Origin of the sequence: Acidovorax sp. LjRoot66 (assembly GCF_964253305.1) — a bacterium.
Lineage (GTDB): Bacteria > Pseudomonadota > Gammaproteobacteria > Burkholderiales > Burkholderiaceae_C > Acidovorax.
In genome coordinates this window covers 1560497-2003941 of record NZ_CAXUQU020000001.1, presented here as the reverse complement: position 1 = coordinate 2003941, position 443445 = coordinate 1560497, and the positions used below count along the sequence as shown (strand labels likewise).

The 443445-nt window shown below is 67.4% G+C and carries 407 protein-coding genes, 6 tRNA genes, 5 pseudogenes and 1 riboswitch (2 of these 419 only partly in view); of the genes and pseudogenes, 222 read left to right on the top strand and 196 right to left on the bottom strand.

From position 1 onward, the window contains the following. Both ACSQ3Y_RS09340 and ACSQ3Y_RS09335 read left to right on the top strand, forming a co-directional pair. Nucleotides 1-540 carry the 3' portion of an N-formylglutamate amidohydrolase gene (locus ACSQ3Y_RS09340; RefSeq protein WP_436177070.1) on the top strand. Its footprint begins 339 nt before the window's first position, so only the last 540 of its 879 coding nucleotides appear in the window; its start codon lies off the left edge, out of view; the stop codon is at nt 538-540. A gap of 113 nt (nt 541-653) precedes the next feature. Continuing rightward, the gene (locus ACSQ3Y_RS09335; RefSeq protein WP_436177069.1) at nt 654-1340 is read left to right on the top strand and encodes a glutathione S-transferase family protein; all 687 of its coding nucleotides are present in this window, start codon (nt 654-656) and stop codon (nt 1338-1340) included. A 4-nt stretch (nt 1341-1344) separates the two neighbouring features. On the opposite strand, the gene ACSQ3Y_RS09330 is transcribed toward ACSQ3Y_RS09335, so the two are convergent. The 6 genes from ACSQ3Y_RS09330 to ACSQ3Y_RS09305 form a co-directional block, all read right to left on the bottom strand. Further along, nucleotides 1345-2757: an FAD-binding oxidoreductase gene (locus ACSQ3Y_RS09330; protein WP_082607869.1), complete on the bottom strand. Its 1413-nt coding sequence runs from the start codon at nt 2755-2757 to the stop codon at nt 1345-1347. 90 nt (nt 2758-2847) lie between these two features. Beyond that, entirely contained in the window at nt 2848-3771 is a 924-nt protein-coding gene (locus ACSQ3Y_RS09325; RefSeq protein WP_436177068.1) for a LysR family transcriptional regulator, read from the bottom strand. After that, nucleotides 3768-4112: a DUF202 domain-containing protein gene (locus tag ACSQ3Y_RS09320; RefSeq protein ID WP_428002139.1), complete on the bottom strand. Its 345-nt coding sequence runs from the start codon at nt 4110-4112 to the stop codon at nt 3768-3770. The genes ACSQ3Y_RS09325 and ACSQ3Y_RS09320 overlap by 4 nt, the downstream gene beginning before the upstream one ends. Then, complete coding sequence (locus ACSQ3Y_RS09315; protein ID WP_057201236.1) at nt 4097-4456, bottom strand: YidH family protein; 360 nt, start codon at nt 4454-4456, stop codon at nt 4097-4099. Before ACSQ3Y_RS09315 ends, ACSQ3Y_RS09320 begins: the two co-directional genes overlap by 16 nt. After that, the gene (locus tag ACSQ3Y_RS09310; RefSeq protein ID WP_057201237.1) at nt 4453-5916 is read right to left on the bottom strand and encodes a sulfatase-like hydrolase/transferase; all 1464 of its coding nucleotides are present in this window, start codon (nt 5914-5916) and stop codon (nt 4453-4455) included. Before ACSQ3Y_RS09310 ends, ACSQ3Y_RS09315 begins: the two co-directional genes overlap by 4 nt. A gap of 22 nt (nt 5917-5938) precedes the next feature. After that, nucleotides 5939-6913 carry a Bug family tripartite tricarboxylate transporter substrate binding protein gene (locus ACSQ3Y_RS09305; protein WP_057201238.1) on the bottom strand — a complete coding sequence of 325 codons (975 nt, stop codon included), beginning with the start codon at nt 6911-6913 and terminating at the stop codon, nt 5939-5941. A 350-nt stretch (nt 6914-7263) separates the two neighbouring features. Between ACSQ3Y_RS09305 and hppD the strand changes: the two genes are divergently transcribed. The 4 genes from hppD to ACSQ3Y_RS09285 all read left to right on the top strand — a co-directional run bounded on the left by hppD (nt 7264) and on the right by ACSQ3Y_RS09285 (nt 10154). Next, complete coding sequence (gene hppD / locus ACSQ3Y_RS09300) at nt 7264-8370, top strand: 4-hydroxyphenylpyruvate dioxygenase (RefSeq protein WP_436177067.1); 1107 nt, start codon at nt 7264-7266, stop codon at nt 8368-8370. Then, complete coding sequence (locus tag ACSQ3Y_RS09295) at nt 8367-8669, top strand: 4a-hydroxytetrahydrobiopterin dehydratase (protein WP_057201240.1); 303 nt, start codon at nt 8367-8369, stop codon at nt 8667-8669. Before hppD ends, ACSQ3Y_RS09295 begins: the two co-directional genes overlap by 4 nt. A 9-nt stretch (nt 8670-8678) precedes the next feature. Further along, the gene (phhA, locus tag ACSQ3Y_RS09290; protein WP_436177066.1) at nt 8679-9581 is read left to right on the top strand and encodes a phenylalanine 4-monooxygenase; all 903 of its coding nucleotides are present in this window, start codon (nt 8679-8681) and stop codon (nt 9579-9581) included. Between the two features lie 63 nt (nt 9582-9644). Next, the gene (locus ACSQ3Y_RS09285) at nt 9645-10154 is read left to right on the top strand and encodes a low molecular weight protein-tyrosine-phosphatase (protein ID WP_436177065.1); all 510 of its coding nucleotides are present in this window, start codon (nt 9645-9647) and stop codon (nt 10152-10154) included. A gap of 4 nt (nt 10155-10158) precedes the next feature. Here the strand turns inward: ACSQ3Y_RS09285 and ACSQ3Y_RS09280 are convergent, their stop codons facing one another. From ACSQ3Y_RS09280 to ACSQ3Y_RS09250, 7 genes are read right to left on the bottom strand one after another with little or no spacing between them, the layout of a single operon-like run. Further along, the gene (locus ACSQ3Y_RS09280) at nt 10159-11235 is read right to left on the bottom strand and encodes an XdhC family protein (RefSeq protein ID WP_436180099.1); all 1077 of its coding nucleotides are present in this window, start codon (nt 11233-11235) and stop codon (nt 10159-10161) included. A gap of 58 nt (nt 11236-11293) precedes the next feature. Further along, nucleotides 11294-11977 carry a CoxG family protein gene (locus tag ACSQ3Y_RS09275; protein WP_436177064.1) on the bottom strand — a complete coding sequence of 228 codons (684 nt, stop codon included), beginning with the start codon at nt 11975-11977 and terminating at the stop codon, nt 11294-11296. Nucleotides 11978-12014: 37 nt separating this feature from the next. Beyond that, nucleotides 12015-13241, bottom strand: coding sequence for a vWA domain-containing protein (locus ACSQ3Y_RS09270; RefSeq protein WP_436177063.1), 1227 nt, complete (start codon nt 13239-13241; stop codon nt 12015-12017). A 1-nt stretch (nt 13242) separates the two neighbouring features. Continuing rightward, nucleotides 13243-14151, bottom strand: coding sequence for an AAA family ATPase (locus ACSQ3Y_RS09265; RefSeq protein WP_436177062.1), 909 nt, complete (start codon nt 14149-14151; stop codon nt 13243-13245). A gap of 4 nt (nt 14152-14155) precedes the next feature. Further along, nucleotides 14156-14947, bottom strand: a complete 792-nt coding sequence (locus ACSQ3Y_RS09260) for an FAD binding domain-containing protein (RefSeq protein WP_436177061.1) — start codon at nt 14945-14947, stop codon at nt 14156-14158. 11 nt (nt 14948-14958) lie between these two features. Then, on the bottom strand, nt 14959-17346 hold the full coding sequence (locus ACSQ3Y_RS09255; RefSeq protein ID WP_436177060.1) for a xanthine dehydrogenase family protein molybdopterin-binding subunit: 2388 nt from the start codon (nt 17344-17346) through the stop codon (nt 14959-14961). Nucleotides 17347-17379: 33 nt separating this feature from the next. Continuing rightward, the gene (locus ACSQ3Y_RS09250) at nt 17380-17850 is read right to left on the bottom strand and encodes a (2Fe-2S)-binding protein (RefSeq protein WP_057201248.1); all 471 of its coding nucleotides are present in this window, start codon (nt 17848-17850) and stop codon (nt 17380-17382) included. A 235-nt stretch (nt 17851-18085) separates the two neighbouring features. On the opposite strand from ACSQ3Y_RS09250, the gene ACSQ3Y_RS09245 reads away from it, so the two are divergent. Next, nucleotides 18086-19234 carry a helix-turn-helix domain-containing protein gene (locus ACSQ3Y_RS09245; RefSeq protein WP_057201377.1) on the top strand — a complete coding sequence of 383 codons (1149 nt, stop codon included), beginning with the start codon at nt 18086-18088 and terminating at the stop codon, nt 19232-19234. Between the two features lie 112 nt (nt 19235-19346). On the opposite strand, the gene ACSQ3Y_RS09240 is transcribed toward ACSQ3Y_RS09245, so the two are convergent. Next, entirely contained in the window at nt 19347-20126 is a 780-nt protein-coding gene (locus ACSQ3Y_RS09240) for a TOBE domain-containing protein (RefSeq protein WP_436177059.1), read from the bottom strand. 18 nt (nt 20127-20144) lie between these two features. Further along, nucleotides 20145-20777, bottom strand: a complete 633-nt coding sequence (locus tag ACSQ3Y_RS09235) for a LysE family translocator (protein ID WP_235514362.1) — start codon at nt 20775-20777, stop codon at nt 20145-20147. 126 nt (nt 20778-20903) lie between these two features. On the opposite strand from ACSQ3Y_RS09235, the gene modA reads away from it, so the two are divergent. From modA to ACSQ3Y_RS09200, 7 genes are all read left to right on the top strand, one after another. After that, complete coding sequence (gene modA / locus ACSQ3Y_RS09230) at nt 20904-21671, top strand: molybdate ABC transporter substrate-binding protein (protein WP_428002151.1); 768 nt, start codon at nt 20904-20906, stop codon at nt 21669-21671. Nucleotides 21672-21713: 42 nt separating this feature from the next. Then, entirely contained in the window at nt 21714-22394 is a 681-nt protein-coding gene (gene modB / locus ACSQ3Y_RS09225; protein ID WP_436177058.1) for a molybdate ABC transporter permease subunit, read from the top strand. After that, nucleotides 22394-23485 (top strand): molybdenum ABC transporter ATP-binding protein, encoded by a 1092-nt coding sequence (modC, locus tag ACSQ3Y_RS09220; protein WP_057201251.1) that lies wholly within the window; start codon nt 22394-22396, stop codon nt 23483-23485. The genes modB and modC overlap by 1 nt, the downstream gene beginning before the upstream one ends. Before the next feature lie 92 nt (nt 23486-23577). Then, a complete protein-coding gene (locus ACSQ3Y_RS09215) occupies nt 23578-25281 on the top strand; it encodes an EAL domain-containing protein (protein ID WP_436177057.1) in 1704 nt (567 codons plus the stop codon). Next, a complete protein-coding gene (locus ACSQ3Y_RS09210) occupies nt 25278-26420 on the top strand; it encodes a saccharopine dehydrogenase family protein (protein WP_436177056.1) in 1143 nt (380 codons plus the stop codon). Before ACSQ3Y_RS09215 ends, ACSQ3Y_RS09210 begins: the two co-directional genes overlap by 4 nt. Further along, nucleotides 26417-26785, top strand: a complete 369-nt coding sequence (locus ACSQ3Y_RS09205; RefSeq protein ID WP_436177055.1) for a DoxX-like family protein — start codon at nt 26417-26419, stop codon at nt 26783-26785. Before ACSQ3Y_RS09210 ends, ACSQ3Y_RS09205 begins: the two co-directional genes overlap by 4 nt. After that, complete coding sequence (locus tag ACSQ3Y_RS09200) at nt 26782-27261, top strand: DUF2269 family protein (RefSeq protein WP_436177054.1); 480 nt, start codon at nt 26782-26784, stop codon at nt 27259-27261. Before ACSQ3Y_RS09205 ends, ACSQ3Y_RS09200 begins: the two co-directional genes overlap by 4 nt. A 112-nt stretch (nt 27262-27373) precedes the next feature. On the opposite strand, the gene ACSQ3Y_RS09195 is transcribed toward ACSQ3Y_RS09200, so the two are convergent. The 4 genes from ACSQ3Y_RS09195 to ACSQ3Y_RS09180 are packed head-to-tail and all read right to left on the bottom strand — an operon-like array spanning nt 27374 to nt 30530. After that, nucleotides 27374-28186, bottom strand: coding sequence for a molybdate ABC transporter substrate-binding protein (locus tag ACSQ3Y_RS09195; RefSeq protein ID WP_436177053.1), 813 nt, complete (start codon nt 28184-28186; stop codon nt 27374-27376). Nucleotides 28187-28201: 15 nt separating this feature from the next. Further along, a complete protein-coding gene (locus tag ACSQ3Y_RS09190) occupies nt 28202-29038 on the bottom strand; it encodes an extracellular solute-binding protein (RefSeq protein ID WP_436177052.1) in 837 nt (278 codons plus the stop codon). Further along, nucleotides 29035-29772 carry an ATP-binding cassette domain-containing protein gene (locus ACSQ3Y_RS09185; RefSeq protein WP_436177051.1) on the bottom strand — a complete coding sequence of 246 codons (738 nt, stop codon included), beginning with the start codon at nt 29770-29772 and terminating at the stop codon, nt 29035-29037. Before ACSQ3Y_RS09185 ends, ACSQ3Y_RS09190 begins: the two co-directional genes overlap by 4 nt. A gap of 20 nt (nt 29773-29792) precedes the next feature. Then, entirely contained in the window at nt 29793-30530 is a 738-nt protein-coding gene (locus tag ACSQ3Y_RS09180; protein WP_057201259.1) for an ABC transporter permease, read from the bottom strand. A gap of 49 nt (nt 30531-30579) precedes the next feature. On the opposite strand from ACSQ3Y_RS09180, the gene ACSQ3Y_RS09175 reads away from it, so the two are divergent. The 3 genes from ACSQ3Y_RS09175 to ACSQ3Y_RS09165 all read left to right on the top strand — a co-directional run bounded on the left by ACSQ3Y_RS09175 (nt 30580) and on the right by ACSQ3Y_RS09165 (nt 34562). After that, a complete protein-coding gene (locus ACSQ3Y_RS09175; protein ID WP_436177050.1) occupies nt 30580-31704 on the top strand; it encodes a substrate-binding domain-containing protein in 1125 nt (374 codons plus the stop codon). 438 nt (nt 31705-32142) lie between these two features. Next, the gene (locus ACSQ3Y_RS09170; protein ID WP_057201261.1) at nt 32143-32763 is read left to right on the top strand and encodes a TRAP transporter small permease subunit; all 621 of its coding nucleotides are present in this window, start codon (nt 32143-32145) and stop codon (nt 32761-32763) included. A gap of 17 nt (nt 32764-32780) precedes the next feature. Then, entirely contained in the window at nt 32781-34562 is a 1782-nt protein-coding gene (locus tag ACSQ3Y_RS09165; protein ID WP_436177049.1) for a TRAP transporter large permease, read from the top strand. Between the two features lie 466 nt (nt 34563-35028). Here ACSQ3Y_RS09165 and ACSQ3Y_RS09160 read toward each other — a convergent pair whose 3' ends face one another. From ACSQ3Y_RS09160 to xseB, 5 genes are all read right to left on the bottom strand, one after another. After that, nucleotides 35029-36111 carry a TRAP transporter substrate-binding protein gene (locus tag ACSQ3Y_RS09160; RefSeq protein WP_057264608.1) on the bottom strand — a complete coding sequence of 361 codons (1083 nt, stop codon included), beginning with the start codon at nt 36109-36111 and terminating at the stop codon, nt 35029-35031. A 218-nt stretch (nt 36112-36329) separates the two neighbouring features. Next, on the bottom strand, nt 36330-37412 hold the full coding sequence (locus ACSQ3Y_RS09155; protein ID WP_057264610.1) for a TRAP transporter substrate-binding protein: 1083 nt from the start codon (nt 37410-37412) through the stop codon (nt 36330-36332). Nucleotides 37413-37594: 182 nt separating this feature from the next. Then, nucleotides 37595-39478 carry a 1-deoxy-D-xylulose-5-phosphate synthase gene (dxs, locus tag ACSQ3Y_RS09150; RefSeq protein WP_436177048.1) on the bottom strand — a complete coding sequence of 628 codons (1884 nt, stop codon included), beginning with the start codon at nt 39476-39478 and terminating at the stop codon, nt 37595-37597. A 198-nt stretch (nt 39479-39676) separates the two neighbouring features. After that, the gene (locus tag ACSQ3Y_RS09145; RefSeq protein WP_428002159.1) at nt 39677-40648 is read right to left on the bottom strand and encodes a polyprenyl synthetase family protein; all 972 of its coding nucleotides are present in this window, start codon (nt 40646-40648) and stop codon (nt 39677-39679) included. Next, complete coding sequence (gene xseB / locus ACSQ3Y_RS09140; protein ID WP_057201267.1) at nt 40645-40887, bottom strand: exodeoxyribonuclease VII small subunit; 243 nt, start codon at nt 40885-40887, stop codon at nt 40645-40647. The genes ACSQ3Y_RS09145 and xseB overlap by 4 nt, the downstream gene beginning before the upstream one ends. Nucleotides 40888-41219: 332 nt before the next feature. On the opposite strand from xseB, the gene ACSQ3Y_RS09135 reads away from it, so the two are divergent. From ACSQ3Y_RS09135 to flhC, 5 genes are all read left to right on the top strand, one after another. After that, nucleotides 41220-42359: an aromatic ring-hydroxylating oxygenase subunit alpha gene (locus tag ACSQ3Y_RS09135; protein ID WP_436177047.1), complete on the top strand. Its 1140-nt coding sequence runs from the start codon at nt 41220-41222 to the stop codon at nt 42357-42359. A 126-nt stretch (nt 42360-42485) separates the two neighbouring features. Next, on the top strand, nt 42486-43397 hold the full coding sequence (locus ACSQ3Y_RS09130) for a DMT family transporter (RefSeq protein WP_179683925.1): 912 nt from the start codon (nt 42486-42488) through the stop codon (nt 43395-43397). Nucleotides 43398-43465: 68 nt separating this feature from the next. Continuing rightward, nucleotides 43466-44368: a sulfurtransferase gene (locus ACSQ3Y_RS09125; protein WP_436177046.1), complete on the top strand. Its 903-nt coding sequence runs from the start codon at nt 43466-43468 to the stop codon at nt 44366-44368. Between the two features lie 248 nt (nt 44369-44616). Further along, a complete protein-coding gene (gene flhD / locus ACSQ3Y_RS09120; RefSeq protein WP_007853391.1) occupies nt 44617-44943 on the top strand; it encodes a flagellar transcriptional regulator FlhD in 327 nt (108 codons plus the stop codon). A gap of 55 nt (nt 44944-44998) precedes the next feature. After that, a complete protein-coding gene (flhC, locus tag ACSQ3Y_RS09115) occupies nt 44999-45553 on the top strand; it encodes a flagellar transcriptional regulator FlhC (RefSeq protein WP_057201271.1) in 555 nt (184 codons plus the stop codon). A 108-nt stretch (nt 45554-45661) separates the two neighbouring features. Here flhC and ACSQ3Y_RS09110 read toward each other — a convergent pair whose 3' ends face one another. Together ACSQ3Y_RS09110 and ACSQ3Y_RS09105 are read right to left on the bottom strand one after the other, a co-directional pair. After that, on the bottom strand, nt 45662-46225 hold the full coding sequence (locus ACSQ3Y_RS09110) for a FlgO family outer membrane protein (protein ID WP_436177045.1): 564 nt from the start codon (nt 46223-46225) through the stop codon (nt 45662-45664). Continuing rightward, entirely contained in the window at nt 46222-47004 is a 783-nt protein-coding gene (locus tag ACSQ3Y_RS09105) for a hypothetical protein (protein WP_436180098.1), read from the bottom strand. Before ACSQ3Y_RS09105 ends, ACSQ3Y_RS09110 begins: the two co-directional genes overlap by 4 nt. A 205-nt stretch (nt 47005-47209) precedes the next feature. On the opposite strand from ACSQ3Y_RS09105, the gene ACSQ3Y_RS09100 reads away from it, so the two are divergent. Beyond that, on the top strand, nt 47210-48559 hold the full coding sequence (locus tag ACSQ3Y_RS09100) for an AI-2E family transporter (RefSeq protein WP_436177044.1): 1350 nt from the start codon (nt 47210-47212) through the stop codon (nt 48557-48559). Here the strand turns inward: ACSQ3Y_RS09100 and ACSQ3Y_RS09095 are convergent. Beyond that, a complete protein-coding gene (locus tag ACSQ3Y_RS09095) occupies nt 48548-50578 on the bottom strand; it encodes an EAL domain-containing protein (RefSeq protein WP_436180097.1) in 2031 nt (676 codons plus the stop codon). The genes ACSQ3Y_RS09100 and ACSQ3Y_RS09095 overlap by 12 nt on opposite strands. 175 nt (nt 50579-50753) lie before the next feature. Beyond that, a complete protein-coding gene (ppc, locus tag ACSQ3Y_RS09090) occupies nt 50754-53543 on the bottom strand; it encodes a phosphoenolpyruvate carboxylase (RefSeq protein ID WP_057201273.1) in 2790 nt (929 codons plus the stop codon). Nucleotides 53544-53640: 97 nt separating this feature from the next. Between ppc and hemC the strand changes: the two genes are divergently transcribed. The 7 genes from hemC (at nt 53641) to ACSQ3Y_RS09055 (ending at nt 59945) form a co-directional block, all read left to right on the top strand. After that, on the top strand, nt 53641-54591 hold the full coding sequence (gene hemC / locus ACSQ3Y_RS09085) for a hydroxymethylbilane synthase (RefSeq protein ID WP_436177043.1): 951 nt from the start codon (nt 53641-53643) through the stop codon (nt 54589-54591). Nucleotide 54592: 1 nt separating this feature from the next. Further along, complete coding sequence (locus ACSQ3Y_RS09080) at nt 54593-55396, top strand: uroporphyrinogen-III synthase (RefSeq protein WP_436177042.1); 804 nt, start codon at nt 54593-54595, stop codon at nt 55394-55396. Continuing rightward, on the top strand, nt 55393-56472 hold the full coding sequence (locus tag ACSQ3Y_RS09075) for a uroporphyrinogen-III C-methyltransferase (protein ID WP_436177041.1): 1080 nt from the start codon (nt 55393-55395) through the stop codon (nt 56470-56472). Before ACSQ3Y_RS09080 ends, ACSQ3Y_RS09075 begins: the two co-directional genes overlap by 4 nt. A 17-nt stretch (nt 56473-56489) precedes the next feature. Then, a complete protein-coding gene (locus ACSQ3Y_RS09070; protein ID WP_057201277.1) occupies nt 56490-57767 on the top strand; it encodes a heme biosynthesis HemY N-terminal domain-containing protein in 1278 nt (425 codons plus the stop codon). Between the two features lie 308 nt (nt 57768-58075). Then, nucleotides 58076-58651 carry a cytochrome b gene (locus ACSQ3Y_RS09065; protein WP_436177040.1) on the top strand — a complete coding sequence of 192 codons (576 nt, stop codon included), beginning with the start codon at nt 58076-58078 and terminating at the stop codon, nt 58649-58651. Nucleotides 58652-58713: 62 nt separating this feature from the next. Continuing rightward, entirely contained in the window at nt 58714-59286 is a 573-nt protein-coding gene (locus ACSQ3Y_RS09060) for a YceI family protein (protein WP_057201278.1), read from the top strand. A gap of 74 nt (nt 59287-59360) precedes the next feature. After that, nucleotides 59361-59945, top strand: coding sequence for a YceI family protein (locus tag ACSQ3Y_RS09055; RefSeq protein ID WP_057201279.1), 585 nt, complete (start codon nt 59361-59363; stop codon nt 59943-59945). Between the two features lie 60 nt (nt 59946-60005). Here ACSQ3Y_RS09055 and ACSQ3Y_RS09050 read toward each other — a convergent pair whose 3' ends face one another. After that, the gene (locus ACSQ3Y_RS09050) at nt 60006-61706 is read right to left on the bottom strand and encodes an ABC-F family ATP-binding cassette domain-containing protein (RefSeq protein WP_436177039.1); all 1701 of its coding nucleotides are present in this window, start codon (nt 61704-61706) and stop codon (nt 60006-60008) included. Nucleotides 61707-61930: 224 nt separating this feature from the next. On the opposite strand from ACSQ3Y_RS09050, the gene ACSQ3Y_RS09045 reads away from it, so the two are divergent. Further along, nucleotides 61931-62551: a VOC family protein gene (locus tag ACSQ3Y_RS09045; RefSeq protein ID WP_057264636.1), complete on the top strand. Its 621-nt coding sequence runs from the start codon at nt 61931-61933 to the stop codon at nt 62549-62551. A gap of 79 nt (nt 62552-62630) precedes the next feature. Here ACSQ3Y_RS09045 and ACSQ3Y_RS09040 read toward each other — a convergent pair whose 3' ends face one another. The 5 genes from ACSQ3Y_RS09040 to ACSQ3Y_RS09020 are packed head-to-tail and all read right to left on the bottom strand — an operon-like array spanning nt 62631 to nt 68907. Next, on the bottom strand, nt 62631-64259 hold the full coding sequence (locus tag ACSQ3Y_RS09040; protein WP_436177038.1) for a dipeptide ABC transporter ATP-binding protein: 1629 nt from the start codon (nt 64257-64259) through the stop codon (nt 62631-62633). A 38-nt stretch (nt 64260-64297) separates the two neighbouring features. Further along, a complete protein-coding gene (locus tag ACSQ3Y_RS09035) occupies nt 64298-65125 on the bottom strand; it encodes an ABC transporter permease (RefSeq protein WP_436177037.1) in 828 nt (275 codons plus the stop codon). 2 nt (nt 65126-65127) lie between these two features. Next, entirely contained in the window at nt 65128-66084 is a 957-nt protein-coding gene (locus ACSQ3Y_RS09030; RefSeq protein ID WP_057201283.1) for an ABC transporter permease, read from the bottom strand. A 32-nt stretch (nt 66085-66116) separates the two neighbouring features. After that, on the bottom strand, nt 66117-67694 hold the full coding sequence (locus ACSQ3Y_RS09025; RefSeq protein WP_436177036.1) for an ABC transporter substrate-binding protein: 1578 nt from the start codon (nt 67692-67694) through the stop codon (nt 66117-66119). A gap of 52 nt (nt 67695-67746) precedes the next feature. After that, entirely contained in the window at nt 67747-68907 is a 1161-nt protein-coding gene (locus ACSQ3Y_RS09020) for a C45 family autoproteolytic acyltransferase/hydolase (protein ID WP_436177035.1), read from the bottom strand. An 81-nt stretch (nt 68908-68988) separates the two neighbouring features. Between ACSQ3Y_RS09020 and ACSQ3Y_RS09015 the strand changes: the two genes are divergently transcribed. From ACSQ3Y_RS09015 to ACSQ3Y_RS09005, 3 genes are all read left to right on the top strand, one after another. Then, nucleotides 68989-69864: a GntR family transcriptional regulator gene (locus ACSQ3Y_RS09015; protein WP_428002170.1), complete on the top strand. Its 876-nt coding sequence runs from the start codon at nt 68989-68991 to the stop codon at nt 69862-69864. Between the two features lie 147 nt (nt 69865-70011). Next, the gene (locus tag ACSQ3Y_RS09010) at nt 70012-71337 is read left to right on the top strand and encodes an aspartate aminotransferase family protein (protein ID WP_436177034.1); all 1326 of its coding nucleotides are present in this window, start codon (nt 70012-70014) and stop codon (nt 71335-71337) included. Between the two features lie 10 nt (nt 71338-71347). Then, the gene (locus tag ACSQ3Y_RS09005) at nt 71348-72790 is read left to right on the top strand and encodes an aldehyde dehydrogenase family protein (protein WP_436177033.1); all 1443 of its coding nucleotides are present in this window, start codon (nt 71348-71350) and stop codon (nt 72788-72790) included. 31 nt (nt 72791-72821) lie between these two features. Here ACSQ3Y_RS09005 and ACSQ3Y_RS09000 read toward each other — a convergent pair whose 3' ends face one another. The 4 genes from ACSQ3Y_RS09000 to ACSQ3Y_RS08985 form a co-directional block, all read right to left on the bottom strand. Continuing rightward, the gene (locus ACSQ3Y_RS09000) at nt 72822-74444 is read right to left on the bottom strand and encodes a SpoVR family protein (RefSeq protein WP_436180096.1); all 1623 of its coding nucleotides are present in this window, start codon (nt 74442-74444) and stop codon (nt 72822-72824) included. Between the two features lie 8 nt (nt 74445-74452). Beyond that, complete coding sequence (locus ACSQ3Y_RS08995) at nt 74453-75721, bottom strand: YeaH/YhbH family protein (RefSeq protein ID WP_436177032.1); 1269 nt, start codon at nt 75719-75721, stop codon at nt 74453-74455. A 75-nt stretch (nt 75722-75796) separates the two neighbouring features. Beyond that, nucleotides 75797-77719, bottom strand: coding sequence for a PrkA family serine protein kinase (locus ACSQ3Y_RS08990; protein ID WP_057201290.1), 1923 nt, complete (start codon nt 77717-77719; stop codon nt 75797-75799). A gap of 292 nt (nt 77720-78011) precedes the next feature. After that, nucleotides 78012-79868, bottom strand: a complete 1857-nt coding sequence (locus ACSQ3Y_RS08985; protein WP_436177031.1) for a M48 family metalloprotease — start codon at nt 79866-79868, stop codon at nt 78012-78014. Between the two features lie 280 nt (nt 79869-80148). Here ACSQ3Y_RS08985 and ACSQ3Y_RS08980 point away from each other — a divergent pair, with 280 nt between their 5' ends. Both ACSQ3Y_RS08980 and galU read left to right on the top strand, forming a co-directional pair. Continuing rightward, complete coding sequence (locus tag ACSQ3Y_RS08980) at nt 80149-83046, top strand: valine--tRNA ligase (protein WP_436177030.1); 2898 nt, start codon at nt 80149-80151, stop codon at nt 83044-83046. A gap of 85 nt (nt 83047-83131) precedes the next feature. Next, a complete protein-coding gene (galU, locus tag ACSQ3Y_RS08975) occupies nt 83132-84019 on the top strand; it encodes a UTP--glucose-1-phosphate uridylyltransferase GalU (protein ID WP_057201292.1) in 888 nt (295 codons plus the stop codon). 123 nt (nt 84020-84142) lie between these two features. Here galU and ACSQ3Y_RS08970 read toward each other — a convergent pair whose 3' ends face one another. From ACSQ3Y_RS08970 to cysM, 3 genes are all read right to left on the bottom strand, one after another. Next, nucleotides 84143-84382 carry a sulfurtransferase TusA family protein gene (locus ACSQ3Y_RS08970; RefSeq protein WP_057201293.1) on the bottom strand — a complete coding sequence of 80 codons (240 nt, stop codon included), beginning with the start codon at nt 84380-84382 and terminating at the stop codon, nt 84143-84145. A gap of 5 nt (nt 84383-84387) precedes the next feature. Beyond that, a complete protein-coding gene (locus ACSQ3Y_RS08965) occupies nt 84388-84954 on the bottom strand; it encodes an NUDIX hydrolase (protein WP_057201294.1) in 567 nt (188 codons plus the stop codon). A gap of 124 nt (nt 84955-85078) precedes the next feature. After that, nucleotides 85079-85981 carry a cysteine synthase CysM gene (cysM, locus tag ACSQ3Y_RS08960; protein WP_428002177.1) on the bottom strand — a complete coding sequence of 301 codons (903 nt, stop codon included), beginning with the start codon at nt 85979-85981 and terminating at the stop codon, nt 85079-85081. A 41-nt stretch (nt 85982-86022) separates the two neighbouring features. Here cysM and ACSQ3Y_RS08955 point away from each other — a divergent pair. From ACSQ3Y_RS08955 to ACSQ3Y_RS08940, 4 genes are all read left to right on the top strand, one after another. Further along, a tRNA-Leu gene (locus ACSQ3Y_RS08955) sits at nt 86023-86107 on the top strand. Nucleotides 86108-86515: 408 nt separating this feature from the next. After that, on the top strand, nt 86516-86950 hold the full coding sequence (locus ACSQ3Y_RS08950; RefSeq protein WP_428002178.1) for a CC0125/CC1285 family lipoprotein: 435 nt from the start codon (nt 86516-86518) through the stop codon (nt 86948-86950). Next, nucleotides 86947-87390, top strand: a complete 444-nt coding sequence (locus tag ACSQ3Y_RS08945; RefSeq protein WP_428002179.1) for a hypothetical protein — start codon at nt 86947-86949, stop codon at nt 87388-87390. Before ACSQ3Y_RS08950 ends, ACSQ3Y_RS08945 begins: the two co-directional genes overlap by 4 nt. A 428-nt stretch (nt 87391-87818) precedes the next feature. Next, the gene (locus tag ACSQ3Y_RS08940; RefSeq protein WP_428002180.1) at nt 87819-88043 is read left to right on the top strand and encodes a hypothetical protein; all 225 of its coding nucleotides are present in this window, start codon (nt 87819-87821) and stop codon (nt 88041-88043) included. Between the two features lie 16 nt (nt 88044-88059). Here ACSQ3Y_RS08940 and ACSQ3Y_RS08935 read toward each other — a convergent pair whose 3' ends face one another. Continuing rightward, nucleotides 88060-88731 carry a GntR family transcriptional regulator gene (locus tag ACSQ3Y_RS08935; protein WP_428002181.1) on the bottom strand — a complete coding sequence of 224 codons (672 nt, stop codon included), beginning with the start codon at nt 88729-88731 and terminating at the stop codon, nt 88060-88062. A gap of 163 nt (nt 88732-88894) precedes the next feature. On the opposite strand from ACSQ3Y_RS08935, the gene pcaC reads away from it, so the two are divergent. Beyond that, complete coding sequence (gene pcaC / locus ACSQ3Y_RS08930; protein ID WP_436177029.1) at nt 88895-89293, top strand: 4-carboxymuconolactone decarboxylase; 399 nt, start codon at nt 88895-88897, stop codon at nt 89291-89293. A gap of 349 nt (nt 89294-89642) precedes the next feature. On the opposite strand, the gene ACSQ3Y_RS08925 is transcribed toward pcaC, so the two are convergent. The 3 genes from ACSQ3Y_RS08925 to ACSQ3Y_RS08915 all read right to left on the bottom strand — a co-directional run bounded on the left by ACSQ3Y_RS08925 (nt 89643) and on the right by ACSQ3Y_RS08915 (nt 91339). Continuing rightward, nucleotides 89643-89849, bottom strand: a complete 207-nt coding sequence (locus ACSQ3Y_RS08925) for a hypothetical protein (RefSeq protein ID WP_157412419.1) — start codon at nt 89847-89849, stop codon at nt 89643-89645. A 104-nt stretch (nt 89850-89953) separates the two neighbouring features. Then, nucleotides 89954-90187 carry a hypothetical protein gene (locus ACSQ3Y_RS08920; protein ID WP_179683890.1) on the bottom strand — a complete coding sequence of 78 codons (234 nt, stop codon included), beginning with the start codon at nt 90185-90187 and terminating at the stop codon, nt 89954-89956. Nucleotides 90188-90409: 222 nt separating this feature from the next. Beyond that, entirely contained in the window at nt 90410-91339 is a 930-nt protein-coding gene (locus ACSQ3Y_RS08915) for a LysR family transcriptional regulator (RefSeq protein ID WP_428002182.1), read from the bottom strand. Between the two features lie 207 nt (nt 91340-91546). On the opposite strand from ACSQ3Y_RS08915, the gene ACSQ3Y_RS08910 reads away from it, so the two are divergent. From ACSQ3Y_RS08910 to ACSQ3Y_RS08900, 3 genes are all read left to right on the top strand, one after another. After that, nucleotides 91547-92746 carry an acyl-CoA dehydrogenase gene (locus ACSQ3Y_RS08910; protein WP_436177028.1) on the top strand — a complete coding sequence of 400 codons (1200 nt, stop codon included), beginning with the start codon at nt 91547-91549 and terminating at the stop codon, nt 92744-92746. 103 nt (nt 92747-92849) lie between these two features. Further along, nucleotides 92850-94103 carry a CaiB/BaiF CoA transferase family protein gene (locus tag ACSQ3Y_RS08905; RefSeq protein ID WP_436177027.1) on the top strand — a complete coding sequence of 418 codons (1254 nt, stop codon included), beginning with the start codon at nt 92850-92852 and terminating at the stop codon, nt 94101-94103. A gap of 194 nt (nt 94104-94297) precedes the next feature. Continuing rightward, complete coding sequence (locus ACSQ3Y_RS08900) at nt 94298-95899, top strand: methyl-accepting chemotaxis protein (RefSeq protein ID WP_436177026.1); 1602 nt, start codon at nt 94298-94300, stop codon at nt 95897-95899. A 43-nt stretch (nt 95900-95942) separates the two neighbouring features. Here the strand turns inward: ACSQ3Y_RS08900 and ACSQ3Y_RS08895 are convergent, their stop codons facing one another. The 3 genes from ACSQ3Y_RS08895 to ACSQ3Y_RS08885 all read right to left on the bottom strand — a co-directional run bounded on the left by ACSQ3Y_RS08895 (nt 95943) and on the right by ACSQ3Y_RS08885 (nt 98536). Next, entirely contained in the window at nt 95943-96458 is a 516-nt protein-coding gene (locus ACSQ3Y_RS08895) for a 6,7-dimethyl-8-ribityllumazine synthase (protein WP_436177025.1), read from the bottom strand. 179 nt (nt 96459-96637) lie between these two features. Further along, nucleotides 96638-96835: riboswitch (FMN riboswitch) on the bottom strand. An 84-nt stretch (nt 96836-96919) separates the two neighbouring features. Next, nucleotides 96920-97405, bottom strand: coding sequence for a hypothetical protein (locus tag ACSQ3Y_RS08890; RefSeq protein WP_436177024.1), 486 nt, complete (start codon nt 97403-97405; stop codon nt 96920-96922). 153 nt (nt 97406-97558) lie between these two features. Beyond that, entirely contained in the window at nt 97559-98536 is a 978-nt protein-coding gene (locus ACSQ3Y_RS08885; RefSeq protein WP_436177023.1) for a LysR family transcriptional regulator, read from the bottom strand. 147 nt (nt 98537-98683) lie between these two features. On the opposite strand from ACSQ3Y_RS08885, the gene ACSQ3Y_RS08880 reads away from it, so the two are divergent. The 6 genes from ACSQ3Y_RS08880 to ACSQ3Y_RS08855 all read left to right on the top strand — a co-directional run bounded on the left by ACSQ3Y_RS08880 (nt 98684) and on the right by ACSQ3Y_RS08855 (nt 105267). Beyond that, nucleotides 98684-99694 (top strand): TRAP transporter substrate-binding protein, encoded by a 1011-nt coding sequence (locus tag ACSQ3Y_RS08880; RefSeq protein WP_057201310.1) that lies wholly within the window; start codon nt 98684-98686, stop codon nt 99692-99694. 70 nt (nt 99695-99764) lie between these two features. Then, nucleotides 99765-101546, top strand: coding sequence for an IlvD/Edd family dehydratase (locus ACSQ3Y_RS08875; protein WP_436177022.1), 1782 nt, complete (start codon nt 99765-99767; stop codon nt 101544-101546). A gap of 172 nt (nt 101547-101718) precedes the next feature. Beyond that, the gene (locus ACSQ3Y_RS08870; protein ID WP_057201312.1) at nt 101719-102933 is read left to right on the top strand and encodes a fumarylacetoacetate hydrolase family protein; all 1215 of its coding nucleotides are present in this window, start codon (nt 101719-101721) and stop codon (nt 102931-102933) included. A gap of 38 nt (nt 102934-102971) precedes the next feature. Beyond that, nucleotides 102972-103556 carry a TRAP transporter small permease gene (locus ACSQ3Y_RS08865; RefSeq protein ID WP_057201313.1) on the top strand — a complete coding sequence of 195 codons (585 nt, stop codon included), beginning with the start codon at nt 102972-102974 and terminating at the stop codon, nt 103554-103556. After that, nucleotides 103553-104833, top strand: coding sequence for a TRAP transporter large permease subunit (locus tag ACSQ3Y_RS08860; protein ID WP_436177021.1), 1281 nt, complete (start codon nt 103553-103555; stop codon nt 104831-104833). Before ACSQ3Y_RS08865 ends, ACSQ3Y_RS08860 begins: the two co-directional genes overlap by 4 nt. A 113-nt stretch (nt 104834-104946) precedes the next feature. Then, entirely contained in the window at nt 104947-105267 is a 321-nt protein-coding gene (locus ACSQ3Y_RS08855; RefSeq protein ID WP_428002185.1) for a hypothetical protein, read from the top strand. Between the two features lie 6 nt (nt 105268-105273). Here ACSQ3Y_RS08855 and ACSQ3Y_RS08850 read toward each other — a convergent pair whose 3' ends face one another. Together ACSQ3Y_RS08850 and ACSQ3Y_RS08845 are read right to left on the bottom strand one after the other, a co-directional pair. Then, nucleotides 105274-106221, bottom strand: a complete 948-nt coding sequence (locus tag ACSQ3Y_RS08850; protein WP_436177020.1) for a class I SAM-dependent methyltransferase — start codon at nt 106219-106221, stop codon at nt 105274-105276. Between the two features lie 99 nt (nt 106222-106320). Then, entirely contained in the window at nt 106321-106962 is a 642-nt protein-coding gene (locus ACSQ3Y_RS08845) for an NAD(P)-dependent oxidoreductase (RefSeq protein WP_436177019.1), read from the bottom strand. A 108-nt stretch (nt 106963-107070) separates the two neighbouring features. Here ACSQ3Y_RS08845 and ACSQ3Y_RS08840 point away from each other — a divergent pair, with 108 nt between their 5' ends. From ACSQ3Y_RS08840 to ACSQ3Y_RS08805, 8 genes are all read left to right on the top strand, one after another. Continuing rightward, nucleotides 107071-107973 (top strand): LysR family transcriptional regulator, encoded by a 903-nt coding sequence (locus ACSQ3Y_RS08840; RefSeq protein ID WP_436177018.1) that lies wholly within the window; start codon nt 107071-107073, stop codon nt 107971-107973. A gap of 116 nt (nt 107974-108089) precedes the next feature. Continuing rightward, nucleotides 108090-108497, top strand: coding sequence for a hypothetical protein (locus ACSQ3Y_RS08835; protein WP_057264707.1), 408 nt, complete (start codon nt 108090-108092; stop codon nt 108495-108497). Nucleotides 108498-108512: 15 nt separating this feature from the next. Further along, entirely contained in the window at nt 108513-109373 is an 861-nt protein-coding gene (locus tag ACSQ3Y_RS08830) for a LysR family transcriptional regulator (protein ID WP_057203488.1), read from the top strand. 65 nt (nt 109374-109438) lie between these two features. Next, on the top strand, nt 109439-109735 hold the full coding sequence (locus tag ACSQ3Y_RS08825) for an antibiotic biosynthesis monooxygenase family protein (RefSeq protein ID WP_057203487.1): 297 nt from the start codon (nt 109439-109441) through the stop codon (nt 109733-109735). A gap of 192 nt (nt 109736-109927) precedes the next feature. Then, nucleotides 109928-110887: a chemotaxis protein gene (locus ACSQ3Y_RS08820; protein ID WP_057203486.1), complete on the top strand. Its 960-nt coding sequence runs from the start codon at nt 109928-109930 to the stop codon at nt 110885-110887. A gap of 262 nt (nt 110888-111149) precedes the next feature. Continuing rightward, entirely contained in the window at nt 111150-111659 is a 510-nt protein-coding gene (locus ACSQ3Y_RS08815; RefSeq protein ID WP_057203485.1) for a hypothetical protein, read from the top strand. A 30-nt stretch (nt 111660-111689) separates the two neighbouring features. After that, nucleotides 111690-112433: a DUF4124 domain-containing protein gene (locus tag ACSQ3Y_RS08810; RefSeq protein ID WP_436177017.1), complete on the top strand. Its 744-nt coding sequence runs from the start codon at nt 111690-111692 to the stop codon at nt 112431-112433. Nucleotides 112434-112610: 177 nt separating this feature from the next. Then, the gene (locus tag ACSQ3Y_RS08805) at nt 112611-113633 is read left to right on the top strand and encodes a hypothetical protein (RefSeq protein ID WP_436177016.1); all 1023 of its coding nucleotides are present in this window, start codon (nt 112611-112613) and stop codon (nt 113631-113633) included. A gap of 12 nt (nt 113634-113645) precedes the next feature. Here the strand turns inward: ACSQ3Y_RS08805 and ACSQ3Y_RS08800 are convergent, their stop codons facing one another. Further along, nucleotides 113646-114593 (bottom strand): SDR family oxidoreductase, encoded by a 948-nt coding sequence (locus ACSQ3Y_RS08800; RefSeq protein WP_436177015.1) that lies wholly within the window; start codon nt 114591-114593, stop codon nt 113646-113648. A 43-nt stretch (nt 114594-114636) separates the two neighbouring features. On the opposite strand from ACSQ3Y_RS08800, the gene ACSQ3Y_RS08795 reads away from it, so the two are divergent. Next, a complete protein-coding gene (locus ACSQ3Y_RS08795) occupies nt 114637-115698 on the top strand; it encodes a CDP-6-deoxy-delta-3,4-glucoseen reductase (protein ID WP_436177014.1) in 1062 nt (353 codons plus the stop codon). Nucleotides 115699-115789: 91 nt separating this feature from the next. Then, nucleotides 115790-116773: a Bug family tripartite tricarboxylate transporter substrate binding protein gene (locus ACSQ3Y_RS08790; RefSeq protein ID WP_436177013.1), complete on the top strand. Its 984-nt coding sequence runs from the start codon at nt 115790-115792 to the stop codon at nt 116771-116773. 43 nt (nt 116774-116816) lie between these two features. Here ACSQ3Y_RS08790 and ACSQ3Y_RS08785 read toward each other — a convergent pair whose 3' ends face one another. Next, nucleotides 116817-118130, bottom strand: coding sequence for an aspartate aminotransferase family protein (locus ACSQ3Y_RS08785; protein WP_436177012.1), 1314 nt, complete (start codon nt 118128-118130; stop codon nt 116817-116819). A 116-nt stretch (nt 118131-118246) separates the two neighbouring features. On the opposite strand from ACSQ3Y_RS08785, the gene ACSQ3Y_RS08780 reads away from it, so the two are divergent. Then, the gene (locus tag ACSQ3Y_RS08780) at nt 118247-118975 is read left to right on the top strand and encodes a TetR/AcrR family transcriptional regulator (RefSeq protein WP_436177011.1); all 729 of its coding nucleotides are present in this window, start codon (nt 118247-118249) and stop codon (nt 118973-118975) included. On the opposite strand, the gene folK is transcribed toward ACSQ3Y_RS08780, so the two are convergent. The 4 genes from folK to hda are packed head-to-tail and all read right to left on the bottom strand — an operon-like array spanning nt 118972 to nt 122579. After that, entirely contained in the window at nt 118972-119472 is a 501-nt protein-coding gene (gene folK / locus ACSQ3Y_RS08775) for a 2-amino-4-hydroxy-6-hydroxymethyldihydropteridine diphosphokinase (protein WP_428002196.1), read from the bottom strand. The genes ACSQ3Y_RS08780 and folK overlap by 4 nt on opposite strands. A 14-nt stretch (nt 119473-119486) precedes the next feature. Next, a complete protein-coding gene (gene pcnB / locus ACSQ3Y_RS08770) occupies nt 119487-121139 on the bottom strand; it encodes a polynucleotide adenylyltransferase PcnB (protein WP_057203479.1) in 1653 nt (550 codons plus the stop codon). Then, on the bottom strand, nt 121136-121840 hold the full coding sequence (locus tag ACSQ3Y_RS08765; RefSeq protein ID WP_436177010.1) for an HAD family hydrolase: 705 nt from the start codon (nt 121838-121840) through the stop codon (nt 121136-121138). The genes pcnB and ACSQ3Y_RS08765 overlap by 4 nt, the downstream gene beginning before the upstream one ends. A gap of 40 nt (nt 121841-121880) precedes the next feature. Continuing rightward, the gene (gene hda, locus ACSQ3Y_RS08760; protein WP_428002197.1) at nt 121881-122579 is read right to left on the bottom strand and encodes a DnaA regulatory inactivator Hda; all 699 of its coding nucleotides are present in this window, start codon (nt 122577-122579) and stop codon (nt 121881-121883) included. A gap of 476 nt (nt 122580-123055) precedes the next feature. On the opposite strand from hda, the gene purM reads away from it, so the two are divergent. Both purM and ACSQ3Y_RS08750 read left to right on the top strand, forming a co-directional pair. Further along, the gene (gene purM, locus ACSQ3Y_RS08755; RefSeq protein ID WP_057203476.1) at nt 123056-124099 is read left to right on the top strand and encodes a phosphoribosylformylglycinamidine cyclo-ligase; all 1044 of its coding nucleotides are present in this window, start codon (nt 123056-123058) and stop codon (nt 124097-124099) included. A 14-nt stretch (nt 124100-124113) separates the two neighbouring features. Continuing rightward, nucleotides 124114-125259 carry an AI-2E family transporter gene (locus tag ACSQ3Y_RS08750; RefSeq protein WP_436177009.1) on the top strand — a complete coding sequence of 382 codons (1146 nt, stop codon included), beginning with the start codon at nt 124114-124116 and terminating at the stop codon, nt 125257-125259. A gap of 19 nt (nt 125260-125278) precedes the next feature. On the opposite strand, the gene ACSQ3Y_RS08745 is transcribed toward ACSQ3Y_RS08750, so the two are convergent. Continuing rightward, nucleotides 125279-126385, bottom strand: coding sequence for an extracellular catalytic domain type 1 short-chain-length polyhydroxyalkanoate depolymerase (locus ACSQ3Y_RS08745; protein ID WP_428002198.1), 1107 nt, complete (start codon nt 126383-126385; stop codon nt 125279-125281). Nucleotides 126386-126682: 297 nt separating this feature from the next. Here ACSQ3Y_RS08745 and ACSQ3Y_RS08740 point away from each other — a divergent pair, with 297 nt between their 5' ends. The 4 genes from ACSQ3Y_RS08740 to ACSQ3Y_RS08725 are packed head-to-tail and all read left to right on the top strand — an operon-like array spanning nt 126683 to nt 129678. Next, nucleotides 126683-127249, top strand: coding sequence for a cysteine hydrolase family protein (locus tag ACSQ3Y_RS08740; protein WP_436177008.1), 567 nt, complete (start codon nt 126683-126685; stop codon nt 127247-127249). Between the two features lie 14 nt (nt 127250-127263). Next, nucleotides 127264-128040, top strand: coding sequence for a carbon-nitrogen hydrolase family protein (locus tag ACSQ3Y_RS08735; protein WP_436177007.1), 777 nt, complete (start codon nt 127264-127266; stop codon nt 128038-128040). 22 nt (nt 128041-128062) lie between these two features. After that, on the top strand, nt 128063-128692 hold the full coding sequence (locus tag ACSQ3Y_RS08730) for a DJ-1/PfpI family protein (RefSeq protein ID WP_436177006.1): 630 nt from the start codon (nt 128063-128065) through the stop codon (nt 128690-128692). Next, nucleotides 128674-129678 carry a GlxA family transcriptional regulator gene (locus ACSQ3Y_RS08725; RefSeq protein ID WP_057264733.1) on the top strand — a complete coding sequence of 335 codons (1005 nt, stop codon included), beginning with the start codon at nt 128674-128676 and terminating at the stop codon, nt 129676-129678. Before ACSQ3Y_RS08730 ends, ACSQ3Y_RS08725 begins: the two co-directional genes overlap by 19 nt. 51 nt (nt 129679-129729) lie before the next feature. Here the strand turns inward: ACSQ3Y_RS08725 and ppk2 are convergent, their stop codons facing one another. Next, nucleotides 129730-130644, bottom strand: a complete 915-nt coding sequence (gene ppk2 / locus ACSQ3Y_RS08720) for a polyphosphate kinase 2 (protein ID WP_057203504.1) — start codon at nt 130642-130644, stop codon at nt 129730-129732. A gap of 142 nt (nt 130645-130786) precedes the next feature. On the opposite strand from ppk2, the gene ACSQ3Y_RS08715 reads away from it, so the two are divergent. Both ACSQ3Y_RS08715 and ACSQ3Y_RS08710 read left to right on the top strand, forming a co-directional pair. Further along, nucleotides 130787-131869 carry a transporter gene (locus ACSQ3Y_RS08715; protein ID WP_436177005.1) on the top strand — a complete coding sequence of 361 codons (1083 nt, stop codon included), beginning with the start codon at nt 130787-130789 and terminating at the stop codon, nt 131867-131869. Nucleotides 131870-131934: 65 nt separating this feature from the next. Further along, a complete protein-coding gene (locus tag ACSQ3Y_RS08710; protein ID WP_436177004.1) occupies nt 131935-132771 on the top strand; it encodes a plasmid replication/partition related protein in 837 nt (278 codons plus the stop codon). Nucleotides 132772-132807: 36 nt separating this feature from the next. On the opposite strand, the gene ACSQ3Y_RS08705 is transcribed toward ACSQ3Y_RS08710, so the two are convergent. Next, a complete protein-coding gene (locus tag ACSQ3Y_RS08705; RefSeq protein ID WP_436177003.1) occupies nt 132808-133659 on the bottom strand; it encodes a SirB1 family protein in 852 nt (283 codons plus the stop codon). An 89-nt stretch (nt 133660-133748) separates the two neighbouring features. Continuing rightward, nucleotides 133749-135314: a murein biosynthesis integral membrane protein MurJ gene (gene murJ / locus ACSQ3Y_RS08700; RefSeq protein ID WP_057203503.1), complete on the bottom strand. Its 1566-nt coding sequence runs from the start codon at nt 135312-135314 to the stop codon at nt 133749-133751. Between the two features lie 293 nt (nt 135315-135607). Here murJ and rpsT point away from each other — a divergent pair, with 293 nt between their 5' ends. Then, entirely contained in the window at nt 135608-135907 is a 300-nt protein-coding gene (gene rpsT, locus ACSQ3Y_RS08695) for a 30S ribosomal protein S20 (RefSeq protein WP_057203467.1), read from the top strand. A 195-nt stretch (nt 135908-136102) separates the two neighbouring features. Here rpsT and ACSQ3Y_RS08690 read toward each other — a convergent pair whose 3' ends face one another. Beyond that, nucleotides 136103-136438: a DUF3579 domain-containing protein gene (locus ACSQ3Y_RS08690; protein ID WP_057203466.1), complete on the bottom strand. Its 336-nt coding sequence runs from the start codon at nt 136436-136438 to the stop codon at nt 136103-136105. A 246-nt stretch (nt 136439-136684) separates the two neighbouring features. On the opposite strand from ACSQ3Y_RS08690, the gene ACSQ3Y_RS08685 reads away from it, so the two are divergent. From ACSQ3Y_RS08685 to ACSQ3Y_RS08675, 3 genes are read left to right on the top strand one after another with little or no spacing between them, the layout of a single operon-like run. Continuing rightward, a complete protein-coding gene (locus ACSQ3Y_RS08685) occupies nt 136685-137881 on the top strand; it encodes an aspartate aminotransferase family protein (protein WP_436177002.1) in 1197 nt (398 codons plus the stop codon). Between the two features lie 33 nt (nt 137882-137914). Beyond that, nucleotides 137915-138823 carry an ornithine carbamoyltransferase gene (gene argF / locus ACSQ3Y_RS08680; protein WP_057203464.1) on the top strand — a complete coding sequence of 303 codons (909 nt, stop codon included), beginning with the start codon at nt 137915-137917 and terminating at the stop codon, nt 138821-138823. Between the two features lie 11 nt (nt 138824-138834). Continuing rightward, nucleotides 138835-139515 (top strand): HD domain-containing protein, encoded by a 681-nt coding sequence (locus ACSQ3Y_RS08675; protein WP_436177001.1) that lies wholly within the window; start codon nt 138835-138837, stop codon nt 139513-139515. 20 nt (nt 139516-139535) lie between these two features. On the opposite strand, the gene ACSQ3Y_RS08670 is transcribed toward ACSQ3Y_RS08675, so the two are convergent. The 3 genes from ACSQ3Y_RS08670 to ACSQ3Y_RS08660 are packed head-to-tail and all read right to left on the bottom strand — an operon-like array spanning nt 139536 to nt 142203. Then, nucleotides 139536-139910 (bottom strand): hypothetical protein, encoded by a 375-nt coding sequence (locus ACSQ3Y_RS08670; protein ID WP_436177000.1) that lies wholly within the window; start codon nt 139908-139910, stop codon nt 139536-139538. Nucleotides 139911-139935: 25 nt separating this feature from the next. After that, nucleotides 139936-141900 carry a prolyl oligopeptidase family serine peptidase gene (locus ACSQ3Y_RS08665; protein ID WP_436176999.1) on the bottom strand — a complete coding sequence of 655 codons (1965 nt, stop codon included), beginning with the start codon at nt 141898-141900 and terminating at the stop codon, nt 139936-139938. 42 nt (nt 141901-141942) lie between these two features. Beyond that, nucleotides 141943-142203: a hypothetical protein gene (locus ACSQ3Y_RS08660; protein WP_436176998.1), complete on the bottom strand. Its 261-nt coding sequence runs from the start codon at nt 142201-142203 to the stop codon at nt 141943-141945. 56 nt (nt 142204-142259) lie between these two features. On the opposite strand from ACSQ3Y_RS08660, the gene ACSQ3Y_RS08655 reads away from it, so the two are divergent. From ACSQ3Y_RS08655 to ACSQ3Y_RS08625, 7 genes are all read left to right on the top strand, one after another. Next, the gene (locus ACSQ3Y_RS08655) at nt 142260-142916 is read left to right on the top strand and encodes a response regulator transcription factor (RefSeq protein ID WP_436176997.1); all 657 of its coding nucleotides are present in this window, start codon (nt 142260-142262) and stop codon (nt 142914-142916) included. After that, a complete protein-coding gene (locus ACSQ3Y_RS08650) occupies nt 142913-144346 on the top strand; it encodes a sensor histidine kinase (protein ID WP_436176996.1) in 1434 nt (477 codons plus the stop codon). The genes ACSQ3Y_RS08655 and ACSQ3Y_RS08650 overlap by 4 nt, the downstream gene beginning before the upstream one ends. Nucleotides 144347-144357: 11 nt before the next feature. Beyond that, nucleotides 144358-144690, top strand: coding sequence for a YkgJ family cysteine cluster protein (locus ACSQ3Y_RS08645; protein WP_436176995.1), 333 nt, complete (start codon nt 144358-144360; stop codon nt 144688-144690). A 110-nt stretch (nt 144691-144800) separates the two neighbouring features. After that, a complete protein-coding gene (kynB, locus tag ACSQ3Y_RS08640) occupies nt 144801-145457 on the top strand; it encodes an arylformamidase (RefSeq protein WP_436176994.1) in 657 nt (218 codons plus the stop codon). 25 nt (nt 145458-145482) lie between these two features. Beyond that, nucleotides 145483-146790, top strand: coding sequence for a kynureninase (gene kynU, locus ACSQ3Y_RS08635; protein ID WP_436176993.1), 1308 nt, complete (start codon nt 145483-145485; stop codon nt 146788-146790). Nucleotides 146791-146793: 3 nt separating this feature from the next. Continuing rightward, a complete protein-coding gene (gene kynA / locus ACSQ3Y_RS08630) occupies nt 146794-147684 on the top strand; it encodes a tryptophan 2,3-dioxygenase (protein WP_436176992.1) in 891 nt (296 codons plus the stop codon). Between the two features lie 174 nt (nt 147685-147858). Beyond that, entirely contained in the window at nt 147859-149040 is a 1182-nt protein-coding gene (locus ACSQ3Y_RS08625) for an MFS transporter (protein ID WP_436176991.1), read from the top strand. On the opposite strand, the gene ACSQ3Y_RS08620 is transcribed toward ACSQ3Y_RS08625, so the two are convergent. Further along, nucleotides 149012-149470, bottom strand: coding sequence for a hypothetical protein (locus ACSQ3Y_RS08620; protein ID WP_436176990.1), 459 nt, complete (start codon nt 149468-149470; stop codon nt 149012-149014). The two genes, ACSQ3Y_RS08625 and ACSQ3Y_RS08620, sit on opposite strands and share 29 nt — an antisense overlap. Nucleotides 149471-149560: 90 nt before the next feature. Here ACSQ3Y_RS08620 and ACSQ3Y_RS08615 point away from each other — a divergent pair, with 90 nt between their 5' ends. Continuing rightward, nucleotides 149561-149914 (top strand): MerR family DNA-binding protein, encoded by a 354-nt coding sequence (locus tag ACSQ3Y_RS08615; RefSeq protein WP_428002213.1) that lies wholly within the window; start codon nt 149561-149563, stop codon nt 149912-149914. On the opposite strand, the gene ACSQ3Y_RS08610 is transcribed toward ACSQ3Y_RS08615, so the two are convergent. From ACSQ3Y_RS08610 to ACSQ3Y_RS08590, 5 genes are all read right to left on the bottom strand, one after another. Further along, a complete protein-coding gene (locus ACSQ3Y_RS08610) occupies nt 149911-151149 on the bottom strand; it encodes an FAD-dependent monooxygenase (RefSeq protein ID WP_436176989.1) in 1239 nt (412 codons plus the stop codon). The genes ACSQ3Y_RS08615 and ACSQ3Y_RS08610 overlap by 4 nt on opposite strands. A 37-nt stretch (nt 151150-151186) precedes the next feature. Further along, a complete protein-coding gene (locus tag ACSQ3Y_RS08605; RefSeq protein WP_436176988.1) occupies nt 151187-153748 on the bottom strand; it encodes a putative bifunctional diguanylate cyclase/phosphodiesterase in 2562 nt (853 codons plus the stop codon). Then, on the bottom strand, nt 153745-157056 hold the full coding sequence (locus ACSQ3Y_RS08600; RefSeq protein ID WP_436176987.1) for an EAL domain-containing protein: 3312 nt from the start codon (nt 157054-157056) through the stop codon (nt 153745-153747). Before ACSQ3Y_RS08600 ends, ACSQ3Y_RS08605 begins: the two co-directional genes overlap by 4 nt. A gap of 172 nt (nt 157057-157228) precedes the next feature. Next, entirely contained in the window at nt 157229-160129 is a 2901-nt protein-coding gene (locus ACSQ3Y_RS08595) for an aconitate hydratase (protein ID WP_436176986.1), read from the bottom strand. Between the two features lie 172 nt (nt 160130-160301). After that, nucleotides 160302-160706 carry a hypothetical protein gene (locus tag ACSQ3Y_RS08590; protein ID WP_057201394.1) on the bottom strand — a complete coding sequence of 135 codons (405 nt, stop codon included), beginning with the start codon at nt 160704-160706 and terminating at the stop codon, nt 160302-160304. 119 nt (nt 160707-160825) lie between these two features. On the opposite strand from ACSQ3Y_RS08590, the gene ACSQ3Y_RS08585 reads away from it, so the two are divergent. After that, nucleotides 160826-161698 carry a helix-turn-helix domain-containing protein gene (locus ACSQ3Y_RS08585; RefSeq protein WP_057201516.1) on the top strand — a complete coding sequence of 291 codons (873 nt, stop codon included), beginning with the start codon at nt 160826-160828 and terminating at the stop codon, nt 161696-161698. A gap of 137 nt (nt 161699-161835) precedes the next feature. On the opposite strand, the gene ACSQ3Y_RS08580 is transcribed toward ACSQ3Y_RS08585, so the two are convergent. Together ACSQ3Y_RS08580 and ACSQ3Y_RS08575 are read right to left on the bottom strand one after the other, a co-directional pair. After that, a complete protein-coding gene (locus tag ACSQ3Y_RS08580; protein WP_057201395.1) occupies nt 161836-162126 on the bottom strand; it encodes an H-NS histone family protein in 291 nt (96 codons plus the stop codon). A 137-nt stretch (nt 162127-162263) separates the two neighbouring features. Continuing rightward, nucleotides 162264-163568, bottom strand: coding sequence for a hemolysin family protein (locus ACSQ3Y_RS08575; RefSeq protein WP_057201396.1), 1305 nt, complete (start codon nt 163566-163568; stop codon nt 162264-162266). A gap of 21 nt (nt 163569-163589) precedes the next feature. Here ACSQ3Y_RS08575 and ACSQ3Y_RS08570 point away from each other — a divergent pair, with 21 nt between their 5' ends. After that, nucleotides 163590-164432: a symmetrical bis(5'-nucleosyl)-tetraphosphatase gene (locus ACSQ3Y_RS08570; protein ID WP_057264774.1), complete on the top strand. Its 843-nt coding sequence runs from the start codon at nt 163590-163592 to the stop codon at nt 164430-164432. A gap of 20 nt (nt 164433-164452) precedes the next feature. Here the strand turns inward: ACSQ3Y_RS08570 and ACSQ3Y_RS08565 are convergent, their stop codons facing one another. The 3 genes from ACSQ3Y_RS08565 to ypfJ all read right to left on the bottom strand — a co-directional run bounded on the left by ACSQ3Y_RS08565 (nt 164453) and on the right by ypfJ (nt 169274). Continuing rightward, nucleotides 164453-165973: a DEAD/DEAH box helicase gene (locus ACSQ3Y_RS08565; protein WP_057201398.1), complete on the bottom strand. Its 1521-nt coding sequence runs from the start codon at nt 165971-165973 to the stop codon at nt 164453-164455. Between the two features lie 160 nt (nt 165974-166133). Beyond that, nucleotides 166134-168308: a SulP family inorganic anion transporter gene (locus ACSQ3Y_RS08560; RefSeq protein WP_057264776.1), complete on the bottom strand. Its 2175-nt coding sequence runs from the start codon at nt 168306-168308 to the stop codon at nt 166134-166136. A gap of 75 nt (nt 168309-168383) precedes the next feature. Next, nucleotides 168384-169274 (bottom strand): KPN_02809 family neutral zinc metallopeptidase, encoded by an 891-nt coding sequence (gene ypfJ / locus ACSQ3Y_RS08555; protein WP_057264778.1) that lies wholly within the window; start codon nt 169272-169274, stop codon nt 168384-168386. Nucleotides 169275-169412: 138 nt separating this feature from the next. On the opposite strand from ypfJ, the gene pcp reads away from it, so the two are divergent. From pcp to ACSQ3Y_RS08540, 3 genes are read left to right on the top strand one after another with little or no spacing between them, the layout of a single operon-like run. Then, nucleotides 169413-170084: a pyroglutamyl-peptidase I gene (pcp, locus tag ACSQ3Y_RS08550; RefSeq protein WP_428002223.1), complete on the top strand. Its 672-nt coding sequence runs from the start codon at nt 169413-169415 to the stop codon at nt 170082-170084. 52 nt (nt 170085-170136) lie between these two features. Further along, nucleotides 170137-171141, top strand: a complete 1005-nt coding sequence (locus ACSQ3Y_RS08545) for a delta(1)-pyrroline-2-carboxylate reductase family protein (protein WP_436176985.1) — start codon at nt 170137-170139, stop codon at nt 171139-171141. Then, nucleotides 171138-172856: a diguanylate cyclase gene (locus tag ACSQ3Y_RS08540; RefSeq protein ID WP_436176984.1), complete on the top strand. Its 1719-nt coding sequence runs from the start codon at nt 171138-171140 to the stop codon at nt 172854-172856. The genes ACSQ3Y_RS08545 and ACSQ3Y_RS08540 overlap by 4 nt, the downstream gene beginning before the upstream one ends. Here ACSQ3Y_RS08540 and ACSQ3Y_RS08535 read toward each other — a convergent pair. The 15 genes from ACSQ3Y_RS08535 to ACSQ3Y_RS08465 form a co-directional block, all read right to left on the bottom strand. Next, nucleotides 172787-173140 carry a hypothetical protein gene (locus tag ACSQ3Y_RS08535; protein WP_057201404.1) on the bottom strand — a complete coding sequence of 118 codons (354 nt, stop codon included), beginning with the start codon at nt 173138-173140 and terminating at the stop codon, nt 172787-172789. The two genes, ACSQ3Y_RS08540 and ACSQ3Y_RS08535, sit on opposite strands and share 70 nt — an antisense overlap. 142 nt (nt 173141-173282) lie before the next feature. After that, complete coding sequence (gene dcd, locus ACSQ3Y_RS08530; RefSeq protein WP_057201405.1) at nt 173283-173855, bottom strand: dCTP deaminase; 573 nt, start codon at nt 173853-173855, stop codon at nt 173283-173285. A gap of 129 nt (nt 173856-173984) precedes the next feature. Continuing rightward, complete coding sequence (locus tag ACSQ3Y_RS08525) at nt 173985-174290, bottom strand: hypothetical protein (RefSeq protein WP_428002227.1); 306 nt, start codon at nt 174288-174290, stop codon at nt 173985-173987. Nucleotides 174291-174313: 23 nt separating this feature from the next. After that, on the bottom strand, nt 174314-175621 hold the full coding sequence (guaD, locus tag ACSQ3Y_RS08520; RefSeq protein ID WP_436176983.1) for a guanine deaminase: 1308 nt from the start codon (nt 175619-175621) through the stop codon (nt 174314-174316). Nucleotides 175622-175701: 80 nt separating this feature from the next. Continuing rightward, nucleotides 175702-176835, bottom strand: coding sequence for a BMP family ABC transporter substrate-binding protein (locus ACSQ3Y_RS08515; protein WP_057264791.1), 1134 nt, complete (start codon nt 176833-176835; stop codon nt 175702-175704). A 115-nt stretch (nt 176836-176950) separates the two neighbouring features. Then, nucleotides 176951-178525 carry a methyl-accepting chemotaxis protein gene (locus ACSQ3Y_RS08510; RefSeq protein WP_057201409.1) on the bottom strand — a complete coding sequence of 525 codons (1575 nt, stop codon included), beginning with the start codon at nt 178523-178525 and terminating at the stop codon, nt 176951-176953. A 252-nt stretch (nt 178526-178777) separates the two neighbouring features. Further along, nucleotides 178778-179830 (bottom strand): adenosine deaminase, encoded by a 1053-nt coding sequence (locus tag ACSQ3Y_RS08505; protein ID WP_436176982.1) that lies wholly within the window; start codon nt 179828-179830, stop codon nt 178778-178780. Continuing rightward, a complete protein-coding gene (locus ACSQ3Y_RS08500; protein WP_436176981.1) occupies nt 179830-180825 on the bottom strand; it encodes an aromatic ring-hydroxylating dioxygenase subunit alpha in 996 nt (331 codons plus the stop codon). The genes ACSQ3Y_RS08505 and ACSQ3Y_RS08500 overlap by 1 nt, the downstream gene beginning before the upstream one ends. Nucleotides 180826-180959: 134 nt before the next feature. Further along, nucleotides 180960-182129 (bottom strand): BMP family ABC transporter substrate-binding protein, encoded by a 1170-nt coding sequence (locus ACSQ3Y_RS08495; protein WP_305742767.1) that lies wholly within the window; start codon nt 182127-182129, stop codon nt 180960-180962. 189 nt (nt 182130-182318) lie between these two features. Then, entirely contained in the window at nt 182319-183239 is a 921-nt protein-coding gene (locus ACSQ3Y_RS08490; protein ID WP_179683822.1) for an ABC transporter permease, read from the bottom strand. 51 nt (nt 183240-183290) lie between these two features. Next, complete coding sequence (locus ACSQ3Y_RS08485; protein ID WP_436176980.1) at nt 183291-184364, bottom strand: ABC transporter permease; 1074 nt, start codon at nt 184362-184364, stop codon at nt 183291-183293. Next, a complete protein-coding gene (locus ACSQ3Y_RS08480) occupies nt 184357-185946 on the bottom strand; it encodes an ABC transporter ATP-binding protein (protein ID WP_436176979.1) in 1590 nt (529 codons plus the stop codon). The genes ACSQ3Y_RS08485 and ACSQ3Y_RS08480 overlap by 8 nt, the downstream gene beginning before the upstream one ends. An 80-nt stretch (nt 185947-186026) precedes the next feature. Then, nucleotides 186027-186959, bottom strand: a complete 933-nt coding sequence (locus ACSQ3Y_RS08475) for a LysR family transcriptional regulator (protein ID WP_436176978.1) — start codon at nt 186957-186959, stop codon at nt 186027-186029. 222 nt (nt 186960-187181) lie between these two features. Further along, the gene (locus ACSQ3Y_RS08470) at nt 187182-187817 is read right to left on the bottom strand and encodes a flavin reductase family protein (RefSeq protein ID WP_436176977.1); all 636 of its coding nucleotides are present in this window, start codon (nt 187815-187817) and stop codon (nt 187182-187184) included. A gap of 90 nt (nt 187818-187907) precedes the next feature. After that, nucleotides 187908-188579 (bottom strand): GntR family transcriptional regulator, encoded by a 672-nt coding sequence (locus ACSQ3Y_RS08465; protein WP_436176976.1) that lies wholly within the window; start codon nt 188577-188579, stop codon nt 187908-187910. Nucleotides 188580-188834: 255 nt separating this feature from the next. Here ACSQ3Y_RS08465 and xdhA point away from each other — a divergent pair, with 255 nt between their 5' ends. Next, entirely contained in the window at nt 188835-190337 is a 1503-nt protein-coding gene (gene xdhA, locus ACSQ3Y_RS08460) for a xanthine dehydrogenase small subunit (RefSeq protein WP_436176975.1), read from the top strand. Then, the gene (xdhB, locus tag ACSQ3Y_RS08455; protein WP_436176974.1) at nt 190334-192760 is read left to right on the top strand and encodes a xanthine dehydrogenase molybdopterin binding subunit; all 2427 of its coding nucleotides are present in this window, start codon (nt 190334-190336) and stop codon (nt 192758-192760) included. Before xdhA ends, xdhB begins: the two co-directional genes overlap by 4 nt. Nucleotides 192761-192766: 6 nt before the next feature. Here the strand turns inward: xdhB and ACSQ3Y_RS08450 are convergent, their stop codons facing one another. Both ACSQ3Y_RS08450 and ACSQ3Y_RS08445 read right to left on the bottom strand, forming a co-directional pair. Then, nucleotides 192767-194869, bottom strand: a complete 2103-nt coding sequence (locus ACSQ3Y_RS08450) for a diguanylate cyclase domain-containing protein (protein ID WP_436176973.1) — start codon at nt 194867-194869, stop codon at nt 192767-192769. A gap of 261 nt (nt 194870-195130) precedes the next feature. Then, entirely contained in the window at nt 195131-195754 is a 624-nt protein-coding gene (locus ACSQ3Y_RS08445) for a Crp/Fnr family transcriptional regulator (protein ID WP_436176972.1), read from the bottom strand. A gap of 261 nt (nt 195755-196015) precedes the next feature. On the opposite strand from ACSQ3Y_RS08445, the gene ACSQ3Y_RS08440 reads away from it, so the two are divergent. Continuing rightward, nucleotides 196016-197053 carry a porin gene (locus tag ACSQ3Y_RS08440; RefSeq protein ID WP_436176971.1) on the top strand — a complete coding sequence of 346 codons (1038 nt, stop codon included), beginning with the start codon at nt 196016-196018 and terminating at the stop codon, nt 197051-197053. Between the two features lie 32 nt (nt 197054-197085). Here the strand turns inward: ACSQ3Y_RS08440 and ACSQ3Y_RS08435 are convergent, their stop codons facing one another. Next, entirely contained in the window at nt 197086-198429 is a 1344-nt protein-coding gene (locus ACSQ3Y_RS08435; RefSeq protein WP_436176970.1) for a glycerate kinase type-2 family protein, read from the bottom strand. Between the two features lie 112 nt (nt 198430-198541). On the opposite strand from ACSQ3Y_RS08435, the gene ACSQ3Y_RS08430 reads away from it, so the two are divergent. Continuing rightward, nucleotides 198542-200413 carry an EAL domain-containing protein gene (locus ACSQ3Y_RS08430; protein ID WP_436176969.1) on the top strand — a complete coding sequence of 624 codons (1872 nt, stop codon included), beginning with the start codon at nt 198542-198544 and terminating at the stop codon, nt 200411-200413. 13 nt (nt 200414-200426) lie between these two features. Here ACSQ3Y_RS08430 and ACSQ3Y_RS08425 read toward each other — a convergent pair whose 3' ends face one another. Both ACSQ3Y_RS08425 and xdhC read right to left on the bottom strand, forming a co-directional pair. Beyond that, a complete protein-coding gene (locus ACSQ3Y_RS08425) occupies nt 200427-201713 on the bottom strand; it encodes a urate hydroxylase PuuD (protein ID WP_436176968.1) in 1287 nt (428 codons plus the stop codon). Nucleotides 201714-201933: 220 nt separating this feature from the next. Further along, a complete protein-coding gene (gene xdhC / locus ACSQ3Y_RS08420; protein WP_436176967.1) occupies nt 201934-202824 on the bottom strand; it encodes a xanthine dehydrogenase accessory protein XdhC in 891 nt (296 codons plus the stop codon). Between xdhC and ACSQ3Y_RS08415 the strand changes: the two genes are divergently transcribed. Continuing rightward, the gene (locus tag ACSQ3Y_RS08415; protein WP_082604105.1) at nt 202823-203374 is read left to right on the top strand and encodes an energy transducer TonB; all 552 of its coding nucleotides are present in this window, start codon (nt 202823-202825) and stop codon (nt 203372-203374) included. The genes xdhC and ACSQ3Y_RS08415 overlap by 2 nt on opposite strands. Here ACSQ3Y_RS08415 and uraH read toward each other — a convergent pair. Next, entirely contained in the window at nt 203371-203721 is a 351-nt protein-coding gene (gene uraH, locus ACSQ3Y_RS08410; protein WP_057201427.1) for a hydroxyisourate hydrolase, read from the bottom strand. The two genes, ACSQ3Y_RS08415 and uraH, sit on opposite strands and share 4 nt — an antisense overlap. 90 nt (nt 203722-203811) lie before the next feature. On the opposite strand from uraH, the gene ACSQ3Y_RS08405 reads away from it, so the two are divergent. The 8 genes and pseudogenes from ACSQ3Y_RS08405 to ACSQ3Y_RS08370 all read left to right on the top strand — a co-directional run bounded on the left by ACSQ3Y_RS08405 (nt 203812) and on the right by ACSQ3Y_RS08370 (nt 213405). After that, on the top strand, nt 203812-204501 hold the full coding sequence (locus ACSQ3Y_RS08405) for a GntR family transcriptional regulator (RefSeq protein WP_057201428.1): 690 nt from the start codon (nt 203812-203814) through the stop codon (nt 204499-204501). Nucleotides 204502-204505: 4 nt separating this feature from the next. Further along, entirely contained in the window at nt 204506-205474 is a 969-nt protein-coding gene (puuE, locus tag ACSQ3Y_RS08400) for an allantoinase PuuE (protein ID WP_057264816.1), read from the top strand. 5 nt (nt 205475-205479) lie between these two features. Next, nucleotides 205480-207264 (top strand): 2-oxo-4-hydroxy-4-carboxy-5-ureidoimidazoline decarboxylase, encoded by a 1785-nt coding sequence (gene uraD / locus ACSQ3Y_RS08395; protein WP_436176966.1) that lies wholly within the window; start codon nt 205480-205482, stop codon nt 207262-207264. Then, a complete protein-coding gene (locus ACSQ3Y_RS08390) occupies nt 207261-208517 on the top strand; it encodes a M20 family metallopeptidase (protein ID WP_428002242.1) in 1257 nt (418 codons plus the stop codon). The genes uraD and ACSQ3Y_RS08390 overlap by 4 nt, the downstream gene beginning before the upstream one ends. A 173-nt stretch (nt 208518-208690) precedes the next feature. Continuing rightward, on the top strand, nt 208691-210484 hold the full coding sequence (ggt, locus tag ACSQ3Y_RS08385) for a gamma-glutamyltransferase (protein ID WP_057201432.1): 1794 nt from the start codon (nt 208691-208693) through the stop codon (nt 210482-210484). A gap of 351 nt (nt 210485-210835) precedes the next feature. Beyond that, nucleotides 210836-212518 carry a PAS domain-containing protein gene (locus ACSQ3Y_RS08380; RefSeq protein WP_436176965.1) on the top strand — a complete coding sequence of 561 codons (1683 nt, stop codon included), beginning with the start codon at nt 210836-210838 and terminating at the stop codon, nt 212516-212518. Nucleotides 212519-212786: 268 nt separating this feature from the next. Next, a pseudogene (locus ACSQ3Y_RS08375) lies at nt 212787-213064 on the top strand (gamma-glutamyltransferase); the annotation flags it as partial. Between the two features lie 176 nt (nt 213065-213240). Then, nucleotides 213241-213405, top strand: coding sequence for a hypothetical protein (locus ACSQ3Y_RS08370; protein ID WP_157421850.1), 165 nt, complete (start codon nt 213241-213243; stop codon nt 213403-213405). A 69-nt stretch (nt 213406-213474) separates the two neighbouring features. Here ACSQ3Y_RS08370 and ACSQ3Y_RS08365 read toward each other — a convergent pair whose 3' ends face one another. From ACSQ3Y_RS08365 to ACSQ3Y_RS08350, 4 genes are read right to left on the bottom strand one after another with little or no spacing between them, the layout of a single operon-like run. Then, nucleotides 213475-214425 (bottom strand): hypothetical protein, encoded by a 951-nt coding sequence (locus ACSQ3Y_RS08365; protein ID WP_157421851.1) that lies wholly within the window; start codon nt 214423-214425, stop codon nt 213475-213477. Next, nucleotides 214419-215126 (bottom strand): hypothetical protein, encoded by a 708-nt coding sequence (locus ACSQ3Y_RS08360; RefSeq protein ID WP_157421852.1) that lies wholly within the window; start codon nt 215124-215126, stop codon nt 214419-214421. The genes ACSQ3Y_RS08365 and ACSQ3Y_RS08360 overlap by 7 nt, the downstream gene beginning before the upstream one ends. 31 nt (nt 215127-215157) lie before the next feature. Then, a complete protein-coding gene (locus tag ACSQ3Y_RS08355; protein ID WP_057264829.1) occupies nt 215158-216075 on the bottom strand; it encodes a helix-turn-helix transcriptional regulator in 918 nt (305 codons plus the stop codon). Then, a complete protein-coding gene (locus tag ACSQ3Y_RS08350; RefSeq protein ID WP_157421853.1) occupies nt 216056-216481 on the bottom strand; it encodes a hypothetical protein in 426 nt (141 codons plus the stop codon). The genes ACSQ3Y_RS08355 and ACSQ3Y_RS08350 overlap by 20 nt, the downstream gene beginning before the upstream one ends. 121 nt (nt 216482-216602) lie before the next feature. On the opposite strand from ACSQ3Y_RS08350, the gene ACSQ3Y_RS08345 reads away from it, so the two are divergent. From ACSQ3Y_RS08345 to ACSQ3Y_RS08260, 18 genes are all read left to right on the top strand, one after another. Beyond that, nucleotides 216603-217883, top strand: coding sequence for a C4-dicarboxylate transporter DctA (locus tag ACSQ3Y_RS08345; protein WP_436176964.1), 1281 nt, complete (start codon nt 216603-216605; stop codon nt 217881-217883). A gap of 2 nt (nt 217884-217885) precedes the next feature. Next, nucleotides 217886-218737 carry a transporter substrate-binding domain-containing protein gene (locus tag ACSQ3Y_RS08340; protein WP_436176963.1) on the top strand — a complete coding sequence of 284 codons (852 nt, stop codon included), beginning with the start codon at nt 217886-217888 and terminating at the stop codon, nt 218735-218737. Nucleotides 218738-218906: 169 nt separating this feature from the next. After that, nucleotides 218907-220748, top strand: coding sequence for a methyl-accepting chemotaxis protein (locus tag ACSQ3Y_RS08335; RefSeq protein WP_436176962.1), 1842 nt, complete (start codon nt 218907-218909; stop codon nt 220746-220748). 14 nt (nt 220749-220762) lie between these two features. Then, nucleotides 220763-221455 carry a GntR family transcriptional regulator gene (locus ACSQ3Y_RS08330; RefSeq protein WP_007861905.1) on the top strand — a complete coding sequence of 231 codons (693 nt, stop codon included), beginning with the start codon at nt 220763-220765 and terminating at the stop codon, nt 221453-221455. A 219-nt stretch (nt 221456-221674) separates the two neighbouring features. Beyond that, a complete protein-coding gene (locus ACSQ3Y_RS08325) occupies nt 221675-223165 on the top strand; it encodes an NCS1 family nucleobase:cation symporter-1 (RefSeq protein WP_436176961.1) in 1491 nt (496 codons plus the stop codon). A gap of 4 nt (nt 223166-223169) precedes the next feature. Further along, nucleotides 223170-223946 (top strand): aspartate/glutamate racemase family protein, encoded by a 777-nt coding sequence (locus ACSQ3Y_RS08320; RefSeq protein WP_436176960.1) that lies wholly within the window; start codon nt 223170-223172, stop codon nt 223944-223946. Between the two features lie 46 nt (nt 223947-223992). After that, nucleotides 223993-224769, top strand: a complete 777-nt coding sequence (locus ACSQ3Y_RS08315; RefSeq protein WP_436176959.1) for a GntR family transcriptional regulator — start codon at nt 223993-223995, stop codon at nt 224767-224769. 203 nt (nt 224770-224972) lie between these two features. Further along, complete coding sequence (locus ACSQ3Y_RS08310; RefSeq protein WP_436176958.1) at nt 224973-226460, top strand: nucleobase:cation symporter-2 family protein; 1488 nt, start codon at nt 224973-224975, stop codon at nt 226458-226460. 241 nt (nt 226461-226701) lie between these two features. Further along, a complete protein-coding gene (locus ACSQ3Y_RS08305) occupies nt 226702-227400 on the top strand; it encodes a hypothetical protein (protein ID WP_436176957.1) in 699 nt (232 codons plus the stop codon). 13 nt (nt 227401-227413) lie between these two features. Next, nucleotides 227414-229126, top strand: coding sequence for a phosphate ABC transporter substrate-binding/OmpA family protein (locus tag ACSQ3Y_RS08300; protein ID WP_436176956.1), 1713 nt, complete (start codon nt 227414-227416; stop codon nt 229124-229126). Nucleotides 229127-229136: 10 nt separating this feature from the next. Beyond that, entirely contained in the window at nt 229137-229940 is an 804-nt protein-coding gene (locus ACSQ3Y_RS08295) for an ABC transporter permease (RefSeq protein WP_436176955.1), read from the top strand. 132 nt (nt 229941-230072) lie between these two features. Further along, nucleotides 230073-230915 carry an ABC transporter ATP-binding protein gene (locus ACSQ3Y_RS08290; protein WP_436176954.1) on the top strand — a complete coding sequence of 281 codons (843 nt, stop codon included), beginning with the start codon at nt 230073-230075 and terminating at the stop codon, nt 230913-230915. Further along, the gene (locus ACSQ3Y_RS08285) at nt 230912-231802 is read left to right on the top strand and encodes a hypothetical protein (protein ID WP_436176953.1); all 891 of its coding nucleotides are present in this window, start codon (nt 230912-230914) and stop codon (nt 231800-231802) included. Before ACSQ3Y_RS08290 ends, ACSQ3Y_RS08285 begins: the two co-directional genes overlap by 4 nt. A 7-nt stretch (nt 231803-231809) precedes the next feature. Beyond that, complete coding sequence (locus tag ACSQ3Y_RS08280; RefSeq protein WP_436176952.1) at nt 231810-232664, top strand: hypothetical protein; 855 nt, start codon at nt 231810-231812, stop codon at nt 232662-232664. A gap of 16 nt (nt 232665-232680) precedes the next feature. Beyond that, the gene (locus ACSQ3Y_RS08275) at nt 232681-233385 is read left to right on the top strand and encodes a PspA/IM30 family protein (RefSeq protein WP_007861927.1); all 705 of its coding nucleotides are present in this window, start codon (nt 232681-232683) and stop codon (nt 233383-233385) included. A gap of 142 nt (nt 233386-233527) precedes the next feature. Beyond that, a complete protein-coding gene (locus ACSQ3Y_RS08270; protein ID WP_436176951.1) occupies nt 233528-235372 on the top strand; it encodes an ATP-binding protein in 1845 nt (614 codons plus the stop codon). Continuing rightward, on the top strand, nt 235369-235686 hold the full coding sequence (locus ACSQ3Y_RS08265) for a DUF6471 domain-containing protein (protein WP_305742725.1): 318 nt from the start codon (nt 235369-235371) through the stop codon (nt 235684-235686). The genes ACSQ3Y_RS08270 and ACSQ3Y_RS08265 overlap by 4 nt, the downstream gene beginning before the upstream one ends. Nucleotides 235687-235925: 239 nt before the next feature. Next, nucleotides 235926-238226, top strand: coding sequence for an NADP-dependent malic enzyme (locus ACSQ3Y_RS08260; RefSeq protein ID WP_436176950.1), 2301 nt, complete (start codon nt 235926-235928; stop codon nt 238224-238226). A gap of 59 nt (nt 238227-238285) precedes the next feature. Here ACSQ3Y_RS08260 and ACSQ3Y_RS08255 read toward each other — a convergent pair whose 3' ends face one another. Then, nucleotides 238286-239104, bottom strand: a complete 819-nt coding sequence (locus ACSQ3Y_RS08255) for an HDOD domain-containing protein (RefSeq protein WP_057201455.1) — start codon at nt 239102-239104, stop codon at nt 238286-238288. A 321-nt stretch (nt 239105-239425) separates the two neighbouring features. Between ACSQ3Y_RS08255 and ACSQ3Y_RS08250 the strand changes: the two genes are divergently transcribed. From ACSQ3Y_RS08250 to ACSQ3Y_RS08205, 10 genes and pseudogenes are all read left to right on the top strand, one after another. Next, nucleotides 239426-240457 (top strand): ABC transporter substrate-binding protein, encoded by a 1032-nt coding sequence (locus ACSQ3Y_RS08250; protein ID WP_436176949.1) that lies wholly within the window; start codon nt 239426-239428, stop codon nt 240455-240457. 111 nt (nt 240458-240568) lie between these two features. Further along, nucleotides 240569-241405 carry an ABC transporter ATP-binding protein gene (locus ACSQ3Y_RS08245; protein WP_057264852.1) on the top strand — a complete coding sequence of 279 codons (837 nt, stop codon included), beginning with the start codon at nt 240569-240571 and terminating at the stop codon, nt 241403-241405. A gap of 11 nt (nt 241406-241416) precedes the next feature. Beyond that, the gene (locus ACSQ3Y_RS08240) at nt 241417-242184 is read left to right on the top strand and encodes an ABC transporter permease (protein ID WP_305742721.1); all 768 of its coding nucleotides are present in this window, start codon (nt 241417-241419) and stop codon (nt 242182-242184) included. Nucleotides 242185-242254: 70 nt separating this feature from the next. Beyond that, nucleotides 242255-242416 (top strand): annotated as a pseudogene (locus tag ACSQ3Y_RS08235) (nucleoside deaminase); the annotation flags it as partial. Nucleotides 242417-242683: 267 nt separating this feature from the next. Beyond that, a pseudogene (locus tag ACSQ3Y_RS08230) lies at nt 242684-242932 on the top strand (nucleoside deaminase); the annotation flags it as partial. 68 nt (nt 242933-243000) lie between these two features. Continuing rightward, nucleotides 243001-244047, top strand: coding sequence for a patatin-like phospholipase family protein (locus ACSQ3Y_RS08225; protein ID WP_057201459.1), 1047 nt, complete (start codon nt 243001-243003; stop codon nt 244045-244047). 284 nt (nt 244048-244331) lie between these two features. Beyond that, nucleotides 244332-245363, top strand: a complete 1032-nt coding sequence (locus ACSQ3Y_RS08220; RefSeq protein WP_436176948.1) for an ABC transporter substrate-binding protein — start codon at nt 244332-244334, stop codon at nt 245361-245363. 13 nt (nt 245364-245376) lie between these two features. Then, a complete protein-coding gene (locus ACSQ3Y_RS08215; RefSeq protein ID WP_436176947.1) occupies nt 245377-246357 on the top strand; it encodes an isopenicillin N synthase family dioxygenase in 981 nt (326 codons plus the stop codon). Next, a complete protein-coding gene (locus tag ACSQ3Y_RS08210) occupies nt 246354-246776 on the top strand; it encodes a VOC family protein (RefSeq protein ID WP_436176946.1) in 423 nt (140 codons plus the stop codon). Before ACSQ3Y_RS08215 ends, ACSQ3Y_RS08210 begins: the two co-directional genes overlap by 4 nt. Before the next feature lie 69 nt (nt 246777-246845). After that, complete coding sequence (locus ACSQ3Y_RS08205; protein WP_436176945.1) at nt 246846-247301, top strand: hypothetical protein; 456 nt, start codon at nt 246846-246848, stop codon at nt 247299-247301. A gap of 13 nt (nt 247302-247314) precedes the next feature. On the opposite strand, the gene ACSQ3Y_RS08200 is transcribed toward ACSQ3Y_RS08205, so the two are convergent. After that, nucleotides 247315-248325 carry an isopenicillin N synthase family dioxygenase gene (locus ACSQ3Y_RS08200; RefSeq protein ID WP_436176944.1) on the bottom strand — a complete coding sequence of 337 codons (1011 nt, stop codon included), beginning with the start codon at nt 248323-248325 and terminating at the stop codon, nt 247315-247317. Between the two features lie 377 nt (nt 248326-248702). On the opposite strand from ACSQ3Y_RS08200, the gene ACSQ3Y_RS08195 reads away from it, so the two are divergent. The 12 genes from ACSQ3Y_RS08195 to ACSQ3Y_RS08140 all read left to right on the top strand — a co-directional run bounded on the left by ACSQ3Y_RS08195 (nt 248703) and on the right by ACSQ3Y_RS08140 (nt 259132). Continuing rightward, on the top strand, nt 248703-249230 hold the full coding sequence (locus ACSQ3Y_RS08195; protein WP_436176943.1) for a nucleoside deaminase: 528 nt from the start codon (nt 248703-248705) through the stop codon (nt 249228-249230). Nucleotides 249231-249249: 19 nt separating this feature from the next. Continuing rightward, entirely contained in the window at nt 249250-249939 is a 690-nt protein-coding gene (locus ACSQ3Y_RS08190; protein WP_436176942.1) for a TetR/AcrR family transcriptional regulator, read from the top strand. A gap of 278 nt (nt 249940-250217) precedes the next feature. After that, nucleotides 250218-250520: a 2Fe-2S iron-sulfur cluster-binding protein gene (locus ACSQ3Y_RS08185; RefSeq protein WP_436176941.1), complete on the top strand. Its 303-nt coding sequence runs from the start codon at nt 250218-250220 to the stop codon at nt 250518-250520. Between the two features lie 16 nt (nt 250521-250536). Next, a complete protein-coding gene (locus ACSQ3Y_RS08180) occupies nt 250537-251124 on the top strand; it encodes an NAD(P)H-dependent oxidoreductase (protein WP_179683763.1) in 588 nt (195 codons plus the stop codon). A gap of 10 nt (nt 251125-251134) precedes the next feature. Next, entirely contained in the window at nt 251135-252493 is a 1359-nt protein-coding gene (locus ACSQ3Y_RS08175; RefSeq protein ID WP_436176940.1) for an amidohydrolase family protein, read from the top strand. Next, nucleotides 252490-252960, top strand: a complete 471-nt coding sequence (locus ACSQ3Y_RS08170) for a RidA family protein (RefSeq protein ID WP_428002269.1) — start codon at nt 252490-252492, stop codon at nt 252958-252960. The genes ACSQ3Y_RS08175 and ACSQ3Y_RS08170 overlap by 4 nt, the downstream gene beginning before the upstream one ends. Before the next feature lie 37 nt (nt 252961-252997). Continuing rightward, entirely contained in the window at nt 252998-253861 is an 864-nt protein-coding gene (locus tag ACSQ3Y_RS08165; protein ID WP_436176939.1) for a creatininase family protein, read from the top strand. Between the two features lie 79 nt (nt 253862-253940). Continuing rightward, nucleotides 253941-254945, top strand: coding sequence for an ABC transporter substrate-binding protein (locus ACSQ3Y_RS08160; protein WP_057264877.1), 1005 nt, complete (start codon nt 253941-253943; stop codon nt 254943-254945). Between the two features lie 74 nt (nt 254946-255019). Further along, nucleotides 255020-255862: an ABC transporter ATP-binding protein gene (locus ACSQ3Y_RS08155; protein ID WP_436176938.1), complete on the top strand. Its 843-nt coding sequence runs from the start codon at nt 255020-255022 to the stop codon at nt 255860-255862. Then, on the top strand, nt 255859-256758 hold the full coding sequence (locus ACSQ3Y_RS08150) for an ABC transporter permease (RefSeq protein WP_436176937.1): 900 nt from the start codon (nt 255859-255861) through the stop codon (nt 256756-256758). The genes ACSQ3Y_RS08155 and ACSQ3Y_RS08150 overlap by 4 nt, the downstream gene beginning before the upstream one ends. Before the next feature lie 99 nt (nt 256759-256857). Beyond that, a complete protein-coding gene (locus tag ACSQ3Y_RS08145) occupies nt 256858-258222 on the top strand; it encodes an FAD-binding oxidoreductase (RefSeq protein WP_436176936.1) in 1365 nt (454 codons plus the stop codon). A 70-nt stretch (nt 258223-258292) separates the two neighbouring features. Then, the gene (locus tag ACSQ3Y_RS08140; RefSeq protein ID WP_436176935.1) at nt 258293-259132 is read left to right on the top strand and encodes an urease accessory protein UreD; all 840 of its coding nucleotides are present in this window, start codon (nt 258293-258295) and stop codon (nt 259130-259132) included. A gap of 696 nt (nt 259133-259828) precedes the next feature. On the opposite strand, the gene ACSQ3Y_RS08135 is transcribed toward ACSQ3Y_RS08140, so the two are convergent. Beyond that, on the bottom strand, nt 259829-260296 hold the full coding sequence (locus ACSQ3Y_RS08135) for an Lrp/AsnC family transcriptional regulator (protein ID WP_436176934.1): 468 nt from the start codon (nt 260294-260296) through the stop codon (nt 259829-259831). A 197-nt stretch (nt 260297-260493) separates the two neighbouring features. Here ACSQ3Y_RS08135 and ACSQ3Y_RS08130 point away from each other — a divergent pair, with 197 nt between their 5' ends. From ACSQ3Y_RS08130 to ACSQ3Y_RS08115, 4 genes are all read left to right on the top strand, one after another. Continuing rightward, entirely contained in the window at nt 260494-261894 is a 1401-nt protein-coding gene (locus ACSQ3Y_RS08130) for a tryptophanase (RefSeq protein WP_436176933.1), read from the top strand. Nucleotides 261895-262108: 214 nt separating this feature from the next. Further along, nucleotides 262109-263212, top strand: coding sequence for a M14 family metallopeptidase (locus tag ACSQ3Y_RS08125; protein WP_436176932.1), 1104 nt, complete (start codon nt 262109-262111; stop codon nt 263210-263212). Nucleotides 263213-263416: 204 nt separating this feature from the next. Beyond that, nucleotides 263417-263872, top strand: coding sequence for a hypothetical protein (locus ACSQ3Y_RS08120; RefSeq protein ID WP_436176931.1), 456 nt, complete (start codon nt 263417-263419; stop codon nt 263870-263872). 10 nt (nt 263873-263882) lie between these two features. After that, entirely contained in the window at nt 263883-264473 is a 591-nt protein-coding gene (locus tag ACSQ3Y_RS08115) for a hypothetical protein (protein WP_436176930.1), read from the top strand. Here ACSQ3Y_RS08115 and ACSQ3Y_RS08110 read toward each other — a convergent pair. The 3 genes from ACSQ3Y_RS08110 to ACSQ3Y_RS08100 all read right to left on the bottom strand — a co-directional run bounded on the left by ACSQ3Y_RS08110 (nt 264463) and on the right by ACSQ3Y_RS08100 (nt 267759). Further along, entirely contained in the window at nt 264463-264978 is a 516-nt protein-coding gene (locus ACSQ3Y_RS08110) for a GAF domain-containing protein (protein WP_436176929.1), read from the bottom strand. The two genes, ACSQ3Y_RS08115 and ACSQ3Y_RS08110, sit on opposite strands and share 11 nt — an antisense overlap. Before the next feature lie 182 nt (nt 264979-265160). Further along, the gene (gene alaC, locus ACSQ3Y_RS08105) at nt 265161-266393 is read right to left on the bottom strand and encodes an alanine transaminase (RefSeq protein WP_436176928.1); all 1233 of its coding nucleotides are present in this window, start codon (nt 266391-266393) and stop codon (nt 265161-265163) included. A 133-nt stretch (nt 266394-266526) separates the two neighbouring features. Continuing rightward, a complete protein-coding gene (locus ACSQ3Y_RS08100; RefSeq protein ID WP_436176927.1) occupies nt 266527-267759 on the bottom strand; it encodes an MFS transporter in 1233 nt (410 codons plus the stop codon). A gap of 228 nt (nt 267760-267987) precedes the next feature. Here ACSQ3Y_RS08100 and ACSQ3Y_RS08095 point away from each other — a divergent pair, with 228 nt between their 5' ends. Further along, entirely contained in the window at nt 267988-268716 is a 729-nt protein-coding gene (locus ACSQ3Y_RS08095; RefSeq protein ID WP_436176926.1) for a haloacid dehalogenase type II, read from the top strand. 14 nt (nt 268717-268730) lie between these two features. On the opposite strand, the gene ACSQ3Y_RS08090 is transcribed toward ACSQ3Y_RS08095, so the two are convergent. The 3 genes from ACSQ3Y_RS08090 to ACSQ3Y_RS08080 form a co-directional block, all read right to left on the bottom strand. Beyond that, nucleotides 268731-269816, bottom strand: coding sequence for an adenylate/guanylate cyclase domain-containing protein (locus ACSQ3Y_RS08090; protein WP_436176925.1), 1086 nt, complete (start codon nt 269814-269816; stop codon nt 268731-268733). A 195-nt stretch (nt 269817-270011) separates the two neighbouring features. Beyond that, nucleotides 270012-270824: a metallophosphoesterase family protein gene (locus ACSQ3Y_RS08085; protein ID WP_436176924.1), complete on the bottom strand. Its 813-nt coding sequence runs from the start codon at nt 270822-270824 to the stop codon at nt 270012-270014. A gap of 29 nt (nt 270825-270853) precedes the next feature. Next, the gene (locus ACSQ3Y_RS08080; RefSeq protein ID WP_436176923.1) at nt 270854-271945 is read right to left on the bottom strand and encodes a diacylglycerol/lipid kinase family protein; all 1092 of its coding nucleotides are present in this window, start codon (nt 271943-271945) and stop codon (nt 270854-270856) included. Between the two features lie 212 nt (nt 271946-272157). On the opposite strand from ACSQ3Y_RS08080, the gene ACSQ3Y_RS08075 reads away from it, so the two are divergent. Next, nucleotides 272158-273006, top strand: a complete 849-nt coding sequence (locus ACSQ3Y_RS08075) for a phosphatase PAP2 family protein (protein WP_436176922.1) — start codon at nt 272158-272160, stop codon at nt 273004-273006. Here the strand turns inward: ACSQ3Y_RS08075 and urtE are convergent, their stop codons facing one another. The 6 genes from urtE to ACSQ3Y_RS08045 all read right to left on the bottom strand — a co-directional run bounded on the left by urtE (nt 273007) and on the right by ACSQ3Y_RS08045 (nt 280226). Next, on the bottom strand, nt 273007-273699 hold the full coding sequence (gene urtE / locus ACSQ3Y_RS08070; RefSeq protein ID WP_057201484.1) for an urea ABC transporter ATP-binding subunit UrtE: 693 nt from the start codon (nt 273697-273699) through the stop codon (nt 273007-273009). It lies immediately after the preceding gene. 822 nt (nt 273700-274521) lie between these two features. After that, nucleotides 274522-275397 (bottom strand): urea ABC transporter ATP-binding protein UrtD, encoded by an 876-nt coding sequence (gene urtD / locus ACSQ3Y_RS08065; RefSeq protein WP_436176921.1) that lies wholly within the window; start codon nt 275395-275397, stop codon nt 274522-274524. Further along, nucleotides 275394-276536, bottom strand: a complete 1143-nt coding sequence (gene urtC / locus ACSQ3Y_RS08060; protein ID WP_436176920.1) for an urea ABC transporter permease subunit UrtC — start codon at nt 276534-276536, stop codon at nt 275394-275396. Before urtC ends, urtD begins: the two co-directional genes overlap by 4 nt. A 16-nt stretch (nt 276537-276552) precedes the next feature. Then, complete coding sequence (gene urtB, locus ACSQ3Y_RS08055; protein ID WP_436176919.1) at nt 276553-278133, bottom strand: urea ABC transporter permease subunit UrtB; 1581 nt, start codon at nt 278131-278133, stop codon at nt 276553-276555. 122 nt (nt 278134-278255) lie between these two features. Further along, on the bottom strand, nt 278256-279518 hold the full coding sequence (gene urtA, locus ACSQ3Y_RS08050) for an urea ABC transporter substrate-binding protein (protein ID WP_057201488.1): 1263 nt from the start codon (nt 279516-279518) through the stop codon (nt 278256-278258). Nucleotides 279519-279767: 249 nt separating this feature from the next. Next, nucleotides 279768-280226, bottom strand: coding sequence for an Lrp/AsnC family transcriptional regulator (locus ACSQ3Y_RS08045; protein WP_436176918.1), 459 nt, complete (start codon nt 280224-280226; stop codon nt 279768-279770). Nucleotides 280227-280373: 147 nt separating this feature from the next. Here ACSQ3Y_RS08045 and ACSQ3Y_RS08040 point away from each other — a divergent pair, with 147 nt between their 5' ends. The 3 genes from ACSQ3Y_RS08040 to ACSQ3Y_RS08030 all read left to right on the top strand — a co-directional run bounded on the left by ACSQ3Y_RS08040 (nt 280374) and on the right by ACSQ3Y_RS08030 (nt 283837). Next, on the top strand, nt 280374-280982 hold the full coding sequence (locus ACSQ3Y_RS08040) for a glutathione S-transferase (protein ID WP_057201528.1): 609 nt from the start codon (nt 280374-280376) through the stop codon (nt 280980-280982). A 97-nt stretch (nt 280983-281079) separates the two neighbouring features. Then, the gene (locus ACSQ3Y_RS08035; RefSeq protein ID WP_436176917.1) at nt 281080-283353 is read left to right on the top strand and encodes a molybdopterin cofactor-binding domain-containing protein; all 2274 of its coding nucleotides are present in this window, start codon (nt 281080-281082) and stop codon (nt 283351-283353) included. 22 nt (nt 283354-283375) lie between these two features. After that, nucleotides 283376-283837 (top strand): (2Fe-2S)-binding protein, encoded by a 462-nt coding sequence (locus ACSQ3Y_RS08030; RefSeq protein WP_428002290.1) that lies wholly within the window; start codon nt 283376-283378, stop codon nt 283835-283837. Here ACSQ3Y_RS08030 and ACSQ3Y_RS08025 read toward each other — a convergent pair. Beyond that, on the bottom strand, nt 283834-284925 hold the full coding sequence (locus tag ACSQ3Y_RS08025; protein WP_436176916.1) for a sensor domain-containing diguanylate cyclase: 1092 nt from the start codon (nt 284923-284925) through the stop codon (nt 283834-283836). The genes ACSQ3Y_RS08030 and ACSQ3Y_RS08025 overlap by 4 nt on opposite strands. Before the next feature lie 14 nt (nt 284926-284939). Continuing rightward, the gene (locus ACSQ3Y_RS08020) at nt 284940-286127 is read right to left on the bottom strand and encodes an S-methyl thiohydantoin desulfurase domain-containing protein (RefSeq protein WP_057201491.1); all 1188 of its coding nucleotides are present in this window, start codon (nt 286125-286127) and stop codon (nt 284940-284942) included. Between the two features lie 166 nt (nt 286128-286293). Here ACSQ3Y_RS08020 and ACSQ3Y_RS08015 point away from each other — a divergent pair, with 166 nt between their 5' ends. Beyond that, nucleotides 286294-286998 carry a DUF3334 family protein gene (locus tag ACSQ3Y_RS08015; RefSeq protein ID WP_057201492.1) on the top strand — a complete coding sequence of 235 codons (705 nt, stop codon included), beginning with the start codon at nt 286294-286296 and terminating at the stop codon, nt 286996-286998. A 39-nt stretch (nt 286999-287037) separates the two neighbouring features. Then, nucleotides 287038-287739: pseudogene (locus ACSQ3Y_RS08010) on the top strand (DUF6597 domain-containing transcriptional factor); the annotation flags it as partial. Between the two features lie 52 nt (nt 287740-287791). Here ACSQ3Y_RS08010 and ACSQ3Y_RS08005 read toward each other — a convergent pair. Further along, nucleotides 287792-288514, bottom strand: coding sequence for a glutathione S-transferase family protein (locus ACSQ3Y_RS08005; RefSeq protein WP_436176915.1), 723 nt, complete (start codon nt 288512-288514; stop codon nt 287792-287794). Between the two features lie 74 nt (nt 288515-288588). Here ACSQ3Y_RS08005 and ACSQ3Y_RS08000 point away from each other — a divergent pair, with 74 nt between their 5' ends. Both ACSQ3Y_RS08000 and ACSQ3Y_RS07995 read left to right on the top strand, forming a co-directional pair. Further along, a complete protein-coding gene (locus ACSQ3Y_RS08000) occupies nt 288589-289488 on the top strand; it encodes a LysR family transcriptional regulator (protein ID WP_436176914.1) in 900 nt (299 codons plus the stop codon). 93 nt (nt 289489-289581) lie between these two features. Next, complete coding sequence (locus ACSQ3Y_RS07995) at nt 289582-290214, top strand: FMN-binding negative transcriptional regulator (protein ID WP_436176913.1); 633 nt, start codon at nt 289582-289584, stop codon at nt 290212-290214. Nucleotides 290215-290232: 18 nt separating this feature from the next. On the opposite strand, the gene ACSQ3Y_RS07990 is transcribed toward ACSQ3Y_RS07995, so the two are convergent. Together ACSQ3Y_RS07990 and ACSQ3Y_RS07985 are read right to left on the bottom strand one after the other, a co-directional pair. Beyond that, a complete protein-coding gene (locus ACSQ3Y_RS07990) occupies nt 290233-293217 on the bottom strand; it encodes an EAL domain-containing protein (RefSeq protein WP_436176912.1) in 2985 nt (994 codons plus the stop codon). A 270-nt stretch (nt 293218-293487) separates the two neighbouring features. Next, nucleotides 293488-294384, bottom strand: a complete 897-nt coding sequence (locus ACSQ3Y_RS07985; protein WP_436176911.1) for a hypothetical protein — start codon at nt 294382-294384, stop codon at nt 293488-293490. Between the two features lie 382 nt (nt 294385-294766). Here ACSQ3Y_RS07985 and ACSQ3Y_RS07980 point away from each other — a divergent pair, with 382 nt between their 5' ends. Beyond that, a complete protein-coding gene (locus ACSQ3Y_RS07980) occupies nt 294767-295093 on the top strand; it encodes a plasmid stabilization protein (protein ID WP_436176910.1) in 327 nt (108 codons plus the stop codon). Here ACSQ3Y_RS07980 and ACSQ3Y_RS07975 read toward each other — a convergent pair. Both ACSQ3Y_RS07975 and ACSQ3Y_RS07970 read right to left on the bottom strand, forming a co-directional pair. Next, entirely contained in the window at nt 295090-296136 is a 1047-nt protein-coding gene (locus ACSQ3Y_RS07975; RefSeq protein ID WP_436176909.1) for a response regulator, read from the bottom strand. The genes ACSQ3Y_RS07980 and ACSQ3Y_RS07975 overlap by 4 nt on opposite strands. Continuing rightward, nucleotides 296133-299753 (bottom strand): hybrid sensor histidine kinase/response regulator, encoded by a 3621-nt coding sequence (locus tag ACSQ3Y_RS07970; RefSeq protein ID WP_436176908.1) that lies wholly within the window; start codon nt 299751-299753, stop codon nt 296133-296135. Before ACSQ3Y_RS07970 ends, ACSQ3Y_RS07975 begins: the two co-directional genes overlap by 4 nt. Nucleotides 299754-299957: 204 nt before the next feature. On the opposite strand from ACSQ3Y_RS07970, the gene ACSQ3Y_RS07965 reads away from it, so the two are divergent. The 8 genes from ACSQ3Y_RS07965 (at nt 299958) to ACSQ3Y_RS07930 (ending at nt 305212) form a co-directional block, all read left to right on the top strand. Then, nucleotides 299958-300260 (top strand): urease subunit gamma, encoded by a 303-nt coding sequence (locus tag ACSQ3Y_RS07965; protein WP_055399013.1) that lies wholly within the window; start codon nt 299958-299960, stop codon nt 300258-300260. 25 nt (nt 300261-300285) lie between these two features. Next, nucleotides 300286-300888 (top strand): HupE/UreJ family protein, encoded by a 603-nt coding sequence (locus ACSQ3Y_RS07960; RefSeq protein WP_057201497.1) that lies wholly within the window; start codon nt 300286-300288, stop codon nt 300886-300888. 34 nt (nt 300889-300922) lie between these two features. Then, nucleotides 300923-301228, top strand: coding sequence for an urease subunit beta (locus tag ACSQ3Y_RS07955; protein ID WP_057201498.1), 306 nt, complete (start codon nt 300923-300925; stop codon nt 301226-301228). Between the two features lie 71 nt (nt 301229-301299). Beyond that, on the top strand, nt 301300-303018 hold the full coding sequence (ureC, locus tag ACSQ3Y_RS07950) for an urease subunit alpha (protein WP_057201499.1): 1719 nt from the start codon (nt 301300-301302) through the stop codon (nt 303016-303018). A 27-nt stretch (nt 303019-303045) separates the two neighbouring features. Then, complete coding sequence (gene ureE, locus ACSQ3Y_RS07945; RefSeq protein ID WP_436176907.1) at nt 303046-303666, top strand: urease accessory protein UreE; 621 nt, start codon at nt 303046-303048, stop codon at nt 303664-303666. Between the two features lie 42 nt (nt 303667-303708). Beyond that, complete coding sequence (locus tag ACSQ3Y_RS07940; protein WP_057201501.1) at nt 303709-304425, top strand: urease accessory protein UreF; 717 nt, start codon at nt 303709-303711, stop codon at nt 304423-304425. Then, complete coding sequence (gene ureG, locus ACSQ3Y_RS07935) at nt 304422-305105, top strand: urease accessory protein UreG (RefSeq protein ID WP_436176906.1); 684 nt, start codon at nt 304422-304424, stop codon at nt 305103-305105. The genes ACSQ3Y_RS07940 and ureG overlap by 4 nt, the downstream gene beginning before the upstream one ends. A gap of 19 nt (nt 305106-305124) precedes the next feature. Next, a tRNA-Ser gene (locus ACSQ3Y_RS07930) sits at nt 305125-305212 on the top strand. Between the two features lie 415 nt (nt 305213-305627). Here ACSQ3Y_RS07930 and ACSQ3Y_RS07925 read toward each other — a convergent pair. The 3 genes from ACSQ3Y_RS07925 to ACSQ3Y_RS07915 are packed head-to-tail and all read right to left on the bottom strand — an operon-like array spanning nt 305628 to nt 308027. Beyond that, nucleotides 305628-305885, bottom strand: coding sequence for a DUF6587 family protein (locus tag ACSQ3Y_RS07925; RefSeq protein WP_057201503.1), 258 nt, complete (start codon nt 305883-305885; stop codon nt 305628-305630). A 1-nt stretch (nt 305886) separates the two neighbouring features. Further along, nucleotides 305887-307788: a ferrous iron transport protein B gene (gene feoB, locus ACSQ3Y_RS07920; RefSeq protein ID WP_436176905.1), complete on the bottom strand. Its 1902-nt coding sequence runs from the start codon at nt 307786-307788 to the stop codon at nt 305887-305889. Beyond that, entirely contained in the window at nt 307785-308027 is a 243-nt protein-coding gene (locus ACSQ3Y_RS07915; protein WP_082604113.1) for a FeoA family protein, read from the bottom strand. The genes feoB and ACSQ3Y_RS07915 overlap by 4 nt, the downstream gene beginning before the upstream one ends. A 365-nt stretch (nt 308028-308392) precedes the next feature. Between ACSQ3Y_RS07915 and ACSQ3Y_RS07910 the strand changes: the two genes are divergently transcribed. After that, complete coding sequence (locus ACSQ3Y_RS07910) at nt 308393-309187, top strand: glutamine amidotransferase (protein WP_436176904.1); 795 nt, start codon at nt 308393-308395, stop codon at nt 309185-309187. 9 nt (nt 309188-309196) lie between these two features. Here ACSQ3Y_RS07910 and ACSQ3Y_RS07905 read toward each other — a convergent pair whose 3' ends face one another. The 7 genes from ACSQ3Y_RS07905 to ACSQ3Y_RS07875 form a co-directional block, all read right to left on the bottom strand. After that, a complete protein-coding gene (locus ACSQ3Y_RS07905) occupies nt 309197-309457 on the bottom strand; it encodes a hypothetical protein (RefSeq protein WP_436176903.1) in 261 nt (86 codons plus the stop codon). A gap of 360 nt (nt 309458-309817) precedes the next feature. Beyond that, on the bottom strand, nt 309818-310411 hold the full coding sequence (locus tag ACSQ3Y_RS07900; protein ID WP_436176902.1) for a Csu type fimbrial protein: 594 nt from the start codon (nt 310409-310411) through the stop codon (nt 309818-309820). A gap of 192 nt (nt 310412-310603) precedes the next feature. Then, the gene (locus ACSQ3Y_RS07895; RefSeq protein WP_057201507.1) at nt 310604-310960 is read right to left on the bottom strand and encodes a cyclophilin-like fold protein; all 357 of its coding nucleotides are present in this window, start codon (nt 310958-310960) and stop codon (nt 310604-310606) included. A 44-nt stretch (nt 310961-311004) separates the two neighbouring features. Continuing rightward, nucleotides 311005-312792 carry a xanthine dehydrogenase family protein molybdopterin-binding subunit gene (locus ACSQ3Y_RS07890; RefSeq protein WP_436176901.1) on the bottom strand — a complete coding sequence of 596 codons (1788 nt, stop codon included), beginning with the start codon at nt 312790-312792 and terminating at the stop codon, nt 311005-311007. A gap of 44 nt (nt 312793-312836) precedes the next feature. Then, nucleotides 312837-313196 (bottom strand): hypothetical protein, encoded by a 360-nt coding sequence (locus ACSQ3Y_RS07885; protein WP_436176900.1) that lies wholly within the window; start codon nt 313194-313196, stop codon nt 312837-312839. A 12-nt stretch (nt 313197-313208) separates the two neighbouring features. Beyond that, nucleotides 313209-314201, bottom strand: coding sequence for an FAD binding domain-containing protein (locus ACSQ3Y_RS07880; protein WP_057201509.1), 993 nt, complete (start codon nt 314199-314201; stop codon nt 313209-313211). Further along, nucleotides 314188-314730: a 2Fe-2S iron-sulfur cluster-binding protein gene (locus ACSQ3Y_RS07875; protein ID WP_436176899.1), complete on the bottom strand. Its 543-nt coding sequence runs from the start codon at nt 314728-314730 to the stop codon at nt 314188-314190. The genes ACSQ3Y_RS07880 and ACSQ3Y_RS07875 overlap by 14 nt, the downstream gene beginning before the upstream one ends. Before the next feature lie 154 nt (nt 314731-314884). Between ACSQ3Y_RS07875 and ACSQ3Y_RS07870 the strand changes: the two genes are divergently transcribed. Beyond that, nucleotides 314885-315790, top strand: a complete 906-nt coding sequence (locus tag ACSQ3Y_RS07870) for a LysR family transcriptional regulator (protein WP_428002330.1) — start codon at nt 314885-314887, stop codon at nt 315788-315790. 109 nt (nt 315791-315899) lie between these two features. On the opposite strand, the gene ACSQ3Y_RS07865 is transcribed toward ACSQ3Y_RS07870, so the two are convergent. Next, nucleotides 315900-316796 (bottom strand): LysR family transcriptional regulator, encoded by an 897-nt coding sequence (locus ACSQ3Y_RS07865; RefSeq protein ID WP_057264957.1) that lies wholly within the window; start codon nt 316794-316796, stop codon nt 315900-315902. 142 nt (nt 316797-316938) lie between these two features. Between ACSQ3Y_RS07865 and ACSQ3Y_RS07860 the strand changes: the two genes are divergently transcribed. The 3 genes from ACSQ3Y_RS07860 (at nt 316939) to ACSQ3Y_RS07850 (ending at nt 319794) form a co-directional block, all read left to right on the top strand. Next, the gene (locus ACSQ3Y_RS07860) at nt 316939-317442 is read left to right on the top strand and encodes a (R)-mandelonitrile lyase (protein WP_436176898.1); all 504 of its coding nucleotides are present in this window, start codon (nt 316939-316941) and stop codon (nt 317440-317442) included. After that, nucleotides 317405-318202 carry a carboxymuconolactone decarboxylase family protein gene (locus ACSQ3Y_RS07855; protein WP_436176897.1) on the top strand — a complete coding sequence of 266 codons (798 nt, stop codon included), beginning with the start codon at nt 317405-317407 and terminating at the stop codon, nt 318200-318202. Before ACSQ3Y_RS07860 ends, ACSQ3Y_RS07855 begins: the two co-directional genes overlap by 38 nt. Nucleotides 318203-319242: 1040 nt before the next feature. Beyond that, entirely contained in the window at nt 319243-319794 is a 552-nt protein-coding gene (locus ACSQ3Y_RS07850; RefSeq protein WP_436176896.1) for a hypothetical protein, read from the top strand. 27 nt (nt 319795-319821) lie between these two features. Here ACSQ3Y_RS07850 and ACSQ3Y_RS07845 read toward each other — a convergent pair. Then, nucleotides 319822-320268, bottom strand: a pseudogene (locus ACSQ3Y_RS07845) (GlcG/HbpS family heme-binding protein). A gap of 287 nt (nt 320269-320555) precedes the next feature. Between ACSQ3Y_RS07845 and ACSQ3Y_RS07840 the strand changes: the two are divergent. After that, nucleotides 320556-321431 (top strand): 2-keto-4-pentenoate hydratase, encoded by an 876-nt coding sequence (locus ACSQ3Y_RS07840; protein WP_436176895.1) that lies wholly within the window; start codon nt 320556-320558, stop codon nt 321429-321431. Between the two features lie 147 nt (nt 321432-321578). Next, entirely contained in the window at nt 321579-322769 is a 1191-nt protein-coding gene (locus ACSQ3Y_RS07835) for an L-dopachrome tautomerase-related protein (RefSeq protein ID WP_436176894.1), read from the top strand. Here ACSQ3Y_RS07835 and ACSQ3Y_RS07830 read toward each other — a convergent pair. Together ACSQ3Y_RS07830 and ACSQ3Y_RS07825 are read right to left on the bottom strand one after the other, a co-directional pair. Beyond that, nucleotides 322727-323671: a LysR family transcriptional regulator gene (locus ACSQ3Y_RS07830; protein WP_436176893.1), complete on the bottom strand. Its 945-nt coding sequence runs from the start codon at nt 323669-323671 to the stop codon at nt 322727-322729. The genes ACSQ3Y_RS07835 and ACSQ3Y_RS07830 overlap by 43 nt on opposite strands. 54 nt (nt 323672-323725) lie before the next feature. Beyond that, nucleotides 323726-324415, bottom strand: coding sequence for a GntR family transcriptional regulator (locus ACSQ3Y_RS07825; protein ID WP_057205405.1), 690 nt, complete (start codon nt 324413-324415; stop codon nt 323726-323728). Nucleotides 324416-324594: 179 nt separating this feature from the next. Here ACSQ3Y_RS07825 and ACSQ3Y_RS07820 point away from each other — a divergent pair, with 179 nt between their 5' ends. Genes ACSQ3Y_RS07820 through ACSQ3Y_RS07810 form a run of 3 tightly spaced genes read left to right on the top strand, consistent with a single transcriptional unit; the run spans nt 324595 to nt 327507 of the window. Next, entirely contained in the window at nt 324595-325398 is an 804-nt protein-coding gene (locus ACSQ3Y_RS07820; RefSeq protein WP_057205408.1) for a maleate cis-trans isomerase family protein, read from the top strand. A gap of 26 nt (nt 325399-325424) precedes the next feature. Continuing rightward, a complete protein-coding gene (locus tag ACSQ3Y_RS07815) occupies nt 325425-326408 on the top strand; it encodes a Bug family tripartite tricarboxylate transporter substrate binding protein (RefSeq protein ID WP_436176892.1) in 984 nt (327 codons plus the stop codon). A 7-nt stretch (nt 326409-326415) separates the two neighbouring features. Further along, nucleotides 326416-327507 (top strand): TRAP transporter substrate-binding protein, encoded by a 1092-nt coding sequence (locus tag ACSQ3Y_RS07810; RefSeq protein WP_436176891.1) that lies wholly within the window; start codon nt 326416-326418, stop codon nt 327505-327507. A 96-nt stretch (nt 327508-327603) separates the two neighbouring features. Here ACSQ3Y_RS07810 and ACSQ3Y_RS07805 read toward each other — a convergent pair whose 3' ends face one another. Continuing rightward, the gene (locus ACSQ3Y_RS07805; RefSeq protein WP_162261440.1) at nt 327604-328026 is read right to left on the bottom strand and encodes a nuclear transport factor 2 family protein; all 423 of its coding nucleotides are present in this window, start codon (nt 328024-328026) and stop codon (nt 327604-327606) included. Nucleotides 328027-328052: 26 nt separating this feature from the next. Further along, nucleotides 328053-328568 (bottom strand): GlcG/HbpS family heme-binding protein, encoded by a 516-nt coding sequence (locus tag ACSQ3Y_RS07800; protein WP_162261441.1) that lies wholly within the window; start codon nt 328566-328568, stop codon nt 328053-328055. A 158-nt stretch (nt 328569-328726) separates the two neighbouring features. On the opposite strand from ACSQ3Y_RS07800, the gene ACSQ3Y_RS07795 reads away from it, so the two are divergent. Beyond that, nucleotides 328727-329347: a hypothetical protein gene (locus ACSQ3Y_RS07795; protein WP_057205423.1), complete on the top strand. Its 621-nt coding sequence runs from the start codon at nt 328727-328729 to the stop codon at nt 329345-329347. Between the two features lie 24 nt (nt 329348-329371). Here ACSQ3Y_RS07795 and ACSQ3Y_RS07790 read toward each other — a convergent pair whose 3' ends face one another. Then, complete coding sequence (locus ACSQ3Y_RS07790; RefSeq protein ID WP_057205426.1) at nt 329372-330757, bottom strand: hypothetical protein; 1386 nt, start codon at nt 330755-330757, stop codon at nt 329372-329374. A gap of 179 nt (nt 330758-330936) precedes the next feature. On the opposite strand from ACSQ3Y_RS07790, the gene ACSQ3Y_RS07785 reads away from it, so the two are divergent. Together ACSQ3Y_RS07785 and ACSQ3Y_RS07780 are read left to right on the top strand one after the other, a co-directional pair. Then, nucleotides 330937-331872 carry a LysR family transcriptional regulator gene (locus ACSQ3Y_RS07785; protein ID WP_057205497.1) on the top strand — a complete coding sequence of 312 codons (936 nt, stop codon included), beginning with the start codon at nt 330937-330939 and terminating at the stop codon, nt 331870-331872. Continuing rightward, nucleotides 331856-332887 (top strand): Bug family tripartite tricarboxylate transporter substrate binding protein, encoded by a 1032-nt coding sequence (locus ACSQ3Y_RS07780; RefSeq protein WP_082604383.1) that lies wholly within the window; start codon nt 331856-331858, stop codon nt 332885-332887. Before ACSQ3Y_RS07785 ends, ACSQ3Y_RS07780 begins: the two co-directional genes overlap by 17 nt. Before the next feature lie 9 nt (nt 332888-332896). Here ACSQ3Y_RS07780 and ACSQ3Y_RS07775 read toward each other — a convergent pair whose 3' ends face one another. After that, nucleotides 332897-334054, bottom strand: coding sequence for an ABC transporter substrate-binding protein (locus tag ACSQ3Y_RS07775; RefSeq protein WP_057205429.1), 1158 nt, complete (start codon nt 334052-334054; stop codon nt 332897-332899). A 201-nt stretch (nt 334055-334255) separates the two neighbouring features. Here ACSQ3Y_RS07775 and ACSQ3Y_RS07770 point away from each other — a divergent pair, with 201 nt between their 5' ends. Further along, nucleotides 334256-334546, top strand: coding sequence for a hypothetical protein (locus tag ACSQ3Y_RS07770; RefSeq protein ID WP_436176890.1), 291 nt, complete (start codon nt 334256-334258; stop codon nt 334544-334546). Nucleotides 334547-334967: 421 nt separating this feature from the next. On the opposite strand, the gene ACSQ3Y_RS07765 is transcribed toward ACSQ3Y_RS07770, so the two are convergent. Both ACSQ3Y_RS07765 and ACSQ3Y_RS07760 read right to left on the bottom strand, forming a co-directional pair. Continuing rightward, a complete protein-coding gene (locus ACSQ3Y_RS07765) occupies nt 334968-335306 on the bottom strand; it encodes a hypothetical protein (RefSeq protein ID WP_436176889.1) in 339 nt (112 codons plus the stop codon). A 23-nt stretch (nt 335307-335329) separates the two neighbouring features. Continuing rightward, on the bottom strand, nt 335330-335530 hold the full coding sequence (locus tag ACSQ3Y_RS07760; RefSeq protein ID WP_057205438.1) for a hypothetical protein: 201 nt from the start codon (nt 335528-335530) through the stop codon (nt 335330-335332). Nucleotides 335531-335772: 242 nt separating this feature from the next. On the opposite strand from ACSQ3Y_RS07760, the gene ACSQ3Y_RS07755 reads away from it, so the two are divergent. Together ACSQ3Y_RS07755 and ACSQ3Y_RS07750 are read left to right on the top strand one after the other, a co-directional pair. Then, nucleotides 335773-336108 carry an I78 family peptidase inhibitor gene (locus ACSQ3Y_RS07755; RefSeq protein ID WP_436176888.1) on the top strand — a complete coding sequence of 112 codons (336 nt, stop codon included), beginning with the start codon at nt 335773-335775 and terminating at the stop codon, nt 336106-336108. A gap of 127 nt (nt 336109-336235) precedes the next feature. Continuing rightward, nucleotides 336236-337429, top strand: coding sequence for an MFS transporter (locus tag ACSQ3Y_RS07750; RefSeq protein WP_436176887.1), 1194 nt, complete (start codon nt 336236-336238; stop codon nt 337427-337429). Here ACSQ3Y_RS07750 and hemW read toward each other — a convergent pair whose 3' ends face one another. The 5 genes from hemW to ACSQ3Y_RS07725 all read right to left on the bottom strand — a co-directional run bounded on the left by hemW (nt 337430) and on the right by ACSQ3Y_RS07725 (nt 342252). Continuing rightward, nucleotides 337430-338707, bottom strand: a complete 1278-nt coding sequence (gene hemW / locus ACSQ3Y_RS07745; RefSeq protein WP_436176886.1) for a radical SAM family heme chaperone HemW — start codon at nt 338705-338707, stop codon at nt 337430-337432. Between the two features lie 18 nt (nt 338708-338725). After that, a complete protein-coding gene (rdgB, locus tag ACSQ3Y_RS07740) occupies nt 338726-339325 on the bottom strand; it encodes an RdgB/HAM1 family non-canonical purine NTP pyrophosphatase (RefSeq protein ID WP_057265034.1) in 600 nt (199 codons plus the stop codon). A 55-nt stretch (nt 339326-339380) separates the two neighbouring features. Further along, complete coding sequence (gene rph / locus ACSQ3Y_RS07735) at nt 339381-340109, bottom strand: ribonuclease PH (RefSeq protein WP_057205451.1); 729 nt, start codon at nt 340107-340109, stop codon at nt 339381-339383. Between the two features lie 141 nt (nt 340110-340250). Then, complete coding sequence (locus ACSQ3Y_RS07730) at nt 340251-341153, bottom strand: PP2C family protein-serine/threonine phosphatase (RefSeq protein ID WP_057205454.1); 903 nt, start codon at nt 341151-341153, stop codon at nt 340251-340253. An 82-nt stretch (nt 341154-341235) separates the two neighbouring features. Further along, nucleotides 341236-342252 (bottom strand): serine/threonine protein kinase, encoded by a 1017-nt coding sequence (locus tag ACSQ3Y_RS07725; protein ID WP_008905072.1) that lies wholly within the window; start codon nt 342250-342252, stop codon nt 341236-341238. 75 nt (nt 342253-342327) lie between these two features. On the opposite strand from ACSQ3Y_RS07725, the gene ACSQ3Y_RS07720 reads away from it, so the two are divergent. The 4 genes from ACSQ3Y_RS07720 (at nt 342328) to ACSQ3Y_RS07705 (ending at nt 346500) form a co-directional block, all read left to right on the top strand. Further along, on the top strand, nt 342328-343245 hold the full coding sequence (locus tag ACSQ3Y_RS07720) for a YicC/YloC family endoribonuclease (RefSeq protein ID WP_436176885.1): 918 nt from the start codon (nt 342328-342330) through the stop codon (nt 343243-343245). 36 nt (nt 343246-343281) lie between these two features. Next, nucleotides 343282-343902: a guanylate kinase gene (gene gmk / locus ACSQ3Y_RS07715; protein ID WP_057265036.1), complete on the top strand. Its 621-nt coding sequence runs from the start codon at nt 343282-343284 to the stop codon at nt 343900-343902. Nucleotides 343903-343921: 19 nt separating this feature from the next. Next, on the top strand, nt 343922-344125 hold the full coding sequence (gene rpoZ / locus ACSQ3Y_RS07710; protein WP_005794722.1) for a DNA-directed RNA polymerase subunit omega: 204 nt from the start codon (nt 343922-343924) through the stop codon (nt 344123-344125). A gap of 98 nt (nt 344126-344223) precedes the next feature. After that, nucleotides 344224-346500, top strand: coding sequence for a RelA/SpoT family protein (locus ACSQ3Y_RS07705; protein ID WP_436176884.1), 2277 nt, complete (start codon nt 344224-344226; stop codon nt 346498-346500). Between the two features lie 18 nt (nt 346501-346518). Here the strand turns inward: ACSQ3Y_RS07705 and greB are convergent, their stop codons facing one another. The 7 genes from greB to hrcA form a co-directional block, all read right to left on the bottom strand. Further along, the gene (greB, locus tag ACSQ3Y_RS07700; RefSeq protein ID WP_057265039.1) at nt 346519-347109 is read right to left on the bottom strand and encodes a transcription elongation factor GreB; all 591 of its coding nucleotides are present in this window, start codon (nt 347107-347109) and stop codon (nt 346519-346521) included. 52 nt (nt 347110-347161) lie between these two features. Then, nucleotides 347162-347356 (bottom strand): hypothetical protein, encoded by a 195-nt coding sequence (locus ACSQ3Y_RS07695; RefSeq protein WP_157421873.1) that lies wholly within the window; start codon nt 347354-347356, stop codon nt 347162-347164. Beyond that, a complete protein-coding gene (locus ACSQ3Y_RS07690) occupies nt 347346-347675 on the bottom strand; it encodes a hypothetical protein (protein ID WP_057265041.1) in 330 nt (109 codons plus the stop codon). Before ACSQ3Y_RS07690 ends, ACSQ3Y_RS07695 begins: the two co-directional genes overlap by 11 nt. A 210-nt stretch (nt 347676-347885) precedes the next feature. Beyond that, nucleotides 347886-347962, bottom strand: a tRNA-Arg gene (locus tag ACSQ3Y_RS07685). 338 nt (nt 347963-348300) lie between these two features. Next, nucleotides 348301-349362, bottom strand: a complete 1062-nt coding sequence (locus ACSQ3Y_RS07680) for a hypothetical protein (protein WP_057205470.1) — start codon at nt 349360-349362, stop codon at nt 348301-348303. Between the two features lie 592 nt (nt 349363-349954). Beyond that, nucleotides 349955-350031 (bottom strand) — tRNA-Ile (locus ACSQ3Y_RS07675). 52 nt (nt 350032-350083) lie between these two features. Further along, complete coding sequence (gene hrcA / locus ACSQ3Y_RS07670; RefSeq protein WP_057265045.1) at nt 350084-351082, bottom strand: heat-inducible transcriptional repressor HrcA; 999 nt, start codon at nt 351080-351082, stop codon at nt 350084-350086. A gap of 365 nt (nt 351083-351447) precedes the next feature. Here hrcA and ACSQ3Y_RS07665 point away from each other — a divergent pair, with 365 nt between their 5' ends. The 3 genes from ACSQ3Y_RS07665 to rapZ are packed head-to-tail and all read left to right on the top strand — an operon-like array spanning nt 351448 to nt 354954. Then, a complete protein-coding gene (locus ACSQ3Y_RS07665) occupies nt 351448-352353 on the top strand; it encodes an NAD kinase (protein ID WP_428002343.1) in 906 nt (301 codons plus the stop codon). Between the two features lie 2 nt (nt 352354-352355). Next, nucleotides 352356-354086, top strand: a complete 1731-nt coding sequence (gene recN, locus ACSQ3Y_RS07660) for a DNA repair protein RecN (protein WP_428002344.1) — start codon at nt 352356-352358, stop codon at nt 354084-354086. After that, a complete protein-coding gene (gene rapZ / locus ACSQ3Y_RS07655) occupies nt 354076-354954 on the top strand; it encodes an RNase adapter RapZ (protein WP_057205475.1) in 879 nt (292 codons plus the stop codon). The genes recN and rapZ overlap by 11 nt, the downstream gene beginning before the upstream one ends. A gap of 11 nt (nt 354955-354965) precedes the next feature. Here the strand turns inward: rapZ and mutY are convergent, their stop codons facing one another. The 3 genes from mutY to mutM all read right to left on the bottom strand — a co-directional run bounded on the left by mutY (nt 354966) and on the right by mutM (nt 358984). Continuing rightward, on the bottom strand, nt 354966-356036 hold the full coding sequence (mutY, locus tag ACSQ3Y_RS07650; RefSeq protein ID WP_428002346.1) for an A/G-specific adenine glycosylase: 1071 nt from the start codon (nt 356034-356036) through the stop codon (nt 354966-354968). Beyond that, entirely contained in the window at nt 356036-358009 is a 1974-nt protein-coding gene (locus ACSQ3Y_RS07645) for a dynamin family protein (protein ID WP_436176883.1), read from the bottom strand. The genes mutY and ACSQ3Y_RS07645 overlap by 1 nt, the downstream gene beginning before the upstream one ends. Nucleotides 358010-358168: 159 nt before the next feature. Continuing rightward, the gene (mutM, locus tag ACSQ3Y_RS07640) at nt 358169-358984 is read right to left on the bottom strand and encodes a bifunctional DNA-formamidopyrimidine glycosylase/DNA-(apurinic or apyrimidinic site) lyase (protein WP_057205480.1); all 816 of its coding nucleotides are present in this window, start codon (nt 358982-358984) and stop codon (nt 358169-358171) included. A gap of 29 nt (nt 358985-359013) precedes the next feature. Between mutM and ACSQ3Y_RS07635 the strand changes: the two genes are divergently transcribed. The 8 genes from ACSQ3Y_RS07635 (at nt 359014) to pth (ending at nt 366939) form a co-directional block, all read left to right on the top strand. After that, nucleotides 359014-360810: a tetratricopeptide repeat protein gene (locus ACSQ3Y_RS07635; RefSeq protein ID WP_436176882.1), complete on the top strand. Its 1797-nt coding sequence runs from the start codon at nt 359014-359016 to the stop codon at nt 360808-360810. Next, a complete protein-coding gene (locus ACSQ3Y_RS07630; RefSeq protein WP_428002348.1) occupies nt 360810-361328 on the top strand; it encodes a lipoprotein insertase outer membrane protein LolB in 519 nt (172 codons plus the stop codon). The genes ACSQ3Y_RS07635 and ACSQ3Y_RS07630 overlap by 1 nt, the downstream gene beginning before the upstream one ends. A 24-nt stretch (nt 361329-361352) precedes the next feature. Beyond that, a complete protein-coding gene (ispE, locus tag ACSQ3Y_RS07625) occupies nt 361353-362216 on the top strand; it encodes a 4-(cytidine 5'-diphospho)-2-C-methyl-D-erythritol kinase (RefSeq protein WP_057205488.1) in 864 nt (287 codons plus the stop codon). A 24-nt stretch (nt 362217-362240) separates the two neighbouring features. Next, nucleotides 362241-362317 (top strand) — tRNA-Gln (locus ACSQ3Y_RS07620). Between the two features lie 50 nt (nt 362318-362367). Then, nucleotides 362368-363342: a ribose-phosphate pyrophosphokinase gene (locus ACSQ3Y_RS07615; RefSeq protein WP_057205491.1), complete on the top strand. Its 975-nt coding sequence runs from the start codon at nt 362368-362370 to the stop codon at nt 363340-363342. Nucleotides 363343-363522: 180 nt separating this feature from the next. Beyond that, nucleotides 363523-364155 carry a 50S ribosomal protein L25/general stress protein Ctc gene (locus ACSQ3Y_RS07610; RefSeq protein ID WP_057205494.1) on the top strand — a complete coding sequence of 211 codons (633 nt, stop codon included), beginning with the start codon at nt 363523-363525 and terminating at the stop codon, nt 364153-364155. A 262-nt stretch (nt 364156-364417) separates the two neighbouring features. Beyond that, nucleotides 364418-365518: an IS5 family transposase gene (locus tag ACSQ3Y_RS07605; protein WP_436176881.1), complete on the top strand. Its 1101-nt coding sequence runs from the start codon at nt 364418-364420 to the stop codon at nt 365516-365518. Between the two features lie 758 nt (nt 365519-366276). Further along, nucleotides 366277-366939: an aminoacyl-tRNA hydrolase gene (pth, locus tag ACSQ3Y_RS07600; protein ID WP_057204816.1), complete on the top strand. Its 663-nt coding sequence runs from the start codon at nt 366277-366279 to the stop codon at nt 366937-366939. Nucleotides 366940-366945: 6 nt separating this feature from the next. On the opposite strand, the gene ACSQ3Y_RS07595 is transcribed toward pth, so the two are convergent. Next, on the bottom strand, nt 366946-367203 hold the full coding sequence (locus tag ACSQ3Y_RS07595; protein ID WP_428002351.1) for a YfhL family 4Fe-4S dicluster ferredoxin: 258 nt from the start codon (nt 367201-367203) through the stop codon (nt 366946-366948). A 230-nt stretch (nt 367204-367433) separates the two neighbouring features. On the opposite strand from ACSQ3Y_RS07595, the gene ACSQ3Y_RS07590 reads away from it, so the two are divergent. From ACSQ3Y_RS07590 to ACSQ3Y_RS07535, 12 genes are all read left to right on the top strand, one after another. Next, complete coding sequence (locus tag ACSQ3Y_RS07590) at nt 367434-368396, top strand: ABC transporter permease (protein ID WP_436176880.1); 963 nt, start codon at nt 367434-367436, stop codon at nt 368394-368396. 17 nt (nt 368397-368413) lie between these two features. Continuing rightward, complete coding sequence (locus ACSQ3Y_RS07585) at nt 368414-369298, top strand: ABC transporter permease (protein WP_057204821.1); 885 nt, start codon at nt 368414-368416, stop codon at nt 369296-369298. A 15-nt stretch (nt 369299-369313) separates the two neighbouring features. Further along, entirely contained in the window at nt 369314-370354 is a 1041-nt protein-coding gene (locus ACSQ3Y_RS07580; RefSeq protein ID WP_436176879.1) for an ABC transporter ATP-binding protein, read from the top strand. Next, a complete protein-coding gene (locus ACSQ3Y_RS07575; RefSeq protein ID WP_057204825.1) occupies nt 370351-371229 on the top strand; it encodes an ATP-binding cassette domain-containing protein in 879 nt (292 codons plus the stop codon). Before ACSQ3Y_RS07580 ends, ACSQ3Y_RS07575 begins: the two co-directional genes overlap by 4 nt. A gap of 95 nt (nt 371230-371324) precedes the next feature. After that, nucleotides 371325-372815 (top strand): ABC transporter substrate-binding protein, encoded by a 1491-nt coding sequence (locus tag ACSQ3Y_RS07570; protein WP_436176878.1) that lies wholly within the window; start codon nt 371325-371327, stop codon nt 372813-372815. 189 nt (nt 372816-373004) lie between these two features. Beyond that, a complete protein-coding gene (locus tag ACSQ3Y_RS07565) occupies nt 373005-374408 on the top strand; it encodes an amidase (RefSeq protein ID WP_436176877.1) in 1404 nt (467 codons plus the stop codon). A 6-nt stretch (nt 374409-374414) separates the two neighbouring features. Beyond that, entirely contained in the window at nt 374415-375023 is a 609-nt protein-coding gene (locus tag ACSQ3Y_RS07560; RefSeq protein WP_436176876.1) for a hypothetical protein, read from the top strand. 44 nt (nt 375024-375067) lie between these two features. Beyond that, nucleotides 375068-376414 carry a tetratricopeptide repeat protein gene (locus tag ACSQ3Y_RS07555; RefSeq protein WP_436176875.1) on the top strand — a complete coding sequence of 449 codons (1347 nt, stop codon included), beginning with the start codon at nt 375068-375070 and terminating at the stop codon, nt 376412-376414. A 192-nt stretch (nt 376415-376606) separates the two neighbouring features. Continuing rightward, nucleotides 376607-377239 (top strand): biliverdin-producing heme oxygenase, encoded by a 633-nt coding sequence (locus tag ACSQ3Y_RS07550; RefSeq protein ID WP_436176874.1) that lies wholly within the window; start codon nt 376607-376609, stop codon nt 377237-377239. Then, nucleotides 377236-379458: an ATP-binding protein gene (locus tag ACSQ3Y_RS07545; RefSeq protein WP_436176873.1), complete on the top strand. Its 2223-nt coding sequence runs from the start codon at nt 377236-377238 to the stop codon at nt 379456-379458. Before ACSQ3Y_RS07550 ends, ACSQ3Y_RS07545 begins: the two co-directional genes overlap by 4 nt. Before the next feature lie 24 nt (nt 379459-379482). Further along, nucleotides 379483-379884 (top strand): response regulator, encoded by a 402-nt coding sequence (locus ACSQ3Y_RS07540; RefSeq protein WP_436176872.1) that lies wholly within the window; start codon nt 379483-379485, stop codon nt 379882-379884. A gap of 30 nt (nt 379885-379914) precedes the next feature. Beyond that, complete coding sequence (locus tag ACSQ3Y_RS07535; protein WP_057265077.1) at nt 379915-380610, top strand: hypothetical protein; 696 nt, start codon at nt 379915-379917, stop codon at nt 380608-380610. Between the two features lie 47 nt (nt 380611-380657). On the opposite strand, the gene ACSQ3Y_RS07530 is transcribed toward ACSQ3Y_RS07535, so the two are convergent. The 8 genes from ACSQ3Y_RS07530 to ACSQ3Y_RS07495 form a co-directional block, all read right to left on the bottom strand. Then, nucleotides 380658-381347 (bottom strand): histidine phosphatase family protein, encoded by a 690-nt coding sequence (locus ACSQ3Y_RS07530; RefSeq protein ID WP_305742004.1) that lies wholly within the window; start codon nt 381345-381347, stop codon nt 380658-380660. A gap of 120 nt (nt 381348-381467) precedes the next feature. Then, nucleotides 381468-381707, bottom strand: a complete 240-nt coding sequence (locus ACSQ3Y_RS07525) for a hypothetical protein (protein WP_164470693.1) — start codon at nt 381705-381707, stop codon at nt 381468-381470. 7 nt (nt 381708-381714) lie between these two features. Next, on the bottom strand, nt 381715-382569 hold the full coding sequence (locus ACSQ3Y_RS07520; protein WP_436176871.1) for a DUF429 domain-containing protein: 855 nt from the start codon (nt 382567-382569) through the stop codon (nt 381715-381717). A gap of 3 nt (nt 382570-382572) precedes the next feature. Next, nucleotides 382573-383454: a DMT family transporter gene (locus ACSQ3Y_RS07515; protein WP_057265279.1), complete on the bottom strand. Its 882-nt coding sequence runs from the start codon at nt 383452-383454 to the stop codon at nt 382573-382575. Nucleotides 383455-383558: 104 nt separating this feature from the next. Continuing rightward, nucleotides 383559-383981, bottom strand: coding sequence for a BLUF domain-containing protein (locus ACSQ3Y_RS07510; protein ID WP_057265083.1), 423 nt, complete (start codon nt 383979-383981; stop codon nt 383559-383561). Nucleotides 383982-383983: 2 nt separating this feature from the next. After that, complete coding sequence (gene folE / locus ACSQ3Y_RS07505; protein ID WP_057265281.1) at nt 383984-384712, bottom strand: GTP cyclohydrolase I; 729 nt, start codon at nt 384710-384712, stop codon at nt 383984-383986. 118 nt (nt 384713-384830) lie between these two features. Further along, nucleotides 384831-386048: a cardiolipin synthase ClsB gene (gene clsB / locus ACSQ3Y_RS07500; protein ID WP_436176870.1), complete on the bottom strand. Its 1218-nt coding sequence runs from the start codon at nt 386046-386048 to the stop codon at nt 384831-384833. 2 nt (nt 386049-386050) lie between these two features. After that, complete coding sequence (locus ACSQ3Y_RS07495) at nt 386051-386788, bottom strand: endonuclease/exonuclease/phosphatase family protein (protein ID WP_057204869.1); 738 nt, start codon at nt 386786-386788, stop codon at nt 386051-386053. A gap of 133 nt (nt 386789-386921) precedes the next feature. Here ACSQ3Y_RS07495 and ACSQ3Y_RS07490 point away from each other — a divergent pair, with 133 nt between their 5' ends. Next, nucleotides 386922-388733, top strand: coding sequence for a tetratricopeptide repeat protein (locus ACSQ3Y_RS07490; protein WP_436176869.1), 1812 nt, complete (start codon nt 386922-386924; stop codon nt 388731-388733). 9 nt (nt 388734-388742) lie between these two features. Here the strand turns inward: ACSQ3Y_RS07490 and ACSQ3Y_RS07485 are convergent, their stop codons facing one another. Genes ACSQ3Y_RS07485 through ACSQ3Y_RS07455 form a run of 7 tightly spaced genes read right to left on the bottom strand, consistent with a single transcriptional unit; the run spans nt 388743 to nt 396304 of the window. Then, nucleotides 388743-389594 (bottom strand): aldolase/citrate lyase family protein, encoded by an 852-nt coding sequence (locus tag ACSQ3Y_RS07485; RefSeq protein ID WP_057204876.1) that lies wholly within the window; start codon nt 389592-389594, stop codon nt 388743-388745. Between the two features lie 10 nt (nt 389595-389604). Then, nucleotides 389605-390420, bottom strand: a complete 816-nt coding sequence (gene hpaH, locus ACSQ3Y_RS07480) for a 2-oxo-hept-4-ene-1,7-dioate hydratase (protein ID WP_436176868.1) — start codon at nt 390418-390420, stop codon at nt 389605-389607. Nucleotides 390421-390429: 9 nt separating this feature from the next. Then, the gene (locus ACSQ3Y_RS07475; RefSeq protein WP_436176867.1) at nt 390430-391428 is read right to left on the bottom strand and encodes a Bug family tripartite tricarboxylate transporter substrate binding protein; all 999 of its coding nucleotides are present in this window, start codon (nt 391426-391428) and stop codon (nt 390430-390432) included. Between the two features lie 26 nt (nt 391429-391454). Beyond that, on the bottom strand, nt 391455-392399 hold the full coding sequence (locus ACSQ3Y_RS07470) for a fumarylacetoacetate hydrolase family protein (RefSeq protein WP_057204883.1): 945 nt from the start codon (nt 392397-392399) through the stop codon (nt 391455-391457). Beyond that, nucleotides 392396-393289, bottom strand: a complete 894-nt coding sequence (locus ACSQ3Y_RS07465) for an extradiol ring-cleavage dioxygenase (protein ID WP_057204886.1) — start codon at nt 393287-393289, stop codon at nt 392396-392398. The genes ACSQ3Y_RS07470 and ACSQ3Y_RS07465 overlap by 4 nt, the downstream gene beginning before the upstream one ends. Nucleotides 393290-393318: 29 nt before the next feature. Continuing rightward, a complete protein-coding gene (locus ACSQ3Y_RS07460) occupies nt 393319-394794 on the bottom strand; it encodes an aldehyde dehydrogenase family protein (protein WP_436176866.1) in 1476 nt (491 codons plus the stop codon). A gap of 31 nt (nt 394795-394825) precedes the next feature. Next, the gene (locus ACSQ3Y_RS07455) at nt 394826-396304 is read right to left on the bottom strand and encodes an FAD-binding oxidoreductase (protein ID WP_436176865.1); all 1479 of its coding nucleotides are present in this window, start codon (nt 396302-396304) and stop codon (nt 394826-394828) included. A gap of 126 nt (nt 396305-396430) precedes the next feature. Between ACSQ3Y_RS07455 and ACSQ3Y_RS07450 the strand changes: the two genes are divergently transcribed. Beyond that, entirely contained in the window at nt 396431-397336 is a 906-nt protein-coding gene (locus ACSQ3Y_RS07450; protein ID WP_179681880.1) for a LysR family transcriptional regulator, read from the top strand. Here the strand turns inward: ACSQ3Y_RS07450 and nudB are convergent. From nudB to serA, 16 genes are all read right to left on the bottom strand, one after another. Further along, nucleotides 397311-397799, bottom strand: coding sequence for a dihydroneopterin triphosphate diphosphatase (gene nudB / locus ACSQ3Y_RS07445; protein WP_436176864.1), 489 nt, complete (start codon nt 397797-397799; stop codon nt 397311-397313). The genes ACSQ3Y_RS07450 and nudB overlap by 26 nt on opposite strands. Next, nucleotides 397796-400459 carry a chemotaxis protein CheW gene (locus ACSQ3Y_RS07440; protein ID WP_436176863.1) on the bottom strand — a complete coding sequence of 888 codons (2664 nt, stop codon included), beginning with the start codon at nt 400457-400459 and terminating at the stop codon, nt 397796-397798. The genes nudB and ACSQ3Y_RS07440 overlap by 4 nt, the downstream gene beginning before the upstream one ends. A 223-nt stretch (nt 400460-400682) precedes the next feature. Beyond that, on the bottom strand, nt 400683-401489 hold the full coding sequence (locus ACSQ3Y_RS07435) for a CsgG/HfaB family protein (protein WP_057265101.1): 807 nt from the start codon (nt 401487-401489) through the stop codon (nt 400683-400685). Nucleotides 401490-401622: 133 nt separating this feature from the next. Further along, the gene (aspS, locus tag ACSQ3Y_RS07430; protein WP_057204900.1) at nt 401623-403437 is read right to left on the bottom strand and encodes an aspartate--tRNA ligase; all 1815 of its coding nucleotides are present in this window, start codon (nt 403435-403437) and stop codon (nt 401623-401625) included. 44 nt (nt 403438-403481) lie between these two features. Continuing rightward, complete coding sequence (locus ACSQ3Y_RS07425; protein WP_057204902.1) at nt 403482-404105, bottom strand: DUF502 domain-containing protein; 624 nt, start codon at nt 404103-404105, stop codon at nt 403482-403484. A 10-nt stretch (nt 404106-404115) separates the two neighbouring features. Next, nucleotides 404116-404463: an FmdB family zinc ribbon protein gene (locus ACSQ3Y_RS07420; RefSeq protein WP_057205226.1), complete on the bottom strand. Its 348-nt coding sequence runs from the start codon at nt 404461-404463 to the stop codon at nt 404116-404118. Nucleotides 404464-404610: 147 nt separating this feature from the next. Beyond that, on the bottom strand, nt 404611-406344 hold the full coding sequence (gene ltrA / locus ACSQ3Y_RS07415) for a group II intron reverse transcriptase/maturase (protein ID WP_436176862.1): 1734 nt from the start codon (nt 406342-406344) through the stop codon (nt 404611-404613). Nucleotides 406345-407467: 1123 nt separating this feature from the next. After that, on the bottom strand, nt 407468-408913 hold the full coding sequence (locus ACSQ3Y_RS07410; RefSeq protein WP_057204904.1) for a sodium:solute symporter family protein: 1446 nt from the start codon (nt 408911-408913) through the stop codon (nt 407468-407470). Nucleotides 408914-408955: 42 nt separating this feature from the next. Then, entirely contained in the window at nt 408956-410539 is a 1584-nt protein-coding gene (gene ubiB, locus ACSQ3Y_RS07405) for a ubiquinone biosynthesis regulatory protein kinase UbiB (RefSeq protein ID WP_436176861.1), read from the bottom strand. Next, entirely contained in the window at nt 410536-411168 is a 633-nt protein-coding gene (locus tag ACSQ3Y_RS07400; RefSeq protein ID WP_057204909.1) for a ubiquinone biosynthesis accessory factor UbiJ, read from the bottom strand. Before ACSQ3Y_RS07400 ends, ubiB begins: the two co-directional genes overlap by 4 nt. A 75-nt stretch (nt 411169-411243) precedes the next feature. Then, nucleotides 411244-412290, bottom strand: a complete 1047-nt coding sequence (locus ACSQ3Y_RS07395) for a Tim44 domain-containing protein (RefSeq protein ID WP_057204912.1) — start codon at nt 412288-412290, stop codon at nt 411244-411246. 36 nt (nt 412291-412326) lie between these two features. After that, entirely contained in the window at nt 412327-413058 is a 732-nt protein-coding gene (gene ubiE, locus ACSQ3Y_RS07390; protein ID WP_057204914.1) for a bifunctional demethylmenaquinone methyltransferase/2-methoxy-6-polyprenyl-1,4-benzoquinol methylase UbiE, read from the bottom strand. Between the two features lie 215 nt (nt 413059-413273). Continuing rightward, complete coding sequence (locus tag ACSQ3Y_RS07385; RefSeq protein WP_436176860.1) at nt 413274-413699, bottom strand: gamma-butyrobetaine hydroxylase-like domain-containing protein; 426 nt, start codon at nt 413697-413699, stop codon at nt 413274-413276. A gap of 101 nt (nt 413700-413800) precedes the next feature. Beyond that, on the bottom strand, nt 413801-414235 hold the full coding sequence (locus tag ACSQ3Y_RS07380) for an HIT family protein (RefSeq protein ID WP_057204917.1): 435 nt from the start codon (nt 414233-414235) through the stop codon (nt 413801-413803). Continuing rightward, nucleotides 414232-418146, bottom strand: coding sequence for a DUF3683 domain-containing protein (locus ACSQ3Y_RS07375; protein ID WP_057204920.1), 3915 nt, complete (start codon nt 418144-418146; stop codon nt 414232-414234). The genes ACSQ3Y_RS07380 and ACSQ3Y_RS07375 overlap by 4 nt, the downstream gene beginning before the upstream one ends. A 121-nt stretch (nt 418147-418267) precedes the next feature. Continuing rightward, nucleotides 418268-419497: a phosphoglycerate dehydrogenase gene (gene serA, locus ACSQ3Y_RS07370; RefSeq protein WP_436176859.1), complete on the bottom strand. Its 1230-nt coding sequence runs from the start codon at nt 419495-419497 to the stop codon at nt 418268-418270. A gap of 300 nt (nt 419498-419797) precedes the next feature. Between serA and ugpB the strand changes: the two genes are divergently transcribed. The 6 genes from ugpB to ACSQ3Y_RS07340 all read left to right on the top strand — a co-directional run bounded on the left by ugpB (nt 419798) and on the right by ACSQ3Y_RS07340 (nt 427554). Further along, nucleotides 419798-421108, top strand: coding sequence for a sn-glycerol-3-phosphate ABC transporter substrate-binding protein UgpB (gene ugpB, locus ACSQ3Y_RS07365; RefSeq protein ID WP_436176858.1), 1311 nt, complete (start codon nt 419798-419800; stop codon nt 421106-421108). Between the two features lie 123 nt (nt 421109-421231). Beyond that, nucleotides 421232-422113 carry a sn-glycerol-3-phosphate ABC transporter permease UgpA gene (ugpA, locus tag ACSQ3Y_RS07360; RefSeq protein ID WP_428002392.1) on the top strand — a complete coding sequence of 294 codons (882 nt, stop codon included), beginning with the start codon at nt 421232-421234 and terminating at the stop codon, nt 422111-422113. A 1-nt stretch (nt 422114) separates the two neighbouring features. After that, nucleotides 422115-422966, top strand: a complete 852-nt coding sequence (gene ugpE / locus ACSQ3Y_RS07355) for a sn-glycerol-3-phosphate ABC transporter permease UgpE (RefSeq protein WP_057265119.1) — start codon at nt 422115-422117, stop codon at nt 422964-422966. Between the two features lie 79 nt (nt 422967-423045). After that, entirely contained in the window at nt 423046-424056 is a 1011-nt protein-coding gene (ugpC, locus tag ACSQ3Y_RS07350) for a sn-glycerol-3-phosphate ABC transporter ATP-binding protein UgpC (RefSeq protein ID WP_305741975.1), read from the top strand. Nucleotides 424057-424061: 5 nt separating this feature from the next. Continuing rightward, nucleotides 424062-424829: a glycerophosphodiester phosphodiesterase gene (ugpQ, locus tag ACSQ3Y_RS07345; RefSeq protein WP_436176857.1), complete on the top strand. Its 768-nt coding sequence runs from the start codon at nt 424062-424064 to the stop codon at nt 424827-424829. Nucleotides 424830-425010: 181 nt separating this feature from the next. After that, nucleotides 425011-427554: a DUF3772 domain-containing protein gene (locus ACSQ3Y_RS07340; protein WP_436176856.1), complete on the top strand. Its 2544-nt coding sequence runs from the start codon at nt 425011-425013 to the stop codon at nt 427552-427554. A gap of 21 nt (nt 427555-427575) precedes the next feature. Here the strand turns inward: ACSQ3Y_RS07340 and ACSQ3Y_RS07335 are convergent, their stop codons facing one another. Continuing rightward, nucleotides 427576-427854 carry a hypothetical protein gene (locus ACSQ3Y_RS07335; protein ID WP_436176855.1) on the bottom strand — a complete coding sequence of 93 codons (279 nt, stop codon included), beginning with the start codon at nt 427852-427854 and terminating at the stop codon, nt 427576-427578. 73 nt (nt 427855-427927) lie between these two features. On the opposite strand from ACSQ3Y_RS07335, the gene hemA reads away from it, so the two are divergent. The 6 genes from hemA (at nt 427928) to ACSQ3Y_RS07305 (ending at nt 434297) form a co-directional block, all read left to right on the top strand. Beyond that, nucleotides 427928-429229: a glutamyl-tRNA reductase gene (hemA, locus tag ACSQ3Y_RS07330; protein ID WP_436176854.1), complete on the top strand. Its 1302-nt coding sequence runs from the start codon at nt 427928-427930 to the stop codon at nt 429227-429229. Nucleotides 429230-429316: 87 nt separating this feature from the next. Then, nucleotides 429317-430405: a peptide chain release factor 1 gene (gene prfA / locus ACSQ3Y_RS07325; RefSeq protein WP_057265128.1), complete on the top strand. Its 1089-nt coding sequence runs from the start codon at nt 429317-429319 to the stop codon at nt 430403-430405. Nucleotides 430406-430429: 24 nt separating this feature from the next. After that, the gene (gene prmC, locus ACSQ3Y_RS07320; protein ID WP_057265130.1) at nt 430430-431281 is read left to right on the top strand and encodes a peptide chain release factor N(5)-glutamine methyltransferase; all 852 of its coding nucleotides are present in this window, start codon (nt 430430-430432) and stop codon (nt 431279-431281) included. Between the two features lie 52 nt (nt 431282-431333). Further along, nucleotides 431334-431657, top strand: coding sequence for a Grx4 family monothiol glutaredoxin (gene grxD / locus ACSQ3Y_RS07315; protein WP_057204954.1), 324 nt, complete (start codon nt 431334-431336; stop codon nt 431655-431657). A 185-nt stretch (nt 431658-431842) separates the two neighbouring features. Then, complete coding sequence (locus ACSQ3Y_RS07310; protein WP_057204957.1) at nt 431843-432850, top strand: AAA family ATPase; 1008 nt, start codon at nt 431843-431845, stop codon at nt 432848-432850. A 115-nt stretch (nt 432851-432965) separates the two neighbouring features. Further along, the gene (locus ACSQ3Y_RS07305; RefSeq protein ID WP_436176853.1) at nt 432966-434297 is read left to right on the top strand and encodes a hemolysin family protein; all 1332 of its coding nucleotides are present in this window, start codon (nt 432966-432968) and stop codon (nt 434295-434297) included. Between the two features lie 14 nt (nt 434298-434311). Here ACSQ3Y_RS07305 and ACSQ3Y_RS07300 read toward each other — a convergent pair whose 3' ends face one another. After that, a complete protein-coding gene (locus ACSQ3Y_RS07300) occupies nt 434312-434983 on the bottom strand; it encodes a lytic transglycosylase domain-containing protein (RefSeq protein WP_057204960.1) in 672 nt (223 codons plus the stop codon). Further along, on the bottom strand, nt 434980-436722 hold the full coding sequence (locus ACSQ3Y_RS07295) for a proline--tRNA ligase (RefSeq protein WP_428002397.1): 1743 nt from the start codon (nt 436720-436722) through the stop codon (nt 434980-434982). Before ACSQ3Y_RS07295 ends, ACSQ3Y_RS07300 begins: the two co-directional genes overlap by 4 nt. 92 nt (nt 436723-436814) lie before the next feature. On the opposite strand from ACSQ3Y_RS07295, the gene ACSQ3Y_RS07290 reads away from it, so the two are divergent. Next, complete coding sequence (locus ACSQ3Y_RS07290; RefSeq protein ID WP_057204967.1) at nt 436815-437516, top strand: RNA pyrophosphohydrolase; 702 nt, start codon at nt 436815-436817, stop codon at nt 437514-437516. Between the two features lie 175 nt (nt 437517-437691). Here the strand turns inward: ACSQ3Y_RS07290 and proB are convergent, their stop codons facing one another. The 4 genes from proB to rplU form a co-directional block, all read right to left on the bottom strand. Further along, nucleotides 437692-438834 (bottom strand): glutamate 5-kinase, encoded by a 1143-nt coding sequence (gene proB, locus ACSQ3Y_RS07285; protein WP_057204970.1) that lies wholly within the window; start codon nt 438832-438834, stop codon nt 437692-437694. 100 nt (nt 438835-438934) lie between these two features. After that, nucleotides 438935-440005, bottom strand: coding sequence for an Obg family GTPase CgtA (gene cgtA, locus ACSQ3Y_RS07280; protein ID WP_057265133.1), 1071 nt, complete (start codon nt 440003-440005; stop codon nt 438935-438937). Nucleotides 440006-440186: 181 nt separating this feature from the next. Beyond that, nucleotides 440187-440444, bottom strand: a complete 258-nt coding sequence (gene rpmA, locus ACSQ3Y_RS07275; RefSeq protein WP_007854552.1) for a 50S ribosomal protein L27 — start codon at nt 440442-440444, stop codon at nt 440187-440189. A 15-nt stretch (nt 440445-440459) separates the two neighbouring features. Beyond that, nucleotides 440460-440771 carry a 50S ribosomal protein L21 gene (gene rplU, locus ACSQ3Y_RS07270; RefSeq protein ID WP_024814187.1) on the bottom strand — a complete coding sequence of 104 codons (312 nt, stop codon included), beginning with the start codon at nt 440769-440771 and terminating at the stop codon, nt 440460-440462. A 226-nt stretch (nt 440772-440997) separates the two neighbouring features. On the opposite strand from rplU, the gene ACSQ3Y_RS07265 reads away from it, so the two are divergent. The 3 genes from ACSQ3Y_RS07265 to pilB all read left to right on the top strand — a co-directional run. Beyond that, nucleotides 440998-441927 carry a polyprenyl synthetase family protein gene (locus ACSQ3Y_RS07265; protein ID WP_057205233.1) on the top strand — a complete coding sequence of 310 codons (930 nt, stop codon included), beginning with the start codon at nt 440998-441000 and terminating at the stop codon, nt 441925-441927. A 50-nt stretch (nt 441928-441977) separates the two neighbouring features. Then, nucleotides 441978-442054: transfer RNA gene (locus tag ACSQ3Y_RS07260), tRNA-Pro, on the top strand. A 129-nt stretch (nt 442055-442183) separates the two neighbouring features. After that, a protein-coding gene (gene pilB, locus ACSQ3Y_RS07255; RefSeq protein WP_305741963.1) for a type IV-A pilus assembly ATPase PilB crosses the window boundary here: on the top strand, nt 442184-443445 show its 5' portion. The gene runs 475 nt beyond the window's last position; 1262 of the gene's 1737 nt are visible here — the first part of the coding sequence; the start codon lies at nt 442184-442186; its stop codon lies beyond the right edge, outside the window.

Sequence of the window (443445 nt, the reverse complement as noted above, 5' to 3'; positions counted from 1 at the left end):
TGGCGCAACGTGAACGCCACCACGCCCATCTACGACCGCAAGCTCACCGTGGCCGAGGTGCAGGCACGCATAGCGCGCTGCTACCAGCCCTACCATGCAGCCCTGGCGGCTGCCATCGGGCAGGCACATGCGCAATTCGGCGCCGTCTGGCACCTGAACCTGCACTCCATGCCCAACAACGCCTACGAGCGGCTGCAGATACACAGCCCACACCCGCTGGCCGACTTCGTGCTGGGCGACCGCGATGGCACCACCTGCGAGCCGGTGTTCGTGGACCTGGTGGAAAAGGAACTGAAGTCCCGGGGCTACACCGTGGCACGCAACGACCCCTACAAGGGCGTGCAGCTCATCGCCCGCATCGGCCAGCCCGCGCACCAGCGGCACAGCATGCAGGTGGAGATACGCCGGCCGGTCTACATGAACGAGGCCAGCCGCGAGCGTGGCGCGCACTTCGACACGGTGCAGCGCGACCTCACCGGCGTGCTGCAGGCGATTGCGCGCTACCTGCGCGAGCACCCCTCCCTGCACACACGGGGATGAACCGCCCGGCACAGGGCCAGAATGGCGCCAGCATCGCCCAGGCGACACAAAGGGCGCACAAAGGGCACACAAAGGGCACACAAAGCATCGGCAACAGCGCCTAAGATGCGCGCATGATCACCGTCCACCACCTTGAAACCTCGCGCTCGCAGCGCGTCCTCTGGCTACTCGAAGAACTGGGCGTGCCCTACGAGCTCAAGATCTACCAGCGCGACAAGGCCACCAAGCTGGCCCCGCCTGAACTCAAGAAGATCCACCCGCTGGGCAAGTCGCCCGTGATCACCGATGGCGACGAAGTGATCGCCGAGTCCGGCGCCATCGTCGAGTACCTGGTGGAGACCTATGGCGCGCAGGCCACGGGCGACCTCGCCCATCTGCAGCCCGCGCGCGGCACGCCCGAGTACCGCCAGTGCCGCTTCTGGATGCATTACGCCGAAGGCTCGCTCATGAACTGGCTGGTGATGAAACTGGTGTTCATGACCATCCCGCGCCAGCCCATGCCCTTCTTCGTCAAGCCCATTGCCAAGGCGCTGTGCGGCAAGGTGCTCGACAAGATGGTGGACCCGAACGTGAACACCGCCATGGACTTCATGGAAAGCCACCTGGGCCAGCACACCTGGTTCGCGGGCGAGCAGCTGACCATGGCCGACTTTCAGATGAGCTTTGCGGTGGAGGCTGCCCTGTCACGCTCCAGCAAGGCCAGCACTTGCCCGAACATTCTGGCCTACAAGAAGCGCATGGAGGCACGGCCGGCCTACCAGCGCGGCATCCAGAAGGGCGGCCCGGTGGTGATGGGCTGACAGCTCAGGCCGTATCCAGAATACGGCCTGGGTTCAGAATGCCCGCGGGATCGAGCAGTGCCTTGAGACTGTGCATGAGTTCGATCTCCACCGGCGAGCGGCTGTGCGCGAGGAATTCCTTCTTCACCACGCCGATGCCATGCTCAGCCGAGATGGAGCCGCCCACACGGCCGGTGGCGGCATAGACCACCTCTTCCACCTGGTGCAGGCTGTCCGGTGACGCATGAGGACCGGAGAGCACGTGCAGGTTGCCGTCGCCGATGTGCCCGAAGAACAGGTGGCGCTGCGCCGGGAAGCGGCGCTCCAGCTCGGACCCCACCGATTCCACAAAGGCGTCCATGGCCGCCATGGGGATGCCGACGTCGAAGGCCGCAAACGGCTTGAGTTGGCCCAGCAGCTCGCCAATGGATTCGCGGTAGGCCCAGAGCTTCTTGCCGTCTTCCACCGACTGGGCCACCACCACGTCGGAAATCAGGCCCTGCTCCAGGGCCTCGCCCAGCTCGCGCTCCAGCGCTTCGCGGTCGCGCTCGTCGTTGGCCCCCAGTGTCTCGACCAGCACATAGACCGGGTGGGGCGCATCGAAGGGCTGGCGCAGCCGCGTCACCTCCATGGCCGCCTCCAGGTAGTCGTCCCACATCACCTCGAAGGCCGACAGCGCAGGCAGTGCGCAGCGCAGGTCGCGCACCAGGTGCGTGGCCGCATCGAACGAGGGCAGCGCGCACAGCGCCGTGTTCGCCGCCGTGGCCCGAGGCGAGAGCTTGAGCACCAGGCGCGTGATCACGCCCAGCGTGCCCTCCGCGCCGATGAACAGGTGCTTGAGGTCCACGCCCGTGGTGTTCTTGGTCACGCGGTTGAGCATGGTCATGAGCCGGCCGTCGGGCAGCGCCACCTCCAGCCCCAGCACCAGGTCGCGCATGGTGCCGAAGCGGATCACCCGGTTGCCGCCGGCATTGGTGGCCGCATTGCCGCCCACCTGGCAAGAGCCGCGCGCCCCCAGGTCGAGCGGGAAGGACCAACCCTCTGCTTCCACCCGCTGCTGCAGCTGCTCCAGCACCACGCCGGCCTGCACCACGGCCGTCCCGCCAACGGTGTCGATGTCTTCGATGGTGTTGAGTTTGGCCAGCGACAGGGCCACTTCCACACCCGAGGGCGTGGCCCCACCGGCCAGCCCCGTCAGCCCACCCTGAATGGCCACGGGCTGGCCCAGGCGGCTGCACACCGCGAGCACGCCAGCCACCTCCTGCGGCGTTCGCGGGAACACCACCAGGGCGGGCGCATGGCGCGGTGCCTCGCTCCAGTCGCCCGCATGGCTGGCGGTCACGCCGGGGTCCCGAACGATCTGGGCGGGCGAAAGGACGCCAGCCAGGGCATCCACCAGGTCTTGCACCGGCATGTCCTGCCGCGATATCGTCTGCATTGCATTTGTCTCCGTTGAAGTCATTGCACTGTACGGAAAGACAAGCACGCGGAGAAATACGCCTTGCACCCATGCGCCATCAGATAAACCTCATGGCAGCGTGCGCCCCACCAGTTGCCCGTCTGCCAGCAATTGGGCAATGAGCTCCAGCAGCAGGTCGCGCACCAGTTGGCCGGCCGGCGTCAGCGGCTGCTCCATCGACCAGACCACCGACTGGGTACGGCTCAGGACCGGCTCCACGATACGCCGGGCCACGATGCCGCGCGCCTCGAACGCTGGGAAGGAATTGCGCGGCATGACCGCGAAGGCCAGCCCGCCGCAGACCATGCTGCGCAGCAGATCGGAGCTGTTCACCTCATAGCGCACGTTGAGCGGGCAATCGAGCGCGACGGCCGTGCGCTCGATGAGCTTGCGCAGGTCGTGCTCGCGGTCGGGCTCCACCAGCGGGCGGTCGCCGATTGCGCGGAAGGCGATATCGCCCGTGGCATCGCCCATCTGCTCCCGGGTGCCGAACAGGCAGAAATCCTCCTCGTAAGCGGGCCGGGATTCGAGCTTGGCCATCTCGGACGCCGTGGGCAGCAGCGCCAGGTCGACGCGCCGCGCCTCCACCAGGGTCTGGGCCTCGCGCGACATGGCGGTGCTCAGGAGCAGCTGCACCTCGGGCGCGCGCTCCTCTATCAGCCGGTACAGGGGCACCACCAGCACGGGCGCGACCGAGCCGACGATGCAGGCGCGCACCACGCCGCGGAACTGCGAGGCCGCGTCGCGCACGTCCTCGCGCAGGCGTTCCATCTGCCGCAGGATGGAGGCCGCCCGGTCAAACAGGCGTTGCCCCTCCATGGTGAGGCGCACGCCGCGCGCATGGCGCTGCAGCAGCACCACGCCCAGTTCTTCCTCCATCGCCGCGATGTGGTGGCTCAGCGCCGGCTGGGCGATGTGCAGGGTGGAAGCGGCCGTCGTGATGCTGCCGGACCGCGCGATCTCGACGAAGTACTTGAGCTGGCGGGGGGTCATGCCCAGACTCTAATGCAGCAGGTGCCAGGCGACGCCCGCCACGCCCGTAGCGCAGGCCAGCAGAACCAATGCCGCCACCCGGGCCAGGCCGGCCGGGGGGGTACCTGGCCTTCGCAGGCCAGCAGCACACGGCCGCGGTGCACGCCATAGCCGTACAGCGCACAGGCCGCCAGCGCCAGCATGGCGCCAGTGGCCAGCAGCATGGCCGAGCCATCGATCCAGGCGCCGCGCAGCGCCACCAGGGCGTTCAGCAGCACGGCCAGGGCCGTGCGCGTCCAGGCCAGGCTGGTGCGCTCGGGCTGCAGGCCCGGATCGCGCGCGGTCCCTAGAGCGAAAGCCACAGCACCAGGCCCAGCAGCAGCACCGCCACCAGGAACAAGCCGGCCGCCAGCACGGCCAGCGCCGCCGTAGCGGGCAGCGCGCCCTTGCGGCGCATGGCGATCTCGTTGGCGCGCCAGCGCCGGTAGGCCAGCACGCACAAGGCGGCGGCCAGCGCGCACATCAGCAGCGCAATGGCCGAGACCAGCAGGCGCGGCTGCAGCCGGGTGGCGAACTGCTCGAGCAGCACGCCGCCCGCCAGCACGGCCAGGGCGGTGCGGATCCAGGCCAGGAAGGTGCGCTCATTGGCCAGGGTGAAGCGGTGGTCGGGCTCCTCGCCCTCGTGCCGCCAGGCAGGCCCCTTCATCGGGCCTCGGCAGTGGCCAGCGCCTCCTGCGGTACGGGCGTGGCGCCCCCGGCGCCCATGCGCGAGGCCACCTGCACGCCGCCCAGGCGCTCGATCATGCGCTGCTGGTCGGCCTTGGCCAGAGCGTCCACGGCCTCAGGGTCGCAGATAGCGCGCAGCTCGGCCTCCATGGCGCACAGCACGTCGGCAAAGGCGGGATCGCCCGCCAGGTCGGCGAGTTCCTCAGGGTCCGCCACCAGGTCGAACAGTTCGGGCCGGTGGCGCACGTAGTAGTGATACTTGTAGCGCCCCTTGCGCACCATGAAGCCGGCCGTGTTGCTGCCGGCCGCGTGGTATTCGCTGAAGACCACGCGCTCGGGCTCGGCCGGGCCTTGCGCCAGGTCCAGCAGCGAGCGGCCGGGCCGGTCCTGCATCTCGGGCGCCGGGTTGATGCCCACGCCCTGCAGGATGGTGGGGAACAGATCGAGCAAGTCCACCGGCGTCTCGCAGACCCCGGGTTGCACGCCCTGGCCCGCCACGAGCATGGGCACGCGCACGCTTTCCTGGTACAGCGTGGACTTGCCCCACAGCCCGCGCGTGCCCAGGTTGTCGCCATGGTCCGAGGTGTAGACCAGGGTGGTGTCGCCCTCCAGCCCTGCATCGCGCAGGGCCTGGGTGATGCGGCCCACGTTGTGGTCCAGGAAGCTGCACAGCGCGTAGTAGGCCACGAAGGCCTGCCGCCGCTCCTCGGGGCTCTTGAACTCGCCTTCGTTGTCCATGAAGTCCGCGTAGGCCTGCACCCAGGGGTGGCGCTGGTAGCCGCTTGCAGGCTGCAGCTTGGGCTCCGGCATCACTTCATCGGAATACAGCGCGAAGAACTCCTCAGGAGCAACCAGCGGAAAGTGCGGCGCCACCAGGCCCACATAAAGCACGAAGGGCTCGTCGGGGCGGGTTCCCGCATCGCGGATCCACTCGACCGCACGGCCAGTGACCTCGCGGTCGTAGGCGGTGTAGTGCGATTCGCCAGCGCCGATGTGCTCGCCCAGCATGCGCTTGCCGCTGGGGCTGGAAATGTAGGGGTCGCGGATGGACGCCCACACCATGCCATGGCCGCCCACCACATGCATGGGGATGTGCTCCTTGTCGAAGCCGGCGGGGTCTTCCTCGGCGCGGTAGTGCAGCTTGCCGATGCTCTCGACGCGCACCCCCTGGCGCTGCAGCACATGGCCCCAGCCGCGAGGGTCGCCCACGTAGGGCATGGCGTTGTCCCAGTGGCGCGTCTGGTGCACGCGCAGGCCGGTGGCGAAAGCGGCGCGCGCAGGCACGCAGATGGGGCTGGGGGTGTAGGCATCGGTGAAGCGCACGCCGCGCGCGGCGAGTGCGTCCAGGTGCGGCGTCTTCACGAAGGCATGGCCGGCACAGCCCATGATGCGGGGATCATGCTCGTCGGACATGATCACGATGACGTTGCGGCGTGGCATGGGTCGGGTATCTCTCATCAAGTCACGAGTCTTCAGGTGTGTAGCCGGATGCCTTCACGATCTGGCCCCAGCGCGCATGGTCCTCGCGCAGTTGCCTGTCCAGGGCTTCGGTGGTGGCGGTCTGGGGCTGGTATTCGAGCTTGTGCAGCAGCGAGGCGATCTTCTCGGACTGCACGGCCTCCGTGGCGCTTTTGTTGAGCTGCGCGACCAGGGGCGCGGGCGTTCCGGCCCGAGCGAACAGGGCGAAGGTCTCGGTGATCGCCAGGTCGCCGTAGCCCAACGACTTGAAGGTGGGCACGCCGGGCAGCGCGGCCAGCGGCGCCTCATCGGAGATCGCCAGGATGCGCAGCTTGCCCGACTTGTGCATGGGCAGCAGGTTGGGCAGGGTGGTGATCACGCAGGGCAGCACGCCGCCGATGGCATCGGTCACCGCGGCCGAGCCGCCGCGGTAGGCCACGTGCGCCAGCGGCACCTTGGCGGCCTTGCCCAGCAGCTGGCCGATGAAGTGCATGGCCGTGCCCGCACCGGGCGTGCCGTAGGCGGCCAGGGCGTTGTCCTTGCGCGCCAGGTCCAGGAACTCCTTGAGCGTCTTTGCCGGGCTGTTGGCGCTCACGGCCAGGGCAAAGCTCATGCTGCAGGCCTTGCCCACGCCGACGAACTGCTTGAGCGGGTCGTACGACAGGGACTTGAAGACGTGGGGGTACAGGGTCAGGTTGCCCATGGGCGTCATGAGCAGGGTGGCGCCGTCTGCTGGCGCCGCGATCAGGGCCTCGGTGGCCAGCCGGCCGCCGGCACCGCCCTTGTTGTCCACCAGCATGTTGAAGCCATGGCCGCGCACGCCTTCGGCCACGGCACGGGCCACGGTGTCGGCAGCGCCGCCCGCGGCGTAGCCCACGAGCACGCGAATGGTTCTGTCCTGCGCGAAGGCAAAGGGGCTGTGGGCGGCCAGGGCCGAGGCGCCCAGCAGGCCCGCGAACTGGCGGCGGGTGGTGTTCATCGCTTGTCTCCTGTTATGGGGCTTGAGTATGGTCAAGGGATGCCGGCGTGAGAAATACCGTTTCAGCGCCCAAGGCATGCAGAAAACTTGATGCCTTTCACCTCCTCAGGGGCCCGCATGCCTGCACTGCCAGGATGGCCTTGTGCATTGGCTCAACCACGCCCCAATGAGCAGCAAGCCTGCACAAGTTCAGTGCTTTGCGCTCTTCAAATGCACTGCATTTGGTTTCCCGCATGAATCCAGCGCACAACGGTGCTTGGCATGCCGAAATTGCAAGATAACTGCGCCTTGAAATCCCTACAGTCTCCCTATCCCCCGGCCTTAGTGCTGCCCACTTCTGGAGACGATGTATGACCGATCTGTTTGACAACCCCATGGGCCTGTGCGGCTTCGAGTTCGTGGAATTCTCCTCGCCCAAGCCCGGCTTGCTGGAGCCGATGTTCGAGAAGATGGGCTTTTCGCTGGTGGCCAAGCACCGCTCCAAGAACGTGCTGCTGTACCGCCAGGGCGGCATCAACTTCATCGTCAACAACGAACCGGGCAACGCCGCCTACTTCGCCGGCGAGCATGGTGCCGCGGCCTGCGGCCTGGCCTTTCGCGTGCGCGATGCGCACAAGGCCTACAACCGCGCCCTGGAGCTGGGTGCCCAGCCCGTCGAGATCCCCACCGGCCCCATGGAGCTGCGCCTGCCCGCGATCAAGGGCATCGGTGGTGCGCCGCTGTACCTGATCGACCGCTTCGAAGACGGCAAGTCCATCTACGACATCGACTTCGAGTTTTTGCCCGGCGTGGACCTGCACCCCAAGGGCCACGGCTTCCAGGTGGTGGACCACCTCACGCACAACGTGTACCGCGGCCGCATGTCTTACTGGGCCGACTTCTACACCAAGCTGTTCAACTTCCGCGAAATCCGCTATTTCGACATCTCGGGCGAGTACACGGGCCTGACCTCCAAGGCCATGACGGCACCGGACGGCCTGATCCGCATCCCCCTGAACGAGGAATCGCGCCAGGGCGGGGGCCAGATCGAAGAGTTTCTGATGCAGTTCAACGGCGAAGGCATCCAGCACATCGCGCTGCTGACCGACAACCTGCTCGAATCGATCGACCAGTTGCAGATGGCCGGCATCCCCTTGCTGACCGCGCCCAACGAGGTCTACTACGAGAACCTGGAAAAGCGCCTGCCCGGCCACGGCCAGCAGGTGGGCGAACTGCAGGCCCGCGGCATTCTGCTCGACGGCACCACCGAAGGCGGCCAGCCGCGCCTGCTGCTGCAGATCTTCTCGCAGCCCATGCTGGGCCCCGTGTTCTTCGAGTTCATCGAGCGCAAGGGCAACTACCGCGAAGGCTTTGGAGAAGGCAACTTCAAGGCGCTGTTCGAATCGCTGGAGCGCGACCAGATCAACCGCGGTGTGCTCACCGCCACCGACAAGGCCCCCGCCAAGGAAGCGGCATGAAGCTCACGCCCGAGGAGCTGGCAGCGCAACTGCCCTCCCTGGCCGGCTGGACGCATGCCGAGGCGCGCGGCGGCCTGATCACCAAGGAGTTCCAGTTCGCCGACTTCGTGCAGGCCTTCGGCTTCATGGCCCAGGTCGCCCTGCATGCGGAACGCATGAACCACCACCCCGAGTGGTCCAACGTCTACCACCGCGTGTCGGTCACGCTGACCACGCACGACGTGGACGGCATCTCTGGCAAGGACATCGAGATGGCCCGGCTGATGAACCGCATCGCGGCAGCCCAGGCCGCCGCTTAGGAGACAGGCATGCTGCAGCAGCAACTCAAGGAAACCGCCAAGCACGGGCTGGCGGCCGGAGAGGCACAAGCCCCGGAGCGCCCCGACTGGACCATCGACCAGGGCTGGGCCCGCTACACCCAGGAAGAGCACGGTGTGTGGCGCACCCTGTTCGAGCGGCAGTCGAAACTGCTGCCCGGGCGCGCCTGCGACGAGTTCATCCGCGGCATGCAGGACCTGCCCATTGGCCCGGAGCAGATTCCCGATTTCGAGCAGATGTCCAAGGTGCTCAAGAAGCGCACTGGCTGGGAAGTGGTGGCCGTGCCCGGCCTGGTGCCCGACGAGGTGTTTTTCGAGCACTTGGCCAACCGGCGCTTTCCCGCAGGCCAGTTCATCCGCAAGCCGCACGAGCTCGACTACCTTGAAGAACCTGATGTCTTCCACGACGTTTTCGGCCATGTGCCGATGCTCATGAACCCGGTGATCGCGGACTACATCCAGGCCTATGGCGAAGGCGGCCTCAGGGCCTACCGCCTGGGCGTGCTGGAAAAGCTGGCCCGGGTCTACTGGTACACGGTGGAGTTCGGCCTGGTGCAGCAGAGCGACGGCCTGCGCATCTACGGCGCGGGCATCGCCTCGTCGGCCAGCGAGACGCGCTTTTCGGTCGAAAGCGATTCGCCCAACCGCGTGCGCTTTGACCTGGAGCGGGTGATGCAGACCAACTACCGCATCGACGACTTCCAGGAAACCTACTTCGTGCTGGGCCACCTGGACGAGCTGCTGGAACTGGCCAAGATCGACTTCGCGCCGATCTATGACCGGCTGAAGGGGGCCCCGGAACACGATGCAGGCGCGGTGCTGCCCGGTGACCGCGTAGTGACCCGCGGCACTCTGGCCTACCACGACGCCAAGCGCCAGGTGGCACACGCCTGAGCGCCTGCCATGCGACACTCCAGAACGGCCCCACGCGGGCCGTTTTGCATGAGGGGCACACACATGGCACAGCAACCAACCGCGGCGGGCTACTCCGTTCTTTTTCTCTGCATGGGGAACATCTGCCGCAGCCCCACGGCGCACGGCGTGTTCCGCCAACGCGTGCAGGCCGCAGGCCTGGCCGACCGGTTGCGCGTGGACTCGGCGGGCACGCACAACTACCACCCGGGCGAGCCGCCGGACCACCGCTCGCAGCGCCATGCCTCACGGCGCGGCTACGACCTGTCGGATTTGCGCGCGCGGCAGATGCTGCTGGCCGACTTTGCCGCGCACGACCTGGTCCTCGCCATGGACTGGGACAACCTGGCCATGGCGCAGGAGCTGTGCCCGCCCGCGCACGCCCACAAGCTCAGGCGCCTCACGGAGTTCTGCCTGCACATGCAAAGCCCGGTGGTGCCCGACCCCTACTACGGCGGCGCAACGGGCTTCGATGATGTGCTGGACCTGGTGGAGGACGCCTGCGAGGGGCTGCTGCAGCATGTGCAGCGGGAACTGCAGGCCCGCAGCCGCTGAACGGTCAGCGGCTCACCGCACAGACCAGCGGCCCGGGGTCGTTGTGCGCCACGTCGCGGTCATTCTTGGCCTGGCCGACCTCCATCACGCGCGGCAGGGCCACGCCGTTCTTCACGGCCAGGATCTCGGCCATCACGCTCACGGCGATCTCGGGCGGGGTCTTGCTGCCGATGTAGATGCCGATGGGCCCGCGCAGGCGCGCCAGGCCTGCCTCGGTCTGCTCGAAGTGCTCGATCATGCGCGCGCGGCGCGCATCGTTGTTGCGCCGCGAGCCGATGCCGCCCACATAGAAGGCCTCGGACGACAGGGCTTCGAGCAGGGCCAGGTCGTCGAGCTTGGGGTCGTGCGTGAGCGCCACCACGCAGCTGCGCCGGTCGGGCTTGAATTGCACCACCACGTCGTCGGGCATCTCGCTCACCAGGGTGGCGCCGGGCACCTTCCAGCCATGGCGGTATTCCTCGCGCGGGTCGCACACGGTCACGGCGAAGCCGTTGAACAGGGCCATGGTGGCCAGGTACTCGGCCATCTGCCCGGCGCCGATGATCAGCATGCGGTATTCGGGGCCGAAGGTGTTGGTCAACTGCTGTGCATCCACGGCCAGTTCGGCGGGCTCGGTGGCCATGGCCAGGGTGGCTGCGCCATCGGCCAAGCGCACGGTGCGCTGCACCAGGCGGCCGGCCTCCAGCGCGGCGATCAGCTCGGCCAGGCCGGCGGGATCGGGGTCGTATTCGAGCAGCAGTTCCAGTGTGCCGCCGCAGGGCAGGCCGAAGCGGTGTGCCTCGTCGGCCGTGATGCCGTACTTGACGAAGGATGGCGGGCCCTGGGGAATGCGGTGCTCATGCCCCGTGGCACCAGCACGCTCTTGCGCATAGGCGCGGGTGTGGCGGTCGATCAGGTCGTCCTCGATGCAGCCGCCCGAGACCGAGCCCACCACCGCACCGTCGTCGCACAGCGCCATGATCGAGCCCACGGGCCGGGGGGATGACCCCCAGGTGCGCACCACCGTGGCCAGCAGCGCACGCCGGCCGGCGGCACGCCAGCCGTACAGGGAGCGCAACACCATCACATCGAGGTTTTCCATCGTCATCGTGCGTAGATTGTGCCCAAGGCCCGGCGGTTCCGTGCGCCGAGGGATACCGCTAGTTCAGCCACCATGCCAACGCGACCAAGGCGCCGGCGCCGGCGACCCACACCCAGACAGGGATGCCGCCGCCCTGGGACTCGGGGCCGCCAGCAGGCTGCAGGCCTGCCCGCTGGCTCGGCACAAAGCCGCTCGGCGGCCCGGCGTCCTCGCCCGGCTGGGTGGGGATCTCGGCCGGCACGGTGTCGGGGGGGTCGGCATCGCTCTCCCCCGCGGCCGGTGGATGGCGGCGCTGCATCTCGTTGTCGAAGCGCTTGAAGAAATCCTCAGCCATGCCCTTGGCGGCGCCGTCGATCAGGCGCTGGCCCAGTTGTGCGATCTTGCCGCCCACGGTGGCGTGCACGGTGTAGTGCAGTTCGCAGCGCTCCTGCGCGCCCTCGGACGGCAGCGCCTCAAGCCGCACCTGGGCGCTGCCCTTGCCGAAGCCGGCCACGCCGCCCGAGCCGTCGAAGGCGATGGTGTAGCTCTCCGGCGGCACGATGTCGGACAGCGTGATCTTGCCCGCGAACTTGGCGGACACCGGCCCGATCTTGAGGGCCATGGCCACGCTGTACTGGTTCTCGCCCGTGGGCTCGATCTTTTCGCAGCCGGGAATGCACAGCTTGAGCACCTCGGGGTCGTTGAGCGCCTCCCAGGCCTGGCTCTGGCTGGCGGCAAGGGGGCGGCTGGCTTGCATTTCCATGGTGATCTTCCTCGGTGATTCGGTCAGGTCGGGGCCGTCATTGCCGCAGTACGGCCGCCAGGCTGCCGGCCAGGTCCTGCAGGCGGCTCAGGTTGTGCACGGCCAGCATGCCGTGCGCCTCTCGGTGCAGCACCGATGCGCCGCGCGCCGTGGGCGCATAGCCCTCAAAACGCAGCAGCGGGTTGAGCCACAGCAGGCGCGCGCAGTGGCGGCGCACCCAGGCGAGCTCCTGCCCCAGAAGCTCGGGGGCGCCCGTGTCCAGGCCGTCGGTGATCAGCAACACCAGCGTGCGCCGACCCACCAGCCGGCGCGCATGGCGCAGCCGCAGGGTGCGCAGGCTCTCGCCCATGCGGGTGCCGCCGGCAAAGTCGTCGATGGCGTGGCTGGCTGCTTCCAGCATGGCATCGGTGTCCGCGAGGCGAAAGGCCGGGGTCAGGTCCGTGAGGCCGGTGCCGAAGGCGAACACGTCGCGCCGCAACGCGCCCGCGCGGCGCGGCGCCGTGGCGGCGTGCAAAAAGGCCAGCAGCAGCCGTGCATAGCGCTCCATGGAGCCCGACACGTCCACCAGCACCAGCAGCGGCAGGGGCTGGCGGCGGCGCTGCAGCAGCGGCACCCGCAGGAATTCACCGCCCGTGCGCGCCGCCTGGTGCATGGCGCCAGGCCAGTGCGGGCGGCTGCCGCGCGCACCAGGCCGGGTGCGGCGCGCGGCAAAGTCGGGCAGCGGCAGCGGAATCTCGCGCGCGAGCTGCGCCACCAGCCGGTACTCGCTGGCCGAGAGTTGGTTGAAATCGGCCTGGCGCAGGCGCTGCACATCGCTGGCGGTCATCGCGGCGTCGAAATCGACCTTGTCCTCCTCGCGCGGCGGGGCGTTGCGCGCAGCACGCACGGGGGCCAGCGCCTCGCTCACGCGCGGGCGGCGCTTCACGGGCTCAGCTTTCGATTCGGCGCTGGGCAGCATCTGCGCCAGCAGCTTCTGCGCCACGTTGGGGTTCTTGAAGTAGGCGTCGAACAGTTCGCGGAACACCTGGCGGTCCTGCTCGCGGCTGACCAGCACGGTCTCCAGCGCGGCCGCGAAATCCTGGCGCGGCATGCCCACCAGCATCACCGCCTGCTGGGCCAGCGCCATGCGCGCGGCGTCCACGCGCACGCCGGCGCGGCGCAGGGTGCGGCCAAAGCCCGTGAGGTTGTCGGCCAGCTTGCCGATGCGGGCGTCGCCGAGCTGCGAGGCGGTTGCAGCGGTTGCGGCGGAGGGTGCAGCATTCATGTCAGCCCGCTTCTTCCATTGGCTTCAGGAGTTCTGCCGCCATGTCCCGCGTCAGCGCCGCCACGTCCTCGCGCTGCTTGAACAGAATGCCGGCGGTGTCGGACACGATCTCCGGGTCCACCACCAGGGTGTCGAGCGCCACCAGCGCCTTGGCCCACTCCACGCTCTCTGCGACGCCGGGCGCGCGCTGGAAGGCATTGGCAAACGGCTGGCTGCGCAGCCGGTGCACGAAGTCGGCCACCTGGGCGGCCAGGGCTTCGCTGGCACCGGGCACCTGGGCGCGCACGATGGCCAGCTCGCGCTCGCGCTCGGGATAGTCGAGCCAGTGGTACAGGCAGCGGCGCTTGACGGCATCGTGCAGGTCGCGCGTGCGGTTGCTGGTGAGCAGGGTCACCGGCGTGGCCGTGGCGCGCACCGTGCCGATCTCGGGAATGCTGACCTGGTACTCACCCAGGTATTCGAGCAGAAAGGCCTCGAAGGGCTCGTCAGCCCGGTCCACCTCGTCGATCAGCAGCACGGCGCCGGGTGCGGGGGCCTGCAGCGCCTGCAGCAGCGGGCGGCGGATCAGGTAGCGCTCTTGGTAGACCTCGGCTTCGATGTCCCTGGCGCCCCCTGGCTCCAGTTCGGCGGCACGCATGTGCAGCAACTGGGCAGCGTAGTTCCACTCGTACAGCGCCTCGCGCTGCTCCAGGCCGTCGTAGCACTGCAAACGGATCAGGCTGCGCGCCAGCACCTCGGACAGGGCCTTGGCCAGCGCCGTCTTGCCCACGCCGGGCTCGCCTTCGAGCAGCAGCGGGCGCTGCAGCTTGAGCGCCAGGAACACGGCGGTCGCCAGGCGCCGGTCGGCGAAATAGCCTACGCGCTGCAGGGCCTGCACCAGGTCGTCGATGGAGGCCAGTTCTGGTGGCAAGGCGTCAGCCCAGCATCTGCGCCACGGCCCGCTGCGTCTGCACGCTGATCAGGTTGGCACGGTAGATGGCGCTGGCGTGGATGTCGGTGTTCAGGTCGCTGGCGTCCACCTTCACCCCGGCGGCCGAGGCCACCGAGAAGTCCTTGTTCAGCGCGGCCTCCAGTGCCTGCTGGCGGAACACGCTGCTCGCGGCACCGGTGACGGCCACGCGCACGCCGGCATCGGTCTGCGCGACGAACACGCCTACCAGCGAGAAGCGCGAAGCCGCCTGCTTGAACTTGAGGTAGGCCGCGCGTTTCGGGACGGGGAAGCGGATCGCGGTGATCAGTTCGCCCTCCTGCAGCGCCGTGGTGTACATGCCCACGAAGAAGTCGTCCGCCGCGATCTCGCGCTGGTCGGTGATGACGGTGGCACCCAGGGCCAGCACGGCGCTGGGGTAGCAGGCCGCAGGGTCGTTGTTGGCCACCGAGCCGCCCAGCGTGCCGCGGGCGCGCACCTGGCGGTCGCCGATGTGTGCGGCCAGGTCGGCCAGGGCCGGGATGGCGGCCTTGACGTCCGCGCTGGCGGCAACGTCCATGTGCCGCGCCATCGCACCGATCACCAGGGCATTGCCTTCGCGGCGGATGCCCGCCAGTTCAGGAATGCCATTGAGGTCGATGATCTGGCCCGGATTGGCCAGGCGCAGCCGCATGGAGGGCAGCAGGCTCTGGCCGCCCGCGATGGGCTTGCCGCCCGCAGCCGCCAGGCGCGCCGCATCGGCCACGCTGGCCGGGGTTTCGTAGGTGAATGCGTACATGGTGCTTCTCCTCAGGCCTTGGCGGATTGAATGGCATCCCACACGCGGTGAGGAGAGGCCGGCATGTCGAAATCCTTCACGCCCAGCGGGCGCAGGGCGTCGAGCAAGGCGTTGATCACCGCCGGCGGCGAGCCGATGGCCCCGGCCTCGCCGCAGCCCTTGGTACCGAGCGGGTTGTGCGTGCAGGGCGTGCAGACATGGCCGAGCTTGAACTCAGGGAAGTCGTCGGCGCGCGGCATGGCGTAGTCCATGAAGCTGCCGGTGAGCAACTGGCCGGTCTCGCGGTCGTACACGCAGTTCTCCATCAGCGCCTGGCCGATGCCCTGCACCAGCCCGCCATGCACCTGGCCCTCGACGATCATGGGGTTGATGATGGTGCCGAAGTCATCCACCGCAGTGAAGCGGTCCACCCGGGTGGAGCCGGTCATGGGGTCCACCTCCACCTCGCAGATGTAGGTGCCGGCCGGGAAGGTGAAGTTGGTGGGGTCGTAGAAGGCGGTCTCGTTGAGCCCCGGTTCGAGCTTGTCCAGCGGGTAGTTGTGCGGCACATAGGCCGTGAGCGCCACCTGGCCGAAGGGGATCTTCTTGTCCGTGCCGCGCACGGTGAACTCGCCGCCGCTGAAGTCGATGTCGGCATCGCTGGCCTCCATCAGGTGGGCGGCGATCTTCTTGGCCTTGGCCTCGATCTTGTCCAGCGCCTTCATGATGGCCGCCCCGCCCACGCTGATGGAGCGCGAGCCGTAGGTGCCCATGCCAAACGGCACGCGGCCGGTGTCGCCATGCACGATGTCCACGTTCTCCACCGGGATGCCCAGGCGCGCGGCCACCACCTGCGCAAAGGTGGTCTCGTGCCCCTGGCCATGGCTGTGCGAGCCGGTGAACACCGTCACGCTGCCCGTGGGGTGCACACGCACCTCGCCGCATTCGAACAGGCCGGCACGCGCGCCCAGGGCCCCGGCGATGTTCGAGGGTGCGATGCCGCAGGCCTCGATGTAGCTGCTGTAGCCCATGCCGCGCAGCAGGCCCCTGGCGGCGCTGGCGCTCTTGCGCGCCTCAAAGCCGGCCACGTCGGCCAGCTCCTGCGCCTGGTTCATGCAGGCGTGGTAGTCGCCCACGTCGTACTGCAGCGCCACCGGGGTCTGGTAGGGGAAGGTAGTGATGAAGTTGCGCTTGCGGATCTCGTCCTGCGACAGGCCCAGCTCCCAGGCGCAGCGGGTGACCAGGCGTTCGAGCAGGTAGGTGGCCTCGGGCCGGCCCGCGCCGCGGTAGGCATCGACCGGAGAGGTGTTGGTGAACCAGGCATCCACCTCCACATAGACCTGGGGCGTGGTGTACTGCCCGGCCAGCAGCGTGGCGTAGAGGATGGTGGGCACGGCGCTGGCAAAGGTCGACAGGTAGGCGCCCATGTTCGCATCGGTGTGCACGCGCATGGCCAGGAACTTGCCGTCCTTGTCCATCGCCATCTCGGCATGGCTCACATGGTCGCGGCCATGCGCGTCCGTCAGGAAGGACTCGCTGCGGTCGGCCACCCACTTGATGTTGCGGTTGAGCTTCTTGGCGGCCCAGGTCAGGCACACGTCCTCGGCATACAAGAAGATCTTGGAGCCGAAGCCGCCGCCCACGTCGGGCGCGATCACGCGCACCTTGTGCTCGGGCAGGCCCATCACGAAGGCCGTCATGAGCAGGCGCTCGACGTGCGGGTTCTGGTTGCTGACGTACAGCGTGTACTCGTCGTTGGCGCGGCTGTAGGAGCCGATGGCCGTGCGCGGCTCCATCGCATTGGGGATCAGGCGGTTGTTCACCAGATCGAGCTGCGTCACGTGCGCGGCACTGGCGAACACCGAGTCCACCGCGCCCTTGTCGCCAATCGCCCACTTGTAGCAGTGGTTGTCGGCTGCGGCATCGTGCAGGCCGGCACCGGCCACCTTGCCGGCTGCGGCATCGGCCACGCTGACCACGGCGGGCAACACGTCGTAGTCCACCTCCACCAGTTCGGCCGCATCGCGTGCCTGCTGCTGCGTGAGCGCCACGACCATGGCCACCTGGTCGCCCACGTAGCGCACCTTGCCCTGCGCCAGGATGGGGTGCGGCGGCTCCTTCATGGGCTGGCCATCGGTGCTGGTGATGAGCCAGCCGCAGGGCAGGCCGTTGATGTTGTCGGCCGCCACATCGGTGCCGACGAACACGCCCAGCACGCCGGGCGCGGCCTTGGCAGCGTCGATGTTGATGCTATTGATGCGAGCGTGGGCATGCGGCGAGCGCAGGAACACCGCGTGGCTCTGCGCGGCCAGCACCACGTCGTCGGTGTACTGGCCGGCACCGGTCAGAAAACGGTAGTCTTCCTTGCGGCGAAGCGATTCACCGATGTGGGGAAGCTTGGAAAAGTCGGATGCACCCATGGTCTTGTCTCCTGGTGGAATGAGGGACGTGACTCAGGCGGAGGCCATGGCTTTTTGGCCATGCTGCACCGCGCGCACGATGTTCTGGTAGCCGGTGCAGCGGCAGATGTTGCCCTCCAGCAGCTCGCGGATCTCGCCCTCGCTGGCCTGGGGATGGTTCTTGCACAGGTCCACCGCGCTCATCACCATGCCGGGTGTACAGAAGCCGCACTGCAGGCCATGGCACTCCTTGAAGGCCGCCTGCATGGGGTGCATGGTGCCGTCGGGCGCGGCCAGCCCCTCGATGGTCTGCACCTCGGCGCCCTGGGCCTGCACGGCCAGCATGGCGCAAGATTTGACGGCCCGGCCGTTGACGTGCACCGTGCAGGCGCCGCACTGGCTGGTGTCGCAGCCCACGTGCGTGCCGGTGAGCAGCAGGTGCTCTCGCAGCGCGTGGACCAGCAGGGTGTTGGGGGGGACGTCAACGCTGGCCGCGCGGCCGTTGACGGTGAACTGGACTTGCATCTGGCTGTCTCCTCGGAGGGTGTTGGCTGGATCTGCAAGCCGCATCTTGGGCTGGGCGCGGGGCCCGATTCCTAGGGTCAACCCTAGATTCAGGGCGCGCTGCGGCGGATATTCTCAAAATGAAACATGTTGCAGTGCACACCCGCGCATCATGCGGATTGCCTGCCGGTGCCGCGACCGCACCGCCAAGGCACGCCAAGCCAGCCCCACCAGCCAGCCACACCCGGGAGTCGCCATGCTGTCCGCCGCCCTGCCCCCGCCCGCCGAGCGCCAGGCCCTGATTGCGCAGGCGCGCACCGCCCTGCTCAGCCAGGGACAGGTGCCGGCCGCCCTGGGCATCGAGCCCTGGATCGTGCGCTCCTGGCAGCGCTGCCTGGCGCTGGGGCGCGCGCCCGGCCAGCGCGTGGCCTTCGACCTGGTGAGCGTGGCCATGCTGCGCAACGTGGCCGAACAGCACCGCCATCTGCTGCAGGCCGCCCGCCCGGTGCTGGCCCACCTGACCCGCGCGATTGCCGGCATGCACTACTTCGCGATCCTCACCGACACGCGCGGCGTGGTGGTGGATGTGCAGGGCGCGCTGGACCGCCACGATGCGCGCGTGCGCGCCATCGGCCGCGTGGGCATCGACCTGTCGGAGACAACCGTGGGCACCACCGCCATCGGTGCGGCCCTGGCCGAGCTGCAGCCCGTGTGGCTGCACCGGGGCGAGCACTTCTTCAACGACAACACCAGCTACAGCTGCGCCGGTGCACCGCTGTTCGACCCGCAGGGCCAGTGCATCGGCATGCTCGACCTGACGGGCGTGGACGTGCCCGAACGCCCCGAGCTGCGCCACCTGGTGGCCCGGTCCGCACGCGCCATCGAAGACGCGCTGCTGCTGCAGCTGCCCCACGCGCTGCTGCTGCGCCTGAACTGGCCTGGCAGCACACTGGGCGGCGAAGGCGACGGCCTGATGCTGCTGGATGCCGACGGCTATGTGGTGGGCACCAACCGCACGGCACGCCAGCTGGTGCCGCAGCCGCTGCGCGCGCCGGGCACACGGCCGCACGCCGGGGACCTGCTGGCCCTGCCCTGGCCGCTGCTGTTCGACGCTGCGCTGCAGCAGCAGCGCAGCGGCCCTGCGCCAATGGACATGCCCTTGTGGTCAGGCCTGCGGCTGCAGGGCATGGCACTGCCTGCCCGGCCTGCCGGCCAGGGCAGTGGCCTGGCGCGGGCGCCCGCGCCTGCCCATGCTGCGACCAGTGCGCCTCTGCGCGAAGCCGAAACCGCCCTCATCCGCCAGGCCGTGCAGGACGCCCGCGGCAATGTGGCCGAGGCGGCGCGCGCACTGGGCATCAGCCGGGCAACCGTCTACCGCAAATTAGGGGCCCAGAAAGGGCACTGATCCGGCCCCTACGGATCTGCCTTCAACCGTATGACTAGGCGGCAAGCCGCGGACAGTGCTATAGCTCGGCAAGGCGAACCAACGACGTTAGACGCTTGAAGGCAAATCCGTATCAGCCCTGTGCGAGCGCGATCACGACGGCGTTGTCCTCTACCACCAGCAGCACGCGGCTGCCGGTGCGCAGGCCGCTGTCCGGCACGGCGAAGCCCACCATCTGGATGCCACCCGTGAGCTCGGCGGACACCTCGTCGCCCGTCTCGCCGCGCACCACACGCACGGCCTTGGCGGGCAGCCGGCAGACCCCGGGTTCGGCCCGCGGCGGATCGACCCCGGCGCGCTCCACCTGCACCGCCGTGGCCTTGCACAGCGCCTGCACCACCAGGCCGGGCGCCAGGCCCAGCAGTTCGGCGCTTTCACGGGTGATGCGGGCGCTGAGAAAGGCGGCGTCATCGTCCGCAGTCCGGCCCAGGTGCACGCGCACGATCTGGCCGAGCATTTCAAGCCGCTGCACGGCGCAGGGCCACTGGTTGCGCATGCTGGTGCGCACCGCCAGGCGCGCCGCCGCAGGGCCTGCTTGGCCCTCCCAGCGGGCGAGCACGGCGCTGCGCGCCTCGGCCATGGCATCGGCGGCCGCCAGCAACTGGTGGCCGGCATCGGTCAGTTGCGCACCGCCGCCGCCGGCACCGCCCACGGCGCGGTCCACCAGGGGCGTACCCGCCAGGTTGGTCAGGGTGTCGAGCGCCTGCCAGGCGGCCTTGTAGCTCACGCCCACGGCGCGCGCAGCCTGCGAGATGGAGCCGCCCGCGCCGATCTCGCGCAGGATGGCGATGCGCTTGTCGGCCATGTCATGGCTGAGCGCACCGGCGAAAGAAACGGAGGAGCTTCCGGGCATCGAGCGACGACGCCGTGCCTAGCGCCGGTTGCCCAGCGCCAGCACCGAGATGCCCGAAGCAATGAAGGTCACACCGGCACCGGTGTTGAGCCACTTCGTGGCGCGCGGGCGCCGCGCCAGCCAGCCCGAGAGCTGCGCTGCGCAACTGCCCAGCACCGAGAAGATGAGGGCCGTGAGCACCGCGAAGATGGCGCCGTACACCAGCATCTGCGTGGCCACCGGGCCGCGTGCGGCATCCACGAACTGGGGGATGAAGGCCAGCACGAACAGCCCCGGCTTGGGGTTGAGCACGTTGGAGAACAAACCCACGCCGAACACCTTGGCCAGCGGCTGGCGCGCCGCAGGGGCAAACGAGATCAGGTTGCCCGACGTGAGGGCCTTGTACCCCAGGTACAGCAGGTAGGCCGCACCCGCGATCTTGACCACCCAGAAGGCCAGCGGAGAGGCCTGCACGATCAGCGTGAGCCCCAGCGTGGCCGCCACGGTATGCACCATGATGCCCAGGCCCGCGCCGATGGACGACAGCACGGCGGCCAGGCGCCCCTGGCTCAGGCCGCGGCTGATGGCCAGGATGTTGTCCGGCCCCGGCGCGAAGACCACGATGATCACGGCGGCAAGGTAGGCGGCGAGGATTTCGGTGGGGAACATCATGGCCACAGTGTAGAACCAACCCAGCCGGGTGCAGTGGCATCCAGGCCTGCGCTCGCACGCCGCCGTGGCGGTGCTTCTATACTTTCGCTATTCCATCACTGAATAGCGCTTGCGCGCCCTACCGCCATGCAGATGCCCAACGCCCGCCTTCTCACCCTTCTCAGCGCCATCGGCCTGGCCTTCACTGGCGCCACTGCGGCCCATGCCGAGCAGGTCTCGGTGGCCGTGGCCGCCAACTTCACGGCGCCCATGCAGAAGATCGCCGCCGCGTTCGAGGCCGACACGGGCCACAAGGCCGAGTTGTCGTTCGGCGCCACGGGCAAGTTCTATGCGCAGATCACCAACGGCGCGCCGTTCCAGATTCTGCTGTCGGCCGACGACACCACGCCCGCCAAGCTCGAACGCGAGGGCAAGGTGGTGGCCAACTCGCGCTTCACCTACGCCATCGGCACGCTGGTGTTGTGGAGCGCCAAGGAAGGCTACGTGGACGACAAGGGCGCCGTGCTCAAGACCGGCGACTTCAAGCACCTGGCCATCGCCAACCCCAAGCTGGCCCCCTACGGCCTGGCCGCCACGCAGGTGATGGACAAGCTCGGCCTCGCGGCCACGCTGCAGCCACGCTTCGTGCAGGGCGAGAACATCGCGCAGACCTACCAGTTCGTGGCCACCGGCAATGCGCAGTTGGGCTTCGTGGCCCTGTCGCAGGTGATGGTGGACGGCAGGATCGCCCAGGGCTCGGCCTGGCAGGTGCCGGCCGACCTGCACGAGCCGATCCGCCAGGATGCGGCACTGCTGGAAACCGGCAAGGGCAATGCAGCGGCCACGGCGCTGATGCAGTACCTGAAAGGCGAGAAAGCCAGAACCATCATCAAGTCCTACGGCTATAGTTTCTGACGGGCGACTGCTTTCAAATACATAAGACCGACTCAACCACCCATGCCTTTTTCCAGCGCCGATCTTGCGGCCATCGGCCTCACGCTTCGGCTCGCGGGCACCACCATGGCGCTGCTGCTGGTGCTGTGCACACCGCTGGCCTGGTGGCTGGCACACACGCCCTCGCGCTGGCGCGGGCCGGTGTCGGCCGTGGTGGCGCTGCCGCTGGTGCTGCCGCCCACGGTGATCGGTTTTTACCTGCTGGTGACCATGGGGCCCAACGGGCCCATCGGGCAGTTCACGCAGTGGCTGGGCATCGGCGCCCTGCCTTTCACCTTCTGGGGCCTGGTGGCGGGCTCGCTGATCTATTCGCTGCCGTTCGCGGTGCAGCCGCTGCAGGCGGCGTTCGAGGCCATCGGCAGCCGGCCGCTCGAAGCGGCGGCCACGCTGGGCGCGGGGCCGCTGGACCGGTTTTTCACCGTGGCGCTGCCGCTGGCACGCCCAGGGTTCATCACCGCGGCCATCCTGAGCTTTGCGCACACGGTGGGCGAATTCGGCGTGGTGCTTATGCTGGGCGGCAACATCCCGGGGGTGACCCGCGTGGTGTCGGTGCAGATCTATGACCATGTGGAGGCGCTCGAATACACGCAGGCGCACTGGCTGGCGGGCGGCATGGTGCTGTTCTCCTTCGTGGTGCTGCTGGGCCTGAACCTCACGCGCCGCCGCGCGTCCATGGTGTCCTGATGGCCGCAGTCGACCAGATTGCCGCACGCCTGGTGCTCGCCCGCCCCGGCGGCTTCACGCTGGACGTGGACCTCACGCTGCCCGGGCGCGGCGTCACCGCCCTGTTCGGCCCCTCGGGCTGCGGCAAGACCACCTGCCTGCGCGCCATCGCGGGGCTGGCACGCGCCGAGCCGGGCCGGGTGGTGGTCAACGGCGAGGTCTGGCAGGACGACGGCCAGCGCATCTGGCGGCCCACGCACCAGCGTGCGCTGGGCTATGTGTTCCAGGAGGCCAGCCTGTTCGAACACCTGAGCGTGCGCGGCAACATCGACTATGGCCGCAAACGCACGCCCCGGGAGCGGCCCACCGTGGCGCTGGACCAGGCGGTGGACCTGCTGGGCATCGCCCACCTGATGGACCGCCGGCCGCACGCGCTCTCGGGCGGCGAGCGGCAGCGCGTGGCCATGGCCCGATCCCTGGCCACCGGGCCGCGCGTGCTGCTGATGGACGAGCCCCTGGCCGCACTGGACGGGGAGCGCAAGGCCGAGGTGCTGCCCTACCTGGAGCGTCTGCACCAGGCGCTGGACATACCCGTGCTGTACGTGAGCCACGCCATCGACGAGGTGGCGCGCCTGGCTGCGCACATGGTGCTGATGCAGGACGGGCGGGTGCTGGCCAGTGGACGCACCGAAGACATGCTGGTGCGGCTGGACCTGCCACTGGCGCATGGCGATGCAGCCGCCTCGGTGGTCGAGGGCACGGTGCTGCGCCACGACGCGGCTGACCATATCACCACCGTGCAGTTCGCCGGCGGCCAACTGCTGCTGGCCAGCGCCACGGCCCGGCCGGCAGGCGAGCCGGTGCGCCTGCGCATCCAGGCGCGCGATGTGAGCCTGACCCTGGCCGAGCAGGTGGACACCAGCATCCTCAACATCCTGCCCGCCACGGTGGTGCAGGTCAGTGAAGACAGCCCCGGGCAGTGCATGGTGGCGCTCGATGCCGGCCCCACGCGGCTGCTGGCGCGGGTGACCCAGCGCTCGGCTGTGGCCCTGGCGCTGGAGCCGGGCCAACGCGTGTACGCCCAGGTCAAGGGCGTTGCCATCGTGAACTGATCTCCGAGGGCCTTTCGTCACGGACAATCCCCCAGGCCTCGCCATCGGCAGGTCGTATGATGACTGCACACGATTTGGGGGGAAGGGACAGAATGTTTTCAATCGGGCACGACACCGCGCAGATGTTCGCGGTGGGCTTTCCGCCGCTGCTGCACAGCCTGCTGTTCTGGATCTTCGCGTCGCTGGTGGTGCATGTGTGCCAGCGGCTCGTGGAGCACACGGCCTTTGCCATCGACCCGTCGAGCCGGCGCATCAGCGGATCGCAGGCCGCCCTGTGCATCGGCTGCGTGGTCTGGGCGCTGGACGTGGTGGGCATGCTCATGTATGCCGAGTTGGCTGGCCATACGCTGGGCCTGGTGCCGGCGCTCACGGGCCTGGTCATCATGGCACTGAGCGCGCGGCTGACCGTTCCCACACTGAGCACCAGCACCCGCAAGGCGCGCATCCTGCTGGCCGGGGCCGGGCTGTCGCTGGGCATGCTGGCCGCGCACTTCACCATCTCCGAAGGCTATGTATCGAGCTACGCGCGGGTGAATGGTCTGGCCATCGTGCTGGCCCTGGCCACGGCCATAGGCATCACCGCGTACACCTCGATACGCCACCGCGCGGCCAAGATGAAGGCCCTGACGCGCATCTACATTCCCCAGCAATGGCACGACAAGCTGCTGGCCGGCGCCGCCATCCTGGTGCTGCACTGGCTGCTGGTGAACACCTTTCCCCTGGAATGGCCCGACAGCGCCGCCCCCACAGACGGGGTGGCTCTGCTGGTGATCGTGCTGCTGTTCGGCATGGCCATCGCCACCGAGCAGTTGAGCAACATGCGCTTCGACCAAGCGCGCCAGCAGTTGCTGCGCCGCGGCCTGTCCTTGATGCGCACGTCGAGCTACGAAGTGCACCCACCCGAGGGAGACATTCAGCTGTCCCTGATCGCGGACCAGTTGCCGATGCTGCTGCAGCCCGATCAACTGGCCCTGCACTTCCAGCCCATTGTCGACCTGGACCGCGGCGAGGTGCAGTTCGAGGCGCTGCTACGTGTGCGAAGCGAGCTGCTCGGGGCCATCCACCCCGAAGCCTTCCTGCTGGTCTGCGAACTGCAGGGCAAGACCCCCCTGGTAGACCGGCTGATCCTGGTCAACGCCATGGCCTCGGCCTGCCGTTGGCGTGGCGAAGGCATGGCAGGCGCGAAGTTCAGCGTGAACGTGGCGCCGGCCACCCTGCTCGAAGAAGGCTTTGCGCCCTGGCTGCAGGCCGAGCTCTCGCGCCATGCCCTGCCCGGCAGTTGCCTCAAGCTGGAGCTGACCGAGCACGCGCTGATCGCCAGCGGCCCGCGCATGCTCGAATCCATCCGCCACCTGCAGGCCATCGGCGTGGGCGTGCTGATGGACGACTTCGGCGCGGGCTATTCCTCGCTGGGCATGCTGGCCGACCTGCCGATCGCCGGCATCAAGTGCGACCGCCTCTTCGTGCGCCAGCTGACCCAGGACCCGCGGCGCCAGTCGATGCTGCGGCATGTGGGGGCGCTGGCCAGCGAGTTCGGCCTGTCGGTGGTGGTGGAAGGGGTCGAAACCCCGGCCGAGCTGCAGACCCTGGCGGCCTGCGGGCTTGCCACCATCCAGGGCTATGTCTTTTGCAAGCCCATGCCGGCCGCCGACGTGCCCGGCTGGAACCAGACCCAATGGCCCCAGCGCCTGGCCGCACTGCGGGCACAGCTGGGCACCACAGCCGGTGTGCCGGGCGCGGGCGGTGCCCCTGCAGCGCCCGCCCAGTGGATGCAGACGCAGGGGTCCGGCCGATGAGCGCAACACCGTTGACCGTGCTGGTCCTGGGGGGCTACGGCAACTTCGGCGCACGCATCTGCCGGGCACTGGCAGGCGACAGCAGCATCCACCTGCTGGTGGCCGGCCGCAGCGCCGCCCGTGCCCAGGCCCTGGCCGCCACGCTGGGCCCGAGTGCCCGGGGCGTCGCGCTGGACCACACCGCACCCGGCCTGGTTGAGGCATTGCGCGCGCACGGCGTGGGCCTGGTGGTCCACACGGCAGGGCCGTTCCAGGCCCAGGGCTATTCGGTGGCCGAGGCGGCTGCCGAAGCCGGCGCGCACTACATCGACCTGGCCGACGGGCGCCGCTTCGTCTGCGACTTCCCGGCGGCGCTGCACGACCGGTTCACGGCGGCGGGGCGCACGGCGGTTTGCGGCGCCAGCACCGTGCCGGCGCTGTCCTCGGCCGTGCTGGACCACCTGTGCGCCGGCTGGCAGCGCATCGACAGCATCGACATCTGCATCGCCCCTGCCCAGCGTGCGCCGCGCGGCCAGGCCACGCTGGAGGCCGTGCTCAGCTACTGCGGTGCGGCCATTGCCGTGTGGGAGCAAGGCCGGTGGCAGAACCGGCTTGGCTGGGCGGCGCCCACCCCCGTGCAGTTCCAGCGCCTGCGCCCGCGCCTGGCGGCGGTGTGCGACATCCCCGATCTGGAACTGCTGCCCGCCCACTACCGGGTCACGCAGCGCGTGAGCTTTCGCGCTGCGCTCGAGGTGGGCCTGGCCCAGCGCGCCTTTGCCGCCATCGCCGCACTGCGCACCTGGGGCGTGCTGCGGCACCCCGAGCGCCTGGCCGGGCTGATGCACCGCACCGGCGGGGTGTTCGACTTTTTGGGAACGCCGCTGGGCGGCATGGTGGTGCGCGTGGCCGGCACCGATGCAGAGGGCGCGCTGCGGCACCGTGCCTGGCACATTGCCGCCGACAACGACCATGGCCCCGAGATCCCGTGCATGGCTGCCATCCTGCTGGCGCGCCAGCTCGCGCGGGGCGAGGCCGTTCCACCCATCCTGCCCCTTGGTGCGCACACCAGCACCAGCCTGCTGCCCCTGGATGCCTTCGCCCCCGAGTTCGCGAAGTGGGGCATGCTGACGGATGTGGTGGAAGAGGCCACCACCCCGTGAGCGACGCACAACGCCGCCTGCTGCGCTACAGCCTGGTCTTCGTCTGGCTTGCCACCGCAGTCGTCAGCGTCTGGGAGCTCGACGGCCAGAGCCGGCAATTGCTGACCACCCTGCCCTTCAGCAGCCCCGAACTCATCACCGCCCTGGTGCTGGCCGGCGCCGCCGCCGATGCCGTGGTGGGCCTGTGGATCGCCTTTTGGCCCGGCCGCGCCGCGTATGCCGTGGCGCTGCTGCTGATGGTGGCGATGACGCTGCTGGCCACCGCCATCGAGCCGGCCTGGTGGCTGCACCCCTTCGGCCCGCTGACCAAGAACCTGCCGATCGCGGCCATCCTGATCGTGCTGCTGCGCGACGCCAAGCCATGAGCCTGTACCTCACCCTGAAATGGATCCACATCGTCTCCAGCGTGCTGCTGGTGGGCACGGGCCTGGGTTCGGCCTACTACATGTTCTTTGCCAACCGCAGCGGCAACCTGCAGGCCCAGGCCGTGGTGTCGCGGCTGGTGGTGCGGGCGGACTGGTGGTTCACCACGCCCACGGTGTTCATCCAGCCCGCCACCGGGCTAGCCATGGTACACATGGCAGGGCTGCCGCTGTCCACCCCCTGGCTGGCCGTCTCGCTGGCGCTGTTCGTGCTGGCTGGCCTGTGCTGGCTGCCTGTGGTGTGGCTGCAGCTGCGCATGCGCGCCCTGGCCCAGCAGGCGCTTGACGCCGGCAGCGATGCCCTGCCCGCCACCTACTGGCGCTATGCCCGCTGGTGGGAGGCGCTGGGCTACCCGGCCTTCGTGGCCATGGCCCTGGTGTTCTACCTCATGGTGGCCAAGCCTTCCATGGATTTTTAAGCACCGCTCATACGGATTTGCATGCGATCGTAGAACTAGGCGGGAGCCGCAGGCAGTGCTGTAGCACGGCAAGGCGAACCAACGACGTTATACGGTTGAAGGCAAATCCGTATCAGGGCGCCGCAAAGCCCATCCGCCTGAACACCGCCTGGGCCGGTTCCGAGAGCAGGGCCTGCACGAATGCATGGGCGGCGGGCGGTGCGTCCGCACGCACCGACACGCCGTAGGCCGCGCCCACCTGCAGTTCGGGAGGCACCTGCACCACCTGCAGGCGCGGCAGTTCGCGCTGGCTGGCAATGGCGTTGGTGCAGTAGGTCAGGAAGACATCGGCCTGCCCCTGCTCCATGACCCAGGCATAGGTGCCGCGCCCTGCAGGCGGTTTGGGCGACTGGGCACCGCCCGTGAGCTGCAATGCCTTGGCGTCCAGCACGGCGAAGGCCCCCGGCTGCACCGCATCGGCACGCCGGAACAGCTCCCAGGCATAGTCGCCCGAGGGGTCGGCGAGGGGTGTTGAGGTGCCCACGCGGATGTCGGGCCGCAGCAGGGTCGCCAGCAGCGTGGCGGAAGCCACCTGCACCCGTTCGCCGGCCAGTGCGCACAGGCCGTTGCGCACGAACACCACGGGCGCCTGCCAGTCGCCCCGGGCCGCCAGGCGCGCCGGGTGCTGCGTGTCCGCCGAGGCAAACACCTGGGCCGGCGCACCCTGCTCGATGCGCTCGCGCAGCAGGCCCGAGGCGCCGAAGCTCAGTTCCACCGGCTGGCCGGTGCGCGCCTGGTGCGCGGCGACCACCTCGGTGAACACCTCGCGCAGGCTGCCTGCGGCATAGACCTGCAGCGCCGTGGGCGGCGCGGCGGGCGGGCTACTGCAACCCGCCATGGCCAGCAAGGCCCCCGTCGCCAGGGCCCAGTACATCCACCGGTGCATGGCGCGGGCCCACCCCTACTTGCCGGCGTTCGGGAAGAACAGCTGCTCGCCGCCGATCTTGTAGCCGGCGATGCTGGCCTGCCCGCCGGGCGAGACCACCCAGTCCACGAACTTCTGCGCGTCCTGCACCTTGACCTGGGGGTGCTTGGCCGGGTTGACCACCATCACGCCGTACTGGTTGAACAGGCGCGTGTCGCCCTCCACCAGCACCACCATGTCGGCGCGGTTCTTGAAGTTGAGCCAGGTGCCCCGGTCGGCCAGCACATAGGCGCCGCTGGAGGCGGCGATGTTCAGCGCCGGGCCCATGCCGCAGCCGCACTCCTTGTAGCCGCTGCCCTTGGCGGCGTCGGCGCCCGCGAGCTTCCAGTAGCGCAGCTCGGCGGCATGCGTGCCGCTCTTGTCGCCGCGCGAGATGAAGGCGACGTTTCCGGTGGCCAGCTTCTTCAGGGCCTCGACGATGTCCTTGCCCTGCGTGCCGGCCGGGTCGGCCTTGGGGCCCACGAGGATGAAGTCGTTGTACATCACCGGGTAGCGCTTGACGCCCCAGCCATCGGCCACGAACTTCTCCTCGGCCACCTGGTCGTGCACGAAGATCACATCGGCGTCGCCGCGGCGCGCCATGTCCAGCGCCTGCCCGGTGCCCAGGGCCACCACCTTGATGTCGATGCCGCTGGCCTTCTTGAACTCGGGCAGCAGGTAGCCGAACAGGCCCGACTGCTCGGTGGAGGTGGTGGACGCCATGGTGATCGTGGTTTGCGCCGACGCCACGCCGTGCGCGAAGACGATGGCCAGTGCGAGCACGTGGGGTACGAACGGCAGGCGGCTGCGTGGGGTCTTGTGGTGGTGTCTCATCCGATTTCTCCTTTGACGAACAAACGCGCGGCCTCTGGCAAGGGGCCGTTGAAAAACTCGTGCACCGGCAGGTCGGCCACGATGCGGCCCTGCTCCAGGTAGACCACGCGGCTGGCCAGCCGCTTGACCTGGCCCAGGTTGTGGCTGCTGAAGACCATGGTCACGGCCTGCGCGCTGCCATCGGCAGGGCTGGCTGCGAGGTCGGCCATCAGGCCCTCGACCTCGCGCTTGGCATGCGGGTCCAGGCTGGCGGTGGGCTCGTCGAGCAGCAGCACGCCGGGCTGCAGGGCCCAGGCCCGCGCCAGCGCCACCCGCTGCTGCTGGCCGCCCGAGAGGGTGCGCGCGTTCTGCAGGGCAATGGCTTCGAGCCCCACGCGCCGCAGTGCCGCCAGCGCCTGGGCCCGCGCATCGCGCCAGCGCGTGCCGCGCAGCCACAGCGCCAGCGCCACGTTGTTCCGGGCACTGGTGCGCAGCATGTGCGGGCGCTGGAACAGCATGGCCTGGCGCTGCGTGGCATCGCGTTGCATCTGGCCGGCACTGGGTGCCACCAGGCCATGCAGCACGCGCAGCAGGGTGCTCTTGCCGCTGCCGTTGGCACCCACCAGGGCCACGCGCTCACCGGGGGCAATGCGCAGGTCGATGTCGGCCAGCGCCTGCACACGCCCATAGCGCACGGCCACGCCGTGCAGGTCGATCAGCGGGGAGGCCACAGGCACAGTCACAGGCACGGCCATGGGAAGGGGCGCCGGATGCCTCATGCCGCCACCCCCACAAGGGCGTCGGACGTGCCGCCGTCCACGCGTTCGCGCCAGCGGCGCAGCAGTGCGATCAGCACGTTGAGCGCCAGCACCACACCCAGCAGCACCAGGCCCAGCGCCAGCGCCAGGGGCAGGTCGCCCTTGCTGGTTTCCAGCGCGATGGCCGTGGTCATGACCCGGGTGAAGCCATCGATGTTGCCGCCCACGATCATCACCGCGCCGACCTCGGAGATGGCACGGCCGAACGAGGCGATGAGCACGGTGAGCAGCGCATAGCGCTCGTCCCAGGCCAGCAGCAGGCTGCGCAGCAACGTGCCGGCGCCCAGCGAGCGCAGCTGCTCGCCATGGGCCCGTTCGGCGTCTTCCACCACCTGGCGCGTGAGCGCGGTGACCACCGGCAGCACCAGGATGGCCTGGGCCAGCACCATGGCCTTGAAGCTGAACAGCCAACCCAGGGCACCGAGCGGGCCGCTGCGCGACAGCAGCAGGTACACCACCAGCCCCACCACCACCGAGGGCACGGCCAGCAGGGTGTTGAGCACCGCCAGCACCGCGCCCCGGCCCGCGAAACGGGCCACGCCCAGCCAGGCCCCGAGCACCAGGCCCGCGGCGCACGCCAGCGCACAGGCCGTGGCGCTGACCGACAGGGAACGGCCGACGATGGTCCACAGCGCCGGGTCGGCAGACAGCGTGAGTTCGAGGGCGGTGGCGGCGCTTTGCGTCAGGGTGGACATGCTTGGGCTATCGTAGAGACCTCCTCCATCTCCAGCGATATGAACGTCCGTGCATAGGGTCCAACTTCACTACACGCTCAGCCGCAACGCGGGCGACGCCCAGATCCGCAACCCCCTGCCCGAACTGCTGCAGGCAGTGGCCGAGGAAGGCTCCATCTCCGGCGCGGCGCGCGCCCTGCAGCTGTCGTACCGCCACGTGTGGGGCGCCCTCAAGCGCTGGGAGGAGCAGCTGGGGGGCGAACTCATCATCTGGGGCAAGGGGCAATCCGCCCAGCTCAGCGAGTTCGGCGCCAAGCTGCTATGGGCCGAGCGCCAGGCCCAGGCCCGCCTGGCGCCGCAGATCGCCGCCCTTCATGCCGACCTGGAGCGCGCCTTTGCTGTGGCTTTCGACGACCAGGCGCATGTGCTCACCATGTATGCCAGCCATGACGATGCCCTCGCTGCGCTGCGAGCCTACGCTGCCACGCCGGGCGAGACCGGTGCGCTGCACCTCGATATCCGCTTCACCGGCAGCGTGGACGCGATCCGGGCGCTCAACGAAGGCCGCTGCACGATGGCCGGCTTCCACACCCGGGAGGCCCCCGCCGCCGATTCGCTGGCCGCCCGCACCTACAAGCCCCTGCTGCGGCCGGGGCGCCACAAGATCATCGGCTTTGCGCAGCGTACCCAGGGGCTGATCGTCGCGCGGGGCAACCCGCTGGGCCTGCAGACACTGGCCGACGTGGCCTGCCAGGGCGTGCGCTTCGTGAACCGGCCCCTGGGCACTGGCACGCGGGTGCTGCTGGACGACCTGCTGGCGCAATCGGATCTGGGCCCTGGCGACCTGCAAGGCTATGAGCGCCATGAGCCCTCGCACACGGCCGTGGCCCAGGCGGTGGCGGCGGGCGCCGCCGACGTGGGCATCGGCATCGAACTGGCGGCCCATGCCCGGGGGCTGGGCTTCGTGCCTCTGGTACAGGAGCGCTACCACCTGGCCTGCCTGAAGTCGACACTGGAGCAGCCGGCCACCCAGGCGCTGCGCGACCTGCTGCAGACCCCTGCCTGGCAGGCGCAGATGGCGGCGCTGCCCGGCTATGCGCCCATGCACTGCGGCGAAGTGCTGTCCATGAGCGCCGTGCTGCCCTGGTGGCAGTTTGCCCAGCCCAAGCGCAGCCAAAGGCCCCCGGCTTTTTGAGCATCCTGCCTGAAGGGGCCAGGCACATTGCCCATCGGAGATCCCACCGAACGCCGCAAGTTGCGCCACACAGTGCTTCGCAACCTACCTGCGCGGCCATCCGAGCGGGCAAGAGACTCTGTGAGGTATGGCATCGATAGCCATGAGCCCAGGCCCCCCCCCGCCGGGGCAGGGCTCAGTTCACCCCCGCATCACTGGGCCTGGCCACCCCTTGTCTCGCGTCTGGCGCTGTTTTTGGCCTAGGAAGAAACCCTAATTGCTATATGTTTAATAGCATCAAATTGAGGCTGGAACAAGGGATAACACCGTCACACTGCCGTCAGGCTCCCATTAAAGTGCTCCGTAGAATCGCGCCGTTGTCACAGTTTGTACGATGCATGCACCTATCCGTGGATGCGTCGTGCATGTCCTACGCACAGCCTTTTTATTGGAGACACCATGCAGGCTCTACTTAAATTCTCACGGGGGGTCGACTGGCTAAGTACCCAGATCGGCAAATACGTCATCTGGCTCATTCTGGCCTCGACCTTGATCAGCGGCGTCAATGCCATCGTGCGCAAGGCGTTCAACATCAGCTCCAATGCCTTTCTCGAAGTGCAGTGGTACCTGTTTGCGGCGTCGTTCCTGCTTGCGGCAGGCTATACGCTGCTGCAGAACGAGCATGTCAAGGTCGACGTCATCTCCGGCCGCCTGTCCAAGCGCAAGCAGATCCTGATCGACATTTTCGGCTTCATCGTTTTTCTCACGCCCGTGTGCCTGGCCGTGCTCTGGTACGGCATTCCGTTCTTCTACCGCGCGTTCGTCTCGGGCGAAATGTCGAACAACGCGGGTGGCCTCCTGCGCTGGCCTGTGTACCTCATGATGCCGCTGGGCTTCGGGCTGCTGCTGCTGCAAGGCTGGTCCGAGCTCATCAAGCGCATAGCCTTCCTGCAAGGCCTGATCGAAGACCCGACGACCAAGAAAGCCGAGAAGACGGCAGAGGAAGAGCTGGCCGACTCGATCCGCCGCCTGTCCGAAGCCGCCAAGAACACCGGTAACACCGCCGACAAGGCCGCTTGAGCGGGGACCAAAAAATCATGGAATTCTTCATACACAACCTCGCCCCGATCATGTTCGCGGGGCTGATCGTCTTTCTGCTGTTGGGCTTTCCCGTGGCCTTCAGCCTGGGGGCCTGCGGCCTGTTCTTCGCCTTCATCGGCGTGGAGCTGGGCGTACTGCCTGAAGCCCTGCTGCAGGCCGTGCCGCTGCGGATCTTCGGCATCATGCAGAACGACACCTTGCTGGCCATTCCGTTCTTCACGCTCATGGGGCTGATACTGGAGCGAAGCGGGATGGCGGAAGACTTGCTGGAGACCATTGGCCAGCTCTTCGGTCCCGTGCGCGGCGGCTTGGCCCTGGCCGTCATCTTCGTGGGCACCCTGCTGGCGGCCACGACCGGCGTGGTCGCTGCTTCGGTGATCTCGATGGGCCTGATCTCCCTGCCCATCATGATGCGCTACGGCTATGACCGGCGCCTGGCCACCGGGGTCATCGCTGCCTCCGGCACGCTGGCGCAGATCATCCCGCCGTCCCTGGTCCTCATCATCCTGGCCGACCAATTGGGCCGCTCCGTGGGCGATATGTACAAGGGCGCCTTCGCTCCCGGTCTGATGCTGTGCGGCTTCTATGCCCTGTACGTGATCCTGATCGCGATCTTCAAGCCCAACTGGGTACCGGCACTGCCGCCCGAAGCCCGCACCCTGCGCGAAGACAACGGCAACAACGGCCTGCCCTCGCTGGCGGTGCTGACCATCGTCTGCACGGCCGCTTCGGTGTACGTAGCCAAGAACATGCCCGCCCTGCACACCTGGTGGTCCGGCGAAACGGTGGAGCGCGTGGCACTGGACGAAACCATCGTGGTGTCCATGTGCTTTGGCGTGGCCCTGGCGTTCGTCGCAGCCATGGTCAACAAGATCACCCGCCTGGGCCTGCTTTCGCGGGTGGCCGAGCGCGTGACCTTCGTGCTGATCCCGCCACTGCTGCTGATCTTCCTGGTGCTGGGCACCATCTTCCTCGGTGTGGCCACCCCCACCGAAGGCGGCGCCATGGGCGCGCTGGGCGCATTCATCATGGCCCTGGTGCGCGGCCGCCTGAGCATGACGCTGCTCAAACAGGCGATGCAGACCACGACCAAGCTGTCATGCTTCGTGGTGTTCATCCTGGTGGGGGCCACCATCTTCGGCCTGACCTTCCAGGGTGTCGATGGCCCGCTGTGGGTGGAGCACCTGCTCACTGGCCTGCCGGGTGGCCAGTTGGGCTTCCTGATCGTGGTGAACATCATGATCTTCTTCCTGGCCTTCTTCCTGGACTTCTTCGAGCTGTCGTTCATCGTGGTTCCGCTGCTCGCGCCAGTGGCCAACAAGCTGGGCATCGACCTGATCTGGTTCGGCGTGCTGCTGGGCATCAACATGCAGACCTCGTTCATGCACCCGCCCTTCGGCTTCGCCCTGTTCTACCTGCGCAGCGTGGCGCCGACCAAGGAGTACATAGACAAGGTGACCGGCAAGCTGACCCAGCCGATCACCACCATGCAGATCTACTGGGGTGCCGTGCCGTTCGTGATCATCCAGCTGATCATGGTGGGCCTGGTCATTGCGTTCCCGGGCATCGTCTCCAGCGGGCTGGACAAGGAGGTCGTGTATGACCTCGACAAGGTCCGCCAGGAAATGGAAGCCACCATGCAAACCGCACCTGAGGCTGCGGACCCGACGGCGGGCATGGAAGGCAGCGCGCCAGCGGCCCCGGCCTCTGACGCCGCACCTGGGGCCGATGACCCGATGAAGGCACTGCAAGACTCGATGTCCACCGACAAGAAGTAGGCAATACACCAGCACCGGGTGGGACTATGACGGCCCCATCCAGCAGCCCCGGCAGATGGAGACATGCTCTCTGGACCTGCAGGGGCTTTTTTGTTGGCGGCCTGCATTCATTGCCCAGGCGCGACCAGGCAGCGACTCCGTGGCATCAGCGTGCTTCGTTGCCCTGCCAACCTGGGCCTGTGTGCTTGTGCGCGCACAAGAAGCGCGCACAACAAAATGGGCCACTGGCGGCGGCTTCGGGGACTTGACCCCACGCGCGAACCACGGGCACATGCGCAGGCAGGAAGCTGGCGCCATGGGGTTCGTGGGCAGCGCTCCCACGATAGGCTGGCCATCGAAGAGCATGGGTGCATGTGCCATGGCGCTGCTCGACCAAGAAAGGCGGGCGAAAAAAAACCCGCCAATGAAGGGCGGGTTTTCGGACCATGGCGCGGCAGCGGCGACCGCCGCCACGCCTTGGCGGACCTCAGAGCTTCTGGGCAGCCATGAAGGTGTCGAAACGCGATTCAGCGAAGCGGAACCACAGAACCTGGTCACGCTGGAAGGAGCGCATGTCCGCGTAAATCTTCTTCCACTCGGGGCTCTTGGCGTCGTTCTCGGCGAACACTTCCATCGAGGCCTTGAACGATGCCTCCAGGATGGGTTGCGAGAAAGGCAGCACCTTGGTCTTGGCGGCCACCAGTTGCTTGAGGGCCGTGGGGTTCAGGGCATCGTACTTGGCCAGCATGTCGACGTGGGCTGCCTTCGATGCGGCATCGACGATGGCCTTGTTCTCGGCCGACAGGCCGTCGAAGGCCTTCTGGTTGACGTAGAAGTCCACTTCCGGGCCGCCTTCCCACCAGCCGGGGTAGTAGTAGAACGGGGCGACCTTGTTGAACCCCAGCTTCTGGTCGTCGTAAGGACCCACCCACTCGGCGGCATCCAGCGTGCCCTTCTCGAGCGCCTGGTAGATTTCACCGCCAGGAATGCTCTGGGGCACGGCGCCCATCTTCTGCATGACTTCACCGATCAGGCCGCCGCCCAGGCGCATCTTCAGGCCCTTGAAGTCGGCTGCCGCCTTGATTTCCTTGCGGAACCAGCCACCCATCTGGGTTCCGGTGTTGCCGCCGGCAAAGCTGATCATGTTGTAGCCGGCGTAGAACTCGTTCATGAGCGTGCGGCCGTTGCCGTGCATCATCCAGGCAGTCATCTGGCGCGCATTCAGACCGAACGGCACGGCCGAACCCAATGCGAACGCAGGATTCTTGCCATAGAAGTAGTACGGCACGGTGTGCGCCATCTCGACAGTGCCTTGCTGCACGCCATCCACCACGCCGAAGGGAGGCATCAGCTCGCCACCCGCGTGAACGGAGATTTCGAATTTGCCGCCCGACATGGCCTTGACGGCCTTGGAGAACACATCGGCACCGCCGTAGATGGTGTCCAGCGACTTGGGGAAGCTGGAAGCCAGGCGCCAGCGAATGGCGGCCTGTGCGTGGACGGCAGGCGCAATGCCTGCGGCCAGCACGCCAGCAATACCGGCATTCTTGATGATTGAGCGACGATCCATGAGGTTCTCTCCAATGTATTTGATTGCAAAACCCGGGCAGCACGCGTTGTGCGCGGCAAGCCCAGGACTGGTTTCAGCCGAGATCATTGTAGGAACATGCCCCCCTGCAGATTTGCGGGTTTTCCCGTGAAATCCCGGCTATCGCAAGAGGGCTTCAGGGTTCTGCAAGCAACGGTGCCAGGCATCCCCGGCAGGCGAGGCACATCAGGGCTTGCCCGTCAGATCTTCTGCGCCGACATGAAGGTGTCGTAACGCGCCTCGGCAAAGCGGAACCAGAGAATCTGGTCGCGCTGGAAGTTGCGCATGTCGGCGTATATCTTCTTCCACTCGGGGCTTCTCGCGTCGTTGTGCGCAAAGGCTTCCATCGAAGCGCGGAATGCGGCGTCCAGGATGAGCTGCGAGAAGGGCAGCACCTTGGTCTTGGCGGCCACCAGTTGCTTGAGCGCGTTGGGGTTGAGCGCGTCGTAGCGCGCCAGCATGTCGGTGTGCGCGATGGAGGCTGCGGCCTCGATGATGAAGCGGTAGTCGGGCGTGAGCGCGTCGTAGGCCTTCTTGTTCACGAACAGGTCCACCTCGGGCCCGCCCTCCCACCAGCCGGGGTAGTAGTAGAACGGCGCGACCTTGTTGAAGCCCAGTTTCTGGTCGTCATAGGGGCCGATCCACTCGGCCGCGTCGATGCTGCCCTTTTGCAGCGCCTGGTAGATCTCGCCACCCGGAAGGCTCTGGGGAATGGCGCCGAGCCGCTGCATGACCTCGGCCACCAACCCGCCGCCCACGCGGATCTTGAGGCCCTTGAAGTCCGCAGGGGTCTTCACCTCGCGCAGGAACCAGCCGCCCATCTGCGTACCGGTGTTGCCGCAGGCAAAGCTCACGATGTTGAACCCGGCATAGAACTCGTTCATGAGCCTGCGCCCGTTGCCGTGCAGCATCCAGGCGCTCATCTGGCGCGCATTGAAACCGAAGGGCACGGCACACCCCAGGGCAAACGCCGGGTTCTTGTCGTAGAAATAGTAGGGAACCGCGTGGCACATCTCCACCGCACCGCCCTGCACGCCATCCACCACGTCGAAGGGCGGCATCAACTCGCCACCGGGGTGCACGGAAATCTCGAACTTGCCGTTCGACAGGGTGCGCACGGCCTTGGCAAACACCTGGGCGCCGCCGTAGATGGTGTCCGAGGACTTGGGGAAGCTCGATGCAATGCGCCACCGCAGCGTGGCCTGGGCGTGCACGGCCGGCGCGACGCCAGAGGCCAGTACACCCGCCAGGCCGGTGTGCTTGATGAGCGAACGGCGATGCATACGGCTGGTCTCCTGTTTCCGCGGGGGTGGATGCGGCAGCGATTGCTGCGCAGGGGCACGCGTGCAGATCAATGCAGCGCGCCTGCATTGTAGGAGGCGCCCCGCCAACGGGCTGTGCGGGTTTTCGACAGCACCCGCGCAGCGGGACTGCCCAGGGCCGCACTTCTCAAGCCGTGGGCCTCTCAGGCCAGGAAGCGGGCGCGTACCGCGCGCTCGATGCCCGCCGCATCCAGCCCCTGCAGCGACAGCAGCTTGGCCGGGTCGCCATGCTCGATGAACACATCGGGCAGGCCCAGTTGCAGCACCGGGCGCACGATGCCGGCCTCGTTGAGCGCCTCGGTCACGGCGCTGCCGGCCCCGCCCATGGTGGCACCTTCTTCGAGCGTGACCAGCACGTCGTGGCGCTCGGCCACTTCGCGCAGCAACTCCACGTCGATGGGCTTGGCCCAGCGCATGTTGGCCACCGTCGCGTCGAGCGCCTCGGCGGCCTCGAGCGCGGGGTACAGCAGCGTGCCGAAGGCCAGAATGGCGATGCGCGGGCCCTGCGCCCCACCAGCGGCCTTGCGCTCGCGGCGGATCTCGCCCTTGCCGAAGGGCAGGCCTTCCAGGCCCGCGAGCGGCGCCACGCCGGCCCCGCTGCCGCGCGGGTAGCGCACGGCCACAGGGTGGCTTTGCGCGAAGGCGGTGCTGAGCAACTGGCGGCACTCGCGCTCGTCGGCCGGGCAGGCCATGCTCATGTTGGGGATGCAGCGCACGAAGGGAATATCGTAGGCACCGGCGTGGGTGGCGCCATCGGCCCCCACCAGGCCGGCACGGTCGAGCGCGAACACCACGGGCAGGTTCTGCAGCGCCACATCGTGGATCAACTGGTCGTAGCCGCGCTGCAGGAAGGTCGAGTAGATGGCCACCACGGGTTTCAGGCCCTCGCAGGCCATGCCGGCCGCAAAGGTGACGGCATGCTGCTCGGCAATTCCCACGTCGTAGTAGCGCTCGGGAAAGCGCTTTTCGAACTCCACCATGCCCGAGCCTTCGCGCATGGCGGGGGTGATGCCCACCAGGCGCTGGTCCTGCGCGCCCATGTCGCACAGCCACTGGCCAAACACCTGGGTGAAGGTCTGCTTGGGGGTCGCCGTGCTCTTGACCAGGCCCACGGCCGGGTCGAACTTGCCGGGGCCGTGGTAGGCCACGGGGTCGGCCTCGGCCAGCTTGTAGCCCTGGCCCTTCTTGGTGACCACGTGCAGGAACTGCGGGCCCTTGAGGCTCTTGATGTTCTCCAGCGTGGGGATCAGCGAATCGAGGTCGTGGCCGTCGATGGGCCCGATATAGTTGAAGCCGAACTTCTCGAACAGCGTGGCAGGCACCACCATGCCCTTGGCCTGCTGCTCGAAGCGCTTGGCCAGCTCCAGCAGGGGCGGCACCGGGCGCAGCACGGTCTTGCCCACGTTCTTGGCGGCGGCGTAGAACTGGCCGCTCATGAGCTGGGCCAGGTAGCGATTGAGCGCGCCCACGGGTGGGCTGATGCTCATGTCGTTGTCGTTGAGCACCACCAGCAGGTTGGCATCGGCCACGCCGGCGTTGTTCAGCGCCTCGAAGGCCATGCCGGCCGTCATGGCACCGTCACCGATGATGGCCACGGCATGGCGGTTCTCGCCCTTGACCTTGGCCGCCAGCGCCATGCCCAGCGCGGCCGAGATGCTGGTGCTCGAATGCGCCGTGCCAAAGGTGTCGTACGGGCTTTCGGCGCGCTGCGGAAAGCCCGAGATGCCGCCCATCTGGCGCAGCGTGTGCATGCGGTCGCGCCGGCCGGTCAGGATCTTGTGCGGGTAGGTCTGGTGGCCCACGTCCCACACCAGCCGGTCTTCGGGCGTGTTGAAGACGTGGTGCAGGGCTACGGTGAGCTCCACCGTGCCCAGGTTGGAGCTCAGGTGCCCGCCCGTCTGCGACACGCTTTCGAGCACGAAGGCGCGCAGCTCGGTGGCCAGGGCCTTGAGATCGGCGCGCGACAGGGCACGCAGATCCGACGGGTCGTTCACGTTCTGCAGCAGGGGGTAGGAGGTCGTGGACATTGCTGTTTTGTTGGATCATTCAGCGCCTGCAGACAAATCTGCGGAGCTGGTAATTTCGTCATGCATCGTATCAATCCGCGCTGCCCAGGCCAGTGCCCCCGCGCAAGGGCCGCCCCGCCGCGCTGGGGGCGTCCCCCTCCCGACTCGCGCAGCGAGACGAGAGAGGGGGAAGGCGCGAAGCGACTCAGGGGGTGCCATTCAGTGCGTGCGGTCCACCACCATGTCGGCCAGGGCGGCCAGGGCGCGGGTGTCGGCCAGGCCGCTGCGCGCCAGGGCGGCATGGGCCTGCACCTGCAGCTCGCGGGCATAGGCCTGGGCGGGCGCCAGGCCCAACAGGGATACATAGGTGGGCTTGTCGCTCGCAGCGTCCTTGCCGGCGGTCTTGCCCAGCGTGGCGGAGTCTGCCACCACGTCGAGGATGTCGTCCACGACCTGGAAGGCCAGGCCCATGACGGCGCCGTAGTCGGACAGGGCCTCATGCGCCTGCGCGTTCGAGGGGCCGCAGGCCACGCCCATCATCACGCTGCCCTGCAGCAGCGCGCCGGTCTTGAGGCGGTGCATGTGGCGCAACTGGTCTTCGGTGAGGGCCACGCCCACGCTGGCCAGGTCGATGGCTTGGCCGCCGGCCATGCCGGCCGAACCGGCCGCGCGCGCCAGCAGGCGGCACAGCATGGCCTGCACTGCCGGGGGCACGCTGCCGTCGTCGGGGGTCAGCAATTCGAAGGCAAAAGCCTGCAGCGCATCGCCGGCCAGCAGGGCCTGGGCCTCGCCGAACTGCACGTGCACCGTGGGCTTGCCGCGGCGCAGCACATCGTTGTCCATGCACGGCATGTCGTCGTGCACCAGGGAATAGGCATGGATCAGCTCGACGGCGCACGCTGCCCGCAGGGCGGCCTCGTCAGATACGGCGCGCAGGGCCGCTTCGTCGGACACGGCGTGTGCCGAAGCCTCGACCTCGGCACCGCTGCACACAGCCTCTTCCGCCGCCAGCACCAGCAGCGGGCGCAGGCGCTTGCCGCCGTCGAGCACCGCATAGCGCATGGCCTCGCCCAGGCCGGCGGGCGCACCCTCGCCCACCCAGCGGGAGAGGGCTTCTTCCACACGGGCCAGGTGCCGCAGGCTCCAGCCAGCCAGGTCCAGGGGGGAGTTCACCACGGGCGCCGCGCTCATTCGGGCGTCCAGGCGTGCAGGCCGCCTTCGTCCAGCACCTTGATCTGGTCCTGCACGGCATCCAGGCGCTTGCGGCAGAAGGCCAGCAGCGCGGCGCCACGCTGGTAGCCCGCGAGCATCTGGTCCAGGGGCAACTGGCCCGACTCGATCCGGCCCACGAGCTGCTCCAGCTCTTCCAGCGCCGCTTCATAGCTGGCGGGTTCGGCAGGGGGCGCGGGGGTGGCGGTGGCCTTGGGCATGGGTGGAGGCGGCAGCACCGCAAATGGAAAAACCCCCGATTTTAGGCCCAGCGAACCAGCGGCCGCAGCACAGGGCCCGGTTTGGAGAGCATTGCCGGTAAACGTTGCCACCGCATAGAAGGCAGGCACGCCCGGCCGACCCCACACCATCGGCGCGCGCACCGCTGCCAGCGCGCCAATACACGCAGGGGGGGTGCGGGAATGGGGGCGCCGAATAACCCCATTGGCTATAATCCCATTCTCGTCCAGCCGGCCTATGCGCCGGTTTCTTTTTTCCAGATGTGCCAACCGTGGCACACCTCCCTGTGGGGAGTCTTTAGGTCAGGTCACCCATGTCTGATTTAAGTCTTCAACTGCAGCAGGCCTCAAGCCAACTACCAGTTTCAAGCTACTTTGACCCAGCGCTGTTCCAGCGCGAGCTGGACACCATCTTCCAGCGCGGGCCCCGCTATGTGGGGCACCAACTGTCCGTGCCCAACGCGGGCGACTACTACACCCTGCCTCACGAGGCCGAGGGCCGTGCCCTGGTGCGCAATGCCCAGGGCGGGGTGGAGCTCGTCTCCAATGTCTGCCGCCACCGCCAGGCCGTCATGCTCAAGGGCCGCGGTTCGCTGCACACGCAGCAAAAGGGCAGCGCGGGCGGCAACATCGTGTGCCCGCTGCACCGCTGGACGTACAACGCCAAGGGCGAACTGCTGGGTGCGCCGCACTTTGCCGACGACCCCTGCCTGAACCTCAACAACTACCCGCTGCGCGAATGGAACGGCCTTTTGTTCGAGGACAACGGCTGCGACGTGGCGGCCGACCTGGCCCAGATGGGCCCGCGCGCCGACCTGGACTTCAGCGGCTACGTGCTCGACCACGTGGAGTTGCACGAGTGCAACTACAACTGGAAGACCTTCATCGAGGTCTATCTGGAGGACTACCACGTAGGCCCCTTCCATCCGGGCCTGGGCAGCTTCGTGACCTGCGACGACCTGCGCTGGGAGTTCGGCAAGAACTACTCGGTGCAGACCGTGGGCGTGGCCAACCGCCTGGGCAAGGCCGGCAGCCCCGTGTACGAGCGCTGGCACGAGGCGTTGCTCGCCTTCCGCGGCGGCAAGCCGCCCAAGCACGGCGCCATCTGGCTCACGCTGTACCCGCACATCATGGTGGAGTGGTATCCGCACGTGCTCACCGTCTCCACACTGCACCCCATCAGTCCGACGAAGACGCTGAACATGGTGGAGTTCTACTACCCCGAGGAGATCGCCGCCTTCGAGCGCGAGTTCGTCGAGGCGCAGAAGGCCGCCTACATGGAGACCTGCATCGAGGACGACGAGATCGGCGAGCGCATGGACGCCGGCCGCAAGGCCTTGCTGGCGCGCGGCGACAACGAAGTGGGCCCTTACCAAAGTCCCATGGAAGACGGCATGCAGCACTTCCACGAGTGGTACCGCAACGCCATGGGCGAGGCAGTCCCCCAGCGCTGAAAACCGGAACAGCAAGGTAAACGCCGCCGAATAGCGGCCATTGCCCAAAGCGCTCTCATTACAATAGCTGCCATTGCTTGGCCTTCAAGCACGGCAGCTATTTTCACTTTCGAATTCCATTTCCCCATGCAAGCCCTCTGGATGGTGTTGGCCGCGTTCCTCTTTGCGAGCATGGGGGTGTGCGTGAAGATCGCTTCGGCCTATTTCAATTCGGCCGAACTGGTCTGCTACCGCGGCCTCATCGGCATGGCCATCCTGTGGCTGCTGGCGCGCTCGCAGAAGGTCACCTTGGGCACCGCCTACCCGGGCATGCACGCCTGGCGCAGTCTGGTGGGGGTGATGTCGCTGGGTGCCTGGTTCTATGCCATTGCCCACCTGCCCCTGGCCACTGCCATGACCCTGAACTACATGAGCAGCGTGTGGATTGCCGCCTTCCTGGTCGGCGGCACGCTGCTGGCGTGGCGCCCCTCGGCCGCCACGCCGCGCCCGGCGCTGCAGGGCACGCTGATCGTCACCGTGCTCACGGGCTTCGTCGGCGTGGTGATGATGCTGCGCCCCAGTCTGGACCAGAACCAGGCCTTCGCCGGCATGATCGGGCTGATGTCGGGCCTGTCGGCCGCGTTTGCCTACATGCAGGTGGTGGCCCTCTCGCGCCTGGGTGAGCCTGAATCGCGCACGGTGTTCTATTTCGCGGTGGGCTCGGCGGTGGCCGGCGGCGTGGCCCTGCTGTTCACGGGCACCTCGGTGTGGCCGGGCTGGCAGGCCCTGTGGCTGCTGCCCATCGGCATCCTGGCCGCTGGCGGCCAGTTGTGCATGACCCGGGCCTACGCCAGCGCCAAGACGCAGCGCGGCACGCTGGTGGTGGCCAACCTGCAGTATTCGGGCATCGTCTTCGCGGCCATCTACAGCGTGACGCTGTTCGGTGATGACCTGCCCCCGATCGCCTGGGCGGGCATGGTGCTCATCGTGGGCAGCGGCATCGCGGCCACCGTGCTGCGCGCCCGCGCGGCCCCCGGAGCCCCGGCTGAAGAACATTGATACGACTGTGGACGCCAACCATTGACACAATGCAAGGCATTCCCTTCGCCATTGCCCCAACCGCTGCCATGACCTACACCACCCTGATCTCCGCCACCGAACTGCAAACCCTGATCGCCAGCGGCGCGCCGCTGATGGTGTTCGACTGCAGCTTCGACCTGATGCAATCGAGCGCAGGCGCGCAGCAGTATGCGCAGGCGCATATTCCCGGCGCGGTGTATGCCGATCTCAACGAGAACCTGAGTGCAAAGCACGGCGCGCCCGGCGCCTCCGGCACCGTATTGACGGCCCAGGAGGCGGACATGCCCGCATCGGGCGGCCGCCATCCGCTGCCCAGCCGCGAGCGCTTTGCCATCTGGCTGTCGAGCGTGGGTTTTGCCAATGGCATGCAGGCTGTGGTGTACGACCGCCAGCGGGCCAACTACTGCGGCCGCCTGTGGTGGATGCTCAAGTGGGCCGGGCACGATGCCGTGGCCGTGCTCGACGGTGGCCTGCAGGCGTGGCAGGCCGCGGGCGGCGCAGTCGCCAGCGGTGAAGAACCAGCGCACTTCCAGTCCAACTTCGAACTCAAGGAGCCGCTGCGCCGCCTGGCCACGGCCAGCGATGTGCTGGCCAACCTGCAGCAACCCGGCCAGACGGTGGTCGACGCACGCGCTGCGCCCCGCTACCGGGGCGAGGTGGAGCCGCTGGACCCGGTGGCCGGCCACATTCCCGGCGCCTTGAACCGCCCCTTCGTGGACAACATCGGCCCCGATGGCAAGTTCAAGCCCGCAGCCGTGCTGCGCGCCGAGTTCGACGCCCTGCTGGCAGGCCGCGATCCGACCGGCGTGGTGCACCAGTGCGGCAGCGGTGTGAGCGCGCTGCCCAACCTGATCGCCATGGAAGTCGCCGGACTCGGAAAAACATCGCTTTTTGCCGGCAGCTGGAGCGAATGGGTGAGCGATTCTTCGCGCCCGGTGGAACGCGGCTGAGCAGGGTTGGGGGCGGTTTGACCACCTGGCGGCAGCAGGCCGCAGCGCTCTGGGGCGCAGGACCGGGGCTTGGTGTTTTGTAAGGCAAATTCCTACACGCACCACCCCTGAACCAGACACGCTGCACAGAGCAACGCTGACTTAATTTTTGATTGGCCCGGTTTCACAATCCATTTCAACGGATCACGCAAAACATGCAAACAGCATGGCAAGGCGAAGACCCGGAACTGGAACAAAGGAACCCTGCCATGACCAACGAACAACTGCTCGCCGAAATCCGCGAAGCCAACCTGACCTACCTGATGCTGGCGCAGAACCTGATTCGCCACGACAAGGCAGAAGCAGTGTTCCGTCTGGGCATGAACGAAGACGCTGCCGATATTCTGGCATCGCTGTCGGCCGCACAAGTGCTGAAACTGGCCTCCCGGAACACGCTTCTTTGCAGCTTCCGCGTGGACGACAACCTGGTGTGGAGCTTGCTGACCAACCACACGGCCAAGAAGGTGGGCAACGAAGCCACCAACACCCTGCACGCCAACATCCTGATGGCCAGCCGCGTGTCGGAAGTGCTCTGAAGCACCGCACCTTCCTGCAGCCCTTCCTGTTCACCGCCCCTTTCGAAAGCCCGCCATGACCACGCCTGCCGCCAAAGCCCCAGCCAAGAGCGTCCTCAACGAATCCAAGCAGATCGAGCGCGCTGCGATGCTGATCGGCATGGGGGCCCGTATGCAGGTGCTGGAGTCGGAGACCACGCTGTCTTATGAACGCCTGATCCGCCTGTACAAGGAGATCGCCGGCAAGTCGCCTTCCAAGGGCCAACTGCCCTTCTCGACCGACTGGTTCCTGACCTGGCAAGAGAACATCCACAGCTCGCTGTTTTTGAACATCTACGAATACCTGTCCAAGGGCGTGGACCTGGATTCGGTGGAACTGCTGACCAAGGCCTACCGCCTGTACAACGAGCAGGTCACCACGGCCGAGATCGAACCCCTGCTGTCCTTCACCCGCGCCTGGCGCCTGGTGAAGTTCGTGGACGCAGGCATGCTCACCCGCACCCAGTGCTCTGACTGCAAGGGCCAGTTCGTGACCGAACTCTATGAAAACCGCCACTACACCTGCGGCCTGTGCAACCCGCCTGCCCGCGCTGGCAAGAGCAAGAACGCCGGTGCACTCATGCTGCACTGATCCCTAGCCCGGCAACGCCGGACTGCGCACGAATGACAAAGCCCCGCCGGTTTCGCCGTGCGGGGCTTTTTGCTGTAAAGAAGATTTCCCGACGGTCCCGGCCGAGGCCTACCGCGCTGCCAGGAGCGAGCGCACGTTCTCGTCCACCGGCATCGCATAGTCGTGCGCGGCCACCACGGTGTTGCCCACGGGGTTCACGATCTTCAGGCTGATGAACAGTGTGGTGGTCGAAACGGCGTAGGTGCCCACCACAACGGCCTGTGCATCGTGCGCGCGGCTCACCTCGCGCACTTCACGCGAAAGCAGCAACTCGCCGGTGCGCTGCATGGCGACGTCCTCGCGCAGCTTGAGTTCGGTCACGCGCAGGCCGCGCCGCACCAGGCGCGAGCCGATCTGCTCGGAAAAGATGCGCCCCAGGCGCGAGGATTCATTGAGCCGGTCCACGTTGACCAGCGTGGCGACCAGCACGGCATGCTGCGGGTCCAGCGGAGCCTGCAGCAGCAGCGCATCGGCCGCGCGGTGGTTGCGTTCGATGGTGCTGGGGGTGATGAGGTCCATCAGCCCGCCACCGCTGCCACCGGCCTTGTCGCCGTAGTAATACGAGGCACAGCCCGAAAGGGCCAACACCGGCAGCAGCCCGCCGGCCGTGCGCAGCAGGGTGCGACGTTTCATGGCGCCACCATCATCATCACCGGCGGGCTCACCACCTGCCAGGTCTTGACCGGGGTGGGCGGTGGCGGCGGCGGCGGTGGAGCGGGCGGCTGCTGCACCTGGTAGAGCACGGCATCGTCCTGCTCGATGTAGTACACGTCGGAGGTGCGGGCCAGGTAGCGGTCGCCGCTTTCCAGCGAGGTGGTGATAAGCACCTCGGTGCGTGTGGGGCCGCCTGCGGCGGGGCCGTCGGTGGTGTACTGCGCGGCATCGGCCAGCGCCCCGATGGCGATCGTCCCGGCCACGATGGAGCCGGCGCCGGGCGCACGGTGGGCCCAGTCGCGCGCCACACCCACGCCCAGGGCCAGCCGGGTCCAGGGCATGGGCAGGCTGTTGGAGACACGGCCCGGGTGCTGCACCAGCTGGGTTTCGAACGCCAGGGTGACAGCCGAGGGCTGGTTGGTGAGCACCACGCCCCGGTCCAGCAGGCGGGTGATCAGCAGCTTGCGAAAGCCGTTGTTGAAGCTGGTGTCGCCCGAGGCGGACACATAGATGGGGTGTTCGCCCGCAGGCCAGTCGCGGATCTTGCCGGTGATGCGCGTGGCCACATCGTCGGCCAGCACGTCCCAGTGGTGCACGGCGCGTGCCTTCTTCTGGTTCGATGCCGGGTAGTTGTCGGCCCGCGGCACGTCCAGCGACGAACAGCCAGCCGCCAGCAGCGAGGCCACCGCCAGCAGCGGCACGACCACACGGTGCAGGGCGTTTCGGGCACGGACATCGCCGCGCGCGGTCGCTGCCATGCCGGACTGCCCGGCGGGCAGCCGTCCTTGGGATGGGCCTTGCGGCAGACCGCCAGCCAATGGTTCAACTTGCATGCAGCCATGCTAGCGGCCCGGTGGCGCCTCCATGGCGCGAATAGCGGGGCAATTGGGCTGCATTTGCGCGGCCAGCGCGTTGGCGCCGGCACCTACACAACATTTGCTCACAGTGCGTGACAATCCCCGCATGACCGCCGTGCCTGCCCCCTCCCACCCCAACGCTCCACCCACGGCCCTGCCGCAGCAGCCGCCAGCTGCCGACACGTGCGACGGCACAGCGCCGGGGGGGGCGCAGGCAACGCCCGGCGCCGCCGATCCGCAACCCGAAGCCGGGCCAGAACGCATGGCCAGCCCGCCCGATGCCGCCACCCTGGCAGCAGCCGCGCACCCGACCCTGCCCGCCCCGCCCGCCATGGCGGCGCCTGCCACGCCCACCCAGCTGATGCTGCAGATGCCGGTGGACGTGCGCAACATGTCCCTGGCGCTGCTGGCCCTGTTCGCCGGCGTGGCCCTGCTGCACTGGGCCAGCGCGGTGTTCATCCCGCTGATGCTGAGCCTGCTGCTGACCACGGCGCTACGCCCTGCCGTCAACATCCTGCGCCGCTGGCACCTGCCGCGCCCGCTGGGCGCGGCCCTGCTGCTCATCGCCATCGTGGGGGGCATGGCCAGCATGGCCTGGTCCTTGAGCGACCAGGCGGTGCAACTGGTGGACTCGCTGCCCGTGGCGGCCAAGAAGGTGCGCGACAACCTGCGCGCGCGCGCGGGCATGCCCAGCACGCTGGACACGATGCAGAAGGCCGCTGCCCAGATCGAACAGGCTGCTGCCGAGAACAGCGCCGCCACCCCCGCGCGGCGCGGCGTGCAGCGCGTGGTGGTGGAGCGCCCGCCCTTCAACATCCGCGACTACCTGTGGAGCGGCACCATGGGCCTGGTATCGGCCGTGGGCCAGCTCACCGTGGTGGTGTTCCTGACCTACTTCGCGCTGGCCTCGGGCAACCTGTTCCGCCAGAAGCTGGTGCGCATTGCGGGCAGCAGCCTGGAGCGGCGCAACATCACCATGCAGGTGCTCGACGACATCACCGGCCAGATCCAGCGCTACCTGCTGGTGCAGGTGTTCACCAGCATCCTGGTGGGCGTGGCCACGGGCTGCGCCTACTGGGCGCTGGGGCTGGAGAATGCGGCGGTGTGGGGCGTGGTGGCCGGCGTGCTCAACCTCGCGCCCTACATCGGTTCGGCCTTGACGGCCGGCGCGTCGGCGCTGGTGGCCTTTCTGCAGTTCGGCACCATCGACATGGCCCTGGCCATTGGCGGCGCATCGCTGGTCATCCACACCCTCATCGGCAACCTGCTCACCCCCTGGCTCACCAGCCGCACCAGCAGCATGAGCCCGGTGGCCGTGTTCGTCAGCGTGCTCGCCTGGGGCTGGCTCTGGGGGCTGTGGGGGCTGCTGTTGGGCATCCCGGTCATGATGGCCGTGAAGGCGGTCTGCGACCGGGTGGAGGACCTCAAGGCGGTGGGAGAACTTTTAGGAGACTGAGGCAGAGCTGGCGTCCTGTTCGGCGGTGGCCAGCGTACAGCACTGCACGAAGGCCGGCAGCTCGTCGGCCCCCATCGCGCGGCCGTAGTACCAGCCCTGCACCTGCAGGTCCATGTCGCCGGGCAGCACCTGCAATTGCTCCAGCGTCTCCACCCCCTCCACCACGATGGCGACCCCCAGGCTCTGGCAGAAATGCAGCAGGCCCTGCAGCAGGCGAGCCCCCCGGGGGTCGGCGCTGGCCACCACGAAACTGCGGTCGATCTTGATGGTGTCCACCGCAAAGGCGTGCAGGTAGCTGAGCGAGGAATAGCCGGTGCCGAAGTCGTCGATGGCCACCTGGGCGCCCACGGCGTGGATGCGGGCGATGGCGTCGCGCATCTGGCCCATGTCGGCGGCCAGCGCATCCTCGGTGAGTTCGACGCTGATGCAGCCGCCGGCAGGCGCTATCAACGCCACCAGCCGCTGGCAGTGCGCTGCCGACATGAGCGTGGGCCCGGTGACATTGATGGAGATGGGCAACTCGAAGCCCGCGCTGCGCCAGCGCCGGTACTGCTGCAGGGCCGCGTCGGCCACCCACAGGTCGACATCCTTCATGAGCCCGGCCTCGGTCAGCCACGCCAGAAAAGCCCCCGGTGACTGCGTGCGCCCCCGGCCATCGCGGGCCCTGAGCAGCGCCTCGCAACCCACGCATTCGCCCGTGCGTGGCGACACCTGGGGCTGGTACTCCAAGAAGAACTCGTACTCGCCCATGCGGCGCACCTGGGCCAGCAGCTCCTCGCGGCCGGCCTGCCGCTGCTGCGCCAGGACCACCGGGTCGCTGGCATACAGGCGGCCCTGCTCCTGCAGGCGCGAGAACGTGGTGTCCAGCCCCGGCAGGTGCACCGTGGTGGCGTTGTGGCGCTCCAGCGCCCGCACCGCCGGCGCGTAGATGCAGGCCCCCAGCAGCACCAGTGCCAGCTGCAGCACCACCGCTGGCCAGGAGCCCTGGGTGCTGGCGTAGGCGTTGAAGAGGACGGGGGCATTCAGCGGCATTGCCATCGTGGCCACCGGCACCCAGCCCGCCTGCACGGCGCCCAGCGCCAGGCAGGCGTTGACGGCCGGCACGAGGATGAACGGCAGCAGCAGACGCGGATTCAGTATCAGGGGAATGCCGAACAGCAGCAGCTCATTCACGTTCAGCAGGGCCATGGGCAAGCTGGCCAGGGCCAGCAGGCGCAGGCCGGGACTGCGCGCACGCCACAGCACGGCCACCACCAGCGACAGGGTGGCCCCCGCCCCGCCGATGAAGGCGAAAGCCCCCAGCAGGCCGGCGTTGAGCAGGTAGGGCGGTGGCTGGTCTGCCAGCACCTCGATGGCATTCCACCCCACGGCCAGCTCCAGCACCTGGAACAGCGGCTGCAAGGCATGGTAGCCATGGATGCCGAAGAACCACAGCAGCGAATTCATGCCCGTGATCGCCACGGCATTCAGGTAAGGCCGGTCCGGGTCCACCACATCCAGGGGCAGGCTCCAGTGCGCCAGGCCCGACCATTGCTGCAGCAGCGTCAGCACCACGACCAGCAATCCTGCCGTGAGCACACCGGGCAACACCATGTTCATGGCATCTTCCACATTGTCGCTGACCAGCGAGCCGCGCGACAGCTGCAGCCAGCGCACCCGCATCAGCCGGGCCATGAGGGGCACGTTGACGATGGGCGAGGCGATGGCGATGAACAGCACCAGCGTGGCGGCGGCACGCGGGTGCCCGCGCAGCAGGTAGGCGGCCAGCGCCACGTACACAAAGCACAAGAAGGCCACGGGCAGGCGCGGCAGGCTGTGGCGGATGGCCAGCATATAGCCGATGGAGGCCGCGATCAGCAGCGGCAGGATGCGGCTGATCTCGGCATGCAGGCCGGCCAGCAGGTCCGTGGTCTGCGTGGGCAGGCCGAGCATCTGCGCGAGCACCGACGACACCAGGAACACCGCCGAAACCATGAGGCAGGGGAGCACCCACAGCAGCCCCTCGCGGATGGCGCGCATGGAATCCGCGCGTGCAACGGCCTGCAGCCGCAGCGACAGCCGCGCCCTCAGGGCCGCGATATCAATGCCCACACCATGCCCTCCCTGCCGCGCACTGCGGTCAGGCCCATGCTAGCAGGCGGGCATCAGGATGGCAAAGTGGCTGAACCCGACCAGCCCGACCAGCCCGACCAGCTCAGCCCGTATTGCGCAGCCCCGCCGCGATCCCGTTGATGGAGATGTGGATACCGGTCTGCACGCGCTCGTCGCCCTGCCCCGCGCGCCAGCGGCGCACGAGTTCGACCTGCAGGTGGTGCAGCGGGTCGATGTAGGGGAAGCGGTGCTTGATGGAGCGCGCCAGGGCCGCGTTGTGCGTCAGGCGCTGCTTGTCGCCGGTGATGCGCGTGAGCGCCTCGGCGGTGCGGTGCCATTCGGTCTCGATGGCGCTGAAGACCTTCTTGCGCAGGCGCGCGTCGGTCACGAGTTCGCTGTAGCGCGAGGCCAGGGCCAGGTCGCTCTTGGCCAGCACCATGTCCATGTTGGACAGCAGGGTGCGAAAGAACGGCCACTGGCGGTACATCTTCTGCAGCAGCGCCAGCTGTGCCTTGGGGTCCTTGCCCTCGGCGTTCACGAAGGCATCGACCGCCGCGCCGAAGCCGAACCAGCCCGGCAGCGTGAGGCGGCACTGGCCCCAGCTGAAGCCCCAGGGGATGGCGCGCAGGTCCTCGATCTTCTGGCTGGCCTTGCGCGATGCGGGGCGCGAGCCGATGTTGAGTTCGGCGATCTCGCGGATCGGCGTGGAGTTGAAGAAATACTCGGTGAAGCCCGGGGTCTCGTACACCAGCGCGCGGTAGGCCCCCATGCTGGCCAGCGAGAGCTGCGAGGCAGCCTCCAGGAAGGCCTTGGTGGCCGGCTTGGTGGGCTGCAGCAGCGTGGCCTCGAGCGTGGCGGCGACCAGGGTTTCGAGGTTGCGCCGGCCGATCTCGGGGTTGGCGTACTTGGAGGCGATGACTTCGCCCTGCTCCGTCAGGCGGATCTGGCCGCGCACGGTGCCGGGCGGCTGCGCCAGGATGGCCTGGTAGCTCGGGCCGCCGCCGCGGCCCACGGTGCCGCCGCGGCCGTGGAACATGCGCAGCTGGATGCCGTGGTTGGTGGCCAGCTCGTCGAACAGCTCCACCAGCGCGATCTCGGCGCGGTACAGCTCCCAGTTGCTGGTGAAGATGCCTCCGTCCTTGTTGCTGTCGGAGTAGCCGAGCATGATGTCCTGCTCGCTGCCGCTGCGGTGCACCAGCCCCGCCACGCCGGGCAGGGCATAGAACTCGCGCATGATGGGCGCGGCATTGCGCAGGTCTTCGATGGTCTCGAACAGCGGCACCACGATGAGGTCATTGCGCGCATCGCCGTCCAGCGTGCCGCGCATCAGGCCCACTTCCTTTTGCAGCAGCAGCACTTCGAGCAGGTCGCTCACCGTTTCGGTGTGGCTGATGATGTAGTGGCGGATGGCCTCGTGCCCGTAGCGGTAGCGCATGGCCAGCGCCGCCTCGAAGATGGCCAGCTCGCCCCGGGCGTGGTCCGAGTAGCTGGCACCCACCACGCGCAGCGGGCGCGCGTCGTTGAGCAGGCGCAGCAGCAGCGCGCGCTTGTCGGTCTCGGACAGCGCGGAGTACGCCGTCTCGACGCGCGCCGTGGCCAGCAGCTCGGCCACCACCTCCTCGTGTTTGTCGGAGCTCTGGCGCAGGTCCACCGTGGCCAGGTGGAAGCCGAAGACCTGCACGGCGCGGATCAGCGGGTGCAGGCGCTCGGCGGCCAGGGCCTCGCCATGGTGCGACTTGAGCGATGCCTCGATCACGCGCAGGTCGGCCAGGAAGGCCTCGGCGCTCACGTAGGGATTCTGTGGGGCCACGGCATGGCGCGCCGCCTCGCCGCCCGTCAGTTCCTTGAGCGATGCGGCCAGGCGCGCATAGACGCCGGTCAGGGCGCGGCGGTAGGGCTCGTCCTGGCGGTGCTCGTTGGTGTCGGGCGAGCGCGCGGCCAGGGCCTCCATCTCGGCCGATACCTGCACCAGACGGGCCGACAGCGACAGCTCGCCGCCCAGGTAGTGCACCTCGGTCAGGTAGTGGCGCAGGGCCACCTCGGCCTGGCGCCCCAGGGCGTACTGCAGGGTCTGCGCGGTGACGTTGGGGTTGCCGTCGCGGTCGCCGCCGATCCACTGGCCCATGCGCAAAAAGCTGTGCACCGGGTACTGGCCGAGCTCGGTCTCGAGGTCGGCATAGATCTTGGGGATCTCGCGCAGGAAGGTGGCCTCGTAATACGACAGCGCGTTCTCGATCTCATCGGCCACGGTGAGCTTGCTGTAGCGCAGCAGGCGCGTCTGCCACAGCTGGGCCACGCGGGCGCGCAGTTGTGCTTCGTTGGCGGCGAGTTCGCGCGGGGTGAGCGCGTCCTTGGCGGTGTTGTACAACTGGGCGCGCACCTGGATGTCGTCGCGCGCGGCCAGCAACTGGGCGATGTCGCGTTCGGCATCCAGGATGCTCTTGCGCTGCACCTCGGTCGGGTGGGCCGTGAGCACCGGCGCCACATAGCTGCCGGCCAGGGTCTGCGAGATGGTCTTGGGCGCGATGCCAGCCCAGCGCAGGCGCGACAGGGCGACCTCGATGCTGCCCTCCTGCGTGTCGCCCGCGCGCTCGTGCACGGCGCGGCGGCGGATGTGGTGGCGGTCTTCGGCCAGGTTGGCCAGGTGGCTGAAGTAGGTGAAGGCGCGGATCACGCTCACCGTCTGGTCGCCCGAGAGGGTCTTGAGCAGCTTCTTGAGCGCCCGATCGGCCTCCTGGTCCGCGTCGCGGCGGAAGGCGACCGAGAGCTTGCGCACCTGCTCCACCAGCTCGTAGGCGGCCACGCCCTCCTGGTCCCGGATCACGTCCCCCAGAATGCGGCCGAGCAGGCGGATGTCGTCAATCAGGGGCTGGTCCTTGTCGGATCGTCTCATGCGGTAGTCTCCGGGAATGGGGGCGGCGTCCTGCACGGGTGGTGCGGGCGCATGCTAGCATCGCCCGCCCCTGAATAATTACAAACAGGTTACGAACTTGAGCCGCCCTTTGCCCCACCCCATCGTGATCGCCACGCGCGAAAGCCGCCTGGCCCTCTGGCAGGCCGAGCATGTGCAGGCCCTGCTGCAGGCCCGCGGCCACACCGTGGAGCTGCTGGGCATGACCACCAAGGGCGACCAGATCCTGGACAAATCGCTGTCCAAGGTGGGCGGCAAGGGCCTGTTCGTCAAGGAGCTGGAAGTCGCGCTCGAAGAAGGCCGTGCCCACATCGCCGTGCATTCGCTCAAGGACGTGCCCATGGAGCTGCCCGAGGGCTTTGCCCTGGCCTGCGTGATGGAGCGCGAGGACCCGCGCGATGCCTTCGTCTCCCCCCGCTACGCCTCGCTCGACGAACTGCCCCAGGGCGCGGTGGTGGGCACCTCCAGCCTGCGCCGCCAGGTGCTGCTGCAGGCCCTGCGGCCCGACCTGCGCATCGAACCCCTGCGCGGCAACCTTGATACGCGCCTGCGCAAGCTCGACGAAGGCCAGTACGACGCCATCGTGCTCGCGGCCGCAGGCCTCAAGCGCCTGGGGCTCGAATCACGCATCCGCCTGGCTTTCGAGCCCACCACCATGCTGCCCGCCGCCGGCCAGGGTGCCCTGGGCATCGAGGTGCGCAGCGACCGCCTGGACCTCATCGCCGCATTGGAGCCCCTGGCACACCAGGCCACCTGGCTCACCGTGGCCGCCGAGCGCGCCGTGAGCCGCGCCATGGGCGGCAGCTGCTCCATGCCCCTGGCAGCGCACGGCACCCTGGGCGCCGACGGCACGCTGCAGCTCGATGCGGCCTGGGGCGACCCCGAAGATGCCCATGCGCCGCTGGTGCGCGCCCATGCCAGTGCGCCCGTGGCCACCCTGGCCCAGGCCGAGGCGCTGGGTGACGAGATCGCCCAGCGCCTGCGCGCGGGCGGTGCACGGGGCGTGGACCCAGCAACTGCCGCCGGCTGACATGGCCACCGCGGCGCCCCGGGTGATCGTCACGCGCCCCGAGCGCGAGGCGGCCCAGTGGGTGGAACAACTCACCGCGCGCGGCCTGGCCGCCACGGCATTGCCCCTGATCGCCATCGGTCCCTGCACCGACCCTGCAGCCCTGCAGGCCATGGCCGATGCGCGCCAACGTCTGGCACGTGCGCCCGGCTACCGTGCGCTGATGTTCGTGAGCAGCAATGCCGTGCTGCATTTCCTGCACGCGGCCCCGCCCCTGCCGGCCGGCACCCGTGCATGGGCCCCCGGGCCGGGCACGGCGCGCGCGCTGGAACAGCTGGGCGTACCGCCTGCCGCCATAGACGGCCCCGCCGCCGATGCCCCGCAGTTCGACTCCGAATCACTGTGGCAGCAGGTGGCTCCCCAGATCCGGGCCGGGGACCGCGTGCTCATCGTGCGTGGTCGTTCGGCTGGGGTGCATGAATCCTCCGAGGGTTCGGGCCGCGACTGGCTGGCGCGCCAGGTGCAGGCCGCAGGCGGCCAGGTGGACTGGGCCGTGGCCTACGAACGCGGCGCGCCCAGCTTCACCCCCGAGCAGACCGCGCTGGCAGAGGCGGCCACCCAGAACGGGTCGCTGTGGCTGCTGAGCAGCTCCGAAGCGGTGGCAAACCTGGCCGAGGCCCTGCCCGGAAGGTCCTGGAACGCTGCACGGGCCCTGGCCACGCACCCGCGCATCGCCCAGACCGCCCGCGCCATGGGCTTTGGCCATGTAAGGGAGTGTCGGCCGGCGCTGGAAGACGTGGTGGCCTCGATAGAATCGGCCCCATGAGTTCCGCGCCCCCCAACGACCTGCCCGCCGCAGCCCCCGCTACCCTCGTCGCCCCTCGTGGGAGCAGCCTGCCCACCCTGCTGGTGGGCGTGCTGGCCGTGGCCGCCGTGGCCAGCAGTGGCCTGCTGTGGCAGAAACTGAGCGTGATCCAGGAGCAGTTGGCGCGCCAGTCGGCCGATTCCGGAGCGCTGGCCATCGAGGCACGCACCATGGCCCGCCAGGCCGAGGAACTGGTGCGCGAGACCGCCGCCCGCCTCTCGGTGGCCGAGGCCCGTGTGAGTGAAGTGGCGCTGCAGCGCAGCCAGCTCGAAGAATTGATGCAGAGCCTGTCGCGCTCGCGCGACGAAAACCTGGTGGTGGACATCGAATCGGCCGTGCGCCTGGCGCAGCAACAGTCCCAGCTCACCGGCAGCCTGGACCCTCTGGTGGCCGCCCTCAAAAGCGCCGACCAGCGCATCGAGCGCGCCGCACAGCCACGCCTGACCCCCGTGCAGCGCGCCATCAACCGCGACCTCGATCGCCTGACCCGCGCCGTGGTGACCGACACGGCCGGCCTGCTGGCCCGCCTGGATGATCTGGTGCGCCAGGTGGACGAACTGCCCGTGCTCAATGCCGTGGCCCAGGCCGCGTCCACGAAGCGCCTGGGCCTGTCTCCCGCTGCGCCGGGCTCTGCCGGTGGCACCGCAGCCGGGGCCGAGTTGCCCTGGTGGCAAGCCACCCTGCAGCGCAGCTGGGAGGTGGTGCGCGACGAGGCCCGCAGCCTGGTGCGCGTGAGCCGGGTGGACCAGCCCGAGGCCATTCTGCTCGCGCCCGAGCAGACCTTCTTCCTGCGCGAGAACCTGAAACTCAAGCTGCTCAATGCGCGCCTGGGCGTGCTGGCGCGCCAGTTCGACTCGGCGCGCGCCGACCTGGCCGCAGCCACCACGGCGCTCAACAAGTATTTCGACCCGGCCTCGCGCCGCACGCAGGCGGCAGCCACGGTGCTGCAACAGGCCCAGACCGGGATGAAGGCTGCCGAGCTGCCGCGCCTGGACGATACCCTCTCCGCGCTGGCCACGGCCGCCGCGGGGCGCTGAGAGAGAGGGCAGCACGCATGCGCGCAGCACTCTGGCTTCTGGCGTTGTTTGGCGTGGCCGTTGCGGCCGCGCTGTTTGCGGGCAACAACCAGGGCACCATCACCCTTTACTGGCCCCCCTACCGCGTCGACCTGTCGCTGAACATGGTCGTGCTGCTGCTTGTGGGCGGCTTCGTCACCGTGCATGCCGCCCTGCGGGCCCTGGCGGCCCTGCTGGAACTGCCGCACCAGGCGCGCCGCTGGCGCGTGCAGCAAAAGGAACGCGCCATGCACAGCGCGCTGCTCGACGCCATGACGCACCTGCTGGGCGGGCGCTTCATCCGTTCGCGCAAGGCCGCCGTGGCCGCGCTGGCGCAGGAGAACGCCCTGGCTGCCGCCGGCGAGTCGGTGCCGCATGGCAACCAGTTGCGCTCGCTGGCCCACCTGGTGGCGGCCGAGGGCTCGCACGCCCTGCAGGACACCGCCACGCGCGACAGCCATCTGCAGCGCGCGCTCGACGATGCACCCGCCCGCGGCACGGCCCTGGAGCTGGAACTGCGCGAAGGCGCCCAGATGCGCGCCGCGCGCTGGACGCTGGACGACCGCGACGCCGATGCCGCCCTCGAATGGCTCGCCGCCCTGCCCCAGGGCGCCGCGCGCCGCACCCTGGCGCTGCGCATCAAGCTCAAGGCCACGCGGCTGGCCCGCCGCACGCAGGAGGCGCTGGACACGGCCCGCCTGCTGGCCAAGCACCGCGCCTTCTCGCCCACCGCCGCACAGAGCATCGTGCGCGGCCTGGCCACCGAACTCATCCAGAGCGCGCACGACACGGCACAGCTGCGCCGCGTGTGGGACGACCTGGAAACCTCCGAGCGCAACATGCCCGAGCTGGCCATCCAGGCCGCGCAGCGCATGGCCACCCTGGGTGGTGACGCCACGCAGGTGCGCGCCTGGCTGCTGCCGGTGTGGGAGCGCATGGTGGACCTGCCCGATGCGCTGGCCGAACACCATGCCCTGAAGCTGGTGCGCGCACTGGAATCGGGCCTCGATGCCCTTGACGCCCCCTGGCTGGCGCGCATCGAAGCCGCCCAGCAGGCCAACCCGCGCGATGCGCGCCTGCAGTACATGGCCGGCATGGCCTGCCTCAAGCGCCAGCTGTGGGGCAAGGCCCAGCAGTTGCTGACCCAGGCCGCCCACCAGCTCGCCGATGCCGGCCTGCGCGCCAGCGCCTGGCGCCACCTGGCAGAGCTGGCCGAACAGCGCGGCGACGAAGCCGCCGCCGCCGAGGCCTGGAAAAAAGCCGCACTCGCCCGCTGACCAAGCAGGCGGGGGGCCCGCCCATCCCCTGGCCATCTACCGGCCATCCATCTGCGCCCACCTTTTGCAAAACAAGAGGGAACTTTGAGCGCACACCCCCTGTCAATTCAGTTTTTTTGAATTGAAGCATCAATCCTGCTGAAGCCGAACGCGCTGGCAGCTTCCTACACTGCGCTCACTGCGGGGCCTTGTGCATGCAGCACGGGGCGCGGCATGCGAGGCAGCGACGGATGCGCCAGCCCGAAAAACCTGCTCCCAGCACCTGCTGCCCACCCCTGCCCTGCCACCCCATCGCCGATTTCCCCAAGATGCCATCCTCCACGCCGACTCCCACCAGCCGACCGGCCCGCTACACCCACACCGCCATGCTGATGCACTGGGTGCTGGGCCTGGCCCTGATCGGTGCCTTCTGCGTCGGCCTGTACATGACCAGCCTGCCGTTCTCACCAGCACGGCTGAAGCTCTACAACTGGCACAAGTGGGCCGGGGTCACCATCCTCACGCTGTCGGTGCTGCGCATCATCTGGCGCCTGACGCACCGCCCCCCGGCCCTGCCCGCCGCCATGGTGCAGTCCATGCCGCGCTGGCAGGCGCTGGCGCACCACGCCACGCACGGCCTGCTGTACGCGCTGTTCCTGGCCGTGCCGCTGATCGGCTGGGCCTACAGCTCGGCGGCGGGCTTCCCCATCGTGTTCCTGGGCCTGTGGCAATTGCCTGATTTTGTGCCCGTGAGCAAGGAGCTGGCCGAGGCCATCAAGCCCTGGCACCAGTACACCGCCTTTGCCATGGCCGGGCTGGTGGTGCTGCACGTGGCCGCCGCCCTCAAGCACCAGTTCATCGACCGGGACGGCCTCATCGGCCGCATGCTGCCCGGCCCGCGCTGAGCCCCCGCCCCAGCCCTCCGCCCTCTTCCTTGTTCTTCCGCACCGATTTTTCAGGAGCCTTCATGCAAGCATCTTCCTTCGTCTCGAGCCTTGTGCTGGGCGCCGCCGTGCTGGCTGCACCGTCCGCCTTCGCGCAGCAGCAACTGGTCCCCGCACAGAGCGAGGTGCAGTTCACCGCGCGCCAGATGGGCGTGCCGCTCGAAGGCCATTTCAAGAAGTTCGATGCCAAGGTGGCGTTCGACCCGGCCAAGCCCGACACCAGCAAGATCAGCTTCACCGTGGACACCGGCAGCGCCACGCTGGGCTCGCGCGAGACCGATGCCGAATTGCCCAAGCCCACCTGGTTCAACGTGCCCAAGTTCCCCCAGGCAGTGTTCGAATCCACCACCATCAAGGCGCTGGGCGGCGGCAAGTTCGAAGTGGCCGGCAAGCTCACCATCAAGGGCAATGCGCAGAACGTGGTCGTGCCCGTGGCGCTGGCCCAGAGCGGTGCCACCACCACGGCCACCGGCACCCTGCCCATCAAGCGCCTGGCCTTCAAGATCGGCGAGAACGAATGGGCCGACACCTCCATGGTGGCCGATGACGTGACCGTCAAGTTCAAGCTGGCGCTCACGGGCGTGGGCAAGCTCTGATCGCCCTGCACCCTCCCTTTTCCGCGTTCCCTTTCCCTGTTCCCTTGATCCTTCCTTTTTCAGGAGTTGTTTACATGCGCAAGTCTTCGTTCGCCCTGCTCGCACTGGCCGCAGCCGCCGTTCTGTCCACGGGCGCAGCCCAGGCCCAGAGCGCCGCCTACGCCATCGATCCGACGCACACCTTCGTGACGTTCGAGATCAGCCACTTCGGCGCAACGACCAACCGCGGCCGCTTCGACAAGAAGGAAGGCACTGTGCAGTTCGACCGCGCCGGCAAGACCGGCAAGGTGGAGATCACCGTGGACACCACCTCGATCAACTCGGGCACGCCCCCGTTCGACAAGCACCTGCAAAGCGCTGACCTGTTCAACGCCGCCAAGTACCCGACCATCAAGTTCGTGTCCGACAAGTTCACCTTCAACGGCGACAAGGTCAGCGAAGTGGCCGGCCAGCTGACGCTGCTGGACAAGACCCTGCCCGTGACCCTGAAGGCCACGCAGTTCAACTGCTACCAGAGCCCCATGCTCAAGCGTGAAGTCTGCGGTGGCGACTTCGAAGCCACCATCGACCGCACCCAGTGGGGCCTGAACTACGGCGTGGAATGGGGTTTCCCCAAGAACGTGCGCCTGGTGGTGCAGATCGAAGCCATCAAGCAGTAATCCACAACGGGCCTTCTGGTCCGCACAAGCCACCCGCGGCACGGCCACGGGTGGCTTTTTTCATGCCAGGCGTGCATCGAGCCGCCAGCCTTCGGCATGCCATGCCCAGACATGCGTGGGCGCCAGCGCCGCCAGGAAATGCAGGTCGTGCGACACCACCAGCAGCGCACCGGTGAAGCCCTGCAGCGCCACCTGCAAGGCCTCCACCGAGGCCAGGTCCAGGTGGTTGGTCGGCTCGTCCAGCAGCAGCATCTGCGCTGGCTCGCCGCACCACAGCGCGCAGGCCAGCGCGGCCTTGATGCGCTCGCCACCGCTGAGCACCCCGGCGGGCCGCTGCACGCGGTCTGCATCCAGGCCCAGCTGCGCCAGGCGCGTGCGCAGCGTGGCCTCGGGCAGGGGTGAGCCGAGTTCGGCCAGGCGCTGCAGCACGCTTGCGGACGGCGGTAGCAGCTGCGCGTTGTGCTGGTCCAGCCAGGCCGCGCGCACGCCGCGCACCACGCGGCCCGAAGCGGGCGCCACCTGCCCGGCCACCAGGCGCAGCAGGGTACTCTTGCCACAGCCGTTGGGCCCGGTGATGGCAATGCGCGCGGGGCCGCTCCAGACCCCGTCGAGGGCAGGCAGCCCCTGGGGAGCAAACGGTGCGCGCACCTGTTCCAGCGCCAGCACCTGCTTGCCGCAGGGCACGCTGCTTTCGGGCAGGGCGAGTGCCACGGGTGCCTGCTGTGGCGCCTGGCGGGCGGCATCGCGCACGGCTGCATCCAGCTTATCGCGCGCCTGCCGCTGGCGTTCGTGCTCGTTTCCGGCATGGGCTTCGGCGCTGTTCTTCATGCGGCCCAGCAGGATGGGAGCCAGGTTGGCTGTGCGCCCCACCCGGCGCCCCTGCGCGGTGCGGCGCTGCTGCGCCTCGTGCTCGCGCTGCAGCGCCTTCCTGCCCCGGTCGCGCTCTGTGCGTGCATGGTCGAGCGCCGCCTGCGCGGCCGCCCGCTCCTGCGCACGCTGCGCGGCGTACAGCGCCCAGTTGCCTCCGTAGCGGCGCAGCCCGGCGGGCGACAGCTCCACGATGGTGTCGACCATGCCGAGCAGTTCACGGTCATGGCTGGCCACGACCACAGCGCCCTGGCGCGTGGCCAGTTGGTCCAGCAGCCAGCAGCGGGCACCACGGTCCAGGTGGTTGGTGGGCTCGTCGAGCACCAGCACCTCAGCGTCGCAGACGAAGGCCCCCGCCAGCGCCACGCGCATGCGCTCGCCGCCGCTCAGCCGGGTCGCATCGCCATCGCTTGGCAGATGCCCCAGGTCCAGCGCCTGCAGGGCGCGCTGCCAGCGCGCAGGCAGGTCCCACTGGCCATCGGCCCGCAGCAGGTCCTCGGGCGTTCCCTGGCCCGCCTCCAGGCGCTCCAGCGCACGCAGCACGGGTGCCAGGCCCGCAAGGTCGGCCACCGTGCTGCCGGGGGCTCCCCGCACCTCCTGCGCCACGGCCTGCAGGCGCGCGTCGCGCAACACCGTGCCCGCAGTCGGCTGCAGCCGGCCCAGCAGCAGTTGCAGAAACACGCTCTTGCCCACGCCATTGGCACCCACGATGCCGGTGGTGCCGGCGCCCACGGCCATGTCGAGGGGCTGGCGCCACAAGGGCTGCCCATCGGGCAGCGCCCAGACAACGCGCTGGAACTGGAGCGAAAAAGAAGAAGAGAAAAAGGAAGCAGAAGCGACAGCAGCCCTGCTGTCGCCCCGGGCGCGATGGCCCGGATGGTTGGTCGTCGCCATGCCTGAGAACTCCACGGTCACCATCAAGCCGCACCTGCGCAAAAAGGCAGGAGCGGAACAGCGTGAAAGTGGCTTACAGGCGCATCGGTGAAAACACCCCGGGTGGTTGGCGAGAGGCGCAATGTACCGCAAATAACCGCGCCTTCAAAATTCCCTTTACGTAAATTGATTACGAATAGTAGAATTTCCACATCGACACCCGCATGGACCCAAGGAGACAACGCATGAATGCCGTTCTGAAGCCCGATCTCGCCAGCCTGCCCGCACCTGCCGCCTTCCAGCAGCTGCACCACTACGCCTACAAGGCGCGCGACGCGGAGGAGACACGCCAGTTCTACGAGGACATCCTGGGCCTGCCGCTGTACCACATCATCCAGAGCGACCACGTGCCCAGCACGGGCGAGTACTGCCCCTACACGCACTTCTTCTTCCGCCTGAAGGACGGCTCGTTCATCGCCTTCTTCGACCTGGGCGACGACGTGAAGGCCGAGCCCTCGCCCAACACGCCACTGTGGGTCAACCACATTTCGTTCCGCGTGGACACGGTGCAGGAACTGCAGAACACCAAGGAGCGCCTGGAGGCCTTCGGCATCGAGGTGCTCGGCGTGACCGACCACCACATCTTCAAAAGCATCTATTTCTTCGACCCCAACGGCATCCGCCTGGAGCTCACTGCCCAGCTGGCCGACGCCAACGCCATGGCCAAGGACAGCACCGTGGCGCATGCGCGCCTGAAGGAGTGGACGGCCCGCAAGGAGCAGTGGCGCAAGGAGCGCGCCGAAGGCAAGGCGGCCGAGCCGCTCAAGCCCCAGGCCAACGATCGGCCTGAATTCGCCAAGGGCTGAGAGGCTGAGCCCAGCCCCAATAAAAAAGGCGCCACCCTTGCGGGCGGCGCCTTTTGCATTTTCTTGTGCCGGCCAGTGGCTACACCGCATCCAGCTCGGCCAGCAGGTCGCTGGTCGTGGCGGCCTCCAGCAGCGCCCGGGTGTAGGGCTGCTGCGGCCGGTCGAAGATGTCGGCCACGCTGCCCTCTTCGACGATGCGGCCGTTCTCCATCACGATGATGCGGTCGGCGATCTCGGACACTACCGCCAGGTTGTGCGAGATGAACAGGCAGCCGAAGCCGCGCTCGGCCTGCAGGCGCCGGAGCAGCTCCAGCACCTGCTTCTGGATGGTCATGTCCAGCGCCGAGACGGGCTCGTCGGCCACCACGAAGGCGGGCTTGCGCACCAGCGCGCGCGCAATCGCCACGCGCTGGCGCTGGCCGCCCGACAGGGCGTGCGGGTAGCGCTCGCCAAAGCCGGCAAGCCCCACCTCGTCGAGCATGGCGTCCACCGAGGCCTGCAGCGCCTCGCGCGTGAGCGGCGGGCCGTGGCGCAGCGGCTCGGCCACGATATCGCGCACGCGCTGTCGCGGGTCGAGCGAGGAGTACGGGTCCTGAAACACCAGTTGGCAGGCCAGGCGGAAGTCGCGCCGCCCTGCCGCATCGGCCTGGCCCAGCGGCGTGCCGCGAAAGCACACATCGCCACCCGCCACGGGCAACAGGCCGATCATGGCGCGGCCCAGCGTGGTCTTGCCTGAGCCCGACCCCCCGACCACGGCCACCACCTCGCCGGGCTGGATGGCCAGCGACACACCGCGCACCGCCAGCTTGGGCGTCGCCTTGGACAGCCAGCCCTGGCGCGCACCGGGAAAGCTCACGTGCACGTCCTTGGCCTCGATCAGCGGTGCCTGCACGGGTCGCGCCGGGCGCTGGGCGCTGCGCTGGGGCAGCGCAGCGATGAGGCTCTTGGTGTAGGCCTGGCGCGGCGCGGTCAGCACGCTGCGCACGGGGCCGGCCTCGACGAGCCGGCCTTTTTCAAGCACCACCACCGATTGCGCGTAGCGCGCCACCAGTCCCAGGTCGTGCGTGATCAGCAGCACCGCCGTGCCCTCGGTGCGCGTGAGCTCGGCCATGATCTCCATCACCTCGCGCTGGCTCAGCGAATCGAGCGCCGTGGTGGGTTCGTCGGCGATCAACAGGCGCGGTTTGAGCAGCATGACCGAGGCCAGCATGATGCGCTGGCGCATGCCGCCCGAGAACTGGTGCGGGTAGGCAGCCAGGCAGCGCTCGGGGTCGGCGATCTGCACGCGGCGCAGCATGGCGATGGCGCGCTCGCGTGCCTGGGCTACGCTCAGCCGCTCGTGCAGGCGCAAGCCTTCGAAGAGCTGCTCGGCAATGGTCATCGCCGGGTTGAGCGAGACCATGGGCTCCTGGAACACCATGCCCACGTCGCAGCCGCGCAGCGCGCGCAAGGCGTTCGCCGACATGGTCCCCACATCACGCCCCTGCAGCAGCACGCTGCCGCCGCTCTGGCGCACCTGGGGCGGCAGCAGGCCCATCACGGCGCGCCCGGCCATGGTCTTGCCGCTGCCCGATTCGCCCACCAGGGCCACCACGCCGCCGGCGGGCACGTCAAACGAAACGACGTCCAGCAGCGGACGGACGTGGGGGCCATGCACCGTGAGCTCACGCACGGACAGCAGCGGCAGCGGGTTCTTCTCGGTCGTCATGTCGGTTCTTTCCGCCAAGGGGTAGGACGATGGCCGCATCAGCGGCGCTCCATGCGCGGGTCGAGCCAGTCGCGCAGCGCGTCGCCCAGCAGGTTCACGCCGAGCAGGGTGAGCGCGATGCAGGCGCCGGGCGCAATGCCCAGCCAGGCGGCGGTCTCGATGTAGGGCCGGCCCGAGGCCAGCATGTTGCCCCAGGTGGGTGCCGGCGGCGGCACGCCCAGGCCCAGAAAGCTCAGCGCGCTCTCGGCCAGGATGACCCAGCCGAACATGGAGGTGGCCAGCACCACCAGGGGCGCCACGCAGTTGGGCAGGATGTGCGCGAACACCGTGCGCAGGCCGGAGTTGCCGATGACCTCGGAGGCCTCGATGTACTCCTTCTCGCGCAGCGACAGCACCGAGCCGCGCACCACGCGCACCGCCGTGGGCGCATAGGCCAGGCCCAGCGCGACGATGATGCCCCACTGGTTGGCGCCCACGATGACCATCACCCCCAGGGCCAGCAGGATGCCGGGGAAGGCCAGCATGGCGTCGTTGAAGACCATCAGCACCCGGTCCAGCCAGCCGCGGAAGTAGCCGGCCACGAGGCCGATCACCACGCCCAGCCCCAGGGCCAGCGCCACGGTCAGCCCGGCCACCAGCAGGCTGGTGCCGGCCCCGGCCATCAGGCGCGATAGGATGTCGCGGCCAAACTCATCGGTGCCCAGCAGGTAGGCGCCCGAGGGCGGCTGCAGCCGCTGGCGCAGCGCCACGCCCATGGGGTTGTAGGGCGTCCAGAACACCGACAGCAAGGCCATGGCGCCCACCAGGGACACCAGCACGCCGCCGACCAGGGCATTCGTGCGCAGACGTTGGAGAAAGCGCTTCATCATCATGACGCGGACACCCGGGGATCGAACAGGGGATAGCACAGGTCCACAACGAGGTTGACGAGCACGTAGATGGCGGCCGTGAACAGCAGGCAGCCCTGCACCACGGGGTAATCGCGCGCAAAGATCGCATCCACCAGCAGGCGGCCCAGGCCGGGCAGCGTGAACACCGTCTCCAGCACCGCGATGCCGCCCAAGAGGTTGCCCAGCACCAGGCCGATCATGGTCCAGGTGGGCGCGAAGGCGTTGGGCAGCACGTGGCGCAGCAGCACCCGCCGCTCCGACAGGCCCTTGGCCCGCGCATGCGTCACGTACTCCAGGCGCAGCACCTCCACAGCGCTGGCGCGCGCCATGCGGGTGAGGATGCCGAGCTCGATCAGCGCCAGCGTGATGGTCGGCAGGATGAGGAAGGTCAGCGCCGAGCGCCAGTCCTCGCTGAACGGCACGTAACCCACCACCGGCACCAAGCCGAGCTTGAGCCCGACGAAGAGCAGCAGCAGCAGGCCCAGCCAGAAGCTCGGGATGGACAGGAAGAACGTGGCGGCAGCCACCACCATGGTGTCGAGCACGCTGTTCTGCTTCCACGCGGCCAGCAGGCCTGCGGGCACGGCCAGCAGCGCGGCCAGGGCTACCGCCACGAGCACGATGGCGGCGCTTACCTGGAAGCGTTCGAGCAGCAGTGGCAGCACGACCTCGCCACTGGTGATGGAGTGGCCCAGGTCACCCTGCAGCATCTTGCCCAGCCACAGCGTGAACTGCACGGGGATGGGCCGGTCGAGCCCGAACTGGGCATGCAGGTCGGCCAGTTGATCGGGCGTGGCACTGTCACCCAGGATGAGCAACGCCGGATCGCCGGGCACCAGCCGCATGAGCACGAAGACCATCAGGCTCACAAGAAAGAGGGTCGGCAGCGTCCACAGCAGGCGCCGGCCGACGTAGAGGGGAAAGGAGGAACCCATGGTGTGCGTACCAGGTCAGCAGGCCATCGGCTTCACGGAGCGCGCAGCGCCACGCCCCAGGCACGCGGTGTGCCCAGCGCCCAGCCCTTGTAACCCCTGGCGTACGAGCGGGCGGCGCTGGTGTTCACAGCCGAGTACATGAAGATCGCGGGCACGTCCTCGCGCATGCGGGCTTCGAGCTTGTCGAACAGGGCCTGGCGCTGGGCTGCGTCGCTGGTCTCCATGCTCTTGGCCAGCAGTTCGTGGGCCAGGGGTTCGTCCCACACCTTGCGCGGCTGCTTGTCCTTGGGGCCGGTCACCATCTCGTACGACAGCGCCGGATCCAGCCGGGCCGAGAAGGTGAAGGCCATGGCCTGGTAGTTGCCCTTGGTGTAGCGGTCGAGCAGCGTGGCCCAGTCGAGCACTTCCACTTCGGCCTTGATGCCGGCCTCCTGCACCATGGCCTGGGTCAGCACGGCGATGTTGAACACGCTGTTGTAGCGCTTGGTGGCCAGGATCTTGATGGGCTCGCCCTTGTAGCCGGCCTCGGCCAGCAGCTTTTTGGCCAGCGCCAGGTTGCGCGGCGGCACCGCAGCCTGCGGCTTCTTGTAGAAGGCGCTGGGCGTGGGCACGACCGAGCGGCTGGGCGGGGCATTGCCCGAGGTGACGGCGGCCACCAGCTCGGGCATGTCCAGCGCGAGCGCGATGGCGCGGCGGATGCGCGCATCCTTGAGCAGCGGGTCGCGCGTCTGGAACAGCAGGCCCTGCACGTTCATGGTGGCCTGGGTCTCCATCAGCACGTCCTTGCGGCCCTTGTACTCGGCCATGTCCTCGTCGTTGATGTCGTAGTTCAGGTCGATGCCGCCCGAGAACAGCGCCGCCTTGGCCGCCGAGGCATCGGGGATGATGACGAAGCGCACCTTGGGTGTCTCGGCGATCTTGGCGCCGGTGTTGCCGTCGCGCGGGCCGGGCAGCGCCGAGTAGCCGTCGTTGCGCAGGAGTTCGATGTACTGCCCGCGCTTCCATTCGCCGAGCTTGTAGGGCCCGGTGGCCACGGGCTCGCGCCACTTGCCGTCGGCTTCGAGCGAGCTGCGGTGGTAGATGCCGGTGCCGCCGCAGTCCACCCGCGCCAGCGTCGCCAGGAACAGGGCCGAGGGCTTGTCCAGCGTGTAGACCACGGTGGCGGCATCGGGCGCATCCACCTTGAGCACCTTGGCCAGGCCGCGCCCGTCGAACTCGGCCAGGCAGCGCCAGTTGTTGGCCGGGGCCATGTAGCGGTTCCAGGCGAACACCACGTCGTCGGCCGTGAGCGGCGCCCCGTTGTGGAACTTCACGCCCTGGCGCAGCTTGAAGGTGTAGGTCTTGCCGTCTGCGGAGGGGGTGACCGACTGGGCCAGCAGCGGCGCCACGGAGGCATCCTCGCGGTAGGCCACCAGGCCTTCGAGCACATGCATCATCACCGCGTCGGTATTGTTGTCGCGATTGACGCCGGGGTCGGTGGAGCGGATGTCGGCATTCAGGCGGATGCGCAGGGTATCGGGCTGTGGCTGGGCCTGGGCGAGGCCGAACGTGCACAAGCCGGCGAACATGGCCAGGCCTTTGGACAGCCAGCGCGAGGGGGCAGTAGTCATCTCGGGGTCCTTTCTTCGGGGGGGCAGGCAATCGGGCGGGAGGCGGGTGCGCTCAGGCCAGCGCCAGGTGGCGCTCCAGGTCCAGGCGGTAGGTCTCGAAGCGGCGGCTGAGCGCGGGCAGCATGGCGACTTCCATCTCGCCGAGGGCCGGCTCCATGACCACCATGGCCACCGTGGCCGAGAGGTTGCTGCTGGAGTTGGGGCGCGGCGGGCGGCACACCGACCAGGGCGACTGGAAGTCGTCGAACAGCGCGTTCTTGATGTGCTCGCGCGTGAGCGCGCCGATGTGCGGCTCCACCAGGGCGCGCACGCGCAGGTCGCGGTACAGCGAATCGGGCGTGTTGACGATGCCCATGTCCTTGATCTTGGCCAGCGCAATCGGGCTCTGGAAGTGGTTGGCATGCACAATGACGCCGCGCTCGGGGTGGATCTGGAAGGTCTCGTCGGGCGCGCATTCGAAGTCGATGGCCACGCCTGTGGCGTGCGAGACCATCACGTTGTTGGATGCCGACTTGGGCGTGCAGTACACGATGCGCATGGCCAGGGCCAGCTGCACCTGCTCCAGCGCCTTGCGGCGCAGCAGCGCCAGGGGCACGCCGAGCTGGCGGTAGTCACGGTCGGACTCCAGGTAGTTGGCGGTGATGGAGATGCCTGCAGAATTCATGCCCGAGCGCGCCATGCCGCCGGCTTCGGTGAAGGTCAGGATGTCCGGGCCGTCGTCGCGCAGCACGCGCAGCACCACAGCGGTCTCGGCACACTCGGCCTTCCAGTCCCAGTTCTGCGCATGGATCACGCGGCCAGAGGCGGTGGCTTCGGGCATCGCGACCACACCGGTGCAGCCGTCGGGGTCGATCTGCGCGGGCTGGCCCTTGCGGCGGCGGTCGGCAAGCTTGAGGATCTCGGTGCGCGCATTGAGCATCACCACGGCTTCGTACGACACACCGGCCCCCTCGGCGATGCCGCGCATCTCGTCGAGGTAGGCGGCATCAAAGGCTTCGATGGTGGGCTCGAAGGTCTTTACCAGCGTGCCGATCTCGGGCCAGCCGAGTTGGCTGCCTTCGAGCTGGGTGGAGTAATGTGCGATGCCGCGCAGGATGCGCGCCTTGGCCTGTTCGCCATACTGGCGGCCGCGCTCGCGCGGCGCGCCGCGGACCTCGATCAACGGGCAGGAAGGAATGGGCTGGTCGGCGCCCCAAGGGAAAGTCTGGTCCATGGCGATGGGTGGAGTGAGCGATCATTGATCGATGGACTGAATTGTATTTTGTAGAATAAAAAACATCAACTGTTTCTGACTATGGTTTCTACCCCCCTGCATCTGGAACTGGCAGACCGCATCAGCCGCCTCATCCACGAGGACGGCCTGGCGGCCGGTGCGCGCCTCAATGAAAACCAACTCGCCGAGCGCCTGGGCGTCTCGCGCACGCCGGTGCGCGCCGCGCTCGACCACCTCGCGCAGCAGGGCTTTGCCGAGCGCAAGCCGCACCGCGGGGTGGAGCTGCTGCGCGTGCCGCCCCTGCCCTCCCCCGCCCGCGAGGCGGCCGATGGCAGCGACGAACTGCTGCGGCGCATTGCCTACGACCGCCAGCATGGCAACCTGGGGGAATACGTCTCCGAGAAGGAACTGATGGAGGCCTACGACCTGGGCCGCCCGGCCATCCGCAATGCGCTGGAGCGCCTGGCCGACCTGGGCGCCATCGAGCCCAAGCTTGGCTATGGCTGGCGCTTTGCCACGGGCGCCTGGGACGCCAGCGTGCGCCACGAGAGCTACCGCTACCGCATGGTGATCGAGCCGGCCGCCATCCGCGAGCCAGGCTTTGCGCTGCCGCCCGCCTGGGCGCTGGACATGCGCCGCCAGCACGAGGAGTTCCTGCGCACGCTGTCGGAGGATTCGTCGAGCATCGCCTTCTTCGAGATGAATGCCGCCTTCCACGAAGGCGTGGCCGCCGCCTCGGGCAACCGCTTCTTCCACATGGACATCCAGCGCCAGAACCGCCTGCGCCGCCTGTCCAACTACGACTGGAAGTACGGCCCCGAGCGCATGCAGGTGAACTGCCGCGAGCACCTGGAGATGCTGGACCGCCTGCAGGCCGGCGACACGGAACTGGCTGCCCTGTTGATGCAGCGCCATCTGGATGTCGCCAGCCGCCTGCGCCCTCCCGGCAAAGCCTGAGAGGGCGTAGTGCGCAAAGGCTTCACGCCAGTGTATTGATTTTTGTTAAAACAAAAAACATAATAGAAGGCATGCAGGGGCCGATGCCGCCATGGCGGGCACGCGGCTCCCTGCGCTTCCCTGTGCAGCACCCACCGAAAGCCCCTCATGACTTCCGCCACCCCATCCAGCCCCCACAACGACGACGCCTTCTGGCTGCCCTTCACCGCCCAGCGCCAGTTCCAGCAGCAGCCCATGCTGTTCACCGCCGCCCAGGGCATGCACTACACCACCGACGATGGCCGCCAGGTGCTCGACGCCATGGCCGGCCTGTGGTGCTGCAACGCGGGCCACGGCCAGCCGCGCATCACCGAGGCCATCCGCGAGGCCGCAGGCCGCATGGACTTCGTCTCGTCGTTCAAGATGAGCCACCAGGCAGCCTTCACGCTGGCCCGGCGCATCGCCGACCTGGCGCCGGGCGGCATGGACCACGTGTTCTTCACCAACTCGGGTTCCGAGGCCGTGGACACGGCCCTCAAGATCGCCCGCGCCTACCACCAGGCACGCGGTGATGCGCGCCGTACGCTGCTGGTGGGCCGCGCCAAGGGCTACCACGGCATGGGCTTTGGCGGCCTCTCGGTGGCCGGGCTCGGGCGCCATAAGCGCGACTTCGGCCCGCTGCTGCCCGACACGGCCCACCTGCCCCTGCCGTACGACGCCGATGCGCGCTTTTCGCGCGGCCAGCCCGCCACGGGCGCGCACTACGCGAATGCGCTGGAGCAGCTGTTCGTGGTGCACGACCCGGCCACCATCGCCGCCGTGATCGTCGAGCCCGTCACCGGCTCGGGCGGCGTGTACCCGCCGCCCGTGGGCTACCTGCAGCGCCTGCGCGAGCTGTGCACACAGCACGGCATCTTGCTGATCTTCGACGAGGTGATCACCGGCTTTGCGCGGGTGGGCGCCGCGTTCGGGGCCCAGGCCTTCGGCGTCACGCCCGACCTGATCTGCTGCGCCAAGGGCATGACCAACGGTGCCGTGCCCATGGGCGGCGTGCTCGTGGGCAACACGGTGTACGACGCGTTCATGCAGGGCTCGTCGGGCGTGATCGAGCTGTTCCACGGCTACACCTATTCGGCCCACCCACTGGCCTGCGCAGCCGGCCTGGCCACGCTCGATGTACACGAGGAGCTCAACCTGGCCGCGCGCGTGCAGGCCATCGCCCCGGTGTGGGAAGCCGCCCTGCACGGCCTGCGCGACGCGCCGCACGTGGCCGATGTGCGCAACATCGGCCTGCTCGGCGCGGTGGACCTGGCATCGCGCCCAGGCGCTGCCGGCGCGCGCGGAAATGCCGTGCATGTGGCCTGTTTCGAGGCGGGCGTGCTGGTGCGCAACTCGGGCGACACGCTGGTGCTCTCGCCCCCGCTGGTGATCAGCGAGACACAGATCGGCGAGGTGGTCGGCAGCATCCGCACCGCCCTGCGGGCCACCGCCTGAAGCGAGCACCATGCAGGAACACCTGAATTTCTACACCGACGGCGCCTGGACGCCCGCGCAAGGCACGCGCACGCTGGACGTCATCGACCCCAGCACCGAGCAGCCCGTGGCGCGCATCGCGCTGGGAGATGCGCGCGATCTCGACCACGCCGTGGCCGCCGCGCGCCGCGCCTTCCCCGCATGGGCTGCCCAGGGCCGTGAACAGCGGCTGGCCGTGCTGCACGCGGTGATTGCCGCCTACGAGCGCCGCATGGACGACATCGCCCTGGCCGTGTCGCTGGAGATGGGCGCGCCCCTCACACTGGCCCGCCAGGCCCATGCGGTGGCGGGCCTGTCGCACCTGCGCCAGACCGCAGAGGTGCTGGCGGGCTATGCCTTCGACGAGGTGGTGAACCGCACCCGCGTGGCGCGCGAACCCATTGGCGTGTGCGGCCTGATCACGCCGTGGAACTGGCCCATGAACCAGATCGCCTGCAAGGTGGCGCCCGCGCTGGCCGCAGGCTGCACCGTGGTGCTCAAGCCCAGCGAGACGGCGCCGCTGTCGGCCCTGCTGTTCGCGCAGGTGCTGCACGAAGCGGGCGTGCCACCCGGCGTGTTCAACCTGGTCAACGGCGACGGGCCGGGCGTGGGCGCGGCCATGGCGGCGCATGCGGACATCGACATGGTCTCCTTCACAGGCTCCACCCGCGCCGGCGTGGCTGTGGCCAAGGCGGCGGCCGACACGGTCAAGCGCGTGGCGCAGGAACTGGGCGGCAAGTCGCCCTACATCGTGGTGGACGGCGTGGACCTGCCGGCCACCATACGCCACGCGGCGCTGCAATGCTTTCGCAACAGCGGGCAGTCGTGCAATGCGCCCACGCGCCTGCTGGTGCCGGTGCACCTGCACGACGCGGCCACGGCCATCGTGGTGGACGTGGCGCAGTCGCTGCGCATGGGCGACCCGCGCGACGCGGCCACCACGCTCGGGCCCGTGGCCAACGCCGCGCAGTACGGCAAGGTGCGCGAATGCATCGCCACGGGCCTGCACGAAGGGGCCCAGCTCGCAACCGGCGGGCTCGAAAGGCCCCAGGGCCCCACCCACGGCTACTTTGTGCAGCCCACGGTGTTTTGCAATGTATCGAACACCATGGCCATCGCGCGAGAGGAGGTCTTCGGCCCGGTGCTGTGCATCCTGCCGTACGGCACAGAGGAAGAGGCCATTGCGATCGCCAATGACACGCCCTACGGCCTGTCGGCCTATGTGAGCGCGCCCGACCTGGCCCACGCCCGCCGCATCGCGCGGCGCCTGCGCGCCGGCATGGTGCACCTCAACGGCGCACGCGCCGACCACGCAGCTCCGTTCGGGGGCTACCGGCAGTCGGGCAACGGCCGCGAGTGGGGGCGCATGGGCTTCGAGGAGTACCTGGAGGCCAAGTCCATGTTCGGGTACGAGGAGGAAGTGACCACCCCCTGAGTCGCTTTCGCGCCTCAGGGGGTGCTTCAGCTCATTCCGCGGGCGCGGGCACCGAGTGCAGCATCACCGGGTGATTGCCGTACGCGTCCACGCCCTCGATCTGCACGCCAAAGCCCCACAGCCGTGCCACATGCCGCAGCACCTCCTGCGTGCCGTCGGCCAGCGGGCGGCCCTGGTACTGGGTGTGGCGCAGGGTCAGGCTGCGGTCACCGCGCAGGTTCACGTTCCACACCTGGATGTTGGGCTCGCGCGTGCCCAGGTCGTACTGCTGCGACAGCAGTTGGCGCAGGTTGCGGTAGCCGTTTTCGTCGTGGATCTCGCTGACCAGCAGCTCGCTCTGGCGCGTGTCGTCATGCAGGGCGAACAGGCGCATCTCGCGCATCAGGTGCGGGCTCAGGTACTGGCCGATGAAGCTCTCGTCCTTGAAGTTGCGCATGGCATGGTCGAGCGCGGGCAGCCAGGGGGTGCCGGCGATGTCGGGGAACCAGTGCCGGTCTTCGGCCGTCGGGTTCTGGCAGATGCGCTGGATGTCGCGGTACATGCCAAAACCCAGTGCGTAGGGGTTGATGCCGCTGTAGGCGCGGTGCCCCACGGGGGGCTGGAAGATGACGTTGGTGTGCGAGCCCAGCCACTCCATCATCACCCCGTCGCTGAGGTAGCCCTCGTCGTACAGCGAATTGAGCAGGGTGTAGTGCCAGAAGGTGGCCCAGCCTTCGTTCATGACCTGGCTCTGGCGCTGGGGGTAGAAATACTGCGCGATCTTGCGCACGATGCGCACGATCTCGCGCTGCCAGGGTTCCAGCAGCGGCGCGTGCTTCTCAATGAAGTACAGGATGTTTTCCTGCGGCTCCTGCGGAAAGCGGTTGTGCTCCAGCGCCGCGCCGTCCTTGCCGGGGCGCGTGGGCAGGGTGCGCCACAGATCGTTCACCTGCTGCTGGGCATAGGCCTCGCGCTGCGCGCGCTCCAGGCGCTCGCGCGCCAGGTTTTTCTTGGACGGGCGGCGGTAACGGTCCACACCGAAGTTGGCCAGCGCATGGCACGAGTCCATGAGCCGCTCCACCTCGTCGAAGCCGTAGCGCTCCTCGCACTGGGCCACGTAGTCCTTGGCGTAGACCAGGTAGTCGATGATGGAGGAAGCGTCCGTCCACATGCGAAACAGGTAGTTGCCCTTGAAGAAGCTGTTGTGCCCGTAGGCGGCATGGGCGATCACCAGGGCCTGCATGGCCGTGGTGTTCTCCTCCATCAGGTAGCTGATGCAGGGGTTGGAGTTGATGACGATCTCGTAGGCCAGGCCCATGTGGCCGCGCCGGTAGCGCCGCTCGGTGGCCAAAAATTCCTTGCCATAGCTCCAGTGGCGGTAGTTCACCGGCATGCCCACGCTGGAATAGGCATCCATCATCTGCTCGGCGGTGATGACTTCGAGCTGGTTGGGGTAGGTGTCGAGGCCGAAACGCTCGGCGGTGGCGGCTATCGCAGCGTGGTAGCGCTCGATCAGCTCAAAGGTCCAGTCGCTCGGATCGGGCAGCGGCTGCGCGGGCCGCGCCCCGGCGGGCAGGGGCTGCTCGGGCACGGTGCGGTGGCGGCGCTCGCCGACGACGGCGGTTTTCCAGGGGTTGTCGCGCAGGCGCCGCTCCAGCACCGGGTACTGGGCCATGTGGTTCATCACTGCACCCCCTCTTTCTTGAAGAGGTCGCGGAACACGGGATAGATGTCACCCGGCTCGGAGACCTTGCGCATGGCGAAGTGCGAAAACTGCGACTGCAGCTGGCTGTACTCTTCCCACAGGTTCTGCTCTTCCTGGGCCACCTGCACATAGGCAAAGTAGCGCACCAGCGGCAGTATCCTGTCCACCAGCAGGTTGCGGCAATTGCCGCTGTCGTTGGTGAAGTTGTCGCCATCGCTGGCCTGGGCGGCATAGATGTTCCAGTCCCCCGCAGGGTAGCGCGCGCGGATGATCTGGTCGAGCAGCATCAGCGCGCTGCTGACCACCGTGCCGCCGCTCTCGGTGGAGTGAAAGAACTGCTCCTCGCTGACCTCGGCGGCCTGCGTGTGGTGGCGGATGAAGACGATGTCGATCTTCTCGTAGTGCCGCGTGAGGAACAGGTACAGCAGGATGAAGAAGCGCTTGGCCAGGTCCTTGCGCGCCTGGTCCATGGAGCCCGAGACATCCATCAGGCAGAACATCACCGCCTGGCTGTTGGGCACCGGCACCTGCACGCGGGAGCGAAAGCGCAGGTCGATGGGGTCCAGGTAAGGGATGCGACCGGTGCGCTCCTTGAGTTCGTCGATGCGCAGCCGCAGCGCGGCCGCTTCGTCGGTGGTGCCGTTGCCTTCTTCAACCAGGGCATCGAGCTGCACCTGCAGAGCCGCCCGTTCGCGTTGCGCCGACTGGCCCAGCGCGATGCGCCGCCCCAGCGCCCCGCGCATGGTGCGCAGCACCGCCAGGTTGTTGGGAATGCCGTTCTGGCTGTAGCCGGCCCGGCGCGGCTTGTACTTCGGGGTCTCGCCGATGTGCGTGCGCAGCAGATTGGGCAGCGCCAGGTCCTCGAAGAAGAGCTGCATGAACTCTTCCTTGGTCAAGGTGAAGGTGAAGTCGTCCTCCCCCTCCCCGCTGTCGCTGGCCTGCGAGCCGCCACCGCCCCCCGCCCCGCCCTGGGGCCGCTGGATGCGGTCGCCGCGCACATGCTCCGCGTTGCCCGGGTGCACCATGTCGCGGATGCCGCCCTGGCCATGGTGGAACACTGGCTCGCCGATGTCCTTTTTGGGAATGCTGATGCTTTCGGCCTGCTCGATGTCACGGATGCCGCGCTGCGAAACCGCACGGCGCACGCTCTCGGCGATCTGCTCCTTGAAGCGTCGCACAAAGCGTTCGCGGTTACCCACCGATTTGTTCTTGCCGGCGAGCCTGCGGTCGATGATTTGCAATGCCATCCCTTGCCCCCATCATGGGCCAGCGCACCGGTGGGATGCACTGGCAAAACCTTCAAGAGCCTGTTGGCCGCTGCGCTAGCTGCTCTTGCGCACGCGCAGGTACCACTCGCACAGCAGCCGCACCTGCTTGGGCGTATAGCCCTTCTCCACCATGCGGGTGACGAAGTCCTCGTGCTTGCGCGCCTCCTCGGCGCTGCCCTTGGCATTGAAGCTGATGACCGGCAGCAGCTCCTCGGTGTTGGAGAACATCTTCTTCTCGATCACCAGGCGCAGCTTCTCGTAGCTGGTCCAACTCGGGTTGTTGCCCTGGTTGTTGGCGCGTGCGCGCAGCACGAAGTTGACGATCTCGTTGCGAAAATCCTTAGGGTTGGCGATGCCCGCCGGCTTCTCGATCTTTTCGAGCTCGGCGTTGAGCGCGCCGCGGTCGAAGACCTCGCCGGTATCGGTGTCGCGGTACTCGTTGTCCTGGATCCAGTAGTCGGCGTAGGTGACGTAGCGGTCGAAGATGTTCTGCCCATACTCGCTGTAGCTCTCCAGGTAGGCCGTCTGGATCTCCTTGCCGATGAACTCGGCATAGCGCGGCGAGAGGGACTCCTTGATGTAGCTGGTGTACTTGGTCTCCAGCTCGGCAGGAAACTGCTCGCGCTCGATCTGCTGCTCCAGCACGTACATCAGGTGCACCGGGTTGGCCGCCACCTCGGCACTGTCGAAGTTGAACACCTTGGACATGATCTTGAACGCAAAGCGCGTGGATATGCCGGTCATGCCCTCGTCCACGCCCGCGTAGTCGCGGTACTCCTGGTAGCTCTTGGCGCGCGGGTCGGTGTCCTTCAAACTCTCGCCGTCGTACACCTGCATCTTGCTGAAGATGCTGGAATTCTCGGGCTCCTTCAGGCGCGTGAGGATGGCGAACTGCGACATCATCTTCAGCGTGCCCGGCGCGCACACGGCGTTACCCAGCGACGATTCGCGGATCAGCTTTTCGTAGATGCGGATCTCCTCGCTCACGCGCAGGCAGTACGGCACCTTGACGATGTAGATGCGGTCGAGGAAAGCCTCGTTGTTCTTGTTGTTGCGAAACGCCTTCCATTCGCTCTCGTTGCTGTGGGCCAGCACCACGCCATCGAAAGGGATGGCACCAAAGCCTTCCGTGCCCTTGTAGTTGCTCTCCTGGGTGGCGGTGAGCAGCGGATGCAGCACCTTGATGGGCGCCTTGAACATTTCCACGAATTCCAGCAGGCCCTGGTTGGCCAGGCACAGGCCGCCGCTGTAGCTGTAGGCGTCGGTGTCGTCCTGGGCGAAGGTTTCGAGCTTGCGGATGTCCACCTTGCCCACCAGGCTCGATATGTCCTGGTTGTTCTCGTCGCCCGGCTCGGTCTTGGCAATGCCCACCTGCTTCAGGATGCTGGGGTAGCGCTTGACCACCTTGAACTGGCGGATGTCGCCACCGAACTCCTCCAGCCGCTTGACCGCCCAGGGCGAGAGCACGCGCTGCAGGTAGCGCCGGGGAATGCCGAACTGCTCCTCCAGAACCGGGCCGTCCTCCACCGCGTCGAACAGGCCCAGCGGCGACTCGTTCACCGGCGAGCCCTTGATCGCATAGAACGGCACCTTTTGCATCAGGTACTTGAGCCGCTCGGCAATGGAACTCTTGCCACCGCCCACCGGGCCCAGCAGGTAGAGGATCTGCTTGCGCTCCTCCAGCCCCTGCGCAGCGTGGCGAAAGAAGCTGACCACCTGCTCGATGGAATCCTCCATGCCGTAGAACTCGGCGAACGCGGGGTAGCGCTTGATCACCTTGTTGGCGAAGAGGCGCGACATGCGCGGATCGTTGCGCGTGTCGACCGTCTCGGGATCCCCAATGGCGGCCAGCATGCGCTGGGCCGCCGTGGCATACGTCATGGGATCACGCTTGCACTCGGCGAGGTACTCGTCGATCGACATTTCCTCTTCACGGCTACGGGCGTAACGCGAGGCGAAATTGCTGATGGCATCCATACGACCTCCTGTGGTGGCACCCTGCGCATGGGTGCCACGGTTTGCAGTGGGAATCGCTAACGGCTCCGGTCCTTTGTAGCACCACGGCCTGCCATTGAACAGGGTAATAGCGCAGGCATGCCGTGCTTTTTTCCAGGGCCATGCACGCTTGGGTAGAGCATGGCACACTGCAGAAAGTTCAGCCGTCCATCACCACTGCAAGAGGACCCTGCAGATCAGCACCTGTCACCAGGCGCAGGGCTGGTATTGGCGGGTCGTCCCTGGCCGCCGCCCGCAAGCTTTGGGCAGGGGCCTACCCTTCCTGCTGGTGCGCGCGCATGATCTGGTGGCGCTGCCAGTAGTGGCCAACGGTGGCGTTGAAATCGTCTTTCTCTTTCTTCAGGCCGGCGAGCTTGATCTTGCTGGTCTTGGCGCCAAGGCCCAGGGCATTTTTCTCGCGGTGGGTGACGACGAGCGCATTGCCAAAGCTGCTTTCCTTGAACTCCAGCGCCTTCACAGCATCCCAGAACACAGTGGTGCCGTCGGCCGAGGTGCTGATGCCGTCGATGCTGACCGTCACCGTCTCGCTGCCTTTCAAGGCGAACTGCACCGGCGGAAAATACTGCAGCACCAGCGCGCGCTCCTCGTCGGTGGCGGGCTCGTAGCGGTAGGCCAGGCTGCGTTCGTGGTCAGCGGCAAAGGCCTGCTCGTATTCGCCCCACATGCGCTGCTCGATGGCATCGGCGGTGAGGATCTGCTGCACCCAGGTGGCCACAGGCGCCCGCGTGACGAGGGCGCCATAGGCGCTCTCGGGCAGCCTCACCCCCACGGCACGCATGCGCTCGGTCATGGCAGGGTGCGAGTCGAACGGGTGGGGCACGTTGGCGGACTTCATCTCCTGCAGGAAGTCGGCCGATGCAGCATAGGGTGGCAGCCCCTGGGCCACATAGCTGGCAATGCCCAGCGCGGCGGAATCGTGCTTGCGGTTCTGGCCGAAAAGCTCGCTCTCGATCTTGGAGCGGTACTGCGCGTAGGCAGCAATCTTGATCAGCGACTGCGCGATCGCCTCGGGCGAGATGAGCTTGGCGGCGATGCGGTCGGCCTTGAACTCGCGCTCGCGGCTTTCGCGCGCCAGGGCCACCTCGAAGATCATGCGGTAAAGGTCGAGCAGCGGTGCCACCACGGCCGTGAGCCCGCCGGTGCGCATGGCGTGGCGGTAGTGGTCGTACTGGCTGATCTTGGGGCCCAGCAGCGCGCTGCTCTTGGTGTCGCCACCGCGCAGGTGGGCCAGTTCGTGGCCGAAGACGGCATCGGCTTCCGACTGGTCCAAGAGGCGCAGCAAGGGGATGCTCACGAACAGGGTACGCCCCGTGAGCTGCTGGCCACCGACGGTGAGCGGCGCCTCGGTGACGAAGAAGTTGGCGTCGATGCCGGCCACTATGTGCCTGGGCGGCTCGGTCTTGAGGCGGCCCGCCATGTGGCGGATGCGCTTCCACAGCAGCGGCGCATCGGCCTCGGTCACGAGTTCTCCGTCCACACCGTTGCGCAACTGCACGCGCTTGAAGATGCCCTTGACGGCCAAGAACACGCCGCCGGCGACCAGAATCCCCACCAGGATGATGAGCTTGGGCGAATACTTGTGGAAAAAGAAGGCCGTGACCCAGAACGACAGCCACACCGCCAGCGCACCCTGCACCACCAGCGAGGCGGCGCTGGCCCAGGTGGTCAGATGCCAGCCGGTGACGAAGCTGGTGTACTGCATCTTGCGGTCCACAAAGGCCAAGGCGCCCAGGCCCAGCACCGCCACCAGCAGCACTGCGCCGGCCACCATGCTCCAAAGCGAGACCTTGCGCACCAGGTTGAACTGCCACAGCTCGCCATAGGTCTCGCACATGGCCTCGCGGTAATCCGCCACCTGAGGGCTCTTGTTGGTGCAGATCGTGGACGGCGGGTTGGCCCGGTAGAAGTCTTTTTGCGCCTGCTTCTCGGCCGCGGGCATGCCCTTTTCGGCGTCGATGCGCTGGCTGATGCGGGTGATGAACTGAGCGTCCTCATCGCGCTGCGCATAGCCGGTGAACAGGTAGGCCGCCAGCGGGATCAGGAACAGCGAGAGCAGCGAATAGGCAAAGACCTTGGCCAGGCCCACGCGCAGGGCAGATGCAATGTTCATACGGGAAGCGGATTGTTTGGTATGGTTTTTCCGGCCATGGAGCCTGGGCGTTGGCACGCAACACCCCTTTCCTCACTCCATCGCGGCGGATTATCGGCAAACATCTGCTTTCCGCCAGTCGCACAAGGTAACAATTCGATAGCGCGCCGCGAAGTGCCCTGGGCGATGCACACCACCCGGCCGGGACGGTTGGGCCCTTGCTGGCTGACTTAAAATGGCCGGTTCCACCCTCTCGAACGTGGAGGCAGCCCCCGGGCGGCCCCACCACCAGCCCTACCCCATGAGCTCGCCCCTGCAACAAACCGGCCTCGACAGCCTTTCCAAGTCCTTTGAACCCGCCGCCCTGGAGGCCCATTGGGGCCCCGAGTGGGAACGCCGTGGCTACGGTGTAGCGGGCTTTCGGGGCACCGGCGTAGCGCAGGCGGGCGAGCCGGCGTTTTCCATACAGCTGCCGCCACCCAATGTGACCGGCACGCTGCACATGGGCCATGCGTTCAACCAGACGATCATGGACAGCCTGACGCGCTACCACCGCATGCGCGGCTTCAACACGGCCTGGGTGCCCGGCACCGACCACGCCGGCATCGCCACGCAGATCGTGGTGGAGCGCCAGCTGCAGGAGCAGGGCATCAGCCGCCACGACATGGGCCCCACCCCGCCCGAAGCACGCAAGAACTTCGTCGCCAAGGTCTGGGAGTGGAAGGAACAGAGCGGCAACACCATCACCACGCAGATGCGCCGCATGGGCGACAGCGTGGACTGGAGCCGCGAATACTTCACCATGGACGACAAGCTGTCCAAGGTGGTGACCGACACCTTCGTGAAGCTCTACGAGCAGGGCCTGATCTACCGTGGCAAGCGCCTGGTGAACTGGGACCCCAAGCTGCAGTCCGCCGTGTCCGACCTCGAAGTCGAGAGCGAGGAGAAGGACGGCTCGCTGTGGCACATCGCCTACCCGCTGGCCGACGGCTCGGGCAGCCTCACCGTGGCCACCACCCGCCCCGAGACCATGCTGGGCGACGTGGCGCTGATGGTGCACCCCGAGGATGCGCGCTACACCCACCTGATCGGCAAGAACGTGGTGCTGCCCCTGGTGGGGCGCGAGATCCCCATCATTGCCGACGACTATGTGGACAAGGAGTTCGGCACCGGCGTGGTCAAGGTCACGCCTGCGCACGACCCGAACGACTATGCCGTGGGCCAGCGCCACCAACTGCCGATGATCGTGGTGCTGACGCTGCAGGCCACCATCAACGACAACGCCCCTGAAAAATACCGCGGCCTGGACCGCTTCGTGGCGCGCAAGGCCATCGTGGCCGACCTGGAAGCCTCGGGCGCGCTGGTGGAGACCAAGAAGCACAAGCTCATGGTGCCCATCTGCACCCGCACCGGCCAGGTGGTCGAGCCCATGCTCACGGACCAGTGGTTCGTGGCCATGAGCAAGGTGAGCGAGCAGGACCCCACCGGCAAGAGCATCGCCCAGAAGGCCATCGACGCCGTGGCGACCGGTGAGGTGACCTTCGTGCCCGAGAACTGGGTGAACACCTACAACCAGTGGATGAACAACATCCAGGACTGGTGCATCAGCCGCCAGCTGTGGTGGGGCCACCAGATCCCGGCCTGGTACGACGAAGACGGCAACGTGATCGTGGCCCGCAACGAAGCCGAAGCCCAGGCCAAGGCCCCGGGCAAGACGCTGCGCCGCGACGAGGACGTGCTCGATACCTGGTATTCCTCCGCCCTGGTGCCCTTCTCCACCATGGGCTGGCCCGAGCAGGGCGACGGCCCGACCGACGACTACAACCTGTATCTGCCCTCTTCGGTGCTGGTGACGGGCTACGACATCATCTTCTTCTGGGTCGCCCGGATGATCATGATGACCACGCACTTCACGGGCCGCGTGCCGTTCAAGCACGTGTACATCCACGGCCTGGTGCGCGACGCGCAGGGCAAGAAGATGAGCAAGTCCGAGGGCAACGTGCTCGACCCGGTGGACCTGATCGACGGCATCGCCCTCGACCCGCTGTTGGACAAGCGCACCACCGGCCTGCGCAAGCCCGAGACCGCCCCCACGGTGCGCAAGAACACGCAAAAGGAGTTCCCCGAGGGCATTCCGGCGTATGGTGCCGATGCGCTGCGCTTCACGTTTGCGGCGCTGGCCAGCCTGGGCCGCAGCATCAACTTCGACAGCAAGCGCTGCGAGGGCTACCGCAACTTCTGCAACAAGCTCTGGAACGCCAGCCGCTTCGTGCTGATGAACTGCGAGGGCCAGGACTGCGGCCTCAAAGAGCACACCAAGGAAGAGTGCCAGCCCGGCGGCCCCGCCCACGGCTACATGCACTTCAGCCAGGCCGACCGCTGGATCTCCTCGCTGCTGCAGAAGACCGAGGCCGAGGTGGCCAAGGGCTTTGCCGAGTTCCGCCTGGACAACGTGGCCAACACGATCTATGACTTTGTCTGGAACGAGTTCTGCGACTGGTACCTGGAAATCGCCAAGGTGCAGATCCAGACCGGCACCGAGGCCGAGCAGCGCGCCACGCGCCGCACGCTGATCCGCACGCTCGAAGCCATCCTGCGCCTGGCGCACCCGATCATCCCGTTCATCACCGAAGCCCTGTGGCAGACGGTGGCGCCGGTGGCCGGCCTGCAAGGCGACTCGGTCAGCATCGCCCGCTACCCCGAGGCGCAGCCGAGCAAGATCGACGAGGCCGCCATTGCGCACATGCAGCGCGTCAAGGGCCTGGTGGACGCCTGCCGCACCCTGCGCGGCGAAATGAACGTCTCGCCATCGACGCGCCTGCCGCTGTACACCGTGGGCGACACCGAGTTCATGCGCGGCGTGGCACCGGTGCTGCAATCGCTGGCCAAGCTCAGCGAAGTGAAGGTGTTCGACGACGAGGCCGCGTGGGCCGCCGCCGCACAGGCCGCACCCGTGGCCGTGGTGGGCGAGGCGCGCATGTGCCTGCACATGGAGATCGACGTCGAGGCCGAGAAGGCCCGTATCTCCAAGGAAATCGCACGCCTGGAGGGCGAATTGGCCAAGGCCAACGCCAAGCTCGGCAACGAGGCCTTCGTGGCCAAGGCGCCGCCTGCAGTGATCGACGAGGCCAAGAAGCGCATCGCCGACTTCACCGCCACGCTGGGCCGATTGCGCGATCAGCTTACACGCCTGGGGTAAAAATCCCGCGATACTGAGGGCAGATGCGCCCGGCTCCTTGCCGGGCCCTGCCCTCTTTCTATTTCCCTTTCCTGCAAGGAGCCCCATGACCGTTGCATCCGCCATCCGCAAAGCCGTTTTCCCCGTTGCCGGCCTGGGGACACGCTTTCTGCCCGCCACCAAGGCATCGCCCAAAGAGATGCTGCCCGTGGTGGACAAGCCGCTGATCCAGTACGCCGTGGAAGAGGCCTACGCCGCCGGCATCCGCCACATGATCTTCGTGACGGGCCGCAGCAAGCGCGCCATCGAGGACCATTTCGACACCGCCTACGAGCTCGAAAGCGAGCTCGAAGCCGCCGGCAAGCAGGAGCTGCTGGCCCTGGTGCGCTCGGTGCAGCCTGACGACATGGACTGCGCCTTCGTGCGCCAGCCCCGCTCGCTGGGCCTGGGCCACGCCGTGCTGTGCGCCGAGCCCCTGGTGGGCAAGGAGCCGTTCGCCGTGCTGCTGGCCGATGACCTGATGGTCGGCCCCAAGGGCGGCCAGCCGGTGCTGGCCCAGATGGCAGCGGCCTTCCGCCAGCAGGGCCGCTCGGTCATTGCCGTGCAGGAGGTGCCCGAGGACCAAGTGCACAAGTACGGCATCGTGGCCGGTGAATCCGCCGGGGGCCCGCTGATCCGCATCGACCGCATCGTCGAAAAGCCCAAGGCCGACGTGGCCCCCTCGCGCATGGGCGTGGCCGGGCGCTACATCCTCACGCCCGGCGTGTTCGACGAGATCCGCAACCAGCCGCGCGGCGTGGGCGGCGAGATCCAGCTGACCGACGGCATCGCCCGCCTGATGCAGCACGAGGCCGTCTACGCCTTCCAGTACGAAGGCAAGCGCTACGACTGCGGCAGCAAGGAGGGCTTCCTCGAAGCCACGGTGGAACTCGCCCTGGAGCACCCCCAGGTGGGCGCCCACTTCCGTGAATACCTCAAGGGGTTGAGCCTGTAAGTTACGCCTTCATGCCGCACCGGTTGCGGCACGCCCACAAAAAAGTCCTCCTGCTGCAAGCGCAGCTGGAGGACTTTGTGTTGTGGAGCGAGGACTTTGCTCGCTCCATCCAGACCATCGCCTTTACCTGCGGCGCAGGACGTGGATGAACTCTTTCGCCTCGTCCGCCCCTTCGGTCGTCTGCTCCACCAGCTCATTGCCCGTCTGCTTGGCAAACGCCTGAAAGTCGCGCACCGAGCCCACGTCGGTGGACACGACCTTGAGCAACTGGCCGCTGGCCAAGTCGGCCAGCGCCTTCTTGGCCTTGAGGATGGGCAGCGGGCAGTTCAGTCCGCGCGTGTCGATTTCTTTGTGGATGTCCATGGTCGTCAGTCCTTTGGCGGCAGGTCCAGGCCGCGGCGTCGCTCTGCATTTTCTTCGGCGGTGAAGAACACCGGCTCGTGCCCGCGCGTGCGCAGCCAGTCGGCCAGCGCATAGCCAGTGCCAGCGGGCCAGCACTTGAGGTCTGCCAGATCGTACATCCGGTAGTCCACCAGCTCGGGCGAGAGCTTCACCTCGCCATGGGCCACCACATGGTAGGCAATGATGACCTGGTTCATGCGCATGAATTCGTACGCCCCCACCAGGGTGGTGGCGGTCACGTCGAGGTTCGTCTCTTCCTTGACCTCGCGGGCGATGCCTTCCTGCGGTGATTCGCCCGCCTCCATGAAGCCGGTGATCAGCGCAAACATCTTGCCCGGCCAGGCCGCATTGCGCGCCAGCAGCACCTGGCCGTTGACCTCCACGATGGCGGCGAGCACCGGCGTGGGGTTGTTCCAGTGCGTCCAGCCGCAGGCCGGGCAGCGAAGGCGCTGCTTGTCGCCACCATCCTCTGCCACGGTGATGAGGGCCAGCGGCGTGCCGCAATGGGTGCAATGGCGGGGTTCGTACTGCATGGTGCTCTTGATTTTATAGCATCAGCCTTCCCGGATAGGGGCCGGCTGCTGCCTGGATTGGTTCATCGTGCGGAGCCAGTGGGCCAAGCCACCACAGCGTAGCAGCGGTGGCCGGCCAGCGCCGTCACGCGGGGAACACCCCGGTGGAGAGGTAGCGGTCGCCCCGGTCGCAGACCACGAAGACGATGGTCGCATTGCTCACGCGCTGCGACAACTGCAGCGCCGCCCAGCAGGCCCCTGCTGCCGAAATGCCGCCGAAGATGCCCTCCTCGCGCGCCAGGCGCCGGGCCATGTCCTCGGCATCGTCCTGGCTCACGTTCACGGTTTCGTCCACGGCGCGCGGGTCGAAGATCTTGGGCAGGTATTCCTGCGGCCACTTGCGGATACCCGGGATGCGCGAGCCCTCCTGCGGCTGCGCGCCGATGATCTGGATGCTGGCGTTCTTTTCCTTCAAGAAGCGCGACACGCCCGTGATGGTGCCCGTGGTGCCCATGGCGCTCACGAAGTGGGTGATGCGCCCATTTGTCTGCTCCCACAGCTCGGGGCCCGTGGTCTCGTAGTGGATGCGCGGGTTGTCGGCATTGGCGAACTGGTCGAGCACCTTGCCTTCGCCGCGCTTTTGCATGGCCTCGGCCAGGTCGCGCGCATGCTCCATGCCGCCGCTCTTGGGCGTGAGCACCAGGTCGGCGCCAAAGGCCTTCATGGTCTGCGCGCGCTCGACCGACAGGTCTTCGGGCATCACCAGCACCATGCGGTAGCCCTTGATCGCCGCCGCCATGGCCAGCGCAATGCCGGTGTTGCCCGAGGTCGCCTCGATGAGGGTATCGCCCGGGCGGATGTCGCCGCGCTCTTCGGCCCGGCGGATCATGGACAGCGCCGGCCGGTCCTTGACGGAGCCCGCAGGGTTGTTGCCTTCGAGCTTGCCCAGGATCACGTTGCCCCGCGCGGTGCTGTCTGCCGCCCCAATGCGCTGCAGCGCCACCAGCGGCGTCTTGCCAATCGCGTCTTCAATCGTCGGATATTTCATGCGCCCTACTGTGCCATAATTTGAGTCTTCACGAATTCCCTGCCCGGGTGGTGAAATTGGTAGACGCAGGGGACTCAAAATCCCCCGCCGCAAGGCGTGCCGGTTCGATTCCGGCCCCGGGCACCATGGCTTTCTTTGCTGTGGTTTTTGATGGAATAGGCGCGGGCTTTGGCGCATCCCGCGCTTCAAACTCCTTCCAAAGACTCCCCACTCACCCTGCCCGCACGCACTGCATTCCAGTAGCGATGCCGCGTTTTTCCACGCTTGTGGATCCTCAGGTGGTACTCGATTCGCACCACGCTGCAGCGCTGGGTGTCCACTTCCACCGTCCTGGGGTATCGGTCGTGCTAGCCGCCGTCGGCAGCGGTACACAGCCCACACACCTCTCTTTTGGAGTGGGGAAGCTTCGCTCCCGGCAGCTTCCAGAGCGCAGTGAGCCTCTGGTGTTGCCTGAATGAGTCAGGGGCGGCAGCAAGGAGTTTCTTGCAATCTGTCGTACCTATACTCGGTCCCACAAAAAGGGAGGGATTTCGTATGAACAGGATTTGCGCTGCCACGCTGGCCGCGTGTATCGGATTGGGCGGGTGCGCGACACCGTACTCAAGCTCAGGATTGACAGGCGGCTTTTCTCAGGAGCCGGTCAACGACCGATTGGTCAAAGTCAATTTTTTTGGGAACGGCTATATCACTGCGGACCGAGTTCAGACGTTCGCGCTGTACCGTTGCGCGGAGATGGCGCGCGAAGCCAGGAAACCGTACTTCACGCTTTACGATAGCCTGCAAGCCGCAGCCCGGAATCTGCCGTCCGAAAAGCCCCGGGTGGGAACCCTCGGCGGCAAACCAATTGCGTTTGCGTTTATTGCGCTGCAAGACGCGCCGAGTGCCGGCGCACGTGAAGCGAGCGCCGTCTTGGCTGAGTTGGGCCCCCTGGTTCAACCGAGCGCCTATCCGGCGGGAGGGCAGCGATGAACAGCAAGCCCTTGGGCAAGGTCGCCGTGATCGCAGCGGTTGCCGCAATTTTGCAAGGCTGTGTCACAACCTATGTTCCACAGCCTGACGAGCCAATGGTCACTGTGCGCACAGTGGGCTTCGGCCGGCCCCAACTGTGCAAGGATGGCAAGTACTATTTCGCCCCCCCGGCCAAAGGCATAGACAACGCCGTCAGCATCCCCGCTGCCAGCCGTGTCACAGTGGGCGCCCATCTGGTCTCTGACGGCTATCAGGTCGTTCACTACTGCCGGCCGTTCCTCAGCTTTGAACCCAAGCTCGGCCAAATGTACTTCATGAACAGCGCCTTGAGCGGCGATGGCCGGTGCGGCGTGGAGCTGGTGCGCGAAGATCGTGCGAGCAAGACCGGGCTGGCGGTCGAGCCTTCCGTGGCCCAACCGGTTTGTTCTGCCGCGAAATAATCCCGGCAACAAGGCAGCTGAAAGGCAGGTCCGAGGGAGTGCCGGAGACGGCCTCCTGTTTAGGCGTGCGATAGCGCCGTTCCGTGGAGAGATGGAACCAGACGCCACCACACCCGAAAGCCTGCGTGTCCAAACGCCGCCATGGAACTACCGCAGTACGTCCGCACACATCCTGGCTTGGCACCGAGGCCTGCTTCGCATTGGCCCTCTTCCATGGCGAAGGGAAACAGCCCACAATACGCAACAGATTGCCAGCGCCCCCCGCAAAGTGTGCTGGTTGGATTTGTGCACGAGTGCCATGGATTTTTTTGCTCTGGTTTTGGCGGAGGTTTTGCGCCCTTCCACGCTAGGTGGGTGCCTGAGACCTCCACCTTCTTGGCTTGACTGCTGCGGTGGGGCCGCGAGACCGACAACCGGGAGGTCCTTCAATGTTCGAAACAGGCCGATGGAATGTGACCGACGCGTCCGGGAAACACGTGGGCGTAGTCGATGGCGACGAGTTCGTGCGCGATGGCGAGCATCTGCTTTACCGCATCGATGGCAATGAGCTTTATTCCGCAGGCCCAGAGGGGCGGCTGTACGGCTTCATCGAGGGCGAGCTGGTGATCGCCCCTGCGACCAGTGCACTGCTGCTGCGGTTCATCAAGGAATAAGCCAACCCCTGCCCCGCTACGGCTTGTGCTCCATGCTGCGGAGCACGTTCTCCCCCGCCTTTTGCACGTGCGCGGCCGACAGCTTGGCCGCCGCCTCACCATCGCCGCGCTCGATGGCGGACACGATGGCGTTCAACTCCTGCAGCGTATGAGGCAATCGCTCGGGCTGGGCCATGGAGATGCGGCGCAGCACCGTCACGCGGTTGTTGAGCTGGCGCAGCATCTGGCCGGCGACGAGGTTGCCGCAGCCGTCGACGAGGATTTCGTAGAACTGGTTCTTGGCCTGGAGCAGCCGGGCCCGGTCCTGCGCCAGGGCGGGTTTGGCCAGTTCGTTGAGCTTGGCGCGCAGGGCGCGCACCTGCTCGGGCGGGGCTTTGAGCGCGAATCCCCTGGCGGCCAGGCTTTCGAGGTGGGCGCGCACTTCGTAGATGTCGCGCACCTCACTGGGTGAGATGGTGCTCACTTCGGGCCCGCGGTGCGGGACGATGGTGATCAGCCCTTCGGCCTGCAGGTGCTGCAGTGATTCGCGCACGCAGGAGCGGCTGACCTCCAGGCTTTCGCACAGTTCCCGCTCCGAGAGCTTCTGGCCGGGCGAAAAGACCCCGTCGAGGATGGCCTGGCGCAGCGCGCTGGTGGCGCGCTCGCGCAGCGAGGTTTCTTCACGGGGCACAGGGAGCATGGCGGTCATTGCGGCATCCTAGCGGATCTTCCTGCAAACAGATTGTCCGACAACATACGATTCTTGCCTTCTGGTACAGCTTTATCATAAGATTGTCAGACAATCTTATTGTCTTTAAATTGCGGCGCAGGTTTGCGCTGTTTTTTCATTCCTTTGCCCTCCAGGAGTTTTCATGACCCGAGCCCTCGCCCCCAAGAACCCCGCCCTGTTCGACCAGGGCTTGTCCACCCGCCGCGAGGTACTGGGTGCCGCCTACGTCGACGCCGCGATCCAGAATGCGACGGACTTCAACATCGACATGCAGGAGATGGTGACCCAGTACTGCTGGGGCGATGTGTGGAACCGGCCCGGGCTGGACCGCAATACGCGCTCGTTCCTGAATCTGGCCATGCTCACGGCGTTGAACCGCCCGCACGAACTCAAGCTGCATGTGCGTGGGGCGATCAACAACGGGCTGACGCGTGACGAGGTGAAGGAAGTGTTCCTGCAAACCGCGATCTACTGCGGCGTGCCCGCAGCGATCGACTCCTTCCGCGTGGCGGCGGAGGTCTTCAAAGAAATGGACAAGTAACGGAGACGAACCAAGGCACCACACCGGGGTGTGGCGCCTTGCGCCCACGGGCCCTGCAACCGACCCTGAGGGGCGGACGGGCTAGGGCCTGTTCACACTAATTTCGGGGATCGCGTTGCGCGGCCTGGGGGCTGGATGCAAAGCGCCCGCGTGCAGCAAGGTGTGCACCTTGCAAGCGCGGGCAACGCCGCAGACGGCCCCCAGGCCGGCCAACCCGAAGGGAAGGCCCTTGCCGGCGCGCCACTCGTTGTTGCGCTCCTTGCGTGTGCAAATGCACACGCTGCGTCACGCGCCTAGACTGTCAGGCCGGCAAGGGCCTTCGCGACCCCGAAATTAGTGTGAACAGGCCCTAAGGCTTGCGAGCCCCCGACGCAATCTCGTCCAGCGCCTGCATGGCCTCTTCGCGGCTGGCCCAGCCGTCGTTGGTGACCAGCGTGTTGTGGCCGTCCACCACCAGGTTGCTGCAGTAGTACCGGCCCGCCTGCTCGCGCAGCGTGGCCGAGTAGGTCGATCCGTCGTACTCACCGAAAACGTTCTCTTCCTGCGGGTCTTGCATCATGGCCTCCTTGTACCTGCCATTGTGCGATGACCTGCAGCCCCGGTGTGTAGGCGCAGCGCGCAGGGCCTGCCCAAACCGGCAGGCCGCGAGCGCCGTGTGGGTCAGTTGTTCTGCCTGCGCACCAGGTGGCGGCCGGTGTCGGTGATGGCCAGTTGGCCCGATGCGTTCTTGGTGATGAAGCCGTGCTCGTACAAACGCCCGGACATATGCTCCTTCAGCGCCGAGGTGACGCTGATGTTCTCCATCTCCAGGTGCTTGAGGGTGGCGATTTCGTCCACCGTGGGCTCGAAATGGGGGGCATGGTAGACGGGGTTGTAGTTCGCGTTCAATGTCATGACGGCTCCTTGATGAAATAGTGAAGGTATGAGGTGCCTGCATGGCCCGGGGCGTTGCCCCAAAGGCCCTACACCCGGTGTGACCCACGCGCACCGCATACGTTCCGTCCATCTTTCCACTCGGGCTGTAGGACCAGGGAGGACGCGGCCCTCACCCCACCATTGCCCGCGCCACCAGCGTAGACCTGTCCGCTACGGGGCGCAAGCGGGGGAGCCCCTTGCTCAGGCACTGCCCCGAGCGGCCTCCTGGAGCCATTGCGAAAACGCCGCCAGCACCGGCGACTGCACATGTGCGGGGCTCACCAGGTAGTAGCCGCGCTCGCCCTGCAGCGGCTGGTTGCAGGCCACCACCAGTTCGCCGCGCGCCAGCTCGGCTTCGATGAGCAGGGGCGGGATCAGCGCCACGCCCAGGCCGCAGGTGGCGGCCACGGCGAGCATGGAGAACAGCTCGTAGCGCGGGCCGTCGAGCGCATGCGGCGCATCCACGCCCATGGCCTCGAACCATTGGCGCCAGCCGTAGGGGCGCGTGCTTTGCTGCAGCAGCGGCAGCTCGGTCAGCACCGCAGGGGCCACCGGCTGGTAAGCGCGGCCCAGGCCGCGCTGGGCGGCGGCTTCGAGCAGGCGTGGGCTGCACACGGGCACCACGTCCTCGGTCATGAGCAACTGCGCGGTGATACCAGGCCAGTTGGCCACCTGCTCGGCCGTGCCGGCGTACAGGGCGGCGTCGAACGGGGCGTCGGCAAACAGAAAGGGCCGGGTCTGCGTCTCGATATGCACCACGATGTCGGGGTGCTGCTGCGCCAGCAGCGGCAGGCGCGGTATCAGCCAGCGGGTGGCAAAGGTGGGCACGGCCGCCAGCGACAAGGTGCCGCCCTGGCCCTGGTGGGCCATCACGTCGAGCGTGTCGCGCTCGAGCCCCTGCAGCCAGCGCGCGACCTGGCGGCCATAGTGCGCCCCAGCGGGCGTGAGCACCACGCCATGGCGCGTGCGCCGGAACAGCGCCACGCCCAGAAACTCTTCGAGCGCCTGGATCTGGCGCGACACGGCGCTTTGGGTGAGCGACAGCTCCTGCGCGGCGCGGGTGTAGCTCTCGTGCCGGGCGGCGACTTCGAAACAGGCCAGTGCCTGGGTAGAGGGAATATTGCGGCGCATGCTGAACAGGAACTTGGAAACACTTTGAACCCGCAAATTAGCAGCTCAAATTGAGCTACCAGTATTCCATACATTCCAAAAACGCATTTCTGGATGAAAAGAACTCGCTTGCTGGCAGGCAGCGACAGGCCTACGATGGCACCCATTCGCAGCACGGCCCCGTACCGTGCCTCCTCTTTCATCTGCATCTTCACGGAGACACGCACCATGGCCAAAAACGCCGCCTTCCATTGGGACGACCCTTTTCTTCTCGACCAGCAACTGAGCGATGACGAGCGCATGGTGCGCGACGCGGCTGCGGCCTACTGCCAGGACAAGCTGGCACCGCGCGTGCTCGACGCCTTCCGCCACGAGAAGATGGACACCACCATCTTCCGCGAGATGGGCGAAGTGGGCCTCTTGGGCCCCACCATCCCCGAGCAATACGGCGGCCCGGGCCTGAACTACGTGGCCTACGGCCTGATCGCCCGCGAGGTGGAGCGCGTGGATTCGGGCTACCGCTCGATGGCCAGCGTGCAGAGCTCGCTGGTGATGGTGCCGATCTATGAATTCGGCACCGAAGCCCAGCGCCAGAAGTATTTGCCCAAGCTGGCCAGCGGCGAGTGGATCGGCTGCTTCGGCCTGACCGAGCCCGACCACGGCTCGGACCCCGGCAGCATGGCCACGCGCGCCTACAAGGTGGAGGGCGGCTACAAGCTCAAGGGCAGCAAGATGTGGATCACCAACAGCCCCGTGGCCGACGTGTTCGTGGTCTGGGCCAAGGAAGTTTCCGAAGGCGGCGCCGTGGGCCCCATCCGCGGCTTTGTGCTGGAAAAGGGCATGAAGGGCCTGACGGCCCCGGCCATCCACGGCAAGGTGGGCCTGCGCGCCAGCGTGACGGGCGAGATCGTGATGGACGATGTGTTCGTGCCTGAAGAAAACGCCTTCCCCGAAGTGCAGGGCTTGAAGGGCCCCTTCACCTGCCTGAACAGCGCGCGCTACGGTATTGCCTGGGGCGCGCTGGGCGCGGCCGAGTTCTGCTGGCACACCTCGCGCCAGTACACGCTGGACCGCAAGCAGTTTGGCCGCCCCCTGGCCGCCAACCAGCTGATCCAGAAGAAGCTGGCCGACATGCAGACCGAGATCGCCATCGGCCTGCAGGCCTGCCTGCGCCTGGGCCGCATGAAGGACGAAGGCACCGCTGCGGTGGAAGCCACCTCCCTGATCAAGCGCAACAGCTGCGGCAAGGCGCTGGACATCGCCCGACTGGCCCGCGACATGATGGGCGGCAACGGCATCAGCGACGAGTTCGGCGTGGCCCGCCACCTGGTGAACCTGGAGGTGGTGAACACCTATGAAGGCACGCACGATGTGCACGCCTTGATCCTGGGCCGCGCGCAAACGGGTATTGCTGCCTTCAGCAACTAAGCCCAACAAGGGCGCGCCAGCGCGCCCTGCCCTTTTTGCGGCCGCTGCCCCTTGCATGGTGCGGCGGCCGTCTGTCCTTTCATGATTTGCAGTTCCTGATCCTATGACCACACCTTCTGTCGGCGCCCTCGATGGCATCAAAGTCCTGGACCTCTCGCGCGTGTTGGCGGGCCCGTGGTGCACGCAGATCCTGGCGGACCTGGGGGCCGATGTGGTGAAGGTGGAGCGCCCCGGCGCGGGCGACGACACGCGCCACTGGGGCCCTCCCTTTCTGAAAGACGCCGAGGGCAACGACACCAACCAGGCCAGCTACTTCACGGCCTGCAACCGCAACAAGCGCTCGGTCACCATCGACATGGCCACGCCCGAGGGGCAGCAACTGATCCGCGACATGGCGCTGCAAAGCGACATCGTGGTGGAGAACTTCAAGGTCGGGGGCCTTAAACAGTACGGCCTGGACCACGCTAGCCTGCGCGCGCTGAACCCGCGCCTCATCTACTGCTCGGTCACCGGCTTCGGGCAGGACGGGCCGTATGCCGAGCGCGCGGGCTACGACCTCATGATCCAGGCCATGACCGGCATGATGAGCATCACCGGCCGGGGCGACGCCGAGCCCGGCGGCGGCCCGCTGCGCGTGGGCGTGGCGCTGACCGACCTGTTCACCGGCGTGTACGCCAGCACAGCCATCGTCGCCGCGCTCAACGTGCGCCAGCGCACCGACGAGGGCCAGCACATCGACATGTCGCTGCTGGACGTGGGCATGGCCATTTTGGCCAACCAGGCCGCGGGCTTTCTGGCCACGGGCAATGCGCCCACACGCCAGGGCAACAGCCACCCGAGCCTGGCGCCCTACCAGGACTTCCCCACACAGGACGGCGCGATGCTGCTGGCCATCGGCAACGACGGCCAGTTTGCGCGCTTTTGCGCCGCCGCCGGCCAGCCCCAATGGGCCAGCGACGAGCGCTTTGCCACCAACACCCTGCGCGTGAAGCACCGCGCCGAGCTGATCCCGGCCATGGAGGCGCTCACACGCACGCGCACCACGGCCGACTGGATCACCCTGCTCGAAGACAAGGCCGTGCCCTGCGGCCCGATCAACACCATCGCCCAGGCCTTTGACGACGCCCAGGTGAAGGCGCGCGGCCTGGCTGTGGCCCTGCCGCGCTGGAAGGACGGCGAGGCCGGCGACGGTGTGGCCCACATCACCGGCGTGGCCAGCCCGCTGCGCCTGTCGGCCAACCCACCCACGCTGCGCAATGCGCCGCCGGCGCTGGGGCAGCACACCGACGAGGTGCTGGCCGAGCTGGGGCTGGACGCGGCGCGCATCGCGCAACTGCGGGCCGCTGGCGTTCTGTAGCACAGGGGCACGACCCTCCCCGAGGCCTGGCCGTATACGCCAGGCCTTTTTCTTTGCCTGGAGGGGTTTGCCCCTCCGACCGGGCTACAAAAAAGCCGGACACAAACATTTACAACAGCCCATAATGCAGTGGAATGCCTTGGCACGCCGACTGCCATGGCTGCAGTGATCTGTGGAATCCAAGGAGTCCCGTCATGAAGCTCAGCCTCAAGCTCCCCCTGGCCTTTACCGCGTCGCTGTTGCTGCTGTTTGCGGCAGCCCTGTTCGGCATCAGCCGACTGAATCAGGCGCTGGACACCTACCAGACCACCGTGGCGCAGAGTTTTCTGCACGAGCGCATGGCGTCGGACGTGCTCAATGGCTTCAAGGTGCAGGTGCAGGAATGGAAGAACGTGCTGATCCGCGGCAAGGACCCAGCCCAGCTCACGCGCTACTGGGCTGCGTTCGAAAAGCAGGAAAAGTCCGTCAGCGACCAGGCCCAGAAGCTGCTGGCCGCCCTGCCACCAGGCGAGGGGCGCGAGCATGTGGCGAAATTTGCGCAGGCCCACGAACGCATGGGCGCGGCCTACCGCAAGGGCTTCGAGGCCTTCAAGGCGGCCGGCCAGGATGTGGAGGCGGGCGACAAGGCCGTGCAGGGCATGGACCGTGAACCCTCCCAGTTGCTCGACCAGGCCGGCGAGCTGATCGGCAAGGCCAGCAGCGAAGTGGCCGACCGCGCCGCTGCCACGGCACAGCGCGCCACCACCATCAGCCTGGCCGTGATGCTGGTGGTGTGCGCCCTGGGCATCGGCGGCGCCGTCGCCTTCAGCCGCACGGTGACGCAGCCGCTGGGCAATGCCGTGCGGGTATCGCAGGCCGTGGCCAGTGGCGACCTGACGGTGGCCACCGAGGTGCGCGGCAAGGACGAGATTGCGCAACTGCTCAACGCCTTGCTCGCCATGCAGGACAGCCTGTCGAACGTGGTGAGCAATGTGCGCACCAATGCCGACAGCGTGGCCCTGGCCAGTGCCGAGATCGCGCAGGGCAACAACGACCTGTCGGCCCGCACGGAGCAGCAGGCCAGCGCGCTCGAAGAAACCTCGGCCTCGATGGAGGAGCTCAACTCCACCGTGCAGGCCAATGCGGACAACGCCCGCCAGGCCAACCAACTGGCGCTCAATGCATCCACCGTCGCGGTGCAAGGCGGTGATGTGGTCTCCGAAGTGGTGAAGACCATGAAGGGCATCAACGACAGCAGCAAGAAGATCGCCGACATCATCAGCGTCATCGATGGCATTGCCTTCCAGACCAACATCCTGGCGCTCAATGCAGCGGTGGAAGCCGCCCGCGCAGGCGAACAGGGCCGGGGTTTTGCCGTGGTGGCCAGCGAGGTGCGCAGCCTGGCCGGCCGCAGTGCCGAGGCGGCCAAGGAGATCAAGAGCCTGATCCACGCCAGCGTGGAGCGCGTCGAGCAGGGCACCACGCTGGTCGACAAGGCCGGGGCGACCATGACCGAGGTGGTGGCCTCGATCCGGCGCGTGACCGACATCGTCGGCGAGATCAGCGCGGCCAGCAGCGAGCAGAGCCTGGGGGTGTCCCAGGTGGGCGAGGCCATCACGCAGATGGACCAGGCCACGCAGCAGAACGCGGCGCTGGTGGAGGAAAGCGCGGCCGCGGCCGACAGCCTCAAGGTGCAGGCGCAGCAACTGGTGCAGGCCGTCGCCGTGTTCCGGCTGCGCCCGGGTGCCGGTAAAACCCAGTGCGGCAACCCACCCGGGGTGCCCCTGCACCAGGTGCCCCGGCTGGCGGCGGGCTGATTCTCTTCAGGCCGCGCCGCAAGCGGCCAGGGCCTGCGGAGCCTTAGTCCCCGTGGGCTGGCTCCAGCGCACGCAGGTGGGCCATGGTGGCCAGGCAGGCCCGGGCCACTTCCGTGCCCTTCTTCACGAAGTGTTCGCGGAAGAAGCGCAGGTGATCTTCGTGCTCATGGAAGTCGCGCGGGGTGAGCACGGCGCTCATCACGGGCACCTCGGTATCGAGCTGCACGCGCATCAGGCCGTCGATGACGGCCGTGGTCACGAACTCGTGGCGGTAGATGCCGCCGTTGACCACGAGCGCGCAGGCGACGATGGCGTCGTAGCGCCCGCTTTGCGCGAGCTTCTTGGCCAAAAGCGGGATCTCGAACGCACCCGGTACGTCGAAATGCTCGACCTGGCCAGCGGGCAGTCCGCTGCGAGTGAATTCCGCCACGGCCGCATCGCGGGCCTGGTGGACAATGTCCCGGTGCCAGCTGGCGCAGATCAGCGCCACGCGCTCGCTGCGCGCTGCGCCGTTGTCGCCCATGGCGGTGACGGCTCGGGAAGGAAAAGGCTGATTCATGGATTTTCTCGGATCGAAGAAAAGGATTACCAGAATCAGGGCGCGCGCGAACAAGGCGTCTGCACACGGCGTGGCGCACGCGCGGGCAAGCCGCACGGCGGTGCCGGTCCGAAAACCGGCCGCGCCCAGCGGCAACTGGCCAACGCGGGCGCCCACACCTGCGGCAGGGGCCCATGGCTTCGCGATCTCTTTCATCCGGACTGTGACCGTCGGCTCTGGCATCGCACCAGATCTGCTGACCCCGCTGCGCCTGGCGTGCACCCGAAGATGCACCGGCCAGTTGCAACGGGCGCTCGCGGGCTCCTGTGCGGCCCTGGATAGCCCAAGACTGCACAGATACCGCCGGTGGGGAATTGCACCCCGCCCTGAGAACGCTGCCGGACGGAAAGCTTTTCTGCCCGGCGCCGCCATTCTAGGGAAAAACCCGCACTCTTGCAGTCGCCTGCAAGACCAGCGCGCTGTCAGCGCGGCTTTTCGAACCCGCCCTCAACCCAGGCCGTGGCGCTGGCCACGGTGAGCTTGAAGCCCGGCGACACGGGCACGCGCGCAAGCTCTTCGCCCAGCTCGTCCTGCGCGCTCAGCGTGGCCGTGGCGCCCTCCTCGTCGGGCACGATGGCCAGCGCCACGCGCAGGCGCTGGCCCTGGGCGGTGGTGATGGCCAGGTTCTTGTTGAGCTGCGCGTGCAATTGCTGCTCATGCCGGCGCAGCACCTCGCTGGCGGTCTTCACCAGGGTGTTGAAGGCCGAGACGTCGAGCGGCTTGGGGTTCTTCTTGTCGCGCCCCATGGTCCAGGGGCCCACCAGCGCGGGTTCGGCCTCGCCGTGCAGGGTCATGGACACGGCCCAGCCATCGTCGTCCTCGTTCTTGATGACGCGCGCCATCCAGCGCTCGTCGCTCCACAGGCGGGGTTCGTTGATGGGTTCGGGGATGTCCTGGTGATCTGGCATGGGGGTCCCGCAGGGATTCAGAGAGAGAAGAAAGGGCGCAGAGCATAACGGCCTGCGGCCGGCACCCTCGTCATGCGGGGCTATCGGCGAAGGAATTGCCTCCATTTTCCAATAAGCGTTGTTATCGAAGAAGGAGGGGCGGCTGCAGCCGGATCACGGCGCGGCGTCGATGGACGGGGCCGCCACCGCGCGCAGGACATCGATGAACGCCTGCGCGGCCGGCGGGGGCGACTCGCCCAGCCGCGTGATGAGGCCGTAGTCCGGCATGCGGTCAGGCAGCTCCACCGGAATGCGGGCCAGCAGCCCCTTGTGGATGTAGCGCTCCACCAGCGCCGAGGGCTGCAACGAAAGCATGTCGGTCGCCTGCATCATCTCCAGCGCGAAAAGGAAGGAAGGGGTCTCGACCACGCCCGAAGCGAGTGCCAGCCCGTTGCGCCCGAAGATGTCGTCGGACACCTTGCGCAAGGCCGTCGAGGCGGGGTACAGGATCCAGGGCCAGTGGGACAGCTCCGCCATGCCCAGGTCGCGAACGCCGCGCAGCGGATGGTGCACGCCCGCCACCACCTGCAGCGGCTCGCTGGACAGGCGCTCGTACTGGAACTGTGTTCGCTGCGCGTCGTCGGTGAAGCGCCCGATCATGAGGTCGATCTTGCGCTCCGCCAGCCAGGCGACGAGCTGGTCACTGCTCTGCTCCAGCACCTTGAGCACCAGCAACGGGCGCAGGCGCTGTATCTCGGCCACCGAGGTGATCAGCACATGCGCAGCCGACCCTGTGATGGCGCCTATGGTGAGGTGGCCATGCCCGCCTTGCTTGAGCGCATTGAACTCTTCCACGAATTTGCGGTGCCCGGCCAGCGAGGAGGCGGCATAGCGCAAGGTGAACAGACCCAGTTCGTTGGGCCGCATGCCGCGCGAGAGGCGCTCGAACAGGCGCGATTCGAGGATCTCCTCGATGTCCATCAGGATCTTGGTGGCCGCCGGCTGGGTGATGTGCATCTGCTCGGCCGTCAGGCGCAGGTTGCGCGTCTGGCCCAGGATGTCCAGAAACTGCAGGTGCCGGAAACGCAGCCTCGCGCAGGCCTGGGCCATGGACAGGGGCTTGCCCGGAAACGGGCCTGAAGTCATAAGCATTTGGAATGGATGCTAGCAAAAAAGTGAGTGGACCCGGCAAGGCCCAAAACCTAATCTCTGCCTTGCGTTCAGGAGGGTCCGTCAGAGACCTGATGGCGCCGATGGGGCAGCCCACCGTGTCCAGCCATTCCATATTTGGAGACATTCATGAAGTTCAAAGCCTTGGCCCTGGCGGCCACGATCCTGGCCGCCGTGGCCGCTCCGGTTTCTGCACAGATCAAGGAACACGTGTTCAAGGTGGGCATCGGCCTCAACGATGACCATCCGCAGGCGCTGGCCGTCAAGCACTTTGCCGAGCAGCTCTCAGCCAAGAGTGGCGGCAAGCTGGTGGCCAAGCTGTATGCGAGCGGGTCGCTGGGCAACGACGTGACCATGACCTCGGCGCTGCGCGGCGGCACCCTGGAGATGACGATTCCCGACAGCTCGACCCTGATGTCGCTGATCAAGCCCTTCGGCGTGCTGAACCTGCCCCTGACCTTCAACACCGAGCAGGAAGCCGATGCTGTGCTCGATGGCCCCTTCGGCCAGAAGCTGCTGGCCAAGCTGCCTGAAAAAGGCCTGGTGGGCCTGGGCTTCTGGGAGAACGGGTTTCGCCATGTCACCAATTCGCGCCGCCCGATCACCAAGGCCGATGACCTGGCCGGCCTGAAGCTGCGCGTGATCCAGAGCCCCCTGTTCCTGGACACCTTCAACGCCCTCGGGGCCAACGCCACGCCCATGCCCTTCACCGAGCTGTATTCGGCGATGGAGCAGGCCGCCGTAGATGGTCAGGAGAACCCGCCCGCCACCATCCTGTCGAGCAAGTTCTACGAGGTGCAAAAGCACCTGGTGCTGTCGCGCCACATGTACAGCGCCTGGGTGCTGCTGATGTCCAAGAAGGCCTGGGATGGCCTCTCGGCCCAGGAGCAGAAGATCGTACAGGAGGCGGCGCGCGAGGCCACGCTGTTCGAGCGCAAGACCATCCGCGCCTTCAGCGAGACGGCCCTGGGCGAGCTCAAGAAGGCGGGCATGCAGGTGACCGAACTGTCGCCGGCCGAGCAAGCCAGGATGCGCGCCAAGCTGCAGCCGGTGCTGGCCAAGTACGGCAAGGAATTCGGGGAAGAGACGACGGGCGAGCTGAACGCCGAACTGGCCAAGGTGCGCGGCACCGCCAAGTGATCGCGGCCAGCGCGGGCACCGCCCCGCGCCAGCGCGACAGCCCTTCTCCCCCTTTTTCAGAAGCCACGCCATGGACAAGACACCCCGCCGCCCGTTTCGCTCGCGCGAGTGGTTCGCCGACCCCGAGCGCTCGGACATGACCGCGCTCTACCTCGAACGCTTCATGAACTACGGGCTCACACCCGACGAGCTGCGCTCGGGCCGGCCCATCATCGGCATTGCGCAGACGGGCAGCGATCTGTCGCCCTGCAACCGCATCCACGTCGAGCTGGCGCGGCGCGTGCGCGATGGCATCCGCGATGCCGGCGGCATTCCGATGGAGTTCCCGGTGCATCCGATCTTCGAGAACTGCCGCCGCCCCACGGCCGCACTGGACCGCAACCTGGCCTACCTGGGCCTGGTGGAGATCCTGTACGGCTACCCCATCGACGCCGTGGTGCTGACCACGGGCTGCGACAAGACCACGCCGGCCGGCATCATGGCGGCTTCCACCGTGGACATACCGGCCATCGTGCTCTCGGGTGGCCCCATGCTTGACGGCTGGCACGACGGCGAACTGGTGGGCTCGGGCACCGTGATCTGGCGCAGCCGGCGCCAGCTGGCTGCGGGCGAAATCGGCGAAGAGGAATTTCTGCAGCGCGCCTGCAGCAGCGCCCCGTCGGCCGGCCACTGCAACACCATGGGCACGGCCTCCACCATGAACGCGGTGGCCGAGGCGCTGGGCCTGTCGCTGCCGGGGTGTGCCGCCATACCGGCGCCGTACCGCGAACGCGGCCAGATGGCGTACGAGACCGGGCGGCGCATTGTCGAGATGGCCTTCGAGGACCTGCGGCCCTCGCGCATCCTGAGCCGTGAGAGCTTTCTCAACGCGCTGTCGGTGGTCAGCGTGGCAGGCGGCTCCAGCAATGCGCAGGTGCACATCATGGCCATGGCGCGGCATGCCGGCGTCAACCTGCGGCCGGAGGACTGGAACACCCACGCCTACGACCTGCCGCTGCTGCTCAACATGCAGCCGGCAGGCAAGTTTCTGGGCGAGCGTTTTTTCCGCGCCGGGGGTGTTCCAGCCCTGATGTGGGAGCTGCAGCAGGCCGGGCGGCTGCGGGGCGACTGCCTGAGCGTGACCGGCAAGCCCGTGGCCGACAACCTGCAGGGCCGCGAGACCCGCGACCGCGAAGTGATCTTCCCCTTCGCGGCGCCCTTGATGCACAAGGCCGGCTTCCTGGTGCTCCAGGGCAATCTGTTCGACTTCGGGATCATGAAGACCTCGGTGATTTCCGAAGCCTTTCGCCAGCGTTACCTGAGCCGGCCCGGCGAAGAGGGCATCTTCGAGGCCCGCGCCGTCGTGTTCGACGGGGCCGACGACTACCACGCGCGCATCAACGACCCGGCGCTGGGCATCGACGAAGGCTGCATCCTGGTCATGCGCGGTGCCGGCCCCATCGGCTGGCCGGGCTCGGCCGAGGTGGTCAACATGCAGCCGCCCGACGCCCTGATCCGGCGCGGCATCACCACCTTGCCCACCCTGGGGGACGGCCGCCAGTCCGGCACGGCCGACAGCCCCTCGATCCTCAACGCCTCGCCCGAGAGCGCGGTGGGCGGCGGCCTGTGCTGGCTGCACAGCGGCGACACCATCCGCATCGACCTCACGGCCGGCCGCTGCGATGCGCTGGTGGCGCCCGAAGAGATCGCACGCCGCCGCCGCGAACTGCCAGCGCCCCCGGTGCCCAAAAGCCAGTCGCCCTGGGAGGCGCTGTACCGCGAGAAGACCGGGCAGCTGGTCGACGGCGCCACGCTGGACTTTGCCCTCGATTACCGCCGCATCTCAGAAACGACACCGCGCCACAACCACTGACACGGATTTGCCTTCAACCGACTAACGTCGTTGGAAAGCCTTGCCGTGCCAAAGCACTGTCTGCGGCTTCCCGCCTAGTTATACGGCTGTATGCAAATCCGCAGGAGCCCTGCATAGCTGCGCCCGCCCCAGGGTGGCGCAGCACCGATTTCGACCTTCCAAGGAATTCTCGATGAGTGAAACTACAGCGGCCGCCGTGGCCGGTGCGGCGACGCACGCCCATATCCTGCCCGACGACGGCCTGGCCGGCACCCTGGTGGGCCGCGCCTGGGTCGATGGCAGCCCGCCCGGGCCCGCCGTGGTGGCGCTGCGCGCCGATGGCGTCTATGACCTGAGCCAGCACTACCCCACCATGAGCACCCTGCTGGACACGCCCCGGCCCGCCGAGGCGGCGCAGGCGGCCTCGGGCCGGTACCTGTGCAGCGTGCTGGAACTGCTGGCCAACAGCCAGCCCGGCATGCGCGACACGGCACGCCCCTGGCTGCTGGCGCCCTGCGACCTGCAGGTGGTGAAGGCGGCCGGCGTGACCTTTGCGGCCAGCCTGATCGAGCGGGTGATCGAAGAGCAGGCGCGGGGCGACGCCAGCCGCGCCCAGGGCCTGCGCAGCCAGGTGATTGGCCTCATCGGCGACAGCCTGGCCGACATCCGGCCGGGCTCGGACCAGGCCATGGCCTTGAAGGCGCTGCTGCAGCACAAGGGCCTGTGGTCCCAGTACCTCGAAGTGGGCATCGGCCCCGATGCCGAGGTGTTCACCAAGGCCCCCGTGCTGGCCTCGGTGGGCACGGGCGAGGACATCGGCATCCGCGCCGACTCGGCCTGGAACAACCCCGAACCCGAGGTGGTGCTGGCGGTGAACAGCCGTGGCGACATCGTGGGCGCCACCCTGGGCAACGACGTCAACCTGCGCGACATCGAAGGCCGCAGCGCGCTGCTGCTGGGCAAGGCCAAGGACAACAACGCCTCCTGCGCCATCGGCCCCTTCATCCGCCTGTTCGATGCCCGCTTCGGCCTGGACCAGGTGCGCAGCGAAACCGTGCACCTGCGCGTGGCGGGCGCGGACGGCTATGAGCTGCGCGGCATCAACACCATGGCCAGCATCAGCCGCGACCCGGTCGACCTGGTGGCCCAGACCCTGGCCGCGCACCAGTACCCCGATGGTTTCATGCTGTTCCTGGGCACCCTGTTCGCACCCATCGAGGACCGCGACCAGCCCGGTGGCGGCTTCACCCACAAGCTGGGCGACGTGGTCACCATCCAAAGCGCCTGGCTCGGCGCCCTGCACAACACCGTGACCCACAGCGAGACGGCCCCCCCCTGGCGCTTCGGCCTCAGGGCCTTCATCACCAACCTGGCCGCGCGCGGCCTGCTGCAAGGCACGGTGCTCTGAAGAAGCGGTCGTTCAGCCATTCAAGAGGCAACAAATACATGCTCGACACTTTCATCGACCGCTACGTCCGCGCCATCAACCTGCTCATCGCGCTGGCGCTGGCCGCCATGGTGGTGCTGGTCTTCGGCAACGTGGTGCTGCGCTACGTCTTCAATTCCGGCATCACGGTCAGCGAAGAGCTTTCGCGCTGGCTTTTCATCTGGATCACCTTCCTCGGTGCGGTGGCCGCCATCAAGGAGAACGCCCATCTGGGTACGGACATGCTGGTGTCCCGGTTGCCCGTGAAAGGCAAGAAGGTCTGCATGGTGCTTGGGCAGGTGCTCATGCTCTACATCACCTGGCTGTTCTTCGAAGGCAGCTACAAGCAGATGAAGATCAACTGGGACGTGGAGGCACCGGTCACCGGGTTCTCGATGGCCTTCTTCTACGCCTCGGGCGTGGTGTTCTCGGTGTGCGCAGGCTTCCTGCTGGTGCTGCAGTTTCTGCGCGTGCTGACCGGCAGGCTCAGCGAAGGCGAACTGGTGATGGTCAAGGAGTCCGAAGAGCAGGCTGAACTGGAGGCCCTGCAGGCCGAACTCGCACGCGAAAACGCCGCCCCCGCAAAACCGGAGACAAGAACATGACCGTGCTGATTTTTCTCGGCGGCCTGCTCGGCGCCATGGCCCTGGGCATCCCCATCGCCTATGCGCTGCTGGCCTCAGGCGTCGGCCTGATGTGGCACCTCGATCTGTTCGACTCCCAGATCCTGGCGCAGAACTTCATCAACGGCGCGGACAGCTTTCCGCTGCTGGCCGTGCCCTTCTTCATGCTGGCCGGCGAGATCATGAACGTGGGCGGCCTGTCGCAGCGCATCGTGAACTTCGCGCTGGCGCTGGTCGGGCATGTCAAAGGGGGGCTGGGCTATGTGGTGATCCTGGCGGCATGCCTGCTGTCCTCGCTGTCGGGCTCGGCCGTGGCCGACGCTGCGGCACTGACGGCGCTGCTGCTGCCCATGATGATCAAGGCCGGCCACAAGAAGGAGGTGTCGGGCGGGCTGATCGCGGCCTCGGGCGTCATCGGGCCCATCATCCCGCCGAGCATCGGCTTCGTGATCTTCGGCGTGGCGGCCAACGTCTCCATCAGCAAGCTGTTCATCGCCGGCATCTTTCCCGGCATCATGATCGGCCTGGGCCTGGCGGCCACCTGGTGGTGGGTGGGGCGCAAGGAGGTGCTGGCCCTGCCCGAGAAAAAGAGCACGGCCGAGATCTGGCGCGCGGCACGCGAATCGGCCTGGGCCCTGACACTGCCGGTGTTCATCCTCGTGGGCCTGCGCATGGGCGTATTCACGCCGACCGAGGCCGCCGTGGTGGCGGCCGTCTACTCGCTTTTCGTGGCCAGCGTCATCTACCGCGAGCTGCCGCTGTCCGCGCTGCTGCCGATCTTCACCACCGCCGCCAAGACCACCGCCGTGGTGATGTTCCTCGTGGCCGCGGCCATGGTGTCGTCGTGGCTGATCACGGTGGCCAACCTGCCGACCCAGATGGTCGAGCTGCTCAAGCCCTTGATGGGCAACCAGACGCTGCTGCTGATCGCGATCATGGTGCTGGTGATGCTGGTGGGCACCGCGATGGACATGACGCCCACCATCCTGATCCTGACCCCGGTGCTGATGCCCGTGGTCAAGGCCGCCGGGATCGACCCGGTCTACTTCGGCGTGCTGTTCATCATCAACAATTCGATCGGCCTGGTCACCCCGCCGGTGGGCACCATCCTGAACGTGGTGGCCGGGGTGGGGCGCATGGAGATGGACGAGGTGACCCGGGGCGTGCTGCCCTTCATGGCAGCCCAGTTCGCAGTGATGTTCATCATGGTGCTGTTTCCGCAGACGGTTCTGGCGCCGCTGCGCTGGCTCACGGGCTGATCCGGCAGCCGCATGCTCCGGGCAGGGGATTGCCAGAATTTTCTGGAAAAAGGCCGGCTTTTGGCTTGCAATTGCTTCACCCGCCACAGCCACCCCACCTGGAGATATGCGCCATGCCCGATTTCTACATGCCCTTGTCGGGCCCCGTGAACCAGGCCTTCCAGTACTGGACGAAGATGACGATGGGCCAGGTGGGCCTGATCAACATCAACATGGGCAAGTCCTCGGACCCGGCGCTGGAGCAGAAGATCATCGAGGACGTGGGCAGCTACGGCCGCCAGATCGGGCAGTTGAGCGACGCGCTTCTGGCCGTGCTGCAGCACATGAAGACCGACACCTGGGACGCGGAATCGAAGGCGGCCGTGGAGGCCTTCCGGCAGCAGGTGAAGGAGGTGGCGAAGCTCAAAGAGCGCCATCAACGCGCCAGCCGGTAGGCTGGGTCACACCAGCTCCAGTGCGGGCAGCCGGTACGCCAGCACCTTGAGCGAGCGCTCCTGCGACACATCGGCGAACACCGCCGGATTGGCCACGCGTTCGACAAATTCCAGCTCGGGCGCGATCTCGCGCATCTGGTCCTGCAAAAAGGCCGTGTCCAATTCGGGCGCATTCAGGCACAACAGGGCATGGCCGCCTGGGGCCAACAGGTCCGGCAGGCGGCGCATCAGGCGCGCATAGTCCTTGGTGGCGACAAAACTGCCGCGCTGAAAGCTCGGCGGGTCCACGATGACCAGGCCATAGGGGCCACCGCGCGTGATCTTGCCCCAGGTGGAGAAGATGTCGTGTGCGAGGAAGCTCGCGCCGGTGGTGAGGCCGTTGAGCTGGTGGTTCTGCTGGCCGATGGCGATGGCGCCCTGGGCCATGTCCACGTTGACTACCTGTTTCGCGCCGGCCTGCAGGGCCACCACCGAGAAGGCGCAGGTGTAGGCGAACAGGTTGAGCACCTTGAGGCCGTAGCGGTCGGCGCTGCGCGCAGCGGCATAGTCGCGCACCCAGCGACGGCCCTCGGCCATGTCGAGGAACAGGCCGTGGTTCTGGCCCCGGGCCACGTGCACGCGGTAGCGGGCGCCCTGCTCGGTGACGACATGCGGGTCGGGCACGCTGCCGGCCATCAGCCGGGTTTCGCTGCGGCCTTCGTGCCGGGTCTGGAAGACCCAGTTCAACGGCTCGCCGGGGTGCAATTGCTCCCAGCGCGCGGACAGGGCGGCACCGACGATGGCCAGTTCCTCTTCGGCCACGGGCTGGAAGCTGGTGAGCACCCACACGGGCGGAAACACGTCCAGCACCCAGTGCTCGCAGCCCGGGTACAGGCCACCGCGGCCATGGAACACGCGCAGGGCGTCGGTGGACATGGGGGCCATCGTGGCGATGGCGTTCAACAGGGCTTGCATCAAAAGGAAGGGGGAATGCGGAGCAGGGAGTGTATGCACTGTGCGCCACGCAAAGCGCCCGGCGATGCCGGCGCTTTTCAATTCGGTCCCTCGCCGGGATCAACTGGCCACGGTGAAACGCTGCTTCACGTGGCGCGGGTTCTCCAGTTCGTCCACGATGGCCACGGCCATGTCGGCCACGCTGATGCCGCCGGGGGCTTCGCCGTTCATCAGCGGCGCATCGGTACCCAGGCGGTATTGGCCGGTGCGTTCGCCGGGAGCCAGCAGGATGGGTGGCGACAGGAAGGTCCAGTCCAGCGTGGTTTCATGGCGGATCAGATTCAGCGCCTCGCGCGCGGCCAGGGCGCCTGCCTTGTACTCGGCCGGAAAGTTGGGCGTATCCACCAGTTGCACGCCGGGTGCCACGAACAGGCTGCCCGCGCCGCCCACCATCAGCAGGCGCTTGACGCCGGCCTGCTTGACGCCTGCATAGATGGCGCGCGTGCCGACGAGGAACTGGTCGTGGATGTCGGGCACGGTCCAGCCGGGGTTGTAGGCGTTGACCACGGCGTCGTGGCCGGCCACGGCCTTGGCGACCTGCGTGGCGTCCTGGGCATCGGCCTGCACCACGGTGAGGCCGTCGCGCGCAGGCAGTTTGCCGGGGTTGCGGGCCAGGGCGGTCACCTGGTGCTGGCGGCGCAGCAGTTCTTCGAGCACGGCCGAGCCGACAAATCCGGTGGCACCAATCAATGCGATGTTCATGTCATTTCCTTGGGTTGAAGTCGATGCAGTGAGAATAGGGGCTTGTCAAACAAGCCGGTAGAGGGCAAAAACCGCCTTCACCTTGAAGTACAGCTTCACAAAAACCCTATGGACGATCTGAAACGCATGGCCGTGTTCGCTGCCGTGGTGCAGCACGGCTCGATGAGCGGTGCCGCGCGCGCACTGGGCATGAGCACCTCGGCCGTGAGCCAGCAGGTGCGCAAGCTCGAAAGCGATGGCGGCGTCACCCTGCTGCACCGCTCTACCCGCCAGTTGGCGCTGACCGAGGCCGGCCAGCGCTACCACGCGCGCTGTGCGGCGATGTGCGCGGCGGCCGACCAGGCGCGGGCCGAGTTGGCGGCATCGCGCGACGCACCGAGCGGCGAGCTGCGCCTGTCGGCCACGGTGGGCTTTGCGCGCCACATTGCACCGGCCCTGGGCGACATGCTGGCGGCCAACCCGGCCCTCAGGCTGCGGCTGTTGGTGGATGACTCGCCCATTGACCTCATCAATGCGCGCATCGACCTGGCCGTGCGCTTTGGCCGGCTGCAGGACTCCACCTGGGCAGCACGGCGCCTGTGCGCGATGAATGTCTACCTGTGCGCCTCGGCCGACTGGGTGGCGCGGCACGGCATGCCTGCGCACCCCGATGCGCTGCTATCGCACAGCTGGCTCGGGCTGGTGCGCGACGGCGAAGCCATGTTCGCCGAGCTGCGCAACGCCCAGGGCGAGGCGCGCGCGCTGCGCATGGAGCCGCGCATCGCCAGCAACAACCAGCTGTCGCTGCAGCAGATGTGCGAGGCCGGCCTGGGCGTGGCCATGCTGGGCAGCAGCGACGTGCACGACGCCCTGCGGACCGGGCGCCTGGTGCGGCTGCTGCCGCAGTGGGAACTGGGCACGCTCGACGTGTGGGCCGTGACGCCCCAGCGCGATGCCCAGCCCGCCAAGGTGCGCCAGGCGATCGCGGCGCTGCACGCCTACCTGCGCCAGGTGCCTGGCATGTTGGAATGAATGAGGCCTGGGGATCCATCGATTTTTTATCGGTGCGGACCATAAATTCCATCGTTGTGCCGGCGCAGTGGCCTGCCTACAGTCGCGGCTTCTTTCTTTCCCCCAGGAGCCTTGCCATGACGACGAACCCCGCCACCCCCACCTACCCCATCGACCAGGTGATCGCCGCCTTTGCCAACGGCGACGTGCCCACGCTGCTGGGCCATGTGGCCGACGACGTGGACCTGCGCATCGACCACTACCGCGATGGCGCGGACACCCGTTGGCAGGTGGCCAGCGACAAGCAGGGCCTGATCGCCATGCTGCAGCGCCTGGCGGTGGAGGTGTTCCCCCGGGGCACGCAGATCCTGCACACCCACAGCCAGCCGCTGGGCAACGACTGGGTGCTCACGCAGTTCCACCAGCGCTTCTTTTATGCGGTACAACAGCGGGAGGTGGAAAGCCTGACCTGGATCGTGAGCCACTCGGTGGCGGGCCAGGTGGACTATTTCCGAGAAACCGTCACCACCATCACCCCGGTCTGAAACCGCCTTTGAAGCATGCTGTTTGACCTGCGCGCGCTCGGCTACTTCGTGGCCGCCTACGAGGAACGCTCGGTGACGGCGGCCGCGCGGCGCTGCTTTGTGGCGCAGCCGTCCATCAGCATGGCGATCAAGGGGCTGGAAGATGCGCTCGATGCCGTGCTGTTCGAGCGCAGCCGCAGCGGCCTGGCACCCACGCCCGAAGGGCACCGCCTGTACCCACGCGCCTGCAGCCTGCTGGCAGATGCGAACGCCATGGTGCGCGACTTCCGCGAGGCGCCGCGCGAGACCCTGCGCGTCTTCCTGCAGGACACCCTGCTCGTGGGCCCGGCTGCGCCGCTGCTGGCGCAACTGGAGCAGCACCTGCCCCAGGCCCTGGTCCGCCTGACCGCCAGCGCCGAGGAATCCCGGCTGCGCCTGGTGGCCGAGCATTGCAAGGCGCCCGGGGATACCTTTTTCCCGCTGTGGCGCGAGCCCTATGTGATGCTGGTGCCCGCGCAGCACCCGCTGCGTTTCAAGAAACGCTTTGGCGTCGCAGACCTCAAGGGCCTGCCGCTGATCGAATGGCCCCACTGCCCGCTGCACCAGTCGTTCATCCGCCTGCTGGCCGAGCGTGGCATTGCGCTCGCGGTGCGCGCCAGCGCAGAGCGCGAAGAACTGCTGCTGCACATGGTGGACGCCGGCATCGGCCTGGCGGTGGTACCGCAATCGCACGCTGCCCATGCGCGCCACGCGGTGGTACGGCCGCTGGACGGGGCACTGGCCTTCGACCGGCACATGGGCCTGGCCTGCGATGCGTCCGACGCGCCCATGCTGGCCCTGCTCGGTGTTCTGGCCGCGGGGGCGGTCGCACCGGCCCCATTGTCGAGCGTGGCGTAGAAAGCCCTGGCACCGGTGCCCATTGCGGTACAACCGGGGTTGCACCCACACCAACAGGCCACCCGATGATCCTGGAAATTGCCCAATTGACCATCCGCCCCGGCCAGACCGGCGCCTTCGAGCAGGCCTTTTCCCAGGCACAGCGCATCATTGCCTCGATGCCCGGCTACCAATCGCACGAATTGCAGCGCTGCATCGAGCGCCAGGATGACTATCTGCTGCTGGTGCGCTGGGCCACGCTGGAGGACCATGAGGTGGGTTTTCGCCAATCCGCGCAGTACCAGGAGTGGAAAGCCTTGCTGCACCACTTCTATGACCCTTTCCCCACCGTGCTGCACTACGGCCCGGTGGCAGGCCTGTAGCACAATGCGAGGAGCCTCTGCGCCACGCCGGGCGGGGGCTGGCATGGGGCGTGCATGGGCAGATGTCTCGGCGCCGCGACGCTTGGGGGCGGGCAGACCCCATTCGGGTACGACCTGACAATTTAACGTGCTGCGCACACCGTTCTGATCCTAGAATTTGTAAACGCGCGTATCCGCGCAAAGGACATCCCCATGAAAGCAGTGCAGCAGGACATCGACGAGCGGACCAACCTCACCAGCACGAACAAATTCGAGCTGCTGCTGTTTCGCCTGGGCACCGACAGTGCCCTGGGCAAGTCCGAGCTCTTCGGCATCAACGTGTTCAAGATCCGCGAGATCGTGGCCATGCCCAGCATCACCCCCATCGCGGGCACCACGGCCCACTCGCTGGGCGTGGTCAACCTTCGCGGCCAGGTGATCCCCGTGCTGGACCTGCCCTCCATCGTGGGCTGCAAGCCCCAGACGGGCCTGAACATCATGCTGGTGACGGAATACGCCCGCACCACCCAGGCCTTCGCCGTGGAGTCGGTGGAAGACATCGTGCGCCTGGACTGGAAGCAGGTGCTTTCGGCCGAAACCAGCGGTGCCGCCGGCAAGCTGGTGACCAGCATTGCCCGGCTGGACGGCAACACCGACGAATCGCGCCTGGCCCAGGTGCTGGACGTGGAAGCCATCCTGCAGATGGTGTCCCCGTCGGACGGCCACGAGGTCACCGAAGAGAAGGTGGGCGCAAAGCTCAAGCTCAAGCCTGGCAGCATCATCCTGGCGGCGGACGACTCCTTCGTGGCGCGTTCGCTCATCGAGCAGGAGCTCAAGGTGCTGCACGCACCCTACGAGATGGTGAAGTCCGGCAAGGAGGCCTGGGACCGCCTGAACGCGATCGCCAAGAGCGCCGAGGCCGAAGGCAAGACGGTGCTGGACCGCGTGGCCATGGTGCTGACCGATCTGGAAATGCCCGAGATGGACGGCTTCACGCTGACCCGCAACATCAAGCAGGATGCGCGCTTCCACGGCCTGCCGGTGGTCATCCACTCCTCGCTGTCGGGCTCGGCCAACGAAGACCACGTGCGCAGCGTGGGTGCCGACGGCTACGTGGCCAAGTTCGTGGCGGAAGACCTGGCAGAGACCATTCGCCGCGTGCTGCCGAAATAAGCCCCCAGCGGCGGCCGAGGCCGCTGCCCCTTCTTTTGCGTGAACGATTTCACGCCACCTACCAGGCAAGTAGCCTTTGGCCTACCCGGGAGGGCTATCGCCGCGCGCCCGTCTGCGGCAAACTGGATGCCGGTCAACCAAATACAGGGCTCAAACGTCAAGTTGCAATCTGCCTGTGCGATGTAACACCTGATTGGTGTTGTTTTCGTGGGCTTTACCTGCAACGCGGAACGCGCCTTGTGCGCCGGGAGTCTGAATCCATATGACAAATACCATCGCCCGCGTTCTCTCCGCCACGGTCCTGGGCGCCGTGCTGACTGGCTGTGCCACGGTACCGGGCGACCCGTACTACGCGCCAGGCCCTGCCTACTACCCGCCGAGCTCGTCGACGATCATCTACGACTCGCCGCCGGTCTACCATTCGCCGCAGCCCGTGTACGTGACACCCCCACCGGTGTACTACGGCAACACCCGCCGCGATGAGCGCGACTGGGCACGTGAGCGCGAACGCGAACGTGCGCAGCAGCAATGGCGCGAGCAGGCCGAGCGCGAACGCCGCGACCGGGACCGTGATCGCGACCGTGACAACGCCCGCCGGGACCAGGATCGCCGCAACCAGGCCAATCAGGAACAGGCTCGCCGCGAGCAGGCCGAGCGTGACCGGCGTGCGGCCGCCGACCGGGCCCGTGGCGACAACCGCCAGTACGGCCCCGGCCCGGCACCTACCGACTGGCGCGCCCGCCAGCAGTCGAACAGCCCTGAAAAGCCCTGAGTGGCTGCAGGCCCTCAACGGCCAGACGCCATGATCCGCGCCCACCTGCCCGCTATCTGCAGCCTTGTCCTGGCAGGGTGGTGTGTGGGCGCGCAGGCCCAGGTCACGCGCTGCACCGATGCACGCACCGGCAAGGTGACCTACACCGACGGCGCCTGCAACAGCAGAGAGGCAGCGCGCGAGGTGGAGCCGCGTCGCTCCCCTGAGGAAATTCTGCTGGACCGACAACTCTCCGCCGAGGCCCTGGAGCGCAAGCAGCAGCGTCAGCAGGCAGAGAACGACGCAGCGGATGCCGAAGCCCGGCGTGCCGATGAACGCAATCGAGCACGCGCCGCCAACGCACCGCTGCCGCAGGACTATGCGCGCTCGCCCGAGTGCGCACGCTCGCGCCGCAGCTATGACATGCTGGCCAGCGAGGGACCCCGCTCCACGCAGGAACATGGCCAGCGCCTGGAAGCTGCCCAGCGGCAGATGGACCTCGATTGCCTGGGCCCCCAGGGCTATGCCGAGGTGGAGCGCGCCCGCGCCGCGCAGCCCCGCGTGGTGGTGGTGCCGCCGCGCTACGGCATCGGCTACCCCGCGCCTTACCCGCCCCCTGCGGTCTTCCCGCAGCCTTTTCCCACCGTGCCCCAGCAGCGCCCGCCACGGCTCACGCAGTGCTCGGACTATCGCTGCACGGACAACCAGGGCAATACCTACCCGCGCAACGGGCCGGGGCGCTTCCCTGGCACTGGCGGCGTGTGCCGCTCCAACGGCGGGCAGGCGCCCTGCTGAGGCCAGCAGGGCAGCACTGCCCTGCGCTCCACGCTCCCCTACAGGCACACCCTCAGCACGGCGCGCTGCGGCCTGGGCACCTCCCCCAAATACCGTAGCCTCTGTCGTCAACCGCCCACCCCCATCGCGCGTCTAGAACGGACACCGCCGCAGTTTGGCGGTTGCCCAAGGAGCCCCATGACCCCTTTGCCTGTGCGCCTGGCATGCCTATCACTCTTCGGTGCAGCGTTGACCGCCTGCGCCCCACGCGGCACCTACCCTGCACACCCGCTCGGCCTGCAGCATGTGCATCTGGCCAGCTATCCCTCTCCCGTACAGCCACCGCCAACCCCGGCACCTTCGTCCAACTTCGCTGCCGCCCCCATGCAGGATGCAGGCCCAGAATCCACAGCGGCCGCCCCCGTGCCCCCGACCATGGGCCCCGCAGGCCCGCATCGCCCATCGGGCCTGCCAGGTCTGCAGCACGTCGACCTGGCCAGCTACCCCTCGCCCATTCCACCAGGATCCACCACAGCGGGCACCTCTTCAAAGGCGGCGAAGGCCTCGGCAGCGACCCCACCGCCCTCGACCGTCCGGCCCCATTCCGGCAGCACACCTCCTGCGATAGCGCGCCCCACCTATGCGCAAGACATGGACCGCATGCGCCGCATCGAGGACGAGGCACGGCGCGACAATGAATTGCGCCTGGACACCATGGCACGCGAGATGGAGCGCGACCGCCAGGAACGCGAGCGCCAGCGCGAACAGGACCGCCTGGAGCAGGAGTACCGCGAGGCGGCCCTGCGCGACCAGATGGAACGCGACCGCCGCTACCACCAGGAGCGTGAGCAGGAACGCGAGCGTGAGCGTGCACGTGATAAGGATCGCGAGCGCGACCGGCAACGCGAAGAGGCCCGCCGGGACCAGGAGCGGCACGACCACGCGCGCAACCGCGAGCAGGCGCAGCGGGAACAGGCGCAGCGTGACCAGGCCGACCGCGAGCGCCGTGAACGGGAGCGCGACACCGCCCGGCGCGACCAGGAACGCCGCGACCAGCAGTCAGAGCGGGAACGCGAGCAGGCGCGGCGTGACCAGATGGAGCGCGACCGCAAGGCTGCTGCGGATCGGGTACGCAACGAGCGCCCGATGCAGTATGGCCCCGGCCCGGCCCCGACCGACTGGCGTGCCCGCCAGCAGTCCAACAGCCTTGAGAAGCCCTGAGAACCTGTTTTTCTAAGTGCGCAGACCCTCGGCCACGCTGGGGTAGCGCAGCCGCAGGCCCAACTCCTGCAGCATGCGCCGGTTGTCCAGCCGGCGCGACTCGCTCATGAAGCTCAGCAGCACCACGGGCAGTTCGGTCTGCGCCGTGCTGCGCGGCAGGCGTGGCGGGCGTGGCAGGCCATAGAGGTCGGCCGCCAGGTCGAAATAGTCGCCCATCTTCAGGTGGCTTTCGTCGCTGACGTTGTAGATGCGCTGCGGGCGCCCCTTCCACAGGGCGCGCAGGCAGGCGCGGGCCAGGTCGTCGGCGTGGATGTGGTTGGTGTACACGTCGTCCTCGGCCACCAGCACCGGCGTGCCCTTGCGCAGCCGCGCCTCGGGCGTGCCGCCTGCGCGGTCGGGGGCGTAGATGCCGGGGATGCGCAATATGCTGGCCCGCACGCCCGCACGGCCCAGGTGGCGCACGGCGCGCTCGGCACTCACACGGCGCTGCGCGCGCGGGGTGGCGGGCGCCAGGGCCCGGGTCTCTGGCACCAGGGCGCCCTGGCAGTCGCCATACACCCCGCTGGTGGAGGCGTACACCAGGGAGGCCGGCTGGCTGCGCAGGCGCAGCGCGCGCGCCAGCGCCACGGTGCGCGGGTCGCGCCACCAGCTACCGCTGCCAGCGCCTTCACCAGGGGGCGGCGCAAGGTGCATCACCCGGGTCGCCACACCCGACAGGCGCCGCAGGGTGGCCGCGTTGTCCAGGTTGCCCAAAAGCGGGGTGATGCCCCGTGCACGCAGGCCCTGCACGCGGTCAGGGCTGGAGGTGAGCGCCAGCACGCGCACGCGCGGGGCCGCGGCACCGGGCGCCTGCAGCTGGCGCACCACGCGCTGGCCCACGTCGCCACAGCCAACGATCAACAGGCGCTCACGGCGAAAGCGCGCCGGCAGGGCGCCAAGGGGGCTTTGGTTTGAGGGCAAAATCGGGTCCGCGAAGAAGACAAGTTCCAAGGATACCCACAACATGACCAGCGCCGAGGCGGCCCCCGCGTCCAGTTTCCAGATTTCCGTGCAGCCCAGCGGCCGCGCCTTTGCCGCACAGGGCGATGAATCCATCCTGTCCGCCGCCATCCGCAGCGGCGTGGGCCTGCCCTATGGTTGCAAGGACGGTGCCTGCGGCTCCTGCAAGTGCAAGAAGCTCAGCGGCGCGGTGTTCCACGCCAACCACCAGTCCAAGGCGCTCACGGCCGACGAGGAGGCCGCCGGCTTCGTGCTGACCTGCTGCGCCACGCCCCTGTCCGACGTGGTGCTCGAATCGCGCCAGGTCACGGACGAGAGCGCCTACCCGGTCAAGAAGATGCCGGTGCGCGTGTCCACCCTCACGAAGAAGTCGCACGACGTGATGCAGCTGCGCCTGCAGCTGCCTGCGGCCGACACCTTCCGCTACCACGCGGGGCAGTACATCGAGTTCATCCTGCGCGACGGCGCGCGCCGCGCCTACTCCATGGCCAATGCCCCCCACACCCAGGGCGATGCGCCGGGGGTGGAGTTGCACATCCGCCACATGGCGGGCGGGCGCTTCACCGACCACGTGTTCGGCGCCATGAAGGAAAAGGAGATCCTGCGCGTGGAAGGGCCGTTCGGCAGCTTCTTCCTGCGCGAGGACTCGGACAAGCCCATCGTGCTGCTGGCCTCGGGCACGGGTTTTGCGCCCACCAAGGCGCTGATCGAGCACCTGCAGTTCAAGGGCAGCACACGCCCTACCGTGCTCTACTGGGGCGGGCGCCGCCCCGGGGACCTGTACATGGCCGACTGGGTGCAGGAGCGCGTGGCCGAGATGCCCAACCTGCGCTACGTGCCCGTGGTCTCCGATGCCCAACCCGAGGATGGCTGGAGCGGCCGCACAGGCTTCGTGCACCAGGCGGTGATGGACGATTTTGCCGACCTCTCGGGCCACCAGGTGTATGCCTGCGGCGCCCCCATCGTGGTCGAGTCGGCACGCGACGCCTACAGTGCCCAGCGTGGCCTGCCGCCCGAAGAGTTCTTTGCGGACGCCTTCACCTCCGAGGCCGACAAGCACGGTTGAGGTGGAGACAACACCCCGGGCGATGGGGGTATTTCCCGATGGCTGGCCCTTTTTTTTGTAGTGGCCGCTCCATTTTTTGCACAATGGCACCATGAACCGCAGAAACCTCACCACCCTTCTCGCCAGCGCTGCCGTCATGGCCGCTGCCCTTCCACACGCCGCGATGGCCCAGGACTCGGGCCAGCCGATCCGCCTGATCGTGCCCTACGCGCCGGGCGGCCCCATCGACGTGACGGCGCGCGCGCTGGCCGAGCGGGTGCGCGACTCGCTGGGTACCGTGATCATCGACAACAAGGGCGGCGCGGGCGGCAATATCGGTGCCGACGCGATCGCCAAGGCGGCGCCGGACGGCCTGACCATCGGCATCTCGGCCACCGCCACGCACGCCGTGAACCCCTGGCTGTACAGCCGCATGCCCTATGACGCGGCCAAGGATTTTGCGGCCATCACGCAGATGGTGCGCGTGCCCAATGTGCTGGTGATCAATGCCGCAAAGGCCGAGCAGCTCAAGATCCGCAACCTGGCCGACCTGATCGCCTACGCCAAGGCCAACCCGGCCAAGCTCAACTACGGCAGCGGCGGCAACGGCAGCGCCGGCCATCTGGCGGGCGAGACGTTCAAGCAGCGCGCCGGCATCTTCGCGCTGCACATTCCCTACCGCGGCGCCAACCCTGCGCAACTGGCCCTGCTGGCCGGCGAGGTGGATTTCAACATCGACAATCTGGCGGCTGCGGCCCCCAACATCCGTGCCGGCAAGCTCAAGGCCCTGGCCGTGACCTCGCTGGCCGCCAGCCCCAACCTGCCCGGCGTGCCGCCGCTGTCGGACACCTTCAAGGGCTTTTCCATTGACACCTGGTGGGGCCTGGTGGCCCCCGCAGCGACGCCCAAGCCGGTGATCGACAAGCTCAACAAGGCCTTCGTCGCGGCGCTGAATGCGCCCGAGACCAAGACCCGCTTCGGCCTGCTGCTGGCCGAGCCCGTGGCCACCACGCCAGCGCAATTCGAGGCCTTCATGGCCAGCGAGCGCGCCAAGTACCAGCAGGTGGTGAAGGCATCTGGGGCGAAGGTCGACTGACCGCCTCACCGCCCCTTTCTTCAGCGCCCCACGGGGCGCTTTTTCATGCCCGGGCCGGCAGCACGTTGCGCTGCCTTGCCACCACGGCCTCCAGCGCGGCCACCATGGCATCGCACTCGGCATCGCCCACGGGCAGCGACAGGGCGATCAGCCCGCGCCGGGCCATGAACACCCCTTCTTCCAGCAGGCCGAAGAACACCAGGTCCTTCGCGCGACCGTCGGTGCCCTGCAGGTCGGCGGGTGAGTGCACGGGCGCGGCCGTGGCGTGCAGCGTCATCAGCGAGCCGGTGCCGGTGAAGGCCATGTCCACGCCATGGCGCTCCAGCACGGCGTTGAAACGCGCGCGCAGCTGCTCGCCGCGCTGGTTGAGTGCCTGCACCACTTCGGCGGTCAGCACCTGCGCGAGGCCCGCATGGCCGGCGGCCATGGTGAGCACGTTGTTGTTGAAGGTGCCGGCGTGTGCCAGCGCATCGGGGCGGCGCGGGTCGAAGCGTTCCATCACGTCGCGGCGCCCGCCGAACACCCCGAACGACATGCCCCCGCCGAGGTACTTGCCCGCCGTGGTGAGGTCCGGCCGGATGGACAACAGCCCCTGCCGCCCGCCGAAGGACAGGCGCGAGGTCATGACCTCGTCGAACACCAGCAGCGCGCCGCAATCGTCGGCCAGATCACGCAGCGCCTGCAGGAAGGCCGGCTCGCCAGGAATGCAGCCTCCGGCACCGAGCATGGGCTCGACCAGGATGGCGGCGATGTCTGCCCCGTGCGCGGCAACCAGCGCGCGCACGCTGTCGGCATCGTTGTAGCGCGCCAGCACGAAATCGTGCGGCACGTTCATCGGCGAGCCCCCGCCTGCGAAGGTGAGCACGCCGCCGTGGTAGGCCCCATCGAACACGACCACCTTGCTGCGCCCCGTGTGGGCCTGGGCGGCGGCCAGGGCCAGCAAGTTGGCCTCGGTGCCCGAATTGGCAAAGCGCATCAGCTCCATGGAGGGAAAGCGCCGCTGTATCTCGTGCGCCAGCAGGCCCTCGCGTGCCGTGTGGGACGAGAGGTTGATGCCGCCGGCCAGCGCCTCCTGGATGGCGCCCATGATCACAGGGTGGGAGTGGCCATAGAGCCCCGCCGTGAACTCGCCCAGCGCATCGATGTATTCATGCCCGTCGGCATCCCACACCCTGCAGCCAGCGCCGCGCGCCATGCTGAGCGGAAAGGGGCCGTGGAACAGCACGCTGCGGGTGTTGCCGCCGGGCAGCGCCGTTTCCGCTTCGACCAGCAGGGCGGCGCTGCGTGGGTTGCGTGCGCGGTAGTTCTCCACGGCCTGGAAAAGGGCGTGGTCCACGGGGGACTGGGTAGCGTTCATACGATCTCCTGTACGGTGTACAAGAAATTATGAATGCCGGAGGGTGATCTGGCAAGCGGCAGCGTTCGGCGCTGCCGGATGCCCGACAATCCGGCAACTGTCTCCGCCCTTTCCCGATGCCCCGCGCCCGCTCCAAAGTCCCCGTTATCCCTGATGCCGCAGCCGGCACACCCCTGTCGCGTGAGAGCGTGCTGGCAGCCGCCCTGGCGCTGATCGACCAGCAGGGGGTGGAGGGTTTCAGCGTGCGCGACCTGGCCCGCTCGCTGGGCGTGTACCCCACGGCGCTGTACTGGCATGTGCCGGGTGGGCGCAACGCGCTGATCGCCGGCGCGGTGACGGCCGCCGTGGGCGCGCTGGAACCACCCGACGCGGCAGGCGACTGGCAGACCGAACTGCGCGCCCTGTTCGCGCGCTATCGGGGGGCCGTGCACAGGCACCCGCGCATCGCCCCGGTGCTGGGTGCGCAGCTGGTCTCCAACGCCAGCCTGGACCCGCTGCTGCTGGACCGCATCCTGGCACTGCTGGAATCGGCCGGGTTCGCGGACCAGGGCCTGTTCGATGCCTACAACGTGGTGATTGCCGCCATGGTCAGCTTCGTGACCCTGGAACTGGCGCCGCAGCCCGATGACGACCCCGACGGCTGGGCCGCAGGCCACCAGGCGCGGCTGGCGCAGATCGATGGCGATGCCTGCCCCACCCTGGCGCGCCACCTGCCACAGATGGCCAACCGCGCCTTCGTGGTGCGCTGGAGCAGCGGCAGTACGCACCCGCTGGATGCGGGCTTCGATGCCTGGACGGAGGTGGTGGTGCAGGGGCTGGCCGCGCGGCTGCCCCGCAATACTTAGCTACCAGAGCCTGCCACTGGCCAGAGCAAGGTTTCAGTGCGCTCAATGCGCTGACTGGCCACGCCCGCCAACTGGCCTGGGGTGACACGCGCAGGCGCCAGCTCGGACAAGGGCAGCAGCACGAAGGCCCGTTCCCCCATGCGCGGATGCGGCACGGTGAGATCGGGGGTGGTGATGGCCTCGTCACCATAGAGCAGGATGTCGAGGTCCAGCGTGCGCGGCGCATTGCGGTACAGGCGTTCGCGGCCCGCTGCCAGTTCGATGGCCTGCAGGGCCTGCAGCAGGGCCTTGGGGGTCAGCTCCGTGGCCAGCTCGGCCACGGCGTTCAGGTAGTCGGGGCCATCGGCATCCACCGGCGCGCTGCGGTACAGCGAGGAGACCTGGCGCACCTCGGTCTGCGGCAGGGCCGCCAGGGAGGCCAGCGCCTGCTGCAGGGCGGCGCCCCGATCACCGAGGTTGGCGCCCAGGCCAATGAAGACCGCTGTGGTGGCGCCCATGCCGGCGGCCTGGCTCACTGTGCCGCAGGCGCGGCAGAGCCTTCACCGCCACCACCGCCCGTGGGCTTGCGGCGACGGCGGCGGCGCTTCTTGGGGGCGCTGCCATCGGGTGGCACGGCATCGCCGCCGTGGTCGGGTGCGAAGTCGTCTGCATCGTCCTGCCCACCGTCGGCAGCGGCAGCACGGGGCGCACGCGGCTTGGGTTGCGGGGCCGCCGGGGCCTGGCCCTCGCCGTCCGGCGATGCCTTGGGCACGCGGCGCGCCGTGGGCTGGCTCACGCGCTGGCGCGCCTTCTGTTCTTCGCGGGCCTGGTCCATCAGGTCCTCGCGGCGGTCGTCGTCGGCGGCCTGGAAGTCTTGCCACCATTCGGCCAGGGCCTCGCTGATCTCGCCCACGTCGGCACGCAGGCGCAGGAAGTCGAAGCCGGCGCGAAAGCGCGGCTGCATGACCATGCCGAAGGGCGTGCTGCCCACGCGCTTTTCAAAGCGCGGCTGCATGACCCAGATCTCGCGCATGTCGGCCGCCAGCTTGCCGCGGCCAGACACGTCGCCGATGCGCTTGTCGAACACCTCGTCGATGGCCTCCTGCAGCGCCGGCAGCGCGTGCTGGCGCTGGTTGGTCATGCGCTCGTTCCAGCCGTTGCGCACGTCTTCCCACAGCACGCAGGCGAGCAGGAAGCTCGGCGCCACGGGCTTGCCCTCGCCCACGCGGCGGTCGGTGTCGGCCAGCGCGGCGCTCACGAAGGGGGTCTCGGCGCGTTCCACCGCCACATCCAGCAGTGGGTAGATGCCCTTGGACATGCCGAGCTTCTTGAGCTGGGCGATGGTGGCGATGGCATGGCCGGTCTGCAAGAGCTTGAGCATCTCGTCGAACATGCGGCTTTGCGGCACGTCGGCGAGCAGCGTCTGCGACTGCACCAGGGGCGCGGCCGTCTTGGCCTCGATGGTGAAGCCCAGGGCGCTGAGCTTGGCGGCAAAGCGCACGGCGCGGATGATGCGCACCGGGTCTTCGCGGTAGCGCGTGGCGGGGTCGCCAATCATGCGCAACGTCTTCTTCTTGGCGTCCTGGATGCCCTTGTGGTAGTCCACCACGATCTGGCTGACCGGGTCGTAGTACATGGCGTTGACGGTGAAGTCGCGGCGCGTGGCATCCTCGTCCTGCGGGCCCCAGACGTTGTCGCGCAGCACGCGTCCGCTGGCGTCCACGGCATGCTGCATGCCCGACAGCTGCTGCTTGCTGGTCTTTTCGTTGCCCGCGACCTGGCCGGCGGCGGCGTTGTCCAGGTAGGCGCGGAAGGTGGACACCTCGATCACCTCGTGCTCGCGGCCGCGGCCATGCACCACGTGCACGATGCGAAAGCGCTTGCCGATGATGAAGGCCCGGCGGAACAGCCCCTTGACCTGCTCGGGCGTGGCATTGGTGGCCACGTCGAAGTCCTTGGGGCGCAGGCCCAGCAGCAGGTCGCGCACGGCGCCACCGACGATGTAGGCCTCGTAGCCGGCCTGCTTGAGCGTGGCCACAACCTCGGCCGCCCGGCGGTCCACCAGCTCGGGGTTGATGCCGTGCACGGTGGCGGGCACCTCTTCGCGCTTGCCGAAATGCGGCTTGCCGCCCGAGGTGCCAGGCGTCGATTTGCCCAGCAGTTTGTCGATGAACTTCTTGATCATGGGTGTGCAGTAAACAGGTCCAGTATGCGCCAGCCGCGCTCCTGGGCCAGCGCCCGCAGGCGCGGGTCGGGGTTGGTGGCGACCGGGTGGTCGACCTTTTCGAGCAGGGGCACGTCGTTCATAGAGTCGCTGTAGAACGTGCTCTCGACATCACCCCAGGTGAGCTGGCGCTGGGCCAGCCATTGTTCCATGCGCGTCACCTTGCCTTCGCGCATGGTGGGCACGCCGTCGATCTCGCCGGTGTACCAGCCAGCCGCATCGCGCACCAGTTGCACGGCCAGCAACTCGCCCACCCCCAGCGCCTTGGCAATCGGGGTGGTCACGAACTCGTTGGTGGCGGTGACGATCAGCACCTCGTCCCCCGCGTCCAGGTGCTTCTGCACCAAGGCCAGGGCCTGGGGTTGTATCGCCGGGGTGATGACCTCTCGCATGAACCGTTCATGGGCGGCGGCCGCAGCATCGGGCCCGCGCAAACGCACGGCCTCGGTGGCAAAGCGCACGTAATCGTGCACGTCGAGTGTACCTGCCTGGTAGTGGGCATAGAACTCGCCATTGCGGCGCGCGAACTCGACGGGGTCGTTCCAGCCGATGCGGATGGTGAATTCACCCCATTCGTAGTCGGAGTCGAGCGGCAGCAGCGTGTGGTCCAGGTCGAACAGGGCAAGCCGGGGACGGGCGGCCAGGGAATCAGGGGAGGTCATTCGGTCAGGCACCGGAGCGCCGGCAGGTGGATGCGCTGGCTCATTCGGACTCGAGCATCGTCTTGAGCAGCGGAATGGTGATGGCGCGCTGGGTGCGCAGGGCAAAGGCGTCGAGCTGGTCGAGCAGTTGCATCAGGCTGCCCAGGTCGCGCGAGAAACGGTTGAGCATGTAGTCCATGACTTCATCGCCCAGGAACACGCCGCGCGCGTCGGCCTCCTGGCGCAGCACGGCGCGCCGCTCGGGCTCGCCCAGCAGTTGCAGCTGGAACACATGGCCCCAGCCCAGGCGGCTGCGCAGGTCGTCACGCAGCGGCAGGTCGGCCGGCGGCAGGCTGCCGGCGGCCAGCACCCAGCGCTGGCTACCGCTGGCCGGGCTGATGGCGTTGACGAACCAGTTGAAGGCCGTCGCCTGCTGGGCCGTGCTGTACAGGTGCACGTCGTCCATGAGCACGGCGGACCAGTTCTCCTCGAACTCGGGCGGCTCGGCCACGGCGGGGTCGAGCCAGCCGACGCTGTCGCCCTGGTCGCGCAGCGCCTGGCGCACGGCCTTGAGCAGGTGCGATTTGCCGCTGCCGGATTCGCCCCACAGGTAGGTGGGCACCGGCGAACGGGTGGCCTGGCTGCTGCCGACCCCGGCCGCCAGGCGCAGGTGTTGCAAAGAGGCCTCATTCGGGCCAGGGAAGAAGCGGGAAAGCGTTGGCCCCGTGGCCAGGCCGATGTCGAGCGCCAGTTGCTTCATGCGCGGCACCCAGGCAGCAGGGGCCGGCCCGTGGCGGTGGGCGCGAAAGCGGCGGGCAGGGAGAAGATCAGCAGCGGCATCACAGGTGGCATTGAAAGATGTCTGGCCGTAGGTGACTGCGGCGGAACGCGGCAAAAGTGGCGGCACAGGGGCCGTTGCATTGCACCGGGACGCCTCTTGCGAAAGATCCCGGCAGCGACAATATGGCCGATTTTAGTCTCCTGCTGGCGCCATGATGCAAGCACACCACGCTGCTCGCCTGGGGCCTGGTGGTGCTGATCGCCGCCAACGCGCTGGCTGCCCTGCGTTACCAGGGCATCGCCGCCTGGCGGGGCCCCTGCGGCGTGGCGGGCAAACCTGTCGCGCCGCCCTCCAAAGCCCCCGTTTCGACAGGGCTGAGAGCCAGCGGAGGAGCATGCCCCTTAAAATCCCTGGATTCCAGCCCGCCGTGCGGGCCTACCAGCACCACACCATCCATGAGCTCCTCCGCCACCCCCACCCCCCTTTCCTACAAAGACGCCGGCGTTGACATCGACGCGGGCGACGCGCTGGTCGAACGCATCAAGCCCCTGGCCAAGAAAACCATGCGTGAAGGCGTGCTGGCCGGCATCGGCGGCTTTGGCGCGCTGTTCGAGGTGCCCAAGCGCTACAAGGAGCCCGTGCTGGTCTCCGGCACCGATGGCGTGGGCACCAAGCTCAAGCTGGCCTTCGAGTGGAACATGCACGATACCGTGGGCATCGACCTAGTGGCCATGAGCGTCAACGACGTGCTGGTGCAAGGCGCAGAACCCCTGTTCTTCCTCGACTATTTCGCCTGCGGCAAGCTCGATGTGGACACGGCTGCGGCCGTGGTGGGCGGCATTGCCCGCGGCTGCGAGCTGAGCGGCTGCGCGCTGATCGGCGGCGAAACGGCTGAAATGCCCGGCATGTACCCCACAGGCGAATACGACCTGGCCGGCTTTGCCGTGGGCGCGGTCGAAAAATCCAAGATCCTCACCGGCAAGGACGTGCAGCCCGGCGACGTGGTGCTGGGCCTGGCCAGCCACGGCGTGCATTCCAACGGTTTCAGCCTGGTGCGCAAGTGCATCGAGCGCGCCGGCGCCGACACCCCCGCCACGCTGGACGGCAAGCCCTTCAAGCAGGCCATCATGGAACCCACGCGCCTGTACGTGAAGAACGTGCTGGCTGCGCTGGCCGCCCACCCCATCAAGGCGCTGGCCCACATCACCGGCGGCGGTCTGCTGGAGAACATCCCGCGCGTGCTGCCTGAAGGCACGGCCGCCCACCTCACCAAGGGCAGCTGGCCCCAGACGGAGCTGTTCGCCTGGCTGCAGAAGACGGCTGGCATCGACGACATCGAGATGAACCGCACCTTCAACAACGGCATCGGCATGGTGGTGGTGGTGGATGCCGCCAACGCCGCCGCCACGGCCGCCACGCTGGCGGCTGCGGGCGAAAAGGTCTATACCATTGGCGCCATTGCGCCACGCGTTGACGGCGCCGCCGTGGTCGTCGCCTGAGGCGGCCACGCGCGATGGCGCAGCCACCACGGGAACCGCCTGAAGCGGGTACGGGCATTGTGCCTGCCCGCCCCCCCGGCACACCTGCCGTGCCCGCCACAGGGGCCGCCATCGGCGGCCCTGCCCCTTTTGCAACGCTGCCGCGCGGCGTGGCACTGGCCAGCTACCTGCTGATGGCCGGTGCGCTGCTGCTGGTGATGTGGCGCAACCTGCTGCCCGGCCTGCTGTGCGTGTGCCTGGGCTTCCTGGCCACGCGGGCGCTTGCGCAGTGGCTGGCGCGGCTGGCCCGGCGCCGCAGCGCATCGCCCTCCAGCGTGCTGCCGCGCCTGGCCGAGCTGGCTGCGGCCGCCGTGGTCATGCTCTCGCCGCTGGTGCTGCTGGCGATAGGGGTCACGCACTCGCGCGGCTACCTGGTCGAGGCGCCGCAGCAATACCGCGAACTGCTCGACTACATGGCGCGCACGGTGCTGGAGCTGCGGCTGAAGCTGCCGACCGACATGGCCAGCCACCTGCCCGAAGGCGCGGCCGAGATCCAGCGCATCATCGCAAGCTACCTGGGTGCCAAGGCCGGCGCGCTGGCCATGGCCGGGCGTGCCTGGCTGGCAGGGCTGCTGTTCGCCTACGTAGGCCTGCTGATCGGCTCGCTCGCGGCGGTGCGGCCGCCGGCACCGCCGCGCGGGCCCCTGGCCGCTGCCCTGCAGCAGCGCATCACGCTGCTGGGCGAGGCCTTCCGCCAGATCGTGGCCGCACAGTTCTGGATCGCGAGCTTCAACACCCTGCTCACGGCCCTGTTCCTGCTGTTCATCCTGCCGCTGTGGGGGCTGGAGCTGCCCTACACCCCCGTGCTGATCACGCTGACCTTCGTGGCCGGGCTGGTGCCCATCGTGGGCAACCTGCTGTGCAACGCGGTGATCACCATCGTCGGCCTGTCGGTATCGCCCATGGCCGCTGCAGCCTGCCTGGGCTTCCTGATCCTTATCCACAAGGCCGAGTACGTGATCAACGCCAAGGTCGTGGGCCGGCGCACACACATGGGCGTGTGGGAGCTGCTGAGCGTGATGTTCGTGGCCGAGGCCGTGTTCGGCCCGGCCGGGCTGGTGGCGGCCCCGCTGTTCTACGCCTACCTGAAGAAGGAACTGGTCGCCGCGCGGCTGGTCTGAGCCAGCCGGCGCGGCCCGGTCATTTGCGCGCGAACTGCTTTTCCACGAAGGTCCACACCAGCGTGGATGCGTCCGGCCCTTGCGGGTCGCTGTAGGGCAGGCTGGGGGTACCGCCGCTCCAGGCATGGCCCAGGCCCACGATTTCGCGCAGCGCCACCACCGAGCGGGCGCGTGCCCGGTATTCAGTCACCCGCGTCGCATGGCGCTTGCCGCGCTGCAGCATGCGCGCCGTGCCGGCCCGCGCACCCAGCGCCTCGGCCCACAGCGTGGCCGTGGCCACCGCATTGCGCACGGACACCACGCCGTCGGCATCGCCGTGCAGGATCAGCAGAGGGGGCAGCGGTGGCAGTGGCGTGCCGTCGATGCGCAGGCCCGGCACCAGGGCACTGGCGCCTGGCGGCTCGGGCAGGTGCGCCTCGCGCTTGCCATGCATGGCGGCCATGGCCGTGGCGGCCGATTCGGCCGTGCCCGGCGCCACGCCGGAATGCATGGCCACGGCGCAAAAGCGCTCCGGGTAGGTGGCGCCCAGCAAGGCCGCCATGCTGGCACCTGCCGACAGGCCTGCCACCGCCACGCGATTGAGGTCCACCGGATGCCGGCGCGCCACCTGGTCCACGGCCGCCAGCAGGGTGGCGGCTTCGGCAGCGGCCTTGCCATTGCGTCGCTCGAACCAGTTCCAGCAGCCATGGGCGTTGGCCATGCGCTCCTGCTCTGGGTAGAGCACCAGAAAGCGCTTGCGCGCCGCCAGCCGGTTCATGCGCGAACTGGCGGCCAGGTCACGCCCGGTCTGCCCGCAACCATGCAGCATGACCAGCAGCGGCAGTGTCTCGCCCTTCTTGAGCGCGAGTGCGGGCGGAATGTACAGATGAAAGCGCCGCGCTCCCGCCGGCCCCGGCGCAATGCCTGCCAGCCACTCGCCACTGACGGGCTGCGGCTTGCGCGGGCGCGGCGCCACAGAGCGGATGGGCTGCGGCCTGGCCGCTTTCTGGGCCAGCTTGGGCACGGCCCGCAGCGCCGTCACCGCCTGCGCACGCATGGGTTTGGCCGCCTTTTCAAAGGCCTTGAGGTTGCGCTGGTAGGCGCGAGTGAGCGCTGACAGCGAGAAGAGACGGGAACGGCGGGCCATGGGCAGAAGATGTGCTGGTGCTATCCATATATAGGGAAAACCCTATACACCATAGCAGCTTATGGCTTCATGCGCCTGACGCTATGCAATCAATAGCAGCAAACCCCTGCCAGGAAGCGTTGGATACAGGCCGCGTTCAAAAACCAAGGGTATTGGGCGCGCCAAGATTTCCACACCCGCCGACCAGACCGAGAATCGTGGCAGAAATTGATCGATAGATGTCCAGGGCTGGCGGGACTTCGCCGCTCTACAAAGGGAAGATTGCGCCATTCCAAACCAAACTTGAAGGCCCCGAGCATGAAAACCTGTCTGATTGTGATTGATGTGCAGGAATCCTTCCGCCAGCGCCCCTACTTCACGGCCAACGACCTGCCCGCCTACCTGGCGGCGCAGAACGCGATGATCGAAGGCTGCGTGGCACAGGGCGTACCGGTGGTGCGCATCTTCCACAGCGAAGGCCCGGCCGATGCCAGCAACGCCTTCGCCGTCGAATCCGGCCATGTGCGGGCACTCGATGGCCTGGCCGCCTTCGACGCCGCCGCCACCTTCACCAAGTCGCGCCACAGTGCACTGGTGGGCACGGGCCTGGATGTCTGGCTTACCCGCCACGGCATCCAGCGCCTGATCGTGAGCGGCATCCGCACCGAGCAATGCTGCGAAACCACCACGCGCCACGCCTCGGATTTGGGCTGGGAGGTGGACTTCGTGGCCGACGCCACCCTGACCTGGGACATGGTGCAGCCCGATGGCCGCACGCTGCCCGCCCCCGACATCAAGGCCCGCACCGCCACCGTGCTGGCAGGCCGTTTTGCCACGCTGCGCACCGTAGACGAAGCCCTGGCCGCCGCCGCAGCGGCAGGCTGAGCCGGGAGACCGCCATGCGCGCCACCGTCTGCGAACTGCCCTACCAGCCAGCGCTGCTGGAACCGGCGTGGGAATCCCTGGCAGCCCATGTGCGCGCCGAACGCTCGGAGCTGGTGTTGCTACCCGAATTCGCCTTCGTGGAGCCCGTGTGGGAATCCGCGCCTTTCGATCCACAGCGCTGGGCCGCAGCCGAGGCACTGAGCGATGCCTGGACGGCGCGGCTGCACGAACTGGGCGCCACCTGGGTAGTGGGCGCCCGCCCGGTCACCGTGGACGGGCGCCACTACAACGAGGGCTTTGCCTGGTCAGCCCAGGGCGGCTACCAGCCGCTGCGGCGCAAGTTTCACCTGCCCGATGAGCCTGGGGGCTGGGAGGCCACCTGGTTCGAGCGCGGCGACGCCGAGTTTGCGCGCTTCTCCGCCGGCCCCCTGGCGTTCGGCCTGAGCATCTGCACCGAGCTCTGGGCGCTGGACACCTACGCAGGCTATGCCGCCCTGGGCCTGGAGGCCATCCTGTCGCCGCGCGCCACGGCAGCGGTGACCACCGCCAAGTGGCTGGCCATGGGCACCGTGGCGGCGGTGCGAACCGGCGCCTACAGCCTCTCGTCGAACCGGGTCGATACGGGCGCAGGCACCTACGGCGGCGCTGGCTGGGCGATCAGCCCCGATGGCGCCCTGCTCGCGCAGACCAGCAAGAACCGCCCCTTCTGCACGGTGGACGTGAACCCGGCGATGGCCGCCGGCGCCCGCAGCACCTACCCGCGCTATGTGTTCGCCCGGCCGGCCCCTTGACCTTTTGACCTTTGTTCACTCCATGACCACTGTTTCCGCCTCCCCACGCCCCTTGCAGGTTGCCATCCTGGTATTCGACGACGTCGAGGCCCTGGACCTGGGCGGCCCCTATGAAGTCTTCACCACCGCCTGCCGCATGCAGCAGCGCCTGCAACCCGGCGCGCCCACACCCTTTGCCGTGCAGTGCGTGGCGCGCAGCCTGCAGCCAGTGCAGGCGCGGGCCGGCCTGCGCGTGCTGCCCGATGCCGACTTCGCCAGCGCAGCGGCGCCGGACGTGCTGATCGTGCCCGGCGGCGTGGTCGATGCCGCAGCCGCCTGCGCCGAGACACGCGCCTGGGTGGCGCGGGCCGCCGCAGGTGCGCAGATCACGGCCTCGGTCTGCACGGGCGCCTTCATCCTGGCGGCGGCCGGCGTGCTGACCGAGGGGCCGGCCACCACGCACTGGGAGGACATCGCCGACCTGCGCGCGCAGTTCCCGGCGCTCGATGTGCTGGAGAATGTGCGCTGGGTCGACTGCGGCGCGCTGGTCACGTCGGCCGGCATCAGCGCCGGCATCGACATGAGCCTGCATTTGGTCACGCGCCTGGCCGGCTCCGCCCTCTCCGAGCGCACCGCCCGCCAGATGGACACGCCATGGAACCCGAACCGCTGACACCGCACGCTCCCATCCACGTCTACTTCGCCCTGCTGCCCGGCAGCCTGGTGCTGGACTGGGCCGGACCGGCCGAGGCGCTGCGCATCGCCAACCAGTTGCTGCGCGCCCAGGGCCAACCCGAGCGCTTCGTGCAGCACTTCACCAGCCCCACGCCCGAGGCGGTGACCTCGGTGGGCGCCATGCTGACCGGGCTGGAGCCCTTGCCCGCCACCCTGCCCCAGCCGGCCTGGGTGGTGCTGGTGGGCCTGCCGGGCAAGGCCATCGCGGTGGACAACAGCGAGGCGCGCGACCTGCTGCACTGGCTGCGCGGCATGCGCCTGGCTGCGGGCCGGCTGGAGCTGGTTACCATCTGCGCGGGGGCGGTGCTGGCAGCCCACGCCGGGCTGCTGACCGGCCGGCGTGCCACCACGCACCACCAGCACCTGGGCGAGCTGGCCCTGGCGGACCCGCACTGCGACGTGGTGTCCAACCGGGTCTTCGTGCACGACGGCGCGCTGCACAGCAGCGCCGGGGTGACCACCGGCATCGACCTGGTGCTGTACCGCATTGCCGACACCTGCGGCCCGGCGATTGCCGCCCAGGTGGCCCAGACCATGGTGGTGGCCTTGCGCCGCGGCCCGCAGGACCCGGAGTTCTCGCCCTTTCTGCACCACCGCAACCACCTGCACGGCCCCCTGCACCGCGTGCAGGACGCCGTAGGCCAGCAACCCCAGGCCCCCTGGAACGTGACCGCCATGGCCGAGGTGGCGCACACCTCGCCACGGCACCTGAACCGGCTTTTTTTGGAGCATGCGGGCATCGCGCCGCTGCAGTACCTGCGCCGCATCCGCCTGGCCGCCGCCGAGGCGGCGCTGCAGTCGGGCCACAACGTGACGCAGGCGGCAGCGCTCGCGGGGTTCAGCTCGGATACGCAGCTGCGCCGCGCTTGGCACCAGTTCGGCCGGCCCGGCACCCCGGCAAGGGACGCGGTGGCCCGCCACTGACTGCGGGCCTGGCACCAATAAGAGCTGGGCTACACCCAGCCCGGCACGGCCTCAATAGACTTCGGGTACGTACATGCCTGCAGGCACCGGCTGGCGCAGGTACTCGGGGTTGCGCACGCGGTCGGGCAGCACCACGGGCGGGTGCGGCACGTCCTGGTAGGGCAGTTGCGACAGCAGGTGCGCGATGCAGTTCAGGCGCGCCTTCTTCTTGTCCACAGCCTGCACCACCCACCACGGGGCTTCGGGGATGTGGGTGCGCTCGAGCATGGTTTCCTTGGCCTTGGTATAGGCCTCCCAGCGCACGCGGCTTTCCAGGTCCATGGGACTCAACTTCCACTGCTTGAGCGGGTCGTGGATGCGGCCCAGAAAGCGCAGGTGCTGCTCTTCGTCGGTGATGGAGAACCAGTATTTGACGAGCGTGATGCCCGAGCGCACCAGCATCTTCTCGAAATCGGGCACGGTACGGAAGAACTCCTCGTACTCGTCGTCCGAGCAAAAGCCCATGACGCGCTCGACACCGGCGCGGTTGTACCAGCTGCGGTCGAACAGCACCATTTCGCCGGCGGCGGGCAGGTGCGCCACATAGCGCTGGAAATACCACTGCGTGCGTTCGCGGTCGTTGGGTGCGGGCAGCGCCGCCACGCGGGCCACGCGCGGGTTCAGGCGCTGGGTGATGCGCTTGATGACGCCGCCCTTGCCGGCCGCATCGCGCCCCTCGAACAGGATCACCACCTTCTGGCGGCTGTGCTGCACCCAGTCCTGCAGCTTGACCAGCTCGCCCTGCAGGCGGAACAGCTCCTTGAAATACTGCTGGCGTGCATGCCTGTCGGTCGGGACGAGGTCGCCGGCATCGTCCACGTTGCGATCCTCGATCTCCAGCTCCAGCTCTTCGTCGTAGCTGTCGATCAGGTCGTTGGCGATGCGCTGCATCAGGTCCTGGGCATCGATGGGTGCGTTTTGGAACATGGCTTCGAAGGAGCAGATAGGGTTTCCCATGATGCGCCCTTCCGGTGACAAATGCATGACACCCACATGAAGTGTCACATCGCTGTCATGTCGTAACGGCAGCATTCCCGACCATGCCTTTGTTGTTGCGCCGCCCTTGCCCATGAACACACCTGCCGCCGGCACTGCCGGCCAGAACTACGGGGGAGATGCGGCAGGCCTGATCTGCGGCTACCGCATGGACGCCACCGGCGGCCCGGCACAGGCCATCGACTCGGTGGAGGCCGCGCAATGGCTGCAGTTGCTTGCCGATGCCCAGGCACTGGAAGGCCACACAACCGCCGATCCGGCCGAGGAGGCAGAGCCCCAGCCCTTCGTCTGGCTGCACTTCAACCTGAGCCACACCCAGGCGGTGCGCTGGATGGAGCGCCATGCCGGGCTGCCCGACGCTTTTTTCGAGGCGCTCAAGGACGGCTCGCACTCCACCCGCATCGAGCGCGACGACGACACGCTGATCGCGGTGCTCAACGACGCGCATTTCGACTTCGCCTTCGAGCCCTTCGACATCGCCACGCTGTGGATCAGCGTGGCGCCGCAGTTGGTGGTGACGGCCCGCGCCCACCCCCTGCGCTCGGTGGACGCGCTGCGCACAGCGGTGCGCGACGGGCAATCGCCGCGCTCCAGCGTGGCCCTGCTGGAGCAGCTCATGCGCACCCAGGCCGGGGGGCTGGTGGACATCGTGCGCGGGGTCACGCAGCGCATCGACCGCATCGAGGACGAGCTGCTCGCCGGCCGGCTGGACCACAAGCGCGCGCGCCTGGGTGTGCTGCGCCGGCTGCTGGTGCGGCTGCAGCGCCTGCTGGCGCCCGAGCCAGCGGCCCTGTTCCGCCTGCTGCAGAACCCACCGGCCTGGATGGGCGCCGAGGACGCGCAGGAGCTGCGCGACTCGACCGAAGAATTTTCGGTGGTGCTGCGCGACATGCAGGGCCTGCAGGAGCGCATCAAGCTGCTGCAGGAAGAGGTGGCGGCCAACGTGCAGGAGGCCAACAGCCGCAGCCTGTTCGTGCTGACCGTGGTGACGGTGCTGGCCCTGCCCATCAACATCATGACCGGCCTCTTGGGCATGAACGTGGGCGGCGTGCCGCTGGCGGACAGCCCGCACGGCTTCTGGATCATCGTGGGCATCCTCGTGGTATTCACCGCCGTGGCGGCCTGGATCGCCCTGCGGGGCACCCGGGACCGGTAGGAGGCACCACTGGGCGGGCCATTACAATCCCGCCCCTTGCCTCGCTCCCCGGATTCCGCGCCACCATGAACATCGTCGTCAACGAAGAACTCAAAGCCTACATCGATCCCCTGACCCGCGACGAACACGACGCCCTGGAACGCAGCCTGCTGGCCGAGGGCTGCCGCGATGCCCTGGTGCTGTGGGGCGACGTGCTGGTGGACGGCCACAACCGCTACGGCATCTGCCAGAAGCACGGCCTGCCCTTCCAGACGGTGCAGAACACGCACTTCCAGAGCATGGAAGACGTGCACCTGTGGATGATCGACCAGCACCTGGGCCGGCGCAGCGTCTCGGACTTCCAGCGCGGCGTGCTGGCCCTGCGCAAGCGCGAGATCGTGGCCGCACGCCGCAGCCGTGCGGCCGCCATCCCGCCCGAGCCGGTGGACGAGGCCGACCTGCCCTGGTCGTCCGACGGCCCGGTGGCCGCGCCACCGCCGCCGGCACCCGAACCGGACGTGCCTTCCGAAACCCTGAGCAGCCGCGAGGCCATTGCCAAGGCGGCCCGCCTGAGCAGCAGCCAGGTGGTGGCCATCGAAAAGATCCAGAAGCAGGCGGCGCCCGAGCTGGTGGCGGCTGTCAAGTCCGGCACCATCTCGCTGAACACCGCCGCCGCTGTGGCCACCCTGCCGGCCGAAGAGCAGGTGGCCGCCGCCAAAGGCGGCAAGGACGAGCTCAAGCAGGCCGCCAAGCGCGTGCGCGATGCCAAGCAGCGCAAGCCGCGCGAAGAGAAGGAAGAAGCGGCGCCCGAGAGCGAGGCATCCGATGCAGGCGGCGAACTGCAGGCGCTGCGCCTGCGCGTGGCCGAGCTGACCGCCGAGAACGAAGCACTGCGCGCAGAACTGGCCCGGCTGCAGGGCTGATTGGCGCCCAGGAAAGCGCGAATGCGCTTTCGCAGCCTACTCGTTGGCGCTGCGCAGGGCGCTCAGCCGGTCGGCCACATGGTCCAGGTCCAGGCCGTCGTCCGCATGGTGGAGGTAGGTCTCCAGGTCGGAAATGGCCTCGGTCAGGTTGCCCCGCTCGGCGTGCGCGAGCCCGCGATCGCGCCACTCGCCCCAGGCCTGGGGCTGCAGCACGATCAGGCGGTCCTGCACCGCGATCAGCCGCTGCCAGTCCTGCTGGGTGCGGTGCACCTCCTTGAGGTTGCGCAGCATGCGCGCGATGATGTCGCGCGGCGTGGCCGCCTGCAGGTACAGGCCCAGGGGCACGTCGTAGTCGTCCACCAGGCCGTTGCGGCGCTTGTAGGGCTCCAGCCGCTCACCCAGCTCTTCGCGGCTCAGAGACTGGCCGGAGATCGGGTCCAGCACCACCTGCCCCTTGGGCAGCAGCACCTTGACCATGAAATGCCCCGGGAAGGCGATGCCGCGCGCATGCAGGCCCAGGCCCTGGGCCAGCTCCATCCACAGCACGGCCAGGCTGATGGGAATGCCCCGGCGCGTGCGCAGCACGGCATTGAGGTAGCTGTTCTCGGGGTCGTAGTAGTTGTTGATGTTGCCGGCAAACCCCATGTCGGCAAAGAAGAACTGGTTGAGCGTGCGCAGGCGCTGCAGCGCGGGCGCATCGGCCGGCAGGCGGCGCTTGATGCGCGCCAGCAGCTGGTCCACGTCGCCCAGCAACAATTGGACGTCGAATTCGGGGTACTCGTCCTGCGCCAGGCTGGCGGCGGCCTCCAGCAAGGGGAAGTGGTCGTCGCTTTGCACCAGCGACGCAAAGTATTCCAGCGAGGTGGGAATGGTCAGGCTCAGTGGCATGGCAAGGTTGTACGGTTCTGCCCCCGCCGCGTCAAGCGGCAAAAGTCACGCGGTACAGGGTTATTTCGCGGGGCCACAGGTCTGCCGGTTCAGCGGCGCAGCATCTTGCGCAGCTTGAGGCCCGCCGCCCACAGCGCGCCGAAATACAGCGCGGCCGATGCCGCCATCAGCGCCGCCAGCAGGCCGATGCGCTGCCATTTGGCGGCGCGCAGGCCCAGCCAGTCGAAATGGTACGACGACCACACCAGCAGGGTGGCCAGCAAGGCACTTGCAGCCACCACCTGCAGGATGAAACGGCCCCAGCCCGGCAGCGGCTGGTAGCTGCCGCGCCGCAGCAAACCGATGAGCAGCCACAGCGCATTGATGAGGGCCCCCAGGCCGATGGACAGGGCCAGGCCCGCATGGGCGATCCAAGGCACCAGCGCCACATTGAGCAACTGCGTGATGACCAGCACCGAGATGGCGATCTTCACGGGCGTGCGCACGTCCTGGCTGGCGTAGTAGCCCGGCGCCAGCACTTTGATGGCCACCAAGCCCAAGAGGCCCGCGCCGTAGCCCGACAGGGCCATGGCGATCTGGCCCACATCGCTGTCGGCCAGCTTGCCGTAGTGGAACAGCGTGGCCACCAGCGGCTTGGAAAAGGTGAGCAGGGCCACAGCGCAGGGCACGGCCAGCAGCACCACGATGCGCAGGCCCCAGTCGAGCATGGCGGAATACTTGTCCGAATCGCCCGCAGCCTTGGCCGCCGTGAGCTGCGGGGTGAGCACCACGCCCAGGGCCACGCCCAGCAGCGCTGTGGGGAACTCCATCAACCGGTCGGCATAGAACAGCCAGGTGACGCTGCCCGGCTTCAGGTAGGACGCTATCTGGGTGTTGATCATCAGCGAGATCTGCGCCACGCCCACGCCCAGCAGGATGGGCCCCATGAGCGACAGCACCTTGCGCACGCCCGGGTCGGCCCATGCCATGCGGATGGCGCGCCAGGTCACGCCGATGCGCGGCAACAGGCCCATGCGTGCCAGCACCGGGATCTGCACCGCCAACTGCAGCACGCCGCCCAGCAGCACCCCGCCGGCCATGGAGTAGATGGGCTCGATGCCGCGCGCCTCCAGCTGGGGCGCGCCAAGCAGGGCCGCGCCGATCATGGACAGGTTGAGCAGCACCGGCGACGCTGCGGGCACGGTGAAGTGCTTCCAGGTATTCAGAACGCCGGCCGACAGCGCGACCAGGGACATGAAGCCGATGTAGGGGAACATCCAGCGCGTCATGAGCACTGCGGCGTCGTAGGCCTCGGGGCTCTGGCGCATGCCGCTGGCCAGGGCCCAGACCAGCACCGGCGCCCCCGCCACGCCAAGCAAGCAGGTCAGCAGCAGCACCCAAGTGAGGGCCGTGGCCACGTTGGCGATGAGCACGCGCGTGGCGTCTTCCCCCTGCTGCGCCTTGCTGGTGGCCAGCACCGGGATGAAGGCCTGGCTGAACGCCCCCTCGGCAAAGAAGCGGCGAAACAGGTTGGGGATGCGGAAGGCGACGTTGAAGGCGTCCGTCAGGGCATTGGCCCCGAAGAAGGAGGCCATCAGAAGATCGCGCGCCAGGCCCGTCACGCGGGAGGCCAGGGTCAGCAGGGAGACAGTGGAAGCAGCTTTGAGCAATGACACCGCCGGGAGTGTATGCGTTGGCGGGTGGAGGGCGGCGGCGGCCACCGCCGGAGGGTTGGGCAAAAGGGGGGCCAAGAGAGTCTCCGCGTGGAATGGACGAGGCAGTCTTGGCGGCGACCGTGAAGTGAAGATGAAGTCTGCGAGGCGGGTGTGAAGTGGCGCCCAGTGTTTCACCCGCTTACCAAAAGCCCTGTTTCGGGCGTTCATATGCCGCCCTCTGGGCCCGGTTGGCCGACTGGGCTATAATCGCGGGCTTTGCTGGCATCATCCTCAGACCTTAAGGAAACACATCAATGGCATCCGCTAAACCCAAGAAGAAGAACCCGCGCCTGGCGTCGGGCCGCAAGCGCGTCCGTCAGGACACGAAACTCAACGCCGCGAACACCTCGCTGCGCTCCAAATACCGTACCGCTGTGAAGAACGTCGAAAAGGCTGTTCTGACCGGTGACAAGACCAAGGCGTCCGAACTGTTCGCCAAGATGCAAGCCGTGGTGGACTCCGTGGCCGACAAGGGCATCTTCCACAAGAACAAGGCCGCTCGCGACAAGAGCCGTCTGTCTGCCAAGGTGAAAGCCTTGGCCCTGGCCGCCTGACCCTCTTCAGGCAAACAGCCCGAACGGCCCGCGCCGTTCGCCGTTTGTAACGGGTGCGCTGCCAGCAAAAAAACGAACGAACCGCCCTCTGGGCGGTTTTTTCGTTTCCGGGGCGCGAATGCGGCAGATGCCATGCCCCGTCCAGGCACAAAAAAAGCCCCGAGGGGCCTTCATGCTTGCAATGCGGGCGCCCTTTCAGGGCTTGACGGGAGGCGGCAGCACCGGAGCATCCGGCACCAGGCAGGCTTCGGCCACCTGCAGGTTGTTGTCGCGCGCGAAGTTGACGACGAAATCCCAGGCCATGGGCTCGTGGTCGCGCAGGTCGCGGTGCACCACCACGCACTTGATGCCATTGAGGGTGGTGGGAATGCACCAGGGCGAATAGCTCAGGTGGCTACCCGGCCGCGCGCCCCCGGGGCGAAAACTGCTCATCACCCCCGCCAGACGCTCAGCCCAGTCGCTGGGACGGAAGGTTTTCCCGTCGTGGGTGACGCCTTGGATGAAGATCTCTTTGGAGGTGGGGGAAACCATCGGGTCGAAGTGTAATGGACAGCCGGTAGCCACAGGATCACTGCATGCTGCACTGCAGCGTAGCATTCTAACTCTTATATAAGAGCTACCTCCCTATTTCCTACCAGCGCACAAGGCATCGCCGGCCACGCGCATTGCAGTGATGCGCAATCGTCAACAGCGGGTCATCGCATGGCCCCTAGAATCGTGCTTCGTTTTCGGGGTGGACAAGCCCACCCTCTCACCGCACCGCCAGGAGATTTCTGCATGACCGCTTTCATTGAGGCCGCCTCGCCCCACGTGATGAACACCTATGGCCGCGTGCCGATTGCGCTGGCCCGCGGTCAAGGCTGCCGCGTGTGGGACGTGAACGGCAAGGAATACCTCGATGGCCTGGGCGGCATCGCCGTGAACACGCTGGGCCACAACCACCCCCAGCTGGTGCCCGCGCTGCAGCACCAGATCGGCCAGATCATGCATTCCTCCAACTACTACCACGTCCCCCTGCAGGAGACCCTGGCGGCCAAGCTGGTGGAGCTGTCGGGCATGACCAACGTGTTCTTCTGCAACTCGGGCCTGGAAGCCAACGAGGCAGCGCTGAAGATCGCGCGCAAGTACGGCGTGGACAAGGGCATCGCCAAGCCCGAGATCGTGGTCTATGAGAAGGCCTTCCATGGCCGCTCCATCGCCACCATGTCGGCCACCGGCAACCCCAAGATCCACAACGGCTTCGGCCCGCTGGTGGAAGGCTTCGTGCGCGTGCCGCTGAACGACATCGAGGCCATCAAGCAGGCCACCGAGGGCAACCCCAACGTGGTGGCCGTGTTCTTCGAGACCATCCAGGGCGAAGGCGGCATCAACCCGATGCGCGTCGAGTACCTGCAGCAGCTGCGCACGCTGTGCGACGAGCGCGGCTGGCTGATGATGATCGACGAGGTGCAGTGCGGCATGGGCCGCACCGGCAAGTGGTTCGCGCACCAGTGGGCCGCCATTGTGCCGGACGTGATGCCCCTGGCCAAGGGCCTGGGCTCGGGCGTGCCCATCGGCGCCGTAGTGGCCGGCCCCAAGGCCGCCAACGTGCTGCAGCCGGGCAACCATGGCACCACCTTCGGTGGCAACCCGCTGGCCATGCGCGCCGGTGTGGAAACCATTCGCATCATGGAAGAAGACGGTCTGCTGCACAATGCAGCCACCGTGGGTGAGCACCTGAAGGCCGCGCTCGTGCGCGAACTGGGCAGCCTGCCCGGGGTCAAGGAAGTGCGCGGCCAGGGCCTGATGCTCGGCGTGGAACTGGACAAGCCCTGCGGCGTGCTGGTGGCCCAGGCGGCCGAAGCCGGCCTGCTGCTGAGCGTGACGGCCGACAAGGTGATCCGCCTCGTGCCCGCACTGATCCTGTCCACCGCCGAGGCCGACGAGATCGTCGCCAAGCTGGTCCCGCTGGTCAAAGCCCTGCTGGCCGAATAAACCCTGGGCGCGCATGCAGCGCGCCGCAATGCCATGAAACATTACCTGCAGTTCAACGATCTCAGCGCCGACGAGTACACCTACCTGTTCGAGCGTGCCGCGCTCATCAAGAAGAAGTTCAAGGCCTACGAAAAGCACCACCCCCTGGTGGACCGCACGCTGGCCATGATCTTCGAGAAGGCCAGCACCCGAACGCGCGTGAGTTTCGAGGCCGGCATGTACCAGTTGGGCGGCAGCGTGGTGCACCTGACCACGGGCGACAGCCAGCTCGGCCGCGCCGAGCCCATCGAGGACAGCGCCAAGGTCATCAGCCGCATGGTGGACCTGGTGATGATCCGCACCTACGAGCAGACCAAGATAGAAAGCTTCGCGGCGCACTCGCGCGTCCCCGTGATCAACGGCCTGACCAACGAGTTCCACCCCTGCCAGATCCTGGCCGACATCTTCACCTTCATCGAGCACCGCGGCTCGATACAGGGCAAGACGGTGGCCTGGGTGGGTGACGGCAACAACATGGCCAACACCTGGCTGCAGGCGGCGGCGCTGCTGGGCTTCAAGGTGCATGTGAGCACGCCGCGCGGCTACGAGGTGGACGAGAAGCTGGCCGGTGCCACCGCCGGCAGCTACCAATTCTTCAGCGACCCGCTCGAAGCCTGCAAGGGCGCCGACCTGGTGACCACCGACGTGTGGACCAGCATGGGCTACGAGGCCGAGAACGAAGAGCGCAAGAAGGCCTTCGCCGACTGGTGCGTGGACGCCGAGATGATGGCCGCCGCCAAACCCGATGCGCTGTTCATGCACTGCCTGCCGGCGCACCGGGGGGAAGAGGTGGAAGCCGATGTGATCGACGGGCCGCAATCGGTTGTCTGGGATGAAGCCGAGAACCGGATGCATGCGCAGAAGGCGTTGATGGAGTACCTGCTTTTGGGCAAAGTGGCCTGAGTCTCTTCACCATGCCCTGGCGCCGCCAGCCCGCCCATTGCGCCGAACTGCTGGCGCACTGGCAATCGATGGGCCAGGCCCTGGGCCGGGATACGCCCGCCTGGCGCAGCGAAGGCCGGCGCCTGGTACTGGCCTGGGCGCGCTGGCCACGCGCCTACCATGACACCACGCACCTGTGGGCCTGCCTGCGCCAACTGCAGGCGGTGCAGACCACCCTGCCCGACGCGCTGCAGCAGCCCCATGCCGTGGCGCTGGCGCTGTGGTTCCACGATGCCGTCTACCGGCCCTGGGGCCGTCTGAATGAAGAGAAGAGCGCCGACTGGGCCAGCCGCTTCCTGGCCGCGCAGGGCCTGCCGCCCCCACGGGTGCAGGCCGTGCACCAGTTCATCCTCGACACGCGCCACAACCCCGGCCCGCTCACGGGCGATGCGCAGTGGGTCGTCGATATCGACCTGGCCGTGCTCGGCCAGAGCGATACGGTGTACCGGCAGTTCGAGCGCAATGTGCGGCGCGAGTATTTCTTCGTGCGCTGGCCACGCTATGTGGCGGGCCGCAGCGCGGTGCTGCGGGGCTTTCTGGAGCGGCCGCGCATCTATGGCACCGACTGGTTCCATGGGCGGTATGAAGCCCAGGCCCGCACCAACCTCGCCAACGCCCTGACCGCCCTGAAAAACGGCACGCTCTACGCGTGAGGAGCGCCGACGCTGGCGCTTCAATCACAGGGCTGAAAGCGCTTGCACTCCTCGGCGATTTGGATGGACGTCAGCGTGTTCTCGCCCTCCACGCTCTTGGCGGTGAACTTGACCCAGGCCCCTTCGGCAATACCGACCAGCAGCGTGCGGTCGACCACTGTGAAGCGCTGCGTCGTGAAGGGCAGCTTGGAGCGGGGCAGCAGCTTCAGACGCACATACAGAGGCCCTCCCGGATCCTGCTGGACAGAGACGACCCGCGCCCGCGTGAGCACCGGCCCAGCCTGACCATCCGCCTGCGCCGGCACTGCGGGCTGGGCCAGCGCACTGCCGACCACCAGGGCGGCGGCAGCCACGCCGGCCAGGGCCAGGCACCGGGCCCGCTGAACCATGGCCATTCTCCGTCGATCCATACATCCTCCTTCAGAAAGCCCAGGAAGCCAGCTGGTAGTAATCGAACCCGCCCGTGCGCCCGCCCAGGCAACTGGCCAGGAAGTCCTCGGTCTTGCGGTACATGGTGAGGTTGTTGCTCCACTTCTGGTTGCCGTGGCCGTCGCCCTGGAAGGTGACGTAGTCCACCGGCCGCCCGGCGCGGCGCAGGGCGGCCACCATCAACTCCGACTGCTCCAGCTTCACACGCGGATCGTTCACGCCGTGCATGATGAGCAAGGGGCTGGTGGCGGGACCGACCTTGAACAGGGGCGACTTGGCATCCATCAAGCGCCGGTCTTCGGGCTTGGCGGGGTCGCCGATGTAGCGCCGCCAGCCGACCATGCCCATCTCCCAATAAGGCGGCACGGTTTCCATGAAGCGTGCCAGGTGCGACAGGCCCACCACGTCCACCGCGCAGGCGAACACCTCGGGCGTGAAGGTCGCACCCACCAGGGCGGCATAGCCGCCGTAGCTCGCACCGTAGATGGCCACGCGCCGCGGGTCGGCTACGCCGGTCTGCACGGCCCACTGCACGCCGTCGACCAGGTCATCGTGCATCTTGCCGGCAAACTCGCCGATGGCCTTTTCCATGAAGGTGCGGCCATAGCCCGACGAGCCCCGGTAGTTGACCTGCAGCACGGCATACCCCCGGTTGGCCAGAAAGTGCTGCAGGCTGCGGCTGGTGGCGCTGTCGCCCCAGCGGTCGCGCGCCCAGGGGCCGCCGTGCACCAGCAGCACCATGGGCAGATTCTTCGCGGCCACGCCGGCGGGCAGGGTCAGGTAGCCGTGCAGGGTGAGCCCGTCGCGGCTGGCAAAAGAGACGGGCTCCGTGGCGGTCAGCGCCGAGGCCAGTTGGGCCATGCGGCTTTCGCCCAGGAACACAGGCTTTCCCCCTTCGCCGGGCAGCAGGTAGCTCCTGGTGCTGCGCTCCGTGGTGACGGCCACCGTCAGCGTGCGCTCCTGGTCGTCGCTGCTGGTCACGGCGATCTCGGCGTTCTGGCCCTTGTCCAGCACGGCCAGGCGCTGGCGCAGCGCGGCGTCGAACACCTCGCGCCGGGGGTAGCCGGGCATGGAATAGGCAATCAGCGGCTGCTGTGTAGTGCGGCTGATGAGCACGTAGTCCAGGTCCACCTCGGGCGTGGCATGGACCAGCGTCTCGGCGCCGGTGGCCAGGTCCATGCGCACCAGCGCCACCTTGTCGCGCCCGCGGTTGGACAGTGCCCACATGGCTTGGCCGCTGGCATCGGGCTCCAGCAGGCGCAGGCCCTCGAAGCGGCCCCATTCGGCGATGGAGGTCCAGGCACTGTCTGGCGCCGCGCCGGGGCGCTGCAGCTGGCTGGCCGTGTCCGACACGATGAGCCGTGTGCGCAGGCGCCCCTGCCGGTCCACGCCCCAGGAGGCCACGTTGCCCGGGTTGGTTGCCACCACGGTGTGGGCACCGGTGCGCGGGTCCACGCGGTGCAGGTCGAACACCTTCTTGTCGCGGCGGTTGGTCGTGACCATCAGGTCGGGCCCGCCCTCCACCGTCTGCAGCAGGTGGGACGCGGTCTTGTCGAACGGCGTGAGGTCCACCCAGGCGGCGCCCTGGCGGTGCACGGCAACCGCATGCACATGCGTGTTCTCGTCGCCCGAGCCATCGACCACGGCCGCCAGGTACTGGCTGTCCGCAGTCCAGCGGAAGAAGCGCGCGCGGATCGGGAACGCACGGGCATCGTCCGTGCCGAGCGTGCGCACCCAGATGGCGGGGCTCACGCCCTCGGTCCCCGTCCAGGCCAGGTGTTTGCCATCGGGCGAGACGCGGTAGCTGCCCGTGGCCTGGCGGTTGGCAACGAAGTCATGCACGGGAATCAGCTCGGGCAGGGGCGCACCGGCCAGTGACGGGTGCGTGGGCCCCGTGGCACAGCCCGCCAGGGACGCCAGCAGGGCCAGACAACTCAGCGATCGAATCAGCAGCATGCGGGACTCCTCAGGATGCCACCGATTGTGCGGGGCCTTTGCTTAAGCCCAGCCAAAGGCGCGGCTCGGCGGCACCGCACCAGCGCCTGGGCCATGCTCGCGGACCGGCGGCGGCAGCCAGGGGGCGGCGCGGCCCTGCCGGGTCCAGTGGTCGGTGGACGAGAAGGCCAGCGGGGCAAGGGCCGGCCCTGCAGGGGCGCCGCCCAGAGGGGCGCACGCCAGCCAGGGCAGTGCCAGCAGCGCATGGAAGTGGGTACGTGCCAGGCGGTGGATTCTGTCCAGCCCATGCTGTGGCAATGCCAAAGCCCACTGCCCTCGCCTTTGGCCGGCCTTAAGCCCGCAGGCGCCACAATCGCGCGATGCACATCCTGCTGATCGAGGACGATTTGGACCTGGGCCGAGCCCTGCAGTCTGCCCTGAAGGTGGAGGGGCTGAGCAGCGAGTGGCTGCGCCGTGCGGTGGACGCCCCCACCACGGTGAACGCCACCGCCATCGACTGCGTGCTGCTGGACCTGACCCTGCCCGACGGCAGCGGCTTCGATCTGCTGGCGCGCTGGCGCGGCCAGGGCGAGCAGGTGCCCATCATCGTCATCACCGCGCGCTCGGCGGTGGAGGACAGGCTGGCCGGGCTTGATGGCGGGGCCGACGACTTCGTGGTCAAGCCCTTCGCCACGGCCGAGCTGATGTCGCGCATCCGCGCCGTGCTGCGGCGCAGCGCGCGCCAGGCCAGCGACTGCTGGATGCTCGGTGACCTGGTGATCGAACCCCGGCGCCACACCGCGCAGCGCGGTGGCGTGCCGCTGGACCTGTCACCGCGCGAGTTCCAGTTGCTGCTGGAGCTGGCGCGCGAGCCCGGCGCCGTGGTGCCCAAGGGCGTGCTCGCGCAGCGCCTGGACCCGCTGGGCGAGCCGATGGACTTTGGCGCCATCGAGGTGCATGTGTCCAACCTGCGCCGCAAGATCGGGGCAGAGCTGATACGCACCGTGCGCGGCGTGGGCTACCTGCTGCAGCCATGAGCAGCGCAGGGCAACACCCCCCCCACCGGCTGCGCGCGCTGTGGCAGCGGCTGGCAGAGCCCACGCTGGTGCGCCGCAGCGTGGCCTCCGTCATGGTGGCCTTCGTGCTGGTGTGGGCCGTGCTGCTGGGCTACAACTACTTGAAGTACAAGCAGGCCATCACCTACGACCCGGGCATGCTCAAGTACGGCGACGCCGTGCTGGAGTCGCTGGCCGACCTGCCGGATGCGTCGCACGCGGCCGCCGCCCTGGCCTCGACCGACCACTGGACCAATGTGCGCCGCCGCCAGAACGGCCTGCTGCCCGGGGCCTTGATGCACGAGCTGCGCGACGGCGCCTCGGGCCGGCTGGTCTATGCCGCCAGCGGGCTGCAGGGCATGGACCTGCCACCACTGCGCGACCGCGCAGGCTCGTCCCTCACGGAGACCACCATGCAGGGCCAGCCCTACCGCATCTACGCTGGCCGCAATGCACGCTGGACCTTGCGCATCCTGGAACCCAAGCGCCCCGACGCGGACTACCTGCACTACAACGGCCGCTACCTCGTGCCCTACCTGCTGCTGGCGGCCCCCTTTGTGCTGCTGCCCGTATGGCTGTCCGTGCGCAACGGCCTGCGCCCCCTGCAGCAACTGGCCCGGCGCATTGCCCAGCGCAGCAGCGACGAGCTGCAGCCCGTGGGCTTTCATGCCCGGCACCGCGAGCTCAAGCCGCTGGAGCAGTCGCTCGACGCCCTGCTCGCCCGCCTGCGCCAGAAGGTGGAGCGCGAGCGCGCCTTCGTGCAGGACGCCGCCCATGAGATACGCACCCCGCTGGCGGTGATCACCGCACAGGCCCATGTGATGGCGCGATCAGAGAGCGCAGCCGAGCGCACCGAAGCCCAGGCGCACCTGGAGCAGGCTATCGCCCGCACCTCGCACCTGGCGCAGCAGCTGCTGGACCTGGCCGCGCTCGACGACGCCCAGCGCCCGGCCCTGCGCGATATGGACGTGGCGCAGTGGCTGCGCGCCGCACTGGCGCTGGCGGCACCTGCCGCCATGGCGCAGCGCATCGAGCTGTCGCTGGACGCACCCGACAGCCTGCCGGCGCGGCTCGATGCCACGGCCCTGGAGTCGGTGGCGCACAACCTCATCGACAACGCCGTGCGCTACGCCCAGGCCGGTGGCTCGGTGGCCGTGGGCCTGCGCAGCGACGCCGGCACGCTGCACCTGTCGGTGCAGGACGATGGCCCCGGCATTGCGCTGGCCGAGCGCGGCAAGGTGTTCGAGCGCTTCTACCGTGGCACGGGGCATGCCGCCAATGGCTCGGGCCTGGGGTTGGCCATCGTGCGGCAGGCGGCGCGGCGCATGGGTGGGCAGGTGCAGATCGGCGACGGGCTGAATGGCCAGGGCGTGGGATTTTTCGTTAGCATTCCCCTCCCGAGCCCTGCCTGAGTGCCCTTTTTATGCCCGACTCCCTCCACCCCTGCCTGACCTGCGGCGCCTGCTGCGCCAGCTTTCGCGTGGACTTTGCGGTGGAGGAGACGCAGGCCATGGGCGGCACGGTGCCCAACGGGCTGGCGGTCGAGGTCACCAGCAGCACCTGCCGCATGCGCGGCACCGACCATGTGCCCGCGCGCTGTGCCGCCCTGACCGGCAAGGTGGGCGACAAGGCGGCCTGCGGCATCTACGAATGGCGGCCCTCGCCCTGCCGCGAGTTCGAGGCCGGCGACCATGCGTGCAACCGCGCACGCATGCGCCACGGCATGCAGCCGCTGCAGGATGGCATCATTTTCTGAAGGCCGCACCCGGGCGGCACAGGCCAGGTAGTTGAGGCTTCAACAAAAATCCCCCTGCTGTTGGAATTAACCGACACCACGGGTTTTGCGGGACATGCAAACTTTGTCCCATGCAAGCCAGCCACACCCCCACCGCCCGCCAGCTCTGGGACATCTCGCCACCCGTGCATGCGGGCAGCCCGGTGTTTCCCGGCGACACGGCCTATTCGCAGCAGTGGTGCGCCACCATCGGGCCGGGCTGCCCGGTGAATGTGAGCGCCATCACCCTGTCGCCCCACGTGGGCGCGCACGCCGATGCGCCGCTGCACTACGACGCCGATGGCGCCACCATCGGCGATGTTTCGCTGGAGCCCTTTCTCGGCCCCTGCCGCGTGATCCACGCCATCGCGCGCGGCCCGCTGATCGAGTGGGAGCACATCGCCCACGCGGTCGATGGCACCCTGCCCCAGCGCGTGCTGGTGCGCACCTATGAACACATGCCGGTGGACCGCTGGGACGGCGCCCTGGCCGCCTATGCCCCCGCCACCATCGCACGCCTGGCCGACCTCGGGGTGCTGCTGGTGGGCATCGACACCGCCAGCATCGACCCGGCCGACAGCAAGACGCTGGACAGCCACCAGGTCATCCGCCAGCGCGGCCTGCGCGTGCTCGAAAACCTGGTGCTCGACGAGGTGCCCGAGGGCGATTACGAGCTGATCGCCCTGCCGCTCAAGCTCACCACGGCCGATGCCTCCCCGGTACGCGCCGTCCTTCGCGCACTGACCTGATTCCGAGAACCACACTGCAACTGCCATGACCACCTTGCAAGACTGCCGCGCGCTCGACGCGCAAGACCCCCTGGCCCCGCTGCGCGGGCACTTCAGCCTGCCCGAGGGCGTGATCTACCTGGACGGCAACTCGCTGGGCGTGCTGCCCAAGGCCGCTGCGGCCCGGGTGGCCGACGTGGTCACGCGCGAATGGGGCACCGACCTCATCCGCTCGTGGAACACCGCCAGCTGGTTCGACCTGCCCCAGCGCCTGGGCAACCAGCTCGCACCCTTCATCGGTGCGGGCAAGGACGAGGTGGTGTGCACCGACAGCACCTCCATCAACCTGTACAAGGTGCTGAGCGCCGCACTCAACATCGCCCGCGAGGACAGCCCCGCGCGCAGGCGCGTGGTCAGCGAGCGCAGCAACTTCCCGACCGACCTGTACATCGCCGAAGGCCTGTGCAGGGAGCGCGGGCTGGAACTGGTGCTGGTGGAGCCCGAGGACATCGCCGCCGCGCTGACGGCCGACGTGGCGGTGCTGATGCTCACCCATGTGAACTACCGCACCGGCGCCATGCACAACATGGCGGCCACCACGGCCGCCGCGCATGCGGCCGGCATCCTCACCGTGTGGGACCTGGCGCACAGCGCGGGTGCCGTGCCGGTGGACCTGAATGGTGCGGGCGCCGATTTCTCCATCGGCTGCGGCTACAAGTACCTGAACGGCGGCCCCGGCGCGCCGGCCTTCGCGTGGGTGCACCCGCGCCATGCCAACCGCTTCTGGCAGCCGCTGTCGGGCTGGTGGGGCCATGCCGCGCCGTTCCAGTTCACCCCCGACTACCAGCCGGCTCCCGGCATCACGCGCTACCTGTGCGGCACGCAGCCCATCATCAGCCTGTCGGCCCTGCAGTGCGGGCTGGATGTGTTCGACGCGGCCCAGCCCCTGGGCGGCATGGCCGCGCTGCGCGCCAAGTCGCTGGCGCTCACCGACCTGTTCATCGCTCTGGTGCAAGAGCGCTGCGCCGGCCACGGCCTGGGCCTGGCGACCCCGCGCGAGCACGAGCAGCGCGGCTCGCAGGTGTGCCTGACGCGCGACGAGGGCCAGGGCCTCAATGGGCAGGGCAGCGGCGCCTACGCCATCGTGCAGGCGCTGATCGCGCGCGGTGTGATTGGCGACTTCCGCAAGGGCGACGGCGGGCAGGGCCCGCACAAGGACATCCTGCGCTTTGGCTTCACGCCGCTGTACATCGGCTACGAGGATGTGTGGAACGCCGTGGAGCACCTGCGCCAGGTGCTCGACGCGGCCGAATGGCAGCGCCCCGAGTTCAACCAGATCCACGCGGTGACCTGAGCCATGTGCCCCTTCTCCAACACCCCTGCAGAGCCTGGTGCCGCAGCCCCCGCCAGCGGCGTGCCCGAATCCATCGTGCACGAAGAGCGCGCCCAGCTCGACTTCAGCCAATCCATGAGCTATGGCGACTACCTGCAGCTCGATGCCATCCTGACGGCGCAAAAGCCCTTGTCGCCCGCGCACGACGAGATGCTGTTCATCGTGCAGCACCAGACCAGCGAGCTGTGGATGAAGCTCATGCTGCACGAACTGCGCGCCGCCATCGGCCACATTGCCCGGGATGAACTGCAGATGGCCTTCAAGATGCTGGCCCGCGTCTCCAAGATCATGGAGCAGCTGGTGCACGCCTGGGACGTGCTGGCCACCATGACGCCGCCCGAGTACAGCGCCATGCGACCCTACCTGGGCCAGTCCAGCGGCTTCCAGAGCTACCAGTACCGCAGCATCGAGTTCTCGCTGGGCAACAAGAACCGCGCCATGCTGAAACCGCACGAGCACCGCGCCGACCTGCTGGCCCAGGTGCAGGCCGCCTACGAGGCGCCGTCGCTGTACGACGAAGCCCTGCGCCTGCTGGCGCGCCGCGGCATCGCCGTGCCCGCCAGCCACACCGAGCGCGACTGGACCTTGCCCTACGCCGAGAGCGATGGCGTGGAGCAGGCCTGGCTCACCGTGTACCGCGCGCCCGAGAAGCACTGGGACCTGTACCAGCTGGGCGAGGAACTCACCGACCTGGAAGACGCCTTCCGCCTGTGGCGCTTTCGCCATGTGACCACGGTGGAGCGCGTGATCGGCTTCAAGCGCGGCACCGGCGGCACGGGCGGCGTGAGCTACCTGCGCAAGATGCTGGACGTGGTGCTCTTCCCCGAGATCTGGAAGCTGCGCACCGATCTGTGAGTGCCCGCGGCCTGCGCAGCAGCGACAGCAGCCTGTCGCCACAGCGTGTAACCTCGGCAAGGGCGGCGCAACCGTGCACGCCCTCCCGGAGACACCGCCTTGCCGCCCCAGCCACCCGAGTCCGCCCCCTCCTCTTCGCCACACTCCCCTCTCGCACCCCGTGTCGCCTGGGTCATGCTCCTGGCCCTGATTTCGGGCTTCGCGCTGAGCCAGGCATTTCGCACCATCACGGCCATCATCGCCACCGGGCTGCGCGCGGAGTTCGGGCTGTCGGCCCAGGCGCTGGGCGCGTTCGCCGGTGCCTTTGCGTTTGCCTTTGGCGGCATGCAGCTTTTCATGGGCGTGGGCATCGACCTGTATGGCCTGCGTCGCACGCTGCTGGTGGCCTTCCCGCTCACGATTGCCGGTTCGCTGCTGTCGGCGCTGGCGCCGGGCTACGGCATGGTGCTGCTGGGGCAGGTGTTGATCGGCGTGGGCTGCGCGCCGGCCTTCCTGGTGTGCACGGTGTTCATCGCACGCTACTTTCCCCCGGGGCGCTTTGCCATGGTCTCGGGCGTGGCCATGGGGGTCGGTGGCCTGGGCATGCTGTTCACAGGCACGCCGCTGGCCTGGCTGGTGCAGCACGCCTCCTGGCGCGCGGGCTTCGGTGTGCTGGCCGGCCTGGCGGCACTGGCCTGGCTGCTGATCTGGTGGCAGGTGCACGAGCCCGCGCAGCCGCAGCACGCCGCCGGTGCGCCGCGCGAATCGATAGGGTCTGCCGTGCGCGGTTTCGGCGCGCTGTTCCTGCTGCCCCACACCGCCGGCATCATGCTGCTGGCGCTGACCACCTATGCCTCCTTCCTCACGCTGCGCGGGCTGTGGCTGGGGCCGCTGCTGATCGAGCGGCACGGCTATTCGCTGGTGGCCAGCGGCAACGTGGCCATGCTGTCCTCGCTGGTGTCGCTGTTCACCCCGGCCTGGTTCGGGCGGCTGGACCCTGGGCCTGCGCACCGCCGGCGCTGGATCATGGGTTTCACCGCCATCCTGTGCGGCCTGTTCCTGGCCATCGGCCTGCTGCACCGGGAGTGGCTGGACGTAGGCGGCGCCATCGCGGTGGGTTTGCTCTCAGGCTACATGGTGCTGCAGTATGCGGACGTGCGCTCGGCCTACCCGGCGGCCATGACCGGGCGCGCCATGGCAGTGTTCACCATGGCGCTGTTCCTCGGCGTGGCGCTGATGCAGTGGCTCACGGGGCTGGCCGCCTCGCTGGCCTCTGCGCACGGCATTGATCCGTATGTGGCCGTGATGCTGACCATCTCGGCGCTGCTGGCTGCCGGGGTGCTGTCGTTCAGGCTGCTGCCGGCGCCCGCGCATTGATCTGCGGCGGGCATGTGGCACCTTGCCCGCTCACGCGCCACCACTGCAGCACGCCGAACAGCAGCTCGAATGCGGTAAATCCGAGAACGATGGCGCTGGCGCCATGGGCTACCGCATGGATTTGCCAGGCGGCAAACAGCAAGCGCGCCAGCCCATCGAGCCGGCCCAGCAGCATGCCGGGTGCCGCAATGCGGGCGATGGACCAGACCACCACCACCGAGCCGAGCAGATTGGCCAGCAGCATGTGCGTGCCATCGAGCGGGTGCAGGGTACCGGGCAGGCCGAGTGTGGTGGACACCGAGGTCAGCAAGCCATAGAGCCAGGCAAAGGCCCACGGCAGCGCAAAGGGCCAGGTGACGAACAGGTCGTACCAGCCGCCAGCGCGCACGATGGTCAGGTAACGGGGCGAGGAAAAGGCGGGGATGCGCATGGTGCAAAAAGATCGGAGTGAAGAAGGCTCCGAGCTTCCACCTTGAAGTACGCTTCAGGGTCAAGCACTTTTTTTGAAAAGACGCGTCCCATGCTGATCGGAGAACTCGCCACCGCCGCCGGCCTGAGCCGCGAGGCCTTGCGCTTTTATGAGCAGCAGGGGCTGATCCGCGCACGCCGCCTGCCCAATGGCTACCGCGACTACCCCGAGGAGGTGCTGATGCTGGTGCAGTACATCCGCACCGCGCAGCAACTGGGCTTCACGCTCGCGGAGATCGGCGACCGCCTGCCCGCGATCTGGGATGCGCCCGACCCGGCGCCCGCCGTTACGCAGGTGCTGTCGGCCAAGCTGCTCGAAATCGACGCACGCATCGCCGCGCTGCAGGCCTTGCGCCAGACGCTGGCGGAGCGGGTGCTGGCGGACTGCCCGCTGGCTGCGTCCTAGAGCGAGCTGGCAACCGACCCATCCCCTCGGTACAGCCAGGGCAGGTCCAGCACGCGCGCGCCCAGCAGGCGCAGCGAGGCATCGCGCCCCCAGCGCACGGGCCCCATGGCGTGGAAGATGCGGCCATTGCGCGTGGCACGGGCCTGCACGCGGGCATTGCGCTGCCAGCGGTTCAGGGCATAGCGCGTCAGGCGCAGCGGCACCTCCAGGTCGTGCATGGACAGGGCGCGCTGCAGTTCGGCCGCATCCTCGATGGCCATGCCGGCGCCCTGGGCCAGGTAGGGCACCATGGGGTGGGCGGCGTCACCTAGCAGCGCCACCAGGCCCTGCGCCATATCGCCGGGGCCGCGCACCGGCGGGCGGTCGCACAGCGGCCACAGGCGCCAGCCACCGCCGGCTGCGGCCACGCCATACACCACATGCTGAAGTGCCGGGCAGGCGCCCTGCAGGGCCTGCTCCAGGTCGGCGGCATTGGCGGCATGGTCCCAGCCCTGCATGTCCTCGGGCGCCGGGCCTTCGATGATGACCACCAGGTTCTGCAGCTCGCCGCGCCGCACGGGGTACTGCACCACATGCAGGCGCGGGCCCAGCCAGGCGGTGATCTGCTGGGTGCGCAGGGCATTGGGCAGGGCGTCCTGCGGGACCAGGGCGCGGTAGGCCAGGTGGCCCGTGGCGCGTGGCGGCACATCGCCCAGCAGCTGCAGGCGCGTGCCGCTCCACAGGCCGTCGGCCCCTACCAGCGCATCGCCCTCCACCTCCTTGCCCCGGCTGGTGTGCACGGTGATGGCGGTCTCGGCACCGGGAATGGCGTTCACTGCCGTGCTGCCGTCGGTGAAAGCCTCGATGGCATGCTCCAGGTTCAACTGGGTGTCGGTGTACTTGGTGACGGCGGCCAGCAGCAGCCCATGCAGGTCGGCACGGTGGATGGTGGCGTAGGCGGCGCCATAGCGCTCAATGGCCGTGGCGCCCAGAGGCAGCTCGGCCAAAGCGCGCCCCGAGAGCGCGCTGCGCACCTGCAGACGGGCCGGGAAAGCCGCCACGGCCTGCAGCGGCTTCTGCAGGCCCCAGGCCTGCAGCCGGCGCACCACGTTGGGCCCCAGTTGCACGCCCGCCCCCACCTCGCTGAAGGCGGCGGCGCGCTCGTACAGCCGCACGTCCCATCCGGCACGCGATGCGCCCAGGGCCGCTGCCAGCCCCCCTATGCCACCACCCGCCACCAGCACCTGTTTCTTCATGCGCCGATTGTCGCCCGGTCGGTGCGCCCTGCGTTTGTCATTGCGCAGGAAGCAGTGCGCGCTCCAGCATCTCGGCCGGCATGGGGCGCGCGAACAGGTAGCCCTGGAAGGCCTGGCAGCCATGGCGCTGCAGGAACTCGAACTGGCCCGGCGTCTCTACCCCCTCGGCCACCACGGAGAGATCCAGGCTGCGCGCCAGGGCCAGGATGGTGCGCACGATGGCGGCATCGTTGGGATCGGTCTGCAGGTCGCGCACGAAGCTCTGGTCGATCTTGAGCTGGTCCAGCGGCAGGCGCTTGAGGTAGGACAGAGACGAGTAGCCGGTGCCGAAGTCGTCCATCGAAAAGCCCACGCCATGGCGGCGCAACTGCTCCATGCGGGCGATGCTGTCCTCCACGTCGGTGAGCAGCAGGCTTTCGGTCAGCTCGAAGCGCAGGCGCTCGGGGTTGGCGCCGCTGGCCTGCAGCACGCCCAGCACCTGGGCCACGAAATCGGGCTGGCGGAACTGCCGCACGCTGACGTTGACCGACAGGAAGAAGGGCCGCGTGAGCGCGCTGTGCGACCACTGCACGAGCTGTGCGCAGGCGGACTTCAGCACCCACTGGCCCAGCGGCAGGATGAGCCCCGTCTGCTCGGCCAGCGCAATGAACTCGCCCGGCAGCACCAGCCCCCGGCGCGGGTGGTTCCAGCGCACCAGGGCCTCGGCACCGAGCAGCTTGCCGGTTCCATCCACCACGGGCTGGCAATACAGCAGCAGTTCCTGCTGGTTCAGGCCGCGGCGCAGGTCGGCTTCCAGCGCCGCGCGCGTGCTCACGGCGGCCTGCATGTCGGGGTCGAAGAAGCGCTGGGTGTTGCGCCCCGCCGCCTTGGCCTGGTACATGGCCAGGTCGGCGTGCTTGAGCAGCTCATCCGGCGTGCTCGGGCGCTGGCCGAACAGCGCGATGCCGATGCTGGGCGTGCTGTGGTGGCTGACGCCCTCCATGTCGTAGGGCCGGCCGAGGGCCGTCAGTATCTGCTGCGAAATGGCAGCGGCCTCGCTGCTGGCGTGGGCCACATCGGTGTGCAGGCCGTCGAGCAACACCACGAACTCATCGCCGCCGAAGCGGGCCACGGTGTCGCTCTCGCGCACGCTCTCCACCAGGCGCCTGGCCACGCGGACCAGCAACTGATCGCCGGTGTCATGGCCCAGCGTGTCGTTGAGGTCCTTGAAATTGTCGAGGTCGATGAACAGCAGCGCACCGTGCGCATGGCTGCGTCCTGCCGCCACCGTAGCGCGCTGCAGGCGGTCCATCAGCAGGCGGCGGTTGGGCAGACCGGTGAGCGCGTCGAAGAAGGCCAGCCGCTCGATCTGCAGCTCTGCCTCCTTGCGCTCGGTGATGTCCCGCCCCACGCCCCGGTAGCCGCGCAGCACGCCCTCTGCGTCGAACACCGGCACGCCACTGACCGAGATCCAGTGCATGCTGCCATCGGGGCGCTGGCGCTGCAGCTCCAGGTCCCGGAACGGCTGCTGCGCCGCCAGCACCGCGCGGTGGGCGTCCCACTCGACATCGGTCATATTCAGAGCGCCGATCTCCCAGCGGGTGCGGCCCATCACGCTCGACAGGGGGATGCCGTTGACGCTGAGGTCACCCGCCAGTTGCACGAAGCGGCCGTCTGCATCGTGCTCCCAGTACCAGTCGGACGACAGGTCGCTCAGGCCGCGAAAGCGCGCCTCGCTCTCGCGCAGCTCGTTCTGCACGCGCACGTAGTCGCTCACATCGGTGAAGGTGCGCACCAGGCCGCCATCGGGCAGCCGGGTGGTGCGCACCTCGAATGTGCGGCCATCGCGCGTGGTGCGCCAGTACACCTCGGGCGATGGGTCCACCACGGAGCGCGCGATGTAGTCGCGGCCCCGGTGGTCCACCAGGCCATAGCCCGCGCCGAAGTCGCCGCGCTGGGCCTGCAGCTGCGTCAGCTCGGCCAGGGTGGGCCGGGCGGCCATCAGCGATTCGGGCAGGTCCAGCAGCTCCAGCACGCGCTGGTTGTAGATGCTGATGCGTCCGTCCGGCCCGGTCCTGAAGATGCCCTGGCTCATGCTGGCCAGGGTGACCTGCAGGCCCAGGCGCTGCTCCTGCAGCAGCGTGAGCGCCTCGTGCCAGATGCGCGCATCCACCATGCGCATGGGCTGCACCGCCCCGGGGACGGCCGCCGCGCCCTGCCGGCCCACCAGCGCGCACAGGCGGTGCACCAGCTCCGGGAGGTGGCCACCGTCCGCAGCGCGCAGGGCATAGTCTCCCAGGCCGCAGCGAAAACCGCGTGCGGCCAGGGCTTCCTGCGCCCCATCGAGGCACAGCAGCACGGGGCGCCCCGCGCACAGCTCCAGCAGGCTGGGCAACTCCTGGATCTGCGGATCCAGGCACAGCACCAGTGCATCCCAGGTCTGCGCAGCCAGCAGCAGAGAGGCCGCGTCGGCCGAGGGGCTGTGCACCACGCGCCAGCCCGGGCAGCGCTGGGCCAGCACGGCGATGGCCGCCCGGGCGTGCAGCGCATCGCCGTCCACCCACAGCACGCTGGCGACGGAGGCGGATGCCGCGAGGTTGGGTCCCGGTACGGCAGTCATGGGGCTTGGGCAGCAGGGGCCGGCATCGGGGGCTCGGGCAGGTGCTCGCGCTCGAACATGTCCACCGGCACAGGCCTGCCAAACAGATAGCCCTGGAACCCCTCGCAGCCATGCAGCCTGAGGAACCCCAGTTGCCCCGTCGTCTCCACCCCCTCGGCCACCACCTGCAAATCCAGGCTCTTGGCCAGCGCCAAAATGGTGCGCACGATGGCCGCGTCGTTGGGGTCGCTCAGCACGTCGCGCACGAAGCTCTGGTCGATCTTGATCTGGTCCAGCGGCAGCCGCTTGAGGTAACTGAGCGAGGAGTAGCCGGTGCCGAAGTCGTCCAGCGCGAACCCGACCCCTTCGCTCTTGAGCTGTTCCATGCGCACGATGGTGTCTTCGATGTCCCCCAGCAGCAGGCTTTCGGTGAGTTCGAGCTTGAGCAGTTGGGGTTTGGCCTGGCAGTCCTTCAAGGTACCGAGGACTTCGGCGACGAAGCCCGGTTGCCGGAACTGGCGGGCGCTGACGTTCACGGAGATGCTCAGGTGGGCGGTGGTGGGCGATTGGCTCCAGCGGTGCAGTTGCCTGCAGGCGGTCTCCAGCACGTATTGGCCCAGGGGGAGGATGAGGCCGGTCTGCTCTGCCAGGGGGATGAAGTCGCCGGGGCTGATCATGCCGCGCTGGGGGTGGCGCCAGCGCACCAGGGCTTCGGCTCCGACCAGGCGGGCCTGGTGGTCGACGACGGGCTGGTAGTGCACGAGGAGTTCGTTTCGGGCCAGGCCCTGGCGCAGGTCGGCTTCCAGGTTGGAGCGGGCGTTGACGGCGGCCTGCATGTCGGGGTCGAAGAAGCGCTGGGTGTTGCGCCCTGCGGCCTTGGCCTGGTACATGGCCAGGTCGGCGCGCTTCAAGAGTTCGTCGACCGACAGGCGTTCGTCGCCGAACAGGGTGATGCCGATGCTGGGGGTGCTGTAGTGCTGCTGGCCGCCGAGGGCAAAGGGCAGGTTCAGGCTGGCCAGGAGTTTTTCAGCGACGGTTTCGGCCTGGGCGGCGGCTTCGGCCAGTTCGGGGTTCAGGTTGTCCAGCATGACGACGAATTCGTCGCCGCCAAAGCGCGCAACGGTGTCGGCTTCGCGCACGCTGCCCACCAGGCGGGTGGCGACCTGGGACAGGAGTTGGTCGCCCATGTCGTGGCCCAGGGTGTCGTTCAGGTCCTTGAAGTTGTCCAGGTCGATGAACAAGAGGGCGCCCAGGTTCTTGCTGCGCTGGCAGGCGGCCAGGGAGCGTTGCAGGCGGTCGAGCAGCAGGCGCCGGTTGGGCAGGCCGGTGAGGGCGTCGTAGAACGCCAGGCGTTCGATCTCCTGCTCTGCGCGCTTGCGGTCGGTGATGTCACGGCACACGCCCAGGATGCCCGTGACGCGGCCATGCAGGTCGCGGATGGGCGTCTTGATGGTCTCGAAATACCCCTGGTAACCGTCTTCCGCAAAGGTCAGTTGCTCTTCGTACACCAGGGGCTGCCAGGCCTGCATGGCACGGCGGTCATACGCGCGGAACTGCTCGGCCGCCGATGCAGGGGAAATATCGTAGTCGGTGCAGCCGATGATCTCGCGCTCGGGCTTGCCCGCAAAGCGCTCGAACACCGGGTTGCAGGACAGGTAGACACCCTGCGCGTCCTTGAGGAAGACCATGTCGGGCATGGCGTTCACCACCCGGGCCAGGTGGGCCTTCTGCTGGGCCAGCTCGGTCTCGATGCGCTTGAGCTCGGTCAGGTCGTAGGCGAAGACCACCACGGCCACCACCCCCTGCTCCGTGATGGATTCGGGCACCAGGGTGGTGTGGCGGAACTGCGGGCCGTCCAGCCCGTCGATGCGGTTTTCAAAGACGGCCGTCTCTCCGGCAAAAGCCTTCTGCAGCTGGGGCTGCATGCGCACCATGACCGCTGCGGGGATCACGTCCGGGAGCAGTTGCCCCTGCAACTGCTCGGGTGTGCGGTGCAGCCACCGGGCCTGTTGCTCGTTCACATACAGCACGCGGTACTCGCGGTCCAGCCGCGCCACGCCGCCGGGCACCTGGCGCAGCATGTTGGCCATCTGCACCTCGTGCGCGTGGGCCACCTGCTCGGCTTCGCGCTCGGCGGTGATGTCGCTCTGCACGCCGTCCCAGATCACACGCCCGCCATCCAGGGGACGGGGCGAGGAACTCAGGTGTATCCAGCGCACCGCCCCCGAAGACACGCGCATGCGAAAGGTGGCCTCCATGGGCCCCATGCTGCGCAGCGACTGGTCCCTGGCCTCCTCGAGCGCGGGGAGATCTTCGGGGAGGATCTGCTGGTACAGCACGTCGGGATCACGCAGCACATCCTCGGGGCGCAGGCCGTTCAGGCGCTCGATGGCATCGCCGATGTGCACGAAGTGCATGCGGCCATCGGCTTCGCGCACCACCTGGTAGAGCACGCTCAGTGGCAGGTTGCGGCCCAGCAGCTGCAGGCGCGTTTCGCTTTCGCGCAACTGGGCCTCTGCCTGGTACAGCCGATCGAAAGGCTGGCGCATGCCCGCCACGAACACGGCCTGGTACAGCAGGGCATAGCCCACCACACGCACGCCAATGGCCAGCAGGCTGGCCCAGCCGACCTGCGCCACGCCGGACAGCCCCACCAGGAGCTCCGCGACCGCGAAAGTGGCAGCAGCCCATGCAAGCAGGCGCCCCCGCGTGCGGTTGTCGCCCTGCGCATCCCCGTGCAGTCGCACGGCAGCCCCTACCAGACCTGCGCACAGCAATCCGGCCATCAACGCCGGCAACATGCCGCCCGAGGCCGCAGAAAACCACTGCGGCAGCGGCCCCGCAGCCGCCCACACCAGCACCAGGGAAAACGCACCCGCAGCCACGGCCCACACCTTGGCAGGCCCGGGCAGGGAGACGCGCAGTGCCGTGAGCACCAGCGCAGCGCACTCGGCCACGCGCACCCAGGAGCCAAGCCACAGCGCCATGTCCGCCGCCAGAGGCGACGCTGGTTGCGGCGTGGCGTGGGCCAGCACGCCATGCAGGAAATTGCAGACCGCTGCCACCCCGAAACCGGCGACCAGCACATTCGCACGGCCCTGGCCATGCGCGTCGAGCGTGTGCAGGGACACCGACACCACCAGCAACGCCAGCAGGATGGCCACCAGCTCCATGAAGGGCTCCAGCCCGTGCTGCAGGCCCACGCCCTCTCCCAGGATGCCGCTCAGTGACACCATCACCAGCGCCAGCACCGCCACGGCCAGCACCACCGTGACGGCGGGAGCCTCCGAGACGAGCGTCCGCGGGGAACGGTGGACTGGGGAGTTCATAGGAGCTGTGGGGGGTAGGGCGTCCGCTGCACCTCACCAGTGTATCGGCCTGTAAGCGCCAGCGACGATTTCTGCCGCAACGCGCGGTATGCGCGCCACAACCGTGACCTGGCACCGGTCACACCCACCTGCTCCATGCCCGGGCGATGCGAACACCACCGCCCAGGTGCCATCAGCCTTCGAGCAGTTGGCGCAGCACGAACGGCAGAATGCCGCCCGCCTGGTAGTAGTCCACCTCGATGGGGGTGTCGATGCGCAGCGTGACCACCACCTCCTGGCTGCTGCCGTCAGCCCGGCGAATCACCAGGGTGGCGTCGCTCTGGGGCGTGAGCGCGGGGTCGGGCAGCACGTTGATGGTTTCGTTGCCGGTCAGGCCCAGCGACTCCCACGAATCCGTGCCCTTGAACTGCAGGGGCAGCACGCCCATGCCCACCAGGTTGGAGCGGTGGATGCGCTCGAAGCTGCGCGCCACCACGGCCTTGATGCCCAAGAGCTGCGTGCCCTTGGCGGCCCAGTCGCGGCTCGATCCGGTGCCGTATTCCTCGCCCGCGAAGATCACCGTGGGCGTCTTTTGCGCCATGTACTGCATGGCCGCGTCGAAGATGAACATCTTCTCGCCCTGCAGCGGCCCTTCGCTCTGGAACACGGTCACGCCGCCTTCTTCGCGCGAGCCATCGGCCGTGGGCGGGAGCATGAGGTTCTTGATGCGCACGTTGGCGAAGGTGCCGCGCATCATCACGTCGTGGTTGCCCCGGCGTGCGCCGTAGCTGTTGAAGTCGGCCTTCTGCACGCCGTTGAGCTGCAGCCACTGGCCGGCGGGCGAGGTGGCCTTGATGGAGCCTGCGGGCGAGATGTGGTCGGTGGTGATGGAGTCGCCGAACAGCGCCATGATGCGCGCGCCGTGCACTGCGGAGGCCGTCGCGGTGCCCTGCTCAAGCGTGAATTGGGCGAAGAACGGCGGCTCGGCGATGTAGGTGCTGGCCGGCCAGGTGTACGAGTTTCCGCCCACGCCCTTGATCTTTTCCCAGAGCTTGCCGGGGTCCGTGGCGACCTTGGCATAGTTCTCACGGAAGGCCTTGCCGTTCATCGCGAACTTCATGAGCTTGTGCACTTCCTCGCTCGTCGGCCAGATGTCGCCCAGGTAGATGTCGCGGCCACCCTTGCCCTTGCCCACGGGCTCGGTCATCAGGTCCTTGAGCACCGTGCCGGCGATGGCATAGGCCACCACCAGCGGCGGGCTGGCCAGGAAGTTGGCCTTGAGGTTGGGGTGGATGCGCGCCTCGAAATTGCGGTTGCCCGAGAGCACGGCCGCACAGATGAGGTCGTTGCTGGTGATGGCGTCGTTGAGCTCGGGCGTGAGGTCGCCCGCATTGCCGATGCAGGTGGTGCAGCCGTAGCCCGCCAGCGCAAAGCCCAGCTTCTCCAGGTAGGGCAGCAGGCCGGTCTCGGTGAGGTAGTCGGTGACGATGCGCGAGCCGGGGGCCAGCGAGGTCTTGATGTGCGGCTGGACCTTGAGCCCCGCCTCCACCGCCTTCTTGGCCAGCAGGCCGGCGGCCAGCAGCACGCTGGGGTTGGAGGTGTTGGTGCAGCTGGTGATGGCGGCGATCAGCACGTCCCCATTGCCCACCGTGGGGTCGGCGCCCTTGGTGGGCATGGTGGCCGCTGCGTCGGCATGGGCCGTGGCCAGCGCGGGCTTGTTGCCCTCCATCTCGGCCAGGGAGCGCGGCGCGCCTGCGGGAGCAGGTTTGTCCTTGGGCGCCAGCTCTTGAACCATATCCTGCCCACGGTGGATGTGGTGGCGGGTGAGCAGCAGTTCGGCCGGGCGGTTGAAGCCGTTCTCGGCATTGGACTTGCTGAACAGGTCGGCGAACTGGCTGCTGACCTTGCCCAGCTCGATCCGGTCCTGCGGCCGCTTGGGGCCGGCCAGGCTGGGGGTCACGCTGCCCAGGTCGAGCTTGACGACCTGCGAGTAGTCGATCTCGCCGGCCAGCGGCACGCCGAACAGGCCCTGGGCCTTGAAGTAGGCCTCGAAGGCCTCGATCTCGGCCTTGGTGCGGCCCGTGCCCTGGAAGTAGTCGATGGTCTTCTCATCCACCGGGAAGAAGCCCATGGTGGCACCGTACTCGGGTGCCATGTTGCCGATGGTGGCCCGGTCGGGCAGCGCCAGGGTGCGCGTGCCCTCGCCGAAGAACTCGACGAACTTGCCCACCACCTTGTGCTGGCGCAGCAGCTCGGTCACGGTGAGCACCAGGTCGGTGGCGGTCACGCCCTCGCGCAGCTGGCCGGTCATCTCGAAGCCCACCACGTCGGGCGTGAGGAAGTACACGGGCTGGCCCAGCATGGCGGCCTCGGCCTCGATGCCGCCCACGCCCCAGCCGACCACGCCGATGCCGTTGATCATGGTGGTGTGGCTGTCGGTGCCCACCAGGGTGTCGGGGTAGTGCACACCTGCCTTGGTCTTGTGCACGCCGCGCGCCAGGTACTCCAGGTTCACCTGGTGCACGATGCCGAAGCCCGGCGGCACCACGCCGAAGGTGCTGAAGGCCTGCATGCCCCACTTCATGAACTCGTAGCGCTCACGGTTGCGCTGGAACTCGAGCTTCATGTTCAGGTCGAGCGAATTCTTCTTGCCGTAGTAGTCGACCATGATGGAGTGGTCCACCACCAGATCGACTGGCACCAGGGGTTCGATCTTCTTGGGGTTCTTGCCCAGCCTGGCAGCCACGCTGCGCATGGCGGCCAGGTCGGCCAGCAGCGGCACGCCGGTGAAGTCCTGCAGCACCACGCGCGATACGACGAAGGGGATCTCGTCCTTGCGCTCGGCCTTGGGCGCCCAGTGCGCGAGCTGGTGCACATGCTCGGCCGTGACCTTGCGGCCGTCGCAGTTGCGCAGTACCGATTCGAGCACGATGCGGATGGACACCGGCAGGCGGTTGATCTGCGGAAACTGCTTGGCCAGGGCTGGCAGGGAATAGAGCTGTCCGGTCTTGCCGGACGCGGTCTTGAAACTCTTGAGCGTGTTGGCAAACGCGTGGCGGGCGGGCTGGGGCGACGACTTGGTCGATGTGGCCATGGCTGACTCCTGTGTAAGCGACAAGGCCTATTCTGTCAGTCCCACGCGGCGGAGCCAACGTTGGGGGTATGCAGGGAGGCGGCAACTGCCGCCCATCGCCATGGGAAAGGGGCCTCACAGGGCCCCTCCGGTACACGCGCAAGAGCGCCAAGCGCTATTCAATACAGAGCATTCAAGCCATTGCAGGCAACGGCAAGCGGCGCATGCCAAACCATTGCAGCTCGGCCAGCAGGCCCACCGAAACCACATGCACGACCAGATAGGCCTGGCCCCACACGCTGGGCGCGATGGCCGATGACAGCAGCAGTGCCAGGCTGGCGAGGGCCCAGGCGGCATTGCCCACGATCAACAGCCACAGCAGGCTGCGGGGGGTGTTGCGCTGGCTTGCAATCGCCATGGCCAGAACCGCATAGGCAAGGAGCGCCAGGCCACTGGCCGAGACCAGCCCCACCGGCAGCCCGAGCCACTCGGCGAGCGTCTCGGTCAGCGCCAGGTGCAGGGCGGCCAGCAGCACGCCCGTGGCGGCATCGAACCAGACCACGGCACGCAGGAACGAGGGAGAGGACAGAACGGACATGGTGGACTCCTTGGGATCTTTTCGGGTTGAAGGAGCCTCCATGGTCGCGGCCGGGCTGCACCGCGTCGATGACATGCCAGGTAATGGCCGGCATGCCAACTGGCCCTAGGATGGAGGGCATGACCAGCACCCACCGCCCCCCACGCCCCACCCTGCCCCACCGGCCTGCGGCCGGGGGCCACCGCAGCCTTCCGGGGCCTGCCTCGTTCGGCGACCATCTGCGCACCTGGCGCCAGCAGCGCCACCTGAGTCAGCTGGAGCTGGCCGACGAGGCGGACATCTCCACCCGCCACGTGAGCTTCATGGAGACAGGCCGCACCAACCCCAGCCGCGAGATGGTGCTGCGGTTGTGCGAGCGCCTGGCCATCCCGCTGCGCGAGCGCAATGCCCTGCTGGTGGCGGCCGGCTATGCGCCCATGTACCGCGAGCGCGCGCTGGACGACCCGGCCCTGGCTGCCGCGCGCAAAGCGGTGGAACTGGTGCTCAAGGGCCACGAACCCTGCCCCGCGATTGCACTGGATCGCTGCTGGAACATCGTGGCCACCAACCGCGCTGCCCAGGCGCTGCTGGCCAACCACGTGAGCCCTGAACTGCTGAAGGGGCCGGCGAATGTGTTCCGCCTCAGCCTGCACCCCAAGGGCCTGGCACCGCACATCGCCAACCTGGCCCAGTGGCGGGCCCACCTGTTCGAGCGCCTGCGCCAGCAAATACAGGCCACGGCGGACCCCGTGCTCATCGCACTGCAGGCCGAGTTGCTGGAATACCCCGCGCCCGAGGAATCGAGCTCCCTGGTGCTCGACGGGGAATTGCTGGGTGTGGTAATGCCCTTCTGCTTTCAAAGCGCCCGGGGAACACTTTCGTTTATCAGCACCACCACCATATTTGGAACCCCGGTGGATGTGACCCTGCAGGAACTGGCCGTGGAATCATTCTTTCCGGCCGACGAATTCACGGCCCAGGTATTGCGCGAGATCGCTGCCGCCCCCATCTGATCAGGCGCCAGCCGCGGGCGCGCCCCCACACAGCCAGCCGGATCGCACGTTTATGGTGCGTACCACGCAAAAAGCCCGCAGATGCGGGCTTTTTTATGCAACGCGGCCATGGGCCGCTGTCCAATGGATTCAATCGCTCAAATGGCGAATTTTTCGCGGTTCTCGTTTTGAATCCACTTGGGGGCTTTGCCACGGCCCGTCCAGGTCTGGCCTGTGGATGGATCGCGGTACTTGGGAGCCACCTTGGTGCCAGCGCTTGCGCTGCGTGCACGGCCACTGGGGAACACGTCCTGTGCGGTCAGGCCGAACTCCGCCACCAGCGCACGCACCTGCGATACGGCGTCCGACAACTCGCGCTTGCGGGCTTCACCGATTTGCTGTTCCAGGGCGTCGCGTTGCTTGAGGAGTTCTTTGTAGCTGGTTGTCATGGTATGTGTGGCTGCTAGGTGGACAAGGAAGGCCCCATTATAGGAATAATGGGCAAAATTTTCAGGGTTTGCGAAAAAATTCGTGACAAACCGTTGAAACCCCTCACCAGTGAAAATCATTTCACAGCCCCAGGTAATCAGCCGGACCGATCGGCCAGGTCCATTTGCGCCAATACACGGTCGATTCTCTTGCCCTCCAGGCCAAGCACCTCGAATATCCACCCGGCACAGGCAATGCGTTCGCCCACTGCCGGCAAATGGCCTGATTCAGCCATCAACAATCCCGCCAGTGTGTTGTAACGGCCGCGCTCCTCTCCCGGTAAATCGCGAATATCGAGCCGCGCCTTGAGTTCGCTGACGGGCATCAGGCCGTCGAGCAGCCACATGCCGTCCTCTTGCTGGGTGGCCCAGGCATCCGTCGCAGCCCCGGGCTGCAGTTCTCCGGTAATCGCCTCCAGCAGATCGCGTGGTGTCATGATGCCCTGCACCACGCCATATTCGTCCACCACGAAGACCATGCGGCCCGAGCGTGCGCGGAACTGCTCCAGCAGTTCCATGCCGCTCAGGGTTTCGGGCAGAAAGGCGGCCGGCAGGGCGTACTGCTCGATGGCGCCTGGGGCCTCCACGCCCAGCTCCAGCAGGCGCGCTACGCTGATCAGGCCCACCACCTCATCGAGCGAGCCCCTGCAGACGGGGTACCAGGAATGGGCACCATGGTCACCACCGGTGCCGGCCATGCGCAGGCCTTCGGCCACGGTGAGCCGGGCATCGAGCCACTGCATGTCCGTGCGGGGCACCATCAGCGAGGTCAGCGGCCGGTCGTCGAGGCGGAACACATTGCGCACCATCTGGTGCTCGTGGTGCTCGATCACCCCGGCATCGCGCCCTTCTTCCAGGCTGGCCACGATCTCTTCCTCCGTCACGGCGCGGCCGGCGTTGTTGTCGATGCGCAGCAGGCCGAGCACGCCCTGGGTGGACAGCGACAGCAGCCGCACGAAGGGCTTGGCCACCAGGGCCACCCAGGTCATGGGCCGAGCCACCAGGCGGGCCACGGTTTCGGGGTAGAGCTGGCCGATGCGCTTGGGCACCAGCTCACCGAAGACGATGGTGATGAAGGTGATCACCGTGACCACCAGCGCCGTGGCCGTGATGCCGGAGGCGCGCTCGGGCATGCCCAGCGCCAGCAGCCAGCGCGCCAGGTCATCGCTGAACGCGGCTTCGCCGATGATGCCGTTGAGCATGCCGATGGAGGTGATGCCCACCTGCACGGAGGACAGGAACTGGGTGGGGTTCTCCAGCAGCGTGAGCGAGGCCTGCGCCCCCTTGTCGCCGCCCTCGGCCATGGCGGCCAGGCGCGACTTGCGGCTCGATGCCAGCGCCAGCTCGGACATGGCAAATACGCCATTGAGCAGCGTGAGCAGCGCAATCAGCAGAAAATCCATGATTCAAGGCATAGGAACACGATGGCACTTTACTGTATTGGCGATATCCAGGGTTGCGACAGCGCGCTCGGGCGCCTTCTGGACGAGATCGGCTTTTCCGCGAGCCGCGACACGGTCTACCTGCTGGGCGACCTGGTGAACCGGGGCCCGGAGTCGGCTGCCGTGCTGCGCCGCTGCATGCAGCAGGGCGATGCGCTGCGCCCGCTGCTGGGCAACCACGATCTGCACCTGCTGGCCGCCGCCCATGGGGCACGCAAGCCCTCGCGCAAGGACACGCTGGAGCAGGTGCTCAAAGCCGATGACCGTGACGCCATGCTGGACTGGCTGCGCCGGCAGCCGCTGATGCGCACGCACCTGCATGCCGGCGAGCGGTTGGCGATGGTGCACGCCGGCCTGCTGCCCGCCTGGACGGTGGACGAGGCCCTGGCCCTGGCGAGCGAAGTGCAGCAGGTGCTGCGCGGCCCGGGGCTGTCGGACTTTCTGCATCAGATGTACGGCAACGGCCCGGACCGCTGGGACCCGGCGCTCACGGGCATGGACCGCCTGCGCACCATCGTCAACGCCATGACGCGGCTGCGCTTTTGCTCGGCCGATGGGGTGATGGATTTCGACAGCACCGAGAGTGCGCAAAAGCCCCCCGAAGGCCTGATGCCCTGGTTCGACGTGCCGGGCAGGCGGGCGGCAAGTACGCTGCTGGCCTTCGGGCACTGGTCCACGCTGGGTTTGCTGGACCGCCCGGACACCCTGGCGATGGACACGGGCTGCGTATGGGGCGGCTACCTGAGCGCCATGCGCTTTGGCGCCACGCTGGCCGACCGCGAACTGCTGCAGGTGCACTGCGAGCAGTCGCAGCAGCCGGGCTGATGGCGTGACCGGCCTGTGCTTCAGTCGGTGGTGACGGCCTGTGCCTGGTCTTCAGTGGCAGGAGCTACCGCCTTGAACAGCGCCGCCACCTTGCGCTTGGGCTTGATGTTGGCCGACACACTGCTGCGTGGCGCCGACTTGGCGGACTCCCAGGCGGGCGCGGCATCGGCCGCCGCGCTGGATTCGTAGGGCTTTTCAAAGAACGGGTCGCGCGATGCCACCGCAGGACGGAAGCCCCGGTGCTGTTCGCGCGGCTCGCGGGTTTCACGGCCCGGACGGTGCTCGCGCTCCCGTTCGCGGCGCGGAGCGGCGGAGGCAATGGCATCGCGCCCGTCACCGGTCTCGCCCGCTTCGCGCCAGGCACGGCGGCCGTCGTTGATGCGGCCGCGCGGCTGGTCTTCGTCGTACTCGACGGCTTCAAGCTCGATCTTTTTCTTGATGAGCTTTTCGATGTCGGCCACCAGGCGGGCATCGCTGCCCGACACCAGCGTGACCGCCAGACCCGACGCGCCAGCACGGCCCGTGCGGCCGATGCGGTGCACGTAGTCTTCGGCGTTGAAGGGCACGTCGAAGTTGAACACCGCCGGCACGTCCTTGATGTCCAGGCCGCGGGCGGCCACGTCGGTACACACCAGCAGGTCGACTTCGCCCTTCTTGAAGGCCTCCAGGGCTTTCAGGCGCTCGTCCTGGCTCTTGTCGCCGTGCAGCGCGGTGGTCTTGAGGCCTTCGCGCTCCAGGCTGCGCGCCAGGCGGGCGCAACCGAGCTTGCTGTTGACGAAGATGAAGGCCTGCTTGATGCCCCGGGTCTTGAGCACCTGGTGGATGGCACGGCGCTTGTCATCGTCGTTGGCGCTGTAGAAGCGCTGCTCCACTGTGGAGGCCGTCTCGTTCGGGCGGGCCACTTCGATGGTGATGGGGTTTTGCAGGTAGCTGCTGGCCAGGCGCTTGATCTCGGGCGAGAACGTGGCCGAGAACAGCAGCGTGGTGCGCTGCTTGGGCAGGTAGGACAGGATGCGCTGCAGGTCGGGCAGGAAACCGATGTCCAGCATGCGGTCGGCCTCGTCGAGCACCACGTACTCGACCTGGTTGAGCACCGCGTTCTTGGCTTCGATGTGGTCCAGAAGGCGGCCGGGGGTGGCCACCAGCACCTCGACACCCTTCTTGAGCTCCAGGGTCTGGGGCTTCATGTCCATGCCGCCGAAGACCACGGTGCTGCGCAGCTTGGTGTACTTGGCGTACAGCGCGATCTGCTGGGCGACCTGGTCGGCCAGTTCGCGCGTGGGCAGCAGCACCAGCGCACGCACGGGGTGGCGGGCCGGGGATGTGGAGCTGCTCTCGTGCTTGAGCAGGCGCTGCAGCAGTGGCAGCGAGAACGCCGCCGTCTTGCCGGTGCCGGTCTGGGCTGCGCCCATCACGTCCTGGCCGGTGAGCACGACCGGAATGGCCTGCTCCTGGATGGGCGTCATGGACTCGTAGCCCATTTCGGCCACGGCGCGCGAGAGCGGCTCGGCCAGCGATAGATTGGAAAAAGAACTTGTCATTTAGCCCTCTATTGTCGCACCGGTGGCCCAAACACACCATGGGGGTGGTAAGCAAGGGTGTATTCACCGAGCCATGCCGCCAGAGGACTGGCTTTGGTGCTTTTAATTCGATAGCACCAAACCAATAACCATCAATTCACAGATGGCAATATTCAGGAATTCACTCCAGCACCGCGCGCAGCTGGCGCGTGGTCACCGCCAGACGGCGGGCACCGATTTGGGCGATGTTGTTCATCACCGTGAGCGCCGCTTCGGGGTAGCGGTGCGCCCAGGCGTCGAAGTGCGCGCGCGACAGCCGCGCCAGTTGCGCAGGCCCCAATTCGGCCCCGGCGCTGGCCGTGCGGGCCGCGCCGTTGAGAAAAGCCATCTCCCCGAAGGCCATGCCCGGCCCCACGGTGGCCAGGCGCAGGCCGCGCTCGGGCGGCCACTGGGTCACGAGCGTGATGTGGCCCGACTGCACCACCAGCAGGTCGCGGTCGGTGTCCCCGGCGTTGAACACCACCCCATGGGCCGCCATGGGCAGTGGCTCCAGCAGGGCCTCCAGCGCCAGCCGGGCCTCGGCGTCCATGCCTTCACCGATCTCGCCGAGCACATCCTGCTCGGGATAAACAGGCCGCTCGTGCTCGGGCCGCTCGGCCAGGATGGCGGCTTCCGCCCATTCCAGGGCCCGGTCGCCATCGGCGAAGGTGCGAACGCCGGTGCCCGCGTGCTCGGCCGCCACGCGGTCGAGCGCCGCCACGGCGCAGGCCACGCCTTGCTGCGAGAGGTCGCGCACCAGCGCACGCAGCTGGGCCAGGGCCGTGCTGTCCCAGGCCGGCACGCGGCTGGCATCCAGCACCACCCAGCGGTGGCGCGGCTGCAGCATCAGGCGCACCTGCTCGGCCAGGTGCGCGGCGACGCCGAAGGACATGACGCCCTGCAGCTCGAACACCGCCACCTGGTTCATGCGCGGCGCCAGCCAGGTGTCGGAGCCCGCGCGGCGCAGGCGGCGCGAGCGCAACTGCCCATCGAGCCGCACGTGGCGCAGCACCTTGGACGCCGAGTCGCGCAGCAGCACGAAGGTGGCCACCACCAGTCCCGCCACGAGGGCACCCACGCCGCCCAGCACGGCGAACACCAGCGCCACCAGCCAGCTTTGCGCCCAGGTCACGCTGGAGCGGCGCGCGTAGCCAGGCGACCACAGCAGCCCGGGCACCTGCATCAGCCCCGCCAGCACCAGTCCGCCGGCCAGGCAGGCCATGGGCACCCAGTGCAGCCACCAGGCACCCGTGAAGGCCACCACCAGCATGATGCCGGCATGCCAGCGCGGGGCGCTGGCCGAGGCACCGGCCTGCGCCAGCACGATGCGCGAGCGCGAGGCACTGGTGGACGCGGGGATCATGCCCACCAGGCCACACAGCACGCCCAGCAGGCTCTCGCGCCGCAGCGCCTGGTTGGGGTTGCCGCGCAGGCCGTGGTCGAGCTCCAGTTCCTGGTTGAAGACCAGGATCTCCAGGCTGTTGACCAGCGCCATCAGCAGGGCCAGCACCACCAGCGCAGAGCCGTGCCGGTGCGCCAGTTCCAGCCAGGGAATGCCCGTCCAGTCGGGCCACAGCGGCCCGGCAAAGGCACTCTGGCTGACGGCCGGTGCGAACACGTTGCCCATGCCTACACCCCACAGGCCCGCCACGGCCACGGCCAGTGCCACCAGCACCACGGCCGTGAGCAGGCCCGGCATGCGCGGCCAGCGCCGGCGCAGCAGCACCGCCAGGCCCACTACCGCGAGGGCGGCCACGGCGTGCCAAAAGGTACGCAGGTCCCAACCCCACCCGGCGCCCGCACCCAGGCCATTGCGCAGTTGCCCCACCACCATGGACAGGCCCACGCCCGCCGCAAAGCCATGGGTCACCGAAATCGGCAGGAAGCGCGCCACCGAGGCCAGGCGCAGCACCCCCAACAGCCACTGAAAGCCAAACGCCAGCGCCACGGTGGCACCGCTGACGGCAAGCACCTGGCGCGCCGTCAGGCCCAGGGTGCCGGCTGCGCCGTAGGCGGTGGCCACCACGGCGGCGAACAGCAGGGCCACCACGGTGGTCGGCGCATAGACGACCCCCGGGCGTGGCGCCAGCACGGTGAGCAGCAATCCGGGCAAGGCGGCCGACCACAGGGCCAGGGCCGCCAGCGAGTAGCCGCCTGCCAGCGGCGCGAAGGCCAACAAGCCCAGGCCCACCGCATGGGGCACCGTGACAGCCGCAGCAGACCATGCCGCCACCGCGCCCGAGGGCGGGTGGCTGGCAGCGCCCGGTGAGGGCCCCTGCCCGGCTACAGGCGGATGGGACAGCGACTCGGGTGGCATGGCGTGCGCAAAAAGGAGGGAGGGACCGCGTTCAGCCCCCGCGAACCTCACCGCAGACCTGTGCAGCGATGTCCATCACAGATTGCGGGCGGCAAAGGTGTCGCAACCCTTGACGCTGCCGTTCTGCAGTCCGGCGTTGAACCAGCGCTGGCGCTGCGCGCTGCTGCCGTGGGTGAAGCTCTCAGGCACCACCCGGCCACCGCCGGCACCTTGCAGGGCGTCGTCGCCGATCTTGGCGGCCGCGTTCATGGCCTCTTCCACATCGCCCTGCTCCAGGATCTTGCGGGCAGCCTGCGCGTGGTGCGCCCACACGCCGGCAAAGCAGTCGGCCTGCAGCTCCAGCCGCACGGACATGGCGTTGTACTCGGTCTTGCTCACGCGGCCGCGCATCTGGTCCATCTTGCCGCTGATGCCCAGCAGGTTCTGCACGTGGTGGCCGACCTCGTGCGCGATCACGTAGGCCTGCGCGAAATCGCCGGGCGCGCCCAGGCGGTTCTTGAGGGTCTCGTAAAAACCCAGATCGATGTACACCTTCTGGTCGGCCGGACAGTAGAACGGCCCCATCGCCGCCTGGCCCGCGCCGCAGGCTGTGGGCGTGGAGCCGCGGAACAGCACCAGCCGGGGCTCCTGGTAGGTGCCGCCGCCCTGGCGGAACACGCCCTGCCAAACGTCCTCGGTATCGGCCAGCACGGTGGAGACGAAGCGCGCCATGGTGTCGTCGGCCGGGGGGCGGTGCGCCGGGCCCTGCTGTTGCTGCTGCACCTGCGCGGGCGGACCACCGCCGCTGAGCAGGCCCAGGATGGTCAGCGGGTTGATGCCCAGCACCCAGCCGCCCACCAGGGCGATGACGATGGTGCCGATGCCGATGCTGCGCCCGCCAAAGATGGGCGAGCCGCCCCCACCGCCACCGCCCTCGTCCCGGCGGTCCTCTACGTTGTCGGACTCGCGATTGCCTTCCCATTTCATCGTTGTTCTCCAGCGCCCCCACCGGACGGAGGCATGGACAGCATGTTACGCGCGGCGCGCCCTCCTCGGGAGCCAGCACAAGTAGGAGAGCAGCGCGCTACCATGCAGTCTGTTTCTCGTACGTGAGCGCCCCACCCCATGCTGCACCACCCCCACAACCCCCACGGCGCAAGCAACCCCGTCATCCTGCTGACGGGATTCGATCCCTTCGGTGGGGATGCCATCAACCCCAGCTGGCTGCTGGCACAGGCACTGCAGGGCCAGCGCATCGGCGGGCACACCGTGGTGGCCGCGCAACTGCCCACCGTGTTCGGGCTGGCGCTGCAGCGGCTGACGGCACTGCACCGGCAGCTGCAGCCGGCGCTCACCGTATGCCTGGGGCAGGCGGGCGGACGGGCGGCCCTGTCGATCGAGCGCATCGGCATCAATGTGGACGATGCGCGCATCCCCGACAACCAGGGCGCGCAGCCCATCGACGCGGCCGTGGCCCCCGGTGGCCCGGCCGCCTACTTTGCCAGCCTGCCCGTCAAGGCCATGCTGCGCGCGGTGCAGCAGACCGGCGTGCCCTGCGAGGTATCGCAGACGGCCGGCACCTTCGTCTGCAACCATGTGCTCTACGGGCTGATGCACCACCTGGCGCGCGAAGGCGTGGCCGGCATGCGCGGTGGCTTCGTGCATGTGCCCTGGCTACCGGGACAGGGCACGCCCCATCTGGCGCTGCGTGACATGGTGCGCGGCCTGCATGCCGCGCTGTGGGCGGCCGTCCTCGCCCGGCAAGACATCGTCCTCGGCGCGGGCGCCACCCACTGACCGCCGGGTACGCCCTGTGCCACCGGCCCCGCATGCTGTGTACAGTCCCGGTATGCGCCCCGCCCCGCTTTCTGAACCCTCCGCCACCCTGGGGCCCCAGGCCACCGCCGACCTGCTGGACTGGACAGCGCTGGCCGATGAAATAGCCGCCCTGCTGGTGGACGACGGCATCCAGGTGCCGCCCCGCAGCGTGCTGGCGCTGGCAGGCGGCGCCAGCCTGTTCGTGATGCCGGCCAGCGACCGCACGGTCGCCATGGCCAAGCTGATCACCCTCACCCCCGGCAATGCGGCGCGCGGCCAGCCCACCATCCAGGGCGATGTGGTGGTGTTCGACGTAGCCACCGGCCAGCGCCGCGTGGTGCTGGACGGCCCCACCGTCACGGCGCGCCGCACGGCCGCCGTCTCGCTGCTGGCGGCGCAGCGCCTGGCGCCGGTGCCGCAGGGCCCGCTGCTGGTGGTGGGTGCCGGCGTGCAAGGCCTGGCCCATGTGCAGGCCTTTGTGGAAGTGCTGGGTGTGCGCGAGGTCTGGGTGGCATCGCGCAGCGCGGCCAGTGCCGAGGCCCTGGCGCAGGCGGCCCGCGCCCTGGGCGCAAAGGCCCGGGTGGTGCAGGACGCCGACGCGGCCATGGCCCACTGCCCACTGGTGGCCGCATGCACCCTGGGCACGGCCGTGGTCCTGAGCGCCCAGCCCCGGCCCGATGCCTTCATCGCGGCGGTCGGCGCCTACACTCCCACCATGGCAGAGCTGTCGCCCGGGCTGTGCCGATGGATGGCGCAGCATGGCACGGTGGTGGTGGACACGGCCGATGCCGGGCACGAGGCCGGCGACCTGCTGCAGGCCGGGCTGGACGTGGCGCGCCTGCCTACACTGCAGGACATGGTGCGGCAAGGCGCGCGCCCCCGCACCGGGCCCGTGGTGTTCAAGAGCTGCGGCTGGGCCGGCTGGGACCTGGCGGCTGCCCGCCTGGTGCTGCGCGCCACCCGCACCGCGCGTTCGGACATCGGCGCAAACACGGGATCAGGAGCACATTCCCAGTCGGGGAGCGGCAGCCCATGAGCCCCCCCACCCGTTTTCGCGGCCAGAGCCTGCGCACGCAGATCTCATTGGTGTTTGCGCTGCTGGTGATCGGGCTGGCCGTGCTGCTGTCCCTGGGTTTCGGCGAACTGCTCAAGCGACGCGTGCAAAGCAATGCCGGCCATGCCTTGCGCACCGTGGCCGATAACGCCAGCCGCCAGCTTGCCAACGGGTTACTGGAGCGCAGCCGGGCCGTGCAGGTACTGGCCGATGCACCCGGCATATGGCAAAAGGGGCTCGATTCGCCCGAAGTGCACCAACTGCTGGCGCGCACCCAGGCCATCGACCCTTACAGCCTGTGGATCGGCGTGGCAGACGCCCAGGGCGTGGTAAGGGCCGCCACGAAGGGACTTCTGGAAGGCCAGAGCGTGCGCGAGCGCCCCTGGTTCATCGCCGGCCTGCAGGAGCTGCACGTGGGCGACGTGCACCCGGCCAAGCTGCTGGAGCAGTTGCTGCCGCCCAACGCCTCGGGCGAGCCCTACCGCTTCGTGGACTTCGCTGCCCCCATCCACGCGGGGCGGGCCACCTTGGGTGTGCTGGGAATGCACGGCAGTTGGGAGTGGACCCGCGAGGTACTTGAAAGCCTGGCCCCCGTCGGTATCCAGGGTGCCTCGGTGGACCTGTTCGTCTTTGACCGCGCCGGCAAACTCATTTTCTCGCCCCAGGAATACCGCAGCCAGCTCGAAGCCGGCGGCCAGCATCTGCCCGTGCCGCTGACCGTGGCCACGCGGGAATCAGGCGCCCTGTCTGCGACCGTGGTGCCCTGGGCCGATGGCAAGAACTACCTTACCGCCAGTGTGCGCATGGAAGCGCGCAACGCGGCAAGCGACCTGGGCTGGCACATCGTGGCCCGGGAACCGGTGGAAATCGCGTTTGCCGACGCCGACCGCGCGGTGCACATGGCCCTGGCAATCGGCCTGCTGGCGGCGGTGCTGGCCGCAGCCATCGCCTGGATCGCGGCCCGCCGCCTGAGCGAAGACCTCTACGCCCTGGCCGATGCCGCCAGCCTCGTGGAATCGGGCAAGCCCGGCGCCACCATTCCCCTGGTCACCCACAACCGTGACGTGCACCAGCTGTCCGCCGCGCTCAGCAGCATGACGCAGCGCCTCATGGCGGCGCACGAAGCCATGGAGGACCAGGTGCGCCTGCGCACCCTGGAGCTGGAAGCCGCCAACCGCGCGCTGGACCTGCAGGCGCGCACCGACGCACTCACCGGCCTGCTCAACCGCCGGGGCTTCGACAGCAAGATGGAGTTTGCGCTGGCGCTGGCGCGCCGCAGCGGCCGGCCCCTGAGCCTGGTCAGCGTCGATGTGGACCATTTCAAGCGCGTGAACGACAGCTTCGGGCACGACGCAGGCGACGAGGTGCTGCGCCGGCTGGCACAGACGCTGCAGCAGCGCCTGCGCGCGTCGGACGTGATTGCGCGGCTCGGTGGCGAGGAGTTTGCCGTGGTACTGCCCGACACCGCCGTGGAAGGCGCACGCGCGATCGCCCAGTCGATCGTGGACGGCATGGCGGCGCAGGAAGATCCTCTGGTGGGGCGGATCACGGTGAGCGCTGGCATATCCAGCCTGCGCGAGGGGCCCGACAATGCCCACGAGATGCTGCGCCGCAGCGACGCGGCGCTTTACGAAGCCAAGGGCCAGGGACGCAACAGGGTGTGCGTGGAGCCCGAGGCCGGGCAGGCGCTGAAATAGCCCCCCAGCCGGTCGGCAAGCCCATCGAGTTCGCCGTCATGGTGCTGGCGTGCGATGTTCAACTGCTCCTGCGCATAGGGCGGGTGGCCCAGCATCATGGCCGTGTTCACGCAGTGGCCACGCTTGGCCATGTGCAGGATGAACGCATCCAGCACCTCACAAGGCCAGTAATGGATATCGGCCTCACCCAGGTCGGCATGGCGGGCTTTCGGAAGATCGGGCAGGCTGGGCAGGTCAACACCCGCCGTAGCGCGGGGTGCGGACGGTTCAACAAAGTCAATCATGTTGGACTCCTTCACACGGACCCTGCGAACATCCGCAGGCATGCATCCATGCTATGGAACTTACCAACGCTTGCACTTCAGCCGAAGTGCCCTACCCCTGTAGGACGGGACCACCGGGCGGTACGCCCGACCTTGCAGGCGATCAGGCCTTGGGCAAGGTCACGCCCACTTGGCCCTGGTACTTGCCGCCCCGGTCCTTGTAGGAGACTTCGCAGACGTCGTCTGGATCGCTCTCGAAGAACAGCACCTGCGCACAGCCTTCGCCCGCGTAGATGCGTGCGGGCAGCGGCGTGGTGTTGGAGAACTCCAGCGTCACATAGCCTTCCCACTCGGGCTCGAACGGCGTGACATTGACAATGATGCCGCAGCGCGCATAGGTGCTCTTGCCCAGGCAGATGGTGAGCACGTTGCGCGGGATGCGAAAGTACTCCATGGTGCGCGCCAGCGCAAAGCTGTTGGGCGGGATGATGCAGCTGTCGCCGTGGAAATCGACAAAGCTCTTCTCGTCGAAGTTCTTCGGGTCCACCACCGTGCTGTGGATGTTGGTGAACACCTTGAATTCGGGCGCGCAGCGGATGTCGTAGCCATAGCTGCTGGTGCCATAGCTGATGATCTTGCGGCCTTCGGCCTCGCGCACCTGGCCGGGCGCGAAGGGTTCGATCATGCCGTGCTCGGCCGCCATGCGGCGGATCCATTTGTCGCTTTTGATGCTCATTGGGTTAACTCCTGCGCCGTATTCTAGGCAGGACGCCCTTGCGGGCCCTGCACGTCACCCTGTGGACACGGCTTTTTTGCATGCTTCCTTCCAGGAAGCACACCCCCACTGCCCGGCGCGCCGGGCACTTCACCCCAGCTTTTTCTCGCGGATGTGGCGCGCCAGGCCGCAGTAGCCTTCCTTGAAGAGGATTTCACTCTCCAGCCTGGCGGGCAGCAGCTTCTCCTTGAGGTCCGCTGCCGCCTGGTTGCCCTGTGAGCGGCGAATGAAACCGATGGCCTCCTCGAACTTCGACACCTCGGAGCGGCAGGCTTCCTGCGCCCGCTGTGCAGCGGTGCTGTCGCTCGCCAACTGGGCCCAGGCAGCTCCGCTGGCCTGCAGGCCCGCCGCCAGTACAAAAAGAAAGGAAGCGGTGCAAGGCAGGTTATGCAACATGGTCCCAGACGCCGGGCCGCCGATCAGGTACCTGCAGCCTGCACATCCGGCAACGACTGGCTGATCACCGTGCGCTCGACCAGCCGGTCATCGCCCAGCACGATCATCGCGAACAGCAGCTCGTCCAGATTGTTCGCATGGGCCGTCTTGCGCGCCAGCAGCGGGGTGGCGGCGGGGTTGATGACCACGAAGTCACCCTCGCAGCCCGGCTGCAGGTTGCCCACCACGCCAGCCAGGCCCAGCGCTGCCGCAGCGCCTGCGGTGTGCTGCCACCACAGCTGCTGGGGCGACAGGCTCAGGCCGGGCTTGGTCTGCCCTTCGCGGCCCACGTAGTAGGCGGCCAGCATGGTGCGAAACGGGCTGAAGCTGGTGCCCCCGCCCACATCGCTGGCCAGGCCGTAGCCAAAGCCGACGCGGTCGGCGCCTGCATAGTCGAAGAAGCCGCTGCCCAGGAACAGGTTGCTGGTGGGGCTGACGGCGGCCACCGTGCCGGTGTCGCGCATCAGCGCCCGGTCGTCGTCGTCGAAATGGATGCAGTGGGCATACACTGCGCGCTCGCGCATCAGCCCGTAGTCGCCGTACACCGCAAGGTAGCTGCGCGATGCGGGGAACAGCTCGCGCGCCCAGCGCACCTCATCGAGGTTCTCGGCCACGTGCGACTGGATCCACACGTCGGGGTGACGCGCCGCCAGCTCGCCCGCGCCCTGGAGCTGCTCGTGCGTGCTGGTGGGCGCAAAGCGCGGCGTGATGGCATAGCCCAGCCGGTCCACACCATGCCAGCGCCGGATCAGCGCCTCGGTGTCGATCAGGCTTTGCTCCGTCAGGTCGCGCACGCCGTCGGGCGAGTGGCGGTCCTGCAGCACCTTGCCGGTGATCAGGCGCAGTTGCTGGCGCTGCGCCTTGGTGAACAGTGCGTCCACGCTGGCGGGGTGCGAAGTGGCGAAGGTCAGGGCGGTGGTCACGCCGTTGCGCAGCAGCTCTTCGACGAAGAAGCCTGCGACCTGCGCGCCATAGGCCGGGTCGATGAAGCGCGACTCGTGCGGAAAGGTGTAGTTCTCCAGCCAGGGCAGCAGCCCATCGGCCGGCGCGCCGATCACGTCGGTCTGGGGGAAGTGGATGTGCATGTCCACGAAGCCCGGCGCGATGATGCGGCCCGGCAGGTGCTCGACCGCGCCCTGCCCGTAGGCGGACGCCAGGGCCTGCCAGGGGCCGGCAGCCACGACACGCTGGCGGCCCTCCCCATCGGGGGCAATGGCCAGCAGGCCATCCTCGTCGTACAGGGCCGAGCCATCGTCGGCAAAACGCAAAAGGGCAGAACGGTAGACACGCATGGGCGCAAGCTTAGCGGCAGAGGGGGGCCGTTGCATATGCTGCCGCCTATAGTGGATATGCGCCCTCGGGCAAGGCGGGTTCAGTGGGCCAGCTTGCCCTGCACGCCTTCGACCAGCCAGTTCATCTTGAGGATCTGCGCATCGCCGAGCACCTGGCCGGCGGCGATCACCTCGTGGCCCTCGTTGTCGCGCACCGGTGCCTTGCCGGCACGGAAAGGGTGCAGGGTCCCCGCGCCCACGGCCTTCTGCGCGGCCAGCACCTCCTGCTGCACGGCGGCAGGCACCTTGGGGCCGAAGTCGCCCACGCGGATCATGCCCTCGCGCACGCCACCCCAGACGGTGCCGCTCTTCCAGGTGCCGGCCTGCACGGCGCGCACGCGCTCGGTGTAGTACCGGCCCCACTGGTGGGTGACGGCGATGATCTGCGCGTCGGGCCCCGCGCCGCGCATGTCGGAATGGTAGGCCACGGCCATCTTGCCGCGCTCCTGCGCGGCGGCCATCACGGCGGTGGAGCCGGTGTGGAAGGCGATCACGTCCACATCCTGGTTGAACAGCACCATGGCTGCGTCGCGCTCCTTGGGCGGGTCGAACCAGACGTTGAGCCAGACCACCTTGACCGTGGCCTTGGGGTTCACCGAGCGCATGCCGAGCGTGAAGGCATTGATGCCCTGTAGCACCTCGGGAATGGGAAAGCCCGCCACATAGCCGGCCACGCCGGTCTTGCTCATGCGGCCCGCCGCGATGCCGGCCAGGTAGCGGCCCTCGTAGTAGCGCGCATTGGCCACCGCCACGTTGGCAGCGGTCTTGTAGCCGGTGATGGACTCGAACTTCACGTTCGGATAGTCCTGCGCGACCTTGAGCGTGGGCTCCATGTAGCCGAAGCTGGGCGTGAAGATGATCTGGTGGCCCGTGGCCGCCAGGTCGCGGATCACGCGCTCAGCGTCGGCCCCCTCGGCCACGTTCTCGACGAAAGTGGTCTTGACCTGGTTGCCCAGCGCGGCCTCCACCGCCTTGCGGCCATCGTCGTGCTGCTTCGTCCAGCCTGCTGCGGTGATGGGCGAGACATAGACGAAGCCGGCCTTGATCGGCTCGGTTTTGGGCGCTGCGGCCGCTGGCTGGCCAGGGGATTGAGAAAAGGCGGGGGAGATGGAAACGGCGCTGAAAAGCGCACTCACACAGACCGCACGCAATGCGGTGGCGAGGTTTTTGTACATGGTAGTCCTCTACATGGTCCCGATGACAGAAAAAGCAAAAGGCTGCCGGGACAGCAGCCTTTGCAAGGGCGGTATTGTAGCCAGCGGGCCGCGCCGGCGCTGGCGCGGCGCTTTCTCAGCGCAGTCGCAGCGCGCCCGATGGCGCACCCAGGCGGAAGGCGCCCACCACCTCGGCCAGGCGCGCGGCCTGGTCCTTGAGGCTCTCGGCGGCGGCGGTGGATTCCTCCACCAGCGCCGCGTTCTGCTGCGTCATCTGGTCGAGCTGGCTGACGGCCACGTTCACCTGGCTGATGCCCTGGCTCTGCTCCGATGCGGCGGCGCTGATCTCGCCGATGATGTCGGTCACGCGGCGCACGGAGCTCACGATCTCGCCCATGGTGCTGCCGGCGTTCTGCACCAGCGCAGCGCCCGACTCCACCTTCTCGACCGACTGGCCGATCAGGGTCTTGATCTCCTTGGCCGCTTCGGCACTGCGCTGGGCGAGGCTGCGCACTTCGCTGGCCACCACGGCAAAGCCACGGCCCTGCTCGCCGGCCCGGGCGGCTTCCACGGCGGCGTTGAGCGCCAGGATGTTGGTCTGGAAGGCGATGCCGTCGATGGTGCCGATGATGTCGGCGATCTTCTTGCTGCTGGCGTTGATCGCGTCCATGGTGCTCACCACCTGGGCCACGACCTCGCCGCCGCGCTGCGCCACCTGGGCAGCCGAGGCGGCCATCTGGTTGGCCTGCACGGCCGAGTCGGCGCTCTGGCGCACGGTGCTGGTGAGCTCTTCCATGGAGCTGGCCGTCTCCTCCAGGTTGGCGGCCGTCTGCTCGGTGCGCGCGCTCAGGTCCTGGTTGCCAATGGCGATCTGTGAGCTGGCGGTGGAGATGCTGTCCACCACGCCACGCACCTGCTGCAGCGAGCCGTTCAGCGCACTGCGCATGGCGTCCAGCGCGCGCAGCAGGTGGCCGGTCTCGTCATTGGCGTAGCCGGCCTGGGGTGCACCGGTCAGGTCCATGCCGGCGATGGATTCGGCTATGGCTTCGGCCTGGCGCAAGGGGCGAGTGATGCTGATGGCCAGCAGCCAGGCCAGCAAGGCGCCGAGCAGCAGCGAGATGGCGGTGCACACCTGCAGCAGCAGGGTGGTCTGCGCGCGCAGTCCCTCGGCGCGCTTGCCTGCGGCATCCAGTTGGGCGCGTTGCGCGTCCACCATCTGCTGCACGCCGGCCAGGTAGTCGCGCGAGGTGGGCTCGAAGCGCTCGGTGAACACCTTGTTGGCGTTCTCCGCATCGCCGGCCTGCTTGAACTTGCTCACCTCTTCACGCGCGGCCAGGTAGCTCTTGCGCAGCTCGCCCACTTTGGTGAAGAGCTGCTTTTCCTCGGCTGTGTCCATCTGCGCCTCGATGATCTTCTGAAGCTCGTTGGTCTCACGGATGGAGGTGGCCGTGGCCGGCGCGAAGTAGGGGATCAGCGCAGCATCGCTGCTCTTGGCGATGGCGGCGGCACGCTGCACACCCGAGGTGGTGTGGCGCAGCCAGTCGGCCCCGGCACGCTCGGTCTTGATGTTGTCGTTGACCATGGTGTCGATCTCGGTGCCAAGCTGGCCCAGACGGACGACGGCCACGATGGAGCTGAGCAGGAACAGCGCGAGGATCGCCCCAAGCACCAGCGCGAGGCGCTTGCCGATGGACAACTGATTGAGAAACATGGAGAGACTCCGTTATGGAAAGGCGCAGGGGTAGGCACAAAAGAGATGCGGTCTCCCAAAGGCCGCATTCTGGGCAGTTGCCGACCCCGGAGGGGACCAACAAATGCTTACAAAAACCTGTAATTCTAGGGTTTACCCGAAATCCATGTGCAACTGATGCGCCAGACCCAACAGCAGCGTTGTTGTTCTGCACACAAACAGTGCACAGAAAATGCGCCCTGCGCTGCCTTGGGTACCCCTGCCATTCCTGGATCAGTAGTCGTGTTCCATGAAGCGTTCGAAGCGCTCCTTGAGCTTGTGCTCCCACACGCGCTTGTCGGCGTTGCCCGCAAAACTGGCTTCGAAGCTGTTGAACGCCAACTGGTAGGCGTGGCGCACCGTCATGCCGGTGGCAGCGAACACCTGGGTGAAGTTGTCGTTGATGTAGCCGCCGAAGTAGGCCGGGTCGTCCGAGTTGACCGTGGCGGCCAGGCCGGCATCGAGCAGCTTCGCCAGGTTGTGGTCGGCCAGGTTGGGGAAGACGCACAGCTTCTGGTTGGACAGCGGGCACACCGTGAGCGCGGTGCGGTCCTGGGCCAGGCGCTGCATCAGCGCGGCGTCGTGGACGGCCTGCACGCCGTGGTCGATGCGCTCGACCTTGAGCACGTCGAGCGCACTCCAGATGTAGGCCGGCGGGCCCTCCTCGCCGGCGTGGGCCACCAGGTGCAGGCCCAGCTCGCGGCAGCGGGCGAACACGCGCGCGAACTTCTCGGGCGGGTTGCCCACCTCGCTGCTGTCCAGGCCCACGCCGACGATCTTGTCCAGAAACGGCTGCGCCTGCTCCAGCGTCTCGAAGGCCGACTCCTCGCTCAGGTGGCGCAGGAAGCACAGGATCAGCGTGGCGCTGATGCCAAGATCGGCGCGCGCATCCACGCAGGCGCGGTGCAGGCCGTTGATCACGGTCTCCATCGCCACGCCGCGCTCGGTGTGGGTCTGCGGGTCGAAGAACAACTCGGTGTGCAGCACGTTGTCGGCCGCGGCACGCACCAGGTAGGCGCGCGCCATGTCGTAAAAATCCTGCTCATGCAGCAGCACGCTGGCGCCCGCGTAGTAGATGTCCAGAAAGCTCTGCAGGTTGGTGAAGGCATAGGCGCTGCGCAGTGCCTCCACATCGGCGTAGGGGAGCGACAGGCCATTGCGCTGCGCCAGCGCGAAGATCAGCTCGGGCTCCAGCGAGCCCTCGATGTGGATGTGCAGCTCGGCCTTGGGCATGGCGCGCAGCAGCTCGGGGATGCGCGCGGCGGGGATGGGGGGAACCTTGAACATCAGCAAACTCCAAAGGTGATGCCGCTCGCGCGCAGGTAGCGGCGGTAGGCGGATGATGCCTTGTCGGCGGCGGTATGCAACTCTGCACGCAGGTCCAGCGGCAGGCGTTGCGGTGTCTGGGACTCCAGCACCGGCTGGTCCTGGGTGAAGATGGTGTGCTGGAAGGCCTGCAGCTTCTCGTCGGGCGATTCGAAATCGGCCACGGCCAGGCGGAACCACACGCGGCTGGTCTCGGGCGTGAGCGGGCACACGAACAGCGCGATGGACTCGCGCCAGCCGGCCACTGCGGTGGTACCGGCCTCGGGCACCTTGGTCAGCACGGCCGTGTAGGGGCCCGTGACCTCGTAGGTGTACTCCACCTGGGCTGGCGCCGTCGAGTGCAGGTTGGACTGGGGCTGCCAGGCCTTGCAGCCCGTGGCGCGCAGGCCCGTGGGCGTGGGCTCGACGCGGTAGTCGTCGATGGCCGTGGCCTCGCGCGTGCCCAGCCAGCCGTCGTGCACGAAGCCAAAGTGCGCCATGTCCAGAAAGTTCTCGACGATGCGCGGGGCGCTGGTGGCCACGTCGTAGGGGCCGCAGTTGAGCTTGCGCAGGCGGGCATCGCCCTCGGCCTCGAAGGCGGGCGGCACGGCATCGCCCGCTTCGAGCTGCACCCACACCAGGCCGTTGGCTTCGACCACGCCATGGTGCCGGGCGCAGTGCGTGGCCGGCGGGGTGAACTGCGGCAGCGCCGGTACGTGCACGCACTGCCCGCCAGCCGCGAACTGCCAGCCATGGTAGGGGCACTCGATGCGGCCACCCTGCACCCGGCCCAGGGACAGGCGCGCACCCCGGTGCGGACAGCGGTCCGTGAAGGCCTGCACCCGCCCCTGGCCATCGCGCCAGAGCACGAGGGCATGCTGCAGCAGCTGCACAGCCAAGGGCGCCTGCTCCACGGCGTGCGACAGGGCCACGGCGTGCGACAGGGCCACGGGGTGCCATAGGGTGGTTTCGATCATGGGAATGCTTTTTGTTTTTCAAGGGCTCGGCGTGCAGCCCTGTGGACATTCTGTACGGCCCCAACGAAAAAGGGAACGTGCCGCGCACGTTCCCTTTCCTGGACCAGGCCGCCAGGGCCTGGTGGCGGTGCTGCTTACTTCTTGTCGCCGCCGGGGATCTTTCCTTCCACGCCCTTGACGTAGAAGTTCACGCCGCTCAGGAACTTGTCGTCAGCGACGGCGTCCTTGGCGACCACTTCCTTGCCGTCCTGGCCCACGATGGGGCCCTTCCAGATCTGGAAGCTGCCGTCGGCCAGGCCCTTCTTGATGGCTTCGACCTTGGTCTTGGTGTCGGCAGGCACGTCTTCGGCGATGGAAACGATGTCGATCGCGCCTTCCTTCACGCCCCACCAGCTCTGGCCCGTGGCCCACTTGCCTTCCAGCGCGTCCTTGGTGGCCTTGATGTAGTACGGGCCCCAGTTGATCACGGCCGATGCCAGGTGGGCCTTGGGGCCGTAGGCGGTCATGTCGCTGTCCCAGCCGAAGGCGCGCTTGCCCTTTTCCTGGGCAGTCTTGAGCACGGCGGGCGAGTCGGTGTTCTGGAACAGCACGTCGGCGCCGCCGTTGATCAGCGAGGTGGCGGCTTCGGTTTCCTTGGGTGGGCTGAACCATTCGTTGACCCAGACCACCTTGGTCTTGATCTTGGGGTTGACCGACTGCGCACCCAGCGTGAAGCTGTTGATGTTGCGGATCACTTCAGGGATCGGCACCGAGCCCACCACACCGAGGGTGTTGGTCTTGGTCATGGCGCCGGCGATCACGCCGGCCATGTAGGCGCCTTCGTAGGTGCGGCTGTCATAGGTGCGCACGTTGTCGGCGGTCTTGTAGCCGGTGGCGTGCTCGAACTTCACGTCCTTGAAGTCGGGGGCGATCTTCTGGATCGACTCCATGTAGCCGAAGGTGGTGCCGAAGATCAGCTTGTTGCCCTGGCCGGCCAGGTCGCGCAGCACGCGCTCGGCATCGGCCGATTCGGGCACGCTCTCGACGAAGCTGGTCACTACCTTGTCGCCGAATTCCTTCTCGATGGCCTTACGGCCATTGTCATGGGCAAACGACCAGCCGCCGTCACCGACGGGGCCGACATAGGCGAACGCGATCTTCAGTGGCTCGGGCTTGGGCGCGGGCGCAGAGGCCACGGGCGCCGGGGCGGGCGCAGGCGCCGCAGCGGCTGGCTCTTCCTTCTTGCCACAGCCCACCAGTGCGGCAGCGGCTACAGCGGAGAGCGCAGCCACCTTGAGCAGGGAGCGTTTCTGCAGATCAGTCATGTCGGTTCCTTTTGAAGAGAAGAAAGAAAGTGTTGCAACAGCGGGGGAACGAAAACAGCGATTATGGGGTGATCTACCGGGCGGTAACCAAAGGTTTTTGGGGGAGGTGCGGCCCGAAAGGCTCCAGCGCCCGGCAGGATGCAAGATCCAAGCCGAGCACGTGCCCCACGGGAAGGCATGCGCCCGTATTCACGAACCCGGGTAGAAAGGTTTGCCCAGCGAGGCGGGCATGTTGATGCGGATCCACGCCGGGTTGCGCGATATCAGGGCCAGCACCACGATGGTGGCCACGTAGGGCAGCATGCTCAGCAACTGGCTTGCCACCTGCACGCCCGTGGCCTGCAGATGGAACTGCAGCATGGTCACGCCGCCGAACAGGTAGGCCCCGAGCAGCACGCGCGCGGGCCGCCAGGTGGCGAAGGTGGTCAGCGCCAGCGCGATCCAGCCGCGGCCCGCCACCATGCCCTCCACCCACAGGGGGGTGTAGACCGTGGAGATGTAGGCCCCCGACAGGCCGCACAGCGCGCCGCCGGCCACCACGGCCGCCAGGCGGATGCGGCGCACCGGGTAGCCCAGCGCATGGGCCGACTCGGGCGACTCGCCCACCGAGCGCAGCACCAGGCCCGCGCGCGAGCGGTACAGGAACCAGATGAGGGCTGCCACCAGCAGCATGGTGAGGTAGACCACCGGGTGCTGCTGGAACAGCGCGGGTCCGAGCAACGGCACCTCGGACAGGCCGGGGATGGCGTACTTGGGCATCTCGGGCAGCTTGGCCTGCACGTAGCTGATGCCCAGGAAGGCCGAGAAGCCCACCCCGAACAGGCTCAGCGCCAGGCCCGTGGCGTACTGGTTGGTGTTGAGCCAGATCACCAGCACGCCGAAAATGGCGGCCAGCAAGGCCCCGGCGGCCATGCCGGCCGCGAAGCCCAGCCAGCTGTTGCCGGTGTGTACCACGGTGGCGAAACCGGCGATGGCGGCGCACAGCATCATGCCCTCGGCGCCGAGGTTGACGATGCCGGCCTTCTCGTTGATCAACAGGCCCAGCGCCGCGATGGCCAGGACGGTGCCCGCACTCAGCGTGGCGCCTATGAGCAGTGCATAGGATTCCATATCAAGCTTCCTTCCTGGCCGAGAGATTCACGCAGAGGCTGTGGTGGTGGTTCATGCCTTCACCCCTTTCGTGCCCACCCGGCGCACGCGGTAGGCAATCAGCGTGTCGCAGGCCAGCAGCGTGAACAGCAGCAGGCCCTGGAACACGCCCGTGAGCGACTTGGGCAGGCCCAGGCGCGACTGCGCCAGCTCGCCGCCGATGTAGAACATGCTCATCAAAATCGCCGAGAGGATCATGCCCACCGGGTGCAGCCGCCCCACGAAGGCGACGATGATGGCCGCGAAGCCGTAGCCCGCCGGCACATAGGGCGTGAGCTGGCCGATGGGGCCGGCCACTTCGAGCGCGCCCGCCAGGCCGGCAGCGCCGCCCGAGATCAGCAGCGCCACCCACAGCGCACGGCGCGACGAAAAGCCCGCATAGCGCGCCGCCGCCGGCGCCAACCCGCCCACCTGCTGGGCAAAACCGGCACGGGTGCGGAACAGAAACACCCACAGCGCGGCCGCACCGGCCAGGGCCAGCAGCAGGCCGATAGACATGCGCGAGCCCTGCATCAGGCGCGGTATCTGCGTCACGCGCTCGAAGGTCTTGGTCTGCGGGAAGTTGTAGCCCATGGGGTCCTTCCAGGGGCCGTAGACCAGGTAGCCCAGCACCAGCGTGGCCACGTAGACCAGCATCAGGCTGACCAGGATCTCGCTGGCGTTGAACTTGTCGCGCAGCAGTGCCGTGAGCCCGGCCCAGGCCATGCCGCCCAGCACACCGGCCAACAAAATGGCCGGCACGATCCAGGGGCCGGTGGTCTTGTCGGCCAGCAGCGCCACGCCGCCGGCCGCCACGGCGCCGATGACGAACTGGCCCTCGGCGCCGATGTTCCAGACGTTGGAGCGAAAGCACACGGCCAGGCCGAGCGCGATGAGCAGCAGCGGCGTGGCCTTGACCATCAACTCGCCGATGGCGTAGGGCGTCTTGATCGGCTCCCAGAAGAAGATCTGCAACGCACGCACGGGGTCCTTGCCCAGTGCAGCGAAGAGGATGATGCCGATCAGCACGGTGAAGGCCAGCGCCAGCAGCGGCGAGCCGAAGGTCCAGAGGCGCGAGGCCTGGGGGCGCGGCTCGAGCTTAAGCATGGTGGTGCTCCCCGCCGGCGGCCACGGCAGCCTGCGCCAGGTGGCCCTGCACGTCGGCATGCCACAGCCCGCTCATCCACTCGCCGATGCGTTCCACGGTGGCCTCGGCGCGCGGCACCGAGGGCGAGAGGTGGCCCTTGGCCACGACATGCAGGCGGTCGCAGATTTCAAACAATTCGTCCAGCTCCTCACTGACCACCAGCACGGCGCAACCGGCATCGCGCAGCGCCAGGATTTCGCCGCGGATCTGCGCGGCCGCGCCCACGTCCACGCCCCAGGTGGGTTGCGAGATGATGAGCAGCCGGGGCTTGGCGTCGATCTCGCGGCCCACGATGAATTTCTGCAGGTTGCCGCCCGACAGCGACTTGGCAGCCGCATGCGGGCCACCCGCCTTGACGTGGAAGCGCTCGATGATGGCGCGCGCATGCGATTCGAGCGCCCCCACCTTGATCCAGCCGCTGCCCGCCACCGAATTGGTGCGCGTGAGCAGCAGGTTGTGCGCCAGGCCCATGGTGGGCACGGCGCCGCGGCCCAGGCGCTCCTCGGGCACGAAATGCAGGCCCAGCGCGCGGCGGCGGCTCGGGCCCATGCGGCCGGCGTTCTGGCCGGACACCTGGATGCTGGCCGGCTCGGCGCGCTGGTCTTCACCCGACAGCGCGTAGAGCAATTCCTTCTGCCCGTTGCCGGAGACCCCGGCAATGCCGACCACCTCGCCGGCCTTGACCTCGAAGGACAGGTCCACCAGGTCCACGCCGAACTGGTCGGCACGCGGCAGCGACAGGCCCCGCACGCTGAGCACGGTGGCGCCGGTCTGCACGGTGCGGTGCTCCAGCGCCGGCGGCTCGGCACCGATCATCAGGCGCGAGAGCGAGGCGTTCGACTCCTCGGCCGGGTTGCACACGCCCGTGACCTTGCCGCCGCGCAGCACGGTGCAGGCGGTGCACAGCGCGCGTATCTCGTGCAGCTTGTGGCTGATGTAGAGGATGCTGCAGCCCTCGGCCGCGAGCTTGCGCAGCACCACGAAGAGCTTTTCCACCGCCTGGGGCGTGAGCACCGAGGTGGGCTCATCAAGGATCAGCACCTTGGGGTTGGTGAGCAGCGCACGGATGATCTCCACGCGCTGCATCTCGCCCACGCTGAGCGTGTGCACGGGGCGCAGCGGATCGATGTCGAGGCCGTACTCGGCCGCCTTGGCGGTGATGCGCTCGGTCACCTCGGCAAGGTCCTGGCTCTTGTCCAGGCCCAGCCAGACGTTCTCGGCCACGGTCAGCGTATCGAACAGGCTGAAGTGCTGGAACACCATGGCGATGCCCAGGGCCCGTGCCTCCTGCGGGTTGCGCACCTGCACGGCCTGGCCGTTGAAGTGCACGCTGCCCTCGTCGGGTTTGACCGAGCCGTAGATGATCTTCATCAGCGTGGACTTGCCCGCGCCGTTTTCGCCCAGCACGGCATGGATCTCACCGGGCTGCACCGTGAGGGAGACACCGCTGTTGGCCACCACGGCGGGATAGCGCTTGGTGATGCCCGTGAGCTGCAGCCGGGGCGCCAAGCCCGGGGCATTGGAAAGAGGTGGTGAACTCATGCGGTGGATTGTCTCTCAGATTGGTGGGTCGTTATAGGGATAAAACTGCCTGCCATCGCTTGTTCAGCATGACCGCAAAGCTATTCTTTTCGTAGCGACGCAGCCACCGCCTTCACGCAGTCGCGCAGCCACACGGCGGCTGCGGAATGGTGCGTGCGGGCATGCCACAGCTGGTAGTACATGAGGCGCGGAAACTCCACGGGGGCCGGCAAAATGGCCAGCGGCAGGTGGTCCACATAGCGTTCGCAGTACTGGCGCCCGGTGGTCAGCACAAGCAAGCTCGATGCCACGATGGGCGGTATGGCGCTGAAGTGCGCACAGCGCGCCGTGATGTTGCGCGCCAGGCCCAGGCCATCGAGGTGCATGTCGATCACGCCGCGCGCGCCGGGGTGGGTGGGCGTGGGGGCGATGTGCTCGGCAGCCAGCCAGCTCTCGGCGTCCCAGCCGCGGCGCACGGCGGGGTGGTCGCGGTTCACGAGACACACCACCTCGTCGCCGAACAGGCGGCCCATGTGCAGGTCGTCCGGGGGCTGGGGCCAGTTGCCGATGACCACGTCCACGTCGCCCTGCGCAAGGTGGGCGTGGTAGTGGGTGTCGCCCGACAGCGGCAGGATCTCGATGGGGCACATCGGCGACTCGACTTTGATGCGCGCCACCAGCTGCGGCAGGAAGTAGGGGTCCAGGTAGTCGCTGGCCGCCACGCGGAAGGTGCGGGTGGCGGTGCGCGGATCGAAGCCGCGCGCATCGGAGAACAGGGCCTCGGCCGAGCGCAGGATGGCGCCCGCGGGCTCCACCATGCGCAGCGCCGCGTCGGTGGGCATCATGCTGGCGCCCGAGCGCACCAGCAGCGGATCGCCCGCCAGGTCGCGCAGCCGCTTGAGCGCGGCCGACACCGCCGGCTGGTGCATGCCCAGGCGGACGGCTGCCCTCGATACGCTGCGTTCAGTCAACACGGTGTGCAAGACCCTTATGAGATGGAGGTCTATCTTGTCGAAAAGGGCGTGGTCTCGCATACAGGGGCCTGCATTCTTGTCATACGCCATCACGTATGCCGCTGCGCGCGATGGATGCGCTGCGCTGCGCGATGTGGGGAGTGGGGGCGTTGTGGGGTGGGCAAAAAGTGTCGGCGCACTGTACACCGCACACCCGCTGCGACGTGCCCCTGGAAATCCCTGTGCAGGCCGCAGGCCCGAGGTCAAGCCCCGCGCAGTGCGGCTACCGCCTCGCGATGGCGCTCAGATCTCGTCGATGGCGGTTCTGCGGGCCTGCGCAGGCGTGTCCGCGCCGATGGCGAAGCGCTCACCGGTCTTCACGTAGAAGCTCGCGCCGAAGCGCCCCACGGGATGGAAATCCTGCAGGCGCACGCGCCAGCGTTCGGTGTCCACCAGGCCTTCGCGCACGCCCAGCCACTGCACGCGGCCGATGAAGACGTAGCGGCTGGCGGTCTCCAGCGTTTCGTGCAGCACGCACTCGAAAGCCACGGGTGCCTCCGCGATGCGCGGCGGCGCCACGCTGCGCGAAGGCACGGGTGTGAGGCCGGCGTGCACCAGTTCGCTCTGGTGTGGCGGCAGGCTGTCGCCGCAGGCGTGCATCTGCGCGGCCATGGCCTCGTCGGTGATGTGCACCACGAACTCGCCGGTGCGCAGGATGTTGGCCGCCGTGTCCTTGAGCAGGCCGTCCTTCAGGCGGTTGATGCTGACCATGACCACCGGGGGGTCCTCGCCCAGCATGTTGAACATGCTGAACGGGGCAGCATTCACCGTGCCGTCTTCGCCCAGCGTGGTGATCAGCGCGATGGGGCGCGGCACGATCAGGCTGGCCATGAGCTTGTAGCGCTGGTAGGCGTCTATCTGCGAGAAGTCGATGTCCATGGCGCCGCGATTGAATAAATCGTATACGAAATTTTAAACCATGCCGTTGATTCATGGCGGCATCGCACAGATCGTATACGATTTTCGCAATCAGCCCTGCGGCAGCTCTTCCGGCAGGGACAGGCGCGCCTCCAGCGCCAACAGGTGGCGGTCCATGGCATCGGCGGCGGCAGCGCCATCGCGCAGGGCCAGGTGCTCGACGAGCTGCTCGTGCTCCTCGTGCTCGCAGCTGGATTCGCCGGGCGTCTCGTACAGCGCCACGATCAGCGAGCAGCGCGTCATCAGTTCGGTCAGGATGCGCTGCAACTCGGCATTGCCCGACAGCTCCGCCAGCGCCAGATGAAAGCCACCCGCCAGCGCCACCCAGCGCGCATGGTCCTGCTGGTGCAGGGCCTCGTGCTCGGCGCGCATGCGCTGCTTGAGGCGCTGCACCTCGCCATGGGTGATGCGCGCAGCCACCATGCGCACGATGCCCGCCTCCACCACGCGGCGCGCGGCGAAGATGTCGCGTGTCTCCTTCGGGCCGGGGCGGGCCACCGTGGCACCCTTGTTGGGCACGATGTCCAGGATGCGCAGTTCGGCCAGCCGGTGCAGGGCCTGGCGCACCACCGTGCGGCTCACTCCGAAGCGCTCGCACAGCGCGGGCTCGCCCAGGCGCTCGCCGGGCCGCAGCCGGCCGTGCATGACGTCGTCGAGCACGGCCTCGTACACCGGCTGGTCCAGGGTGGCGGCAGGTGGGCGAGAAGGCGTTGCGGCGGGCATGGGCAGAAATGGTGCGCGATGGTGTGCGATGGTGTGCGATGGTGCGGTGGGCGCGCCAGTGTAGCCAGCAGCCACTGGGCCCCGGCGTCCGGCCGGTGCCACGGAGTGTGGCGGCAGCGGCCTTTTTTGCCCCCGGTGGGCGCGCAGTCATAGCGCGGCAGGCATCCTCGTTATACGCTCTGGCATATGCGGTCTGTTGCAGGCGCGCATACGCTCTGGTTTTGACCGATTTGCCCGTTTTTGAGCACCCCACGCATGACGATGACCCACCGACCTCTTCGCTTCATCCGCCGCGGCCAGCCCGCGGCGCTGCACGACGTACCGCCCGACCGCACCTTGCTGGAGGTGCTGCGCGAGGACCTGGGCTGCACGGGCACCAAGGAGGGCTGCGGCGAGGGCGACTGCGGTGCCTGCACGGTGGTGCTGGGTGAAGAGCGCAATGGCAAGCTGCACTACAGCGCCGTGAACAGCTGCATCCGCCTGGCCCACTCGGTGGACGGCATGGCGCTGTGGACGGTAGAAGACCTGGCCGAAGACCCGCTGATCCGCCCCGCCGGCCCGGCCGCGCCGGTGGAAAAGCCCATCACCCTGCACCCCGCGCAGGAGGCCATGGTGCAGTGCCACGGCTCGCAGTGCGGCTTTTGCACGCCGGGCTTCGTGATGAGCCTGTTCGGCATGTACCAGAACCATGTCTGCCAGGGCCAGCCCATCACGCGCGAGCTGGCGCAGGAAGAACTCTCGGGCAACCTGTGCCGCTGCACAGGCTACCGCCCCATCCTCGATGCCGCCCAGCAGATGGCCGCCTTGCCCCCCGTAGCCGTGGACGAGGCGCAGTTGCTGCGCCAGCTGGCACAGCTGCAAGCCCCGGAGGCGGACGGCACGGCCTACCTGGCCCCGACCACCCTGCCCGCCCTGCTGGCCGCGCGCGCCGCGCACCCCGGTGCCCAGGTGGTGGCCGGCTGCACCGACGTGGGCCTGTGGGTCACCAAGATGCACAAGCAGTACGCGCAGATACTGGACGTGACGCGCGCGGCCGAGTTGCTGCATCTCGGTGAAGACGCGCAACAGATCACCATCGGCGCCGCCGTATCGCTGACCGATGCCTTTGCCGCACTCACCCGCCAGTGGCCGCAGCTGCACACCTTTGCCACGCGCTTCGCGGGCCTGCCGGTGCGCAACTCGGGCACGCTGGGCGGCAATGTCGCCAATGGCTCGCCCATCGGCGACTCCATGCCGCTGCTGATCGCCCTGCGCGCCCAGATCGTGCTGGCCAGCACGCGCGGCGAGCGCACGCTGGCGCTGGAAGACCTGTACACCGGCTACCGCCAGAGCGTGATGGCGGCCGATGAGCTGCTGGTGCGCATCGTGGTGCCGCGCCCGGGCGTGACCGAGGCCTTGAGGGCGTACAAGATATCGAAGCGCTTCGACGACGACATTTCGGCAGTCTGCCTGGTCATCAACCTCGACATTGAGGCCGGCGTGGTGCGCCGAGCCAGCATCGGTGCGGGCGGCGTGGCCGCCACCCCAGCACGCGCGCGGCAGACCGAAGCCACCCTCACCGGCCAGCCCTGGTCGGCCGAGACCGTGCAAAAAGCAGCCGATGCCCTGCAGGCCGAGTTCAGCCCCATCTCCGACATGCGTGCCAGCGGCGCCTACCGGCGCACCGTGCTGGCCAGCCTGCTGCAGCGCTTCTGGCTCGAAAGCCAGGGCCAGGACGCGGTGAGCGTGGAAAACTTCCGACTGGAGGCCAGCGTATGAACCAGCGTGACCCCTCTCCCGTGAGCCGCGACGCCGTGGACGACCCGGTGGTGGTGCAGGCCGATGCGCACGCCGACCAGCCCGTGGCGGCGCCCCAGGCACCCACGCCCCCCGCCACGCTGCGCGCCATGGGCCATTCGCACATCCACGAAAGCGCCCGCGCCCAGGTGGCCGGTGCGGCCCACTACATCGACGACCTGCCCGAGATCAAGGGCACGCTATACGCCTCGCCCATCCTCTCCACCGTGGCCCACGGGCGCCTGAACGGCGTGGACGCGAGCGCCGCCCTGGCCCTGCCCGGCGTGCGCGGCGTGGTGCTGTCGGCCGACGTGCCAGGCGACAAGATGCTGGCCGCCTTCGCGCACGACGAGCCGGTGTTTGCCATGGACACGGTGCAGCACATCGGCCAGGTCATCGGCCTGGTGGTGGCCGACACGGTGATGCAGGCGCGCCGCGCGGTGCGCGCGGTGAAGCTCGACATCACCCCGCTGCCGGCCGTGCTGACGGTGCAGGACGCGCTGGCCGCCGAAAGCTATGTGCTGCCACCGGTGTTCGTGCGCCGCGGCGATGCGGCGGCCGGCCTGGCCGGCTCAGAACACCGCCTGCAAGGCACCTTCGACGTCGGTGGGCAGGAGCACTTCTACCTAGAGGGCCAGATCGCCTACGCCATGCCGCTGGAGCAGAAGCAGTGGTGGGTCTATTCCAGCACCCAGCACCCGGGCGAGGTGCAGCACTGGGTGGCGCACGCCCTGGGCATCGACAACCATGCCGTGCGCGTGGAGTGCCGGCGCATGGGCGGGGGCTTTGGCGGCAAGGAGACGCAGGCCGGGCACCTGGCCGTGTGGGCCGCCGTGGCGGCGCACAAGCTGGGCCGCCCGATCAAGCTGCGCCTGGACCGGGACGAGGACTTCATGGTCACCGGCAAGCGCCACCCGTTTGCCTACCGCTACGACGTGGGCTTTGACGGCACGGGCCGCATCACCGGGCTGAACCTGCACATGGCGGCCAACTGCGGCTTCTCGGCCGACCTGTCGGGCCCGGTGGCCGACCGCGCCGTGTTCCACAGCGACAACGCCTACTACCTGAGCGACGTGGAGATCGCCTCCTACCGCTGCAAGACCAACACCCAGAGCCACACGGCGTTCCGCGGCTTTGGCGGCCCGCAGGGCGTGATCGTGATCGAGGCCATCCTGGGCGACGTGGCGCGCGCCCTGGGCCTGGACGCGCAGGACGTGCGCCTGCGCAACCTCTACGGCCGCGACGCGAGCGAAGGCCGCAACGTCACCCACTACCAGATGACTGTGGAGGACAACATCCTGCACGAACTCATGCCCCAGCTGGAGCGCGACGCCAACTACCGCCAGCGGCAGGCAGCGATTGCGGCATGGAACGCCACCAACCCGGTGCTCAAGCGCGGGCTGGCGATCACGCCGGTCAAGTTCGGCATCAGCTTCACGGCCACCCTGTTCAACCAGGCTGGCGCGCTGGTGCACGTGTACACCGACGGCAGCGTGCAGGTGAACCACGGCGGCACCGAAATGGGCCAGGGCCTGCACACCAAGGTGGCGCAGATCGTGGCCGACGAGCTGGGCGTGCCCCTGCACCGCGTGCTGGTCACGGCCAGCGACACCAGCAAGGTGCCCAACGCCAGCGCCACCGCCGCATCGAGCGGCACCGACCTGAACGGCCGCGCCGCCCAGTTCGCCGCGCGCCATGTGCGCGACAACCTGGCGGCCTATGTCTGCGGGCTCGATGGCTGCGGCGCGGGCGCCATCCAGTTCGCGGGCGGGCAGGTGATCTCGCCCAAGAAAGTGCGCGCCTTCGACGACGTGGTCAAAGAGGCGTACGCCAACCGCATCCAGCTGTGGAGCGACGGCTTCTACCGCACGCCCAAGATCCACTACGACAAGACCACGCTCACGGGCCGGCCGTTCTACTACTTCTCGTACGGCGCGGCCTGCACCGAGGTGGTGATCGACACGCTGACCGGCGAGAGCCGCGTGATCGCCGTGGACATCCTGCACGACGTGGGCCACAGCATCAACCCGGCCATCGACATCGGGCAGATCGAGGGCGGCTTCGTGCAGGGCATGGGCTGGCTCACCACCGAGCAATTGGTGTGGAACGACAAGGGCTACCTGGCCACGCACGCCCCCAGCACCTACAAGATCCCGGCCACGGGCGACATCCCCGCGCATTTCCGCGTGAACCTGTGGCCCGAGGCCAACCGCGAGGACAACGTGGGCGGCAGCAAGGCCGTGGGCGAACCGCCCTTCATGCTGGCCATCAGCGTCTACGAGGCGCTGCGCAATGCCGTGGCGGCTGCGCGCAGCGGCGGCGAGGACGACCGCGCGCCGGTGCAGCTGACCGCGCCCGCCACAGCCGAGAACGTGCTGCGGGCGCTGGGCAAGGTCAGCGACTGAGGGGGATCAATACGGCCCCAGCGCCATGCGACCGGAGGATGTCATGTCGCGCGCATGGCGCGTCTCCACCCGGTTGCGCCCGGCGCGCTTGGCGTCGTAGCAGGCCATGTCGGCTGCATTCAGCACCGAGGCCACGTCGTGCAGGTGGGCATCGAGCACCACCAGGCCGATGCTCACGCCCAGCGTGAAGCTGCGCCCCTGGTAGGACGGCTCCCAGGCCTGCACCGTGGCGCGCAGCTGTTCGGCCACGGCCTGGCCGCGCGCCAGCGGGCAGCCGGGCAGCACCACGGCGAACTCGTCGCCGCCCAGCCGTGCAGACCAGCCCACCTGGCGCACCTGGGTCTCGATGAGCCGGGCCACATGGCGCAGCACGTCGTCGCCCGCATCGTGGCCCGCCACGTCGTTGACCAGCGTGAAATGGTCAAGGTCCAGGAACAGCATCACCCCGTCGTCGGGTGCATCGTCCACCGCCGTGCCCGCCGCACCGGTGGCTCGCGTGCGTGCCGAGCGCTCGGCCAGCAGCAGGGCCAGTCGGTGGTCGAAGGCCGAGCGGTTGTGCAACTGGGTGAGGGCATCGTGCGTGAGCTCCCAGGCCTGCTGGTACTGGGCTTCGCGCGCGGCGGTGATGTCCTCCAGCATCCACACCGTGCCTCCGCCCAGGGCCTCCGAATTCACCTTGCGGCCCTGCACCCGCGCCCAGACGGGGCTGCCGTCCTTGCGCACGAAGCACACGTCGCCATCGAAGGTGCCATGCGCCGCGAAGGCCGACTGCACGCGCTCGCCCAGGCGGGCATAGTCGGCGTCAGAGCCGTACAGCGTGCGTGCCGGCCGGCCCTGCAGTTCACCCTCTGCGTAGCCCAGCGTCAGGCAGGCCTGCCGCCCCACCACTTCGAGCACGCCATGGCGCGTGATGACAATGCCCACCGAGGCGTTCTCCAGGATGGCCTGGAACTGCCCGTGCAGCAGCGCGTGCAGGTGGTCCTGCTGGCGCTTTTGCTGCGCCAGCCCGTCGAACACCCGCACCAGCGCACCCACCTCGCCCCGGCCACCGGGCCAATCGATGGCGCCCCGGGCATCGTGGCGCAGCAGCTGCTGCGCGCCCCGGCACAGCTGGGCCAGGGGCTGGGCCATCCAGGCCATGGCCGTGGCCAGCAGCAGCACGCCCAGGGCAATCACCGCGGCGGCCAGCCACCAGGCATCGCGCTGGGCTCCCTGCAACGGCGCCAGCAGCGCCTGCGAATTGCTGACCCGGGCCACGAACCACTGCGGCAGCGGCATGCCGGCCACGCTCACGATGTGGTCGGGCTGCACCTCGGTGACCCCGCGCCCGACCACGGGCTGCGCACGGCGCAGCCACTCGGCGAATACGGGGGCCAGGCCCGGCTCGTCACGCACCTGGCCCATGATGCGCGCGGGGTCGGTGTGCGAGAGGATGGTGCCGTCGCGGGTGAAGACCACCAGGCGCGAGTCATCGCGCGCCGGCAGCGCCATGGACTGCGGCAGCAGGCCCTGCGACTGCAGCCTGAGCGCCCCCGCGACCACGCCCAGCACCGCGCCCTCCTCGCTGTGCAGCGGCAGCGTGAACAGGATGCGCGCATTGCTGGTGCGCCCGGCAATCAGCTCCGACACCTGGGGTTTGCCATCGATCAGCGTGCGGCGCAGGGCATCGCGCTCCGCTGGGTCCAGGTCGGCCGCCTTGACCAGTTGGCCCGCACGGATGTTGAGTCGGAGTTCGCCATCCTTGCGGGCCACCTGCAGGGCATCGAAGAACCCCACCGCAGGCAGGCCCTGCTGCAGCAGCCAGTCCAGCGACGAGGGCGATTCGAGCATGGCCGGGGTGATGCCCTGTGCCACCGTGCGCAGCACCTTCTGGCTCTGCTCGATCTTGCTGGCCAACAGCCGCGCCACCACCTCCACCTCATCGGTCTGCTGGCCGACCATGCGGCGCATGGCCTCCTGGCCTGCGGCACGCGAGACCAGCCACACCGACGCCGCGCTCGCCAGCACCACCACCAGCGCAGCCACCGCCATCAGCCGCAGCACCAGGGAGCCCGGCAGGCCCAAGGCCGGCTCTTGCGCGGCAGCGACGGGGTTCGCGGGTGGCGTCATGCGCTGTCCCGGTGGGGAGGGCTGCAGGTGCGGACGATGAGGGAGGCGGGCATGGGAACTGTGGGAAACAACAGGGCTTCCAACGAATATACGCAGCACCCGCCCACAGGGGCTTGGGTGGAACCCTCACATGCCCCCAAGGAAAAACCCTAGTGGTGGTGCTCCCCCTGAGGCGCTTCGCGCCTTCATCCCTCTCGCCAGTTTCATGCGTTGCGGGCTGCCCGCACTGCTACCTGCCCGCAGAAGGCCGGTCGTACCGGCTCAGCCGCCTGCGACCGACTGCAGCGCCATCGGCTGGGGTAGCCTGAGCACGTTGCCGGTGCCGGCCACCAGGCCGTGCTCGCGCAGGTGGCGCATCACGCGCGAGAAGGTCTCGGGGGCGATGCCCAGTTGCGCGGCAATGAGCCGCTTGCGCTGGTGCAGGGTGACGCTCATGGCGCCGCCCGTGTCCGGCTCGGCGTTCTGCAGCAGCCACTGCGCGCAGCGCGCCTGGGCGTCCTGCGCGAGGCGGCTCACCGCCAGGCCCGACTGCTGCAGGTAGCCCGTGGCCATGTCGCGCAGCAAGGCCTGCGCCGCAGGGGGCAGCGCCTCGCAGTGGCTGCGAAGCACGTCCACCGGCAGATGGCGCAGCTGCACCTGGGTCTGCGCCACCATGTCCACCGCACAGGGCTCCCCCAACAGCGCCGAGGCAGCGTCAAGCCAGAACGGCGCCTCGACCACGCCCAGTTGGTGGCGCATCTGGCCGCGCTCGCACACCCCGAGCAGCACACGCCCGCGCTCCAGGTGCGCTGCGGTGGCCAGGGTCTGGTGGCGGTGCCGCAGCACGTCGCCGGCCGCAGCGACCTGGAACTGTGCAGGCAGGGAGAAAAGCGAAGAGGGCAGCATGGCCCGAACTGTGCCGGGCGGGGGCTGAGGGCACATTGAGCAAGATCAAACCGGCGCCATGCACGCGGCCTGCCAGGCCATGAAAGACCCCGGCCAAGGCAACGGGGCAATCCGTCCGCTTTCTGTAAGCAGTTGTTGGCAAGGGGCATGGAACTTGCGAAATCCCTCCGCTGCGCCCGCCCGCGCACCAAGGTGCAACACAGGGCGGCGCCGCATCCCCGCGCCGGACATCCGGCTTCCCCCACCCCAGGAGTACACAACATGAAAACAAACCTGATTGCCCTGTCGCTCGGCAGCGCGCTGCTGTGCACCAGCGCAACTGCCCAGGCCCAGAGTTCCGTCCAGCTGATGGGCCTGACCGACGTCTTCGTCGGCTCCCTGCGCAACGCTGGCGATGCCGGCCGCGCCACGGTGCTCAACAGCGGTGGCATGACCACCTCGTGGTTCGGCGTCAAGGGCACCGAAGACCTCGGCGGCGGCCTCAAGGCCAACTTCGCGCTGACCTCGTTCATCAAGGTGGACAGCGGCGTGCAGGGCCGCTTCGTGAACGACACCTTCTTCTCGCGCGATGCCAACGTGGGCCTGTCGGGCGGCTTCGGCACGGTGACGGTGGGCCGGGGCCTGGCGCCCAACTTCCTGCCCTCGATCCTGTCGAACCCGATGGGCGATTCGTTCACCTTCGCGCCGCTGATCCTGCACATGAACGTGCCCCTGTTCAACGGCACCGGCTGGACGGCCACCACACCCTCGGACACCGGCTGGTCCAACGAGATCATCTACAGCACACCGAGCATGGGCGGGCTCACCGTGAACGCGCACTACCAGGTGGGCGAGGTCGCGGGCGACAACGGCAAGAAGAACGTCGGCCTGAACGCGCTGTACTTCAACGGCCCACTCACGCTCACGGGCTTCTACGAGCGCGACCAGGTCGGCAACCCCGCCGTGCCCAGCACCTACCTGGGCACCACCAAGAGCGACTGGATGCTGGGCGGCGCCTACGACTTCACTGTGGTCAAGGCCTTTGCCAGCTACGGCCAGGCCAAGGCCGACAACACCACCAACAAGGCCAAGACCCTGCAACTGGGCGTGTCCGTGCCGGTGTTCAGCACCGGCAAGGTGCTGGCCTCATGGGCCCAAACCGAAATGACGGCCACCGACGTCTCGCGCAAGACCTTCACGCTGGGCTATGACCACTTCCTGTCCAAGCGCACCGACCTGTATGCGATGCTGATGAACGACCGCATCACCGCCCGCACGACAGGCAACAGCTTCGGCCTCGGAATCCGCCACAGGTTCTGATGCCAGCGCCGCCCGGGCAGCCTGGCGGTTGACTACAGCACCAGAATCGCCCGAAAGTCGTTCACATTGGTGTGCGTGGGCCCGGTGACCAGCAGGTCGCCCAGGGCCGCGAAGTAGCCCCAGGCGTCGTTGCGCTGCAGGGCGTCTTCGATGTCGGCACCCGCCGCATGGGCGCGGTGCAAGGTGTCGGGCACCACGAAGGCGCCCGCGTTGTTCTCCACGCCATCGATGCCGTCGGTATCGGCAGCCAGCGCCCAGACCGACGGCTCGCCCTGCAGCGCCTTGGCCAGCCCCAGGCAGAACTCCCCGGCGCGGCCGCCGCGGCCACGCGGGGCGTCGGGCGCGCGCGGGCGCACCGTGACCGTGGTTTCGCCACCCGAGAGGATGACGCAGGGCTTGGTGAACGGCTGGCCCCGGCGCGCCACCGAGCGCGCCATGGCCGCATGCACCTTGCCCACATCGCGCGACTCGCCTTCGATCTCGTCCGAGAGGATGACGGCATCCACGCCCGCCGCGCGCGCCGCCGCAGCTGCGGCCTCCAGCGCCTGCCAGGGCGTGGCCACCAGGTGCACGGCATGGCCTTCGAACACGGCGTCGCCGGGCTTGGGCGTTTCCAGCGCACCGTCGCGCAGCGCCTGCAGGGTCTGGTGCGGCACCTCGATGCCGTAGCGCACCAGGATGGCCAGCGCATCGGCGCAGGTGGTGGCGTCGGGCACGGTGGGGCCGCTGGCGATGACCGAAGGGTCGTCGCCCGGCACGTCGCTGATGGTCAGCGTGACCACGCGCGCCGGCCCGCAGGCCGCCGCCAGCCGCCCGCCCTTGATGCGCGAAAGGTGCTTGCGCACGCAGTTCATCTCGGCGATGTCGGCCCCGCTCTCCAGCAGGGCGCGGTTGATGCGCTGCTTGTCATCGAGCGTCAGGCCCTCGCCCGGCAGGGTGAGCAGCGAGGAGCCCCCGCCCGAGATCAAGCACAGCACCAGGTCGTCGGCGGTCAGGCCCTCGGTCAGCTCCAGCAGGCGCTGGGCAGCGGCTTCGCCAGCGGCGTCGGGCACGGGGTGCGCGGCCTCGACCACCTCGATGCGCTGCACCAGGCCCTCAGGCCGGGGCGGGATGTGCCCGTAGCGGGTGACGACCAGGCCCGACAGCGGCGCGTCGTGCGGCCACAAGGCTTCGAGCGCCTGGGCCATGGCGCCACCGGCCTTGCCGCCTCCCAGCACCAGGGTGCGGCCACGCGGGGGCGCGGGCAGCCAGGCGCGCATGCCGTGCAGGGGCTGAGCGCTGCGCACGGCAACGTCGAACAGGCCCCGCAGAAAGCCGCGGGGATCGGCGTGGAAATCAGGCAACAGGCCAGGTTGGGGAAGAGAGATGTCGGGCATGGTGCACATTGTGCGTGGGCTTGGGGGCACCGGTGTAAACCCGGGGCCGCTGTAACGCAACTGTCACACCCGCCCGGTATGGTGAACCCCCTAGAAGTGACAAATTGCAACCATGGCGCATCCCAAGCAAGAACGTCTCGACCGCATGCTCGCGCTGCTGTCGCCCGCCGCACGGCTGGGGTCGGGACCGCTGGCGCGGCTGATGCGCGGTGGTGGCCTGTACTGCGTGTTCCAGCCGCTCGGGGACCTGCGCGAAGGCAGCATCTTTGCCCATGAGGCCCTGATCCGCGGCCCCGAGGGATCGGCCCTGCACACCCCCGACGTGCTGCTGGACCTGGCGCGGCGCGAGGGCCTGCTGCTGGATTTCGAGCTGGTGTGCGTTTTCACGGCGCTGCGCGACTGGGGCGACCATGGTGCGCCCGGCCGTCTGTTCGTGAACATCAGCGCCGATGCGCTGGTGCATGCGGTGGCCCTGTGCGGCGAGCGCCGCCTGGGCGAGGCGGTGCGCGGCTTCGGCGTGAGCGCTCGCATGCTGGTGTTCGAGATCACCGAGCACGAGCGCGTGACCGACATGCCCGCGCTGCGCGAAGCCATCCGCGAGGTGCATGCCTGCGGCGCACGCCTGGCGCTCGACGATTTTGGCGACGGACGCTCCAGCCTGCGCCTGTGGTCCGAGGTCAAGCCCGACTTCGTGAAGATCGACCGCTACTTCATCCACGACATCAGCGAGCACCCCGAGAACCTGCAGATGCTGCAGGCTATCAAGGGCATTGCCGACGTGTTCGGCACCACGCTGATCGCCGAGGGCATCGAGACGCGCGACGACCTGCGCGCACTGCGCGACCTGGCCATCCCCTACGGCCAGGGCTGGGTGCTGGGCCGCCCTGCGCGCACCCCGCGCGAGGCCATCGACGGCCCGGCGCTCGACGTGCTGCAGGACCGCCGCGTCGCCGTGCTGCCGCACCTGGGCCAGACGGCGCGCCCGGGCATTCTGCGCAGCCTGATGGTGGTGCAGGCGCCCACTGTGACGCCCTCCTCCACCAACGACGAAGTGGCCGCACTGCTGCAGGAGCGGGTGGACCTGCATGCGCTGGCGGTGGTCGATGGTGCACGCCCGGTGGCGCTGATCAACCGCCAGCAGTTCATGAACCACTACGCCACGCTGTATTTTCGCGAAGTGCATGGCCGCAAACCCTGCATCGTCTTTGCCAACAGCACGCCGCGCGTGGTGGAGCTCGACTGCGACGTGGATCAGCTCGTGGGCATCCTCACCTCGCAGGACCAGCGCTACCTGAGCGATGGTTACATCGTCACCGACAACGGCCGCTACGTGGGCCTGGGCACCGGCGACCAACTGGTGCGCGCGGTGACCGAGACGCGCATCGAGGCCGCACGCCATGCCAACCCGCTGACCTTTCTGCCCGGCAACATCCCCATCAGCATGCACATGCAGCGCCTGCTGGAAAGCGGCACCGAGTTCGTGGCCTGCTATGCCGACCTGAACAACTTCAAGCCCTTCAACGACCACTACGGCTACTGGCGCGGCGACCAGATGATCCGCCTGGTGGCGCGCCTGGCCACCACGCACTGCGACGCGCGCCGTGACTTCGTGGGCCATGTGGGGGGCGATGATTTCATGCTCATCTTCCAGAGCAGCAACTGGCTGCAGCGCTGCAAGAACATCGTGGACGAGTTCGCGCGCGAGGCGCTGACCCTGTTCGACGACGGCGCGCGCGCCATGGGCGGCATCCATTCGGAAGACCGCCACGGCGTGCGCCGCTTCTTCCCCTGCACCACGCTGGCCATCGGCGCCGTGCGCATACAGCCCGGCACCTACCGCCATGCCGAAGAGGTGGCCAACCTGGCCGCCGTGGCCAAGCACGAGGCCAAGCTCGCATCCACCGGCGTGGTGCTGCACGGCGGCGAACTGCCGGGGCCGCCGCACAACGCCCTTCGCGCTCTGCAAAGCGTTCTGGCGGCCTGAACTCAGCGCAGCATCAGGGCACTTTCGCGCCGTCCTGGAACCAGCGGCCGATCAGCGAGCGCTCGGCGTCGGTCATCTGCGTGGCGTTGTTCATGGGCATGAGCTTTTGCACCACGGACTGCTGGTAGACCGCCTGGGCATGTTGCTTGACCAGGGCCGGCGAATCCAGGCGCAGGTTCTTCATCTGCACCTGGGCGCCATGGCACAGGTAGCAGCGTTGTTCGAGCACCGCCTGCACGGCGGCGAAGTCGCCGGCCGCGCCGGCAGCAGCGGGTGCTGCTGCTGCCGCAGCAGGCGCAGCCTGGGATGCCGTGGAAGCCGCAGACGCTGCCACCACCGCCGGCTTGGCGGCCGCCACGGGTGCAGCAACCGGTGCCGGCCGCATCCAGACAATGGCGCCCACCAAGGCCACCACGCCCACCAGCGCATAGGGCAGCGGGTTCGGGTTGCGGCCGAGCTTGTAGCCATGGCGCATCACGAAGAACTGGCGGATGGCGGCGCCCGCGAACATCATGATGATCAGCACCAGCCAGTTCTGCGGGTGGCTCCAGGTAAAGCTGTAGTGGTTGCTCAGCATCGCGAAAATCACCGGCAGCGTGAAGTAGGTGTTGTGCACGCTGCGCTGCTTGCCGCGCTTGCCGTGGATCGGGTCCACGTTCTGGCCGGTGCGGATCTGGCGCACCACGGTGCGCTGGCCAGGGATGATCCAGAAGAACACGTTGGCGCTCATCGAGGTGGCGATCATCGCGCCCACCAGCAAAAAGGCCGCGCGCCCGGCAAACAGGTGGCAGGCCAGCCACGAGGCGATGCACACCAGCACCAGCACCAGGCCGCCCACGATGGCGTCACCGTTCTTCTTTTGCCCGAAGATGCGGCAGATGCCGTCGTACAGCAGCCAGAACACGACCAGGAAGGCCAGCGCCGCGCCAATGGCTGCGGGCGGCGCCCAGTCCATGCGCGACTTGTCGATCAGGTAGGTGCCCGCGCTCCACAGGTAGGACACGGTGAACAGCGCGAAGCCGCTGAGCCAGGTGCTGTAGCTTTCCCAATAAAACCAGTGCAGGTGCCTGGGCAGTTCGGGCGGAGAGACGGCGAACTTGACCGGGTGGTAGAACCCGCCGCCGTGCACGGCCCAGAGCTCGCCGCTCACGCCCTGCTTCTTGAGGTCCTCGTCTTCGGGCGGCGTAAGGCTGCTGTCCAGAAAGACGAAGTAGAACGACGAGCCAACCCAGGCGATGGCGGTGATGACGTGGACCCAGCGCAGCAGCAGGTTGGCCCAGTCGAGAAGGTAGTTTTCCATTTTTCTCTCAACCTTGGCGGCGTGGGGGGAACACACCGCTGTACAACCTGCTCACCACTGCGGGCGCTCTGAGCAGAAGATGGGGTCGCGCACCTTGGCAATGTCTGCCGGGGCACCGCTGCGACCCAAAGGCCCCGAACCATGCCAAAACGGCCGGTTCAGATCCTGTGTGAAAGTGTATGCAGGAATTGTTCCCGATTCCAGTCCTGTCGCCGGCCTTTCAGGCCTGTGAATACCCTTGCAGCGGATTTGCGACAGCCTGGGCTGCGGCAACCGACTGCAACAGCTGTGCCGCCACGGCCACGGCAATCACCTCGGGCTCCTTGCCGGGGATGCCCGGCACGCCGATGGGGCAGGTCACCTGCGCCAGCTCGCGCGGGCTGAAGCCCCGCGCCGTGAGCCGGCTGGTGAAGGTGGCCCACTTGGTCTTGCTGCCGATGAGCCCGATGAACGGCAGGTCGCCGCGCTCACGCTGGCGCTTGAGGCAGGCGGCCACCACGTCCAGGTCTTCGGCGTGGCTGAAGCTCATGATGAGCACGCGCGAGCCGGGTGCCAGCGCGGGCACGGCCATCTGCACGGGCTCGGAATGTTCGCAGTGCACGTTGGGCGGCAGCGCGGCGGGGAAAATCCCGTCACGGCTGTCGATCCAGGTCAGCGCAAAGGGCAGCGGCGCCAGCGTGCGCGCCAGGGCATGGCCCACATGGCCGCCGCCGAACAGCGCCACCGGGTGCAGCTGTGCCGTCAGGCGCCGGGCCAGGACCGGTGCGTCCTGCACTGCCACACATTCGAATTCGAGGTACACCACGCCACCGCAGCACTGGCCGAGCGCCGGGCCCAGGGCAAAGCGCATCGGTGCCGGGTCGTTCGCGGCGCTGGGGTCCGCCAGGCGGCGGCGCGCCTCGGCGATGGCCTGGTGCTCCAGGTGGCCGCCGCCGATGGTGCCCACCAACCTGCCTGCGAACACGGCCATCCACGCGCCCGATTCACGCGGCACGGAGCCTTGGGTAGACTCCACTGTCACCAGACACGCCGGTTCGGCCGCAAGGCCTTCCAGCAACAAAAGCAAGTTCTCCACTGCCGCCGTCCTTTCGTTACACCACCAGCCCACCATGCCCGATACCCCGCCCAATCAACGCCCCGGCAAAGGCCGCCACTGGCTGCTGGCGGGCATCATGGCCGCTGTTGGCGCCTTGGTCGCTTCCTGCAAGTCTGCGCCCGAATCCACACCCGCACCAGCCACGCCAGAGAGCCGCCCTCCCACCAGTACCGACATCCAGGGCGTGAAGGGCCCGGTGCCGGCCACCGCGGGCTCGGCCCGCCCCTCGGCGGCCGCCACGCCCCGCGCCTACCGGCAGGACGGCGCCACCCACCTCTACGGCCTGAACGCCGAGCGCATCTTCAAGGGCAAGCTGCAACCCCAGCTGTACGCCATCGGCGTGATCGAGGTGGACATCGACCGCACCGGCAAGGTCACGCGGGTGAACTGGCTGCGCGCCCCGCGCCATGCGCCCGAGGTGGTCAAGGAGATCGAGCGCACCATCCGCGCCGCCGCCCCCTTCCCGGTGCCCACCCGCATGGGCAAGGTGACCTACACCGAGACCTGGCTGTGGGACAAGAGCGGCAAGTTCCAACTCGATACCCTCACCGAAGGCCAGCTCTAAGAGCCCCTGTACGTCGAGTAGCTCCACGGGCTCACCAGCAGCGGCACGTGGTAGTGCTGGTCTTCGTGCGCAATGCCGAAGTCCAGGCTCACCTGGTTCAGAAAGTTCGGCTCGGGCAAAGTGACGCCTTTGGCCTTGAAGTACCCCGCCACGTCAAAGCGCAGCCGGTAGGTGCCGGCACGCACGCTGGCGTTGTCGAACAGCGGCGCATCGGTGCGGCCATCGTGGTTGAGCACCAGGCGCTGCAGCAAGGTGGCGGCGTCGCCATGGGTGGAATACAGGGCCACTTCCATGCCAGCGGCGGGGCAGCCGTGCATCGTGTCCAGAACATGTGTGCTCAAGCCCATAGGGATTCTCCTGAAGGATGGAGGCCGTAAAAACGCGACCTGTAGACTAAAAGTGTATACACTTTTAGCCAATCCTCCTATCATGTCGCCATGGAATCTTCATCCACCAGTGCCATCGTCGAAGCGTTGACCCGCGCCATCGTTGAACACCGCCTGCAGCCGGGCACCAAGCTCGCCGAGCAGAAGCTTGCCGACCATTTCGGCGTATCGCGCACGCTGGTGCGCCAGGCGCTGTTCCAGATGGCGCAGAACAAGCTCGTCACGCTGGAGCCCGCGCGCGGCGCCTTCGTCTCCACCCCCTCGGTCGAAGAAGCGCGCCAGGTGTTCGCCGTGCGCCGCATGCTCGAAACCGAGATGACCCGCGCCTTCGTGCGCAGCGTCACCCCCGCCAAGATCAAGGCCCTGCGCGCCCACGTCGCCAGCGAGAAGGCCGCCATGGGCACGGCCGACGCCAGCAGCCGCACCGAACTGCTGGGTGACTTCCACGTGCGCATGGCCGAGCTCATGGGCAACGAGGTGCTGGCCCACCTGCTGGGCGACCTGATCTCGCGCTGCGCGCTGATCACGCTGATGTACCAGTCGGCCAGCGCCGCCGAGCACTCGCACGAAGAGCATGGCGAAATCGTGACGGCCCTGGCCGCGCGCAACGAAGACCATGCCGTGGCCCTCATGCAGTCGCACCTCGAACATGTCGAGGCCAGCCTGACCTTCGACCGCAAACGCCCCGCCAGCGACCTGGCCATGGCGCTCGCCCCCGTCACCGCTTCGCAAGTCCACTGACACCATGACCTACGACTCCACCCTGCCCTACCCCCGCGACCTCGTCGGCTACGGCCGCAACCCGCCCCATGCGCAGTGGCCCGGCCAGGCGCGCATTGCCGTGCAGTTCGTGCTCAACTACGAAGAGGGCGGCGAAAACGCCACCTTGCATGGCGACGCGGGCTCCGAGCAGTTCCTGTCGGAAATGTTCAACCCCGCCAGCTACCCCGAGCGGCACATGAGCATGGAGGGCATCTACGAATACGGCTCGCGTGCCGGCGTGTGGCGCATCCTGCGCGAGTTTGACAAGCGCAACCTGCCGCTCACCGTGTTCGGCGTGTCGAGCGCGCTGCAGCGCCACCCCGAGCTGACCCAGGCCTTCGTGCAGGCCGGCCACGAGATCGCCTGCCACGGCCTCAAGTGGATCCACTACCAGCACATCCCCGAAGAGGTGGAGCGCGCTCACATGGCCGAGGCCATGGCCATCATCGAGCGCATGACCGGCCAGCGCGCCACCGGCTGGTACACCGGGCGCGACAGCCCCAACACCCACCGCCTGGTGGCCGACTTCGGCGGCTTCGAATACGACAGCGACTACTACGGCGACGACCTGCCCTTCTGGATGAAGGTGCAGCGTACCGACGGCAGCGTGGCGCCGCAGCTCATCGTGCCCTACACGCTGGACTGCAACGACATGCGCTTTGCCCTGCCCCAGGGCTTCTCGCACGCCGACCCGTTCTACCAGTACCTCAAGGACACCTTCGACGCCCTGTACGCCGAAGGCGACCCCGCTGGCGACAACGCGCCCAAGATGATGAGCATCGGCATGCACTGCCGCCTGCTGGGCCGCCCCGGCCGCATCACGGCGCTGCAACGCTTTCTGGACCACATCGCCCAGCACGACAAGGTGTGGGTGGCACGCCGCGTGGACATCGCGCGGCACTGGGCCCAGGTGCACCCCTTCAACGACACCACTGTCACCACCAAGGCCTGACCACCATGGCACTCACCCTTGACCAACTCAACGCGGCCACCCCGGCCGACGCCCTGCAATGGCTGGACGGCGTGTACGAGCACTCGCCGTGGATCGCCGAGCAGGCCCTTGCGCAGCGCCCCTTCCGCTCGCTGGCGCACCTGCGCCACGCGCTGGCCCAGGCGGTGCGCACAGCGCCGCAGGCTGCACAGCTGGCGCTGATCCGCGCCCACCCCGAGCTCGCGGGCAAAGCCATGGTGGCCAACAGCCTCACGGCCGAGTCGACCAACGAGCAGAGCAAGGCGGGCCTGGCCCAGTGCACGCCCGAGGAGTTCGCGCGCATCCAGCAGCTCAATGCGGACTACAACACGCGCTTCGGCTTCCCCTTCATCCTGGCGGTGCGCGGGCCGCGCGGCGCGGGCCTGCCACGCCAGGAGATCATCGCCACCTTTGCGCGCCGGCTCGACAACCACACCGACTTCGAGCTGGCCGAGGCGCTGCGCAACATCCACCGCATCGCCGAGATCCGCCTGAACGACAAGTTCGGCGCCGAGCCCGCGCTGGGCAACGACGTGTGGGACTGGCAGGAGACCCTGGCCCAGCACTCGGACCCCGGCTTTGCCGAGAAGGGTCAGCTCACCGTCACCTACCTGACCGACGCGCACCGCGCCTGCGCCCAGCGCATCAGCCACTGGATGCGCGACTGCGGGTTCGACGAGGTCGAGGTCGACGCCGTGGGCAACGTGGTGGGCCGCTACCACCCTGCCCCCGGTGCAGCGCAAGGCAAGTACCTGATGACCGGCTCGCACTACGACACGGTGCGCAACGGCGGCAAGTACGACGGGCGCCTGGGCATCTTCGTGCCCATGGCCTGCGTGCGCGAGTTGCACCGCGCCGGCAGGCGCCTGCCCTTCGGCATCGAGGTCATCGGCTTCGCAGAAGAAGAGGGCCAGCGCTACAAGGCCACCTTCCTCGGCTCGGGCGCGCTCATCGGCCATTTCAACCCCGCCTGGCTGGACCAGAAGGACGCCGACGGCGTGACCATGCGCGCTGCCATGGAGCATGCCGGCCTGTGCATCGCCGATATCCCCAAGCTGCAGCGCGACGCCGCGCAGTACCTCGGCTTCATCGAGGTGCACATCGAACAGGGCCCGGTGCTCAACGAGCTGGACCTGCCGCTGGGCGTGGTCACCTCCATCAACGGCGGCGTGCGCTATGTGGGCGAGATGATCGGCATGGCCAGCCACGCCGGCACCACCCCCATGGACCGCCGCCGCGACGCCGCCGTGGCCGTGGCCGAGCTGGCCCTGTACATCGAGCAGCGCGCCGCCAAGGACGGCGACTCGGTGGGCACCATCGGCCTGCTGAACGTGCCCGGCGGCTCCATCAACGTGGTGCCGGGCCGCTGCCAGTTCAGCCTGGACCTGCGCGCCCCCACCGACCCGCAGCGCGATGCGCTGGTGAAAGACGTGCTCGACCAGCTGGGCCAGATCGCCGCGCGCCGCGGCATGCGCTATACGCTGGAAGAATCCATGCGCGCCGCCGCCGCCCCCAGCGCCGCCGCCTGGCAGCACCGCTGGGAGCGCGCCGTGGACGCCCTGGGCGTGCCCGTGTTCCGCATGCCCAGCGGCGCCGGGCATGATGCGATGAAACTGCACGAAATCATGCCGCAGGCCATGCTCTTCGTGCGCGGGCTCAACGCCGGCATCAGCCACAACCCGCTCGAATCCACCACCAACAACGACATGCAGCTGGCCGTGGACGCCTTCACGCATGTCCTGAACCAGATCGCCGAGGAAACCCCCGCATGACCGCCACCACCGCTCCACTGACCTCCACCTACAGCGCCCTGGATGCGTGGATCGACCAGCACTTCGACGAGGAAGTGCGCTTCATGCAGGCGCTGGTGCGCGTGCCCACCGACACGCCGCCCGGCAACAACGCGCCCCACGCCGAGCGCACGGCCGAGCTGCTCAAGGACTTTGGCTACGAGGCCGAAAAGCACGCCGTGCCATCCGGCGAGGTGCTGGCCTACGGCATGGAGTCGATCACCAACCTGATCGTGCGCCGCAAGTTCGGCACTGAGGGCAAGGGCCCGACCATCGCCCTCAACGCCCACGGCGACGTGGTGCCCCCCGGCGAAGGCTGGACGCACGACCCCTACGGCGCAGAGATCGTGGACGGCAAGATGTACGGGCGCGCCACCGCCGTGAGCAAGAGCGACTTCGCCAGCTTCACCTTCGCGCTGCGCGCGCTCGAAGCCGTGGCCAAGCCAACGCATGGCGCGGTGGAACTGCACTTCACCTACGACGAAGAGTTTGGTGGCGAACTCGGCCCGGGCTGGCTGCTCAAGAACAACCTGACCAAGCCCGACCTGATGATAGCGGCCGGCTTCTCGTACGAAGTGGTCACCGCCCACAACGGCTGCCTGCAGATGGAAGTGACGGTGCACGGCAAGATGGCCCATGCCGCCGTGCCCCACACCGGCGTGGACGCACTGCAGGGCGCCGTGCACATCCTGAACGCGCTGTACGCGCAGAACCAGGAATACCTGAAGGTCACCTCCAACGTCGCAGGCATCAAGCATCCCTACCTGAACGTGGGCCGCATCGAAGGTGGCACCAACACCAACGTGGTGCCCGGCAAGGTTACGTTCAAGCTCGACCGCCGCATGATCCCCGAAGAGAACCCGGTGGAGGTGGAAGCCAACATCCGCCGCGTGATCGAGCAGGCAGCGGCTGAGCGCGCCGGCATCTCGGTGGACATCCGCCGCCTGCTGCTGGCCAACGCCATGACGCCGCTGGCCGGCAACAAGCCCCTGGTCGATGCCATCCAGAAGCACGCGCAAGAGCTGCTGGGCGAGCCAGTGCCCGCCCTGGGCACGCCCCTGTACACCGACGTGCGCCTGTACGTGGAGCGCGGCATCCCCGGCGTGATCTACGGCGCCGGCCCGCGCACCGTGCTCGAATCGCACGCCAAGCGCGCCGACGAGCGCCTGGACCTGGAAGACCTGCGCCGCGCCACCAAGGTGATTGCACGCACGCTGAAAGACTTGCTGGCCTGAGCCACCGATACCTGCCTTGCATGGCGTGAGTATCTGATTGGCATAAGCCAGTACAGGCGCGCCATGCGTGCCAGTCCTACACTTGCTGCGGGCGCATTCCAAAAGGAGTGCGCCCGTTTGTCATTCCAAGACCCGGATAGACATAAAGATCAATAACAGAGGAGCACCTACCAATGAGCATCCGCCACACCTTGCTGGCCAGCAGCGTCGCACTGGCCCTGGCCAGCCTGACCGCCTGCGGCAGCACCACCCCAGCCGTTACGGCTTCGGCCCCGCCAGTGGCCGCCGTGCAGCAGACCGCAGCGGCACAGGCCGCCAGCGCCGCCTATGACTTCGACATGGACGTGTTCCACCCCGTGGTGGCGCGCAACGGCATGGTTGCCACCGAGCAGGAGCTGGCCTCGCAGATCGGCCTGGACATCCTCAAGGCAGGCGGCAACGCGGTGGACGCGGCCGTGGCCGTCGGCTTCGCGCTGGCCGTGGCCCTGCCCAATGCGGGTAACCTGGGCGGCGGCGGTTTCATGATGGTGCACGACGCCAAGACCGGCAAGAGCGTGGCCCTGGACTTCCGCGAAGTGGCGCCCAACAAGGCCACGCGCGACATGTACCTCGACGCCAAGGGCAATGTGGTGGACGGCAAGTCGCTGTTCACCCACTACGCCGTGGGCGTGCCCGGCACCGTGGCCGGCATGGAGCATGCGCTCAAGACCTGGGGCACCCTGCCACTATCGCGCGTGATTGCCCCCGCCATCGAGCTGGCCGACAAGGGCTTCCCGGTGAGCGAGACCCTGGCCAAGATACTGGACCAGGAAAAGAAGAACATGGGCAAGTGGCCCGCCACCCAGGCCATCTTCTGGAAGAACGGCGCGCCCCTGAAGGTGGGCGACGCGCTGGTGCAGAAAGACCTGGCCCAGTCCATGCGCCTGATCGGCCAGCAGGGCGCCAAGGCGTTTTATGAAGGCGAAATCGCCCAGAAGATCGCCGCCGAGATGGCACCGCACGCCGGCGCCCTCACGCTGCAAGACCTGCGCGAATACAAGGTGGCCGAGCGCGTGCCCACCCGCGGCACCTACCGCGGCTATGAGATCGTGACCATGCCGCCACCCTCTTCCGGCGGCCCGCACCTGGTGCAGATCTTGAACATGCTGGAGCCCCTGCCCCTGGCCCAGTGGGGCCCCAACAGCGCCCAGACCATCCACTACATGGCCGAGAGCATGAAGCTGGCGTACGCCGACCGCTCCGAGTACCTGGGCGACCCGGACTTCGTGAAGATCCCGCTCAAGGGCCTGACCTCCAAGCGCTACGCCGAGTCGCTGGCCAAGGGCATTGATGGCAACACCGCACGCAGCGGCAAGAGCATCAAGCCCGGCCAGCCCCAGCCGTACGAAAGCGACCAGACCACCCACTACTCGGTGGTGGACAAGGCCGGCAACGCCGTGGCCGTGACCTACACGCTGAACACCAACTTCGGCAGCGGCATCGTCGCCAAGGGCACGGGCATCATGCTCAACAACGAGATGGACGACTTCTCGGCCAAGCCCGGCGTGGCCAATGCCTACGGCCTGGTCGGCGGCGACGCCAACGCCGTGGCCGCCAAGAAGCGCCCCCTGTCGTCCATGACCCCCACCCTGGTCTTGAAGGACGGCAAGCCCACCCTGGTAACCGGCAGCCCCGGCGGCGCGCGCATCATCACCACGGTGCTGCAAACGGTGGTGAACACGATTGACTTCGGCATGAACCCCGCCGAAGCCGCTGCTGCACCGCGCGTGCACCACCAGTGGACACCCGATGAGCTGCGCGTGGAAAAGGGTCTGTCGCCCGACACGCTGGCACTGCTCAAGCAGCGCGGCCACAACATCGCGGTGAAGCCGTCGATGGGGCGTACGCAGACGATTCAGTTGCGTGGCGGGGCGTTGTATGGGTACTCGGATCCGCGCAATCCGGATGGGAAGACGTTGGGGTATTGATGCACGGCCTGACTTGCCCGCTCCGCAGGCCCGTCATGGTTGATCCATAGCTCAGCCAACAAGGCACCAACGAACAAAGGCCGCGCCCTGTGAGGGGCGTGGCCTTTGTCATTGTCGCGCCTGTGCCGGGTTTATCGCCTCAACACACTGGCCCAAAAATCATCGCCGTAGCGGACTGCGCAGAACGCAAACACCAGGCAGAAGCCCATGGTGATGGCCAGCATCGGCAAAAAGCCGGAGAGCTTCAGGTTTATGGCACGAGCCTGCCCAAAACCCCTGCCATACTTGGATCTGGTGTGGTTGATTATCCTATCCGTTGGTTTCACCTGACTCCCTTTGCGACAGCCCCGCATGCCTGCCACTCTCACGCCGTCCGCAAAACTGCTGCAACTGCTACCCGAGGCGGTGGTGCAGACCAATGCGCTGTGGGAGATCACTTACCTGAATCCGGCGTGGACAACGCTCACCGGCCATTCGGTGGAGGCAGCGCTCGGCAGGTCTCTGCTTGAATTTGTGCATCCCGGCGACATTGGCACCATGCGCTCGGGCATGCCTGTGTTCCGGTTGCGATTTGCCGACGCGAACTATCGCTGGGTGCGTCTGAAACTCCACCCGGAGACGGATGCAGCGGAGCGGGTGATCAGCCGCCAGGGTGTCCTGATCGAGATCACCGAGGTCACCGAGCAGGTGCTGGTTGAGATTCGCCAGCGCTTTTTGCGCTTGCTGGAAACCATTGATGGCGTAGTTTGGGAGGCTGAAATCGGCGTGGGCAATACTTTCCTTAGCCCGCAGGTCGAACGCTTGTTCGGTTTCTCCGTGGAGGAGTGGCGGTCTGACCCGGGCTTTTGGCGGGCGCATGTGCATCCCGATGATCTAGCGCAGGCCGTGCTTATCGATGATGCCGCCTACAACGCGACGCACAGCTATGCCTACGAGATGAGCTATCGGCTGGTTGCAAAATCCGGCAAGGTGGTGTGGGTGCGCGATCTGTGCCGCGCAGTGGTCGAGCCGGGGCGGCCGAACCGCATGATCGGCCTGATGATCGACGTCACCCAGCAGAAGAACACCGAACTTGAGTTGTTGCGCTCCGAAAACCGCTATTTGCTGGCGACCCTTGGATCCAATGACGGCATCTGGTACTGGGACTTGCGAACTGACGCCCTGCATGTGTCCGGGCGCTTTCACCAGATCGTCGGGCTGGGTAGCGGCGATCTTGTACACGACGGCGGCTGGAGCTTTCTGGGGCAACTCATCGATCCCGAAGATCGCGCGCGCGTGCAGGCGGCCTACCGCAGGCATCTGTTGGGGAACAGCCCGAACTTTTCGGTGGATTTCCGCGCGTTCCACGCGGATGGACGGCTGGTGTGGGTCAATTGGCGCGGGCTCGCCGAGTTTGAAGACGGCGTTGCGGTGCGCATGGCGGGCTCGTTGAGCGATCTGGCTGACCGTGGCAGTTCCTACGATGCGCTGACCAGCCTGCCCGGCCGGCCGTTGTTCCGCGATCGCCTCGCGAATCTCATGGCGCTGCACCAGAACGAGGCTGCGAATGGTGATGGCGTGCCAACACGCGATGGAGCCACCATGTTCGCCGTGCTGCTGCTGGATCTCAACGGGTTCAAAGCCGTCAATGACAACTACGGGCACCATGTGGGCGACCGGCTGTTGCAGCAGGTGGCGCGGCGGCTCGAATCCTGCGTGCGGGCGGTTGATCTGGTCGCCCGCATGGGTGGCGACGAATTCAATGTGCTGTTGGAGTCCATTGATCCCGCCGAAGCCAGCAACCGCGCTCAACAGATCGCCGCCGCCCTCGCAGCGCCTTATGTGGTCGGCGAACACACCGTGATCAGTGGCGCGAGTATTGGACTTGTCAGCAGTGCATCAAGGCTGGCGACGGTGGACGAATACCTGCGCGCCGCAGACACCGCAATGTACCAGGCCAAAAGCCAGTCATCGGGCGTGTGCGTGTTTCAACAAAAGGTGCCAGAGACGACTTCCTGCGCGGCTGATCAGCAGCGACCGAAATACGCACCATAGGGTCACCGCACAGCATTGGCGTGGCAAGCCTTCTCCACATCCAACCAGCCCGGCGGGTCATCGGCTTCGGAGTGCAGGTACTCCTGCCATTTGGAAGGATCGGCCTGGAAGCGCAGAGGGCCTTCAGGGGATACCAAGGCAAACAGGTGGCCATTCCCATGGAGGTTTTTCTTTCCTTTGTTGCATGAAGGCCTGGGCGGGCTTGCAAGCCAGCCCCAGCGCCTGCCCATCATTGGGGCCAAAGCGGCTGCCGTACCCCAACGTTTACGTCACTGTGGTGCTGCAGACGTTGGTGAACACGATTGACTTCGGAATGAACCCGCCGAAGCTGCTGCCGCACCGCGCGTCCACCCCCAGTGGACGCCTGACGAGCTGCGCGTAGAAAAGGGCTTGTCGCCCGACACCCTGGCACTGCTCAAGCAGCGCGGCCACAACATCGCGGTGAAGCCGTCGATGGGGCGGACGCAGACGATCCAGCTGCGGGGTGGAGCGCTGTATGGGTACTCGGATCCACGGAATCCGGATGGGAAGACGTTGGGGTATTGATGCTTTGAGAATGGCCTGCCTCGGCAGGTCACTACCCCGCCAGCAAAGGCCGCGCCCCTCACTGGGAGCGGCCATTTTCTTTGCAGCGCCTGTGCCAGTGTCATCGCCTCAACAGGCCAGCCCAAAAGCCATCACCATAGCGCACTGCGCAGAACGCGAACACCAGGCAAAAGCCCATGGTGATGGCCAGCATCGGCAAAAAGCCGGAGAGCTTCAAGCGAAAGACCATCCAGAAGCCCACGAGTGCACCAGCCAATGCGCCGCAGACGAAGCGCACCACGGTTTCAAGCGGGTCATGTTTTTTCTCGCCGCAGGACATTCGGATCACCCTCGCCCTTTAAAAGCATGGCCGTATTGCGACCACGCCTGAGCGGGTGGACTCGCACAAATCCGAGGAAATCAGGAGCTCATCAGTGCTCAGTTCTCAGCAAGAGGTAGGGACTGCTCTTTTCCTGCTCCAGCGCTTCGATGTAATCACTGCCACTGATCCTCCGTGTACGCAAGTAGTCAATCAGAAAAGGCTTGCTCGCCGCTGCGTCGCTCGCATCACGCAAAATTTTTACAGCAGCCAGCCCTTGGTCGACTGCGGGTCCAAACGACAAGGGGGTCAGATGGGTGAAGAGGTGGTTGTAATCGGTCGATACAGCGTCCGCAACGGCCAACGCGTGACGCAGTTCGTTGGTTCGAATTCTGCAGTCGATTCGCACACTGTTGCAGAGCATCAGCATCTGAGCCAGCTGCCAGAACACCTCGGGACTGATCGGTCCCTCAGCTTTGACCATGAACGCGATTTCACCCTCAAAGTATGCCGCTTGGTCAGCCAGCCCCGCAGCAACTTCAGAATACTCGGGCCGCGGGTCAGAGAGTGCTTGCGCTTGCTGCGCCCGCTGCAACAGGCTTTTCGTGAGATGCAATTGTTTACGCAAATCCCGGTGACTCAGGCTCTCAAACTCAGACCGTAGCGTTTCACCAAGGCGATCCATGCGAATTTCCAATGCATTGAATCGCTTGTGCATGTAGTAGAAGCCCGCTACGCTGACACCCACTCCTGCAAGAGAGACCCCAAGGGTGGCCACTTGCAGCAACTGCAGATTTTCCATCATGGCCTTCAGCTGGCTGATTTGAATGCCGGTATACATGCTGGCTCCAGCATTCACCACATCAGCCACCATTGACAAAGGTGCGAAAGGACCCGCAGCGAGACTGGATAGAACGGATTGCGCGGCCCCAGTCTCCTGAACATGTCGAACGATTTGTCCGGTCACCGAATCCTTCAGAAGAGTTCCATACCGTACCACCTCGCCAGACGCTAGCCGACCCAGCAGTTCTGCGGGTATCTCAAAGGGAATGGTGCTCAGCATGATTCTTTGACCTCCATCAGTTTTCGGGAAAGCTGCGACCCTTGGTCACAAAAGTGCATGGCAAACCCCTCGGGGCCCAACAACAAGGTCTGTACTCGCGCCTCGATCAAGCTCCTGTTGCCAGGCTTGAAGCCGATGCCATAGAGGCTCGCGCACTCTGAGTTCAGCATGCGCATGTGGATAGCCAGATCGGCCTTGCCAAACAAAGCCCACTTCCGTGCGCAGGCATTCAGATTGGCCTCCTCTTTTCGCAGAGCGGTGATCAACGGCATCCGAACTATCCGAACAAAGCTGTCCTGAAGCACCTCATTTGCCGGGCGCGTGATCAGCTTTCGGAACACGCTGGTATCCCTAAGCTCTGCATCCACTTGATAAAAAAATGCCTGTTGCAACTCGGTGATGATGTTCGTAACGTTGGCGTGGAAGTTGTCTCTCCAATCGAGCACTTCGCGCCTGAAGGCCATGTCAGGCAGCTTTCCAAAATCGACAAGGGATTCGATGGGATGCTCGCTCTGACCGAGTGCGTCAGGTGCAGCGGCGGTGTCCGGCAAATTCGCCGTTTCGTCTTTGCCCTCTTCGCTTGGGAAGAACGAACGGATGTCTCTTTGCAGGAAGGCAACTGTCTTGTCCCACCGTCCTTCAGGCTTCGCCAGGTTTTCGGGGGAGCGAGACAACGCCGCTTGGGTTGAAATATTATTCATTTGGGTTCGTCAATTGAGCTATGGTCAGTTCTTACTTCGTTCTGCATTCGCGGCAAGCAGCCAGATATTCCTCAAGTTCTCGCTCAAGGCTCTCTTGCCAAGGTGCGGGATTGACAATCCGAATGTGCGGTAGCCAATATCGAATGATCGGAAGAATTTGCGTTGGGTGTCCAACGGTAGTGCTGATCTGCAAAGACCCATCACTGCTTTCCAATTTGACTATTTGATTCGGCACTAACTGCCTGCGCTTGAAGTAACTGGCCACAGGGGCGGCGACTGAAAGCATGACCTCATGGCTGTCTTCGGAATGCCAAGCCCCCTCCTGTTTCGCGATGGTGATTTCCAAGGCCGGGTCTTTGTGGAAAGAGCTTTCGGTGACCAACACGTGCAGCATCTTGCCGATCCCAAAAGTCTTGTACTTTCCTTGGTCAACGGCTGCGAGGTACCAAATGCCTTTGAGATTGAGCAGGCGGTAGGGCGCAACGGCCTTGTAGGCCTTCGGCACTCCGGCCACCGCCATCTCGAAGTCGAGCAAGCGGGACTCCATCACTGCGGCTTCAAGCTGCCGAAAGATTGGCTGGCTCTCACTCAGATCTTCATAGTGATGGCCTTTGACAAGCCAAGGTACTGCAATCGCCTTGTCAAAGATACTTCTGAGAGATTCTGCCGACAGGGACGGGAAAAGTCCTTTCACCCCAGCCAGGGCCGCGAAGCGCTCGATGTCGTTGTAGTTGAGTTTTCCCAAGTAAGCTGGGCTGAGCTGGTACCGGCCCTGAATCTTGGTGAGAGGCAGGTATGCAAGTCGTACGCGCAGGTCGCGTTGGATGGTCCTTACATGGACACCGAACTCCTGTGCGAGATCCTCAGGATCAAGCTTTTCAGCCTGATTGAGCTTGATCAGTATCTGCGACAAACGATACGCGATCGTGTCATGTTGGCCGTTTGCCATTCCGCCCCATTCCTTGTTTTAGAAGCCACCTGATCCATTGCGGAAATTTTGCCTCGGTCTGCTGCCAACGTGCCGCGCACGATACACGAACAGCGCGTCTACCACCCGAATGAAATTTGCACTCTATGCCTTGCTGCGAAGCCGTGTCCAACTCCAGACCAAGACCGCCCCAACCACCAGAACAAGCAGCAGCTTCAATGCCAAGCTCAGAAAGCCCACAGTTGCTGACATCACGCCGAGTTTGATCAGCATCCAGGAAAGGGTAGCGCCCAAAGCAGCAATCCAAAACATTTGATGTCTCTATTGAAATTAAGGAGACCTCACTTTGAAACATCGTTTGGACAGGTGGTGTCGCAAATCTGGCAAGGCATTCAAATTCAGAAAATTGCTCGGAGTTTGGCAGCAAGATTCCGCTGCACCTCACAGGGGATCAGCTACGGGCATACCCTGATACGCCCAGCTCCCAACTTGCCTACATTTCTTGTATGCAAGATTTGCTTTCAAGACACAACTGAAGGAGACGGGGCATGCTGCGGTTTTTCAAATCCCTTTTTGGCCAGGTGATCCTGGCCCTCATAGCCGGCGTGGTGGTGGGCCTGGTCTGGCCCGAAACCGCCGTGGCTCTCAAGCCCCTGGGCGATGGCTTCATCAAGCTGATCAAGATGCTGATCCCACTGATCGTGTTCTGCGTGGTGGTGCATGGCATCGCGGGCACGGGGGACCTGAAGCGGGTGGGCCGGGTGGGCATCAAGTCGCTGATCTACTTTGAGGTGGTGACCACCGTGGCGCTGGTGCTGGGGCTGGCGCTGGCCTTTATCTTCGAGCCAGGGGTGGGCATGAATGTGGACCCCAGGGCGCTGGACCCCAAGGCCATGGGCGCCTATGTAGAGAACGCGGGCAAGCTGACGGGGGGCGGGTTCACCGACTTTTTGCTCAAGCTGATACCCAACACGGCGGTCAGCGCGTTTGCCAATGGCGATGTGCTGCAGGTGCTGCTGTTCTCCATCGTGTTCGGCTGTGCGCTGGCGATGCTGGGTGAGCGCGGGGCGCGGGTCACGGTGCTGATCGAAGACCTGTCGCACGTGCTGTTCAAGACCATGGGCATCATCATCAAGCTGGCGCCGCTGGGCGTGCTGGGCGCGATTGCCTTCACGGTGGGCAAGTACGGCATCGGCTCGCTCAAGCAGCTGGGCATGCTGGTGGTGCTGTTCTACGCGGCGGTGGCGATCTTCGTGGTGGTGGTGCTGGGGCTGATCATGCGGGTGTCGGGCTTCAGCCTGTTCAAGCTGCTGCGCTACCTGCGTGAAGAGCTGGCGGTGGTGTTTGCCACCACCTCGTCGGACAGCGTGCTGCCGCAGATCATGGCCAAGCTCAAGCACATGGGCATTCGCGATTCGACGGTGGGGCTGGTGATCCCCACGGGGTATTCGTTCAACCTGGATGCGTTTTCGATCTACATCACGCTGGCGGCGGTGTTCATTGCGCAGGCGACCAATACGCCGATCTCCATGGCCGACCTGCTGACCATTCTGGCGATTTCGCTGGTCACGTCGAAGGGCGCGCACGGGGTGCCGGGCTCGGCCATCGTGGTGCTGGCGGCCACGCTGCAGGCGATTCCGGCCATCCCCGCCATCGGCTTGGTGCTGGTGCTGTCGGTGGACTGGTTCATGGGCATTGCCCGGGCCCTGGGCAACCTGATCGGCAACTGCGTGGCCACGGTGGCCGTGGCCGCGTGGGAGGGCGATATTGACCGAGTTCGCGCCCATGCGGTGCTGGATGGCAAGGCCGTCGAATCGCTCAAGGAGTGAGCGTGCAGCCGCGCCACCACTCCCTGAACCGCCGCCAGCTGGTGCTCACAGGCGCTACCGCTACCGGCCTGGGCAGCCTGGGCTGGGGCAGTGCGGCCCTGGCACAGGGCACCGCCGCACCGGCGGACCAGCTCGACCGCATCTTGCGCAGCAAGGTGCTGCGCGTGGCGGTGCCGCAGGATTTTCCGCCGTTCGGCTTTACGCGCAATGGTGTACTCGACGGCTTCGACATTGCCGTGGCGCGCATGCTGGCAGCCGACCTGCGGGTGACTTTGAAGACTTTGCCCGTGGCCAGCGGCGAGCGCATGGCGGCCCTGCTGGAAGACCGGGTGGACATCATCATCGCCAGCCTGGGCAAGACGGCCGAGCGCGAGCGCGATATCGATTTTTCATCAGCCTACGCGCCGACCTACATCGGCGTGTTCGGCGAAGCCGCTGCCCCGGGCGCGGCCGATGCCGCCGCTGCGCTCAAGGGCCGGAGCGTGGGCGTGGTGCGCGGCAGCCTGGAGGAAGCGGAGCTCAAGGCCCAGGTGCCGCAGGCCACGCCCGTGCTGTTCGACAGCTCGGCCCCGCTGCTCGAAGCCTATGTGCGCCACGCCGTCGACGCCTTTGCGGCCGGCAACGTGGTGGCCGAATCGATACCCGACACGGCCCTGCGCGAGCGCATACGCCGCCTGGCCGTGCTGCGGCAAAGCCCCTGCCACATAGGGGTGCGCAAGCGCGAGCCGCGCCTGCTGGCGCGGGTGGATGCCTTTTTGGTGCAGGCCCGGTCGTCGCAGGCGCTGATGGTGAATGCCATGCAGTGGTTCAAGCACAGTCTGTCGCCAGACATGTTCCGCGACACCAAGGGCTGATACGGATTTGCCTTCAACCGTATAGCGTCGTTGGGTCGCCTTGCCGTGCCACAGCACTGTCTGCGGCTCCCCGCCTAGCTATCCGGTTGAATCCAAATCCGTATGCGCCCCCTCTTTCACCTGGCCTGAGTCAAGGCACGCCTCCCATCCACCGCCAGCAGCACTCCCCATGATCACCTCGCTTCGCACCCGCATCCTGCTCATCACCACGGCCGCCGTCACTGCCGCTCTGGCGTTGACGGGGGCGGCCACCTATTCCATCGTGCGCTCGGCCACGCTGCAGACCATCGAGGACAACCTGGCGGCCATTGCCTCGGGCAACACGCTGGCCATCGAGAAATGGGTGGCCGCCAAGGCCATGGCCGTGCAGGCCACCGCCGCTGCGGTGGAGCCCGGTGACCCCCGGGGCATCGTGCTGCACATGAACAAGGCGGGCGGCTTCCCGGTCACCACGGCGGGCTGGCAGGACAAGCGCTGGGTGTCCAGCAGCGCCACCACGCCGCCCACCTACGACCCCACGGCGCGCCCCTGGTACAAAAGCGCAGTGGCGGCAGGCAAGCTGGTGGTCACCAAGCCCTATGGCGATGCCTCCACGGGCGAACCCTTCGTGTCGTTCGCGGCGCCCATCGTGCGCGATGGGGCGGCGCAGGGCGCGGTGAGCGGGGCCGTGCCACTCAAGGGCGTGCAGGAGGTGGTGGCTGCCGTGCACCCCACGCCCAGCAGCCTGGGCCTGGTGATCGACAAGGACGGGCTGGTGCTGGCCCACCCCGATGCGCAGCGCATGCTCAAGCCTGCGTCGGAGCTGTCGCCCGCCCTCACCCCCGCGGTGGTGGCGGCGCTGCCGGGCGCCGCCCATGCGCTGGAGGTGGACCTGGGTGGTGCGGCCAAGCTGCTGCGCGCCCTGCCCGTGCCGGGCACGGACTGGCTTTTGGTGGTGGCGCTGGACAAGGCCGAGGCCACGGCGGGGCTGGCCAGCGTGCTGCGCGCATCGGCCATTGCCACGGTGCTGCTGGCGCTGCTGGCGGCTGGGGCCTGCGCGCTGCTCACGGCGCAGTCGTTTCGGCGCCTGTCGCAGGTGCGCGATGCGATGGACGAGATCGGCTCCGGCGGCGGCGACCTGACCCACCGCCTGCCGGTGACCGGGCGCGACGAGGTGGCGCAGATCGCCTCGTCGTTCAACGCCTTCGTGGACAAGATCGGTGCAGTGCTGCTGGACGTGCGCCAGGGCGTGGAGTCGATGAAGACGGCCACCGACGAGATCAAGGCCGGCAACCACGACCTGTCGCACCGCACCGAGACCTCGGCCAGCAACCTGCAGGAGACGTCGGCCTCGCTGTCGCAGCTGACGGCCACCGTGCAGCAGTCGGCCGATGCCGCCGCGCAGGCGGCGCAGCTGGCGCGCGCGGCCAGTGCCGCCGCCACGCGCGGTGGCGAGGTGGTGGCCGGCGCGGTGAGCACCATGGACGAGATCTCCAGCGCATCCGCCCGCATTGGCGAGATCATCGGCGTGATCGACTCCATCGCCTTTCAGACCAACATTCTGGCGCTGAACGCTGCGGTGGAAGCAGCGCGCGCCGGCGAGAACGGCCGGGGCTTTGCCGTGGTGGCCAGCGAGGTGCGCAGCCTGGCGCACCGCAGCGCCACGGCGGCCCAAGAGGTGCGCGCGCTCATCAACACCTCCGGCGCCAGCGTGGCCACGGGCACGCAGCGTGTGCGCGCGGCCGGCCAGACCATGGACGAGATCGTGCACAGCATCCAGCGCGTGGCGCAGATCGTGGGCGAAATCAATGGCTCGATGACCGAGCAGAGTGCCGGCATCGGCCAGATCAACCAGGCGGTTGCAGAGATGGACCGCGCGACACAGCAAAATGCAGCCTTGGTCGAAGAATCCACCGCCGCATCAGCAGTGCTCAACGACCAGGCCCACCACCTCTCGCGCACGGTGGCGGGCTTCACCCTCGAAGCCTCCCCCGCGCCCAACCGGGCCCGCCTGCCGGCCCCGCCCCACTGACGACCACCACGCCCATGAGCATCAGCCAGACCCAGATCGCACAACAGGTGGTCGAATCCATCCTGGCCCAGAAGCTCGCCCCCGGCGAGCGCCTGGGCGAGCAGGAGCTGGCCGACCTGTTCGGCGTGAGCCGCACCCTGGTGCGCGAGGCGCTGATGCAGCTGCAGGCGCGCGGCTTTGTGGAGGTGCGCCCGCGCAAGGGCTGGTATGTGGTGGAGCCCACGGTGGAGGATGCGCGCGACGCGTTCTCGGCCCGGCGCATCATCGAGTCGGGCATCTTGGCCGACGCGGGGCGGCCGCTGCAGTCGGTGACGCCGCGGCTGCGCGCCCACATTGCCGAGGAGCAGCAGGCCATCGAGGGGGCCGACGCGGCGACGCGCGCCTTTTTGCTGGCCGACTTTCACGTCTGCCTGGCCGAGAGCATGGGCCACCGCAGCCTGAGCGACATATTGCGCGACCTGACGGCGCGCACCACGCTGGCGGCCTCGCTCTACCAGTCGCGGCACGAGGCCAGCCAGTCCTGCGCCGAGCACGAGTCCATCGTCGAGGCGCTGGAAGCCGGCGACACGGCCTTGGCACGCGAACGCCTGCTGGCCCACATCGGCCATGTGGAGGCGGCACTGAACCCGGGCCAGCCGCTGGTGCGCGACCGGCTGCGCGATTCGCTGAGCCCGCTGGCGGGCACCCGCTCTGGCACTGACGGCTGAGCCGCCCTTCCCTTTTCCCCGTCTCTCATTGCCGCCCCGGCCGCCAAGGCCCGGGCGGCTTTGTTTTGCGCGTGCCGCAGACACCCCGGGTAAACCCCAGTCATTTCCCGTTCGAGCGGTGTTTTATTGCATCCATTTTTTGTATACAAATATAGGGTGCAACTTTCAACCGGGCCGCAGATGCCCGGAACCCGTCCTTTTCCACACGAGGAGACACCCGTGAACACAGCCGTCAGCAGCAGTACCACCCCGTTGGCCGGAGGCACAGCGCCCGCCGGGCCGCACCATGGCAATGCCCTGATCAAGCCGGGCTACGACCCGCGCCTGACCAATGAGGACCTGGCGCCCCTGAAGCGCCAGACCTGGGGCCAATACAACATCTTTGCGTTCTGGATGTCCGACGTGCACAGCGTTGGCGGCTACATCACGGCGGGCAGCCTGTTTGCGCTGGGGCTGTCGAGCTGGCAGGTGCTGGTGGCGCTGCTGGTGGGCATCGTGATCGTGCAGTTCTTCTGCAACCTGGTGGCCAAGCCCAGCCAGGTGACGGGCACACCCTACCCGGTGATCTGCCGGGCATCGTTCGGGGTGCTGGGGGCCAATATCCCCGCCATCATCCGCGGGCTGATCGCGGTGGCGTGGTATGGCATACAGACCTATCTGGCGTCGGGCGCCTTCTTGCTGCTGGCTCTACACTTCTTTCCGAACTTGGCGCCGTATGCCGATGTGGCGCAGCACGGGTTTGCAGGGCTGTCGAGCCTGGGGTGGCTGGCGTTCATGGTGATGTGGGTGCTGCAGGCGCTGGTGTTCTGGCACGGCATGGAGGCGATCCGCAAGTTCATCGACTGGGCAGGACCTGCCGTGTACGTGGTGATGGCGGTGCTGTGCGGCTGGCTGGTGTGGAAGGCGGGCTGGAAGAACATCGACCTGAACCTGGGCGGCGTGAAGTTTCAGGGCTGGGATGCGCTGCCGGTGATGCTGTCGGCGATTGCGCTGGTGGTGAGCTATTTCAGCGGGCCGATGCTCAACTTTGGCGACTTCTCGCGCTACGGCAAGAGCTTTGACGCGGTGAAGAAGGGCAACTTCTGGGGCCTGCCGGTGAACTTCGTGTTCTTCTCGCTGCTGACGGTGGTGACCACGGCGGCCACGCTGCCGGTGTTTGGCGAGCTGATCACCGACCCGGTGCACACCGTGAGCAAGATCGACAGCACCACGGCCGTGGTGCTGGGCGCGCTGACCTTCATGATCGCCACGGTGGGCATCAACATCGTGGCCAACTTCGTGTCGCCCGCGTTCGACTTTTCCAACGTGGCGCCGCAGCACATCAGCTGGCGCACGGGCGGCATGATCGCTGCCGTGGGTTCGATCTTCATCACGCCCTGGAACCTGTATGCCAACCCCGAGGTGATCCACTACACGCTGGACGTGCTGGGCTCGTTCATCGGGCCGCTGTTCGGCATCCTCATCGCCGACTACTACTTCGTGCGCCGCCAGCAGGTGCTGGTGGATGAGCTGTACACCATGAACAGCCGCGGCGCCTACTGGTACAGCAAGGGCTACAACCCGCGCGCCATCTGGACGCTGATCCCATCGGCCCTGGTGCCCATCCTGTGCGTCATGGTGCCGGTGCTCCGGCCGGCCGCCAACTACGCCTGGTTCATCGGCATGGGCCTGGGCTTCGTCATCTACCTTGCATTGAACCGAAAGAGCTGAGCCCGTGCGCATCAAGATCATCAACCCCAACACCACCTGGAGCATGACCGAGAAGATCGGGGCCTGCGCGCGCGCCGTGGCGCGACCGGGCACCGAGGTGGTGGCGGTGAGCCCCGCCATGGGCCCGGCCTCCATCGAGAGCCACTACGATGAGGCGCTGGCCGTGCCCGGCCTGCTGCAGGAGATTGCGGCGGGCGAGCGCGAGGGGGTGGACGGCTATGTGATCGCCTGCTTTGGCGACCCGGGCCTGAAACCCGCACGCGAGCTGGCGCGTGGCCCGGTGGTGGGCATTGCCGAGGCGGCCATGCACATGGCCAGCATGGTGGGCGCGCGCTTTTCGGTGGTGACCACGCTGGGCCGCACCATGGGCCAGGCCTGGCACCTGGCCGAGATCTACGGCATGCAGCGCTTTTGCGCCAATGTGCGCGCCTGCGAGCTGCCGGTGCTGGAGCTGGAGGTGCCCGGCTCGAACGCGCGCGAACGCATCACCGACGAATGCCGCCGCGCCCTGGCCGAGGACGGCTGCGACACCCTGGTGCTGGGCTGCGCGGGCATGGCCGACCTGTGCGAGCACATCAGCCAGACGCTGGGCGTGCCGGTGATCGACGGCGTGGCGGCCGCCACATCGATGGTCGAATCGCTGGTACTGCTGGGCCTGCGCACCAGCAAGCACGGCGAGCTGGCACGGCCGCTGCCCAAGGCCATGGCCGGAGCACTGGCGGGGTTTGCGCTGGCGCCCGTGGCGGCGGTGCCGCCCGCGCGCATATCCCGCGCCGCCTGAGGCCTGCTGCACTGCAGCCCGGCCAATCGGGCCACAATCGGCCACCATGCCCCGCGCCCGCACGAGCCCCAAAGCCCTTCCCGCCGACCTGACACCCGCTGCCGAGCCGGCGCCTGAAGGCGCATCACCAGCGGCGGCAGACGGGCGCCTGGCCTCGACCGAGAGCATTGCGCAGGACCTGGCCACAGCCATCGTCGAAAAGCGCCTGCCCCCGGGCACCTGGCTGCGCGAGGAGGCGCTGGGCCGCGTGTACACCGTGAGCCGCACCAAGATACGTGCGGCGCTGGTGATGCTGTCCAAGGACAAGCTGATCGAAATCATCCCCGACAAGGGCGCCTTTGTGAGCCGCCCCAGCGTGCAGGAGGCACGCGAGGTGTTCAGCGTGCGGCGCGTGCTCGAGGCCGAGGTGGTGCGCCTGTTCATCGCCAGCGCCACGCCGGCCGACTACCAGATGCTGGAGCAGCACATCCGCTTCGAGCGCGCGGCGCTGCGCGAGAGCACGACCACGGGCCGGGTGCGCGAAAAGCTCTTGGGTGACTTCCACGTGGTGCTGGCCGAGGCCGCCGGCAACCAGACCCTGGCGCAGCTGGTGCGCGACCTGGTGGCCCGCAGCTCGTTGATCGCCATGCTGTACGACTCGTCGAACGACCCGCATTGCTCGTCCGAGGAGCATGCCGACTTCCTGGCGCTGTGCAAGGGCGGCAATGTGCTGGCCGCCGTGGCCAGCATGACGGAGCACCTGCAGCGCATCGAGGCGAATCTGGCGTTGGATACGGGGCGGCCGGACCGGCAATTGGATCTCGTCAAAGCCCTGTTGGCCTGAGGCACTGCGCCTGCAGCAGCCTGCTGCACTCTACCCCGCCACCATCCGCGCATGCCCTGGCTACCCTGCCTAGGGTTTACCGGGATAAGTTTGTCGCCATGTTGTGTATACACTTTTTGTATGGATGGTTGTACACGTTATGGCGTGGGCCGTCCGCATTTCAACGACACCCGACAGACCGACCCACCCGAAGGAGCTTTGCCATGCAACCGTCCGTGCACCCTGTGGATGAACAACTGCCCATAGGGCGCCTGGGGGCGCTGGGCTTGCAGCATGTGCTGGTGATGTATGCGGGGGCGGTGGCGGTGCCGCTGATCGTGGGCCGGGCGCTGAACCTCACGCCGGACCAGGTGGCCAAGCTGATCTCGGCCGATCTGTTCGTCTGCGGGCTGGTCACGCTGATCCAGGCGCTGGGCGCCACGCGCTGGTTCGGCATCCAGCTGCCGGTGATGATGGGGGTGACCTTTGCCTCGGTGGCGCCCATGGTGTCGATGGCGCAGAGCACGGGCGGCACGGCGGGCGCGGGGCTGATCTTTGGCTCGGTGATCGGGGCGGGGGTGATCTCGATCCTGATCGCGCCCATGGTGAGCCGCATGTTGCGGTTTTTTCCGCCGGTGGTCACGGGCACCATCATCGCGGTCATCGGCATCAGCCTGATGCGCGTGGGCATCAACTGGATCTTTGGCAACCCGGTGGGCCCCACGGCGCCCAATGTGGTGAACCCCGAGCACATCAAGTGGCTGACCGAGGCGCAGTCGGCCGCGGGGGCGCCGGGCTCGTCGCTGCCGCCGGTGCCCAAGGGCTTTGCGGTGGTGCCCACGGTGCCCAACCCGCGCTATGCGGACCTGACGGGCGTGGGCATTTCGGCGCTGGTGCTGGTGTCGATCTTGCTGATCGCCAAGTTCGCCAAGGGCTTCGTCGCCAATATCTCGGTGCTGCTGGGCATTGTGATCGGCGGCGTGGTGGCGGCGGCCATGGGCATGATGTCGTTCGAGAAGGTGGGCAAGGCCGACTGGTTCGACCTGGTGCTGCCGTTCGAGATCGCGCTGCCGGTGTTCGACCCCATCCTGATTTTGACGATGACGCTGGTGATGATTGTGGTGATGATCGAGTCGACCGGCATGTTTCTGGCGCTGGGGGACATGACGGACCGCAAGATCGAGCAGGACGACCTGACCCGCGGCCTGCGCACCGATGGCCTGGGCACGCTGCTGGGCGGCATTTTCAACACCTTTCCGTATACCAGCTTCTCGCAGAACGTGGGGCTGGTGGCGGTGACGGGCGTGAAGAGCCGCTTTGTCTGCGTGGCCGGCGGCGTGATCTTGATCGTGCTGGGCGTGCTGCCCAAGATGGCGGCGCTGGTGGAGTCGCTGCCCACCATGGTGCTGGGCGGCGCGGGGCTGGTGATGTTCGGCATGGTGGCGGCCACGGGCATCCGCATCCTGGGCGGGGTGGATTTCCGCAACAACCGCTTCAACGGCATGATCGTGGCGGTGTCCATCGGCGTGGGCATGATCCCGCTGATCGCGCCCAACTTCCGCCAGTGGATGCCGCACGCCATCCACCCGCTGATCGAGTCGGGCATCCTGCTGGCCTCGATCACGGCGGTGGCGCTGAATGTGTTCTTCAACGGCGCCAGCAAGGACACTAGCGCTGCCGTGAACGCAGCACGCCAGGCAGAAGCCCACTGACCCGGCCCGCTTGAACCCCAAAGCCCCCGGCTGACCCCCGGGGGCTTTTTTCTTTGCACACGCGCCATGCGGACCGTTTGCAAAAAAAGTCCATGCAACACCGATGGAAAAGCCGAAGGGGTGCCAGCGGGCATTTCTCCTCTGGAGCGGGTTGCGCCCGGGCTACAGAAACCGCCAACTTGCACGGGTGCAACCTGACGTACAGTGCGGTACGTTACATTGATCCTTTGCAAGGAATCCAATGCGCACAAAATTCAGCAAAATGTTGGCGGCCACCGGTCTTGTGACGCTCGACCCGGAGGAGGACACCACCCTGGACGCGCCCGCCGAGGCCTACCCCGAGCCCGAGGCGGAGCCCGAACCTGCGCCCGCGCCCGCCGCGGCGCAGCAGCAGCCTGCGCTGGCACCCGAGCAGAGCGTGGTGGCCGAGCAAAAGGATTTTGCCGACCTGTACCGCGAGGCCAACGTGCCCACTGTGGCCTACAGTGCCGAAAAGCTGCTCAAGCTGATGGCGGGGCTGGAGAGCATGCCGATGGAGGTGCGCAAGCAGGCCATCAAGGCCATGGACGACGCCGACGAGACCTGGACGGTGGACGATTCCGTGCTGGACGCGCAACGCAAGGTCAAGGCGCTGGCCATCGCCAAGCAGAAAATCGCGCAGCAGGTGGCTTCCGCACTGCAAAATGCGGACCGCGAGATCGCGGCCATCCATGCCGAAGAACAGGACAAGAGCGCCCAGGTGCGCAAGCAGATCGCGGAGCTGACGGCGCTGCTGGACCGGGGCGTGGCGCGCGCCGCGCAGCAGACGGCCGATGTGCGCGCAGCGGCCAGGACCAATCAGGAGGCCGGGGAGAGGGAATCCGCCCGGCTGGATGCAGAAATGAACCGCCTGGGACAGATCGTCATCACGTTCTCGGGCCAATCACAGGTTCAAAAATAAAGAGGAGTAAGCAATGCAATTGACTGGCATGGGGAAGGCGCTGATCGCGGTCATCGTCGTGGGGGCTGCGGGATCCGTCCTGTGGAACATGGGCGGCAAGATGTGGGTGCAGGACAAGCTGGGCAAGACCGAGGCGTCGGCCCCGGCCGGCAGCAGCAGCCCGCAGGGCAGCACGACCGCGCCTGCGGTGGTGGCCGGTAACACGCCGTCCGCCCCTGCCGTGGCGGCGCCCAAGGGCGGGGCCCTGGGCTCGGCCGGCAACCCGCTCAAGGTCAGCATCGTGAGCTTTCACGGCTATGCGCCGGCTTTGGTGGCCAACGGCAACAGCCTGAAGACACAGCCGGGCTCGATCTTCCAGAAGGCCGGGGTGAACGTGGAGTTCATCATCCAGGACGACATCCCGACGCTGACCACCATTTTCGAGAGCAACACGGCGCAGTGCGCCTGGCGCACCTCGGACTTCTGGGCGCAGGAGCAGCCCAACCTGATCAACACCAAGCTCGATGGCCGCGCCATCATGATCGTGGACAACACCCAGGGTGCCGACGCCGTGATCGCCCGCGACCCGGACATCAAGCGCATCGAGGACCTGGTGGGCAAGAAGGTGGCGCTGCTCAAGTACACGCCCTCGCACGGCCTGTTCATCAACGCCATCAACAACTCCAGCCTGAGCGCCAAGCAAAAGGCCAACGTGCTCGACCGCGTGGTCTACATCAACGCTGACGAGGGCACGCCCGGCGTGCGCGCCGCGTTCGCTGCCGGCAGCGTGGACGCCGCCGTGCTGTGGGACCCGGACCTGTCGCTGGCCGTCAAGGCCACCCCTGGCGCGCGCGTGGTGTACTCCACCAAGGTGGCCACCAACCTGATCTACGACGTGATGGTCTGCAACCAGAAGCTGCTGCAGGACCCTGCCAACCAGCAGGCCTTCCAGGGCTTCGTCAAGGGCTGGATGGACGGCGTGACCGCCGCCCGCGCCAACCCGGCCGGCGCCGCCGAGGCGCTGGTGCGCACCGAGCCTTTCTTCGACCAGTTGGCCAAGAAGGAGGGCATGCCCTTCGTCTCGAGCCTGTTCTCCAACCTGGTGTGGACGGGCCTGGACGACAACGCCCGCATCCTGGGCCTGGCGGGTGACACCAACCACTATGAGCGCGTGTACCGCGAGTTCGACGCGATCTACCGCGCCGCCGGCTCGCTGGCCAACCCGAATTCGCCCGTGGTCTCGCCGCAGAACTCGTTCGACTACCGCTTCATCAACGCCCTGCTCAAGGACAACCAGGCCGCGCGCGCCGCCGCCGCCAAGCCGGAGTTCACCTTCGACACGGCCGGCATGCAAAAGGCCGAAACCCGCCCCGCCGCGCTGACCAAGCCGGTGAGCGTGAACTTCCCCGTGGGCCAGGCCGAGCTGACCAAGAAGGCACAGGAGGTGATCGACACCCAGGTGGTGCCCTTCATCAACAGCAATGGTTCGGCGTACTTCGAGATCTCGGGCAACACCGATTCGACCGGCAGCGCGCAGGCCAACCAGCGCCTGTCAAAGGCGCGTGCCGACGCGGTGACCAAGTACGTGGTGACGCAGTGGGAGATTCCGGCCGCGCGCTTCAAGGTGGTGGGCAATGGCTCGAACAACCCCATCTGCAACGAAGGCAACCCCGCCGCGCTGGAGGTGGACCTGGACACCTGCCGCCAGATGAACCGCGCCACCCGCATCGCCGTGCTGGCACGCTGAGGGGCCGGCGATGGCCCAATTCTGGAACCCCAGCCATCCGATCTCGCCCCAGACCCAGCGCATGCTGGGCGTGGGCGCCGTGGTGGTGGTGCTGGCGACCTGGGCGCTGGTGAGCGCATCGGGCCTGGTCAACTCGAACCGGCTGCCCGCACCGTGGGAGGTGGCCATGGCCTTCTCGCGCCTGGCGTGGGACCCCGTGCGCCAGGAAAGCCTGCTGCTGACCTCGGTGCTGTGGTCGGGCGGGCGGCTGGTGGTGGCCGGCATTCTGGTGATCCTGATCGGCCTGCCCATCGGCATCCTGATGGGGGCATCGCCGCGCATCAACGCCACGCTGTCGCCGCTGATCGACCCGTTCCGCTCGGCGCCCATCGTGGCGCTGCTGCCCATCATGGTGATGTGGTTCGGCATTGGCGAGGAGATGAAGATCGTCTTCCTGTTCTCGGGCGCGGTGGTCTACCTGATCCCGCTGGTGCGCGATGCGATCCGCTCGGTGCCGCAGTCGTACTGGATCAGCGCGCGCGACCTGGGCGCCACACCGTGGGAATGCATACGCCGCGCGGTGATACCGATGGCCATGCCACGCATCGTGGACGGCATCATCATCGCCATCTCGGTGATGTGGACCTACATCACCGTGGCCGAGTACGTGAACGCCAAGGAGGGCCTGGGCCAACTGATCCAGAACGCGCGCCGCTTCTCGGCCATGGACCAGGTGTTCGCGGGCATCATCACCATCATTGCGCTGGCACTGATCACGCACCGCGTGATGACCTGGGCCAAGCGAAAAATGTTCCCCTGGGAAAGTACGGTGTGACCCCCCTGAGTCGCTTCGCGCCTTCCCCCCAGGGGGACGCACCCGGTGCGGCGGGGCGGCCCTTGCACGGCCGCGCTGGCGGTGCAGCGCTCTTTTCGTATGCTCCCAAGAACTGATACAACAAAGCCAAGCATGACATCGACCCCGAGCGCTGCGAGCATTTCCATCCACATGAGCGGCATCGTGCAGGAGTACCCTGCCGCCAACGGCAAGGGCGTGCTGCGCGTGATCGACGGCATCGACCTGCAGCTCACGAACCCGAGCATCAACATGCTGCTGGGCCCCTCGGGCTGCGGCAAGTCCACGCTGATGCGCATGATGGGCGGGGTGCGCCCGTTCAACGTGAAAACGCCGACCATCGGCCGGGTGGAGATCGACGGCCGCGAGTGCCTGGACCAGCACGACGATGCGGTGACCGTGTTCCAGCAGTACGCCAACCGGCCCGACCTGACGGTGTGGGACAACGTGGCCTTCCCGTTCACGCTCAAGCTGTGGAAGGGGCGCATCACCCAGGCCGAGATCAAGGAGCGGGTGGACACCATCCTCGCCGCCGTGGGCCTGGCCGACAAGAAGGCCATGCGCCCGGCGCAGCTGTCGGGCGGGCAAAACCAGCGCGTGGCCTTGGCGCGCGCCCTGGTGCTGCGCCCGCGCATTTTGCTGATGGACGAGCCCTTTGGCGCGCTGGACCCGCAGACGCGAGAGGAAATGCAGCGCCTGCTGCTGTCGCTGTGCCAGGCCAACCCCTGCCTGGTGGTCTTCGTGACCCACGATGTGAGCGAGGCGCTGGCGCTCGGTGACCGGGTGATCGTGCTGTCGCCCCAGCCCGCAAAGATTGCCGATGACTTTGCCATCCACGCCGAGCACCCGCGCTCGGAGGCCTGGGCGCGGTCCACCGAAACCCTGCGCATGCAGGACCGCATCCTCACGTCGCTGCGCGACGCGAAGGGCCATGGCCAGATCACGCTGAGCGTATGAAATTCGACCCGGGCGAACGGGAAGAGCCCCCGTACATCCAGGAGTTTCTGACCAGCAAGTGGAACGTCACGGCATCGCTGGGCGCAGCCGCGCTGGCGGTGCTGGCGTCCTTCCCCTACGGGCTGCCGGGCTTCGTCTTCGTGGGCACGGCGTACGCAGCCATCGAAGGGCTGGCGCTGCTGTACGTGCCGGGCATGTCGACCTTTCGCTACAGCGTGCGGCGCAAGTACGCCACGCTGCGCTACCAGGCGCAGGTGGACAGCCTGCTCAAGGAGCTGGGCGACCGCAATGAATGCGACCCCAGCTCCAAGCGCATGCGCGTTTACCTGCAGACGCTGGACCGCATCGATGCGCTGGAGCGCATGGTCAAGGCCCGCACCTGCGCGCTGAGCGTGGAGGACATCGACCGCCTGAAGGACGTGACGCGCGACTACCTGGCGCGCTGGCTGGCCATCGTAAGCGCCAACGAGCGCCAGAGCCAGCTGAGCAAGAAAGAGATCGCCGACCGCCTGCGCAGCGTGGAGGAACAGCTGGCAGCAACCACCGGCGAGCGCGAGCGCCGCCAGCTGCTGCAGGCACGCAAGGACTACCAGCGGCTGATGGAAAGCAGCAGCCGCCTGAGCAGCCGCATGTTCGCCATCGAGGCGGCCATGGTCTCCATGCCCGACATCATCGAAGAGGTCTTTCAGCAGGCCGTGTCGATGCCCATGGCTACCGACGCATCGGCCCGGCTGCGCGAGAGCGTGGACCGCCTGGCGATCGAAGAGAACCTGGAGGCCGACATCAGCGAGGAGCTGGACACCATCGGCGTCCATGTGCCAAGCCCCGCCGTGGCAAAAGCTGCTGCTGCACCCGTGCCCCGCCCCGTGGCACAAACCATGAAATGACCCCTCCATGACGACCACCACCGTCCAGAAATCGCATCTGCAGACCCTCGTCGATTTCGACGAGTACACGCGCCTGATGGAGGCTGCGCTCAAGGCCGCCATCGTCTCCGACGAGCCGGGCCGGCTGGTGCGCTTCTTCGCGCGCTACATCGCCTGGAACGGCTACTTCGGCTGCAGCGTGGCCTCGCTGGCGGGCAAGATCGGCTGCGCACGGCATTTGTTCACCGACCCGGCCGAGCCCTTTCTGCCGGCGGCCGACCGCAACGTGCTGGTGGCCAGCTACATCTTCGACGCGGCGCGCGACGAGTTCGACGACCACTCCACCCGTGCGCGCGACCCACACCGCAGTCTGGCGCAGGCGTTTCTCAAGGGCATCGTGCAGACCACCATGCCGGGCGCCGACATGGCCACGCTGAACGCGCTGGCAGCCGAGCCGGCCTGGCTGAAGGCGCTGAACCAGGGCGTGATGCGCGGCTATGGCGGCGGGCAGGACGATTCGCTCGCCTCCATCTTCCACGCCATGGGCTACCACCTGGGCAGCGAGCTGCTGGCCGACCGCGAGTTCACCGTGATCGGCGCCACCTTGCGCGAGGCCGGCGGAGGCCTGGCCGAGCGCCTGTTCCACACCGAGGTGGACATCGGCGGCACGAAACACAAGGCCCTGTCCTGGGTGGGCATCCACTCGGGCGAGGGCGGCGCCGTGGAGGCCGACCACTTCGAGTGGGCCACCCAGGGCGTGAACGCCGCCTTCGACTTCATCGACCCCGCGCAGCGCGCGGCCATGCTGGCCCAGGTCGAGCAGGGCTTTGCCGCGTTTGCCCAGGACCACCGCATCTTCTTCGACAACGTCAACAACAGCTAAGCAAGGAACCTGCACCATGGCTTCTTCCAACTTCCTCGGCCGCCTGAGCAACCTGTTCACCGGCTTTCTCTCGCTGTTCGTCTCGGGCATCGAGAAGAACAACCCCGAGATCGCGTACGAGAACTCGATCAACAGCATGAAGGCCAACTACGACCGCCTGAAGAAGGCGGCGGGCGCCATCATCCGCCAGCGTGACGACGTGACCACGCGCCTGCACAACGCCAAGCAGAAGCAGGCCCAGCTCGAAGCCAACCTGCAGCAGGCCATGGACACCAACCAGGACGACCTGGCGGTGAGCATTCTGCAGATGAAGAACGACAACGACCAGTCGGTGACCGAGCTCACGGCCGAGGCCGAGACGGCCATGGCCGAGGCCGAGAAGATCAAGGACGCGCTGCTCGAGATGAAGAGCGAGATCAAGCGCGTGGAAGACGAGCGCGACCGCAACCTGGCCAAGCTGGCCGGCGCCAAGGCCAAGATCCAGATCCACAGCCAGCTCGAAGGCCTGTCGGTGGACGCCGAGATCCGCGCGCTGGACAACGTGCGCGGCCACATCGCCAACGTCATCTCCGAAGCCAACCTGGGCGACGAACTGCGCGGCGCCGACCTGGACGTGCGCATGAAGGGCCTGCAAAAGGGTGCCTCGCGCGCCACGGCCGAAGCGCAACTGGCGCAGCTCAAGGCCGCCCGCGCCCAGGGCGCTGGCGCCAAGCAGATGTAGTGCGGCATTGCCTTCAAGCGCCTAACGTCGTTGGTTCGCCTTGCCGTGCCAAAGCACTGTCTACGGCTTCCCGCCTAGTTATCCGCCTGAAGGCAAACCCGCACAAGACCAAGCGACAGCTTGCCATCGCCCAAGGAACCCTGTGAGCACACCCTCCTCCCCCGCGACGACCGCCACGACCGCAACGCCCGCCACGCCGGCCTGGGTCGACACCGTGCGCCGGCGCTACCTGAGTGGCGATGCCTCGGTCTTCGTGCTGTACCGCAACATCTACGACCGCATCCTGCTGGACGGCAAGTTCGTCGAACTGGAGCAGTACCTGTTCCGCTCGCTGCTGGAGGGCAAGAAAAAGCGCGTGCTCTCGCACAGCATCGCCTCGGGCACGCAGGCGCTGGCGGGCCGTGCCTTTGACGCCGAGGCCGAGCCGCTGGACGGCATCGAGGCCGCGCTGATGCATGAGAGCGGCACGGCCGTGGTGATCCACTACGCGGGCTCGCTGTTCCCGGCGGGCGACCCGTCGATGATGACCATGCAGGACCGGCAGGCGATTGCCAAGCTGCACCGCTGGTCGCTCAACCCGCAGATCGGCGACAGCGACAACGTGGTTTTTTTGCTGGTGGAATCGCTGGCGGAGCTGAACGCGCAGATTCTGTCGAACCCGCGCATTGCCACCGTCGAGATACCGATGCCCGGCCAGGCCGAGCGCGAAACAACCATCCGCATGGCCGACAGCTCGCTCGATGCCGGCCAGGTCACGCGGCTGGCGCAGCAGGCCTCGGGCCTGCGCCTCGTGCAGCTGTTCGGCCTGCTGGGCAACGACGCCAATGTGCAGGCCCCCAACGATGCCGAGCGCGAGGCCCTGATCAAGGAGCTGATTGCCGGCACCGAGGACGCCGAGGCGCGTGCCAAGCAGCTGACCAAGCTGACCAGCGGGCAGACCAACGAGCAGATACGCCACCTGCTGCAGCCGGGCAGCAAGGCGCCGGCCAAGGGCAACGCCTTCGAAGAGATCGCGGCCCTGCTGCGCACGCGCAAGCGCGAGCTGGTGACGCAGGAGTGCTTTGGCCTGATCGAGTTCGTCGAGCCGAAATTCGGTCTCGAAGGCGTGGGCGGCATGAGCATGGTGAAAGCCGAGCTGGCCGCCATTGCCGCCGCCATCCGCTCGGGCAACGTGGCCCGCATCCCCATGGGCATTCTGGTGGTGGGGCCCATGGGTTCGGGCAAGACCTTTGTCACCAAGGCTTTCGTGCGCGAGGCGGGCATACCGGCGGTGATGCTCAAGAACATCCGCTCCAAGTGGGTGGGCGCGACCGAGAGCAACCTGGAGAAGGTGCTGGCCATGGTCAAGGCCATGGGGCCGATCGCGCTGATCATCGACGAGGGCGACCGCAGCCTGGGCGGCGAGGGCGACGAGGACGGCGGCACCTCGTCGCGCGTCACGGCGCGGCTCAAGGAGTTCATGTCGGACACCGACAACCGCGGCCAGGTGCTGTTCATCATGATGACCAACCGGCCCGACAAGCTCGACGCCGACATGAAGCGGCCCGGCCGCTTCGACACCAAGATACCGCTGTTCTTCCCCGAGAACGGGGCCGAGCGCGCGAACATCGTGCGCGTGATCCTGAAGCGCTTCGGCAAGGCCATCGAAGAGCCGCCGCAGGACGATGACGAAGATGAAGGCGCCGGCGCAGGCTGGATGGAGGCCGCGCTGGAAGACACCGAGTTCTCGAACGCCGAACTCGAAGCGCTGACGCTGCTGTCCATCGACTTGGCCGAGCGCGCCGATGGCCGGCTGACGCGCGAGGTGTTTTTGCAGGCCGCCGTGGACTACATGCCCACGCGCGACACGCTGATGATCGAGTACATGGAGCTCTTGGCCATCTCCGAGGCCTCGCGCCGCAGCCTGCTGCCCGAGAAGTTCAAGCACCGCACCACCGATGAATTGCACGCTGAAATGAAGCGCGTGCGCAGCCAGCTGCGCCTATGAGCAGCGACAGCGACCATGTCCACACCCTCGCCAAGGAGCAGGTGCGCAAGGCCCTGACCGCCGCGAAGAACGACAAGCGCTGGGGCTGGCAGGAGGTCTCCGAGCTGCTCACCGAGCTGGGCATCGAGCAGACCCCGAACAACCTCACCACGCGCCAGAGCCGGGGCGCGTTCAAGGCCTCGGACTTTCTGCTGCTGCTGCGCAGCATGGGCGTGACGCACCTGGACCTGACCACCCTCGAAATCCCCGGCCTGGCGCCGGCCACCCGCAAGGTGGAGGCCAACAAAAAGGCACGGCTGTCCAAACCTGGATAAGCCTATTGGCTTTCTGAAAAGGAAGACAATCCGATTTTTGCCAAGCACCGGGGCCCACCGCCCCCGCCGCCTCACCTGCCCCACCCGGGCAAGGTCAGGCCTTCAACCTTCGACCATTTCATCGATGGAACCTGGGTTGGACTCCATGCAATCAACGCATTAACCCTCACTCTCATCGCACTCGCCATGGAGTAAGCTCATTTTTGGCATTTGCTGAGAATCTCCTCCAGGATTTCCGTATGACACAGAACCTTTCCGCTGCTGAAGCGGCACTGCGCGACGCCGCTCGCGAATACCACCGCAACCCCAGCCGGGGCAAGATCGCGGTCACCCCCACCAAGCCCCTGTCCAACCAGCGCGACCTGTCGCTGGCCTACTCGCCGGGCGTGGCCTACCCCTGCCTCGACATCGAGGCCGACCCGTCCAAGGCGTTCGACTACACCTCGCGCGGCAACCTGGTGGGTGTGATCACCAACGGCACCGCCGTGCTGGGCCTGGGCGATATCGGCCCGCTGGCCAGCAAACCGGTGATGGAAGGCAAGGGCTGCCTGTTCAAGAAGTTCGCTGGCGTAGATGTGTTCGACATCGAGCTGGCCGAGCGCGACCCGGACAAGCTGGTCGAGATCATCGCGGCGCTGGAGCCCACGCTGGGCGGCATCAACCTCGAGGACATCAAGGCACCCGAGTGCTTCTACATCGAAAAGAAGCTGTCGGACCGGCTGAACATTCCCGTCTTCCACGACGACCAGCATGGCACGGCCATCATCTCCAGCGCTGCGCTGCTCAACGGCCTGGAGCTGGTGGGCAAGGAGATCGGCGCAGTGAAGATCGCCGTGTCGGGCGCGGGTGCTGCTGCCATTGCCTGCGTGGACGTGATGGTGGGCCTGGGTGTGAAGCGCGAGAACGTCTTCATGGTGGACTCCAAGGGCGTGATCTACGAAGGCCGCCCCGGCGGGCTCGATGCCTCCAAGCAGCGCTATGCGCAAAAGACCGAGGCCCGCACCCTGGCCGACGTGGTCGACGGTGCCGACGTGTTCCTGGGCTGCTCGGCCCCTGGCGTGCTGACGGCCGAGATGGTCAAGACCATGGGCAGCAAGCCCATCATCCTGGCGCTGGCCAACCCCGAGCCCGAGATCCGCCCCGAGCTGGCCAAGGCCGTGCGCCCCGACTGCATCATCGCCACGGGCCGCTCGGACTACCCCAACCAGGTCAACAACGTCCTGTGCTTCCCCTACATCTTCCGCGGCGCGCTGGACTGCGGCGCCACCAAGATCACCGAGGCCATGAAGCTGGCCTGCGTGCGCGAGATCGCCGACCTGGCCAAGGCCGAGATGAGCGACGAGGTGGCCGCCGCCTATGCGGGCAAGGAGCTGTCTTTCGGGCCTGACTACCTGATCCCCACGCCGTTCGACGCACGCCTGATCCTGCGCATCGCACCTGCCGTGGCCAAGGCTGCCGAAGAATCGGGTGTGGCCGCGCGCCCCATCACCGACTACGCGGCTTACCGCGAGAGCCTGACGCGCTTCGTCTACCAGACCAGCATGTTCATGCGCCCCGTGTTCGCGGCCGCCAAGGCCAACCCGCAGCGCGTGGCCTATGCCGAAGGCGAAGACGACCGCGTGCTGCGCGCCGCCCAGGTGGCCGTGGACGAAGGCCTGGCCAAGCCCATCCTGATCGGGCGCCCGGCCGTGATCGCCACGCGCATCGCCAAGGCCGGTCTGCGCCTGCAGCCAGGCAAGGATGTGGAGATCTGCGACCCCGAGGACGACCCGCGCTTTCGCCAGTACTGGGAGACCTACCACCAGCTCATGGGGCGCCGGGGCGCCACGCCCGAGGCGTCCAAGGCCGCGGTGCGCCGCTCCAACACGCTGATCGCCGCGCTGATGGTCAAGCTCGGCGATGCCGACGCGATGATCTGCGGCATGGTGGGCAAGTTCGACAGCCACCTGGAGCACATCCGCGACATCATCGGCGTGAAGAAGGGTGCACCCGGCTTTGCCACGGTGAACGCGCTGATGCTGCCCGAGCACACGCTGTTCATCGCCGACACCTACATCAACGAAGACCCTGACGCCGAGCACCTGGCCGCCATTGCCCAGATGGCTGCGGACGAGGTACAGCGCTTTGGCCTGCCACCCAAGGTGGCCTTCCTGTCGCACTCCAACTACGGTTCGTCCAACCGGCCCTCGGCGCGCAAGATGCGCTTGGCGCGCGACCTGTTCGCGCAGGCCGCGCCGCACATCGAGTGCGATGGCGAAATGCACGGGGACGCCGCGCTGTCCGAAAGCGTGCGCCACAGCAGCCTGCTGGAGACCACGCTGCAGGGTTCGGCCAATGTGCTGATCTGCCCCAACCTGGACGCCGCGAACATTCTGTTCAACGTGCTCAAGACCACCAGCGGCCAGGGCACGACCATCGGGCCCATCCTGCTGGGTGCCGCGGCTTCGGCCCACGTGCTGACCCCTTCGGCCACCGTGCGCCGCGTGGTCAACATGACGGCGCTGGCCGCGGCCAACGCAGGCGCGCGCACGACCAAGTAGGCGAAAGCCCGCCCCGCGCCCAAAAGCCCCAAGGACCACGCCCTGGGGCTTTTTTTTGTCTAACGGATGGATACGTCCACGTAGCCGGCCACGGGCGGCAGGTGCTCCACCAGCCAGTCAGGGTCGAGCTGCAGGGCCTTGGTCACCTCGGCGGGCAGGCTGGCGATGGTGTCGGCGGGCGACTTGGGTTCTTCGAGCCCGATCTCGGCCAGCAGGGTGGCCACGTGCAGGATGCCGCCCAGGCGGCAGAACGGCACGGAGGCCACGGGGTCTTCGGCCGTCTCCAGCGCCCGCACGATGGTGTCCGGAAAGCGCCAGCGGCGCGCGAGCTCTCCCGTCACCTGCGCCTCGGTAAAGCCCAGCAGCGAGCGCTCACGCTCCCAGCGCCCGCCCGCATGGTGCGGCAACTGCTCGATGGCGGGAATCTGCTCGGGCATCTTCTGCGCGATGATGAGTTCGCCCAGGCGCACCAGAAAGCCGGCCAGCCACGACTCCTGCACGTCCGAGCCCAGGGTGCGCGCCAGCCACTGCGCGTAGCCGGCGGTAGCCATGCTCTCCTTCCAGAACGCTTCGGCGTCCACGCCCGAGGCGTCCTTGAACACGCCGGACATGCACGACGCCAGGGCCAGGGTGCGCACCTGGTTCAGGCCCACCATGGTGATGGCATCGTCGAGCGATGCCACCTGGCGCGGCAGGCCGAAACGCGCGCTGTTGGCCAGGCGGATCAGCTTGGCCGTGAGGGCCGGGTCCTTGGAGATCGCCGCGCGCACCTTCTCGAAGGGGATGTCGTCATCCTTCATGGTGGCGATCAGCTCGCGCGCCACGTCGGGCATGGTGGGCAGTTGTACGTTCTCGAAGAAATCCTGGATATTTGCCATGAGGGGCCTCCCAAAGCCGTTCGCTAAGAATGGACTTTCGTTGTACCACTGGCGCGCCCATGTGGCGTGCGCGTTTGCACCAATGCGCGCGCTGGCGCGGGCTGCCGACGATGCCCGCTGCCGGCGTGCACCATTTCGGGAAAGCCTGTAGGGCCACATGCACCAATCTGGCGAACAATAGGCCACACCTCGGCCCCGCTCCCCTGAAAGCGGGCATCGTTTTTGCTGTTTGCTCTGCATCGCACACCGGCGGTGCACACCGGCCGCCAGCGCGTTTCGCCTATTTTTATTTCTCTGCCACTCCCGACAGGAACCCTACCCATGAACAAACGCTCCCTCCTGCAAGCCGCCGTGCTGCTGGTCGCCGCCGGCAGCTTCTCCCTGGCCCATGCGCAGGCCACCACGCCCATCAAGTTCCAGCTCGACTGGCGCTTCGAGGGCCCGGCCGCCCTGTTCCTGCAGCCGGTGGCCAAGGGCTACTTCAAGGCGGCGGGCCTGGATGTGGCGGTGGACGCCGGCAACGGTTCGGGCGGCGCCGTGCAGCGCGTGGCCTCGGGCACCTACGACATGGGCTTTGCCGACCTGGCTGCGGTGATGGAGTTCCACGCCAACAACCCCGACGCGCAGAACAAGCCCGTGGCGGTGATGATGGTCTACAACAACACCCCGGCCTCGGTCATGGCGCTCAAGAAGAGCGGCATCACCAAGCCGGCCGACCTGGCAGGCAAGAAGCTCGGCGCCCCGGTGTTCGACGCCGGCCGCCGCGCCTTCCCGATCTTCCAGAAGGCCAACGGCGTGGGCAGCGTGCAGTGGACCGCCATGGACCCACCGCTGCGCGAGACCATGCTGGTGCGCGGCGACGTGGACGCCATCACCGGCTTCACCTTCACCTCGCTGCTCAACCTGGAAGCGCGTGGCGCCAAGGCCGCCGACGTGGTGGTGCTGCCCTATGCCGACTTCGGCGTGAAACTCTACGGCAACGTGATCATCGCCTCGCCCAAGCTCATCAAGGAGAACCCCGAGGCGATCAAGGCTTTCCTCAAGGCCTTCACCAAGGGCGCCAAGGAAGTCATGGCCAACCCGGCCGCCGCCATCGAGCACGTGAAGGCCCGCGACGGCATCGTCAACGTGCCGCTGGAAACGCGCCGCCTGCAACTGGCCATCGACACCGTGATCAACAGCCCCGACGCACGCAGCGAAGGCTTCGGCAAGGCCGTTCCCGGCCGCCTGTCGCTGATGGCCTCGCAGGTGTCCGATGCCTTCAACACCAAGACCCGCGTGAAGGCCGACGATGTGTGGAACGACAGCTTCCTGCCCCCTGCAGCCGAGCTGAACATCCTGCCGAAGAAGTGACCCCGCGGCCAGCGGCCAGCGGCGAGCCGCTGGCCGATGCATTCCCTCCGCCCCGCCCGCCCTGCCGCCTTTGACGGGCTGGCGGGCCCAGCCCTACAAGAACACCATCCAATGACGGCTGCCGATTCCTATTTCGTGGACTTCCGTGACGTCTGGCTCGCCTACAACGACGAGCTGCGCGCGCAGAACCACTTTGCCGTCGAGGCCATCGACCTGCAGATCCGCCAGGGCGAGTTCATCGCCATCGTCGGGCCTTCGGGTTGCGGCAAGTCGACCTTCATGAAACTGGCCACGGGCCTGAAGATGCCGTCGATGGGCAAGATCCTGATCGACGGCAAGCCCGTGACCGGGCCGCTGAAGATCTCGGGCATGGCCTTCCAGGCGCCTTCGCTGCTGCCCTGGCGTACCACGGTGGACAACGTGCTGCTGCCGCTGGAGATCGTGGAGCCCTACCGCAGCCACTTCAAGCAAAAGCGCAAGGAGTACGAAGAGCGTGCGCGCAAGCTGCTGCAGAAGGTGGGCCTGGGCGGCTACGAGGACAAGTTCCCCTGGCAGTTGTCGGGCGGCATGCAGCAGCGCGCCAGCATCTGCCGCGCGCTGATCCACGAGCCCAAGATGCTGTTGCTGGACGAGCCCTTCGGCGCGCTCGACGCCTTCACGCGCGAAGAGCTCTGGTGCATTCTGCGCGACCTGTGGACCGAGCAGAAATTCAACGTCATCCTGGTGACGCACGACCTGCGCGAGTCGGTCTTTTTGGCCGACACGGTGTACGTGATGAGCAAGAGCCCCGGCCGCTTTGTGGTGCGCCGCGAGATCGAGCTGCCGCGCCCGCGCGACCTGGAGCTGACCTACACCAAGGAGTTCAGCGACATCGTGCACGAGCTGCGCGGCCATATCGGCGCCATACGCCAGGGTGCAGGCAAGCCTGCAGCTCCCATCCCGCAATAGGCCCCTTCCCCATGCACAACAAGAACCTCGAACGCTGGTCGCCCTGGATCCTGCTGGCGGCCACCATCATCCTGTGGCAGATCATCTGCTCTGCCTTCAACGTCTCGGAATTCATCTTCCCCAGCCCCTGGGCCATCGCCACGCAGCTGGTGGAGTTTGCCGGCGTCATCGCCGGCCATGCCTGGCGCACCTACTGGGTCACCATGGCGGGCTTTGGCATCGCCATCGTGGTGGGTGTGCTGCTGGGCTTCGTGATCGGATCCTCGCGCCTGGCGTATGCCGCCGTGTACCCGTTGATGACGGCCTTCAACGCCCTGCCCAAGGCAGCCTTCGTGCCTATCCTGGTGGTGTGGTTCGGCATCGGCGTGGGGCCTGCCATCCTCACGGCCTTTTTGATCAGCTTCTTTCCGATCATGGTGAACATCGCCACCGGCCTGGCCACGCTGGAGCCCGAGCTGGAAGACGTGCTGCGCGTGCTGGGCGCCAAGCGCTGGGACGTGCTCACCAAGGTGGGCCTGCCACGCTCCATGCCCTACTTCTTCGGCTCGCTCAAGGTGGCCATCACCCTGGCCTTCGTGGGCACCACCGTCTCGGAGATGACCGCTGCCAACGAGGGCATCGGCTACCTGCTGATCAGCGCCGGCTCGTCGATGCAGATGGGCCTGGCCTTCGCCGGCCTGATGGTGGTGGGCGCCATGGCCATGGTGATGTACGAGCTGTTCAGCTGGATCGAAAAGCGCACCACCGGCTGGGCCCACCGGGGCTCGCAGGGTGAGTAACCTGACGGCGTTGGGCGAAGCCCAGGCGGCCACGCTGCTGCGCCGGGCCAACGCCGTGGCGCAGCGCGCCATGGACATGGGCCGCCACCCCTTCGGCGCCCTGCTGGTCGCACCCGATGGCCAGACCGTGCTGGCCGAGCAGGGCAACATCGATACCGTGAACCATGCCGAGAGCACGCTGGCGCGCACGGCAGCGGCCAATTACCCCGGCGCCTACCTGGCGCAGTGCACCAGAGTCCACTGAAATCGAGAAATCAGCTGTGCGTGAGGGGCTGGCGGGGCCGCAATCTAGGCGGCGGGCGCAGCCGGGTTGTACACCCGGCGAGCACGGCAACGACGAGTGCGGCCCCGCCAGCCCCTCACCCTTCGGGCCGGGGTATCGGCGGGCGCATCGCGGCGTTGCGGGCTTTGCCAAGGCGGCCAGCCTTGGCAAAGCCCGCGCCTTGCGCTGCATCCCGCCGCTACCCCGGCGCACAGCTGATTTCTCGGTTTCAGTGGACTCGTAACCACTTTCGAGCCCTGCGCCATGTGCGCCGGCACCATCTACTGGGCCGGCATCGGGCGCGTGCTCTACGGTGCCGAGGAATCCGCCCTCAAGGCGCTGACCGGCGACCACCCCGAGAACCCGACGCTGGATCTGCCCTGCCGCACCGTCTTTGCCGCCGGCCAGCGCGCCACCGAGGTAGTGGGGCCGGTGCCTGCGCTGGAAGAAGAGATCACGGCCCTGCATCGGGACTTCTGGCGCTGACCCTGGGCCCGACTGCGGAAAGAGGCTATCGCTATACTCGCCGCCCTGTCGACCACAGGATCTTTCGCATGCGCCTGGACTTCTTTTTCCGCCCCCTGGCGCTCGCACTGGCCGTGGCCGGCCTGACCGCATGCGGCGGCGGTACCGCCCCGAGCCAGCCGGCAGCTGCCGCGCCAGCGCCTGTCATGCAGGCCACCGGCCCGGCCCCCATCAAGGTCGGCATCGCCCTGGGCGGCGGCGCGGCCAAGGGCTTTGCCCACATCGGCGTGATCAAGATGCTGGAGGCCAATGGCTTCGCGCCCGCCTACATTGCTGGCACCAGCGCGGGCAGCGTGGTCGGCGCGCTGTATGCCAGCGGCATGAACGCCTTCGAGATGCAGGAAAAGGCCGTGGCCCTCGACGAGGCCAAGATCCGCGACCTGCAGTTTTCCACTGGCGGGCTGGTGCTGGGCAAGAAGCTCGAAGACTATGTGAACGAGCAGGTGGGCCGCAAGCCGCTGGAGCAACTGGCCAAGCCCTTCGCCGTGGTCGCCACGCGCCTGGAAGACGGCGAGCGCACCGTGTTCGCCCGCGGCAACACCGGCCAGGCCGTGCGCGCATCGAGCAGCGTGCCCGGCGTGTTCCAGCCCGTGACCATCGGCAAGTACCACTTTGTGGACGGCGGCATCGTCAGCCCCGTGCCGGTGGACGCCGCGCGCCAGTTGGGCGCCGACGTGGTGGTGGCGGTGGACATCTCGAACAAGGCGCGCGGCAAGTCGCCCGGCGACATGCTGGGCACGCTGGGCCAGTCCATCGCCATCATGGGCCAGAAGCTGGGCGAGGCCGAGCTGGCCCGTGCCGACGTGGTCATCCGCCCGCTGGTGCTGGACATCGGCGCGGCAGACTTCAGCCAGCGCGCCAGCGCCATCCTCGAAGGCGAAAAGGCAGCCCTGGCCGCCATGCCGCAGTTGCGTGAGCGGATTGCCCAGCTGCAGGCCGAGCGCGCCCGCGCCGCGCAGCAGGCCCGCCAGCAGGTGATTGAGGCCGAGCACAAGGCCTGCCTGGACAACCGCTCGCGCCTGCAGCGGCTGGCCGGCATGGCGGGGATGGGCGAGGGCTGCACAGCGCCCAAATAGGGCCAGCCCGCCCTCCGCCACCGCACGCGCTGTGGCACAGAAGTTGCACCTCACTCCGCAAGAGTAGAAGCGTTCACCGCCACGGCTCGCGCCTGCACCGCCAAGGTGCTGCGCACGGCCCGGGCGTCCGGAAATTGCTCTTGAAGACCGCTGCCCATGCACCGCATGGGCGCCGGCTGTGTCTTCAAGCGCGCGGGTGCACCGGCTTCGTTCATCTCTCCCATGCACCCGCCTTGCTGGCACCGCCGGTGGTTCCGACCCACCTGTGACGGAGTGCCCTCATGATGAAACGTCGTTCCCTGCTTCAAGCCGCTGGCGCCGCAGCCTTTGTCGGCGCCGCTTCTCCCCTGGCCTTTGCCCAGGGCAACCTGCAGAAGTTCAAGTTCAACCTGGGCTGGAAGATCGAGGCCTCGGGTGCGGGCTTTCTGCTCGCGCACCAGCGCGGCTACTACAAGGATGCGGGGCTGGACGTGGCCATCGACACCGGCAACGGCTCGGCGTCGGCCATCAGCCTGGTGGCGGGCGGGGCGTACGACGTGGCCTCGGCCGACCTGTCGACCATGATCGAGTTCAACACCGCCAACCCGAGCGCCAAGCTGGCCGCCGTGGCCATCCAGTACGACCTGAACCCCAACGCGGTGATGGTGCGCAAGGACGGCCCCATCAAGAAGCCCACCGACCTGGCGGGCAAGACCATCCTCGGCCAGCCATTCAACGCCTCGCGCAAGCTGTTCCCGGTGTTCGCCAAGGCCCAGGGCTTCGACACGGGCGGCGTGAAGTGGGAGAACGTGGCGCCCGACATCGGCGACACGCGCTTCGTCAAAGGCGACTTCGACGCGGCGGCCTATTTCTTCTTCACCGGGCTGCTCAACCTCAAGGCGCGCGGCATGGGGCCCGAGCAGCTCACGGTGTTCCGCTTCTCGGACTTCGGCATGCAGTCGTACGGCAACGGCCTGGTGGCCAGCCCCAGGACGATGCAGGAGTCGCCCGATGCGATGAAGGCCTTTGTGAAGGCCACCACGCGCGGGTGGATCGAGGCCATTGCCGACCCCAAGGCCGGGGCCGCCGCCATCAAGGCGCGCGAGCCCCTGGCCAACGAGGCCATCGAGCTCGAACGCCTGCAGCTCATCGTGGACGGCACCATGAAGACCGCCGAGACCCGCGCCAACGGCTGGGGCGCGGCCACCCCCGCGCGCCTGCAGGCCACCATCGATGAAACAGTGGCGGCCTTCGGCCTCAAGTCCAGCCTGGCCGTGGCCGACATCTGGACCGAGCGCTTTCTGCCCACGGCGACCGAACGCAAGCTCAAGGGCTGACCGAGGCATTGCCATGGGCATCCCCCTCATCGACCTCACCGGGGCGCTGCACACCGGTGCCCCGCGCGGCGCCGACGTGGCTGCTGCGCTGCGCCAGGCCTGCATGGGCCCGGGCTTCTTCTATGTGGTGAACCACGGCGTGCCGCAGGAACTTATCGTACGCCAGTTCGCGCTGGTGCAGCAGTTTTTCGACCTGCCCCTGGCCGAGAAGGAAGCCATCTCGCTGCACCACTCGCCATCGATGCGTGGCTACGAAAGCCTGGGCGGGCAGACGCTGGATGAGGGTGCACGCCCCGACCTCAAGGAAAGCTTCTACTGCGGGCTCGACTACGCGGCCGACCACCCCTATGTGCAGCGCGGCTACCACTCTTACGGCAGCAACCAGTGGCCCGTGCAGTTGCCCGCACTCGGCGACCAGTGCCGCGCCTACATCGCCGCCATGCAGCAACTGGCGCTGCGGCTCATGCAGTTGATGGCCCTGTCGCTCGGCCTGCCCGAGGACTATTTCGATCACACGCATGCGAACCCCATGCTCACGCTGCGGCTGCTGCGCTACCCACCGCACCCCGAGGGGGCGGATGCGCTGACCTTTGGCGCTGGCGAGCACACCGACTGGGGCGCCATCACATTGCTCGCGCAGGACCGCCATGGCGGGCTGGAAGTGAAGCTGCCCAGCGGCGAGTGGACGGCTGCCACGCCCGTGGAAGGCGCGTTGGTGGTGAACCTGGGCGACATGATTCCGCGATGGACCAACGGGCTGTACCGCTCCAACCCGCACCGCGTGCGCAACGTGCACAGCGGCGGTGCGCCGCGCCACTCGATTCCCTTTTTCTACACGCCCGACTACGAGGCGCGCGTGGCCCCGGTCGCCACCTGTGTGCCCGAGGGCGAGGCACCGCGCTTCGATCCTTGCACGGTGGGCGAGCACCTGCAGGCCATGTACCGCAAGACCTATGGCCTGGCGGACAGCAAGGCTGCGGCGGTGATGGCATGAAGCTCTGGTTCAACCTGTTCTGCCGCGACATCGAGGCCCAGTTACAGTTCTACCAGGCGCTGCTGCAGCTGCCCGAGGCCGCAGGCACGCGCTCGCCGATCTACCGTGCGGTGGAGACGGAGCACTTCCAGCTCGGCTTCAACGCACACGCTGCCTATGCGCTGCTCGGGCTGGCCGATCGTGAGCGGTCCGCTGGCTCCGCCGACCCGGTCACCGGCTATGCCACCTTCATGCTCGATTCACCCGATGCCGTCACTGCATCCAGCGCAACGGCAGTGCAGTTGGGAGGTCGCATGGTCAAGCCCCCCTATGCCACCTACTATGGCCAGTGGCAGGCGGTGCTGGCCGACCCTGAGGACCATGTGTTCCGGCTCAGCGCCTTCGGCCTGCCCGACGGCACGGTCGCACGGGCACCTTGAAGCACGCCTGCACGGGGCTTGCACAGCGGGCGTGGTACAACGGTCCGAGTGCCACGGACTGGAGCCCCCATGCCTTCGACCGGATTCCTTCTACCGCGTGATGTGCAGGCCCTGCTCGACGCGGGCCGCACCATCGACGCCATCAAGCAACTGCGCGTGGTGCAAGGCCTGGGGCTCAAGGAAGCCAAGGACCTCATCGACGCGCACCAGCAGGGGCACCATGCGGCGCCCCCGGCGCACTCCACGGGCTTTGCCTCGGACGCGAGCAGCCACGTGCCCGACTCCGTGCGCCAGGCACTGGCCGCCGGCAACAAGATCGAAGCCATTCGCCTGCTGCGCGCGCATGCAGGCATTGGCCTCAAGGAGGCCAAGGACCGGGTCGATGCACTGGCCGCATCCACCGGCAGCGGCAACCGGCACGGCCTCTCCCCCGGGGAGCAGCCGCGCGGCGGCAGCCAGGGCGTTGTCTGGATCGTGGCGGCGCTGGTGGTCGCCGTGGCCGCCTTCTACCTGCTGCGCCCCTGAGACTGCCCCCCGCTCAATACGCCTTGAAGTTGGCGGCCACGCGCTGGTTCAAATAGTCGCCGGCCGCAATCGCCGGGTACTTGCGGCCCGGGCCTTCGATGGTGGCGTCGCGGTTGGCCTGCGCGAAGAAGGCAATGCTGTAGCGCGGCCCCATGTACTCGCCGGGCAGCGGGTTCTTCACGCGGTGGAAGTTCGATGGCAGTTGGTCATCGCTCCAGCGCATCAGCATGTCGCCGATGTTGCAGGTGATGGCCTCTTCGTCGGGCGTCACCGAGGTCCAGGCCTGGCTGTCCATTTCCTTGCCGGGGCACACCTGCAGGCCGCCCTGCCCCTGGCGCTGGAACAGCAGGGTCAGGCAGTCGAAGTCGGTGTGCGCACCGGCGCGCCACAGGCCCAGGCTGGCCTGCTGCTCGGGTGGCGTGGCAAAGTAGTGCAGCAGGCGCAGCGTGCTCTGGTAGCTGGCTTTCGAGGGGTCGTGCGCGTGGGCGAAGAAGTCCGGCGCGAAGCCGAGCTTGCGCGCAAAGCACGACAGCACCTGCATCGCCACCTGCCAGCACTGCCCCTCGAAGGCCAACATGGTGGCCTGAAAGCCCGCCAGCTCCTCATCGGTGGGCCACAGGCCCTCCATGTGCGGGCGCGTGATCTGGTACGACTCCTTCTGGTCCGGCGTGCCGGTGGAGGGGCGCACCTGGGCGCGGCTCTCCCAGCCCACGTTGAGCGCCTTGCGCAGCGGGTACTGGGCTTTCACACTCTCGGGCAGCGCGAAGAAGCGCTCGGTCATTGCGAAAGCCTTGCGCACCTCGGCCAGGTCGATGCCGTGGCCCACCACCTGGAAGAAGCCGACATCGACCGCAGCGTCCCACAGTTCATCGGCGATGGCGTCCTGGCGGTGGGTGAAGTCGGAAAGGTCGATGCGGCGGATCTCGCGCGCGCCGGTCTCGGAGCCCAGGGCGCCCATGCGGGTTTCCTTGTCGAGCTCGGCGAGGGCGTAGGTGTCGGTGGCCGTAGTGGCAGTGGTCGTCATGGCAGTTCTCCTGAAGTGGGATGGATAGAAAAATCCACCCGCCCCCAACGGCATCTAAAGACTGGCCTGAGCGCGCGGCACAACCGGTCTCTTGAAGCCTTGACACGCCATGCGCTGGCATGCCGCTGGGGCGGGCTTCAAGAGCAATTTCCGGCCGCTGGCATGGCGGGACAACATCCCGACCCGCCGCGCAGTGAACGCTTCTACTCTTGCCCGCACAGTATGCAATAACGATGCCTGCGGGCATACGCCAAATGGGGGATCACCCCCGCCAAACGCCCGCTGCACGGGGCCTGGCGAAGCAATGCATGCTTGTCACACAATGTTCTTGGCATGCCAAATGCATAGCGGTGGCAACCCCCCGATGGAGACAACCCATGCATGCCCTGATGTCCGCCGCCCCCCATGAGCTCGACGACCCTGCGGTGATCGATGCCACCGACGGCACCTACCTGCGCCAAGCCATCGCCTGGTCGTGCACCGCACGCGCACGCGGCAACCGGCCCTTCGGCGCGGTGGTGATCGGTGCCGACGGCACCTTGCTCGCCGAGGCCTACTGCAACACCACCGAAACCGGCGACTGCACCGGCCACGCCGAGACCAACGCCGTGCGCCAGTTGAGCCCGCGCTTCAGCCGCGAGATGCTGGCCCAGGCCACCATCTACTCCTCGGCAGAGCCCTGCGTGATGTGCGCGGGCGCCATCTTCTGGTCGGGCATCGGCCGCGTGGTGTTCGGCATCGACGCGGTGCGCCTGCGCGAGTTTCGCGGCGAGCGGGCCGAGCAGCGCGACGCCGAGCTCTCGTGCCGCGACGTGTTCGCCGCCTCGCCACACGCCATCGAGTGCATCGGCCCGGCACTGATCGAAGAGGCCAGCGCACCCCACGTGGGCTTCTGGAAGTCGTGACCAGCGACAATCGCCCACCATGCCGACCAACGCCCCGCCCGTGACCGAAGCCGACATCGAGACCAGCAGCAATGTCGTCTCGAGCACCCTGCTCAGCCGCTCCAAGCAGGGGCGCGAGCGCATCATGGGCGCGATCCGCGAGGCGGCGATTGCCGAGTTCAGCCGCCACGGCTTCAAGGGTGCGTCCACCAAGGCCATCGCCGAGCGCGCGGGGCTGACCAAGCCGCAGTTGCACTACTACATCGCCAGCAAGGAAGAGCTGTATGAAGAGCTGCTGTACTCGGTGCTCAACGGCTGGTCGGGCGCCTTCCAGTTCGACAGCCAGAGCGACAACCCCAAGAAGGTGCTGAGCAGCTATGTGCGCAAGAAGCTCGACTACGCGCTGGACAACCCGGGCCTGTCGCGCATCTTCACCACCGAGGTGCTGGGCGGCGGGCGCAACCTGGGCAAGTACTGGCCCGTGGCCGTCAAGTCGACCCAGCAGAAGGTGGAGCTGATCGACCGCTGGATCGCGGAGGGCCGCATGCGCCCGCTGGACGCGCGCCTGCTGCTCATGCAGATCTGGGGCATGACCCAGCACTACGCCGACTACGGCGTGCAGGTGCACATCATGCTGGGCCTGGCGCCCGACGAAGCCATCGACCGCGAGCCCATCGTGCGCCAGCTCACCACATTTGTGCTGCTGGGCTGCGGCCTCGCACCAGACTAAGGCAAGGCTGCACAGGTCCCTTGCGCGCGGCACACCTCGCTTTGGGCGGCCTGCGTCGTTGCAAATGCTCGCCATAGCACAGGCTATGGCTGTGCTTTGCGCCTAGCAGCCCATCCCAAATCAAGGCGCGCCGCATCGCAAAGACCTGGGCAGCCCTGCCTCGCACACCCTGCATAGGCAAGCAGCAGAAGCCCCACAACAGTGCCTTGATCCAGGTCACCCTCCTGGCACAGCACTTGCAATAGTTTGACCAATCGATCAAATCAAGTGGTCAAAACATGCAAAACCCAGCCACGGCAGCGCCGCTGCCCGCCACGGAACCGGCTTTTGAACTGGTGCTTGCGCGCAGCCACCTGCGGCTGCCCGTGGAGCTTGGCGAGAGCATGGCCGACGTGCTGCAGCTCGCCGGCATTGCCATCGACACCCTGTGCGAACAGGGCGTGTGCGGCACCTGCGCCACGCGCTGGCTCGATGGCACACCCGATCACCGCGACAGCTGCCTGAGCCCCGAAGAGCAGGCCACCCATGTGGCCGTGTGCTGCGCGCGCAGCCACGGGCCCACGCTCACGCTCGACCTTTGAAGAAGGACACCCCGCCATGCGCATCCTCGTGATCTATTGCCACCCGGTGGAGACCAGCTACAACGCGGCCCTGCACGACGAGGTGGTGCGCAACCTGCGTGCGGCCGGCCATGAGGTGGACGACTGCGACCTGTACGCCGAGGACTTCAACCCCGTGCTCAGCCGCGAGGAGCGCCTGGGCTACCACGAGGTGCCGAGCAACCGCCTGCCCGTGCAGGGCTATGTGGACCGGCTGCTCAAGGCCGAGGCCGTGGTGTTCTGCTTTCCCACCTGGTGCTTCGGCATGCCGGCCATGCTCAAGGGCTTTTTCGACCGGGTGCTGATGCCCGGCGTGGCCTTCGACATCAGCGACCCGCACAACGTCAAGCCCTCGCTCACGCACATCAAGCGCATCTCGGCCGTGGTGACCTATGGCCGCCCGCGCTGGACGGCGCTGCTCATGGGCGACCCGCCGCGCAAGTCCGTCACGCGCTACATGCGCCTGCTCACGGGCGGCAAGGCGCGGGTGGACTACCACGCCTACTACCACATGAACGTGGCCACGCCGCCGCGGCTGGAGGCCTTCAAGGCCCGTGTAGGCCAGGCCATGGCGCGCTTTGCATAAGGGGGACAGCATGCACGCCTCCAACGCCCCCGACCACATCTTGAACGCCCGCGTGCCGCGCTGGCTGCTGCCCCGCACCTGGCCCGGCAGCGCCGGCCAGCCCGCCCTGGCCGACCTGCACCTGGCCCAGGGCCGCATCCAGGCCATGGTGCCGCACGACCCCGCGGGCCCCCTGCCTGCCGGCACCACCTGGGACCTGGCCGGCGCGCTGGTGCTGCCCGGCCTGGTGGACGCGCACACCCACCTGGACAAGGCCTTCACCCTGCCGCGCATGGGCACCGTCAAACCCGGCCTGCTGGGCGCCATCGAGGCCATGATGGTCGACCGCCAGGGCTGGACCGAGGCCGACATACGCCAGCGCGCCAGCCGCGCCCTGCAATGGGCCCACGAGGCCGGCACGGTGCAGGTGCGCACCCACTGCGACTGGTGGGAGCCCGAGGCCCAGCCCTTGGCCTGGCAGGTGCTGCGCGAGCTGGCGCAAGAATGGGCCGGCCGCATCACGCTGGAGCGCGTGGGCCTGATCCCCCTGCACCTGTACACAGAGCGTGCCACTGCCATGCAGCTGGCCGCCACCGTGGCCGCCAGCGGCCCCGGCGCGCTGCTGGGCGGCTTCGTGCACTCGACCAACTGGGACCCGCAGGCCCTGCGCCACCTGTTCGAAGCCGCGCAGCACCACGGCCTGGATGTGGACCTGCATGTGGACGAAGAGCTGCACCCCGGCGCCCTGGGCCTGGCCACCACGGCCGCGCTGCTCAAGGAGCTCCGCTTCGAAGGCCATGTGGTCTGCGGCCACACCTGCGCCCTGGCCGCGCAGGACGAGGCCACCGCCCTGGCCACGCTCGACGCCGTGGCGGCGAGCCCCATCACCCTGGTCACCTTGCCCATCACCAACCTGCTGCTGCAGGACGCCACCACCGGCCGTACGCCGCGCCAGCGCGGCCTGACCCTGGTGAAGGAGGCGCATGCGCGCGGCATACCGGTGCTGGTGGCAAGCGACAACGTGCAGGACCCGTTCTGCCCCGTGGGCAGCTTCGACCCGCTGGAGGCCCTGGCCACCGGCGTGCTGGCCGCGCAGCTCGATGCGCCGTTTGACCGCTGGTCCGAAGCGCTGTGCCGTGCCGACTGGCTGCGCCGCGGGCCCGACGCGCTGCCCCTGCAGCCCGGCAGCGCGGCAGACCTGATCGTCTTTCAGCAGGCCGACCGCTGGGGCTTTCCCTCGCGCACGCAGCCCCGCGTAGTGCTGCGCCAGGGCCGCGTCACCAGCGGCCACGCCAGCGCTGCATGGCACGTGGCGGATACCACCCCAACCCTTGCGGCCGGTGCCACGCCCGCCCCATCCACCCCCATCCCTGCACGGAGCCTTGCATGAGCGACAACGCACCCAACACCCCAGGCATCGCCCAGCCCCTGGCCCGCTACGCCGCCTGGCGCCGTGCGGGCGACCTGGTGTTCCTGTCCGGGATCATCGCCGTCGACCCTGCGGCAAGCCGCATCGTGCGCGGCTATGCCGACATCCCCGACGAGGCGGCCACGCTGATCGGCCGCACGGGCGAGTTCAGCAGCGACACCAAGGAAGGCCCCATCCTCGCGCAGAGCTGGTACGTGCTCGACCGCATCCGCCTGACCATCGAGGCCGCGGGCGGGCAGATGTCGGACGTGTTCAAGCTGGTGCAGTACTTCAAGAACCTGGACCACTTTCCCCAGTACAGCCGCGTGCGCAAGCTGTTCTTTCCGGGCGAGCCCCCGGCGTCCACCGTGGTCGAGGTCAGCGGCATGCTGCCCACGCCCGACATCCTGATCGAAGTCGAAGCCACGGCGTACCTGCCGCTGCGCTGACCCCTCGCCCCCACACCCTCCTCACGAAAGCCCACCCATGCTGCACGGCTACAACCCGCCCCACCGCTACCTGCCCTACCTGAGCTGGACCGAGATCGTCGACCTGCCGGACAAGGAGAACACCGTCATCGTGCTGCCCACAGGCGCCACCGAGCAGCACGGCCCGCACCTGCCCTGCGCGGTGGACACGGTGATCAGCGCCGGCGTGGTGGGCCATGCCCTGGCGCGCCTGCCGGCCGAGGTGCCGGCCTTTGCCATGGCGCCCATCACCTACGGCAAGTCGGAAGAGCACCTGCACTTCCCCGGCACCATCACCTTGAGCGGCGAAACCCTGCTGGCCACCATGAACGAGGTGGGCGAGTCGGTCTACCGCGCGGGCTTTCGCAAGCTGCTGTTCGTCAACGGTCACGGCGGCCAGCCGCAGGTGATGGAGATGTGCGCGCGCGAGCTGCGCCTGCGCCATGGCGACTTCATCGTGGTGCCCAGCTTCACCTGGCGCGTGCCGCACGTGGCGGGCAAATATTTGTCGGACAAGGAAAAGCGCCTGGCCATGCACGCCGGCCATGCCGAAACGGCGCTGATGCTGGCCCTGGCCCCCGACACCGTGCACATGGAGCGCGCGGTGGTGAACTACCCGCCCGTGTTCGACTCGCCCCTGCTCTCGCCCGACGGCCGCCCCGCCTGTGCCTGGAGCGCGCGCGACTTCGGGCCCAGCGGCATCATCGGCGACCCGCTGCCCGCCACGGCCGAGCAAGGCCACGCCATCCTCGATTCGCTGGCCGTGAGCTGGGCCGCCGCCATCACCGAGCTGCACAACCTGCAGTGGGCTGCCCGCCCCGAGCCCACCTGGGGCCGCGCCAACCACACGGGCCATGTGGAGAACTCCTCCGCTCTGGCCTGAAAACTGCGACGCAGCCGCACCCCTACACCCCTTTTCGCCACCTGTTTCGTCCCTTCTCCCCACCTAACGGAGTACTGCCATGATGAAGACCGCCCCCCGCCTTTCCAAACTTGGTGCAGCCGCCCTGCTCGCTGTTGGTGCCGTCGGCACCATGTCGGGCACTGCGCACGCGCAGGAAAAGTTCACCTACATGACCAACTGGTACGCGCAGGCCGAGCACGGCGGCTTCTACCAGGCGGTGGCCACGGGCCTGTACAAGAAGTACGGCCTGGACGTGAGCATCAAGATGGGTGGCCCGCAGGTCAACATCGTGCAGATGATGGCGGCCGGCCAGGCCGAGTGCGTGATGGGATCGAGCGACCTGCAGATGATCCAGATGCGCGAGGGCGGCGTGCCCGTGACCACGGTGGCAGCGGTGTTTCAGAAAGACCCGCAGGTGCTGATCGCCCATGACGACGTGAAGAAGTTCGAGGACCTGAAGGGTAAGACCATCCTGATCGCCTCGTCCGCCCAGCGCGGCTACTGGCCCTGGCTGAAGGCCAAGTACGGCTTCACCGATTCGCAGACGCGGCCCTACACCTTCAACATCCAGCCCTTCGTGGCCGACAAGAACACCGCCCAGCAGGGCTACCTGACGTCGGAGCCGTTTGCCATCGCCAAGGCCGGCGTGAAGGCCAACACACTGATGTTCAGCGACCAGGGCTACCCCGCCTACGCCACCACCGTGAGCTGCATGGACAAGACGCTCAAGGAGCGCAGCGCCGCCGTGGCCTCGTTCGTGAAGGCGTCGATGGAAGGCTGGAAGAGCTACCTGGCCGACCCCGCCCCCGGCAATGCCCTGATCAAGAAGGACAACCCCAACATGACCGACGAACAGCTGGCCTACAGCGTGGCCAAGCTCAAGGAGATGGGCATGGTGACGGGCGGTGACGCGGCCAGCATGGGCATCGGCACCATGACCGACGCACGCGCCAAGGCGAGCTATGACTTTCTGGTCGAGTCCAAGCTGATCGACCCCGCCAAGGTGAAGCTGGCCGACACGTACAGCACCAGCTTCGTCAAGGACCTCAAGGTTCTGCCCTAAGCCCACCCTGCCCTGAAACAGCGGCCCGGCCCCACGCGCAGCGGGGCGGGCCGCATCCATCGAAAGGCCACCCCATGCATTCCGCCGAGCCCACCCCTTCTGCCCCGACAACGGCCCACCGCCCCACGCCCGCCGTGCAGGTGCTGTCGGCCGAGAAGACCTACCCCAACGGCACGCAGGCCCTGCTGCCGGTGGACCTGACCATCGAAGAGGGCGAGTTCGTCACCCTGCTCGGCCCCTCGGGCTGCGGCAAGAGCACGCTGCTGAAGATGGTGGCCGGCCTGCTGGAGCCCACCGACGGCCGGCTGCAGCTGTGGCACAAGCCCGTGGCGCAGCTGGACGAAAGCGGCAAGAAGATGGCCTTCGTCTTCCAGTCACCCACGCTCATGCCCTGGGCCAGCGTGCAGACCAATGTGCGCCTGCCGCTGGACCTGGCCGGCGTGCCGCGCCAGGAGGCCGATGGCCGCGTGGCCGAGGCCCTGGCCCTGGTGGGCCTGTCGAAATTTGCCAGCGCGCTGCCGCGCGCCCTGTCGGGCGGCATGCAGATGCGCGTGTCCATCGCGCGCGGCCTGGTCACCCAGCCCGACCTGCTGCTGATGGACGAGCCCTTTGGCGCGCTCGACGAGATCACGCGCCACAAGCTCGACGCCGACCTGCTGGACCTGTGGCGCAAGAAGAAGCTCACGGTGATCTTCGTGACGCATTCGATCCACGAGGCGGTGTTTCTGTCGAGCCGCGTGGTGATGATGGCCGCGCGCCCCGGGCGTGTGGTCGAGCAGTTCACCATCGACGCGCCCTACCCGCGCACCGCCGACTTCATGGTGTCGCCCGAGTTCAGCCGCTACGCCAAGCAGTTGCAGGACAGCCTGCTGCGCGCCAGCGCCAGTACCGAAGACGTCGAGGAGACCGCAGCATGAGCACGCCCTACCCCACTGCACCTGCAGCGCCCATCGCGGCGCCCGCCACCACAGAGCGCAGCACACCCACGCGAGCCCCAGCCAAGCCCGCCAAGCCGCGCATTCCCCTCATGGCCCAGCCGCGCGTGCAGCGCGTGGTCTACCCGCTGCTGGTGGGTCTGGTGCTCATCGCGCTGTGGCAGGGCCTGGTCACGGCGCTGGAGCTGCCGCCCTACCTGGTGCCGTCGCCCCTGCTCATGCTCAAGACGCTGTTCACCGACTGGGCGGCCCTGGGCGGCTCGCTGTGGGTCACCGTCAAGATCACCGTGCTGGCCTTTGGCGTGGCCACCGTGGCCGGGGTGCTGATCTCGTTTCTGTTCGTGCAGAGCAAGCGCATCGAGACGGCCCTGTTCCCCTACGCCGTGCTGCTGCAGGTCACGCCCATCGTGGCCGTGGCGCCGCTGATCATCATCTGGGTGAAGGACCCGACCGCGTCGATGGTGATCTGCGCCGCGCTGGTGGCCCTGTTCCCCATCATCAGCAACACCACGCTGGGCCTGCGCAGCGTGGAGCCCGACCTGCAGAGCTACTTCCAGCTCAACCGCGCCACGCGCATGCAGACCCTGCTGCGCCTGCGCATACCGAGCGCGCTGCCCTACTTCTTCGGCGGGCTGCGCATCTCCAGCGGGCTGGCCCTCATCGGCGCCGTGGTGGCCGAGTTCGTGGCCGGCACCGGCGGCCAGGGCGCGGGTTTGGCGTACCAGATCCTGCAGGCAGGCTTTCAGCTCAATATACCGCGCATGTTCGCCGCGCTGCTGCTGATATCACTGACCGGGGTCGCACTCTTTGCCCTGATGGCCTGGGGCACCCGCTTAGCCCTGGGCAGCTGGCACGCCAGCGAAAACTCGCACGACTGACCCCGCCATTTGCACCGCACCCATTTTCGACACCGCGCACGCGCGGTGGGGGCTGCGCTTTGCCCACCACCACCGGCTGCACCGACAGGAGATACCCACATGACCACCACAACCACCGCCCACCAACTGCCCGAGCTGCTGCCCGGCCTGGACTGGATTGCCGACCCGCTGCGCGTGGGCCGCCTGTCGCAGGACTTTGCCTGGTTCAGCCCCGTGCTCAAGCGCGACCTGGCCGGCAAGCGCGGCGACATCGCCGTGCGCCCGCGCACCGAGGACGAGATCCGCCAGGTGGTGGCGGCCTGTGCCAAGGCGCAGATCCCCCTGACCGTGCGCGGCAGCGGCACCGGCAACTACGGGCAAAGCACGCCGCTGCATGGCGGGGTGATTTTGGACCTGTCGGGCTACAACGGCTTTGGCTGGGTGCGCGGCGGCGTGGGCCGGGCGCAGGCGGGCATACGCCTGTCGGAGTTCGACGCGCAGGCCAAGCCCCAGGGGCAGGAGCTGCGCTGGCTGCCCTCCACCTACCGAAGCGCCACGCTGGGCGGGCTGTTTGGCGGCGGCTTTGGCGGAGCCGGGTCTATCAACCACGGCCCGCTGGCCGCGCCCGGCAACGTGCTGGCGGTGCGCGCCATGACGGTGGAGCCCGAGCCCCAGGTCATCGAGCTGCGCGGCCCCGAGGCCATGCTGCTGCACCACACCTACGGCACCAACGGCATCGTGCTGGAGCTGGAGGTGGCGCTGACCCCCACCGTGGCGTGGACGGAGTGCATCGTCACCTTCACCGAATTCGACGCCGCGCTGGAGTTTGCCGACCGCTTCGGCGCCGCGCCGGGGCTGGAGAAAAAAGAGGTGTGCTTTCTGGCAGCACCCATCCCCGACTACTTCACCAGCCTGGCTGAGCACCTGCCCACGGGCTGCCATGCGGTCATGCTGCTGGTGGCCCCGCATTCGGAAGATGGCATGCGCGACATGGCCGCCAAACATGGCGGCAGCGTCAGCTACCGCAAGACCGCCGACGAGGTGGACAAGAGCCACAAGACCCTGCTCGAATACACCTGGAACCACACCACCCTGCACGCCCTGAAGGTGGACAAGTCGCTCACCTACATCCAGAGCGGCTTCACCCCCGCCACGCGCATCGAGCAGGTCAAGGCGCTGGAAAAGGCCCTGGGCGGCGAGGTGATGATGCACCTGGAGTTTCTGCGCACCAAGGAAGGCGCCTTCAACTGCAGCGGGCTGCAGATCATCCGCTACAGCACCGAAGAGCGCCTGAACCAGATCATGCAGATCTACCGCGACCACGGCGTGCAGATCAACAACCCGCACGTGTACATCGTGGAAGACGGCAAGCAGAACAACCTGGACCCTGCCGTGGTCAGCACCAAGCAGCGCTTCGACCCGCAAGGCTTGCTCAACCCCGGCAAGCTGCGCAGCTGGGTTCCGCCGGTAGCCAAGGCTGCGTAACACCCGCTGCACAGGCCGCAGGCAGGTGCAAAGGCATAATCAGCTATTCATTTAATAGCAGCTCCCATCCATGTCCTGGCACGCGCGCCTGCAGCTCGACTACACCGTTGAAGGCCCCACCACCCGCACCGTGGCGCGCTACCAGCACGACGGGCCGCTGCGCATCCTGCAAAGCCTGTACCCCGAGGGCGACGGCATCTGCCACAACGTGCTGGTGCACCCGCCCGGCGGCCTGGTGGGCGGCGACACGCTGGACATCACGGCCACCGTGGGCCCGGGCGCGCACGGCCTGGTCACCACGCCGGGGGCCACGCGCTTTTACCGCTCCACCGGCCCGCTGGCGCTGCAGCGCAGCCACCTCACGCTGGCCGAAGGCGCGCGCCTGGAATGGCTGCCGCTGGAAGCCCTGTGCTACAGCGCCTGCAATGCCGAGAACCACCTCACCCTGAACCTGGCCCCTGGCGCCGAATGCATGGGCTGGGACGTCACCGCCCTGGGCCTGCCCCATGCCGACCAGCCCTTCGTGCAGGGCCGCTTCGTGCAGCACCTCACCGTGCCCGGCCTGTGGCTGGAGCGCGGCGTGATCGACGCGGCCGACGAGCGCCTGCTGCAAAGCCCCCTCGGCCTGGCCGGACAGCGCTGCATGGCCAGCATGTTCTTTGCCGCCGGCACCGCGCTGGACCGCAACCGGCGCGATGCGGCGCTGGACGCGGCGCGCGCGGTGATGGATGCACACCCGACACTGACCGCCACCGCAGGCGCCACCAGCCCCAACGCGCAGATGGTGGTGGTGCGCGTGCTGGCGCCGCAGGTGGAGCCGGCAATGCAGTTGCTCAAGGCCGTGCGCATGGCGTGGAGGAAAGAGATGTGGGCACTGCAGGGCGAGGCACCGCGCATCTGGGCGATGTAAGCCGGTGCTGGTGCGGGGCGCGCTGTGAATGCGCCTCATCGCCTGCGACACACGCAGTGGACTGACTGCCAAAGCTGACCAAGCAAGGTGCTGCTGTCCTACTATGCAGTGGGCGGGTCAAATCTCTAATGGAGATTCATGGCGTTATGCCATGCCATGACTGGAGATATCCCATGAAGAGCCTATCCTCTCGCTTCACCGCATCGACCCTGCCCCGCCCGGCGCTGCAGGCGCGCCAGGCCGATTCAGGCGCCGCACGTTAAGCACGGCGGCTGAATATGAAAAACGACGCGTCCCTCGCTGCAGCACCCCCATCCGGATCCAAGCCTTTGCAAAGCGTGCGAACGCCTACCGCAGTGAAGTGGGGGGCTGCAGTGGCCATCGCCCTGTTCTTTGCGTTCATCGCCTTCTACTACTTTGGTCCCCGAAGCGATGACCGAGAGGGTGCTGCAGCCAGACCCGTCGGGGGCGACAAGGTTCAGGCGCCGCTTGCTCCAAGTTCTGCTCCCAGGTCTGCACCCGGCGCTGCCGCCGTTACCAACTGACCGTTTGGCGGGCAGCGCGCAAAGCGGCTTGCATGCTTGCCTGGCCCCTGCATTGCCAATGCCCCGGAGCCTTCGCAAACGCCTTACGTCATCCACCCCGCGTCGCGCCCGCACGTCCGATAACGGCGCAGCGAGCGCGGTGGACGCATCCCTAGTCGGGCAAGGGCAGCCCTGATCGCGGCTTCACCTCTTCCAGGCACACGCTGGATTTGACGAAGTTGACGCCTGGAAACGCCACCAGGCGTTCGGTGAGGAATACGTTGAGCCCCTCCAGATCCTGTGCGATGACCTTGAGCACGTAGTCGACGTCGCCAGTGACCGAATGGCACTCGAGCACCTCGGGCATGCCTGCCAGGGTCTGCCGAAAGAGCTTGAGGTCGCGCATGTGCCCCCGCTCCATTCCGATGTGCACAAAGGCCGTCACCGTCAAGCCCAGCGCGGCAGGGCGAAGGCGTGCCTCGTACCGGGCGATCACTCCGCCCTCTTCCAACCGATGGTGGCGCCGGCTGCACTGCGCTGGCGACAGCCCTATCGCCTCGGCCAGCTCAAGGTTGGACATGCGCCCGTGCTCTTGCAGCAGGGCCAGGATGCGCACGTCGATGCGGTCGAGTTTGAGCATATGCAACAGGTTCTCACTTATGCGTTAAATCGTACAACAATTCCTCATTTTGCAAACGCGCGGAAGCGAAAACGCAAACCCGTTCCCTGCCAATACGAGAACAATTTGATCGTTGTTCGCAACAAAAAACTCTTGCGTCGCCTATCGGCGCAATGTGCTTTCTCTGCAATTTCTCCCCATTGGTGGAACCAACGATCATGAAACGCATACCCGAGCCCTTTCGCATCAAGACCATTGAGCGCATCGCCATGACCACGCGCGAGCACCGCGAACAGGCGCTGCTGCACGCAGGGCTCAACCCCTTTTTGCTGCGCAGCGACGACGTGTACATCGACCTGCTCACCGACAGCGGCAGCGGCGCCATGAGCGACCGCCAGTGGAGCGCCATGATGGCGGCCGACGAGGCGTATGCCGGCAGCCGCAGCTACTACCGGCTGGTGGACACCATCGACAAGGTCTTCGGCTACCCGTACCTGGTGCCCGCGCACCAGGGGCGCGGGGCGGAGCAGTTGCTCTACCCCGAGCTGGTGAAGCGGCGCGGCTCCCAACGGCCGGTGTTTCTGTCGAACTTCCACTTCGACACCACCAAGGTGCACATCGAGCTGGCCGGGGCGCGCGCCCTGAACGCGCTCAACAGGGAAGCGCTGGACACCCGGCAGTACCACGAGTGGAAGGGCAACTTCGACCTGGCCGAGCTGGCCCGTCTGATCGACAGCGAGGGCGCCGGCAACGTTGCAGCCATCGTGGCCACGGTGACCTGCAACACCACCGGCGGCCAGCCCGTGGCGCTGGGCAACCTGCGGGCCGCATCGCACATGGCGCGGCAGGCGGGCATTCCGGTGGTGATCGACGCGACCCGCTTTGCCGAAAACGCCTGGTTCATACGGCAACGCGAGGCGGAATACGCGCAGCACAGCATCCCCGAAATCGTGCGCGAGATGATGGCCTGCGCCGACATCGCGGTCATGTCATCCAAGAAGGACGGGCTGGTCAACATCGGCGGGTTCTGCGCGTTTCGCGACGACCAGGACCTGTTCCGCGCCGTGCAGGAGCGCTGCGTGGTGAGCGAAGGCTTCATCACCTACGGCGGCCTGGCGGGCCGCGACATGGAGGCACTCGCCGTGGGTCTGGAAGAGGCGATGGACCCGGACTACCTGGCCTACCGCATCGGGCAGGTGGCGTACCTGGGCGAGCGACTGCGGGCAGAGGGCGTGCCCATCCAGTACCCCACCGGGGGGCATGCCGTGTTCGTGGATGCCGCCGCGCTGCTGCCGCACATACCCTCCGGACAGTTTCCCGCGCATGCACTGGCGTGTGAGCTGTACATCGAGTCCGGCGTGCGGGCAGTGGAAATCGGGTCGCTGCTGCTGGGGCGCGACCCGCTCACCGGCAAGCAGGAAAAAGCCCCGCTCGAATCGATGCGGCTGACCATCCCGCGCAGGGTCTATACCAACGACCACATGGACTATGTGGCAGACGCACTGGCCACGGTGGCCCGGCGCGCGCACGCAATCCGAGGGATGGACTTCACCTACGAGCCTGAGCTGCTGCGCAACTTCACCGCACGGTTTCGCTGGGCGCCTGAGAGCACAGGCTGAGGCTCGCTGCAACGCAGCAGCAGGCTGGTGAAGGCTGCAGGCCGCAAGCCCGTGCCGGCCTGGTGGGATGGCGTTAATCTTGCTGCTCGGATTGCACCCACCGTGCCCCTGTGCCGGGCACAACATCCATCCGACGAGCGTATGCAAGTACGCCACGGGTTGATCACATCCTTTTGTTCAAGACCGTCTTTTTCAAAGCCCAGGCCCCCACACCATGCCAATACAACCCAGCGCCGCCACGCGGTATTTCTCGGGCACGTACGCTGAAGCCCGTGCCAAGTTCCTCGAGGCGGCCGCCCAGAGCGGCGCGGCCGTCGAATCCTTTGTGCACCCGGAGCACCGCGGTGCACTGGGCGAAGAGCTGGCCACCGACGTGGCGCTGATCGGCGCGATGGATGCAAAGAAGATCCTGCTCGTCACCTCGGGCACGCACGGGCCCGAGGGCTTTTGCGGGTCGGGCACGCAGGTGGCCACGCTCAACGATGATGATTTGCTCGCACGGCTGCAGCAGGCTGGCGTGGCGCTGCTGCTGGTGCATGCGGTCAACCCGCACGGGTTTTCGCACCTGCACCGCACGAACGAAGACAACATTGACCTGAACCGTAACCACATCGACTTCAACGCGCCGCTGCCGGTGAACGCGGCGTATGCCGAGGTCGAGCCGCTGATGCTGCCCGCCACCTGGCCGCCCACGCCCGCCGACGACGCGGCCGTGGACGCCTACATTGCCCGGCACGGCCTGCCCGCGTTTCGCAATGCCGTGTTCAAGGGCCAGTACACCTCGCCCGACGGCTTGTTCTACGGCGGCACCGCGCCGTCGTGGAGCAACAAGACCATCCGCTCCATCCTGCGCAAGTACGCGGCAGCCGCCACGCACCTGGGCTGGATCGACGTGCACACGGGCCTGGGCCCCTACGGCCACGGCGAGAAGATCTACCCCGGCCGCAACACGCCAGAAGACCTGGCGCTGGCGCAATCCTGGTGGGGCGCCGACGTGTTCTCGCCCTTCTCCGGCGACTCTGCCTCCGCAGACGTATCGGGCCCGGTGGTCACCACCGCCTTCGACGAATGCCCCAACGCCCGCATCGCGCCCATGGGCCTGGAGTTCGGCACCCTGCCCGAGGCAGACATGCTGCTGCGCCTGCGCGCAGACACCTGGCTGCGCAGCCACCCCGACGCGCCGGCCGCGCAGCAGCGCGAGATACGCACCCAGTTGCGCGATGCGTTCTACTGTGACAACGAGGAGTGGAAGGGCATGGTGCTGGGGCAGACGCGGGTGGTGCTGCTGCAGACGCTGCAGGGGTTGCGGAACGGTTGATGAGGGGCTGGGGCCCAGGCGCGCTGGATTGCAGTTGAAGTACGGCATTCCCGGACCGATTCCCCGCCTTCGCACATGTCAGTGCAGTTCTGGTGACTTGGCGGGAGAGGGTTTATGCTTTAGTGGGGATGCGTCGCGATATGGGCGATCCAGGGAGAGTTCACATGCTGAACCCATGCCCCGAATAACACCTATAGTTCAAAAATGGAAGCCAATGAAGCTGCTCGATCGCACACGTTCAAGGTCAACCATATTGCTATTGTTGAATCGCTTGCAACCAGCGAATTTCTGACCGGCTGCGAGCTGGCAGGGTATCTCCGCGGACAGCTTGAAGACTCGAAAACGCCGATCACTGTTTCGTACTCCGAAGTGGCGACACCCGATGACTTTCGAGCGGTTGTTGCGAGTCTTGCGACGCGTGCTGAGTATGAAGGCCTGCGTCCAATCCTGCATGTAGAGGCACACGGTGAAGACAATTTCGGGCTTCACTTTCGTAGTGGAAAAATTCACTGGCGGGAAATCTGTGACGCGTTAATTCCTTTAAACCAGGCTAGTGACTTTAACCTGCTGCTGTCAGTATCAGCATGCTTTGGCGTGAACTTCATCTCTGGAGTAACGCTGAGTAGAGGAGCCCCCTGCTATGCATTGCTAGCAGGCTGAAGAAATACTGTTGTCGGATCGGAAATTTGTTCGATTCGAGGGTGCCTTACCCCTTGCCAGCGTCAGAAAATTCGCTTGTAGCGCGTTCTACGAGGTCGAAGATTTTTGGGAAACGCTCGCCGGGAGGTATTTCTTCAGCCTGCTAGGGCCTTCGCAGGACCTGTCGGGTAGCGATCTACTAAACAGATTTCGGATTTTCTATCGGGAAGTGATCCACTCACAGAACTTGGATTTGGCATTGACCACGATGAATCAAGATCAGCTTGAGCAAGGACACATGGTGTTTCTTCTTGCGGAGAATTGGTTCGAAGATCTGATGCTGGAATATCTCAGAAACGCGACACATACGAAGGAACTGAAGGCTGCAGCCATGCGCATGTATGTCAAGGCGAAGGGAGCCGGAGCTGCGTCTACGCTCACCGATATAAAAAGGCACTTGTTGAAGAATAGACCGCTGCTCGCCCGAAACTACTATGCCGAATTTTTCATGGTCGAGCATGTACCGGAAAATGCACAGCGCTTCGCCGCGCTCTTGCATGCCATGGAAATGACAATAGCTGCGGATAGTAGCGATGTGCCACTGAGCAGATTCAGCCGGTGATCTGTATTGCGCCAGGCGACAACTTCTCGCTCAACAGGTTGGCGGTGTAGCGCAGCCGATCAATATCCGCATCCTTCTGCACCCCCCGGCTGAAGCAGCACAGCGTGCCATAAACCTGGCCATCGGAGAGGCGCACAGGGGTGCTCAGATGGGTGCCGATGTCGAACCCAGGGTCGGGCGCCTGGCCTGCCTTGACGACGGGGACGGCGTCGTCGATCTTTTCTGGCAGGCGGCCTTCAACCACATACTGGCACCAGCTTTCTTCGGCTGGGTCGGACATGCCGGCCACGACTGGAGCGAAATCGGGCGCACTGTCCACCGCCTTGAAGGTGCGGCGACCGTCTGCAATCTGCGAGACGAAAGCCACGTCCATGCCCAGGCGCTTGCGCAGCAGTTTCAGCACCGCCGACACCACCTCGGGAAGTTCGTGGTCGGCGGAGTCGCTGGTGGCGACCAGCATTTCAGAAATGGTGACGTCCAGGTCGTCGGGGTGGTAGTCGAACATATGCATACCTGCCAGTCTAAACCGCGACCGAGCAGACTGCCGTAAGCGAACGTCTGTTGCGTATCGAATCACACGCGACCCGAAGATGGCGCTGAGCGACGAGAGAAGAAGGTTGGGTTGCCCGCCTACCGCTCCTGGTTCGCGAGCCTGCCCATACCGGGCAGGCCGTCATCACTGCGGCATCACATCGTTGTCGCCGCCACCGCAGGCACCTTCAACAACCCATCACCCTTGAACATCGCCCGAATCCCGCGCACAGCCTGGCGGATACGGGCCTCGTTCTCGATGAGCGCAAACCGCACGTATTCGTCGCCCTGGTCCCCAAAGCCGATGCCGGGGGATACGCAAACCTTGGCCTTGTCGAGCAGTTGGCGCGCGAATTCGAGCGAGCCCAGGGCGCGGTAGGGCTCGGGGATGCGGGCCCAGATGTACATGCTGGCCTTGGGGCAGTCCACGGCCCAGCCGGATTCCGTCAAGCCCTTGTACAGCACGTCGCGGCGGCGCTGGTACTGGGCGGCGATGTCTTTCACGCACTGCTGGTCGCCCTCGAGCGCAGCGATGGCCGCGACCTGCAGGGGGGTGAAGGTGCCGTAGTCGTGGTAGCTCTTGATGCGGGCGAGCGCGGCCACGAGGTCGGGGTTGCCGACCATGAAGCCCACGCGCCAGCCGGCCATGTTGTAGCTTTTGGAGAGGGTGAAGAACTCCACCGCCACGTCCTTGGCGCCGGGCACTTCCATGATGCTGGGGGCGCGGTAACCGTCGTACACGATGTCGGCGTAGGCCAGGTCGTGCACCACGAGGATGTCGTGCTTTTTGGCCAAGGCGATGACGCGCTCGAAGAACGACAGCTCCACGCACTGCGCGGTGGGGTTGCTCGGGAAGCCGAAGATCATCATCTTGGGCTTGGGGTAGCTGCCGCGGATGGCCTTTTCGAGCTCGGCAAAAAAGTCGACATCGGGCGCCACGGGCACGCTGCGGATGTCGGCCCCGGCGATGACGGCGCCGTAGATGTGGATGGGATAGCTCGGGTCGGGCACGAGCACGGTGTCGCCCCGGTCCAGCGTGGCCAGCATGAGGTGGGCCAGCCCTTCCTTGGAGCCGATGGTGACGATGGCCTCGGTGTCGGGGTCGATGTCCACCGCATAGCGGTCCTTGTACCAGTGGCTGATGGCGCGGCGCAGGCGGGGGATGCCCTTGCTGGCGGAGTAGCCGTGGGTGTCGGGCCGCTGGGCCACCTCGGTGAGCTTGGCCACGATGTGCGGCGGGGTGGCGCCATCGGGGTTGCCCATGCTCATGTCGATGATGTCCTCGCCACGGCGGCGGGCGGCGAGTTTCAGCTCGGCCGTGATGTTGAAGACGTAGGGGGGAAGGCGATCAATGCGCGCAAAGCGGCGCTTGCCCTGAGATGCAGACATGCTGGTGAACTTTCACGTAAGCGCCCGGAACCGTCCGAGCGACGTGGCTGGCAGAAAGGCCGGCCCGCATTCAATGTACATCAAACGCGGTGTTCATTCCTCAAATTGCGGCGGTGCCGCAGCGCCGCTACGCTCAGGCGTTCAGGCCTGCGCTGGCGCGTGTGGTGGCCTTTTCGCTCGACATGGACCACGCAAAGATGCCCACGCCGCAGATGCCCAGCACCACGCCGACCCAGCCGGTGGAGGTCCACCCCAGGCCGGCCGCAATGGACATGCCGCCCAGCCAGGCGCCGAGCGCGTTGGCGGCGTTGAAGGCCGAGTGGTTGAGCGCGGCAGCCAGGGTCTGCGCATGGCCCGCCACGTCCATCAGGCGGATCTGCAGTGCCGGGCCGATGGCGACCAGCGTGCCCAGGAAGAAGGTGGAGAGCGCAGCCGTGACGGGATGGTGGGCTGCAGGCACGGACAGCGCCAGCACCACGATGGACCACAGCAGCACCTTGCCCACGGTGGGCATGAGGGCCTTGTCGGCCATGCGCGAGCCGACGATGTTGCCCACCACCATGCCCAGGCCGAACAGCGCGAGCACGAAGGGCATGAGCGCGGGCGGCATGCCGGCCACTTCGAGCAGGGTGGGCTTGATGTAGCTGAACACAGCGAACATGCCGCCAAAGCCGATGGCGCCAATGCCCAGGGTGAACCACACTTGCTTGCGCGCTAGGGCACCCAGCTCGCGCAGCGGGCTGGCGCCGTGCGATGCGGGCATGTCGGGCACCCACAGGCGCACCATGACCACGGCGGCCACGGCGATCAGCCCCACGAAGACGAAGGCCGCACGCCAGCCGAAATGCTCGCCCAGCGCGGCGGCAATGGGCACGCCCACCAGCGTGGCGGTGGTCAGCCCCAGCATGACCCAGCCCACGGCGCGCGCGCGGCGCCCCGGGGGTGCTAGCGCAGCTGCCACGAGGGCCGCCACGCCGAAGTAGGTGCCGTGCGGCAGGCCGGTGAACAGGCGCATCGCGCTGAGCAAGCCGTAGCCCGGTGCCAGGGCCGATGCGAAGTTGCCCAGCGCATACACCACCATCAGCGCCATCAGCAGCGCGCGGCGGCCCCAGTTGGCGCACAGCACGGCCAGCACGGGCGCGCCCACCACCACGCCCAGGGCATACGCGCTGATGACGTGGCCGGCCTGCGGAATGCTCACGTTGATGTCGCGCGCCACCTCGGGCAGCAGGCCCATGATGACGAATTCACCCGTGCCGATGGAAAAGCCGCCGACCCCCAGGGCCAGCACGGCGCGCACCAGGGTGCGGTCGTCGGTAGGGGTGTGGGCGATGGGCGACGACGTGGGGGACAGGGGCGCGGTCATGGCGGCAGCAGCAACGGCAATAGGGCGACGCAGCGCCGGCCATGGGCAAGGCGGCGCAGGTGAAGCACGGGGTGGGGAAGAAACGGAGTTACGGGGGTAAACCCGATTTCTGTAACCATAGCACGCCCCGCGCTGCGCTGCAGGGGCGGGGATATCTGTAACCTTGGTGAACAGGCCTCGCCAGCGGGGCTGCTACGCTGGGGTCTTCGTTTCCAACCGGACCAGCGAATGAGCACACCACCCAGCACCGCAGACGAGCTTGCCGACACCGTGAAGGTGCTGGCGTTCGACATCTTTGGCACCGTGGTGGATTGGCACGGCTCCATCGTGCGCGAGATGCAGGCGCTGTACCCGGCCGTGGATGGGGATGCCTTTGCGATTGCCTGGCGCAGTGGTTACCAGCCGGCCATGGCGCGCGTGATGCGTGGCGAGCAGGGGTGGACGCGCATCGACGAGCTGCACCGCATGATTCTGGACGAGATACTGCCGCGCTTTGGCCTGAGCCACCTGACCGAGGCCGAGCGCTGGCACCTGAACCGCGTGTGGCACCGGCTGGACCCGTGGGCCGACAGCGTGGCCGCGCTCACGCGGCTGAAAACCAGGTTCACCATCACCACGCTGTCGAACGGCAATATCGGCCTGCTGACGAACATGGCCAAGCGCGCGGGACTGCCGTGGGATTGCATTTTGAGCGCCGAGGTGTTCCGCGCTTACAAGCCCAGCCCCGACACCTACCTGGGCGTGGCGCGCACCTTTGACCTGGAGCCGGCGCAGGTGGCGCTGGTGGCGGCGCACCACGACGATCTGGCGGCGGCACGCGGCTGTGGCCTGCGCACCATGTATGTGGAGCGGCCGCTGGAGTTCGGGGCGGCGCACCCCAAGGACATTTCGGCACAGGCCGGGAACGATCTGCACAGCACCCGCCTGACCGACCTCGCAACCCAATTGGGCTGCTGACGCCCCTACCGCCCCTACCGCGCCGCCACCAGCAGCTGCACGAACATCTGCACCTTGGCATGGCACTCGGGGCTGATGGAGGTGAACTCCAGGCCCGCCAGCCACTGGCCACCTTCGGGCTTCAAGGTGATGACGCGGGCGTAGACGTCGGTGGCGTGGTATTCGACCAGGGTCAAATCGAATTCGAGCTTGAGCTCGCTGTGCAGGGCCAGCTCTTCGGTCAGCTCCACCAGCAGGCCGTGGTAGCCGATGTCGCGGATGGCCGCGTGCACGATCTGCGGCACGATGATCTTGTCCTGTATGCGTTGGCACAGGCAGGGCAGGCGCGTGTCCACGCGGTGGCTGCGACGAAACTCCTGGCGCGGCACCTTGAGCTTGCGCGAGGGGATGGCCACCAGCTCGCGCAGGCCCACGGGCTGCTGGCGCCCCTTGACGTAGACCTGCATGGGGGCCGACGCCGACACCAGCCCCCAGCAGCGCTGGTAGGTGGCCTCGCTGATGAGCACCTGGCCGCGCAGGCTGAAGGCCTCGATGCGCGAGGCGAGGTTGACCTCTTCGCCGATGACGGTGTACTCGGAGTACACGTCCGAGCCGAAGCGCCCGGCCATCACCGTGCCGGTGTTCACGCCGATGCCCAGGAAGACCTCGGGCAGGCGCTCGCGCATGTGGGCCAGGTTCAGGTCGCGCATGGCCATCTGCATCTCTACCGCGCACATCAGGGCGCGGTCCACATCATCCTCGCGCGCCACCGGGGCGCCGAAGAGCACCATGATGGAGTCGCCCATGAACTTGTCGATGGCGCCGCCGTGCTTGAAGACCACCTCGCTGAGCATGGCGAGGCACCGGTTGAGCGCAGGGATCACCACGCCCGCAGGCAGCGATGCCGACAGCGCCGTGAAGCCGCGCAGGTCGGCCAGCAGGATGGTGACCTCGCGCGGGGCCACCGACAGGCTTTCATTGAGCACGCCATCAGGCCCCTCGCTGCCGCGCAGGATGGCGGCCATCTCGGCCGTGGCCGACTCACTCAGCGTGGCGCCGGTTTCGCGGGCAATCAGCGCCTGCAGGCGGCGCAGGGCATCGTGGTTGAATTCTTTGTGCATGGGCGGCGGCGCAAGGGTTCCAATGAGAAGGGCCGGGGCCATGGAGGCGCCCGCCAGCCAGAATAGGGGCGCGCCGGGCCATTGGTCAAGCCGCCCGCGGGAAAACGACCAGGAAAAACAACCAGCGAGTGGGCGCGGCGGGCCTGGCACAGCAGCTCGTGCGCGTGCGCGTGCGCGTGCGCACTGTGCGGGCATTCAAATTGCCAAAGCCCCTGTCGGGTCGTCCACCCACTGCCGCTGCACGCAGTGGAAGGCGGCACGCGCGGGGTCGTAGTCCCAGCGCGCCGCCCAGCGCAGCACCTTGTCGGGGTCGTGCGCGTCGGCCTCGTGGCTCAGGATGACCAGGCTGTTGGGGTAGCCATGGCGCAGGCGGTGCGATACGGCCGTGCCGGCCTGGCTGACCCACAGGCCGGGCAGCGGTTGCAGCAGGCCGGCGGCGTGGGCATGGCCCGACAGCAGCATCTGCGCACCGGCGTCGCGCCAGCGCAGCAGGGCCTCTTCGGCGCGCGCGGGCCGGTGTTCCTTGTCCTGCGCATTGCGCGCGGTGAGCGGGTGGTGGGCGACGACGATGCGCCAGGGCTCTTCGTAGGCCTCGGCCAGCTGTTTCTCAACCCGCGCAATCTGCGCGCTGGAGAGGCTGCCGCGCTCGTGGCGCCAGGGGCGCGTGGTGTTCACGCCGACGACGAAGAAACGGCCCAGTTGGCGCACGGGCTCCAGGTCCTTGCCGAACTCGTGCTCGAAGCGCTTGTAGGCCCGGCCCCAGCGCAGCCACCAGGCGAACAGCGGCAGATCATGGTTGCCGGGCAGCACCACCGTGGCGCCGGCATCGAGCCCACGGATGAAGCTGGCCGCCTGCGCGAACTGGGGGGCGGTGGCGCGCTGCGTGACGTCGCCCGACACCACCACCACCGACACCCCGAGCTGGCGCGCCAGGGCCTGCACCGCCCGGCAGACGACGGGCTCGTGCGCGCCGAAGTGCAGGTCGGACAGGTGCATCAGAACGGACATGGGGCGTAGGGTACAGGCGCTGCAGCAGATCAGGAAGCCGCCAAGGCTGCCGCTGCGCCCAGCGCAGGCAGGGGGACGACAGCGGGAGCAGCGGGTTCGACGGCCACCTGCTCATGCTGCGAAGCGGCATCGCCATCCCGGTCGAGCGTGGTGCGCGTGACCAGCCACAGGGGTTGGTCGTGTACCCGAAAGCGCAGCGGCGGAGCCATCCATTCGCGCTCGCCGTCGAAGGCCACCTTGACCTGGGCGGGGCGCCAGCTGGCGGGCGCCACGGTCATCTCGGCGCAGGCGATGCTGGTCACGGCGCTGTCGCGCGCCAGTTGGCCGGTGGCGGCGTGCCACACTGTGCGGGCCACGGCCCAGCGGTCCTGCGGCTGCAGCAGCACGACACCGAGCTGCCCGCCATCGGCCACGGATTGGGCCTGCTCCAGCCCCATGCGGTCCAGCTGCAAAGGGTTGTTGCCGACGAACAGGGTGGTGACCAGATGCTCCTCCTGCTGGGCCTGGGCACCTTCGTGCGTGCGCATGATCACGCGCCAGCGCCGCCCGCCGGCGGGGCGGAACATGCTCCACACTGCCGACAGGATGGCCACCATGCGCGAGCGGCCAAAGCGTTTGGAGGCCATCTCGCGCTCGGCCAGCAGGCGCGGGTACAGGCCCACGGCGGCGTTCACCACGAACATGCGGTCGTTGACGAAGCCCACCTGCACCGGGCGCATGTCGCCGCGCTCCATGGCGTGCAGCATGTCCTGCACAGCCACCTCGGGGTCGAGCGCCAGGCCATGCTCGCGGCTGAAGTAGTTGAACGTGCCCATGGGTATCACGCCCATGGGCACCGCCTCGCGCAGGGCCGCCGCAGCGACTGCGTTGATGGTGCCGTCGCCCCCGGCGGCCACGACCAGCCCGCCATCGGCCTGCGCATCGCGCACGGCCTTGTAAGCCAGGTCGACGATGTCGCCACGCTCATCGGGCACATGCCACACCACGTCGTGCGCATGGGCGGCAAAGGCCCCTTCGAGCTTGGCGCGGACCAGGTCGAAATCAGCACCCGGGCGCTTGGGCACCACGAGGTGGATGCGCCCATGGGGGTGGACGGCAGGGGGGCGAGGGGCAGTGGTCATGGATGAAAGGCAGGCTCCGATAACACGGCATGGCGCCGCTGCACCCATGGTGCCCTGGCCACCGGCGCGCCACTGTCAGCCACGGCGCTGTGAAGCTGTCGGCGCCTTGTCCTACATTCACGCCCGGCGCGAAGGGGTGATGCGCGCTGCGGTACAACAGGCAGCATCAACCCGACACCCACCTACAACTGCTGCTGTTGCCAACCGATCCCATGCAAGCCACCGCCATCGGCACCCAGATCTCCAACCACCCTCTGGGCTGGTGGCTGGCCGGCCTGGTGCTGGCCAGCCTGGCCGGGCCCCTGGCCCTGTGGGGCCTGCGCACCGTGCGCCAGCGCGGCGGGCCGCTGCTGCAGCGCACGTTGCCCGTGGCCATCGACCCGCGCTGGGCCCTGCTGGCGGGCATGCTGGGCGCTGCCTGCGCCATGGTGCTGGCCGGGAGCGTGATCGCCGAGCTGGCCGAGAGCGGCAGCGAGCAGGGCGGCGACTGGGGCGCCGTTGACGACGCCATTGCCAACGCCCTGCGCCTGCATGCCGCCACCGGGGTGCTGCGTTTCTTTGCCGCCCTCACCCACCTGGGCGACACCGCCGTGCTCACCGCGCTCACGGCCCTGGTGGCCGCCGGCCTGTGGTGGCGCGGCCACCGGCTGCTGGCCACAGGCTGGCTGGCGGCCCTGGCGGGCAATGGGGCGCTGACGCGCATTTTGAAAAGCATTTTTGAACGCGCCCGGCCCGAGCACCTGCACCATGGCGTGGCGCAGGCCGATGGCTACAGCTTTCCCAGCGGGCACAGCAGCGCCTCGATGGTGGCCTACACCCTGCTGGCCTACTTGGCCACGCGCCTGCTGCCGCCGCGCTGGCATGTGCCCTGTGTGGTGCTGGCGGGCATGCTGGTCTTCACCACCGGCTGGAGCCGCATGGTGCTGCAGGTGCACTACGCCAGCGACGTGCTGGCCGGCTGGCTTCTGGGCGGCACCTGGATGGTGTGCACGGTGCTGGTGATCGAGAGCGTGGCGCGCTGGCGGCACCGGGGGGATGTGGTCTGCACGACCGCAGCCTGATCAAATGGCCACCAGGTTGCGGATGCCCTTGGCCTCCATCTCGCTGCCCGGGCCGCGCGCGATGACCTCGCCGCGCTCCATCACGAGGTACTGGTCGGCCAGCTCCTGCGCGAAGTCGTAGTACTGCTCGCACAGCAGGATGGCCATCTCGCCCTTGTCGGCGAGCATGCGGATGACACGGCCGATGTCCTTGATGATGCTCGGCTGGATGCCTTCGGTGGGCTCGTCCAGGATCAACAGGCGTGGCCCCGGTGCGAGGGCGCGCGCAATGGCCAGTTGCTGCTGCTGCCCGCCCGAGAGGTCGCCGCCACGGCGGCGCAGCATCTGCTTGAGCACCGGAAACAGCTCGTACAGGTGCGGCGGCACGGGGGTGGAGCCGCTCTTGTAGGCCAGGCCCATGCGCAGGTTCTCTTCCACCGTGAGGCGACCGAAGATCTCGCGGCCCTGCGGCACGAAGCCGATGCCGGCGCGGGCGCGGTCGTAGGGGGTGGCCTTGTCGATGGGTTTGCCGTCGAAGCTGATGGCGCCGCTCTTGATGGGGACCAGGCCCATGAGGCTTTTGAGCAGGGTGGTCTTGCCGACGCCGTTGCGGCCGAGCAGGACGGTGACCTTGCCGGGTTCGGCGGTGAGGCTCACGTCGCGCAGGATGTGGGAGCCGCCGTAGTACTGGTTGATGTTTTGGACGGTGAGCATGTTGGTTGGCCTATGTCGGGTGCCTATGGTTACTTCTGCTCTTGTGCAGAGGGCGGAGGCCGGGTCTCGGCCCGGCGGCCGAGGTACTTGTTCTTTGCTTCGCCAAAGAAAAGTACCCAAAAGAAAGGCGACCCCGCTGCCCGTGTCCCCACTCGCCCGGTGGGCGAGTGGGGCAGCCTGCGATGCTCGGTCCTGGGGTGCGCCGAAGAACTCCCTGCGCTGCCTCTGCGAGGCAGCTCCGGTCAAACAGCTTCGGCGAGCCAGACAACGATGCGCGTGTCCTTCGGCACGCGCTCACCCCAGGCCCTGCGCTTCTCGGCACGGTCAGAAGGGGGTGGGAACGGGCTCCACTCGGGCCATCGCTTCGCTCGGCCCCGTGGCCCTTCGCTGCGCTCGGCTCGCCAGGGTGATGGCGCCAGTTTCGTCGGCAGCGCGCAGCGCGTAACCGACACCCGGCGTTGCTGCGAAAGCAGCAGCCGAGCGGTACCCGCTCCCCACCCCTGCTGGCTGCGCCGAGAAGCGCAGGGCGTGGGGTGGGTGCGTGTGCCGCAGGACACACGCACTTCGTGATCTGGCTTGCCGCAGCTGTTTGAACGGAGTTCGCCCAAAGGGAGAACGCAGTGAGTTCTGCGGCACCACCCCAGGTCCGAGCATCGCAGGTTGCCCCCTTCGCCCAACGGGCGAAGGGGGACGCAGACTGGGGGTCGCCTTTTCTTTGCCTACTTTCTTTTGGCGACGCAAAAGAAAGTAGGTGCGCCGCCGGGCGCACACCCCGGCCTCCGACCTCAACCAAAGCACAGAAGAACGAAGAGCAGCAAACCATCACCGCCCCAGATAAACCTCAATCACCCGCTCATCCGACTGCACCTGGTCCAGCGTCCCCTGCGCCAGCACAGATCCATCGCACAAGACAGTAACGATCTCAGAAATAGTGCGGATGAACCCCATGTCATGCTCCACCACCATCAGAGAGTGCTTGCCCTTGAGCGTCAGGAATAGCTCCGCCGTGCGGGCCGTCTCGTCATCCGTCATCCCCGCAACCGGTTCGTCCAGCAGCAGCAGCTTCGGGTCCTGCATCAGCAGCATGCCGATCTCCAGCCATTGCTTTTGCCCGTGGCTCAGGTTCCCCGCCATGCGCGACACGCTGCCCGCCAGGTGGATCGTGTGCAGGATCTCTGCCAGACGGTCCGACTGGGCGGAGTCGAGCTTGAAGAACAGGCTCGACGACACGCCCTTGTGGGTCTTGAGCGCGAGTTCAAGGTTCTCGAACACGGTGAGCTGCTCGAACACCGTGGGCTTCTGGAACTTGCGGCCGATCCCCAGACTGGCAATCTCGGGCTCGTTGTGGCGCAGCAGGTCGATGGTGCTGCCGAAGTACACCGTGCCGCTGTCCGGCCGCGTCTTGCCGGTGATGATGTCCATCATCGTCGTCTTGCCCGCGCCGTTGGGGCCGATGATGCAGCGCAGCTCACCGGGGGCGATGTCGAGGCTCAGGTTGTTGATGGCCTTGAAGCCGTCGAAGCTCACGTTCACGTCTTCGAGGTACAAAATGCGGCCGTGCGTGATGTCCACCTCGCCGGGTGTGGCGATGCGCGAGAAGCCCGCGGCGCGCCCGCCCGATTCGGTCTGGCCGGGGGCCACCGGGACGGCCTTGGCTGCAATGCGCCGCGCGCCCTCTTCCATCAGGTCCGGGGTCATTGCGTGCCTCCCTTCTTGTCATCGTTCTTTTTGCCGAAACCGAACTTCTTCACCAGGCCCACCACGCCATTGGGCAGGAACAGCGTGACGGCAATGAACAGCGCGCCGAGGAAGTACAGCCAGAACTCCGGCGCCGTGACGGTGAGCCAGCTCTTGGCGCCGTTGACGATGAAGGCGCCCACGATGGGCCCGATCAGCGTGGCGCGGCCGCCCACGGCCGCCCACACGGCGATCTCGATGGAGTTGGCGGCGCTCATCTCGCCGGGGTTGATGATGCCGACCTGGGGCACGTACAGGGCCCCGGCCACGCCGCACATCATGGCGCTGATGGTCCAGATGGTGAGCTTGTAGGGCAGCGGCGAGTAGCCCGAGAACATGACGCGCGTCTCGGCGTCGCGCACGGCCTGCAGCACGCGGCCGAACTTGCTGCGCACCAGCCAGCGCGCCATGAGGAAGAACCCGAGCAGGGTGAGCCCCGTGAGCACGAACAGCAGCATGCGCATGTTCTGCGTGGCAATCGGCTGGCCCAGGATGCGCTTGAAGTCGGTGAAGCCGTTGTTGCCGCCAAAACCCGTCTCGTTGCGAAAGAACAGTAGCATGGCCGCGTACGTCATGGCCTGGGTGATGATGGAAAAGTACACGCCCTTGATGCGCGAACGGAACGCGAAGTAGCCGAACACGAAGGCCACCAGGCCGGGCACGGCCACCACCAGGATGAGCGTGGCGACGAAGCTGTCGGACAGCATCCAGTGCCAGGGCAGTTCCTTCCAGTCGAGAAACACCATGAAATCGGGCAGCTCGCTCTTGTAGTTGCCGTCGCGGCCGATCTGGCGCATGAGGTACATGCCCATCACGTAGCCGCCGAGCGCGAAGAACAGGCCGTGGCCCAGGCTCAGGATGCCGGTGTAGCCCCAGATCAGGTCCATGGCCAGCGCGCAGATGGCGTAGCACATGATCTTGCCGAGCAACGCCACGGCGTAGTCGCTCATGTGGAACACGCTGCCGGCGGGCACCACCAGGTTGAGCAGCGGCGCCAGGGCGCACACCACGATGAGCGCGACGATGAAGGCCGACCAGCCGGTGCGCGTGAGCAGCGGGGCTGGTGCGGGGAGTTGTAGAGAAGGCGTTGAGGTGGTCATGGTATTGCTTGCCCGCTCAGTCGGCTGTGCGGCCCTTCACCGCGAAGATGCCCTGCGGCCGCTTCTGGATGAAGATGATGATGAACACGAGCACGGCGATCTTGGCCAGCACGGCGCCGGCCCAGCCTTCGAGGAACTTGTTGAGCACACCGAGGCCCAGTGCCGCGTACACGGTGCCGGCCAACTGGCCCACGCCGCCCAGCACCACGACCATGAAGGCGTCGACGATGTAGCTCTGGCCCAGGTCGGGGCCGACGTTGCCCACCTGGCTCAAGGCACAGCCGGCCAGGCCGGCGATGCCCGAGCCCAACGCGAAGGCCATGGTGTCCACGCGCGCGGTGTTCACGCCCATGCACGAGGCGATGGGCCGGTTCTGCGTGACGCCACGCACGAACAGGCCCAGGCGTGTGCGCCCGATGAGCCAGCCCATGGACAGCAGCACGGCGATGGCAAAGCCGATGATCACGAGGCGGTTGTAGGGCAAGGTGAGGTTGGAGAGCACCTGTACGCCACCGCTCATCCAGGCGGGGTTTTCCACGCCCACGTTCTGCGCGCCGAAGATCGTGCGCACCAGCTGCATCAGCACCAGGCTGATGCCCCAGGTGGCCAGCAGCGTCTCCAGCGGGCGGCCATACAGGAAGCGCAGCACACTGCGTTCGAGCACCGCGCCCACCAGGGCCGATGCGCCGAAGGCCAGCGGCACCGCGGCCACCAGGTACCAGTCGAAGGCGCCGGGCAGGTACTTCTGGAACAGACCCTGCACCACGTAAGTGGCGTAGGCGCCGATCATCATCAGCTCGCCGTGGGCCATGTTGATCACGCCCATCAGGCCGTAGGTGATGGCCAGGCCCAGCGCCACCAGCAGCAAGATGGACCCCAGGCTGATGCCCGAGAACGCAGCGCCCAGGCGCTCGCCCCAAGCGAGCTCGCCGTCGATGGCTTTCAGGGCGGCCTGCAGCGCAGCCTTGACCTTGGCGTCCTCTTCCACCGTGGCGCGCTCGTTGAGCAACAGGCGCGTGTCGGGCGTGGCGCTCAGCGACAGGGCCTGCGCGGCGGCGATGCGCTGGGCGGCGTCTTCGCTGCCCAGCAAGGTGGCGGAGCGGGCCAGTTCCAGCTGGGCCTTGATGGCAGGTTGCGTCTCTTGCGCCAGGGCCTTGTCCAGCAGGGGCAGGCGGCCGGCGTCGGGCTCGCGGGTCAGGGCCTTGGCAGCAGCCAGGCGCTTGGCGTCGTCCTTGCCGAACAGGGCCAAGCCGGCCATGGCGGTGTCGATCTCGCCGCGCATACGGTTGTTGTTGATGACGTCTTCGGCGTCGTCGGGCACGGGCATGTCGGTGCCGGTGGCGGGGTCGATGCCCTTGCCATCACGCACGATGATGGCGGCCTTGCCCGCGCCGACGACTTTCACCTCGTCATCGGCCAAGGCCTTGAGGAAGGCGGCGATGCGCTCGTCGGGCTGCACGATGGCCTGCTGCACGGCGGCCACGCGGTCGTCGGTGTCGCCGGCGGCCATGGCCAGCGCCTGCTCGGCCGTGAGTGCCTGCGCGGGGCCGGCCCACGCCAGCAGGCACAGCCATGCCATCGAAAGAAATCTGAACATAGTGCGTCAGTCAATGCCTGTGGAGGCACCCCGCGAGGCGGGGCGCGCCCGGAAAGAAAAAAGGGAGGGGCACGGCAGCGCCCCTCCCCTTGCAAGGCGCCTGTCCGCCTTGGGCGATGCCGTTACTTCTTGGCAGGTTCGTCAGGCTTCTTGTCGTTGCCTTCGATGTAGGGGCTCCATGGCTTGGCCTTGACCGGGCCAGGCGTCTTCCACACCACGTTGAACTGGCCGTCGGCCTTGATCTCGCCGATGAACACGCTCTTGTGCAGGTGGTGGTTCTTTTCGTCCATCTTGGAGACGATGCCCGACGGTGCCTTGAAGGTCTGGCCGGCCATGGCGGCGATGACCTTGTCGACATCGGTGCTCTTGGCCTTTTCGACAGCCTGCTTCCACATGTTGATGCCGATGTAGGTGGCTTCCATCGGGTCGTTGGTGAGCGGCTTGTCCTTGTGGCCGGCGATGCCCTTGGCCTTGGCGTAGTCGCCCCACTTCTTGATGAACTCGGTGTTGGCCGGGCTCTTGATGGACTGGAAGTAGTTCCAGGCGGCCAGGTGGCCCACCAGCGGCTTGGTGTCCACGCCGCGCAGTTCTTCCTCGCCCACCGAGAAAGCGACCACAGGCACGTCCTTGGCCTTCAGGCCGGCGTTGCCCAGTTCCTTGTAGAAGGGCACGTTGGAGTCACCGTTGATGGTGGAGACCACGGCCGTCTTGCCGCCCTGGCTGAACTTCTTGATGTCGGCGACGATAGTCTGGTAATCGGCGTGGCCGAAGGGGGTGTACTTCTCGTCGATGTCGCTGTCCTTCACGCCCTTGGACTTGAGGTAGGCGCGCAGGATCTTGTTGGTGGTGCGGGGGTACACGTAGTCGGTGCCCAGCAGCACCCAGCGCTTGGCGCTGCCGCCGTCCTTGCTCATCAGGTAGTCCACTGCGGGGATGGCCTGCTGGTTGGGCGCGGCGCCGGTGTAGAACACGTTCTTGGAGAGCTCTTCACCCTCGTACTGCACGGGGTAGAACAACAGGCCGTTCATTTCCTCGACCACGGGCAGCACGGACTTGCGGCTCACCGAGGTCCAGCAGCCGAAGATGACCGAGACCTTGTCCTGGCCGAGCAGCTGCTTGGTCTTTTCGGCGAACAGGGGCCAGTTGGAGGCCGGGTCGACGATCACGGGTTCGAGCTTCTTGCCGAGCACGCCGCCCTTGGCGTTGATCTCGTCGATGGCCATCAGCACGGTGTCCTTGAGCACGGTTTCCGAGATGGCCATGGTGCCCGACAGGCTGTGCAGAATGCCGACCTTGATGGTGTCCTGGGCATGGGCTGGCAGGGCAGACAGGCCAGCGAGCGCAGCGACGGCCGCGAGGGCCTTGAGGGAATAACGACGTTGCATGTGTGCTTCTCCAGTAGAGGGGTTCAAACCGCTTCGCCCGATGGCCCTGTGGGGCTGATGGATCGGTCGATGGAATGGATTCTGGAGACAGGCCCCCGGATCGGAAATACGCCGGGTGGCGTACACGGCCGGTTACATGCAGGGCAAAAATACCTACCAAGCTCAAGCCGGAATTGGATTTACAACTATTAAAATGATAGCAAATTTCCTACCTGCCGCACACGCCACAGGCGGCGCACGGCCACCTGATCAGCGCGCCGGCCGCTTGAGCGCGTGCACGGTGGTGGTCTTGCGCACCGGGCTGGACAGCACCAGCGAGGTGGTCACTCCGCCGTGCCGGGCCAGCGCATCGACCACGCGCTGCAGGTCTTCGGGCTCGGCGATGGCGCAGCGCACGATGAAGCAGTCCTCGCCGGTCACGCGGTCGGCTTCGAGCACCTCGGGCATGGTCTCGAACAGCTTCACGTAGGGCGCGATACCGGCGTGCGTGGTCTGTATGCGGATGAGGGCCTGCAGCCGCACGCCGATGGCGCGCAGGTTGACCCGGGCGCCGTAGCCCTCGATCACGCCCGCGTCTTCGAGCTTGCGCACGCGCTCGCTCATGGCGGGTTGCGACAGCCCGATGCGCTTGCCCAGGGCGGCCAGGCTTTGCCGGGCGTCGGTCTGCAGGGCTTCGAGGATGAGCCAGTCTTTCTTGTCGAGTTGCATGGTGCTGCGGGCTGAAAGGGGGTTGCGCCGGGGCCGATCATCCATCGGTTTGGTGCCCATTATTCCGATGCCCTGCCCTTCCCGTGCAGCGCGTGGGGGCCTATCGTCTGGAGCGTGTTCACGGTCTTTTCAGGAAACAAACCCATGCTGCAGTTGGTTGGAATGCTCGATTCGCCCTATGTCCGCCGCGTCGCCATCGCGCTCACGGTGCTCGATGTGCCGTTCACGCACCTGCCGCTGTCGGTGTTCAGCACCTTCGATGCGTTCGGCAGCATCAACCCGGTGGTCAAGGCCCCGACCCTGGTCTGCGACGACGGCGGCGTGCTCATGGATTCGACGCTGATACTGCAGTGGGCGGCCACGCTGTCCTTGCACCGGCTGCAGCCCGCAGGCGGCCCGGCGCTGCGGCGCGCGCTGCACCTCACAGGCCTGGCACTGGCGGCATGCGAAAAGGCGGTGCAGATCGTCTACGAGCACCAGCTGCGGCCCGCCGAGAAGCTGCACACGCCCTGGCTGCAGCGCGTGACCGGCCAGTTGCTGGCCGCCTGCGCGCTGCTGGAGGCAGAACTGGCGCGCGAGCCCCTGCCCGCGCCCGCGCAGGAAATCGGCGACGCGGGCATCACCAGCGCCGTGGCCTGGGGTTTCATGCAGATGATGGTGCCCGACACCGTGGCGGCGGCTGGCTACCCGGCGCTGGCGGCCTATGCCGAGCAGGCGGAGCGGTTGCCGGCCTTTGCGGCACTGCCTGCGCGCTGAATCGGACCCTTGTGTCGCCTGGGCGCGTCGCGCCGGGACCCCTGCCGGTATACGATGGCCCCCTACCCATCGCTCCGACGAGAGGCAGGCAACAACCATGGTGAAACGACGCACAGTGCTCTGGGGAGGCGCCGCCACGGCCGGCGCGCTGGTGATCGGCTGGGGGGCGCTGCCCCCGCGCCAGCGCCTGCGCACGGGCGCGCCCCTGCCCACGGCGGGCGGCCAGGCAGCGCTCAACGGCTGGCTCAAGATCGGTGCCGACAACACCGTCACAGTCATGATGGCCAAGGCCGAGATGGGCCAGGGCACACACACCGGGCTGGCCGCCATCCTGGCCGAGGAGCTCGATGCCGACTGGGCCCAGGTGCGGCTGGAGATGGCGCCCATCGACGACATCTACAACAACCTGGCCACGGTGGTCGATGGCCTGCCCTTCCACCCCGACAACGATGGCTCCATGAAGGCCGTGGCCGGCTGGCTCACCGCCAAGACCATGCGCGAGGTGGGCGTGATGATGACCGGCGGCTCGTCCAGCATCAAGGACCTGTGGCGGCCCATGCGCGAGGCCGGCGCCAGCGCCCGGGCCATGCTGGTGCGCGCGGCGGCCGCGCAGTGGAACGTGCAGGCCACCGAGTGCAGTGTGCAGGCCGGCGTGGTCGAGCATGCCGCGGGCCAGCGCGCCCGCTTCGGCGAGCTGGCGGCCCTGGCCGCGCAGCAACCGCTGCCGGGCAAGGTGGCGCTCAAGGAGCCGGCGCAGTTTCGCCTCATCGGCAAGCCGCTCACGCGCATCGAGGCGCGCGGCAAGCTTGATGGCAGCGCCGTGTTCGGCATCGACGCGAATCCGCCCGGTCTGCTGCATGCCGCCGTGGTGATGTGCCCCACGCGCGGCGGCAAGGTGGCGCGCATGGACGGCGCCGCCGCCGAGAAGCTGCCCGGCGTGAAGAAGGTGCTGGCCGTGGACGCCCTGAACGGCGGCACCGGCGCCGTGGCCGTGATCGCCGACACGCCCTGGCATGCGCGCAAGGCCGTGGCCGCCGTCACGGTGGAATGGGACCACGGCCCGGCGGCCGCGCTGTCAAACGCGGCGGTGTACACGCAACTGGCCCAGGCGCTGGACCAGGCCAAGGGCTTTGGCTACCACCAGAGCGGCGATGCCGAGGTGGCCATGCAGGGTGCTGCGCGCACCCTCACGGCCGACTACCGCGCGCCCTACCTGGCCCATGCGGCACTGGAGCCCATCAACTGCACGGTGCAGTTCAGGGACGGAGCGGCGACGGTGTGGACCTCCACCCAGGTACCCGACCTGGCGCGCACGGCTGCGGCCAAGGTGCTGGGCATTGCCGAGGACAAGGTGGACGTGCAGCAGTTGCTGCTGGGCGGCGGCTTCGGCCGGCGGCTGGAGGTGGACTACGTGGCCCAGGCCGCCGCCATTGCGCGCGAGGCCGGTGGCGCGCCGGTGCAGACGCTGTGGACGCGCGAGCAGGACACGCAGCACGATTTCTACCGCCCTGCGTGCATGGCGCGCTTCAAGGCCGGCTTTGATGGCGAGGGCCGGCTGGTGGCGTGGGAAAACCTCTCGGTGGGCCAAGCCATCGTGCCGCAGGTGCTCGGCCGCATCTTCGGCCTGCCCGGGGCCGGGCCGGACAAGACCACCTCGGAAGGCGCCTTCGATCAGCCCTACGAGTGGCCCAACGCACGCATTGCCCACGAGATCATCGCGCTGCCGCTGCCGGTGGGCTTCTGGCGCTCGGTCGGGCATTCGCACCAGGCCTTCTTCAAGGAAAGCTTCATGGACGAGGCGGCCGCTGCAGCCAGGCAGGACCCGGTGGCCTTTCGCGCCAGCCTGCTGCAAAAGCACCCGCGCCACCTGCATGTGCTGAAGAAGGCGGCCGAGCTGGCGGGCTGGGGCCAGCCGCTGGCAGCCGATGCATCGGGCGCGAAACGCGCACGGGGCATTGCGCTGCACCAGTCCTTCGGCTCCATCGTGGCGCAGGTGGCCGAGGTGTCGGTGGCGGCGGACAGCAAGGCCATCCGCGTGCACCGCGTGGTCTGCGTGATCGACTGCGGCGCGGCCATCAACCCCAACCTCATCACCCAGCAGATGGAGAGCGCCGTGGTCTTCGGCCTCACGGCTGCGCTGCATGGCGAGATCACCGTGGACAAGGGCCAGGTGCAGCAGGCCAACTTCCACGACTACCCCCTGCTGCGCATGGCCGAGTGCCCGCGCATCGAGGTGCATATCGTGCAGAGCGCCGAGCCGCCCGAGGGCGTGGGCGAGCCGGGCGTGCCGCCCATCGCCCCCGCCGTGGCCAACGCCCTTTTCGCGCTGAACGGCCAGCGCCTGCGCAGCCTGCCGCTGCGCCTGGCCTGACCCCCTTACAGGAGCCCCATCCATGCCCTCCACCCTTCGCATCAACGGCAAGGCCGTCTCCGTCAACGCCGAGCCCGATACGCCCCTGCTGTGGGTGCTGCGCGGCGAACTGCACATGAACGGCACCAAGTTCGGCTGCGGCATGGCGCTGTGCGGCGCCTGCACCGTGCACCTGAACGGCGAGCCCACGCGCGCCTGCGTCACACCGCTGTCGGCGGTGGGCGAGGCCGACGTGACCACCATCGAAGGCCTGGTCGGCCCCCAGGCCGAGGCCCTGCGCAACGCCTGGATTGCGCTGGACGTGGCCCAGTGCGGCTACTGCCAGAGCGGCCAGCTCATGTCGGCCTGCGCGCTGCTGGGCAAAACCGCGCGCCCCACGGATGCGGACATCGACACGGCCATGTCGGGCAATGCCTGCCGCTGCGGCACCTACCCGCGCATCCGCGCAGCGATCCACCAAGCCGCTGGCGGCAAGGCGGGCTAGCTGGCTAGCGCCCGGCCCTGGGCGGGGTCTGGATCGGGTTCGGGTTCGGGTTCGGGTTCGGGTTCGGGATCGAGCACGATGAGCATGTCGGCGCGGGCTGGGGGCGACGGTGCAGCCACCTGCACGTTGTTGCGGCCCGCCTGCTTGGCCCGGTAGAGCGCCTTGTCGGCGGTGTTGACCAGCTCCTCGAAGCCCGCGCCGGGCTCGGCGTACAGGGTGGCCAAGCCGATGCTCACCGTGACGGTGACGCAGGCGCCCTCCGCATCCACGGGCACGTTGTGGTCCGATACGCCCTGGCGCAGCAGCTCGGCCAGGCGCAGAGCGCCGGGGGCATCGATGCCCGGCAGCACGATGACGAACTCTTCGCCCCCGTAGCGGGCCACGATGTCCACCGCCATGCGCGAGCGCGCCAGACAGGCCTGGGCCACCGCGCAGATCACCCGGTCACCCGCCAGATGGCCCCAGGCGTCGTTGACGGCCTTGAAATGGTCGATGTCCACCACCATCAACGACAGCGGCTGGCCCAGTTGCGCGGTGCGCTGGCACTCGCGGGCGCCCAGGTCCATCAGCGTGCGCCGGTTGGACAGGCCGGTGAGCGCATCGCAGGCAGCCAATTGTTCCAGCGCCGTGTTGAGCTGCTGCAGCAGCGCGTTCTGCTCGCGCAATTGGCGGTTGATCTGTGCGATCTCGTCTTCCTTGCGCTTGCGGTCGTCGATGTTGAAGGTCACTCCGATCAGGCGCTTGCCCGGGGTATCGGTATGGCCGTCCATGATGCGGCCGTAGTTGGCATACCAGACCCATTCGCCGCTCTTGGCGCGCAGCCGGAACTCGCAGCGGTACTGCGGCGTGATGCCCGACATGTGGTCGGACACGGCTTGCTGCACCGTCCCCAGGTCATCGGGGTGGAACAGGCCGTAGACGTCCTGCAGGCCCGAGACGATCTCCTCCTCGGTGAAGCCCAGCTCCAGGAAGGTCTTGGTGGCCTTGCGGGTCACGTTGCCAGTGACCAGATCGTTCTCCCACAGGTCCAGGCCGGCCGCTTCCAGGGCCAGCTCCAGCCGCTCCCGGTTCAGGTCTGCTTCACCCATGGCGGCCAGCCGGTTCAGGCCGAAGGCATCGCGCCTGCGTAGCCGATGTTGCGCAGCAGCGCTGCGAACGATGCCACCACGCCCGGCGTGCTGTACAGCTGGGGTGCCGTGGCCACCTGGATCACGCTGACCTGCTTGCCCGTGCTCTGGCCGGTGGCGGCATTGAAGTAGACCGCCAGGTCGTCGCTGGCGTTGGAGAAGCCCCGGCCCGTGCTTTCGGAGTAGTAGCAGATCGAGTCGGGCGCGATGATGTCGGGCGAGGTGCTCGCCGTGCTGTACATGATCAGGTTCTCGTTGAGGTTGTACAGGTAGTGTGTTGCCGTGCTCTGGCTGGGATCCTGGGCATTGTCCAGGCGAATGACCCCTGAGTCCAGCGAGGAAGTGCTGGAGGTGGATTGCGTGACCGCCGTGATGTAGAAATTGGTCAGCACCGCCTGGGCCGCGCGCCCGGTCAGCTGGGTGATGTTGGCGGCCACGGCCGCCGTGGAAGGCGGCGTCTGCGCCTTCAGCAGCGAAAGCCCCAGCTGGCGCGCCTGCTCCAGCGTGCCGGGAATGTAGTTGCCCGACAGCGCATAGCCATTGCCCTTGTTGGATGGCCACATGGCGATGCCCGAGTACCCGCCAAAACCGCCGACCACCCCGCCCGCCAGCGTTTCCACCTTGTCCGCCGTGGGCGCACCCAGCACGGCCGATTCGACCAGCGGCGAAGGGGGGGCGTCGCTGGCCAGCGCGCAGGGGCAGGGAGCCAGTTGCGCGCTGCCCGTGAAGGTGGTCTGCGGCAGCTCGGGTACCGCGCGGCCGGCGCCGTCCCCATTGACCACGTAGATCGTGCCGCGGGACATTCCGGCCCCGATCAGGGGCACCAGCGAGTTGATGGGGCCGATTTCGACCGGAATCACGCAGCCCAGCGGCCAGCCGGTGGCCTGTTCGAACACCTGCGAGGTGTTGGTGATGGAGTTCTGGATGGCAGTGAGGGTCAGCCCGTCGGCGGCATCGGGCGAGCCCATGATGGCCAGCACGCAGGCAGGGGTGGCGCCATCGTAGTCCTTGACGGTCACCGGCGTAAAGGTGCCCTGCTGCGCAAGCTGCCCGAGGATGGTGCAGGCGTCGCCGTAACTGCCTCCGCCGCCACTTGCAAGAATTGCAGCACCCGCTGCGATGGCCTCCAGATCGTCCAGCCCATAGGTATACACAGCGCCCATTGGAATCCTCCCCTTTGAATGGCTGGCACGATACGCCATGCCGCTTGATTGTCAACCCGCAGCATACAGCGGCGCCACAGCGCCTGGAAAGCACTCTGGCCGGGTGCGGCCGCTTCGCCTATGCTCCGTACAGCCCCATTTTCCCGAGCGCACCCGAGCGAACACCATGAGCCACACCGAAACCTCCGTCATCTACGGCACCGAAGACCTGTTGATCAGCCTGTGCAACTCGGTCACCCGCGTGCTCAATGTCGCCACCCACAGCCAGATCCACTACTCGGGCATGGTGCAGCGCATCAGCAAGACCTGCCTGAAACCCGACATCGGCTGCTTCGTGCTGTTCGACGGCGGCTTCTCGGGGCTGGTGATCATCAATTTCTCGGCCCAGGCGGCCATGGAGCTGTATTCGAGCTACCTGCTGAACATGGGTATGTCCAAGGACGACCTGGTCACCTCCTACACCTCGGACGAAGTGAGCAACGTGATGGGCGAGCTCATGAACCAGGTGGTGGGCGACTTCACCGGCAAGGTGCGGCGCGAGCTGCAGACCCACATCACCCAGAACCAGCCCAAGATGCTGGTGCTTAACAAGCAGGTGATGCTCAGCGTGGACGCCAACCTGGACAAGCCCGAGGCCCGGCGCGTGACCTTCTACACCGCCAGCAACAACATCTTCTACCTGGAGCTGGCCATCGACCGCACCGAGTTCATCAAGATGGTGGACTTCGAGGCACAGGACACGCCCGACGCCGATGCACTGATGTCCCAGAACGCCCAGGGCACGCAAAACGCGACCGCCCCGACCCCCGCACCGGCGGGCGACAGCGGTGATTCCGCCACGGACGAGCTGCTCAAGTCGCTGGGCATGTAAGCCGCGCCGCCGTCGGCCAGCGAGCATCCGACGCCAACCATGCAACGCCCGCCGCAGGAACCCCTGCCGTACGAAGAGTTGCCTCTGGGCTCGCTGGACCCCGAGCGGGTCGAGGCGCTGTGGTGCTACCGTCCCGCCGCTCCCCGCCGCCAGACTGTGCTGCCCGATGGGCGCATGGACCTGGTGGCCCATGCCGTGCTGGATGGCAGCGGTCGCATCGCCACCGTCCGCCTGGCCATTGCCGGCCCGGCGGACCGCCCTGGCACCGTGGCCCACCGCGCCCCTGTCTGGAGCGCGGGCGTGCGCTTCCGGCTCGGCTGGGGCGGCGCCTGCCTGGCATTGGATCCGGCCGCCTTGCTCAACCAGGTACTGACCGGCGCGGCGGTAGAGCGCGCCCTGGGCAACGACCTGGCGTCTGCCTTGCTGGCCGCCACCGACACCCCTGGCCTGCAGGCCGCCCTGGTGCAGGCGGCACACCGCCTGTCGCAGCGCGCGGGGCCGCCCGGGCCGGCCCAGGCCCGTGCACTGCAAGCCCTGCGCTGGTGGCACATGCACCCTGGCGCCCCCCTGCAGGCGATGTGCAGCGCCCTGGCCATGTCCGAGCGCACCCTGCGCCGCGACATGCTGGCCACCGTGGGCCTGCCGCTGCGCAGCCTGGCGGGCATTCTGCGCTTTCAGCGCGCCATGGCGCTGGTGCAGGCGGGGCGAGCGCCCTCGCTCACCGGCCTGGCGCACGATGCGGGCTATGCCGACCAGGCGCACATGACGCGCCAGTTCCGCCGGCTCGGTGGCTTCACGCCTGCGCTGCCCGAGGCCGTGCCGGTGGTGGAAGCGGCATGGCAAGCTCCATCCGCCGGGCCAGCGCCCCCTGGCGCGCACGCAGAAACACGCGCAGCCGGTCCGCATAGTCCGCGCCCACGGCGCCCTGCACCGAAGGCCGGGCCGCCAGCACCGCGCGCCAGGCCGCCACGCGCGGCAGGCCTGTGAACATGCCGAAGTCGCCGATCGGGTCGAACACATCGAAGTAGCGGAACACGGGGCCGAACACCGCATCGACCAACGTGAAAGTCTCGCCGGCAAAGTAAGGACCCCCTTCCTGCCGCATGCCCAACTGCACCTCGACCTGCGCGAGCAGGCGCCGGATCTCCCCGGCCCGGCTGGCCAGCGCCGTGTCGTCGGGGGCGTTGTAGAACGTGCCGATGGCCGAGAGCACGGCCGAGCCGAACTCCATCCAGCCGCGGTGCCGCGCCCGGGCCAGCGCGTCCTGCGGGTGCAGGCGGGGCGCGGTGGTCTCGTCCAGGTACTCGCAGATCACGGCCGATTCGAACACCGGCTGGCCATCCACCAGCAGCACCGGCGTCTTGCCCAGTGGCGAGATGGCCAGGAACCAGGCGGGCTTGTCGGCCAGGTCGATGTCGATGCGCTCGAAGGCGACGCCCTTTTCCACCAGCGCAATGGCGGCCCGCTGGACATAGGGGCAAAGGGGATGACTGATGAGGGTGAGTGGGTGCGGCATGGTGGTCCTTGATGGGTGGGAGCCCTGAATCTATGATTGCGCCAACGAAATCAAAATACGCACCACTGCAAATCATGATTGCACCAACGCAACACCAAGCCACGCCGTACCAGTTGGGTGCCAGCGATCTGGAGAACGTGCTGGCCCTGGTACGCGCCGGCACGCTGGCAGGTGCCGGGGAACGCCTGGGCGTGGACCCGTCCACGGTGTTCCGCACGCTGCAGCGCATCGAACGCGGGCTGGGGCAGGCGCTGTTCACGCGCTCGCGCACGGGCTACCAGCCGCTGGAGCTGGCCCAGACCCTGGCCGGGCATGCCGAGCAACTGGAGTCGGCCCTCGAATCGGCCCGCTCCGCAGCGCAGGTACAACCCGAGCGTGTGTCGGGTACGGTGCGCATCACCACCACCGACACCATCCTGCACGGCCTGGTGGCGCCTGCGCTGGCGGCGCTGCAGGGGCAGCACCCGCTGCTGCAGTTCGAGCTGCATGCCGGCAACGACCTTGCCAGCCTGACCCGGCGCGACACGGACATCGCCGTGCGCGCCACGCGCCGCCCGCCGCCCCACCTGGTGGGCCGGCAGGTGGGCCCCATCCGCATGGCCCTGTATGCCGCCCGGCAGGGGCCCACGCAGCGCTATGCCGATATCCAGGCAGGACAGGCCTTGTGGGTGGCGCCCGACGATGCACTGCCCGACCACCCCTCGGTGCTGTGGCGCAAGCGGCATTTTCCGAAGGCGGTGGCAAGCTACCGTGTGAACAGCATCCTCACCGTGATGGAAATGGTGGCCCTGGGGCTGGGGGTGGGCGTGCTGCCGGTCTTCCTGGCCCAGCCGCACTCCGGCCTGCTGCCGCTGACCGATGCGCTCGATGAGTGCGAGACCGGGCTGTGGCTGCTCACACACCCCGAGGCGCGGCACCTGCGACGCGTGGCCACGGTGTATGCCCACCTGGCGCGCACGCTCGTGCTGGAATAAGGGCCCCAAGCGGGCTTGGCCGCAACGTTCAATACGCCGGACGCGCGGCAACCGATACTGGGCGCCACCACTGCCCGCCGGATTTCCACCGCCATGCACGCCCTGCCCCTCTTCGCCGAGAACGACCCCGCCACGCTGCACCCGCTGATGGCGGCCTATCCGCTGGCCACCCTGGTCACCACCAGCGCGGCAGGTGCCAGCGACGTTCACTTGCTGCCACTGGAGCTGCATCTGCCCGACGGGGCGGTGGCCTGCCTGCGGGGCCACGTGGTGCGCAGCCATCCCCTGCGCCAGCAGGTGGGCGAAGGCGACAGCCTGATCGCGCTTTTCCAGGGCCCCAACGCCTACATCTCGCCACGCTGGTACGTGAATGGCCAGCGCAGCGCACGCCTGGCACCGAGCTGGAACTACGTGGCCGTGCAAGCGCGCGGGCGCCTGCGCTGGGTGGAGGATGACCCGGTGTGGGTACTCGCCCACCTGGTGGCACTCACCGCCGCGCAGGAGGCCAGCCGCGCAGAACCCTGGTCACTGGACATGGCCGCGCCCGACTACGTGGAGAGCGCGGCACGGCACCTGGTGGGGTTCGAGATCGAAATCACGGCATTGGAAGGCAAGCGCTTTTTGTCGCAGCAGCGCACCGAGGCCGACCGGCGCAGCCTCATTGACCACCTGGAGCGCGAGCCCTCAGGCATGGCGCGCGACGTGGCGCGGCTGATCGTGCCCTGACCACCGCAGCTGCGGGCGTCAGTGGCCAGAGGAGTCCGAGCGGCGCTCGCCAAACAGCCCGCCCTGCCCCGATGGTGGGCCCGCAGCACCGAGCATCTGCACGAACTGCAGGAGCTGCGGGTCTTCGATGAAGCTGGCGGCGGAGGACGCGGTCAGCAGCACCTCGGGCGACTGGGGCCGCGCCACGATGAAGCCCTGCACGTAGTCCACACCGATCTCGGCCAGGGTTTGCACGGTGGCCTGGTCCTCGGCCCATTCGGCGATGGTCTTCATGCCCAGGTTGCGCGCCAGGCTCACGATGGCCTCGACGATGGCCACATTGGCCGGGTGGCGGTTCATGTTGACGATGAAGTTGCCGTCGATCTTGAGCAGGTCGGAGGGCAGGTCCTTGAGGTACGAGAACGAGGTGTAGCCGGCACCGAAGTCGTCGAGCGCCACCTTGGCGCCGTAAGAGCGCACCTGGCTGATGAAGCGGCGCGTGTTCTCCAGGTCGTGCAGGGCCACGCTTTCGGTGATCTCCAGGCACAGCCAGCTGGCCAAGTGGGGGTGCTCGTCGAACAGGGCGAACACGTCGTCGATGAAGGCCTCGTCGTTGAGCGAAGCACCGCTCAGATTCAGGCACACGAACTGGGTGCGCCCCAGCTGGCCATGGTGCTTGCCCAGCCACTCGAACACCGTGCCCAGCACCCAGCGGTCGATGACGCCCATGCGCCCGCTGTGCTCGCCTGCGGCGATCAGGCGCGGTGTGGGCACCAGCGCGCCGCTGGCATCGCGCATGCGCAGCAGCACCTCGAAGTTGAGCGACTCGGTGGGGGCCGTGAGCGACATGATGGGCTGCATTTCCAGGTACAGGCCCTCGATGCGCTCGTCGGACGACAGGCGCTCCACCAGCTTCATCTCCGTCTCGTGGGCAATCAGGCCGGGCGCATCGCGCTCGTACACCGCCAGGCCCTGCTGCAGGCCGCGCTTGGCATCGCGGCAGGCGTGGTCGGCGGTGGAGACCACGTCGCGGATGGTGCTGCCCGGCGCCACTTCGATGAGGCCGATGGAGCCGCGCACGTGGAACGAGCGCGCCCCCACCCGGTAGGGGCTGGTGCAGATGCTGGCAACGATGCCCTGGCTGATGAGCCGGGCCAGCGTGATGTGGGTGTCCGGAAAAACGATCAGGAACTCATCGCCCCCCACGCGCCCGATCTGCATGTTGCCCGACAGCATCTGCGAGACGCGCGCGCACACCTGCTGCAGCACGTCATCGCCGGCCGCATGGCCAAACAGGTCGTTGATGAGCTTGAAGCGGTCCAGGTCCAGGTAGGCCAGCGCCAGCGGCTTGCCCTGGTTGCGCTGCGCCAGGGCCGATTCGAGCACCTGCTCGATGCCCCGGCGGTTGAGCACGCGCGTGAGCGCATCGTGGTGGGCCAGCACGCGCAGGTTCTCGGTGGCACGCGATTTCTCGGTCACGTCCTGCAGCGAGCCTTCGATGCGGCCGCGCGCCTGGGTGGCACGCACCATGAAGCGCCGCGTCAGTTCGCCATCATCGCGCCCGTTCACCGCAAACTCGGTTTCTGTTTCGGATTGGCTGTGCACCATCTGGTCCAGCTGCAGCCAGGCCGCGTCGCCGAACTGCGCGCGCCAGGTGCGCCCGCCGTTGTCCAGAAGGCCATCGCCCAGCATGTCCACCAGTGCGGGGTTGGCGCTCAGGAAGCGGCCTTGCAGGTCGAGCGTGAACAGGCCGATGGGCATGGCCTCGTAGGCATACTGCAGCTGGGCCTGCACCTCCAGGCGCTTGACGTGCTCCTGGCGCATCTGCTCGGCAATCGCCAGCGCCGCCAGCAGGCTCGACGACAGGGCTGCCGTGACGTGGTTCACGGTGCCCACCAGCACCTTCATGCCATAGGCCGCCGCCACGATCTCCGAAAAACTCGACAGGAAAGTGACCCCAAGCGATGCGCCGTACCACATGGCCACGCGCGAGCGGGTCTTGAACACGATGCGCACCAGGCTCACCGTCATCAGCAACAGGCCCAGGCCGGTGGACACCCACATCATCTGCAGGTACAGGCCGTAGGGCAGGAACACGGCGGCCAGCAGCAGGGGAATGCAGGCCCACTGTGCGCCGCGTATCCAGGGCCCCAGGCGCGAACGGTCCAGGTCTTCCTGGAACAGGCTCTTGTAGAGCGTGATGGTCAGAAAACCGTACACCGCCACGGTGAGCGCACGGGTCGGAAACAGCCAGGGCGTGGGCACCAGGTGGCCCAGCCACTGCACGTCCCAGCCGGCAGAGATGGCCCCCACCCGCAGCGTGACCACCAACCAGGCGGCAAACAGCACGTACAGCGACTGCCGGTTGATCAGCGCCGTCATCAGCACGAACATGCCCAGCACCACCAGGCCACCTTCGAGCAGGCCCAGGTTGCGGTGGAACTCCAGCACCGAGGCCTGCAGATCGGCCTGTGCCCACCAGTCGGCCTGCAGGCGTGCAGGCCCGACGAACGCAGCGCGGCAGAGCACGCGCAGGCCGGCGCTGGCCTCGGGCAGGCCAAAACCCGCCTTCATGGGGATCAGGCTGCCACTGGCCTGCTCACGCGTGGCCTGGCCCAGCGATACCAGGCTCGTGCCGTCCCAGCAGGCCATGGCCACGGCGTGGCGCGAGGGGAACAGCAGCGAGGGCGGCTGCGCCATCGAGACCGGCAGGTCCACCAGCAGCCATACGGGTGCCTCGGACAGGTTGGTATCGTGGAAGGACTTGAGTGGCCGGTTCGCCAGCGCGGCCAGGGCCTGCTCAGGAGTGAGTTCTGCGGCCGCCTGTGGCAGCACGCGCATCATCAAGGTGTGGCCGCCGGCCGACAGGTAATTGCTCTGCCAGAACAGCAACGCCCACACCGCCACGCCAGCCATGGCGATGGGAATGATGTAGATGGACATCGTGCGCAGCAGCCAGTCCACAAAGACTACGCCGCGCCGAACCCCTTGCCGTGCGTGCTCCTGCAATCGCGGTGACCCCATGGTTTTGTGTGGTTGCGCAGCCCCCACGGCCACGCGCTGGATGGCGCGTGGTACAGGGCCGAGCAAGGCCGCGACCGCGCGCAATCTTCCATCTTGTCACGGAACACACGGCCTGCATCGCAAGTCTTTGCGCGTTCCCCCTTTTTGTGCGAGTTTACAAAGCAACGGGCACAAAAAAGGCCACGGCAGGTGTGGCCTTTTTACCAACAGGTGATTTTTTTGGAAGGACCGGGGCGCAGCTTTCACCCCACCCACCGGGGGTGGGGTTGCTCAGGCAAATGCCCGGTTGCTCATGCGCGGGGGCAGTTCCCGTCCTCGGCCACTGGCCGACACACGGCGCGGGGTCGGCGCCACCACGGCCGGCTTGTTGCTGGCGGGCAGGCCATGTACAGGCACCGGGCCCATGTCGATGTCCGGATGGCGGGTGTGGCAAAAGAAGTTGAGCGCCGGGTGCTGCGCCTGCTGCCAGCGTGCCGGGCCGCTGTCGATGTCGAAGGCCATCACCCGGTGCGGCAGGTTGCCCGCGTGGGCCAGGGGAATGAAGCCCGTGGCAGGGAACAGGTCTTCGAACAGCAGTTGCTCATAGTGCCGGTCGATGGGGGCGCGGCCAGCGGCAATCGCCTGCTCGATGCCCTGGCGCTCGCAGTATTGGAAGGCGGCCTTGATAAGCACCGTCTTCACCAAGCGGCCCATGGTGCCGCCAACGATGCCCAGGCGCGTCACTTCGGCCAGGTGCATGCCGTCCATCCATGCCGGCAGCTCGACCGACTGCTCCACACTGAGCGCGCGAAAGCGGTTGCTCTGGATGCGCGCAGTACCCAGGGGAGAGCCGTCGAGCTTGGACTCGGCCAGCAACACCACGACCCCGTCTTCGTAATCGGTGGCCTCGGGCTCCTGCAGTTGGTGCGCCAGGTCGGGCACATGGCGCGCATAGGCCGCGTGGCGGATGTGCACGGCCTTGCGCAGGTCGGCCTCGTTCCTGACCAGGCGCACCCAGAAGGGCAGGCGTTCTTCCTTGGTGGTCAGGCGGTTGAGCGCGTCCATGCGCGTGGGCTGCAAGGCAGTGCGCGCCTCGCGCTCCTTGGATGCCACGCCAAAGGCCCGCGACGGCAGCGGCGGATGCACACGCACGGTGGGGGCGGGAGCTGTGGCGATGGACTCAAACATGATCGGGCCTCGGTGACAAGAAAAAATTGGCAAATAGCGCAATTCCACTGTAGAGGCCGCTCCGGTTTTCTTGAGTCAGGGCCGGGATGGAAACCCTGTCTCTTTTCTTCGGACACGCCTGGTGCGAAGTTGCCTGACAGGCCTGTCTCCCTGGCGGGTAGTGGCGTGTCTCCATTGCGATCACTGGGCGTTCAAAGCCCTTGTCAGCGGATAGCACGCATCCCCGAAAAATGACACTGTTGGGCTCAACGCATCGTGATGCGGGTGCGCAGGGCGCAGAGGTTGTAGGCCTGTCCTACACCGGGGCGATGGGCCGTCCTATCCGGGCCGCGCGCCATGGCGCATAGATTGGGGTACTGGACACACCACCATGGAGGACGCCATGCCCCAAACGAGTTGGAGCGCCAAGCGCGAACGCCAGTATGGCCACATCAAGGACAGCCTGCTCGAGCGCGGCAAGAGCGAGCGCACGGCCGAACAGATCGCCGCGCGCACCGTGAACAAGGAACGTGCGCAGCACGGCGAGGCCGAGAAGGCCAACCCCAAGACCCTGAAGGACACACCCGCCCCGGTGCGCGGCGGCCAGCGCTCGCACCAGGGCGCGCAGGGCCGCACGCGCGAGCAGCTCTATGAAGACGCCAAACGCAAGGGCATCAAAGGCCGCTCGAAGATGAACAAGGCGCAGTTGGAGAAGGCTGCAGGTCGCTAACCCTCGAACTGCGGGTGCAGCTGGCGGATGCGGTTCATCACCATGCCCGCCGCCGCCGTGCGCGTCTCCACGCCGAGCTTGGCGAACACGCGCTCCAGGTGCTTCTTGACGGTGGCCGGGCTGGCGCCCAGGATGTCGCCGATGTCGCGGTTGATCTTGCCCTTGACCACCCAGTACAGCACCTCGGCCTCGCGCGCGGTGAGCTTGAAGGCCAGGCTCATGGATTCGATGATCTTCGCGTCGGACACCTCGCGCATCACGATCAGCCAGTCGCCGCCGCCCTCGCTGTCGCCGGCCTGCTGGTGCAGGCGGAAGGTCAGGCGGCGCGCTCCCTGGTCGATGGCCAGGCGCGGCGGCTCGGCCTGGGCATGGACCAGCAGTTCGGCGGCGTTCTCGGCCAGCACGTGGCGGCGCAGCCAGGCCTGCACCTGCTCGGGCGCCCAGGGGCTGGCCTCGCCGAAATAGGCCTTGAGCAACTCGCGCGCCAGCGGCGTCTGCCAGACAATGCGCCCGTCCACCGCGCGCACGGTGATGCTCGCATAACCGAAGGCGTCGAGCGCATTGCGCGCCTCGCGTGCCTGGCTGGCATCTGCCCGCGCCTTGCGCGCGGCGCCCAGGTGCACGCCCATGCGCGCCATCACTTCGCGCGGCTTGATGGGCTTGGTGACATAGTCCACCCCACCCGCCTCCAGCGCGGCCACCAGGTGCTCGGTCTCGGTCAGGCCGGTCATGAAGATGATGGGGATGTGCGCCGTCAGGGGCGACGCCTTCAGGCGCCGCGCGACCTCGAAGCCGTCCATGCCGGGCATCATGGCGTCGAGCAGCACGATGTCGGGCAGGGCCTGGGCAGCGCGCTGCAGCGCGGCCTCGCCATGCATGGCGACGAGCACGGTGTAACCCGATTCGTCGAGCGCATCGTGCAGCACGGCCAGGTTGTCGGGCACGTCATCGACGATGAGCACGACGTCGCTGTCACCCCGGTCGAGTGTGTCGCCGGGGGAGGATACGGCCAGGGGGCCGTGGTTGGGTGCTGCGGTGTTCACGGTGGTGCCTGCTCAAGTATCTGCCCCATGGCATCGAACTGGAACTGCCGGGCCAGGCCGCGCATGGTGTGCACGAAGGCGCCATGCGCGGGCTGGTGGCGTTCGATCTCTTCCAGGGCGTTGAGGATGCCACGGTAGTAGCCCAGCGACACGGCCTGCGACAGCGCGGCCAGGGCGCCGGGGTCGGGGTAGGTCAGCGGCCTGCTGGCGGCCCCGGCATCGGGCGCGGCCAGCACCGGGGCGGGGGCCTGTGCTTCGCCGAGCCACTGCAGCGCCAGGCGCCGCTCCAGCCAGTCGAGCAGCTCGCTGTGGCGCACGGGCTTGACGATGAAGTCCTCGGGGCGGATGTCCACGTCGTTGTCCAATGCCTTGTCGAAGGCATTCGCAGACACGATGGCGCAGTGGACTTCAGGCAAATGCATCTGCCGCACGCGCCGCAGGGTCTCCCACCCGTCGATGCCGGGCATGGCCAGGTCCATGAAGAGGGCGTGCGGGCGGTAGCCGGTGGCCAGCAGGTCGAGCGCGTCGTGGCCGCTGGCGGCCTGGCGCAGCTCGAAGCCCAGGGGTTCGAGCAGTTGCACCAGCAGCTCGCGGTCGGGCTCTTCGTTGTCGACCACGAGGATGCGGCGGCGCTCGCCGGCGTAGCCCTTGCGCACCCGCTGCACCCGCGCCAGCGGCGCTGCTGCGGCCTTGCCCAGGGCATCGGCATGCACCTCGGGCAGGAACAGCTTGACGTGGAACACCGAGCCCAGGCCGGGCTCGCTGGTGACGGTGAGCTCGCCGCCCATGAGCGCGGTGAGCATCTTGGCGATGGTCAGGCCCAGGCCGGCGCCAGGGGTGGCCGCCACGGCCCCTGCGCTGCCGCCGCGCGCGAAGGGCTCGAAGATGCGCTCGATCTCGTCGGCGCTCAGGCCCGGCCCCGTGTCCTGCACGTCGATGCGCGCGATTTCGCGGGCGTAGCGCACACGCAGCGTGACGCGGCCGTGCGCGGTGAACTTGACGGCATTGCCCAGCAGGTTGATGAGTATCTGGCGCAGGCGCTTTTCGTCGGCGCGCACCACCTCGGGGATGACGCCCTGCACGTCGAACTGGAAGGCCAGGCCCTTGGCGGCGGCCTGCAGCTCGAACAGGCTGGCCATCTCGTGCAGGCCGTCGGCAAAACGCATGGGCGTGACGTCGAGCGTGAGCTTGCCCGACTCGATGCGCGCGATGTCGAGCGTGCCCTCGATCAGCGACAACAGGTGCTCGCCGCCGCGGCGGATGACATGCACGGCCTGCTTGCGGTGCGGCGGCACGCCGGCGTCTTCGCCCATGAGCTGGGCATAGCCCAGGATGGAGTTGAGCGGGGTGCGGATCTCGTGGCTGATGGCGCTGATGTAGCGGCTCTTGGCCTGGTTGGCTTGGTCGGCGGCGCGTTTCGCCTCCTCGGCCACCTGGCGCGCCTGCTCGGCCACGCTGCGGGCGTTCTGCAGGGCCTCGTCGGTCTGGCGGTGCAGCTCGATCTCGCGCACCAGCAAGCCGGTCTGGCGGTTCGACTCCTCCTGCGCCACCTGGCGGCTCTTGTGCGCCAGCACCAGCCACCAGGCGACGATGCCGGAGATGACCAGCAGCGCCAGGTAGGCCTTGAGCAGGCCCGAGCGCAGCGCCACCTCGGGCGCAGCCAGCACCTCGGTGTCGGTCATGGCCTGGGCGATGGTGTTGAGCTCCTGGTGGTACAGCAGCCCCATGACGGAGGCCAGGAGCGGCCCAATCACCAGCATCAGCAGCAGGAAGTGGCCCAGGCCCGTGTCCAGGTAGCGCCAGATGGCGCGCGGCAGCACCCAGCGCAGGGCCGAGGACCACTGCACCGCCATGCTCGCATGGGGTTTGCACAGGTCGCCGCAGCGCGCGTCGAGCGTGCAGCACAGCGAGCAGATGCCGCCGCCGTAGGCGGGGCACTGGGCCATGTCGGGCGCCTCGTACTCGCGCTCGCAGACCACGCAGCGCTGCACCGAATAGCGCAGGGCGCCGCCCAGGTCGGCCGCCACCTGGCCGCTGACCGGGCCATGCATGGGCACGGCCTGCAGATCCGCCAGGGCCGGCGCCTCAGAGCGGCGCGCGATGTAGTAGCGCCCCCCGGTGGCCCAGGCAATGAGCGGCGCGGTGACGAAGGCCACCGCCATGGCGATCACCGCCGAGAAGGCCTGCGGCAGCGGGCCGAACAGGCCCAGGTGGGCGCTGATGGACAGCACGGAGGCCAACGCCATGGAGCCCACGCCCACGGGGTTGATGTCGTACAGGTGGGCGCGCTTGAACTCGATGCCCTTGGGCGACAGGCCCAGGGGCTTGTTGATGACCAGGTCGGCCACCACCGACATGATCCAGGCGATGGCGATGTTGGAGTACAGGCCCAGCACCTCGCCCATGGCGCGAAAGACGTTCATCTCCATCAGCATGAAGGCGATGAGGGTGTTGAACACCACCCACACCACGCGCCCCGGGTGGCTGTGCGTGAGGCGCGAGAAGAAGTTGGACCAGGCCAGCGAGCCCGCGTAGGCGTTGGTGACGTTGATCTTCATCTGCGAGACCACCACGAACAGCGCCGTGGCCGCCACCGCCCAGCCGTAGTGCGGGAAGACGTATTCGTAGGCCACCAGGTACATTTGGTTGGGGTCTACTGCGCGGTCGGCCGGCACCATGTGGGTAAGGGCCAGGTAGGCCAGCAGTGCGCCGCCCAGCATCTTGAGCACTCCCAGCACCACCCAGCCGGGCCCGCCGGCCAGCACCCCCAGCCACCAGCGCCCGCGCGTGGCCGGCGTGCTGGCCGGCATGAAGCGCAGGTAGTCGGCCTGCTCCCCCATCTGGGTAATGAGCGCAATGCCGACCGTGAGTGCTGCACCAAACAAGGGCAATTGAAAGGTAGTGCCGCGCCCGGATTCACCACCATAGTGCGATATGCCCAAGAACGCACCAGGATCGTGCGTAATGACATAGACGAAGGGCACCACCAGCATCACCAGCCACAGCGGCTGGCTCCACACCTGCAGCCGGCTGATGGCCGAGACGCCGTGGGTGACCAGCGGAATCACCACCACGGCGCAGATCAGGTAGCCCCAGGTGGGCGGGATGTCGAGCGCCAGCTCGAGCGCATAGGCCATGACGGCCGCCTCGAGCGCGAAGAAGATGAAGGTGAAGGAGGCGTAGATCAGCGAGGTGAGGGTGGAGCCGATGTAGCCGAAGCCCGCGCCGCGCGTGAGCAGGTCCATGTCCACCCCGTAGCGGGCGGCGTAGACGCTGATGGGCAGGCCCGCCAGGAAAATGATGAGCCCTGTGGCGACGATGGCCCAGAAGGCGTTGACGAAGCCGTACTGCACCAGCAGCGTGGCGCCCACGGCCTCCAGGATCAGGAAGGAGGCCGCGCCGAAGGCGGTGTTGGCCACGCGCCATTCGGACCACTTGCGAAAGCGCTGGGGCGTGTAGCGCAGCGCGTAGTCTTCCATGGTCTCGGTGGCCACCCAACTGTTGTAGTCGCGCCGGACCTTGACGACCTGCTGCGGGGCCTGGGCGTCCACGTCCGTACCGCCCTGTACGGGAACTCCCGCGTCAGGCGAGGCTATGGTGGCGGTGGTGGGTGGCATGGAGGAGCGTCAAGAGATGCGGGGCGGCAGTCCCTGTGATGGTGCAGTTTCCATGCCACTGGCGCCGCGCCGGTCGGGGTAGATGCGCCAATCGACGTATGGCCGGCACGGGGCTTGCTCACTATGATGGTGCGGACCAGGGCGAGCCCTTGCTCCAGCGCACGGCATGGCACCGCTCTATCCGATCACCACACCACCAAGACCATGGAACTCACCCCCCGCGAAAAGGACAAGCTGCTGATCTTCACCGCGGCCCTGCTGGCCGAGCGCCGCAAGGCGCGGGGCCTGAAGCTGAATTACCCCGAGGCCATGGCGCTGATCAGCGCCGCCGTGATGGAGGGCGCGCGCGACGGCAAGACCGTGGCCCAGCTCATGAGCGAGGGGCGCACGGTGCTGACCCGCGCCGACGTGATGGACGGCATCGCCGAGATGATCCCCGACATCCAGGTCGAGGCCACCTTTCCCGACGGGACCAAGCTGGTCACCGTGCACCAACCCATCGTCTAAGCAGCACTTTCCGGAGATTTAATCCATGCGCGCATCACGCACCCGCACCCTTGCCCTCATCGCCCTGGCCACGCTGGCCACGGCCGCCAGCGCCCATACCGATGGCGGCGCGCACGCGCACAGCGACTTCTTCAGCGGCTTCACCCACCCGCTGTTCGGGCTGGACCACCTGGCCGCCATGGTGGCCGTGGGCCTGTGGAGCGCGCTGGCCGCGCGCCGCGCCGGGCCCGAGCTGCTGTGGGGCCCGCTGGGCTTTGCCAGCCTGCTGCTGGTGGGCGCGGTGATGGGCCTGCAGGGTGTGGCCCTGCCGGCGGTGGAGCCGATGATCGCTGCCTCGCTGCTGGCCACGGGGCTGCTGGTGGCGTCGCGCCTGCGCGTGCCGGGCCTGGCGGCGGCACTGGGCGTGGGCGTGTTCGCGCTGTTCCACGGCCTGGCCCACGGCTACGAACTGGCCGGCAGCGACAGCGCCTGGCAGACCCTGGCCGGCATGCTGTGCGCCACGGTGCTGCTGCACTGCGCGGGCCTGGCTGCGGGCTGGGCGCTGCGCCACCGCACCGTGTGGCTGACCCGCGCGGCCGGTGCCGGCGTGGCCGCCCTGGGCGGCGCCATGCTGCTGCAACTGGCCTGACCCCTCCCTTTTCATCAGACAAGGACACGCCACCATGATCCCAGGCGAACTGCTGATCGACGCGGGTGAACACGCCCTGAACCCCGGGCGCCGCACGCTGACCGTGCTGGTGCGCAACACGGCGGACCGGCCCATCCAGGTCGGTTCGCACTACCACTTTGCCGAGACCAACGGCGCCCTGGGCTTCGACCGCGAGGCTGCGCGCGGCATGCGGCTGAACATCGCCTCGGGCACGGCCGTGCGCTTCGAGCCCGGGCAGGAGCGCACCGTGGAGCTGGTGGACTATGCGGGCGACCGCACGGTGTACGGCTTTCGCGGGCTGGTGCAGGGGCCGCTGTGATGCAGCGCCCTGCCCTTTTCTCCACCCCCCTTTCCAGCCCCGCGCCGGGCACCAGCAAAAGGTTTTGAACCATGGCAACCATTGGACGACGCGCCTATGCGGAGATGTTCGGCCCCACCGTGGGTGACCGCGTGCGCCTGGCCGACACCGACCTGATCGCCGAGGTGGAGGCGGACTACACCCTGCGCGCCGGAGGCTACGGCGAAGAGGTGAAGTTCGGCGGCGGCAAGACCATCCGCGACGGCATGGCGCAAAGCCAGCGCACGCGCGACGGCGGCGCCGTGGACACTGTGCTGACCAATGCGCTCATCATCGACCACACGGGCATCGTGAAGGCGGACATCGGCCTCAAGGGCGGGCGCATCGTGGCCATCGGCAAGGCCGGCAACCCCGATACGCAGACGGGGGTGGACATCATCATCGGCCCGGGCACCGAGGTCATCAGCTGCGAGGGCAACATCGTCACCGCGGGCGGCATCGACAGCCACATCCACTTCATCTGCCCACAACAGATCGAGGAGGCCCTGGCCTCGGGCGTGACCACCATGCTGGGCGGCGGCACGGGCCCGGCCACGGGCACGCTGGCCACCACCAGCACATCCGGCACCTGGAACATGGAGCGCATGCTGCAGTCGGCCGATGCCTTTCCGATGAACCTGGGCTTTCTGGGCAAGGGCAATGCCAGCCTGCCGGCGCCGCTGCGCGAGCAGATCGAGGCGGGAGCCATTGGCCTGAAGCTGCACGAGGACTGGGGCACGACGCCCGCGGCCATCAGCAACTGCCTGGATGTGGCTGAAGAGACGGACACGCAGGTCGCCATCCACAGCGACACGCTCAATGAATCCGGCTTTGTCGAGAACACCATCGCCGCCGTGGGCGGGCGCGGTATCTGCGCCTTCCACACCGAAGGCGCGGGCGGCGGCCATGCGCCGGACATCCTGCGCGTGGTGGGCGAGGCGAACTTTTTGCCCTCGTCCACCAACCCGACCATGCCCTACACGGTGAACACGCTGGACGAGCATGTGGACATGCTCATGGTGTGCCACCACCTCGATGCCGGCATCGCCGAGGACCTGGCGTTTGCCGAGAGCCGCATCCGCAAGGAGACCATCGCGGCCGAAGACATCCTGCACGACCTGGGCGCCATCAGCATGATGAGCAGCGACAGCCAGGCCATGGGCCGGGTGGGCGAGGTGATCCTGCGCACCTGGCAGACGGCGCACAAGATGAAGGCGCAGCGCGGCTCGCTCGACGGCGACAGCGCGCGCAACGACAACACGCGCATCAAGCGCTATGTGGCCAAGTACACCATCAACCCGGCCATCGCGCACGGCATCAGCCACGAGGTGGGCTCCATCGAGGTCGGCAAGTGGGCCGACATCGTGATCTGGAAACCGGCCTTCTTCGGCGTGAAGCCGGCGCTGATCTTGAAGGGCGGCTTCATCGCCATGGCGGCCATGGGCGACCCCAATGCCTCCATCCCCACGCCGCAGCCGGTGCACTACCGGCCGATGTTCGGTGCCTTCGGCGGTGCCATCGCGCGCACCTCGCTGACCTTCGTCTCGCAGGCGGGGCTCAATGCAGGCATCGGCGAGCGCTTCGGCCTGGCCAAGACGCTGGTCGCCGTGCGCAACATCCGCGGCGTGCGCAAGCAGCACATGGTGCACAACCACTACACGCCGCGCATGGAGGTGGACGCACAGACCTACACGGTGCGCGCCGACGGCCAGTTGCTGACCTGCGAGCCTGCCACGCTGCTGCCCATGGCGCAGCGCTATTTCCTCTTCTGAACCGACACCGCACCCGCATTTGACCCGATGATCCAGGCCTCCAAACTCATTGCCCAGGGCCGCGGCCTGGCCCCCGTGCTGCTCAAGCGCGCCACCACGGTGGAGCTCGACTGGGACGTGCGCCAGAAAAGCCGCTTTTCGGCCACCGACTCTGCCGGGCGCGAGCTGGGCGTCTTCCTGCCCCGTGGCACGGTGGTGCGCGGCGGCGATGTACTGGTGGCCGAAGACGGCTCGCTGGTGCGCGTGCTGGCGGCCCCGCAGGCGGTGCTCTACATCACCCACTGCAAGAACCACGGCACACCGTTCGACCTGACGCGCGCCGCCTACCACCTGGGCAACCGCCACGTGCCCATCGAGCTGCAGCCCGACCACCTCAAGATCGAGCCCGATCACGTGCTGGCCGACATGCTGCGCGCCATGCACCTGATCGTGCACGCCAGGGACATGGCCTTCGAGCCCGAGGGCGGCGCCTATGCGGCGGGGCATGCCGGCGGGCACGGCCACCACGGCCATGACCATGGCGACCATGGCCATGCGCAAGAAGGGCACGGTGCACACGCTGGGCACGCACACGATCACCCCCATGACCATGACCATGACCATGACCATGGCGACGGCCACGGCCACGGCCACGGTCATGCCCACTGAGCGGCCCGCCGCCCGGCACCGCCAGCAGCGAGGATCACCACCATGATGCGCGAGCCCCCGGCCCCCACCGCCCTGCCCGCAGCCAGCCTGCTGCAGCTGATCTGGCTGGCCTCGCCCGCGCTGCCGGTGGGCGGCTTCTCGTATTCCGAAGGGCTGGAAAGCGCCATCGAGTCGGCCGGCGTCGCATCCGAAGCGGCCGTGGCCGCCTGGCTGCTGGACCAGTTGCACATCACCCAGGCGCGCGGCGACATGGCCGTGGTCGCCCAGGCCGTGGGTGCGTGGCGCCAGGGCGACATGGCGCACGTGCGCGAGCTCAACGACTGGGTGCTGCACACGCGCGAGACCAGCGAGCTGCGCCTGCAGACCGAGCAGATGGGCCGCTCGCTGGCCGACTGGCTGCGCAACCAGCACCAGGGCGACACGGCGTGCATGCCGACGGTGCAGGCCCTGGCCGCCCTGCCGCCCACCTACCCCGTGGCCTTCGCGCTGGCAGCATCCACCACCGAGGCATCGGGCCACGATGTGCTGCTGGCCTTTGCCTTCGGCTGGGCCGAGAACATGGTGCAGGCCGCCCTCAAGTCCATGCCGCTGGGCCAGAGCGCCGGCCAGCGCATCCTGGCAAAGCTCGCCCAGGCCATACCCGATGCCGCCACCCATGCGCTGGCGCTGCCCGACGGCGAGCGCCAGGCTTTTTCACCCATGCTGGCCATCCTGTCGGCCCGGCACGAAACCCAGTATTCACGCCTTTTCAGATCATGACCACCACCAGCCCCCTGCACCACATCCCTCGCCGCACCAAGCACCTGCCCCCGCTGCGCGTGGGCATCGGCGGCCCCGTCGGCTCGGGCAAGACCACCCTGCTCGAAATGCTGTGCAAGGCCATGCGCGACGACTACGACCTGATCGCCATCACCAACGACATCTACACCAAGGAAGACCAGCGCCTGCTGACCGTGAGCGGCGCCCTGCCCGCCGAGCGCATCCTGGGCGTGGAGACCGGCGGCTGCCCACACACGGCGATCCGAGAGGACGCGTCGATCAACCTCGAAGCCATCGACCGCATGCTCGAGCAGTTCCCGGATGCGGACGTGGTCTTCGTCGAGAGCGGCGGCGACAACCTGGCCGCCACCTTCAGCCCCGAGCTGTCGGACCTGACCATCTACGTGATCGACGTCGCTGCCGGCGAAAAGATCCCGCGCAAAGGCGGCCCCGGCATCACCAAGAGCGACCTGTTCATCATCAACAAGACCGACCTGGCGCCGCACGTGGGCGCCGACCTGTCGGTGATGGAGTCCGACACCGTGCGCATGCGCACCACGCCCCAGGGCCTGCGCCCCTTCGTGATGACCAACCTGAAAACCCTCGCGGGCCTGGCCGAGGTGGTGCGCTTCATCGAGACCAAAGGCATGCTGACCAAAGCGACCTCTGCGGCCGGCTAGAATACGCGCCTTCCCTCCCGGAGACTTGGGTGAGTGGTTTAAACCAGCAGTCTTGAAAACTGCCGACGGGCAACCGTCCGTGAGTTCGAATCTCACAGTCTCCGCCAGATAGCTAGAAGACAAGCGCCTCACGAGGCGCTTTTGTTTTTTGCGCTTTGTTTGCACCCTGGCGCGGAATTGACTGAACTGGCGCAGTTCGACAAGCCTTGAACATGCAGGCCACCACTGGACCTGATGGTGCGCCATGCCTGATGGTGCGCCATGGCATCGACCGCCAGGTTCCTCAATGGAAAGGCCGCCTCGAACGCAGGGTGCGCCCACCTGGGGCTGAGGAGCGTGCGCGGCAGAAGGAGCATCGGCTGCAACGCCCGACAAACCGATCTCGCCGGGTATCACCTCCGGCGCCCAGGGGGCCACCCTGGGCTTGTCGGTACTACCCAGCGATCCTCGGTTTTCGAGCGTTTCGCTTCGATGCCTTCTGCTGCGCCCGCTCCTAGCGTGAGGCCGCGGCAAGCCCTGGCCTCAGGGCCCTGGGCGCCGGTGGATGCGGATAGGCTGCTCCCTGGCGGCAGACGGCGGCGCATCGCAGCCATCGCAGCCGCAACCTGCGCTGGCGCGCAGCACCACCTTGCCGAAATAGCGAGCCATGAAGCCCGGCAGCGGCAGCCGCAGCGCGGCTTGCGCCAGCGCCCGGCGGGCAACGGCCGGCGCCAGGCTCCAGCCCGCATACAGCGCACAGGCGGTCACCACCGCCAGCACGACCAGCATCTGTACGTTCATCTCAGCCTCCTCCCATCATCAGGGCAATGCGGTAGGTCGCGAATGCTGCCGCATAGGCGAGCGCGAACTGGTAGCCCGCCATCAGCGCCGGGTAGCGCCAGGAATTGGTTTCGCGGCGCACGACGGCCAGCGTCGACAGGCACTGCGGCGCGAACACGAACCAGGCCAGCAGCGAAAGCGCCGTGGCCAGTGGCCAGCTCTGCGCGATCACCGGCGCCAGCGCATCGGCCACCGAATCGCCGGCCGCCGACAGCGCATACACGGTGCCCAGCGCGCCCACCGCCACCTCGCGCGCAGCCAGGCCAGGCACCAGGGCGATGGAGATCTGCCAGTTGAAGCCGATGGGTGCGAACACGTGCTGCAGCGCCTGGCCCAGCCAGCCCGCGGCGCTGTACTGGATGGCGGCGCCGGTGGCACCATCCGGAGGCGCCGGATAGCTCGACAGGAACCACAGCACCACCGTCAGCGCGAAGATGATGGTGCCCACGCGCACGATGAAGATGCGCGCCCGTTCCCACAGGCCCAGCAGCAGGTTGCGCGGGCTGGGCATGCGGTAGGGCGGCAGCTCCAGCATCAGCGGCTGGTAGCTGCTCTTCATCCACAGGCGCTTGAACAGCCAGGCCACGGCCATGGCCGACACCACGCCCGCCACGTACAGCGCGAAGAGCACCAGCCCGCGCAGGTCGAACCAGCCCACTGGCGTGGCGGGGATGAAGGCACCGATCAACAGCGCGTACACCGGCAGCCGGGCCGAGCAGGTCATGAGCGGCGCGATCATGATGGTGGCCAGGCGGTCCTTCCACGGCCCGATGGTGCGCGTGGCCATGATGCCCGGCACCGCGCACGCAAAGCTCGACAGCAGCGGAATGAAAGCACGGCCCGACAGCCCCACCTTGCCCATCAGCCGGTCCAGCAGGAAGGCCGCACGCGGCAGATAGCCCGAGTCCTCGAGCACCAGGATGAAGAAGAACAGGATCAGGATCTGCGGCAGGAACACCAGCACCCCGCCTGCTCCGGCGATCACGCCATCGACCAGCAGGCTGCGCAGCGGGCCGTCTGCCATGTTCTCGGTGATCCGTGCGGACAGCCAGGCCATCAGGTCCTTGATGGCGTCCATGGGCAGGTTGGCCCAGGAGAAAACGGCCTGGAACATCAGAAACAGCAGCAGCGCCAGCACCGCCAGACCCCATACCGGGTGCATGACAACGGCGTCGAGCCGGTTCTGCACGCGCTGGTTGCGCCCCCCGGCGGGCGCGGCGGCCGCCAGGATGCGGCGCACCTCGCGCTGCAGGTCGCTCGCCGTGCCCGCCGCCTGTGCGGCCACGGGGGCCAGCACCGGGTCGCCACCCGGCTGGCGGGTGAGCTGCGCGGCAATCTCTGCCATCAGCGCGGCATGGCCGTCGCGCCTGACGGCCACCGTCTCCACCACCGGGCAGCCCAGCTCGGCCGAAAGGCGCTGCAGGTCGATTTTGAGCCCCTGCGAGCGCGCCACGTCGGCCATGTTGAGGGCCAGAACCATGGGCCGGCCCAGGCGCCGCACTTCCAGCACCAGGCGCAGGTTCATGCGCAGATTGGTCGCGTCGGCCACCGCCACGATCAAATCGGGCACCGCCTCGCCCGCACGCTGGCCTTCGATGACTTCCAGCGTCACCTGCTCATCGGGGGTGGCCGGCGTCAGGCTGTAAGTGCCGGGCAGATCGATTACCGCGACGGTGCGACCGTCGCGCAGCTGCGTGGTGCCGGTCTTGCGTTCGACTGTCACGCCAGCGTAGTTGGCCACCTTCTGGCGCGCACCGGTCATCAGGTTGAACAGCGCCGTCTTGCCGCAGTTGGGGTTGCCGACCAGGGCCAGACTCGGCAGGGCGCCGGCGGTGGCAACGGGAGAAACGCCTTGGCCCGTCATACCGGGCGCACCTCGATGCACTGGGCTTCCAGCATGCGCAGCGCAAACTGGGTATCACCGATCTGCACGGCGATGGGCTCCAGCCCGCCAGGGCCGCGGCGCAGCACGGTCAACGGCTCGCCCTCCAGGAAACCGAGCTCTCCCAGCCGTCGCAGCGCTGCGGCATCGATAAGGGGATGGGAGGAGGCAACGCCCTCCACCACGGCGCGGGCGCCATTGGGAAGATCAGGTAGTTTCATGGGAGGGGAAAATGCGAACGGCGAACCCGCGCTCAGCACGCCGGAGCCTCAACCCGAAGTTGGACGAGAATTATTACTATTTACATATTAACCCCGACTTGATAGACCATGCCCGCGTCGGCGATGAATCCCCGCAACCCCCGCAGGTTCCGCAGCGCCTGGGCAGGCCGCAAATGTCTCTCGCCCCCCGGGCCTTGCAACAGCGCCCCCCATTGCAACGCGGCCCGCTCGCTAGCTGGCAAGGCTGCGTAGGTCACGGTGACCTGCAGCGATGGTTTTCAGGTGATGGTGGCTGGAGGTCGATGAAGGGGCCCGCGCGGGAGGCGGCTCCATAATGCGGCTCCCCGCCGTTCACCGTGCCTCCCGTGCCCATCCCATTTGCCATGCCCGACCGCGCCAGCCCCGATTGCACGCAGCCCGCCAGCAAACCGTTGCTCATCATTTCCGCTGGCAACACCTTCCCAGGCCTCAGGGAATCAGAGGGTGACTTCGACGACTGGATCGCTGCGGGTCTCGGGCAGGCGACGCCAGCGCTGCCCATGCGGCGGATCGACGCGCAGCAGCCCGCGCCCGCCCTGCCCCACCCTTCGGAAGTGGCCGGGGTGGTAGTGAGTGGCTCGCATGCCATGGTGACCGACCGCGCTCCCTGGAGCGAGCAGTTGGCGCTGTGGATGAAGCGCTGCGTCGAGGCCGGGGTGCCGGTGCTCGGCATCTGCTACGGGCACCAGTTGCTCGCCCATGCGTTCGGCGGCAAGGTCGATGACCTGCCTGGCGGGCCGGAGGTAGGAACACAGTCCATCCACCTGACCCAGGACGCGCGCGAGGACGCATTGCTGGCGGGCCTGCCCGATCGGTTCCCTGCGCAACTGGTCCACTACCAGTCCGTGCTGCGGCTACCCGACCAGGCAGTGCTGCTGGCGCGAAGCGATCTGGAGCCGCACCAGGCCTTTCGCGTGGGCGGCTGCGGGTGGGGCGTGCAGTTCCACCCCGAGTTTTCGGCGGCAGCGATGCGTGCGTATGTGGGGCACGTCAACCGATCGCGCGATGCATCCAGCCAACTGGACAGCGGCCTGGTCAGCACCACGCCGGACGCCAGCAGCGTGCTCGGCCGGTTTGCAGCCATGGTGCAGGCGCTTGAGGCATCGAGCCAAAGCGCCTGATCGACCTGTTCAGTGTGCGGCTGGGCGGCGAAGCACGTGGCACTCACCCTCGTGGTTCTCGTAGTAGGCCAGGCCGGCGCCGGGAAAGAAGACGATGCAGTCCGTGGATTTGCCCACCAGGGCTTCGAGCACTGGCGCGGTGTCTGTCGCGCAGTTGTCGAATTCGCCATGGCTTGCAGCAACGACGAAGCAGCGCGGGCCTGCGCCGAGCGACTTGAGCAGCGCAGCGACCTTGGCGGCAACGGCGTCTACCGCCGGGATCTGCTGCATGAACTTGCGCTCCAGGTGGCGCCCGTCGTGCGCCAGCGCCGAGATGAAGTCGCGTCTTCAGGATGGCTTGCTGGCAAGCGCCAGGTAGCGCTCCTGCCGCTCTGCAGCGACGAAGGTTCGGATGAACTCTTGTGCGGGCCCCATCGATACACCTTGCCAAGTTGAGTTGTCTGGCATGCATCATGGCATGCGGCAGCACAAAATGGAGGCCAGGCGCGAGGCATGCACGCGCCCATCTTCCGCCCCAGCGCTGGCTTTTACGGGTTTGCATTCAATCGTATGACCAGGCGGAAAGCCGCAGACAGTGCTGTAGCACGGCAAGGCGGACCAACGACGTCAGAAGAGTTTTGTTAGCCGCTCTTAGTAGGTCACGGTGACCTGCAGCGTGTCGGTGTACATGCCCGCAGGCAGCGCCGCCGGATTCGACTTGTTGATCTGGCCGTGGATGGGCAACGAGAACGCAGCGCCATTGGCCGGCACGTTGACGCCGGTGATGGCCGTTCCGGCGGGATAGGGCTGCGTGTGCCCGGCGTCGCGGTACAGCTCGTAGGGCACGTACGCGGCGGTGCTGCCATTGCGCATGGCGCGCGGGCCGGTGCCGATGCCCGTACCCTGGCCCGCATAGGAGCCGGGACCGACCTGGATGCTGATGCCCAGCACCTCGGGCGAGCAGACAAGCTGGGTAGGGCCGGACACACCCTCGGCCCCCGAAGGGGTGGCCGTGACGATGCCCGTGAAGGTGCCAGGGCGCGTGCCGAAGTCCAGGGTGCCGAAGTTCACGCCCGCAGTGGCACCGGAACTGCCGGCGACCATGCAGCCTGCCGTGAGCTGCATCTGCGCTTGCAGAGTACCGCCCAGGGTGCCTGCCAACACAGGCCCTGCCGCCAGGGCCAGGGCCGCTGCTGCGAGCCGCCCCAATGCCCACCCGTGTTGTCTTCGTCCGCCCGCGTCCATCGCGTGTTTCCTCGAAAAATGTCCCCCAATGCACCTTGCCTGCAGGACCACGCCCTCAAATTCACCATGGGGTGCACACCCCGCGGAGCACCCGGCTCGGTTTGCGCAAATCGTATCAGGTTGTAAATGGAATCTGTAGAAGGTTCTCCTCAGACGGCCAGAAGTGGGGAAAGTCTGGCGTGAAGCGGGTCTTCAGGTGGCAGCGACAACCAAGCGCACAGCGGGATCGTCGAAGAGCCACGCAGGGTCCCATCCCGGTTCAAGGCGGCCCAGCCTGACCAGGCCGTCCGAGATTTGCCCATCCCTGTAGAAGATGGCCAGGTTGCCCCATGGGGCATAAAAGCAGAGGTCCCCAGCCACTGGCATATGGGCGGCAGGCGCTCCGTCGGTGGCCAGTGCCCGCGGCAAGCCTGCGATCTTCTCGGTTGCCTCGTAGTCCTCCAACACCAAATCCAGCGGCAGCAGCAACGCAAGATCGCCCGCACTCGCGTTGCTGTCGAGCGTTGCCGTCGCGACCACTGCACCGTTCAGGATGAAATCGACTTTCATGAAGGCTCAACCAGGCCAGACCTTGCGGCCGCATCGCCTGGCTGTCACAGCAATTTGTCGGGCGTAATCGGCAGATCGCGGATGCGTTTGCCGGTGGCGTGGAACACCGCATTGGCGATGGCAGCGGGAATGCCCACCATGCCGAGCTCACCCATGCCCTTCACTCCCAGCGGGTTGACGATGGTGTCCTCCTCCTCCACGAAGATGGTCTCGATGGCATGGATGTCCGCATTCACGGGCACGTGGTAATGCTGCAGACTGGCCGTCATGATCCTGCCGTAGCGGTGATCGATCTCGGTGGCTTCTTCCAAAGCCATGCCGATGCCCCACACCACGCCGCCGATCTCCTGGCTGTGCGAGGCCAGCGGGTTGAGAATCTTGCCGCAGGCGGTCACCTCGATGACGCGGGTGACCTTGACGGTGCCAAGGTCGGGGTCGACCTTCACCTCGACGAACTGGGCGCCGTGGGCGAGCGATGCGTACTTTGCGCGCTCTGGCGATGGCGTCGAATCGCAGGTCTCGGCGATCTCGTTCGTGCCGGTGCGCCGCATCAGGTCGGCAATGGCCACCGAGCGCGACGCATCGCCCTTGGGGCGCAAATACCCGTCGAGCATCTCCACCTCTGCCGCAGCCTTACCCGTGAGGGGCGATGCGGCATCCCGGTTCGCCAGCTGCAGGAGTTTGGCGGTGACGGCCAGGGCAGCGCCCCGCACGGCCGAACCCACGCTGGATGTGGTCCATGAGCCGCCTTGCGCCGGTGCCCTGGGCTGGCGCGTATCGCCCAGCTCGAAATGCACCTGGTCCAGCCGCAGCCCCAGGAATTCGGCAGCGATCATGGTCATGACGGTGTAGGTGCCTGGACCGATGTCACTGGTTGCGCTGGTGACACTGGCCGTGCCGTCGGCGCGAAACACAATGCGCGCGCTGGCCGGCTGCTGGAAGGCGCCCCAGACACTGGAGGCCATACCCCAGCCGACCAGCAAACGGCCATCGCGCATCGAGCGCGGCTCGGCCTTGCGGTTGGCCCATCCGAACTTCTCTGCGCCCAGGCGGTAGCACTCGCGCAGCGCCTTGCTCGAAAAAGGCTTGCCGCTTTCGGGGTCGACCTCGGCGTAGTTGGCCAGGCGCAGCGCCAACGGATCCATCTTGAGTGCGTACGACAGCTCGTCCATCGCGCTTTCCAGGGCGAACATGCCGCTCACGGCGCCCGGCGCGCGCATCCACGTGGGCGTGGCAAGGTCGGTGGCGGCAACCTTCAGCGGCGCATGCAGATTCGGGCACGCATACACCTGCTTCAAAAAGCTGGTGGTGGCGTCCGAGAACGGCTCGAACGAAGAAGTGTTGTGAAAGGCTTCATGGATGATGGCCGACAGCTTGCCGTCGCGGCCTGCCCCCAGGGCCACCTTCTGGATGGTGTGGGGCCGGTAGCCATGGCCGGTGAACATCTGCGCCCGCGTGTAGACCACCTTCACCGGGCGCTTGAGTTCGCGTGCGGCCATCGCCGTCAGGGAGGGGTAGTAATTGGGCTTGAGCGATGCGCCGAAGGCCCCGCCGACGAACGGGGACACCACGCGGATGTTCTCGGCCGGCACGCCCAGGCCCGCGGCCAGGTGCTTCTGTACGCCAAAGACCTCCTGGGTCTTGTCGAAGATGGTGAGTTGATCCCCCTGCCAGAAGGCGATGGCTGCGTGCGGCTCGATCGGGTTGTGGTGGTGGATGGGGATGCGGTACTCCGCCGCCACCTTGACCGGCGCAGCCTGCATGGCAGCCACCGGGTTGCCGCGGGGCACGGCCTTGGCCGAGGCCGGGTCGGGCTGCGCCCGTTCCAGCACCGTGGCGAGGTCGGTGTTGTGGGGTTCGGTCTGGTAGCTGACCTTTACCAGTCTTGACCGTGCCGGGCCTGTTCGTAGGTCTCCGCAACGACCAGGGCAATCGGCTGGCCGTTGAAGAACACCCGGTCCGACTGCAACGGCCACGCCCACCCGGGCGCCGCCCCGGCTGCCGGTGGCGGCCCCAGCCTGCCCGCGTTCAGGTGCGTGAAGACGCGGATCACGCCTCCCGCCTGCTCTGCCTGCCGTGTGTCGATGGCCGAGATGCGCCCCTTGGCAACAGTGCTCAGCACGATGAAGCCGTAGGTGACATTCGGGATCTGGAACTCGGCGGTGTACTTCGCCTGGCCTGTGACCTTGGCGAGTCCGTCGACGCGGGTGGTTTCTTTGCCCAGATGGCGTGCCATGGCGATCTCTCCTCAAGCCAGTCGCGACGCGCGCATCAGCGCCCGCACAACAGAACGACGACCCAGTTCCACCTTGTAGGCGTTGTGCGCAAGTGGCCGCGCATCGCGCAGCGCGGCCTCGGCCGCACGCTGAAAGGTGGCCTCATCCGCGCGCTGGCCAACCAGTGCCGCCTCGGCCTCGGCGCTGCGCCAGGGCTTGTGGGCGACGCTGCCCAGCACCACGCGCGCCTGCCGTATCGTGCCGCCATCCAGCTGCAGCGCGGCGGCCACCGAGACCATCGCAAAAGCGTACGAGGCGCGGTCGCGCACCTTCAGGTAGTGCGAGTGGCGCGCAAAGTCGCCCGACGGCACCGGGAGCTCGATGGCCAGGATCAGATCGCCGTGCTCCAGGTTGTTGTCGCGCTGCGGCGTGTCGCCCGGCAGCCGGTGGAAGTCGGTGATGGCGATCAGCCGCTCACGCCCATCCGGTGCGCGCACACGCACCTTGGCATCCAGCGCATACAAGGCCGTTGCCATGTCGCCAGGGTAGGTCGCCACACACGATTCGCTCCAGCCCAGGATCGCGTGGATCTTGTTCAGGCCCTCTCGCGCGCCGCAGCCGCTGTCGGCCTCGCGCTTGTTGCAGGGCATCGATGTGTCGTAGAAGTAGTTGCAGCGCGTGCGTTGAAGCAGGTTTCCGCCATTGGTCGCCATGTTGCGCAACTGCCCGGAGGCGCCTGCCACGATCGCCTGCGTCAGCAACGGGTAGCTCTCGCGGACCAGCGGATGGTTGGCGGTCTCGCTGTTGGTCGCCAGCGCGCCGATGGACAGTCCGGAGCGCGTGCGCTGGATCTCGCGCAGCGGCAGCCGCGTGATGTCCACCAGCCGCGTGGGCCGCTCGACGTCCTCCTTCATCAGGTCCAGCAGGTTGCTGCCACCGGCCAGGTACCGGGCTTGGGGCATGGCCGACACCGCTACGGTAGCGGCAGCGGAATCTGCGGCGCGAACATACTCAAACGGTCTCATGGCCGTCCTCCTTTGAAGGGCTTGAAGCGGTGGATGCCATCGCAAGTTGCGCCTCGCTGGCAAAGCGCCAGGTCTGGGCTGCCTGCCGGCCCGAATGGACTTCTTGAATCGCGGCGACGATGCCTGGATACGCGCCGCAGCGGCAGATGTTGCCGCTCATGCGCTCGCGGATCTCGTCGTCCGTCAGGCGGGTCGTTGTCCTGCCGACGTTCTCGGTGACGTGGCTGACCTGGCCGCGCCGGGCCTCGGCCAGCATGCCGACGGCAGAGCAGATCTGCCCCGATGTGCAGTAGCCGCACTGAAAGCCATCGTGCTTGATGAAGGCGGCCTGCATCGGATGCAGTTGGTCGCCCTTTGCCAAGCCCTCAATGGTCGTGACTTCACGGCCTTCGAGCGTGGCGGCCAGGGTCAGGCACGAGAGCACACGCTGCCCGTCGACCAGTACCGTGCAGGCGCCGCACTGGCCCTGGTCGCACCCCTTCTTGGAGCCGGTTAGCGCAAGCCGCTCGCGCAGCGCATCGAGCAGCACGACGCGCGCCGGCGATGCCTACCGTTTTGTCGATGCCAAAAGCGCGAGATTGTTTGGTAAAAGCAGTCATGAAAGATCCTGGATTGGTGAGCCCTGTATCTTTCCCAAAAGGAGAGTGCTTGAGAATCCACCTCCAACTGCTCATACTGTGCAGATGAACTACACAATAGGCCGAGGGGATCTGGACGGCGTGGTGGTGTTTCTGGCGGTTGCCGAGGAACGCGGTTTCCGGGCGGCGGCCAGGCGCCTGGGCATTACCCCATCTGCTGTCAGCCAGGCAATCCGCGCCTTTGAGGCGCGTATCGGAGTGACGCTGCTGGCGCGCACGACACGCAGCGTCGGGCTGACCGAAGCCGGGGAACGGCTGCTCCTGCAGGTTCGACCGGCAGCACAGCAGTTGCTTCAGGGAATAGAGTCTGCCCGCAGCCTGGGGCACGCGGTCACGGGACTGCTGCGCATCAGCGTTCCAAGGGCAAGCGTGCAGTTGCTGACCGAGCGCTTTGTTGCGGGATTTCTGGTGGCGCACCCCCAATTGCAACTGGAGTTTGCAGGGGACGACCGCATGGTGGACATCGTCGCTGAAGGGTGCGACGCCGGCGTACGCCCCCGTTCGTTCGTGCATGCGGACATGGTGGCGGTTCCTCTGACCAGAGAGGAGCCGCAAGTGGTGGTCGGCGCGCCCGCACTCCTGGCGCGCCATGGACGACCTGACACGCCGCAAGGCATCCAGAACATTCCCTGCATCACGTTCAGGCAGGCCGGCATCGTGCTCGACGAATGGATGTTCCATGTCGAGGGGGAGCGAAAGAGCATCCACGTGAGCGGGCCCTTGGTACTGGACGACGTGGCCGCATGTGTCCACGCGGCGGAGCAGGGGGTAGGGCTATTCCGGCTCCCGCGCTCCATCGTCGCGCGCAACATCCATGCCGGAACACTGGAGGTCATCCTCAGCGGCTTCGCCATGGAGTTTCCTGGATTGGCGCTCTACTACCCCAGCCGGAGTACGGTTCTCCCAAAACTGCGCGCGTTTGTCGACTACGTGCTGGCCCACAAGATCTGACCCGTTGCAAGCGGCGCCCAGTGGCCCACCCCGGGCTTGTCGGCACCACCCACCTATCCTCGGCTTTCGGTCGTTTCGTTTCGCGGCCTTCTGCCGCGCACGCTCCTGGCTATTCACGCCAGCGCAGTGCCTCGATCACCAAGGCCAGCGCGGGCGCCGTCTGGCGGCGGTTGGCATAGTACAGGTGGTAGGGCGAGAAGCTCGGCCACCAGTCCTGCAGCACCGGCACCAGGCGGCCGTGCTCGGCGTGCGGCTGCACCAGCTCCAGCGGCACGTAGCAAAAGCCCAGGCCGTCCAGCGCCGCCTGCAGCATCAACTGGGTGTTGTTGAACACCACCTGGCCCTGCACGCGCACGGCCAGGGCCTGCCCGTCCTTCTCGAAATCCCAGGCATACAGGCCGCCGTGCGTGGGCAGGCGCAGGTTCACGCACTGGTGCGCTGTCAGATCGTGCGGCGTGACCGGCAGCGCCTTGCCTGCCAGGTAGGCCGGCGAGGCCGCCACGGCCATGCGCAGCGGCGGCCCGATGCGCACGGCCACCATGTCCTTGTCCACCCGGTCGCCCACGCGCACGCCCGCGTCAAAGCGCTGCGAGGCGATGTCGGTGAAGGCGTAGTCCACGCTGAACTCGATGCGGATGTCTGGGTACTCCAGCAGCAGCGGTTGCAGCCGAGGCCAGAGCACGGTGGCGATAGCGTGGTCGTGCGCGGTGATGCGCACGGTGCCGGCAGGCTTGTCGCGCATGGCGCTCAGGGCGCCCAGCTCGGCCTCGATCTCCTGCAGGCGCGGGGCCACCGTGGCCAGCAGGCGCGCACCTGCCTCGGTGGTGGAGACGCTGCGCGTGGTGCGGGCCAGCAGGCGCACGCCCAGGCGCGACTCCAGCGCCAGCATGGCATGGCTGAGCCCCGAGCGCGACAGGCCCAGTTGCGCCGCGGCGCGGGTGAAGCTGCGCTCACGCGCCACCACCACGAAGGCGCGCAGGTCGTTGAGGTTTTCGCCAGAGGCCATGGATTGGTGAATGTGTTGCACAAGTGCATGCCGATTTTGGCATCTTCTCAGCCCAATCACCCCTGTCTACAGTTACTGCACCGGCCGGCGGTGTTCACAGCCCGCCTGCCGCACCCCTTCCAACCTTCAGGAGCCCCAGCCTATGAACCCCACCCTCATGCGAACCGCCTTTGCCCTGGCCGTGGCCCAGGGCGGCGCGGTTGCCGCGACCGAGTCACCCTCTTTAAGCACGCAGCAGATCACCAGGGCTGGCGCCCAGGCCTCGGCAGCCGGGCCCGATGCCTTCTTCACCGGCCGCGTGCGCGTCGATCCCGTCTGGCCTGCCGACAAGGGCATCAGCGCATCGGGCGCGCAGGTCACCCTCGAGCCCGGCGCCCGCTCTGCCTGGCACACCCACCCCGCAGGTCAGCGGCTGGTGGTGGTTTCGGGCATCGGCCGCACGCAGGAATGGGGCAAGCCGGTGCAGGAGATCCGCCCCGGCGACGTGGTCTGGTGTCCGCCCGGCGTGAAGCACTGGCACGGCGCCGCGCCCAGCACGGCCATGACCCACCTGGCCGTGACCGGCATGGCAGATGGCAAGAACGTCGAATGGATGGAGAAGGTCAGCGATGAGCAATACCACAGCAACACCACCACGGCGCGTTGAGCGCATGGGCCGGCTGGCAGCCATCGGCCTGCTGGCCGGCCTGGCCCTTGCACCGGGCCACGCATCCACCAGCCCCCAGGAGCCCAAGGCCATGCAACCCACCACCGCGCAGACCAGCGAGACGCTCTCGCCACGCCAGCAGGCCATCGTGCCCATCGCCGCCTTCGCAGCGGCCGGCGACATCGCGCGCCTGGGCCCTGCGCTGAACCAGGGCCTGGACGCGGGCCTTACCGTGGGCGACGCGCGCGAAGTTCTGGTGCAGGTGTATGCCTACGCGGGCTTCCCGCGCAGCCTGAACGCGCTGGGCGAGCTCCTGAAAGTGCTGGAGGCCCGCCGCCAGCGCGGCCTGCAGGACGCCCCCGGGAGCGCGCCCAGCCGGCCCATCCCCCAGGGCGATGCCCTGCTGGCAGCCGGCACGGCCAACCAGACGCGCCTGGTGGGTGCGCCCGTCAAGGGCCCGCTGTTCGACTTCGCACCGGCCATCGACCAGTACCTCAAGACCCACCTCTTCGGCGACATCTTCGAGCGCGACAACCTGGATTGGCAGAGCCGCGAAATCGCCACGATGGGCATGCTCTCGGCCCTGGCCGGCGCCGAATCGCAGCTGCAGTCGCACATGGGAATCAGCATGAACGTGGGGCTCACGCCCGGCCAGTTGCGCCAGCTCGCGCAGGTGCTGGCCGACCGCGTGGACGGTGCCCATGCGGCCCGCGCCGACGGGGCCCTGGTGCGGGCCCTGGCTGCTCGGGGTGGCAAGTAGCGGCAGGCAACTCGCGCAGCAGCGCCGACACCGCGCCCGCAGTCCACAGCCGCCGTGGATGACCCTGTGGAAAACACCGGTGGATACGGCGCAAAGCCAATGCCGGCGGGGGCTGCAACGCGGTGCCTGCGATTTCATCAATGCCCCGGGCAGGGGGCGCGGCAGGGCACCCGTATGCGCGCGCACCGTCCACAGACGGCGTGGATGACCCTGTGGACAAGCACTGGGCATGCACGCCAAAGCCAGCACTGGTGCGGCCTGCAACGCGGTGCCTGCGAATTCATCAGCGCGGCGCCAGCACCGCCGGATTGCCCGCCCGCCGTCAACCCGCCCGCCCCCTTGCCATGCGTCCCAGGCCTGGGCGGGCGAACCAGTCCACAGCCACCGTGGATGACCCTGTGGAAAAGGCCTGTGCATGCCGCGCAAAGCCAATGCCGGCGCGGCTTGCAACGCGTTGCCTGCGGATTGACCAATGGCCGCGCCGGGGGCGCAAACGGCGTCCGCAAAGTCCACAGCCGGCGTGGATGACTTTGTGGATAACCCCTGTGCAGCCACGCCAGAGCCAGCACTGGCGCGGCCTGCAACGCGGTGCCTGCGAATTCATCAGCAGCCGCCCTCCAAGTCCGCCACGAGGCGCGCCGACAGCGCGGCTTGCGTACGTTGACACACCATCCACAGCGACCGTGGATGACCCTGTGGAAAACCCTGATGAATACACCGCAAAGCCAGCACTGGCGCGGGCTGCGATACGGTGCCTGTTCTTTCATCAGCCCACCGCCGCGCGCCGCAGCACGGTGGGCCGGCCACTTTTCAGGCCCTGGCGCATGGCTGGCAATGGCCCGACTGCGGCGCCGCGCACCTCCCCGGTACACCTTGCCACGCAGCCCAGTGCAGCAGTCCACAGCCAGCGTGGATGACTCTGTGGATAACACCTGTGCATGCCCGCCGGGCCCAGTGCCGGCGCGGGTTTCAACGCGGTGCCTGCGATTTGACCAATGTGCCGGCGCACGCACGGCTACACTGCCCTCAGGAGGTGTGCCATGCAACCAGATTCGTCACCCGCGGCCGGCAGGGGCCCCTTTTTGCCAGACGTTGCCAGGATCGCGCTGGGCGTGTTCATCGGCGGTCTGGCCGCCTTGTTTGCCCACGACGCCATCGTCGGCCAGCGCCCACCGCCACCAGCCACACCGGCCGTGCTGACACAGCCACGGCCTGTGGGCGACGACAGCAGCAGTACCAGCACGCAGGCCGCCCCGCCACCTGCGGTGGCCCAGCCTGCGCCGCCACCAGCACCGCCCGCCCCCGAACCCGCGCCGCCACTGCCTGTGCAGACCGCACCACCGCAGACCGAGGCCCCGCAGCCCGCTGCGCCGGTGCAGGACGCGGGCCAGAAGAAGGCAGACGACGACCTCAAGACCGCCCAGGCCCTGGCCGCCCGGCTTGAATCCGAGCGCCAGCAGCGCCGCGCCGATGCCTGGGCCCGCTACTTCCAGCCCAGCCCCGTGTGCCGCGCCGACCCGGCCACCGGCGCCTGCGCCGACGCCCACCTCGCGGCGCGCAAGCGCTTCGACGCGCAGTACGTGGACCGCTGAAAGCCCAAGGACCTGTTCAGGGCCTTTTCAGGCCCTGACCTCGAAGCCCAGTGCCCGGATGGCGACCTCGGCCGCATCCTGGTCCTGCTGGGCATTGCCGCCCGAGATGCCGATGGCCCCCACCACCTGGCCGCCGTCGAGGATGGGGCAGCCACCGCCCACGGACACCATGCGCGGGCGGTGCGCGAGCTACGCCACCTTGGGGTCGGTGAGGATGGCATTCCACACATGCGTGCCCACGCCGAAGGAGGCGGCCGTCCAGGCCTTGTCGATGGCCACCTCGGCCGTGAGGAAGGGTGCGTGGTCCGAGCGCTCGAAGGCCTTGAGGTGGCCTGCCGCATCGGTGACGGCAATGGCCACGTCGATGCCGATGTCGCGCGCCGCGGCGCGTGCGGCCTCCAGCAGCGCCCAGGCGGCGTCGCGCGTGATGGAAGGTGCGTCGTGGGTCTTGTGCTCGGGGATGGTGAAGGGCATGGGAAGGTCCTGTGGAAAAGGTAAATGAAAGCGAACGCCATGGGCGCCCAGAACCCACGTGGGGTGACATCCCGACCCCGATAAGCCCCGCCTTGTCGCTATCACCCTCAAACCGGATTTGAAAATCACGCCGCGAGCGGCCGGGCCACTTTCAACACCGCGCCGAAACTGTTGGCGCCGCGCAGGGCTTGGCGGCCGGGCGTTTAACGTCTACGCTGCCAGCGCGGGTGCACCTGCACCGCGCCTGAACGACAGCACAACGACTCACAACGACAGGAGACACCACCATGCCTTTGAAGCAAGCCCTTGCCACCGCCGCCGCTCTGCTGGCGCTGGGAACGGCCACCACCGCCCATGCCGATTGCCTGACCGATGTGCAGGCCGCCGAGCTGCTGGCGCACTACGTGGCGCGCACACCAGCACCCAACCCGGTGAACCTCTCGGACGCCGATGGCGCCTGCACGCGCGGCAAGTTCAACCAGTTGCTGGCGCAGCGCATGGGCAAGGTGGTGGGCTACAAGGCGGGGCTCACCAACCCGGCGGTACAAAAGCGCTTCAACACCGACAAGCCGGTGTGGGGCAAGCTCTACGAGGGCATGGTGCTGCAGAGCGGCGCCAGCGTGGAGGCGGCCTTCGGCGCCCGCGCGCTGTACGAGGCCGACATGCTGGTGCGCGTGAAGAGCGCTGCCATCAACCATGCCAAGACGCCCGAAGAGGTGCTGGACGCCATCGACCAGGTGATCCCCTTCATCGAGCTTCCCGACCTGATGGTGCAGGCGCCGCCCCAGCTCAACGGTGCGGGCGTCACGGCCATCAACGTGGGCGCGCGATTAGGGATAGCAGGCACGCCGCTGCCCATACCCGCCTACCGCGGCGAACGCTACGCGCTGCTCAAGGCCCTGGCGGACATGAACGTCTCGCTCACCGATGGCGCGGGCGCGCGCCTGGGTGGCGGCAAGGGCAGCGACATCCTGGAGCACCCGCTCAACGCCGTCACCTGGCTGGCCACCGCGCTGCAGCAGGAGGGCATCACGCTGCAGCCGGGCGATCTGGTGAGCCTGGGCTCGTTCTCGGCGCTGCTGCCGCCGCGCGCAGGCCTTTCGGTCACGGCCACCTACGACGGGTTGCCGGGTGCGGCGCCGGTGCGCGTGACCTTCAAGTAGCCCGGCACTGATCCGGCATCTTCTTCAACGGAACGCCGAAACTGTTTGCGCCCCAGGGCGCTTTATCCCGGCCGTGATCGCTCCTAAGCTGGCCGTGCGGGATGGACCTCCATCCCGCACGCACAACAACGACAGGAGACCGATCGAATGCACCCGACCATTTTTTACCGCGCTGCGTTGGCCATGGCATGCGCCGCACTGGGCGCCGCCACGCTGGCGCAGGCGGGCCCCCAAGCCACGGGCCAGCAAACCCTCGAAATCCACGCCCGGCTCGACGCCGCGGGTATCGGCGGCATCACGCAGATGCCGGACGGCCGGCTCATCGTGGGCTACCACCCGTTCTATGGACCCAAGGTGCAGGTGGCGCTGCTCAACGCAGACCGGCGCAGCACCACGCCCTACCCCAGCGCCGATTGGCAAAGCTGCAAGCACGCCGACGGCAGTTGGAAGAGCGACTTCAACCGCTGCCTGGACTGGGTGCTGGGCCTGCACACCGATGCCAGCGGCATCCTTTGGATGCTCGATTCGGCCAAGACCACCGACCAGGCCGCGGGCCGCCCGGCCGGCCTGGTGCCCAAGCTCGTGGGCTGGAACACGCGCACCAACCGCCTGCACAAGGTCATCCCCATCACCGGCGATGCCACGGTGACCGAGTCGCAGCACAACGACTTCGCGGTCGACCTGCGGCGCCAGGTGATCGTGATCGCCGACGAGGCCATCGGCGAGAACTCCAACGGCGTTGGCGACAAGGCCGCGCTGGTGGTGGTCGACCTCAAGACCGGCCAGAGCCGCCGCCTGCTGCAGGGCCACGAGAGCGTACTGCCCTTGAAGGACCCGATCACCTGGGACGTGGGCCAGCCCACGGCCGGCAGCTTCGCGCTGGGCGTGGGGGTGGACGGCATCGCGCTCGACCGCAAGGGCGAGTGGCTGTACTTCGCGCCCTTGAGCGCCTACAAGATGTACCGCATCCGCATGCGCGACCTGCTCGATGCGCGCCTCACGCCCGAGCAGCTGGGCGCCAAGGTCGAGACCTATGCCGACAAGCCCTTCAACGGCGGCCTGTCCATCGACGCCCGGGACAACCTGTACCTCACCGAGGTGGGCGAGCGCGCCGTGGGCGTCATCCCGCCCGGCACGCGCAAGTACACGCGGCTGGTGACCGACCCCGGCATGGTCTGGCCCGACGGCGTGACCTACAACCACGACGGCTACATGTACACCGGCGCTGCGCAGCTGCCGCTGACCGACGTACTGCAGGCCGACAAGGTGGGCAAGAACAAGGCGCCGTACCTGGTCTACCGCTTCAGGCCGCTGGCGCCCGGCACGCCGGGCTTCTGATCCGCCTGCAGCCCGGCAAAGCGCTGGGCCAGAAAGTCCACCAGCGCGCGCACGCGCGCCGGCACGAAGCGGTTGCTGGGCAGGATGGCGTTGAGCGGGTAGTGCTCGCCATGCCAGTCCGCCAGCAGGCGCACCAGCGCACCCGAGGCCAGGTCATGCACCACGTCGAGTTCGGACTTGTAGAGCAGCCCCGCGCCCGCCAGCGCCCACTGGTGGGCAATGGCCGCGTCGTTGGCGTCGCGGTCGCCGTCCACACGCACCTCGGTCCAGTGGCCGGCCTGCTCGAAGCGCCAGGCGTCGTAGCGCTTGCCCGCCAGGTGGAAGGTCAGGCAGTTGTGCCGCGCCAGGTCCCCGGGCGTTTGCGGCGCGCCGTGGCGCTGCAGGTAGGCGGGCGCCGCGCACAGCACGCGGCGCGTGGTGTGCAGTTGGCGCGCCACCAGGCCCGAGTCGCTGAGCGCGCCGTAGCGCAGGGCGATGTCCACCGTGTCGCGCAGCACGTCCTGCACGCGGTCGCTCACCGTCAGCGCCACGCGCACGCCGGGGTGGCTTTCCACGAAGGCATCGAACCAGGGCAGCAGCACGCTGCGCGTGAGGTCCGAGGGCGCGGCCACGCGCACCGTGCCCACCAGCGAGCGGCTCTCGCTGGCCAGCTGTGCCTCGCCCTCCTCCAGCAACTCCAGCGCGCGCGTGGCATAGTCCAGCAGGGTCTGGCCCTGCGGGGTGATGCGCATGGCGCGGGTGGAACGCTCGAACAGGCGCGCGTCGAGCTGCGCCTCCAGCCGCTTGAGCATGGCGCTGGCCGCAGCCGGGGTGATCCCGAGCACGGCCGCTGCGGCGGTGAGCGAGCCGCCGCGCGCGGTCTCCACCAGCACGCGGATGTCTTCGACGTTCTGGATCTTCATGGCCTGTCGTCTCCCGCTGGTGTGGTGGTGGTGCCCGCGCGCCGCCGTGCAGCCTCAAGCGGCCGCGGCACGCGCGCGCCGGGGCGCGGGCGCAGCGGCCAGGACCTCGCGCATGGCCTGCACGATGGCCTCGCTCTTGTGCTGCAGGTGGGTTTTCAGGATGCTGGCCATGGCCGCGCTGTCGCGCCGCTGCAGGGCGTTGAGCATGCCTTCGTGCTCGGCCATGGCGCGCGCCCAGATCTCGGGCGTCATGGGCGAGGCGAAGCGGATGCGGCGGATGCGCGCGTTCAGGATGCTGTACTGCGACACCAGCACGGGGTTGCGCGCGGCCTGCACGATGGCCTCGTGGATCTGCCGGTTGAGCGCGTAGTACGGCGCCATGTCGCGCTGGTCATAGGCCTGGCGCATCTGCGCATGCAGGCCGGCCAGGGCGTCGAGCTCGGGCTGCGTGATGCGCTGGCAGGCCTGCTCGCCCGCCAGGGCCTCCAGCGCGCCGGCCACCGCGAACAGGCCCTCCACCTCGTCGAGCGAGAGCTCGCGCACGCGCGCCCCCCGGTTGGGCAGCAGCTCCACCTGGCCCTCGGCGGCCAGCACCTTGAGCGCCTCGCGCAACGGCGTGCGCGATACGCCGAAGCGCTCGCACAGCGCGGCCTCGGGCACCTTCTGGCCGGGCGGCACCTCGCCGCGCACGAACACTTCGCGCAGGTCTTCCAGCAGGGTGGTGTGGACGAATTCTTTGGACATGGGCAATTATGAATTCATTTTTAGCATCATCAGCGGAAATTACGCCTATTTCAGGATGAATTTTGCCTCTTTGAATTCAAATTGCTTGACATGCCCAAGCCGCCTCCCTACATTCGAATGCATTCATTCGGCCAATGAACACCCCAATCAACCCCTCATTCAATCCCAGGAGACAGAAAATGAATGCATTTCAGCAAGGTATCCGTGAAATCGACGGTTCCACCCACGACGAGCAACGCTATGTGAATGCGCTCGGCCCGCGCGGCGTGATTGGCGTGATGACGCCCGGCCCGAACGTGAACGTGGAGAACGAAATGATGGACATGCGCCCGCGCGGCGTGATCAACGCCGTCGACCGCTACTACGTGCCCAACCAGAAGATCCAGCAGGACGAGGACTGGTCCATCATCATGCGCAACGTGACGGCCAACCTCGACGACTCGGTGCGCCGCCTGAACGAGGCACTGATCGACCACCTGGTGCTGGGCATGTCCTCGCAGAGCTACATGGGCGGCGAGAAAGGCAGCTTTGCACTGCTGGAGCACCTGCAGAAGACCTCGGGCGTGGACGTGACCATGGGCGCGCAGTCGGCCGAGCAGGCCTTCAAGCTGTGCGGCGCCAAGCGCATCGCGCTGCTCACGCCCTACTACCCGGTGATCGAGACCAACGCCATCGACTACTTCACCGCGCGCGGCTTCGAGGTGGTGCACGTCGAGGGGCTCAAGTGCAAGAGCATCATCCACGTCGCCTCGCAGACCTACGAGCAACTGGCCGAGGCCACGCTGCGCTGCGAGGCCGCCAAGCCCGACGCCATTTTGCAGCTGGGCACCAACCTGGCCTATGCCCGCGTGGCCAACGACGCCGAGAAGTGGCTCAAGAAGCCGGTGTTCGCATCGGGCCCCGTCATCTACTGGTCGGCCCTGCGCAAGATGGGCATCAAGGACCAGTTCCCCGGTTTCGGCAGCCTGACCGAATACCACTGAGCCCTGCGGTGCGAGGAGACAAGACCATGAAAAATATCGACCGCCGCCGCGCCATCGTGGCCGCCGCCGCCTGCCTGTCTGCCCTGGCCTTGCCGGCCGGCGCGCAGGATGCCTATCCATCCCGGCCGGTGAACCTGGTCGTAGGCTTCGCACCGGGCGGGGGCACCGACCTCATCGCGCGGCAGATCGCGCCGCGCCTGTCCGAACTGCTCAAGCAGCCCGTGGTGGTGGAAAACCGCGCCGGCGCCAGCGGCACCATCGCCGCCGGCGTGGTGGCCAAGGCCAAGTCCGACGGCTACACCCTGCTGCTGGGCCACGTGAGCTCCAACGCCATGGTGCCGGCCATCACGCCCAAGATGCCGTATGCGGCGGGCAAGGACTTCGCGCCCATCGTGCTCATCGGCAGCGTGCCGCAGGTGGTGGTGGTGCCGGCCTCGTCGCCCGCAAAGACACTGCAGGAGTTCATCGCCATGGCCAAGGCGAAGAAGGGCGCGGTCAACTACGCCTCGTCGGGCCAGGGCACGCAGCAGCACTTCGCGGCCGAGCTGTTCCAGTTGGCCACGGGCACCAGCATGACGCATGTGCCCTACAAGGGCAGCGGCGCGGCGCTCACTGACCTGATCTCGGGCCAGATCGACGTGAACTTCGACACCGTGCCCACGGTGCTGCAGCACATCCGCGCGGGCAAGCTGCGGGCCCTGGCCGTGACCACGCGCAGCCGCGTGGCTACCCTGCCCGACGTGCCGACCGTGGCCGAGGCCGGCGTGCCCGGCTACGAGATCGGCGCCTGGTACATGCTGATGGGCCCGGCCGCCCTGCCCCGCCCCGTGCGCGACGCGCTGGCCGCCGCCATGGCCAAGGTGCTGGCCACGCCCGACGTGCGCGAAAAGCTCGCCGCGCTGAGCACCGAGATCGCAGGCGGCACGCCCGAGGAGGCGCAGGCCTACCTGGGCACCGAGATCACCAAGTGGGCCCGCCTGGCGGCCGACAAGAAGATCACTGCGGAGTGAATGCGCCATGCTGAACGACACCACCAGCCCCCTGCCCCGGCGCCGCGCACTGGCTGCCGCGCTGGCCGCCGCATCGCTGGCCGCCGCGCCCGCCGTGCACGCCCAGGCGGCATCGCCCGCCCCCATCCGCTGGCGCATGGGCACCTCGTGGCCCACCGCGCTGCCACTGCTGCATGAAACCGCCGTGGACTTTGCCGACAGCGTGCGCGCCGCATCGGGCGGGCGCCTGGCCATCGAGGTCATCGACCCCGGCAAACACGGCGCGCCCGCCGGGCTGCTGCAGGCGGTAAAGGAGGGCCGATTCGAGATCGGCCACACCACCGCGCAGTACTACGCAGCCCAGGTGCCGGCCATCGACTTTTTCACCGCCATCCCCTTCGGCCTGACGGCGCTGGAAAACCACGCCTGGCTGGCCGAGGGCGGCGGGCAGGCGCTGTTCGAGTCCATCCTGGCGCAGCACAACGTGGTGCCGCTGGCGGTGGGCGACACCGGCGTTCAGATGGGCGGCTGGTTCGCCAAGGAGCTGAAGACGCCCGAGGACTTGAAGGGCGTGCGCATCCGCATCGCGGGCTTTCCGGGGCGGGTACTGGCGCGCGTGGGCGCGGTGCCGGTGAACCTGCCGCTGGGCCAGATCGTCGCGGCCTTTGCCGAGGGCAGGATCGATGCGGCCGACGTGGTCGGCCCGGCCATCGACGCCACGCTGCCGCTGGCGCAGTACGCGCCGCACTACTACGCGCCCTGGCACGAGCCCGATGTGGTGATGCACGCCTTCATCGACCGCGCGAAGTTCATGGCGCTGCCCGCCGACCTGCAGCACATCCTGCGCCAGGTGGCCCAGGCCGCCGCGCTGCGCTCCATGGCCCGCGCGCAGGACCGCAATGCCGTGGCCATGCGCGCACTGGAAGGCCGGGGCACGGCGCTCAGGCAGTTGCCGCCATCGGTGCTGGCGGCCCTGAAGACCGCCACGGCGCAGGAGCTGGCCGAAAGCGCCAGGGCCGACGCCGATGCGAAGAAGGTCATCGACAGCCTGCTGGCGTACAAGGCGCGCGTTGCGCCGTATGCCCTGCAGGCCGATGGCGCCATCTTCCAATCGCGCTGATCCGAAGAAAAATACCCCGGGCACTAATGGTGCCCGGGGCATGCCTGTTGCGATGCAAGGGCCGGTCAGGCCCGTGCCGGCGGTCCTCCCCTCCAACTACCTGGCAGCCAGTGGCGTGTAGTGAAGGTGCTGCAGCTGCAGCGCACCGTTGGTACGTGCCCAGATCATGGTCAGGGCGTAGCGCACCTCCACCGGCGTGGTATTGGGCGCCGCCACGTAGCCGATGCGGGTGCCGGTGACCACGGCGACATCGCCGATCAGCTGCACCTTGATGTCCTCAGCACGCAGATTGATGCGCATGTCCGACGAGAACAGGTCCGTGAAGGGCTTGAGCTCCAGGCGCTGCAGCTCCTTTGACGAAGGCGTGAACTCGGTGAACCCGCCCGGGGGCCGGTACCTGAGGAAGCCCGGCGCGTCCTTGGCCGTCATGCGGGCATAGATGTCCACGCTGGCCGCCGCAGCGTCTTCGGCCAGGCCCGCCATGGCTGGCGAGGCCAGCAGCAGAAGGCCGAGGGCCATGGCGCCAGAGAGCAGGGCTTGCCGCATCATTTCAATGCCTCCGCGCCTGCGAAGGCCACCTTCTCGTCGTTGGCCGAAGCCACGCCCGAGACACCGATGCTGCCCACGATCTTGCCGCCGCTGACGATGGGCACGCCGCCCTGCAGCAGGGTCAGCTCACGGGCCGACAGCAGGCCCAGGGCACCGCCGCCCGAGGCCACGGCCTCTTCCAGCACGCGCGTGGGGCGGCGCATGTCCAGCGCCGTGCGGGCCTTGCCCTGCGCCACGGCGATGCTGGCATGGTGGGTGTTATCGAACTTCTGGTACATGACCATCTGGCCGCCGCTGTCCAGGATGGCGATGGCCACATTCCAGCCATTGCCGCGCGCCAGCGCGTCGGCGGCCGACATGGCCTTGCGCGCCATGTCCAGGGTCAGGGCCGGGCCGTAGTCGGGCACCGCCGGCTGGGCCTGCGACTGCGCACCCAAGCACAGCCCCAGCACCAGGGCTGTAGCCATGCCGGCATGGCGCAGGCCCTTCATGGGCAGGGACAAAGATTTCACCGTTCGCATCGTTTCCACCTCCAGGGTTAATGGTGGGCAAACTGTAGGAGCCGGGTGCCGCGCTGATAAGCCGGTGCGAACCGCTTTCAGTTTCAAATGAGGTTTGAAGAAGCCCATGGGGCGGGCAATTGCCCGCGCGTGCACCGGATAATCCGCCCATGAACAGCCAGCTGCGCTTTGTGATGCACCCTGCCGACGAACGCGAGTTCGCTGCGCAGGTCCTGGCCGACCCTGCGGTGCTGCTGATCGACGGGCCACGCTGGCAGGCTGCGGCGCCGCAGACCTTCCGCGACCTCGACGCCATCCGCGGCAACTACTGCATCCTCTGGTCGCCCGATGACCAAGCAGCGCTGCAAGCCCGCTACATCGCCGGCTGCAACGACTGGTATTGCGAATCGGAGTACGCCACCGTGCAGTTCCTGCGCTCCGAAATCTTTGCGGACGGTGTGCTCTTCGAGGGGCGCATCGCGGTGGCCACGGGCAGCGCCAGCGCGCAGGCCGCCCAGGGAGTCGAGCGGCGCTACAAAACGCTGGGCCGCTTCGTGCGCAAGCACTACAGCAACGCCGTGCTGCGCTGGTGCAACCCCGCCATGCCCTTCGGCCCGGCCGTGCCAGGGCGCTCGGCCAACCCCGGCAAGCCGGACGCTCAGGTCTGGGTGGGCCCGCATGCGCTGCAATGTCTGCGCGATGGTGGTGAGCAGCAGCAGCGCTGCGTCAAGCAGTCGCGCAACGCGGTGGTGGAGGCGCGGCTGGCTGACAGCTTCTCTACGGCTGCCTGACAACCGCGCCTTTGGGCCTGAGCTTCAAGGCCGCGTGCGCGCCGGCACCCGCGTCTCCAGCGCGCCGGGCACGTAGGCCGGCGCAAAGGTGCAGCCCGTGCCGAAGCGCGCTTCGAGCGACGTGCAACGCTGCGCCACGCTGGCGGGTGTGGGCTTGGTGCGCGTCTCCACCCAGTCGAGCAGCGAGGTCACCAGCGCCGGGTAGGTCGGGTCGCTGATGTAGCTGTGCGTGCCGGTGGTCACGAAGGTCTGCACCAGGCGGTCGCCGCTGCCGCCGCGGTCCATCACGGTCTTGAAGTAGGCGTCCAGCTCGACGAAGGCCGTGGGGTCGCTGATCCATTTGGTGGTGAGCACGGGCACGGGGATGGTGCCTTTGGGGTCGGTGTCGTCGGCAAAGCGCTGCACGGCCACCGGGTCGGCGCGGTAGCGCAGCACGCCGGCGTTGAGGGCGGCGTCGTCGGCCGAGCCGCTGTAGACCACGCCGGTGTTGCCAAAGGGGCTGGCGCCGCCGGTGCGCTTGGCGGTCACGTCCTGGAAGTGGTAGGTGCCCCAACTCAGGTGGGCCGAGATGGCGCTGGCGGGGATCTTGATGACTTTCTCGATGGTCTCGACCTTGCGCTGCTGCTCAGGCGTGCGCTGGGCGGCGGTCTTGTCCAGGCCCAGGCATTCGTTGGCGCGGGCGTTGAAGTCGTCGCGCGCCAGGGTCAGCGTGGCGGGCAGGCCGAGGTTGAGCGCATAGCTCGCCTCGGTGGGCCGGGGGTGGTTGTTGCACAGGTATTGGTAGACGGCGCGCAGGTCCAGGCGGAAGTCGTACGAGCGCGTGCCGCCGGCCAGCACGCCACTGGTGAGCAGCACTGCGTCGTACGGCTGCGCGCCCACGGTCTGCGCGGTGAACATCTCAGCGGCCTTGGCGGCCACGCCCGCGCCCCACGACTGCCCGTGCAGCACCGTGCGCTTGGGCACCGCCACATGCTCGTTGAAGATGCGGCGCAGGCGCTCGGTGTCTTCGGCTGCAGCGCGCACTTCCACGCCGCCCTGGCGGAAGGTGGAGCCCGCCCAGGCGTAGCCGGCCTTGACCATGATGGCCCAGCGCACCAGGTCCTCCTGCGCGCGCTCGGCCGTGGGGGCCGCCAGATCGGGCCCGCCGTGTGCGTGCAGGATCAGGTTGCCGCCCCAGTCCTTGGGCGTGGCGATGAGGTAGTAGGCTCCGGCCGAATCGCGCCCGCCCTGGCAGGTGGCAGTGGCGGGCAGTTCGGCCGGGCAAGCCACCGCAACGGGCTTGGCTTCGGGCGGGTATGCGGGGCTGTCGCTGCCGCCGCAGGCGGACAGCAGGGTGATGGCTGACAGGGTGGAAAGGACGGACAGGGTCGACGAAGCGACCGGGCTGCGCGAGCCGGTGGTGAAACGCATGGATTTTGTCTCCGGTTGTTGTTGTGTCAAAAGCGTGCTCCTGTGCGCAATGCACAGGCGGGCACGAAGCCCGCCACAGGGAAACCGACGAGGCCGGTTGCAAGGAACAGGGCGTATCCTAGGAGCGTAGGCTGCACATGCCAAACACCTGAATAATCTGTGGTCCATACGTTATGAATATCGAGTTTCGGCACCTGCGCTACTTTGTCGCCGTTGCGGATGCCAGGCACATCACGCGCGCTGCCGAGCGCCTGGGCATGCAGCAGCCCCCGCTGAGCCAGCAGATCAAGGGGCTGGAGGTGGAGCTCGGTGTGCCGCTGTTCCTGCGCCATCCCAAGGGCGTGACGCTGACCGATGCGGGCCAGCTCTTCTATGCCGAGGCCACGCGCCTGCTGCGCGACTGCGCGGCCATGCAGGAGCGCATGCTGGCCTTTGCCGACGGCAGCCAGGGCATGCTCTCCATCGGTTTCACCAGCTCGTCGGCGGCGCACGACTTCACGCCCGAGGCGCTGCGCATGTGCCGCGCCACCTACCCCGGCATTCAGCTGGTGGTAAGCGAGAACAACGCCGCCGAGATCACCGAGGCGGTGGCCTCGTCCCGACTGCACTGCGGCTTTCTGCGCGTGCCCGTGGCCTGGCCCAAGGGCGTGGTGCTCAAGACCTTGCTGCAGGAGCCGGCCGTGCTTGCCATGCCGCGCGACCACCCGCTGGCGCAGGCGCCTGTGGGCAAGAAGCAGTTGCCCGTGCAGCTCAAGGAGCTGCAGGGCGAGAAGTTCATCTTCGTGCGCAAGCCCGGCGCGCCGGGGCTGTATGCCAACCTGCTGGAGCTGTGCACGCGCGAGGGCGTGGCCATCAACGTGGTGTCTGAGGTGGACCGCATGATGACCAACCTGAACCTGGTGGCCGCCGGGGCCGGCATCTCGGTGGTGCCCTCGTCCATGCAGGGCACGCACCACAACGCCATCGTCTACCGGCCGCTGGCCCGCGCGGTGAAGCTGGGCGCGCCATTGACGCTGGCGTACCGCAAGAGCGACTGCCACGGCCCCACGGGGGCCTTCGTCGAGCTGGTCACGAAGATCGCGGCCGGAAGGGCCAAAGTTGCTGCGACGGCCTGAGCCACTTCTGCCCACCACTGCCACCCTGCCCCGCCGCCACCTGTTGCGCTGGGCTGCGGGCGGCGCGGCCCTGGTGGCTGCAGCACCCGCCGTGCATGCAGCAGCCGCACCGCGCTGGCCCAGCCGCCCGGTGCGGCTGATCGTGGTGTACCCGCCCGGCGGCGTAAGCGATGCCACGGCGCGGGCGCTGGCGCAGCCGCTGGCGCGCGCCCTGGGCGTTCCGGTGCTGGTGGACAACCGCGCCGGTGCCGGCGGCTCGGTGGGCATCGACCTGCTGGCCCGCGCCGCGCCCGACGGGCACACCCTGGCGTTCTCGGCCATCACGCCGGTCACGCTGCAGCCGCTCTTGGTGCCCGGCGGCCTGCGCGATCCGCTCGGCCTGGTTATGCCGGTCGTAGGCATCATGCACACGCCGGTGCTGGTGATGGGCACGCCGGCCCTGGGCCCGCGCTCGTTCACCGAGATGGTCGCCCTGGCGCGCACGCGGCCCGGCGCCGTGCGCTGGGCCAGTTCGGGCGTGGCCACCACCGGGCACATGGTGCTGGTGCAGACGCGCCTGCACAGCGGGGCCGACATCACCCACGTGCCCTACCAGGGCGGCGGTGCGCAGCTCAACGACGCGCTGGGGGGCCAGTTCGAGGTGCTGTCGTCCAACCTCGCGGCGCAGCAGCTCGAGTATGTGGCCGCCGGCCGCCTGCATGCACTGGCCGTGGGCTCGCCCGCGCGCCTGCCGGCGCTGCGCGAGGTGCCCACCCTGGCCGAGCTGGGCTACCCGCGCGCCAACCTGAGCTCGCTGTTCGGCTTGTTCGCCCCCGCGCGCACCCCGCCCGCCGTGGTGCAGGGGCTGAACGAGGCGGTCAACCGCATCCTCGGTGCCGGGGGCTTTGCCGCGGTGCTGAGGGACAAGCACCTGCTGCCCGCGGGCGGCACAGTGGCCACCTTCGCGCAGCAGATCGCCACAGACCGGCAGGGCAACGAGGCACTGGTGCGCCACAGCAGCGCCGTGTTGCGCTGAAGCCGATCCTTATTGCCGGATGCGGCCGGTAGCGCTCACGATGGACAGCTCCACGAAGCGCGAACCCGCGCGCTGTCCGGGGCGGTAGCCCACGGTGTAGCCACCCAGGTCCAGGCTGTCGATGCTGTCCAAGGCAGCGGCCAGGTTTTCGCGCGTAGGCTTGGCGCCGGCCCGGCGGGCGGCCTCGGCGATCACCTTGGCGGCGATGTAGCCTTCCATCATGGCGTAGCTCACGGGCACGTCGGGGTCGCCGCTCTTGGCCTGCACCTCGCGGAATTCCTTGCTCAGCTTGCTCGATGCGCGGTACGGGTTGGGCGTGACCTGGGCGATCGATATGCCCTGCATGTGCTCTTCGGCCAGGCGCTTGGCCAGTTGCTCCAGGTCCACGTCGGAGGAGGCGAATAGCCGGGCGGTGCCGCCTTCCAGCCGGTACTTCTCGATGAAGGCCGAAGCGGCGGCGCCGCTGGTGATGAGGATGATGGCCTGGGGCTTGGCCGCCTGCAGCAGCTTGTTGGCGTTCTCCATGCGCAGGGTGTCCATCTCGTACGAACCCTTGGCCACGAGACTGCCGCCGTTCTTCTTCACGGCCTCCTCAGCGCTGGCCAGCAGCGCGGGGGCGTCGGGCCCCTCCTCGTACAGCAGGCCCAGCTTGGTGATGCCCACGGTGGCCAAGTGCTCGGCGATCTTGCCGATCTCGTCGCGCAGGCCGGCGCGCACGTTGTAGAGCAGGGGCGAGTCAGGCTGGAAGGTGCTGCTGCGGTAGCCCACCAGCGCGATCTTCTCCTTGGCCAGCAGGCCCGACTTCTGCAGTGCCGCCAGGTTGCCGGCGCCCATGTAGCCCGCCAGCAGCAGCGGGCGCTGCTCGGCCAGCAGCAGCTGCGTTGCGGCCAAGGTCTGGTCGGCGCGGCCGGTGTCGTCCTTGCGCGCCAGCACCAGGGTGTTGCCGTTGATGCCACCGGCTTTGTTGACGTGGTTGAAGTACATCTGCATGCCTGCCGAGTAGCCCCGGCCGTCGCTGGCCTTGAGGCCCGACAGCGGCGCCACCTGGCCGACCACGATGGGGGCTGCCTGCGCCGCCCCCACCGTAGCGGCGAGCAGCACGCCCGCACTTAGAACAGGGCTGGCAAGCCAGTGGCGGACAGCGGTCGCGGCGGCGCTCGGGTTCATGTGTCTCCTCGGGTCTTTGTCGTTGTGGGCATGCCAGCGCAGCGCGCCGGTGACCGAGCGCGTTTATACCAGCACCGCCGCCTTACCGACAGCCTTCTGTCAGCTTCGAACCCAGCGAAAACTTAGCCAGTGCTGGCCATATGGGCTTGCATGATGGCCTGCGGAGTGCAACCATGGCTGGTCAATTCCTGGGGGAACACCATGAAGAAACTGCTCTTGCTGCTGATGGCCTTGGTGGTATCGCATGGCGCCCTGGCGCAGTCCGGGGAGGCGCCGAACCTCGACCAGGTGCCGATGCCGGCCATCGAGCGCCCGGCGGCCAGCACCGCCGGCAAAGGCGCGACGCGGGCCCTCGTGATCGAGCCCACCTATTTCTACACCTATCTGTTGAGCACCAGCACGGGCAATGTGGTACAGGTCGGCACGCAGCCGCTGGGGTACCTGACGCGCACCGATGCCTTCATCGAGTTGACCGGATACTTAGTCCACTGAAACCGAGAAATCGGCTGTGCGCCGGGGTGGCAGTGGGATGCAGCGCAAGGCGCGGGCTGCGGCCAAGGCTGGCCGACTTGGCAAAGCCCGCAACGCCGCGATGCGCCCGCGGCAACCCCGGCCCGCAGGGTGAGGGTCTGGCAGAGCCGCACTCGTCGTTGCCGTGCTCGCCGGGTGTGCAACCCGGCTGCGCCCGCCGCCTAGATTGCGGCCCTGCCAGACCCTCACGCACAGCCGATTTCTCGGTTTCAGTGGACTATGATGCACGGTAGCGGGCACCTTCATCCCGTTCGCGGGCTACTACGCGGACCGGTACAACTGCCCTCTCTACAACGGCATCATTGCCGTGGCATGGGCGCCTAAACTCGTCTACGCCCCCTGGATCTGGTACTACTTCCTCACGCCGTAAAGACGCCGAGGTTCAGCGCACCACCAGGGCCAGCACCTGCAGGCGATCGGCGATGCTCTCGGCATCCTGCTCCATGTCTGCCAGGCTGAAGCTGCCCGCGCACCAGCCGCCGTACCAGATGCGAAAGGCCTGCACGCCCGCGACAGGCGAATGTTCGCCGTACCAGCGGATGGCTTCTTCGATGCGCGAGTGGTAGGTGGGGCTGCCCACCTGGTCCTGCTCGTCGAACATGCGGGCACGGTAGCCTTGCGCGCCGTCGTGCGCGATGTGCAGGATAAGGCTGACCTGCAGGCTGCCGTCGTCATTGGGTGCCAGGTTAGTGCGTTGGCTGGGGTGGGCGGCGGCAAGCATGGTGGTTGTACTCTTGAACGCCATCAGCCCATCGCCTGGAATTCGCCATGCAGCGTGTCCCCGAACTGGGGTTCCCATTGCACATGGGCCATGTCGGCCTTGCCCACCATGAGGTACTCGCTCTGCTGGGACTGCGCGGCAGCCCGCATCGGCTGGCCCATTTGCAGGGGGTCCGGCTCGCCGATCCGTTCAAGGCGCCGGGTGTAGAGGTCATCGAAGTGCATGGTTCCATCCTCGCGTTCGGGGAAAAGACTGGGCTATGGAAGGATTGGCGCACTTTCGGCAGGCACCCGGGGTCGGATAGCCGATGTCACATGTGTAGGAAATGTCCTGCAATGCCCTGTCTCCCTGTAGGCGCTGGCGCCGTGGCTACGCTACGTCACAAATGAGGGGCTCGCCAGGCGTTATGGTGGCAAGGCCGCGCGCGCTCCGTGCGCCCCTTTTTGTCCATCCGAGGAGACCCTCCATGCACCACCGCTACCAAACCCTTCTCACCGCCTGCGCTGGCCTGTGCATGGCCCTGCTCGCGGGCTGCGCCGGCACACCCTCGCGCCCGCCAGCGGCCGACACACCCTCGGTGGGCCCCGGCCCCAGGGGCGGAACCTGCAACGCCGCACCGGCCCAGGGTGCCAAGGGCAAGCAGCCCACGGCCAGCACGGTCGAGCAGGCGCGCGTGGCCTCGGGCGCAGCCATGGCGCGCGTGCTGCGCGACAACCAGCCTGTGACCAGGGAGTTCAATGCCGAGCGACTGAACCTGGTAATTGACGCAAGCGGCAAGATCACCACCGTGCGCTGCGGTTGAACAAGCCGCTGCGGGCAGTGGCCAGGGCCGGGCGGGACCTCGCGGGGCCGGCTATCATTCCTGCGGCGCAGCGTTCCCCCGGCTTTTGTTCCCTATTCCTCCCCTTCGCGCCGCAGGTCCCCGCCCGATGCCGCTGCGCTCGTTCACCGCTCCTTCCCCCACCGTCCGCGCCGTCGCCGCCCTCTCGCTCACCCAGTTGATCGGCTGGGGCTCCACCTTCTGGCTGCCGGCGGTCACCGGGCCGGCCATGGCGGCCGAGCTGGGCATGGGCCTGCCACTGGTGATGGCCGGGCCCACGGCCATGCTGGTGGTGATGGCCCTGGCCTCGTGGCCGCTGGGCGCCGTGTTCGAGCGCCATGGCGCGCGCCCGGTGATGGTGCTGGGCTCGCTGCTGGGCGCACTGGGCCTGGCGCTGGTGGGGCTGGCGCAAGGCCCCGTGTCCTACCTGCTGGCGTGGGCGGTGCTGGGCCTGGCCGGCGCCGGCATGCTGAGCACGCCGGCCCAGATCGCGGTGACCGAGATCGCGGGCGACAAGGCGCGCCGGGCGCTGGGTGTGCTGATCCTGGCCGGGGGCCTCACCTCCACCCTCTTCTGGCCGCTCTCGGGGCTGCTGCAGGCCCAGTGGGGCTGGCGCGCGGCGACGCTGGCCTTTGGCGCGCTGGTGCTGCTGGTCTGCCTGCCGCTGCACTGGGCCGTGCTGGCGCGCCGGCCCAGGGGTACCAACGCCACCCAGGTGCCGGCCGAGCCCGTCCCCATCGACCGGCCCCGCTTCGCCCTGCTGGCCGTGGGCTTTGCCGCCAATGGCTTCGTGACCTGGGGCTTTGCGCTCACCATCATCATCCTGTTCGAGGCGTCGGGTCTGAGCCACGCCAGCGCGCTGGCGGCGGCGGCCTTCATCGGCATTGCCCAGTGGGCGGGGCGGCTGTTCGACTTTCTGGGCGGCAGGCGCTGGTCGGGCTTTGCCACGGGCCTGGCTGCAGCGGCGCTGTTTCCGCTGAGCTTCATCGTGCTGATGCTTACCAGCAGCTTCACCGGCGCCCTGCTGTTCGCGCTGGTCTACGGCATGGCGGGCGGCGTCATCGCCGTGAGCCGCGCCACGCTGCCGCTGCTGGTGTTTCCGGCCGCTGCGTATGCGCGCGCGTCGGCGCGGCTGGCCATGCCGCTGAACCTGTCGTTCGCCGCCGCACCGCCGGTGTTCGCCGCCATCCTGATCTCGGCCGGTCCCCATGCGGCGCTGTGGCTGGCCTTCGGCATCTCGCTGGTGGCGCTGGGGGCGCTGTTCGGGCTGTGGCGGCTGCAGGGCGACCGCCGCAGCGCCTGATCAGTCGGCCAGGAACAGCTCCTGCAGGTCGCTCAGAAAGTCGAAGCCCCGCTCAGTGGGCCGCACCTGGCCGCCCGGCTCGCGCACGATCAGGCCCTTGGCCTCGGCCTTGTCCAGCGCCTTGGCGATGGCGGTGACGGGCAGGCCGGTGCGCTCGGTGAAATCCTTGAGCGCGAAGCCCTCGCGCAGGCGCAGGGCGTTGAGCATGTACTCGAACGGCAGGTCGGCGCGGCGCACCTCTTCGTCCTGCGCCACGGCGTGGCCGGCCAGGGCGTTGTCCATGTAGCGGCCCGGGTCGCGAAAGCGCACCTGGCGCACCACGCGGTGGGCAAAGCTGAGCTTGCTGTGCGCGCCCGCGCCAATGCCCAGGTAGTCGCCGAACTGCCAGTAGTTCGTGTTGTGCCAGCACTGGTGGCCGGCCCGCGCATAGGCCGATATCTCGTAGCGCGAAAGCCCCGCCTGGGCTGTCATCTCGGTGATGCGGTCGAGCATGGCATAGGCCTGGTCGTCCTCGGGGATGGACGGCGGGTACTTGGCAAAGTAGGTGTTGGGCTCGATGGTGAGGTGGTAGATCGAGATGTGCGGGGGCTTCAGCGACAGGGCAAGGGCCATGTCCTCTTCCAGCTCGGCCGGGGTCTGCCCCGGCAGCGCATACATGATGTCGAGGTTGAAGGTGTCGAAGGCCTCGGCCGCCTCTTGCACGGCGGCCAGTGCCTGGGCGCGGTCGTGCACCCGGCCCAGGGCCTTGAGGTGCCGGTCGTTGAAGCTCTGCACACCGATGGACAGGCGCGTGACCCCGGCGTTGCGGAAGGCGCGGAAGCGGTCTTTCTCGAAAGTGCCGGGGTTGGCCTCCATGGTGATCTCGCAATCGGGCTCCAGGCGCAGGCGCGCGCGGATGCCGCCCACCAAGCGGTCGATGGCCGAAGGCGAGAACAGGCTCGGCGTGCCGCCGCCGATGAAGATGCTGTGCACGGTGCGGCCCCAGATCAGGGGCAGCGCGGCCTCCAGGTCAGCCATCAGGGCGTCGATATAGCGCTGCTCGGGCACCTCGCCGGGCGCGGCGTGCCCCGCATCGGCCCCTGCAGCAGCGCCCCGGTACTCGTGCGAGTTGAAGTCGCAGTACGGGCACTTGCGGATGCACCAGGGCAGGTGCACGTACAGCGACAGCGGCGGCAGGCTCTGCAGCTGCAGCAGGCCCGCGCGCATGTAGTGCTGGATGTCACGCACCACGGCGGGCTCGGCCGCCTCGGTGTCGGGGACGATGGGGATGTGGGTCATGGAAATTCGGAGGGGTGCTCAGAACCAGCGCTCGCGCATCAGCGCCAGCATCTGCTGGGCAGATCGGCCGCGGTGGCTGTGGGCGTTCTTCACTTCCACGGGCAGCTCGGCAAAGGTTTTGCCGAACTCGGGGATGAACATCACGGGATCGAACCCGAAGCCGTTGCTTCCGCGCGGCTCGCGCGTGATCTCGCCGACCACGCGGCCCACGGCGATCAGGGGCTCGGGGTCTTCGGGGCTGCGCACCGCCACCAGAGTGCTGACCATGGCGGCGCGGCGCTGGTCGATGTGCTGCATCTGCTCCAGGATGGCGCGCACGTTGGTGTCGTCGCCTTTTTTGTAGCCGAACTGCGTGGCGTAGTAGGCGGTGTCCACCCCCGGCAGGCCGCCGAAGGCGTCCACACACAGGCCGGCATCGTCGGCCAGGGCCGGCAGGCCGGTGTGCGCGGCGGCAAAGCGCGCCTTGGCCAGGGCGTTTTCGACAAAGGTGCGAAACGGCTCCTCGGCCTCGCCCACGCCCAGGTCGCCCTGGCGCACGAGTTCGACCGAGAGCGGTGCCAGCATGGCCTGCAGTTCGGCCAGCTTGCCGCGGTTGTTGGATGCGAGGACCAGTTTCATCGTGAAAAATCGTTGTTGTCAGGGCCGACTGGCGGCCAGCCCGGAGGGAATTGGATCAGTCGCGCAGGGCCTGCTGCTGCAGGGTGATCAGCTCGGCAATGCCCTTTTCGGCCAGGGCCAGCAGCGCATCCATCTCCTGGCGGGTGAAGGCCGCGCCTTCTGCCGTGCCCTGCACTTCCACATAGTGTCCCGCACCGGTCATGACCACGTTCATGTCGGTGTCGCAGCCCACGTCTTCCACGTACTCCAGGTCCAGCAGCGGCGTGCCTTCGACAATGCCCACCGAGATGGCGGCCACAGGCTGCACCAGGGGCGACTTCGTGATCTTGCCGGCGGCCAGCAGCTGGGTGACGGCGTCCTGCGCGGCCACCCAAGCGCCAGTGATGGCGGCGGTGCGGGTGCCGCCGTCGGCCTGGATCACGTCGCAGTCGAGCTGGATGGTGCGCTCGCCCAGCAGCTTCAGATCGAACACGGCGCGCAGGCTGCGGCCGATGAGGCGCTGGATCTCCTGCGTGCGACCGTTCTGCTTGCCACGCGCGGCCTCGCGGTCGCTGCGGCTGTGGGTGGCGCGCGGCAGCATGCCGTACTCGGCCGTGACCCAGCCTTCGCCGCTGCCGCGCTTGTGCGGGGGCACGCGCTCTTCCACCGAGGCGGTGCACAGCACCTTGGTGTTGCCGAACTCGATCAGCACCGAGCCCTCGGCATGCATGGTGTAGTGGCGCGTGATGCGCACGGGGCGCAGTTGGTCGGCGGCACGGTCGCCGGTGCGAAGGTAGGTGGTCATGTGAATTTCCGGTGTCAAAAGAAGGCAGTCGCCCGCTGCGCACGCGGGCAGGCCTGCGGGTCAGGTCGGTGCGTCAGCCAGCGGCCGGCCGCACAAGAGCCGTTCTCCACGGCGCCGCACACCGCCCGCAGCCCATGGAACTCAGGTTTTGCGCGCGGCAGAGCGGCGGATGGCTTCGTTGATCTCGGCGATCGAGCGTTCGATGGCGGCGTCGTCCAGGTCGTCCACCAGCCCGTCGAGCGGACCCGCCTGGATGGTAGAGGCGAACACGTCGTCGCTGATGCTGTCGGTGGACACGCCCTGGGTGGACTCGAACGCATCGGGGGTCTCCCATTCGAGCGCCACCACGGTCACGTTGTCGCTGCTGTCACCGGCGGTGCGCAGGGCCTCTTCCACCAGCTCCGGCACGGCGTGCGACACCGTCTGGCGGGCCATCTGCTTGGCGATCTCTTCGTCGCTGAGCGTGCCCCACAGGCCGTCGGAGCACAGCAGGATGCGGTCGCCCTGCTCCAGGTACACCGGGCCGGTGATGTCGTAGATGGGCTTGGTTGGCGAACCCAGGCAGGTGAACAGCACGTTGCGGTTGATGCGCTCAAGCCCCGGCGGCGGGTTGTTGCGCAGCTCCATGTACGAGTGGTCGCGGGTGCGGGTGAGCAGGTCGCCGTCGCGCACCATGTACAGGCGCGAATCGCCGCAGTGGATCCAGGTGGCCGTGCCGGCCTGCAGCACGGCGGCCACCAGTGTGGTGCGCGGCGTGTCGAGCATGCCCTTGTCGGTGGCGTAGCGCAGGATCTGGTGGTGCGCGGCCAGCAGCGCGCCCGAGAGGAACTCCTGCACGTCCTTGAGCTGGGGTTTGGCCTCGCGCTGGAACAGCGCCGAGATGGTCTGCAGCGCGATCTGCGCCGCCACTTCGCCCTCGGGGTGCCCCCCCATGCCGTCGGCCAGGACGAACAGGCCCGATTCGCGCGTGTAGCAATAGCCCATGCGGTCTTCGTTCTTCTCGCGGCCGCCGCGGCGGCTGATCTGGAATACGGAGAACTTCATAGTGGCCCACGCAAACAAGGATGCACCAATGCATCGTTAGTAAATATGCATCCCGCCCGAACCCGCTTTGCGTGGGTGGTTTTCATTTGGGCTTGGCTCCGATACCGGTGGCTTCACCCACCTTCTGCACATTCTTCTTGGTGTCGGACACCAGGGTGTCGAGCTGCAGGCGCATCTTCTCGGCCACCGTGAGCTTGGTGTAGCGGCGCTCGCCTTCGCGGCTGAGCTCCTTCTGCAAGGCGAACACCGACTGCGGGCGCGACAGCGGATCCAGCGCCATGCACCACTCGACCACCTCGATGAGGTTGTCGGAGTACACGCCGCGCAGCTTGGTCAGCGCCAGCGACAGGCGGTCCTTTTCGATGCGCTGGGGCGCCTCGTTGGGCGGAAAGCCCTGCATGCAGGCATAGATGCAGGCGCCGATGGCGTAGATATCGGTCCACGGGCCCATGGACGAGTCGCGCCGGTACATCTCAGGCGCGGCAAAGCCGGGCGTGTACATGGGGCGGATGAAGTTGCCCTCCTTGGACAGCACCTCGCGCGCCGCGCCAAAGTCGATCATCACCGCCTTGTTGTCGTCGGTGATGAAGATGTTGGCCGGCTTGATATCGAGGTGCAGCATCTTGTGCTGGTGCACGATGCGCAGCCCGCGCAGCACCTCGTCGAACAGCGAGCGGATGGTGGATTCGCGGAACACCTTCTGCGTCTTCAGGTCGCGCGCGGTGATGATGAAGTCCTGCAGGGTGGCGCCCTCCAGGTAGTTCATCACCATGTAGACGGTTTCGTTCTCGCGAAAGAAGTTGAGCACGCTCACCACCGAGGCATGCGAGATCTGCGCCAGCGCGCGGCCTTCTTCAAAGAAGCTCTTGAGGCCCAGGCGGTAGAGCGAGAGCTTTTCGGACTGCACCTTGGGCAGCAGCTCGCCCGGGGCGCGCGTGGCCAGGGACGAAGGCAGGTATTCCTTGATGGCAACCTGCTGGCCTTCGGCATCGAGGGCCAGGTAGACCACGCCGAAGCCACCGGACGACAACCGACGCACCACACGGTAACCACCAATCGCGGTATCGGGTGGCAAGGGGGCCGGTTTGATTTTTGACATATTTTGCGAAGATGACTCGGGGGTAGGGCGGAACCCGGATAATCGCCGGATCGCAAGCAACCATCAAAAAGTCCAATGCCAGTTTACAGCATGACCGGATACGCCAGCGCGCAGCACGGCACATCCGCCGCTGGCGCTGAAACCGAGGGCCGCGCCACCCAGGCGCGCCGCCTGGGGCTGGAGATCCGCTCGGTCAACAGCCGCTTCCTGGACCTGTCGTTTCGGCTACCCGACGAATTGCGCGCCATGGAGCCCGCCCTGCGCGCCCTGCTGACCGCGCGCTTGAAACGCGGCAAGGTGGAAGTGCGCGCCGCGCTGGAGAACGAAGACAGCAACACACTGCAGGACCCCCCTGCCCGCCTGCTGCAGCGCCTCAATTCCCTGCAGGACTCTGTCAAGTCCTGGCTGCCCAACGCCGCGCCCCTGAGCGTGGCCGATGCGCTGCGCCTGTGCGCCAACGCCCATTCGGGCAACGAGGACTGGAGCGAGGCCGTGCCTGCTCTCGCCGAAGAGGCCCTGACCGCGCTGATGTCGGCCCGCGAGCGCGAGGGCAAGCGCCTGGCCGCCATGCTGCTCGACCGTCTCAAGCAGCTGCGCGCCCTGGCCGAGCAGGCCGTGCCCATGGTGCCCTTGCTGGTGGAGCATCAGCGCCAGCGCTTCATGGAGCGCTGGAAGGAAGCCATGGCCCTGACCGATGGCGCCACCCTGCCCGAGGCCGCCCGCGACCGCGCCCTGACCGAGGCCACCGCCTTCGCCATCCGCATCGACGTGGCTGAGGAGATCACCCGCCTCGACTCCCACCTGGAGGAGATTGAGCGCCTGCTCAAGAAGGGCGGCGAAGTCGGCAAGCGCCTCGATTTCCTGATCCAGGAACTGCACCGCGAGGCCAATACCCTGGGCTCCAAATCGGCCGCCCTGGACCTGACCCGCATCAGCGTGGACATGAAGGTCCTGATCGAGCAGATGCGCGAGCAAGTGCAAAATATTGAATAAGACTCATGTTTTGATAGCGCCTGGCGCACATCACCTATGGACTATCCAGGAAATCTCATCGTAGTGGCAGCCCCCAGCGGCGCCGGCAAATCCAGCCTCGTCAAGGCCTTGCTGGAGCTGGACTCGCACGTCCACCTGTCCATCTCACACACTACGCGGGCACCGCGCGGCCAGGAAAAGCACGGCCGCGACTACTATTTCGCGTCGCAGCCCGAGTTCGACGCCATGGTCGAGGGCAATGCCTTCGTGGAATGGGCGCATGTGCACGGCAACCGCTATGGCACCTCCAAGAAGGCCATCGAGGAGCGCATTGCCCAGGGCTCGGACGTGATCCTGGAAATCGATTTCCAGGGCGCGCTGCAGATCAAGGAGGCGTTTGCCAATGCGCTCCTGGTCTTCATCCTGCCGCCGAGCTGGGAAGAGCTGCGCTCGCGCCTGGAACGCCGGGGCGAGGACTCTCCGGATGTCATCGAAGTCCGCCTCAAGAATGCGGCTACCGAGATGGCGCAGGTCAGCAAATTCGACTTCGTTATAATCAATGAGTTGTTTGAGCGCGCGCTTTTCGACCTGAAAGCCGTCGTGCACGCCCAGCGCCTGAAGTACGCCGCCCAGCGACGCGCCCGTGCTGACACCTTCCAGTCGCTCAATATCACCTGAATCCCCGGAGTACCCACCGATGGCACGCATCACCGTAGAAGACTGTCTGGAAAAGATCCCCAACCGCTTTCAGCTCGTGCTGGCCGCCACTTACCGCGCCCGCATGCTGAGCCAGGGCCATGCCCCGCGCATCGAAAGCCGCAACAAACCCGCCGTGACCGCCCTGCGCGAGATCGCCGAAGGCAAGGTCGGCCTGGAAATGCTCAAGAAGGTTCCTGGTTGAGTCTTTCTCCGGGCACCGGCCCCCGAGAGCACCGCTTTCATGCGGTGCTTTTTTTTTCCTCGGCGACCCGTATTGCGCACCCGCGCTACATTTAAGGCATGAACGCGGTGTTCAACACTCCTTCGGCAGCAGCGCATGCCCGGCCTGGCGACACCCACGCGCCAGTCAGTGCATCTGCGGCAGCGGCCAATGCAGCGGCCGCCAGCTTTGCCGCGCTCACCGATAACCTCGACTATCTGGACGCCCATAGCATCGAGCAGGTGCGCCAGGCCTACCGCTTCGCCGACGAGGCCCACCTGGGCCAGCTGCGCAACAGCGGCGAGCCCTACATCACCCACCCCATCGCGGTGGCCGCCCAGTGCGCCACCTGGAAGCTCGACGCCCAGGCCCTGATGGCGGCGCTGCTGCACGACGCCATGGAAGACTGCGGCGTCACCAAGGTGGACCTGATCGAGCGCTTTGGCGCGCCGGTGGCCGAGCTGGTCGATGGACTGACCAAGCTCGACAAGCTGCAGTTCAACACCCGCGAGGAAAACCAGGCCGAGTCGTTTCGCAAGATGCTGCTGGCCATGGCGCGCGACGTGCGCGTCATCCTCATCAAGCTGGCCGACCGCACGCACAACATGCGCACGCTGTCGGACATGCCGCGCAGCAAGTGGGGCCGCATCTCGTCGGAAACGCTGGAGATCTACGCCCCCATCGCCCACCGCCTGGGGCTGAACCAGACCTACCGCGAGCTGCAGGACCTGTCGTTCCGCCACCTGCACCCCTGGCGCTATGCCACGCTGGCCAAGGCGGTGAACAAATCGCGCAACCGCCGCCGCGACCTGGTGCAGAAAGTGCAAGCCGAGGTGGACGCCGCCTTTTCGCGCATCGGCATGCAGGTGCGCCTGGCCGGCCGCGAAAAAACGCTCTACGCCATCTACCAGAAGATGGACCAGAAGCACCTGAGCTTTGCCCAAGTGACGGATATGTACGGCTTTCGCGTCATCGTGCCCACGGTGACCGACTGCTACACGGCCCTTGGCGTGCTGCACCAGATGTACAAGCCGGTGCCAGGCAAGTTCAAGGACCACATCGCGATTGCCAAGCTCAATGGCTACCAGTCGCTGCACACCACGCTGGTGGGCCCTTCGGGCGTGAACATCGAGTTCCAGATGCGCACCGACGAGATGCATGTCATCGCCGAGGCCGGCGTGGCCGCGCACTGGCTGTACAAGGCGCAGGACGGCGACGGCACCTCGGCCGAGCGCCTGGGCACCAAGTGGCTGCAGTCGCTGCTCGACATCCAGAACGAGACGCGCGACGCCGCCGAGTTCTGGGACCACGTGAAGGTGGACCTGTTCCCCGACGCGGTCTACGTGTTCACCCCCAAGAGCCAGATCATGGCCTTGCCCCGGGGCGCGACGGTGGTGGACTTTGCCTACGCCATCCACAGCAACGTGGGTGACCGCACCACGGCCGCCAAGATCAACAATGAACAGGTGCCACTGCGCACCGAGCTCAAGAACGGCGACGTGGTGGAGATCATCACCGCCCCCATCTCCACGCCCAACCCGGCGTGGCTGGGCTTCGTGCGCACGGGCCGCGCGCGCTCCAAGATCCGCCACTACCTCAAGACCCTGGCGCATGCCGAATCCGAAGGCCTGGGCGAAAAGCTGCTGACCCAGGCCATCCGCTCCGAAGGACTGGAGCAACTGCCCCCGGTGAATGCCGAGACCCAGCCCATGTGGGACAAGCTGCTGCGCTTTACCGGCAACCGCACCCGCACCGAGCTGATGACGGACCTGGGCCTGGGCAAGCGCATCGCCAGCATCGTGGCCAAGCGGCTCATGGTGCTGATGAGCGAGCACGGCCACCGGCCCGACGCCCTGCTGCTCAGCCGCGAACGCTATACCTCGCACGAGCGCCTGTCGCAGGGCGCCGTCACGCTCGACGGCAGCGAGAACGCCTCGGTGCAGTACGCCCATTGCTGCCGCCCCGTGCCGGGCGATGCCATCGTCGGCTACCTCGGCCGTGGCGAAGGACTGGTGGTGCACAACACCCACTGCGCCGTGGCCAAGCGCCTGCAGCACAAGGACAGCGAGCGCTTCATCGCCGTGGACTGGGCCGACGAGCCCGTGCGCATGTTCGAGACCGGCATCGTCGTCACCATCACCAACAGCAAGGGTGTACTGGCCCGCGTGGCCGCCGACCTGGCCAGTGCCGAGGCAGACATCACCCACGTGGACATGGACGACGAAGTGGCGCTGGACACCACCGACCTGCGCTTCATCGTCGCCGTGCGCGACCAGGCCCATATCGAATCGGCCCTGCGCAACCTGCGGCGCACCCCGGCGGTGATCCGCGCCAGCCGCATCACTCCAGCGGCCTGAGCGCCGCTGGCACAGCGGTCAGGGGGTCGAGGTTCCCTGCAGCGGTGGCGGATCGTGCCGCTCGTAGCGCACCTCCAGCACCTCCAGCGAACGCACGCCGCCCGGCGTGGGCAAAGGCACCTCGTCACCCACCCGGCTCTTGAGCAGGGCGCGCGCCACGGGCGACACCCAGCTCACCTGGCCCTGGCCGCTGTCGGCCTCGTCGATGCCCATGATGGTGATGGTGCTCGTGGCGTCTTCCTCGTCCACATAGGTCACGGTGGCGCCGAAGAACACCTGGTCGCTGCCGGCATGGACCAGTGGGTCCACCACCTCGGCCACCTCCAGCCGCTTGGTGAGAAAGCGGATGCGCCGGTCGATCTCGCGCAGGCGCTTCTTGCCGTAGAGGTAGTCGCCATTTTCCGAGCGGTCGCCGTTGCTGGCCGCCCAGTGCACCACCTCGACGATCTTCGGGCGCTCGTTGTCGATCAGGTCCAGCAGTTCGCCGCGCAGCCGGGCATAGCCTGCAGGCGTCATGTAGTTGCGCGACCCGGCCGGAATGGGGGGCAGCGCAGGCCCTTCGTCGTCATCGGCCTGCGTGTCGGATTCCTTGGTGAAAGCCTTGCTCATGGTGGCATGTTACCTGCGCCGCGGCGTGGACCGCCGCGCGCCTTGGCGTCCCTCAGGTCCTGGGGGGCTTGCCCACGGGGTCGTCGGCTTCGTTCTCCACTTCGCCCGCAAAAGCCCCGGCCCCGTCTGGCGATGGCACCGTGCCGGGTTGCTGCCGGGGCGGGGAAGGATGCGGTGCACTGACGAATGGCCTGGGCAGGTGCTCGGGCGCGCGGTGCTGCGGATGGTCCTTGGGATCAGTGGCCATGGTGGTCAGCTCCCCGGGGGGACATCTCTTCGGCTACCGACACACCTTCACCCGACGCGGAAGTCACTGTCTCCCACACCAGTCCCAGCGCCCGGCATTGCAGGTGCAGTTCCTCGGTGGCGACATCGCACTCCTGCGCATCGAACCGGAGCGTGGCCACCAGCCGGTCACCGCCGCGCAGCAACACTTCGTAGCCCCGGCCCTCCTGGTCTGTCCAACTGAAGAGTACAGCTTCCGCATCCGCCTCCACCGGTGTGGAGGCGAGGCGCTCGGATCCAGGATCGCGCTGGAACTGGCAGGTGACGGCGTGGGCGGGCATGGCTGTGGGAGGCGGAGTTCTTTGCAGTGAACTCTGCCCCACAGGGTGCGCCGGCCGGAGCGGGTGACGTGTAGGAAGACGGCGTGAGGTGCGTGCGAAAAGAGCGAGGCCCCTCCAAGGCCCGCCGGCGGCATCTGGCCAGATGCGGCATGAGAGCAGGACCCACCAAGGAAAAAGCCCTGATACCTTGCGATATCAGGGCTTACCTGTTGGTGCGGCTGGCAGGAATTGAACCCACGACCCCTTGGTTCGTAGCCAAGTACTCTATCCAACTGAGCTACAGCCGCTAAGCTTCAAATTATAGCATGGATTTTTCAACATTTCAAAAAATCACTGCTTTCTGTGTTCGCCACCAGAAAGATCCGAAGGCTTTCACAGAACTCGTCTGCTGCCTGTATTGTAGTGCACCCCGGAGGTGCCTTCAGGCAAAAACGCCAAATTTATTGGCTTGCTGCCCCGCATGGGTCTGCGCCGCGCCCTGCTGCAGTGCCGCGCTTGCACCGGTGCGACGCAGCAGGCCTGCACTGAGCGTTGCCGCCCTGCTCCCCTGCTCGGCAGTCCCATGCAAAAAGGCCCCGAAGGGCCTTTGCATAACCAGGTGAGCGGCGCGCCTGCGCCGACCGATTTACTGGGGCCAGATCTTGCCTTTGCTCACAAAAGCGCCGGTGCTGGTCTTGTAGCCGAAATACACCTCGACATTGAAGGCGCGCAGGTCCGTGTCCGTCAGGTCCAGCGAGGGCGTGAATTTCAAGCTCGTGGCGTTGGTGCCCAGACTCGAGTAAGCCACCGTCTCAGGGAACGGCAACACCAGTTGGGCCCAGCCATCGACCTTGCGGAAGAACCAGACATCCGTCGTGTAGAAAAGGCCGTTGGCGGGAATGCGTGCAGCAACCCAGGTGCTGATCTGCGGATTGGCAGCGACCTCAGTGGCCGACTGGGTCATCGTGATGTCCAGCCTGAGGGGCTGGCCGGTGGTGGAGAGCACCGAGGTGGTGACCGTCGTGCCGGTAACCGGTGGATTGGTGGTGCCACCACCACCGCCAGGGCTTGCGGCGTCAACGGGGTCTGGAAAGGCGCTGGTGGTCCAGGAGATCTTGGCGTAGCCGGCCGCGTACTTGGGCATGTCGACGTCCAGGGCACCCTGGTAGTCGTAGAGCGCGGAGCCGCTCAGCTGGCGCACGTAGAGCCATTTGCCCTGGTCGGTGCTGCTGCGGTTGGCATCGAGCTGGCCGCCCACGAAGCGCAGGGTGCCGCCACCGTCGTGCACGACGAAATGGTCGACGTCTTCATTGACCAGGCGTGTGAACGAGGAGTCGATGCGCTCGCCGGTCTGTGCCGCCTGGTACTCACTACCGCTCAGGGCGGCGACTCGGGTCGGCTCCTTGCCGTAGCGCAGCACGAAGGCCGACTGGGTGCCTTGGGCCGCATAGCCCGAGAATAGAAACGAACGGGTGCCTGCAGGAATGAAGATCTTGAATTCCTGGTTCTGCATCTGGAAGCCAGTGAATTCAGGCAGGGAGAGGGAGCCACCGCCAGGGAAAGCGCAGCCGCCCGTGCCAAAACCGATGGCGCAGCCCGTCACGCCGGTAGGAGCGTATTGCTCCTTGAAGCCGACCTTGGTGTCGAAGGTATAGCCGCTGCTGCCGGACGACAGAGACAGGGCAATTCTGTGTGCAGACTGGTGCATCGAAACGAAGTTTGCAGCCTGGGCAAACGTGGTCACTGCAGCTAAAAACAAAACAATTAGATACCGCATCGAATGGACTCCAAAAATAAAAATGGCTGAGCAGTGTCGGCAGGCTCCATTCGGCACACCCACCCCCTCGCAGACCAGGACGACCCAACCCTCGTGCTGGCACAGGCAGCGACGCCCCAGCGCCCTGGCCAGTCCAGGGCTTGCAAGAAGCGTGACATCGCGTGTCCTTGAATGTATCGATGACTTGGTGTCGTCGCAGTGACGTGGAGCACAAGTTACATGCGGACACCCGATCGGCGCAAAGTCCTACAAGACATAGTTTGCCAGCGCAGGCCATGGAAAAGGGCAAGGCCGACATCAGATGAGGGTTTCCCACGCCAAGGTGGCCGCCGGGGCCGATGGCGACACCGGAGCGAAGCCCGCACAGGCCATGTTGGGGCTTACCACAGCGGCCATGGCGGCCGACGGCATCCGTCACAAGGCAAGGCGGCACGTGAAGCCGTCGAAACAGGTTTTGCGGAACAGCCCCTGTTTTGCGGAACAAAACGCTCCGAAAACAATAGCAGAAAACCTAAGCGGGATATGGTAGGGCGTGAGGGACTTGAACCCGCGACCAAAGGATTATGAGTCCTCTGCTCTAACCAACTGAGCTAACGCCCCGTGTACCTGACCGAAGATGGGGCACGCGGTATTGTAGGGGGTATCCAGGCGCTCAGCGGCGGTGGCTGAGGGCGTTGGACACCAGCTTGGAGGTGATGTCCACGATCTGGATCATGCGGTCGTAGGGCATGCGCGTGGGGCCGATCACGCCGAGCGTGCCGACCACCTTGCCATCCACCTCGTAGGGAGAGCTCACGATGGAGAGTTCCTCGAAGGGCACGACCTGGCTTTCGCCACCGATGTAGATGCGCACGCCCTCGGCCTGGCTGGAAAAATCCATCAGGCGCAGGATCTGCGTCTTCTGCTCGAAGAGGTCGAAGGCGCGGCGCAGGTTGCCCATGTCGCTGGAAAAATCGCTGACCGACAGCAGGTTGCGCTCCCCGGAGATGACCACCTCGTCCTGCGACTCGCCTTCGGAGCCCACGTTGACGGCGGCCTGCATCAGCGTGCCGATCTCGCCGCGCAGCGCGTCGACCTCGGATTTGAGGCGCTCGCGCACCTGCTCCATGGCCAGGCCGGCGTAGTTGGCGTTGAGGAAATTGGCGGCCTCGATCAACTGCGACTGGGAGTGGTCGATGTCGGTGAAGATCACGCGGTTCTGCACATCGCCCTCGGGCGAGACGATGATCACCAGGAAGCGCCGCTCCGACAGCCTTAGGAATTCGATGTGCCGGAACACCGAGGTGCGCCGTGGCGCCATCACTACACCCACGAACTGCGACAGGTTGGACAGCAGGTTGGCGGCGTTGGCGATCACCTTCTGCGGCTGCTCAGGCGCCAGCGGGGGTGAAATCAAAGGGTCACGCTGCACGGTCAACATGGTGTCCACGAACAGGCGGTAGCCCTTGGCCGTGGGAATGCGCCCCGCTGAGGTGTGCGGGCTGGCGATCAGGCCCAGCTCTTCGAGGTCGGCCATCACGTTGCGGATGGTCGCCGGCGACAGGTCCATGCCGGAGGCGCGCGAGAGCGTGCGCGAGCCGACGGGCTGCCCATCGGCTATGTAGCGCTCCACGAGCGCTTTGAGCAACAACTTGGCGCGGTCATCGAGCATGCGGTCGATTTTAATGAGGGAAGTGGGTGATTCCCTGTCGGGTTTCGTCTATCGTTGTACGGAGCAGTCCGCATGGGATGCACTAGGAGCCCGTCGGACTTGGAGCGTCGAAAGCGAAAATCGGCCTCAGCGAGGGCAGTTTTTGCTGGATTTGCAGCCCCATAGCCAAGCTATGGGGCAAAAAGACGGTGGAAAATGGACCGCTGCGGCCGATTTGCAGCCGACGATTTCCAAGTCCAACAGGCTCCTCGCATTAAACACCCTGTCCGGCCTGGGCCGTTCGTATGGTGCCTTCCCGGCCAATGGTGGAGCACGCAAGGCCCCGCCCAGGCCCCGTGTTCTTACAACAATGATGTAATTTGACGATGACCTCCAATTTCCGCCATGTAGCGCTCATCGGCAAGTACCAGCAGGCATCGGGCACAGGCGCCTCCTCCATGACCGACAGTTCGCGCCAGGCCCTGCAGGACATTGCGCAGTTCCTCACGGGGCAGGGCTGCGAGGTGGCGCTGGAGGCCGAGACCGCTGCCAACACCGGCCTGTCCGGCTACCCCGCCATGGACGTGGACACCATCGGTGCCCGCTGCGATCTGGGCCTGGTGGTCGGCGGCGACGGCACCATGCTGGGCATCGGCAGGCAGTTGGCGCGCCACAGGACGCCGCTGATCGGCATCAACCAGGGGCGCCTGGGCTTCATCACCGATATCCCATTCGACACCTACCAGGCCACCCTGCCCCCGATGCTGCAGGGCGAGTACGAAGAAGACCTGCGCCCGCTGATGCACGCCCGCGTGGTGCGCGACGGCCAGGTGGTCTTCGAGGCGCTGGCCATGAACGACGTGGTGGTGAACCGCGGCGCCACCTCGGGCATGGTGGAGCTGCGCGTGGAAGTGGGCGGCCGCTTCGTAGCCAACCAGCGGGCCGATGGCCTGATCATCGCCTCGCCCACGGGCTCCACGGCCTACGCACTGTCGGCCGGTGGCCCCATGCTGCACCCGTCCATCCCCGGCTGGGTGCTGGTACCCATCGCACCGCACACCTTGTCCAACCGGCCCATCGTGCTGTCGGATGCCACCGAGATCGCCGTCGAGGTGGTCAGCGGCCGCGACGTGAGCGCCAATTTCGACATGCAGTCACTGGCCTCGCTGCTGCACGGCGACCGCATCCTGGTGCAGCGCTCCGAGCACTGCGTGCGCTTTCTGCACCCGCTGGGCTGGAACTACTTTGCCACCCTGCGCAAGAAGCTGCGCTGGAACGAAGGGGGCTCCTGACCATGGCCCTGAGGCGCATCACGCTGCGTGATTTCGTCATCGTCCAGGCGCTGGAGCTGGACCTGCAGAGTGGTTTCACCGTGCTCACCGGCGAGACAGGGGCCGGCAAGTCCATCCTCATCGACGCCGTGCAACTGGTGCTCGGCGCCCGGGCCGATGCCGCGCTGGTGCGCGAAGGCTGCCCCCGCACCGACGTGTGTGCCGAATTCGACACCCCGCCCGCCGCCAGGCCCTGGCTCGAAGAAGCCGGGCTGGAGGGCGAGGAACTGCTGCTGCTGCGCCGCACCGTGGACACGCAGGGCAAGAGCCGCGGCTGGATCAACGGCACGCCCGCCACCGCTACGCAACTGCGCGCGCTCGGCGAGCTGCTGCTCGACATCCACGGCCAACATGCCTGGCAGAGCCTGACGCGGCCCGAATCGGTGCGCGGCCTGCTCGACGCCTACTCGGGCACCAGCGACCGGGCGACGCTTGCGCGCTGGAACCAGTGGCGGGCCGACCAGAAGGCACTGGCCCAGGCCCGCGCCGCCCAGGCCACCCTGCAGCAGGAGCGCGAGCGCCTGCAGTGGCAGATCGCCGAGGTCGACAAGCTGGCCCCGGGCGATGACGAATGGCCCGAACTCGACGCGCAGCACAAGCGCCTGTCCAACGCCTCGGCATTGATGGAAGCGGCCAACGCCGCCATCGCTGCCCTGTCGGGTGGCGATGCGGAGGGCGGCGGCGCGCTGGACGGACTCTCGCGCGCCCAGGACCTGCTGCAGGACCACGAGCACCTCGAAGCCGAATTCGCCAGCGCCGCCGATATCCTCAACTCCGCCGTGGCGCAGGCCGGCGATGTGGTGCATTCGCTGCACGCCTACCTGCGCCACAACGACCTGGACCCCGAGCGCCTGGCCGCCGTGGATGCGCGCCTGTCGCTGTGGATGACGCTCTCGCGGCGCTACAAGCGCAGCCCAGTGGAGCTGCCCGCATTGCTGCACGGCTGGAAGGCCGAGCTGCAACAACTCGACGCCGCCGCCGACCTGGTGGCGCTGGAAAAGGCCGAGGCCGCCAGTGCCCGGGCCTACCAGGCCGCGGCGCGCGCCTTGTCGCTGGCGCGGGCCAAAGGCGCGCCGCGGCTGTCGGCCGCCATCACCCAGGCCATGCAGGGCCTGGGCATGGCCGGCGGCCAGTTCGAGGTGGCCCTGGGCAAGCTGGCCGAGCCTGCCGCCCATGGCACGGACGATGTGGCCTTCCTCGTGGCGGGCCACCCGGGCGCAAGCCCCAGGCCCATCGGCAAGGTGGCCTCGGGCGGTGAACTGTCGCGCATCTCGCTGGCGATCTCGGTCACCACCAGCGCACTGGGCGAGGCGCCTACGCTGATCTTCGACGAGGTGGACTCGGGCGTGGGCGGGGCCGTGGCCGACACCGTGGGCCGGCTCATGCAGCAACTGGGGCGCGACCGCCAGGTGCTCACCGTGACCCACCTGCCCAAGGTGGCCGCGCGCGCCGACCACCACCTGGTGGTATCCAAGCGCAGCGGCGCCAAGGGCACGGCCAGCGAGGTCGTGGCCGTGCAGGGCAAGGACCGCATCTCCGAAGTGGCCCGCATGCTGGGCGGCGACGATTCCAGCAAGGCCACCGTGGCCCATGCGCGCGAGATGCTCGATGTCGCTCCACCACCGGCGCCAGTTGCGCCGCCCGCCCGCAGCCCCAAGAGGAAGAACACGAAAAAGGCAACCGATGGCGCTTGAGATTGTGCTGATCACGGGCATGTCCGGCTCCGGCAAGTCGGTGGCACTGCATGCCCTGGAGGATGCGGGCTACTACTGCGTGGACAACCTGCCGCCCGAGCTGCTGCCGGCCTTCGTGGCGCTGGAGCACCGCCACCACGGCAACCGGGTTGCCATCGCGATGGACGTGCGCAGCGCCACCTCCCTGCCGCTGGTGCCGCTGGAGCTCGACCGGCTGCGCAAGCAGGGCGTGGTGGTGCACTCGCTGTTCCTCGATGCAACCATCGACACGCTGGTGCGGCGTTTTTCCGAAACGCGCCGGCGCCACCCGCTGTCGCACGACGAGCTGACTCCGGACACCCTCAAGCAGGGCCGGCGCGCGCTGGTGCAGATCATCGAGCTTGAGCGTGAGCTGCTGGCCGACCTGCGCGAGGAGGCGCACGTCATCGACACCAGCGCCATCCGCTCCTCGCAACTGCAAAGTTACGTAAAGACGCTGATGGCGACGGCGCCAGGGCAGCTGACCCTGGTGTTCCAGTCGTTCGCCTTCAAGCGCGGCATACCGGTGGATGCGGACTACGTGTTCGACGTGCGCATGCTGCCCAACCCGCACTACGAGCCTGAGCTGCGCGACCAGACCGGGCTGGACGCCCCCGTGGCCGACTTCCTGCGCGCGCAGCCGGACGTGTCGCTGATGCAGGGGCACATCGAGGGCTTCCTGGCCCACTGGCTGGAGATGCTGGACCGCAACCACCGCAGCTATGTCACCGTGGCGATCGGCTGCACCGGCGGGCAGCACCGCTCGGTGTACCTGGTGGAGCGCCTGGCCGAGGCCTTTGGCAAGCGCTGGGCCACCCTGCGACGCCACCGCGAACTCGACGGGCGCTGAGCGAGCGCGCCCTACAGCAGGCCGCCGAAGAGATTGCCCAGCAGCTTGCGGATGGGCGCAGGCAGCCCCATCCCTTCCCACTCGCTGGCGCTGAACCAGCCGCCCTCCCCGGCCGCATCGCGTGCCACAGGCACCGTGAGCACTACGGGGTGCAGGTGCAGGTCACGGTGCGTCAGCACGTGCATGAAGCCGCCCAGCCCCTCGGTCTGCCCCGGCGCCACAGGCACCGGCAGGTGCGCCAGGTGGTCGTGCAGGTGCGCCTCGTCGGCGAACACCGGCAGGCAGAACAGCCCGGCCCAGATGCCCGAATCGGGCCGGCGTTCCAGCCACACGCGGCCCTCGCTATCGCGCATCACCAGGAGCCACCACGATTCGGCCCGGCGCTTGAGCTTGCGCGTGCGCACCGGGTAGCGCTCGGCATCGCCGGCCTGCCCGGCCACGCAGATGTCCAGCAGCGGGCAGGGCGGGCAGTCGGGCGCGCGCGGGCTGCACAGCGAGGCGCCCAGGTCCATCAGGCCCTGGGTGTAGCGCGGCATGGCGTTGGCGAGGTCTTCCACGGGCAGCAGCGCCTCCGCCTGGTCCCAGAGCAGGCGCTCGTTCCTGGCCACGGCCAGGTCGGCGTCGAAGCCCAGCACCCGCGTGAGCACGCGGCGCACATTGGCATCGAGGATGGGCGTGCGCTCGGCAAAACAGAAGGAGGCGATGGCCCCGGCCGTCGAGCGGCCGATGCCCGGCAGGGTGGCCAGCACCTCGGCCGTGCGCGGGAAGGCGCCGCCGTGCAGGTTCACCACGGCCTGGGCGCAGGCATGCAGGTTGCGCGCCCGGCTGTAATAACCGAGGCCGCTCCACAGGCCCATGACCTCGTCCTGCGGGGCCGCAGCCAGGGCCTGCACGTTGGGGAATTTTTCGAGGAAGCGGGCGTAGTAGCCCAGCACGGTGCTCACCTGGGTCTGCTGCAGCATGATCTCGGACAGCCAGACCCGGTAGGGGTCGCGCGTGTTCTGCCAGGGCAGGTGGTTGCGCCCGGCCGTCGCCTGCCAGCGCACCACGCGCTGCGCCACCCCACCCGCCCGCGCGTCCATCAAAGCGGCAGGGCCACGTCCACGGGGGACTCTTCGGCTGCGGCCTGCTCGGCGTCCGGTGGCGCAATCAGCTGCGAGGTCAGCTCCTGCAGGCGGTGCTCCAGCTGGATGAGTTCACCCTCGCCCTGCTCGATCTCGGCGATGCGCTCCACCAAGCCGCTGGCGGCCTGCTGGATGCGGTCCACCGCCTCCATGCGGCGGGCGAAGCTGCGGCGCCGCTCGCGCAGTTGCGCATCGAGCTGCGCCGTGGCGGACTTGCTCCACAGCTCCAGGTCATTGGCGGCGGACTCGTACACGGTGCGCAGGCGCATGGCCAGGGCACGCACCAGGCGCTCGGAAAACTCGGGCTGGGCCAGCTTGAGCGAGTTGCCCAGGCCCAGGTACTGCAGGTGGCTCTGCTCGATCTGCGACAGGTCGTGCGCAAAATGCTCCAGCTGCGGGGGCGACGGCACCTGCAGCGAGAAACCGAACTCGGCGTTGAGCTGGCGGAAGGTGCCGCCCAGCATGGCCTGGATCTCCGTGCCCGAGGCCTGGGCCTTGTCCAGCGTGCCGCGCAGCTTGTCGAAGGTCTGCACGTAGATCTTCTTCACGCCCAACTTGAGGCCCTTTTGCTGCAGCAGTTGCGCCAGCTCGGCCAGCTCCACCTTGAGGGCCTTGGAGCCCAGTTGCTGGAACACATCGCGCAAGAGCTTCAGGTGCACGGCGCGCACGGCCTGGATCTTGGAGGCGGAGAGGTCGAACTCGTGCTGCTCCTGCTCGATGCGCTGGCGCATGGATTCGATGACCGAGGCATTCTTGCCGCGCAGGCTGCGCAGCTCGGCCATCTGGTCGTCCAGGTCGCGCCGGCGGATGTTGATGACACGCGCCGTCTCGGCGCGCAGGCCGGCCACGCCCGTGGCCACGGCCGCCCGCAGGATGGCCTGGCGCTGGCCCATGATGCCCTTGGCCAGCACTTCTTCGAGCACGGGCAGGCCGCTGGTCTCCAGCAGCAGGTCGTCGGCGGTGATCTTGGCGACCAGGCCCTTCTGCGCGGAAACGGGCACCACCTTCTCCACCGCCACGCCCAGCATCTCGGCGGCCGTGCTGCGCTGGCGGTCCATCTGCGCCTGGATCTGCTCGGCGGAGTTGAGCGTGTCCCACAGGGTATCGATCTTGTTGAGCACGACCAGGCGGGCGTCCATGCTCTCGGCCGAGGTGGCCAGGTGCTCACGCCAGATGGACAGGTCCGAGCGGGTCACCCCAGTGTCGGCGCTCAGGATGAACACCACCGCATGGGCCTGGGGAATCAGGTTCACCGTGAGCTCGGGCTCCGCCCCCACAGCGTTCAGGCCTGGGGTGTCCAGGATCACCAGCCCCTGCTTGAGCAGCGGATGGGGAATGTTGATGATGGCGTGGCGCCACATGGGCACCTCGACCAGGCCATTGGCATCGGGAATCGGGTTCTCGTCCACCAGATCGTCGTGCCAGAAACCCAGCGCGCGGGCGTTGTCCAGGCTCACGCGGCGCACCTCGGCCACCTTTTCGAGGGCCTTGGCGATCTGGTCGGCGTCGTTTACATCCAGCGGGATCTCGTGCCAGCGATCGGGCCGCATGCGCCATTCGGCCAGGCCGTGCATCTGCAGGCGTGTCTCGATGGGCAAGAGGCGCAGGCTGGGGGCGAACTCGGCGTCGTAGCCCAGCTCGGTGGGGCACATGGTGGTGCGCCCCGCGCTGGCGGGCATGATGCGTCGGCCATAGTCGGCGAAGAAAATCGCGTTGATCAACTCGGACTTGCCGCGCGAGAACTCGGCAACGAACGCAACCATCACCTTGTCGGTGCGGACCTGACTCTCCAGGCGCTGCAGTCGCTCCTGGACGGACGCGTCCATCAGCTCGTGGGAGGACATCCACTCGGCCAGCTGCTTGAGCTGCTGAGCGAACGCACGTCTCCACGCGCCATGCTGGTCAAACTGCTCGTTGAATGAAGGTCCCACTTTGCTCCCGGCGTTCGATAACGACTGTTTCTGAACAAACAAAATATAGCATCGACTGCGCGCCAGCCATAGCTGTGGATGGTGCTTATGTACCACCCCGGCCAGGCCGGGCCATTTTTACGCACAAGCGGCAACCGGCCGGCACGGTGCCTGCCCCTGTCATGCCCGCTGGCAGCGTGGGCAGAAATAGCTGCTGCGCTGGCCCTGGCGAAGCGCCTTGATGGGCGTGCCGCAGACCTTGCAGGGCGCGCCCTCGCGCCCGTACACGTTGGCATGGGCCTGGTAGCTGCCATAGGCGCCGTCGGCGTTGGAAAAATCCTTGAGCGTGCTGCCGCCCAACTCCACGGCACGCTCCAGCACCTGCCGTATGGCTGCATGCAGCCGTCCCATTCTGGCCGGGCCAATGCGTGCCGACGGTGTCTGCGGGCGAATACCCGACAGAAACAGTACCTCCGACGCATAGATGTTGCCGACCCCCACCACGACCTTGCCCCCGAGCAGCATCTGCTTAATGGGCACGCGGCTGGCCTTGATGCCGCGGCTGAAGGCATCCAGGGAGAAATCGTCGGACAGGGGCTCCATGCCGAGGCCGCCGAGCAGCTTGGCCGCCACCGGGTCGGCCTCGCCCGCTGCGTGCACCACCGCGCCGAAGCGACGGGGGTCGTGCAGGCGCAAGGTGCCCTGGGTGGTGACCAGGTCGAAATGGTCATGGGGCCCCGGCGGCGGCAGGCCCTGCGCAAACCGAAGGCTGCCGGACATGCCCAGGTGCACCAGCAGCACCCCCTGATCCAGGTCCACCAGCAGGTACTTGCCCCGGCGGCGCACGCCAGAGACACTGCGCCCGACCAAGGCACCGCCATCGCCCCCCAACGGCCAGCGCAGCGGCTTGCCCATGCGCACGGCGGTGACCTGGGCGCCAGCGATGGCCTGCGCAAAACTGCGCCGCGTTACTTCCACTTCGGGCAACTCAGGCATCCAAAGCCCTCACAAACAGGTTGTCATGCATGGATTATTATGGGTCGATGGTGCCTTCAAACTACTTTCGGTATGCCGTCCTGACACTTGCTCTTGCAGCAGTAACCACGGCAGGCCTTGCCCAGCAACCCGGCGTTGCGGCGCCACAGGCGGCCGAGCCGGCGCCCGATGATGCCCCCAGCAGCAACCCTGCGCTGGACGCAGAATTGTTCTATGAAATCCTCATGGGCGAGATCAATGCCCGCACCGGCGAGGCAGGCACAGGCTATGCCCTCATGCTGGAAGCGGCGCGGCGCACCAACAACCCCCAGCTTTACCAGCGGGCCGCCGACATGGCCTTGCAGGCACGCGCGGGCGACCACGCACTGTTAGCCGCCAAGGCCTGGCGCGAAGCCCAGCCGGACTCGCGCGAGGCCAACCGCTATGTGCTGCAGATACTGATCGCCCTGAACCGCATCGGCGAAACCCCGGAACTGCTGCGCCAGGAACTGGCCCAGGCCCCCGTCCAGGCCAAACCCGCCATCTTGGGCATCGTGCCCCAGATGTTCGCCCGTGCCAGCGACAAGCCACTGGCCGCCAAGGTGGTCGAGCAGGCCCTGGCAGACGAGCTGGCCAAGCCAGCCAATGCGGCAGCCGCGCACATTGCCATCGGGCGTGTGCGCCTGGCTGCCGGCGACAAGACCGGCGCGCTGGCCAGCGCCCGTGCCGCCCAGGACCTGGACCCCACCAGCGAAGGTCCCGCCCGGCTGGGCATGGAGCTGCAGGAAGAGAGCGTGCCCGAAGGGGAAGCGCTGGTGGCCCGTTATTTCGCCAGCCAGCCGCAGGCCACGCCTGAGATGCAGATGGCCTACTCGCGCGTACTGCTCGGCCAGCAGAAGTACGCCGAGGCCAAGGTCCAGCTCGAAGCCGTGACCCGCGCCAAGCCGGACCTGCCCGAGCCCTGGCTGGTGCTGGCCACGCTGCAGTTGCAGGACAACCGGCTGGACCTGTCCGAAACCTCGCTCAAACGCTTCCTGACGCTCATCGAGGGCCCGGACATCAACAGGGAAGCACGCCAGCGCAGCCTCAACCAGGCCTACCTCCTGTACGCGCAGATCGCCGAGAAGAAGGGCGATTTCGCGGGCGCCGAGGGCTGGCTGGCGCGCATCGAGAATTCGAGCGAGCTGTTCAGCGCGCAAAGCCGCCGCGCCTCACTGCTGGCCAAGCAAGGCAAGATCGCCGAGGCCCGCGCGTTGCTGCGCTCCCTGCCCGGCGTGACCGAGGACGACAAGCGCATGAAGCTGCTGGCCGAAGTACAGCTGCTGCGCGACCAGCGCCTGTTCAAGGAAGCCTACGAGGTTCAGACCGAGCTCGTGGCCCTGGCCCCGGAAGACGGCGAACTGCTGTACGACCAGGCCATGCTGGCCGAGAAGGTCGGCCAGTTCGACACCATGGAAAAGCTGCTGCGCCAGATCATTGCGCGCCAGCCGGACTACCACCACGCCTACAACGCGCTGGGCTATTCGCTGGCCGAGCGCGGCCAGCGCCTGCCCGAGGCCCGGCAATTGATCGCCAAGGCCCTGGAGCTGGCACCGGGCGACCCCTTCATCACCGACAGCCTGGGCTGGGTGGAGTTCCGCATGGGCAACAAGGCCAAGGCGCGCAGCCTGCTCGAAACCGCGTTCAAGTCCCGGCCCGACGCCGAGATCGCCGCCCACCTGGGTGAAGTGGTCTGGAGCATGGGCGAGCGCGACAAGGCCCTGGGCATCTGGCGCGAAGGCCTGCGCCTGAACCCCGAAAACGACAGCCTCAAGGACACCTTGAAGCGCCTGGGGGCGAAGCCCTGATGCGGCTCCTTGCCGGCAATGGCAACCCCTTTGCGCTGCGCCAATGGATGGCATGGCTGGCCCTGGCCTGCACGCTGTGGCTCACAGGCTGCGCCCAGCCGCCCCGGGCGGCCGAGTCCGGCACCGCATCGTGGTCGGGCCGCCTGTCGCTGCAGGTGGAAGGCCAGGCATCGCAATCGTTCTCCTCGCTGTTCGACCTGCAGGGCAATCCAGACAAGGGCGAGCTGGTGCTCACCAGCCCGCTGGGCAACACGCTGGCGCGGCTGCAGTGGGAAGCGGGGCGCGCGCAGCTCACCACCGGGCAGGAAACCCGCGAGTCCACCTCGCTCGACGAATTGCTGCGCCAGGCCACCGGCACGGCCATCCCGGTTGCTGCCATCTTCGAATGGCTCAATGGCAACCAGGCCACCGCCACCGGCTGGCAGGCCGACCTCTCGGGCAGCGCCGGCGGCCGGCTGGTGGCCCGGCGCCACGACCCCGCACCCGAAGCCACGCTGCGCATCGCCTTCAGCCGCTGAGCCGCGCCCTGCCCCCTTTTTTCCATGCACGCGCTGTACGACGTACCGGCTCCGGCCAAGCTCAATCTGTTTCTGCACATCACAGGGCGGCGCGCCGATGGCTACCACCTGCTGCAGTCGGTGTTCATGCTCATCGACTGGTGCGACACCCTGCACTTCGAGCGCCGCGCAGGCGGCGCCCTGAGCCGCGAAGACCTGGGCCCGGCCCTGCCCGAGATGGACCTGGTGCTGCGCGCAGCGCACGCCCTGCAGGCGGCCACGGGCTGCACCGAGGGCGCGCACATCGGCATCACCAAGCGCATCCCCGCGCAGGCCGGCATGGGCGGGGGCTCGTCGGACGCAGCCAGCACGCTGCTGGCCCTGAACCGGCTGTGGGGCCTGAACCTGTCGCGCCAGGCGCTGCAGAAGATCGGCCTGGCCCTTGGCGCAGACGTTCCGTTTTTTTTATGCGGCACGAACGCTTTTGTCGAAGGAATTGGTGAGACAATCACGCCGCTTGAGAATGCACAGCAACTTCCGCAAGCACGCTTCGCGGTCGTCAAGCCCGCAGCAGGATTGGAGACAAAAGCAATTTTTTCTTCGTCGAGTTTGAAACGTGATTCTGGCTGTGCTACAATCTTAGGCTTTGCTGCAACACACTTTGACTTCGGTCGAAACGATCTGCAGCCAGTTGCCGAGGCACTGTGCCCCGATGTTACGCAAGCCCTTTCGTGGCTTTCGCAGCGCGGGATGCGACCCAGGATGACAGGCTCAGGAAGTGCTGTGTTTGCACAAATGCCACATGCGATGGATCTTCAAGGCGCCCCCGGCGACTGGCAGATCAAGGCATGTGACAATTTGATGGTTCATCCTCTGGCAGGGTGGGCATCAGACGAGAATTTCGGTTAGCTGCTTTCAGCAGTTGACCCGTGTAGGGGAGTCGCCAAGCTGGTTAAGGCACCGGATTTTGATTCCGGCATGCGAAGGTTCGAATCCTTCTTCCCCTGCCAAATATCTACTCGCGTAGTACGGGCTTTTTTTTCAGACCGCTGGGACGCTCATGCAAGGCAATCAACCCGACTTCATGGTATTCACCGGCAATGCCAATCCTGGCATGGCAGCTGAAATTGCCCAACACCTCGGGACCACCCTCGGCGCTGCCGATGTGGGCCGGTTCTCCGACGGTGAAGTGACCGTCGAGATCAAGCAGAACGTGCGTGCGCGCGATGTGTTCGTGGTGCAGTCCACCTGCGCCCCGACCAACGAAAACCTGATGGAACTGCTGATCATGGTCGATGCGCTCAAGCGTGCATCGGCAGAGCGCATCAGCGCCGTGATACCCTACTTCGGCTACGCCCGCCAGGACCGCCGCCCCCGCTCGTCGCGCGTGCCCATCACCGCCAAGGTGGTGGCCAACATGCTGCAGGCCGTGGGTGTGGCCCGCGTGCTGACCATGGACCTGCATGCCGACCAGATCCAGGGTTTCTTCGACATCCCGGTGGACAACATCTACGCATCGCCCGTGCTGCTGGGCGACCTGCGCCAGAAGAATTACGAAGACCTGATCGTGGTCTCGCCCGATGTCGGCGGCGTGGTGCGCGCCCGTGCGCTGGCCAAACAGCTCAACTGCGATCTGGCCATCATCGACAAGCGCCGCCCCAAGGCCAACGTGTCCGAAGTCATGCACGTGATCGGCGAGATCGAAGGCCGCAACTGCGTGATCATGGATGACATGATCGACACCGCCGGCACGCTGGTGAAGGCCGCCGAGGTGCTCAAGGAGCGTGGCGCCAAGAAGGTGTACGCCTACTGCACGCACCCCATTTTCTCGGGTCCCGCCATCGAACGCATCGCCAAGGGCTCGGCCCTTGATGAAGTGGTGGTGACCAACACGATTCCCTTGAACGACAACGCCAAGGGATGCGCAAAAATCCGCCAGCTCTCCGTGGCCCCGCTGATCGCCGAAACGATCCAGCGCATTGCCAAGGGCGAGTCGGTGATGAGTCTGTTCTCGGACCAGGACAACCTGTTCTGACATGCCCCGGGCCTCGCAGGAGGCCGTCGGCTTTGCAAGATGGTTGACACCAAGCCTCCTTCGGGAGGCTTGTCCGTTGGTTCGGGAACGCAATGTGGCCTGCCTGCCCCCTGGGGCAAAGCAGGCCTTTTTAAAAACAGGGCAAGACTGGTCGCGGTCTGTCCTTTTCAGGAGCTAGTTATGAACTTCGTCGCTTTTGAGCGCGCCAAGCAAGGTACGGGTGCGAGCCGCCGTCTGCGCAATTCGGGCAAGACGCCTGGCATCGTCTACGGCGGTACTGCCGAACCCCAACTGATCGAGATCGACCACAACGCACTGTGGCACGCCCTCAAGAAGGAAGCCTTCCACTCCAGCGTGCTGGACATGGAAGTGGCCGGCGCCACCAGCAAGGTTCTGCTGCGTGACGTGCAATACCACCCCTACAAGCAACTCGTGCTGCACATCGACTTCCAGCGTGTGGATGCCAAGACCAAGCTGCACATGAAGGTGCCACTGCACTACAGCGGCGCTGAAGAGTCCAAGGCTGTCAAGGTCGACAACTGCCTGGTGAACCCCGTCGTGAACGAACTCGACGTGACCTGCATGCCTTCGGACCTGCCTGAGTTCATCGCCGTGGACCTGTCCACGCTCGAAAAGGGTGCTTCGCTGCACCTCAAGAGCATCAAGCTGCCAAAGGGCGTGACCCCCGTGATCCGCGGTGGCCAGAACAATCCCGTGCTGGTCTCCGTGACCAACCCGGTCGTGGTTGTCGAGACGCCTGTGGAAGCCGCTCCTGCAGCGGATGCCAAGGGCAAGGGCAAGGGCAAGAAGTAATTCTTGGCTTTTTCCTGTCCGGATCAGCGTTGCCCTGGTGGCGCTGCTTCCAGCAACAAGAACGGCTCACTTCGGTGGGCCGTTTTTGTTTTGTGCTTCTGCTTGGGTTGGTTAGTTGGTTGCAGTGGTTGCACTGTGCCTGGATTGAGGGCGGAGGCCGGGATGTGCGCCCGGCGGCGCACCCACCTTCTTTTGCGTCGCCAAGAGGGTGTAGAAGAAATAAATTATAATAGCGCCGCATTGACCAAGCAGGAGCAGCGCAATGGCAAAGACAGGCCGACCACCCGTGATCCCCCCTGGCGAGTACGCCACCTTGCGCGAGGTGGTCCGAGACAATCCGCAGGCGACGCTGCCCGAGTTGGCGCTGGCCTGGGCCGATCACATGGGCCGCAGCGCCCCCAGCACGGTGACTCTGCGCGCAGCACTGAAGGCTGCCGGCCTGCAGCGAGCGCGGCCCAAGTCGCAGCTGTCCCGCTCGCAGCCTGGTCAGCCTGGCACGCGCTACGGCTACACCGCCCAGCATCGGCCCGCCAGTCAATCCGGCAACGCCATTGCCGGTGCCCTGACCGATGCCGAATGGGCGCTGGCGCAGGACCTGTTCGAGCCCCAACCGGGCTCGCGTGGCAGACCGGCCACCTACTCGCGGCGTAGCGTTGTCGATGCCTGCTGCTATGTGCTACGCACCGGCTCGTCCTGGAGCAACCTGCCGGTGCAGATCTATCCGCCCTGGCAGTCTGTGCAGAAGGCCTTCGTCAACTGGGCCCGCCAAGGCAAGTTCGAAGCGCTGCACGAGCGTCTGCGCCAGCAATGGCGCCAACGCCTGGAGCGCGCTGCGCAGCCCAGCGAGGCCATCATCGACTCGCAGTCCAACCGGGGCAGCCCTCAGGGTGGTACCTTGGGCTTCGATGCAGGCAAGAAGGTGCAGGGGCGCAAGCGCCATCTGGTCGTGGACACGCTGGGCCTGCTGCTTGCGGTGGTGATCACCAGTGCAGCCGTGCAGGACCGCGACGCGGCCGCGCAAGCGGTAGCACAGGCGTGCAAGCGCACAGATGGCTCGTTCAAGACGTTGTGGGCCGACAGCGCGTACGCCGGGCAATGCGCCCAGCAGATCGAGAAGGCGCACCACGTACAGGTGCGCATCGTGCGCCACAGTGCCCGCCACCGCTGGGACGATGCCCAGCAGCCGCTGTGGAGCGACGAGCAGCCTGCCCCCATCGCCAAGAAGCGCTGGGTCGTAGAGCGCACCCATGCATGGCTGGAGCGCAACCGCAGGCTTGTGATGCACCACGACCGCAAGCCGTTCTATGCGGCTGCGTGGGTGTGGCTTGCGCAGGCCCGGATGTTGTTGGGGCGGTTGAAATAGATTTCTTCTACACCCTCCAAAAGAAGGTGGGCCAAGAAAAGGCGACCCCCAGTCTGCGTCCCCCTTTCGCCCTGTCGGGCGAAAGGGGGCAACCTGCGATGCTCGGTCCTGGGGTGGTGCCGCAGAACTCGCTGCGTTCTGCGAACTCCGCTCAAACAACTGCGGCAAGCCAGATCACGAAGTGCGTGTGTCCTTCGGCACACGCACCCACCCCAGGCCCTGCGCTTCTCGGCGCAGCCAGCAGGGGTGGGGAGCGGGGACAAACACGGCTGCTGCTTCGCAGCTGCGCCGGGTGTCGGTTACGCGCTGCGCGCTGCCGACGTGTTCGGTGAGCGCTCTGGCGAGCCGAGCGCAGCGAAGGACCACAGGCCGAGCGAAGCAATGGCCCGAGTGGAGCCCGCTCCCACCCCCTTCTGACCGTGCCGAGAAGCGCAGGGCCTGGGGTGAGCGCGTGCCGAAGGACACGCGCATCGTTGTCTGACTCACCGCGGTTGTTTGAGCGGAGTTCACCCGCAGGGGGAACGCAGCGAGTTCCGCGGTGCACCCCAGGACCGAGCATCGCAGGCTGCCCCCTCGCCCACCGGGCGAGGGGGACACGGGCAGCGGGGTCGCCTTTCTTTGGGGTACCTTTCTTTGGCGACTCAAAGAAAGGTACCTCGGCTGCCGGGCCGAGACCCGGCCTCCGCCCTCGACAAAAGCACGCGCCAACCATCGACAACAGCAGCGACACACAAGCAAGCCACCGATAATCCCCACCCATGATCAAGCTGTTTGTAGGCCTGGGCAACCCAGGCCCCGATTACGAAGCCACCCGCCACAACGCCGGCTTCTGGTGGATCGACGCCCTCGCGCGCGAATTGAAGGTGAATCTGGTCCCGGAACGCTCCTACCACGGCCTGGCCGCCCGTGCCACCGTGCACGGCCAGAGCGTGTGGCTGCTGCAGCCCCAGACCTTCATGAACCTGTCGGGCAAGTCCGTGGCATCGCTCGCGCGCTTCTTCAAGATCGCGCCCGAAGAGGTCCTGGTGGTGCATGACGAACTCGACATCCCCCCGGGCCAGGTCAAGCTCAAGCGCGGCGGCAGCCATGCGGGGCACAACGGGCTGCGCGACATCCATGCGCAACTGGGCTCGGCAGACTACTGGCGCCTGCGCGTCGGCATCGGCCACCCAGGCGTGAAGTCGGAAGTGGCCAACTGGGTGCTCAAAAAACCTGCGCCCGACCAGCGCACGCTGATCGAGGACAGCATCACCCACTCGCTCAAGGCCTACCCGGCGATGCTGGCCGGCGAGATGGACAAGGCCACGCTGCTGATCCACACCGTCAAGCCGCCGCGCCCCAAGCCGCCCCGCCCGCCCGAGCTGGGCGCTGCCACCATCACCCCACCGGCTGCCGCCAAGCAGCCCGACGCAGCCAGCTGACAGATATCAGTTCTGGGCAGGGGCCTGCAACCGCTGGAACTTCTGCCACAGCGTCTCGCGGGTCTCCACGTGCTGCGGATTCACGGGGATGCAGGCCACGGGGCAGACCTGCACGCACTGGGGCTCGTCGAAATGCCCCACGCACTCAGTGCACTTGCCAGGGTTGATCTCGTAGATCTCTTCGCCCAGGTAGATGGCGTCGTTCGGGCATTCGGGCTCGCAGACGTCGCAGTTGATGCACTCGTCGGTGATCATCAGCGCCATGGCACACATCCCTGCACACGGGGTGCAGTCACGACAAGGGGAGACAGTGCGCGCTTCATGGGGCACATTATCGTGGTTCCGGGCATGTACCTTGCGTGCCACACCACAACACAACACCGCCGGCGGGGTGTTTTTGCCGTTATGCTGTGTATACACATTAATTGTGACGCCAGGGAATTCACCGCCCAGGGCGCCACGCACAACCACCACTACCCACACGACACCCCACCATGGGACTGTTCTTCCTCAAGCGGTTCATCACGCTCCTGGCCACGCTGATTGGCGCCTCCATCGTCGTCTTCCTGGTGCTGGAGATCCTGCCCGGCAATGCAGCGCAGATGCTCATGGGGCCAGACGCCTCGCCCGAGGCCGTGGCGGCGCTGGCCACCAAGCTGGGGCTGGACCAGCCGGCCATGCAGCGCTACTGGGAGTGGGTCAGCGGCCTGGTGGTGGGCGACATGGGCAACAGCTACGCCTACAGCACGCCGGTGCTGGAACTGATGCTCGAACGCCTGGCCCTCACCGTGCCGCTGGCGCTGATGGCCATGGTGATCACCACGGTGCTGGCGCTCATCGCGGGCGTGTACGCGGCCTCGCGCCACAACAAGGTGGGCGACGTGGGCGTGATGGGCCTGGCGCAGATCGGCATCGCCATCCCCAATTTCTGGTTCGCCATCCTGCTGATCCTGCTGTTCTCGGTCAAGCTGCAGTGGTTCTCGGCCGGGGGCTTCCCGGGGTGGACGGAAGATGCCGGCGGCAGCCCGCTCGACGCGCTCAAGGCCCTGCTGCTACCCGCCATCGCGCTGGCCGTGGTGCAGGCGGCCATTCTGGCGCGCATCACGCGCTCGGCCGTGCTCGAGGTGCTGCGCGAGGACTTCGTGCGCACGGCGCGCGCCAAAGGCCTTTCGCAGCGCGCCGCGCTCTGGGGCCATGTGCTGCGCAATGCCATGATCCCGGTGATCACCGTGATGGGGCTGCAGTTCGCCAACCTGCTGGCCGGCACCATCGTGGTGGAAAACGTGTTCTACCTGCCAGGCCTGGGGCGGCTGATCTTCCAGTCCATCTCCAACCGCGATCTGATCGTGGTGCGCAACTGCGTGATGCTGCTGGCGGCCATGGTGGTCATCGTGAACTTCGTGGTGGACATCCTCTACGCAGTGATCGATCCCCGCGTCAAAGCCAGCGATATCTGAACGACACCCCGAACCCCATGAGCGCCGTTCCTTCCACTCCTTCCATCCGGCCTGCCGGCACGCCGCCGCCCGGCTGGTGGCACCGCGCACTGCGCCACCGCAGCTTCGTCATCGGCGCCGTGCTGTCGCTGCTGCTGCTCGTCGCCGCCGGGCTCTCCCTGGTCTGGACCCCCTGGTCCCCCTACGAGATGGACCTGCCCGGCAAGCTGCAATCCCCAACCCTGGCCCACTGGCTGGGCACCGACGCCTTCGGCCGCGACGTGGCATCGCTGCTGCTGGTGGGCGCGCGCAACTCCATCCTGGTGGGCGTGATCGCGGTCGGCATCGGCCTGTCCATCGGCACGGCGCTGGGCCTGCTGGCTGCGGCCAAACGCGGCTGGGTGGAAGAGCTCATCATGCGGCTGGCGGACTTCACCTTCGCCTTCCCGGCCATCCTCTCGGCGATCATGATGACGGCGGTGTTCGGCGCGGGCATCGTCAACTCCATCATCGCCATCGGCATCTTCAACATACCGACCTTTGCGCGCGTCACGCGCGCCTCGGCCAACGCCGTGTGGTCGCGCGAGTACATCCTGGCCGCGCGCGCCTGCGGCAAGGGCAGCTGGCGCATCACCCTCGAACACGTGCTGCCCAACATCCTGTCGGTGCTGATCGTGCAGGCCACCATCCAGTTCGCCATCGCCATCCTGGCCGAGGCCGCCCTGTCCTACCTGGGACTGGGCACGCAGCCGCCCCAGCCTTCTTGGGGCCGCATGCTCAGCGAGGCGCAGACGCTGATGTTCCAGGCGCCGCTGCTGGCCGTGTGGCCGGGCCTGGCCATCGCCTTCGCCGTGCTGGGCCTGAACCTGCTGGGCGACGGCCTGCGCGATCTGCTGGACCCGCGCCTCTCTCGCAAACGATGAAGACGACCTTCTGCCATGCCCTTGCTTGAAGTCTCCAACCTGCAGATCCGCCTGCAGACCCACCGGGGCCCTGCCGACGCCGTGCGCGGCTTGAGTTTTGCCCTGGAGCGCGGCGAAACCCTGGGCCTGATCGGTGAATCGGGCTGCGGCAAGTCCATCACCGCCATGTCGCTCATGGGCCTGCTGCCCGACAGCGCCCAGGTCAGCGGCAGCATCCGTTTCGACGGCGAGGAGCTCGTGGGCCGCACGGATGCACAGATGTGCCGCATGCGCGGCAACCGCATCGGCATGGTGTTCCAGGAGCCCATGACGGCCCTGAACCCCGTGCACAGCATCGGCCGCCAGGTGGCCGAGCCGCTGCGCCTGCACCGCGGCATGGGTGCTGCGGACGCCCGCAAGGAGGCGATATCCCTGCTCGACCGCGTGGGCATCCCCAATGCGGCCCAGCGCTTCGATGCCTATCCGCACCAGTTCTCGGGCGGGCAGCGCCAGCGCATCACCATCGCCATGGCCCTGGCCTGCGGGCCCGACCTGCTGATTGCCGACGAGCCCACCACCGCACTGGACGTGACCATCCAGCAGCAGATCCTGGACCTCATCAGCGACCTGGTGGCCGAGCGCAACATGGCCCTGATCCTGATCTCGCACGACCTCGGCGTGATCTCGCAGAACGTGGACCGCATGATGGTCATGTACGGCGGCAGCGTGGTCGAGAGCGGCTCCACCGCTTCGGTGTTCTCGGCCATGGCACACCCCTACACGCGCGGCCTGTTCGCCGCCCGCCCGCACCTGGGCGCGGTGCATGCGCCGGGCCAGCGCCCGCGCCTGTCCACCATTGCCGGCACGGTGCCTGAACTGGTGGACCTGCCTGCCGGCTGTCCCTTTGCCGGCCGCTGCAGCTACACCGTGGATGCCTGCCACCATGAACGCCCCCCAGCCACCCTGGTGGCCACCGATGCCGATGGAGACCACGAGGTGCGCTGCCTGCGCCGCGACGCCATCGCCCAGGCGCTGAGCGCGCAGCAGGCCGTCCAGGTCGTCGAGGTGGCCGCATGAGCAGCAAGCAGCCACAGGCACCGGCCAGCGCCGATACTGCCCTGCTCCAGGTCACGGACCTGGTGCGCGAATACACCCTGCCGCGCGAGCACCTCTTCCAGCCACCGGGCAAGGTGCATGCCGTCAACGGCGTGAGTTTTTCCATCGCCTCGGGCCGCAGCCTGGGCATCGTCGGCGAATCAGGCTCGGGCAAGTCCACCCTGGCGCGCACGGTGATGGCGCTCGATGCGCCCACCGCCGGCACGGTGCACCTGCTTGGCCGCAACCTGCATACGCTGGCGCCGGCCGAGCTGCGCCAGGCGCGGCGCGACTTCCAGATGGTGTTCCAGGACCCCTATGGCTCGCTTGACCCGCGCCAGACGGTGGAGCGCATCGTCACCGAGCCGCTGCAGGCCCAGGGCGAGACCAGCCGCACAGAGCAGCGCGAGCAGGCCGGCCAGGTGCTCGCGCAGGTGGGCCTGCGCACCAACGACCTCGGGAAATACCCGCACGAGTTCTCGGGTGGGCAGCGCCAGCGCATCGCCATCGCACGCGCCCTCATCACGCGCCCGCGGCTCATCGTGGCCGACGAGCCGGTGAGCGCGCTCGACGTCTCGGTTCAGGCCCAGGTGCTCAACCTGATGCAGGACCTGCAGCAGCAGTTCGGCATCACCTACATGCTCATCAGCCACGACCTGGCAGTGGTCAACCACCTGTGTGACGAAGTGGTGGTGCTCTACCAGGGGCGCATCGTCGAGCGCGGCTCGCCGGCCGAGCTGTTTCGCAATGCGCAGCACCCCTATACCCGCTCGCTGGTGGGCGCCGTGCCCCAGGTGCAGCCCGGCCGCGCGCGTGCCCGACGCGCCGCTGCGGCCGCAGCCGCGAAAACCGCATAACCACAAGCGCCACCAATGGTGTACAAAGCTTCCGTGCTCCCCGGTAACAAATTGCACCGGGGTCTTCGTCAGTTTTTTGTCTGGAGAGTCCGAACATGCTGAACCGCCGTACCGTTCTTGCCACTGGCGCCATCGCCACCGTGCCCCTCGCCACCCCGTTCGGCGCCCTCGCCCAGGGCCGCAAGGACGCCGTGGTGCTGGCCATGACGCTGGAGCCGCCAGGGCTGGACCCGACGGCCGGCGCCGCCTCGGCCATCGCCGAGATAGTGCAGTACAACATCTTCGAGACGCTCACCAAGATCAATGCCGATGGCAGTGTCTCGCCGATGCTGGCCGAAAGCTGGGAAGTCTCGCCCGACCTCAAGACCTACACCTTCAAGCTGCGCCGCGGCGTCACCTTCCAGAACGGCGAGCCCTTCAACGCTGCCGCCGTGAAGTTCTCCTATGACCGCGCAGGCGGCGAGAAAAGCACCAACAAGGACAAGCGCACCTTCGCCAACCTCACCACGCAGGTGGTGGACGACTACACCGTGGTGCTGCTCAACAAGGACATCGACCCCGACCTGCTGTTCATCCTGGGCCAGGCCACGTCCATCATCGTCGAGCCCAAGAGCGCCGATGGCAATGCCACCAAGCCCGTGGGCACCGGCCCCTACCAGCTGAACGCATGGAACAAGGGCTCCTCCGTCGTGCTGGCAGCCTGGGCCGGTTTCCGCGCCCCGGCCAGCATCAAGATCAAGCGCGCCACGTTCCGCTTCATCTCCGATCCGGCCGCCCAGGTTGCCGCACTGCTGGCAGGCGATGTGGATGCCTTCCCGCGTGTCACGCCCCGCAGCGTGAGCCAGTTCAAGGCCAACCCGCGCTTCCAGGTGGTGGTCAGCGGCTCGCGCGCCAAGACCATCCTGGCCATCAACAACGGCAAGAAGCCGCTGGATGACGTGCGCGTGCGCCGCGCCATCGCAGCCGCTGTGGACCGCAAGGCCGTGATCGAAGGCGCGGCCGACGGCTATGGCGCGCCCATCGGCAGCCACTACGTGCCCGGCGCCTTCGGCTACGTGGACACCACGGGCGTGAACCCCTACGACGTGGAAAAGGCCAAGAAGCTGCTCGCCGAGGCCGGCGTGAAGACGCCGCTGGAGCTGAACATGACGCTGCCCCCCACCCCCTACGCGCGCCAGGGCGGCGAGGTGATTGCAGCGCAGTTGGCCAAGATCGGCATCGTCGCCAAGCTGCAGAACGTGGAATGGGCGCAGTGGCTCAGCGGCACCTACGGCAGCAAGAACTACGACCTGACCATCATCTCGCACGTGGAGCCGTTCGACCTGGGCAATTTCGCCAAGCCCGACTACTACTGGGCCTACAACTCGCCCAAGTTCAACGAGATCTTCAACCAGATCAAGAACGCTGCGCGCCCGGCCGACCGCTCGCGCCTGCTCGGCGACGCGCAGCGCCTGCTGGCGCAGGACTCCGTGCACGCCTTCCTGTACTCGAACCAGTGGATCACGGTGGCCAACAAGAACCTCAAGGGCCTTTGGAAAGACATGCCGGTGTTCGTGAACGACATCTCGTCACTTTCCTGGTCCTGAGAGACCGTAAGATGGTTGCCCGGTGGCACGCACTGCCCGGGCAACCCAGGCTTGGCAGGGGCTCGCAAGAGCCCCTGCTGCGCTCCGGGGCCTGGTGCCGTGCACCTCGCCTGCTTCATTTTTTGCTGACCGCTCCTGGCGTGCCTTCCCAGCCGCCCCGCGCCCTCCCCTCCTGCCCAGCCACCTGCCATGAGTGACCTCCACGACCTGCCCGCCCACGCCCTGCTCGCTGCCTACCGCCAGCGCACGCTGTCCCCCGTCGAGGTCACCGAGGCCGTGCTCAAACACATCGATGCGTGGGAGCCCCACATCCAGGCTACCTATCTGCTGCGCCCCGACCTGGCGCTGGAGCAGGCCCGCGCCTCCGAGGCCCGCTGGAAACGCGGCGAGCCCATGGGCCTGCTCGACGGCGTGCCCGCCACCATCAAGGAAAACATCGCCACCCGGGGCGACCCGCTGCCGGCCGGCACAGCCGCCGTGGACCTGGTGCCCGCCGCAGCCGATGCGCCCCCCGCGGCGCGCATGCGCGAGGCAGGTGCCGTCATCGTGTCCAAGACCACCATGCCCGACTACGGCATGCTCTCCTCGGGCCTGTCGAGCTTTCACCCGCTGGCGCGCAACCCCTGGGATGTGAGCAAGGGCCCCGGCGGCTCCAGCGCCGGCGGTGGCGCCGCCGCTGCAGCCGGCTATGGCCCGCTGCACATCGGCACCGACATCGGCGGCTCGCTGCGCCTGCCGGCCAGCTGGTGCGGCATCTTCAGCCTCAAGCCCAGCCTGGGCCGCATCCCCATCGACCCGCCCTATACCGGCCGCGCCGCCGGCCCCATGACGCGCACCGTGGCCGATGCCGCGCTGATGATGCAGGTGCTCAGCCAGCCCGATGCCCGCGACAGCATGGGCCTGCCCGCACAGGACATCGCCTGGAACCAGTTCGACCAGGGCAGCGAGCGCTTGCGCGGCCTGCGCATCGGCCTGCTGCTGGACGCTGGCTGCGGCCTGCCCGTGGAGCCCGAGGTGCGCGCCGCCGTGGAAAACGCCGCGCGCCTGATGGAGGCCGCCGGTGCCACCATCGTGCCCATGCAGCCCTTCATGACGCAGGCCATGCTCGACGGCATGGACCACTTCTGGCGCATGCGCTCCTTCACCGACCTGCAGGCCCTGCCTGCCGTGAGGCGCGAGAAGGTGCTGCCCTACATCCGCGCCTGGGCCGACAGCGCCGAAGGCATGTCGGGCACCGCGGTGTTCAACGCCAGCCAGCAGTTCCACCTCACCCGCGTGGCCGCCGTCAAGGCCTGCAACGCGTTCGACTACGTGATCTCGCCGGTGGCGCCCAACGTCGCCTTCCAGGCCGAGCTGCCCTCGCCCACCAACGACCCGCTGCGCCCGCTGGAGCACATCGGCTTTACCGTGCCATTCAACATGTCCGAGCAGCCGGCCGCATCGGTCAACTGCGGCTACACCGAAGCCGGCCTGCCCATCGGCCTGCAGATTGCGGGCGTGCGCTTCGACGACCTCGGGGTGCTGCAGGTTGCGCACGCCTTCGAGCTGATCCGCGCGCCCCAGCGCCCCTGGCCCCAGCCGCCCAAGGGTTGAGTCGCCATGGATGTCCTGATCCTGTCGATCCTCATCGCCAGCGGTGTCTACGTGCTCAATGCCAAGGAGCAGCGCAAGCGCATTGCACTGCTGGGCAGCCACCTGGGCAACTACCAGATCGAGAAGCTCATGGAGGCGCTGACCGAGGGCTACCTGCGCGCCCTGGGTGAAAGCACCGACGAGCGGCGCAGCCAGATCTGGTCGCTGCTGGAGACCACCGAATCGCAGCTGGCCGAGCAGTTCGCGCGCTTCGCCGCCGATTTCTCCAAGGTGGATGAAGCCCAGGCCCGCGTGAGCCGCCTGGCGCTGGCGATTCCGTTTGCGCAGGCCATTCTGCCCGCCGCCACCTTCGACATGCGCCGCGCCCTGGCCATCCACGCGCGCGGCATCGCCAGCGTGGCGCAGAACAGCGAGCACCTGGCGCCCAAGGACAAGGCCTTCGCCATGACAGCCGAGCTGCTGCTCATGCAGCACACCTGCCACTGGTTCTGCAAATCGAAGACGATCGCCACGGCGCGCATGCTGGCGCGCCACAAGACGCCGCACGAGCAGCTTGTGGCCTCGGTGTCCGCCCCCACGCGCACCGCGTACCTCGCGCTCATCCACGGGAAATGAGTGACCGCAAGACGGGGTAGCTCCTTGCCCCGCACAATGCACCGATGCACACCGCCACCGACAGCCTGGGCAACCCCGTCACCCTGCACGACCCGAGCAGCCTTGCCGCCCTGAACGATTTTGTCGAAGGGTTCATCCGCTGCGAAGCGCGTGCCGTGAACGTGCTCGCAGCCGAGCACGACGAAAGCGCCATCGTGCAGGCCTGCTGCGCAGCGCTGCACATGTTTGCCGAGTCGGCCGATGCGCCGCGCAACGCGCGCCCCTACCTGGCACGCGCGCAGGCGGCAGCCGGCCAAGCGAGCGAGCGCGAACAGCGCTTCGTGGCGGCCGTGGCCGCCTGGGTCGATGGCGACCTGCCGCGCGCCATTGCACTGCACGAGGAACAGGCCCGGCTGCACCCGCGCGACCTGGCCTCGCTCAAGCTCGGGCAATACCACCTGTTCAACCGCGGCGACTCGCCGGGCATGCTGCGCATTGCGCTGGCGGCCCTGCCCGCCGCGGCCGAGGTGCCCTACCTGCACGGCATGCTGGCCTTCGGCTGGGAGCAGTGCCACCTGCTCGACCGCGCCGAAGCCTCGGCACGCCATGCGGTGGCCCTGTGCCGCAAGGAGCCCTGGGCCCACCACGCCCTGGCGCATGTGATGCTGACCCAGGGCCGCATCGCCGAGGGCACCGATTTCATGGCCAGCGTGAGCGACACCTGGACGGGCCTGAACTCCTTCATGGTCACCCACAACTGGTGGCACCAGGCGCTGTTCCTGCTGGAGAAGGAGCGCCATGCCGAGGTGCTGGCGCTCTACGACCAGCAGGTCTGGGGCGTGGTCAAGGAATACACGCAGGACCAGATCAACGCCGTCTCGCTGCTGGCCCGGCTGGAGCTGGCTGGCGTGGACGTCGGCCGCGCGCGCTGGGACGACCTGGCTGGCCATCTGGCGCTGCGCCTGTCGGATCAGGTGCTGCCCTTTCTGGACCTGCAGTACCTCTACGGGCTGGCGCGCGCCGGGCGTGTGGACGAAGCGCGCACGCTGCTACGGCACATCGAGGCCCACGCCGCCAGCCGCACCGAGGCGCACGAGCGCACCGTGTGGCAGCAGGTCTGCGTGCCTGCCGCCCACGGCTTGCTGGCACATGCCACAGGCGACTGGGCCACGGCCGCGCGACAACTGGGCCTGGCCCTGCCCCAACTGGTGGCCGTGGGCGGCAGCCATGCGCAGCGCGATCTGTTCCACCAGATCTACCTCGACGCCCTGGCCCGAAGCGGCCAGTGGGCCACGCTGCAGAACCTGTTGCAGCCTCAGGCCAACGCGCAGCCCGAGTCCCTGCGCCTGGCGCGGCAGCTTCAGAGGGTGTACAGCGCCCTGGCCCTCGACCGCGCCCTCGGCACCGCGTAGGACGAGACCCCGCGGCCGTGTAGCCCCACGGCGCATTGCCACCGCGGCACACGGTGCAGGGGGCAAACCCCTGCCCGCACGGGCCCTCTGCCGGCCAATCCGGTTCTAGAATGGGAGTGCACTGTGCCCCTGGGTGCGGTGCCATATCTGCCGATCTTCCGTACCTTGTCCCACAACACCCTCGCTCCTCCATTGCCCCTGCCTGCCATGACCGATGCGCTGCAGGCGCTGCGGCGCGCCACCGCCGAGCGGCATGTCCAGATCGACTCCGGCCTGCCCATCGCCCGTGCCGACGCCAGCCTGGCCGACTACCTGGAGCACGTCCACGCCCTGGCTGCCTGGCTGCAGGCACTGTGGCCTGCGCTGCAAACGCTGCAGGCGCACGCGCCCGGGTTTGGCTTCGCGCCTGCAGCGCGGCTGTCCGCGCTGCGCGAGGACCTGGCGCACCCGGCTGAACAAGCCACCCTGACCTGGCCTCGGCCCAGTGCCACCACCGCGCAGTGCCTGGAGCAGGCCCTGGCGCGCCACCCTGGCCAGACCGATGCCGTGCGCTGGGGCCTGGCGTATGTGGTCGAGGGTTCGCAGCTCGGCGGGCAGGTGCTTCATCGCGGCCTCGCGCCCCGGCTGGCGCCGCACCCGCTGCGCTATCTGCAGGGCGATGGCGCGGGCACCGGTGCGCGCTGGAAGGCATTCATGGCGCTGCTGCGCGCGCACGTGGCCTCGCCCCCGGCCATTGCGGCCGCGTGCGACGGTGCGCTGGCCGCCTTCCAGGGCCTGCAGGCGCACTTCGACACCATGGAAGCCACACAAGGAACGCCAGCATGACCTCCGCCGCGGCCCCTGTGCAGCACACCACCCTGGAAAACTGCGACCGCGAGCCCATCCACATCCCGGGTTCCATACAGTCCCACGGGGTGCTCGTGGCCGTGGATGCAAGCGGCGTGGTGCACCATGCCAGCAGCAACGCAGAGGCACTGCTGGGACACGCGCTGATGCCGGGCGACGTGCTGCACGGCAGCGCACTGCTGGCGCAGCACCCGGCCCTGGGTGAACTACTCGACGAAGCCCTGGGCGCCGCAGCCGACCTGCCCATGCCGACCGAACTGGAGGCCGCGGGACGCAGCTTCGACGTGGTGCTGCACCAGTCGCACGAGTTGCTGGTGATCGAGTTCGAGGCCCGCCAGGCATCGTCCGACGCGCTCACGGGCTTTGCCATGCAGGCCCACCGCGCCATGGAAAAGCTGCGCCGCCCGCGCGCCTCCATCGACGACCTGCTGCAACTGGCCACCCAGGAGTTCAGGGCGCTCACGGGATTCGACCGCGTGATGGCCTACCGTTTTCGCCCCGACAGCAGCGGCGATGTGGTGGCCGAATCGCGTGCCGACTTCCTGGACCCCTACCTGGGCCGGCGCTACCCCGCCAGCGACATCCCGGCGCAGGCGCGCGCACTGTACGTGGCCAACACCCTGCGCCTGATCGCCGACGTGCAGGCCGCGCCGGTGCCCCTGGCACAGGCCGCAGACTGCAAGCCGCTGGACCTGAGCGCGGCCATCCTGCGCAGCGTCTCGCCCATCCACATCGAATACCTGAGCAACATGGGCGTGGGCGCGTCCATGAGCATTTCCATCGTCATCAACAACCGGCTGTGGGGCCTGCTGGCATGCCACCACATGGGGCCGCGCCAGGTGCCCTACAGCGTGCGCATGGCCTGCGACGTGATGGCGCAGATGCTGGGCGCCACCATCCAGGCGGCCCTGGCGCGCAAGCAGGCCGAACGCCAGTTGCAGGTGGCCGAGCTGCGCACCCGGGTCATGGAGAGCGTGCTGCACTCCGACGACGAATTCACCGCGCTTTGCTCCCATGCGGGCGCCCTGGCCGCATCGATGCATGCCGACGCCATCATGGTGTCCGAGCACAGCAAGCTGTGCACCGAAGGCGGCATCAGCGACAGCGCTGCCCGAGCCCTGCTGCAGTGGCTCGATGCCACGCACGCCGGCAGCACCCTGTACGCCACCCATGCCCTGCCGCTGGAGGCACCAGCCATTGCCGTGCAACTGGCCCCCTGGTGCGGTGTGCTGGCCCTGCCGCTGGATCTGCAGCGGGGCAGCTGGCTGGTCTTCCTGCGCAAGGAGCAGATCGAGACCATCCACTGGGGCGGCAAGCCCGACAAGGAAATTCGCCCGGGCCCGCTCGGGCCCCGCCTCACACCCCGCGGCTCGTTCGAGCTGTGGAAGGAGATCGTGCGCTCCACCTCCGAGCACTGGGCGGCCGATGACCTGGACATCGCACGGCAACTGCTCGCGGAGCTGGTGCGCGCCCAGAACGCCCGCCACGCCGAACTGAACAACGCCCGCAGCCACCTGATGGCCGTGCTCGGGCACGACCTGCGCGATCCGCTGCACTCCATCAGCATGGCGGCGCGGGTGCTCGAAAAGAACAATGGCGCCGATGGCAACACCGGCAGGCTGGGGCAGCGCATCCAGTCGTCGAGCAGCCGCATGCAGCGCCTGGTGAGCCAGGTGATGGACATGTCGCGCCTGCAAAGCCGGCTGGGGTTGGATCTGCAGCCCGCCAGCATCGACCTGGTGCAGCTGTTGGCCGACCTGATGGACGAGGCACGCACGGCCCACCCAGGCATGCAGCTGGTGGGGCACCTGCCCACCAGCCTGCAGGCCGAGGTCGACCCCGACCGCATGGCCCAGGTGTTCTCCAACCTGGTCAGCAACGCGCGCCATCATGGCGACGCAGGGCAGCCGGTCGAGGTGCACATGCAGGCCACGCCAGAAGGCCCGCTCATCCAGGTGCGCAACGTGGCCCCGGCCATTGCGCCCGAGGTGGCGGCCGACCTCTTTACCCCCTTCAAGGCCTCGTCGGTGGGCAAGGCACGCAACCGCTCCGGCCTGGGCCTGGGCCTGTACATCGCGCACCAGATCGTGCAGGGCCACGGCGGCAGCATCGGCTACGTGCACGAGGCGCCGCATGTGGTGTTCACCGTGCACCTGCCGCAGCGCCCGGCACTCCCTCCCGCAGCCCCCTCCACCTGACACCCGCTGGCCCCTGACACCACCATGCCGCTAGAAATCCTCGTCATTGATGACAACCAGGACGCCACCGAGCTCCTGGAAGAACTGCTGTCCATGGAGGGCCATTCCGTGCGCACGGCCGCCACCGCAGCCCGCGCCCTGGCCCTCGCCAGGGAAAGGCCTGCGCAGATCTTTCTGGTGGACCAGAACCTGCCGGACATGAACGGCTCGGACCTGGTGCCGCTGCTGCGCGCGAGCGTGGCCGAGCACGGCGCTGGCCCCTGCTTTGCCATTGCCATCACCGGCATGGCCTCGGGCAACGCCAGGACGGCGGGCAGCCAGATGGGGGCTTTCGACTACATCCTGGGCAAGCCGCTCGACTTCGACGCCTTCGACGCGCTGATGGCGCGCTGCGCCGCTGCGCTGCAGGCCCCTCCCGCTCCCTGAGCTCCGCCACTCCAGCCCCATCCACCACCCATGCCCGCCAAGAACTCCGAGCCGCCCCTTCCCGATCATGCCCGGGAGCTGATGGACGCCGGCCTGCAGCATGCCGTGCTGATGCGTGCCATGCCGGTGCTGCGCCATGACCTGGCCAGCCCCCTGTCCGTGATGCGCATGGGGACCATGCTGCTCAAGCGCCGCCTTGCCAAGGGCGACCTGACCCCCGAACAGGCTGTGGAGCGGGTGGAGCAGATCGAGGAGCAACTGGGCGACATTGCCCACCACATCCGCCGCCTGCGCCAGTGGGACCTGCAGATCAACGAACGCCAGGCCCTGCGCGCACTGGTGGCCGAAGCCGTCGAGCTGGCGCGGCCCATGCTGATGGTGCGCGGCACCGAACTGGAGCCCCTGGTCGAGGATGCAACCGGCTGGGACGAGCAGGTCACGGCACGGCACACGCTGCTGTACGTGGTGCTGGCCGCCCTCTACCACCTGGCGGAGCGGCCCGGCCCCGTGCCCGCCCGCATCACAGTGGAGCCCTCGGGCGCAAGGGGGGTGCGCGTGCGCGCGCAGGGGGTATCGGCATCGCAGGACCTGCCGCCCCTGCAGGGCAGCAGCCTGGCGCAACCACCGGCCCTCGACTTGGCAGCGCTGCACCAGTTGGCCCGGCCCCTGGACGTCACCGTGCAGGTGGCGCAGGACCAGGTGGAGATCACCCTGCCCGGCGCCTGAACCAGGGTCTTCCATCAGAGCCGGCCACGAGGGCCGGCGCCCTGGGCTCAGTCAGCGCCGTCCACCGCCGCCACCAGCAGTTTGGCCTGGTCGTAGACCGGCTGCGGCGGCAGGTCGGCCAGGTGGCGCACGTCGCCCCAGTGCAGCAGTTCGATGGCGTCGCCATCCAGGCGCACGCGGTTGAAGCCCGCATTCGGGATATCGCTCTGGCGCGGCCCGTGCAGGCCCACGCCCTGCGCCGTGCGCCAGACCATGTCGAGCACGCCGCCGTGGGTCACCACCATCAGGGTCTTGCCCGCATGCTCCTGCGCCAGGCGGCGCACGGCGCCCATCACCCGGGTGTGGAACTGGCGCGTGGTCTCGCCGCCGGGCATGCCGCCGTCGGCGTCGAAGCGCAGCCAGTTCTCCCAGGCCTCGGCATGCTGCAGCTTGATGTCGTCCACGCGCATGCCGTCGACCAGGCCAAAGCTCTGCTCGCGCAGGCTGGCGTCCACCACGTTGTCGATGTGCAGCTGCGGCAGCAATGCGCCCAGCACGGGCTGCGCCGTCTGGCGCGTGCGGATGAGGTCGCTGCAGACCAGGTGGTCCACCGCCAGGCGTTCGGCCCCCAGGCGTTCGGCCAGGCGGCGCGCCTGCTCATGGCCGGTGGCGTTCAGGGGCACGTCCACTTGGCCCTGGAAGCGCAGTTCCCGGTTCCAGTCGGTCTCGCCGTGGCGTATCAAGATCAGTTCGGTCATCCCGTCCATTATCGAATGCATGCACAGTATTGCAAGCAATACTCCTGCCAACGGCATGCAGACCGTCCCCAGGCGCTATGCTTTTTGACAACCAAGGGGCGATTGCACCTGTTTCGCTCCTCAACGCATCGGGACGATGAGCACCTTGCGGCGCGGGGCGCAGCCGGGGCCGTCGTAGGGCGGGCTGTCTTTCTCCCAGCCGCTGCCGGGCGAGGTCTGGGCGCAGACGCGCTGAGCATCGACCTTGCTGCGCCAGTAGAACCAGGGTGCGGGCGCAGCCAGTGCGGCGGTGCATGCGAACGCGCAAACCAGCGCCCCGACCCACAGCCGGTGATTTCGTGCGCAAGCAGCAATTCGCATCATGCCTTCATTGTGGCGCGCCCTCGTCCACCCTGCCACCCGGCATGGGCGCGGTGACGATCCAGCCTTCCAGCGGGTCCAAGCCGGGCGGCAAGCCGTAGAGGGCATCGCCCTCGGCATGGCGCTGCTCGGCCCAGCCGGCCTGCAGCATGCACAGCACGGCGTCCAGGCTGTCGCCGCTGGCGTCGGCCACCAGGGCATCGCGCTGGGCGTGGCTCAGCTTCAGTCGCAGCGCCAGGCGCGTCTGCCCCAGCTCCAGCGCGGTCAGCAGGTCCTTGCGCGCGATCAGGCGGTCCGGCGTCTGCTTGGCAACATCGTCGCTCTTGTAGCTGCGCCGCTGCAGCACCTCGCGCGCGAGCAGGCCGGGGTAGGCCTCCAGCGCCACGCGTGTGGGGTCGCCTGCATGCAGGCCGGGCAGGTGCACGCCGGCCCCGAGCAGCAGCGGCACGCCCGCATGCAGCATGTAGGCCACGGGCGGGTTCACCCATTTCATCGACGGGCTGGAGCCGGCGGGCCCGTCGGTTGCGCGGTGCGCGAACTTGCCGCCCACGGGGCGCGCATCGCAGAAGGCGGCAAAGGCTTCGCGGATCTGTGGGCGGGTGAGCGACTGGTAGTGCTGCATGCTTGCATGCCACTGCAGCGGCCAGCCCAGGGTCTGCAGCAGCTCGCGCGGCAGGCCGAAGGGCAGGTCGAACCCACCCACCCAGTGGCGCGGCTCGGCCAGCCAGGCGCCCACCGCGGCCAGGGTTTCCAGCCGCACCAGTTCCGTCAGCTGCACGCGCGCGCCGTCGCGCCGGCCCAGGGCCAGCACCACGGGCTTGCGGCGCGTGGGGCTGCTTGAGAAGTCACATCCGAGCAGCATGGCCTACCCCAGGGCGAGCGCGGTGACGCCGGCCGCGATGAGCACGGCCCCGCAGATGCGGGCCACGCGGTCGCCTTCGCCCAGCAGGTGCCCGCCGATCAGCGCGGCGAACAGCATGGACACCTCGCGTGCGGGCGCGACATGCGACAGGGGCGCCTCCTTCATCGCATACAGCACCAGCACATAGGCCACGGGGCTGACCATGGCCACCAGCAGCGCGAAGCGCCACTGCGCGCGCCACAGTTGGCCGGCGGTGGGCAGGTCGCGCAGCACCACGGGCGCCAGCAGCGCCACGCGCACGAAGTTGCCCATGTAGTCCACGAGGATGGGCGACATCAGCAGGATCTTGACGGCATAGCCGTCGACCACCGTGTAGCTGGCGATGAAGGCCCCCGTGAGCAGGCCGTAGAACATGCCCTTGTGCACGCGCGCTCGCGCGGCCGGATCGTGCGCGGCGCGCAGCAGGCCCGGGCCGCCCGCGATCAGGAACACCCCGCCCACCACGCCCGCGATGCCGGCCACGCCCAGCGCCGAAATGCGCTCGCCCAGCAGCGTGACCGCCACCAGCGACGACATCAGCGGCCCCGAGCCGCGCGCCAGCGGGTAGACCACGGTGAGGTCGGCCTTGCGGTAGCCGCGCAGCAGGATGACGAAGTAGGCCACGTGCAGCAACCCGCTGGCCGCGACGAAGCCCCACTCCACAGCTCCCCACAGCGGCACCGCATCGCGCCCCAGGTACCAGCCCAGCGGCGCCCAGACCAGCATCATCAGCACCGAGGTGAAGAACGCGAAGCGCGAATCCCCACCCGCCTTCTTGGCCACGATGTTCCAGCAGGCATGGATCAGGCCCGCCAGGATGATGAGGCCGAAGGCATTCAGGGTCACGGTGGGAAAGCAGAAAAAGGAATGCAAAAGGCCGCAGCGCGTCGGCGGCTGCGGCCCGGGTTCGGATGTCTGGAAAAGAGGGCAGGCCTGGAGGCCAGTCCTTTTTAAGCGCGCCCGATGATGGACGCCGTGGCCATGAGCTCTTCCAGCAGCGCGAACGACACCTTGCCCGACACCGCATACGGGTCGAGCTCGGGCTTCTCGGAGTACTTGAGCAGAATCGAGTGGTTGATCTTGGACAGGTTCACCTGGCCCATGGTCCAGCCGCCGAAACGGCGCTCGGTGATCTCCTCGTAGTGCAGCAGCTCCACGTTCTGGTGCCGCGGGTCGCGCTGGATGTGGCCGTAGAGGTCGCTCACCGCGGCACGGCCGCCCTCGATGGCCTGCAAAAAGATGCCGCCGCCATAGCAAAGCACCCCGGTAATGCCACTGCCCGGGTTGTGCTGGCGCGACTGCATGAGGATGGCTTCGATGGCGGAGGGCGAGGTATCCACCGCGCGGCTGGCATAGAGCAGGCGTACGAGCATGGTCAGTTCTTTCCGGGGATGAGAGACAGGAATTCGCGGCGCAGCGAGGGGTCCTTGAGGAACACGCCGCGCATCACGGAGTTGATCATCTTGCTGTCCATCTCGCGCACGCCGCGCCAGGACATGCAGAAGTGGCTGGCCTCCATCACGATGGCCAGGCCGTCGGGCTGGGTCTTTTCCATGATCAGGTCGGCCAGCTGCACCACGGCCTCTTCCTGGATCTGGGGGCGGCCCATGACCCAGTCGACCAGGCGCGCGTACTTGGACAGGCCGATCACGTTGGTGTGCTCGTTGGGCATCACGCCGATCCAGATCTTGCCGATCACCGGGCAGAAATGGTGGCTGCAGGCGCTGCGCACCGTGATGGGCCCGACGATCATGAGCTCGTTCAAGTGCTCGGCGTTGGGGAACTCGGTGATCGGCGGCTGCGCCACGTAGCGGCCCTTGAACACCTCGTTGAGGTACATCTTGGCCACGCGGCGCGCGGTATTGTGCGTGTTGTGGTCGCCTTGCGTGTTGATGACCAGGCTGTCGAGCACGCCCTGCATCTTGACCTCGACCTCGTCCAGCAGCTTCTCCAGCTCGCCGGGCTCGATGAACTCCGCGATGTTGTCGTTGGCGTGGAAGCGCTTGCGCGCGGCGGCAAGGCGCTCTCGGATCTTGACGGAGACGGGCGTGCCTTCTTCGTCGGGCGGGATGGTCGTCATATCAGCGGCAGTGGGACTGGACATGTCCGGCATCGTAACAGTGAACGGGACGGTACGCCGGGCAAAGGTTTTACCTGGCTACCGCCCGGCCCGCATCGCGATACAGCTACTATTTGTATAGCAGCAAAGCATGCCATCGGTGTCAGTACCGGCGGCCCGTGATCCACAGGGCCAGCCGCATCAGCGCATGGGCCACCTGGTCGAGCACGCGCTGGCGCAGCGGGCGGCCCGCATAGCGCGCCGGCTCCATGCGCCGGCCGGACTGCTCCATGGCCTGCACCAGGCGCTCGCGCAGGTCGGCGGCAAAGGCCGCGTCCTCCACCACCACGTTGGCCTCGCGCGCCAGCAGCAGGCTCAACGGGTCGAGGTTGGACGAGCCCACCGTGGCCCAGGGCCGCTCGCCCAGCGCATCGACCACAGCCACCTTGGCATGCAGAAAGCTGGGCGCGTACTCGTGGATCTCCACCCCCGCCGCGAGCAGTGCGCCATACACCGGCCGCGCCGCGTGGTACTGCATGAAGTACTCGTAGCGCCCCTGCAGCAGCAGGCGCACGCGCACACCGCGGCGCGCCGCCATCAGCAAAGCCCTGCGCAGCTTGCCGCCGGGCAGGAAGTAGGCGTTGGCGATGATCACCTCGTGGCGCGCCGCACCGATGGCGCGGCGGTAGGCCCGCTCGATGCGGCTGCGGTTGCGCACGTTGTCGCGCAGCAGCAGCGCCGCGCGCATGGCCGGCCCCTCCTGTGCCGCCTGGGCCGCATGCTGAGCGGCGCTGGCCGAGCGCAACGCCTGCAGGGCCTCGGGCAGGCGGCGCTCGCGCATGTCGCGCACGGCCTGCATGCGCCACCACAGCTGGTCCATGGTGTCGCTGGCCACGGCCACCAAGCTGCCCGTGGCCTGCACGGCAAAGTCGAAGCGCGGCGCGGCCAGTGCCCCGTGGTTAGGGTCGTGCAGGTCGTCGAGCACGTTGATGCCGCCGCAGAACAGCATGCAGCCATCCACCACGCACAGCTTGCGGTGCAGGCGGCGCCAGCGGTGCGGCAGCAGCAGGCCCAGCGGCCCGAGCGGCGAATAGACGCGAAACTGCACGCCAGCGGCCGAAAAGCGCTCGGTCCACTCCAGCGGAAAGGCACCCGTGCCCACGCCATCCACCACAAGTTGGGTGCGCACGCCACGCCGGGCCGCCCGCTCCAGGGCCTGCGCCACACTGGCTCCACTGCCGGTGAAGTCGAAGATGTAGGTCTCGAACTGGATGTCCGACAGTGCAGCGTCCATGGCCTTGACCAGCGCGGGAAACAGCTCCTGCGCACCCTGCAGCAGGCGCACCCGGTGGTCAGCGGTGAAGGCCGGGGACAGGACCACGGCTAGAGACGGAATTCGGCGATGAGGGGCAGGTGGTCGGACATGCGCCACCAGATGCGGCCACGCGGCACGTGCAGCGACAGGGGCGTGAGGCCGCGCACGTAGACATGGTCCAGTTGCACCAGGGGCAGGCGCGCGGGGTAGGTGAAGGCCCGGGGGTCCTCGAATTCATGCAGGCCGAAGCCGGCCAGCATGCGCTTGACCTGCAGGCCCCAGTCGTTGAAATCGCCCGCGACCACCAGCGGTGTGCCGCCGGGCACCTCGCGCTCGATGAAGCGCTGCAGCCGCTCGATCTGCCGGATGCGGCTGCCCGGAATCAACCCCAGATGAACGACGATCACGTGGATCTTGCGGCCATGGGCGTCCACCTCGACGTGCAGCAGCCCGCGCTGCTCGAAGCGGTGGTCCGAAATGTCCTCGTGCTGGTGGCCGATCACGGGCCAGCGCGAGAGCAGCGCGTTGCCGTGCTCACCGTGGCGGGTGAAGGCGTTGGTGCGATACACCGCCTCGTAGCCCTCCGGGGCGAGGTACTCGGCCTGGGGCAACTCGGGCCAGCGCTGGAAGTATTTGGCCTCTCCACGGTGCAGCTTCCTCACCTCCTGCAGGCAGACGATGTCGGCATCCAGTTGCTCGACCGCATGCCCCAGGTTGTGGATCTCCAGCCGGCGGGCCGGGCCGATGCCCTGCACCCCTTTGTGGATGTTGTAGGTTGCCACCCGCAGGATGTCTGTGTTGTCCATGGCACCGATTGTGTCGCAAGCAACCGACACATGGCAGGCCGGGGGCTTACCCGCATCGCAGACTCCGCTGACCGGGCATACACTGTGCTTGCAGTGAGCAGTTACTTTTAATTACACCACCCCCGAGCTGCAGATGGCCACAGGCAAAGACCCGGATACGCCAGACATCCAGGCGCTGATCATCGACAGCAATGCCACCTCGCGCAGCATTCTGGTGGGGCAGCTGCGTGAGTACGGGGTCACCAAGATCGTGCAATGCAGCCGTGTGCGTGACGCCCGCGCCAGGCTGGAACACACGGTGTTCGACTATGTGCTGTGCGACCAGTTCTTCAGCGAATCTGGCGACTCCGGACAGACCTTGCTGGACGACTTGCGCCGTGCACAGCTGCTGCCGTTCTCCACCGTGTTTTTCATGGTCACGGCAGAGGCCTCGTATGCGGCGGTGGCCGAGGCCGCCGAGTCGGCGCTCGATGGCTACCTGCTCAAGCCCTTCACCCCGAGCGCCCTGTTCGAGCGGCTGAGCCTGGCGCGGCTGCGCAAGATCCACTTGAAGCCGATTTTCGACGCCATCGAGCAGGAAGACTTCGAGCTCGCGTCCAGCCTCTGCGTAGAACGTTTCGAGGCGCGCAAGCCCTACTGGCTGTATGCCGCGCGCATTGGCACCGAGCTGCTGCTGCGCCTGGGCCGCCACGATGAAGCCCGAACGCTGTTCGAAGCCGTCATCGCAGCGCGCGCCCTGCCCTGGGCCAAGCTCGGTGTGGCGCGCGCGCAGATCGAGTCTGGCCAGGCCGCCCGCGCCATCACCACCTTGCAGGGCCTGATCGGCGAGGATGCCTCGTTTGCCGACGCCTACGACGTGCTGGGCCGCGCTCAGGTGGAACTGGGCAACTTCACCGAGGCCATCGAGACCTACCGCACGGCCAGCGCGCTCACGCCCGACTCGGTGGTGCGCCTGCAGAAGCTGGGCATGATGTCGTACTACATGGGCGACCGCAAGACGGCCGCCAGCGTGCTCTCGCGTGCGGCCATCCTGGGTATCGACTCCAAGCTGTTCGACTTCCAGGCCCTGGTGCTGCTGGCCTTTTCCTACTTTTCCGACAAGGACCGCAAGGGCATCGAACGCTGCGTGGCGGACTTTGGCCGCATCCTGGAGCGCCACCAGGACAGCCCGCGCATCCAGCGCTTTGCCAGCATTGCCCAGACCCTGCTGCTGATCCAGCAGCGGCAGTTCTCGGCCGCCGTGGCGGCGGTGCGCGACATGGCGCGCGAGATCGACGAGGCCAGCTTCGATTTCGAGGCCGCCTGCAACCTGGCCAGCCTGCTGGCCGTGCTGGCCGCGACCTCCATCGACCTGTCGGACGGCGAAAAGTGGGTGCGCTCCCTCGGGATGCGCTATGCCAACACGCGCGGCCTCACGGAGCTGATGGCCAATGCCTGCAACGTCTACCCCGCATACAGCGACATGGTGCGCGAATGCCTGCCCCAGATCAACCAGTCGGCCGAGAAAGCGATGGCCCAGAGCCTGGCGGGCGATGCCGAAGGGGCCGTGCGCAAGCTGCTGCAGCTGGCCGAAAGCTCCCTGAACTCCAAGCTGGCGGACATGGCCCAGCAGGTGCTGCTGCGCCACCGGGAGCGCATTGCCGATGCACAGGCCCTGCAGGACAGTGTGCAGGCGGTGCGCACCCGCTGCGGCAACGCCCCGACCCGTGCGGTGCTGGGGCAGGACGGCGAGCGGCGCCCTGGCGGCGTGGTGATACGCACACGCACGCCGCCACCGCCCGAAGCGGCAGCGTCTGCCGCGCTGGCCGCCATCGCCGCCCGGGTAGAGCTGTCGGCCGACCAGATCCTGGACATGCCCGACGAGCCCTCGATCGACGAAATCCTGGGCGTGCCCACGCCAGAGCCCCACGATCCGGCGGAAAAGCTCAGGCTGCGGCCGATGTAGTGGGGGCTGTCAGCCGTAGACCGAGGCGCCTGCCACTGGAGACTGTGGCTGCGCGGGATGCAGCGCCCGCCCATACCGCGCCGCCAGATCCCGCGTGGCGGCCACCAGCACGCTGGTGTCCACCCCCACGGCCACGAAGACGGCGCCCAGCTCCAGGTAGCGGCGCGCCAGCTTTTCATCGGCCATCAGGATGCCGGGGGCCTTGCCGGCGGCCAGCACGCGGCGTATCCCGCTCTCGATGGCCTCCTGTACCTCAGGGTGCCCGGGGTTGCCCACATGGCCCATGCTGGCCGAGAGGTCGGCCGGGCCGAAGAACACGCCATCCACGCCCGGCGTGTGCGCAATGGCGTCCAGGTTCTCGATGGCCAGCGTGCTCTCGGCCTGCACCAGCAGGCACGCCTGGGCATTGGCCTCTTTGAGATACCCGGGATAGCGCATCCACTGCGAGGCGCGCGCCAGGCCCGCGCCCATGCCGCGGATGCCGCCCTGCCCGTCGTCCTGCGGGTAGCGCATGGCACGCACCAGCTGCGCGGCCTGCTCGGGCGTGTCCACCATGGGCACCAACAGGGTCAGCGCGCCGATGTCCAGGTACTGCTTGATCAGCGCCGTGTCGCCCACCGGCACGCGGGCCACCGGGTGCGGGCCAGAGCCCAGCATGGCGCGCGCGCTGGCGATGCCCTGCAGCTGCTCCAGCATGCGCGGCACGTCGTTGGGCGCGTGCTCGCCGTCAAGCAGCAGCCAGTCGAAACCAGCCCCTGCGACGAGCTCGGCCGCATAGCCGCTGGCCAGGCCGAACCACAGGCCGATCTGCGGCGTGCGCGCGACCAGGGCCTGCTTGAAGGTGTTCACGGGTGTATGCAAGGCAGTCCCCTCAAACGAAGCGGAAGGCGATATTGCCCAGCGGCCCATAGTCCGCATGGAAGGTGTCGCCCGCGGCAGCCGCCACGGGCCGCGTGAACGAGCCGCCCAGCACCACCTCGCCCGCCTCCAGCCCCTCGCCATAGGGTGCAAGCTTGTTGGCCAGCCAGGCCACGCCGGTGGCCGGGTGGTTGAGCACCGCAGCGGCCAGGCCCGACTCCTCGATCACCCCGTTCTTGTAGAGCAGCGCGCCGCACCAGCGCAGGTCCACCGCGTCGGGCCGCACGGGGCGCCCGCCGGTGACGATGCCGGCATTGGCCGCGTTGTCCGAGATGGTGTCGAACACCTTGCGCATCGCGCCGGTGTGGCGATCGTGCTGCTCGATGCGCGCATCGATGATCTCGATGGCGGGCACCACGTACTCGGTGGCGGCCAGCACGTCGAAGATGTTCACTGGCGGACGCCCCGGCTCGCCGCGCAGCGGCTTGTGGAGCACGAAGGCCAGCTCCACCTCCACGCGCGGCAGGATGAAGCGCTGCATGGGGATGTCGCCGCCCTCGGCGAAGAACATGTCGTCCAGCAGGGTGCCGAAGTCGGGCTCGGTGATCTGGCTGGCGACCTGCATGGCGCGCGAGGTCAGGCCGATCTTGTGGCCGCGCACCGTGCGGCCCTCGGCGATCTTCATCGCCACCCAGGCGCGCGAGATGGCATAGCCGTCCTGCACCGTCATACCGGGGTGGCGTTTGGAGAAATGCTCCACCTGCACGCGGGTCTTCTCGGCCTGGTGCAGCTCAAGAGCGAGCTGCTGGATCAATGCATCGTCAAGCATGGGGAGTCCTCAGGATTCTGCAGTGAAGCCAATGGCTTTCACAATGGGACCCCATTTGTCGCCATCGGCCTTCAGCAACGCCGCCAGCTCAGCGGGAGTGGACGAACGCGCCTCCAGCCCCATGGCCGCCAACCCGGCGACCACGTCCTTGTCGGCCAGCGCGGTGCGGATAGCGGCATTGGCCTTGGCCACCACGTCGGCCGGCGCCTTGCCGGGCAGGAAGAAGCCGAACCATTCGTTGTAGGCCATGTCCTTGTAGCCCTGCTCGATCAGCGTGCTGACATTGGGCATGAATTTGTTGCGCGTGGCGCCCGAGGTGGCCAGGACGCGGATCTTGCCGCCTGAGAGGTGCGGCAAGAACTCACCCACCGGGGCCGAGACCGCCGCGATCTGCCCGCCCAGCAGGTCCAGAATGGCCGGCTGCGAGCCGCGAAAGCCCACATGGCGCATGTCGACCTTGCCGGCGCGGCTGATCAGCTCGCCCACGAAGTGCGGCACCGAGCCCGGTGCGGGCGAGCCGAAATTGGCGCCCGTGGGGTTGGCCTTGCACCACTCCAGAAACTCGGGCACGGTCTTCACCGAGGCGGGTACCTGTGGCCCCACGGCAAAACCCATGTCGAACACCACGCCCAGCGAGACGGGCGTCACGTCGGCCACGGGGTCGTAGGGCAGCTTCTTGTAGGTGTGGGGGTAGATGCCCAGCATGGACATGGGCGTGGCCAGCAGTGTGGCGCCGTCCGCCGGAGCGGCCTTGAGTGTGGTGATGGCGATCTGCCCGCCCGCGCCGGTCTTGTTCTCCACCACGGCCGACTTGGCGTAACCGCCCGTGATCTGGGTGGCCACGCGCCGCGCCAGGGTGTCCACCGTGCCGCCGGCAGCAAAGCCGGCCAGGATCTTCACGGTGTCGAGCGCCTGGGCCTGGGCCAGGAAGGGCACGGCGCCCGCTGCACTGGCCAGAGCCAGGTGCAGTACGTTGCGGCGGGATGTTGTGGGGGAAAGGTTCTTCATGCTCTGTCTCCGATGGTTCTTATGGATTACTTCTTCGCAGCCTGGCGGTAATTGGCCTTCAGATGCTCGGGCACGCGCTCGTCGAAGCCGCAGGCCACGCGCCGCACCTCGGGGCTGTCGGTGGGCTGGTGGCCCACGCCCAGTGCCGAGGCGCGCGGCGCATCGATGGCGACCACGGTGCCCGCCAGGCGACCCAGGCCCGTGATCTCGCACTCCACCAAGTCGCCCGGGTCGACTGAGCGCGAATGGCAGGGCGTGCCCATCAGGATCACGTCGCCCGGCACCAGGGTGATGTGGCGCGCAATGTCAGCCACCACGTAGTGCGGGCCCCAGATGGTCTCGTCGCCGATGTGTGCCTCCTGCACCACCAGGCCGTTGCGGTAGGTGCGCAGCGTCTGTGCGAACAGGTTCACGCCGCGCACGATACCGGGGCCGATGGGCAGCAGCGTGTCCGCCCCCTTCACGCGCAGCATGCTGCCCTGGTCGGTGTCGCGGTAGTTCTGCAGGCCCATGTCGAGCGCCGGGCAAAAGCCTTCGATGTAGTCCCAGGCCTCGTCGGGCAGCACGTTGCGGCAGGTCTTTCCGATGACCACGGCGTACTCGCCCTCGTAGTTGAGGTACAGGCTGTCGGCGGGCTTGTGGATTTCGCATCCATGCCCGTTGACGGAGGTCGGTGGCTTGGTGAAGTAGGTGGGCGTCTCGGTCGGCTTGGGCTGGTTGCGCGTCTCGAAGCTGCGCGAGCTGTACGAGATGTGCACGGCGATGACCTTGCTGGGCGCGACCGGCGGCAGGTGCTGCAGGCTGGCCGGGTCCACCACGCGGCCATCGTCCAGGCGCAGTTGCCCCTGCCGCGCGCCCTCTTCCACGATGGTGCCCCAGCAGGCGCTGCCGCCCACCAGCACGCGGCGGCGCTCCACGCGCGGGCCGCGCATCACGGCGGGCAGTTCGGTAACCGGGAATTCGAAGTTCATGCCGCCACCTCCACCGCTTGCGTTTCGCCATCGAACCACATGTGCACGTTGCCCGTGCCGCGTGCGTTCTCGTAGGCCGACAGGGCCACGCCGCGCGCGCGGCAGTCGGCCCCGCCCATGGCGCCCAGCATCTGCAGGTAGTGCGCGCCGAAGGCCTCCCAGGGCATCTTGCGGTACTCGTCCTGCCAACGGTCGAGCACCATGTCGTGGCGGCCCTGCTCCATGAGAGCGATGGCGCCCTTGTCGCTCACGATGTTCTCGGGGCGCGAGACATTGCTCTCGTGGAAGATACGGGGGTGGTTCGGCTTCCAGTCGATGGGGTTGAACTTGTGGCTCAGCGCGCCCGATGCCAGCAGCAGCACGCGCAGGTCGCTGCGGCGAACGGCCTCGGCAATCGCCTCGCCCGATTTCAGGAAATGGCGCCAGTCGCAGTTCTGGCACGAGCTCACGGTGACCACCGGCGTGTCGCTGCGCTCCAGGCGCAGGTGCTTGACCAGGTTGATGGTGGCGTACTGCTTGCCCAGGTCGGGGTGGTTGATGACGCGGTTGTAGCCCTGGTGCTCGCGCGACACGGCCTCGATCTCGAGCGCCAGGTCGGGGTGGCCCCGGTAGTCGTAGGGCACGCCGTGCAGGTACCAGGGCATCTCGTCGGAGATGAACATGCCCTGGTAGCGCGGCGCGCCGTCCACCAGGTGGTAGCCGGTGGTGAACCAGTGCGAGTCGAAGATGATGACCACGTCGGGCCGGGCCGCAGCGATGCGTTCGCGCAGGCGTGCATAGCCGGGTATCAGGTCCGAGTCGGCCCCCGCGCCCTGCAGCACGCGAAACTCTTCGCACTGCATCAGGCCGGGGTGGTGCGAGACGATGGCGGCGCCAACGATGCTTCCCATGGTGTGTGTCTCCTGTGTGTAGGTAATGCTCAGCGGTGGCTGAAGCTGGCGCCAAAAGGCTTTTTGGGGATGACGACATCCTTGACGTCGCAGAAGAACTCGAAGCTCCAGTCCCCGCCCTCGCGGCCCACGCCGCTGCGCTTGATGCCGCCGAAGGGCGCGGCCAGGTCGCGGATGCCGAAGCTGTTGACCCAGATGAAGCCGGTGCGCACCTGCTGCGCCACGGCACTGGCGTGCTGCGTTTCGCCGTAGCAGACGCCGCCCAGCCCGTAGTCGGTGCCGTTGGCCAGGGCGATGGCTTCCTCGTCACTGTCGAAGGCCTGCAAGGTGAGCACCGGGCCGAAGACCTCGTTCTGCACGATCTCGCTGTCCTGGCGCAGATCGGTGAGCAGGGTGGGCTGGTAATACTGCGCGCCGAAGGGGTGCTGCGCGCCGCCCCAGAGCAGCGTGGCGCCATCGGCCACGGCACGCTGCACGAAGCCGTGCACACGCTCGACCTGGCGCGGGTGGATGATGGGGCCGACCTCGGTGGCCGCCTCGCGCGGGTCGCCCACGGTGAGCTTTTCGACATAGCCGCGCAGCGCGGTCACGAAGGCGTCGTGCACCTTGCGGTGCACCAGGAAGCGTGTGCCCGCCAGGCACACCTGGCCGGCGTTGCGGTACATCAGCGCGCCGGTGGCGGCGGCGTTGTCGATGTCGGCATCTTCCAGCACGATGAAGGCCGACTTGCCCCCCAGCTCCAGGCTGCAGGGCACGAGGTTGGCGCCAGCGGACTGCGCGATCCACTTGGCCGTGGGCACCGAGCCGGTGAACGAGATGCGTGCCAGGCGCGGGTCGCTGACCAGGCGCGCACCGGTGCTGGCACCCGCGCCCTGCACGATGTTGAACACCCCGGGCGGCAGGCCGGCAGCGTGCGCGCAGTCGGCCAGCAGGCTGCTGGTCAGCGGCGCCCATTCCGGCGGCTTGACGATGACGCAGTTGCCCGCGGCCAGCGCCGGGCCGAGCTTCCAGGTGGCGAGCATCAGCGGCGCGTTCCACGGCGTGATGATGGCCACCACGCCGGCCGGGTCGTGGCGCACGAGGTGGGAGGCCTGCTCGGTCTCGATGGGCCGGTCCTGCAGGGTCAGCGCATGCTCGGCGAACCACGTGATGTTGAGCATGGCGCGCGGCACCACGCCGTGCTTCATGCGCGAAAGCAGCACGCCCGCGTCGCTGGATTCGAGCGTGCAGAAGGCCTCGGCGCGCTGGCCGATCTCGGCCGCGAAGCGGTCGAGGTAGGGCTTGCGCTCGGCGGCCGTGAGCGCACTCCACGCCGGGAAGGCGCGCGCTGCGGCAGTGACGGCGGCATCCACATGGGCCGGGGAGCCCTCGCTGATGCGGCCCAGCAGCGCCTGGTCGATGGGCGAGTGCAGGTCAAAGCGCAGGTCCGACGCCACGCGCTGGCCGTCGATGTAGTGGTGGGGCGATACGGCGATGCCGGCGACGTTCAGCGTGTCGGTGCTCACAGGGCGTTTCTCCAGGGGGATGACAAGGCCATCAGGGGCGATGGGCCACAGGGGTTTCGGGCAGCAGCTTGGCCGGGTTCATCAGGCCCTTGGGATCCAGCGCAGCCTTGATGCGCTGCATCAGGCGCAGCTCCAGCGGCGCCTTGTAACGCGCCGATTCATCACGCCGCAGCACGCCCAGGCCGTGCTCGGCGCTGATGGAGCCACCCAGGGCGTGGACGGCGTCGTGCACCAGCCGGTTCAACGGGCCTTCGAGCGCCAGGAAGGCGGCCTTGGCGGCGGAATCCAGCGGGCCGGCGGCGACGGGCGACGCGTTGTAGTGCAGGTTGCCATCGCCCAGGTGGCCGAAGGTGACCTGGCGCACCTGTGGAAAGGCAGCGCCCACCAGGGCATCAGTGCTGGCGATGAACTCGGGCACGCGCGCGATGGGCAGCGCGATGTCATGCTTGATGGTCGGGCCCTCGGCGCCCTGCGCCTCGGAGATGTTCTCGCGCAGCGCCCACAGGGCCTCGAACTGCGCAAGCGTGGTGGACAGGGCCGCGTCCAGCACGAAACCCTGCTCCATCGCTACCTCCAGCAGATCTTCCATGGCCTGCGCCGCGTGGGCCTGGGCACTCGCCTCGGCTCCGGTGACAGAAATCTCCAGCAGCACGTACCAGGGCGATGCCTCGGCCAGCGGGCGCCGGCTGCCCGGCACATGGTGCAGCACCAGCGCCATGCAGGTATCCGACAGCAGTTCGAACGCGGTGAGCGATGCGCCCAGGCGCTGCTGGGCCAGCGCCAGCACTTGCAGGGCATCGCCCGGCGAGGGCACGGCCACCAGCGCCACCACCTGGGCCGCAGGCAGCGGGAAGAGCTTGAGCACGGCAGCGGTGATGACGCCCAGCGTGCCCTCGGAGCCGATGTACAGGTCGCGCAGGTCGTAGCCGGTGTTGTCCTTGCGCAGGGTGCGCAGGCCGTTCCAGACCTCGCCCTCGGGCGTCACGACTTCGAGCCCCAGGCACAGCTCGCGCGCATTGCCGTAGCGCAGCACCTGCACGCCGCCGGCATTGGTGGCCAGGTTGCCGCCGATGGTGCACGAGCCCTCGGCCGCCAGGCTCAGCGGAAACAGGCGCCCAGCCTCGCGCGCAGCGTCCTGCACCTGCTGCAGCGTGGCGCCGGCCTCCACCACCAGGGTGTTGTTCAGCGCATCGACATGGCGCACGCGGTTCAGGCGGGTCAGGGACAGCAGCAGTGGCAGTGGCTGGCCTGCTGCCTCGGGGACCGACCCGCCCGACAGCCCCGTGTTGCCGCCCTGCGGCACCACAGGCACGCCGTGCGCATGGCACCAGGCGAGCAGTTGCGCCACCTCGGCGGTGTCCGCCGGCTGTGCGACGGCCAGGGCCGGGCCGCTCCACTTGCCGCGCCAGTCGGTCAGGAACGGTGCGGCATCCGCAGGCTCGGTCCACAGGCGGCCGGCATAGGCGGCGCGCAGGGAGGCCAGGGTGCTTGCGGTGGGGGCGGAGATCATCGGGTGTTGCTTGTCTCGTTGCTGGCGCGTTCTGCGCCTTGCCGCGAAGTATCTGCAGCGACCTTGCGGACCACAATCAATGCTTTCTTATGGATTGTGAAGATGGTCTAATGAATGGCCATGGCCATCTCCCTGCCCCACTTCACGCCGCGCCAGCTCGAAGCCTTTGTCACCGTGGCCGAGATGCGCAGCTTCACGGCCACGGCGGACCGGCTGGCGCTCACGCCCTCGGCCGTGAGCCAGCTCGTGGGCGAGCTGGAGGATGCGCTCGGCTTCAAGCTCTTCGAGCGCAGCACGCGCCGCGTGGCCATCACCAGCGCCGGGCGCGAGTTCCTGGGCTCGGCCGAGTCGGTGCTCAAGCACCTGCGCATGGCGCAATCGGCCGCCAGCGACGTGCGCAACCGCGCGGCGGGCATCGTGCGCATTGCGGCGCCCCTGGTCGTGGCCAGCGTGATCCTGCCCCAGGCCATCAAGGCCTACCTGCAGGAGCGCCCCAAGGTGCGCATCCACATCCGCGACGTGCCGGTGGAAAAACTGGTGGATGCGGTCGCCAGCGGCGATGCCGACCTGGCCCTGGGCCCGGACCGGGCCTGCGGCGACGACGTCGCGCGCACGCAATTGTTCCAGAGCCCCTGGGTGCTGTGGTGCGCCCCTGCGCACCCGCTGGCGCGCCAGCGCAGCGTGACCTGGCAGCAACTGCACGCCCACCCGCTGGTGGCTGCCGGCCGCGACCACGAGCGCAGCGTGGCGCAGATGCACACCGGCCTGCCCAGCGAACAGCGCGTGACACCGGTGGAGATCGTGGACAACATCTCCACCGCGCTGGGCCTGGCCGCCGCCGACGTGGCCGCCACGCTGGCGCCCGACTACGTCGGCGCACTGGCCAAGCCGCTCGGGCTGGTGCGCCGGCGCATCCTGGCGCCCGAGGCCATGCGCTACGTGTGCCTGTACAGCCCCACGCAGCGCGCCACGTCCCCGGCGGCCGAGGGCTTTGCGGAGCACCTGGTCAAGGTGCTGCCCCAGCGCCGCTGAAGCGGGGAAGCAGCAGGCAGGCCTCGGCGTTGCTGGCAGAAAAGCAGCGGTCCGCCGCATCGCGCCAGGGCAGCCACTGCCAGGCCACGTGCTCGCGCGGGCTCAGCACCACGGGCGTGCCTGCAGGCACGCACAGACCGAAGACGCGTTCACGGTTGAGTACCACGCCTGGCGCATAGCGATGGCGCCACTGGGGCCAGATGTCGTAGACGTTCTCCAGCAGCCAGTCGCTCAGCACGCAGCCGTTGGCCCGCACGTCGATGCCGGTTTCCTCCTGCACCTCGCGCGCGGCGGTGGCTTCCCAGGGTTCGTCCTCGCGGTCCTTGCTGCCGGTGACGGACTGCCAGTGCTCACCCCCGTCCGCACGACGGATGAGCAGGATGTCGAGGGCTGGCGTGTGCACCACGACCAGCACCGACTGCGGCAGCTTGAAAGGCCGCGCCCCGGCCTCCTGGCCACTCATGCCGCAGCCACGAGCGCGTCGACGTCGTGTGCAGGACCGTCGACCAGCGCGCCCAGAGCGCACTGCAGCAGCCACTGCGGGGAGATGCGGCACAGCAAGCCGGGGGCCTGTTTGCCGCCAGCGGTGGGGACCGGGATCACAGCATCGATCAACGCAGTGCCCGCAGGCCCGGCGGCCATGCCCACGGGGCGCAGCGCACGCCGGTCCAGGTCAAGCATGGCGCCCAGTGCATCGACGCGCAGGACGAACTCGCGCGTGCCGCCGCCTTCCAGCGGCACACGCACCAGCACCATCTGGCGGTTGGGGTCGGCCGCACGCAGCACGGGCGCATCGCCCGGCCCCGCTGCCACCACGCTGCGCAGATCCACCACGGAGTAGACACGCTCGCCGATCTGCGCGAGCCCCAGGAAAGGAACGCGCGATCCCCCGCCATGGAGCACCGCCACGTCAGGGGCGGCCGTGACGACCTGGGCCGCCTCGACCCCCAGCCAGTGGGAGCCGATCAGGAAGGTCGCCATCTGCACGCGGTGGCCGGCCTCCACCCGTGCAGCGCCCGCATGCGCATCGACCATGGGCGCGGGAGGGGTTGCCAGGCGGCGCTCGCACAGGTGGCGCAGCACCAGGCAGCCGAGGCCATGGTCGTAGCCATCGCTGGTGCGGAACTCGCGGTAGCCCTGGCCGCGCGCCTGGCCCATGCCGTACAGATGGCCGCCGAGCGCAGCCGTGCGTCCGCCCTGTCGGCTGGTGGCGATGGCCTCGGGTGCCTGCAGAACCGCCGCATCACCGCTGGCGCGCACCAGGCGGTCCTGCGCATCGACGAAGGCCAGCATGTCTCGCGCGCCCGTGCCCACGGCGCAGTCATCCAGGATGGACTGGAGCTGGTTGGCAGCATCCCAGACGATGGCGATGCCGCCGAGCACCGGTCCACCCGCACTGCGCCCCATCCCGTCGCCGACATCGGCCCGCACGGCTGCGGCATACACGAAGGTGGGGCCCTCGGCGTAGAAGCGGCTGGCCTCGTAGCGGCTCACGGTGTAGGCCTGGCTACCCTGCAGGCGCAGGCAGCGCTGCGCCCAGTCCTCCTCCAGCCGGGTGCCCACCTGGTGGGCCTGCCCCGGTTGCGAGACGGCGACGACCCGGCCATCGGTGCCGAACAGCACCAGGCAGGCATACACGGTGTACAGGCTGTTGATCTCCGCCAGCACCGCCGTGGCCTGGCTGCAGCCCTGGGTGCCTGCGGCGAGGGTGCGGGCGAACTGCGGCGTGAGCGCCCACCAGCGGCAGTCGTTGGCCCGCTCGTAGAGGTTGCGGTCCAGGATCTGCATGGCCAGTGCGGCGCGGCCCTGGGCATCGCGCAGCAGGGAGCGCAGCACCACGCTGTAGAGGTCTTGCAGGGCACTGGCAAAGGCCTGCGCGGTCTTGCGCGCGGTGGCACCGATCTCGGACAGCAGGGTCTTGGCAAACAACAGCTCGCGCGGGGCCGCTGCATCCCGGCCACCGCCATCACCCGCATCGCCGATCTGGTTGAGCTCCAGCAGCCCATTCCAGACCGAGCGCTCCAGCGCCGACTGGATGGCGGCCGAGCGCCGCGGAATCTCGCGCAGTTCCTGCGACAGCAGCTGTGCCTGGCCCGACAGCTCGTTGGCCAGCGCACTGCGCTCGTCGTGCGAGGCCTCGTCGAAAGCGATGTCCAGCGGCAGCAGCGCCACGCCGCGCCAGCCCGGCCCCTGGTAGCTCTGGAAGCCCTGGGTATCGCGCACGGCCATCAGGTAGCGCCGGCTGGCATGGCGCACCGCATGCACCCCAGCGCTGCCCGCCTGGGGCAATAGCCAGCCGGCCGGCAGCTGCAGCGGGTCGCCCGACACGAGCACGCGCCCCGAAGCATCGACCAGGGCCAGCACCACATCACTGCCTTGCAGGGTGCCCTGTGCATCCTCTTGCTGCACCGAGTCGAAGATGGCCGGCATCTCGTCAGCCAGCTTGAATTCCAGGCACAGCAGGCCCACGATGCGCCCGCCCGAGTGCACACGACGGGCATAGACCAGGGTTTCGGCACCGGTGCCGCAAAAGCCATGCACGGCGTGGTGCTCGACATAGCCCGCATCGCTTTGCAGCACCGAACGCAGGAATGCGGCGTCGGCATCCACCTGGTCGAGCCCGCCCACCGGGTTCACGGCACGCAGGCTGGCACAGGGCTGCAGGTCGGTGTCGAAAAGGAAGATGTTGCCGTAGACCGTGTACTTGCTGGCGTACTCGGCCAGGCGCGCCTCGATCAGCGGGCGCAGGGATGGGTCCGGGTCGGCGAGGTACTCGGCCACACCCACGTCGGTGGCGAAGAAGCCGATGTCGGCCGTGCGCTCGAACAGGTTGCGCACCAGCACGTCGATGCACACCTGGGCGCGGGCGGCCAGGTCTTCGGTGCGGTTTTTCAGGGCCTCGCTGACCAGGCCCTGCATCAGGTCGCTGGAGAGGGCCGCGAAGTCCCTGCGCGCCTGGGCCAGGTCACCGCCCGATGAGGCCTTGGACGACAGCAGCGACAGCGAGGACAGCAGCGAGAGCTGGTCCCAGGCGCTTTCGACCAGGCGAAGCTCCTGGCGCTGGTGCTGGGCGGAGGGCATGTAGCGCAGCCACTGTTCGGAGGAATTCGGGGAGGATTGCACGGGAAAAGTCCTTTGCGCGATGGGCCCGGTGACGCTGCATTGTGCGGCGGGGCCTGCTGCCCTCCAACTAGCATATTGCATGCCTTTTGCAAATATATTGCCCAGCTTGGCGCAAGGCTGACGGCAAGGACTCCGCAGCATGCGGCGAGACCTTGCTTCGGGGCACACCAAGACGACCTGTCCGGGGACCGGATAGATCGTCAACAGGCCCATGGGCCCGAGGTCAGGGCTTTGACTTGGTCGCCACGGGTGGCGGCAGTTCCTTGGCCTGCAGTTGCTGCACCTGGGTCACGAGCTTGTTGTGTGCATCAAGGAAGGCGGCGGCGATGACCTTGCCTTCGTTGGTGTTGCTCCAGCCCGCGCCGCCGGCCCCGCCCATGCGCCCCCAGAGCAGGCCTGCCGCGCCCAGGTCGGTGGTGCGCGCGGCGCCGGTGGCGGCGGCCACCTGTTCGGTGGTCTCGTTGTCGGTGAGCAGGAGCGCGGTCTGCGCCTCCTTGAACTTGACCTGCTCGGCCAGCCCCACCAGGCCTGCGATGTCGCGCAGCACGGGGATCATGGCGATCACACCGGCGATGCTGCGGCCCGCGTCCTGCTCGCTGAAGGTCAGGCTCGGCGTCAGCGTGTACTGCGCCTCGTAGCCCTTGCCCTTGGCCACGGTGGAGTTCTTGCGCAGGATGCCTGCGTCCTTGAGTTCCTGCTCCTGCACCGTGCCGCGCAGGCCGGCCGCCCGGTCGACGATGCGAAAGCAGCCGCTCTGCTGGGCGATCAGGCGGATCAGCGGCACGGGCGATGCCGGCAGCTGGTAACTGCTGGAGACGGTGTAGCCGTTGGGGTTCTCGGCCAGGGCCAGCGTGGCCACGGGCTGGGTGCACTGCGTGAGCTCCTTGGCGGCATCCTTGGCGCCCGCAGGCCCGGCGGAGCCGGACACGACCGAGCCGCCCTGGCCCAGCTCGGTCTTCTTTTCACCGCAGCCGGCCAGCAGCAGGGCCACGAGCAGCAGGGCCAGGGGGGCTTTCACGGAAGAGCGCATGGGGAACCTCGACTCGATTCGAAAGGGGGAAGACACGGTAGGCATGGGCCATGAAAAAAGCGGCACCGGCCAATGGCCGCTACCGCTTCTTGTCAGAGATACCCAGTCATGGGAGTGACGGGGTGGACCCGGCTCAGGCCGCCTTGACGGCGTCCACATTGCGCAGGCGGATGTGCAGCTCGCGCAGCTGCTTTTCGTCCACGGGCGACGGGGCCTGCGTGAGCAGGCACTGGGCGCGCTGGGTCTTGGGGAAGGCGATCACGTCGCGGATCGACTCGGCACCGGTCATCAGCGTCACGATGCGGTCCAGGCCGAAGGCCAGGCCGCCGTGCGGGGGCGCGCCGTACTGCAGCGCGTCCAGCAGGAAGCCGAACTTCTCCTGGGCTTCCTCGGGGCTGATCTTCAGGGCGTCGAACACCTTCTGCTGCACGTCGGCGCGGTGGATACGGACCGAGCCGCCACCCATTTCCCAGCCGTTGAGCACCATGTCGTAGCCCTTGGAGATGCACTTCTCGGGCGCCGTGACCATCCAGTCCTCGTGGCCATCCTTGGGGCTGGTGAAGGGGTGGTGCACCGAGTTCCAGCGCTGGTTGTCCTCGTCGAACTCGAACATCGGGAAGTCCACCACCCACAGCGGGGCCCAGCGGTCTTCGAACAGGCCGTTCTTCTTGCCGAACTCGCTGTGGCCAATCTTGATGCGCAGCGCGCCGATGGCGTCGTTGACGATCTTTTCCTTGTCGGCACCGAAGAAGATCAGATCGCCGTCCTGGGCGCCGGTGCGCTTGACGACCTCTGCGATCGCCGCGTCATGGATGTTCTTGACGATGGGACTCTGCAGGCCGTCACGGCCCTTGGACAGGTCGTTGACCTTGACCCAGGCCAGGCCCTTGGCGCCGTAGATCTTGACGAACTCGGTGTAAGCGTCGATTTCGCCGCGCGACAGGCCCGTGCCTTCCTTGGCACCGCCGGGCACGCGCAGGGCGACCACGCGGCCGCCCTTCATGTTGGCCGCACCGGAGAAGACCTTGAAGTCCACGTCCTTCATGGCGTCGGTCAGGTCGGTGAACTCGAGCTTCACGCGCAGGTCGGGCTTGTCCGAGCCGAAGCGGTAGGCCGCGTCCTGGTAGGTCATGACCGGGAACTCGCCCAGGTCCACGCCCAGCGTGTTCTGGAACACCGTCTTGATCATGCCCTGGAACATGTCGCGGATGTCCTGCTCTTCCATGAACGAGGTTTCGATATCGATCTGGGTGAACTCAGGCTGGCGGTCGGCACGCAGGTCTTCGTCGCGAAAGCACTTGGTGATCTGGTAGTAGCGGTCGAAGCCGGCCACCATCAGCAGTTGCTTGAACAGCTGGGGCGACTGGGGCAGCGCAAAGAAGTGGCCATCGTGCACGCGGCTTGGCACCAGGTAGTCGCGCGCGCCTTCGGGCGTGCTCTTGGTGAGCATGGGGGTCTCGATGTCCACGAAGCCGTTGGCGTCGAGGAACTTGCGCACTTCCATGGTCACCCGGTAGCGCAGCATCAGGTTGTTCTGCATGTAGGGGCGGCGCAGGTCCAGCACGCGGTGCGTGAGGCGCGTGGTTTCGCTGAGGTTTTCCTCGTCGATCTGGAACGGAGGCGTGACCGAGGGGTTGAGCACGTTCAGTTCGTGGCACAGCACTTCGATCTGGCCGGTCTTGAGCTTGTCGTTGGTGGTGCCGCCAGGACGGGCCCGCACGACGCCCTTGACCTGCACGCAGAACTCGTTGCGCACGTCTTCGGCGATCTTGAACATCTCGGCGCGGTCCGGGTCGCACACCACCTGCACATAGCCTTCGCGGTCGCGCAGGTCGATGAAGATCACACCACCGTGGTCACGGCGGCGGTTCACCCAGCCAGACAGGGTGACGGTTTGGCCCAACAGGGCTTCGGTCACAAGACCGCAATAGTGGGAACGCATGGCCATGGCAGAACTTCCGGCGCCCCTCGGGCGCATTGAGAGAGAAAGGGTTACTTGGGAGGCAGCTGGATGGTCGGGTCGACCGGGGCCACCACGCCCATCGAAACAATGTACTTGAGCGCCGAGTCCACGCTCATGTCGAGCTCGACGCAGTCGCTCTTGCGCAGCATCACGAAATAGCCGCCCGTGGGGTTCGGGGTGGTGGGCACGTACACGCTCACGAATTCATCGCGCAGGTAGGCCGCAATCTCGCCATTGGGCGCACCGGTGACGAAGGCCACCGTCCAGACGCCTTCACGCGGCCATTGCACCAGCACCGCCTTGCGGAACGCGTTGCCATTTTCGGCGAACAAGGTGTCGGAGACCTGCTTGACACTGGAATAGATCGAGCGCACCACCGGGATGCGGTGCACCAGGGCATCGCCCCACTGCACCAGCTTGCGGCCGGCAAAATTGCTGGCCACCGCGCCCACCACCAGCAGGATCACCAGGGTCAGCACCACGCCGAAGCCCGGCACGTGCACACCCAGCACCTTGTCCGGGTGCCAGTTCTCCGGCAGGATCTGCAGGGTCTGGTCCAGCGTGCTGACGATCCAGTGCAGCACCCACGCGGTGATGACACCGGGCACGATGACCAGCAGACCGGTGAACAACCATTTGCGCAAGGAAGGCATCCGCTGAGACTCAGGTTTTGGGGGTGGAGCCCGTGCTGGCGCTAGGAGCGCTGGCAGGAGGGGTGGATTCCTTCTTGGGGGCGGTGTCCGTGCTGGCGGCCGCTGGCGCCGCTGCGGGGGCATCGCCGCCCTTGGCATCGGCAGCGGGTGCTGCCGCAGGCGCGCCGGCTGTGTTTCCACCGCGAAAATCCGTCACGTACCAGCCCGAACCCTTGAGCTGGAAGCCCGCAGCGGTGACCTGCTTGGAGAACGCCTCGGCGCCGCACGCCGGGCACACCGAGAGTGGTGCGTCGGAGAGTTTTTGCAGCACGTCCTTGGCATGGCCACAGGAACTGCATTTGTAGGCGTAGATAGGCATGTCGGGCGTGTCGTTGAAGGCAAAGTGGGAGGGTAGGGACAGTCCATTGCTGGACCATCCCCCCCTAAGAACCGGACGTGCGACTTTCATCGCATACGGCTCAAGCACAACTTGTCGGAAATTTCGGATAAAACGTTCGAGTTTAACTCATCGTGTTCCGACCTTCTTTCCCGACTCTAAGCCTCTTTGGGCCGGCTTCGCAACCGACAGTCCAAGGGCATGCAACCGCTGATGGCACACGGGGTGTAGGAGCACCCGGTTAGACAGGGCATCGGACCCGCCATTCACCTTGTAAACAATGTGATGGTCGTGCCAGCCGCCCTCATGGTCCAGTTGGTGCGCGCAGAGCGCACATCGCCCGTCCTGTGAAGCGTATAGCGAGGAGGTTTCGAGGCGGTAGCGCAGGCTTTTGGCCATGCGTTTCAGCCTCAAAGTTTCGCCGTATTGCTCGTAGACCGGGTCGTAGGGGTTGAAGTCCCCCTTAACTTTTTCATGCCGTTCAATGACGGTGTCGCTCAGTCGAGCTAACCGCTTCATGTTCGGGTCGTCCTGTGTACCAATATTGGTTGCGAACTCCGTCCGTGTGCCAGTGACCTTCCAGTAACGTTGGGTGCACCAGCTTGGGGACTTCTTCGGGTGCCGCCTTCTCGCCCAGCGGACAAGCCGCCAGTAGATCAGGTAGTCAACCCGACTGAACGTCGCTTTCGCTACCACCGGTTGATGGTATCTGGCCCAGCCCCGAAGGATTGGGTTCAGTATCGCTATGAGATCTTCCTGCCGCGTCGACAAGTGCGTTTTGACGATTTCGGACACCTTGCGGTAGAACGTTTGCACATTCTTCTTGCTCGGTTTGATTAGAAGCTTCCCGTTGTATTTGCGGAAGTTCCAGCCTAGAAAGTTGAAGCCGCGATCCATGTGAGTGACACATGTCTTTTCCGGTGACAGTCGCAGTCCTCGTTGTGCGAGGAATGTGACTACCCAAGGCCGGACTTCTTGTTCGAGCAGCTCTTCCGAGACGCAAGTGATCACGAAGTCGTCGGCGTACCGGACAACATGGACTTTGGCTTGTCGAGCCTTTCTGGTGCCGAGCCGCGCATTGAGATGCTCGGCCAACCCCGTTTCCAGCCCGTTCAAAACGCAATTCGCCAAACTAGGGGAGATGACTCCCCCCTGTGGTGTTCCCGCCTGGGTCGGCGTGAAGTGCCCCTTGTGGACCACCCCGGCCTTCAACCACTTCCGGAGCACTTCCTTGTCCATCGGGACGTTGGAGAGCATCCAATCGTGATTGATGTGGTCGAAAAACCCTTCGATGTCCGCTTCCAGCACCCATTTAGCCGAGACTTTTTGGGATAGTGCGCCGAACAACTGACTCATGGCGTCGTGCGTGGAGCGACCAGGTCGAAAGCCGTAGCTGTTCGGATCGCTGGTGCTCTCGGTCACTGGCTCCAGAGCTAGAAGGTACAGCGCTTGGGTCGCCCGATCGATCATGGTAGGGATGCCCAGCGGGCGTTCCTTTCCATTCGCTTTTGGGATGTAGACCCGCCGTAATGGCAGCGGCGTATACCCACGTTGGTTCTTCAACCGACCAATTGCCTCCCATTTCAGGGATGGAGAATCCCACAGCTCACGGTCGACGCCACTCGTCCGTTTGCCTTGGTTTTCAGTCACCCGTCGGACCGCCAAAGCGCGGCCCGAGAACGAGTGAATCAGAGATCGTTGCAGCGATTTCACGCGGCGCCAATCTCGTTTTTGCGTTGCCTTCGCTAATCGGACCTGCGTTGCTCGCACGTTCCGCATTACCAGATCCCATTCGATGGAATGCCAGTCCTGTGGTTCGCGAGAGGACGCAGACTCGTCACGCGAAGCGACGTGTTTTCTCATGCTTTCCTCCGGTTAGACCCTGGAGGACGCGTACGGCCCCGAAGGGATACGCATCCCTTCGGGTCAGGTTTGAACTAAGTCTGTCGCTAGCGACGGTTGCACCACGCGGAAGTGGGCCCGCTTTCGCGTCAGGACAAGCGTCCTGTATGCGGCCGATTACAGGCCGCCATTCGCTTTTTCCGCGATCCCATACCCCCTCATCCACCAGGTCGTCTTGCGACTTCCCTGCCCGCTACGCCGAGGCGTCGCGGGCGGACAGTGGGGCTTACCACGTTCCCTGCCTTACCGATGACGACGGCTGATGCCGTTTCACCTGTCCGTTTAGGACCCGCCTCTTCGGGGGCTGCATTGATGACGACGATCACCTAGTTTTGGCAGGCGATGCCAGCAGCGTACCTTTTGGTTACGGCCTTACAACAGTTTTGGCCGTTCAATTGTTACCCCGACTCAATCGGCGATTCACTTTACGTTGCCCATGCGGAACTAGCCTGGCGTCCTTGGCCCCTTCTGTTAGTGGCTGACCCGAGGCACTCTTCGCAGAGTGCTCCGGCCGCTACGCGGGGACGCTTTGTCGGGTGGGCTTCACACGGGGCATTACTGCCGTCGCATGCCACCTTAGGCTACTTGTGGTCGTACACAAGGTCGCAGCACTCCGAAGTCGGAGGTGCGACAAGGCAAGACAGAGCAAGACGCTCTGAGGATAGAAATGCGTGACGCGGATGCGGCGAACTTCGAGACCCATGGTCGGGGCCAAAATTCGTAGACGAGACTATGCCGCTTGTGGCGGATTCGTCGGCATTTTCGCGCGAACGCCACAGACGACATTGCTGTCGGTGCAGTCAGGTTTAACCCTGTGCTGTAGTCGGATTTAGCCGCTACAGTTCTTGACTTCCATCCCTTCGGATGGACTGTGAGGAGGCTGGAGGACCAGCTTCCCATTTCTGTGAAATCAACCGTAAGTGGTTGTTTTCATTGCTAGTTAATTAGTGAGGCTAGCTACCTCTCTCAGAGCGACACATTACGTGTCGCACCAAAACCTTCAATTATAGGCGTGCAGGCCGGCGCACCCCACTTCTCCCCGTGCATGCGGGGTTTGCAGGGGCTTTGGCCCGCGTGCGCCGGCTTATTCCACGCCCACCATGCGGTGGTGCCCGGCGTGGCGGTTGGCCAGCAGTTGCGGCAGCAGCGAACCGAGCAGCATGCCCACGACGGCGGCCAGCAGGCCGGCGAGCTGGGCCGGGAACACTTCACCCCAGGGGGTGTTGAGCAGCAACAGCCAGACGCCCATGCCCAGTACGATGGCGAAGACGGCGCCCTGCGTGGTGGCGCGCTTCCAGTACAGACCCGCCACCAGCGGCACGAAAGCCCCCACCAGCGGCACCTGGTAGGCACCCGAGACCAGCTCGTAGATGGACGTGCCCTGCATGCGGATCGCATAGGCCAGCACGCAGCCGCTGAACACCAGGGTGGTGATGCGCATGGTGCGCAGGTGTTCCTTGTCCGTCATCGTGGGGCGGAACTGGCGCCAGATGTTCTCGGTGAAGGTGACGCTGGGCGCCAGCAGGGTGGCCGAGGCGGTGGACTTGAGCGCCGAGAGCAGCGCGCCGAAGAACAGCACCTGCATGATGAAGGGCATCTTGGCCATCACCAGCGTGGGCAGCACCTTCTGCGGGTCCTCCTTGAGCAGCGCCGCCGTCTCGCCGGGCATGATGATCAGCGCGCTGGCCACCAGGAACATGGGCACGAAGGCGAACAGGATGTAGCAGATGCCGCCGATGACCGGGCCGCGCGTGGCGGCTTTGACGTTGTTGGCCGACATCACGCGCTGGAACACGTCCTGCTGCGGAATGGAGCCGAACATCATGGTGAGGCCCGCCGCGATGAAGAACACCACGTCGTGGAACTTGGGCTCGGGCAGGAAGCGAAACAGTTCGCGGTTCGAGGCGAACTCGATCACCTTGTCGGCCCCGCCGGCCATGTTGCCCGCGAACACCGCGATGATGGCCAGCCCGACCACCAGGATGATCATCTGGATGAAGTCCGTGACCGCCACCGACCACATGCCGCCGAACAGCGTGTAGGCCAGGATGGACACCACGCCGATGGCCATGCCCATGGGGATGCTGATAGCGTCACCCGACAGCAGGTTGAACACCAGCCCCAGCGCCGTGACCTGCGCCGAGACCCAGCCCAGGTAACTGAGCATGATGATCAGCGAGCAGACGACTTCCACCAGGCGGCCATAGCGCTCGCGGTAGTAGTCGCTGATGGTGAGCAGCGTCATGCGGTAGAGCTTGCCCGCGAAGAACAGGCCCACCAGGATCAGGCAGAAGCCCGCGCCGAAGGGGTCTTCGACCACGTTCCCGAGCCCCCCCTCGATGAACTTGGCCGGGATGCCCAGCACCGTTTCCGAGCCGAACCACGTGGCGAACGTGGTGGTGATGATCATGTACAGCGGCAGGTGCCGCCCGGCAATGGCGAAATCCGCCGCGTTCTTCACGCGCCGGGCCGCCACGAGGCCGATGGCAATGGTGATCAACAGATAGACAATGACCAGGGTCAACAGCACGGCATGCTCCTCGATGTCGCGAAGGGGTGGGGGAAGTGGAACCTAAAAAATCCGGAAGCGGAAAAGCACTTGCAACTGCTGTACCAGCACCAGGGCCAGCAGGCCCAGCACGAAGCCCGCGCCCGTGTAGATGATGGCGTGCAGCAGGCGGTTGGTGCGCTTTTGCTCCGCCATCAGCTCCAGCAGTTCACGCCGATGGTTCTGGGGCTTGTGGCGCAAATAGTCGTGCAGCAGGCGCGGCAGCTCGGGCAGCATTTTGGCAAAGTGCGGGCCCTCGGCCTGGATTTCGCGCCACAGGCGCTGCGGCCCCATCTGGTCGAGCATCCATTTTTCAAGAAAGGGCTTGGCGGTGCTCCACAGGTCCAGTTCCGGGTCGAGCTGGCGGCCCAGGCCCTCGATGTTGAGCAGCGTCTTTTGCAGCAGCACCAGCTGCGGCTGGATTTCGACGTGAAAGCGGCGCGAGGTCTGGAACAGTCGCATCAGCACCATGCCCAGTGAAATCTCCTTGAGCGGCCGGTCGAAGTACGGCTCGCAGACGGTGCGGATCGCCGATTCGAGGTCGTTCACCCGTGTGTCCGGCGGCACCCAGCCGCTCTCGATGTGCAGCTCGGCCACACGCTTGTAGTCGCGCCGGAAGAAGGCCGTGAAGTTCTGCGCCAGGTACTCCTTGTCGAACTCGGTGAGCGTGCCCACGATGCCGAAGTCCAGAGAGATGTAGCGCCCGAAGGTGGCCGCATCCAGGCTCACCTGGATGTTGCCCGGGTGCATGTCGGCGTGGAAGAAGCCGTCGCGGAACACCTGGGTGAAGAAGATGGTGACGCCGTCGCGCGCCAGCTTGGGGATGTCCACCCCCGCATCGCGCAGCCGCTCGATCTGGTTGATAGGCACGCCGTTCATGCGCTGCATCACCATCACCTCGGCGTGGCAGAAGTCCCAGAAGATCTCGGGGATCAACACCAGGTCCAGGCCCGACATGTTGCGCCGCAGCTGCGCCGCATTGGCCGCTTCGCGCACCAGGTCCAGCTCGTCGTGCAGGTAATTGTCAAACTCGGCGACCACCTCGCGGGGCTTCAGGCGCTTGCCGTCGGCAGAGAGGCTCTCCACCCAGCCGGCCATCATGCGCATCAGCGCCAGATCTTTTTCGATCACCGGCAGCATGCCCGGGCGCAGCACCTTCACAGCCACTTCGCGTTCGATGCCGTGGCGGTCGCGCAGCGTGGCAAAGTGCACCTGGGCGATGGAGGCACTGGCCACCGGTGTGCGGTCGAAAAAGGTGAAGACCTCGTCCACCGGGCGGCGGAAGGCGCGCTCGATGGTGGCAATGGCGATGTCGGAATGGAACGGCGGCACGCGGTCTTGCAGCAGCGCCAGCTCGTCGGCGATGTCCGCCGGCAGCAGGTCGCGGCGGGTGGACAGTACCTGGCCGAACTTGACGAAGATGGGGCCCAGGCGCTCCAGCGCCTCGCGCAGGCGCTGGCCACGCGGGGCATCCAGGTTGCGCCCGATGGAGACGACGCGGGACACCAGGCGCAGCCACGGCTTCTGGAAACTGTCGAGCACCAGCCCGTCCAGCCCATAGCGGAACACCACCCAGAGGATGGCCACACCCCGGAGAAAACGCTTCATGGACCGGTCCGGTCAGCGCCAGGGCTGTTGCTGCTGCCTGCCGGGGCTGGGGGCACATGGGCCGCAGGCGCCGGGTACGGGGCGGCGGTGGCGCTGCCATCGGCTGGGGGCACGCGCGAGCCCACGAACTGGCGCAGCGCCTGCGCGGCCTTGCGGGCCACTTCGCTGATGGTGTGCGCAGGCGCATCACCCACCACGCGCGAGAGGTCCTCCTCCAGGTCCCAGCGCACGTTGTCCACCAGCCAGTTGATCTCGGCCGCCAGCTGCACGTCGCCCTCGATGCGGATGGCGGGCTTGTCGCCGCGCAGCGCCACCTGGGCCAGCGCCAGGGGCGAGGTCTCGGTCACTTCGAGCTGCAGGTCGGGCGTGGCGCCTTCGGCGGCCAGGTTCAGCAGGCCGGCCGGCGTGATCACCAGCGCCATGGAGAACGCGCGCCACTGCACGCGTGCCACGCGCCCGCGCTGGCGCACCAGGCGGTCCATGGCTTCCTTCTCCTGCATGAGCACATGGTTCAGGAACAGCACCAGCCGCTGCTGCACCTCGTGCACGAGCCATTGCGGCGGTTGCGGGCCGGCGGCCAGCCGTTCAAAGAGGCCATCCAGGAACGAAAAAGGGGACTGTGTTGCCATAGTCCCCGATTATTCCCTGAACTCGGCCCAAAACATGGGTTTTGGACCGATCCGGGGTGATTTACAAAGCCGTGCTCACTGCAGGGCCTGCACGCCGGCCACGAGCCAGCCGCTGGCGCCACTGCGGGACTTGGTCATGTTCCACACTTCGCGGAAGGGGCTCGGGCCTGCCGAGGGCTCTTCGCGGATCATGCCCGAGAACTCCACGCTGGCCATGTAGCCATCGTCCAGCTCCTCAATGCCCAGCAGTTGCGCGTCGATCATCACCACGTCGGTGTGGTTGGGCTCGGCACCGCGGTGCGTCTCGCGCTCGGCCAGCTGCGAGCGGATCTCCTCGAGCATGCTATCGGTCATCATGGAGCGCAGGGTGGTGATGTCCGAGCGGTCCCACGCGGCCTGCAAGGTCACGAAGTTGCGCTTGGCTGCAGCCAGGAAACCGGGCGTATCGAAGCCCTCGGGCACACCCCAGTTCTGCGAACCCGACAAAGCCGAGCCGGCCGCACCTGCTGCAGCGCCGGTCAGTCCGGAGCCGATCACCGTGCCCGCGCCGGTGGCGCCGGCTTGGGCGCGTGCTGCATCAAAGGCCATGCTGTTGCGCTCCCAGGGACGGGCCGATGCATCGTTGCCGACATTGTTGGGGCTGTACTGCGCAGGCACCTGGGCCGCAGCCGGCGTGGCTGCACCGGCACCCTGGAAGGCGAAGGGCGAACCACCAGCCGCTGCACCACCCTGGTTGCCAGCACCGTTGCGCGAGCGCATGACCATCTTGAAGATGGCGAAGGCCGCGACGGCCAGCAGCAGGATCATCAGGATGTTGCCAAAGCCTGCACCCAGGCCCAGCGAGCTGGCCAGCCAGGCCAGGCCCAGGCCCGCAGCCAGGCCACCGAGCATGGCACCCCAGGGCTTCTTGGGGGCTGCAGCGGCAGGCGCGGCAGCGGGCGCGGCTGGCCTGGCCGCACTGTTGGCGTTTTGCGCGGGGCCGCCGGGTGCCGCAGATTCGCGCTGCGTCACGTTGCTGGACTGCTTGCCCACGGAGTTGCCGCCACCCAGGCGACGGGCGTCGGCATCCGCATGCGCGAACGCCAGCATTGCCACCAGAACCACAGACCACAGTTTCATCATGTCATCTCCATCTTGTATACGGCTGAACTTTGCTGCTCAGCACTTGATTCCAACATGCAAGGCCACTATGCCGCCAGTCATGTTGTGATAGTCCACATGCCCAAAGCCAGTTTGCTGCATGAGGCTTTTGAGCTCTTCCTGGCCCGGGTGCATGCGAATGGACTCGGCCAGGTAGCGGTAGCTCGAGTCATCGCCAGCCACCAGCTTGCCCAGTTGCGGCAGCACCTTGAAGGAGTACCAGTCGTAGGCCTTGGTGAGCGGCTTGGCCACCTTGGAGAATTCGAGCACCAGGAGCTTGCCGCCGGGCTTGAGCACGCGGCACATTTCCTTGAGCGCAACATCCTTGTGCGTCATGTTGCGCAAACCAAACGCCACGCTCACCACGTCGAACTGGGTATCGGGAAACGGCAGCTTTTCGGCATCGCAGACCAGGGTGGGCAGCACCACGCCCGCGTCGATCAGGCGGTCGCGCCCGGTGCGCAGCATGGCCTCGTTGATGTCGGTGTGCACCACGCGGCCGGTGCTGCCGACCTTCTTCGAAAACGCCAGGGCCAGGTCGCCCGTGCCGCCCGCAATGTCCAGCACCTGGCTGCCCTCGCGCAGGTTGGCCACCATCACGGTGTAGGCCTTCCAGGCGCGGTGCAGGCCCGCCGACATGAGGTCGTTCATGACGTCGTACTTGGAGGCGACGGAATCGAACACACCGCGCACGTGGCGCGCTTTTTCCTGCTCGTCGACGGACTGGAAACCGAAATGGGTGGTGCTCATGGGATTCATGCTAGGCGCGTGGGCGCCCAAGGTACAGCGACAACCCCGCACTGAAACGGGGCATCTGCCGCAAGGGTTTTGAAGACGGCAACATCAAAAGGCAGGCGAAGCCTGTCCATGCGTACCGGGTTCGCTATCTTAAGCAGAGCAGGCAAGCCAGGGTTTCTGGCGCGACAGTGGTGCGCGCGGGCCACACTGGCCACGCCCTGACAAGGTCAGTGGCTGCTGCAGGCGCTGCCGCCGTGCTCGTGGCCCTTGGGGGCCATGGGCGCATCGCGGTCCACCCCGGCATCGGCCAGCCGACTTTCGTACTGTGCCCACAGCGCGGCCTCCTGCTGGCCCAGCTCGTACAGGTATTCCCAGGTGAAGATGCCCGTGTCATGCCCGTCCGAGAAGATGGGTTTGACGGCGTAGTTGCCGATGGGCTCCAGGCCTTCGAGGGCCACGTCGCGCTTGCCGGTCTGCAGCACCTCCTGGCCGGGCCCGTGGCCCTTCACCTCGGCCGAACGCGAGTACACGCGCATCAGCTCGAAGGGGATGCGGAATGCCGCGCCGTCCGAGAACACCACTTCGAGCACCCGCGACTTGCCATGCACCGTGAGCGCCTGGGGCGTGGGCGAACCCGCTTTCAAACCTGCCATGGATATCCACCTGTGAAAAACGGCCTTGGCGACGACCGCCAGGCCGGCCTGCATTGTCCCACCCGCAGGCTGCACAGCGTGCAACCCGCTGGGCTGCGCGGTTACTGCAGTGCCTGCAGCGCCGCCACCATGGCGGCCTCGGCCGCCGGCAGGCGCGCACGCAGCGCGGCTTCCTCATCCGCTGGGCCGGGCCGCTGGGCCGCAGCCCACACCGGCGCCGGGAAATGGCTGTCCCAGGCAAAGCGGGCGATCACGTGCCAGTGCAGGTGCGGCACCATGTTGCCCAGGGCCGCCAGATTGACCTTGGTGGGCGCCAGGTGCTGGCGCAATGCCTGCTCCACGGCCGTGACGGCCTCCATGCAGTGCATGCGGTCAGCGGCCGGCAGATCGGAGAACTCGGCCACATGGGCATTCCACACCACGCGGTAGAAGGCCGGAAAGCCGGCTTCTTCCGCGCGAATCACACGCACGCGCGTGCCGCGCCAGACCAGTGTGCCGCCATCGGCGGCGCACAGGGGGCAAATCCCCTGGCTCATACCAGAACCCGCTCGATGCCACCCTGGTTGGCGCGTTCGACGTACTCGGGCATCCAGTTCTCGCCCAGGATCTCGCGTGCCATCTCGACCACGATGTAGTCGGCTTCGAGCAGGCCGTTGCTCAGGTCGTCCTGGTAGCGGTTCAGGCCCTGCAGGCAGCTCGGGCAGCTGGTGAGTATCTTCACGTTGTCCTTCTCGCCCACGGCGCCGCTGGCACGCAGGGTGGCCTCGCCCTTCTTGATCTCTTCTTCCTTGCGAAAGCGCACCTGGGTGGAGATGTCGGGGCGCGTCACGCCCAGCGTGCCCGATTCACCGCAGCAGCGCTCGCTCTTGAGCACCTGCTCGCCCACCAACGCCTTCACGGTCTTCAGGGCGTCCTGCTGCTTCATGGGGTTGTGGCAGGGCTCGTGGTAGAGGTAGGCGCCCTTGCCCTGCAGGGTGATGCCCTTTTCCAGCAGGTACTCGTGGATGTCGATGATGCGGCTGCCCGGGAAGATCTTGTCGAACTCGTAGCCCTGCAGCTGGTCGTAGCAGGTGCCGCAGCTGACCACCACGGTCTTGATATCGAGGTAGTTCAGCGTGTTGGCCACGCGGTGGAAGAGCACCCGGTTGTCGGTGATCATCTTCTCGGCCTTGTCGAACTGGCCGCTGCCGCGCTGCGGGTAGCCGCAGCACAGGTAGCCCGGGGGCAGCACGGTCTGCACGCCCGCATGCCAGAGCATGGCCTGCGTGGCCAGGCCCACCTGGCTGAACAGGCGCTCGGAGCCGCAGCCAGGGAAGTAGAACACCGCCTCGGCCTCGGCCGTGGTGGCCTTCGGGTTGCGGATGATGGGGACGTAGTCCTTGTCCTCGATGTCCAGCAGCGCACGCGCGGTGCGCTTGGGCAGGCCGCCGGGCAGCTTCTTGTTGATGAAGTGGACCACCTGCTCCTTGACCGGCGCGGTGCCCACGGTGGCCGGTGGCTTGGCGGTCTGCCTGCGGCCCACCTTGCGCAGCAGCTCGACGGCCATGCGCTGCGCCTTGAAGCCCACGCCGACCATGGCCGAACGCATGAACTTGATGGTCTCGGGGTTGGTGGCGTTGAGCATGGTCATCGCCAGCGCGTTGCCGGGGCGGAAGGTCTTCTTGCCCATCTTGCGCAGCAGGTTGCGCATGTTCATGGTGACGTCGCCGAAGTCGATCTTCACCGGGCAGGGGCTCTCGCACTTGTGGCACACCGTGCAGTGGTCGGCCACGTCCTCGAACTCCTGCCAGTGCTTGATGCTCACGCCGCGGCGGGTCTGCTCCTCGTAGAGGAAGGCCTCGACCAGCAGCGAGGTGGCCAGGATCTTGTTGCGCGGGCTGTACAGCAGGTTGGCGCGCGGCACGTGCGTGGCGCACACGGGCTTGCACTTGCCGCAGCGCAGGCAGTCCTTGACGGAATCGGCAATCGCGCCGATGTCGCTCTGCTGCATGATCAGCGACTCGTGCCCCATGAGGCCGAAGCTCGGCGTGTAGGCGTTGGTCAGGTCGGCGTGCAGCAGCGCCGGGTCGCGCGCCTGGCCGCCGGGGGTGGCGTCCATGGCCAGCACCGGCGCGGCATCGCGCAGCAGCTTGCCCTTGTTGAAGCGGCCCTCGGGGTCCACGCGCTGCTTGTACTCGGCGAAGGGGCGCAGCTCCTCGTCGGTCAGAAATTCGAGCTTGGTGATGCCGATGCCATGCTCGCCCGAGATCACGCCGTCCAGGCTGCGCGCCAGCACCATGATGCGCTCCACCGCGCGGTGCGCAGTCTGCAGCATCTCGTAGTCGTCGCTGTTGACCGGCAGGTTGGTGTGCACATTGCCGTCACCGGCATGCATGTGCAGGGCCACCCAGACGCGGCCCTTGAGCACGCGCTTGTGGATGGCCGTGGCCTCGTCGAGGATGGGCTTGAAAGCCGCGCCCGCGAAGATGCCCGAGAGCGGGGCGCGCAACTGGGTCTTCCAGCTCGCGCGCAGGGTGTGGTCCTGCAATTGGGGAAACAGGCTGTCCACGTTCTGCAGCCAGGTGGCCCACAGCGTACGCACCTCGGCCACCAGGGCGATGGCCTGGGCCACGCGGTCCTCAAGCAGTTCGGCCGAGGGGATCTCGTTGGCGTCGTCCTGCTTTCCGAGGGGCAGGTTGCCGCGCTCGAAGAAGTCGGTGAACGCATCGCACAGCTTGATCTTGTTGCGCAGCGACAGCTCGATGTTGATGCGCTCGATGCCATCGGTGTACTCGGCCATGCGCGGCAGCGGAATCACCACGTCCTCGTTGATCTTGAAGGCGTTGGTGTGGCGGCTGATGGCCGCAGTGCGCTTGCGGTCGAGCCAGAATTTCTTGCGCGCCTCGGGGCTGATGGCGATGAAGCCCTCGCCATTGCGCGAGTTGGCGATGCGCACCACCTCGCTGGTCACGCGCGCCACCTCGTCGGCGTTGTCGCCCGCGATGTCGCCGATCAGCACCATCTTGGGCAAACCACCGTTGCCCTTCTTGCTCTTGGTGGCGTAGCCCACGGCCTTGAGGTAGCGGTCGTCCAGGTGTTCCAGGCCGGCCAGCAGCACGCCGGAGCGCTTTTGCTCGGCGAACATGTAGTCCTTGATCTCGACGATGCTGGGCACCGCATCCTTGGCGTTGCCGAAGAACTCCATGCACACGGTGCGCGTGTGCTCGGGCATGCGGTGCACCACCCAGCGCGCGCTGGTGATCAGGCCGTCGCAACCCTCTTTCTGGATACCGGGCAGGCCCGAGAGGAACTTGTCCGTCACGTCCTTGCCCAGGCCTTCCTTTCGGAAGGTCTTGCCCGGAATGGCCAGGCGCTCGGTGCGCACCGGCGTCTTGCCGTCGGCCTCGAAATACTGCAGCTCGAAGGTGGCGGTCTCCACGTCATGGATCTTGCCCATGTTGTGGTCCATGCGGGTCACTTCGAGCCACTGGGCCTCGGGCGTCACCATGCGCCAGCTGGCCAGGTTGTCCAGGGCAGTACCCCAGAGCACGGCCTTCTTGCCGCCGGCGTTCATGGCGATGTTGCCGCCGATGCACGAAGCCTCGGCGCTGGTCGGGTCCACTGCGAAGACAAAGCCCGCGCGCTCGGCCGCATCGGCCACGCGCTGGGTGACCACGCCGGCCTCGGTCCAGACGGTTCCCACCTCGCTGTCCATGCCCGGCAGGCGGCGCATTTCCACCTCGGTCATGGCTTCGAGCTTCTCGGTGTTGATGACCACGCTCTTCCAGGTCAGCGGGATGGCGCCGCCGGTGTAGCCGGTGCCGCCCCCGCGCGGGATGATGGTCAAGCCCAGCTCGATGCAACCCTTGACCAGCAGGGCCATCTCGACCTCGGTGTCGGGTACCAGCACCACGAACGGGTATTCGACGCGCCAGTCGGTGGCGTCGGTCACGTGGCTCACGCGCGAGAGACCGTCGAACTTGATGTTGTCCTTGGCCGTCAGGCGCCCCAGCGTGCGCTGGATGCGCCGGCGCAGCTCGGTGGCCTGCACGAAGGTGGCGTTGAACGCGGCCACGGCCTTGCCTGCGGCCTGCACCAGCTCGCCCACCAGGCGGTCACGCCCGGCGTCGTCGCCCGGGGTGCGGCGCTTGTCGATCTCGGCCAGGCGGTGCTGCAGGGCCTCCACCAGCTGCTTGCGCCGGCCGGGGTTGTCCAGCAGGTCGTCCTGCAGGTAGGGGTTGCGCTGCACCACCCAGATGTCGCCCAGCACCTCGTAGAGCATGCGGGCGGATCGCCCGGTGCGCCGTTCCTTGCGCAGTTGATCGAGAACCTCCCAGGCCGGGGACCCCAGCAGGCGGATCACGATCTCCCGGTCGGAGAACGAGGTGTAGTTATAGGGGATCTCGCGCAGACGCACAGGCTCGGCGGCCTGCGTCTGCAAGGCAGCCAACGCTATCGGAACATTCATGGGGGTCTACCTGGGGTGGGCGCTGCGCGCCCATGAGCCTCGGGGGCGTGATTTTACGCCAGAGGCCCGGCGGGCGCAGGGCAGGCCCCTGCCCCACCCCGCGCACCCGCTCAGGCGCCGTTCAGAACAGCACCCGGCTGCGCAGCGTGCCGGTGACGCCGGCCAGCTTGTCCAGCGCCAGGTCGGACGAGGCGGCATCAATGTCGATCACCACGTAGCCGACCTTCTCGTTGGTCTGCAGGTACTGGGCCGAGATGTTGATCTGGTTGTCCGAGAAGATGCGGTTGATCTCGGACAGCACGCCCGGCACGTTGCGGTGGATGTGCAGCAGGCGGTGCTTGCCAGGGTGGGCGGGCAGCGCCACCTCGGGGAAGTTGACCGAAGAGGTGCTGGTACCGTTGTCGCTGTACTTCACCAGCTTTTCGGCCACTTCGAGGCCGATATTGGCCTGGGCCTCCATGGTGGAGCCCCCCACGTGCGGGGTGAGGATCACGTTGTCCAGCCCGCGCAGGGGCGACAGGAACTCGTCCTTGTTGGTGCGCGGCTCGACGGGGAAGACGTCGATGGCGGCGCCCAGCAGCTTGCGCGACTTGAGCGCCTCGGCCAGGGGCTCGATCTCGACCACCGTGCCGCGCGCGGCGTTGATCAGGATGCCGCCCTGCTTCATGGCGGCGATCTCGGCGGCGCCGATCATCCATTGCGTGGAGGGCAGCTCAGGCACGTGCAGGGTCACGATGTCGCTTTGTGCCAGCAGGTCGTGCAGCTTGTGCACCTGGCGCGCATTGCCCAGGGGCAGCTTGTTGACTACGTCGAAGAAGGCCACGTGCATGCCCAGGGCCTCGGCCAGCACCGACAGTTGCGTGCCGATGGAGCCGTAGCCGACGATGCCCAGGGTCTTGCCGCGGATCTCGTAGGCGTTGTCGGCCGACTTGAGCCAGCCGCCACGGTGCGCCACGGCGTTCTTCTCGGGCACGCCGCGCAAGAGCAGGATGGCCTCGGCCAGCACCAGCTCGGCCACGGAGCGGGTGTTGGAATACGGGGCGTTGAACACGGCGATGCCGCGCTCGCGCGCCGCATCGAGGTCCACCTGGTTGGTGCCTATGCAAAAGCACCCCACGGCCACAAGCTTGCTGGCCTTGGCAAAGACTTCCTCGGTCAGCTGCGTGCGCGAGCGGATGCCCAGAAAGTGCACGTCGGCGATCTTGGCCTTCAACTCCTCGTCGGACAGGGCGCCGGAGACGGTTTCGATCTGGGTGTAGCCTGCGGAGCGCAGCACGTCCACCGCAGATGGGTGGATGCCTTCGAGCAGCAGGAATTTGATCTTGTTCTTGTCCAGAGAGTTGTTGGCCATGGCAGTTGGTGGTTGCGTATGAAATCGGAACAGGTCAGCGCATGCAGCCGCGCACCGGATGTGTGCAGCGCATGCACCAACTATGCACCAAGGATGGTGCAATGCACAAAACCTTGCAGGGCTCCGTGAATGGCAAAATGCTGTCACAAAAGCGTCACAATTGGACACATTGCACCCTGTGCAAGGGGATTTCCCCAGTTGTGACCACTACAGTGCTGTGCGACAACGACACATCACTGTCACAAGGGGTGCCTAGCATCCGCCCTTTGTGCATTTCGCCATCCTCGGAAGGAACCATCCATGCAACTCAAGCACCTGGCACTGTCTGCTGCCATCGCCCTGTCCGTCTGTGCGCCCGCGCAGGCCCAACAAGTAGAAATCCAGTGGTGGCACTCGATGAGCGCCGCCCTGGGTGACTGGGTGAACGACCTGGCCAAGCAGTACAACGCCAGCCAGACCAAGTACAAGGTCGTCCCCACGTACAAGGGCACGTATGACGAGTCGATGACCGGTGCGGTTGCGGCCTTCCGCGCAGGCAATGCCCCCCACATCATCCAGGTGTTCGAAGTGGGCACCGCCACCATGATGGCAAGCAAGGGCGCCATCGTGCCGGCGGCCAAGGTGCTCAACGACGGCGGCTTCAAGTTCGACCCTACCCAGTACGTGTCGGCCGTGGCCGGCTACTACACGGCGCCCAACGGCCAGATGCTGAGCTACCCGCTCAACAGCTCCACCACCATCTTCTACTACAACAAGGACGCCTTCAAGAAGGCGGGCCTGGACGCCGACAAGCCGCCCAAGACCTGGCCCGAAGTGTTCGCTGCCGCCTCCAAGCTCAAGGCCAGCGGCCACAGCTGCCCCTTCACCACCAGCTGGATCAGCTGGACACAGCTGGAAAGCTTCTCGCTGTGGCACAACACGCTGTTCGCGTCCAAGAACAACGGTTTTGACGGCAACGACGCCCAGTTGCAGATCAACACGCCGCTGCATGTGCGCCACTTCGAGAATCTGGCCAAGGCATCCAAGGACGGCAGCTTCGTCTACAAGGGCCGTGCCAACGCGCCAGACGCATCCTTCCCATCGGGTGAGTGCGCCATGATCACCGGTTCGTCGGGCCTGTACGCCCGCGTGGCCAAGGAAGCCAAGTTCGCCTATGGCATCGCTCCCCTGCCCTACTACGACGACGTGAAGGGCGCGCCCCAGAACACCGCCATCGGCGGTGCCAGCCTGTGGGTGATGTCCGGCAAGAAGGCCGAGGAGTACAAGGGCGTTGCTGACTTCCTGAACTTCCTGAACGACACCAAGGTGCAGGCCGCCAGCCACCAACGCACGGGCTACCTGCCCGTGACCACGGCGGCCTACAAGCTGACCGAAGCCTCCGGTTTCTATGAAAAGAACCCAGGCACCGACGTGGCCGTGACGCAGATGATCCGCAAGGCCACCGACAAGTCGCGCGGCATCCGTTTGGGCAATTTCGTGCAGATCCGCACCATCATCGACGAGGAAACCGAACAGATCTGGTCCGGCAAGAAGTCCCCCAAGGAAGCCCTGGACACCGCAACCACCCGCGGTAACGAGCAACTGGTGCGCTTCGCACGCGCCAACAAGTAAGCGCTCCCCGAGCGCTCATGGCAGCAGCCCCGGCACACCGGCCGGGGCGCTGCCGAAAGCCCGCCCCCCTCGCAAACCGACCCGGTTTGCTGGGTGGCGGGTTGTCTTTTTGAGAGTCTGGACATGGAAAAACGCGTTCTCTTCCGCTCTGCGTGGCTGCCGTGGGTGCTTCTGGCGCCCCAGTTGGTCATCATCAGCGTCTTCTTCTTCTGGCCTGCGGGCCAGGCCCTGGTGCAGTCGTTCCAGGTGCAGGACACCTTCGGCTTCTCCAACGAGTGGGTGGGCTTCGACAACTTCAAGAGCCTGTTCCAGGACGAGGGCTACCTCGCCTCGTTCAAGACCACGGCGTTTTTCTCCATTCTGGTGGCGGTCAGCGGCATCAGCCTGTCGCTGATCCTGGCCATCTTTGCGGACCGTATCGTGAAGGGTGCCCTGGCGTACAAGACCGCGCTGCTGCTGCCCTACGCCGTGGCCCCGGCCGTGGCCGGCGTGCTGTGGATGTTCATGTTCTCGCCCTCGCTTGGCGTGGTGTCGTACATGCTGCGCCAGTCGGGCTTCAACTGGAACCACATGCTCAACTCCGACCACGCCATGGCGCTGATCGTGGTGGCAGCCGTGTGGAAGCAGATCTCCTACAACTTCCTGTTCTTCCTGGCGGGCCTGCAGTCCATCCCCAAGTCGCTGATCGAAGCCGCTGCCATCGATGGGGCCGGCCCCTGGCGCCGGTTCTGGAGCATCCAGTTCCCGCTGCTCTCGCCCACCACGTTCTTCCTGCTGGTGATCAACGTGGTCTACGCCTTCTTCGATACCTTCGCCATCGTGGACTCGACCACCCAGGGCGGCCCGGGCCGTGACACCTCGATCCTGGTCTACAAGGTGTATTACGACGGCTTCAAGGCCATGGACATGGGCGGCTCGGCTGCGCAGTCGGTGGTGCTGATGTTCATCGTGGTGACCCTGACGGTGATCCAGTTCCGCTACGTGGAAAAGAAAGTGCAGTATTGAGATGGTTGAACGCAGTCCTTACCTGAAACTCTTCTCGCACCTGATCATGGTGCTGGGGGTGATCATCGTCGGCTTCCCGCTGTACCTGGCGTTCGTGGCCTCCACGCACACGGCCCAGGACATCGTGCAGGCCCCCATGCCCCTGCTGCCCGGCAGCAATTTCTGGCAGACCTACCACGACACGCTGTTCGGCGGCGGCGCGGGCGCTGGCTCCACCGCGCCTGTGGCGCGCATGATGTGGGTGAGCTTCGTCACCGCCATCGTGATCACCGTGGGCAAGATCGCGATCTCGCTGCTGTCGGCCTTCGCCATCGTGTACTTCCGCTTTCCCTTCAAGGGCATCTGCTTCTGGCTGATCTTCATCACGCTGATGCTGCCGGTGGAAGTGCGCATCGGGCCCACCTACCAGGTGGTGTCCAACCTGGGCATGCTCAACAGCTATGCGGGCCTGACCGTGCCGCTGATCGCCTCGGCCACGGCCACCTTCCTGTTCCGCCAGTTCTTCCTCACGGTGCCGGACGAGCTGGTGGAGGCCGCCCGCGTGGACGGCGCCGGCCCCATGCGCTTCTTCAAGGACATCCTGGTGCCGCTGTCGCGCACCTCGATCGCCGCGCTGTTCGTGATCCAGTTCATCTACGGCTGGAACCAGTACCTGTGGCCGCTGCTGGTGACCACCTCGGAAGACATGTACCCCGTGGTGATCGGCATCAAGCGCATGATCGCCGGCGGTGATACCGGCAACGAATGGAACATCGTGATGGCCACGGCCCTGCTGGCCATGCTGCCGCCCGCGCTGGTGGTGGTGTTCATGCAGCGCTGGTTCGTCAAGGGCCTGGTCGATACCGAAAAGTAAGGCGACCACCCCGCAACCCAATGACCGTGGCGGCCACCCACCCGTGCCGCCCAGACACAACCCAGATCCCAAAGTTGTTATGGCATCCATCTCCCTTCGCAATATCGTCAAGCGCTACGGCACCGGCCCCAAGGCCAACCAGGTCATCCATGGCGTGAACGCCGAGGTCAAGGACGGCGAGTTCGTCGTCATCGTCGGCCCGTCGGGCTGCGGCAAATCCACCCTGCTGCGCATGGTGGCGGGCCTCGAAGAAATCTCCGGCGGCGAGCTGCGCATCGGCGACCGCGTGGTGAACGACCTGGAACCGGCCCAGCGCGACATCGCCATGGTGTTCCAGAACTATGCGCTCTACCCGCACATGACGAACTTCGAGAACATGGCCTATGGCCTGAAGATCGCCAAGGTGCCCAAGGATGAGATCAAGGCGCGCGTGGACAAGGCCGCCAAGATCCTGGAGCTCGGTCACCTGCTCGAACGCAAGCCGCGCGAACTCTCGGGCGGCCAGCGCCAGCGCGTGGCCATGGGCCGCGCCATCGTGCGCCAGCCCCAGGTGTTCCTGTTCGACGAGCCGCTGTCCAACCTGGACGCCAAGCTGCGCGCCCAGACGCGCCTGGAGATCCAGAAGCTGCACCGCGAGCTGGGCATCACCAGCCTGTTCGTAACCCACGACCAGGTCGAAGCCATGACGCTGGCCGAGCGCATGATCGTGATGAACGCCGGCAACATGGAGCAGTTCGGCACGCCCGAAGAGGTCTACCACACGCCCGCCTCGACCTTCGTGGCCAGCTTCATCGGCTCGCCGCCGATGAACCTGCTCAAGAATGCGCCGAGCGGCAAGCCCGGCACCATTCTGGGCATCCGCCCCGAACACCTGGACGTGCGCAGCGAGGGCTGGGAAGTCACGGTGGAAACCGTGGAACTGCTGGGCGCCGAGCGCCTGATCTACGGCCGCGTACACGGCGAGCAGCTCATCGTGCGCGTGGAAGAAGGCACGCATTCGCCGGCACCCAACGCGGTCATCCACGTCGTGCCGCGCGCTGACCGCCTGCACGCCTTCGACGCCACCACGGGCAAGCGCATTCCGGACTGAACTGCATGAGTGACGCGCAAACCGAGGTCGGCCTGGCCACTGCCTGGCCCTACCCGCGCTGGATCGCGCACCGCGGCGCGGGCAAGCTCGCGCCCGAGAACACCCTGGCAGCGTTTCGCCTCGGGGCCCAGCATGGCTACCGCATGTTCGAATGCGACGCCAAGCTCAGCCGCGACGGCGTGCCCTTCCTGATGCACGACGCCACGCTGCAGCGCACGACCAATGGCCAGGGCACCGGCGGCGACCTGGACTGGAGCGCCCTGTCCCAGCTCGACGCGGGTGGCTGGCATTCGCGCGCCCATGCGGGTGAGCCCCTGCCCACGCTGGAGGCCCTGGCGCGCTACTGCATCGCGAATGCCTACTTGCTGAACATCGAGATCAAGCCCACGCCCGGGCTGGAAGAGACCACCGGCCGCGTGGTGGCCGAGACCACCGCCCGCCTGTGGCAGGGCCAGGCGGTGCCGCCGCTGCTGTCGTCCTTTCAGCCGGCCGCGCTGGCGGGCGCGCGCGCCACGGCACCGCATCTGCCGCGCGCGCTGCTGGTCGACGTGCACCGCCAGGGCTTCGTGGACGAAGCCCACGGCCTGGGCTGCGTGGCCATCGTCTGCAACCACGCGCTGTGGGATGCCGCGCTGGTGGCCACCGTGCATGGCCAGGGCATGCGCACGCTGAGCTACACCGTGAACGACCCCTGGGCCGCGCAGCGTCTGATCGCTCTGGGCACGGACGGCATCATCACCGACCGGGTCGATCTGTTCAGCCCCGCGGGCTGATACGGATTTGCATGCAATCGTATAACTAGGCGGGAAGCCGCAGACAGTGCTGTAGCACGGCAAGGCGGACCAACGAAGTTAGACGGTTGAAGGCAAATCCGCATGAACAGGTGCTCCGGCCTTGCAGCGGCTGGAACACACTCTCTCACAAGCGGTGCAGTGGGCGCGCCACAATGCACGCATGACATTGCACCGCTTCCGTGACCGCCTTGCGGCCTGCACGGCTTCCCTTCTTGCGCCCTGGCGCGCCAGCAGCCTGCCCGGCCTGCGGCAGGCCGTCCTCCTGGCACTGCTGATCGGACCGTTCGCCCTGCCGTCCACTTGGGCCCAGGGCCGCGGAGCCACGGCACCCGCCGCCGCGGCCAGCAGCGCCGCCGGCGAAAAACCCGAACTGCCCAGCGTGGACGCGCTGCGCGAGCGCTTCGATGCCATCCCCGCCAAGATCGGCGAGGACGACGACTACCGCCAATGGCTCAGCGATGTCTCGGCCATCGGTACGGCCGCGAACCAGGTGGCCGCGCGGCGCGCCGAGGCGCTGGCGGATGTGGACTCCCGGCTCGCGGGCCTGGGCCCCGCGCCGGACAAGGGCGCATCGGCCGAGGCACCGGACGTGGCGCAGCAGCGCAGCGCGCTGACCAAGGAGCGCAGCGGCATCGACTCCGAACTCAAGCTGGCGCGGCTGATCGCGGTGGATGCCGAGCAGCGCAGCGCCGACATCATCCGCCAGCGGCGCGAGCTGTTCCAGACGGCGCTGACGACACGCATCGACTCGCCGCTGACCGGCACCTTCTGGCGCAATGTGCGCAGCTCGTTCCCCAGCGACTGGATGCGCCTGCAGTCCCTGGGCTACGAAATGCAGGAGGCGGTGGAAAAAGCCTGGGAGCCCCGGCACCGCACAGGTTTTGCTGTGAGCCTGGCCATGGCGCTCTTCGTGGCCATAGCCGGCACCTGGCTGGCAGAACGCCTGCTGCTGCGCCTGGCCCCGGCGCGCCTGCCGCAGGGCCGGCTGCGCCGCTCGCTGCTGGCCTTCGCCTCGGTGGTGGTGCACACCCTGCTGCTCGGGCTGGCGGCACAACTGGCGTGGAGCAGCCTCACGGTAGACGGCGACCTGGGCCCGCGCCTGCAGGCGCTTGAGCGGGCCACCATGCAACTGGTGGTGTTTGCCGCCTTCATGATCGCGCTGGGCCATGCACTGATCTCGCGCAAGCGCAGCTCCTGGCGACTCACGGCCCTGTCGGACGAACTGGCCACGCGCCTGGCCCCTTACCCCTGGTGGATGGCGTTCACGGCCCTGCTGGGCGGGCTCATCATCGAGGTCAACCGCGTGGTGGGCGCCAGCCTGTCGGCCGAGGTGTCAGCGCACACCCTGTCGGCCCTGCTGATGGCGCTGGTCATCCTGTGCGCCCTGCGCCACCTGCGCGCGCCGGCGGCTGCGCAGCCGGCCACCGGAGACGCGCCGGCCACCGAAATCCCTGCGCAGGAGCCGCCGACCACGCCCCGGCCTATCTGGGTGGGCCTGCTGGTGGCAGCGGCAGCCGCCACGGCCTGCGCCATCTTGCTGCTGCTGGTGCTGGGCTTTGTGGCCCTGGCCCACATGCTGGCCGGCCAGATGGTCTGGACCGGGGTGGTGTTCGCCACCACCTACCTCCTGTTCGAGCTGGTGGAAGACCTGGCGCAGGCCGTGCTGTCCTCGCGCGGAGGCTTCGGCCAGCGCCTGCACAAGGGCCTGGGCATCGACGGCAAGCTGCTGGACCAGAGCGCCGTGGTGGCCTCGGGTGCGCTGCGCGTGGTGCTGCTGTTCTACATGGTGATTGCCCTGCTGGCCCCGCTGGGCACGGCACCGGACGAAGTGTTCCGCCGCGGTGGCAGCGTGAACCAGACCCTGCAGGTGGGCAGCGTCACGCTGGCGCCGCAGGCCCTGCTGACGGCACTGGCGATCGCCTGCGCCGGCTTCGTGATGATCCGCATCTTGAAGCGCTGGCTCAGCGACCAGTTCTTTCCGAACACTTCGCTGGAGCCGGGCATGCGTAGCTCCATCGTCACCCTGCTGGGCTATGTGGGCGGTGTGGCAGTGGTCGCGGTGGCGCTGGCGGGCCTGGGCATCAGCGTGGAGCGCATCGCCTGGGTGGCCAGCGCCCTTTCGGTGGGTATCGGCTTCGGGCTGCAGGCCATCGTGCAGAATTTCATCTCGGGCCTGATCCTGCTGGCCGAGCGGCCGGTGCGCGTGGGCGACTGGGTGGTGCTGGGCGAGACCGAGGGCGATGTGCGCCGCGTGAACGTGCGCGCCACCGAGATCCAGCTCGGCGACCGCTCCACCGTGATCGTGCCCAACTCCGAGTTCATCACCAAGACCGTGCGCAACATGACGCTCACCGGCGCCCCCGGGCGCGTGCTGCTGCGCTTGCCGGCACCGCTCGATACCGATGCCCAGCGCATGCGCGAGGTGATTCTGGCGGCCTTCACGGCCCACGAAGGGATCATGGCCGACCCCGAGCCCATCGTGCAGCTCGAAGGCATCCTGAACGGCACGCTGACCTTTCTGGCGATCGGCTACGTGAGCAACCCGCGCAATGCGGGCGGGGTGCGCAGCGACCTGCTGTTCTCCATCCTGGACAGCCTGCGCGATGCGGGCCTGGCGCTGTCACCACCCGCTACAACGGCCATCACGCATGGAACCCGTGCCCAAGGGGGAGATACGCCGCTGGCGCCGGTCGCACAGGCCTGATCGGCCTGCGCGAAAAGGGGCTCAGCCCTTCCAGCTTTTGCCCAGCACCCACTGGCAGGTAGCGCAGGCCAGCACCAGCGCGGCATAGGTCGCCATCTTGCCGTCGCGGCCCAGCAGCACCAGGCCGGCCAGCAGCACGGCGCTGCCCACTGCGAATTGGATAGCAGCCTGGGCCCATGTGGCGCGGTATGCGTTGGATTTCCAGCCCAACAGGCGCGCGCCCAGCACCATCAGCACGGCCATGGCGGCAGCGGGCGCGAGGAAATTCAGCAGGTGGTTGAGCGTGTCCAGAGGACCCATGGCAATTGACCCAGATCAAGGCTTTCCCAGGCAGATGTACCGGGATGTGCCAACAATTTTATAATCAGCGTCTATGGCAGTCTGGGCCCTCGGCATCAACCACACCACCGCGCCCCTCGATTTGCGCGGCAGGTTCGCGTTCGCGCTCGACCAGATCGCCCCGACGCTGCACGGCCTGCGCCAGTCGCTGGGCCAGGAAAGCCGCCACCCCGGAGTGGAAACCGCGATCATTTCCACTTGCAACCGCACCGAAATCTATTGTGCGGGCGAGCAGGCGGCCATCGACCATACCCTGGGCTGGCTGGCGCAAAGCGGCGGCGTGAGCCCGGCGCTGCTGCGCTCGCACTCCTATTCGCTCGAAGACAGCCTGGTGGCGCGCCATGCCTTCCGCGTGGCCAGCGGCCTTGACTCCATGGTGCTGGGCGAAGCCCAGATCCTGGGCCAGATGAAGGACGCCGTGCGCGCCGCCGAGACCGCCGGCGCCCTGGGCACCACCCTGAACCAGCTGTTCCAGCGCAGCTTTGCCGTGGCCAAGGAAGTGCGCACCTCCACCGAGATCGGCGCGCACAGCATCAGCATGGCGGCTGCCGCCGTGCGCCTGGCGGGCCAGCTGTTCGAAGACCTGGGCAAGATCCGCGTGCTCTTTGTGGGCGCGGGCGAAATGATCGAACTGTGCGCCACCCACTTCGCGGCCAAGAACCCCAAGCAGATCGCGATTGCCAACCGCACGCTGGAGCGCGGCGAAAAGCTCGCCACGCGCTTTGGCGGCGAGGTCATGCGCCTGGCCGACCTGCCCGAGCGGCTGCACGAGTTCGACGCGGTGATCAGCTGCACGGCCAGCAGCCTGCCCATCATCGGCCTCGGAGCCGTGGAGCGCGCGCTCAAGAAGCGCCGCCACCGCCCCATGTTCATGGTCGACCTGGCGGTGCCGCGTGACATCGAGCCCGAGGTCAAGGCCCTGGGCGACGTCTACCTGTACACCGTGGACGACCTGGCCAGCGTGGTGCAGACGGCCCAGGCCAACCGCCAGGCGGCCGTGGAGCAGGCCGAGGCCATCATCGATGTCGGTGTGCAGAGCTTCATGCATTGGATGGACCAGCGCCACCCCGAAGGCGGCGTGGTGCCCCTGATCCGGCAGCTCAACGCCCAGACCGACAGCTGGCGCGCGGCCGAGATCGCGCGCGCCAAGAAGCTGCTGGCCCGTGGCGAGGACGTGGACGCGGTGCTGGAAGCCCTGTCGCGCGGCATCACGCAGAAAATGCTGCACGGCACCATGGCCGAGCTGCATGCGGGCGACGCCGAGATGCGCGCCCAGACGGCACAGACCGTCTCGCGCCTGTTCCTGCGCTCGCAAAGCAAGAACAGCGGCCTGTAGCGGCGCCCTCCGCTCCACCAGGCACGTTGCCCGCCGCAAGGGCAGCGCCCGCTGCGAACACGCAGCCCCTCCCCCATTTTTCACCGCATGAAGACATTTCTCAGAAACCAGTTGGAGCGCTATGCCCAGCGCCTGGGCGAGCTCGATTTCCTGCTCTCGCGCGAGGACATCATGGGCGACATGGCCCAGTACCGCCTGCTGTCGCGCGAGCACGCCGAGGTGACCCAGGTGGCAGGCCGCTATGCGCGCTACGTGCAGCGCGAGGCCGACCTGGCCGGCGCGCGCGAGATGCTGGCCGACCCCGACATGGCAGAGATGGCGCAGGAAGAGGTCACCGGCGCCGAAGCCGAGCTGCTGCAGCTGGAGGACGAGCTGCAGCGCCTGCTGCTGCCCAGGGACCCGGACGACACGCGCAATGCCTTCATGGAAATCCGCGCGGGCACGGGCGGCGACGAGTCGGCCCTGTTCGCGGGCGACCTCACGCGCATGTACTCGCGCTACGCGGCCAATGTGGGCTGGAAGGTCGAGGTGGTGAGCGAAAACGCGGCCGAGCTCGGCGGGTACAAGGAAATCGTGCTGCGCATCGAAGGCGACAACGTCTACGGCACCCTCAAGTTCGAATCCGGCGGCCACCGCGTGCAGCGCGTGCCTGCGACCGAGACGCAGGGCCGCATCCATACCAGCGCCTGCACGGTGGCCGTGATGCCCGAACCCGACGAGACCGAGGCCATCAAGCTCAACCCGGCAGACCTGCGCATCGACACCTTCCGCGCCAGCGGCGCCGGCGGGCAGCACATCAACAAGACCGACTCGGCCGTGCGCGTGGTGCACTTGCCCACCGGCATCGTGGCCGAATGCCAGGACGGCCGCAGCCAGCACAGCAACAAGGCCAAGGCACTGCAGGTGCTGCAGGCGCGCATCCAGGAAAAGGAGCGCAGCGAGCGCGCCGCCAAGGAGGCCGCGCTGCGCAAGGGCCTGATCGGCAGCGGCGACCGCAGCGACCGCATCCGCACCTACAACTTCCCGCAGGGCCGGCTCACGGACCATCGCATCAACCTCACGCTGTACAAGCTGCTCTTGGTGATGGAAGGCGACCTGGCCGACGTGCTGCAGGCCATGGCGCATGCGCGCGAGGCCGAGCAGCTCGAAGAGCTGGAGATGGGAGCTGCCGCCTGACGGCCGGCACCCGCCCTCGCCGCCATGGATACCACCGCTAATCCACCCGCCACCGTGGTTGACGCCCTGGGCCAGGCCCGCACCCTGGGCTTGGCGCGCATCGACGCACAACTGCTGCTGCTGCACGTGCTGGGCCGCGCCACCACCGACCGCGCCTGGCTGTTGGCGCACGACACCGATGTGCTCGCACCGGATGCCTCGGATCGCTACCAGACCCTGTGCCTGCGCCGCGCGGCGGGCGAGCCGGTGGCCTACCTCACGGGACACAAGGAGTTCTACGGCCTGGCGTTGCAAGTGGACGCCCGCGTGCTGGACCCGCGCCCCGACACCGAAACACTGGTGGACTGGGCCCTGGAGATCATCTCCCCCATGCCCGCCCCCCGCGTGCTGGACCTGGGCACAGGCAGCGGCGCCATCGCCCTGGCACTGCAGCACCAGTGCCCGGCCGCGCGCGTGCTGGCCGTGGACGCCAGCGCCGACGCACTGGCCGTGGCGCAGGCCAATGCGCACCGCCTGGCACTGCCCGTGCAGTTTGCACAGGCCAACTGGCTGCAGGGCGTGGAAGGCCGCTTCGATGCCATCGTCTCCAACCCGCCCTACATTGCTGCCGCCGACCCACATCTGGCCGCCTTGACCCACGAGCCGCTGCAGGCCCTGGCCAGCGGCGTCGATGGGCTGGACGACATACGCACCATTGTGGTGCAATCCCCCAATCACCTTGCACCGGGGGGTTGGCTGCTGCTGGAGCATGGCCACGACCAGGCGCATGCCGTGTGCGAACTGCTGCGCGCCGAGGGGTTCGGCGAGGTGCAAAGCCGCATGGATCTGGCCGGCATCGCACGCTGCTCCGGCGGACAATGGCCGACAGTGAAATAATCTGGTTATTGCGGGTCGCCGAGGCCTGCCAGCCCTTTCAAGGAGTATTCCCATGAGCGACCCCCAGCAACGCATCGACGCCCTCGTGAAATCCAGCGACATCCTGCTGTTCATGAAGGGCAACGCCAGCTTCCCCATGTGCGGTTTTTCAGGCCGCGCGATCCAGATCCTCAAGGCCAGCGGCGTGGACCCCAAGTCCGTGGTCACGGTGAACGTGCTCGAGGACGACGAGATCCGCCAGGGCATCAAGGAATACAGCCAGTGGCCCACCATCCCGCAGCTGTACGTCAAGGGCGAGTTCATCGGCGGCTCGGACATCATGATGGAGATGTACGAGTCGGGCGAGCTCAAGCAGGTGCTGGGCACCGGCGAGTAATTGCGCCCTGTACCGGCACCTTCGGTGAGGCCGCCTTCGGGCGGCCTTTTGCATGGCGGCAACAAACGAAGGTAACAGCTGCGCAAAACCGGTTGTCAGGGCTTTTCCTGCGCTTGGCCGGGCATGTTGTGTGCTTGAATACTTGTGTGACGTGACGCTTTTGCAACTCACAAGGAGAGCATGCGATGACCAGCCATAGCCTTGTTCCCCAACCACCCGCCCTGCGCCTGCCGGTGGCCCAGATGCGCAATGTGTTCCACCCCGGCGACGTCGAGCGCAAGCTCTCGCGGCTGCAGGAGTCGGGCAACCAGCGCGAGTACGAAACCCTGCGCACCGTCTACGAGCGCATGCTGGAGCGCGGGCCGGAACGCTTCCAGGTCAAGCCCTCGGGGGTGCCCGACATGGTGAGCCTCTACGAGCAGTTGCCCAACTTCACGGACGTGCTGGACGACGTGAAGCGCCATGTGGCCCTGGCCCAGGACAGCTGCGACGGGCTGGAAGTGACGCCCATGCTGCTGCTGGGCCCCCCGGGCATCGGCAAGACCCATTTCGCGCGCCACCTGGCCGAGTTGCTGGGCACGGGCATGAACCTGCTGCCCATGAGTTCCATGACCGCAGGCTGGCTGCTGTCGGGCTCGTCGGCCCAGTGGAAGGGGGCACGCCCCGGCAAGGTCTTCGAGGCCCTGGTGGAGGGCGAATACGCGAACCCGGTGATCGTGGTCGACGAGATCGACAAGGCCGCGTCGGACGCGCAGTACGACCCGCTGGGCGCGCTGTACAGCCTGCTCGAGCACGACACGGCGCAGAGCTTCACCGACGAGTTCGCCGAGGTGGCCATCGACGCGAGCCAGGTCATCTGGATTACCACGGCCAACGACACGCGGGGCATCCCCGACCCGATCCTGAACCGCATGAACGTGTTCGAGGTGGAAGCGCCCACGCTGGCGCAGGCGCGCACCATCGCGCGCAACCTCTACCAGGGCATACGCGCCGGGCACGACTGGGGCCGCCTGATCGACCCCGAGCCGCAGGGCGATGTGCTGGACCTGCTGGCCACGATGCCACCGCGCGAGATGCGCCGGGCGCTGATGACCGGTTTCGGCAATGCGCGGCTGGAACGGCGCTCCACGGTGGAGGTGGCCGATCTGCCGCGAGCCGCCGCCGGGCGTGGGCGCATCGGCTTCGTGCAGTAGGCGGGCCAGGCCGCAGTCCCGCAGCGGTAGCGCGCCAAAGGGCGCCGTGGTGCATCGGGCAGGCAGATACACTCTGTAGCCCGGTGTGCCGCAGCGCCACGTTCTGTCGCTCTTCATGTCCCTGACCCAAAGCTTTTTCGTGATCGGGCTGCTGATTGCAGCCAGCGCCTTCTTTTCCATGGCCGAAATTTCGCTCGCGGCCGCGCGCCGCCTGCGCCTGCGCCAGATGGCGGACGAAGGCGACGCGCGCGCCGATCGCGTGCTGCGCATGCAGGAGCAGCCGGGCGACTATTTCACGGTGGTGCAGGTCGGGCAGAACGCAGTGGCCATCCTCGGCGGTATCGTCGGCGAGGGGGCGCTGAGCCCGCATTTCAGCACGCTGTTCGGCTGGTGGCTCAGCGAGGGCAATGCGCAGACGACGGGCTTTCTGGCCTCGTTCCTGGTCATCACCTCGCTGTTCATCCTGTTTGCCGACCTGTTCCCCAAGCGCCTGGGCATGGCCGAGCCCGAGCGGCTGGTGGTGCGCCTGGCCAAGCCCATGGCCTGGTGCATGACGATTTTGCGCCCGGTGGTGTGGTTCTACAGCCGGCTGGCAGATGCGCTGTTCCGCGTGCTGGGGCTGTCTTCGCTGCGCGATGACCGCATCACCTCGGATGACATCCTGGCCATGATGGAAGCCGGCACCCGGGCCGGCGTGCTGGCAGCGCGTGAGCAGCAGGTGATCACCAACGTGTTCGAGCTGGACACACGCATGGTGTCGAGCGCCATGTCGCAGCGCGACCGGGTCTCCTTTTTCCTGCGCGACGAGTCAGACGCGGTGATACGCCTGCGCATCGCGGCAGAGCCGTTCTCGACCTACCCGGTGTGCGAGGGCGACATCGACCATGTGGTGGGCTATGTGGACGCCAAGGACCTGTTCCAGCGCGTGCTCAACAACCAGCCCATCTCGCTGGCCGACGACAGCCTGGTGCGCAAGGTGCTGATCGTGCCGGACCGGCTGACCCTCTCCGAGGTGCTCGAGCAGTTCCGCCAGGTGCACGAGGATTTCGCAGTCATCGTCAACGAGTACAGCCTGGTGGTGGGCGTGGTGACCCTCAACGACGTGATGAGCACGGTGATGGGCGATCTCGTATCCCCACTGGACGAGGAGCAGATCGTGCGGCGCGACGAGAACTCCTGGCTGATCGACGGGGTGACACCCATCGGCGATGTGCTGCGCGCACTGTCGCTCGACGAACTGCCGCATGCCGAGGAGTACGAGACCCTGGCCGGCTTTTTGATGGTGATGCTGCGCCGCGTACCGCGCAGAACGGACAGTGTGAGCTGGGGTGGCTACAAGTTCGAGGTGCTGGACGTGGACAGCTACCGCATCGACCAGGTGATGGTTTCGCGACTGTCGCAGGCGGGCAGCCAGGACAACGCGAACACGCCAGGAACCATGGTCTAGCTCCCGCGAGAGACTCAGCCGGCTGCGGGCCGGTCGACGTACTCCCAGCTGCGCTGGGCACCGAAGACGGCGTTCGGATAAGGCGGGCGCCCCCGGCTGCCGTTGTAGCGCCCCAGCGCCATGAACAGGTCACCGCGCTCGCGGTCGATGTAGTGGCGCAGGATCACGCAGCCAAAGCGCAGGTTGGTCTGCATGTGGAACAGCTTGCCGGCGTCGCCGTCGCCGATCACGCGCGTCCAGAACGGCATGACCTGCATGTAGCCGCGCGCGCCCACGCTGGAGACGGCGAACTTGCGGAACCCGCTTTCTACCTGGATCAGGCCCAGCACCAGGGACACATCGAGCCCTGCGCGCTTGGACTCGTACCAGACGGTCTGCAGAAAGTCACGGCGCACCTCCCACTCGGGCTTGCGCCGGCGCAGGCGGTCGCTCATCGCGGCCAGCCAGCGGGTGTAGTGCAGGCGGGTGTCGGTGGTGAAGAACTCGGGCTCGGGTGGGGCCTGGTTGGCGATGGCCGAGCTCAGCGCGGTGCGCACCGAGTCCATCAACGGCTCTTCGAGCTGGCCCCCAGCTTGCGCCAGCGTGGGCGCAGCCAGCCACGCCGACGGCCCCAGGAGCGACGCGGCAAGGCAGGTGCGACGGGACAGGCCAGGGCCCCCGCCACCGAAGCCGTGCACCCCACTCATACCGCCATGCGGCCCTTCACATGGGCCCAGATGTCGGTGATGGCCACCTTGGTGGCAGCGCTGTCGCGGCGGTGCTGGTACTCGACCTGGCCTTCCTTGAGGCCCCGGTCACCAATCACCACGCGGTGGGGCACGCCGATCAGTTCCCAATCGGCGAACATGGCGCCTGGGCGTTCGCCCCGATCATCCAGCAGCACATCGACGCCGGCCGCGAGGAACTCGGCGTACAGCTTGTCCGCCGCGACCTTGACCTCTTCGCTGCGGTCCATGCCAATGGGGCAGATGACCACGGTGAAGGGGGCGATGGCGTCGGGCCAGATGATGCCGCGCTCGTCGTGGTTCTGCTCGATGGCTGCGGCCGGCAGGCGGGTGATGCCGATGCCGTAGCAACCCATCTCCAGCGGCTGGGGCTTGCCGTTCTCGTCAAGGAAGGTGGCGTTCATGGCGCGGCTGTACTTGGTACCGAGGTAGAACACATGGCCCACTTCGATACCGCGCTCGATCGCCAGTTCCCCCTTGCCGTCGGGCGAGGCATCGCCGGCCACGACGTTGCGCAGGTCGGCCACGGCGTCGGGCTCGGGCAGGTCGCGGCCCCAGTTCACGCCGGTCATGTGGAAATCGGCCTCGTTGGCGCCGCAGATCCAGTCGGCCATGAGGGCCACGTCGCGGTCCACAACGGTCTTCACGGGCTTTTTCAGGCCCAGGGGGCCCAGGTAGCCGGGCTTGCAGCCGAAGTGCTCCTCGATTTCGCCGAGGGTGGCGAAGCGGAAGCCCGCCAGGCCTGGCACCTTGCCGGCCTTGATCTCGTTCATGTCATGGTCGCCGCGCAGCAGCAGCAGCCAGACCTGCGTCTTGACGATTTCGCCCGCATCGTTGGTCTCGTCGGTGGCCAGCACCAGCGACTTGACGGTGGTGTTCAGCGGAACGTTCAGCAGTTGGGCCACGTCGGCGCAGGTGCTTTTGCCGGGCGTGGGGATCTTGGCGAGGGCCTGGGTGGCGGCGCCGCGTGGGCCCGCGGGCGCCAGGGCCTCGGCCTTTTCCATGTTGGCGGCGTAGTCGCTGCCGGGGCAGTAGACGATGGCGTCTTCGCCGGTGGCGGCGATGACCTGGAACTCCTCGCTCAGGTCGCCGCCGATGGCGCCGCTGTCGGCGGCCACGGCACGGTAGGTCAGGCCGAAGCGGTCGAAGATGCGGCGGTAGGCCTGGGCCATGACCTGGTAGCTCGCCTTGGCAGCAGTTTGGTCGCGGTCGAAGCTGTAGGCGTCCTTCATGGTGAACTCGCGCCCCCGCATCAAGCCGAAGCGGGGACGGCGCTCGTCACGGAACTTCGTCTGGATCTGGTAGAAATTCTTTGGCAACTGTTTGTAGCTGCGCAGCTCCTGGCGAGCGATGTCAGTGATCACTTCTTCGCTGGTAGGCTGGATGACGAAGTCGCGGCCATGGCGGTCCTGGATGCGCAGGAGTTCAGGGCCCATTTTCTCGAAGCGCCCTGTCTCCTGCCAGAGCTCGGCGGGCTGCACCACGGGCATGGCGAGCTCCACGGCGCCGGCACGGTTCATTTCCTCGCGCACGATGGCCTCGACCTTGCGCACCACGCGCAGGCCCATGGGCATGTAGTTGTAGATGCCGGCGCCCAGCTTCTTGATCAGGCCGGCCCGCGTCATGAGTTGGTGGCTGACCACCTCGGCGTCCGCAGGCGCTTCCTTGAGGGTGGAAATAAAGAATTGGGAGGCTTTCATCGGCTTCGGCAGAGGGCGTCTGGGTGCAGCCCACTTGCTGCGCTCAAAGCGCCGTGCATAATGGACACAGTTTAAAAATTTGGGGTTTGATTATGCTTGACCGGGACGGCTTTCGGCCGAACGTCGGCATCATCCTGCTCAACCAGAAGAACCAGGTGTTCTGGGGCAAACGCATCCGCACCCACAGCTGGCAGTTTCCACAGGGTGGCATTGACCGGGGGGAAACCCCGGAACAGGCCATGTTCAGGGAGCTGCACGAAGAAGTGGGCCTGCACCCCAACCACGTGCGCTTGGTGGCCCGTACACGGGACTGGTTGCGCTATGAGGTGCCTGACCGGTACATCCGCCGCGATGCGCGCGGACACTACAAGGGCCAGAAGCAGATATGGTATCTGCTGCAACTGGTCGGACACGACTGGGATCTGAACCTGCGTGCCACCAACCACCCGGAGTTCGACGCCTGGCGTTGGAACGACTACTGGGTGCCGCTGGACGTGGTGGTGGAGTTCAAGCGCGGCGTCTACGAAATGGCGCTGACGGAGCTGGCGCGTTTCCTGCCCCGCAACGAGCAGCGCAACCGCTACCTGCGCAGCGGCATGCGTGCGCGCGATGAACACGCGGGCAGTGCCATGTTCCGCACCGGTTCACTGCTGGTGAACCCGGGCATGGAGCTTCCGCCGGGTGCGAGTTTCGACCCCGATCCACAAAACAGCCGGCCCATGGCGCTGGAAGAGTTGCCTGCCATTTCTTCAGACACGGGGAGCAGCAGCAGCTTCCCTCCCACGCCCAAATAACAAGCACCGATGCGTGTGCAGGCAGGCCTTGGCGGCTTGCCATGCTCCGCGCCCGAGGCAGCCATACCGGGTGTCTGCCCCATGCAGCCGAGCGTACTGGCGGGAGATACGCCCCGACCGGGACATTTTTCTGACCAGAATTGCCCTGGCAGGCTGTGGATCGCCTACTGACCGCCTACTTGATTGTCAGCACCATGTTGTCGCGGTGCACCATCTCGGCCTCGGCCACGTAGCCGAGCAGGCGTTCGAACTCTGAGGAAGACTTGCGGCACAGCAGGCGGGCCTCGGCGCTGGCATAGTTGGCCAGGCCCCGGGCGATCTCCACGCCAGCCAGGTCGCGCACGGCGATCACGTCGCCGCGCGAGAAATCTCCCTCGACGGCCGTCATGCCGATGGGCAGCAGGCTCTTGCCTTCGTCGCGCACCTTGGCAGCGGCGCCGGCATCGACCAGCACGGCACCGCGCAGTTGCAGGTGGTCGGCCATCCACTGCTTGCGGGCCTGCTTTTTCTGCGTCTGCGCCACCAGCAGGGTGCCCAGGGCCTCGCCCTTGACCAGGCGCACGAGCACGTCCTGCTCGCGCCCCCAGGCGATGACGGTGGAGGCGCCCGAGCCGGCCGCGCGCTTGGCCGCCAGGATCTTGGTGATCATGCCGCCCTTGCCGATGCTGGAGCCGGCGCCGCCGGCCATGGCTTCAAGCGCGGGGTCTCCGGCCTTGGCCTCGTGCACGAATTGTGCGGCGGGGTCACGGCGCGGGTCGGCCGTGTACAGGCCCTTCTGGTCGGTGAGGATAACGAGCGCGTCGGCCTCCACCAGGTTGGCCACCAGAGCCCCCAGGGTGTCGTTGTCGCCGAACTTGATTTCGTCGTTGACGACTGTATCGTTCTCGTTGATCACCGGCACCACGCCCAGGCGCAGCAGGGTGAGCAGGGTGGAACGCGCGTTCAGGTAGCGCTCACGGTCGGCCAGGTCGGCATGGGTGAGCAGCACCTGGGCACTGCCCATGCCCTGCTCGCGCAGCTTGGTCTCGTACATCTGGGCCAGGCCCATCTGGCCGACGGCGGCGGCGGCCTGCAACTCGTGCACTTCATGCGGGCGGGTGGTCCAGCCCAGGCGCTTCATGCCCTCGGCAATCGCGCCGCTGGAGACCATGATCACCTCGCGCGGCACCCCACCGCCTTCGCCGCGCACCAGCGCAGCGAGTTGCCGGCTCCACTCGCCGATGGCCGCCTCATCCAGGCCCCGGCCTTCGTTGGTGACCAGGCTGGAGCCTACCTTGACGACGATTCGGCGGGCATCCCGCAGCACACTGGAAACCATTTTTGCTTCTTTTGCCTCTGTCGCTGGGCGGCCAGGATGGCTGCCATCACTGCATTGTTCTGTACAGGCCCATGGTCATGGTCCTGTGCTGCCCGGTTTTTCAGTCGGGCGCATCGCCCGCAAAGCGCGGATCGATTTCCTCGGGCGTGTTCTCCACACGCTGTTGCGTCTGCACATGCCGGTAGATGGCATGGATCAGCGGCTCGCAGCCTTCGCGGGTGAGCGCGGAGATCTGGAACACCGGGCCCTTCCACTTGAAGCGCTTGACGAAATCCTTCACGCGCTCCTCGCGCTCTTCGGCCGGCACCATGTCCAGCTTGTTGAGCACCAGCCAGCGCGGTTTGTCGTGCAGTTGCTGGTCGTACTTCTTGAGTTCGCCCACGATGGCCTTGGCCTGCGCCACCGGGTCGACCGCGTCGTCGAACGGCGCCAGGTCCACGATGTGCAGCAGCAGGCGGGTGCGCTGCAGGTGGCGCAGGAACTGGTGGCCCAGGCCCGCGCCTTCGGAGGCACCCTCGATCAGGCCAGGGATGTCGGCGATCACGAAGCTCTGCTCGGGAGCCACGCGCACCACGCCCAGGTTGGGGTGCAGGGTGGTGAAGGGGTAGTCCGCGATCTTCGGCCGCGCATTGGACACGGCGGCGATGAAGGTGGACTTGCCGGCATTGGGCATGCCCAGCAGGCCCACATCAGCCAGCACCTTGAGCTCGAGCTTGAGGTTCTTCTTCTCACCGGGCCAGCCCGGCGTCTTCTGGCGCGGCGCACGGTTGATGGCGCTCTTGAAGCGCATGTTGCCGAAGCCGCCGTCGCCGCCCTTGGCAATGGTGACCACCTCGCCCGGATTGAGCAATTCGTACAGCACCTCGCCGGTTTCGGCGTCAGTGAAGATGGTGCCCACAGGCACCTTGAGCGTGATGTCCGAGCCAGCGGCACCGAACATGTCCGAGCCCATGCCGTGCTCGCCGCGCTTGGCCTCGTGCCGGCGCGAGTAGCGGAAATCGACAAGGGTGTTCAGGTTGGGGTCCGCCACGGCGAACACATGCCCGCCCCGGCCGCCGTCGCCCCCATTGGGACCGCCGAACTCCTTGTATTTTTCGTGCCGGAACGACACGCAGCCATTGCCACCATCACCGGCGGCAATGTCAATATAGGCTTCATCGACGAACTTCATGGGTATCCAGTTTACAAAAGAGCGCTGCGCAAGAAAATCACCGGTGAAGGAGCAGCAGGGCTTTGCTCTTTTCGAGGGGCGTGCAGGACGCCGACAGGACGCGCCGGCAGGAAGTACCAGGCTGTCCAAACAACAAAGCCCCGACCAGGCGGGGCTTCGTTTGCTGCCGGGGTGAAAACCCTCAGGCGGCCGTCACATTGACCGTCGACTTGGACAGTGCACCCTTGGTGCCGAACGACACGTGGCCGTCCACCAATGCGAACAGGGTGTGGTCCTTGCCCACGCCCACGTTGGTACCGGGGTGGAAACGGGTACCGCGCTGGCGCACGATGATGGAGCCAGCACTGATCAGTTCACCACCGAACGCCTTGACACCCAGCATCTTTGGCTTGGAGTCACGTCCGTTTCGCGTAGAGCCGCCGCCTTTTTTCTGTGCCATGACATCAGCTCCCTGTTAAGCAGCGATCACGCCGATTTGCAGTTCGGTGAACTGCTGACGGTGACCTTGACGTTTCTGATAGTGCTTGCGACGGCGCATCTTGAAGATGTGCACTTTGTCGTGCTTGCCGTGCGCCACGACAGTGGCTTTGACCGTTGCACCGGACACCAGGGGCGTACCCACCTTCAGTTCAGCGCCGTTGCCGACAGCCAGAACCTGGTCGATCACAATTTCCTGGCCTACGTCCGCAGCAATCTGTTCTACTTTAATTTTTTCGCCGGAAGCAACGCGATACTGCTTGCCGCCGGTTTTTATGACCGCGTACATGTTGACCTCTTGATATGAGTTCCGCAGACGAATTTCTGCAGAGCCAGCTAGTTTAGCATAGCCCATGGATCGTAGCAAGTCAGCGACATCTGCACCGTGCGCAGCACATCGCCAGGACGGGAAGGCCATGGCCGTTCCTATAATCCGCTGCACTCTGAGCGCTCCTATCTTGACTGACCATTCCCAAACAGCCGCCACGCCCGCACTCACGCTCATCGCCGCCGACATGCACGAGGTGGACCGGGTGATTGCAGCACGCCTCACTTCCTCCGTCCCCCTGGTCGCGCAGATCTCGCAGTACATCATCGCGGCGGGCGGCAAGCGTCTGCGCCCTGCGCTGCTGCTGCTGGTCTGTGGCGCCCTCGGCTACCGCGGCGCGCATCGCTTTGGCCTGGCCGCCGTGGTGGAACTGATCCACACCGCCACGCTGCTGCATGACGACGTGGTGGACGCATCGACACTGCGGCGCGGCCGCGCGACGGCCAACGAAGCCTTCGGCAACCCGGCCAGCGTGCTCGTGGGCGACTTCCTGCACACGCGCTCCTTCCAGATGATGGTGGAAACCGGCAGCATGCGTGTCATGGAGATCCTGTCGGAGGCCACCAACGTGATCGCCGAGGGCGAAGTGCAGCAGCTGATGAACATGCACGACGCCTCGCTGGATGAAGAGGGCTACCTGCGCGTGATCCGCTCCAAGACCGCCAAGCTCTTCGAGGCCAGCGCCCGGCTGGGCGCCATCCTGGCGGGCAGCCCACCCGAACTCGAAGAAGCCTGCGCCATGTACGGCCAGGCGCTGGGCACGGCGTTCCAGATCATCGACGACGTGCTCGACTACGATGGCGATGCCAGCGAGATGGGGAAAAACCTCGGTGACGACCTGCGCGAAGGCAAATCCACCCTGCCCCTGATCGCGGCCATGCAGCGCGGCACCAGCGCCCAGGCCACCATCATCCGGGAAGCCATCGAGCAAGGGTCCACCGAGCAGTTGCCAGCCATTGTCGCCATCGTCCGGGAAACCGGCGCACTGGAAGTTACCCGTGCCGCAGCCGTCTCGGAAGCCCACCGGGCCATCGCCGCCCTGAAGACCTTGCCCGACAACGATTTCACCGCCGGCTTGCTACACTTGGCATCGCAATTGCTGGACCGTCGCGCATAGGCCACACCCTCATGCAGCGTGCGGTCCCGGCGCCTCTTGCGGGCGCCATGCGGGGTGTAGCTTAGCCTGGTAGAGCGCTACGTTCGGGACGTAGAGGCCGGAGGTTCGAATCCTCTCACCCCGACCACATCTTCCTGCCTGCACAAAATCACGCTCAAGGTGTGGTGCCAGCGCCAATATGCAGCGCTGTACAGGTCAATGCCAATAGGCGATGATAGGATGGCTCGTTGTCCACCCTTAACACATTACCGGTTACATGGCTGCTGTAGATACTGCTCAGAAAGAAACACCTGCAATAGCCCTTCCGGGCTTGGGGCGGGCGTTGATGTCTGCGGGAAAGCTGACCCAAAAGGCAGCCGAAGATATTTACAAAAAGTCACAAGTCAGCCGCACCAGTTTTATTGCGGAATTGACAGGTTCGGGGGTGGTGTCTGCGACGGACCTGGCCCACACGGTATCGGCCGTATTTGGCGCCCCGTTGCTGGACCTGGAAGCCATCGACCCTCTGCGGCTGCCCAAGGACCTGCTGGACGCCAAAATCTGCCAGTCCTACCGGGTGGTGGTGCTGAGCAAGCGCAACAACCGCCTGATCGTTGCAACGGCCGATCCCACGGACCAGGAAGCCGCCGAGAAAATCAAGTTCACGACCCAGATGGGGGTGGACTGGATTATTGCCGAATATGACAAACTGAATCGACTGGTAGAAAGCAGCACCAAATCGACAAGCGAGTCGATGGAGAGCATGACCAGCGGGGGCGATTTTGAATTCGACGATGTCCCCATCGAAGAAGCGGCAGATCCAGCCGATGCAGGCGCCTCCGATGTCGAGGATGCCCCTGTTGTCAAATTCCTGCACAAGATGTTGCTCGATGCCTTCAATATGAGGGCATCCGATCTGCATTTTGAACCCTATGAGCACCAGTACCGCGTGCGATTTCGCATTGACGGTGAATTGCGCGAAATCACATCGCCTCCCATTGCCATCAAGGACAAGCTGGCCTCGCGCATCAAGGTGATCTCGCGGATGGATATTTCCGAAAAGCGCGTGCCGCAGGACGGAAAGATGAAACTGAAAATCGGCCCCGACCGGGTGATCGATTTCCGGGTGAGCACCCTGCCCACGCTGTTTGGCGAAAAGATCGTGATCCGTATTCTCGATCCCTCCAGCGCCAAGCTGGGCATCGATGCATTGGGCTACGAACCCGAAGAAAAAGCGCGGCTGATGGACGCCATCAGTCGCCCTTACGGCATGATTCTGGTGACCGGCCCTACCGGCTCAGGCAAGACGGTATCGCTCTACACCTGCCTGAACCTGCTGAACAAGCCGGGGGTGAACATCGCCACGGCAGAAGACCCCTCGGAAATCAACCTGCCCGGTGTGAACCAGGTCAACGTCAACGACAAGGCCGGGCTGACCTTTGCCGTGGCGCTCAAGTCCTTTCTGCGCCAGGATCCAGACATCATCATGGTGGGGGAAATCCGCGATCTGGAAACAGCCGACATATCGATCAAGGCCGC

What these genes read in the sequence shown, in the direction of transcription:
- modA (WP_428002151.1), top strand. Translation starts at nt 20,904, where the DNA reads ATGCAGATGCCCAACGCCCGCCTTCTCACCCTTCTCAGCGCCATCGGC.
- gmk (WP_057265036.1), top strand. Translation starts at nt 343,282, where the DNA reads ATGGACTATCCAGGAAATCTCATCGTAGTGGCAGCCCCCAGCGGCGCC.
- ACSQ3Y_RS08125 (WP_436176932.1), top strand. Translation starts at nt 262,109, where the DNA reads ATGCCAATACAACCCAGCGCCGCCACGCGGTATTTCTCGGGCACGTAC.
- ACSQ3Y_RS08225 (WP_057201459.1), top strand. Translation starts at nt 243,001, where the DNA reads ATGCGCCTGGACTTCTTTTTCCGCCCCCTGGCGCTCGCACTGGCCGTG.
- uraH (WP_057201427.1), bottom strand. Translation starts at nt 203,721, where the DNA reads ATGGGCTTGAGCACACATGTTCTGGACACGATGCACGGCTGCCCCGCC.
- ACSQ3Y_RS09255 (WP_436177060.1), bottom strand. Translation starts at nt 17,346, where the DNA reads ATGGGTGCATCCGACTTTTCCAAGCTTCCCCACATCGGTGAATCGCTT.
- ACSQ3Y_RS08305 (WP_436176957.1), top strand. Translation starts at nt 226,702, where the DNA reads ATGCGCACAAAATTCAGCAAAATGTTGGCGGCCACCGGTCTTGTGACG.
- ACSQ3Y_RS09190 (WP_436177052.1), bottom strand. Translation starts at nt 29,038, where the DNA reads ATGAGACACCACCACAAGACCCCACGCAGCCGCCTGCCGTTCGTACCC.
- greB (WP_057265039.1), bottom strand. Translation starts at nt 347,109, where the DNA reads ATGAGCAAGGCTTTCACCAAGGAATCCGACACGCAGGCCGATGACGAC.
- ACSQ3Y_RS08165 (WP_436176939.1), top strand. Translation starts at nt 252,998, where the DNA reads ATGCTGCACGGCTACAACCCGCCCCACCGCTACCTGCCCTACCTGAGC.
- ACSQ3Y_RS09025 (WP_436177036.1), bottom strand. Translation starts at nt 67,694, where the DNA reads ATGACTACTGCCCCCTCGCGCTGGCTGTCCAAAGGCCTGGCCATGTTC.
- ACSQ3Y_RS09245 (WP_057201377.1), top strand. Translation starts at nt 18,086, where the DNA reads ATGCTGTCCGCCGCCCTGCCCCCGCCCGCCGAGCGCCAGGCCCTGATT.
- ACSQ3Y_RS08655 (WP_436176997.1), top strand. Translation starts at nt 142,260, where the DNA reads ATGCACATCCTGCTGATCGAGGACGATTTGGACCTGGGCCGAGCCCTG.
- dcd (WP_057201405.1), bottom strand. Translation starts at nt 173,855, where the DNA reads ATGAGCATCAAAAGCGACAAATGGATCCGCCGCATGGCGGCCGAGCAC.
- ACSQ3Y_RS08190 (WP_436176942.1), top strand. Translation starts at nt 249,250, where the DNA reads ATGCCGACCAACGCCCCGCCCGTGACCGAAGCCGACATCGAGACCAGC.
- ACSQ3Y_RS09155 (WP_057264610.1), bottom strand. Translation starts at nt 37,412, where the DNA reads ATGCATCGCCGTTCGCTCATCAAGCACACCGGCCTGGCGGGTGTACTG.
- ACSQ3Y_RS08935 (WP_428002181.1), bottom strand. Translation starts at nt 88,731, where the DNA reads ATGACCGCCATGCTCCCTGTGCCCCGTGAAGAAACCTCGCTGCGCGAG.
- ACSQ3Y_RS07835 (WP_436176894.1), top strand. Translation starts at nt 321,579, where the DNA reads ATGCACCCGACCATTTTTTACCGCGCTGCGTTGGCCATGGCATGCGCC.
- ACSQ3Y_RS08130 (WP_436176933.1), top strand. Translation starts at nt 260,494, where the DNA reads ATGAAACGCATACCCGAGCCCTTTCGCATCAAGACCATTGAGCGCATC.
- rdgB (WP_057265034.1), bottom strand. Translation starts at nt 339,325, where the DNA reads ATGAAACTGGTCCTCGCATCCAACAACCGCGGCAAGCTGGCCGAACTG.
- ACSQ3Y_RS08450 (WP_436176973.1), bottom strand. Translation starts at nt 194,869, where the DNA reads ATGACGCCACCCGCGAACCCCGTCGCTGCCGCGCAAGAGCCGGCCTTG.
- ureG (WP_436176906.1), top strand. Translation starts at nt 304,422, where the DNA reads ATGACCACCACCAGCCCCCTGCACCACATCCCTCGCCGCACCAAGCAC.
- ACSQ3Y_RS07590 (WP_436176880.1), top strand. Translation starts at nt 367,434, where the DNA reads ATGGGACTGTTCTTCCTCAAGCGGTTCATCACGCTCCTGGCCACGCTG.
- ACSQ3Y_RS08785 (WP_436177012.1), bottom strand. Translation starts at nt 118,130, where the DNA reads ATGAACGCTACCCAGTCCCCCGTGGACCACGCCCTTTTCCAGGCCGTG.
- ACSQ3Y_RS07595 (WP_428002351.1), bottom strand. Translation starts at nt 367,203, where the DNA reads ATGGCGCTGATGATCACCGACGAGTGCATCAACTGCGACGTCTGCGAG.
- ACSQ3Y_RS07765 (WP_436176889.1), bottom strand. Translation starts at nt 335,306, where the DNA reads ATGCTTGCCGCCGCCCACCCCAGCCAACGCACTAACCTGGCACCCAAT.
- ACSQ3Y_RS08300 (WP_436176956.1), top strand. Translation starts at nt 227,414, where the DNA reads ATGCAATTGACTGGCATGGGGAAGGCGCTGATCGCGGTCATCGTCGTG.
- ACSQ3Y_RS08155 (WP_436176938.1), top strand. Translation starts at nt 255,020, where the DNA reads ATGCATTCCGCCGAGCCCACCCCTTCTGCCCCGACAACGGCCCACCGC.
- ACSQ3Y_RS08595 (WP_436176986.1), bottom strand. Translation starts at nt 160,129, where the DNA reads ATGGCCACATCGACCAAGTCGTCGCCCCAGCCCGCCCGCCACGCGTTT.
- ACSQ3Y_RS08245 (WP_057264852.1), top strand. Translation starts at nt 240,569, where the DNA reads ATGACGGCTGCCGATTCCTATTTCGTGGACTTCCGTGACGTCTGGCTC.
- urtC (WP_436176920.1), bottom strand. Translation starts at nt 276,536, where the DNA reads ATGACCACCTCAACGCCTTCTCTACAACTCCCCGCACCAGCCCCGCTG.
- ugpC (WP_305741975.1), top strand. Translation starts at nt 423,046, where the DNA reads ATGGCATCCATCTCCCTTCGCAATATCGTCAAGCGCTACGGCACCGGC.
- ACSQ3Y_RS08080 (WP_436176923.1), bottom strand. Translation starts at nt 271,945, where the DNA reads ATGACCACTGCCCCTCGCCCCCCTGCCGTCCACCCCCATGGGCGCATC.
- ACSQ3Y_RS08825 (WP_057203487.1), top strand. Translation starts at nt 109,439, where the DNA reads ATGATCCTGGAAATTGCCCAATTGACCATCCGCCCCGGCCAGACCGGC.
- folK (WP_428002196.1), bottom strand. Translation starts at nt 119,472, where the DNA reads ATGGGCGCCACCACAGCGGTCTTCATTGGCCTGGGCGCCAACCTCGGT.
- ACSQ3Y_RS07905 (WP_436176903.1), bottom strand. Translation starts at nt 309,457, where the DNA reads ATGCAGCAGATCCCGGCGGTAGACGCCGTTGCCGCCAAGGTCGCTGCG.
- pcnB (WP_057203479.1), bottom strand. Translation starts at nt 121,139, where the DNA reads ATGATCAAGAAGTTCATCGACAAACTGCTGGGCAAATCGACGCCTGGC.
- serA (WP_436176859.1), bottom strand. Translation starts at nt 419,497, where the DNA reads ATGGCCAACAACTCTCTGGACAAGAACAAGATCAAATTCCTGCTGCTC.
- ACSQ3Y_RS07755 (WP_436176888.1), top strand. Translation starts at nt 335,773, where the DNA reads ATGCACCACCGCTACCAAACCCTTCTCACCGCCTGCGCTGGCCTGTGC.
- ACSQ3Y_RS07340 (WP_436176856.1), top strand. Translation starts at nt 425,011, where the DNA reads ATGACATTGCACCGCTTCCGTGACCGCCTTGCGGCCTGCACGGCTTCC.
- ACSQ3Y_RS07980 (WP_436176910.1), top strand. Translation starts at nt 294,767, where the DNA reads ATGCCCCAAACGAGTTGGAGCGCCAAGCGCGAACGCCAGTATGGCCAC.
- prfA (WP_057265128.1), top strand. Translation starts at nt 429,317, where the DNA reads ATGAAGACATTTCTCAGAAACCAGTTGGAGCGCTATGCCCAGCGCCTG.
- ACSQ3Y_RS08880 (WP_057201310.1), top strand. Translation starts at nt 98,684, where the DNA reads ATGAAGTTCAAAGCCTTGGCCCTGGCGGCCACGATCCTGGCCGCCGTG.
- ACSQ3Y_RS08865 (WP_057201313.1), top strand. Translation starts at nt 102,972, where the DNA reads ATGCTCGACACTTTCATCGACCGCTACGTCCGCGCCATCAACCTGCTC.
- ACSQ3Y_RS08215 (WP_436176947.1), top strand. Translation starts at nt 245,377, where the DNA reads ATGGGCATCCCCCTCATCGACCTCACCGGGGCGCTGCACACCGGTGCC.
- ACSQ3Y_RS09330 (WP_082607869.1), bottom strand. Translation starts at nt 2,757, where the DNA reads ATGCAGACGATATCGCGGCAGGACATGCCGGTGCAAGACCTGGTGGAT.
- ACSQ3Y_RS07335 (WP_436176855.1), bottom strand. Translation starts at nt 427,854, where the DNA reads ATGGGTCCTCTGGACACGCTCAACCACCTGCTGAATTTCCTCGCGCCC.
- ACSQ3Y_RS07605 (WP_436176881.1), top strand. Translation starts at nt 364,418, where the DNA reads ATGGCAAAGACAGGCCGACCACCCGTGATCCCCCCTGGCGAGTACGCC.
- ACSQ3Y_RS07960 (WP_057201497.1), top strand. Translation starts at nt 300,286, where the DNA reads ATGCGCGCATCACGCACCCGCACCCTTGCCCTCATCGCCCTGGCCACG.
- ACSQ3Y_RS08275 (WP_007861927.1), top strand. Translation starts at nt 232,681, where the DNA reads ATGGCTTCTTCCAACTTCCTCGGCCGCCTGAGCAACCTGTTCACCGGC.
- xseB (WP_057201267.1), bottom strand. Translation starts at nt 40,887, where the DNA reads ATGCCCAAGGCCACCGCCACCCCCGCGCCCCCTGCCGAACCCGCCAGC.
- ACSQ3Y_RS07900 (WP_436176902.1), bottom strand. Translation starts at nt 310,411, where the DNA reads ATGGACGCGGGCGGACGAAGACAACACGGGTGGGCATTGGGGCGGCTC.
- ACSQ3Y_RS09170 (WP_057201261.1), top strand. Translation starts at nt 32,143, where the DNA reads ATGCAGGCTCTACTTAAATTCTCACGGGGGGTCGACTGGCTAAGTACC.
- xdhA (WP_436176975.1), top strand. Translation starts at nt 188,835, where the DNA reads ATGACGATGACCCACCGACCTCTTCGCTTCATCCGCCGCGGCCAGCCC.
- ACSQ3Y_RS07395 (WP_057204912.1), bottom strand. Translation starts at nt 412,290, where the DNA reads ATGATGAAACTGTGGTCTGTGGTTCTGGTGGCAATGCTGGCGTTCGCG.
- ACSQ3Y_RS09185 (WP_436177051.1), bottom strand. Translation starts at nt 29,772, where the DNA reads ATGGCCGTGCCTGTGACTGTGCCTGTGGCCTCCCCGCTGATCGACCTG.
- ACSQ3Y_RS07940 (WP_057201501.1), top strand. Translation starts at nt 303,709, where the DNA reads ATGATGCGCGAGCCCCCGGCCCCCACCGCCCTGCCCGCAGCCAGCCTG.
- urtE (WP_057201484.1), bottom strand. Translation starts at nt 273,699, where the DNA reads ATGCTCACCGTCCAAAACATCAACCAGTACTACGGCGGCTCCCACATC.
- ACSQ3Y_RS08725 (WP_057264733.1), top strand. Translation starts at nt 128,674, where the DNA reads ATGGAACCCGAACCGCTGACACCGCACGCTCCCATCCACGTCTACTTC.
- ACSQ3Y_RS08045 (WP_436176918.1), bottom strand. Translation starts at nt 280,226, where the DNA reads ATGCAACTCGACAAGAAAGACTGGCTCATCCTCGAAGCCCTGCAGACC.
- ACSQ3Y_RS08735 (WP_436177007.1), top strand. Translation starts at nt 127,264, where the DNA reads ATGCGCGCCACCGTCTGCGAACTGCCCTACCAGCCAGCGCTGCTGGAA.
- ubiB (WP_436176861.1), bottom strand. Translation starts at nt 410,539, where the DNA reads ATGAAGCGTTTTCTCCGGGGTGTGGCCATCCTCTGGGTGGTGTTCCGC.
- ACSQ3Y_RS09270 (WP_436177063.1), bottom strand. Translation starts at nt 13,241, where the DNA reads ATGAATGCTGCACCCTCCGCCGCAACCGCTGCAACCGCCTCGCAGCTC.
- ACSQ3Y_RS08945 (WP_428002179.1), top strand. Translation starts at nt 86,947, where the DNA reads ATGAACAGCAAGCCCTTGGGCAAGGTCGCCGTGATCGCAGCGGTTGCC.
- ACSQ3Y_RS08195 (WP_436176943.1), top strand. Translation starts at nt 248,703, where the DNA reads ATGCATGCCCTGATGTCCGCCGCCCCCCATGAGCTCGACGACCCTGCG.
- ACSQ3Y_RS09030 (WP_057201283.1), bottom strand. Translation starts at nt 66,084, where the DNA reads ATGGGTTCCTCCTTTCCCCTCTACGTCGGCCGGCGCCTGCTGTGGACG.
- ACSQ3Y_RS08830 (WP_057203488.1), top strand. Translation starts at nt 108,513, where the DNA reads ATGCTGTTTGACCTGCGCGCGCTCGGCTACTTCGTGGCCGCCTACGAG.
- ACSQ3Y_RS07815 (WP_436176892.1), top strand. Translation starts at nt 325,425, where the DNA reads ATGAAAAATATCGACCGCCGCCGCGCCATCGTGGCCGCCGCCGCCTGC.
- ACSQ3Y_RS09335 (WP_436177069.1), top strand. Translation starts at nt 654, where the DNA reads ATGATCACCGTCCACCACCTTGAAACCTCGCGCTCGCAGCGCGTCCTC.
- ACSQ3Y_RS08250 (WP_436176949.1), top strand. Translation starts at nt 239,426, where the DNA reads ATGAACAAACGCTCCCTCCTGCAAGCCGCCGTGCTGCTGGTCGCCGCC.
- ACSQ3Y_RS09035 (WP_436177037.1), bottom strand. Translation starts at nt 65,125, where the DNA reads ATGAAGCGCTTTCTCCAACGTCTGCGCACGAATGCCCTGGTCGGCGGC.
- rpoZ (WP_005794722.1), top strand. Translation starts at nt 343,922, where the DNA reads ATGGCACGCATCACCGTAGAAGACTGTCTGGAAAAGATCCCCAACCGC.
- cgtA (WP_057265133.1), bottom strand. Translation starts at nt 440,005, where the DNA reads ATGAAGTTCGTCGATGAAGCCTATATTGACATTGCCGCCGGTGATGGT.
- ACSQ3Y_RS09285 (WP_436177065.1), top strand. Translation starts at nt 9,645, where the DNA reads ATGGCACAGCAACCAACCGCGGCGGGCTACTCCGTTCTTTTTCTCTGC.
- ACSQ3Y_RS08260 (WP_436176950.1), top strand. Translation starts at nt 235,926, where the DNA reads ATGACACAGAACCTTTCCGCTGCTGAAGCGGCACTGCGCGACGCCGCT.
- ACSQ3Y_RS07380 (WP_057204917.1), bottom strand. Translation starts at nt 414,235, where the DNA reads ATGAGCCAGGGGATTTGCCCCCTGTGCGCCGCCGATGGCGGCACACTG.
- ACSQ3Y_RS09310 (WP_057201237.1), bottom strand. Translation starts at nt 5,916, where the DNA reads ATGCCACGCCGCAACGTCATCGTGATCATGTCCGACGAGCATGATCCC.
- ACSQ3Y_RS09055 (WP_057201279.1), top strand. Translation starts at nt 59,361, where the DNA reads ATGCGCAAGTCTTCGTTCGCCCTGCTCGCACTGGCCGCAGCCGCCGTT.
- ACSQ3Y_RS07925 (WP_057201503.1), bottom strand. Translation starts at nt 305,885, where the DNA reads ATGAACGTACAGATGCTGGTCGTGCTGGCGGTGGTGACCGCCTGTGCG.
- ACSQ3Y_RS07520 (WP_436176871.1), bottom strand. Translation starts at nt 382,569, where the DNA reads ATGCTGCTCGGATGTGACTTCTCAAGCAGCCCCACGCGCCGCAAGCCC.
- ACSQ3Y_RS07375 (WP_057204920.1), bottom strand. Translation starts at nt 418,146, where the DNA reads ATGAATGTTCCGATAGCGTTGGCTGCCTTGCAGACGCAGGCCGCCGAG.
- ACSQ3Y_RS08875 (WP_436177022.1), top strand. Translation starts at nt 99,765, where the DNA reads ATGGACAAGACACCCCGCCGCCCGTTTCGCTCGCGCGAGTGGTTCGCC.
- hda (WP_428002197.1), bottom strand. Translation starts at nt 122,579, where the DNA reads ATGAAGCAACTGGCGCTCGACATCGGCCTGGCCACGGGGCCAACGCTT.
- pth (WP_057204816.1), top strand. Translation starts at nt 366,277, where the DNA reads ATGATCAAGCTGTTTGTAGGCCTGGGCAACCCAGGCCCCGATTACGAA.
- kynA (WP_436176992.1), top strand. Translation starts at nt 146,794, where the DNA reads ATGTGCCCCTTCTCCAACACCCCTGCAGAGCCTGGTGCCGCAGCCCCC.
- pcp (WP_428002223.1), top strand. Translation starts at nt 169,413, where the DNA reads ATGCTGCACCACCCCCACAACCCCCACGGCGCAAGCAACCCCGTCATC.
- ACSQ3Y_RS08210 (WP_436176946.1), top strand. Translation starts at nt 246,354, where the DNA reads ATGAAGCTCTGGTTCAACCTGTTCTGCCGCGACATCGAGGCCCAGTTA.
- galU (WP_057201292.1), top strand. Translation starts at nt 83,132, where the DNA reads ATGACCGTTGCATCCGCCATCCGCAAAGCCGTTTTCCCCGTTGCCGGC.
- argF (WP_057203464.1), top strand. Translation starts at nt 137,915, where the DNA reads ATGAAACATTACCTGCAGTTCAACGATCTCAGCGCCGACGAGTACACC.
- ACSQ3Y_RS07510 (WP_057265083.1), bottom strand. Translation starts at nt 383,981, where the DNA reads ATGCTCGTACGCCTGCTCTATGCCAGCCGCGCGGTGGATACCTCGCCC.
- ppk2 (WP_057203504.1), bottom strand. Translation starts at nt 130,644, where the DNA reads ATGTTCCAAAACGCACCCATCGATGCCCAGGACCTGATGCAGCGCATC.
- ACSQ3Y_RS07535 (WP_057265077.1), top strand. Translation starts at nt 379,915, where the DNA reads ATGCCCGCCAAGAACTCCGAGCCGCCCCTTCCCGATCATGCCCGGGAG.
- ACSQ3Y_RS07560 (WP_436176876.1), top strand. Translation starts at nt 374,415, where the DNA reads ATGGATGTCCTGATCCTGTCGATCCTCATCGCCAGCGGTGTCTACGTG.
- kynB (WP_436176994.1), top strand. Translation starts at nt 144,801, where the DNA reads ATGCAAGCCAGCCACACCCCCACCGCCCGCCAGCTCTGGGACATCTCG.
- guaD (WP_436176983.1), bottom strand. Translation starts at nt 175,621, where the DNA reads ATGCGTGTCTACCGTTCTGCCCTTTTGCGTTTTGCCGACGATGGCTCG.
- ACSQ3Y_RS07880 (WP_057201509.1), bottom strand. Translation starts at nt 314,201, where the DNA reads ATGAGACCGTTTGAGTATGTTCGCGCCGCAGATTCCGCTGCCGCTACC.
- ACSQ3Y_RS09210 (WP_436177056.1), top strand. Translation starts at nt 25,278, where the DNA reads ATGAGCGCAACACCGTTGACCGTGCTGGTCCTGGGGGGCTACGGCAAC.
- ACSQ3Y_RS09180 (WP_057201259.1), bottom strand. Translation starts at nt 30,530, where the DNA reads ATGTCCACCCTGACGCAAAGCGCCGCCACCGCCCTCGAACTCACGCTG.
- rpmA (WP_007854552.1), bottom strand. Translation starts at nt 440,444, where the DNA reads ATGGCACAGAAAAAAGGCGGCGGCTCTACGCGAAACGGACGTGACTCC.
- ugpB (WP_436176858.1), top strand. Translation starts at nt 419,798, where the DNA reads ATGCAACTCAAGCACCTGGCACTGTCTGCTGCCATCGCCCTGTCCGTC.
- ACSQ3Y_RS09275 (WP_436177064.1), bottom strand. Translation starts at nt 11,977, where the DNA reads ATGGAAATGCAAGCCAGCCGCCCCCTTGCCGCCAGCCAGAGCCAGGCC.
- ACSQ3Y_RS08600 (WP_436176987.1), bottom strand. Translation starts at nt 157,056, where the DNA reads ATGAACTCCCCAGTCCACCGTTCCCCGCGGACGCTCGTCTCGGAGGCT.
- ACSQ3Y_RS08965 (WP_057201294.1), bottom strand. Translation starts at nt 84,954, where the DNA reads ATGCAGTACGAACCCCGCCATTGCACCCATTGCGGCACGCCGCTGGCC.
- ACSQ3Y_RS08265 (WP_305742725.1), top strand. Translation starts at nt 235,369, where the DNA reads ATGAGCAGCGACAGCGACCATGTCCACACCCTCGCCAAGGAGCAGGTG.
- ACSQ3Y_RS09135 (WP_436177047.1), top strand. Translation starts at nt 41,220, where the DNA reads ATGTCTGATTTAAGTCTTCAACTGCAGCAGGCCTCAAGCCAACTACCA.
- ACSQ3Y_RS08145 (WP_436176936.1), top strand. Translation starts at nt 256,858, where the DNA reads ATGACCACCACAACCACCGCCCACCAACTGCCCGAGCTGCTGCCCGGC.
- ugpA (WP_428002392.1), top strand. Translation starts at nt 421,232, where the DNA reads ATGGAAAAACGCGTTCTCTTCCGCTCTGCGTGGCTGCCGTGGGTGCTT.
- ACSQ3Y_RS09045 (WP_057264636.1), top strand. Translation starts at nt 61,931, where the DNA reads ATGAATGCCGTTCTGAAGCCCGATCTCGCCAGCCTGCCCGCACCTGCC.
- ACSQ3Y_RS08870 (WP_057201312.1), top strand. Translation starts at nt 101,719, where the DNA reads ATGAGTGAAACTACAGCGGCCGCCGTGGCCGGTGCGGCGACGCACGCC.
- ACSQ3Y_RS08140 (WP_436176935.1), top strand. Translation starts at nt 258,293, where the DNA reads ATGTCCTGGCACGCGCGCCTGCAGCTCGACTACACCGTTGAAGGCCCC.
- ACSQ3Y_RS09015 (WP_428002170.1), top strand. Translation starts at nt 68,989, where the DNA reads ATGGTTTCTACCCCCCTGCATCTGGAACTGGCAGACCGCATCAGCCGC.
- ACSQ3Y_RS08745 (WP_428002198.1), bottom strand. Translation starts at nt 126,385, where the DNA reads ATGGCCCGCCGTTCCCGTCTCTTCTCGCTGTCAGCGCTCACTCGCGCC.
- ugpQ (WP_436176857.1), top strand. Translation starts at nt 424,062, where the DNA reads ATGAGTGACGCGCAAACCGAGGTCGGCCTGGCCACTGCCTGGCCCTAC.
- ACSQ3Y_RS07475 (WP_436176867.1), bottom strand. Translation starts at nt 391,428, where the DNA reads ATGAAGAACCTTTCCCCCACAACATCCCGCCGCAACGTACTGCACCTG.
- ACSQ3Y_RS09260 (WP_436177061.1), bottom strand. Translation starts at nt 14,947, where the DNA reads ATGTACGCATTCACCTACGAAACCCCGGCCAGCGTGGCCGATGCGGCG.
- ACSQ3Y_RS07730 (WP_057205454.1), bottom strand. Translation starts at nt 341,153, where the DNA reads ATGAAGTTCTCCGTATTCCAGATCAGCCGCCGCGGCGGCCGCGAGAAG.
- ACSQ3Y_RS07915 (WP_082604113.1), bottom strand. Translation starts at nt 308,027, where the DNA reads ATGAAACTACCTGATCTTCCCAATGGCGCCCGCGCCGTGGTGGAGGGC.
- ACSQ3Y_RS08515 (WP_057264791.1), bottom strand. Translation starts at nt 176,835, where the DNA reads ATGTACAAAAACCTCGCCACCGCATTGCGTGCGGTCTGTGTGAGTGCG.
- nudB (WP_436176864.1), bottom strand. Translation starts at nt 397,799, where the DNA reads ATGAGTGGCCAGGAGGCCGGGGCGCGGCCTTTCAAGCTGCCGCAGTCG.
- ACSQ3Y_RS08740 (WP_436177008.1), top strand. Translation starts at nt 126,683, where the DNA reads ATGAAAACCTGTCTGATTGTGATTGATGTGCAGGAATCCTTCCGCCAG.
- ACSQ3Y_RS07840 (WP_436176895.1), top strand. Translation starts at nt 320,556, where the DNA reads ATGCCTTTGAAGCAAGCCCTTGCCACCGCCGCCGCTCTGCTGGCGCTG.
- ACSQ3Y_RS09100 (WP_436177044.1), top strand. Translation starts at nt 47,210, where the DNA reads ATGACCGCCGTGCCTGCCCCCTCCCACCCCAACGCTCCACCCACGGCC.
- ACSQ3Y_RS08465 (WP_436176976.1), bottom strand. Translation starts at nt 188,579, where the DNA reads ATGCCCGCCGCAACGCCTTCTCGCCCACCTGCCGCCACCCTGGACCAG.
- ACSQ3Y_RS09010 (WP_436177034.1), top strand. Translation starts at nt 70,012, where the DNA reads ATGACTTCCGCCACCCCATCCAGCCCCCACAACGACGACGCCTTCTGG.
- ACSQ3Y_RS08915 (WP_428002182.1), bottom strand. Translation starts at nt 91,339, where the DNA reads ATGCGCCGCAATATTCCCTCTACCCAGGCACTGGCCTGTTTCGAAGTC.
- ACSQ3Y_RS08750 (WP_436177009.1), top strand. Translation starts at nt 124,114, where the DNA reads ATGGCGCAGCCACCACGGGAACCGCCTGAAGCGGGTACGGGCATTGTG.
- ACSQ3Y_RS07565 (WP_436176877.1), top strand. Translation starts at nt 373,005, where the DNA reads ATGAGTGACCTCCACGACCTGCCCGCCCACGCCCTGCTCGCTGCCTAC.
- phhA (WP_436177066.1), top strand. Translation starts at nt 8,679, where the DNA reads ATGCTGCAGCAGCAACTCAAGGAAACCGCCAAGCACGGGCTGGCGGCC.
- ACSQ3Y_RS08730 (WP_436177006.1), top strand. Translation starts at nt 128,063, where the DNA reads ATGACCACTGTTTCCGCCTCCCCACGCCCCTTGCAGGTTGCCATCCTG.
- ACSQ3Y_RS08280 (WP_436176952.1), top strand. Translation starts at nt 231,810, where the DNA reads ATGACGACCACCACCGTCCAGAAATCGCATCTGCAGACCCTCGTCGAT.
- ACSQ3Y_RS08570 (WP_057264774.1), top strand. Translation starts at nt 163,590, where the DNA reads ATGGCACTTTACTGTATTGGCGATATCCAGGGTTGCGACAGCGCGCTC.
- ACSQ3Y_RS07290 (WP_057204967.1), top strand. Translation starts at nt 436,815, where the DNA reads ATGCTTGACCGGGACGGCTTTCGGCCGAACGTCGGCATCATCCTGCTC.
- ACSQ3Y_RS08565 (WP_057201398.1), bottom strand. Translation starts at nt 165,973, where the DNA reads ATGACAAGTTCTTTTTCCAATCTATCGCTGGCCGAGCCGCTCTCGCGC.
- ACSQ3Y_RS08315 (WP_436176959.1), top strand. Translation starts at nt 223,993, where the DNA reads ATGCCCCGCGCCCGCACGAGCCCCAAAGCCCTTCCCGCCGACCTGACA.
- feoB (WP_436176905.1), bottom strand. Translation starts at nt 307,788, where the DNA reads ATGACGGGCCAAGGCGTTTCTCCCGTTGCCACCGCCGGCGCCCTGCCG.
- ACSQ3Y_RS07455 (WP_436176865.1), bottom strand. Translation starts at nt 396,304, where the DNA reads ATGATCTCCGCCCCCACCGCAAGCACCCTGGCCTCCCTGCGCGCCGCC.
- hpaH (WP_436176868.1), bottom strand. Translation starts at nt 390,420, where the DNA reads ATGCTTGACGATGCATTGATCCAGCAGCTCGCTCTTGAGCTGCACCAG.
- ACSQ3Y_RS08445 (WP_436176972.1), bottom strand. Translation starts at nt 195,754, where the DNA reads ATGCTGCCCTCTTCGCTTTTCTCCCTGCCTGCACAGTTCCAGGTCGCT.
- ACSQ3Y_RS08995 (WP_436177032.1), bottom strand. Translation starts at nt 75,721, where the DNA reads ATGGCATTGCAAATCATCGACCGCAGGCTCGCCGGCAAGAACAAATCG.
- ACSQ3Y_RS08085 (WP_436176924.1), bottom strand. Translation starts at nt 270,824, where the DNA reads ATGTCCGTTCTGATGCACCTGTCCGACCTGCACTTCGGCGCGCACGAG.
- ACSQ3Y_RS08840 (WP_436177018.1), top strand. Translation starts at nt 107,071, where the DNA reads ATGGACGATCTGAAACGCATGGCCGTGTTCGCTGCCGTGGTGCAGCAC.
- ACSQ3Y_RS07400 (WP_057204909.1), bottom strand. Translation starts at nt 411,168, where the DNA reads ATGGCAACACAGTCCCCTTTTTCGTTCCTGGATGGCCTCTTTGAACGG.
- rph (WP_057205451.1), bottom strand. Translation starts at nt 340,109, where the DNA reads ATGACCACCTACCTTCGCACCGGCGACCGTGCCGCCGACCAACTGCGC.
- ACSQ3Y_RS09160 (WP_057264608.1), bottom strand. Translation starts at nt 36,111, where the DNA reads ATGGATCGTCGCTCAATCATCAAGAATGCCGGTATTGCTGGCGTGCTG.
- kynU (WP_436176993.1), top strand. Translation starts at nt 145,483, where the DNA reads ATGACCACCTTGCAAGACTGCCGCGCGCTCGACGCGCAAGACCCCCTG.
- ACSQ3Y_RS08715 (WP_436177005.1), top strand. Translation starts at nt 130,787, where the DNA reads ATGAACACACCTGCCGCCGGCACTGCCGGCCAGAACTACGGGGGAGAT.
- ACSQ3Y_RS08850 (WP_436177020.1), bottom strand. Translation starts at nt 106,221, where the DNA reads ATGCAAGCCCTGTTGAACGCCATCGCCACGATGGCCCCCATGTCCACC.
- ACSQ3Y_RS08285 (WP_436176953.1), top strand. Translation starts at nt 230,912, where the DNA reads ATGAAATTCGACCCGGGCGAACGGGAAGAGCCCCCGTACATCCAGGAG.
- ACSQ3Y_RS08345 (WP_436176964.1), top strand. Translation starts at nt 216,603, where the DNA reads ATGCTGCGGTTTTTCAAATCCCTTTTTGGCCAGGTGATCCTGGCCCTC.
- ACSQ3Y_RS08940 (WP_428002180.1), top strand. Translation starts at nt 87,819, where the DNA reads ATGTTCGAAACAGGCCGATGGAATGTGACCGACGCGTCCGGGAAACAC.
- ACSQ3Y_RS08675 (WP_436177001.1), top strand. Translation starts at nt 138,835, where the DNA reads ATGCCCTGGCGCCGCCAGCCCGCCCATTGCGCCGAACTGCTGGCGCAC.
- ACSQ3Y_RS08000 (WP_436176914.1), top strand. Translation starts at nt 288,589, where the DNA reads ATGATTGCACCAACGCAACACCAAGCCACGCCGTACCAGTTGGGTGCC.
- ACSQ3Y_RS09195 (WP_436177053.1), bottom strand. Translation starts at nt 28,186, where the DNA reads ATGCACCGGTGGATGTACTGGGCCCTGGCGACGGGGGCCTTGCTGGCC.
- hemA (WP_436176854.1), top strand. Translation starts at nt 427,928, where the DNA reads ATGGCAGTCTGGGCCCTCGGCATCAACCACACCACCGCGCCCCTCGAT.
- ACSQ3Y_RS08380 (WP_436176965.1), top strand. Translation starts at nt 210,836, where the DNA reads ATGCCTGCCACTCTCACGCCGTCCGCAAAACTGCTGCAACTGCTACCC.
- ACSQ3Y_RS07630 (WP_428002348.1), top strand. Translation starts at nt 360,810, where the DNA reads ATGCGGCTCCTTGCCGGCAATGGCAACCCCTTTGCGCTGCGCCAATGG.
- ACSQ3Y_RS07825 (WP_057205405.1), bottom strand. Translation starts at nt 324,415, where the DNA reads ATGTCCAAAGAATTCGTCCACACCACCCTGCTGGAAGACCTGCGCGAA.
- ACSQ3Y_RS09250 (WP_057201248.1), bottom strand. Translation starts at nt 17,850, where the DNA reads ATGCAAGTCCAGTTCACCGTCAACGGCCGCGCGGCCAGCGTTGACGTC.
- ltrA (WP_436176862.1), bottom strand. Translation starts at nt 406,344, where the DNA reads ATGAGAAAACACGTCGCTTCGCGTGACGAGTCTGCGTCCTCTCGCGAA.
- ACSQ3Y_RS07955 (WP_057201498.1), top strand. Translation starts at nt 300,923, where the DNA reads ATGATCCCAGGCGAACTGCTGATCGACGCGGGTGAACACGCCCTGAAC.
- ACSQ3Y_RS07805 (WP_162261440.1), bottom strand. Translation starts at nt 328,026, where the DNA reads ATGGCCCTCGGCCTTCTGCTGCTGGCCTCGCCAGCCATGGCGGGCCTG.
- ACSQ3Y_RS07775 (WP_057205429.1), bottom strand. Translation starts at nt 334,054, where the DNA reads ATGAACCCGAGCGCCGCCGCGACCGCTGTCCGCCACTGGCTTGCCAGC.
- ACSQ3Y_RS08370 (WP_157421850.1), top strand. Translation starts at nt 213,241, where the DNA reads ATGGTGATGGCCAGCATCGGCAAAAAGCCGGAGAGCTTCAAGCGAAAG.
- ACSQ3Y_RS07830 (WP_436176893.1), bottom strand. Translation starts at nt 323,671, where the DNA reads ATGAAGATCCAGAACGTCGAAGACATCCGCGTGCTGGTGGAGACCGCG.
- ACSQ3Y_RS09215 (WP_436177057.1), top strand. Translation starts at nt 23,578, where the DNA reads ATGTTTTCAATCGGGCACGACACCGCGCAGATGTTCGCGGTGGGCTTT.
- ACSQ3Y_RS07585 (WP_057204821.1), top strand. Translation starts at nt 368,414, where the DNA reads ATGAGCGCCGTTCCTTCCACTCCTTCCATCCGGCCTGCCGGCACGCCG.
- ACSQ3Y_RS07795 (WP_057205423.1), top strand. Translation starts at nt 328,727, where the DNA reads ATGAACAGCCAGCTGCGCTTTGTGATGCACCCTGCCGACGAACGCGAG.
- ACSQ3Y_RS09075 (WP_436177041.1), top strand. Translation starts at nt 55,393, where the DNA reads ATGAGTTCCGCGCCCCCCAACGACCTGCCCGCCGCAGCCCCCGCTACC.
- ACSQ3Y_RS07540 (WP_436176872.1), top strand. Translation starts at nt 379,483, where the DNA reads ATGCCGCTAGAAATCCTCGTCATTGATGACAACCAGGACGCCACCGAG.
- ACSQ3Y_RS08525 (WP_428002227.1), bottom strand. Translation starts at nt 174,290, where the DNA reads ATGTTGCATAACCTGCCTTGCACCGCTTCCTTTCTTTTTGTACTGGCG.
- ACSQ3Y_RS08470 (WP_436176977.1), bottom strand. Translation starts at nt 187,817, where the DNA reads ATGGACATCGACTTCTCGCAGATAGACGCCTACCAGCGCTACAAGCTC.
- ACSQ3Y_RS09020 (WP_436177035.1), bottom strand. Translation starts at nt 68,907, where the DNA reads ATGGACCAGACTTTCCCTTGGGGCGCCGACCAGCCCATTCCTTCCTGC.
- modB (WP_436177058.1), top strand. Translation starts at nt 21,714, where the DNA reads ATGCCTTTTTCCAGCGCCGATCTTGCGGCCATCGGCCTCACGCTTCGG.
- ACSQ3Y_RS08095 (WP_436176926.1), top strand. Translation starts at nt 267,988, where the DNA reads ATGAGCACACCACCCAGCACCGCAGACGAGCTTGCCGACACCGTGAAG.
- ACSQ3Y_RS09110 (WP_436177045.1), bottom strand. Translation starts at nt 46,225, where the DNA reads ATGAAACGTCGCACCCTGCTGCGCACGGCCGGCGGGCTGCTGCCGGTG.
- aspS (WP_057204900.1), bottom strand. Translation starts at nt 403,437, where the DNA reads ATGGCCATGCGTTCCCACTATTGCGGTCTTGTGACCGAAGCCCTGTTG.
- ACSQ3Y_RS08025 (WP_436176916.1), bottom strand. Translation starts at nt 284,925, where the DNA reads ATGGGTGAAGCAGACCTGAACCGGGAGCGGCTGGAGCTGGCCCTGGAA.
- ACSQ3Y_RS08580 (WP_057201395.1), bottom strand. Translation starts at nt 162,126, where the DNA reads ATGACAACCAGCTACAAAGAACTCCTCAAGCAACGCGACGCCCTGGAA.
- ACSQ3Y_RS08135 (WP_436176934.1), bottom strand. Translation starts at nt 260,296, where the DNA reads ATGCTCAAACTCGACCGCATCGACGTGCGCATCCTGGCCCTGCTGCAA.
- ACSQ3Y_RS08920 (WP_179683890.1), bottom strand. Translation starts at nt 90,187, where the DNA reads ATGACATTGAACGCGAACTACAACCCCGTCTACCATGCCCCCCATTTC.
- ACSQ3Y_RS09315 (WP_057201236.1), bottom strand. Translation starts at nt 4,456, where the DNA reads ATGAAGGGGCCTGCCTGGCGGCACGAGGGCGAGGAGCCCGACCACCGC.
- rplU (WP_024814187.1), bottom strand. Translation starts at nt 440,771, where the DNA reads ATGTACGCGGTCATAAAAACCGGCGGCAAGCAGTATCGCGTTGCTTCC.
- ACSQ3Y_RS08605 (WP_436176988.1), bottom strand. Translation starts at nt 153,748, where the DNA reads ATGACTGCCGTACCGGGACCCAACCTCGCGGCATCCGCCTCCGTCGCC.
- ACSQ3Y_RS08815 (WP_057203485.1), top strand. Translation starts at nt 111,150, where the DNA reads ATGACAAATACCATCGCCCGCGTTCTCTCCGCCACGGTCCTGGGCGCC.
- ACSQ3Y_RS08170 (WP_428002269.1), top strand. Translation starts at nt 252,490, where the DNA reads ATGAGCGACAACGCACCCAACACCCCAGGCATCGCCCAGCCCCTGGCC.
- ACSQ3Y_RS08670 (WP_436177000.1), bottom strand. Translation starts at nt 139,910, where the DNA reads ATGGCCATGGTTCAGCGGGCCCGGTGCCTGGCCCTGGCCGGCGTGGCT.
- ppc (WP_057201273.1), bottom strand. Translation starts at nt 53,543, where the DNA reads ATGAGACGATCCGACAAGGACCAGCCCCTGATTGACGACATCCGCCTG.
- ACSQ3Y_RS07850 (WP_436176896.1), top strand. Translation starts at nt 319,243, where the DNA reads ATGCAACCAGATTCGTCACCCGCGGCCGGCAGGGGCCCCTTTTTGCCA.
- ACSQ3Y_RS09095 (WP_436180097.1), bottom strand. Translation starts at nt 50,578, where the DNA reads ATGCGCGCCATCCGCGAGGGGCTGCTGTGGGTGCTCCCCTGCCTCATG.
- ACSQ3Y_RS08900 (WP_436177026.1), top strand. Translation starts at nt 94,298, where the DNA reads ATGAAGCTCAGCCTCAAGCTCCCCCTGGCCTTTACCGCGTCGCTGTTG.
- ACSQ3Y_RS07790 (WP_057205426.1), bottom strand. Translation starts at nt 330,757, where the DNA reads ATGCGTTTCACCACCGGCTCGCGCAGCCCGGTCGCTTCGTCGACCCTG.
- ACSQ3Y_RS08780 (WP_436177011.1), top strand. Translation starts at nt 118,247, where the DNA reads ATGCCCCGCGCCCGCTCCAAAGTCCCCGTTATCCCTGATGCCGCAGCC.
- ACSQ3Y_RS07985 (WP_436176911.1), bottom strand. Translation starts at nt 294,384, where the DNA reads ATGTTTGAGTCCATCGCCACAGCTCCCGCCCCCACCGTGCGTGTGCAT.
- ACSQ3Y_RS09240 (WP_436177059.1), bottom strand. Translation starts at nt 20,126, where the DNA reads ATGCCCGGAAGCTCCTCCGTTTCTTTCGCCGGTGCGCTCAGCCATGAC.
- ACSQ3Y_RS07860 (WP_436176898.1), top strand. Translation starts at nt 316,939, where the DNA reads ATGAACCCCACCCTCATGCGAACCGCCTTTGCCCTGGCCGTGGCCCAG.
- ACSQ3Y_RS08590 (WP_057201394.1), bottom strand. Translation starts at nt 160,706, where the DNA reads ATGTCCGTTCTGTCCTCTCCCTCGTTCCTGCGTGCCGTGGTCTGGTTC.
- ACSQ3Y_RS08895 (WP_436177025.1), bottom strand. Translation starts at nt 96,458, where the DNA reads ATGAATCAGCCTTTTCCTTCCCGAGCCGTCACCGCCATGGGCGACAAC.
- urtA (WP_057201488.1), bottom strand. Translation starts at nt 279,518, where the DNA reads ATGCAACGTCGTTATTCCCTCAAGGCCCTCGCGGCCGTCGCTGCGCTC.
- ACSQ3Y_RS08480 (WP_436176979.1), bottom strand. Translation starts at nt 185,946, where the DNA reads ATGAGTTCACCACCTCTTTCCAATGCCCCGGGCTTGGCGCCCCGGCTG.
- ACSQ3Y_RS08690 (WP_057203466.1), bottom strand. Translation starts at nt 136,438, where the DNA reads ATGGTTTCCCCCACCTCCAAAGAGATCTTCATCCAAGGCGTCACCCAC.
- ACSQ3Y_RS08005 (WP_436176915.1), bottom strand. Translation starts at nt 288,514, where the DNA reads ATGCCGCACCCACTCACCCTCATCAGTCATCCCCTTTGCCCCTATGTC.
- ACSQ3Y_RS09000 (WP_436180096.1), bottom strand. Translation starts at nt 74,444, where the DNA reads ATGGCCCAGTACCCGGTGCTGGAGCGGCGCCTGCGCGACAACCCCTGG.
- ACSQ3Y_RS08490 (WP_179683822.1), bottom strand. Translation starts at nt 183,239, where the DNA reads ATGGAATCCTATGCACTGCTCATAGGCGCCACGCTGAGTGCGGGCACC.
- uraD (WP_436176966.1), top strand. Translation starts at nt 205,480, where the DNA reads ATGGCACTCACCCTTGACCAACTCAACGCGGCCACCCCGGCCGACGCC.
- rpsT (WP_057203467.1), top strand. Translation starts at nt 135,608, where the DNA reads ATGGCATCCGCTAAACCCAAGAAGAAGAACCCGCGCCTGGCGTCGGGC.
- ACSQ3Y_RS08180 (WP_179683763.1), top strand. Translation starts at nt 250,537, where the DNA reads ATGCGCATCCTCGTGATCTATTGCCACCCGGTGGAGACCAGCTACAAC.
- ACSQ3Y_RS08620 (WP_436176990.1), bottom strand. Translation starts at nt 149,470, where the DNA reads ATGCGCATCCCCGCCTTTTCCTCGCCCCGTTACCTGACCATCGTGCGC.
- ACSQ3Y_RS07695 (WP_157421873.1), bottom strand. Translation starts at nt 347,356, where the DNA reads ATGGCCACTGATCCCAAGGACCATCCGCAGCACCGCGCGCCCGAGCAC.
- ACSQ3Y_RS08685 (WP_436177002.1), top strand. Translation starts at nt 136,685, where the DNA reads ATGACCGCTTTCATTGAGGCCGCCTCGCCCCACGTGATGAACACCTAT.
- ACSQ3Y_RS07995 (WP_436176913.1), top strand. Translation starts at nt 289,582, where the DNA reads ATGCACGCCCTGCCCCTCTTCGCCGAGAACGACCCCGCCACGCTGCAC.
- ACSQ3Y_RS07385 (WP_436176860.1), bottom strand. Translation starts at nt 413,699, where the DNA reads ATGGCAGGTTTGAAAGCGGGTTCGCCCACGCCCCAGGCGCTCACGGTG.
- ACSQ3Y_RS08985 (WP_436177031.1), bottom strand. Translation starts at nt 79,868, where the DNA reads ATGAACATTGCATCTGCCCTGCGCGTGGGCCTGGCCAAGGTCTTTGCC.
- ACSQ3Y_RS08100 (WP_436176927.1), bottom strand. Translation starts at nt 267,759, where the DNA reads ATGACCGCGCCCCTGTCCCCCACGTCGTCGCCCATCGCCCACACCCCT.
- folE (WP_057265281.1), bottom strand. Translation starts at nt 384,712, where the DNA reads ATGTCCAGTCCCACTGCCGCTGATATGACGACCATCCCGCCCGACGAA.
- ACSQ3Y_RS08505 (WP_436176982.1), bottom strand. Translation starts at nt 179,830, where the DNA reads ATGTTCAAGGTTCCCCCCATCCCCGCCGCGCGCATCCCCGAGCTGCTG.
- xdhC (WP_436176967.1), bottom strand. Translation starts at nt 202,824, where the DNA reads ATGGTGGGCTGGTGGTGTAACGAAAGGACGGCGGCAGTGGAGAACTTG.
- ACSQ3Y_RS09070 (WP_057201277.1), top strand. Translation starts at nt 56,490, where the DNA reads ATGCGCGCAGCACTCTGGCTTCTGGCGTTGTTTGGCGTGGCCGTTGCG.
- ACSQ3Y_RS08020 (WP_057201491.1), bottom strand. Translation starts at nt 286,127, where the DNA reads ATGGGCGCTGTGTATACCTATGGGCTGGACGATCTGGAGGCCATCGCA.
- mutY (WP_428002346.1), bottom strand. Translation starts at nt 356,036, where the DNA reads ATGGACGCGCGGGCGGGTGGGGTGGCGCAGCGCGTGGTGCGCTGGCAG.
- ACSQ3Y_RS08890 (WP_436177024.1), bottom strand. Translation starts at nt 97,405, where the DNA reads ATGCCAGATCACCAGGACATCCCCGAACCCATCAACGAACCCCGCCTG.
- ACSQ3Y_RS08645 (WP_436176995.1), top strand. Translation starts at nt 144,358, where the DNA reads ATGCCCGACTCCCTCCACCCCTGCCTGACCTGCGGCGCCTGCTGCGCC.
- ACSQ3Y_RS08845 (WP_436177019.1), bottom strand. Translation starts at nt 106,962, where the DNA reads ATGAACATCGCATTGATTGGTGCCACCGGATTTGTCGGCTCGGCCGTG.
- ACSQ3Y_RS08585 (WP_057201516.1), top strand. Translation starts at nt 160,826, where the DNA reads ATGACCAGCACCCACCGCCCCCCACGCCCCACCCTGCCCCACCGGCCT.
- flhC (WP_057201271.1), top strand. Translation starts at nt 44,999, where the DNA reads ATGACCACGCCTGCCGCCAAAGCCCCAGCCAAGAGCGTCCTCAACGAA.
- grxD (WP_057204954.1), top strand. Translation starts at nt 431,334, where the DNA reads ATGAGCGACCCCCAGCAACGCATCGACGCCCTCGTGAAATCCAGCGAC.
- ACSQ3Y_RS07545 (WP_436176873.1), top strand. Translation starts at nt 377,236, where the DNA reads ATGACCTCCGCCGCGGCCCCTGTGCAGCACACCACCCTGGAAAACTGC.
- ACSQ3Y_RS09125 (WP_436177046.1), top strand. Translation starts at nt 43,466, where the DNA reads ATGACCTACACCACCCTGATCTCCGCCACCGAACTGCAAACCCTGATC.
- ACSQ3Y_RS08030 (WP_428002290.1), top strand. Translation starts at nt 283,376, where the DNA reads ATGCCCTCCACCCTTCGCATCAACGGCAAGGCCGTCTCCGTCAACGCC.
- ACSQ3Y_RS07820 (WP_057205408.1), top strand. Translation starts at nt 324,595, where the DNA reads ATGAATGCATTTCAGCAAGGTATCCGTGAAATCGACGGTTCCACCCAC.
- proB (WP_057204970.1), bottom strand. Translation starts at nt 438,834, where the DNA reads ATGGTTTCCAGTGTGCTGCGGGATGCCCGCCGAATCGTCGTCAAGGTA.
- ACSQ3Y_RS07665 (WP_428002343.1), top strand. Translation starts at nt 351,448, where the DNA reads ATGACCTCCAATTTCCGCCATGTAGCGCTCATCGGCAAGTACCAGCAG.
- ACSQ3Y_RS07750 (WP_436176887.1), top strand. Translation starts at nt 336,236, where the DNA reads ATGCCGCTGCGCTCGTTCACCGCTCCTTCCCCCACCGTCCGCGCCGTC.
- ACSQ3Y_RS07855 (WP_436176897.1), top strand. Translation starts at nt 317,405, where the DNA reads ATGAGCAATACCACAGCAACACCACCACGGCGCGTTGAGCGCATGGGC.
- ACSQ3Y_RS08510 (WP_057201409.1), bottom strand. Translation starts at nt 178,525, where the DNA reads ATGTTTCTCAATCAGTTGTCCATCGGCAAGCGCCTCGCGCTGGTGCTT.
- ACSQ3Y_RS08910 (WP_436177028.1), top strand. Translation starts at nt 91,547, where the DNA reads ATGGCCAAAAACGCCGCCTTCCATTGGGACGACCCTTTTCTTCTCGAC.
- ACSQ3Y_RS08575 (WP_057201396.1), bottom strand. Translation starts at nt 163,568, where the DNA reads ATGGATTTTCTGCTGATTGCGCTGCTCACGCTGCTCAATGGCGTATTT.
- ACSQ3Y_RS07310 (WP_057204957.1), top strand. Translation starts at nt 431,843, where the DNA reads ATGACCAGCCATAGCCTTGTTCCCCAACCACCCGCCCTGCGCCTGCCG.
- ACSQ3Y_RS07770 (WP_436176890.1), top strand. Translation starts at nt 334,256, where the DNA reads ATGAAGAAACTGCTCTTGCTGCTGATGGCCTTGGTGGTATCGCATGGC.
- ACSQ3Y_RS08415 (WP_082604105.1), top strand. Translation starts at nt 202,823, where the DNA reads ATGCCCGATACCCCGCCCAATCAACGCCCCGGCAAAGGCCGCCACTGG.
- mutM (WP_057205480.1), bottom strand. Translation starts at nt 358,984, where the DNA reads ATGCCTGAGTTGCCCGAAGTGGAAGTAACGCGGCGCAGTTTTGCGCAG.
- ACSQ3Y_RS07435 (WP_057265101.1), bottom strand. Translation starts at nt 401,489, where the DNA reads ATGCGCTCTTCCGTGAAAGCCCCCCTGGCCCTGCTGCTCGTGGCCCTG.
- ACSQ3Y_RS08980 (WP_436177030.1), top strand. Translation starts at nt 80,149, where the DNA reads ATGAGCTCGCCCCTGCAACAAACCGGCCTCGACAGCCTTTCCAAGTCC.
- ACSQ3Y_RS08885 (WP_436177023.1), bottom strand. Translation starts at nt 98,536, where the DNA reads ATGCTTATGACTTCAGGCCCGTTTCCGGGCAAGCCCCTGTCCATGGCC.
- dxs (WP_436177048.1), bottom strand. Translation starts at nt 39,478, where the DNA reads ATGTCCACGACCTCCTACCCCCTGCTGCAGAACGTGAACGACCCGTCG.
- prmC (WP_057265130.1), top strand. Translation starts at nt 430,430, where the DNA reads ATGGATACCACCGCTAATCCACCCGCCACCGTGGTTGACGCCCTGGGC.
- ACSQ3Y_RS08610 (WP_436176989.1), bottom strand. Translation starts at nt 151,149, where the DNA reads ATGAAGAAACAGGTGCTGGTGGCGGGTGGTGGCATAGGGGGGCTGGCA.
- ACSQ3Y_RS07615 (WP_057205491.1), top strand. Translation starts at nt 362,368, where the DNA reads ATGCAAGGCAATCAACCCGACTTCATGGTATTCACCGGCAATGCCAAT.
- ACSQ3Y_RS08475 (WP_436176978.1), bottom strand. Translation starts at nt 186,959, where the DNA reads ATGCGAGACCACGCCCTTTTCGACAAGATAGACCTCCATCTCATAAGG.
- ACSQ3Y_RS08990 (WP_057201290.1), bottom strand. Translation starts at nt 77,719, where the DNA reads ATGGATGCCATCAGCAATTTCGCCTCGCGTTACGCCCGTAGCCGTGAA.
- ureE (WP_436176907.1), top strand. Translation starts at nt 303,046, where the DNA reads ATGATCCAGGCCTCCAAACTCATTGCCCAGGGCCGCGGCCTGGCCCCC.
- ispE (WP_057205488.1), top strand. Translation starts at nt 361,353, where the DNA reads ATGCACGCGCTGTACGACGTACCGGCTCCGGCCAAGCTCAATCTGTTT.
- ACSQ3Y_RS08495 (WP_305742767.1), bottom strand. Translation starts at nt 182,129, where the DNA reads ATGACTGATCTGCAGAAACGCTCCCTGCTCAAGGTGGCTGCGCTCTCC.
- ACSQ3Y_RS07580 (WP_436176879.1), top strand. Translation starts at nt 369,314, where the DNA reads ATGCCCTTGCTTGAAGTCTCCAACCTGCAGATCCGCCTGCAGACCCAC.
- ACSQ3Y_RS08500 (WP_436176981.1), bottom strand. Translation starts at nt 180,825, where the DNA reads ATGATCGAAACCACCCTATGGCACCCCGTGGCCCTGTCGCACGCCGTG.
- ACSQ3Y_RS09060 (WP_057201278.1), top strand. Translation starts at nt 58,714, where the DNA reads ATGCAAGCATCTTCCTTCGTCTCGAGCCTTGTGCTGGGCGCCGCCGTG.
- ACSQ3Y_RS08810 (WP_436177017.1), top strand. Translation starts at nt 111,690, where the DNA reads ATGATCCGCGCCCACCTGCCCGCTATCTGCAGCCTTGTCCTGGCAGGG.
- ACSQ3Y_RS09080 (WP_436177042.1), top strand. Translation starts at nt 54,593, where the DNA reads ATGGCCACCGCGGCGCCCCGGGTGATCGTCACGCGCCCCGAGCGCGAG.
- ACSQ3Y_RS08075 (WP_436176922.1), top strand. Translation starts at nt 272,158, where the DNA reads ATGCAAGCCACCGCCATCGGCACCCAGATCTCCAACCACCCTCTGGGC.
- xdhB (WP_436176974.1), top strand. Translation starts at nt 190,334, where the DNA reads ATGAACCAGCGTGACCCCTCTCCCGTGAGCCGCGACGCCGTGGACGAC.
- ACSQ3Y_RS08240 (WP_305742721.1), top strand. Translation starts at nt 241,417, where the DNA reads ATGCACAACAAGAACCTCGAACGCTGGTCGCCCTGGATCCTGCTGGCG.
- ACSQ3Y_RS08015 (WP_057201492.1), top strand. Translation starts at nt 286,294, where the DNA reads ATGAGCCACACCGAAACCTCCGTCATCTACGGCACCGAAGACCTGTTG.
- ACSQ3Y_RS08625 (WP_436176991.1), top strand. Translation starts at nt 147,859, where the DNA reads ATGCTCCTGGCCCTGATTTCGGGCTTCGCGCTGAGCCAGGCATTTCGC.
- ACSQ3Y_RS08950 (WP_428002178.1), top strand. Translation starts at nt 86,516, where the DNA reads ATGAACAGGATTTGCGCTGCCACGCTGGCCGCGTGTATCGGATTGGGC.
- ACSQ3Y_RS09235 (WP_235514362.1), bottom strand. Translation starts at nt 20,777, where the DNA reads ATGATGTTCCCCACCGAAATCCTCGCCGCCTACCTTGCCGCCGTGATC.
- ACSQ3Y_RS07725 (WP_008905072.1), bottom strand. Translation starts at nt 342,252, where the DNA reads ATGTCAAAAATCAAACCGGCCCCCTTGCCACCCGATACCGCGATTGGT.
- ACSQ3Y_RS09200 (WP_436177054.1), top strand. Translation starts at nt 26,782, where the DNA reads ATGAGCCTGTACCTCACCCTGAAATGGATCCACATCGTCTCCAGCGTG.
- ACSQ3Y_RS08120 (WP_436176931.1), top strand. Translation starts at nt 263,417, where the DNA reads ATGGAAGCCAATGAAGCTGCTCGATCGCACACGTTCAAGGTCAACCAT.
- ACSQ3Y_RS07425 (WP_057204902.1), bottom strand. Translation starts at nt 404,105, where the DNA reads ATGCCTTCCTTGCGCAAATGGTTGTTCACCGGTCTGCTGGTCATCGTG.
- ACSQ3Y_RS08855 (WP_428002185.1), top strand. Translation starts at nt 104,947, where the DNA reads ATGCCCGATTTCTACATGCCCTTGTCGGGCCCCGTGAACCAGGCCTTC.
- ggt (WP_057201432.1), top strand. Translation starts at nt 208,691, where the DNA reads ATGAGCATCCGCCACACCTTGCTGGCCAGCAGCGTCGCACTGGCCCTG.
- ACSQ3Y_RS07680 (WP_057205470.1), bottom strand. Translation starts at nt 349,362, where the DNA reads ATGCACCAGTCTGCACACAGAATTGCCCTGTCTCTGTCGTCCGGCAGC.
- ACSQ3Y_RS08310 (WP_436176958.1), top strand. Translation starts at nt 224,973, where the DNA reads ATGCAACCGTCCGTGCACCCTGTGGATGAACAACTGCCCATAGGGCGC.
- ACSQ3Y_RS08200 (WP_436176944.1), bottom strand. Translation starts at nt 248,325, where the DNA reads ATGACGACCACTGCCACTACGGCCACCGACACCTACGCCCTCGCCGAG.
- ACSQ3Y_RS08905 (WP_436177027.1), top strand. Translation starts at nt 92,850, where the DNA reads ATGACCACACCTTCTGTCGGCGCCCTCGATGGCATCAAAGTCCTGGAC.
- ACSQ3Y_RS08110 (WP_436176929.1), bottom strand. Translation starts at nt 264,978, where the DNA reads ATGTTCGACTACCACCCCGACGACCTGGACGTCACCATTTCTGAAATG.
- ACSQ3Y_RS08035 (WP_436176917.1), top strand. Translation starts at nt 281,080, where the DNA reads ATGGTGAAACGACGCACAGTGCTCTGGGGAGGCGCCGCCACGGCCGGC.
- ACSQ3Y_RS09105 (WP_436180098.1), bottom strand. Translation starts at nt 47,004, where the DNA reads ATGGCAGCGACCGCGCGCGGCGATGTCCGTGCCCGAAACGCCCTGCAC.
- ACSQ3Y_RS07575 (WP_057204825.1), top strand. Translation starts at nt 370,351, where the DNA reads ATGAGCAGCAAGCAGCCACAGGCACCGGCCAGCGCCGATACTGCCCTG.
- ACSQ3Y_RS08650 (WP_436176996.1), top strand. Translation starts at nt 142,913, where the DNA reads ATGAGCAGCGCAGGGCAACACCCCCCCCACCGGCTGCGCGCGCTGTGG.
- ACSQ3Y_RS08615 (WP_428002213.1), top strand. Translation starts at nt 149,561, where the DNA reads ATGCTGATCGGAGAACTCGCCACCGCCGCCGGCCTGAGCCGCGAGGCC.
- urtD (WP_436176921.1), bottom strand. Translation starts at nt 275,397, where the DNA reads ATGACCCCGGACCTGATGGAAGAGGGCGCGCGGCGCATTGCAGCCAAG.
- ACSQ3Y_RS09295 (WP_057201240.1), top strand. Translation starts at nt 8,367, where the DNA reads ATGAAGCTCACGCCCGAGGAGCTGGCAGCGCAACTGCCCTCCCTGGCC.
- ACSQ3Y_RS09165 (WP_436177049.1), top strand. Translation starts at nt 32,781, where the DNA reads ATGGAATTCTTCATACACAACCTCGCCCCGATCATGTTCGCGGGGCTG.
- ureC (WP_057201499.1), top strand. Translation starts at nt 301,300, where the DNA reads ATGGCAACCATTGGACGACGCGCCTATGCGGAGATGTTCGGCCCCACC.
- rapZ (WP_057205475.1), top strand. Translation starts at nt 354,076, where the DNA reads ATGGCGCTTGAGATTGTGCTGATCACGGGCATGTCCGGCTCCGGCAAG.
- ACSQ3Y_RS08540 (WP_436176984.1), top strand. Translation starts at nt 171,138, where the DNA reads ATGAGCCCCCCCACCCGTTTTCGCGGCCAGAGCCTGCGCACGCAGATC.
- ACSQ3Y_RS08150 (WP_436176937.1), top strand. Translation starts at nt 255,859, where the DNA reads ATGAGCACGCCCTACCCCACTGCACCTGCAGCGCCCATCGCGGCGCCC.
- ACSQ3Y_RS07465 (WP_057204886.1), bottom strand. Translation starts at nt 393,289, where the DNA reads ATGGGAAGCATCGTTGGCGCCGCCATCGTCTCGCACCACCCCGGCCTG.
- ACSQ3Y_RS08970 (WP_057201293.1), bottom strand. Translation starts at nt 84,382, where the DNA reads ATGGACATCCACAAAGAAATCGACACGCGCGGACTGAACTGCCCGCTG.
- ACSQ3Y_RS07305 (WP_436176853.1), top strand. Translation starts at nt 432,966, where the DNA reads ATGTCCCTGACCCAAAGCTTTTTCGTGATCGGGCTGCTGATTGCAGCC.
- ACSQ3Y_RS08185 (WP_436176941.1), top strand. Translation starts at nt 250,218, where the DNA reads ATGCAAAACCCAGCCACGGCAGCGCCGCTGCCCGCCACGGAACCGGCT.
- ACSQ3Y_RS08205 (WP_436176945.1), top strand. Translation starts at nt 246,846, where the DNA reads ATGCCTTCGACCGGATTCCTTCTACCGCGTGATGTGCAGGCCCTGCTC.
- ACSQ3Y_RS08795 (WP_436177014.1), top strand. Translation starts at nt 114,637, where the DNA reads ATGACCAGCGCCGAGGCGGCCCCCGCGTCCAGTTTCCAGATTTCCGTG.
- ACSQ3Y_RS08710 (WP_436177004.1), top strand. Translation starts at nt 131,935, where the DNA reads ATGAACATCGTCGTCAACGAAGAACTCAAAGCCTACATCGATCCCCTG.
- ACSQ3Y_RS07635 (WP_436176882.1), top strand. Translation starts at nt 359,014, where the DNA reads ATGGATTATTATGGGTCGATGGTGCCTTCAAACTACTTTCGGTATGCC.
- ACSQ3Y_RS08175 (WP_436176940.1), top strand. Translation starts at nt 251,135, where the DNA reads ATGCACGCCTCCAACGCCCCCGACCACATCTTGAACGCCCGCGTGCCG.
- ACSQ3Y_RS08405 (WP_057201428.1), top strand. Translation starts at nt 203,812, where the DNA reads ATGGAATCTTCATCCACCAGTGCCATCGTCGAAGCGTTGACCCGCGCC.
- ACSQ3Y_RS07885 (WP_436176900.1), bottom strand. Translation starts at nt 313,196, where the DNA reads ATGGCACGCCATCTGGGCAAAGAAACCACCCGCGTCGACGGACTCGCC.
- ACSQ3Y_RS08545 (WP_436176985.1), top strand. Translation starts at nt 170,137, where the DNA reads ATGCGCCCCGCCCCGCTTTCTGAACCCTCCGCCACCCTGGGGCCCCAG.
- flhD (WP_007853391.1), top strand. Translation starts at nt 44,617, where the DNA reads ATGACCAACGAACAACTGCTCGCCGAAATCCGCGAAGCCAACCTGACC.
- alaC (WP_436176928.1), bottom strand. Translation starts at nt 266,393, where the DNA reads ATGTCTGCATCTCAGGGCAAGCGCCGCTTTGCGCGCATTGATCGCCTT.
- ACSQ3Y_RS08790 (WP_436177013.1), top strand. Translation starts at nt 115,790, where the DNA reads ATGAACCGCAGAAACCTCACCACCCTTCTCGCCAGCGCTGCCGTCATG.
- cysM (WP_428002177.1), bottom strand. Translation starts at nt 85,981, where the DNA reads ATGAAATATCCGACGATTGAAGACGCGATTGGCAAGACGCCGCTGGTG.
- hrcA (WP_057265045.1), bottom strand. Translation starts at nt 351,082, where the DNA reads ATGCTCGATGACCGCGCCAAGTTGTTGCTCAAAGCGCTCGTGGAGCGC.
- ACSQ3Y_RS08255 (WP_057201455.1), bottom strand. Translation starts at nt 239,104, where the DNA reads ATGGCAAATATCCAGGATTTCTTCGAGAACGTACAACTGCCCACCATG.
- ACSQ3Y_RS09065 (WP_436177040.1), top strand. Translation starts at nt 58,076, where the DNA reads ATGCCATCCTCCACGCCGACTCCCACCAGCCGACCGGCCCGCTACACC.
- ACSQ3Y_RS08355 (WP_057264829.1), bottom strand. Translation starts at nt 216,075, where the DNA reads ATGGCAAACGGCCAACATGACACGATCGCGTATCGTTTGTCGCAGATA.
- purM (WP_057203476.1), top strand. Translation starts at nt 123,056, where the DNA reads ATGAGCTCCTCCGCCACCCCCACCCCCCTTTCCTACAAAGACGCCGGC.
- ACSQ3Y_RS08925 (WP_157412419.1), bottom strand. Translation starts at nt 89,849, where the DNA reads ATGCAAGACCCGCAGGAAGAGAACGTTTTCGGTGAGTACGACGGATCG.
- ACSQ3Y_RS08335 (WP_436176962.1), top strand. Translation starts at nt 218,907, where the DNA reads ATGATCACCTCGCTTCGCACCCGCATCCTGCTCATCACCACGGCCGCC.
- ACSQ3Y_RS07525 (WP_164470693.1), bottom strand. Translation starts at nt 381,707, where the DNA reads ATGCGAATTGCTGCTTGCGCACGAAATCACCGGCTGTGGGTCGGGGCG.
- ACSQ3Y_RS07865 (WP_057264957.1), bottom strand. Translation starts at nt 316,796, where the DNA reads ATGGCCTCTGGCGAAAACCTCAACGACCTGCGCGCCTTCGTGGTGGTG.
- ACSQ3Y_RS07490 (WP_436176869.1), top strand. Translation starts at nt 386,922, where the DNA reads ATGGCCACAGGCAAAGACCCGGATACGCCAGACATCCAGGCGCTGATC.
- ACSQ3Y_RS07495 (WP_057204869.1), bottom strand. Translation starts at nt 386,788, where the DNA reads ATGGACAACACAGACATCCTGCGGGTGGCAACCTACAACATCCACAAA.
- ACSQ3Y_RS08560 (WP_057264776.1), bottom strand. Translation starts at nt 168,308, where the DNA reads ATGCCACCCGAGTCGCTGTCCCATCCGCCTGTAGCCGGGCAGGGGCCC.
- ugpE (WP_057265119.1), top strand. Translation starts at nt 422,115, where the DNA reads ATGGTTGAACGCAGTCCTTACCTGAAACTCTTCTCGCACCTGATCATG.
- ACSQ3Y_RS07300 (WP_057204960.1), bottom strand. Translation starts at nt 434,983, where the DNA reads ATGAGTGGGGTGCACGGCTTCGGTGGCGGGGGCCCTGGCCTGTCCCGT.
- ACSQ3Y_RS08805 (WP_436177016.1), top strand. Translation starts at nt 112,611, where the DNA reads ATGACCCCTTTGCCTGTGCGCCTGGCATGCCTATCACTCTTCGGTGCA.
- ACSQ3Y_RS08435 (WP_436176970.1), bottom strand. Translation starts at nt 198,429, where the DNA reads ATGCCCGACATCTCTCTTCCCCAACCTGGCCTGTTGCCTGATTTCCAC.
- modC (WP_057201251.1), top strand. Translation starts at nt 22,394, where the DNA reads ATGGCCGCAGTCGACCAGATTGCCGCACGCCTGGTGCTCGCCCGCCCC.
- ubiE (WP_057204914.1), bottom strand. Translation starts at nt 413,058, where the DNA reads ATGAGCACCACCCATTTCGGTTTCCAGTCCGTCGACGAGCAGGAAAAA.
- puuE (WP_057264816.1), top strand. Translation starts at nt 204,506, where the DNA reads ATGACCTACGACTCCACCCTGCCCTACCCCCGCGACCTCGTCGGCTAC.
- ACSQ3Y_RS07760 (WP_057205438.1), bottom strand. Translation starts at nt 335,530, where the DNA reads ATGCACTTCGATGACCTCTACACCCGGCGCCTTGAACGGATCGGCGAG.
- ACSQ3Y_RS08330 (WP_007861905.1), top strand. Translation starts at nt 220,763, where the DNA reads ATGAGCATCAGCCAGACCCAGATCGCACAACAGGTGGTCGAATCCATC.
- hppD (WP_436177067.1), top strand. Translation starts at nt 7,264, where the DNA reads ATGACCGATCTGTTTGACAACCCCATGGGCCTGTGCGGCTTCGAGTTC.
- ACSQ3Y_RS07570 (WP_436176878.1), top strand. Translation starts at nt 371,325, where the DNA reads ATGCTGAACCGCCGTACCGTTCTTGCCACTGGCGCCATCGCCACCGTG.
- ACSQ3Y_RS07870 (WP_428002330.1), top strand. Translation starts at nt 314,885, where the DNA reads ATGAACTACACAATAGGCCGAGGGGATCTGGACGGCGTGGTGGTGTTT.
- ACSQ3Y_RS08360 (WP_157421852.1), bottom strand. Translation starts at nt 215,126, where the DNA reads ATGAATAATATTTCAACCCAAGCGGCGTTGTCTCGCTCCCCCGAAAAC.
- hemW (WP_436176886.1), bottom strand. Translation starts at nt 338,707, where the DNA reads ATGACCCACATCCCCATCGTCCCCGACACCGAGGCGGCCGAGCCCGCC.
- ypfJ (WP_057264778.1), bottom strand. Translation starts at nt 169,274, where the DNA reads ATGAAATGGGAAGGCAATCGCGAGTCCGACAACGTAGAGGACCGCCGG.
- pcaC (WP_436177029.1), top strand. Translation starts at nt 88,895, where the DNA reads ATGACCCGAGCCCTCGCCCCCAAGAACCCCGCCCTGTTCGACCAGGGC.
- ACSQ3Y_RS08765 (WP_436177010.1), bottom strand. Translation starts at nt 121,840, where the DNA reads ATGACCTCCCCTGATTCCCTGGCCGCCCGTCCCCGGCTTGCCCTGTTC.
- ACSQ3Y_RS07610 (WP_057205494.1), top strand. Translation starts at nt 363,523, where the DNA reads ATGAACTTCGTCGCTTTTGAGCGCGCCAAGCAAGGTACGGGTGCGAGC.
- ACSQ3Y_RS07970 (WP_436176908.1), bottom strand. Translation starts at nt 299,753, where the DNA reads ATGCCACCCACCACCGCCACCATAGCCTCGCCTGACGCGGGAGTTCCC.
- ACSQ3Y_RS09040 (WP_436177038.1), bottom strand. Translation starts at nt 64,259, where the DNA reads ATGACGACCGAGAAGAACCCGCTGCCGCTGCTGTCCGTGCGTGAGCTC.
- ACSQ3Y_RS07530 (WP_305742004.1), bottom strand. Translation starts at nt 381,347, where the DNA reads ATGACCGAACTGATCTTGATACGCCACGGCGAGACCGACTGGAACCGG.
- ACSQ3Y_RS08485 (WP_436176980.1), bottom strand. Translation starts at nt 184,364, where the DNA reads ATGCTTAAGCTCGAGCCGCGCCCCCAGGCCTCGCGCCTCTGGACCTTC.
- ACSQ3Y_RS08820 (WP_057203486.1), top strand. Translation starts at nt 109,928, where the DNA reads ATGAAAGCAGTGCAGCAGGACATCGACGAGCGGACCAACCTCACCAGC.
- ACSQ3Y_RS08160 (WP_057264877.1), top strand. Translation starts at nt 253,941, where the DNA reads ATGATGAAGACCGCCCCCCGCCTTTCCAAACTTGGTGCAGCCGCCCTG.
- ACSQ3Y_RS08665 (WP_436176999.1), bottom strand. Translation starts at nt 141,900, where the DNA reads ATGCTGCTGATTCGATCGCTGAGTTGTCTGGCCCTGCTGGCGTCCCTG.
- recN (WP_428002344.1), top strand. Translation starts at nt 352,356, where the DNA reads ATGGCCCTGAGGCGCATCACGCTGCGTGATTTCGTCATCGTCCAGGCG.
- ACSQ3Y_RS08535 (WP_057201404.1), bottom strand. Translation starts at nt 173,140, where the DNA reads ATGATTGACTTTGTTGAACCGTCCGCACCCCGCGCTACGGCGGGTGTT.
- ACSQ3Y_RS08295 (WP_436176955.1), top strand. Translation starts at nt 229,137, where the DNA reads ATGGCCCAATTCTGGAACCCCAGCCATCCGATCTCGCCCCAGACCCAG.
- ACSQ3Y_RS08705 (WP_436177003.1), bottom strand. Translation starts at nt 133,659, where the DNA reads ATGCCACTGAGCCTGACCATTCCCACCTCGCTGGAATACTTTGCGTCG.
- ACSQ3Y_RS07720 (WP_436176885.1), top strand. Translation starts at nt 342,328, where the DNA reads ATGCCAGTTTACAGCATGACCGGATACGCCAGCGCGCAGCACGGCACA.
- ACSQ3Y_RS08290 (WP_436176954.1), top strand. Translation starts at nt 230,073, where the DNA reads ATGACATCGACCCCGAGCGCTGCGAGCATTTCCATCCACATGAGCGGC.
- ACSQ3Y_RS09005 (WP_436177033.1), top strand. Translation starts at nt 71,348, where the DNA reads ATGCAGGAACACCTGAATTTCTACACCGACGGCGCCTGGACGCCCGCG.
- ACSQ3Y_RS08440 (WP_436176971.1), top strand. Translation starts at nt 196,016, where the DNA reads ATGAAAACAAACCTGATTGCCCTGTCGCTCGGCAGCGCGCTGCTGTGC.
- ACSQ3Y_RS07690 (WP_057265041.1), bottom strand. Translation starts at nt 347,675, where the DNA reads ATGCCCGCCCACGCCGTCACCTGCCAGTTCCAGCGCGATCCTGGATCC.
- ACSQ3Y_RS07265 (WP_057205233.1), top strand. Translation starts at nt 440,998, where the DNA reads ATGCACGAGGTGGACCGGGTGATTGCAGCACGCCTCACTTCCTCCGTC.
- ACSQ3Y_RS07295 (WP_428002397.1), bottom strand. Translation starts at nt 436,722, where the DNA reads ATGAAAGCCTCCCAATTCTTTATTTCCACCCTCAAGGAAGCGCCTGCG.
- ACSQ3Y_RS08090 (WP_436176925.1), bottom strand. Translation starts at nt 269,816, where the DNA reads ATGCACAAAGAATTCAACCACGATGCCCTGCGCCGCCTGCAGGCGCTG.
- ACSQ3Y_RS09305 (WP_057201238.1), bottom strand. Translation starts at nt 6,913, where the DNA reads ATGAACACCACCCGCCGCCAGTTCGCGGGCCTGCTGGGCGCCTCGGCC.
- ACSQ3Y_RS09050 (WP_436177039.1), bottom strand. Translation starts at nt 61,706, where the DNA reads ATGGCGACGACCAACCATCCGGGCCATCGCGCCCGGGGCGACAGCAGG.
- ACSQ3Y_RS08365 (WP_157421851.1), bottom strand. Translation starts at nt 214,425, where the DNA reads ATGCTGAGCACCATTCCCTTTGAGATACCCGCAGAACTGCTGGGTCGG.
- ACSQ3Y_RS07705 (WP_436176884.1), top strand. Translation starts at nt 344,224, where the DNA reads ATGAACGCGGTGTTCAACACTCCTTCGGCAGCAGCGCATGCCCGGCCT.
- ACSQ3Y_RS07420 (WP_057205226.1), bottom strand. Translation starts at nt 404,463, where the DNA reads ATGCCTATCTACGCCTACAAATGCAGTTCCTGTGGCCATGCCAAGGAC.
- ACSQ3Y_RS08390 (WP_428002242.1), top strand. Translation starts at nt 207,261, where the DNA reads ATGACCGCCACCACCGCTCCACTGACCTCCACCTACAGCGCCCTGGAT.
- ACSQ3Y_RS09130 (WP_179683925.1), top strand. Translation starts at nt 42,486, where the DNA reads ATGCAAGCCCTCTGGATGGTGTTGGCCGCGTTCCTCTTTGCGAGCATG.
- ACSQ3Y_RS07895 (WP_057201507.1), bottom strand. Translation starts at nt 310,960, where the DNA reads ATGAAAGTCGATTTCATCCTGAACGGTGCAGTGGTCGCGACGGCAACG.
- ACSQ3Y_RS08430 (WP_436176969.1), top strand. Translation starts at nt 198,542, where the DNA reads ATGGCGCATCCCAAGCAAGAACGTCTCGACCGCATGCTCGCGCTGCTG.
- ACSQ3Y_RS09325 (WP_436177068.1), bottom strand. Translation starts at nt 3,771, where the DNA reads ATGACCCCCCGCCAGCTCAAGTACTTCGTCGAGATCGCGCGGTCCGGC.
- ACSQ3Y_RS07810 (WP_436176891.1), top strand. Translation starts at nt 326,416, where the DNA reads ATGCTGAACGACACCACCAGCCCCCTGCCCCGGCGCCGCGCACTGGCT.
- urtB (WP_436176919.1), bottom strand. Translation starts at nt 278,133, where the DNA reads ATGTTCAGATTTCTTTCGATGGCATGGCTGTGCCTGCTGGCGTGGGCC.
- ACSQ3Y_RS07555 (WP_436176875.1), top strand. Translation starts at nt 375,068, where the DNA reads ATGCACACCGCCACCGACAGCCTGGGCAACCCCGTCACCCTGCACGAC.
- ACSQ3Y_RS08835 (WP_057264707.1), top strand. Translation starts at nt 108,090, where the DNA reads ATGACGACGAACCCCGCCACCCCCACCTACCCCATCGACCAGGTGATC.
- ACSQ3Y_RS08860 (WP_436177021.1), top strand. Translation starts at nt 103,553, where the DNA reads ATGACCGTGCTGATTTTTCTCGGCGGCCTGCTCGGCGCCATGGCCCTG.
- ACSQ3Y_RS07965 (WP_055399013.1), top strand. Translation starts at nt 299,958, where the DNA reads ATGGAACTCACCCCCCGCGAAAAGGACAAGCTGCTGATCTTCACCGCG.
- ACSQ3Y_RS07990 (WP_436176912.1), bottom strand. Translation starts at nt 293,217, where the DNA reads ATGGGGTCACCGCGATTGCAGGAGCACGCACGGCAAGGGGTTCGGCGC.
- ACSQ3Y_RS07470 (WP_057204883.1), bottom strand. Translation starts at nt 392,399, where the DNA reads ATGAACTTCGAATTCCCGGTTACCGAACTGCCCGCCGTGATGCGCGGC.
- ACSQ3Y_RS08425 (WP_436176968.1), bottom strand. Translation starts at nt 201,713, where the DNA reads ATGGAAAACTACCTTCTCGACTGGGCCAACCTGCTGCTGCGCTGGGTC.
- ACSQ3Y_RS08220 (WP_436176948.1), top strand. Translation starts at nt 244,332, where the DNA reads ATGAAACGTCGTTCCCTGCTTCAAGCCGCTGGCGCCGCAGCCTTTGTC.
- ACSQ3Y_RS09145 (WP_428002159.1), bottom strand. Translation starts at nt 40,648, where the DNA reads ATGAGCGCGGCGCCCGTGGTGAACTCCCCCCTGGACCTGGCTGGCTGG.
- ACSQ3Y_RS09280 (WP_436180099.1), bottom strand. Translation starts at nt 11,235, where the DNA reads ATGGAAAACCTCGATGTGATGGTGTTGCGCTCCCTGTACGGCTGGCGT.